Annotated in this window: 233 protein-coding genes and 6 pseudogenes (1 of these 239 only partly in view); 142 read left to right on the forward strand and 97 right to left on the reverse strand. The window is 72.2% G+C overall.

The features are described from left to right. Positions 1–90 precede the first annotated feature (90 nt). Complete coding sequence (locus tag EV186_RS31410) at positions 91–1,035, reverse strand: GlxA family transcriptional regulator (RefSeq protein ID WP_133853143.1); 945 nt, start codon at positions 1,033–1,035, stop codon at positions 91–93. A 246-nt stretch (positions 1,036–1,281) separates the two neighbouring features. Between EV186_RS31410 and EV186_RS31415 the strand changes: the two genes are divergently transcribed. From EV186_RS31415 to EV186_RS31425, 3 genes are read left to right on the forward strand one after another with little or no spacing between them, the layout of a single operon-like run. Then, positions 1,282–1,716: a hypothetical protein gene (locus EV186_RS31415; RefSeq protein ID WP_133853144.1), complete on the forward strand. Its 435-nt coding sequence runs from the start codon at positions 1,282–1,284 to the stop codon at positions 1,714–1,716. Between the two features lie 3 nt (positions 1,717–1,719). Then, positions 1,720–1,959: a DUF3817 domain-containing protein gene (locus EV186_RS31420; RefSeq protein WP_133853145.1), complete on the forward strand. Its 240-nt coding sequence runs from the start codon at positions 1,720–1,722 to the stop codon at positions 1,957–1,959. 45 nt (positions 1,960–2,004) lie between these two features. Then, positions 2,005–2,802, forward strand: a complete 798-nt coding sequence (locus EV186_RS31425) for an ABC transporter permease (protein ID WP_133853146.1) — start codon at positions 2,005–2,007, stop codon at positions 2,800–2,802. Here EV186_RS31425 and EV186_RS31430 read toward each other — a convergent pair. Then, positions 2,785–5,544, reverse strand: a complete 2,760-nt coding sequence (locus EV186_RS31430) for an ATP-binding protein (RefSeq protein ID WP_133853147.1) — start codon at positions 5,542–5,544, stop codon at positions 2,785–2,787. The two genes, EV186_RS31425 and EV186_RS31430, sit on opposite strands and share 18 nt — an antisense overlap. 124 nt (positions 5,545–5,668) lie before the next feature. On the opposite strand from EV186_RS31430, the gene EV186_RS31435 reads away from it, so the two are divergent. Together EV186_RS31435 and EV186_RS31440 are read left to right on the forward strand one after the other, a co-directional pair. Beyond that, on the forward strand, positions 5,669–5,992 hold the full coding sequence (locus tag EV186_RS31435) for a hypothetical protein (RefSeq protein ID WP_133853148.1): 324 nt from the start codon (positions 5,669–5,671) through the stop codon (positions 5,990–5,992). Beyond that, on the forward strand, positions 5,989–6,501 hold the full coding sequence (locus EV186_RS31440) for a YceI family protein (RefSeq protein ID WP_133853149.1): 513 nt from the start codon (positions 5,989–5,991) through the stop codon (positions 6,499–6,501). The genes EV186_RS31435 and EV186_RS31440 overlap by 4 nt, the downstream gene beginning before the upstream one ends. Before the next feature lie 49 nt (positions 6,502–6,550). On the opposite strand, the gene EV186_RS31445 is transcribed toward EV186_RS31440, so the two are convergent. Continuing rightward, positions 6,551–7,288: an SDR family oxidoreductase gene (locus tag EV186_RS31445; RefSeq protein ID WP_133853150.1), complete on the reverse strand. Its 738-nt coding sequence runs from the start codon at positions 7,286–7,288 to the stop codon at positions 6,551–6,553. 11 nt (positions 7,289–7,299) lie between these two features. Beyond that, positions 7,300–9,498: an NACHT domain-containing protein gene (locus EV186_RS31450; protein WP_133853151.1), complete on the reverse strand. Its 2,199-nt coding sequence runs from the start codon at positions 9,496–9,498 to the stop codon at positions 7,300–7,302. Positions 9,499–9,812: 314 nt separating this feature from the next. Here EV186_RS31450 and EV186_RS31455 point away from each other — a divergent pair, with 314 nt between their 5' ends. After that, a complete protein-coding gene (locus EV186_RS31455) occupies positions 9,813–10,670 on the forward strand; it encodes a sugar phosphate isomerase/epimerase family protein (protein ID WP_133853152.1) in 858 nt (285 codons plus the stop codon). A 31-nt stretch (positions 10,671–10,701) separates the two neighbouring features. Here the strand turns inward: EV186_RS31455 and EV186_RS31460 are convergent, their stop codons facing one another. Beyond that, complete coding sequence (locus EV186_RS31460; protein ID WP_133853153.1) at positions 10,702–11,148, reverse strand: hypothetical protein; 447 nt, start codon at positions 11,146–11,148, stop codon at positions 10,702–10,704. A gap of 134 nt (positions 11,149–11,282) precedes the next feature. Between EV186_RS31460 and EV186_RS31465 the strand changes: the two genes are divergently transcribed. After that, positions 11,283–11,861: a TetR/AcrR family transcriptional regulator gene (locus tag EV186_RS31465; RefSeq protein ID WP_133853154.1), complete on the forward strand. Its 579-nt coding sequence runs from the start codon at positions 11,283–11,285 to the stop codon at positions 11,859–11,861. Positions 11,862–11,866: 5 nt separating this feature from the next. Continuing rightward, the gene (locus EV186_RS31470) at positions 11,867–14,038 is read left to right on the forward strand and encodes an MMPL family transporter (RefSeq protein WP_133853155.1); all 2,172 of its coding nucleotides are present in this window, start codon (positions 11,867–11,869) and stop codon (positions 14,036–14,038) included. Positions 14,039–14,069: 31 nt separating this feature from the next. Here the strand turns inward: EV186_RS31470 and EV186_RS31475 are convergent, their stop codons facing one another. From EV186_RS31475 to EV186_RS31500, 7 genes are all read right to left on the reverse strand, one after another. Beyond that, complete coding sequence (locus EV186_RS31475) at positions 14,070–14,345, reverse strand: DUF6295 family protein (RefSeq protein ID WP_133853156.1); 276 nt, start codon at positions 14,343–14,345, stop codon at positions 14,070–14,072. 10 nt (positions 14,346–14,355) lie between these two features. Then, the gene (locus tag EV186_RS31480; protein ID WP_133853157.1) at positions 14,356–15,096 is read right to left on the reverse strand and encodes a dienelactone hydrolase family protein; all 741 of its coding nucleotides are present in this window, start codon (positions 15,094–15,096) and stop codon (positions 14,356–14,358) included. 67 nt (positions 15,097–15,163) lie between these two features. Beyond that, entirely contained in the window at positions 15,164–15,313 is a 150-nt protein-coding gene (locus EV186_RS39155; protein ID WP_166659414.1) for a hypothetical protein, read from the reverse strand. A 64-nt stretch (positions 15,314–15,377) separates the two neighbouring features. Further along, entirely contained in the window at positions 15,378–16,946 is a 1,569-nt protein-coding gene (locus EV186_RS31485; protein ID WP_133853158.1) for a Na+/H+ antiporter, read from the reverse strand. 18 nt (positions 16,947–16,964) lie between these two features. Next, complete coding sequence (locus EV186_RS31490; protein ID WP_133853159.1) at positions 16,965–17,771, reverse strand: MBL fold metallo-hydrolase; 807 nt, start codon at positions 17,769–17,771, stop codon at positions 16,965–16,967. A 90-nt stretch (positions 17,772–17,861) separates the two neighbouring features. Next, positions 17,862–18,668, reverse strand: a complete 807-nt coding sequence (locus EV186_RS31495; protein ID WP_133853160.1) for a GAF and ANTAR domain-containing protein — start codon at positions 18,666–18,668, stop codon at positions 17,862–17,864. A 77-nt stretch (positions 18,669–18,745) separates the two neighbouring features. Beyond that, complete coding sequence (locus EV186_RS31500) at positions 18,746–19,330, reverse strand: ankyrin repeat domain-containing protein (RefSeq protein ID WP_133853161.1); 585 nt, start codon at positions 19,328–19,330, stop codon at positions 18,746–18,748. Between the two features lie 80 nt (positions 19,331–19,410). Here EV186_RS31500 and EV186_RS31505 point away from each other — a divergent pair, with 80 nt between their 5' ends. The 3 genes from EV186_RS31505 to katG are packed head-to-tail and all read left to right on the forward strand — an operon-like array spanning position 19,411 to position 22,369. Next, positions 19,411–19,620: a hypothetical protein gene (locus EV186_RS31505; protein WP_133853162.1), complete on the forward strand. Its 210-nt coding sequence runs from the start codon at positions 19,411–19,413 to the stop codon at positions 19,618–19,620. A 52-nt stretch (positions 19,621–19,672) separates the two neighbouring features. After that, a complete protein-coding gene (locus tag EV186_RS31510) occupies positions 19,673–20,125 on the forward strand; it encodes a Fur family transcriptional regulator (RefSeq protein WP_166659415.1) in 453 nt (150 codons plus the stop codon). After that, a complete protein-coding gene (gene katG, locus EV186_RS31515; RefSeq protein ID WP_133853164.1) occupies positions 20,126–22,369 on the forward strand; it encodes a catalase/peroxidase HPI in 2,244 nt (747 codons plus the stop codon). A 57-nt stretch (positions 22,370–22,426) separates the two neighbouring features. Here katG and EV186_RS31520 read toward each other — a convergent pair whose 3' ends face one another. From EV186_RS31520 to EV186_RS31545, 6 genes are read right to left on the reverse strand one after another with little or no spacing between them, the layout of a single operon-like run. Next, positions 22,427–23,218: an SDR family NAD(P)-dependent oxidoreductase gene (locus EV186_RS31520; protein WP_133853165.1), complete on the reverse strand. Its 792-nt coding sequence runs from the start codon at positions 23,216–23,218 to the stop codon at positions 22,427–22,429. Positions 23,219–23,236: 18 nt separating this feature from the next. Next, positions 23,237–23,923 (reverse strand): FadR/GntR family transcriptional regulator, encoded by a 687-nt coding sequence (locus EV186_RS31525; protein ID WP_133853166.1) that lies wholly within the window; start codon positions 23,921–23,923, stop codon positions 23,237–23,239. After that, positions 23,924–24,688: a 3-oxoacyl-ACP reductase gene (locus tag EV186_RS31530; protein WP_133853167.1), complete on the reverse strand. Its 765-nt coding sequence runs from the start codon at positions 24,686–24,688 to the stop codon at positions 23,924–23,926. Positions 24,689–24,691: 3 nt separating this feature from the next. Continuing rightward, on the reverse strand, positions 24,692–26,047 hold the full coding sequence (locus EV186_RS31535) for an aldehyde dehydrogenase family protein (protein ID WP_133853168.1): 1,356 nt from the start codon (positions 26,045–26,047) through the stop codon (positions 24,692–24,694). Then, entirely contained in the window at positions 26,044–26,742 is a 699-nt protein-coding gene (locus tag EV186_RS31540; protein WP_133853169.1) for a gamma-glutamyl-gamma-aminobutyrate hydrolase family protein, read from the reverse strand. Before EV186_RS31540 ends, EV186_RS31535 begins: the two co-directional genes overlap by 4 nt. Further along, positions 26,723–28,087 (reverse strand): glutamine synthetase family protein, encoded by a 1,365-nt coding sequence (locus EV186_RS31545; RefSeq protein WP_424983764.1) that lies wholly within the window; start codon positions 28,085–28,087, stop codon positions 26,723–26,725. The genes EV186_RS31540 and EV186_RS31545 overlap by 20 nt, the downstream gene beginning before the upstream one ends. Before the next feature lie 113 nt (positions 28,088–28,200). On the opposite strand from EV186_RS31545, the gene EV186_RS31550 reads away from it, so the two are divergent. Next, on the forward strand, positions 28,201–29,550 hold the full coding sequence (locus EV186_RS31550) for an MFS transporter (RefSeq protein ID WP_133853170.1): 1,350 nt from the start codon (positions 28,201–28,203) through the stop codon (positions 29,548–29,550). Here the strand turns inward: EV186_RS31550 and EV186_RS31555 are convergent. Beyond that, a complete protein-coding gene (locus tag EV186_RS31555) occupies positions 29,536–30,483 on the reverse strand; it encodes an ATP-grasp domain-containing protein (RefSeq protein WP_133853171.1) in 948 nt (315 codons plus the stop codon). The two genes, EV186_RS31550 and EV186_RS31555, sit on opposite strands and share 15 nt — an antisense overlap. Before the next feature lie 203 nt (positions 30,484–30,686). On the opposite strand from EV186_RS31555, the gene EV186_RS31560 reads away from it, so the two are divergent. From EV186_RS31560 to EV186_RS31570, 3 genes are all read left to right on the forward strand, one after another. Continuing rightward, on the forward strand, positions 30,687–31,382 hold the full coding sequence (locus EV186_RS31560; protein WP_133853172.1) for an HNH endonuclease family protein: 696 nt from the start codon (positions 30,687–30,689) through the stop codon (positions 31,380–31,382). 1 nt (position 31,383) lies between these two features. Beyond that, entirely contained in the window at positions 31,384–31,971 is a 588-nt protein-coding gene (locus EV186_RS31565) for a hypothetical protein (protein ID WP_133853173.1), read from the forward strand. Positions 31,972–32,052: 81 nt separating this feature from the next. Next, on the forward strand, positions 32,053–34,320 hold the full coding sequence (locus EV186_RS31570; protein WP_133853174.1) for a hypothetical protein: 2,268 nt from the start codon (positions 32,053–32,055) through the stop codon (positions 34,318–34,320). Here EV186_RS31570 and EV186_RS31575 read toward each other — a convergent pair. From EV186_RS31575 to EV186_RS31610, 8 genes are all read right to left on the reverse strand, one after another. Further along, positions 34,317–35,261, reverse strand: a complete 945-nt coding sequence (locus tag EV186_RS31575; protein ID WP_133853175.1) for an RNA polymerase subunit sigma-70 — start codon at positions 35,259–35,261, stop codon at positions 34,317–34,319. The genes EV186_RS31570 and EV186_RS31575 overlap by 4 nt on opposite strands. Positions 35,262–35,284: 23 nt before the next feature. Continuing rightward, positions 35,285–36,238, reverse strand: coding sequence for an alcohol dehydrogenase catalytic domain-containing protein (locus EV186_RS31580; protein WP_133853176.1), 954 nt, complete (start codon positions 36,236–36,238; stop codon positions 35,285–35,287). Positions 36,239–36,325: 87 nt separating this feature from the next. Beyond that, entirely contained in the window at positions 36,326–36,772 is a 447-nt protein-coding gene (locus EV186_RS31585; protein ID WP_208115881.1) for a hypothetical protein, read from the reverse strand. A gap of 67 nt (positions 36,773–36,839) precedes the next feature. Further along, positions 36,840–38,783: an arabinofuranosyltransferase gene (locus tag EV186_RS31590; protein ID WP_133853177.1), complete on the reverse strand. Its 1,944-nt coding sequence runs from the start codon at positions 38,781–38,783 to the stop codon at positions 36,840–36,842. Positions 38,784–38,900: 117 nt separating this feature from the next. Continuing rightward, positions 38,901–40,439, reverse strand: coding sequence for a glucoamylase family protein (locus EV186_RS31595; RefSeq protein ID WP_133853178.1), 1,539 nt, complete (start codon positions 40,437–40,439; stop codon positions 38,901–38,903). A 213-nt stretch (positions 40,440–40,652) separates the two neighbouring features. Next, a complete protein-coding gene (locus tag EV186_RS31600; RefSeq protein WP_133853179.1) occupies positions 40,653–41,705 on the reverse strand; it encodes a hypothetical protein in 1,053 nt (350 codons plus the stop codon). Further along, positions 41,705–42,205, reverse strand: a complete 501-nt coding sequence (locus EV186_RS31605; protein ID WP_166659417.1) for a SigE family RNA polymerase sigma factor — start codon at positions 42,203–42,205, stop codon at positions 41,705–41,707. The genes EV186_RS31600 and EV186_RS31605 overlap by 1 nt, the downstream gene beginning before the upstream one ends. Before the next feature lie 67 nt (positions 42,206–42,272). Next, a complete protein-coding gene (locus EV186_RS31610) occupies positions 42,273–43,631 on the reverse strand; it encodes a TrpB-like pyridoxal phosphate-dependent enzyme (RefSeq protein WP_133853181.1) in 1,359 nt (452 codons plus the stop codon). A 186-nt stretch (positions 43,632–43,817) separates the two neighbouring features. Between EV186_RS31610 and EV186_RS31615 the strand changes: the two genes are divergently transcribed. Then, a complete protein-coding gene (locus EV186_RS31615) occupies positions 43,818–46,061 on the forward strand; it encodes a discoidin domain-containing protein (protein WP_424983769.1) in 2,244 nt (747 codons plus the stop codon). An 81-nt stretch (positions 46,062–46,142) separates the two neighbouring features. Here the strand turns inward: EV186_RS31615 and EV186_RS31620 are convergent, their stop codons facing one another. After that, positions 46,143–48,809: a lectin gene (locus EV186_RS31620; RefSeq protein WP_133853182.1), complete on the reverse strand. Its 2,667-nt coding sequence runs from the start codon at positions 48,807–48,809 to the stop codon at positions 46,143–46,145. A 287-nt stretch (positions 48,810–49,096) separates the two neighbouring features. Here EV186_RS31620 and EV186_RS31625 point away from each other — a divergent pair, with 287 nt between their 5' ends. After that, positions 49,097–49,912 (forward strand): isocitrate lyase/PEP mutase family protein, encoded by an 816-nt coding sequence (locus EV186_RS31625; RefSeq protein ID WP_133853183.1) that lies wholly within the window; start codon positions 49,097–49,099, stop codon positions 49,910–49,912. Here the strand turns inward: EV186_RS31625 and EV186_RS31630 are convergent, their stop codons facing one another. Beyond that, complete coding sequence (locus EV186_RS31630; RefSeq protein WP_133853184.1) at positions 49,913–50,302, reverse strand: VOC family protein; 390 nt, start codon at positions 50,300–50,302, stop codon at positions 49,913–49,915. It lies immediately after the preceding gene. Between the two features lie 36 nt (positions 50,303–50,338). Here EV186_RS31630 and EV186_RS31635 point away from each other — a divergent pair, with 36 nt between their 5' ends. After that, positions 50,339–50,845, forward strand: a complete 507-nt coding sequence (locus EV186_RS31635; RefSeq protein WP_133853185.1) for a GNAT family N-acetyltransferase — start codon at positions 50,339–50,341, stop codon at positions 50,843–50,845. On the opposite strand, the gene EV186_RS31640 is transcribed toward EV186_RS31635, so the two are convergent. From EV186_RS31640 to EV186_RS31650, 3 genes are all read right to left on the reverse strand, one after another. Continuing rightward, the gene (locus EV186_RS31640; RefSeq protein WP_133853186.1) at positions 50,822–51,355 is read right to left on the reverse strand and encodes a DinB family protein; all 534 of its coding nucleotides are present in this window, start codon (positions 51,353–51,355) and stop codon (positions 50,822–50,824) included. The two genes, EV186_RS31635 and EV186_RS31640, sit on opposite strands and share 24 nt — an antisense overlap. Before the next feature lie 62 nt (positions 51,356–51,417). Next, entirely contained in the window at positions 51,418–53,631 is a 2,214-nt protein-coding gene (helR, locus tag EV186_RS31645; RefSeq protein ID WP_208115882.1) for an RNA polymerase recycling motor ATPase HelR, read from the reverse strand. 107 nt (positions 53,632–53,738) lie between these two features. Next, the gene (locus EV186_RS31650; RefSeq protein ID WP_133853188.1) at positions 53,739–54,752 is read right to left on the reverse strand and encodes an aldo/keto reductase; all 1,014 of its coding nucleotides are present in this window, start codon (positions 54,750–54,752) and stop codon (positions 53,739–53,741) included. Between the two features lie 125 nt (positions 54,753–54,877). Here EV186_RS31650 and EV186_RS31655 point away from each other — a divergent pair, with 125 nt between their 5' ends. The 3 genes from EV186_RS31655 (at position 54,878) to EV186_RS31665 (ending at position 56,982) form a co-directional block, all read left to right on the forward strand. After that, on the forward strand, positions 54,878–55,732 hold the full coding sequence (locus tag EV186_RS31655; protein WP_133853189.1) for a helix-turn-helix domain-containing protein: 855 nt from the start codon (positions 54,878–54,880) through the stop codon (positions 55,730–55,732). Positions 55,733–55,825: 93 nt separating this feature from the next. Beyond that, the gene (locus tag EV186_RS31660) at positions 55,826–56,080 is read left to right on the forward strand and encodes a hypothetical protein (RefSeq protein ID WP_133853190.1); all 255 of its coding nucleotides are present in this window, start codon (positions 55,826–55,828) and stop codon (positions 56,078–56,080) included. Positions 56,081–56,145: 65 nt separating this feature from the next. Continuing rightward, the gene (locus tag EV186_RS31665; protein WP_133853191.1) at positions 56,146–56,982 is read left to right on the forward strand and encodes an Fpg/Nei family DNA glycosylase; all 837 of its coding nucleotides are present in this window, start codon (positions 56,146–56,148) and stop codon (positions 56,980–56,982) included. A gap of 12 nt (positions 56,983–56,994) precedes the next feature. Here EV186_RS31665 and EV186_RS31670 read toward each other — a convergent pair whose 3' ends face one another. After that, entirely contained in the window at positions 56,995–58,005 is a 1,011-nt protein-coding gene (locus EV186_RS31670; RefSeq protein WP_166659418.1) for a helix-turn-helix domain-containing protein, read from the reverse strand. Positions 58,006–58,087: 82 nt separating this feature from the next. Between EV186_RS31670 and EV186_RS31675 the strand changes: the two genes are divergently transcribed. Continuing rightward, positions 58,088–62,218, forward strand: a complete 4,131-nt coding sequence (locus EV186_RS31675) for a S8 family serine peptidase (RefSeq protein WP_166659419.1) — start codon at positions 58,088–58,090, stop codon at positions 62,216–62,218. Positions 62,219–62,356: 138 nt separating this feature from the next. Then, the gene (locus tag EV186_RS31680; protein ID WP_243754395.1) at positions 62,357–63,871 is read left to right on the forward strand and encodes a serine/threonine-protein kinase; all 1,515 of its coding nucleotides are present in this window, start codon (positions 62,357–62,359) and stop codon (positions 63,869–63,871) included. Positions 63,872–63,886: 15 nt separating this feature from the next. On the opposite strand, the gene EV186_RS31685 is transcribed toward EV186_RS31680, so the two are convergent. Further along, a complete protein-coding gene (locus tag EV186_RS31685; RefSeq protein WP_133853194.1) occupies positions 63,887–65,314 on the reverse strand; it encodes a hypothetical protein in 1,428 nt (475 codons plus the stop codon). Positions 65,315–65,498: 184 nt separating this feature from the next. Between EV186_RS31685 and EV186_RS31690 the strand changes: the two genes are divergently transcribed. The 5 genes from EV186_RS31690 to EV186_RS31710 all read left to right on the forward strand — a co-directional run bounded on the left by EV186_RS31690 (position 65,499) and on the right by EV186_RS31710 (position 70,945). After that, positions 65,499–66,488, forward strand: a complete 990-nt coding sequence (locus EV186_RS31690; RefSeq protein ID WP_133853195.1) for an Acg family FMN-binding oxidoreductase — start codon at positions 65,499–65,501, stop codon at positions 66,486–66,488. Between the two features lie 120 nt (positions 66,489–66,608). Next, entirely contained in the window at positions 66,609–67,187 is a 579-nt protein-coding gene (locus tag EV186_RS31695; RefSeq protein WP_133853196.1) for an Rv1733c family protein, read from the forward strand. Between the two features lie 31 nt (positions 67,188–67,218). Further along, positions 67,219–67,830, forward strand: coding sequence for a CBS domain-containing protein (locus EV186_RS31700; RefSeq protein ID WP_133853197.1), 612 nt, complete (start codon positions 67,219–67,221; stop codon positions 67,828–67,830). Positions 67,831–68,111: 281 nt separating this feature from the next. Beyond that, positions 68,112–69,395, forward strand: coding sequence for an MFS transporter (locus EV186_RS31705; protein WP_243754396.1), 1,284 nt, complete (start codon positions 68,112–68,114; stop codon positions 69,393–69,395). Next, positions 69,392–70,945 carry an amino acid adenylation domain-containing protein gene (locus EV186_RS31710; RefSeq protein WP_133853198.1) on the forward strand — a complete coding sequence of 518 codons (1,554 nt, stop codon included), beginning with the start codon at positions 69,392–69,394 and terminating at the stop codon, positions 70,943–70,945. Before EV186_RS31705 ends, EV186_RS31710 begins: the two co-directional genes overlap by 4 nt. A gap of 162 nt (positions 70,946–71,107) precedes the next feature. On the opposite strand, the gene EV186_RS31715 is transcribed toward EV186_RS31710, so the two are convergent. The 7 genes from EV186_RS31715 to EV186_RS31745 are packed head-to-tail and all read right to left on the reverse strand — an operon-like array spanning position 71,108 to position 81,061. Then, a complete protein-coding gene (locus EV186_RS31715; protein WP_133853199.1) occupies positions 71,108–73,552 on the reverse strand; it encodes a condensation domain-containing protein in 2,445 nt (814 codons plus the stop codon). Further along, positions 73,549–75,132, reverse strand: coding sequence for an AMP-binding protein (locus tag EV186_RS31720; protein ID WP_133853200.1), 1,584 nt, complete (start codon positions 75,130–75,132; stop codon positions 73,549–73,551). The genes EV186_RS31715 and EV186_RS31720 overlap by 4 nt, the downstream gene beginning before the upstream one ends. After that, entirely contained in the window at positions 75,129–75,695 is a 567-nt protein-coding gene (locus EV186_RS31725; protein WP_133853201.1) for a 4'-phosphopantetheinyl transferase family protein, read from the reverse strand. Before EV186_RS31725 ends, EV186_RS31720 begins: the two co-directional genes overlap by 4 nt. Continuing rightward, on the reverse strand, positions 75,692–76,864 hold the full coding sequence (locus EV186_RS31730; protein WP_133853202.1) for an acyl carrier protein: 1,173 nt from the start codon (positions 76,862–76,864) through the stop codon (positions 75,692–75,694). Before EV186_RS31730 ends, EV186_RS31725 begins: the two co-directional genes overlap by 4 nt. Then, the gene (locus EV186_RS31735; RefSeq protein WP_133853203.1) at positions 76,858–77,631 is read right to left on the reverse strand and encodes an alpha/beta fold hydrolase; all 774 of its coding nucleotides are present in this window, start codon (positions 77,629–77,631) and stop codon (positions 76,858–76,860) included. Before EV186_RS31735 ends, EV186_RS31730 begins: the two co-directional genes overlap by 7 nt. Continuing rightward, positions 77,628–80,822 (reverse strand): non-ribosomal peptide synthetase, encoded by a 3,195-nt coding sequence (locus EV186_RS31740; protein WP_208115883.1) that lies wholly within the window; start codon positions 80,820–80,822, stop codon positions 77,628–77,630. The genes EV186_RS31735 and EV186_RS31740 overlap by 4 nt, the downstream gene beginning before the upstream one ends. Next, the gene (locus tag EV186_RS31745) at positions 80,819–81,061 is read right to left on the reverse strand and encodes a phosphopantetheine-binding protein (RefSeq protein WP_133853204.1); all 243 of its coding nucleotides are present in this window, start codon (positions 81,059–81,061) and stop codon (positions 80,819–80,821) included. Before EV186_RS31745 ends, EV186_RS31740 begins: the two co-directional genes overlap by 4 nt. Positions 81,062–81,301: 240 nt before the next feature. Here EV186_RS31745 and proB point away from each other — a divergent pair, with 240 nt between their 5' ends. From proB to EV186_RS31765, 4 genes are all read left to right on the forward strand, one after another. After that, positions 81,302–82,426 carry a glutamate 5-kinase gene (gene proB / locus EV186_RS31750; protein ID WP_133853205.1) on the forward strand — a complete coding sequence of 375 codons (1,125 nt, stop codon included), beginning with the start codon at positions 81,302–81,304 and terminating at the stop codon, positions 82,424–82,426. Next, positions 82,423–83,688, forward strand: a complete 1,266-nt coding sequence (locus EV186_RS31755) for a glutamate-5-semialdehyde dehydrogenase (protein ID WP_133853206.1) — start codon at positions 82,423–82,425, stop codon at positions 83,686–83,688. The genes proB and EV186_RS31755 overlap by 4 nt, the downstream gene beginning before the upstream one ends. Positions 83,689–83,716: 28 nt before the next feature. Next, on the forward strand, positions 83,717–84,931 hold the full coding sequence (locus EV186_RS31760; protein ID WP_133853207.1) for a pyridoxal phosphate-dependent aminotransferase: 1,215 nt from the start codon (positions 83,717–83,719) through the stop codon (positions 84,929–84,931). 74 nt (positions 84,932–85,005) lie between these two features. Beyond that, positions 85,006–86,307 carry an APC family permease gene (locus EV186_RS31765; protein ID WP_133853208.1) on the forward strand — a complete coding sequence of 434 codons (1,302 nt, stop codon included), beginning with the start codon at positions 85,006–85,008 and terminating at the stop codon, positions 86,305–86,307. Here the strand turns inward: EV186_RS31765 and EV186_RS31770 are convergent. The 4 genes from EV186_RS31770 to EV186_RS31785 all read right to left on the reverse strand — a co-directional run bounded on the left by EV186_RS31770 (position 86,267) and on the right by EV186_RS31785 (position 91,266). Continuing rightward, entirely contained in the window at positions 86,267–88,417 is a 2,151-nt protein-coding gene (locus EV186_RS31770; protein WP_166659420.1) for an AfsR/SARP family transcriptional regulator, read from the reverse strand. The genes EV186_RS31765 and EV186_RS31770 overlap by 41 nt on opposite strands. Further along, on the reverse strand, positions 88,414–89,517 hold the full coding sequence (locus EV186_RS31775; protein ID WP_166659421.1) for a class I SAM-dependent methyltransferase: 1,104 nt from the start codon (positions 89,515–89,517) through the stop codon (positions 88,414–88,416). The genes EV186_RS31770 and EV186_RS31775 overlap by 4 nt, the downstream gene beginning before the upstream one ends. 61 nt (positions 89,518–89,578) lie before the next feature. Continuing rightward, positions 89,579–89,911, reverse strand: coding sequence for a Rieske 2Fe-2S domain-containing protein (locus tag EV186_RS31780; RefSeq protein WP_133853211.1), 333 nt, complete (start codon positions 89,909–89,911; stop codon positions 89,579–89,581). Beyond that, positions 89,908–91,266 carry an iron-containing redox enzyme family protein gene (locus tag EV186_RS31785; RefSeq protein ID WP_133853212.1) on the reverse strand — a complete coding sequence of 453 codons (1,359 nt, stop codon included), beginning with the start codon at positions 91,264–91,266 and terminating at the stop codon, positions 89,908–89,910. The genes EV186_RS31780 and EV186_RS31785 overlap by 4 nt, the downstream gene beginning before the upstream one ends. A gap of 191 nt (positions 91,267–91,457) precedes the next feature. On the opposite strand from EV186_RS31785, the gene EV186_RS31790 reads away from it, so the two are divergent. After that, a complete protein-coding gene (locus EV186_RS31790) occupies positions 91,458–91,811 on the forward strand; it encodes a hypothetical protein (RefSeq protein ID WP_133853213.1) in 354 nt (117 codons plus the stop codon). Positions 91,812–92,749: 938 nt separating this feature from the next. Beyond that, entirely contained in the window at positions 92,750–95,860 is a 3,111-nt protein-coding gene (locus EV186_RS31795) for an AfsR/SARP family transcriptional regulator (RefSeq protein WP_133853214.1), read from the forward strand. A 40-nt stretch (positions 95,861–95,900) separates the two neighbouring features. Here the strand turns inward: EV186_RS31795 and EV186_RS31800 are convergent, their stop codons facing one another. After that, positions 95,901–96,122, reverse strand: coding sequence for a hypothetical protein (locus EV186_RS31800; protein ID WP_133853215.1), 222 nt, complete (start codon positions 96,120–96,122; stop codon positions 95,901–95,903). A 129-nt stretch (positions 96,123–96,251) separates the two neighbouring features. Between EV186_RS31800 and EV186_RS31805 the strand changes: the two genes are divergently transcribed. Continuing rightward, positions 96,252–99,074, forward strand: a complete 2,823-nt coding sequence (locus tag EV186_RS31805) for a helix-turn-helix transcriptional regulator (RefSeq protein WP_133853216.1) — start codon at positions 96,252–96,254, stop codon at positions 99,072–99,074. 21 nt (positions 99,075–99,095) lie between these two features. On the opposite strand, the gene EV186_RS31810 is transcribed toward EV186_RS31805, so the two are convergent. Next, the gene (locus EV186_RS31810) at positions 99,096–100,319 is read right to left on the reverse strand and encodes a nucleotide disphospho-sugar-binding domain-containing protein (protein ID WP_133853217.1); all 1,224 of its coding nucleotides are present in this window, start codon (positions 100,317–100,319) and stop codon (positions 99,096–99,098) included. A 6-nt stretch (positions 100,320–100,325) separates the two neighbouring features. Continuing rightward, positions 100,326–101,075 carry a thioesterase II family protein gene (locus tag EV186_RS31815; protein WP_208115884.1) on the reverse strand — a complete coding sequence of 250 codons (750 nt, stop codon included), beginning with the start codon at positions 101,073–101,075 and terminating at the stop codon, positions 100,326–100,328. Positions 101,076–101,281: 206 nt separating this feature from the next. Here EV186_RS31815 and EV186_RS31820 point away from each other — a divergent pair, with 206 nt between their 5' ends. The 24 genes and pseudogenes from EV186_RS31820 to EV186_RS31985 all read left to right on the forward strand — a co-directional run bounded on the left by EV186_RS31820 (position 101,282) and on the right by EV186_RS31985 (position 271,569). Continuing rightward, positions 101,282–102,532, forward strand: coding sequence for a cytochrome P450 (locus EV186_RS31820; RefSeq protein WP_133853218.1), 1,251 nt, complete (start codon positions 101,282–101,284; stop codon positions 102,530–102,532). A gap of 8 nt (positions 102,533–102,540) precedes the next feature. Continuing rightward, positions 102,541–116,808, forward strand: a complete 14,268-nt coding sequence (locus tag EV186_RS31825) for a type I polyketide synthase (RefSeq protein ID WP_166659422.1) — start codon at positions 102,541–102,543, stop codon at positions 116,806–116,808. Between the two features lie 33 nt (positions 116,809–116,841). After that, positions 116,842–121,236, forward strand: a pseudogene (locus tag EV186_RS31830) (type I polyketide synthase); the annotation flags it as partial. A 29-nt stretch (positions 121,237–121,265) separates the two neighbouring features. Next, a complete protein-coding gene (locus tag EV186_RS31835) occupies positions 121,266–131,201 on the forward strand; it encodes a type I polyketide synthase (RefSeq protein ID WP_481808314.1) in 9,936 nt (3,311 codons plus the stop codon). A gap of 42 nt (positions 131,202–131,243) precedes the next feature. Continuing rightward, complete coding sequence (locus EV186_RS31840) at positions 131,244–132,017, forward strand: ABC transporter ATP-binding protein (protein ID WP_133853222.1); 774 nt, start codon at positions 131,244–131,246, stop codon at positions 132,015–132,017. Continuing rightward, positions 132,002–133,900 (forward strand): hypothetical protein, encoded by a 1,899-nt coding sequence (locus EV186_RS31845; RefSeq protein WP_133853223.1) that lies wholly within the window; start codon positions 132,002–132,004, stop codon positions 133,898–133,900. The genes EV186_RS31840 and EV186_RS31845 overlap by 16 nt, the downstream gene beginning before the upstream one ends. A 205-nt stretch (positions 133,901–134,105) precedes the next feature. Further along, positions 134,106–139,040: pseudogene (locus EV186_RS40605) on the forward strand (beta-ketoacyl synthase N-terminal-like domain-containing protein); the annotation flags it as partial. Positions 139,041–139,347: 307 nt separating this feature from the next. Next, positions 139,348–140,415, forward strand: a pseudogene (locus EV186_RS40915) (polyketide synthase dehydratase domain-containing protein); the annotation flags it as partial. A gap of 183 nt (positions 140,416–140,598) precedes the next feature. After that, positions 140,599–146,058 (forward strand): annotated as a pseudogene (locus EV186_RS40920) (type I polyketide synthase); the annotation flags it as partial. Positions 146,059–146,139: 81 nt separating this feature from the next. Further along, positions 146,140–165,435 (forward strand): type I polyketide synthase, encoded by a 19,296-nt coding sequence (locus EV186_RS40260; protein WP_481808315.1) that lies wholly within the window; start codon positions 146,140–146,142, stop codon positions 165,433–165,435. A 13-nt stretch (positions 165,436–165,448) separates the two neighbouring features. Beyond that, positions 165,449–189,970 (forward strand): type I polyketide synthase, encoded by a 24,522-nt coding sequence (locus EV186_RS39610; protein ID WP_208115885.1) that lies wholly within the window; start codon positions 165,449–165,451, stop codon positions 189,968–189,970. 13 nt (positions 189,971–189,983) lie between these two features. After that, positions 189,984–212,474, forward strand: a complete 22,491-nt coding sequence (locus tag EV186_RS40265; RefSeq protein ID WP_133853367.1) for a type I polyketide synthase — start codon at positions 189,984–189,986, stop codon at positions 212,472–212,474. Between the two features lie 131 nt (positions 212,475–212,605). Then, positions 212,606–227,656, forward strand: coding sequence for a type I polyketide synthase (locus EV186_RS40270; protein ID WP_481808313.1), 15,051 nt, complete (start codon positions 212,606–212,608; stop codon positions 227,654–227,656). 35 nt (positions 227,657–227,691) lie between these two features. Then, positions 227,692–236,934, forward strand: a pseudogene (locus EV186_RS31935) (type I polyketide synthase); the annotation flags it as partial. Positions 236,935–236,962: 28 nt separating this feature from the next. Next, positions 236,963–247,366: a type I polyketide synthase gene (locus tag EV186_RS31940; RefSeq protein ID WP_133853227.1), complete on the forward strand. Its 10,404-nt coding sequence runs from the start codon at positions 236,963–236,965 to the stop codon at positions 247,364–247,366. Beyond that, positions 247,356–247,751, forward strand: a complete 396-nt coding sequence (locus EV186_RS31945) for a hypothetical protein (RefSeq protein WP_133853228.1) — start codon at positions 247,356–247,358, stop codon at positions 247,749–247,751. Before EV186_RS31940 ends, EV186_RS31945 begins: the two co-directional genes overlap by 11 nt. Continuing rightward, positions 247,744–261,435, forward strand: coding sequence for a type I polyketide synthase (locus EV186_RS31950; protein WP_133853229.1), 13,692 nt, complete (start codon positions 247,744–247,746; stop codon positions 261,433–261,435). Before EV186_RS31945 ends, EV186_RS31950 begins: the two co-directional genes overlap by 8 nt. Then, complete coding sequence (locus tag EV186_RS31955; RefSeq protein WP_133853230.1) at positions 261,435–265,154, forward strand: type I polyketide synthase; 3,720 nt, start codon at positions 261,435–261,437, stop codon at positions 265,152–265,154. Before EV186_RS31950 ends, EV186_RS31955 begins: the two co-directional genes overlap by 1 nt. A gap of 40 nt (positions 265,155–265,194) precedes the next feature. Then, complete coding sequence (locus tag EV186_RS31960; protein ID WP_133853231.1) at positions 265,195–266,103, forward strand: ABC transporter ATP-binding protein; 909 nt, start codon at positions 265,195–265,197, stop codon at positions 266,101–266,103. A gap of 3 nt (positions 266,104–266,106) precedes the next feature. Further along, the gene (locus EV186_RS31965) at positions 266,107–266,844 is read left to right on the forward strand and encodes an ABC transporter permease (protein ID WP_133853232.1); all 738 of its coding nucleotides are present in this window, start codon (positions 266,107–266,109) and stop codon (positions 266,842–266,844) included. 76 nt (positions 266,845–266,920) lie between these two features. Continuing rightward, complete coding sequence (locus tag EV186_RS31970; RefSeq protein ID WP_133853233.1) at positions 266,921–268,168, forward strand: macrolide family glycosyltransferase; 1,248 nt, start codon at positions 266,921–266,923, stop codon at positions 268,166–268,168. Continuing rightward, entirely contained in the window at positions 268,165–269,388 is a 1,224-nt protein-coding gene (locus EV186_RS31975) for a macrolide family glycosyltransferase (RefSeq protein WP_133853234.1), read from the forward strand. Before EV186_RS31970 ends, EV186_RS31975 begins: the two co-directional genes overlap by 4 nt. A gap of 1 nt (position 269,389) precedes the next feature. After that, positions 269,390–270,352 carry an NAD-dependent epimerase/dehydratase family protein gene (locus EV186_RS31980; RefSeq protein ID WP_133853235.1) on the forward strand — a complete coding sequence of 321 codons (963 nt, stop codon included), beginning with the start codon at positions 269,390–269,392 and terminating at the stop codon, positions 270,350–270,352. After that, a complete protein-coding gene (locus EV186_RS31985; protein ID WP_133853236.1) occupies positions 270,349–271,569 on the forward strand; it encodes a macrolide family glycosyltransferase in 1,221 nt (406 codons plus the stop codon). Before EV186_RS31980 ends, EV186_RS31985 begins: the two co-directional genes overlap by 4 nt. Before the next feature lies 1 nt (position 271,570). On the opposite strand, the gene EV186_RS31990 is transcribed toward EV186_RS31985, so the two are convergent. Beyond that, on the reverse strand, positions 271,571–272,764 hold the full coding sequence (locus EV186_RS31990; RefSeq protein ID WP_166659423.1) for a cytochrome P450: 1,194 nt from the start codon (positions 272,762–272,764) through the stop codon (positions 271,571–271,573). A 239-nt stretch (positions 272,765–273,003) separates the two neighbouring features. Between EV186_RS31990 and EV186_RS31995 the strand changes: the two genes are divergently transcribed. Beyond that, entirely contained in the window at positions 273,004–273,399 is a 396-nt protein-coding gene (locus EV186_RS31995) for a hypothetical protein (RefSeq protein WP_133853238.1), read from the forward strand. Between the two features lie 186 nt (positions 273,400–273,585). On the opposite strand, the gene EV186_RS40285 is transcribed toward EV186_RS31995, so the two are convergent. Beyond that, positions 273,586–274,767, reverse strand: a complete 1,182-nt coding sequence (locus EV186_RS40285; RefSeq protein ID WP_243754412.1) for a 3-hydroxyacyl-CoA dehydrogenase family protein — start codon at positions 274,765–274,767, stop codon at positions 273,586–273,588. A gap of 24 nt (positions 274,768–274,791) precedes the next feature. Then, positions 274,792–276,120 (reverse strand): annotated as a pseudogene (gene ccrA / locus EV186_RS40290) (crotonyl-CoA carboxylase/reductase); the annotation flags it as partial. 247 nt (positions 276,121–276,367) lie between these two features. On the opposite strand from ccrA, the gene EV186_RS32005 reads away from it, so the two are divergent. Then, the gene (locus EV186_RS32005) at positions 276,368–277,321 is read left to right on the forward strand and encodes an NAD-dependent epimerase/dehydratase family protein (RefSeq protein WP_243754399.1); all 954 of its coding nucleotides are present in this window, start codon (positions 276,368–276,370) and stop codon (positions 277,319–277,321) included. Positions 277,322–277,386: 65 nt separating this feature from the next. On the opposite strand, the gene EV186_RS32010 is transcribed toward EV186_RS32005, so the two are convergent. From EV186_RS32010 to EV186_RS32020, 3 genes are read right to left on the reverse strand one after another with little or no spacing between them, the layout of a single operon-like run. Continuing rightward, a complete protein-coding gene (locus EV186_RS32010) occupies positions 277,387–278,949 on the reverse strand; it encodes a PH domain-containing protein (RefSeq protein WP_243754400.1) in 1,563 nt (520 codons plus the stop codon). Next, entirely contained in the window at positions 278,946–279,437 is a 492-nt protein-coding gene (locus EV186_RS32015; protein ID WP_133853240.1) for a PH domain-containing protein, read from the reverse strand. The genes EV186_RS32010 and EV186_RS32015 overlap by 4 nt, the downstream gene beginning before the upstream one ends. 37 nt (positions 279,438–279,474) lie before the next feature. Next, entirely contained in the window at positions 279,475–281,595 is a 2,121-nt protein-coding gene (locus EV186_RS32020) for a glycoside hydrolase family 15 protein (RefSeq protein ID WP_133853241.1), read from the reverse strand. A gap of 253 nt (positions 281,596–281,848) precedes the next feature. Here EV186_RS32020 and EV186_RS32025 point away from each other — a divergent pair, with 253 nt between their 5' ends. Further along, positions 281,849–282,823, forward strand: coding sequence for an aldo/keto reductase (locus EV186_RS32025; protein ID WP_208115886.1), 975 nt, complete (start codon positions 281,849–281,851; stop codon positions 282,821–282,823). 6 nt (positions 282,824–282,829) lie between these two features. On the opposite strand, the gene EV186_RS32030 is transcribed toward EV186_RS32025, so the two are convergent. Beyond that, a complete protein-coding gene (locus tag EV186_RS32030; RefSeq protein ID WP_133853242.1) occupies positions 282,830–283,711 on the reverse strand; it encodes a TauD/TfdA family dioxygenase in 882 nt (293 codons plus the stop codon). A gap of 118 nt (positions 283,712–283,829) precedes the next feature. Between EV186_RS32030 and EV186_RS32035 the strand changes: the two genes are divergently transcribed. Continuing rightward, positions 283,830–284,204 (forward strand): FKBP-type peptidyl-prolyl cis-trans isomerase, encoded by a 375-nt coding sequence (locus tag EV186_RS32035; RefSeq protein WP_133853243.1) that lies wholly within the window; start codon positions 283,830–283,832, stop codon positions 284,202–284,204. A gap of 36 nt (positions 284,205–284,240) precedes the next feature. Here the strand turns inward: EV186_RS32035 and EV186_RS32040 are convergent, their stop codons facing one another. Beyond that, positions 284,241–285,629: a serine hydrolase domain-containing protein gene (locus EV186_RS32040; protein ID WP_166659424.1), complete on the reverse strand. Its 1,389-nt coding sequence runs from the start codon at positions 285,627–285,629 to the stop codon at positions 284,241–284,243. Between the two features lie 113 nt (positions 285,630–285,742). Between EV186_RS32040 and EV186_RS32045 the strand changes: the two genes are divergently transcribed. The 12 genes from EV186_RS32045 to EV186_RS32100 all read left to right on the forward strand — a co-directional run bounded on the left by EV186_RS32045 (position 285,743) and on the right by EV186_RS32100 (position 298,664). After that, complete coding sequence (locus tag EV186_RS32045) at positions 285,743–286,894, forward strand: glycosyltransferase family 4 protein (RefSeq protein WP_133853245.1); 1,152 nt, start codon at positions 285,743–285,745, stop codon at positions 286,892–286,894. Positions 286,895–286,900: 6 nt separating this feature from the next. After that, a complete protein-coding gene (locus EV186_RS32050; RefSeq protein WP_133853246.1) occupies positions 286,901–287,998 on the forward strand; it encodes a serine hydrolase domain-containing protein in 1,098 nt (365 codons plus the stop codon). 55 nt (positions 287,999–288,053) lie between these two features. Next, complete coding sequence (locus tag EV186_RS32055; RefSeq protein ID WP_133853247.1) at positions 288,054–288,245, forward strand: hypothetical protein; 192 nt, start codon at positions 288,054–288,056, stop codon at positions 288,243–288,245. Between the two features lie 87 nt (positions 288,246–288,332). Next, positions 288,333–289,673, forward strand: coding sequence for a YcaO-like family protein (locus EV186_RS32060; RefSeq protein WP_133853248.1), 1,341 nt, complete (start codon positions 288,333–288,335; stop codon positions 289,671–289,673). Between the two features lie 16 nt (positions 289,674–289,689). After that, the gene (locus EV186_RS32065; RefSeq protein WP_133853249.1) at positions 289,690–290,307 is read left to right on the forward strand and encodes a TOMM precursor leader peptide-binding protein; all 618 of its coding nucleotides are present in this window, start codon (positions 289,690–289,692) and stop codon (positions 290,305–290,307) included. Then, positions 290,304–292,256, forward strand: a complete 1,953-nt coding sequence (locus EV186_RS32070; protein WP_133853250.1) for a hypothetical protein — start codon at positions 290,304–290,306, stop codon at positions 292,254–292,256. Before EV186_RS32065 ends, EV186_RS32070 begins: the two co-directional genes overlap by 4 nt. Beyond that, on the forward strand, positions 292,253–293,701 hold the full coding sequence (locus tag EV186_RS32075; protein ID WP_133853251.1) for a SagB family peptide dehydrogenase: 1,449 nt from the start codon (positions 292,253–292,255) through the stop codon (positions 293,699–293,701). Before EV186_RS32070 ends, EV186_RS32075 begins: the two co-directional genes overlap by 4 nt. After that, positions 293,698–295,173, forward strand: coding sequence for an AMP-binding protein (locus tag EV186_RS32080; protein WP_133853252.1), 1,476 nt, complete (start codon positions 293,698–293,700; stop codon positions 295,171–295,173). Before EV186_RS32075 ends, EV186_RS32080 begins: the two co-directional genes overlap by 4 nt. Further along, the gene (locus EV186_RS32085) at positions 295,158–295,709 is read left to right on the forward strand and encodes a phosphopantetheine-binding protein (protein ID WP_133853253.1); all 552 of its coding nucleotides are present in this window, start codon (positions 295,158–295,160) and stop codon (positions 295,707–295,709) included. Before EV186_RS32080 ends, EV186_RS32085 begins: the two co-directional genes overlap by 16 nt. Then, positions 295,706–297,229, forward strand: coding sequence for a methyltransferase (locus tag EV186_RS39185; protein WP_166659425.1), 1,524 nt, complete (start codon positions 295,706–295,708; stop codon positions 297,227–297,229). The genes EV186_RS32085 and EV186_RS39185 overlap by 4 nt, the downstream gene beginning before the upstream one ends. A 28-nt stretch (positions 297,230–297,257) precedes the next feature. Beyond that, positions 297,258–298,121 carry a phosphatase PAP2 family protein gene (locus tag EV186_RS32095; RefSeq protein WP_243754402.1) on the forward strand — a complete coding sequence of 288 codons (864 nt, stop codon included), beginning with the start codon at positions 297,258–297,260 and terminating at the stop codon, positions 298,119–298,121. Between the two features lie 78 nt (positions 298,122–298,199). Beyond that, a complete protein-coding gene (locus EV186_RS32100; protein WP_133853254.1) occupies positions 298,200–298,664 on the forward strand; it encodes a hypothetical protein in 465 nt (154 codons plus the stop codon). 135 nt (positions 298,665–298,799) lie between these two features. Here EV186_RS32100 and EV186_RS32105 read toward each other — a convergent pair whose 3' ends face one another. From EV186_RS32105 to EV186_RS32115, 3 genes are all read right to left on the reverse strand, one after another. Next, on the reverse strand, positions 298,800–301,568 hold the full coding sequence (locus EV186_RS32105) for a hypothetical protein (RefSeq protein WP_133853255.1): 2,769 nt from the start codon (positions 301,566–301,568) through the stop codon (positions 298,800–298,802). Between the two features lie 148 nt (positions 301,569–301,716). After that, positions 301,717–303,246, reverse strand: coding sequence for a class I adenylate-forming enzyme family protein (locus EV186_RS32110; protein ID WP_133853256.1), 1,530 nt, complete (start codon positions 303,244–303,246; stop codon positions 301,717–301,719). 137 nt (positions 303,247–303,383) lie between these two features. Next, a complete protein-coding gene (locus EV186_RS32115) occupies positions 303,384–304,301 on the reverse strand; it encodes an alcohol dehydrogenase catalytic domain-containing protein (RefSeq protein WP_133853257.1) in 918 nt (305 codons plus the stop codon). A 479-nt stretch (positions 304,302–304,780) separates the two neighbouring features. Here EV186_RS32115 and EV186_RS39665 point away from each other — a divergent pair, with 479 nt between their 5' ends. Continuing rightward, a complete protein-coding gene (locus EV186_RS39665; RefSeq protein WP_424983830.1) occupies positions 304,781–305,083 on the forward strand; it encodes a TetR family transcriptional regulator C-terminal domain-containing protein in 303 nt (100 codons plus the stop codon). 213 nt (positions 305,084–305,296) lie between these two features. On the opposite strand, the gene EV186_RS32125 is transcribed toward EV186_RS39665, so the two are convergent. The 7 genes from EV186_RS32125 to EV186_RS32155 all read right to left on the reverse strand — a co-directional run bounded on the left by EV186_RS32125 (position 305,297) and on the right by EV186_RS32155 (position 313,898). Then, positions 305,297–307,210: a 5'-methylthioadenosine/S-adenosylhomocysteine nucleosidase family protein gene (locus tag EV186_RS32125; protein ID WP_133853258.1), complete on the reverse strand. Its 1,914-nt coding sequence runs from the start codon at positions 307,208–307,210 to the stop codon at positions 305,297–305,299. 45 nt (positions 307,211–307,255) lie between these two features. Then, a complete protein-coding gene (locus EV186_RS32130) occupies positions 307,256–308,422 on the reverse strand; it encodes an OmpA family protein (RefSeq protein WP_341815854.1) in 1,167 nt (388 codons plus the stop codon). 11 nt (positions 308,423–308,433) lie between these two features. Then, positions 308,434–309,249, reverse strand: coding sequence for a hypothetical protein (locus tag EV186_RS40730; RefSeq protein ID WP_133853260.1), 816 nt, complete (start codon positions 309,247–309,249; stop codon positions 308,434–308,436). 93 nt (positions 309,250–309,342) lie between these two features. After that, positions 309,343–309,888, reverse strand: coding sequence for a hypothetical protein (locus EV186_RS32140; protein WP_133853261.1), 546 nt, complete (start codon positions 309,886–309,888; stop codon positions 309,343–309,345). Continuing rightward, complete coding sequence (locus tag EV186_RS32145; protein ID WP_133853262.1) at positions 309,885–310,691, reverse strand: hypothetical protein; 807 nt, start codon at positions 310,689–310,691, stop codon at positions 309,885–309,887. Before EV186_RS32145 ends, EV186_RS32140 begins: the two co-directional genes overlap by 4 nt. Positions 310,692–310,704: 13 nt before the next feature. Continuing rightward, on the reverse strand, positions 310,705–311,544 hold the full coding sequence (locus EV186_RS32150) for a vWA domain-containing protein (protein ID WP_133853263.1): 840 nt from the start codon (positions 311,542–311,544) through the stop codon (positions 310,705–310,707). Between the two features lie 1,220 nt (positions 311,545–312,764). Next, positions 312,765–313,898, reverse strand: coding sequence for a TIR domain-containing protein (locus EV186_RS32155; RefSeq protein ID WP_133853264.1), 1,134 nt, complete (start codon positions 313,896–313,898; stop codon positions 312,765–312,767). Positions 313,899–313,927: 29 nt separating this feature from the next. On the opposite strand from EV186_RS32155, the gene EV186_RS32160 reads away from it, so the two are divergent. The 6 genes from EV186_RS32160 to EV186_RS32185 all read left to right on the forward strand — a co-directional run bounded on the left by EV186_RS32160 (position 313,928) and on the right by EV186_RS32185 (position 333,116). Further along, positions 313,928–314,164 (forward strand): hypothetical protein, encoded by a 237-nt coding sequence (locus tag EV186_RS32160; RefSeq protein ID WP_133853265.1) that lies wholly within the window; start codon positions 313,928–313,930, stop codon positions 314,162–314,164. A 677-nt stretch (positions 314,165–314,841) separates the two neighbouring features. After that, complete coding sequence (locus EV186_RS32165; RefSeq protein WP_424983801.1) at positions 314,842–315,444, forward strand: HNH endonuclease family protein; 603 nt, start codon at positions 314,842–314,844, stop codon at positions 315,442–315,444. A 55-nt stretch (positions 315,445–315,499) separates the two neighbouring features. After that, on the forward strand, positions 315,500–315,754 hold the full coding sequence (locus EV186_RS32170) for a hypothetical protein (protein ID WP_133853267.1): 255 nt from the start codon (positions 315,500–315,502) through the stop codon (positions 315,752–315,754). Between the two features lie 98 nt (positions 315,755–315,852). Then, complete coding sequence (locus EV186_RS32175; protein ID WP_133853268.1) at positions 315,853–316,227, forward strand: PH domain-containing protein; 375 nt, start codon at positions 315,853–315,855, stop codon at positions 316,225–316,227. Between the two features lie 110 nt (positions 316,228–316,337). Next, a complete protein-coding gene (locus tag EV186_RS32180; RefSeq protein ID WP_133853269.1) occupies positions 316,338–323,855 on the forward strand; it encodes a SpvB/TcaC N-terminal domain-containing protein in 7,518 nt (2,505 codons plus the stop codon). 33 nt (positions 323,856–323,888) lie between these two features. Beyond that, positions 323,889–333,116, forward strand: a complete 9,228-nt coding sequence (locus EV186_RS32185; RefSeq protein WP_133853270.1) for a Tc toxin subunit A-related protein — start codon at positions 323,889–323,891, stop codon at positions 333,114–333,116. A gap of 19 nt (positions 333,117–333,135) precedes the next feature. On the opposite strand, the gene EV186_RS32190 is transcribed toward EV186_RS32185, so the two are convergent. After that, positions 333,136–334,248, reverse strand: coding sequence for a 5-methyltetrahydropteroyltriglutamate--homocysteine S-methyltransferase (locus tag EV186_RS32190; protein ID WP_133853271.1), 1,113 nt, complete (start codon positions 334,246–334,248; stop codon positions 333,136–333,138). A gap of 141 nt (positions 334,249–334,389) precedes the next feature. Here EV186_RS32190 and EV186_RS32195 point away from each other — a divergent pair, with 141 nt between their 5' ends. Both EV186_RS32195 and EV186_RS32200 read left to right on the forward strand, forming a co-directional pair. Continuing rightward, complete coding sequence (locus tag EV186_RS32195) at positions 334,390–335,067, forward strand: response regulator transcription factor (protein WP_133853372.1); 678 nt, start codon at positions 334,390–334,392, stop codon at positions 335,065–335,067. Continuing rightward, positions 335,064–336,419, forward strand: coding sequence for a HAMP domain-containing sensor histidine kinase (locus EV186_RS32200; RefSeq protein ID WP_133853272.1), 1,356 nt, complete (start codon positions 335,064–335,066; stop codon positions 336,417–336,419). The genes EV186_RS32195 and EV186_RS32200 overlap by 4 nt, the downstream gene beginning before the upstream one ends. A gap of 211 nt (positions 336,420–336,630) precedes the next feature. On the opposite strand, the gene EV186_RS32205 is transcribed toward EV186_RS32200, so the two are convergent. From EV186_RS32205 to EV186_RS32215, 3 genes are all read right to left on the reverse strand, one after another. Next, entirely contained in the window at positions 336,631–337,044 is a 414-nt protein-coding gene (locus EV186_RS32205) for a DoxX family protein (RefSeq protein ID WP_133853273.1), read from the reverse strand. 501 nt (positions 337,045–337,545) lie between these two features. Next, on the reverse strand, positions 337,546–339,273 hold the full coding sequence (locus EV186_RS32210) for a bifunctional lysylphosphatidylglycerol flippase/synthetase MprF (RefSeq protein ID WP_166659427.1): 1,728 nt from the start codon (positions 339,271–339,273) through the stop codon (positions 337,546–337,548). A 59-nt stretch (positions 339,274–339,332) separates the two neighbouring features. Further along, positions 339,333–339,722 carry a pyridoxamine 5'-phosphate oxidase family protein gene (locus EV186_RS32215; RefSeq protein WP_133853275.1) on the reverse strand — a complete coding sequence of 130 codons (390 nt, stop codon included), beginning with the start codon at positions 339,720–339,722 and terminating at the stop codon, positions 339,333–339,335. 152 nt (positions 339,723–339,874) lie between these two features. On the opposite strand from EV186_RS32215, the gene EV186_RS32220 reads away from it, so the two are divergent. From EV186_RS32220 to EV186_RS32245, 6 genes are all read left to right on the forward strand, one after another. After that, positions 339,875–340,741, forward strand: coding sequence for a class II glutamine amidotransferase (locus tag EV186_RS32220; protein ID WP_133853276.1), 867 nt, complete (start codon positions 339,875–339,877; stop codon positions 340,739–340,741). Positions 340,742–340,912: 171 nt separating this feature from the next. After that, positions 340,913–342,118, forward strand: coding sequence for a hypothetical protein (locus EV186_RS32225; RefSeq protein WP_133853277.1), 1,206 nt, complete (start codon positions 340,913–340,915; stop codon positions 342,116–342,118). Continuing rightward, positions 342,115–344,601, forward strand: a complete 2,487-nt coding sequence (locus EV186_RS32230) for a serine/threonine-protein kinase (protein ID WP_133853278.1) — start codon at positions 342,115–342,117, stop codon at positions 344,599–344,601. Before EV186_RS32225 ends, EV186_RS32230 begins: the two co-directional genes overlap by 4 nt. Beyond that, positions 344,601–345,572, forward strand: a complete 972-nt coding sequence (locus EV186_RS32235) for a PP2C family protein-serine/threonine phosphatase (protein ID WP_166659428.1) — start codon at positions 344,601–344,603, stop codon at positions 345,570–345,572. The genes EV186_RS32230 and EV186_RS32235 overlap by 1 nt, the downstream gene beginning before the upstream one ends. Continuing rightward, positions 345,569–346,846, forward strand: a complete 1,278-nt coding sequence (locus EV186_RS32240; protein ID WP_133853280.1) for a VWA domain-containing protein — start codon at positions 345,569–345,571, stop codon at positions 346,844–346,846. Before EV186_RS32235 ends, EV186_RS32240 begins: the two co-directional genes overlap by 4 nt. Positions 346,847–346,849: 3 nt before the next feature. Continuing rightward, a complete protein-coding gene (locus EV186_RS32245) occupies positions 346,850–347,536 on the forward strand; it encodes an FHA domain-containing protein (protein WP_133853281.1) in 687 nt (228 codons plus the stop codon). Here the strand turns inward: EV186_RS32245 and EV186_RS32250 are convergent. Continuing rightward, positions 347,533–348,516, reverse strand: coding sequence for a glutamate ABC transporter substrate-binding protein (locus EV186_RS32250; protein ID WP_133853282.1), 984 nt, complete (start codon positions 348,514–348,516; stop codon positions 347,533–347,535). The two genes, EV186_RS32245 and EV186_RS32250, sit on opposite strands and share 4 nt — an antisense overlap. Then, positions 348,513–349,796, reverse strand: a complete 1,284-nt coding sequence (locus tag EV186_RS32255; RefSeq protein ID WP_133853283.1) for a hypothetical protein — start codon at positions 349,794–349,796, stop codon at positions 348,513–348,515. Before EV186_RS32255 ends, EV186_RS32250 begins: the two co-directional genes overlap by 4 nt. A 203-nt stretch (positions 349,797–349,999) precedes the next feature. Between EV186_RS32255 and EV186_RS32260 the strand changes: the two genes are divergently transcribed. Continuing rightward, entirely contained in the window at positions 350,000–353,179 is a 3,180-nt protein-coding gene (locus tag EV186_RS32260) for a TIM-barrel domain-containing protein (RefSeq protein ID WP_133853284.1), read from the forward strand. A gap of 29 nt (positions 353,180–353,208) precedes the next feature. On the opposite strand, the gene EV186_RS32265 is transcribed toward EV186_RS32260, so the two are convergent. Both EV186_RS32265 and EV186_RS32270 read right to left on the reverse strand, forming a co-directional pair. After that, on the reverse strand, positions 353,209–355,959 hold the full coding sequence (locus EV186_RS32265; RefSeq protein ID WP_133853285.1) for an AfsR/SARP family transcriptional regulator: 2,751 nt from the start codon (positions 355,957–355,959) through the stop codon (positions 353,209–353,211). 44 nt (positions 355,960–356,003) lie between these two features. Next, positions 356,004–357,803: an AfsR/SARP family transcriptional regulator gene (locus EV186_RS32270; protein ID WP_133853286.1), complete on the reverse strand. Its 1,800-nt coding sequence runs from the start codon at positions 357,801–357,803 to the stop codon at positions 356,004–356,006. Positions 357,804–358,164: 361 nt separating this feature from the next. On the opposite strand from EV186_RS32270, the gene EV186_RS32275 reads away from it, so the two are divergent. After that, complete coding sequence (locus EV186_RS32275) at positions 358,165–359,391, forward strand: MFS transporter (RefSeq protein ID WP_208115902.1); 1,227 nt, start codon at positions 358,165–358,167, stop codon at positions 359,389–359,391. Positions 359,392–359,588: 197 nt separating this feature from the next. Here the strand turns inward: EV186_RS32275 and EV186_RS32280 are convergent, their stop codons facing one another. Together EV186_RS32280 and EV186_RS32285 are read right to left on the reverse strand one after the other, a co-directional pair. Beyond that, a complete protein-coding gene (locus EV186_RS32280) occupies positions 359,589–360,614 on the reverse strand; it encodes an exonuclease/endonuclease/phosphatase family protein (RefSeq protein ID WP_133853287.1) in 1,026 nt (341 codons plus the stop codon). Positions 360,615–360,664: 50 nt separating this feature from the next. Continuing rightward, on the reverse strand, positions 360,665–361,816 hold the full coding sequence (locus tag EV186_RS32285; protein ID WP_133853288.1) for a hypothetical protein: 1,152 nt from the start codon (positions 361,814–361,816) through the stop codon (positions 360,665–360,667). Between the two features lie 17 nt (positions 361,817–361,833). Between EV186_RS32285 and EV186_RS32290 the strand changes: the two genes are divergently transcribed. Continuing rightward, positions 361,834–362,748 carry an SDR family NAD(P)-dependent oxidoreductase gene (locus tag EV186_RS32290; RefSeq protein WP_133853289.1) on the forward strand — a complete coding sequence of 305 codons (915 nt, stop codon included), beginning with the start codon at positions 361,834–361,836 and terminating at the stop codon, positions 362,746–362,748. A gap of 215 nt (positions 362,749–362,963) precedes the next feature. Further along, a complete protein-coding gene (locus tag EV186_RS32295; protein ID WP_166659429.1) occupies positions 362,964–364,862 on the forward strand; it encodes an AfsR/SARP family transcriptional regulator in 1,899 nt (632 codons plus the stop codon). A 7-nt stretch (positions 364,863–364,869) separates the two neighbouring features. Here EV186_RS32295 and panD read toward each other — a convergent pair whose 3' ends face one another. The 3 genes from panD to EV186_RS32310 are packed head-to-tail and all read right to left on the reverse strand — an operon-like array spanning position 364,870 to position 368,392. After that, positions 364,870–365,283: an aspartate 1-decarboxylase gene (gene panD, locus EV186_RS32300; protein ID WP_133853291.1), complete on the reverse strand. Its 414-nt coding sequence runs from the start codon at positions 365,281–365,283 to the stop codon at positions 364,870–364,872. Beyond that, the gene (locus tag EV186_RS32305) at positions 365,268–366,917 is read right to left on the reverse strand and encodes a condensation domain-containing protein (RefSeq protein WP_133853292.1); all 1,650 of its coding nucleotides are present in this window, start codon (positions 366,915–366,917) and stop codon (positions 365,268–365,270) included. The genes panD and EV186_RS32305 overlap by 16 nt, the downstream gene beginning before the upstream one ends. After that, on the reverse strand, positions 366,914–368,392 hold the full coding sequence (locus EV186_RS32310; RefSeq protein ID WP_133853293.1) for an amino acid adenylation domain-containing protein: 1,479 nt from the start codon (positions 368,390–368,392) through the stop codon (positions 366,914–366,916). Before EV186_RS32310 ends, EV186_RS32305 begins: the two co-directional genes overlap by 4 nt. A gap of 282 nt (positions 368,393–368,674) precedes the next feature. On the opposite strand from EV186_RS32310, the gene EV186_RS32315 reads away from it, so the two are divergent. From EV186_RS32315 to EV186_RS32390, 16 genes are all read left to right on the forward strand, one after another. Further along, positions 368,675–369,940, forward strand: coding sequence for an MFS transporter (locus tag EV186_RS32315; protein WP_133853294.1), 1,266 nt, complete (start codon positions 368,675–368,677; stop codon positions 369,938–369,940). Continuing rightward, positions 369,937–370,854, forward strand: a complete 918-nt coding sequence (locus EV186_RS32320) for a GHMP family kinase ATP-binding protein (RefSeq protein ID WP_133853295.1) — start codon at positions 369,937–369,939, stop codon at positions 370,852–370,854. Before EV186_RS32315 ends, EV186_RS32320 begins: the two co-directional genes overlap by 4 nt. 97 nt (positions 370,855–370,951) lie before the next feature. After that, entirely contained in the window at positions 370,952–372,811 is a 1,860-nt protein-coding gene (locus EV186_RS32325) for an amino acid adenylation domain-containing protein (protein WP_133853296.1), read from the forward strand. After that, entirely contained in the window at positions 372,808–377,553 is a 4,746-nt protein-coding gene (locus EV186_RS32330) for a non-ribosomal peptide synthetase (protein WP_133853297.1), read from the forward strand. The genes EV186_RS32325 and EV186_RS32330 overlap by 4 nt, the downstream gene beginning before the upstream one ends. Positions 377,554–377,564: 11 nt before the next feature. Further along, positions 377,565–377,762, forward strand: coding sequence for an MbtH family protein (locus EV186_RS32335; RefSeq protein WP_133853298.1), 198 nt, complete (start codon positions 377,565–377,567; stop codon positions 377,760–377,762). A 58-nt stretch (positions 377,763–377,820) separates the two neighbouring features. After that, positions 377,821–387,342, forward strand: coding sequence for a non-ribosomal peptide synthetase (locus tag EV186_RS32340; RefSeq protein ID WP_133853299.1), 9,522 nt, complete (start codon positions 377,821–377,823; stop codon positions 387,340–387,342). A gap of 11 nt (positions 387,343–387,353) precedes the next feature. Next, entirely contained in the window at positions 387,354–388,421 is a 1,068-nt protein-coding gene (locus tag EV186_RS32345; RefSeq protein WP_133853300.1) for an acyltransferase domain-containing protein, read from the forward strand. Continuing rightward, positions 388,418–389,575, forward strand: a complete 1,158-nt coding sequence (locus EV186_RS32350) for an acyl-CoA dehydrogenase family protein (protein ID WP_243754404.1) — start codon at positions 388,418–388,420, stop codon at positions 389,573–389,575. Before EV186_RS32345 ends, EV186_RS32350 begins: the two co-directional genes overlap by 4 nt. Beyond that, positions 389,572–390,780 (forward strand): class-II aminoacyl-tRNA synthetase family protein, encoded by a 1,209-nt coding sequence (locus tag EV186_RS32355; protein WP_133853301.1) that lies wholly within the window; start codon positions 389,572–389,574, stop codon positions 390,778–390,780. The genes EV186_RS32350 and EV186_RS32355 overlap by 4 nt, the downstream gene beginning before the upstream one ends. Continuing rightward, the gene (locus EV186_RS32360) at positions 390,777–391,631 is read left to right on the forward strand and encodes a 3-hydroxyacyl-CoA dehydrogenase family protein (RefSeq protein WP_133853302.1); all 855 of its coding nucleotides are present in this window, start codon (positions 390,777–390,779) and stop codon (positions 391,629–391,631) included. The genes EV186_RS32355 and EV186_RS32360 overlap by 4 nt, the downstream gene beginning before the upstream one ends. A gap of 26 nt (positions 391,632–391,657) precedes the next feature. Further along, positions 391,658–391,918: an acyl carrier protein gene (locus EV186_RS32365; protein WP_133853303.1), complete on the forward strand. Its 261-nt coding sequence runs from the start codon at positions 391,658–391,660 to the stop codon at positions 391,916–391,918. Positions 391,919–391,930: 12 nt separating this feature from the next. Further along, the gene (locus EV186_RS32370) at positions 391,931–392,707 is read left to right on the forward strand and encodes a thioesterase II family protein (protein ID WP_133853304.1); all 777 of its coding nucleotides are present in this window, start codon (positions 391,931–391,933) and stop codon (positions 392,705–392,707) included. Then, complete coding sequence (locus EV186_RS32375; protein WP_133853305.1) at positions 392,704–394,821, forward strand: non-ribosomal peptide synthetase; 2,118 nt, start codon at positions 392,704–392,706, stop codon at positions 394,819–394,821. Before EV186_RS32370 ends, EV186_RS32375 begins: the two co-directional genes overlap by 4 nt. Before the next feature lie 41 nt (positions 394,822–394,862). Beyond that, complete coding sequence (locus EV186_RS32380) at positions 394,863–395,735, forward strand: methyltransferase (protein ID WP_133853306.1); 873 nt, start codon at positions 394,863–394,865, stop codon at positions 395,733–395,735. A 34-nt stretch (positions 395,736–395,769) separates the two neighbouring features. Further along, on the forward strand, positions 395,770–396,198 hold the full coding sequence (rplK, locus tag EV186_RS32385) for a 50S ribosomal protein L11 (RefSeq protein ID WP_133853307.1): 429 nt from the start codon (positions 395,770–395,772) through the stop codon (positions 396,196–396,198). 1 nt (position 396,199) lies between these two features. After that, complete coding sequence (locus EV186_RS32390) at positions 396,200–396,601, forward strand: hypothetical protein (RefSeq protein WP_133853308.1); 402 nt, start codon at positions 396,200–396,202, stop codon at positions 396,599–396,601. A gap of 57 nt (positions 396,602–396,658) precedes the next feature. On the opposite strand, the gene EV186_RS32395 is transcribed toward EV186_RS32390, so the two are convergent. Further along, a complete protein-coding gene (locus tag EV186_RS32395) occupies positions 396,659–397,324 on the reverse strand; it encodes a response regulator (protein WP_133853309.1) in 666 nt (221 codons plus the stop codon). Beyond that, a complete protein-coding gene (locus EV186_RS32400) occupies positions 397,321–398,544 on the reverse strand; it encodes a sensor histidine kinase (RefSeq protein ID WP_208115889.1) in 1,224 nt (407 codons plus the stop codon). The genes EV186_RS32395 and EV186_RS32400 overlap by 4 nt, the downstream gene beginning before the upstream one ends. Positions 398,545–398,708: 164 nt before the next feature. On the opposite strand from EV186_RS32400, the gene EV186_RS32405 reads away from it, so the two are divergent. Continuing rightward, positions 398,709–399,134: a DUF6220 domain-containing protein gene (locus EV186_RS32405; protein WP_133853310.1), complete on the forward strand. Its 426-nt coding sequence runs from the start codon at positions 398,709–398,711 to the stop codon at positions 399,132–399,134. Next, positions 399,131–401,062 (forward strand): multicopper oxidase family protein, encoded by a 1,932-nt coding sequence (locus tag EV186_RS32410; RefSeq protein ID WP_133853311.1) that lies wholly within the window; start codon positions 399,131–399,133, stop codon positions 401,060–401,062. The genes EV186_RS32405 and EV186_RS32410 overlap by 4 nt, the downstream gene beginning before the upstream one ends. A 139-nt stretch (positions 401,063–401,201) precedes the next feature. Here the strand turns inward: EV186_RS32410 and EV186_RS32415 are convergent, their stop codons facing one another. From EV186_RS32415 to EV186_RS32440, 6 genes are read right to left on the reverse strand one after another with little or no spacing between them, the layout of a single operon-like run. Next, positions 401,202–403,016, reverse strand: coding sequence for a condensation domain-containing protein (locus EV186_RS32415; RefSeq protein WP_133853312.1), 1,815 nt, complete (start codon positions 403,014–403,016; stop codon positions 401,202–401,204). After that, complete coding sequence (locus EV186_RS32420) at positions 403,013–403,933, reverse strand: phosphopantetheine-binding protein (RefSeq protein ID WP_133853313.1); 921 nt, start codon at positions 403,931–403,933, stop codon at positions 403,013–403,015. The genes EV186_RS32415 and EV186_RS32420 overlap by 4 nt, the downstream gene beginning before the upstream one ends. Continuing rightward, positions 403,930–405,495, reverse strand: coding sequence for an AMP-binding protein (locus tag EV186_RS32425; RefSeq protein ID WP_133853314.1), 1,566 nt, complete (start codon positions 405,493–405,495; stop codon positions 403,930–403,932). Before EV186_RS32425 ends, EV186_RS32420 begins: the two co-directional genes overlap by 4 nt. Before the next feature lie 2 nt (positions 405,496–405,497). Continuing rightward, positions 405,498–406,007, reverse strand: a complete 510-nt coding sequence (locus EV186_RS32430) for a phosphopantetheine-binding protein (protein ID WP_133853315.1) — start codon at positions 406,005–406,007, stop codon at positions 405,498–405,500. Further along, positions 406,001–406,780, reverse strand: coding sequence for a hypothetical protein (locus EV186_RS32435; RefSeq protein WP_133853316.1), 780 nt, complete (start codon positions 406,778–406,780; stop codon positions 406,001–406,003). The genes EV186_RS32430 and EV186_RS32435 overlap by 7 nt, the downstream gene beginning before the upstream one ends. Beyond that, on the reverse strand, positions 406,737–408,251 hold the full coding sequence (locus EV186_RS32440; RefSeq protein WP_166659430.1) for an AMP-binding protein: 1,515 nt from the start codon (positions 408,249–408,251) through the stop codon (positions 406,737–406,739). Before EV186_RS32440 ends, EV186_RS32435 begins: the two co-directional genes overlap by 44 nt. 123 nt (positions 408,252–408,374) lie before the next feature. Between EV186_RS32440 and EV186_RS32445 the strand changes: the two genes are divergently transcribed. The 3 genes from EV186_RS32445 to EV186_RS32455 are packed head-to-tail and all read left to right on the forward strand — an operon-like array spanning position 408,375 to position 411,266. Then, positions 408,375–408,635 (forward strand): acyl carrier protein, encoded by a 261-nt coding sequence (locus EV186_RS32445; RefSeq protein ID WP_133853318.1) that lies wholly within the window; start codon positions 408,375–408,377, stop codon positions 408,633–408,635. Continuing rightward, a complete protein-coding gene (locus EV186_RS32450; protein ID WP_133853319.1) occupies positions 408,632–409,867 on the forward strand; it encodes a beta-ketoacyl-[acyl-carrier-protein] synthase family protein in 1,236 nt (411 codons plus the stop codon). Before EV186_RS32445 ends, EV186_RS32450 begins: the two co-directional genes overlap by 4 nt. Next, the gene (locus tag EV186_RS32455) at positions 409,860–411,266 is read left to right on the forward strand and encodes a condensation domain-containing protein (RefSeq protein WP_133853320.1); all 1,407 of its coding nucleotides are present in this window, start codon (positions 409,860–409,862) and stop codon (positions 411,264–411,266) included. The genes EV186_RS32450 and EV186_RS32455 overlap by 8 nt, the downstream gene beginning before the upstream one ends. Here the strand turns inward: EV186_RS32455 and EV186_RS32460 are convergent. Both EV186_RS32460 and EV186_RS32465 read right to left on the reverse strand, forming a co-directional pair. Then, positions 411,250–412,443, reverse strand: coding sequence for a cytochrome P450 (locus EV186_RS32460; protein ID WP_133853321.1), 1,194 nt, complete (start codon positions 412,441–412,443; stop codon positions 411,250–411,252). The two genes, EV186_RS32455 and EV186_RS32460, sit on opposite strands and share 17 nt — an antisense overlap. Next, on the reverse strand, positions 412,440–413,615 hold the full coding sequence (locus EV186_RS32465) for a nucleotide disphospho-sugar-binding domain-containing protein (protein ID WP_166659431.1): 1,176 nt from the start codon (positions 413,613–413,615) through the stop codon (positions 412,440–412,442). The genes EV186_RS32460 and EV186_RS32465 overlap by 4 nt, the downstream gene beginning before the upstream one ends. A gap of 77 nt (positions 413,616–413,692) precedes the next feature. On the opposite strand from EV186_RS32465, the gene EV186_RS32470 reads away from it, so the two are divergent. Further along, positions 413,693–414,856 carry a cytochrome P450 gene (locus EV186_RS32470; protein WP_208115890.1) on the forward strand — a complete coding sequence of 388 codons (1,164 nt, stop codon included), beginning with the start codon at positions 413,693–413,695 and terminating at the stop codon, positions 414,854–414,856. Here the strand turns inward: EV186_RS32470 and EV186_RS32475 are convergent. Continuing rightward, on the reverse strand, positions 414,850–415,713 hold the full coding sequence (locus tag EV186_RS32475; RefSeq protein WP_133853323.1) for a TauD/TfdA dioxygenase family protein: 864 nt from the start codon (positions 415,711–415,713) through the stop codon (positions 414,850–414,852). The genes EV186_RS32470 and EV186_RS32475 overlap by 7 nt on opposite strands. Positions 415,714–415,787: 74 nt before the next feature. Here EV186_RS32475 and EV186_RS32480 point away from each other — a divergent pair, with 74 nt between their 5' ends. From EV186_RS32480 to EV186_RS32505, 6 genes are all read left to right on the forward strand, one after another. Next, a complete protein-coding gene (locus EV186_RS32480; RefSeq protein ID WP_133853324.1) occupies positions 415,788–416,798 on the forward strand; it encodes a methyltransferase in 1,011 nt (336 codons plus the stop codon). Between the two features lie 97 nt (positions 416,799–416,895). Further along, the gene (locus EV186_RS32485) at positions 416,896–417,915 is read left to right on the forward strand and encodes a polyprenyl synthetase family protein (protein ID WP_133853325.1); all 1,020 of its coding nucleotides are present in this window, start codon (positions 416,896–416,898) and stop codon (positions 417,913–417,915) included. Next, entirely contained in the window at positions 417,912–418,949 is a 1,038-nt protein-coding gene (locus EV186_RS32490) for a UbiA family prenyltransferase (protein WP_208115891.1), read from the forward strand. The genes EV186_RS32485 and EV186_RS32490 overlap by 4 nt, the downstream gene beginning before the upstream one ends. Further along, a complete protein-coding gene (locus EV186_RS32495) occupies positions 418,946–420,649 on the forward strand; it encodes a prenyltransferase/squalene oxidase repeat-containing protein (protein WP_133853327.1) in 1,704 nt (567 codons plus the stop codon). The genes EV186_RS32490 and EV186_RS32495 overlap by 4 nt, the downstream gene beginning before the upstream one ends. Beyond that, positions 420,646–421,932, forward strand: coding sequence for an FAD-dependent oxidoreductase (locus EV186_RS32500; RefSeq protein WP_133853328.1), 1,287 nt, complete (start codon positions 420,646–420,648; stop codon positions 421,930–421,932). The genes EV186_RS32495 and EV186_RS32500 overlap by 4 nt, the downstream gene beginning before the upstream one ends. Next, on the forward strand, positions 421,929–422,930 hold the full coding sequence (locus tag EV186_RS32505) for a histidinol-phosphate transaminase (RefSeq protein WP_208115892.1): 1,002 nt from the start codon (positions 421,929–421,931) through the stop codon (positions 422,928–422,930). The genes EV186_RS32500 and EV186_RS32505 overlap by 4 nt, the downstream gene beginning before the upstream one ends. Before the next feature lie 4 nt (positions 422,931–422,934). Here EV186_RS32505 and EV186_RS32510 read toward each other — a convergent pair whose 3' ends face one another. The 5 genes from EV186_RS32510 to EV186_RS32530 are packed head-to-tail and all read right to left on the reverse strand — an operon-like array spanning position 422,935 to position 427,299. After that, positions 422,935–424,065: a glycosyltransferase gene (locus tag EV186_RS32510; protein WP_133853329.1), complete on the reverse strand. Its 1,131-nt coding sequence runs from the start codon at positions 424,063–424,065 to the stop codon at positions 422,935–422,937. Between the two features lie 33 nt (positions 424,066–424,098). Beyond that, positions 424,099–425,217, reverse strand: coding sequence for a DegT/DnrJ/EryC1/StrS family aminotransferase (locus EV186_RS32515; RefSeq protein ID WP_133853330.1), 1,119 nt, complete (start codon positions 425,215–425,217; stop codon positions 424,099–424,101). Positions 425,218–425,249: 32 nt separating this feature from the next. Beyond that, positions 425,250–426,041, reverse strand: a complete 792-nt coding sequence (locus tag EV186_RS32520) for a 2-hydroxy-acid oxidase (protein WP_133853331.1) — start codon at positions 426,039–426,041, stop codon at positions 425,250–425,252. A 5-nt stretch (positions 426,042–426,046) separates the two neighbouring features. Then, positions 426,047–426,328 carry a phosphopantetheine-binding protein gene (locus EV186_RS32525; RefSeq protein ID WP_133853332.1) on the reverse strand — a complete coding sequence of 94 codons (282 nt, stop codon included), beginning with the start codon at positions 426,326–426,328 and terminating at the stop codon, positions 426,047–426,049. 26 nt (positions 426,329–426,354) lie between these two features. Beyond that, entirely contained in the window at positions 426,355–427,299 is a 945-nt protein-coding gene (locus EV186_RS32530) for a 3-oxoacyl-[acyl-carrier-protein] synthase III C-terminal domain-containing protein (protein ID WP_243754405.1), read from the reverse strand. Between the two features lie 94 nt (positions 427,300–427,393). On the opposite strand from EV186_RS32530, the gene EV186_RS32535 reads away from it, so the two are divergent. The 15 genes from EV186_RS32535 to EV186_RS32605 all read left to right on the forward strand — a co-directional run bounded on the left by EV186_RS32535 (position 427,394) and on the right by EV186_RS32605 (position 445,134). Continuing rightward, a complete protein-coding gene (locus EV186_RS32535) occupies positions 427,394–428,509 on the forward strand; it encodes a glycosyltransferase (RefSeq protein WP_208115893.1) in 1,116 nt (371 codons plus the stop codon). Continuing rightward, positions 428,506–429,417 (forward strand): thioesterase domain-containing protein, encoded by a 912-nt coding sequence (locus tag EV186_RS32540; RefSeq protein WP_133853334.1) that lies wholly within the window; start codon positions 428,506–428,508, stop codon positions 429,415–429,417. Before EV186_RS32535 ends, EV186_RS32540 begins: the two co-directional genes overlap by 4 nt. Positions 429,418–429,520: 103 nt before the next feature. Then, positions 429,521–430,576 (forward strand): ATP-binding cassette domain-containing protein, encoded by a 1,056-nt coding sequence (locus EV186_RS32545; RefSeq protein WP_243754406.1) that lies wholly within the window; start codon positions 429,521–429,523, stop codon positions 430,574–430,576. A gap of 12 nt (positions 430,577–430,588) precedes the next feature. After that, positions 430,589–431,353, forward strand: coding sequence for an ABC transporter permease (locus EV186_RS32550; protein ID WP_133853335.1), 765 nt, complete (start codon positions 430,589–430,591; stop codon positions 431,351–431,353). After that, positions 431,350–433,008, forward strand: a complete 1,659-nt coding sequence (locus tag EV186_RS32555; RefSeq protein ID WP_133853336.1) for a class I adenylate-forming enzyme family protein — start codon at positions 431,350–431,352, stop codon at positions 433,006–433,008. The genes EV186_RS32550 and EV186_RS32555 overlap by 4 nt, the downstream gene beginning before the upstream one ends. Before the next feature lie 3 nt (positions 433,009–433,011). Next, positions 433,012–435,972 (forward strand): condensation domain-containing protein, encoded by a 2,961-nt coding sequence (locus tag EV186_RS32560; RefSeq protein WP_133853337.1) that lies wholly within the window; start codon positions 433,012–433,014, stop codon positions 435,970–435,972. Then, positions 435,969–437,219, forward strand: a complete 1,251-nt coding sequence (locus EV186_RS32565) for a cytochrome P450 (protein WP_133853338.1) — start codon at positions 435,969–435,971, stop codon at positions 437,217–437,219. Before EV186_RS32560 ends, EV186_RS32565 begins: the two co-directional genes overlap by 4 nt. After that, on the forward strand, positions 437,216–438,550 hold the full coding sequence (locus EV186_RS32570; protein WP_243754407.1) for an aminotransferase-like domain-containing protein: 1,335 nt from the start codon (positions 437,216–437,218) through the stop codon (positions 438,548–438,550). Before EV186_RS32565 ends, EV186_RS32570 begins: the two co-directional genes overlap by 4 nt. Next, the gene (locus EV186_RS32575; protein WP_208115894.1) at positions 438,547–439,956 is read left to right on the forward strand and encodes a class I adenylate-forming enzyme family protein; all 1,410 of its coding nucleotides are present in this window, start codon (positions 438,547–438,549) and stop codon (positions 439,954–439,956) included. The genes EV186_RS32570 and EV186_RS32575 overlap by 4 nt, the downstream gene beginning before the upstream one ends. Before the next feature lie 42 nt (positions 439,957–439,998). Further along, positions 439,999–440,238 (forward strand): hypothetical protein, encoded by a 240-nt coding sequence (locus EV186_RS32580; RefSeq protein ID WP_208115895.1) that lies wholly within the window; start codon positions 439,999–440,001, stop codon positions 440,236–440,238. Then, the gene (gene hppD / locus EV186_RS32585; protein WP_133853339.1) at positions 440,235–441,320 is read left to right on the forward strand and encodes a 4-hydroxyphenylpyruvate dioxygenase; all 1,086 of its coding nucleotides are present in this window, start codon (positions 440,235–440,237) and stop codon (positions 441,318–441,320) included. Before EV186_RS32580 ends, hppD begins: the two co-directional genes overlap by 4 nt. Further along, the gene (locus EV186_RS32590; protein WP_133853340.1) at positions 441,317–442,225 is read left to right on the forward strand and encodes a phytanoyl-CoA dioxygenase family protein; all 909 of its coding nucleotides are present in this window, start codon (positions 441,317–441,319) and stop codon (positions 442,223–442,225) included. The genes hppD and EV186_RS32590 overlap by 4 nt, the downstream gene beginning before the upstream one ends. Positions 442,226–442,235: 10 nt before the next feature. Beyond that, positions 442,236–443,216 carry a thiamine pyrophosphate-dependent dehydrogenase E1 component subunit alpha gene (locus tag EV186_RS32595; protein ID WP_133853341.1) on the forward strand — a complete coding sequence of 327 codons (981 nt, stop codon included), beginning with the start codon at positions 442,236–442,238 and terminating at the stop codon, positions 443,214–443,216. Further along, positions 443,216–444,196, forward strand: a complete 981-nt coding sequence (locus EV186_RS32600) for an alpha-ketoacid dehydrogenase subunit beta (RefSeq protein WP_133853342.1) — start codon at positions 443,216–443,218, stop codon at positions 444,194–444,196. The genes EV186_RS32595 and EV186_RS32600 overlap by 1 nt, the downstream gene beginning before the upstream one ends. After that, the gene (locus EV186_RS32605) at positions 444,196–445,134 is read left to right on the forward strand and encodes an alpha/beta hydrolase (RefSeq protein WP_133853343.1); all 939 of its coding nucleotides are present in this window, start codon (positions 444,196–444,198) and stop codon (positions 445,132–445,134) included. The genes EV186_RS32600 and EV186_RS32605 overlap by 1 nt, the downstream gene beginning before the upstream one ends. A gap of 41 nt (positions 445,135–445,175) precedes the next feature. On the opposite strand, the gene EV186_RS32610 is transcribed toward EV186_RS32605, so the two are convergent. Continuing rightward, positions 445,176–446,249: an alpha-hydroxy acid oxidase gene (locus tag EV186_RS32610; RefSeq protein ID WP_133853344.1), complete on the reverse strand. Its 1,074-nt coding sequence runs from the start codon at positions 446,247–446,249 to the stop codon at positions 445,176–445,178. 569 nt (positions 446,250–446,818) lie between these two features. On the opposite strand from EV186_RS32610, the gene EV186_RS32620 reads away from it, so the two are divergent. Together EV186_RS32620 and EV186_RS32625 are read left to right on the forward strand one after the other, a co-directional pair. Further along, complete coding sequence (locus EV186_RS32620; RefSeq protein WP_166659432.1) at positions 446,819–447,961, forward strand: globin domain-containing protein; 1,143 nt, start codon at positions 446,819–446,821, stop codon at positions 447,959–447,961. 93 nt (positions 447,962–448,054) lie between these two features. Then, a complete protein-coding gene (locus EV186_RS32625) occupies positions 448,055–448,423 on the forward strand; it encodes a group I truncated hemoglobin (RefSeq protein WP_133853347.1) in 369 nt (122 codons plus the stop codon). Between the two features lie 91 nt (positions 448,424–448,514). On the opposite strand, the gene EV186_RS39190 is transcribed toward EV186_RS32625, so the two are convergent. After that, entirely contained in the window at positions 448,515–448,667 is a 153-nt protein-coding gene (locus EV186_RS39190; protein ID WP_166659433.1) for a hypothetical protein, read from the reverse strand. Positions 448,668–448,907: 240 nt separating this feature from the next. Between EV186_RS39190 and EV186_RS32630 the strand changes: the two genes are divergently transcribed. The 3 genes in view from EV186_RS32630 to EV186_RS32640 are tightly spaced (each overlapping or abutting the next) and all read left to right on the forward strand, a layout consistent with a single transcriptional unit that may run on beyond the window. Then, on the forward strand, positions 448,908–449,981 hold the full coding sequence (locus EV186_RS32630; protein WP_133853348.1) for an LLM class flavin-dependent oxidoreductase: 1,074 nt from the start codon (positions 448,908–448,910) through the stop codon (positions 449,979–449,981). Continuing rightward, positions 449,981–454,432, forward strand: coding sequence for a beta-ketoacyl synthase N-terminal-like domain-containing protein (locus EV186_RS32635; RefSeq protein WP_133853349.1), 4,452 nt, complete (start codon positions 449,981–449,983; stop codon positions 454,430–454,432). The genes EV186_RS32630 and EV186_RS32635 overlap by 1 nt, the downstream gene beginning before the upstream one ends. Then, positions 454,429–461,373 carry the 5' portion of a non-ribosomal peptide synthetase/type I polyketide synthase gene (locus EV186_RS32640; protein ID WP_133853350.1) on the forward strand. It continues 606 nt past the right edge of the window, so only the first 6,945 of its 7,551 coding nucleotides appear in the window; its start codon is at positions 454,429–454,431; the stop codon falls past the right edge of the window. Before EV186_RS32635 ends, EV186_RS32640 begins: the two co-directional genes overlap by 4 nt.

Genomic DNA, 461,373 nt, shown 5'->3' on the forward strand with positions numbered 1-461,373 from the left:
CGAGTCCGCAGCGAGAAAGGCATCCGCTGGGGCGGGCAACACCTCACCCCAGCCGCCTAACCAACCCGGCGAACCTATCTGGACAGAGCACTAGCCCTTGTGGAAGGCGGCGCGGTAGGCGTTCGGGTTGGTGCCGACGATGCGCTTGAAGCGCTCGCGGAAGGCCGTGGGTGAGCCGAAGCCGACGCGAGCGGCGATGCGGTCGACCGGGTGGTCGGTGGCCTCGAGCAGGTACTGGGCCTCGCGCACACGGCTGCGGTGCAGCCATTGCAGCGGCGTGGTGCCGGTCTGCTCGCGGAAGCGGCGGTTGAGGGTGCGGGTGCTCATGCCGGCGCGTGCGGCGATGTCCTCCAATGTCAGGTCTTTCGCCGCGTTGTCCGCCATCCAGCGCAGCACGGGCTCCAAAGTGGACCCACGCGGTGCGGGCGGCTGGTCGTGGACGATGAACTGCGCTTGCCCGCCTTCGCGTTCCAGGGGCATGACCGAGAGCCGGGCGGCGTCGGCGGCCACGGCGGATCCGTGGTCGCGGCGGATGAGGTGCAGGCACAGGTCGAGCCCGGCCGCCGCGCCGGCCGAGGTGAGGAACTGGCCGTTGTCCACGTAGAGCACGCCGGGGTCGACGTCGATCGCCGGATGGCGCTCGGCGAGCAGGTCCGCGGCGAGCCAGTGGGTGGTGGCGCGCAGGCCGTCGAGCAGGCCGGTGGCGGCGAGGGTGAACGCGCCGGTGCAGATCGACGCGATGCGGGTTCCGTTGGCGGCGGCCAGCTTCAGGGCGTGGACGACGTCGTGCGGGATCGGGGCGGTCGGGTCGGCGCAGCCGGGCAGGATGATCGTGTCCGCGTCGGCGAGGGTGTCGAGACCCCAGGGCGCTTGCAGGGTGAAGGCACCGGCGTCGACGGTCGGCGTGGTGGCGCAGACCCGGACCCGGTAGGCGGGCCGGTTGCCGGGCAGCCGGGTGCGGGTGAACACCTCGATCGGCGTCGACAGGTCGAACGGGATGACCTTGTCGAGCGCGACCACGGCGATGGTGTGCATGGCCTCAACCTAGGTGCCTGCGTGATTGCTGCCAAGGCGCTGACCAGCTTCTTCAACGGAATGTGCTGATCAGCGAGTTGGCGAGAATCCGGTGGAGTGTGGCAATCCAGCCGGTTCCGATGATCTCTTCGCGTCGCTAGCGTCGGCGGCACCGCCAACCGAGGAGGACTGATCCGCTTGCTCGCGCAGGTCGTGTTGTTCGATGCCCCACCGCCTCCGGGCCTGACCTGCCGTGCGGCCTGACCGATGACGAAGTTCTTGCTCGCCGTCCACGTGCTCGCCGCCATCGTCGCGATCGGTCCGGTGACCGTCGCCGCCAGCATGTTCCCCGCCACTGCCCGGCGTGCGGCCGGGAACGACCGGGACGCGGCGGTTCTGGCTTCACTGCACCGGATCTGCCGGGTCTACGCCGTGGTCGCCGTTGTGGTTCCGGTTTTCGGCCTGGCCACGGCGAACAGCCTCGGCGTGCTGGGCGACGCGTGGCTGATCGTCTCGATCGTGCTGACCGCGACGGCCGCGGGAGTGCTCGGGCTGCTGATCCTCCCGCGCCAGCGGCAGGTCCTCGCCTCGATCACCGCCGGGGCCGCCGGACTGGCCATGTACACGGGCGTGTTCAACATCCTCTGGGCCACGGTCACCGTCCTGATGATCGTCCGCCCCGGCTCCACGACGGGCGCGTGAGCCGTGCGTATCGCCGCGGGAGTGGAACTGGTGTCGTTGGTCGTGCTGCTGGCCAACCTGGCGACGGTGCACTGGCCGGCCGTGGCGGCCGCGGTCGGCCCGACGCACGGATGCGCCTACTTGCTCGTCGTCATCCTGACCTTCGCCCGGACTCGGGACGTCCGCACGCGGGCGATGTCCGTGGTGCCGGGTGTCGGCGGCCTGCTCGCGTTGCGGCAGCTGGCCACCGCCGAACCGGGCTGACGTTCGGCGCCACCTCGGCGAGGTGCGACAGGCTACCGTTGCGGGATGGGTTCAACGGTCCACGTGGGACTGGGTTTGGCCGTTGCGCTGCTGCTCCTGGTGATCGTCGCGGCGGGGGTGGCCTGGGTCGCCTCGATCGCCACGGGACGGGCGACGGTCACGGCGGCGGTGCGGGCCGCGATCCAGCTTGCCGCCGTGAGCGCGATCATCGGCTCGGTGGTCAAGTGGCTGTGGGCCGCGGCCTTGTTCGGCCTCGTCATGTTGGTGGTGGCCGCGGTGACGGCGGGCAAGCGGGTCACGGGTGGCCGCCACGGCACCCGCCCGGCCGCGGTGGCGCTCGTCGCCGGGGTGGTGCCCGTCGTGGCGATCGTGCTGGCGACCGGCACCGTGCCGCTGACCGGGATCGCGGTGATCCCGGTCGTGGGCATCGTCATCGGCGGTGCGATGACGGCGACGTCGTTGTGCGGGCGTCGGGCGCTAGACGAGCTCAAGACCCGCCACGGTGAGTACGAGGCCGCCTTGGCGCTGGGCTTCCCGCCACGGGACGCGGCCATGGAGATCGCGCGCCCCGCCGCCGGCCAGGCGCTCGTGCCCGCCCTCGACCAGACCCGGACGGTCGGTCTCGTGACGTTGCCGGGCGCGTTCGTCGGCGTGCTGATCGGCAGCGGCAACCCGGTGCAGGCGGGCGCGGCGCAGCTGCTGGTGCTCATCGGGTTGCTGGCCGCCGAGACCATCGCGGTGGTGGTCACCATGGAGCTGGTGGCCAGGGGAGTGGTCGACGACCCGAGTCGCATGTGGACGGTAGCGCCACGTCGCTCGGCTCGCTCAAGGCGTGCGCGATGACCACGCCGCGATCTCGGTGCGGCTGGCACACCCGAGCTTGGCGAGGATGTTGCGGACGTGCGTCTCGACCGTGCGCTCGGACAACACGAGCTCTTGGGCGATCTCGCGGTTGGACTTGGCCTGCACGATGCGGGCAACGACCTCCAATTCCCTGGGGGACAACGGATTCGACGCTCGGGCGGCAGCGTCGACGGCGGCCAGCGTCGCGTCGGCCGACGCCAGCGGGCCGGGCAGGTCGAGGCGGCGGAACTCCGCGGCGGCCGCGGTCACCAGCTCGCGTGCGGTGCTCAACTCGCTGCGTTCTCCCTTGGCCAGCAACGCTTTAGCGAGGCCCAGCCGGCTCAGCGCGGTGAACGGGCGGGCCCCGATGCGGGCATTCATCTCGACGGCGTCGGTGTAGCGCTCGATCGCCTCGTCGACCCGGCCGGTCACCAGCGCCAGGTCCGCGGTGATCCGCTGCAGCGAGCCGCCGGAGAACGCGGCACCGGAGCCGTCGCACATGTACGTCGGTTCCAGCCCGGCGAGCTCGTGGTGGACGCGCTCGGCCGTCTCGACGTCGTCGAGCATGCAGGCGACGATCCCGATGTGCACGAGCAGCACGGACCAACGCGGTCCCGGTTGCAGCCTGGCCGGCATGTGCCGGAACTCGGCGAACGTGGCGCGGGCCAGGTCGGTCTCGCCGAGCAGGGCGTGGGTCAGCGGGATGAAGATCCGCACCAGCGCCACGTGGGGCACGGCCTGCAAGGCGGCCATGATCGTCTCGCCGAGGTCGCGGTCGATCGTCCCGCGCAGCAAGGCCAGCTGTTCGAGGAACGACGAGGACATGCCGATCGTGCTGATCGCGCCGATCCGCTCGGCGACCGCACGAGCGGCCTCGTTGTACTCCACGGCCTTGTCCAGCTTGCCGATCAGCGCGGCCCGGGTGGCCCGCAGCCGGTGCAGGTGCCACCAGGCGATGGCGTGCTCGCCCTTGGCCGCCACCTGCTCGATGCGGCCCAGCTCCTGGTCGACCGCGGCCAGGTCACCGGCCTGGAACGCGGCGTCGACCAGCCACACGTGCCCCCACAGCTCGGCCATCGGCTGCTGGGCCCGGTGGGCGAGCGCGCACGCGCGGGCCGCCACCGCGCGCCGCTCGGCGAGGAACTGCGGCGCGCACAACGACAGGTGGCGGGCGTGCAGGCAGTCCAGCAAGGCGTCGGGGTCGCCGTCGCGTTCGGCCAGCGCGAGGGCCTCAGCGGACAGCTCGCGGGCCCGGACCGGCTCGTCGACCTCGGACGCGGCCATGGCCTGGCGAGCGCGCAAGCGGGCGTGCAAGGTCGCGTCGTCGGCCGGCACCGCCCGGATGGCGTTGGCGCACAACTGGTCCACGGCCTGCGTCAGCTCCGGGTCGCCCATGCCGGTGATCACCAGGGCGGCCGCGGCGATGAGGTCCGGGCGCCCGGCCTCCTGGGCGAGCCGGGCCGCGGCCTGGCAGCTCACCAGGCTCGCGTCGACGCGGCCCGCGACGAACTCGGCCGCGGCCACCTCGACGGTGAGCTCGGCCCGCACCCCGGCGTCGCGGCCGTCCGCCTCGGCCGCGTGCCGGGCCAGCGCGGCGAACCGGGCCGCCTCGTCGTAGGCCAGCAAGGCCGTCGCCGACCGGGATGCCAGCCGCGCCCACCGCAGGCAGTGCGCGGCCCAGCCGGGCGCGCCGGAGCGCCGCCAATGGTTCGCGACGAGCGCGGCCGGCGGACGCGGTGACCGTTCCAGGGCGATCGCCGCCTGTTCATGCACGGCCGTGCGCCGCGAGGGCGCCAGTTGCTCGTACACGGCGTCGCGCACCAGCGCATGCGCGAACGACAGGCCCGCGGTGTCCGGTGTGGACACCAGCACGCCGTGCGCGACGGCCTGGTCGAGCCGGGCGTCGACCTGGGCCGCGGGTTGCCCGGTGACCTCGGCCAGCAGCGACGGCTCGATCCGCTCGCCGAGCACGCTGGCCGCGTCGAGCAGGTCGCGCACCTCGGTATCGAGCCCGGTGAGCTGGGCGAGCACGAGCTGGTGCAGCTCGGCGGAACCGGCGTCGGTGCCGCGGTCCAGCAGCAGCCGCACGAACAACGGGTTCCCAGCGGTTCGCGCCCACACCCGGTCCGCCTGCGCGTCGGGGTCGTCATGGCTCAGCAGTCGCAACCAGTGCGCGAGATCCGTCGGTGTCAACCCGGTCAGCCCGGTCGAACGGGTCTCCTCGGCACGCAGCAGATCCGGCAGCAGCTCGCTCAGCTCGGCGCTGCCGGTGTCGCGGTAGGTCGCGACGACCAGGATCCGGGTCCGGGCGAGCTCGCCGGCCAGGTGGCGCAGCAACAGCAGCGAACTGCGATCGGCCCACTGCAGGTCTTCCAGGACGACCAGCAGGCCGCGGTCGGCCGCGGCGTCGGCCAGCACCTGGCAGGCGTCGGCGAACATGGTGAATCGGGCGACGGCGGAATCCGTCGAGGTACCGGCGTTGGGCGACAGGACCGGCACGAGCCCGGGCACGTCACGGGCGATCCGGCGCCACGGCCACAACGGCGGCATGCCGGCGTCGTCGATCGCGTACCCGGCCGCGACCGGGACGGCGTACTCGCCGGCCATCGCCGTGACGGCGGAGACGAGGGTCGACTTGCCGATCCCGGCGGCTCCACTGACCAGCACCAGGCGTCCGGTGCGCGCGCACGCGCCGACCAGCGCGGCCCGCACCTGCGCCAGCTCCTCCGCCCGCCCGACCATCGGCACACCTGGTCTATCGGCCAGTGGCGCGGTTACGTGTCCGGATCAGTGCCGGCACGGATTCCGCAAGGCCGCCGGAGCGCGAGATTGGTCCTGTCAGTTCGTCCAGACAGGAGAGACCACAATGCACGCTCAAATCACCTATTTCCGCGGGCCGCGCAGCCCGCAGCAAGTTGCCGCAGCCGAGTTCGCCGGCCACGAGCGCGTGCTCCCCGCCGTCCAGGCGCTGGGCCGGCGGTTCCGCGGCTACCGGCTGCTGGGCGCGGACGGCACGGAGATCGTCATCTCCCTCGCCGACCGCGAGGAGGACCTGCTCGACATGCAGAAGGCCATCTTCGCCACGACCCTGCTGCCCGGTGAGGACCCGGCGTTGCTGACCGGGCCCGACAGCGTCGAGCTGTTCCCGGTCGTCGAGGTCTTCGACGTCGAAGGTGGGCAGAGCTCATGACCAGCACCGCGCCCGCCGTCCTGGCCGAAGGCCGATGGACGGCCGACCTCGCCCGCAGCACCGCGACCTTCACCGTGGGCAACCTGGGCAAGACCGTGACCGGGACCGTGCCGGTCCTCGACGGCACCGTCGACGTCGACGCGCAAGGCCTGCCGTGTGCCGTGCGCGGCACCCTCGACCTCGGTGCTGTCGACACCGGCAACCGGCGCCGGGACAAGGATCTGCGCAAGCCCAAGCTGCTGGACCTCGACCAGCACCCGGTCATGACCTTCGTCGCCGACGAGGTCATCACGGGCGCGGATGGCTGGTCGGTGACCGGCAAGCTCACCGCGCGGGGCACGACGATCGGGCTCACCGGTCACGTCACGTCGTCCACTGTGGACGGTGCGGTGACCCTCACCGCGCGCACCAGCCTGGACCGCCGCGCCCTGGGCGTGCGCGCCCCGCGGTTCATGATCGGCCACACCGTCGACATCACGGTCGTCGCGACGATCCAGCTCGGTGCGTGACGCCGCGGCCGGACCTCGTCGACCCGGCGCTGAGCCAAGGCTGAGGACGTCAACCCCGCCCGATGAACGGCATCGCCGTGGCGGCGATGGTCAGGAACTGGGTGTTCGCGCCCAGCGGCAGGTCGGCCATGAACCGGATGGCGTCGGCGACGTGGCGGGCGTCGAAGGTCGGCTCCGGTCGCACGGACCCGTCGGCCTGCCGCACGCCGGTGGCGATCCCGCTCGTCATGTCCGTGGCGGCGTTGCCGATGTCGATCTGCCCGCACGCGATGTCGAAGCGCCTGCCGTCCAACGACAACGAGCGGGTCAGGCCCGTGATCGCGTGCTTGGTGGCCGTGTAGGCGATGCTGCCGGGCCGCGGCACGTGGGCGGAGATCGACCCGTTGTTGATGATCCGGCCACCTCGCGGGTCCTCCGCCCGCATCAACGCGAACGCCGCCCGCGCGCAGAGGAACGACCCGGTGAGGTTCACCTCGACGGTGGCACGCCACTGCTGGACGTCGATCTTGTCCGGTGTGCCGGCCGGCCCGAACCCACCGGCGTTGTTGAACAACAGGTCCAGCCGTCCGAACTCGCCGCGCACCGCGTCGAACAAGGCGTCGACCTGATCGGCATCGGTCACGTCGGTGGGCACCACCAACGCCCGTTCGAAGCCGGACGCCGTCTCCGCCAGGGCATCCCGGCGGCGCCCGGCGAGGGCGACCGACCAGCCGTCCACGAGCAACGCCCGGGTCACGACCCGCCCGATACCCGAACCGGCACCGGTGACCACAGCACTGCGCGTCATCGCGTCTCCTCTCACCGCCGGGTGCGGTAGACCTGCGTCAGGTGGTCCTGCAGCCGAGCATGCCGGAACTGGTAGACCGCGCCCGACCGGCGCAACACCCCGCGCTGGTACGCGTCCTCCAGGAACTCGGGCACCGACCACGGCAACCGGCCGTTGGCCGGGAGCCACACCCGCGCGAACACCATCCAGGCGCCCCACGCGGTCAGGCTGGCGGCGCCGAGGCTGATCGCGAGCCCGAGCAGCAGCCCGTAGGACAGGCCGTACACGAGCCCCAGCCGCGGGCCGTGCAGCACGGTGGCCATCACGGTGTAGCCGAGGAACGTGACCACGCCGAACATCAGCGACTGGACCGCCACCGTGCGCCGGTTGGTGTTGAGCAGGTCCATCGGGCTCGCGGCCGAGCTGATGTCCACCGGCGCCTCGAACATGGCCATCACACCCCAGACCCCACCCCACACCAGGCCCAGCGCCAACCCGAACAGCACCGTGGTCACCAGCGAGTCGGCGAGCCGCCCGACGATCCAGAACGTCGCGCCGAGCTCGCGTGCGACGCCGAGCCCCGCGCCGAGGCCGGCCCCGACGGCGAGCCCGACCGCGAACCGGCGCAGGACCGTCGAGCGCCGTCTTCGGGCCGCACGCAGGCGAACCCGCACCCTCGACGGCTCGAACACGGTGCCGCGGAACCCGAGCGACGCGCCATGCGCCAGCCCGACGGTCAGCGACATGGCCAGCCACTCCATCGGGCCGGCGGACAGCACCGCCGAGAAGCCGTCGGACAGCCCGGAGCCGGACGTGCCCACGCCGGCCGTGTAGATCAGCCCGATGACCAGGGCCGCCGGCACACCCATGGCGATGCCGAGCACGAGCCCGCTGACGAACATTCGCAGCAGGGTGGGCATCCGGTTGCCGAGCTGCCACCACGCGAGGTTGCGGGTGCCGAGCTTGTCCAGGTGGTGGGCCAGGAACCCGAGCCAGTGCTCGGCGCGGTCGGCGTCGTGCGGGTCGCGACGCGGCCGGTGCCGGTAGACGGTGGGCACGAAGCTGCCGAGCAGGTGCCGCTCGATCGCGGCGGCGCTGTCGAAGCGAGCGGGGTCGAGCAGGTCGGCCGGGTCGTGGTCGGGGGTGTCGCTGTAGATCGTCCGCGCGAGGCCCACCATCAGCGGCGTGGTGAGCACGGCCGCGAGGTCGCCGTGCGGGTGCGCGCGAACGTCGTCAAGCACCGGTTCCCACACGCCGCGGCGGCCGGTCGTGCGGGGCAGGTAGTCGGCGAGGTCGGTCGGGGTCAGGTCGTCGAGCACGACCGCGGCGGCCGAGGTCAGCACGTCGGTCGACTCGACGGCCGCGCGGTACTCGTCCACCCGGCTGGTCATGAGCAACGGCAACGTCGTGGCGTTCAACGCGATCAGTGCCGCCTTGTGCAACCCGCCCGCGATCTCGTCGAACCCGTCCAGCACCGGCAGGATCCGCCCGTCCTCGACCAGCGCGGCGGCCAGCGTCGTCCCGCCGGGGCCGGGCGCGGCGAGCCCGGGGTGATCACGCAGCAGTTGCTCGGTCAGCCAGTCCCGCAACGGCGTGGTGCGCGGGTCCCAGGACCCGGCGCTGAAGATCACCGGCACGGGATCGCCGGAGCGGTTGACGCCGAGCAGCCCCAGCACGAACCGCATCGTCAGGATCGTCTTGCCGGACCCGGCCCGGCCGAGCACCACCAGCCGGCCGGACGGGATCCGTTGGTAGACCTCGACGATCTGGTCCAGTGTGCCGTCCAGGTGCAGTGGGCGCACCGTCTCGCCGGGCTTGGCCCGGCCGATGTTCACCCAGGCGTCGACCAACTCCGTCGGCCCGTCGTGCCAGCGCATCGGTAGCGGCACGGGATCGTGGATCTGGCGCTGCTCCTCCTCGCGGCGAAGGCGCGTGCGCAGCTCGTGGGCGAGCAGCCCGGCGGCCTCGGCCAGCCGGTCGTCGCCTTCCGGGGCTTGCCGTGGCGGCTCCTGGTTGCCCGCCGCGGCAAGGAGTTCGAGCCGCTCGCCTGGGTCGAGGCCGAGCGCGGCCGCCAGCGCGTCCACCGTGTTGAGCCGCGGGTCCGCGCCCGCCGCGGTCTCCAGCCGGCGGATCGTCCGCTCGCTCACCCCGGAGCGGTCCGCGAGCGCGCCCTGGGTGAGCCCGGCCCGCAGCCGAAACCGCCGCAACAGCGGACCGAACTGGCTCGCCACGTCTAGTGCCCCGTCACCTTCCGCTGTCTGCTGGAGCTCCAACCTTAGGGGCCGGGCTTCGTGGGCTCCGCGCCGCAGTTCGCCCCTGATGCGTTCGGCACCGGGATGACGACGGCCTCGAAGGACGGTGCGGTCGCCGCCCACTCCGTCGGGGCTTCCAGCTGGTTCAACCGTTGGCTGAATTTCGCCGGTCCTGCGGCTCATGGGCAGGTCAGGGGTCGGGTAGGGGTGGTCGGCACCTGCTCCGACGCCCCACGCTGGTGCTCACGCGAGGTACACGAACCATCACTCATCCGACATGGGGGACGACTGACATGAGCTTGTTGCGACCACGCGAACTGACCATCGGCTACCTGCAGTTGACCGGCGCGGCGTGGGACCAGCCGCCCCGCCACCCGCTCGGCGAGCGGCTCGCCGCGCTCGCCGCGGCCGGGTTCAGCGGCACCGGCATGGACACCGAGGACCTGGAACGCATCCAGACCACGCACGGCGCGGACTGGGTGCGTGGCCAGTTCGCCGAGCACGGGCTGCGCCTGGTCGAGCTGGAGATGGTGACCGGGTGGGAGACCGCCGACGACCACACGGGTCCGTTGCGTGCCCGTGAGGACCGCGCGTTCGAGCTGGCCGAGGCGTACGGCGTGCGGAAGGTGAAGGCGTTCGCGCTCGCCGTACCGGGCGTCCGGCTGGCGCCGGTGGAGGTGCTGGCCAAGCGGTTCGGCGCGCTGTGCGACCGGGCCGCGGGCCACGGCGTGGACATCGCGTTGGAGTGCCTGTCGTTCATGCCGGGCTTCAACCATGCCGGGGTGGTCGAGGTGTTGCGGCTGGCCGACCGTCCGAACGCGACGGTCCAAGTGGACATGTGGCACGTCTTCCGCGACCCGACGGCGCTTCCCGCGCTCGACCAGCTGAGCGGTGCGCAGATCGGCGGCGTCGAACTGTGCGACGGTCCGCTCGCCCCACCACCGGACCTGCTCGCCGAGGCCGTCGACGGCCGGCTCCTGCCCGGCCACGGCGAGTGGGACGTCCTGGGCCTGCTGCGCCGGCTCGACGCGAAGGGCGTCGACGTGCCGCTGTCGACTGAGGTGCTGTCGACGTCCATGCGTGCCTTGCCACCCGCAGAGAACGCCGCACGCACGATGGCCGCCCTCCGCGAGTTCCTCGCCGCCGGTTAGCCCCAGGTCGGTGGTTAGCCCAGGTCGCCGGTTAGCTCCGGGTCGCCGCGGCCAGGCGTTCCCGGAACCACGGCGGCATGTGGGCCTCGGCGCGTGGGAAGCGTTCCTGCTCGATGGCGAAGTGCGACAGGTCCGGGTACGGCTGGAAGTCCGGTTCGTTGCGCCAGTTGTACTGGATGGTGAAGCGGCTCGGCGCCTGCAGCGTGTAGCGCGCGGAGAACCACGTGCCCTCGTCCTGGCGGTACATGCCGCCACGCAGCCGCTGGAACATCCGCCACACCTCGGTCGGCGGGTCCCACACCCGGTCGCGGCCGTCGGGGCCGCGGACCCCGACGGCGACGTCGGGGTTTCGGCCGAGGTGCCGGTAGTCGATCACCACCTCGGCCCAGCCGGGCGGCAGCGCACCGATCAGCTCGGTGGTCATGGCGGTGAGCAGGTCGTTCTGCTGGACCGGGTCCAGCGACGGCCACACAGGCATGTCTCGAAATCCCCCAGTGGTTGGTCGTTCGACGGCGAGCCTAACGGGTAGCTCGCGGGCCGAGAGGAAGGTCACAGACCGATATGGTCGCTTTGCCGACCGAATCGGTCGGTCAGACGCGTACGGTCGAGTGCATGGCCAGTACGTTCCGGCAGCACGCCGACGAGGACATCGTCGACCGCGCCGCGGAGTTGTTCGCACAGCACGGGTTCGCGCACACCTCGCTGCAGTCGCTGGCCGAGGCGGTCGGGCTGTCCAAGGCCGGGCTGCTGCACCACTTCCCGAGCAAGGACGCCCTGTACGAGGCGGCTCAGCAGTCGTGCCGCGAACAGGTCTCCCGAGTCCGGACCCGCGTGGCGGACCTGCCGCTCGGACCCGAGCGCGACCGGCTCGCGCTGGAGTTGCTGCTCGACGTCGCGCTGGATCGCCCGGGGCTGGTCGCGCTCGCGTTCAGCGCCGTCACCGCGAAGGACGCCCGTGCCGCGTCGCTGGAGGATGACGACCTGCAGGTCTTCGAGACCTTCGGCGTCGACCCGGCCGACATGCGGGCCGAGCGGCTGATCCGCGTGATCGGTGCGCTCAGCGCGCTGGCCGTGCTCAGCCTCGCCGCGCACCACCTCGGTGAAAAGGCCGTGTGGCGCAGGCAGATCCTCGCCACCTGCGTCGACGCGCTGGGCCACCGCGCGTCCACCCCCGACCGGATGGAGCTCTGATCCCGTTGGCCCGCTTGCTTTCCCGTCTCGGCTTCGGCGCGCACCGCCACCGCGGTGCCGTCCTCCTGCTCTGGCTCGTCGTGCTGGCCGGTACCGGCATCGGCGCGGTGACGCTGTCGGGGCAGACCTCCGACAGCTTCTCGATCCCCGGCCAGGAGTCCACGACCGCGCTCCAGCAGATCAAGAAGGACTTCGGGGCTGGCGGCGGCGCCAGCGCGCAGGTCGTCGTCCAGGCACCACCGGGGTCGAACCTGCCCAAGAACGCCGGCGCGGTCAACGCATTGGTCGAGGAACTGTCGTCCGTGCCGGGCGTGGTGGGCGCGAAGAACCCGCTCGACCCGAAGACGCCGGGCGCGCTCAACCCGCAGAAGACCACCGGCTACAGCACGGTGAGCTTCACCGTGCCCACCGGCGGGGTCACCGACGACCAGCGCGCCGCGATCATGACCGCGCTCGACCACGCGCGGGCCGCGGGCCTGACCGCCGAGGTGACCGGCGACGCGATCCAGGCGCCACCGGCGGTCGGCGGCGTGACCGAGGGGATCGGCGTGGTGGTCGCCCTGCTGATCCTCGCGCTGACCTACGGCTCGCTGGTGATGGCCGGGATGAACCTGCTGAGCGCGGCCGTCGGCGTCGGCATCGGCGCGCTCGGCGTGACGATCGCGACCGGCTTCCTCGACCTGCAGTCCACCACCCCGATCCTGGCCACGATGCTCGGCCTCGCGGTCGGCATCGACTACGCGTTGTTCATCATCAACCGCTACCGCCACGAGTTGCGCCAGGGCGCGGACGTCGGCACCGCGATCGCGACCGCCGTGGGCACCGCCGGGTCGGCCGTGCTGACCGCGGGCGTGACGGTGTTCATCGCGCTGATGGGCCTGGTCGTGGTCGGCATCCCGTTCCTGACCCAGATGGGCGTCGCGGCCGCGGCCACCATCCTGGTCGCGGTGCTCGTCGCGCTCACCCTCGTGCCGGCCGTGTTGAGCTTCCTCGGCCGTCGCGTGCTGCCGCGCAAGCAGCGCGCGACCGAAGGGCCGGTGGCCGTGCGCGACCGCGGGTTTCACCGCGGCTGGGCGACGGCGGTGACCAAGCGGCGTGGGTTCGCCCTGCTCCTGGCCGTGGTCGCGCTCGGCGTGCTCGCCATCCCGGTGACCTCGATGCAGACCACGCTCGTGCAGACCCCGGCCGCGGACACCACGCAGGCCAAGGCGAAGCACCTGCTCCAGACGTCGTTCGGCCCGGGCTTCACCGGCCCGTTGATCGTCTTGTTCGAGGGTGACACGGCCGTGCCCATCGCGAACCAGGTGATGGGTGCGCTCTACGGGACCGGTGCGGTCGCCGACATCGCGGCGGTCGCCCCGCCGTCACGCAACCACGACGCGACCGCGGCGACGCTGACCGTGATCCCCAAGTCCGGTCCGGACACCGCCGCCACCGAACAGCTCGTCACCGACTTGCGGTCCTATTTGGACACCCACGCGACCGGCGTCACCACCTACGTCACCGGGGCGACGGCGGTCAGCGTCGACGTGGCCACCTCGCTGGACGAGGCGTTGCCCCTCTACCTGGTGCTCGTGGTCGGGCTCGCGCTCGTGTTGCTGGTGCTGGTGTTCCGCTCGCTGCTCGTCCCGCTGGTCGGGGTGCTCGGCTTCCTGCTGACGATCGGCGCCGCGCTCGGCGTGACCGTCGCGGTCTTCCAGTGGGGCTGGCTCGCGGACGCGGTCAACCTCGACACCACCGGCCCGTTGCTCAGCCTGACCCCGATCCTGATGATCGGCATCCTGTTCGGCCTGGCCATGGACTACCAGATCTTCCTGGTCTCGCGCATGCACGAGGCGCACCACCGCGGCGCCGAACCGCAGACCGCGATCACGACCGGCTTCCGCCAGGCGGCACCGGTGGTCGTGGCGGCCGCACTGATCATGTTCTCGGTGTTCGCGGGCTTCGTGCCGACAGGGGAGGGCCCGATCAAGTCGATCGCGTTCGCCCTGGCCATCGGCATCCTGTTCGACGCGTTCGTGGTGCGCATGGTGCTGGTCCCGGCCGCGCTCGCGTTGCTGGGCGAGCGCGCGTGGTGGCTGCCGAAGTGGCTGCGCTGGCTGCCCGCCCTCGACGTCGAAGGCACCGCGGTCGACCGCCCCGGCACACGCGAACCGGTCGACGCTCAGGTCAGGTAGCTGGTGGCGATCGTCGTCGGCGCGGTGAGCGCTACGGCTGGTTGACCGACGCCAAACCCGCCGGCGCGGAAGCGATCGCAGCCGTGATGGCCTCGGCCAGCGCGCGGGCGGCCTCCTCGGTGAGCTCGACCGCGACGCGTGCGGCCGGGCCCGCGGCGGGGTTGGTGAAGTCGATGTTGACGGTGTGCGTGTACGGCGCGTGCACCGCGTGGTCGACGTACACCTGAGCGTTGGTCAGCGAGAACCAGCCGGTCGGGCCCTTGCCGCTGCCGTCGATGGCGATCTTCTCGGTCAGGTACGTGCACATGGTGATCGCCTCAGTTCAGGGTGCGGCCGAAGAAGTCGAAGATCTTCTGCCAGCCGTCGACGGCGGCGGCCGGGCGGTACGCGGGCCGGTCCACGGAGAAGAACGCGTGACCCGCGCCTTCGTAGGAGTGGAACTCGTGCGCCTTGCCCAGCCGGGTCAGTTCCTCGTCGAGGATCTTGACCTGGGCCGGGCTGGGGTACTGGTCGTCGGCGCCGAACAGGCCGAGTAGCGGGCAGGACAGCTGCGGGGCCAGGTGCAGGATCGCCCGCATCGCCTTCGGCATGCCCTCCGGGGCGTCGTCGACGACGAAGGCGCCGTAGCAGTCGACGGCGGCGTCGAGTGGCAGCGAGCAGGCGGCGAGGAACGCGTGCCGGCCACCGGAGCAGTGCCCGATCACGCCGATCTTGCCGTTGGCGCCGTCCAACCCGTTGAGGTACGCGGCGGCACCCTCGACGTCGCCGACCAGCCGCTCGTCGGGGACCCCGCCCTGCGAGCGCACGAACGCCGACGCGTCGTCCGGGCTCGCGCCCGGGGCCTCGCGGGCGTACAGGTTCGGGCAGAGCGCGGCGTAGCCGTTGACCGCGAAGGTGCGGACCATCTCCTTGGTCGCGGCGTCGTAGCCGGGCATGTGGTGGATCATCACCACGCCACCACGTGGGGTGTCCGCCAGCGGCCGGGCCAGGTAGGCCTCGATCTCGTCCCCGCCGTGTCCGGTCATCGTGACGGTCTCGGCCCTGATCGCGTCGTTCACGCGGCTCCGCCTCTCACTCTGGGGTCACCCCACCTTATGAGCTCCCCTTAACGGCGGCGCCGGCGGATCACGCCTGCGTGCTGGACTCCTCCCCGGGCACCCCGACGTCGAACGTCGGCGCGGGCATGGTCGACCAGTTCTCCTCCGACAGGATGTCCGGGTGGTCCCGGAGCAGCGCTTCGAACACTGGTTCCTTGGTGATGCTGTCCTCTGGCAACGGCCTACCCTCCTGCACCCGCGATGGATCGGGGCAGGGTTCCCCGCGTCGGCGGCCGCCAAACTCAATCGCGGTCGAGCATCGAATCCTCGTGATCGAGTTCGCGTTGCTCCTTGGTGAAGACCTCGTCGTCCAGCTCGCCGTCGTCGCGCATCCGGACCAGGTGCTCGAGTTCGGCACGCAGCACGTCGCGGCGCAGCCGCCGGTACACCTCGGCGTCGGCTTCCCCGTCGGCACCGGAGGCCCGCGAGGCGAGCATGCGGCGCCGATCCGCGCGCTCGCGCAGCCGGTCGACCACGGCCTCGGGCGGGTGCTGCTCGGCGACGAGTTCGTCCAACCGGGCCAGGCCCGCGTCGGCCGAGGCGTTGTGGGCGGCGACTTCCTGGTCGGCGTGCTCGGCGGCGCGGTCATCGGGGTGGATGCTGTGCGGACCCCACCGCCGCACCACCGCGGGCAGCGTGAGGCCCTGCAGGAGCAGCGTCGACACGATCACGACGGCGGTGACGAACAGGATCAGGTCCCGGTGCGGGAACTCGCCGCCGCCCGCGCCGCGCGGGATCGCGAACGCCGCGCCGACCGAGACGACGCCGCGCAGGCCCGCCCAGCCGACGATCGCGACCTCCTGCCACGGCACCGGCTGCTGCCTGCCCCGGTTCAACCACCGCGGGACGTAGATGTCCGGGAACACCCAGAGCAGCCGCGTGGCGATCACCACGGCCACGACCACGGCACACGCGATCGCGACCAGGCCGGGTGATTCGCCGCGCAGCCCGGTGATCAGGTCGGACGCCTGGAGTCCGATGAGGACGAACACCGCACCGGCCAGCAGGTACTCGATCACCTCCCACGTGGCCTGGGCCACGAGCCGGGACCGCGCGCTCATCACCGACGGCTGGCGGTGCCCGAGGTACAGGCCGGTGACCACCACGGACACGATGCCCGACCCGTGGACCGCTTCGGCGGGGAGGTAGGCGAGGAAGGGCGCGAGCAGCGACAGGGCCGCGTCCGCCACCGGGTGGTCGACCCGGCGCCGGATCCACGCGAGGACGAAGGCCACGACGGCGCCGACGACCAAGCCGCCCGCGGTCGCGAGCAGGAACCGCCCGCTCGCGTACCAGGGGCTCACCGAACCGCCGACCACGGCGGCGATCGCGATCTGAAACGCGGTCAGCGCGGCCGCGTCGTTGAACAGGCTTTCGCCCTCCAGCATCGTGATCGCCCGCCGGGGCATCCCGGCCTGCCGTCCGATCGCGACGGCGGCGACGGCGTCCTGCGGCGCGACCACCGCGCCCAGGACCATGCCGGCGGCCAGTGACAGGTCCGGGATCACGGCGTGCGCGGCGAAGCCGACCGCCGCGGTGGTGAACAGCGTCAGCCCGATCGACAGCGTGCCGATCGAGCGCAGGTTCTCCCGGAACGAGGGCACCGACGTGGTGAACGCCGCCCCGTAGAGCAGGACGGGGAGCACCACCATCAACACGAGGTCCGGCTCGACGGCGAACGAGGGGATGCCGGGCACGAAGGAGAAGCCCACGCCGACCATCAGCAAGGCGATCGGTTCCTGGAAACCGATGCGCCTCGACACCTCGCGCACGAGGACGACGACCGCGAAAAGTCCGACTACCGCAAGCACTGTGCGCCTCCGCCCTGGTCACTCGAGCGCGACGGTCTCACCTCGTTGCAGCACCCGCAGGGTGGTCGGCAGGCCACGCGCGCGGAATTCGGCGAGGAAGTTCGACAGCGGGGACGTGAAGAGCCCGTAGTCGTCGTAGTGGACCGGCAGGACCGTGCGCGGCTCGAGCAGTTCGACCAGGTCGGTGCCCTGCTTGTGATCCATGGTGACCAGCGCGCCGAGCACCCTGGTGCCGCCCAGGTGGACCACAGCGTGGTCGAGCGACGGGAACCGCTCGTGGATGGCGGCCAGGCCGGGGAACAGGACCGTGTCCCCGCTGAGGTAGATGCGCAGCACGCCCGTCTGCCCGGCCGCCTGGTATTCCAGGACCGATCCCATGACCGGCGGCAGGATCGCGCGCAGCGGGCCGCGGGCGTGGCGGGCGGGCACGGCGATGACGCCCAGCCGGGCGCCGTTCTCGACGAAGTTCTGCCTCGACCACACCGGAAGCGGTTGGGGCGCTTGGAACCCACGCTTGCGCAGCCGTTTCGCCGCGTGGCCGGTGGTGATGATCGGGACGTCCTTGGGCAGCTCACGGCTCGCGATGCGGTCGAAGTGGTCGCCGTGCAGGTGCGAGAGCACCACCGCGGTCAACGGCGGCAGCTCGGCCGGCTGGATCGCCGGTTCGGTGCGCCGCTTGCTGATCAACCCCTGGCCGAGGTACGACCACTGGCCCAGGTGCAGGAAGTTGGGGTCGGTGAGCAGGGTGAAGGGGCCGAGCTTGATCAGCGTGGTGGCCGTCCCGATGAACGACAGCGAGTTCCCGGCGACGGTGTCGAGTGCCATGCCCGGCCGTGTACCCGCCGCGCCACGGCGACATGCACGTCGGCTCCCGTCGCGCTCCTCGCCCTGCTCTCCTTGATTTCCGGCGTGTGCTCAGCCGCTGGGCCGGTCCAGTTCGGCGTGGCGGGTGGCCACCGTGTGGGCGAGGGTCGCGAGCTTCACGTTGAGCTCCTGCGAGGTCCGGCGCAGCAGGTCGAAGGCCTGGTCGGCGGTGATGCCGCGCCGGTTCATCAGGACGCCCTTGGCCTGTCCGATCACGTCACGGCTTTCCAGTGCGCGGGTGAGGTGGGCGGCCCGCAGGTCGGCCAGGCGCACCGCCTCCGTGTGCGCCACGGCGAGCGACGCGTGGGTCGCCAGCAGCAGCGCGCGGTCCACGGCGACCTCGTCGCCCAGCTCGCCCGGCGCCTTCGAGTAGATGTTGAGCGCGCCGGACAGGCGGGTGCGGTGGGGCAGCAGCGCCGTGGACAGCACCGACCGGAAGCCGTGCCGGGCGGCCGCCGGGCCGAACCGCGGCCACGGATCGTCCGCGGTGAGGTCGGCGCTGTGGGTGTAGGCGGCGCCAGGGATCCGGGCCGCGTCGAGGCACGGACCCTCGTCGAACCGCTGCTGCAGGTCGTCCAGCTCGGTGGCGACCGGGTCGGTCTCCACCGGGGTGTGCAGCTGCCCGTCGGGGGAGCGCAGGGTGAGGCTGACCAGATCGGCGTCCGGCACCAACGCGAGCGTTGCGCTGACCACCCGGGTCAGCACGTCCGCGACGGAGTCCGCGGCGAGCAGCACCTCGGCCAACCGGGCGAACTGCCGCGCGAGCGGGCTCGGCTGGGCGTGGTCCGCGGGGTGTGGCGCCTCCGACGCCTCCGCGACGAACTCCGCCTTGTCGCGGATCCAGTCTTCTTCACGCATGGAGTCACCCGGTGGCCGTCGGTAGGAGCGTCTTGCCCCGCACGTGTACCCAGCGCACCTGGCGGCGACTCATGTGCTCACCGCGTGGTCGAGGCCAGCAGGTCGATGATCACCAGTTGCTCGGTCTTCGCGGCCTGCCCGCCCACGCCGCCGCGACCGGTGGTCCAGTGGGCGAGGTCAGCGGGCCGGGAGCCGTTGTCGTTGGTCAGGCTGGGATCCGCGCCCGCGCGCAGCAGCGCGTCGACCGCCGCCGAGCACCGGTTCCGCACGGCGCGGTGGAGCGCGGTGACCCCGCCCAGCGCGGTGGCGTCCGGGTCGGCGCCCGCCTCGACGAGGTACTCGATGACGGCGCGCTGGCGCCGCGGGTTCCAGCGGGCCGAACCGGGGTCGCCGGCCGCCGCCGCGTGCAGGGGTTCGCCGCCGCGGCGGTTGCGGGCCCGGACATCGGCGCCGTTCGCGAGCAGCACCCGCGCGCTCTCGACGTCGTAGGCGAACGCGGCGGCGTGCAATGCGGTGTCGCCTTCGTAGACCTGGGCGCGCAAGGCATCGAGGAAGAACTCGTCTTCCCGTGCCAGCCGCGCGGTCGCCAAGGACGGCGCGGCGGACCGAACGAGCGAGTGGTCGCCCGCCGCGATGGCGGTCATCAAACCGACGAGGTCCATGGGGCACGTTACCTCCGTCGAGCGTGCGGGTACCCGCGACTACCTGCCGATTTCCGGCAGCGTGGGCCGAGGAGAACCACATGTCCAGGGACGAGATCGACGATCTGGACCCGGAGCAGTCGCCCGGCGTGGGCACCGACGGGAGCCTGACCAGTCACCACCAGCACCGCGACACCGAGGAGCACGTCGGCGTCGGCACCGATGGCAGCCTGCACAGCCGCCACGGGCACCACGACAACGATGAGGAGCCCGAGGGGACCGAAGGCAGCCTGCGCGACCCGGACGAGTGACCGTCCGAGTCTAAATTTGATCGGATCCAATTTAGCGTCTAGGGTTCGGGGCGTGACGTCCGACTTCGAGGCGCAGCTTCGAGCGGTCTCGTTGCGCGTGACCCAGCCACGGTTGGCCGTGCTCGCCGCGTTGCACGAGAACCCGCACATCGACACCAACGCGGTGATCGAGCTGGTCCGGGACGCCCACCCAGGCGTCTCGCACCAGGCGATCTACGACGTGCTCGGAGCGCTCACCGACGCCGGTCTGGTGCGGCGCATCCAGCCCGCCGGCGCCACCGCGCGCTACGAGTCCCGGGTCGGGGACAACCACCACCACGTCGTGTGCCGCTCGTGCGGCGCGATCGCGGACGTCGACTGCGTCGTCGGAGACGCGCCCTGTCTCACCGCCTCGGACGCCCACGGTTACGTGGTCGAGGAAGCGGAGGTCGTCTTTTGGGGCACTTGCCCCGACTGCGCGGCCAAGAGCAAAGCCCCAGTGTTCCGCCAGCTCGGAAGGAAGTAGATGAGCACCCAGGACGAGAAGGCGACGGCCGGCTGCCCGGTCGCGCACGACTCCGTGACCTCGCACGGCAGCGAGAGCGAGAACCCGGCGATCGATGCGCCGACCTCGAAGACGGGAGGTCGTCCGCGCACCAACAAGGACTGGTGGCCCAACCAGCTCGACCTGTCGGTGCTGCACACGCACTCGTCGAAGGGCAACCCGCTCGGCCCGGACTTCAACTACGCCAAGGAGTTCGCGAAGCTGGACGTCGAGGCCCTCAAGCAGGACATCGTCGAGGTCCTCACCACCTCGCAGGACTGGTGGCCCGCCGACTTCGGCCACTACGGCGGCCTGATGATCCGGATGAGCTGGCACGCGGCGGGCACGTACCGCATCCACGACGGCCGCGGCGGCGCGGGCGACGGCGGGCAGCGCTTCGCCCCGCTGAACAGCTGGCCGGACAACGCGAACCTGGACAAGGCGCGGCGGCTGCTGTGGCCGGTCAAGCAGAAGTACGGCCAGAAGATCTCGTGGGCCGACCTGCTCGTGCTCGCGGGCAACGTGGCCATGGAGTCGATGGGCTTCAAGACCTTCGGCTTCGGCTTCGGCCGCGAGGACGTCTGGGAGCCCGAGGAGGTCTTCTGGGGCGACGAGCAGGACTGGCTGGGCGAGGCCCGCTACGCCAACGAGAAGGAAATGGTGCCCGACCTCGGCGCGACCGAGATGGGCCTGATCTACGTCAACCCCGAGGGTCCCAAGGGCAGCGCCGACTACATGGCCGCGGCGCACTTCATCCGGGAGACCTTCGCCCGGATGGCGATGAACGACGAGGAGACCGTCGCGCTGATCGCCGGTGGTCACACGTTCGGCAAGACCCACGGTGCCGCTGTGGCCGACGACCACGTCGGCCCGGAGCCCGAGGGTGCCCCGATCGAAGCGCAGGGCCTCGGCTGGCTGTCCACGCACGGCAGCGGCAAGGGCGCCGACTCGATCACCAGCGGCCTCGAGGTCACGTGGACCGACAAGCCGACCGAGTGGAGCAACCGCTTCTTCGAGATCCTCTTCGAGTACGAGTGGGAGCTCACCACCAGCCCCGGTGGTGGCAAGCAGTACGTCGCCAAGGACGCGCCGGAGATCATCCCGGATCCGTTCGACCCCACCAAGAAGCACAAGCCGACCATGCTCACCACGGACTTGGCGCTGCGCTTCGACCCGACGTACGGCGAGATCTCCCGTCGTTTCCTGGAGAACCCGGACGAGTTCGCGCTGGCCTACGCCAAGGCCTGGTACAAGCTGCTGCACCGTGACATGGGTCCGGTCAGCCGCTACCTGGGTCCGTGGGTCGCCGAGCCGCAGCTGTGGCAGGACCCGGTGCCCGCCGTCGACCACGAGCTCGTGGGCGACAGCGACATCGCTTCCTTGAAGGCCAAGGTCCTGGACTCCGGCCTTTCGACCGCCGAGCTGATCTCCACGGCGTGGGCGTCGGCCGCGACCTTCCGCCACACCGACAAGCGCGGTGGCGCCAACGGTGCGCGGATCCGGCTGGAGCCGCAGCGCAACTGGGAGGTCAACCAGCCCGAGCAGCTGGCCGCGGTGCTGTCCAAGCTCGAGGCCATCCAGCAGGAGTTCAACGGCGCGGGCGGGGCGAAGATCTCGCTGGCCGACCTGATCGTCCTCGCCGGTTCGGCCGCGGTCGAGAAGGCCGCTTCGGACGCGGGCGTCACGGTTTCGGTGCCGTTCCACCCGGGTCGCACCGACGCCACCCAGGACCAGACCGACGTCGACTCGTTCGCCGTGCTCGAGCCGCGGGCCGACGGGTTCCGCAACTACCTGCGGTCCGGCGAGAAGGCCCAGCCGGAGGCGCTGCTGGTCGACCGCGCCTACATGCTGAACCTGACCGCGCCCGAGATGACGGTGCTCGTGGGTGGTCTGCGTGCCCTCGGCACGAACTTCGGCGCCACCAAGCACGGCGTGCTCACCGATCAGCCGGGCGCGCTCACCAACGACTTCTTCGTCAACTTGCTGTCCCCGGGCACCAAGTGGAAGGCGTCGGAGGCCGAGGAGAACGTCTACGAGATCCGCGACGCGTCCACCGACGAGCTGAAGTGGACCGCCACCGCGGTCGACCTGATCTTCGGCTCGAACTCGCAGCTGCGCGCGCTGTCCGAGGTCTACGCCAGCGACGACGCCCGCGAGAAGTTCGTGGCGGACTTCGTTTCGGCGTGGACGAAGGTCATGGAACTCGACCGGTTCGACCTCGCCTGATCCGCTCCACCCGACGAGCCCGGCCGGTCCTCTGTGGACCGGCCGGGCTCGCTGGCGTCAGGGGATGATGGAATCCACGTAGCCGCCGTCCACGCGGACCGCGGCGCCCGTCGTCGCTGAAGCCAGGGGAGAAGCCAGGTACGCCACCATGTTGGCGATCTCGTCCGGCTCGATCAGGCGTTGCAGCAACGACTGCGGCCGGTGCACGCGCATGAACTCGCGCTGGGCCTCGTCCCAGGGCAGCGACTTGTCCACCAACTGGTACACGAAGTCCTCCACGCCACCGGTGTGGGTGGGGCCCGCGATCACCGAGTTGACGGTGACGCCGGTGCCCGCGGCCTGCTTGGCGAAGCCCCGGCTGACGGCCAGCAGCGCGGTCTTCGTCATGCCGTAGTGGATCATCTCCGCGGGGATGACGATGGCGGAGTCGCTCGCGATGTTCTGCACCCGGCCCCAGCCGCGCTCCATCATGCCGGGCAGGTAGGCGCGGATCAGCCGCACAGCGGCCAGCACATTGGTGTCGAAGTACCGCCGCCACTCGTCGTCGGTGATCTCCAGGGCCGGCTGCGGGCCGAAGATGCCGAGGTTGTTCACCAGCACGTCGAGTTCCGGCACGGCGGCCAGCAACGTCTCGTTGCCCTCGTCGGTGGTGATGTCCGCGGCGACGGCGAGCACCTGGGCCCCGGTCTCGGCCCGCACCTCGTCCGCGGCCGCTTCCGTCCGGTCGCGCTTGCGTCCATTCACGACGACTTGCGCGCCGGCTCGCCCGAGCTGAGTGGCGATGGCCAGGCCGATGCCTTGCGTGGACCCGGTGACCAGCGCGGTCCGGCCGCTCAAGTCGATGTGCATGTCCGCAGTCAACCAGACTCAGCTGAGGAAGGCGCGCAGCAGCGACGCGGTCCCGTCGAGGTGTTCGGCCATGGTGGTGCGGGCCGCGACCGGGTCTGCGCTCAGGATCGCCTCGACCACCTCCTCGTGCTTGGCGTTGGAGTGCTCGAGGTTTGGCTCCAGCAAAGGGATCTGGTCGAGGAAGTGGTTGATGCGGGTGCGCGCGTCGGCCACGGCGGCGGTCAGCGAGGCCGAGTCCGTCACCTCGGCGATGGCCAGGTGCAGGCGCGAATCCCGTCTGCGGTAGTCGGCGAGGTCCGCCGCCGATGCCCGCCCGAGGGTGTCGGTCAGGTGCTCGCGTGCGGCCTGGGGCAGGTCGCGGGTGGCAGCGAGCTCGGCGGCACCGGTTTCCAAGGCGTGGCGCAGGTTCAGCGCGTCCTGCAGTTCGGCGCCGTCGAACGCGACCGTGGTCGAGGCCGAGGGCAGGGTCGAGTTGACGAACGTCCCGCCGTACCGGCCCCGGCGCGACTCCACGTACCCGGCGTCGGCCAGCGCCTGGATCGCCGAGCGCAGGGTGGCGCGGCTGATCCCGAGTTGTTCCGCCAGTTCACGTTCGGGCGGCAGCCGGTCGCCCGCGCCGACGATGCCCAGCCGGATCGGCTGCAGCAGGCGCTCGACGGTCTCCTCGAACGCATTGCCCGCGCGCACGGGACGGAACGAGAACATCTACAGCGGCGTGACGTAGGCGCCCGAGATGCCACCGTCCACAAGGAACTGTGACGCCGTGATGAAGGACGCGTCATCGCTGGCCAGGAAGGCGACCGCCGCGGCGATCTCCGACGGCTCGGCGAAGCGGCCCAGCGGGACGTGGACCAGCCGGCGGGCGGCCCGCTCCGGGTCCTTGGCGAACAACTCCTGCAGCAACGGCGTGTTGACCGGCCCGGGGCACAACGCGTTGACGCGGATGCCCTCGCGCGCGAACTGCACGCCGAGCTCACGCGTCATCGCCAGCACGCCGCCCTTCGAGGCCGTGTACGAGATCTGCGAGGTCGCCGCGCCCATGACCGCCACGAACGATGCCGTGTTGACGATGGAACCCTTGCCCTGGCGCTGCATGTGCGGGATCGCGTACTTGCAGCACAAGTACACCGAGGTCAGGTTGATCTCCTGCACCCGGCGCCACGCGTCGATGCCGGTGGTGAGGATCGAGTCGTCCTCCGGTGGGGAGATGCCCGCGTTGTTGAACGCCACGTCGAGCGTGCCGAACTTGTCCACAGTGGTCTGGAAGAGGGCCTCGACCTGAGCCTCGTCCGAGACGTCCGCCGCGATGAACTCGCCGCCGACCTCGTCCGCGGCGGCCTTGCCGGCGACAGCGTCGACGTCGCCGATCACCACCTTGGCACCCTCGCTCGCGAGCCGCCGGGCGGTGGCGAGCCCGATCCCGCTCGCACCGCCGGTGATCACGGCGACCCGGCCGTCGAAGCGCTGCATCCCTCACACCTCCGTGCTGATGAAGACGTTCTTGACCTCGGTGAAGGCCGCGACCGCGTCGGGACCCAGCTCGCGGCCCAGCCCCGACTGCTTGAACCCGCCGAACGGTGTCCAGTACCGCACCGAGGAGTGCGAGTTGACTGACAGGTTGCCCGCCTCGACCGCCCGTGCGACCCGCAGCGCGCGGCCGACGTCCGAGGTCCAGATCGAGCCGGACAGGCCGTATTCGGTGTCGTTGGCCAGCCGGATCGCGTCGGCCTCGTCGTCGAACGGGACCACCGCGACGACCGGGCCGAAGATCTCGTCGGTCACCAGGGGATCGGTCATCGACCGGGGCGTGACCACGGTCGGCGGGAACCAGAAGCCCGGTCCGTCGGGCGCGCTGCCCTGGAACGCGATCGGGGCGTCGACCACATAGGACGACACCTTGTCCTTGTGCTGGGCGGAGATCAGCGGCCCCATCTCGGTGCCGTCCGCGCCCGGGTCGCCGACGACCACGCCCTTGACCGCGGGTTCGAGCAGCTCCATGAACCTGTCGTACACCTTGCGTTGCACCAGGATCCGCGACCGCGCACAGCAGTCCTGGCCCGCGTTGTCGAACACGCCGTAGGGCGCGGTCGCGGCGGCCCGCGGCAGGTCCGCGTCGGCGAAGACGATGTTCGCGCTCTTGCCGCCGAGCTCCAGGGTCACCCGCTTCACCTGGTCGGCGCAGCCGGCCATGATCTGCTTCCCGACCGTCGTCGAGCCGGTGAAGACGACCTTGCGCACCGCGGGGTGGGTGACGAACCGGTGGCCCACAACGGCTCCCTCGCCGGGCACGACCTGGAACACGTCCTCGGGCAGGCCCGCCTCGCGGGCCAGCACGGCCAGCCGCAGCGCGGTCAACGGCGTCAGCTCGGCCGGTTTGAGCACGACGGTGTTGCCCGCGGCGAGCGCGGGCGCGAACCCCCAGCCGGCGATCGGCATCGGGAAGTTCCACGGGACGATCACGCCGACCACGCCGAGCGGCTCGTGGAAGGTCACGTCCAGCCCGCCGGCCACCGGGATCTGCCTGCCGCTCAGGCGTTCCGGCGCCGCGGCGTAGTAGTGCAGGACGTCGCGGACGTTGCCCGCCTCCCAGCGGGCGTTGCCGATGGTGTGCCCGGAGTTGGCCACTTCGAGCCGGGCGAGGTGTTCGAGATCGGCGTCGACCGCGTCGGCGAAGCGGCGCAGCAGCCGCGCGCGATCGCCGGGGGCGACGTCCCGCCAGGTCCGGAACGCCGCCTGCGCCCGCGCGATCGCCGCGTCGGCCTCGTCGAGCGAGGCGAGCGGGACCTCGTCGATGGTCTCCTCGGTCGCCGGGTTCACCAGGACGGTCATCTGCGCGCCTCCTCGACCAGCGCCGCGAACAGGCGCACGTCGTCGCTGTCCTGTTCCGGGTGCCATTGCACGCCCAGCACGAACGTGCCCGGCAGTTCGACTGCCTCGACGGTCCCGTCCGGCGCCCAGCCCACGGCCGCCAATCCGGTGCCCAGGCGGTCCACGGCTTGGTGGTGGTAGCACTGGGCTTTCGTTGCCCGGCCGAGGATCCGCGCGGCACGGCTGCCTTCTGCCAAGGTGACGTCGGTGGCGCCGTAGACCGCCGGCGCGGGTTGGTGACCAGTGCCGACCCGCTCGGGCAGGTGCTGGACGAGGGTGCCGCCGAGTTCGACGTTGAGCACCTGCATGCCGCGGCACACCGCGAGCACCGGCGTTCCGGCCAGCAACGCGGCACGCAGCAGGGCGAACTCGAAGCCGTCGCGTTCCGGCCTGGTCACGGTGCGGTCGTGGGGTTGCTCGCCATAGCGGGACGGGTCGACGTCGGCGCCGCCGGCCAGCACCAGGCCGTCCACCGCGGCCAGGGCCGACGTGTCCTCGCCCACCGAAGGCAACAGGACCGGGATCCCGCCGCCCGCCACCACACAGTCCACATAGGTCCGTGGGACGAGCACGGCCGGGGTGTCCCAGACACCCCACCGCGCGCTCTCGACGTAGGTGGAGATGCCGATGACGGGCCTAGAGGCGTTCGAAGCCACGCACGCGCTCCCAGTCGGTGACGGCGGCATCGAAGGCGGCGACCTCGATGCGGGCCGCGTTGAGGTAGTGCCGGATCACGTCCTCGCCGAAGGCCGCGCGGGCGACCTTGCTGTCGGCCAAGAGGTCCGCGGCCTCGCGCAGGGTCGCCGGCACGGTCGGCTTGGCCGAGCCGTAGGCGTTGCCGACGAACTCGGCCTCCAGCGGCAGTTCGTTCTCGATGCCGTGCAGCCCGGCGGCCACCAGCGCGGCGACGGCCAGGTACGGGTTGACGTCACCGCCCGGCACGCGGTTCTCCACGCGCAGCGAGTCGCCGTGCCCGACGACCCGCAACGCGCAGGTCCGGTTGTCGGTGCCCCAGGCGACGGCCGTCGGGGCGAAGCTGCCCTTGGCGAACCGCTTGTAGGAGTTGATGTTCGGCGCGAAGAAGTAGGTCAGCTCGCGCAGGCAGGCCAGCTGCCCGGCCAGGAAGTGCTCCATCAGGGTCGAGAACCCGCCGGGCCCGTCGCCGGCGAGGACCGGTTCGCCGCCGGTCGAGCGCAGGCTGATGTGGATGTGGCAGGAGTTGCCTTCGCGCTCGTTGTACTTCGCCATGAAGGTCAGGCTCTTGCCCGCCTGCGCGGCGATTTCCTTGGCGCCGGTCTTGTAGATGCTGTGATTGTCGCAAGTGGACAGTGCGTCGGTGTAGCGGAAGGCGATCTCGTGCTGGCCCGGGTTGCACTCGCCCTTGGCCGACTCGACGTACATACCCGCGCCGGTCATGTCGTTGCGGATGCGGCGCAGCAACGGCTCCAGCCGCGCGGTGCCCAGCATCGAGTAGTCCACGTTGTACTGGTTGGCGGGGGTGAGCCCGCGGTAGCCGGCCTGCCACGCCTGCTCGTAGGTGTCGTTGAAGACGATGAACTCCAACTCGGTGCCCACGTACGCGGCCAGTCCGCGATCGGCGAGCCGGTCCAGCTGGCGCTTGAGGACCTGGCGCGGCGAGGGGGGAACCACCCCGCCCTGCACCCACTCGAGGTCGGCGAGCACGAGCACCGTGCCCTCGTGCCAGGGCAGGTGGCGCAGCGTGGCGAGGTCGGGCCGGAGCACGAAGTCGCCGTAACCGCGGTCCCACGAGGACATCTCGTAGCCGTCGACGGTGTTCATCTCGACGTCGACGGCGAGCAGGTAGTTGCACGCCTCGGTCGCGTGCGGCACGACCTCGTTGAGGAAGTACCGCGCCGCGCACCGCTTGCCCTGCAAGCGGCCTTGCATGTCGGTCATCGCCACCAGGACGGTGTCGACGGCGCCGGTGTCGACCAGCTCGCGCAGCGCGTCGAGGGTCAGCATGCCTGGGGCAGTGGTCATCCGGACACCCTTCCGCGCCATCGGCCGCCGTTCAAAGGTCTACTATTGGACCATTGGGCGAGGGTGTCAAGCCGGTCGGTGGATGCGGTCCGTGAACCGGCCGTAGACTCTGCGTGGCCGTGCGAAGCCTGTCCGGCGGGAGCGCTTCCGGCCACTTCCTGGTGGACGGCTGGAGGGGGCGGGCGCTCGTGACCGTGGTCGACACCCGGGCAGAGGTGTCGAGGTTCCTCGGCGTGTGGCTGCCGACCTTCTTGACCTCGACCTCCCTGACCCTGGCCACGTTCGGGCTCAACTGGTGGATCGCGGGCACCCCGAACGGTCGTGCCAACCTCGGCGTCGTGGTCGGGGTGGCCAACATCGTCGCCGTGGTCGTGGTGGCGTTGCTGTCGGGCGTCCTTGATCGCAAGCACCGGGCGCGTTCGACGATCGCGATCCTGTTGTGCGCCATCGTTGTGGTGGCCACCGCCGACGTGGTGTTCCTGGCCTCCGCGAGCTTCGCGGTGCTGGCGTTCGCGACCGTCTGCTACATCGCGATCGAGGTGCTGCGCTCGAACTACCTGGCGGTCATGGAGACCACCAACGCCGACCTCGCGCCCCGGCACTGGTCCGCCGAACGCGTGGCCACCCTGATCCAGAGCCAGCCGCAGGTCGAACGCATCGCCGTACCGGCCGTCGGCGGGGCGTTGATCGCCGCCGGTGCGCTCTACCTGCTGCCGATCCTGGGCGCCGTGCTGCTCTGCGTCGTGCTGGCGACGCTCTTCTTCACCTTCCGTCACTTCGCCTCGGTCAGCCGGGACGAGGACGCGGCGCCACCGGGCGGCTGGCTGCGCACCGTGCGCAGCGACGTCCGGGCGTCGGTCGCGTTCATCCGCCGCGACCCGGACCTGATCTTCATGCTGGTGATCGGCGTCCTGATCAACGTCGTCTCCTACCCGTTCTACAGCCTGCTGCCCGCCTACATCTCCCGCTACCACCTGGCCGCGCCGGACCAGGCGACGCTCTACGGCCGGGCCGGCATCGCCTACGGGATCGGGTTGCTGGTCGGCACGCTGGTCATGATCCGGGTCGGGCGGCACGCCACGAAGCCGCGGATCGGCCGGGCCGCGCTCGCGCTCGCCATCGACTGCGTGGTGCTGCTCGTGACCAACTCCTTCGACAGCCCGGTCGTGTTGATCGTGAACATGACCTTGGTCGGCGGGTTGCTGGTGGTCTGCTCGACGACGACGGGCGCGATCTGGCTGCACCGCGTGCCCGCGGACGTGCGGGTGCGCGTGTTCAGCGTGCGCCGCCTGGCCATCTTCTCCAGCATTCCCTTGGGCACCAGCCTCATGGGCTTCGGCGGCACCGCTCTGGGCTATCCGCAGTACCTGCGCATCCACCTGTGCGTCGTGCTCGTGGTGCTGGCGATCGCGTGGGTGCTGCGCGTGCGCCGAGGACGGCGTGCGGAGTTAGCTCAGGAATAACCGGTCGTGGTGTCGCGCGTAGGCGGTGAACCGGGCCTCGGCCACGCCGGTGTCCTCGCCTGCGGCGTTGGGGCCGTAGCTGCCGTCAAGCTCCACTTCGGACAGATGGAAGTCGGTGCCGTCGAAGAGGAAATCGGCGCAGAAGTACGGGATCGGGAACTTCTCGGCGAGGTAGCCGACCACCTTCTCCAGTTCCGGTGGCAGCTCGACGAATTCGGCCGTGCCGCCGCGCCCGATGTTGGCCGCGACCTCACCGGGGGCCGGTGAACGGCGCATCGTGGTGTGGACCCGGCCGTCGACGAAGTACAACCGGTAGTCCACGGTCCCCGCGCCCAGGAACGGCTGGCAGACCAGATCGCAGTCCGCGGCCGCGGCCAGCGACGCGACCTCGCGGACCTGGCGCTCGTCCTCGGCCTTGAACACGCCCATGCCACCGAGCCACCCGGACGGCTTGACGATGACCGGGTACGGGAGCTCGGCCAGCGACGCCGCGCCGACGACCGACTCGTGCCGGCCGGTGCCGAAGCGGAACGTCGGGATCGGCGGGATGGGGCAGTCGGCCAGGTACAACGCAGTGGTCAGCTTGTCGGTCGCGATCCACGACAGCTCGGGCGGCGTCGGCAGGTAGAACCCCAAGTGCCGCAACAACGTGAAGGCGGACATCGTCCGGAACGCGTCGCCGAGCTGGTGGGGGAGCGTGTACAGCGCCGTGACGAAGATCGTGTCGGCCGGGGTCACCGCTTGCCCGTCGACGAACACCTGTGGCGTCGGCCCGCCGATCGCGTCGACGACGATCGAGCCGGGATCCTCCAGTTCGAAGGACAACCCGCACCGCGCGGCCGCGGCCCGGTAGTGACCCCAGAGCTTCTTCTCCGAGGCCGCCCGGCGTTGCGCCGTCCCGCGGTCCGGGATGATCCACCAGAGATTGCGCACCCTTGAAACCCCCACTCGGAAAACGCCGATCACTTCGCGCCACCGGATGGTAGCGGTGCGCACCGACACCACCACGCAGCGATTGCGGCGCAGCTCGAAGAGGGCCCGATCGGACGGCGGTTGTTTCCCGACGGCACCCAGTGCCCAGCGGTCCCGCGCGCTCCGAGATGATCACGCGCAGCCAGCCGACCCCAGGAGTGATCATGTCCGGAGCCAGTGGTTTAGCCCGTTTCTGCCTGGCCGCGCTGGCGGCCTGCGCTCTCGCCACGGTGTCGGCCGGGTGCGACCCGGTCGACGTGGGACCGGCGCAGGGGGACGGGTCGGTGAGCGCCGGCAGCAGCGACCTGCCCGCGCCCCGGTCGGACGAGGCAGCGCAGTTGCTGGCCGGGCTGACGGTCCGCGTCGCCGACACCGGCGCCCACTACAAGCGTGCGGACTGGGGCGACTGGGAATACGACCCCGGCACCAAGTGCAACACCCGTGAGCAGGTCCTGCGCCGCGACGGCCACGGCATCAAGACCGACAGCCAGTGCCGCTCGACCTGCCCCGAGGGCGCGCAGGCGTGCTGGACGTCGCTCTACGACGGCGTGGCGGTGACGTCGGCGAGCAAGCTGCAGATCGACCACGTGGTCCCGGTCTCCGAGGCGGCGCACTCCGGCGCCCGGCCGTGGTCCAAGGCCCAGCGCGAGGCGTTCTACAACGACACGGACAACCTCGTGGCGGTTTCGGTGCACAGCAACGAATCCAAGGGCGACCGCGACCCGGCCGTGTGGCGCCCGCCTGCCCACGACGCCTGGTGCCTGTATGCCCGCGCGTACATTCACGTCAAGGCCAAGTACAAGCTCACCATCGACCAAGCCGAACACGACGCGTTGGTCTCGATGCTGCACACCTGCTGACATGGGGGTGGACGTCTTCGCGCTGGTCACCGCGTGGGAGCCGGCGGTCGCCGCGTACCGCGCCGCGGATGGGCTGGACTTCTACTGGGACGCCAACGTGGCGCGCAACCAACGGTTCCTCGCGGGCGACGAGAGCGACGACCTGCCGGAACTGCCGTTCCTGACGGAGGTCGAGCTGCCGGGCGGGCGCAGCTCCTACCTCTGCGCGGGGGAGTACTACGACTTCCTCCGCCCGCACCTGCCCACGCCGATGCGCGCCGCGGCCGATGCCACCTTCGGACTGTTGCTGCCGCATCTCGGCCCGGAGTGGGCGCCCCCGCGCCACGATGACCTGGCGGCCGATGCCGGGATCGAGCCCAGTGCCAACGTCCTCTACGCACTGCGCCCGGAGTCGGTCCGCGACGTGCTCGCCGGGCAACCGCCGTGGGAAGAGGTGCTGGCCATTGCCGAGCGGTACCCCGTGCGGCCGGAACCGGAGCCCAACTACGCCAACGAGGACACGTTCCAGCTCACGGCCTGGCAGCACCTCGCCACCCTGGCGAGCGCGTCAGCGGACGGCCGGGGCGTCGTCACCGTGATCTCCTACTGAGCGACCTCCGAAGCCAGTGCGGAGCCTTGTGAGCCAGCACGAGACGATGTCAGGCGTAGTCCCCGAGATTCGGTGGTGGTGATGAGCAAGCGGCTCGTGCTGCAGGCTGCCCGGCACGGCGAGTGGGCGGAGCTTGCCGGTCGCCGGATATCGGCGGAAGCCGTGCGCCTGGTCTGCCTGGACGAATCGCACCTGGACCCTCGGGGCGTGCGGATCCGCGGTGCCGAGGTGACCGGAATGCTCGATCTCAGTGGTGTGTCGATGGCTGTGCCACTGCGTTTCGACGGCTGCACGTTCACGGACGAGCTCCGCGTCGAAGGGGCGAGCCTGCACGAACTCGCCCTCACGGACTGCCGGCTGAGTGGGGGAGTGCGGGCCAACGGTGTGCACGTCGCGCACGACCTGGATCTTTCCGGCTCGCACGTGAGCGGCGCGATAGCGACGGCCGTGAGTGCCAACCGGGCCGCGATCTGGTTGTGCGAAGCGGAAATCGGCGGGCGGCTGTTGTGCCACGGCACCCGCGTGGACGGCGACGCCGACCGCTCCTTGTTTGCCGACCTGCTGCTGGTGCGCGGGTCGATCCAACTGCTGGACTTCGTCGCGCGAGCCGAGGTTCGGCTGTACAACGCGAAGATCCACGGGTCGATCGATTGCACCGGCGCGCGTGTGTCCCCGGGCCAGCTGGCCATCAACCTCGCCAACGCGGCAGTCGGCGGCAGCGTCGTGCTCGCCGAGATGCACGTCAACGGCTGGATCGCGATGAGCTCGGTGCGGATCGGCGCGCATTTCGTGGTGCGGGACACGGAGTTGCACGACGACGGCAGTGGTGTCGTTCGCCGGACGGACAAATACGCGACCGGTCGGACGCCGGACACGGTGCTCTGGGCGCAACGCCTGTCGGTCAACGGGACGGTGAGCTTCGAGAGCGCCTGCCGGACCCGCGGTCGGCTGGACTTCTCCCTCGGGGATTTCGGTGGCGTGCGGTTCGACTCGGGCTGCGTGCTCGAAGCCCCGGACGACGTTGCCCTCGACCTGACCAACGCGGAACTCCGGTCTGGCCTGATCATGCACAAGGGCGTGGACGTCGCGGGCACCGTGCGGATCGAGGGCGCAGCGATCAACGGAAATCTGACGCTGCAACGAATCTCGATGCGAAGGCCGGCCGGCCTGGCGCTGCTCGCCGCCAGTTCGGTCCGGGTGGCGGGCGACGTCGAGCTCGAAGGGATTCACACCGACGGCGGCACGCTCAACTTCCGCGCCGCCGACCTGGGCAACAACCTGGACGCCAGCGGCGCGGTGCTGCGCAACCAGGAAGGGCTCACCCTGCGGCTGCTCGGCACCCGGGTCCGCGGCTCGGTGCGGCTCACGTCCGGGTTCAGCTCGGCGGGTGGGGTCGAACTGCGCAGGTCGGTCATCGAGGGCCGGCTCGACCTGCGCGGCGGTGAGTTCGTCCGCGTGGTGCCGGGCGGGCCGCAACGCCTGGCCATCGACGCCGAGTGGGCCAACGTGCAGGGCGGGATGTACCTCGGCTGGCGGCGCGTGACGTCCAGCGTCAGCTTCCAGGCCAGCCGGACCACCGTGCTGGCCGACGACCCGGACCGCTGGCCGGAGCGGTTCGTGATCAGCGGGATGACCTACGAGCGGTTCGGTTCGCTCGGCCCCGATCACGACCACGTGTGGGACGGTCGGGCACGGGCGCGCTGGCTGGCCCGGCAGGCGTCGTTCGATTCGGGCGCCTACGAGCAGGCTGCCACGGTGTTCCGCCAGCACGGCCGCCGCGCCGACGCCGAGCACCTGCTGATCATGCAGCGCAAGCATGCGCTGCGCGAGCAGAACTCGCTGGGGCGCCCGCTCGGGCGCTGGCTGCGGGTCGCGGTCAATCGGCTGTACGGCATGTTCGGGTTCGGCTACCGCCCCGGCCGCGCGGGCTGGCCGCTGGTGCTCTTGCTCGCTCTGGTTTTCCTGATCGCCCTGCTTCCCTTCGGCGCCAACACGATGCGCACCACCGACGACCGCGGCAACGTCTACGCCCCCACCGGCCGCGTCGTCACCATCGACCCGGCCGACAAGGCGGCGGACCTCGGTCCTGACTACGTCGTGCCGGCGGCGACGCCGGCTCGGCCCGATGCCTGTGGCGACGGGCAGGTCCGGTGCTACAACCCGTTCTTCTACGCGGTCGACACGGTCGTGCCGCTTATCTCGCTGAACCAGCGCTCGACGTGGTACCCGGACTCGCACGCGGCCGGTGGCTGGCTCATCGAGTTGACTCTCGACCTCGCCACGCTGCTCGGCTGGGGCCTGTCGTCGATCCTGGTGCTGTCCGCCGCACAGCTGGCCCGCAACGTCTAACGTGCCTCGGCGACCTCCGGGAAGCCGAACAACGCGACCAGCGCCGGGTCGTGGAACTCGGTCACGCGGGCGATTCCGGCGGCGGTCGCGGTCAGCACGACGATCCCGTGAGCCCGCAGCTCACCGTCCGCGTCCCGGTGGTACACCGCTGCGGCGGGTTGGCCGTTGGCCGTCGTCGGGAGCAGGCGCCAGTCGCCCGCAGCGCCCAGCACGTATGTCGCGAGCAGCCGGATGCAGTTGACCCGCCCGGCCTGCCAGTCGCGGAAGGGCGTCGCCTCGAGCGTCGCGTCCGTGCGCAACACCTGTTCCAGCAGGCTCGCGTCCGCCCGCTCGAAGGCCGCGATGTAGCCCTCGAGCAGGGCACGCGCTCGCTGATCGGTGGGTTCGAGCAGCTCGGCGGGCTCGACTGAACCGAGACGGGCACGGGCGCGCTGCAGCCCGCTCTTGACCGCCGCCGTCGTCGTGCCGAGGATGTCCGCGGTCTCGGCGGCCGAGAACGCCAGCACCTCACGCAGGATGAGGATCGCGCGTTGCCGTGCCGGCAGGTGCTGCAGGCTCGCGATGAGGGCGAGCCGCACCGACTCGCGGGCGACCACCGTCTCGGCCGAGTCCGGCAGCGGCTCCAGCCACAAGACCTCGCCAGGCCGGACCTGACGAGGCGGCCCGGGTTCGTCCTGGGGACCGGCCAGGCCCGAGGGCAGCAACCGGATCCGGCGCGGCGCCAACGCGGTCAGGCAGACGTTGGTGGCGATCTTGTAGAGCCACGACCGGACCGAGGCGCGCCCCTCGAAGCCATCGAAGGCACGCCACGCCCGAAGGTACGTCTCCTGCACCAGGTCCTCGGCGTCCTGGGCCGAGCCGACCAGGCGGTAGCAGTGCGCCAGCAACTCCCGCCGGAACCGCGAGGTCTCGGCGGCGAAACGCGCCTGGTCCGCCGTCATGCGCGCGAGCGTAAGCGGTGGCATCAGGGCCGCAACGCCAGCTTGCCGACCGTCGCCCGTGCCTCCAGCTCGGCCAGCGCCTTGGCGCCGTGGGCCAGGTCGTAGACGGTGGGGTTCGCGGGCACCACAACTCCCGCACCGATGAGCGCGAACAGCTCGCCCATCACCTCGCCGAAGAGCTGCGGCGCGGACTGGATCAGCACGCCGAGGTTGAGACCGATGAGCTGGACCTGGTGTTGGTAGACCAGCTCCCAGTTGGTGACCGCGGCCTCGCCGCCGGCCAAGCCGTAGACGACGACCCGGCCGGTGACCCGCTTGGCGGCGGCCAAGCCGGCCGCGAAGGTGGCGCCACCTGCCGACTCCAACACCACGTCGACCTCGCCGGCGAGGTGGTCGAGGGAGTCGAGCACCTCGTCGGCCCCCAACGCCCGCACCGTGTCGTGCTTGGCGGGCGAGGCGACGGCGATCACGGTCGCGCCGTGGTGCTTGGCCAGCCGCACCGCGGCCTGCCCGGTCGCGCCCGCCGCCGCCTGGACCAGCACGGTCTCGCCGGCGGCGACGCGGCCCAGCTTGAGTGCGGCGAGGGCGGTGGGCCAGTTGACGGCCAGGCCCAGCGCCTGCTCGGCGCTCCAGCCCGGCGGCACCGGCGTCGCCGTGGGCAGAACCACGTACTCGGCGAACGCCCCGTCGCCGACACCGAACACGAGGGTGCCGGGCTGGGGCCCGGTCGCCCCTTCTCCTAGCGCCACGACCTCGCCGACCGCCTCGAACCCCGCGAGGTAAGGCGGCTGCGGGCCGTGGAAGAACGTGCCGTGGGCCTTGGAGAGGTCGGCGAAGTTGACCCCGGCGGCGGTGACCCGGATCAGCACCTCACCCCGGCGCGGGCTCGGCACCGGCGCGTCGGTGATCAAGGACAGGTCCTGCGGCCCGTTCAGCGAACTCTGGCGCAGGGCACGCATGGTGGCGGGAAGGCTCAAGGCAGTCGGCTCTCTGGTCGCGGCCTGCCTCGGCACGGCAGGCTCTCGACCAGGTAGACCTCGGCCACCGCCGAAAGGAATCGAGGGTCAGGCGTGTGCGCTGCGCTGCGCCCGGAGGGCCACGACCGTGGTCACCGCGAGCACCACGACACCGATCGACTCCTCGACGAGCGTGGTCGGCACCAGCGTGAAGCTGAGCGTCTCGGTGATCCCGAACAGCCCGACGGTCAGGGCCAGGATCAAGGCCAGCAACGTGCCCGCCATGAACAACAACCCGAGCACGCTGGCCGCGAGCAGCAGCCGCCGCGGCGCGGCGACCATCGCGATCGCCAGCACCACCCCGCCGATCGCGTTGAGGACGAAGAGGACGCCCAGCACCCCGCCCACGCCGTCGAAGACGAGGTAGAGGTGGATCGCCGCCATCAGGAGCAGGGCCAGCGCGCTGAGCCCGCGCCAGATGACCGGTGACAGCACTCCGCTCGGCCCCGTGTGCAGGTATCCGGAGTTCCCTCCGCTTGCGTCGATGGTTCCCATCGGGACTCCTCGGTGTCGTGTTCCCCTTCCTCTAGTACGTCCGATCGGGCGAACAGGTTCAACCGGTTCAACGGCGGACGATGACCGTGAACGGGCCGACCTCGCGGCTGACGAACTGCGGTGACGCGAACAGCTCGGCCGGGAACGTGAGCCGCCGGCCGGTGTTCTCGTAGGGGAAGTTCGTCCAGTTGATGTCGAACACGTAGTCGCCGGCCGCGTCGCGGGTGAACACGAAGACGTTCGGCAGGGTGAATTCGCTCGCGGACAGCTTCGACAAGAATTCGGACGGTGAGCTCGACCGGGCCCAGCGCACCAGCTCCTCGTTGCGTTCGGGATAGCGCGCGAGCGGGTTCGCGTACTGCTCCTTGTTCGTCTGGAAGCTGTGGTAGGGCTGGAAATCCAGCAGCTGGAAGTCGTTGGTGAGCAGCACGTTGTCCTGCGCGGGTCGGCCGGAGAGCTGGGCGATGACGTCGATCAGCTGCTTGTTGTACGGGCCCCACTGGTCGGTCGCCTTCGCGGCGTCCACGACGTGACCGTCCGCGTCGTAGGAGGTGTAGGCGCCGCCGAGCAGGGCCTTGATGCTGTCGGGTCGGAACTGGGTCAGCTGGACCGCGACCAGCACGGCGAGCACGCTCGCGAGCACCCGCGTGCACTGTGGGCTGCTGATGTGGAGGCGGCGGGGGAGCGATTCGACCAGATCGAACACCGCGAACGCGCAAGCGCACCACAGAACGATCTCGCCGACCTGGGCGATGTGCGACGAGAGGAGCGTGGTGTTGTCGGCGAGCGCGAGCGTCGACGACAACTGCCAGACGACGCAGGCCGCGGCGGTGATGCCGAACGCCTGCGCGACGGGGTTGCGCCGCCACGCGACAACGATCCACACCAGCCCGATCATGCAGATCACCCCGGTGACCGTCGGTTGCAGCATGGGGGTGCCGAGGGTGGCCATGCCGATCGGGAAGAACTGCGGGGCGGCGTTTCGTCCGGTGGGCATGCGCATCGCCGAGTAGAGATAAGGCGCCCACACCAGCAACGTGATCGGGAGCGCGGCGAGGCCGATCAGGCCGAGCCGGACCACCACCGTCGACCACCTCGCCTTGCTCCGCACGGTGGCCACCGCAGCGGCCACCACAGCGGCGGCGACGACGAGCAGGACCGCGAACCCGAACAGCAGCGTGTAGGTGGCGGCGCACACGCTGATCCCGAGCCCGATCAGCCCGAGCAGCACGGTCGCCGGGCCCGGTCCGGCCGCACCGCGCCGCTCGGCGATGGTCCGGAACAACCGCCAGGCCAGCACCGCCAGCGGCGGGATCACCACGGTGGCGACCCACGAATACGGCTCGTAGGCACCGAGGATCGTCCCGGTGAGCGCGAAGACCATCGCGATCCCGAGCGCTTTCTTGCGCGAGACGAGCAGACTCCACAACACGAAGGCCAGCGCGGCCACCACGGCGATGGTCAGGATCGCGAACGGTTTGTATGCGGCCCACGCCGGCCGGCCGATGAGGCTGGCGAACCGGCCGCCGAGCCAGAACCACCCCGCCGGGTAATACGGCGGGATGCCGAGGTAATTGTCGTCCGCCAGGGACGCGGACACGGTGAGCCGCTGCAAGTACTGGATGCGGAAGAACTGGTCGCCATTCGTGCCGAACAAGTAGAAAGGCGTTCCGGCCAGCGTCAGCGCCTGCACGGTCGAGGTGAAGGCCGCGGGCAGCAACCACGCCAGCACCGTGCTCGACCGCGACCACCGTCGCCACAACAGCACCACCACGACACAGCTCAGCACGAAGACAACGGACCACGTCAGCGCTATCGGAACGTTCGACTTGTACCGGATCGGCAGCGCGTCGACCGCCCACTGCACGAGCCCACTGACCAGCGCGGCCGCCGCCACCGCGGCGACCACTTCGATCCCGAGCAAGACGACCCGACGCCGATTCGGAAGCGGATCCATGTCGGGCGTTTCGACCACCACGGCGACCGGCTTGGCGCAGGTGTCGGTCACCATTCGACCAGTCCCCGCGTACCGGCGACGCGGCCCCCCTTGAAACTCCCCATACCCTTTGAATGACCGCGGCGGCCGATCTGTTGCGTTCGGCTGACTCGAATTTCGCTCGAGTGGGGGTCAGCGGAAGGACATCGTCTCCATGGCGAGGTAGGTGTGCGCGGCCCAGGAGAGACGGTCTTGGGCGAAGTACCGTTGCAGCGCGTTGCCGTTGAGCGCGTTGTCCAGCGCCGCCATGATCATCGACTGGTCGAGCACCAGCCGGCGGTGGCCGACCGCGCCGGTCGTCGGGTTCACCGCGTCGTAGAAGCCGCCGTTGGTGTCGTACACGTCGGGGTAGAGCGTGCGCAGCCGCTGGATGTTCGCGTAGGCCTCGTGCGGGAGGACGCCCAGAGCGAGGAACGACGCGTGTGGGGTCACCGTGGTCTCGGTCGCGCAGGTGGTGCACTGCGCGAGGCCTTGGCCGGTCGGCAAGGCCTGACCCTCGACGCCGAACCCGCCGTAGCCGCCGGTGTCGTCGGCCGTGCTGGACGGGGACAGGCCCCAGACCGGGTAGTGCAGCGTGTCGGTGGCGTACTTGATCTGGACCTGAGCGGTGCGCAGGTTGGCCAGGCCGAGGCCGCGGGGACCCCAGGTGGTCTCCGGCACGACCTCGCCTGCCATCAGCGCTTCGAACATGCCACCGGCGAAGGTCGGCAGGAAGGTCAAGGAGGTGCCGGGGTAGGTGTAGTGGCCTTCCCAGACCCGGAAGTGCTTGCCGGACTGGGGATCCCGGTAGGTCTGCCAGTAGCCGGGCACCGGCCACTGGCCCTGCCAGGAGAAGTCCGGGTCGGTCGCGCACTGCTGGGGCGGCAGCGTTCGCCAGGTGCGCCACCACACGTCGCCGGGCATCTGGTGCATGCCCATGCCGATGTACATCGAGATGCGGGGATCGCTGTAGAGCGCACCGTTGTGGTAGCCGGCGGGGCCTTGGTCGACGTAGTAGCCGCCGTACTGCTGCCCGGTGGGCTGGTTGCCTTCGATGTCCGGGTTGGTGTTGCACGCGGTCTGCGCGCGATCGTCGTAGTAGATGGAGAAGTCCATCGGCGTGAGCAGCTTGTCCACCAGGCCGGTGAGCTCGGGCAGGGCTTGGCGGGTGGCGATCAGCCCGGAGGCGTACCAGCCATTGTCCACAGCGGACAGGAAGAAGCAGTTGTCCTGCGTCGGCGTGGTCTCGGTCGTGCAGTCGATGTCACCGGGATTGCGGATCACGTGGCCGGTTGTGGTGTCGTACCACTGGTAGAGCATCCCGTGCGAGCGCTTGAGCTTGGCGACAGCGTTCAGCGTGTCGGCGATCAGCGAATCCGCCCGCCCGCGACTGATCAATCGCAGATCCTTGGCGGCGATCACCGCCCAGAGGTAGACACCGATGTTGGCGGCCGAGGTGTAGGTGCCCCGGGTGCTGCCCGGGCCGAGGTTGTCCAGCGGCAGGTGCGTGGTCGGATCGACGTCGTCGGCGTAGAACGCCCACGTGTCCTTGGCGATGGAGTAGAGGTCCGCACGCTGCTGCGCGGTGAGGGTCGAGTCGGCTGGCTCCGCACCGGCGGGTTGGCCCACCACCAAAGCGGCGGCCGCGAGGATCGCAACGGGGAGGGTCCGGCGTAACCGACGGATTCGCATGATCGACGTCCTTCACGGTGAGTCGACAGCAGCCCCCTCGACTCTGTACCCGTCGGACGGGCGGTGCAACACGCCATCCGGTGGCACCGCCTTCGGCGAAAGGCTTCTGAGCCGTTCGGCGCGTAGCAGCTCCCTTGCACCCGGGGACAAGGCGGCCACTCCGCCGGTGGCGGTGGGTCCTCCGCGGTGAAGTCGCGGAGGACCCACGGCACGTCACCGGGGGAGGACCAGGTGGTCGGCGATCTTGTACAGGTCGGCCTGCGGGAGGTGGCCGGCGACGGTGATCGCCGCGTGGTCGACGGCGTCCAAGATGGACAGTGAGGCGTAGCCCGACTCCACGTTGTAGCGGGTCTGGTGGCCCTGGACCTGGCGGCCCGGCTTGCCTTGCACCCGGCCCGGTTCGCTGGTGTAGACCTGGACCGTGTCCATGGTGTCGCAGGTGCCGATCGAGTAGTGCGTGCTGGTCGCGGTCCCCAGTTCCGGGCCACCACGGCCGATCTCGAAGGTGCACATCCGCATCCCGCCCGGCAATGCACCCAGGCCGAACACCGGCGTGACGGTCGTGGTGCCCGGGAACTCGATGTGCTCGGCGACCCGGTGGCCGATGTCGATCAGCTGCGTGGCCGGCGTGGTGCTGCCGGGTTCGTTGCCGATGTTCACGTACACCGAACCGCCGCGCGGGTTGGTCAGGTACAGCTCGTAGCCGCCCGGACCGCCCGAGTTCGCGCTCTCCACACCGGCTCGGCCACCGATGGTGACGTGCTTGCCGGGACCGGACTTGAACATGGCCTCGTCCGGCGACATCATCCGCATCTCCTGGACGTCCACGAGCAGGACCTGGTGGCCGACCGTCACATTGAGGAGGTACTCGCCGTCGTACACCGGCTTGGTGGAGCCGGCCGCCGCGCCGGTGTTGATGCGGCGCGCGAGGGTGTCGACCTTGCCCTGGGGAAGCCAGCCGAGGGAGAACGGCATGGCCAGCGGCTCGATGGCCGGCTTGGCCGGTGCCTTGGCCACGGCGGGGTGGTTCGACCGGGCCGGTCCGGCCGCCGCGACCTGGTCGCCGGGCGTCGGCCGGTTCAGCGCCACCACCGTGACCGCGGCCAGAGCCAGCAGGACCACGCCCGCGGCCACCGCGAGCGGCCGGTTCAGCCGGGCGCGCTTGCGGTCGATGCGCTCGCGCGTGGCCGCGAGCACCTGGTCGCCGTCGGGGGCGTCGTGCTCGTGTGCGGTGAAGGTGTCCTTGATCAGGTTCTCGATGTCCATCAGGTCTCCTTGGCCTGGGCCACCCGCTCGATGGTCAGGCCGTGTCTCAGGGTCGTCAGGGCTTTGTGGGCATGGGCGCGCACGGTCGCCTGCGCGCAGCCGAGCACGTCGGCGATGTCGGCGTCGGAGAGTTGCTCGTAGTACCGGAGCACCACGACCGCGCGCTGGCGCTTGGGCAGCCGCGCCAGCCTGCGCCACATGTCGTCGCGGGCCGCGTGCTCCGACGCGAAGTCGTCCGGACCGGCCTCGTCCGGCGGGTCGCCCACGGCGATCAGGCGCGCCGACCCGCTGCGCCGCCAGGACAGGTAGCCGTTGGTCACCATCCGCAGCACGTAGCGGTCCGGGTGGTCGGCATCGCTGATGCGCGACCACCGGCGGTAAGCCTTGACCAGCACGTCCTGCACCAGGTCGGCGGCCTGCTCCCGCTCCCCGGTCAGCATCGTCGCGCAGCGCAGCAACCGCGGCAGGTGGGCCCGGACGAAGTCCTCGTAGTCAGCCATCACTACGGAAGACTGCTGCGGCACGCGTTCTGTTTACCCGCGTTCGGAAATCTTTTGCGAACAAGGCCTACGCGGGTACTTCCGGCAACCGGGCCAGCGCGGCGTCCATGTCGGCCTCGGAGAACTCCGGATCCGCCAGCTCGCCGTCCAGGTAGGCGTCGTAGGCGGCCAGGTCGAAGTGACCGTGCCCGGACAACCCGAAGAGGATCACCGGTCGCTCGCCGGTCTGCTTGGCCCGCTCGGCCTCCTGCACCACCGCGCGGATCGCGTGCGCGGGTTCGGGGCCCGGGAGGATCCCCTCGGCCCGGGCGAACTGGACCGCGGCTGCGAAGGTCTCGTTCTGCCGGTACGCGCGCGGCTCGACCACGCCCGCCTTGACCAGGGCGCACACCATGGGTGCGTCGCCGTGGTAGCGCAGGCCACCGGCGTGCATCGGCGGCGGGACGAAGTCGTGGCCCAGCGTGTGCATCGGCAGCAGCGGGGTCAGACCGGCGGTGTCGCCGAAGTCGTAGCGGAAGGCGCCGCGGGTCAGCGTCGGGCAGGCGGCCGGCTCGGCCGCGATGAACCTGGTGCGCGCCTCGCCGCGCAGGACCCGCCGCAGGAACGGGAAGGTCAGCCCGGCGAAGTTCGACCCGCCACCCACGCAACCGATCACGATGTCGGGTTCGTCCCCGGCCAGCTCCAGCTGGGCGATCGACTCGATGCCGATCACGGTCTGGTGCAGCATCACGTGGTTGAGCACCGAGCCGAGCGAGTAGTTGGTGTCCGCGTTGTTCGCGGCGACCTCGACCGCCTCGGAGATGGCGATGCCGAGCGACCCGGTCGGGTGGGTGGCCTGACCCCTGCCCGCCTCGGTGCGGTCGCTGGGGGAGCGGTGCACGGTGGCGCCCCACGTCCGCATGATCGAGCGGCGGTAGGGCTTCTGGTCGTAGCTCGACCCGACCATGAACACCTCGCACTCCAACCCGAACAGCGAGCACGCGAACGCGAGCGCCGAGCCCCACTGCCCGGCGCCGGTCTCGGTGCTGAGCTTGCGGATGCCGGCCTCGGCGTTCTCGTACGCCTGCGCGACCGCGGTGTTCGGCTTGTGCGAGCCGGCCGGTGAGGTGCCCTCGTACTTGTAGTAGATGCGCGCCGGCGTGCCGAGCGCGTGTTCGAACCGGTGCGCCCGGTACAGCGGCGTGGGCCGCCACAGCTTGTACGCCTCGCGCACCGGCCCGGGGATCTCCACCTCCGGATCGGTCGTGACCTCCTGCTCGATCAACCGCGCCGGGAACAGCGGCGCCAGGTCGTCGGGCCCGAGCGGCTGCAGGGTGCCGGGGTGCAGCGGCGGCATCGGGTCGCCGGGCAGGTCGGGCAGCAGGTTGACCCAGTGCGTCGGGATGTCGCGCTCGGACAGGAGGAACTTCGTCTGGTCGTTCGCCATCGCCGCCTCCAGGGGTGCGCCTGATCCTCCGTCGCGGGCCGCACCGCTGGCAAGGGCAAACAAGGGCAACCGAATCAGGCAGAACGCGGGTGGGCAAGGGCAGCCGTGCGCCGCCGCTCTTCCCCCGGTGCCACGCGCCGGTTTACCCCTTGGAGTGCCATCCCCCTGCCTGGAGGTGTCACTCCCGTGAGCCCACACCCACAAAGACCACGACGTCCACGCGCGGGCCTCGCCGCGGTGGCCGCCGTCGCTGCGGCTGCCGCCGCCACCTTGGTCGCCACCGGCGGTGCCGCCGCCGCGGTCGACCAACCGCCGGCCCAGAACAGCGCCCGGCCGGCAGTGCTTGCCTGCGGCACGACCAACCTCGCCCTCGGCCACAGCGCCACCGCCTCCTCGACCGAGTCCGCGGCGTTCCCGGCATCGGCGGCCGTCGACGGCAACGGCGGCACCCGGTGGTCGAGCGCGTTCAGCGACCCGCAGTGGCTGCAGGTCGACCTCGGCTCGGCGCAGGCGCTGTGCGACGTGACGTTGACCTGGGAGGCCGCGTACGCCACGGCGTTCGAGGTCCAGGTCTCCACGGATGCGACCAGCTGGACCCCCGCCTTCTCCACCACCGCCGGTACCGGTGGCACGCAGACGGTCTCCGTGTCCGGCACCGCGCGCTACGTGCGGATCTACGGCACCCACCGGGCCACGCCCTACGGCTACTCGCTGTTCGAGGTCGCGGTGCACGGCACTGGCGGCACGCAGGCGAACTGCGTCCAGTCCGACACCCCGAACTTCGGTCCGAATGTCCGGATCTTCGACCCGGGCATGTCGGCTGCGACCATCCAGGCGCAGCTCGACACCGACTTCAACAACCAGAAGGACACCCAGACCGCGCAGTTCGCCGAGCGGCGGGTGGCGCAGCTGTTCAAGCCGGGCACCTACAACGTCAACGACAACGTCGGCTTCTACACGTCGGTCGCGGGCCTCGGCCAGAACCCCGACGACGTGACCATCAACGGCCACATCACCGTGGACGCGTTCAACGCCTCCGACGCGGGCAACGCCACCCAGAACTTCTGGCGCTCGGCGGAGAACATGGCCGTCAACGCCTCCGGCGGCGACCGGTGGGCGGTGGCGCAGGCCGCGCCGTTCCGCCGGATGGACATCCGCGGCGACCTGCAGCTGTACCCGGCGAGCTACGGCTGGGCCAGTGGCGGGTACGTCGCCGACACGAAGGTCTCCGGGCAGACCGCGTCGATCTCGCAGCAGCAGTGGTACACCCGCGACTCGGCCTACGGCAGCTGGTCCGGTGGCGTGTGGAACATGGTGTTCTCCGGGACGTCCGGTGCGCCGGCCACCACGTTCCCCAACCCGCCGGAGACGACGCTGGCCACCACGCCCGTCTCGCGCGACGTGCCGTACCTGTACTTCGATGGCAGCAAGTACCGGGTGTTCCTGCCTTCCTTGCGCACCAACGCTTCGGGGCCGAGCTGGGCCGGTGGCAGCACGCCGGGCAGCTCGCTGCCGATGAGCCAGTTCTACGTGGTGAAGTCGGGCGACACGGCGTCGACCATCAACGCCGCGCTGGCCTCGGGCTGCAACCTGTTCTTCACCCCCGGCGTCTACCACCTCAACCAGACGCTGAACGTCACCAAGGCCGGCACGGTGATCCTGGGCATCGGCTACCCGACGCTGGTGCCGGACAACGGCGTCAACGCCATGCAGGTCGCCGACGTCGACGGGGTGCGGCTCAAGGGCCTGCTCTTCGACGCGGGCACCACGAACTCGAACGCGTTGCTCACCGTGGGCCCGTCCGGGTCGTCCGCCTCGCACTCGGGCAACCCGATCTCCGTGCAGGACGTGTTCTTCCGCATCGGCGGCGAGAACCCGGGCAAGGCGACGAACAGCCTGGTGGTCAACAGCAGCAACACGATCATCGACCACATCTGGGCGTGGCGGGCCGATCACGGCAACGCCGGCAGCGTCGGCTGGGGCACGAACACCGCCGACACGGGGCTGGTGGTCAACGGCAACAACGTGATCGCGACCGGCCTGTTCGTGGAGCACTACCAGAAATTCGAGGTGATCTGGAACGGTCAGGGCGGCAAGACCATCTTCTTCCAGAACGAGATGCCCTACGACGTGCCGAACCAGGCCTCCTGGAACAGCGCGTCGGGCGTCAACGGTTATGCCGCGTACAAGGTGGGTCCGGGCGTCACCAGCCACGAGGCGTGGGGTCTGGGCAGCTACTGCTTCTTCAACACCAACCCGTCGGTGAACAGCTACCACGCGTTCGAGGTGCCGAACAACGCGAACGTGCGGTTCCACAGTCTGCTGACGGTGTCGTTGAACTACCAAGGCACGATCACCCACGTCATCAACGACACGGGTGCGGTCACGCCATCGGGCACGACCCCGAGCAACGTGGTCAGCTACCCCTGAGGCAATAGCCCTGAATGGCCCATTCAGGACGGTCACCGTCCCGAATGGGCCATTCAGGGTTCAGGGCTCAGTGTTCAGGGCTCAGCCGGACAGCGACCACTTCTGGGCGGCCGTGCCGTTGCAGGTCCAGATCTGCAACTGCGTGCCGTTCGTGGTGGTGCTGTTCGGGTCGTCGAGGCACTTGCCCGACTGCGGGTTCACCAGCGCGCCGTTGGACACCGCCCACTTCTGGGCGTCCGAGTTGTTGCACTCCCAGTACTGCACCTTGGTGCCGTCGGTGGTGCCGCTGTTGCTGACGTCCAAGCAGCCGCCGAGGGACTGGATGGTGTCGTCGCCACCGTGGTACCAGCGCTGGGCGTTGTTGGTGCGGCAGTCCATCAACTGCACCTTCGTGCCGTCGCCGGTGCCGTAGCCGGTGACGTCCGCGCACTTGCCCGCGATGCCGGAGGTCAAGTGCGTGGTCGGCAGCCCGACCGCGGTGCCCGGGTACGACGGCGGCGCGGCGGAACTCCCGCTGGCCCATGCGGTGTTCGCCGTCGTGCCCAGCGTGAAGTTCAGAGTGCCACCGGCGGTGATCGCGCTCGTCGGCACGTAGGCGTTGTTCCACGCCGCGCCGTTCCAGGTGGCGCTCTGCACGTACGGGGCGTTGTCGGCCGCCGCGGGTGCGTCGATGGTGAAGGTGTTGCCGCTGGGCAGCTTGAGCACGGCCTGGGTGAACAGCGGGCTGCCGAGCGCGAGGTCCGCGGTACCGGGCGTCTCCGGATACATGCCGAGCGCCGAGAACACGTACCAGGCGCTCATCTCGCCGAGGTCGTCGTTGCCGGCGAGGCCGTTCGGCTTGTCGGTCCAGATCTGGTCCTGCGCGCGACGGACGGCGGCCTGCGCCTTGTACGGCTTGCCGATGTAGTCGTACTCCCACGGCAGGTACAGGCTCGGCTCGTTGCCGAGGTCGGCGTGCGTGCCGTTCTCACCGTGCAGCTGGCTCAGCACACTGTCCAGGTAGGACTCCATCTTGGCGTTGCCGCCCATGGCATCGGCCAGGCCGCGCACGTTGAACGGCACCATGCCGGTGTACTGCCACGACGTGCCCTCGACGAAGTTGCTGCCGCTGGCCGGGTTGAAGCCGCCCTGCCACGAACCGTCGGCCAGCCTGGGCTGCATGAAGCCGCTGGCCGGGTTGAACGTGTTGCGCCAGTCCTGCGCGCGGTTGGCGAAGAGGTTCTTGTTGTTCGTGTCACCGAGCGCGCCCGCGAACGCTGAGATGGCGAAGTCGGCTGTGTCGTACTCGAGCTGGGTGGACACCGGGCCGTAGAAGTTGCAGCAGTGGTAGGTGGTCTCGGGCGGCAGGTAGCCGGGGGAGTTGAGGTAGTTCAAGCCCGGGCGCATGTTGTTGGCCGCGCTCGCCTGCTTGAGCATGTCCGCGAGCGCCGTGGCCGTGTCGAAGTTTCGAGCACCGAAGGCGTAGTAGCTCGCGAGGATCGGGTCGGCCGGGTCGCCGACCATCACGTAGGTCTCGCCGTTGTTCTGCGACCACTTCGGCAGGCCGCCACCCTGGGTGTAGTCGGTGAGCATCGACTGCGCGATGTCACTGGTCTGCTGCGGCGCCACCAGGGCGGACAACTGGGCCTGCGTGCGGTAGATGTCCCAGCCGGAGAAGTTGGCGTACTGCGCGGAATGTCCACTCGCGACGGTGTGCACCTGGTTGTCGAAGCCGGTGTACTGACCGTTGCTGTCGGAGAAGACGTTGGGGTGCAACAGGACGTGGTAGAGCGCGGTGTAGAACACCCGCTGCTGCGCGGAAGTCCCGCCGCTGATCTGCACCCGGCCGAGCAGCGTGTTCCACGCGTTGTGTGCGGCCGTGTGGACGGCGTTGAAGTCCCAGCCCGCGTTCTCCGCGGTCCGGTTCGCGACGGCGTTGGCCACGGACACGTACGACAGGCCGACCTTGGCCTGCACCACTTGTGAGCCGGTTGTGTTGAACGTGACGTAGCCGCTGTTCGGCCCGCTGAGCTTCGGCGTGGGCGAGGCTTTGGGCTGCACGCCATGCAACTTCGTGGACGGCTTGGCCTTGGCGGCGGTGGCGAGCGCCGTGCCGCTGGTGGTGAACGGGTGGTCGAAGACGATGTCGAAGTACGCGGTGTAGGTGAACCCGGCGCCGCAGAAGTGCCCGGACTTGACGGACCCGGAGATCTCGGAGTTGTTGACGACCGTCCACGTGGTGGCCTCGTCGCCGTTCTGGCTGCCGTTCAGCTTGAAGATCAGGTTGGCCTGCGTGGTCGACGGGAAGGTGAAGCGGGCCATGCCGGAGCGGGTGGTCGCGGTCAGCTCGGTCCGGACACCGTTGTTGAGCCCGACGGTGTAGTAGCCGGCGTCGGCATCTTCGTTGGCGTGGGAGAAGGCGTCCGTCGCGCCGGTGTTGATCCCGCCGACGGTGGGCAGGATCGGCACGTCGCCGTCGGCGCCGCAGCCGGGGCCCGCGAGGTGGGTCAGGCTGAACCCGGTGATGCTGGTGTCGTTGTACTCGTAGCCGCCGCCGTCGGGCCGGCTCGGCGTGTCGGGGCTCCACTGCACCATGCCGAACGGCACGTCCGCGCCGGGGAAGTCGTCGGCGGCGTTGGAGGTGCCGATGAACGGGTCGACCACGGAAGCCGGGTCGCTCACCGGCGCGGCGACTGCTTGGGCGGTGGGAAGGGCGACGGCCACGGCAACGCCGGTCGCGGCGGCGACGAGCAGGGATAATCTTCGCATGTCGGATCGTCCTCGGTCGCAGGGTTTCGGGCAGGACTGATCGGAGGGCGCTGCCATCGCCCTCGCACATACCGAACATGGTTGATCACGTTCAGTTGTGACTGATGGTGTGTTTGGCCTGGACCACTGTCAAGGCGCCCCTTGGGTTCTGTCCCGTTGTCATGCCCGCGGCTCGAACACACGGCGCTTCGCCCGGTTTCGTGGCCCGTCAACGGCATCGCGCTGACACGAACCCGGCGCGGACACCGATCTAGCAGCAAGGACCGATCCCGCTGTGAGGAGTCGAGATGCCTGGATCCGATCGGTACGAGCACTTCCTCGCCCTGCACACCCGGGACGAGGGGCTCGTCATGCCGAACGCGTGGGACGGCGTGTCGGCGCTCCTGCTCGCCGACGCGGGGTTCGAGGCGCTCGGCACGTCCTCGGCCGCGTTGGCGGCGACGCTCGGCCGGGTCGACGGGCGGCACGCGATCAGCCGAGAAGAGCACCTCGACAACGCACGGCTGATCGCGCGGTTGAGCGGACTGCCGGTCAACGGCGACTTCGAGGACGGCTACGGCGAAACCCTCGACGAGGTGGCGGTCACGGTCGAGGCCGCCGTCGAGGCCGGGCTCGCGGGGATCGGCATCGAGGACTCCACCGGCGACCCGGACGACCCGATCCGGCCATTCGACGACGCCGTGGACCGGGTCCGGAGCGCCGTCGCGGCGGCGAACGGCCGCATTGTCGTGACCGGCCGGACCGACAACTTCTACCAGGGCCGCGACGACCTGGACGACACGATCCGGCGGCTGACCGCGTTCGCCGAAGTCGGTGCGGACGTGCTGTACGCGCCGTTCCCGCCCGACCTCGCCACGGTGGTGGCGATCGTGAAAGCGGTGGCGCCCAAGCCGGTCAACGTCGTCGTGTCGCCTGTGGACAAGGTCCTGACGGTCGGCGAACTGCGGCAGGCGGGTGTCAAGCGGATCAGCCTCGGCAAAGCGCTGTACACCCAAGCGATGTCGGCGTTGGGCGAGGCCGCCGCCGCGCTCGCGCGGGGCGACATGGCCGCGGCGACCGCAGGCGGACGGCGGTTCCCGCTCGACCGACTGCTGCAGCGGTGATCACCCGAGCAGGTCCCAGCGATTTCCCGCTATGTCACGGAAGACGACGACCCGGCCGTAGGGCTCGGTCCGGGGCTCGGTGACGAACTCGACCCCGGCCGCCCGCATCTGTTGGTAGCTGGCGTCGAAGTCGTCGACGCGCAGGAAGAAGCCGACCCGACCGGCGTGCTGGTTGCCGATCGCGGCGCGCTGGTCGTCGCCGTCGGCCTGGGCGAGGAGGATGCCGGTCTGCGCTCCCGGCGGACGGACGACCACCCAGCGCTTGGGGCGGCCGTCATTGGTCAGCGAAGGGGAGTCCTCGGCCAGCTCGAATCCCAGCACGCCGGTGAAGAAGGCGATCGCCTCGTCGTAGTCCTCGACGATGATCGCGGTGAGCTGCAGGTAAACCATGCCGCAACGATTCCACCTCCTGGATAGGGTCGCGCAATGCCCTCGCTGCAGCTGCTGGACGCCGCGCACGCGCCCGCGATCCTGGCGTTCGAACGGGCGAACCGCGCCTACTTCGCCCGCTTCATCACCGATCGCGGTGACGACTACTTCGAGCGGTTCGCCGACCGGTTCGACGCCCTGCTGGCCGAGCAGGAAGCCGGGATCTGCGCCTTCCACGTGCTCGTCGCCGAGGACGGCTCGGTCCTCGGCCGGTTCAACATCGTCGACATGGAAGACCACGAAGCCGAACTCGGCTACCGGGTCGCGGAGCACGTGGCCGGTCGCGGCGTGGCGACCGCGACGGTCAAGCAGCTGTGCGGGCTGGCGGCCGATCGGCTCGGCCTGCATGTGTTGCGGGCGGCCACCTCGAGCCGCAACGCCGCGTCCGCGCGGGTGCTGATCAAGGCCGGGTTCGTGCCCGTCGGCCCGGCCGACCCGGCGCACGTCGGCGGCGAGCCGGGCACCTGGTACCAGCGCGACCTACTGGATGAGCCCCAGCACTAGGTAACCGTCCACACGCGACACCTGAGCGGTGTCCGGGTCGGGCGGGAGCGGGTGCCCGAGCGCGTCGGCGCGGACCTCGCCGATCCACTGGTCGTGCTGGTACTCGTGGTTGACCAGGGCGGTCAGCAGATGGGTGGCGACGATCGCCAGTTGGGCCGGTGCCGCGACCCGGCCGCCCGCGATGTCGGTCATGCGGGCGTGCACGCGTTCGGCCACCTTGGTGCGGAACGCGGTGAGCCGTTCGACGGTGGGCAACGCCCCGCGGAAGCGTTCCGGCCGCGCGGAGTCCATCAGGGAATCCAGCTCGGGATCGGGGCTGGGCTCGGCCGCGGTGAGGTTGCGGACCATGAAATGCGCGACGTGCGCCTGGTGGCCCAGGTGCCAGCCGATCGCGCTGGAGTCCTCGTGCGGCCGCCAGACCAGCTCGTCCGGGCTCAGGTCCTGCCACAGCTGGTCGGTGTAGGACCGGGCGCGGTCGTACTCGCGCAGCAGTGCTTGTACCTCGTGCATGGTGATCCCTTCGGGTCGTCGGTGTGGCCGGCCCGCGTGCGGTGGGCCGGCCACACCTCGCGTCAGGTCCCAGCCTGCACCGGCGTGCCGGTGTCCGTGAGCCCGTTCAGCGCGCGCGGCAACGGGTCCAGGTGCAGGACGCCGAGGCGCTGGGTGGCACGGGTGAGCGCGACGTAGAGCTCGGCCGCGCCCCGCGGGCCGTCGGCGAGGATCTGCTCCGGCTCGACGACCAGCACGGCGTCGAACTCCAGGCCCTTGGTCTCCGAGGCGGGCACCGCGCCCGGCACCGTGTCGCCGATCCCGGGCGGTCCGATCACCACACTGGTGCCCTCGCGGCCTTCCTCCTCCCGTCGGAACTCTTCGACCGCCGCGGGCAGTTCGTCCGCGCTGACCTGCCGGGACCACGGCCGCACCCCGCACGCGCGGACCGAGTCCGGCGGCTGCACCTCGGGCGCGAACTCGGCCAGCAGCGCGGCCGCGACGGTCATGATCTCCGCCGGGGTGCGGTAGTTGACCGTCAGTGACCGGTAGGCCCAGCGGCCGGGGACGTACCGGTCGAGCATCGCCGCCCACGAGGTGGCCCCGGCCGCCGACCGGCGCTGGGCGAGGTCGCCCACCACGGTGAACGAGCGGGCGGGGCACCGGCGCATGAGCACCCGCCAGTCCATTTCGGACAGTTCCTGGGCCTCGTCGACCACGACGTGGCGGTAGGTCCAGTCCCGGTCCGCGCTGGCCCGCTCGACCAGGTCGCGGGTGTCCTGCACGCCGAACCGGTCGGCCAGGTCCTCGGCGTAGAGCAGGTTCTCCGCGGTCAGGCCGATGTCCTCGTCCAGCTCCTCGCGGTCCAGCCGGAGCTGGTCGATCACGTGCGCGGCGTACTCCGCCTCGGCCTTCTGCTCGCGCTGGACGGCCCGCTCGGCCGCCTTGTCGGCGGCCTTGTCCCGGCCCAGCAGGTCGACCAGCTCGTCGAGCAGCGGCACGTCCGACACCGTCCACGCGGCGCCGTCGGCGCGCAGCAGCGCCTCGTCGGCACCGGCCGCGCGCAGCCGCTCGGGGGAGCTGTAGAGCGGGGCCAGCAGCGCCTCGGGGGTCAGGATCGGCCAGAGCTCGTCCAGTGCGGCCGTGAAGTCCTCGTCCGTGGCGAGCTCCTTGAGCAGCTCGCCACGCATCTCCTCCCAGCCTTCGCGGTCGGCCCGGGTCAGCCAGCCGCGGCCGATCCGGGCGATCGCCCGTTCGGTCAGCACGTAGGTGATGATCTCCGTGAACACCGAGCGGGCCTCGTTGTGCGGCAACCCACTCGCCCGCGCCTCCTCACGCGCCCATTGCGCGGTCTCGGCGTCGATGCGCACCGTCGCGGTGCCCAGGGTGATCGGCAACGGCTGCGCGGGCAGCCGCTGGCGGTCGGCGATCGCCGCGGTGAGGACATCCACCATCTTCAGCGAACCCTTGAGCCGCGCCACATCCGGCTCGTCCTCGGCGGTGACGTGCAGACCCGGCACCAGGTCGCCGGTGGTCATGAAGACCACATCGGACTCACCCAGCGAGGGCAGCACCCGCCCGATGTGGTTCAGGAACGCCGGGTTGGGGCCGACCACGAGCACGCCGTGGCGTTCCATCCGCTCGCGCTGCGTGTACATCAGGTACGCGACGCGGTGCAGCGCCACCACGGTCTTGCCGGTGCCCGGGCCGCCCTCGATCACCAGCACGCCGGGGTGGTCGAGGCGGATGATCTCGTCCTGCTCGGACTGGATCGTGGCAACGATGTCGCGCATGCCCTCGCCGCGCGGCGCGTTGACCGCCGCGAGCAGGGCCGCGTCCCCCTGCACCTCGCCGGTCGGGCGGCCCAGCACCTCGTCGGTGAAGTCGAGGACCTGGCGGCCGCGGGTGTGGAACTGGCGGCGCCTGCGCACGTTCTCGGGGTGCGCGCCGGTCGCGACGTAGAACGCGCGCGACGCCGGCGCCCGCCAGTCGAGCAGCACCGGTTCGTAGTCGTGCTCCTCGTCGAAAATGCCGATCCGCCCGATGTAGGAATGGTCCCCGGAAATGCTGTCCAACCGGCCGAAACACAAGCCGTTGTCGGCCACGTCCAGCCGCTTGACCTCACGGGCGAGGGCACGCACCTCGAAGTCGCGTTCCATGGGCGTGCCGCCGGTGCCACCCAGCGCCGCGGTGAACTTGGCCTTCACCCGCGCGCGCTCCGCGTCGAGGCGTGCGTAGAGCCCGGCCACGTAGGCGCGCTCGGACCGCAATTCGTCTTCGTACCCCAGAGTTGACACATGCCCCTCACAGCGGTTAATCTGATGTTAGAAGCGGCGGGTGCTCCATTGGCTATGGAGGGCACGCCGACTTTTTATTGTCTCCTTCCTGTCAAGCCCCGTGGATTTCAGCTCGCCCGGCGCCGGAGTTTCTTGTCCTGGATCGCCGGGGTCGGGTCGATGTAGAAGTCGCCCGCGTGCACGTCGATGCCCGGCGGCACGATCTCGTCGATGCGGTCCAGGATGTCGTCGGTGAGCCGCACGTCGGCCCCGGCCAGCAGGTCCGCCAGCTGTTCCGGCCGCCGCGGCCCGATCAGCACCGAGGTGACCGCCGGGTGGGCCTGGACGAACGCGATCGCCAGGTGCGCCAGCGGCAGCCCGGCCTCCTGGGCGAGCCGGCGCAACTGCTCCACCGCCTCGGCTTTCGCCCGCACCCCCGGCTGCTCGAGGTCGAACATCTTCGCCCCGAGCCCGGCGTTGCGGTGCCCTGCGGTCGGGTCGGCCCGGCCGGACAACCAGCCGGAGTTCAGCGGTCCGAATGTGAGCACCCCCATGCCGTAGCGCTGGGCCGTGGGCAGCACCCGGGCCTCGATGCCGCGGGTGAGGATCGAGTAGGGCGGCTGCTCGGTGCGGAAGCGGTGGTGCCCGCGGCGCTCGGCGGTCCACTGGGCCTCCACGATCTCCTCCGGGGCGAAGAACGAGCCGCCGATCGCGCGCACCTTCCCGGCCCGGACGAGATCGGACAGCGCGCCCAGCGTCTCGTCGATGTCGGTCGCCGGGTCCGGCCGGTGCAGTTGGTACAAATCGAGGTAGTCGGTGCCCAGCCGCCTGAGGCTGTCCTCCACCGCCCGCCGGATCCAGCGCGGCGAAGCGCCGCGGCCCTTGTCCATCGGCAAGCCGAACTTGGTGGCCAGCACCACGTCGTCGCGCCGCCCGCGCAGGGCCTTGCCGACGATGACCTCGGACTCGCCGCCCGAGTAGACGTCGGCCGTGTCGACGAAGTCGATGCCCGCGTCGAGCGCCGCGTGGATCATGCGCACGGACTCGTCGTGGTCGGTGTTGCCCATCGCGCCGAACATCATCGTGCCGAGGGCGTATTCGCTGACCGAGATGCCGGTGCCGCCGAGAACCCTGTGTTCCATTTCGCTGTTCCCTTCTGTCGTCCCTGCCCAGACGACCAGGTCCGGCGCTCTCGTGGCAGTCATCGCTCGACCGGGGGTCTGGCAGTACCCCTCACGTGCGCTTCGGCGGCTTTACGCTGGTAGCCGTGACAGGGCCGCCGAACAACGACCTCCGGGACTTCCTGCGCTCTCGCCGCGCCATGCTCAGCCCCGCCGAGGCGGGGCTCCCCGAGTACGGCGGCGCCCGCCGGGTTCCGGGCCTGCGCCGCGAGGAGGTGGCGCTGCTGGCGGGCGTGAGCGTGGACTACTACGTCCGGCTGGAACGCGGCCGCACGGCGAACGTCTCCGAGTCGGTGCTGGACGCCGTAGCGCGGGCCTTGCGCCTGAACGACCTGGAACGCGCGCACCTGTTCACCCTCGCGAAACCCAGCCGGTCGCGCCCGCGGTCGGTGCCGCCCCAGGTCGTCCGCCCCGGCCTGCGGCTGCTGATCGAGAGCATCACCGAGGTCCCGGTCCTGGTCCTGGGCCGGCGTCTGGACGTCCTGGCCGCGAACTCCCTGGCCAAGGCCTTGTACGTCGACTTCGACGCCCTGCCACCGCGCTTCCGCAACATGGCACGGCTGGTCTTCCTGGACGACGGCTTCCGCACCCTGTACAAGGACTGGCCCGGCGCGGCCCGCGGCATCGTGGCAACGCTGCGCTTGTACGCCGGTCGCCACCCCCACGACGCGGCGTTGGCGGAACTGGTCGGCGACCTGTCGGTGCACGACCCGGACTTCCGCCGCTGGTGGGCCGACCACGATGTGTACGAACGCACCCACGGCGTGAAGCACTACCAGCACCCGCTGGTGGGCGAGCTGGTGCTGGGTTACGAAGCGTTCACGCCTTTGGACGATCCGGAGCAGCGGCTGGGTCTGTCCACGGTGGAGCCGGGCTCGGTGTCGGAGGAACGGTTGCGGCTGCTGGCCAGCTGGACGTCCCAGGCCGCGGTGGACCGGTAGGGCCCAGCAAATGAGCGCCACCAGCGAGACCAAGTGACCGAACCCACCACTGAGATCCCCGGACCACCCGGAACTCTCGCGAGGAGGAACCCGATGCGTCATCGCGCGTACGTGGCCCAGGTCGGTGCGGAGAACGCGGAACTGCTCGCCAAGCGGAGCAGAACCGCTTGGCTCGCCTCGGAATACCGGCCGATGGACCTGGGCGACGGCCGCATCTCGCTGAGCGAAGAGGCCCTGGGCGCCGCACGCGAACTGGGCGAGGAAGAAGACGGCGCGATCACCGAGGACGCCGAGGGCCTGCGCATCTGGGTGGGCGACGACGCGTTCGAACTGATCCCGGAACTCTGACGACGGCTGCCCGCCGTGCTCCACCATGATGGCACCAGTGGTCAGTCGACGATGGGGAGCGCGCCGTGCCTGAACTGCCCGAAGTCGAGTCGGCCCGCGCCGTGATCGAGCGGGCGGGGTTGGACCGGCGGATCGTCGACGTGGACGACTCCGACAGCTGGGTGTGCCGTCCGCACAGTCCGGGGGAGATCCGGTCGGCCCTGCTCGGGCGAGCGCTGGTGGCCGCGCACCGGCGTGGCAAGTCGATGTGGTGTGACACGTCGGCGGATGCCGGTGGCACGGACGGCTCGCCCGTGCTGGGTGTGCACCTGGGCATGTCCGGGAAGATCGTGGTGGCCGACGCCGACGGCGGCGAGGTCGACGGCGGTGACTACTGGGAGGGCCGGCGCCTGGCGGGGGACTACCGGTGGTCGCGGTTCTCCCTCACCTTCGCCGACGGCGGGCGGCTGATGCTGGTGGACCCGCGGCGCCTGGGCCGGATCGTGCTCGACCCGGACGTCGACCGGCTCGGACCGGACGCGGCGACGATCTCACCCGCTCGGTTCCACGCGGCCCTGTCGTCCGGGACGGCGCCGGTCAAGGCTCGGTTGCTCGACCAGCACGCCGTGGCCGGCATCGGCAACCTGCTGGCCGACGAGATCCTCTGGCGGGCCCGGATCAACCCGGCGCGGCCCGTGGACGAGCTGACCCGGCCGGAACGCACGAGGATCCTGCGCGCGCTGCGCAAGTCGGTCGGGGACGCCCTCGCCGACGGTGGCGTGCACACGCTGTCCGTCATCCCGTTCCGGCACGCCGGTGCCCGGTGCCCGCGCGACGGCGCACCGATGGCCCGCAGCACGGTCGGCGGCCGCACCAGCTGGTGGTGCACCGTCGAACAGCCACTCCCGGCGGGCAAACGATGACCTTGCGAGGACTCAGAGCCACCCCCGGGCTTTGGCGTTCATCCCGGCCTGGAAGCGGGTCGTGGCGTTGAGCTCGGTCATCAGGCGCTGGACGCGGCGCTGGGTCGTGCGGGGGCTCCAGCCCAGGGCGCGGCCGATGCCGGCGTCGGTCTGACCGGCGGCGAGCAGGGTGAGCAGCGTGGTCGTCTCCGGGTCGACGTCCGGGGCCGGCTCGGTCAGCGCCTCGGAGATGGGAACCGCGCGGTCCCACTCCGCTTCGAAGAGCGTCACGAGGGCGTCCAGCAGCGCCGACGCGTGGATGATGTAGGCCGCGTCGATGACGTGCGGCGAGGTGCTGATGGGGATCACCGCCACGGCTTCGTCGGCCATCACCATCTTGATCGGCAGACGCGGGCGCACCCGGGAGCGTTCGCCGTGCTGGCCGCTGACCAGGATGTCGTTGGTCAGCCGGCCGGGGACGGCGATCGCCTGGCGGTCGTAGATCACGCGGTAGGCGATGCCGGCCTTGAGGCGCTGCCGTTCGGACTCGAGGTTCTCGCCGGGCACGCTGACGTAGGGCGGCCGGTCGAAGCCGCGGATCTGGGTGCGTGCCTCGTCCTGCAGCCGCCGCACGCGCACGCCGATGTTCTCCGCCCCGGTGACGACCTCGACCAGTTCGGCCGGGTGGGTGAACCGGCTGGCTTCCCGGTGCACGGTCATCAGATCTTCGATCACCGCGCGGGCGCGGCGCAGCTCAGCCGAGCGCTCGGCGGCGACCGCGCCGAGGGCGATGTCGGGTGCCGCCGCGAGGTAGCGAGCGGGCTGGCCCGGCACCCGGCTGGCCATGCCGCTCGCGGTGAGCCGCGCGAGTGCGCGCGTCACCTGCTGGGCGGAAAGTCCGCATTGCTCGGCCAAGTCCGCGCTGCGGGTGCGTGGGTGGGCGAGCAACGCCGTGTACACCGTCGCGTCGACGGAGGGGATTCCCAGAACGTCGAGGTCCCGCAATTGCTGGCGTGAACCCGCCACCTGGCGACTATTGGTCATGGTGGCTATCTTGCGCCAGGCCGAGGGCTCCTGCGAAATTGATCCGACGACTTCCCCGTCCCCCGATCCGAAAGGGAGCCTGGTGCCCCGAGCCACGACGCTCCGCCGCGCGCTGGTCGCAGTCGCGGCCGCGACCACCCTCTCCGGCCTCGCCGTTCCCCCGGCCACCGCGGCCCCGCCGGACGAGCAAGCGCCACCCGCCAGACATGTCGCGATGCCCGACGGCGGCAGCATCACCGTCGGCCCCGACGGCACCGCGACCCGCATCGACGCCCACGGCAAGACCCTTGCGAAGACCGTGCTCGCGCTTCCCCAAGGCAGCTCCGGGCTCGGCAGCCTCGCGCCTGCCGACGACAGCGTCCGCGCCGCGTTCGCCCGCGCCACCACGCCCGCGCAACCCGCCGACGTCCTCGTCCAGCTCGCCGGCTCGACCACGGTCACCGGTGCCCCGCTCGGGGCCGGCCGCCGTGCGGCCAAGACGTCGGACACCGGCGTCAACGCGGCGTTCGGCAAGGTCGGCGCCACGTCGGTCGAACCGGTTTTCCCCGGCGTCACCGACGTTCCCGCGCTCGCGAAGACCGTGCTCGTGCACCTGTCGGGCCACGACCCCGACACCGCCGCGAAGACGCTCGCCGCGACGCCCGGCGTGGTGAGCGCGCAGCCGAACCGCCGCGCCGCCACGATGTCGATCGGTGCCGTGCCGGTACCGCAGCCCGCCGTCAAGTCGGCGAAACTGCCGCAGGCGCACAAGAACCCGCCCGCCGGGCTGCCCGCGAACTACGGGGTGACGTCGTCCGCCCAGAGCTACCTCAACGCCGGCGGCACCAACGCGCTCGGCGCGTACGCGTTGCTGGGCAAGTACGGCCAGCTGCCCGGCACCGGCGAGATCATCACCAACGTCTCCCTCGGCGACCTCACCGACCAGGGCATGGCCGACGCCGGTGACGCCTACGTCCAGTCCAACGGCCCGACCACAGTCGTCCGCGACGGCCAGCGCTACCTCGACATCCCGTCGATGCCGCTGATCCCGACCTACACCGCGGACGCCGCCGGCCACCTCGACCCGGTCGGTTCGGTCGAGAACCAGGACGCCGCGCTCGGCGAGGTCCTGCTGGACTTCGGCGTGATGGCGCCGCTGCCGCACGAGCGCCAGCGCGCGGACGCCCAGGGCGCCGGCTTCACCGACCTGCTCGGCATCGCGCCGGGCGCGCAGTACCGGCTGGTCGTGCCGAAGGAGCCGACGATCGACCAGATCTCGGTGGCGCTGCTCGCGGCCGCGCGCCAGACGCCGCGCCCGGACGTGATCACCGCGAGCCTCGGCATGGGCACCGACAGCGTCGGCTTCCCCGGCCGCTACCTCGAGGACGACCCGGTGGCGCAGGCGGTGATCACGACGATCGTGCGGCAGTACCACATCGTCGTCACCATCTCGTCCAACGACGGCACGCGGCTGTACACCCCGGCCGCCGTCGGCCCGGACGGCGGCAGCACACCGACCGACGTGACCGAGGACGTCCACGCGACCACGGACATCGGCGACGACCAGTTCTCCACCGCGCCCACCAAGGTGCTCGACTCCGGCGCGATCGCGGTCGGCGGCACCACGCTGGACGACACGCTCGCCGTGTCCCAGCAGGCCGGCGGTGCCGCCGCGCACAACCCCACGTTCGCGACCACCCGCACCGACGGCGGCGGGGGCTTCTCCTCGGGCTTCGGCACGCGTGTCGACGTGTCGGCGCCCAGCGACGGGATCCTCGTCGTCGAGCACAGCCAGCACGGGGGAGCGCAGGACGTCACGCCGGTGCTCAACGGCGGCACGTCGGCGTCGGCGCCGATGACCGCGGCCGCCGCGGCGGTGGTGCTGCAGTCGGCGAAGCTCACCGGCCGCTCGCTGAGCCCGGCTGAGGTCCGGTCGTTGCTGCAGCGCACCGCGCGCCCGGTGGCATCGCCGCCGCAGATGGACCGGCCGGTCACGGTCGGCCCGCAGCTCGACGTGACCGCGGCCGTCCAGTCCGTGCTCGGCGGGCACGCCGCCCCGGCGATCGCCCGGCTTTCGGTGGCCCACCGCGTGACCATCGGCGGCCTCGGCGGCTCCTACCTGGAGAACGCCGATGGCGGCCGGATCGACCTCGACACGGACGGCACGGGGCAGGGCCTCGCCGGCCCGGTCACCGTCGGCGCCGACGTGGTCGGCGCGCCCGCCAAGGCGTCGTACGCGCTGCAGGTCAACGGCCACGAGTTCACCTCGACCGTCCCGGCGGTGCGGCTGACCCCAAGGGAAATCCTCGCCGCGGCCGGGCTTCCGATCGTGTCCACAGAGGACCGCTCGGTGCCGGTCACGTTCGAGGTGCGCTCCGGTCCCCGGGTGGTGGCTTCTGCTTCGCAGACGCTGACGTTCGGGCCCAGCGACGGCACGTATGCCGAAGGGCTCGCCCCGGTCGCGCCGGCGTCCGTGCCGGCCGGGCAGGCGGTGACGGTGCACTACGACCTGACCGGCGTGCGGGACCTGTCGAACCCGCAGGTGGTCGTGTCGACCCTCGGGCACTGGAACCCCGCCAGCGCACCGATTTTCGGCACCGGGTTCGTGGCACCGTTGTCCGCCACGTCGGGTGACGTCGTCGTGCCGGCGTCCGCGTTCGCGGGCGGCGCGGGGATCTACGGGATCGGGATCGTCCAGCGGTCGGTCACCGGCAACGCCGGCAACCCCACGTACGGCGAGTTCACCGCGATCCGCGTCGGCGGTCCTGCCCAGCGGCCGGAGGCGCCGATCCTCACGGCGGGTGGCGCGTCCGGCCACTTCGCCGAGATCACCCGTGCGGCACCGGGCTTCTCGCTCGGCTACGACGTGCGTGGCGTGCCGGGGGCGACCGGTGCGGCGGTGGAGTTCTCGGCGCCCGCGCCGACGCTGTACAACGCGCTCAACACCGTCACCAACGCCAACGGTGATCGTCGCGACCAAGGTGGACCGAGCGCGGGATCCGTTGCCTACCAGCAGCTTCCGGCTCGCAGTGGCACCGCGCGGCTCGACGCGGTGCAGCTCGGCCTCGGCGGTTCGCTCGACTACAACGTGCGGGTGTTCGCGACCGACCGGAACGGGAAGGTGGTGGGCCAGGCGTCGCCGACGTCGTTGCTCGTGCTCGACGACGGGTACGCGCCGGGCGACACTGTGGTGACGAGCTTCGCCGCCCAGTCGGCGGGCACGTCGTACGTCGCGTTGCGGGAGCCGGGCGGCGGTGAATCGGTGCGCGAGTACGACGCCGCGCACGGGACCTACGGTGCGGTGCTGGCCAGCGACGGCTCGAACAGCGACGCGTACCAGGTGCTCGGCGCGGGCGCCGACCGGCTGGTGCTGCTGCACGTGACGCCCGCGGGGTGGACCGTCGAGACGTACGACACCGGGTCTCGGCAGCGCATTGCCGCCGTGACGGCCGAGGGCTACTCGGTGTCGGGCGGCCGCGTCGACCCGGCCCGGCACCGCGCGGCGCTGCTGGCCAAGCGGACGTCGGACAACACCGACTTCGTGCTTCCGGTGGCGTTGGCCGACGGCGCGCTCGGCACGCCGCTGCTCGCGGATCCGCCGGGTGCGGTCGTGGGCGGGTTCAAGATGATCACGCTGGACCCGGCCACCGGGCTGGTCTACCTCGCGCGCGCAGGCAGCGGCCTGATCTGCTTCGGCGCGGGCGCGGCGTCCGTGGTGGCGGTGGACCTCGACGCGAGCACGACACGGCTGTCCGACGGCGGCAGCGTGTGCGCCAACGGGCTGGCGTTCGACGACGGCGCGAACAAGCTGTACGAGACCGTCTACCGGTCGGTGAGCCTCAACATCGTGGGCACCACCTCGCTCGGTTCGGTCGACGGCGGCACGCTGGCGTCGGGCGGTTCGGTGACCGTGCGCCAGCAGCAGTCGGCGTTCCTGGCCGTCGACGGGGTGCACCACCTGGCGCTGGTCGCCTTCCGCACGCCGCCGGTGATCTCGCAGTTCGGCAAGGTGGGCGGGCTGATCACCGACAACAACGCCACCAGCCAGTTCGCGGTGATCGACCTGGCGACCGGCAAGCAGGTGTCGGTGGTGTCCGGCCTGAACTTCGTGTCGAGCCCCTTCGGCGGCGAGGTCAGCTCCCAGACCGAACGTTCGGCCCAGCTCGACCCGGCCACCCGCACCGGCTGGGTGCCCTCCGCCGATGGGAGGCAGCTGCAGCAGTTCCGGTACTGACCCACGCGCACCCGGCGGCGCTCATCGAGCGTCGCCGGGTGCGTGCGCAAGCCGGTCCAGCTGATCGAACCCTGATCACGGCGTGCGAAGTGTCCCCTGATTGGGTACCTCCTGAAGGACACCCAGAAGGAGGACGCTGTGGCAGCCGCAGGCGATCTGGTCGCGGAGCGCTATCGCCTGCTCGACCGCATCGGCGGTGGCGCCATGAGCGAGGTCTGGCGCGGTCACGACGAAGTGCTGAACCGGGACGTCGCCGTGAAGGAACTGCTGGTGCACGGCGGCATGACCGAGGCGCAGACGCAGGAGGCCCACGACCGGGCCCTGCGCGAGGCGCGCATCGCCGCCCGGCTGCACCACCCGCACGCCGTGGGCGTCTTCGACGTGGTCGAGCACGCAGGCCGGCCGTGCCTGATCATGGAGTTCCTGTCGGCGCGGACCCTGGCCGACCTGATCGCCGAACACGGCACGCTCCCCGCCGACCAGGTCCGGCGGATCGGCGCCCAGATCGCCGGCGCCCTCGCCGCGGCGCACGCCGCCGGGATCGTGCACCGCGACGTGAAACCCGGCAACGTGCTGATCACCGAGGACGGCACCGCGAAGTTGACCGACTTCGGCATCTCCCGTGCCGTCGGCGACGTCACCCTGACCGCGACCGGCGTGCTCGCCGGCACCCCGGCCTACCTGGCCCCCGAGGTGGCCAAGGGGTCCGAGGCGACCCAGTCCAGCGACGTGTTCTCCCTGGGCGCGACGCTGTACTGCGCGATCGAGGGCGCGCCGCCGTTCGGGCTCGACGCCAACCCGATCGCCCTGCTGTACCGCATCGCGACCAGCCCGGTGCCCACGCCGAGCCAGGCCGACGGCCTGGGCGACGCCGTGGCCACGCTGTTGCGCACCGATCCCGACCAGCGCCCCACCGCCCGCGAAGCCGAACGCACCCTGGCCGACGCCGAACCACACCCGCCGGCCGCCGCCGCCACGGCCGTCACGGCTACCGCTGCCGCCACGCCGACCAGCGCCGGCCCGGCTGCCACTGCTGGCGCGGCTGCCCCGGCTACTGCCGTGACCCGGTCGTCGGCCCCGCGCCGTCGCCGCGCCGTCCTGGCCGCCCTGGCCGTGGCCGTGCTGCTCATCGCCGGTGTGCTCGTCGCCGTGCTGACCAACGACAACGGCCCGGATCGCGCCGCCCCGCCCGGCACGAAACCCGCCCCGACGACCACCACCGCGCCACGGTCGACCACGGCCGGCAGCACGACGTCGAAGGCGGGCACGAGCACCACGAGCGCCCCGTCGAGCGCACCCGCGAAGCCCCCGACGCCGCAGGACGTACCCGCCCAGCTCACCGCGGCGATCGTCGACTACTACCAGCTCGTGCCGGGCAACCTGGACGTCGCGTGGAACCACATGACGGCCGACTACCAGCAGAACCACGCCGGCGGGAGGAGCGGGTACCAGCGCTTCTGGCAGGCGATCGCGCGCGTCACCGTGACCGACGTGACACCGTCCCCGCCCCACACCGTCACCGCGACCGTGAACTACTACTACCGCTCCGGGAACGTCGCGGTGGAAAGCACCCGCTTCGGTCTGGTTCAGGAGAACGGCATGTGGAAGATCGCCAGCTCCACGGTCCTCAGCCACCGCGGCGCCTCGTCGTGACGGCTTAGGAACGACTCAGGAGTCGGCGCCGGGGCGGTCGTCGAACAAGGCGACCCAGCGGCCGTCGAATCCGCCGGCTTCCGGTGCCGCCCAGCCCGCGGGCAGCCACCGGCCCGACTCGACGTGTTCGCTGCCGATCAGTCCGCCGTCGTGGACGAAGAAGTCGTGCTGGCGCCAGTAGGCGCCCAGCGACGCGGTGTCGCCACTGGCCGTGGCCCGGTTGCTGCCGTCGGGTGCACGCCCGGCGCCGCCGTAGCCGTCGAAGTCGTCCGAATCCGACGGGGTGTCCTCGTCGCCTTCGGCGGAGTAGTCGCCGAAGAGCCAGCCCTTGCTGGGGATGCCGGAGCGGCCGTCGGTGCCGGTGCCGTCCTTGGACGCGGTGTAGAAGCGCTGCCGCCCGACCGGCACCAGGGCGGCGCCGGACTCGTCGGTGATCGGGCTCTCCAGCCAGATGTCCGCGCTGTCGTCGGCTCGCCAGTTGCGGCTCCAGTCCCCGCCGGCCCAGTGCGTGGGGATGATGTCGGCGAGGTCCTGCAACTCGTAGGCGATCCGCTTGGTCTGACCCCAGTTCACCGTCGTGCCGTTGTCCACGCCGCTGGCCAGCGTGCCCGCCGAGTCGTGGGTGAGCACCGTGGCGCCCATCGCCGCGACGGCGTCCGCCGGGGCGAAGACGTAGTGCACCCGGTAGCTCTCGTTCGCGCCGGAGATGTGCACCCGCGCCGGGGCGTCCGCGGCGCCCGGCACCCCGGCCGGGTCGTCGGTCACGTAGCGCAGCTCGTGGCCGTGCGGGCCGAAGGAGGGGAAGTCCACGTCGCTCTCGTCGGCCTGCCAGAGCAGCAGGTGGTTGCCCCCGCCGGTGGACCGGAACCGGACCTGACCGGAGGCGAGGTCGGCCGCCGAACGCAGGATGTGTTCCTTGTGGTGGGTGATCACCGACGTGGCGTAGGCCTCGCCCGCGCCGCCCGGGGTGCCGGTGACGCCGCGGATGGTGATCTCGACCCGTTCCCAGTCGTGGATCTGGTCGCCGTCTTTGTCCGCCGCGTTGTACACGTGGTACAGCAGCGTGACCGCGGTCGATCCGTCGATGTCGCGGTATTGCAGCAAGGCGGTGTACAGCGTCGGCCGGATCTTCCACGTCGCGTACGGGCTGGCCGGGTCGCCCGCCGAGGCCGCGTAGTCGTCGACGTGCAACCAGTTGGTGCGGTTGGTGGAGAAGTCGCCGTCCCGGTCGAAGTCGAAGTTGGTCAGCCAGTCGCGCCCGGCCTTGCCGTTGTTCTCGTCGCCCTGCTTGAGCAACAGCGGGGCGTAGTACTCGAGGTAGGCACGGCGTTGGTCGGCGCTGAGGGTCACGCCGTCCGCCTGCGCGGGCAGGGCGGGAGCCACCACGCCGGCCAGCGCCAGCAGCACGGCGGGCAGGAGGAGATTCACCCGGTATCGACGCATCCGGAAAGTCCAGCACACCACCCAGAGGGACGAAACGTCCAAACGGCCGTCAACCGGGAAGGGCGGTTGGGGTAGGGGTCTGCGTGTGCCCATCGGGCACCGGGAGCAGCAACAGCCCGAGGTCCCGCCCGGTGGTGTCCTTGGGCAGTTCCTGAAGGGGGTGCGCCGGGCGCAGGCTGCTGGTGTGAGGGAAAACCGGGCGTTCGACCAGCAAGATGTCGCGACCATAGCGACGGCGGTGGGCAGGGCGCCGTCGGTGCACAACACGCAACCCTGGCACGTCGAGTTCGCCGGGCCGGTGGTCACCATCCTGGAACGCACCGATATCGGGCTGCGCAGGCACGATCCGGTCGGCCGGGACCGGCTGATCTCCTGCGGGTCGGCCCTGACCAATGCCCGGCTCGCGGTGCGCAGGCTCGGTCGCGCCGCCGACACCCAGGCTTTTCCCGACCACGACCGCCGGGACGCCGTCGGCCGGGTCCGCGCCGGCGACGATGTCCCACCGACTCCCGCGGAACTCGCCCGGTTCCGGGCGATCGCCTTGCGGCACAGCCATCGGCGGCGGTTCGGCCCGCAGCGGCCTGATCCCGCGCTCGTGCGTGAACTGCTGGAGGTCCCCGTCGCGGACGGCGTGGGCCTGCTCCACCTGTCCGGTCCCGCGATGCTCGACCCTTTGGCGGCGCTGCTGTCGGTGGCCGGCCAGGTCATGCGCGGCGACATCGCCTACCAGCAGGAGCTGGACGTCTGGCGGGACTCCACGACCAGCGGTAGCCGTGAGGGCTACCTGCCCGCGCCCCGCTCGGAACGAGCCCTGCCCTGGGCCGGGCTCGTCGATCGCGACACCGCGATACCACCGAAGTCGGTGCTGCGCGAGCGGTTGGCGGCGGAAACCCTCGTCCTGGTCACGACGGTGGGCGATGGCCGCAGTGACCACGTCGCCGCGGGCGTGACGCTGCAGGAGGTGTGGCTGGAGTGCGTGGCCCGTGGTCTGGCCGCGTCCGTGCTCACGCAGCCGCTGCACGTGGTGGACGTGCGGGCCGGGCTGATCGAGCAGCTGGAGTTGACCGGCTACCCGCAGGTCCTGATGCGACTGGGCCACCCGCGGTCGGTCGCGCGCAGCAGCGCTCGCAAGGTGCTGACCGACATCGTTCGCTCGCCTCGCACCCACGGGTGACCGCGGGTGCTTTGGTCCCGGGACCAAAGGTGCTGCGACGTGCACCAAAGACCCTTCGGCGACACCCGTGACAGCGGCGATCGTGGGTGGCACAGCGAACACACGCCCGAGGAGCAGGCCATGGGGACGATGTCACGGGTAGCGAGGAGCGCGTCGCTGCTGTTCTCGCGCAACCCGTTGACCCGTCCCGGGGATCGGGTGCTGAGCGCCGTCACCTGGCTGACGGTGGTGATCGCGATCGTGGTGGTGCCGGTCGCCGCGGCGGTGGGCAGCCTGGTGCACGCCCAGCGGGTCGAGTCCGCGCTGGTCGAACAGCGGACCCGCCTCCAGGTCCCGGCCACCCTGAGCGAGGACGCGCCCGCGACCGACGACCACAGCGGTGCGTGGTGGCTAGCTCCGGACGGGCGACCGCACACCGGCACCATCGAGGTCCCGGCCGGCTTGCACGCCGGTGACACCAAGCAGATCTGGATCGACCGGTCCGGCGCGGCGGTCGGCCCGCCACGAACGCTGACCTCGGCCGTGGGTGACGCCGTCGCGGTCGTCATGGCGATCCTGACCGGTGTCGTCCTGGTGCTCGCCAGCCTGCGCTGGGTGGTGCGCACGGCCGTGACCAGACACGCCCGCCGTTGCTGGGAACGGCAGTGGCTCGAGTTCGAACCCCGCTGGACCGGCCGCAAGGGCTGCGAACCGGCCTGACTGACCCACCGCGAAACCAAGGAGACGAACCATGCGAGCACGCGACGTGATGACCCGCGACGTGGTCAGTGTGCATCCGGCGACCACCGTGAAGCAGGCAGCAAAACTGTTGGCGGACAACGGGTTCACCGCGCTGCCGGTGGTCGAGGGCGACCAGCTGGTCGGGATCGTGAGCGAGGCCGACCTCGTGCGCGACCGGTTCCCGGTCGACCCGCGCTACCGCTACGAAACGGTGGATGCGCCGAACCTGCCGGTGCCGCAGCTGGTGCGGGAGGTCATGAGCGCGCCCGCGACCGACATGGGGCCGGGCACCGACGTGACGGTGCTCGCTCGCGCGATGCTCGACGACAAGCACCGCTTCATGCCCATTGTGGACGGTGGGGCGCTGGTCGGCGTCGTCACGCGACGCGACCTGATCAAGGTGCTCGCCCGTCCCGACGAGGAGATCGCGCGGGAGGTCACCAGCAAGCTCGAGAGCTACGGCGGGCCGAGCCGCTGGACGGTGGCGGTGCACGACGGCGAGGCCGTCGTGCACGACGAGTTCGACGACGCCACCGACCGGCACATCGCGCTGGTGCTGGCCGAAGCCGTTCCGGGCGTCGTGCGGGCGACCGTGCACAGTGCGCCCGTCGGGCCCGCGTGATGACCGCCCACAGGGCCGGCGCGGTCGTCCTGCTCACCACCTGATCGGCGGGTCCTTGGTCCCGTCCATGGGGGACCGCGGGATCTCCCTGCGCCACTGAAGAGCCCGACACGTGGGCCGCGTACTGTTCGGCGGTCAGGCTCCCGCCGCGCGGATGGACGCTCGATGTTCCCTGCCCCGTCGAGGATGTTGGCCCGTTGTAAGCCTTCTTGACAGCCGGTGCGCCGCTGCGACGATGAGGCCGCGCCAGTTGGCCGCGATCGGCGCGTCGAGGAGGTTGCGTGTCCGCGAACCCGTCCACCGTGCCCCGCTCGGCCGGTGCCGCCGAACCGCTCCCGCCGCGTCGCAACGAGTGGTTGCTGGTCGCGTTCACCGGCACCACGAACACCGCCGACGCGGTCATGCGGGTGGCGTTGCCCCTGCTCGTCACCCGGTTCACGACCTCGCCCGCGCTCGTCGCCGCCGTGTCGATCATGCTCAGCCTGCCGTGGCTGGTCACCGCGCTGCACATCGGCGTGCTGGTGGACCGGCGCAACCGCCGCTCGCTGATGGCCGGCGCCGAGTTCGCCCGGATGGTCGCGATCGGCGCCCTCGCCCTCGCCGTGGTGTTCGACATCGGCGGGCTGCCGGTCATCTACGCCGTGGCCCTCGTGCTCGGCGTCGCGGAGGTGGTCGCACAGCTCAGCGCCGCCTCGATCATCCCGGCCGCCGTGCCGCGCTCGCGCTGGCAGACCGTCAACGCCCGGCTCACCGGCACCGAGTACGTGAGCTTCAGCTTCGTCGGCGCGCCGATCGGTGGGTTCCTCGTCGCCGCCGGGTTCGCCGTCGCGCTCGGGGCGACCGGGGCCGCGTACCTGATCGGCGCGTTGCTGTTGACCATGCTGGTCGGCAACTTCACGCCGGCACCGGCCAAGGAACGCCGCCCGGCGCGGGCCGAGATCAAGGAGGGCCTGAGTTTCCTGCTCGGGCACCCACTGCTGCGCTCGATGGCGTTGCTGATCACCGTGATGGCCGGCTGCTGGGCGGCCTGGTACGCCCTGATCCCCGTCTACGCCATCGGGCCGCTGCACCTCACCGCCCAGCAGTACGGCTTCCTGCTGACCTGCCTCGGCGCCGGTGGCGTGCTCGGCACCGTCCTGGTCGGCCCGGTGAACCGGCTGATCGGCCGCCGCTGGGCGATGTTCGTCGACATCATCGGCACCGCGTTGATGGTCGGCATCCCCGCCGTGCTGCCGTCGACGCCGGGCAGCGCGTGGGTGATCGGCGCCGCCGCGTTCGCCGCGGGCATCGGCGGGACGATGTGGACGGTGAACTCGCGCGTCATCACGCAGTCCTTGGTGCCCAACGAGATGCTGGGCCGGTTCAACGCCGCGAGCAGGTTGATCTCGTGGGGGATGCTGCCGGTCGCGGCGGCCGTCGCGGGCGGGCTGGCGCAGCTGTTCGGCTACCGGATCGCGTTCGGGCTGTTCGCGGTGCTGTGCCTGCTGCTGGTCTACCTGTTCCTCCGGGTGATCACCCCGGGCATGCTGGACGAGGTGGACGCACCCGCCGAGGAGCCGGCATGAGCGGCATGTACGCCACCTTCGCCGCGACCGCCGACACGGTGCCGGACGCGGTCGCGCTCGAGGTCGCCGAGGACGTGCTGACCTACGCCGAACTGGCGGCGCTGGTGGACCGGCTGGCCGCGCGGCTCGTGTCGTCATGCGGTGCGGTGCCCGCGGCGGTCGGCCTGCTGGCTTCGCGCAGCCTCGCCGCGTACGCGGGTTACCTGGCGGCGTTGCGGCTCGGTGCGGTCGTCGTGCCGCTGAACCCGTCGTTCCCGCCCGCGCGCAACCAGGCCATGTGCGTCGCGGCGGGGGTCGACGTGGTCGTGGTCGACGCCGCCGGTGCGCCGCAGGCCGGCGAGCTGACCGGGGCGGCGCAGCTGCGGCTGACCGCGCCGGACTGGGCCGCCGGACTGCCCGACGCCTGGACGCGGCCGTGTCCGTCCACTTCGGACGACGTGGCGTACGTGCTGTTCACCTCCGGGTCCACCGGGACGCCGAAGGGCGTGCCGATCCGGCACCGCAACCTGCCTGGGTTCCTGGCCCACTGCCGCCGCCAGTACGGCGTCGAGGTGGGCAGCAGGCTTTCCCAGACCTACGACCTGACCTTCGACCCGTCGGTCGGCGACATGTTCACGGCGTGGAGCGCGGGCGCGACCCTGGTGGTGCCGCAGACGGCCGAGATCCTGACCCCGGCCCGGTTCGTCGCGGCGCGCGCCATCACGCACTGGTCGTCGGTGCCGTCGGTGATCTCGCTGGCCCGGCGGTTGCGCGGGCTGCGGCCCGGCAGCATGCCGACGTTGCGCAGCAGTGTGTTCGCCGGCGAGCAGCTGACCGTCGAGCAGGCGCGGGCGTGGGCGGCGGCGGCGCCGGACAGCGTCGTCGACAACGCCTACGGTCCGACCGAGCTGACCATCACGTGCCTCGGTCACCGGCTGGCCGCGTCGCCGCGGGAGTGGCTCGACACGGCCAACGGCACGGTGCCCATCGGCCGGCCGAACGCCGGCCTGGAGGCGGTGGCCGTGGCGGAGGATGGCACGGTGCGCACCGCCGACACGCCCGACGCGGACGGCGAGCTGTGCGTGCGCGGGCACCAGCGCTTCGACGGCTACCTCGACCCGGCGCACGACGCCGGCCGGTTCCTGCGCTCGGCCCCGGAAGGCACGATGACGCCCGTCGAGGGTCGTCCGGGACCGGACGACTGGTACCGCACCGGCGACCGGGTTCGCGCGGTGGCCGGTCAGTTCGTCCACATGGGACGGTTGGACGACCAGGTCAAGATCCGCGGTTACCGCATCGAGCTGGGCGAGATCGAGGCGGTCCTGCGGGCGCAGCCCGGCATCGCGGACGCCGTCGTGCTCGCGCTGCCCGCCGAGGGCGGGGATGTCGCGCTGCACGCGCTGTACACCGGCGCCGAGACCGAGTCCGGGCAGCTGAGCGCGGCGGTGGCCGCCCGCCTGCCGGAGTACATGGTGCCGGCCCGGTTCCACCACGTGGACGGGTTCCCGGTGAACAACAACGGCAAGGTGGATCGCCGGGCCCTGGCCACGAGCCTCGAATCCCGCAGCTGAGCGGAACCACGGAATGGGTCGCGATGCAGACGCGCGCATAACCCCCCAACGCCCTGAATGGCCCATTCAAGACACCCAGCGCCTCGAATGGGCCATTCAGGGCCTTTCACGACAGGAAACGGGCCGCGCGTCTCGAGGTGGGACGCGCGGCCGGTTGACCGGTCAGTGGTGGGGAAGCAGGTTGGTCAGGGCGCCGGCCAGCGTGGCGGCCACGTCCTCGGTGAGCACGCCGTGGTGGCCGGTGCCCAGGCGCAACCGGGCCGGCGGTGACTTGAACAACGTCGCCCACTGGTCCAGTTGCACGTCCAGCAGGTCAGCTCCGACAACCAACCCGGCGCCCGGCACCTGGTCCGTGCCGACGAACGCCGCGACCGCCTCGGTGTGGCGCAGGTGCACCCGCCACCGGTCCAGCAGGGTGGCGGTCGGCACCGTCTCGCCGGTGGGGCTCGCGGCGGCCAGGTGTGCGGCCAGCGCGCGAATCGCCAGCTCCCCGTCGTCGCCGTGCACGACCGGCAGGGCGGTACCCGGTGGTATGCCCAGCGCCGCCGCGATGCCTGCGGCGAAGGTCTCGAAGCACTCGCGTTCGCGGTCGGCGTCCATCGGGTAGCCGACCGGCGGCGCCGCGTCCAGCACCGCGAGTGCCGGTGCCGCACCGGATTCCGCCAGGGCGGCGGCCATCCGGTAGCACACCTGCCCGCCCATCGACCATCCACAAAGGATGTCCGGCGCGTCGCCCTCGGCCAGCAGATCGGCCAGGTAGCGCCGCGCCATCGACAGCACGTCGGGCAGCGGCGTGCGCTCCTGCGACGCGGTCACCCGCCACCCGTCGGGCAGCGCGGCCGCCAGGTGCCGGTAGTCCTGCGCGGACCCGCTCGCCCCGTGCACCAGGTGCAGGTGCGGCCCACCCGCCCCTTCGCGCAGGGGCACCACCGTGCTCATCGCGTCGGCGGGCTCCGCCTCGGCCTCCAGCTGCTGCACCAGCGTGCGCGGGGTCGGCCGGGCCAGCCAGGCGACCACGTCCAGGCGCTGCCCGGTCGCCGCCTCGACGGCGACCGCCAGCTGGATCACCTTGAGCGAGCGCCCGCCCGCGGCGAAGAAGTCCTCGTCCGGGCCACCGGCCTGGTGTCCCAGGACTTCCTGCCAGAGCCGCCCCGCGAGCTCCCACGTCGCCGAGGCCGGCAGCGCCCGCACCGGGGCCGCGGCCGCCGCGGGCCGGTGGTGGTCCAGGTGCCCGGCCGACGCGCGGGTGCGGACGGAAAGGTCGGCGACCCGTGTCGTGGCGTCCGCGCCGCCCGCCGCGAGCACCGCGTCCAGGTCGTGCAGCAGGCGCATGACCGTGGGCCGCTCGTAGCGCCCGGTGTTGTACTCGATCTCCGTCCAGTAGGCCCCTTCGACCTCCCAGAAGGCGATCGAGATGTCCGCGCGCGCCGCCCGGTTGGGGGTGCGGTGCAGCACCAGCGGCACGTCGCCGAGGGCGAGACCGGCGGCGATCGGGCCGAGGTAGTTCAGCAGCAGCGGCGCGTAGTCCGACAGCATCGACTGCGTGGACTCGGTGAGCGCGCCGAACACTGTCGCGTAGGGCACGTGCTGGTGGGCGAGCATGGTCCACACGGCGTCCCGGCCGCGGCCGACCACGTCGCCGATGGTGTCGTCGGCGCGTACGGTGGCCCGCGCGATGCACAGGTTCGCCAGGTAGCCGACCAGCGCCTGGTCGCGTGGGGTCATCCGGTTGGCGAGTACCGCGCCGATCGCGACGTCTTCGCCCGCACCGCCGCGGGCGAGCACGATCTGCAACGCCGCAAGGAGCACCGCGAACGGGGTGGCGTAGTGGGAGGTGCCCAGCGCGCCCACCGCGGCGGCCGCCTCCTGGCTGAACCGGTAGCGCAACGTCACGCCGGGCGCGCCGGTGCCCGCGAAGCGGTCGTGGTCGGCGCACACGGTCGTGGACACCGCGCCGTCCAGTGCCGAGCGCCAGTGCTCGAGGCTCGCCGCCCAGTCACCGGCCGCACGCGCGGCCGCCTGCTCGGCGGCGTAGGCGGTGAACGGTTCGGCGTCGCCCTCGAATTTCGGCTCGGCTCCGGTCAGCGCGGCCGCGTAGGCCACCGACAGGTCCTGCATGATCAGCTGGATGCCCCACCCGTCGACCGCGACGTGGTGCACGGTGAGCAACAGCTCCTGGGTGCCGGCGACCTCGATCGAAGCCAGCCGGGCCAACGGTGCCGTGTCCAGCGCGAAGCTCTGCTCGCTGAGCTCTTCGCACACCAGCCGCAGCAGCTCGTCGGTGGGCGTGCCGCCGGGGTCGGCGATCTGGATCCGCTGCACGCGCACGGGCAGCGTCGGCGTGACCACCAGCCGCAGCTCACCGTCCACCCGGTACACCGCCGTGCGCAGGGCTTCGTGCCGGTCGACCACCGCCTGCCACGCGACGCCCAGTGCAGTGACGTCCACTGTGGACCCACAGCCGAGCCGCCAGGTCAGGTTGTAGACGGACTGGTTGCGGGCGCGCTGGTGCACCCACCAGAGCGACTCCTGCATCGCCGTCACGGGGACCCCGGCGGCGGGGGACACCGAGGGCACGGCGACGGGGGAGTCCTGCTGGAGCGTCATCGCGCTGACCCGACGGGCGACGCCGTGAACTCGTCGGTGAGTCGCCTGCGGTCGATCTTGCCGACCGGGGTCAGCGGGATCTCGGCGCGGTGGTGGTAGCCGCGCGGGCGCATGTACCGCGGCAGCTCCTCGACCAGGCCGGCGAAGGACTCGCCGCTGACCTCCTCGCCGGTGTAGAGCGCCTGCAGGTCGATCTCGCCGTCCTCGGCGGGCACGGTGATCACCACGACCTCGGCGATCGACGGGTGCCTGCGCAGCGCCGACTCGATCTCGGCGAGCTCCACCCGGTTGCCGCGGATCTTGATCTGCTCGTCGATGCGGCCGCGGTGCACCAGCAGGCCGTGCTCGCGGCGCACCCGGTCGCCGGTGCGGTACCAGTGCTCCTCGGTGAGCGGGCCGGCGGTGTAGAGCGTGGCGCGCTCGTCGGTCATCGGGTCGTAGCTGAAGAACCGGCCCGGGTTCTCGGCGGGATCGAGGTAGCCGGGGAAGCGCTGCGGCCCCCGGATGACCAGCTCGCCCTCGTCGGCGGGCGTCCCGTCCTCGCCGAGCAGCAGGTACTCCATGTGCGGGTACAGCTCGCCGATCGGCATGGAGCGGTTGGACGTCTCGGGCAGGTCCTGGCGCAGCGGGATCTCGTGCCCGGTGACGGTCACGGTGGTCTCGGTCGGCCCGTAGCAGTTGAAGATCCGGGTCTGGCCGGCCGCGGCCGACCACGCCTGCACCTGTTCCAGCGTCAGGGTTTCGCCGCCGAAGAAGCTGCCGCGCAGGTTCGGCATGCTGTTGGGCGCGAGCGCGCGCAGCCGCTTGGCGAAGGAGATCAGCGACGGCACCGACATCCAGTGCGTCAGCCGCTTGGCGTTGACGAACTTGACGGGGGTGAACACGTCGGAGTGCTGCGCCACGCACAACGTCGCGCCCGATCCCCAGCTGCCGAAGATCTCCACGATCGACCCGTCGAAGGCCATCTCGAAGGTCTGCGAGACGCGGGCGCCCGGCTCGAGGAAGTAGCGGGAGATGACGTCGGTGAGGAACGCCGACACGTTGGCGTGCGTGGTCGGCACGCCCTTCGGCTTCCCCGTCGTGCCACTGGTGTAGATGATGTAGGCGATGTCGTCGGGCCCGCGCTCGACCACGGCGGGCAGCTCGGCCGGCGGTGCGGTCTCGGCGAGCAGGTCGGCCATCCGGGTCCCCGACATGTCCAGCAGCGCGATCCCGGCGCCCCGCCGGTAGTCCTCGGCGTCGTCGCCGGAGGTGTCGTCGACCACGGTGAGGTCGATGCCGGCGTCCGCGGTGATGACCAGGTTGCGCGGGGCGGTGGCCGCGGGGTTGAGCGGCACGCACGCGGCGCCGAGGCGTTGCGCGGCAAGGTAGGCCACGTACCCGGCGAGACTGCGCGAGGTCAGCAGGGCGACGCGCTCGGGCGCCCGGCCGAGCTCGCGGTGCATCAGCGCGGACATCCGGTCCACGGCCGCGCTCAGCTCGGCGTAGGTCAGCGTGGTGGCCAGCACCTCCAGCGCCGGCCGCTGCGGGTTGGCCTCGGCGGAGTCGAGGAACCAGTGGTACATGGTCTTGGTGGTCATCGCGGGTCCCTTTCGCGGTGCGTGCCGTGGGCGATGCTGACCGGCGCGCCCACGCCGGCGTCGATGCTGTGCCAGTGGTGCTCGTGCCACCGGCCGTCGTGTTGTCCGATGTGGACGGGGATGCGCCACGGCCGGCCCGCGAGGCCGGTGCCCTGGGCCTTGACGCAGGCCTCCTGCACGGCCCAGATCCGGGCCAGCTCGTGGTCGCGATGCTCGTCGTCGAGGGCGGCCAGCGCGACCCGGGTGGCCGGCGGGCAGCAGCGGCGCAGCATCCCGGCGCCTGCCCGGGTGGGCACCTGGACGTCGATGCCGACGCGGACGCCCACCCCGACGGCGGCGGCCACCAGGTCGCCGTCGTGGGCGATGCTCACGCCGAGGTCGGGTCGGTCCGGCAGGTAGGGGCGTCCTTCGGGGGTGCTGGCGACGGTGGACGCCGAGCCGGTGATCGCCACCTGCAGGTCGTGCAGGGCGGCCCGGGCGGTCGCGCGCAGGTCCACTGTGGACCGGCGAACGACCGCGGTGATCGGCGCGCACGTCAAGGTGATCGGTTCGCCGGGGGTCATCGCGGCCGCCTGCGCGCGAACGCGGCGCACAGGGCGCCGGTCCGGGTGAGGGTGTCCGGCGTGAGGTCCTCGTCGGTCAGTTCGACGCCCAGCGCGCCCTCGGCGCGTTCGATGATCTCCACGAGGCGAAACGAGTTGAAGCCCGCCAGTTCGCGCAGCGAGCCGGCCGCGCGCACCTCGGCCTCGTCGACGCCCAGAACCGTCGCGATGGCGGCCACCACCACGGCGGTCACCGCGTCGTCGTCCACACTGGACTCGCCGGTGGCTTCGGCGGCGGCGGTTCCGGCCGCGACGGCGATCACCAGTTCGGCGTCGGCCCGCAGCAGCGCGCGCAACGCGTCGAGGAGCTCGTCGGACGGCCCGCCACCGCGCCGGCCGGCCAGGAACAGCCGGCCGCCCAGGGCGGTCACCGCCTCGGCGTGTGCCTGCGCCGCGGCAAGCACGGCGGCCGGCGTGTCCGGCAGCGAGGCCAGCCAGGTCGCGTACAGCGAGCGGGACCGGCCGAGCAGCCACACGTCCTGCACGAGGGTGTCCGGTGCGGCCCCGCCGCGGTCGACGAACTCGTCGGCCGACGATCGTGCCGCGGCCGCGTTGTCCCGGTGGCGCACCGGAACCGGTGCGGTGTCGTCGATCGCGAGCACCAGGGCGGTGCCTCGCGGTAGAGCGTCCACATCGGACGGATCCAGCCGCCAGGTGCCCGGCCGAGCCGGACCCCACGGCGTCTCGTCGTGGTAGGCGTCCACGACGCAGGTTCCGGCACCGTCGGTGCACAGCAGGAAGCTGTGCTCCTCATGCCTGCGCCCGGCGTAGGGCGTCCACGGGAGGTCGTGCACGTCCGCGACCACGTACAGGGTGCCGTGCTCGGCGGCCAGCTCGGCCAGCCGTGGCCCGGCCACGTCGTCGAACCGCCGCGCCACCCGCAGCCCGGCCAGGTCGTGCGCCTGCGCCAGCCGGTCGGCCAACCCGGCGGCCAGCCTGGGCACCCCGCGCTGGTCGGTCGTGGTGTCGAACCGCGGCGCCGACCCGAGCACGACGTGCGCGCCCGGCCCACGGTGGTGGTCGAGCAGGACCGCGAGGTTCGACTGCAGGCAGTCGAGTTGCTCGGCGGCCAGCTCGTCCAGCAGCGGCGACCAGTCGCGGTGGTAGGTCTCGGCCGGCGCGGTCAGCACGGCTGCTCCTGGGGTTCTTGAAACTGGGCGATCCGGTCGATCAGCTCGCCAAGGTGAGCCGGGTCGAACACGGCGAAGTGCTCGGCGCTGAGCCACTCGACCCGCAGGTCGGGTGCCAGCTCACGCCAGCGGCGCACCGCCTGCTCCCGCTCGGTGAACCCCTCGTTGGCGCCGGGGGAGTCCGCGCACATCAGCAGCAGCACCCGGCCCGGGTACGTGCGTTCGATGCGGTAGTCGACCAGCGCCCGCAGCTGCGCGCCGACGGTGGTCAGCACCCGCTCGACGGTCTGCGGCTCCGGGCGCGGACCGAGCCCGGCGAGGATCACCGACCGCACGTGCTCGTCGCCCGCCGCGGTGGCGGGTCGCGGCAGCGGTGACGCGTCGACCACCACCAGGTCCGGGGTGATGCCGCGATCGGCGAGGCGCACCGCGAGCTCCCAGCCGACGGTCCCGCCCAGCGACCAGCCGAAGATCGTCGACGGGATCAGGTCGCCCACCGCCGCCAGCGCGGCGTCCGCCATCTCCGCTACGGACGTCTCGGGCCGCTCACCGGGCAGCAGGCCCGCGGCCCGCACCGCGTACACGCTGTGCGTGGTGCCCAGGGACGACGCCAGCTGCAGGTACGGGCCGAGGCCGCCGCCCGCGCCGGGCAGCATCACGCAGACCGGCCGGTCGCGGCGCCGGACCAGCGTGATGAGCCGGCCCGGCAGGGTCACCTCGGACGTCGGCTGCGTCGTCGACGGGGCCGTCGTCGGCTGGGTCGTCATCGGGTGGCCTCCCGGATCAGCGCGGCGAGCGTGGCCACGGTCGGGGCCCGCAGGAAGTCGATGACCTGGACGGTCACCTGGTAGCGCTGCTGGACCTCGCCCAGCACCTGCACGATCACCAACGAGTGCCCGCCGTACTGCATGACGGGTGTGTCCGGGTCGACCACCGGCACCGACAGCACCTTCGCCCACAGGGCGCACAGCTCGGCGGTGAGGTCGTCGGCCGGTGCGGCGGCCGCGGGTGCGGGTGCGGTGAGCTGCTCGGCGACCAGCTGGTCGGCCAGCGCCGTCAACGCCTTGCGATCGGTCTTGCCGGTGGCGGACAACGGCACGGCGTCGAGATCGAAGATCCGGGCGGGCAGCATGTGCGGCGGCAGCCGCCGCGCGCACACCGCCCGCAGCCCGTCGGTGTCGAGCTCCGCGTCCGGCTCGGCGACCACGAACAGGACCAGCTCGCGAGTCTGCGCGTCACCGCGGACGACGGCCACCGACGCCCGGACTCCGGGTACGGCGTTGGCCACCGCTTCCAATTCGCCGAGTTCCACCCGGTGCCCGCGGATCTTCACCTGGGTGTCGCCGCGGCCGAGGTAGGTCAGCACGTCGTGCTCGTCGCGCACGACCTGGTCCCCGGTGCGGTACATGACGCCGTTGCCGCCGAAGTGGTCCGGCAGGAACGCCGCGGCCGTGCGCTCCGGGTCGTTGATGTAGCCCTCGGCGGGCGCGATCCCGCCGATGAACAGGTCACCGGCCACCCCGTACGGCGCGAGGTGCCCCGTCTGGTCCACCACGTAGGTCGCGACCCCGGGCATGGCGGTGCCGATCGGCACATGGGTGGGCCAGACCGGGTCGTCGCCGTGCAGGCGGTGCGTCGTCACCGCCTGCGCTTCGGTGGGGCCGTACAAGTTCACCAGCTCGCACTGCGGGTGCTCGACGAAGAACGCCCGGATCTCGTCGTCGGTCAGCAGCTGCTCGCCGGACACGCAGAGGTAGCGCAACGCGGGCAGGTGCACCCGTTGCCGGGCCGCGCACTGGACGAACGACCGCAGCGCGGCGGCGGGCAGGAACACGTGGGTGACCGCCGTGTCGGCGACCCGGCGCAGCACCGCGGGCATGTCCCGGCGGTCCGCGGGCCGCCGCGAGACGACCGTCCCGCCGCCGAGCAGCACCGGGACGATCTCCTGGAACGACACGTCGAACCCGGCCGGCGCGAACTGCAGGAACCTGGTGTCGGTGCTCATGTCCAGCGCGCCCTGCTGCCACGCGGCCAGGTTGAGCAGCGACCGCTGGCCCATCAGCACGCCCTTGGGCCTGCCGGTCGAGCCGGAGGTGAACAGCACGTACACGCCCGCGTCCGGTCGCGCCTGCGACGGGGCGATCCGCGCGTCGCCGCTCAGGTCGGCCAATGGCACGGCGGGCACGGGCACGCCTTCGATCGGCTCGCCGACCGCGAGCCGGCAGCCGGCCCGCGCCACCATCCCGGCCAGTCGCTCGACGGGCAGCCCGGTCTCCAGCGGCAGGTAGGCGGCGCCGCGGCGCAGGACGGCGAGGATCGTGGGGACCACGTCGTGCAGCCCGTCCAGCCGCATCCCGACCACGTCGCCGGGGCCGATGCCACGCTCGGCGAGGCCGGTGGCCAGCCGCCCGGCCTGCTCGGCCAGCTCCCGGTAGGTCAGTTCGCCGTCCGGGTCCGACACCGCGATCCGGTCCGGGTGCCGCTCGGCGGTCTGCTCGAACCACTCGGTGATGGTGGGGGCGGCGGGCGTGGCGGGCCGGCCGTCGTGGCGCAGGCTCGGCGCGGCCGAGGCGTGGTCGAACAGGTCGGCCAGGCGCAGGTCGCCGTCAGTGATCGCCCGGCGCAGGGCCGTGCGCAGCGACACCAGCAGGTCGTGGGCCACCCGGGCCGGGATCAGCGCGCGGTCGTACTCCAGTTCCAGCAGCCAGCCGTGGCGGGTCGGTGTCGCGCCGAGCCACAGGTCGAACTTCGCGGTGCCGTTGGCGGGCTCGTGCACCTCGGCGACCGGGCCGCCGTCGGCGTTGTCCGCGGTGTTCTGCATGGCCAGCATGGCGGAGAAGAGCGGGTTGCGGTCGTTGGTGCGCTCCGGCTGGACCCGCGACACGAGCTGGGTGAACGGCACGTCCACCGACGCGCGGCAGAAGTCGATCTCGCCGCGCACCGCGGCGAGGTGCTCGTCGACCGTGCGCGCCCAGTCCACCTCGGCCGTGATCGGCAGCGTGTTGACGAAGAACCCGCACAAGTCGAACGACGCGATGGTGCGGCGGGCGGCAAACGGGCTGCCGATCAGGACCTTGTCCACCCCGCCGTGGCGGGCCAGCACCGCCGAGTACACGCCGGTGAGCAACACGAACGGGCTGACGCCGGCCCGCTTGCACGCCGCGGTGAACCGCTCGGCGAGCGCACCGTCCACGGTGAACGAGACGCGGTCGCCGCGGAAATCCGTCTGTTGTGGACGGTTCGGCCGTGGGTAGAGCACCAGCGGGGGCACCATGCGCAGCCGTTCGGCCCACGCGTCGGCCTTCTGGGCGGTCGCCTCGGCGCCCGCGGCGCGGTGCTGCGCGGCCAGCTCCTTGACCAGCCCCTTGGTCCGGGACGCGTCGAGCGCCAGCAGGGCGTCGGTGTCGGCCGGGTCGAGCGTGCCGTCGAGCAACGTCGCGAGGTCCCGCATGATCGGCACCATGGACAGCCCGTCACCGACGATGTGGTGCGCGCACAACAGGATCGACGCGGCCCGGCCATCCTCGGCGAGCACCGCGGCGCACCGGAACACCGGGCCTGTCGCGAGGTCGAACGGGGCGCGGCCGATCTCGGCGCCGACCTGCGCGAGCACGCCGTCGTAGTCCGCACCGGGCACCGTGTGCACCCGCAGTGGGAGCTCGGCGGCCCCGGGCACCGGCAGCAGCCGCGCGCTCACCTGCGGGCGCAGGGTGAACACCTGGCGCAGCGCCGGCTGCACGGCGACGAGCGCGGTCAGCACCCGGGTCACGCACGCGGCGTCGAGCGGGACCGCGCAGCGCGCCGGGTCCAGGTCGAAGCGCATCGTCTGGTTGTAGATCTGGCGGGCCGAGACCATCGAGTCCACCACGAGCAGGCCGCGCTGCGACTCGGTGATCGCGAGCACCGTCTCCGGCTCGCCGTCGCGCAGGTCGGCGGCCGGGATGTCGACCGCGGTCACGCGGCGTCCCCACCGGCGTGGACCGCAAGGTCCCCGAGCCACTGCTTCAGCTCGCCGATGGTGCGCACACCGGCCATCCGGGTCGCGTCGATCTCGGCGTCGTCGTCGGCGGCGACCTCGACGGCCAGCCGCAGCAGCGACAGCGATTCCAGGCCCGCGTCCATCACCGAGGTGTCGTCGTCGAACGCGGCGGTCGCGTAGCGAGCGATCCTCGAATCGAGGTCCAGCTGAGCGGTCATGGGGGGATTCACCTCGTCGTTACCGAACCGGTGCGCCGCGACCGCGGCGTCTGCCGTCGAGAATCCACAGCCGCGATGTTGCGCCGATGTTGCCGTGATGCACCGGCGATGTCCGCGGCCCGCGCCAGGCCGGGCGGCGCGGCCGGTGGCGACAGGTTCCGCAGAGCGCGACCACATCGCGGCTACATCGGCGGCGGCCAGCATTCCTCGTGTTGACAGCCGAACGGAGAGGGCGACGCGATGACGACCAGCACACCGGCCGCCCAGCACACGGTGGTGGACCCCGCGCCGAGGCCGGTCGGCGGCCGGGTGGTGCTCAAGATCGGGACCACCTCGCTGGTCACCGACGGCGAACTGGACCCGGTGAAGCTGCGGCGGGTGTGCGAGGCCGTGCGGGCCGCGATCGCCGAGGGGCTCGCGCCGGTGCTGGTGACCTCCGGCGCGATCGCCATCGGGCGCACCACCCACCCGGGCCTGGCCGCGCACCGTCCACACGAGACGGACTTGCCGGACCTGGTGCGCCAGCAGGTCGCCGCCGCGATGGGGCAGTCGCTGCTGTACCGGGCGATCGAGCACGAGCTGGGCCGCCACGGCCTGCGCACCGCGCAGCTGTTGCTGACCCCGCCGGACCTGATCGAGCCCGCCGGTACGGATCTCGCCCGCACGGTGGACGCGATGCTCGACCTCGGCGTGGTGCCGGTGGCCAACGAGAACGACGCGCTCGGCGTGCGCAACAACGACGTGCTGGCCGCGCTGCTCGCCGGGTTCATCGGGGCCGAGCTGTTGTTGTTACTCACCAACGTGCCCGGCCTCTACGACGGCGACCCCGCGGGCGGCGACGCGGCCTTGATCACCGACGTGCCCTTGCTCAACGCCGAGGTCGAGGCGCTCGCCGGCGACTCGTCCGGGGCGGGCACCGGCGGCATGCGGATCAAGCTGGCCGCCTGCTGGATCGCCACGTTCCGGGGCGTGCGCGTGGTCATCGCCGACACCACCGATCCCGCCGTCGTGCTGGACGCCTGGCGCGGTGCGCCGGTGGGCACGGCGTTCCGGCCGCGGCGGCCGGGTCGCACGCCGTCGATCGGCGCGCTGTGGCGGGCGTTCCGCACACCCCCGGCCGCTGTGCTCGCGTGCACCCACGAGGGCGTCGCCGCGCTGCTGAGCGGTGCGCCGGTGCTGGCCCGCCACCTCGTCGATCCCGCGACCGCCGCCGGCGTGCTCGCCGGGCAGGTGCTCGAACTGACCGATCCCGCGGGGCGTGGCCTCGCCCGCGGCGCGGCCGCTGCCGACGGCACGCGGCTGAGGACCGACCCGACGGTGGTCGCGGTGCGCGACCACGTCCTGATCACGGAGGAACCGCGATGACCGCAACGATCCAGAGCGTGTCCGAGGTGTGCCGCGCGGCGGCCGAAGCGGCCGCCGAGGTCGCGGTGCTGCCCACCCAGACCAAGAACCGCGTGCTGCTGGCGATGGCCGACGCCGTCGAGCGGCACGCCGAGCCGATCATGAAGGCCAACGCCGACGACGTCGCCGCGGCTCGGGCGGCCGGCGTGTCCAGCACCCTGTGCGACCGGCTGACCCTCAACGAGCGGCGGATGGCCGGGCTGTCCTCGGCGATCCGCACGATCGCCGGTCTCCCGGACCCCGTCGGCGCGATCGTGACGGGCTGGACCCGGCCCAACGGCATCCTCATCCAGCAGGTCCGGGAACCGCTCGGCGTGGTGGCGGTGATCTACGAGGCACGGCCGAACGTGACCGGCGAGGTGGCCGCCCTGTGCGTCAAGACCGGTAACTGCGCGGTGCTGCGCGGCTCGTCCATGGCGATGGCCACCAACCGGGCGGTGATGGCCGCGCTGCAGGAGGGCATCGCCGAGGTCGACGAGATGCCGGCCGCCGCGGTGCAGCTGGTCGACGACCCCTCGCGCGACGCCGCGCTGGAACTCATGCGCGCCAAGGGGTACATCGACCTGCTCGTGCCGCGCGGCGGCCCGGAGCTGATCGCCTCGGTCGAGGCCAACGCCACCGTGCCGACCGTCATCGACGGCGCGGGCAACTGCCACGTGTACATCGACACCGCGGCCGACCGCCGGATCGCCACCGACGTCGCCATCAACGCCAAGACGTCGCGGCCCAGCGTGTGCAACGCGATGGAGACCCTGCTGGTGCACCGCGACCTCGCGCACGACTGGCTGCCCGGGGTGCTGGACGAGCTGGCCGCGCTCGGCGTGCGGATCAAGGGCGACGAGACGGTGCGCAGGCACTGGCCGCGTGCCGAGGAAGCCACCGAGACCGACTGGGAGACCGAGTACCTCGACCTCGTCCTCGCGGTGCGGGTGGTCGACGACGCCGAGGCCGCGATCCGGCACATCCGCCGCTACGGCAGTGCGAACGCCGAGGCGATCGTCACCGCCGACATCCAGACCGCGCGCCGGTTCACGCAACTGGTGGACGCGGGCAGCGTGTTCGTCAACACCTCGACTCGCTACTCCGACGGCGGCGAGTTCGGCTACGGCGTCGAGATCGGCGTGTCCACCCAGAAGCTGCACGCCCGGGGCCCGATGGGCCTAGCCGCGCTCACCACCGTGAAGAACGTGGTGTGGGGCAGCGGCCAGATCCGCATCGTCTGACCACCCGCGAACGAGGGAGAGCCCCCGGATGACCACCTACCTGGAGCCGCGGACCGGCCGATCGCCGATGCACGGGTCGACGCTGATGGACCGGGTCGGGCAGGCACTGTCCATCAAGCACAACAACCTGGTCTACGAGATGCGGGCGGCCGGCCGCGACGTGATCACGCTGTCGCTGGGGGAGGCGTTCTTCGACCTGAAGGTGCCGACCTTCGGCGACCTCGAGGGCGCCGGGGCCGACGGCGGGGGCGGCACCGGCCTGCACCACTACTCGCACTCGCGCGGCCTGCCGGAGCTGCGGGCGAAGCTCGCGGGCTACTACCAGGACAAGTTCCAGGTGCCGGTCGACCCGGACCGGGAGATCATCGTCACCGCAGGTTCCAAGGTGGCCATCTACATGGTGTTGCTGGCCACCCTGGAGCCGGGCGACGAGGTGATCATCCCGGAGCCGTTCTGGCTCAGCTACCCCGAACAGGTGCGGTTGTGCCGTGGCGTGCCGGTGATGGTGCCCCAGGACGTGAGCATCTACGACCTGCACCGCTATGTGACACCCCGGACCCGGGCGCTGATCATCAACAACCCCAACAACCCGTCCGGGCGGGTCTACAGCGAGGCGGAACTCGCCGCGCTGCACGACCTGGTGCACGACAACGGCATGCTGCTGATCGCCGACGAGGCGTACAACGAGTTCGTGCCGCCGGGGCAGCCGTTCCGCTCGTGCGGGGCGTTCGACCCGGACAAGGAGCACACCGTCACGGTGAACTCGATGTCGAAGAACTACGGCATCTCCGGGTGGCGGATCGGGTACGTGCTCTCGCACCCGAGGCTGATGGACGCCGTGCTGAAGATCAACCAGCACCTGATCACGTGCGCGCCCACCATCCTGTGCCGGTACGTGGCCGAGCACTTCGACGACATCCTCGAGCACACCCGCCCGCAGATCCAGCGGGTGGTGGCGTTGCGCAACGAGGTCGCCGGGCAGCTGGACGCGCTCGGCGTGCGGACCCTGCCGGGGTCGGCGTCGTTCTACCTGTTCGCCTCGCTCGGCACGTCGATGCTCGACTCGACGGCGTTCGCCGACCGGTTGCTCCGCGACAGCGGGGTCAGCGTGGTCGCCGGGCTGGCCTACGGCGAGTCGTGCGACCGGTACGTCCGGATTTCAGTGGGTACGGAGTCGCCCGAGCGGGTGGCGCGGGGCATCGCGGCGGTCCGCGACCTGATCGACGCCACCTCACCCCGCTGACCGCCGCGCCGCCCGCCGGATCGACCGGGGACCGGTCGACCCGGCCCGTCCTCCCGCACCCCGAGCCGGGCGCGATGCACGAGCTGGCCCGCACGCTGACCGTGTCCCGGGGAGTCGGGGTCGGCGTCACCACCGTGGTCGGCAGCGGGCTGCTTGTGTTGCCCGGACTGGCCTACGGGCTGCTCGGGCCGGCCGCGATCTTCGCGTGGCTGGGCGCCGCCGTCGTCGTCGCGCCGCTGCTGGTGATCTTCGCGCGACTCGGTGGCCGGCACCCGAACGCCGGCGGGGTGGTGGGCTTCGCCGCGGCGGCCTTCGGTCCGGCCGGGGTGGCGCCGACGGTGTTCCTGCTGCTCGGCGCGTGTGCCTTCGGCGGCGCCGCGATCGCGGTGACGGCCGGGCGCTACTTCGCCGCGCTGCCCGGCGCCGGGGCGCTGGCGTTGCCCGCGGCGGCCTGCTGCGTCGTCGTGGTCGCCCTGCTCAACGTGCTCGGCTCGCGCACGCTCGCCCGTGTGCAGTCGGCGCTCACCGGTGTGTTGCTCGTCCTGGTGAGCGCGGTCGTGGTGGCCGCGGTGCTCGCGCCGAACTGGACGCCGGCCGGGCGGGTCGGCGTCCCGGCGCACTGGACCGACGTGCTGCCCGCGGTCGGCCTGGTGTTCTTCGCCTTCACCGGCTGGGAGTTGCTCGCGGCCACGACGGAGGAGTACCGCAACCCGCACCGCGACGTCCCGCGTGCGCTCGCGATCACGTACATGGTGGTCGTGGCGCTCTACGCTGCGGTGGCCCTCGCCGTGCAGACGTCGCTGCCCGCAGGCGATCCACGGCTGCGCGGTGCGCCGCTCGCTGCGGTGCTCGCGCGGGTGTTCGGTGGCGGGCTCGGAGACGCTGTGGGCGTCGTGATGTCCGTGGTCGGTGGCGTCGTCGTGCTGGCCACGCTGGTCAGCGGCACCTGGGCCGCGTCCCGGATCGGCTTCGACGCGGCGCGCCACGGCCTGCTGCCCGCGCGGCTGCGCGTGCTGCACCCGCGCACCCGCACGCCGGTGGCCGCGGTCCTGCTGCTGTGCGGCACGTTCGGGATCGCGCTGGTCGCCCACGCGGCGGGCCTGGTGTCGCTCGAGACGATGTTCCGGTTGTCGGCGGTCAACTTCGTCAGCGGTTACGCGGTCTCCGTGCTCGCGCACGCGCGGCTCTTCCCTGGCCGAGGGGCGCGTGTGCTCTCTGTGGCGGCGCTGGTCCCCGTGGCCGTGGTGCTTGCGGGTTTCGGCTGGTTGCTGCTGTATCCGGCGGCCTTGCTGGTCGCCGGGACGGTCGTGCACCGGGTCCGGTGCCGCCGTGAGCTCAGCCGAGGCGGTCCGTCGAGAGCCGGCCGCCGTGGATGAACCAGCGCAGCTGATCGACGGCCTTGTGCAGCGTGTCGGTCCGGTCCTGGATGGCCAGCGACCGCAGCGAGGAGATCTCCTTGCGGTACCAGGAGGTTCCCTCGGCCACCGCCGCGGCTCGCGCGCCGTTGCGGCTGGAGTCCATCGTGGACAGGCGGCTGCGGATCGCGCCGAGGTAGTACTCCACGACGCTGCCGATCGCGCCGGGGATGTCCACGTCGACGTCCCGCTGCTCCCGGGCGAAGAGCCGGACGAGGTCCGGCACCCGGTAGCTGTCCACCCCCGGCGTCTCCAGCAGGCCCGCGTCGACGAGCCGTTCGGCGATGCCCCGTGCGGTGTTCGGGTCGCGGCGCAGCAACGCGGCCAGCACGTCGAGGCCCAGCAGCGGCATGTCCAGTGCGCCGAGGAGCCGCAGGGCCGCCAACGCGTCGGTGTCGTCCTGGTGGCCGAGCAGCCGCAGCCCGCCGCGCAGGCTCGCCCGCACGCTCAGCTCGCTGCTGGCCAGCAGGTCGAGCCGGCAGCGCGGGTCGGCGAGGCGGTCGGCGAAGTCGCGCAAGGACCACGACGGCCGCGCGGCCAGCCGGGTCGCCGCGATCCGCAGCGCCAGCGGCAGGTACTCGCAGCGCCGGGCCAGCTCGCCCGCGGCGCCGGATTCCGCGTCGACGCGGTGTGCGCCAAGGGAATCACGCAGCAGGCGGATCGAGGCCGCGGCCGACAACCGTCCAACGTGGACGTACGAGCGGGCCCCCGTCACCTCGAGCGGCGCACGGGACACGACCAGCAGCGCACAGCCCGGTGGTGGCGACATCAGCGGCCGGGCCTGATCGGCGCGGTGCACGTCGTCGAGCACGACGAGCAGCCGCAACCCGGCGGCCGCGGTCGGCCAGCCGTCGGCGCCGTCCTGGGGCCGCGGTGCGGTGCTGGTGGCCTGGGCGAGCGAGCCGATCACCTCCACCGGCCGCAAGGGTGTGACGTCGGTGGACGAGCGCATGTCCAGGTGGACCTGACCGTCCGGGAACCGGTCGGCCAGCCGGCGCGCGGCGAGCGCGGCGAGCGCGGACTTGCCCGCCCCCGCGAAGCCGTGCACGACGCAGACCCGGTCCTCGACCAGCCGCGTGGTCACCGCCGCCAGCTCCTCCTCGCGGCCGAACACCTCCTCGTCGCGCTCGTTCGTGACGACGGGGCCGCGGTGCAGCCGTGGTCCTGACGCGCTGGGTGCTGGCCGCTGCTCGGTGTTGCCGAGCAGCGCCGGATCGCCTTGCAGGATGCGTTGCTGCAGGTCGCGCAGCGGCTTGGTGGGTTCGATGCCCAGTTCGCTGACCAGCAGCCGGCGCAGGTCGCGGTAGGCGCCGAGGGCGTCGGCCTGATCACCGCACCGGTACAGGGCACGCATCAGGTGCGCGTGCAGGCGCTCGCGCAGCGGGAACTGGGCGACCAGCAGCTTGAGCTCGGGCAACAGCGACTCGTGGTGGCCGAGTTCGATGCCCACGCCGAGCCTGCCCTCGGCGACCGACAGCTGCGCTTCCTCCAGCCGCGCCCGCTCGGCCAGCACGGCCGGGGTCATCGCGACATCGGCCAGCGGGGTGCCCCGCCACAGCGCCATCGCGGCGGCGAACGACTCGGCCGCCCCCGCCAGGTCACCCGCGGCCTGGCGCGAGCGCGCGGTGACCGCGAACGCCTCGAACTCGTGCACGTCCAGCGACATCGACGGGACCACAAGCCGGTACCCGGGCGACTGGGTGACCAGCACCGTGCCCGCCTGGTCGCCGAGCGCGGTGCGCAGCCGCCACACGTAACCGGCGAGCAGGCCGCTCGCGGTGGCGGCGGGCCCGTCCGGCCACAGCTCGGCGATCAGCCGGTCGACGCCGACCACCTGGTTGGCGTTGAGCAGCAGCACGGCGAGCAGGGAACGCTGCTTGGCCGAGCCGATCAGCCGCCACGTCGTGCCGTCGTGGTACTCCAGCGAACCGAGGATGCGGAAGCGCACCGGGCCCGGCCGCTCCACCGGTGTGTCCGAAGTGGAGCGTTGGCGACCGCCGGTCCGCACCCGGGCGCCCGGTTCGGCGTCGGCGCGGCGGTGGACCGGCTCGGCGACGCGGGTGCCGCTCACCAGTCGGCCGTGGGGGAGCAGGGGCGGACGTGGACGCGTTCCTGGTCGTGCGAGACGTTCAGGGCCACGGGCAACCCCGCCTCGCAGCGCAGCCGCGTGTCGAAGGTCTGCACGGCCTGGCGCCAATGGGTGTAGCGGTGGTGCGGGCCGTTGGACAGCGAGACCCCCGGCGCGAGGTCCAGCTCGAACCACATCGCCACCGCGTCGCACATCCCGTCGGACACCGGCAGCGCGCTCACCTCGCTCGTACCCGCGGGCAGGTCGGTGCCGAAGTCGACCTTCAGCAGCTCGAACGGCGCGGTCAGCATCCGGTGGTCGTGGCTGTGCAGGTAGGTCGAGAAGTACTCGGTCGAGCGGAACTGGTTGAACGTGCTGACGTCGAAGCCGCACGCGACGCTCACGTTGTTGTGCGAGCGCAGCCGGTCGCTCTCCACCAGCTGGCCGAGCAGCCGGGCGTGCCGGGGCACCAGCCGGGCGTCAGGGGTGAGCAGCTCGCGGCGCGCGTGCTCCAGCGCGGGCAGGGCGTGCTCGCCGAGCAGCGCGCAGTCGAAGATCTCGGTGACCAGCACGTCGGCCCGCGTGGGCAGGTCGACCCCGACGCGCAACGCGGTCGACCGGGCGTTGATCACCGTGATGGTGTCGGCGTAGCCGTTGGCCAGCACGATCTGCTGTGCGGCGGCCGCGATCACCGGCTCGGCCTCGCAGGTGATCACCATGCTCGCGCCCGCCTTGGCGGCCAGCAACGCGAGCAGTCCCGACCCGGTCCCGATGTCCAGCACCACGTCACCCGGCCGGACGGTGGCGATGATCGCCTCCTCGTAGGCGGCGTTGCGCTCGTGGTCGTTCATCATCGCGAAGTGCCAGCGCGGCACAACCTGGCGGATGGCCCGGTTCAGCAGCCGGGCCGGGCGCTCGTCACCGGGACCGGCCAGCATCCTGGCGATGCGCAGGCACTCCACCGCCTCGCCCGCCGCGGAGCCGTGCAGCAGGGCTTCACCCCTGGCCGTCAACGACCTGACCAGCTCCGCGGTGTCGGGGCCCGGACCGGCGGGTGCGAGTCTGCCCGGATCGGACATGGAGAGTTCGGCTTGCTGGGTCACGGACGACCTCACTCGGCTCATCACAGCCTGGGCTGTGCGGAAAGATGGGACTGGGCCGGGATCACTCGGCCAGAACGATGGAGTGGACGACGGCGGGGGACTCGTCGGCGTCCGGGTCGGTGACGGGCAGGTAGGCGATCACCTTGCTGCCGCGCTGCACGACCGCGACCCCGCGCGCGCAGAGCCGGTCGACCCGGAAGGTGTTGCCGTGCCACGGGCAGCGCAGCTTGCCGTCCTCGATCCGGCCGAGGTGCAGTGGCCCGCCGCGGTGGGCGCACCGGGAGGCGATCACGTGCACGGCGCCGGACCGGTCGTAGGCGAAGAAGTGCCGGTCGCCGACGATGACCGTGTTCTCCTGCGGCCAGTTCAGCTCGACGCGGATGCTGCGGCTCATCGGGTGCTGACCACGACGACGGCGTCCGCGTCGGCGGCGAGCCCGTACAACCTGCCCTTGGGCACGGTGACCCCGCTGCCCGCGGCCACCGTCAGCGGGTCGCCGGTGCCGCTGAAGTGCAGCTGCACGCTGCCGCTGCTCACGTCCACCGACGTGTCGGCGTCGGCCACCCGCGTCTCGAACGCCGTGGCCGGCCCGAGGTCGCGGATCTCCGGCGCACCGGGTGCCTGCTCGAGGTCCGCGGCGGAGCGGGCAGGTCGCGTGGTCGGGGTCCACGCCAGCTGGGCCAGCAGGTCCGCGTCGGCCAGCGAGCTGAGCAGCCGGATCTCCTCGACGCCGCGGATCAGCCCGCGCGTGGCCACCGGGCCGTGCTTGCGGGCCAGCGGCATCAGCAACTCGTGCACCGCCATCCGGCCGTGGTGCTGGTCGATGTGGGCGTGCTCGTCGCAGTAGCGGGTGTCCACCGCGTCACCGAACACCCCGCGCAGCGCCGTGGTCAGCCGGGCGAACCACGGCGCGAAGGTGGCCTCCAGCAACGCCATCGCGCCGATGTAGCGGAAGAACCCGGTGCGGTCGTGGGTGACCCGGTAGAAGTAGTTGTTCACCGCGATCGACGACGGCAGGTAGAAGAACCAGTAGTGGTGCGGGGTCGTCCGCATGCCGACGCTGCGGCACAGGTCGGTGAACAGGCTGCTGTGCTTGGCGTCGAACACGCCGTAGCCGAACTCGTCGATGAAGATCTTGAACAGTTCGCTCTGCTCGGGGCCGAAGGCGCCACCGAGGTTCTGCGACATGGCGGTCGCCTCGGTGAGGCCGTCGAGGGCCATCTGGACCATCAGCATCTCCGCGGCCCGGCGCGGGTCGGCGGCCTGCTCGATGGCGGTCTGCACCGGGAAGTCGGCGGTGGTGGCCTCGTGGATCGTGGCCTCGAGGTGGCTGAGCGTGCCAGCTTCGTCCCAGTGGCCGTTGACCTGCACGGACTCCTCGAGGAAGCCCAGGGCGAACCGCTCGGCGGTGGGCCGGATCCGGTCGGCGAGCACGCGGCTGCCGGGGTCGTAGAAGGCCGCGAAGTCGCGTTCCTTGCCCCGCAGGCCGTCGATCGGCAGGAACATCGAGTCGCTCTCGTAGATGTTCATGAGCAGCCGGTTGGCCAGCAGGCTGTCGTCGGAGGTGAACCGGTCCTCGGTCAGCGGTCGCTGCCAGTCGATCCCGGCAAGCCGTGCGCGGTCGAGCGGGCGCCGGTACGGGTTGTCCACCACGTACGGGGCCGGTTGCGGTCGGTAGACGTCATTGTCGGCGTAGCTGGTGATCTGCTGGCTAACGGACTCGTCATGATTCAAGCCCAACGCAGTCATCGACGTCCTCCAGCAGTCAAGAGCGGTTCACCAATACCCCAAGAGATCCGCAACGGATTGGTGATGCACTATTCCCGGTAGGTGCGTCACGTGTCCAGACCGGTTTTGAAGTGCTTCCATTCAGGTGACCATAAATGGCTCAACCAGTTGCGCCGAACGGTGTAGCAGGACGCGGTGTGGATCATTTACCGGTGAGTGCATACATCGAAAAAACATTGATGCACAGGCCGGTGCAGCCGGCGTATATGTCCCTGGTCAGCGGTGTGGTGGCAGCGGCGTTCGGCGGCGAAGCCGCTGGTGAGATCAATCCGGACTGGACTCCACCGCGGCCCGCCGCCGCCGGACGGACGAGTCGACCGGCCCCCGAGACCCTTTCCGTTGCGCCTTGGTCGCACAATCGTGAGGCGAATGCAATAGGCAAAGATATTTGTAGTCGAACCGTCGCAACGGGCTTATTTTCGCCTCTTTATCATCGCGACCGGGTGTGTGACAAGGCAGCTCATCCTTATGGATCTATTATGATGTATCCCGGCGTGTCGGTGTAACGCCGAAACGGCAAGCCATTGGCCGGCGGCGACAGTGCGTATTGTGCTCGGTTAACCACGGTCCGTGCATCGCGGCGCCTGCTCGAGTGGCAGCGGCCGGGGGCTACCCCTTCCCTGTCGAGTCTTGTTGATCACCGCCCGACGGCTTCGCGCTTCGCCCATCGCGCGGACCGCTCCACCGCGTCGTCGCCCGACGCCGACCTGGCACAGCGGTCACCGACTCGGGAGGTCGCCGACCGCCCGGGACCGCCACAGCCGTGGCGCCGGCCATGCCGGCACGGCCCACGTCATCTCTTCGCTACGCATCGGCACCCCCTGGGTTCGCGGCGGCGGCGAGCCAAGCAGCCGGAGCAGGTGCGCGGACGGCGGTCTGGACAAGGCTGGACAAGCCTGGATGACCGGCGGGCCTGCTCGTGCCGGCGAGGTCGGCGTCCCCGCGCGATGGTCGGATCCGAGCACGTCGCGCGCCTCTGACCTCGGGTTTCCCCGGGATTTCGCCAATTCGGATTCGCCGACAATTGCGCGAAGGTCTCGGCCGAAAGGGCCTCGTCGAGTACCCGCCAACGGTGCCGCTGATCGATTCTCTTGATCGCGTGGCCCGGCGTTGGGAGAACCCGATCGCTTCAGCGGGCGAAGAATTCCGGGCGGCGGAAGGCTTCGGGCCGGTCGATGCCCGTGCCTGCAGGTAGAGGGCTCACGAGCGTCCTGACCTGTGCTTCAGATACCGAACATCGTATGTTGACAAGACCGGCGCGGGCAGATAACAGCGGCGGAATACGTTCGTACTCCGAATGGTGTCTTGGTAGCCATCGGTGAAGTGTTATTACCCCCTGTGGTCGAAAGATTTACATGCGTGAATCACCGGTCATAGCAACGGCGGTTTCTTTCCACTAGGGTCGGCAATGCGTTGATCGGGGTCGGCGGTGCCGGGAGCATGGATGAAACTGCGGTTACTCGGCCCGCTGGAGCTTGCCACTGGACGAAGTCTGGTCAGCATCGGCGGGCCACGGCAGCGAGTCGTGCTGTCCGTGCTCGCCATGAACGCCAACCGCGTCACGCCGATCGACCTGCTGATCCAGGCCCTGTGGGGCGAGGCCCCGCCGGAGACCGCCCGCGCGCAGATTCAAACGAGCATCTCCAGCCTGCGCAAGCTCTTCGGTGGCAAGGACGGCCGTCCCGACGCCATCCAGACCCGCCCGCCCGGCTACCTGCTGGAGGTCGCGCCCACCGACCTGGACAGCCAGCGGTTCACCGACCTGGTCGCCGAGGCCCGCGGGGAAGCCGACCGGGGCCGGCTCGCGGACGCGGCGGCCACCCTGCGCACGGCCCTCGCGTTGTGGCGCGGCCCGATGCTGGCCGACATCGACAGCGACCTCGTGCAACGCGAAGCCGCGTCCTTCGCGGCCCGGAAGATCACCGCGATCGAGAAGCGGATCCGGATCGACCTCGCGCTCGGCTGGCACGAGGCCATCTGCGGTGAGCTGGCCGCCCTGGTCGAGGAGTACCCGCTCAACGAGCGGCTCTCGGAGTTCTGGATGCTCGCCCTCTACCGGTGCGGCCGCCAGGCCGACGCGCTCGAGGCGGCCCGGCGGACCCGGGCCACCCTCGTCGCCGAGCTGGGCATCGAGCCGGGGCACGACCTGCAGCGGCTGGAGACGGCGATCCTCAACCGCGATCCGTCGCTGGACCTGCGCCCGACGGGCGCCGTGGTGGTGCCGAGCCAGCCCGCTCGCCCGGCCGGCCCGCGCACCACGCGCCACCCGGTGCCGGGGGCGGTGCCACGCCAGCTGCCCCCCAGCGTCGCCGACTTCACCGGTCGCGAGGCCCACATCGCCGCCATCAAGCAACTCCTGGCCGAGGAGGACCTCGACGAGTACGCCATGCGGATCGTGGCGATCTCCGGCAAGGGCGGTGTCGGCAAGTCCAGCCTCGCCGTGCGGGTGGCGCACGAGCTCGGCGAGCTGTTCCCGGACGGCCAGCTCTACGGCGACCTCGCGAGCCCGGCGGGCGAGGACTCCACGACGACGTTGCTGGCCCGGTTCCTGCGCGCGCTCGGCGTCGAGGGCGCGGCGGTCCCGGACGACCCGCAAGAGCGGGCCGAGTTGTACCGCAGCACGCTGGCGGGCAAGCGCGTGCTCGTCGTGCTCGACGACGTGACCAGCGAGCAGCAGGTGCTCCCGCTGCTGCCCGGCAGCGGGACCTGCGCGGTGATCACGACCAGCCGGATGCGGTTGTCCGGGTTGTTCGGCGCGCACTGGCTGGACATCGACGTGCTCGACGCCGAGACCTCCCTGGGCCTGCTGGCCAAGATCATCGGCCCGGCGCGGGTGCGTGCCGAGCAGGACGTGGCCCGGGAGCTGGTCCGGATCTGCGGCGGGCTGCCGCTCGCGCTGCGGATCGCGGGCGCGCGCCTGGCCTCACGCCCGCACTGGCGGATCGCGGCGCTCGTGGCCCGGTTGCAGGACGAGGCCGGCCGGCTCGACGAGCTGACCTACCGCGGGCTCGGCCTGCGCTTCAACATCGACCTGACCTACCGGAGCCTGGCGCCGCAGGCGAAGCGGCTGTTCCGCTTGTTCGTCCTGCTGCGCACCCCGGACCTGCCGGCGTGGACCGCGGCCGCGTTGCTCGACACCGAGCTGGCCGTCGCCGAGGAGGTCCTGGAGCAGTTGGTCGACGCCCAGCTGCTGGACGCGGTCGAATACCCCGGTGAGCGGCTGCGCTACCGCTTCCACAGCCTGATCCGCATCTACGCGATGGAGCGGCTGCTCGAGGCCGAGCCCGTGGCCGAACGCGACCAGGCGCTGCACCGCGTGCTCGCCGCGTGGCTCGCGTTCACCGAGCGCGCGCACCGCGAGGAGTACGGCGGTGACTACACGGTCCTGCACGGCACCGCGCCGCGCTGGTATCCACCGGACGGCGCGCGGCTCGTCGCCGCGGACAACCTGATGGACTGGTGGGACGCCGAGCGGGCCGCGCTGGTGGCCGCGGTGCGGCACGCGGCGGCCGAGGGACTCGACGAGCTGTGCTGGGACCTCGCGCTCACCTCGACCACCTTGTTCGAAGTCAAGGGTTACTACGACGACTGGCGGGAAACCGCGATGCTCGGCCTCCAGGTCACCGAGCGGGCAGGCAACCGCCGTGGTCACGCCGCGATGCTGTACTCGCTGGGCACGCTGGACCTCGCCCAGAAGCGGTTGCCGGACGCGGAGAAGCGCTTCGCCGAGGCGCTGGGCATGTTCACGGCGGATGGCGACGAGCACGGCCGGGCGTTGGTGCTGCGCAATTCCGCGCTCGTGGACGGGATGCACGGCGACTCGGTCGCGATGCTGGCCAAGTACCAGGAGTCGCTGGCCCTGATGCGAGTGGTCGGGGACCGGATGGGCGAAGCCCAGGTGCTGCGCAGCATCGCCGCGTTCCGGATCGACGAAGGCGACACGGACCGGGCGTGCGAGCTGCTCGACGAGTCGCTGGCGATCTGCCGCGAGGTCGGTTGCCTGCGCGGCGAGGCGCAGGTGCGCTACCGGTACGCCTCGCTGCGGATGGAGACCGGCGACTTCGAGTCCGCTCGCCGGGAACTGGCCCGGGTGCGCCAACTGGTTAACCAGATCGGCGACCGGATCGGCGAAACCTATGCGCTGTACGGGCTCGGCGTCGCACTGCACCGCGAAGGCAGCCTCGACGACGCGGAGGCCACGGCGCAGCAGGCGCTCGCGCTCGCGCGGATGATCGGCGAGCGGCTCGTCGAGGGGCAGGTGCTGTACCTGCTCGGCGAGATCGGGCTCGCGCGTGCGGACGTGGTGGTGGGAGCGGGGTACCTGACCGAGGCGGAGACCCTGTTCGAGGAGCTGGGTTCCGCGTTGTGGCTGGCGAAGACCTTGATCCTGCAGTCCGTCCCGAACGCCGCCCCGGGGTGTGGCGGGGTCGCGGTGCAACGGGCGGAGCGGGCGCGGGACCTGTTGCGCGGCCTTCAGTCCAAAGAGGCGGCCCGCTTGCTCGCCGAGTTCGAGGACGCGGGCACGCTCGCCGAGAGCGGGGCCGGCGGCCCCTGATCGCGGGCGCCGGGCCGGCGGCCCGGCGCGTGCCCGGACGTCACCAGTGCATGTCGCACGGGTTCACGTCAGGCGGCAGCGGCAGCGGCGGGATGACGACGCACAGTGCGTCCGGGTAGGGGGCGGCGCTCGCCGTCGCCTCGAGGTTCGTCGCCGTTACGACTCCCGCGCCGGTCACGGCGAGCAGGGCCACCCCGACCACAGTGGTCTTGACCTTCCACCGCAAGTCCCGCACGTCGTCCACCTTCTCCGGTCGCTCCATCGATGGGCTCAGTCAACCCCAGTGCTCTCCTCATCGGCTCTCGACCGTCGATAGGGGATCAGTAGAGCGCGGCGCGAGCGTGCACCCGTTGCGGCTTCGAGGACGGCTGGGGAAGACGGGAAGAAGCTCATGGTGGTCGAGAGGCGTGAGGAGCAGGGGCTGCTCCGTGCGGCGTTCGCCGACTGCGTCGCGGGCAAGGGCCGGCTGGTGCTGATCAGCGGCGGGATGGCGTGCGGCAAGACGGCCCTGTTGCACAGCTTCGGCGAGCACGCGGCCGGTCGGGGCGCGTTGTTGCTGTCGGCGAGCGGGGCTCGGGACGAGCGCGAACTGCGGATGGGCGTGATGTGGCAGCTGTTCCGCAGCGCCGCGCTGGCGCCCGAGGTGCTGCAGCGGGTGCACCGGCTCGTCGACGCGGCGCCGAGCCCGGGCGACGACCACGACGCCGAGCCGGCCCCGATGCGGCCCGTCGACGCCCGCGCCGTGCACGGGTTGTGCGCCGTGCTGCTCGACCTCGCCAAGGACCGGCCGGTAGTGCTGGCCATCGACGACCTGCAGTTCGTGGACGCCGCCACCTTGCAGGTGCTGCTGTACATGCGGCGCCGGATGCGCACCGAGCGCGTCATGCTGCTGCTCACGGAGTGGTACCGGCCGAGCATGGCCCGGCCGTTCCTGCGCGCCGAGGTGACCCGGCAGCCGGACCAGCGGATCAGCCTGGACCTGTTGTCGGAGAACGGAGTCCGCGAGCTCGCGACCGAGGGGCTCGACGCCGGCCGGGCCGCTCGCCTCGCGGCGGGGCTGCACGAGACGAGTGGTGGCAACCCGGCCCTGGCCCGCGCGCTGGTCGAGGACTGCGACCGGCTCGACCCGCAGGCGCGGCGGCCGGTGATCGGCGGCGCGTTCCGCCAGACGGTGCTGGACTGCCTGCACCGCTGGGACTCGAGCTTCCTGCGCGTGGCCGGCGGGCTCGCGGTCCTGGGCGCGCACGTCGGCACGGAGTTGCTGGCCGAGTTGCTGCGGCTGCGCCCGCAGCAGGTGAACCAGGTGCTCGACGTCCTGTCCGCGGCGGGCATCGCCGACGGGCAGCGATTACGCAACGACGAGATCGCCGCGACCGTGCTCGGCAGCCTGCCGCCCGACGAGGCCGCCGCCCTGCACGTGGGTGCCGCCGAGTTGCTCGACAAGTACGGCATCGACCCGGCGGCCGCCGCCGCGCACCTCGTCGCCGCGGACGCCGTACCCGGACCGTGGGCCGTGCGCGCCCTGCGCCACGCCGCCGCGCAGGCCGTCGCCGACGACCCCGCCTTCGCGGTGAAGTGCCTGGAGCTGGCCATCAAGACGACCGGTGACGAGGCCGACCGCGCGACGTTGCGGGCCGCGCTGGTGCGGGTGGCGTGGCGGGTGAACCCGTCCATCGCCGTCCGGCACCTGGCCCCGCTGCACGAGGCGCTGGACGCCGGTCGGCTGGGCTGGCGCGACGCCGTCGCGGTGATCCGGCATTCGTTGTGGCAGGGCGACCTCGACGCCGCGATCACCCGGCTCAGCGCGATGGCGGCCAGCGCGGGCCCGCTCGACGCTCGCACGACGGCCGAGCTGCGGCTGACCTGCGAATGGGTCTACGGCTCGCTGCGCGAGCGGCTGCCGGACGACGTGTACCCGCTGCTCACCAGCACCGACCGCGCCCCATCGGCGAACCCGTGGGTGCAGACGGCCCGGCTGAACGCGGCCTGGTCACGCGGGGCCGGCCGCGAGGTCGTCAACTGCGCCGAGCACATCCTGCAGGGCTGCGTCGGCGACGTTCCCGCCGAAGTCGGGATGACCGCCCTGCTGGCGCTCGAGCACACCGACCGGCAGGAGCGCGCCCTGTACTGGTCGGGCGCGCTGGCCGAGGAGGCCGAGGGCAGGCAGGCCACGACGTGGCAGGCGCTGCTCGGCTGCGTGTGCGCCGACCTGGCCTACCGCAGGGGCGACCTCGTCACGGCACACGCGCGGGCCACCGCGGCGCTGGCGATGCTGCCGACGCAGAGCTGGGGCGTGCTGATCGGCTACCCGCTGTCGATCCTCGTCCTGGTCGACACGGCGATGGGCAAGCTGGACGAGGCGGCGAAGCTGCTGGACCGGCCGGTGCCCGAGGCGATGTTCGACACCGCGTTCGGCCCGCGCTACCTGCACGCGCGCGGGCACCACAACCTCGCGGCGGGGCGCACCCTGGCCGCGCTGGAGGACTTCGAGCGAAGCGCCGCGTGGGCCCGCACCCACGGGCTCGACGTGCCCGCCACCGTGCCGTGGCGGGGTGACATCGCGCAGACCCTGCTGCGGCTGGGCCGGCAGAAGGAGGCCAAGGTGCTGGTGACGGCGCAGCTGGCCAAGGGCGAGGCGAGCGGTGGCCTGCGCAACCGCGGCACCGCGATGCGGGTGCTGGCCGCGTGCAGCGAGCCCAAGGAACGCGTGGGTCTGCTGCGGGACTCGGCGCACCACCTGGAACGGTGCGGTGACCGCCTGGAGCTGGCCAAGACGCTGGCCGATCTCGGCCAGGTGCACCAGGAGCTGGGGCAGCTGGCCAGTGCGCGGCTCGTCCTGCGCAAGGCCGAGCAGCTGGGCAAGGCGTGCCAAGCCGATGTCCTCGCGGTGGAGGAGATCCGGATCCCGGTCCACCGCGTCCCCCGGGAGGCCACGCCCGACGAACCGCCGTCGGGCGGTATCGCGGCGTTGTCGGAGGCGGAGCGCAAGGTCGCGGAGCTGGCGGCGTACGGCTACGCGAACCGGGAGATCGGGCGCAAGCTCTACATCACCGTCAGCACGGTCGAGCAACACCTGACCCGGGTCTACAAGAAGCTGAACGTCATGCGGCGCACGGATCTTCTGTCGGAGCTGTCCCGCTACGACGCCGTCGGCGTGGACCTCGTCCCGGACGACACGCACATGGCGGTGTCCCGTCGGAGCACGCCCGGCTGAACCCATACCGGCTGGCTGGGGTCACGCCGGCACGGCGAGCTTCTCCAGGTCGTGCACGAGGTCGGCCATCGTGGGCCGCAGCCGGATCTCGGCGGCCAGGTGACCGGCCGCGACGCGGTAGCGGGGGGAGGCCAGCAGGGCGGCGACCCCGTCGTGCACGGCCGTCGCGGTCGCTTCGTGACCCATCAGGTGCCGGCCCGCGCCCGCCGCCGCCAGCCGGGCGCCGGTCAGGGTCGTCTCGGCCAGGAACGTGATGGCGAGTTGCGGGACGCCGGCGCACAGGGCCGTCATCGCGGTCCCGCTGCCGCCGTGGTGCACCACCGCGGCACAGCTGGGCAGCAGCAGGTGCAACGGCAGCCGTTCCAGCACGCGCACGGACGACGGGACCGGACCCAGCCCGGTCAGATCGCGAGCGGTGGCCGTCACCACCACCTCACAGTCCATTTCGGACAGTACGGCGAGCAGGTGCGGGAGCAAGCCGGCCGCGGGGCCGATCATGGTGGCCAGGGCGGTGGACCACGTGAGGCACACCCGCGGTCGCCGCACGGGTTCCAGCAGCCAGTCCGGGGCAGGCGCGCACCCGTTGTACGGCACGTACCGCACCGGCAGGCGGTTCGCCTTCGTCCGCGGCGCCAACGGGGCCGGGCACGGGTCGACCACGTGCTCGATCATGGCGGTGCTGAACTCACCGAAGCCGTACCGGGGGAACGCGCCGCTGAAGTCGTTGGGCACCACCTGGTTGTGCGCGAGTTCGTCGGTGCCGACCGGACCCCACAAGCTCAGCACGGCCGGAACGCCGCAGACCTTGGCGGCCAGCAAGCCTTCCAGGCTCGTCGGATCGTGCACCACCACGTCCGGGCGCCACCGCCGGGCGAACCCGACCGCCGCGTCGCAGCCCCGGCCGGTCTCGCGCGCCAGTTCCGGTTCCACCGTGCGCCGGTAGTCCTCGACGTCGAAGTCGGCCAGGCTCGTCATCGGCTCACGCGTGACCGGGTGCAGCGGCAGCCACGGGAACGGGAAGATCCCCGTCACCGCTTCCTGGTAGTACTGCAGGCAGTTGCGGGTCACCACGTCCATGCCGGCCGGCACCGGCACCGGGATCAGCCCGGCACCGGTCAGCTGAGCGGCCTGCGACGGCGGGCAGAGCACCCGGACCTCGTGGCCCATCGCCTGCAACGCCCAGCCCATCGGGATCATCGACGCGTAGTGGGTCGGCCACGCCGAGACCGTGAACAGGACCCGCACGCCCGATCACCCCCGCACGGCGGTGGTGATCGCGTCGAGCACCGCGGGCACGTGCTGGTCCAGGTAGAAGTGACCGCCCGGGAACACGCTCAGCTCGAAGGATCCGGTGGTGTGCTCGGCCCAGCGCCGCGCCTCCTCGACCGTGGCCTTCGGATCGGCGTCGCCGACGAGCGCGTGCACGTCCGCGGCGATCTTGCGGCCCGGCACGCACTCGTAGGTCTCGACCGCCTTGTAGTCGCTGCGGATGGACGGCAACGCCATGCGCAGCAGTTCGTCGTCGTCCATCACCCGGGAATCGGTGCCCGCCAACGACTTGAGCTCGGCGATCAGCCCGTTGTCGTCGCGCAGGTGCACGCGCTCGTCGCGGTGCGTGCCGGGGGCGCGCCGGCCGGAGGCGAAGACCTTGGCGACCTCGACGCCCTCGGCTTCGAGCCGGTACGCGACCTCGAACGACAACACCGCGCCCATGCTGTGCCCGAACAACGAGAGTGGCCGGTCGGCCCAGGGCTTGATCACGGCGGCGAGCCGGTCGGCGAGCTCGGCGACGGTGGCCACGCACGGCTCGCTGCGCCGGTCCTGGCGGCCGGGGTACTGCGCGGCCAGCACGTCGATGCCCGGGGCGAGCATGCGGGAGACCTGCAGGAAGTAGCTGGCCGAGCCGCCCGCGTGCGGCAGGCAGACAAGGCGGTGCGGTGCCTGCGGCGCGGGGAAGTAGCGGCGCAACCACAGATCCGTTGACTCGGCGGTTTCCAGCATGTCCGTTCCCGTCTGTCAGTGGTGTCCCCGCCACCGTGCGGTGCCCGTGGGCGGGCGACAACCCCTAGCCCGCGCCCGTGCGGGCGCCCGCACGGGCGCTGACCACGCGATCCGTGCCGGTAGGGGTTGTTGCTAGGGGTGCGCCGGGGATTACGTGGGCCGCGGGTACCGGACTGCCTTGGCTGGACCACGTGCGGGAGCGGGAGATGGCAACGGACACGATCCAGCGGACGCAACTGCAGCTCGACGTCTGGCGCGAGTTCGTCTGGACGGCGGGCGAGCAGGGCGATCCGTATGCGTTGTTGCTGCGCGCGCCCGAAGATCCCTACCCGCTCTACGAACAGATCCGCGCGCGGGGGCCGTTGACCCGCAGCGCGCTCGGCACGTACCTGGTGGCCGATCACGGCCTGGCCGGCAAGATCCTGCGGGACCGCCGCTTCGGCGTGCGCATGGTGAACGGGGACCAGGCGCCGCAGTCCGTCGAGTTCGACAACTCGTTGCTGGGCCTGGACCCGCCCGACCACAGCAGGTTGCGCAAGCTGACGATCCACGCGGTCAACCCCGGTCAGATGGAGCCGTGGCGCGCGCGCGTCGAGCGGTTCTGCGACGAGCTGATCGACAAGGTCCTCGCCGGGCCGGTCAAGTTCAACTTCATGACGGCGTTCGCGCAGCAGCTGCCGATGTACGTCATCGGCGAGCTGATCGGCGTGCCCGACGCGCACCGGCGGACGCTGTTCGGGCTGACCCGGCGGATGATGCACCTCGTCGACGGGGAGCCGTCGGTGGAGCTGATGGCCGACGTGGCCCGCTCGACCGCCGAGATGCACGCGATGTTCGCCGACATCATCGCGCTGCGCCAGGCCGAGCGGGGCGACGACCTGATCAGCGACCTGCTGCCCGCGCTCGACGACGGCCGGCTGACCATGGCCGAGCTGATCCCGCTGTGCGCGTTCCTCACCCTCGGCGGGGTCGAGACGACGGTGAACCTGATCGCCAACGCCACACACCTGCTGCTGGCCCACCCCGAGCAGTGGGACGCCTTCCGCGACGATCCTTCCCTTGCCTCGGCGGTGATCCAGGAGACGCTGCGGTTCGAGACGCCGACCCAGCAGTACCGCCGGATCGCGCAGGAGGAGCTGGAGCTCGACGGCGTCGTGCTGCCGGTGGACAGCCAGCTGGCGATCCTCGCGGGCGCGGCCAACCGCGACCCGGTCGTCTACCCCGACCCCGGCCGGTTCGACATCACGCGCCCGCCGAGCCGGGAACTGCTGTCGTTCTCCCTGGGCATCCACTTCTGCCTCGGCGCCGCGCTGGCCCGGCTGGAGGGCGAGGTCGCCCTGGCCGCCATCGCGCGCAGGCTGCCCGACCTGCGCCGGATCGGCCCGATCCGGCGTCGCAAGTCGTTCATCATCCGCGGCATGGTGCAGTTCCCGGTCGCTCGAGCTTCGGGTGGATGAGGTCGCACATGGCTGACGAAGGCACCCTGCGGGACTACCTCAAGCTGGTCACCACGGACCTGCGCCGGACGAAGCAACGGCTGCGGGAGCTCGAGGACGGCGCGCGCGAGCCGATCGCCATCATCGGCATGGCGTGCCACTACCCGGGCGGGGTCGCCTCGCCGGAGGACCTGTGGCGGCTGGTCGCCTCCGGCACGGATGCGATCGGCCCGTTCCCGGAGGACCGCGGCTGGGACCTGAACACGCTCTTCGACGCGGACCCCGACTCCGACGGGACGAGCTACGCCCGCGAAGGCGGTTTCCTGCGTGGCGCCGCCGAGTTCGACCCGGCGTTCTTCGGCATCGCCCCGCGTGAGGCACTGGCCATGGACCCGCAGCAACGACTGCTGTTGCAGGCGTCCTGGGAGGCGTTCGAGCGGGCCGGGATCGACCCGACCTCGTTGCGGGGCCGGCCGATCGGCGTGTTCGCGGGCACCAACGACCAGGGCTACCTGGCGCTGGCCAGCACCGCGCCGCGGGAGACAGAGGGCTACCTGCTGACCGGCGGTGCGTCGGCCGTGGTGTCCGGGCGGGTGGCGTACACGTTCGGGCTGGAGGGGCCCGCGGTCACGGTGGACACGGCGTGCTCGTCGTCGCTGGTCGCCCTGCACCTGGCGTGCCAGTCGCTGCGCCAGGGCGAGGCCACGATGGCGTTGGCCGGTGGCGTCACGGTGATGGCGACGCCGGGTGTGTTCACGGAGTTCAGCAGGCAGCGCGGGCTGGCCGCCGACGGCCGGTGCAAGTCGTTCGCGGCGGCAGCCGATGGCACCGGCTGGTCCGAAGGCGTCGGCGTGCTGCTGGTGGAACGGCTCTCCGACGCGCAGCGCAACGGCCACCCGGTGCTGGCGGTGGTGCGCGGCTCCGCGGTGAACTCCGACGGCGCCTCCAACGGGCTGACCGCGCCGAACGGGCCGTCGCAGCAACGGGTGATCCTGCAGGCGTTGACCAACGCCGGACTGGCACCGTCCGATGTGGACGCCGTGGAGGCGCACGGCACCGGCACGTCGCTCGGTGACCCGATCGAGGCGCAGGCGTTGCTCGCGACCTACGGCCAGGGCCGCGAGCGGCCACTGTGGCTGGGCTCGGTGAAGTCGAACCTCGGGCACGCGCAGGCCGCCGCCGGGGTGGCGGGCGTGATCAAGACCGTGATGGCGTTGCAGCACGCGGAACTGCCGCCGACGCTGCACGTGGACGAGCCGACGCCGGCGGTGGACTGGTCTTCGGGCGCGGTGTCGTTGCTGACCGAGTCCCGGCCGTGGCCGGAAACGGGTGCGCCGCGCCGGGCAGGCGTGTCGGCGTTCGGGGTCAGCGGCACGAACGCCCACACGATCCTCGAGCAGGCACCGGACATCGAAACCGAGGCGTCGCCGGAAGTACCCGGGCCGGTGCCCCTGGTGGTCTCGGCCCGGTCGCGAACGGCGTTGCGCGAGCAGGTCGAGCGGGCCCGGACGCTGGAGCGTTCGGTGGACGTCGGGTGGTCGCTCGCGTGCACGCGGGCGGCCCTGGACCAGCGTGCGGTGCTGGTCGGCGACGAGGTGGTCGAGGGCTCGGTCACGCCGGGCAAGCTCGCGTTCCTGTTCACCGGTCAGGGTGCGCAGCGGGCCGGGATGGGCCGCGAGCTCCACGCGACGTACCCGGCGTTCGCGGCGGCGTGGGACGAGATCGCGTCCCGGCTCCCGATCCCGTGGGACGACGAGGAGTCGCTGAACCAGACCGAGGGCGCACAGGCCGCGCTGTTCGCGCTGGAGGTGTCGCTGTTCCGGCTGCTGGAGTCCTGGGGTGTCGCCCCCGGCTTCGTGCTGGGGCATTCGATCGGGCAGCTCGCGGCCGCGCACGTCGCGGGCGTGTTGTCGCTGGACGACGCGTGCCGTTTGGTCGCGGCGCGGGGCCGGTTGATGCAGGCGTTGCCGCCGGGTGGCGCGATGCTGGCGGTCGAGGGCACGGAAGCCGATGTGCCCGAGGGCATCGACATCGCGGCGGTCAACAGCCCGACGTCGCTGGTGGTGTCCGGGACGTCCGACGAGCTCGCCGCGCTCGAAGCGACCTGGCGGGCCGAAGGGCGGCGGGTCAAGCGCCTGACGGTGTCGCACGCGTTCCACTCGAAGCTCATGGAACCAATGCTCGACGAGTTCGCCGTCGTGGCGCGGTCGTTGACCTACCACGAACCGGCGATCGCGATCCCCGGCGAGGTCGCGGATCCGGCGTACTGGGTGCGGCAAGTACGGCAGACCGTCCGGTTTGCCGACGACGTGGACACGTTGCGGGACAACGGGGTCACGACCTTCGTGGAGCTGGGCCCGGACCCGGTGCTGGCGGCGCACGTGGACGGTGCCGTCGCGGTGTTGCGGCGGGGCAAGGACGAGCCGACGACCCTGCTGAGCGCCGTGGCCACGGTGTGGACGCGTGGTGGCACCGTCGACTGGGCCCGGCTGCTGCCCGGCCGGCGGGTCGACCTGCCGACCTACCCGTTCGCGGGGGATCGGTTCTGGCCCAAGGTGACCGCACGCGTGCACGACGTGTCCGGCGCCGGCCTCGGGGTGACCGACCACGCCCTGCTCGGATCCGGCGTCGGGGTCGCGGGCGGCGACGAGTACCTGTTCACGGCCCGGTTGTCCGCGACCACGCAGCCTTGGCTCGCCGATCACCCGGTGCTGCCCGCGGCGGCGTTCGTCGAGCTGGCCATCCGCGCCGGTGACCAGGTCGGCTGCGCGCGGATCGCCGAACTGAGCATCGACGTCGCGTTGCCGGTCACCGACGCCGTGCAGGTGCAGGTCCGGCTCGGCGCACCGGAGAACGGGGATCGCAGCTTCACCATCCACGCCCGCCCCGAGGACCCGCGGGTCGACCGTGGCTGGCCCGACCGTCCCTGGACCTGCCACGCGACGGGCACCTTGAGCGTTGCCGACGACGTCGAGCCGACGTGGACCGCGGCCGCCGACGACCTTGAGGTCCAGCTACCCGCGGGTGTGGACACCGACCGCTACGGCCTGCACCCGGTGCTGCTGGACAGCGTGCTCGGCGGAGCCGCCGCGGTGGCCTGGTCGGGTGTGACACTGTGGGCGTCCGGCGCCACCGCGCTGCGCGTGCGCGTGTCGCCCGACGGCGACGACGCCGTGTCGCTGCTCGCCGTGGACGAGGCAGGCCGTCCGGTGCTCTCAGCCGAGCGGGTCGAGCTGTCGGCGTGGAACCTCGACGGCACAACGCAGACCAAGGACCTCTACCGTCTCGAATGGACGGCGCGGCCGGTCCGGCGGGCCGCGGACGACGCGGTGGTGCTGAGTCCGTCGAGCGACGACGTGCGTGAAGCGACCACGCAGCTGCTCGCCGGTCTGCAACGCTGGCTCGGGAACGACGACGGGCGCCCTTTGGTCGTGCGGACCAGGGGAGCGGTCGCGGTCCGCCCCGCCGACCCGGTGCCGGACCTGGCGGGCGCCGCGTGCTGGGGTCTGGTGCGCGCGGCCCAGCTCGAACACCCCGGCCGGATCTTCCTCGTCGACGGCGACGCCTCGGTGCCGTTCGACGAACCGCAGGTCGCGATCCGCGACGGCGTCACGTTCGTCCCACGCCTCGAGCGCGTGGCGGACAACCCGGCGCCGGTCAAGCTCGACGGCACCGTGCTGGTCACCGGGGGCACCGGCATGCTCGGCCGTCTAGTGGCTCGCCACCTGGTCACGACGCACGGTGTGCGCAGGCTGGTGCTGACCAGCCGCCGCGGGCCGGCCGCCGAGGGCGCCACCGCGCTGGTCGAGGAGCTGACCGCGCTCGGTGCCGACGTCCGCGTGCACGCCTGTGACGTCGCCGATCGCGACGCCCTCGCCGCCCTGCTCGCCGAGCATCCGGTCAACGCCGTCGTGCACACCGCGGGCGTCGTCGACGACGGCCTCGTCACCACGCTGACCCCGGACGCGCTCGACACGGTGCTGCGGCCCAAGGCCGACGCCGCGCTGGCGTTGCACGAACTGCTGCCGGACGCCGACGCGTTCGTGCTGTTCTCCTCGATCGCCGGCACCGCGGGCAGCCCCGGGCAGGGCAACTACGCCGCCGCCAACGCCGTCCTCGACGCCATCGCCGAGCGGCGCCACCGCGCCGGGAAGCCGGCGTTGTCGCTCGCGTGGGGACCGTGGGACACCGAGCACGGCATGCTCGGCGCGCTCGCCGGCACCGACCGCGACCGCATCGCCCGCTCCGGCTTCCCGCCGCTGGCCCCGGACGCCGCACTTTCCTTGCTGGACACCGCATTGGGCCTCGGTGCGCCGACCGCCGTCGCCACTCGGCTCAACCCGGCCGCGTTCGCGGGCGCGCCGCCCCACCTGCTGCACGTCCTGGTGCGGCCGACCCGGCGCACCGCTGGGGGCGCCACCGCCGACACCTTCGCCGCCCGGCTGGCCACGCTGTCCACTGTGGAGCAGCAGCGCACGTTGCTGGGTCTCGTCCGCGGCCAGACCGCGGCTGTGCTGGGCTTCGCTGGGCCGGACGCGGTCGCGCCGGGCCGGGCGTTCGCGGAACTGGGCGCCGGGTCGCTGGCCGCGGTGGAACTGCGCAACCGCCTGGCCGCGGCCACCGGCGTCACGCTGCCGACCACGGTGATCTTCGACCACGCCACCCCGGAAGCCCTCGCCGGCCACCTGCTGCGCGAGCTGCTCGGCGGCGACGACCGGGAACCGACCGCGGTCACGGCCGGACCGGCGGACGAGCCGATCGCGATCATCGGGATGAGCTGCCGGTTCCCCGGCGGCGTGCACAGCCCCGAGGACCTGTGGCGGGTGGTGGCCGACGGCGTCGACGCGCTCGGCGACTTCCCGGCCGACCGCGGCTGGGACCTGGAAAGCCTTGGCGGAGCGGGGAACACCCGCATCGGCGGGTTCATGGCCGACGTGGACCGGTTCGACCCGGCGTTCTTCGCCATCAGCCCGCGCGAGGCGCTGGCCATGGACCCGCAGCAGCGGCTGTTGCTGGAGTCGAGCTGGGAGGCGTTCGAACGCGCCGGGCTCACCCCGGAGTCGGTGCGGGACAGCCGGACCGCCGTGTTCGTCGGCGCCGCGAGTTCCGCGTACGGGTTCGGCCAGTTCGACCTGCCCGAAGGCACCCGCGGGCACATGCTGACCGGCGCGTCCACCAGCGTGCTGTCCGGGCGGATCGCCTACGCGTTCGGCCTGCAGGGACAAGCGCTCACCATCGACACGGCGTGCTCGTCGTCGCTGGTCGCGCTGCACCTCGCGGTGCGTGCGCTGCGGTCGGGCGAGGCCACGATGGCGTTGGCCGGCGGCATCACGGTGATGACCAACCCCGCGATGTTCGTCGACAGCAGTGAGGCGGGCGCGCTCGCGCCGGACGGGCGGTGCAAGGCCTTCTCCGCCGACGCCAACGGCACCGGCTGGGGCGAGGGCGTCGGCATGTTGCTGGTCGAGCGGCTGTCCGACGCGCGGCGCCACGGGCACCGTGTGCTCGCCGTGGTCCGCGGCACCGCGATCAACCAGGACGGCGCGTCCAACGGGCTCACCGCACCCAGCGGTGCCGCCCAGCAACGCGTGATCCGCCAAGCGTTGGCCGACGCCCGGCTCACTCCGTCCGAAGTGGACGTCGTCGAGGCCCACGGCACCGGCACCGCGCTGGGCGACCCGATCGAGGCGACCGCCCTGCTGGCCACCTACGGCCAGGACCGCACGCGGCCGTTGTGGCTGGGTTCGGTGAAGTCCAACCTGGGGCACACGCAGGCGGCCGCCGGGGTCGCGGGCGTGATCAAGCTGGTCATGGCGCTGCGGCACGGCGTGGTGCCCCGCACCTTGCACGTGACGGAGCTGTCGCCGCACGTCGACTGGACTTCCGGTGCCGTCTCGGTGGCCACCGAACACCAGCCGTGGCCGGACACCGGCCGGACGCCGCGCGCGGCCGTGTCCTCGTTCGGCATGAGCGGCACCAACGCCCACGCGATCATCGAAGGTCTCCCGGCCGAAGAAGCGGCCGAGAGCCCAGCCGAGGACGACAAGCCTTTGCCGTGGCTGCTGTCGGCACGCAGCGCCGCCGCGTTGCGGGAGACCGCGCGGCGCCTGCGTGCGCAGGTGGCCGAGCACCGCGACGTGGACGTGGCGTACTCGCTGGCCACCACCCGGACCGCGTTCGAGCACCGCGCGGTGCTCACCGGTCCCGACCGCCTGAGCTCGCTCGACGCCATGGCGGACAACGAACTCGCTCCCGAGGTGGTGCGGGGAACCGTGCGGCCCGGGCGGGTCGCGTTCGTGTTCCCCGGGCAGGGCTCGCAGTGGGTGGGCATGGCCCGCGAACTGCTGGACACCTCGCCGGTCTTCGCCGAGCAGGCGCGGCGGTGCGCCGCGGCGATCGAGGCGCACGTCGAATGGTCGGTGCTCGACGTGCTGCGTGGTGCGCCGGATGCCGCGTCGCTGGAGCGGGTCGACGTCGTGCAGCCGGCCCTGTTCACCGTCCTGGTGTCGCTGGCCGCGGTGTGGCGGTCTCTCGGCGTCGAACCGGACGCGGTGATCGGGCACTCGCAGGGCGAGATCGCCGCCGCGCACGTCGCCGGTGGGCTGAGCCTCGAGGACGCGGCGCGGATCATCGCGTTGCGCAGCAAGGCGGGCGCGAGCCTGGTCGGCCGGGGCGGCATGGTCTCGGTGAGCACGGACGCTGCCCGCGTGCGTGGCTGGTTGCCGCGCTGGGCGGGCAAGCTGTCCGTCGCCGCCGTGAACGGACCCGGCCTGGTCGTGGTCGCCGGCGATGTCGACGCATTGGACGAGCTGGTCGAGCTATGCGCGACGGAATCGGTGCGGGCCAAGCGCGTCCCGGCCGCGTGGGCCGGGCACTCCGCGCAGGTCGACCTGATCCGCGAGCACCTGCTGTCGGTGGTCGACGGCATCACACCGACGACCGGCGCGCTGCCCATGATGTCCACAGTGGACGCCGAGTGGCGTGACATCGCCACGATGGACGCCGAGTACTGGTACCGCAACACCCGCGAGACCGTCGAGTTCGAGGCGGGCATCCGGGCGCTGGTCGAGCAGGACTACCGGTTCTTCGTGGAGATCAGCCCGCACCCGATGGTGCTGGCGCCGATCGGGGACATCAGCGAGGCCACCGGCACGGACGAGGAGGTCGTCGCGGTCGGGTCCCTGCGCCGCGAGGACGGCGGCATGGACCGGCTGCTGGGTTCGTACGCGCAGTTGTACGCCCACGGCGCGCCGATCGAGGTCGCGGCCCTCTTCGCGGGCACCGGCGCCCGGGTCGTCGACCTGCCGACGTACCCGTTCGCCCGCGACCGCTACTGGCTCGACGCCCCGAACCCCGCCCAGCTCGCGGACCCGGACGAGGCCGCGTTCTGGGACGCCGTCGAGCGCGAGGACCGGGCCGCGGTCGCCGACACGCTCGCCGCCGAACCGGCGGAGGACCTGCTACCCGCGTTGTCGTCGTGGCGCCGTCGCCGCCGTGCCAAGTCCACTGTGGATGGTTGGCGTTATCACGTCACGTGGCGGCCGGTCACGCCAACTCTTGCAGAACCGACGGGCACTTGGCTCGTCATCGGCGATCCCGATGCGGACCTGACCCGCCGCTGCGCCGCGGCCCTCGGCGACGCTCGGGTGGCCACGGAATGGACCGCGGGCGAAGGTGTCGCGGGCGTGCTCTGCCTGCTCCCGCTGGCCGGAGCCCTCGACGTGGTCAAGGCGATGATCGCGGCCGAGGCGGCCGTGCCGCTGTGGTTCGCCACCAGCGGCGCGGTGGCGACCGGTCCGGACGAGCCGCTGCGCGACCCGAAGCAGGCCCAGGTCTGGGGCTTCGGCTTGGTGACCGGCCTGGAACGCCCCGAGTTGTGGGGTGGGCTCGTCGACCTGCCCGAGGTGCTCGACGACGCGGCCGCGGACCACCTGGTTGCCGTCCTCGCGGGGATCGGCGACGAGGACCAGCTCGCGATCCGGCCGGCCGGCGTGTTCGCCCGGCGCATGGTCCGGGCGACTCCGACGCCGGCCTCTTGGCGTCCACAAGGGACAGTCCTGGTCACTGGGGGCACCGGGGCGCTGGGCGGGCACGTGGCCCGGTGGCTCGCCGCCAATGGCGCTGAGCGGCTGGTGCTCGTCAGCCGCACCGGCCCGGACGCACCGGGTGCCGCGGCCCTGACCGACCTCGGCACGCAGACCGGCGTCGACGTCGTCATAGAGGCCTGCGACCTGACCGACCGCGCCGCCGTGGCCGACCTGCTCGCGCGCCACCCGGTGGACGCTGTGGTGCACGCGGCCGGCGTCAGCCAGTTCGCCGCGCTGGCCGACACCACGGCCGCCGACCTGGCCGCGACCCTGGCCGCGAAGGTCACCGGCGCCACGATCCTCGACGAGCTGACCGACGCGCCGCTGATCCTGTTCTCGTCCGGCGCCGGGGTGTGGGGGAGCGCGGGCCAGGCCGCCTACGCCGCCGCCAACGCCCACCTCGACGCGCTCGCTCGCCACCGCAGGGATCGCGGCTTGCCCGCCACCGCCATCGCCTGGGGCGGCTGGGCCGGCGGCGGCATGGCCGACGCCGCCGCCGTCGCGCGCCTGGCCAAGCGTGGGATGCGGATGATGGCGCCGGACCTCGCGCTCGTCGCCATGGCTCAGGCCGTCGGCGCCGATGAGACGACGGTGACGGTCGCGGACCTCGACTGGGCCGGGTTCGTCCCGTCCTACACGGCCACCCGCGCCCGCCCGCTGATCGCCGAGATCCCCGAAGCACAGACCGAAGCCCGCGCCGAATCGGACGTCGAGGAGTCCGACGACGACTTCCGCCGGCGCGTGCTCGCCCTGCCCGAGGCCGACCGCGCGCCCATGCTGCTGGAGCTGGTTCGCGCCCAGGCCGCCGCGGCCCTCGGCTATCCGGACGCCGAGGCGATCGAGCCCGGCCGGGCCTTCCGCGAGCTCGGCTTCGACTCGGTCACCGCCGTCGACATGCGCAACCGGCTGCGCGCGGCGACCGGCCGCAAGCTCGCCACCACCGTGGTCTTCGACTACCCGAACGCCAAGGCGCTGGCCGGTCACCTCTTGGCCGAGCTGCTCGGCGTCCGGGAGCAGGAGGCGCCGGTGGTCGGCACGACCGCCACGCTGGACGAACCAATCGCCATCGTCGGCATGAGCTGCCGGTACCCGGGCGGCGTCGCGTCGCCCGAAGACCTGTGGCGCCTGGTGCTGGCCGGGGGCGACGCGATCGGGGAATTCCCCGACGACCGCGGATGGGACCTCGGCACGCTCTTCCACGACGACCCAGACCACCCGGGCACGTCCTACGCGCGCCACGGCGCGTTCGTGCCGGACATCGGCGAGTTCGACGCCGAGTTCTTCGGCATCAGCCCCCGCGAGGCGCTGGCCATCGACCCGCAGCAGCGGCTGCTGCTGGAATCGAGCTGGGAGGCGTTCGAACGGGCCGGGATCGATCCGGGCACCGTGCGCGGCAGCAAGGCCGGGGTGTTCGTCGGCGCGTCGTTCGTCGGCTACGGCGTCGGCGGCAAACCGGGCAGCGACGCCGAGGGCTACTTCCTGTTCGGCTCGGGCACCGCGGGCACCTCGGGCCGGGTCGCCTACACGTTCGGCCTCGAAGGCCCGGCGGTCACCGTGGACACGGCGTGCTCGTCGTCGCTGGTCGCGCTGCACCTCGCGGCGCAGTCGCTGCGCCAGGGCGAGTGCGACCTCGCGTTGGCCGGTGGTGTTGCCGTGCTCGTGTCGCCGGTGTCGTTCACGGAGTTCAGCCGGCAGCGGGGCTTGGCCGTCGACGGGCGGTGCAAGGCCTTCTCGGCGGACGCGGACGGCATCGGCTGGGGCGAAGGCGTCGGGGTGCTGCTGGTGGAACGCCTGTCGGATGCTGAACGCAACGGGCACAAGGTGCTCGCCGTGCTCCGCGGCTCGGCCACCAACCAGGACGGCGCATCCAACGGTCTGTCCGCCCCGAACGGGCTCGCGCAGCAGCGGGTGATCCGCCAGGCGCTGAGCAACGCCCGCCTCGACGCGTCCGAAGTGGACGTCGTGGAGGCGCACGGCACCGGCACCACGCTCGGCGACCCGATCGAGGCGAGCGCGATCCTCGCCACCTACGGCCAGGACCGGGACGAGCCGCTCTGGCTGGGTTCGGTCAAGTCGAACATCGGGCACACCAGCTCGGCGGCCGGCGTCGCCGGGGTGATCAAGGTGGTCATGGCGTTGCGCGACGGCACGGTGCCGCGGACGTTGCACGCCGCCGAGCCCACGCCCGAGGTCGACTGGTCGGCCGGCGCGGTGTCGCTGGCCACGGAGAACCGGCCGTGGCCGGTGACCGGCCGGCCTCGCCGCGCGGCCGTGTCGTCGTTCGGCGGCACCGGGACCAACGCGCACGCGGTGCTAGAGCAGTACGTGGCTGAACCGGTCGCGGCGACCGACGAGATCGCGGGCGCCGTGCCGTGGGTGCTGTCCGGCAAGAGCCCGCAGGCGGTGCGTGCGCAGGCCGTGAAGCTCGCCGCGCACCTCGACGCCAACCCGGACCTCCAGCCCGGCGAGGTCGCCCGGTCGCTGCTCGCCACCCGCGCGACGTTCGAGCACCGGAGCGTGCTGCTCGGCGCGGACCGGGACGACTTCCGCGCGGCGCTCGGTGCGGTGGCAAGCGGGAACCCGTGGCCCACTGTCGTCACCGGACAGGCGCAGCAGGACAAACTCATCTTCGTCTTCCCCGGCCAGGGTTCGCAGTGGGCGGGCATGGCACGCGACCTGCTCGACACGTCGCCGGTGTTCGCCGCCGAGGTGGCGGACTGCGAACGCGCGTTCGCCCCGCACGTGGACTTCTCGCTGCTCGACCTGCTGCGGGCCGGTGAACTGCCGGACCGGGTGGACGTCGTGCAGCCCGCGTTGTTCGCCGTGATGGTGGCGCTGGCCGCGGTGTGGCGCTCGCTCGGCGTCGAGCCGGACGCGGTGCTGGGCCACTCGCAGGGCGAGATCGCCGCGGCCTGCGTCGCCGGGGCGTTGTCCCTGCAGGACGCGGCCACCGTGGTCGCGTTGCGCAGCAAGGCCATCACCGCGTTGTCGGGGCTCGGTGGCATGGTGTCGATCGCCCTGCCGGTGCAGGACGTGCGGGCCCGCCTCGGCGATCGCGTGTCGGTCGCCGCGGTCAACGGTCCGTCGTCGGTGGTGGTGGCGGGCGACGCCGACGCGCTGGACGCGCTGCTCGCCGAGTGCGCGGCCGACGGGGTGCGGGCCAAGCGGATCCCGGTGGACTACGCCTCGCACACCGTCCACGTCGAACGCCTGCGCGACGAGTTGCTGAGCACGCTCGCGACGATCAAGCCGGTCAGCGCCAAGATCCCGTTCTGGTCCACAGTGGACAACTGCTGGCTCGACACCGCCGCGCTGGACGCCGAGTACTGGTACCGCAACCTACGCCAGGGGGTCGAGTTCGAGCAGGGCGTGCGGGCGCTGGCCGGGCAAGGCTTCCGGTTCTTCGCCGAGATCAGCGCCCACCCGGTGCTCACCATGGCGATCGAGGAGACGGCCGAGTCGGTCGTCGCGCTCGGCACACTGCGCCGCGACGACGGCGGTCAGGCCAGGGTGCTGCGAGCCGCCGCCGAGTTGTTCGCCCACGGTGGTCCCGTCGACCTGACGGTGTTCGCGGGCGACGGCCCGACGGTCGACCTGCCGACGTATGCCTTCCAGCGCAGTCGTTACTGGCTCGAGCCGGTGTCGCTGGACGCCCACGACCGCGGTGGACACCCGATGCTCGGCGCGGCCGTGCCGCTGGCCGACGGCGGGCTCGTGCTGACCAAGGCGCTGTCGGTGCGGACGCACCCGTGGCTCGCCGACCACGTCGTGCTGGGCACGATCCTGTTCCCGGCCACGGCTTTCGTGGAGCTGGCGCTGCACGCGGGTGACCAGGTCGGGTGCCGTGAACTCGAAGAGCTGACGTTGCGGACACCGCTCACGCTGACCGAGCGCGAGACGGTGCGGCTGCAGGTGGTCGTCGGGGCGGCGGGGGAGAACGGCCGGCGCGAGGTGAGCGTGCACGCCCGGCACGACGACTCGCTCGATCCCCAGTGGACACTGCACGCGAGCGGAACCCTCGCCGTGCTCACCGAACCGGCCGAAGCGGGTCCGGCGCTCTGGCCGCCGGCCGGTGCGCAGCCGGTGGACGTCAGCGGCTTCTACCGCGGTGCGGCCGACGCGGGCTACGGCTACGGACCGGCGTTGCGGGCCATGCACACCGTGTGGCACCACGAGGGCGAACTGTTGGCCGAGATCACGCTGCCCGACGCCCTGCGGGGTGACGTCGACGGGTACGGCCTGCACCCGGCGTTGCTCGACGCCGCCCTGCACGGCATCGGCATGGTGCGGGCGTTGCACGACGGCGGCGGCCTCGACCGGCCCGCGGAGCTGCCGTTCGCCTTCACCGGCGTCCGCCGCTACACCGAGGGCGCCACGGCGTTGCGTGTGCGGCTCGCGGTCACCGACGACGGCGGCGTCTCGGCCCGGATCACCGACGACACCGGCACTCCCGTGCTGGCCGTGCGGTCCCTGGTGTGCCGCCCGGCGGCCACCGACCTCGCGGGCGCCCGGCGCGGGGCAGGGGCGTTGTTCGGCGTGGATTGGCACCCACTGCCGGTCTCCACACCGGCGGACCTCACCGACCACCTCGTGGTCCGGTTCGAGGGGTCCGTGCACGACGCCTTGGCGCTGGTGCAGGACTCGCTCGACGGGGAACGCAAGGTCGTCGTGGTCACCCGGGGCGCGGTGGCGGCGGTGCCCGGCGACGACGTGCCCGCCCTGGACCACGCGGCGGTGTGGGGCTTGCTGCGCAGCGCGCAGTCCGAGCACCCGGGCCGGTTCCTCCTGGTGGACCTCGACGACGAGACGACCGCGCTCGAACCGGTAGTCGCCGCGGGCGAACCGCAGGTCGCGGTGCGCGCGGGGGTGGCATATGCGCCGCGGCTGGTCCGGCTGGACCCGCCAGAGCAGCAGCTCCCGGAAGTGGCCGGCACCGCGTTGATCACCGGTGCGACCGGCACGCTCGGGGCCGAACTGGCCCGCCACCTCGTGCGGGAACACGGTTACCGGCACCTCGTGCTGGTCAGCCGCAGTGGCCGGGCCGCACCCGGCGCCGACGCGTTGGCCGACGAACTGACCACCCTCGGCGCCGAGGTCACCATCGCCGCCTGCGACGTCGCCGACCGCGACGCCCTGGCCGCCGTGATCGCCGCGGTGCCCGGTGAGCTGACCGCGGTCGTGCACACGGCCGCGGTGCTCGACGACGGTGTGCTGTCCGGGCTCACGCCCGAGCGCCTCGACGCCGTGCTCGCGCCGAAGGTGCGGGGCGCGCTGAACCTGCACGAGCTGACCGAGGGCATGGACCTGCGGGTGTTCGCCTTGTTCTCCTCGGCCGCCGGGGTGCTCGGCGGTGCGGGCCAGGGCAACTACGCCGCCGCCAACTCCTTCCTCGACGCGCTCGCCCAGCACCGGGTCGCCCGCGGCCTGCCCGCCGTGTCCATGGCGTGGGGCCCGTGGGCCCAGCGCACCGGCATGACCGGCGAGCTGACCGACGTCGACGTCCGACGGCTCACCCGCTCCGGGCTCACCCCGATGACCACTGTGGACGGTCTGCGGCTGTTCGACGAGGCGCTGGCCGCGGGCCGTGCGCTCGTCGTGCCGATGGGCTTCGCCCCGGCCGCCCTGCGCGCCCGCCCAGCCGAGGTCCCGCCGCTGTTGCGGGTGCTCGTCCCGGTGAGCGCCGAGCCGGACACGGGTTCGGCGGCCGCGCTCACGAGCAGGCTCGCCGCCGCACCGGACGCCGAACGCGACCGGATCCTGCTGGAGCTGGTGCGGACCCAGGTCGCCACCGTGCTCGGCTACCAGTCGGCGGGCGCGGTCGACGCGAGCCGCGGTTTCGTCGAACTGGGGCTCGACTCGCTTACCGGGGTCGAACTGCGCAACCGGCTGGCCGGTGCGACCGGGCTGCGGCTGCCCGCGACCATGGTGTTCGACCACCCGAACCCGGCCGCGCTGGCCCGGCACCTGAGGTCCGGCCTCGAACCACGCAGGCACAGCCCGGCCGAGCTCGCCCTGGCCGACCTGGCCAAGCTCGAGCAGAGCCTCGCGGGCGTCACCAACGGCGACCGCGCCAAGGTCACCGCCCGGCTGCGCGCGTTGCTGACCACGTGGAACGCCGCCGACGCGCCCGAGGAGGTGTCGGACAGCCTCGACTCCGCCACCGCCGAGGACGTGTTCGACCTCCTGGACGAGGAGTTCTCCAAGTTCTGAACCGCCACCAAGGAGACGCGCATGGCGAACGAGGAGAAGCTCCTCGAATACCTCAAACGGGCGACGACCGAGCTCCGCGAGGCCAACCGCAAGCTGCGGGAGGCCGAGGAGGCGGCTGTGGCGCCGATCGCGATCGTCGGGATCGGCTGCCGCTACCCCGGCGGTGTTCGCACGCCCGAGGACCTGTGGCGGCTCGTCGTGTCCGAAGTGGACGCATTGGGGGACTTCCCGGCCGACCGCGGCTGGGATCTCGCCGCTCTGGCCGGTGGCCAGGCGCGCGCCGGTGGGTTCGTGCACGACGCCGGCGAGTTCGATCCGGGTTTCTTCGGCATCTCCCCGCGCGAGGCGCTCGCCATGGACCCGCAGCAGCGGTTGCTTCTGGAGATCACCTGGGAGGCGGTCGAGCGCGCCGGGCTCGACGCCCGAGCGCTGCTGGGCAGCCGGACCGGGGTGTTCGCCGGCTTCATGTACAGCGACTACGCGGCCAGTCTCGGCGCCGACCCATCGGTGTTCGAGGGATTCGTCAGCACCAGCAATGCCAGCAGCGTGCTGTCCGGCCGGATCGCCTACGTGCTCGGGCTCGAAGGGCCGGCCATCACCCTTGACACGGCGTGCTCGTCGTCGTTGGTGGCCGTACATCTGGCTGCGAAGTCGTTGCGCGACGGCGAATGCGACCTCGCGCTGGCCGGCGGCGCGACCGTGATGGCCAGCCCGCTGATGTTCTCCGGTTTCGAGTTCGACGAAGGCATGGCGCCCGACGGGCGGTGCAAGTCGTTCGCGGCCGCCGCCGACGGCACCGGCTGGGGCGAAGGTGCCGGGATCGTGGTCCTGGAGAAGCTGTCCGACGCTGTGGCCAACGGCCACCCGGTGCTCGCGGTGCTGCGTGGGTCGGCGGTCAACTCTGACGGCGCGTCCAGTGGTCTGACGGCACCGAACGGGCCGGCGCAACAACGGGTGATCGAGGCGGCGCTGGAGCGGTCCCGGCTCACGCCGGCCGACGTGGACCTCGTGGAGGCGCACGGCACCGGCACCCGGCTCGGCGACCCGATCGAGGCGCAGGCGTTGCTCGCGACCTACGGCCAGCACAGGGAACGACCGTTGTGGCTCGGCTCGATCAAATCCAACCTCGGGCACACGCAGGCCGCGGCCGGGGTCGCGGGCATCATCAAGGTCGTGCAGGCCCTGCGCCACGGCATGCTGCCGCGGACGTTGCACGTGGACGTGCCGACGCCGGTGGTGGACTGGTCGGCAGGATCGGTGTCGGTGCTGACCCAGTCCCGGCCGTGGCCGGAGACCGGCCGTCCGCGCCGGGCCGCGGTGTCGGCGTTCGGCGTGAGCGGCACCAATGCGCACGTGATCATCGAGCAGGCGCCCGCGGTCGTCGACGAGCCGGCCCCTGCGTGGTCCGGCGCGGCATCGTGGTCCGGCGTGATGCCGTGGCTGGTGTCCGGTCGCTCCGCGGCCGGGCTGCGGGGTCAGGCGCAACGGCTGGCTTCGGAGCTGCCCGACGCGTCCGATGTGGACATCGCGTATTCGCTCGCCACCACGAGGACTCCGCTCGACCACCGCGCCGTCGTCCTGGCCGCCGACCGATCGGCGGGCATGGCCGGGCTGTCCGCACTGGCCACCGGCGCCGAGGCGGGTCACGTCGTCACGGGTGTGACCGGTGGTGGCGGACTGGCGTTCTTGTTCTCCGGTCAGGGTTCGCAGCGACCGGGCATGGGCCGGGGGCTCCACGACGCGTTCCCGGTGTTCGCGCAGGCGTGGGACGAGGTCAGCGCACGGTTCGAGCCGCTGCCCTGGGACGACGTCGAGTTGCTGAACCAGACGCAGCACGCCCAGGCCGGCTTGTTCACCCTGGAGGTGGCGCTGTTCCGGCTGCTGGAGTCGTGGGGCGTCACGCCGGACTTCCTGCTGGGCCACTCGATCGGTGAGCTCGCGGCCGCCCACGTGGCGGGGGTGTTGTCGTTGGACGACGCGTGCACGCTGGTGGCGGCGCGCGGGAAGCTGATGCAGGCGTTGCCGCCCGGTGGAGCGATGCTGGCCGTCGAGGCGACCGAGGACGAGGTGCCGGCGGGGATCGACATCGCGGCGGTCAACAGCCCGACGTCGTTGGTGGTGTCCGGTACCGAGGACGAGATCGTGGCGTTGGCGGTGCGCTGGAAGGACCGGCGGCACAAGCGGTTGGCGGTCTCGCATGCATTCCACTCCCGGCTCATGGAGCCGATGCTCGGCGAGTTCGCGGCGGTGGCCCGGTCGGTGACCTACCACCGGCCGCGGCTGCCGGTCGTGGGTGCCGACGTGACCGATCCTGCGTACTGGGTGCGGCAGGTGCGCGACACCGTGCGGTTCGCCGAAGGCGTGCGGGCCCTGCGTGCGGAGAACGTGAGCACGTGCGTCGAACTGGGTCCGGACGCCGTGCTGGCCGCGTTCGCCGACGACGCCGTGCCGGTCCTGCGCGCCGGGCGCGACGAGCCCGAGTCGGCGTTGCGCGCGGTGGCGACCGTGCACGTGCGCGGCGGCGACGTGGCCTGGGACCGGGTGTTCGACGGCTGGGGCGGGCGCCGGGTGGACCTGCCCACGTACAACTTCCAGCGCAAGCGCTACTGGCCGGCCAAGGCGACCCCGGCGGCCGACGGATGGCGCTACCGCACCGAATGGCGACCGGTTCCGACGACGCCGGCCGTCCTGTCCGGAACCTGGTGGATCCTGGAACCACCGGAGCAGGCCGACCTCGCCGCCGTCTGCGCCGCCGCGATCGCCCAGCACGGCGGCACCCCCGTCCGGCTCACCGATCCGGCCGACGGCGAAGAGCGGCCGAGCGGCGTGCTGTCGTTGCTGGCATTGGACGAACGCGCCCACCCGGACCACCCGGGGCTGACCCGCGGCATCGCCGACACCCTCCGGCTGCTGTCGGTCGACGCACCGCTCTGGGTGGTCACAACCGACACCGGCAGCCGCACCGCGCACGCCGTGGGCGCGCTCGGCCGGGTCGCCGCGCTGGAGCACCCGGACCGCTGGGGCGGCGTGCTCGCCTTCGACGGCACCCCCGACCCCGCCGCCCTCGCCTCGGTGCTGGCCGGGTCCGAGGACCAGGTCGCGCTGCGCCCCGACGGGGTGTTCGCACGCAGGCTCGTCCGCGCGCCCGCGCAGCCGCGGACCGACTGGCGTCCACACGGGACAGTCCTGGTCACCGGCGGCACCGGCGCGCTCGGCGGGCACGTGGCCCGCTGGCTGGTCCGGCACGGCGCCGAGCACCTGCTGCTCACCAGCCGCCGCGGCGCCGCGGCACCGGGCGCGGCCGACCTGGTGGCCGAGCTGAACGAACTGGGCGCCAAGGCCACCGTCGCCGCCTGCGACGTCGCCGACCGGGCCGCGCTGACCGCGCTGCTCGCCGACGTCCCGGCCGAGCACCCGCTGACGGCGGTCGTGCACGCGGCCGGGATCGGCGACCTGACGGCGTTGGCCGACACCACGGTCGAACACCTGGCCGAGGTCTTCGCAGCCAAGGTGACCGGCGCGGCCAACCTCGACGCGGTGTGCGGTCCGCTGGACGCGTTCATCCTGTTCTCCTCGGCCGCGGCGACCTGGGGCGGCGCCGGTCAAGGCGCTTATGCCGCGGCGAACGCGAGCCTCGACGCTCTCGCCGTGGACCGGGCCCGCCGCGGCCTGCCCGCGACCTCGATCGCCTGGGGAGCCTGGGCGGGCGCCGGCATGGGCGACGGCGGCACCGGCGAGGCGTTGCGGCGCCACGGCGTGCTTGCCATGGCCCCCGAGGCCGCGCTGGCGGCGATGAAGCAAGCGGTCGACACGGGCGAGAGCTGTGTGACCGTGGCCGGCATCGACTGGTCGCGGTTCGCCCCCACGTTCACGCTGCACCGGCCGAGCCCGTTGCTGGCCGAAATACCCGAGGCCCGGCCGGACGAACCGGCGGCCGACGCGGTGGCCTTGGATCTCACGGCGGTGCCCGGGTACGAGCGGCTCGACCGGGTCCTCGACGTGGTCCGGTCGCAGGCCGCGATCGTGCTGGGCCACGCGGGCGCGGCCGAGGTCGAGCCCGATCGGCCGTTCCGAGACCTCGGCTTCGACTCGCTGTCGGCCATCCAGCTGCGGGACCGGCTGCGCGCGGCCACCGGCCTGCCGTTGCCCGCGACCGCCGTGTTCGACCACCCGACCCCGGCGGCTCTGGCCGAGCACGTCCTCGGCCTGCTGTGCCCGGACGAGGTGATCGTCGAGGATGCGGACGCGCACGTCCGGCGCGCGCTGGCGAGCATCCCGGTGGCGCGGCTGCGCGAGGCCGGCGTGCTGGACCTGTTGCTACGCCTGGCCAACGGGGACACGCCCGAACCGCAGGTCGACGACCTCGACGCCATGGGCGGGGAAGACCTGCTCCGGCTCGTCGCGAGCGGTGAGGGGACCCAGCCATGAACGACGAGCTGACGCGGTACGTCGAGGCGTTGCGGACCTCGCTCAAGGAGACCGAACGGCTGCGCACGCTCAACCGCGAGCTGACCGACGCGGCCGCCGAGCCGATCGCGATCATCGGCATGGCCTGCCGGCTGCCCGGCGGGGTGTCCTCGCCGGAAGAGTTCTGGGCACTGGTCGACAGCGGTACCGACGCGATCACGGCCGGGCCCGCCGACCGGGGCTGGACGCTGGATGAATCGGTCGTCGGCGGGTTCCTGCACGACGCCGGCCGGTTCGACGCCGGGTTGTTCGGGATCTCGCCGCGTGAGGCGCTGGCGATGGATCCACAGCAACGCCTGCTGCTGGAAAGCGCCTGGGAGACGGTCGAACGGGCCGGGATCGACCCGTTGTCGTTGCGTGGCAGCCGGACCGGGGTGTTCGTCGGGTCGTCCACGTCCGGCTACGGCGTCGCCACCGCGCCCACCGAGGAGATCGAGGGCTACCTCGGCATCGGTGCCGCGCCGAGCGTCCTCACCGGCCGGGTCGCCTACGCCCTGGGGCTGACCGGACCCGCGATCACGGTCGACACCGCCTGCTCGTCCGCGCTCGTCGCCCTGCACCTCGCCGTGCAGGCGTTGCGGCGCGGCGAGTGCACGATGGCGCTCACGGGTGGGGTCACGGTGATGGCGAGCCCAGGCGCCTTCGCCGAGTTCGCCCGGCAGGGCGGGCTCGCCACCGACGGTCGGTGCAAGTCCTTCGCGGCGGCCGCGGACGGGACCGGGTGGGGTGAAGGTGTCGGGCTGCTGCTGGTCGAACGCTTGGCCGACGCCCGCCGCAACGGCCATCCCGTGCTCGCCGTGGTCCGCGGTTCGGCCATCAACTCCGACGGCGCGTCCAACGGCCTGACCGCGCCCAGCGGACCGGCACAGCGCCGCGTGATCACCGACGCGCTGACCGGCGCCGGGCTCACCGCGGCCGACGTGGACGCCGTCGAGGCGCACGGCACCGGCACCACCCTCGGCGACCCGATCGAGGCCGCCGCCCTGCTCGCCACCTACGGCCAGGGGCGGGACCGGCCGCTCTGGCTGGGCTCGGTGAAGTCGAACATCGGCCACACCCAGTCCGCGGCGGGCGCGGCCGGGGTGATCAAGATGGTGCTGGCCATCCAGCACGCCCGCCTGCCGAAGACGTTGCACGTGGACGAGCCGTCCCCGCACGTGGACTGGGCCTCGGGCGCGGTGTCGCTGCTCACCGAGGCGCGGCCGTGGCCGCAGACCGGCAACCCGCGCCGCGCGGGCGTGTCGGCGTTCGGCGTGAGCGGCACCAACGCACACGTGATCGTCGAGCAGGCGCCGGCGATCGACACCCAGCACGCCGAGCCGACCGCCAGGATCCCGTGGGTGCTGTCCGGCCGGACCGAACAGGCGTTGCGGGCGCAAGCCGCCCGGTTGCATGATTTCCTCGACGGCACAACCGATCCGGCCTACTCCCTGGCGACCACTCGCGCGGCCCTCGAACACCGGGCCGTCCTCCCGGCCGGCGAGCTCGACGCGCTCGCCGCACTGGCGCGCGGGGAGCAGCACCCGGCGATCACCCGGGGCACGACAAAGCCCGGCGGGCTGGCGTTCCTGTTCACCGGCCAGGGTTCGCAACGCGCGGGCATGGGCCGGGCGCTGGCCGCGGCGTTCCCGGTGTTCGCCGCGGCGCTCGACGAGGTGTGCGCACGCCTGGGCGACATCCCGTGGGACGACCAGGAGTCGCTCAACCAGACGCAGCACGCCCAAGCGGCGCTGTTCGCGTTCGAAGTCGCGCTCTACCGGCTGCTGGAGTCGTGGGGCGTGCGGCCGCGCTACCTGCTCGGCCACTCCATCGGCGAGCTCGCCGCCGCGCACGTGGCCGGGGTGTTGTCCCTGGACGACGCGTGCACGCTGGTGTCGGCGCGGGGAAAGCTGATGCAGGCGTTGCCGTCCGGGGGCGCGATGCTCGCGGTCGAGGCGACCGAGGACGAGGTCCCCGACGGGATCGACATCGCCGCGATCAACAGCCCGACGTCGCTGGTCGTGTCCGGTACCGAGGACGAGATCGCGGCGCTGGAACAGACCTGGCAGGACCGCCGCCACAAGCGCCTCACGGTCTCGCACGCCTTCCACTCGCGGCTCATGGAACCGATGCTGGACGAGTTCGCCACCATCGCCGCATCCCTGACCTACCACCAGCCGAGCATCCGGATCGTGGGTGGTGACGTCACCGACCCGGCGTACTGGGTGCGTCAGGTCCGCGACACCGTTCGCTTCGCCGACGCCGTCGCCGCGCTGCGGGACGAGCCGGTCCGCGCGTGGGTCGAGGTGGGTCCGGACGCCGTGCTGTCCGCGTTCGTCGAGGGAGCCGTGCCCCTGCAACGCGCCGCCCGCGACGAGGTCGACGCCTGGTGGCAGGGCCTGTCGCGGCTGCACGTCGCCGGTGCCGAGATCGACTGGTCGGTCGCCGGCGGCCGCCGGATCGACCTGCCCACCTACGCGTTCCAGCGTGAGCACTACTGGCTGCTGCCCGCCGCGCCCGTGACCGGACCCGTCGAGGACTCCTGGCGGTACCATGTCGGCTGGAAACCGTTGCCCGACAACGACCCTGTCGCGTCCGGCACCTGGCTGGTGGTCAGCGACGCCGACACCGACACCGAAACCGACGCCACGCCCTACGTCGACGCGCTCACCGCCCACGGCGTGACCGTGGTGCAGTCCACTGTGGACGGCCTGCCGGATGAGCCCGTCGACGGAGTGCTCTACTTCCCGGCCCTCGACGACCAGGCCCTCGCCCGGACCGCGGCGCTCGTGCAGGCGTTGGCCGAGACCGCGGCGCCGCTGTGGGTGGTGACCCGAGGCGCGGTCGCCGTCGGCGCCGAAGCGCCCCCGAACCTGGCCGGAGCGCAGGTCTGGGCGTTCGGCCGGGTCGCCGCGCTCGAACTGCCGGAGCGGTGGGGCGGTCTGGTCGACCTGCCGGCCGACGATGCTCCCGACCAGCTCGTTCGGGTGCTCGCCGGCGCCGAGGACCAGGTCGCGATCCGGACCACCGGGACGTTCGGGCGCCGGCTGCGCCCGGCGCCGGTGCGCCGGGCCACCACCTGGCGTCCACAAGGGACGGTGCTGGTGACCGGCGGTACCGGTGCACTTGGCGGTCACGTGGCCCGCTGGCTGGCCGAACGCGGTGCACCTCGGCTGCTTCTCGTGAGCCGGCGTGGTCTCGATGCTCCCGGCGCCGCCGAGCTGACCGCGCTCGGTGCCGACGTGACGATTGCCGCGTGCGACGTCACGGACCGGGACGCCCTGGCCGCGCTCGTCGCCGAGCACGACGTGACCGCGATCGTGCACGCGGCGGGCTGGGCCGAGTTCACGTCCATTCCCGACATCACCCCTGAGCACCTCGCCGCCGTGCTCGACGCCAAGGTCACCGGCGCCGCGCACCTCGACGAGCTGCTTCCTGACGCCGAGGCCTTCGTGGTGTTCTCCTCGGTCGCCGGCGTGTGGGGCAGTGGGGGACAGGCCGCCTACGCCGCGGCCAACGCGTCGCTGGACGCCCTCGTCGAGCGGCGCCGGGCGCGTGGCGCCGCGGGCACGTCCGTGGCCTGGGGTCCGTGGGCCGGCGACGGCATGGTCGCGGCCGGGACGACCGCCGACTACCTGCGCCGGCGCGGCCTCACCGCCATGGACCCGGCCCGGGCTGTCGCCGCGCTGGCCACCGCGGTCGACGGCGGCGACGGCTGCGTCGCCGTGTCCGATGTGGACTGGGAGCGGTTCGCCGACACGTTCACGGTGTCGCGGCCCAGCCCGCTGCTGGGCGAGCTGATCCGGCGGCGTCCGGCACAAGCCGCGCATACCTCGTTCGCCGGGCAGTTGCACGGGCTCGGTGAACCCGAGCAGGAGCGGGCCGTCCTCGACCTCGTCCGGGCACGGATCGCCGCGGTGCTCGGGCATGCCGACCCTCAGGCCATCGACGTGCGGCGGCCGTTCCGCGACCTCGGCTTCGACTCGATCACCGCCGTCGAACTGCGCACGGAGCTGGCCACGGCCACCGGGCTCGCGTTGCCCGCGACACTCGCCTTCGACCACCCGACGCCGCTCGCGCTGGCCACGCACCTGCTGGCCGAACTGCTCGGCACGGACGCGGTCGAACAGCAGCACGACAGCGCTGCCTCCGACGAACCGATCGCGATCGTGGCCATGGCGTGCCGGTACCCGGGCGGCGTGTCGTCCCCGGAAGACCTGTGGCAGTTGGTGGTCGACGGCCGCGACGGGATGGGCCCGTTCCCGGCCGACCGCGGCTGGGAGGTGACCACGACCACCCGCGAAGGCGGGTTCGTGGCCGGGGCCGCCGACTTCGACGCCGGCCTGTTCGAGATTTCCCCGCGCGAGGCGGTCACGATGGACCCGCAGCAGCGGTTGCTGCTGGAGGCGTCGTGGGAGGTGTTCGAGCGCGCGGGCCTCGACCCGTTGTCGTTGCGGGGCAGCCGGACCGGCGTGTTCGCCGGGACGAGCGGGCAGGACTACGTGTCGCTGCTGCCCGAGGCGTCCGGCTACCTGGCGACCGGTGCGTCGGCGAGCGTCGTGTCCGGGCGTGTGTCGTACGTGTTCGGGCTGGAGGGGCCCGCGGTCTCGGTGGACACGGCGTGCTCGTCGTCCTTGGTCGCGCTGCACCTCGCGGCCCAGTCGCTGCGCCGCGGCGAGTGCGACCTGGCGCTGGCCGGTGGGGTCGTGGTGATGGCCACCCCGGCGGCGTTCGTGGAGTTCGGCAAGCAGAACGGGGTGGCCGCCGACGGGCGGTGCAAGTCGTTCGCCGCCGCGGCCGACGGCACCGGCTGGAGCGAAGGCGTCGGATTGCTGCTGGTGCAACGGCTCGCCGATGCCCAGCGCGACAACCGGCCGATTCTGGCCGTGGTACGCGGTTCCGCGGTCAACCAGGACGGCGCATCCAACGGCCTGACCGCACCGAACGGGCCGTCCCAGCAACGGGTCATCCGGGCCGCACTCGCCGACGCGGGCCTGCGACCGTCCGATGTGGACGTCGTGGAGGCCCACGGCACCGGCACCCGGCTCGGTGACCCCATCGAGGCGCAAGCATTGCTGGCCACGTACGGCCAGGACCGCGACGATCCGCTGTGGCTGGGCTCGATCAAGTCGAACATCGGGCACTGCCAGGCGGCGGCGGGCGTCGCGGGCGTGATCAAGATGGTGCAGGCGTTGCGGCACGGTCACTTGCCGCCCACGTTGCACGTGGATGCGCCGAGCCCCGAGGTCGACTGGACGGCGGGGGCCGTCGCGCTGCTCACCGAGGGCCGGGACTGGCCCGCGGGGGAGCGGCCGCGCCGGGCCGGGATCTCGTCGTTCGGGATGAGCGGCACCAACGCTCACACGATCATCGAGGAGCCACCGCGGGCCGAGCCGATCGCGACGCCGACCAGCGAGGGGCCGGCCACGGTTCCGTGGGTGGTGTCGTCGCGGACCGCGGCCGGGGTGCTCGAGCAGGCGGAACGGGTTCGGACCTGGGCGGGGGAGCAGCGCGCCGTCGACGTCGGGTTGTCGCTGGCCACCACCAGGGCGGCGCTGGCGCACCGGGCCGTGCTGGTGGGCGGCACGAACGTCACGGGGGCGGTCACCGGCGACCGGACCGCGTTCCTGTTCACCGGTCAGGGTTCGCAACGGGTGGGCATGGGGCGTGAGTTGCATGCCGCCTTTCCCGTTTTCGCCGCGGCATGGGACGAGATCGCTTCGCGGCTTCGGATTCCCTTGGACGACGAGACTTCGCTGAATCAGACCGAGGGTGCGCAGGCGGCGTTGTTCGCGTTGGAGGTCGCGCTGTTCCGGTTGCTGGAGTCGTGGGGTGTCAGGCCCGACTTCTTGCTCGGCCACTCGATTGGTGAGCTTGCGGCTGCGCATGTGGCCGGCGTGCTGTCGCTGGACGATGCGTGCACGTTGGTGGCTGCTCGGGGTCGGTTGATGCAGGCGTTGCCTTCTGGTGGGGCGATGCTGGCGGTGGAGGGCACGGAAGCGGATGTGCCTGCGGGCATTGACATCGCGGCGATCAACAGTTCGACGTCGTTGGTGGTGTCTGGTGCTGAGGCGGAGATCGAGGCGCTTGCGGAGACGTGGCGGGCCGAGGGTCGGCGGGTGAAGCGGTTGACGGTCTCGCACGCGTTCCACTCGAAGCTGATGGAACCGATGCTGGCCGAGTTCGCGACGGTGGCGGAGTCGTTGACCTACCACGAGCCGCGGATTCCGATGCTGGGGGCGGTGACTGATCCGGCGTACTGGGTGCGGCAGGTCCGGGAGACGGTGCGCTTCGCCGAAGGCGTCGACGCCTTGCGGGCCAAAGGGATCGGCACCTTCGTGGAGCTGGGGCCGGACCCGGTGCTCTCGGCGCACGTCGACGGCTCGGTGGCCGTGCTGCGCCGCGACCGCGACGAACTGGCGACGCTGTTCACCGCCGTGGGCACCGCGTGGACGCGTGGCACCGGCGTCGACTGGGCCGCCGTGTTCGCCATCTGGGACGCGCGCACCGTCGCCGTGCCCACTTATGCCTTCCAGCGGGAGCGCTACTGGGCGGGCGGGGCGAGGCCGTTGCTCGCCGGTGTTGTCCCGCTGGCGTCCGGCGACGGGATCGTGCTGTCCGGCCGGCTGTCCACCGCCGCTCAGCCATGGCTGGCCGAGCACCAGGTCTTCGGCGCGATCGTGTTACCGGGCACGGCGTTGCTGGACATGGCGCTGACCGCCGGCGCGCGTGCCGGCCGCCCGGCCGTCGAGGAATTGACTTTGCACGCCCCTGTGGTCCTCCCCGAGCACGGCGCCGTCCAGGTGCAGGTGATCGTGTCGGCCGACGGTGCCCTCGCGCTGTACGCGCGGCCGGACGACGACCACGCCGAGTGGACCCGCCACGCCGACGGGGCCGTCGGCGAGCAGCGGGCAGCTGAGCCGTTCGACTTGGCGACCTGGCCGCCTGCCGGCGCGCAACCGGTGACGCTGGAGGCCTTCTACGACGGCCTGGCTCAGGTCGGGCTCGGCTACGGGGAGACGTTCCAGGGCGTGCGGTCGGTGTGGCGCGACGGCGACGAGGTGGTCGCCGAGGTCGCGCTGCCGGACCCGGCGCCGGCCGGCGAGTTCGGGCTGCACCCGGCCCTGCTCGACGCCGCCCTGCACGCCATCGGCGCGGGCGAGCTGATCCAGGGCGGCACCGCCCGGCTGCCGTTCTCCTTCTCCGGTGTGTCGTTGTCCGCCACCGGCGCGTCGGCACTGCGGGTGCGGCTGACCCGCCTCGGCCCCGAGACCGTCCAGGTCCGGGCGTGGGACGCTGCGGGCGCCCCGGTCCTGACGATCGACTCCCTGACCCTGCGGGCACCGGCGGCCGCACCGGTCGACGACGCGCTCTTCACCGTCGAGTGGACGCCCATCGCCCTGCCCGGCGGCGAGTCCGAGCCGGACGTCGTCACATTGCCGGCCGGGTCGATCCGGGAAGTCACCCACCACGCCTTGGCGATCGTGCAGGACCGGCTGGCTGCCGACACGGGGACGCCGCTGGTGGTCGTGACCCGGGGCGCGGTCGCCGCCCGCCCCGGCGACCGCGTGACCGATCTCGGCGCCGCCGCCGCGTGGGGTCTGATCCGTTCCGCGCAGTCGGAACACCCGGGCCGGTTCGTCCTCCTGGACAGCGACAAAAGTGCGGTTCCCGCGGGCATTGTGGCCTCGGATGAGCCGCAGCTGGCCCTGCGCGGTGGCGACGTGTTCGTGCCCCGACTGGTGCGGGCGACCGCCGTGCCACTACCGGATAGTCCTGAATGGACACTCGACGTCCGTGACGGTGAACTGGAGCTGGTGGCCTCGACGTCGCAAGTCCTGCGCCCCAACGAGGTTCGCATCGAGGTGCGTGCCGCCGGGATCAATTTCCGTGATGTGCTGATCGCGTTGGGGACGTACCCGGATGCGGCGGCCATGGGCTCGGAGGCGGCCGGGGTCGTCGTCGAAGTCGGTGCCGACGTCACCGACCTGCGGCTCGGGGATCGGGTTTTCGGGTTGGTGTCGGGTGGGTTCGGCACGCTGGCCGTGACGGACCGGCGGCTGCTCGCGCCGATGCCCCCGGCCTGGTCGTTCGCGGACGCGGCGGCTGTGCCGATGGCGTTCCTGACCGCGTGCTACGCGTTGACCGACCTGGCCGGCGTGCGCCCGGGGGAGTCGGTGCTGGTCCACGCGGCCGCCGGTGGCGTCGGCATGGCGGCCGTGCAGGTGGCCCGGCACCTCGGGGCCGAGGTGTACGGCACCGCGAGCCCCGCCAAGTGGGCCGCCACCGGGTTGGCCGACGACCACCTGGCGTCGTCGCGGGAGCCGGATTTCGCGGCCAAGTTCGCGCCGGTGGACGTGGTGCTGAACTCGTTGACCGGCGAGTTCATCGACGCTTCCCTGGCGTTGCTCAAGCCGGGCGGCCGGTTTGTCGAAATGGGCAAAGCCGACCTGCGTGAACCGGACGGCGTGTCCTACCGGGCGTTCGACCTGAGCGAGGCCGGGCCGGATCGGTTGCAGGAGCTGCTGGTCGAGTTGCTGGAGCTGTTCGCGGCCGGTGACCTGCGGTTGCCGCCGGTGCGGGCCTGGGACATCCGGCAGGCGCAGGCCGCGTTCCGGTACGTGGGTCAGGGCAAGCACATCGGCAAGAACGTGCTCACCACGCCACGGACGCTGGACCCGGGCGGTACGGTCTTGATCACCGGGGGAACGGGGGCGCTGGGCATGCTGCTCGCTGAGCACCTCGTTGCGCGGCACGGTGTTCGGCACCTCGTGCTGGCCGGTCGCAGCGGGGGCGCGGCGCCCGCTTTGGATGCGGACGTGCGGGTGGTCGCCTGCGACGTGTCCGACCGCGACGCGCTCGCGGAGCTGGTGGCGTCCATCCCGAAGCTGACCGGGGTGGTGCACGCGGCCGGCGTGCTCGACGACGGCGTGGTCGAGACGTTGACCCCGGACCGGATCGACACCGTGCTGGGCGCCAAGGCGGACGGCGCACTGGCGTTGCACGAACTGACCGCGAAGACCGACCTCGCACTGTTCGCGCTGTACTCGTCGGCTTCGGCGGTGTTCGGCACGCCGGGGCAGGCCAACTACGCCGCCGCCAACGCGGTGCTCGACGCCCTCGCCCAGCAACGCCAAGCGGCCGGCTTGCCCGCGATCGCGCTGGCCTGGGGCATGTGGACCGACGGCATGACCAAGGCGTTGTCCGAACGCGACCGGTCGCGCGGCGGCACCGCCATCGACGCCGAGCAGGGCATGGCGATGTTCGACGCGGCCACCACGCTGCCGCACGCCGCCGTCGTTCCGGTCAACCTCGACCTTGCCGCGGTGGGTAAAGCGAACGTGCCTCCACTGCTGCGCAGCCTCGTGCGGCCACCGGTGCGCCGTCCGACTGCGGCCCAATCCGGGGCGGGGAGCCTGGCCGGGGCGGGGAGCCTGGCCGATCAGCTCGTCCGGTTGCCGGCGGTGGAACAGGTTCGGGTGCTGTCCGAACTGGTCCGGACCACCGCGGCGCTCGTGCTGGGCCACGGCGGAGTGGCCGCGATCGGCGACGAGCGCCCGTTCAAGGAGCTCGGTTTCGACTCGCTCACCGCGGTCGAGCTGCGCAACCGGCTGGCCGCCGCGACCGGGCTCCGGCTGCCGGCCACGCTCGTGTTCGACCACCCGACGCCCACCGCGCTGACCGCGTTCCTGCACGCCAAGCTGGTGCCCACCGCGCCGTCGCCGGCCGAGGCCGCGCTGACCGATCTGGACCGCGTGGAAACGGTGCTGGCCGATCTGGACGGCGCCGAGTTCGCCAAGGTGCGGGCCAAGCTGGCCGCCCTGCTGGAGAAGTGGACCGACACCGCAGCTCCGCCGGACGACCAGGACCTCGAGCACGCCACCGAGGACACGATCTTCGACCTCATCGACAGCGAGCTCACCGACGGCCTCGCGCCCTACAACTAGCCTGACCAGCTTCGCCAACGCGGTTCAACGAAGGAGTGCTCAGTGGACTCGACCGGCCAGACCCCAGCGCTGGCGATTGCCGGACTGCACAAGACGTTCGGCGATCACCTGGCGGTCAGACACGCCGAGCTCACCGTGGCCAAGGGTTCCTTCTACGGGCTGGTCGGACCGAACGGGGCGGGCAAGACCACGATGCTGTCGATGGCCGTCGGCCTGCTGCGACCCGACGAAGGTACGTCGCTGGTGTTCGGGATCGACCTGTGGCAGCGACCGGACGAGGCCAAGCAGCTGATCGGCGTGCTGCCCGACGGGCTGGCCATGCCCGAGCAGCTCACCGGCCGCGAGCTGCTCACCTACCTCGGCCGGGTGCGCGGCATGGACCACGACACCGTCACCGCGCGGGCCGAGGAACTGCTCGCGGTCATGGAGCTGGACGGCGACAGCGAGCGCACGCTGATCATCGACTACTCCACCGGCATGCGGAAGAAGATCGGCCTCGCCTGCGCGTTGTTGCACGGGCCCAAGCTGCTGGTGCTGGACGAGCCGTTCGAGGCGATCGACCCGGTGTCGGCGGCCAAGCTCAAGGTGATCCTGCGCGGGTTCGTGGCCGGCGGCGGGTCGGTGGTGCTGTCCAGCCACGTGATGGCGCTGGTGGAGCAGCTCTGCGACACGGTGGCGATCATGGGCCGGGGCACGATCCTGGCCGAGGGCCCGGTGGACGGGGTCCGGATGGGACGGACGTTGGAGGAGGCGTTCGTCGAGCTCGTGGGCGCCGAGGTGAGCGCGGCGGAGGGCTTGTCGTGGTTGGCGTCCTGATCAGGATGAAGCTCGCGGTGCTGCGCCGCGCGAGCACCGGGAGCAGAGCCAACTGGGCCGTCACCGGCCGCCTGCTCGGCGTGCTCGCCGCTCTCGGCACCTGTGGGATGGCCACCCTCCAAACCACGTCGCCGTCGACCGTGCTCGACCTGCTGGCCGTGGTACTGGCGATCTGGACCCTGGGCTGGATGGCCGGTCCGGCGTGGGTGGGCGAGCCGGTGCTGCGTGCCGAGCACTTCGCACTCGTGCCGGTGCCGCGCGGCAAGCTCGCAGCCGGGCTGCTCGGCGCCGCGTTCGTCGGCACCACCACGGCGGTGACCCTGGTGGCTTTCGCGTCGACCATCGTGTTCGCGGTGCGGCTGGGCGGCGTGCTGCCGGTCGTCGTCGCGGTGCTCACGACGCTGGTGGAGCTCACGGTCGTGGTGCTGCTGTCCCGGCTGACCGGCCGGATGTTCGGCGCGCTCTCGCGGTCGCGGGTCGGGGCCGCCACCACCGCCGTGATCACCGCGGTGATGCTGGTGGTCAGCTCGTCGGGCTGGATCGTGTTCACCGCGATCGACTCCGTGCGCAACACCGGGTTCTCGACAACATTTTCGACCGTCCTGCGGGCGCTGCCGTCGAGCTGGGGCCTGGTCGCCGTGGACGCGGCGGCCCGCCACGCCTGGGGCCTGACGGTGCTGCCGCTCGCCGGTCTCGTCGTGCTGGCGGCGGTCCTCTTCGTGGCGTGGAGCCGGGTACTCGGCCCGCCCCGGCTGGGCCGTCCCGCCGTCCTGGGCACGGCGGGTCAGCCGGCGCGCGCCGGCCGGTTCCTGGGCAGCGCCACCGGTTCGGTGTACATCAAGGAGCTGCGGACGTGGACCCGCAGCCCGCTGCGGGTGCAGAACCTCCTTGTGCCACCGGTGTTCGCGGTGCTGTCGTGCCTGGTGCCGCTGGCGTTCGGCTCGTCGGTGTTCCTGCCGTTCGCCGGCGCGCTCACCGCCCTGATGGGGGCGGCGACCAGCGCGAACCTCTACGGCCAGGACGGCACGGCGTTGTGGCTGGTGCTGCTCACCCCCGGCGCGGAGGAGAACGACGTCCGCGGCCGGCAGCTGGCCTGGATGGCGTTGTTCGGTCCGCTGTCGGTGGTCCTCGCTTTGCTGGGCACGGTCCTCAGCGGACACACCGAGCTGTGGCCGTGGGCCGCGGCCGGCACAGCTGGCGTGCTCGGTGCGGGCGCCGGGCTGGTGCCGTTGGTCGGTGTCACCCAGCTTGCCCCGGGCCCCGACCCGCACCGCAGCCGCTACTCGCCGATGGACCACGGCGATGCCACCGGCGGCGCGTTCGCCGTACTGGTCGGCGCGCTCGCGTTGACCGTGCCCGCGCTCGTGCCGGTGATCGTCGGCACCGTGCTGGACAACGCCGAGGTCAAGGCCGCGGGCGTGTTCGTCGGCGTCGTCACGGGCATGACCTACTGGTCGTTGTGTGCCCGCGCCGCCCGCCGCAGGCTCGTTGCCAAGGGGCCTGAGCTGCTGGCGCTGATGCGGGCGGGCAAGGAGTTGCCGGGACAGAGCGTCGAAGGCACCTCGGCGCTGAAGACGATGTCGAAGGGCCGGCAGCGGCTGCTGTGGTGGAGCTTCGGCATCGGCTGCATCGCGTTGTTCCCGCAGGCCCTGGTGCCGATGGCGATGAAGCTCTCCGGCCACGTTGCGAAGGTCTGGTTCCTGGCGTTGTACGTGCCCGGCCCGTGGCAGTGGCCGACGATCGCGTTCATGGTCCTGGTAGCCGCGGTGGCGTTCACGATCGCGGCGCGGACGTTCCTGGGTCAGCGTCGTCGTCTGCGCGCGCCGGCCCCACCTGTCGAGAACGGGACGGAGACCAGGGAGAGCGTGGTGCGCGCGGGGTAGGGGTCGAGCGGGCGATGGGGCTCGTAGGGGTGGGTCACCCCTGGGTGCGTGATTAGCGTCGAAGCGTCCTGGTCCGGGGCACCGGAGGCGCGAGCTTCCCACCCACGACTGAGTTCCGAGGGCGTCCATGACAGAGCTGCGCACCGGTGACGTCGAGGCTGCCGATGCCGTCGATGCTGTTGCGATCGTGGGGTTGGCCTGCCGGGTGCCGGGCGCGGCCGATCCGGGCGAGTTCTGGCGGTTGCTGCGGGCCGGGCGCGAGGCCGTCGGCGCGGTGCCCGAGGGCCGCCCGGCCGTGCCCGACGTGCTCCGGGGCGGCTTCCTCGACCAGGTCGACCGGTTCGACCCGGCGTTCTTCGGCATCGCCCCGCGCGAGGCCGCCGCCATGGACCCGCAGCAGCGGCTGGCCCTGGAACTGGCCTGGGAGGCGGTCGAGGACGCCCGCGTCCTGCCCGCGCGGCTGAGCGGCACCAGCACCGGCGTGTTCGTCGGCGCCATCTGGGACGACTACGCCGCCCTCACCCGCGACGCCGCCGACCAGCACACGTTCACCGGCCTGCACCGCAGCATCATCGCCAACCGCGTCTCCTACACCCTGGGCTTGCGCGGGCCCAGCATGACCGTCGACGCCGGGCAGTCGTCGTCGCTGGTCGCCGTGCACCTCGCCGTGGAGAGCCTGCGTCGCGGCGAGTCCACGCTTGCGCTGGCCGGTGGCGTCAACCTGAACCTGGCCGCGGCCAGCACGATCAGCGCGGCCCGGTTCGGCGGGCTGTCCCCGGACGGCCGCTGCTTCACCTTCGACGCGCGCGCCAACGGGTTCGTCCGCGGCGAGGGCGGCGTCGTGGTGGCGCTCAAGCTGCTGTCCGACGCCGTTGCCGACGGCGACCGCGTGCACGCCGTCATCCACGGCACCGCCGTGAACAACGACGGTGGCGGCGCGAGCCTGACCACACCGAGCAGGCGAGCCCAGGAAGCCGTGCTGCGCGAGGCCTATGCGCAGGCGGGCATCGACCCGGCCGCCCTCGGCTACGTCGAGTTGCACGGCACGGGCACCCGCGTCGGCGACCCGATCGAGGCCGCTGCGCTCGGCGCCGCGCTCGGCTCGCGGCGCGACGTTCCGCTGCCGGTCGGCTCGGTGAAGACCAACATCGGACACCTCGAAGGCGCGGCGGGCGCGGCCGGGCTGCTCAAGGCGGTGCTCGCCATCACCCACGGCGAGCTGCCACCGAGCCTGAACTTCGCCACACCGAACCCCGACATCGCGCTCGACGAGCTGAACCTGCGTGTCGTCCAGGAGCTGGACGAGTTCCCGGCGTGGCAGGACCGGCTGGTCGCGGGGGTCAGCTCGTTCGGCGTGGGCGGCACGAACTGCCACGTCGTGGTGTCCGGGACGCCGCATGAGGAACCGGTCGCCGAGCCCGCGACCGGGCCGGTGCCGATCGTCCTTTCCGGACGCACCGAAGCGGCGTTGCGTGCCCAGGCCGCCCGCCTGCGTGACGCCGACGTGCCGGCGCGCCTGGTCGACCTCGGCTTTTCGCTCGCCACCACAAGGACGGCGTTCGAGCACCGGGCGGGCATCGTCGCGCGCGACGACGCCGAACTGCGTGGTGCGCTCGACGCCCTGGCAGGCGGCCTGCCGTCCAAGCGGCTCAGCACCGGCAATGTCCACAGTGGACGGATCGCCTTCCTGTTCTCCGGCCAGGGCGGGCAGCGGCCTGGCATGGGCGAGCAGCTGTACCGGACGTTCCCGGTGTACGCGGCCGCAGCCGACGCGGCCCGCGCCCGCTTCGCCGGGGTGCTGCTGGACGACGAATCTGTGATGACCCGGACCGGCAGCGCGCAGTGCGCGCTGTTCGTCCTGCAGGTCGCGCTGTCGCGGCTGTTCGAGTCCTGGGGGCTCACGCCCGACTTCATCACCGGCCACTCGATCGGCGAGGTCGCCGCCGCGCACATCGCGGGCGTGCTGAGCCTGGACGACGCCTGCACCTTGGTCGCCGCCCGCGGCGGGATCATGCAGGAACTGCCCACCGGCGGGGCGATGCTGGCCGCCGAGGCGAGCGAGGACGAGGTCCCCGAGGGCATCGACATCGCGGCGATCAACAGCCCGACCGCGCTGGTGATCTCCGGTGCCGAGGACGAGGTGACCGCGCTCGCCGAGCGCTGGAAGGCCGAGGGCAAGCGGGTCAAGCTGCTGCCGATCTCGCACGCGTCGCACTCGAAGCTGATGGACCCGATGCTGGACGAGTTCGCGGCCGTCGCGCGGACGCTGACCTACCGCGAGCCGAGCACCCCGATCGTCTCCGACGACGTGCTCGACCCGATGTACTGGGTACGCCAGGTCCGGGAGACGGTCCGGTTCGCCGACCGGGTCGCCCGCCTGCGCGCCCACGACGTCGTCACGTGCGTGGAGATCGGCCCGGACGCGGTCCTGTCCGCGCACGTCGAGCACACCACCGCGGCGCTGCGCCGGGACCGCGACGAGGTCGAGACGGTCTTGTCGGCCCTGGTCGCCGCGCACGCGGCCGGCGCCGACGTGGACTGGGCGGCGGTGTTCGCCGACGCGGACCCGCGCGTGATCGACGTGCCGACCTACGCCTTCCAGCGCGAGCGGTACTGGCGCGACGCCGTGGCACGGCCGCACGTCCCCACGACACCGGCTGCGACACCGCGCACGCCGGACCCGGTGCCGCAGCAGGACCCGCTGGCGCTGGTCCGCGCGCACGTCGCCGCGGTGCTGGAATTCGCGTCCCCTGACGCCGTCGACCCCGAGCGCACCTTCAAGGAGCTCGGGTTCGACTCGATGACCGCGGTCGAACTGCGGGACAGCCTCGCCGCCGCCACCGGGGTGGCGCTGCCGACCACGCTGCTGTTCGACTACCCGACCCCGGTCGCCGTCGCCGCGCACCTGCGCGGCGTCGAGCGCGAGGAGGACGACGCGGTTCCGGCCGCCGACCCGACCGACCCCGCGGATCCTGTCGTGATCGTCGGCATGGGCTGCCGGTTCCCGGGCGGGGTGCGCTCGCCTGAGGCCTTGTGGGACCTGGTGGCCGCCGGCACTGACGCGATCGGCGACTTCCCGGCCGATCGCGGCTGGGACCTCGGCGAGCGCACTTTCCCGTCGCAGGGCGGGTTCCTGCACGACGCGGGCGAGTTCGACACCGACCTCTTCGGCATCTCGCCGCGTGAGGCGCTGGCCATGGACCCGCAGCAGCGGCTGCTGCTGGAGACGTCGTGGGACGCGCTCGAACGGGCGGGCATCGACCCGTTCTCGTTGCGGGGCAGCCGGACCGGCGTGTTCGTCGGCGCGACCGCCCAGGAGTACGGTCCTCGCCTGCACGAAGCCCAGACCGACACCGAGGGCTACCTGCTCACCGGCACCATCGCCAGCGTCGCGTCCGGCCGCATCGCCTACACCTTCGGGCTGGAGGGGCCCGCGGTCACCGTCGACACGGCGTGTTCGTCCTCGCTAGTCGCGCTCCACCTGGCGGTGCGGGCGCTGCGGTCGGGCGAGTGCTCGATGGCCTTGGCCTGCGGCGTCACCGTGATGGCGACGCCCGGCATGTTCACGGAGTTCACCCGCCAGAACGGGCTGGCCGCGGACGGCCGGTGCAAGCCGTTCTCCGCCGCGGCCGACGGCACCTCGTGGGCCGAGGGCGTCGGCGTCCTGCTGGTGGAACGGCTCTCCGACGCCCGCCGGCACGGCCACGACGTGCTCGCGGTCGTGCGGGGCAGCGCGATCAACCAGGACGGCGCGTCCAACGGGCTGACCGCGCCGAACGGGCCGTCGCAGCAGCGGGTGATCCGCCAGGCGCTGGCTGACGCGGGCCTCGCACCGTCCGATGTGGACGTCGTCGAGGCGCACGGCACCGGCACGTCCCTCGGCGACCCGATCGAGGCCAACGCCGTGCTCGCCACCTACGGCCAGGACCGTGCGCAGCCGCTGTGGCTGGGCTCGCTCAAGTCGAACATCGGGCACACGCAGGCCGCGGCCGGCATCGCGGGTGTGATCAAGATGGTCCTGGCGATGCGCCACGAGACCCTGCCGCGCACGCTGCACCTGGACGAGCCGTCACCGCACGTCGACTGGACGACGGGGGCGGTGTCGCTCCTGGCCGAGGACCAGCCGTGGGTCTCGGACCGGCCGCGCCGCGCTGCGGTGTCGTCGTTCGGGATCAGCGGCACCAACGCCCACGCGATCATCGAGGAACCCCCGGCAGCGGCCGTCGTCGAGTCTTCGGCAGCGCCGGCCGGACCGGTGCCGTTGGTGGTGTCGGCCCGATCCGAGGCCGCGCTGCGTGCGCAGGTCGAACAGGTGCGCGCGCTGGACGCGTCGGTCCACGTCGGTTTCTCGCTGGCCACGACCCGGGCCGCGCTGGAGCAGCGGGCGGTCGTCGTCGGTGACGCGGTGGTCGAGGGATCGGTCGCCGCGGGGAAACTGGCGTTCCTGTTCACCGGCCAGGGTTCGCAGCGGGTCGGCATGGGCCGGGAACTGGCCGCGACGTACCCGGTGTTCGCGTCCGCGTTGGCGGAGATCACGGCCCGGTTCGAGCGGATTCCCTTCGACGACGCGGAGTTGCTGAACCAGACCGAAGGTACGCAGGCCGCGCTGTTCGCGCTGGAGGTCGCGCTCTTCCGGCTGCTGGAGTCGTGGGGCGTCAGGCCCGACTTCCTGCTGGGCCACTCGATCGGCGAGATCTCGGCGGCCCACGTGGCCGGGGTGTTGTCGCTCGAGGACGCCTGCACGCTGGTGGCCGCACGCGGCCGGTTGATGCAGGCGCTGCCCTCCGGCGGCGCGATGCTGGCCGTCGAAGCCGCGGAAGCTGATGTGCCTGACGGCATCGACATCGCGGCGATCAACAGCCCCACCTCGCTCGTCGTGTCCGGCACCGAGGACGAGATCGCGGCGCTCGAAGCGACCTGGCGGGCGGAAGGCCGGCGGGTCAAGCGGTTGACTGTCTCCCACGCGTTCCACTCGCGGCTGATGGAACCGATGCTGGCCGAGTTCGCGGTCGTGGCGGAGTCGTTGACCTACCACGAGCCGCGGATCCCGATGCTCGGTGCCGTCACCGATCCGGCGTACTGGGTGCGGCAGGTCCGCGCCACCGTGCGCTTCGCCGACGGCGTGGACACCCTGCGCGACAACGGAGTCACGACGTTCGTGGAGCTGGGCCCGGACCCGGTGCTCTCCGCGCACGTGGACGGCTCGGTCGCGGTGCTGGCGGCGGGACCGGGACGAGCCGACGACCCTGCTGACGGCCGTGGCCACCGCGTGGACGCGCGGGGTTTCGGTCGACTGGGCCCGGCTGCTGCCCGGGAAGCGGATCGACCTGCCCACGTATCCGTTCCAGGGCAAGCGTTACTGGCTGACCACCCGGCCGAGCGCGGTCGACGGAGCCGGGCACCCGCTGCTGGGCGCGGCGGTGTCGCTGGCCTCCGGTGGCGGCGTGGTGCTCACCGGCAGGTTGTCGGTCGCGGCGCTGCCATGGCTGGCCGAGCACGTCGTGCTGGGCCGGATCTTGTTGCCGGGCACGGCCTTCGTCGAGCTGGCGGTGCGGGCGGGGGAGCAGGTGGGCTGCGGCTCGGTGGCCGAGCTGACCCTCGAAGCACCCCTCGTGCTGCCCGCACGCGGCGTGGTCCAGCTCCAGGTCAGCGTCACCGCCGACCACACCGTCGAGATCCACTCGCGCCCCGACGCCGACCACGCGCCGTGGACCCGGCACGCCGCCGGAGTCCTCGCCGTCGATGCCCCGGCCCCCGCCGCCGCGCTGCCGTGGCCTGCGAGCGGCGAGCTCGACCTGTCCGGCTGCTACGCCGAACTCGCCGAGCACGGCCTGGCGTACGGTCCCGCCTTCCAAGGTTTGCGGTCGGTCCGCCGGGCCGACGACGTCGTGTTCGCCGAGGTCGCGTTGCCCGACCCCGCGCAGGCCGGCGAGTTCGGTCTGCACCCGGCCTTGCTGGACGCCGCACTGCACGCCCTGATGGTGAGCGGCCTGGTGTCCACGGACGCCGTGCTATTGCCCTTCGCCTGGTCCGACGTGACCGTGCACGCGGTCGGCGCCGCCGTGTTGCGTGTCCAGCTCACCGCCACCGGGCTGGACACGGTGGCGGTGACGGCGTTCGACGCGGCCGGTGCGCCGGTCGTGTCCGTGGGCTCGCTGGTGTTGCGCGCGGTCTCCGACCGGCAGCTGACCAACGCCGTGGACGACGCGCTGTTCGTGGTCGACTGGACGCCGATCACCCTGCCCGCGGCGACCGATGCCCCGGATGTCGTGGTCTTGACCCCTGGTTCCGTCCACCGGGCCCTCACGCTGGTGCAGGAGCGGATCGCTGCGGACGCCCCGCCCCTGGTCGTGCTGACCCGGGGTGCGATGGCGGCAGCGCCCGGCGACACGGTCACCGACCTCGGCGCGGCCGGGGCCTGGGGCCTGGTGCGCTCTGCGCAGACCGAGCACCCCGGCCGGTTCGTCCTCGTCGACGCCGACGAGTCCGAAGTGGATGACCTGCTGCCCGGCATCGTGGCGTCCGGCGAATCGCAGGCGGCCGTGCGCGGCGGCGAGGTCCTGGTGCCGCGGCTTGCCCGGGCCACCGCCAAGCTCGCCATCCCGGACGCGCCCGCGTGGGCGTTGGACGTCCGAGGCGACACGCTCGACAGCCTGACCTTGGTCGAGACCACGTGCGAAGCGTTGCGGCCCACCGAGGTGCGCATCGACGTCCGCGCGGCGGGGATCAACTTCCGGGACGTCCTGATCGCGCTCGGCACCTACCCCGACCCCGGCGTCCGGCTGGGCACCGAGGTTTCCGGCGTCGTGGCCGAGGTCGGGTCCGCGGTGACCGACCTGGCGCCGGGGGACCGGGTGTTCGGGCTGGTGTCCGGCGGGTTCGGCCCGGTCGCGGTGACCGACCGCCGCCTGCTGGCGCCGGTCCCGGCGGGGTGGTCGTTCGCGGACGCGGCGTCGGTGCCGGTGGTGTTCCTGACGGCGTACTACGGCTTGGTCGACCTCGGTCGTCTCCAACCGGGTGAGTCCGTGTTGATCCATGCCGCTGCTGGTGGTGTGGGGATGGCGGCGGTGCAGTTGGCCCGTCATCTCGGTGCGGAGGTGTACGGGACGGCGAGCCCGGCCAAGTGGGCGGCCACCGGCCTGCCCCCGCAGCGGCTCGCGTCCTCACGGGACACGGCGTTCGCCGCCGAGTTCGAGCCGGTCGACGTGGTGCTCAACTCGCTGACGGGTGAGTTCATCGACGCGTCGCTGGGTTTGTTGAAGCCGGGTGGCCGGTTCGTCGAGATGGGCAAGGCCGACCTGCGCGAACCGGAAGGTGTTACGTACCAGGCGTTCGACCTGTTCGACGCCGGCCCGGACCGGTTGCAGGACATGTTGGTCGAGCTGCTGCGGCTGTTCGAGACCGGCGTATTGACGGTGTTGCCCGTGCGCGCCTGGGACGTGCGGGACGCGCACGCCGCCTTCCGCTACCTGGGCCAGGGCAAGCACATCGGCAAGAACGTCTTCACCATCCCGCGCGCGCTCGACCCGGACGGCACGGTCCTGATCACCGGCGGCACCGGCACCCTCGGCACCCAGCTGGCCCGCCACCTCGTCGCCCACCACGGCATCCGGCACCTGGTGCTGGTCAGCCGCAGCGGTGGCCCTGTTCCCGAGTTGGACGCTGCTCCTGAGTTGGCCGCTGACGTTCGGGTGGTCGCGTGTGACGTGTCCGACCGCGATGCGCTCGCCGACCTGCTCGCGTCCATCCCGAACCTGACCGGGGTCGTGCACGCGGCCGGTGTCGCCGACGACGGCGTGGTCGACGCGCTGACCCCCGACCGCCTCGACGCCGTGCTCGCCCCGAAGGCCGGTGGGGCCCTCGCGTTGCACGAGCTGACCGCGGCCGCCGACCTGGCGTTGTTCGCGCTGTACTCGTCGGTGGCCGCGACGTTCGGCACGGCCGGTCAGGCCAACTACGCCGCGGCCAACGCCGTGCTCGACGGGCTCGCCCAGCAGCGCCAAGCCCAGGGCCTGCCCGCCGTCTCGCTGGGCTGGGGCCTGTGGGCCGAGGCCAGCGCCATCAGCGGGAACCTCGCGGACGTCGACCGGGCCCGGCTCGAACGCACCGGTGCCGCACTGTCCACTCCGGACGGACTCGCGTTGTTCGACCGCGCCGTGGCCGGTGGCCACGCCAAGGTCGTGGCGACGCGACTCGACCTCACCGCCGCGAGCGACACGCCGTTGCTGCGCGGCTTGCTGCGCACGCCCGTCCGTCGCACGGCCACGAACACCGGCGCCCCGCTCACCGAGCGGCTGGCCGGGATGTCCGCCGCCGAACGCGAACGCACCCTCACAGCCCTCGTGCAGACCGAGGTCGCCGCGGTGCTCGGGCACAGCGGCGACCTCGAACTGCGCACGGGCCGCGCCACCCGCTCGTTCAAGGAACTGGGATTCGACTCGCTCACCGCGGTCGAGCTGCGCAACCGCCTGAACGCGGCGACCGGGCTGCGGCTGCCGCCCACCGTCATCTTCAACCACCCGACGCCGCGCGAGCTGGCCGCGCAGCTCGCCACGCAACTCGGCGGCACCGTCGAAACGACCGCCACGACCGTCATCGAGGCGCCCGCCGATGACGACCCGGTGGTGATCGTCGGGATGAGCTGCCGGTTCCCCGGCGGCGTCACCACCCCCGACGAGCTGTGGCGGCTCGTCGACGACGGCGTCGACGCCATCACCGGCCTGCCCGGCGACCGCGGCTGGTTCGTGCCCGACGCCGAGCGGCTGCGCGGCGGGTTCCTGCGCGACGCGGGTGACTTCGACGCCGAGCTGTTCGGCATCTCCCCGCGTGAGGCGCTGGCCATGGACCCGCAGCAGCGGCTGCTGCTGGAGTCGTCGTGGGAGGCGTTCGAACGCGCGGGCATCGACCCGACGTCGTTGCGGGGCAGCCGTACCGGCGTGTTCGTCGGCGCGATGTCGCAGGAGTACGGGCCGCGCATGCACGAGGCGCCCGTCGACTTCGGTGGCTACCTGCTCACCGGCAACACCGCGAGCGTGGCGTCGGGCCGCATCGCCTACACGCTGGGGCTGGAAGGTCCCGCGGTGACGATCGACACCGCGTGCTCGTCGTCGCTGGTGGCCCTGCACTTGGCGGTGCGATCGCTGCGGGCCGGCGAGTGCGCGATGGCGGTGGTCGGTGGCGTGACCGTGCTGGCCACGCCCGGTGTCTTCCTCGAGTTCGGCCTGCAGAACGGCCTGTCCGCGGACGGGCGCTGCAAGGCGTTCTCCGCGAGTGCGGACGGCACCGCGTGGTCCGAAGGCGTCGGCGTGCTCGTCGTGGAGCGGCTGTCGCAAGCCCGGCGGCAAGGCCATGAGGTGCTGGCGGTCGTGCGCGGCAGCGCGATGAACCAGGACGGCGCGTCCAACGGGCTCACCGCGCCGAACGGCCCGGCGCAGGAACGGGTGATCCGCGCGGCCCTGGCCGACGCGGGCCTTCGTCCGTCCGATGTGGACGCCGTGGAGGCGCACGGCACCGGCACCGCGCTCGGTGACCCGATCGAGGCGAACGCCCTGGTGGCGACCTACGGCCAGGGCCGGGAACGGCCGGTGTGGCTGGGGTCGCTCAAGTCGAACATCGGGCACACCCAGGCCGCGGCCGGCGTCGCCGGGGTCATCAAGGTGGTGCAGGCGCTGCGGCACGGCACGTTGCCCCGCACCCTGTACGCCGACGACCCCACCCCCGCCGTGGACTGGTCGGCTGGTGCGGTGTCGTTGCTGACCGAGGCGCAGCCGTGGCGCGCCGAGGGGCCGGGTCCACGCCGGGCCGCCGTGTCGTCGTTCGGGATCAGCGGCACCAACGCCCACGCGATCATCGAGGAACCCCCGGCGGCCGCCGTCGTCGAGGCCGCGGCGGACACCGCCGAGACGGTGCCGTTGGTCGTGTCGGCCCGTTCGCGGGCCGCTCTGCTGGCCCAGGTCGACCAGGTGCGGGCGCTTCCCGCGACTCCGGATACCGCCCATTCGCTGGTCACCACGCGCGCGACGACGCTCGACCACCGTGCGGTTCTCGTCGGCGAGACCGTGGTGGACGGTGCGGTCGCGCCCGGCAAGCTGGCGTTCTTGTTCACCGGTCAGGGTGCGCAGCGGGTCGGCATGAGCCACGAGCTGTATGCCCAGTATCCGGTGTTTGCGGCCGCGTGGGACGAGATCGCCTCGCGGCTCCGGATTCCCTTGGACGACGAGGAATCGCTGGACCAGACCGAGGGCGCGCAGGCCGCGTTGTTCGCGCTGGAAGTGTCCTTGTACCGGCTGCTGGAGTCGTGGGGCGTCACGCCGGATCACCTGCTCGGGCACTCGATCGGCGAGCTCGCCGCCGCGCACGTCGCGGGTGTGCTGTCGCTGGAGGACGCCTGCACTTTGGTGGCGGCGCGTGGCCGGTTGATGCAGGCCCTCCCGCCCGGTGGCGCGATGCTGGCCGTCGAGGCCACCGAAGCCGAGGTGCCCGAGGGCATCGACATCGCGGCGATCAACAGCCCCACCTCACTGGTGGTGTCTGGTACCGAAGCCGAGATCGCGGCGCTCGAACTGATCTGGAAGGACCGGCGGCACAAGCGGCTGACGGTCTCGCACGCGTTCCACTCCAAGCTGATGGAACCGATGCTGGCCGAGTTCGCCGTCGTGGCCGAGGCCCTGACCTACCGCGAACCCCGGATCCCGATGGCCGGTGACGTGACCGACCCGGCCTACTGGGTTCGGCAGGTGCGCAACACCGTGCGGTTCGCCGACGGCGTCGAGGCCTTGCGCGACAACGGGGTCGCCACGTTCGTCGAACTCGGTCCCGACCCGGTGCTGTCGGCCCACGTCGAGGGTTCAGTGGCGGTGCTGCGGCGCGGCCGTGGCGAACCCGAGACGCTGCTGGCCGCGCTTGGCTCGGTGTGGGCGAAGGGCATTGAGGTCGACTGGGCGAAGGTCGTCCCGCCCGGACGGCGGGTGCCGCTCCCGACGTACCCGTTCCAGCGCAGCCGGTTCTGGCCGCAGCCGCACCAGCTGGTCGGCGACCTGGGGGTCGCGGGACTGGGCCAAGCCGGGCACCCCCTGCTCGGGGCGACCGTGGCCTTGGCCGACGGCGACGGGCTCGTGTTCACCGGCCGCCTCTCGGTGGCCGCCACGCCATGGCTGGCCGACCACGTCGTGCTGGGCCGGATCTTGTTGCCGGGCACGGCGTTCGTGGAGCTGGCCCTGCGGGCAGGGGAGCAGGCCGGCTGCCCGTCGGTGGCCGAGCTGACCCTGGAGGCGCCGCTCGTCCTGCCCGAGCACGACGCCGTGGACCTGCAGGTGATCGTCGGGGGCGGCGCCGAGCGTGGGGACGGCGACCGGACGGTGTCCGTGCATTCGCGCCCGGCGGGCACCGGCACCTGGACCCGGCACGCACTTGGGCTGCTGACCACGGCCGCGGCGGAGCCGCACCCGATCACCTGGCCGGACACCGCGGCCGTGACCGGTCGATACGAGGAGCTTGCCGCGCTTGGCCTGGCCTACGGTCCGGCGTTCCAGGGCCTGCGTTCGGTGGGCCACGTCGGCGACGACGTGTACGCCGAGGTGGCGCTGCCCGAGCGGGTGGACGGGGCGGCTTTCGGCATCCACCCGGCGCTGCTCGACGCCGCGCTGCACGCCCTGCCGTCCGATTCCCTGTTGCTGCCGTTCGCCTGGTCCGACGTCACGGTGCACGCCACCGGCGCGACCGCGTTGCGCGTCCGGCTGACCACGACCGGCCCGGACACGGTGGCGCTGATCGCGGTCGACCCGACCGGTGCGCCGGTTCTGTCGGTGGGCTCGCTGGCCCTGCGGGCGATGTCCGGCGGCCAGCTGGAGCACGCCGTCGACGAAGCCTTGTTCGTCGTCGACTGGATCCCAGTGTCCACAACGGACACCGCCGAGGTGCCGCCGGTCGTGGCCCTTCCGGCCGGCCCGGTCGAGGCGCTGACCTTGCTCCAGAACACCGACTCCCCGGTTGTGCTGGTGTCGTGTGGCGCGGTGGCCACCAGCTCCGCCGAGGACATCGCCGACCCGCGTCTCGCGGGTGCCTGGGGCCTGGTCCGGTCGGCCCAGGCCGAGAACCCGGGCCGCTACGTCCTGGTCGACATCGACGACGACACCGCGCTCGACTTGTTGCCGTCGGTCCTGGCCATGGACGAGCCGCAGGTCGCCGTTCGCGACGGCGCGATCCTGGTGCCACGGCTGGTCCGCGCCACGTCCCGGCCGATGCTGACCGTGCCCGATGCCCCGAGCTGGCACCTCGAGCCCGGCGGTGACGGCGCCCTCGACAGCGTCCGCGTGGTCGAGACCGACGAGCCGCTGCCGGCCGGTCACGTGCGGATCGAGGTCCGTTCGGCCGGCATCAACTTCCGCGACGTGCTGATCGCCCTCGGCACCTACCCCAACCCGGACGTCCAGCTCGGCTCCGAAGCCGCCGGCGTGGTCACGGCCGTCGGCGACGGCGTGACCGACTTGGTGCCCGGCGACCGCGTCTTCGGTTTGGTACCCGGCAGCTTCGGCCCGGTCGCGGTCGCGGACCGGCGGATGCTGGCCCTGATCCCGGACGGCTGGTCGTTCACCGACGCGGCGTCGATGCCCGTGGTTTTCCTGACGGCCTACTACGGCTTGGTCGATCTTGGTCGCGTCCAACCTGGTGAGTCCGTGTTGATCCACGCCGCCGCTGGTGGCGTCGGCATGGCGGCGGTACAGCTGGCCCGTCACCTCGGTGCGGAGGTGTATGGGACCGCGAGCCCGGCCAAGTGGGCGGCGACCGGTCTGGCCGCCGATCACCTGGCGTCGTCGCGCGAACCGGGCTTCGCGGCACGCTTCCCCGCGGTCGACCTCGTGCTCAACTCCCTGACCGGCGAGTTCATCGACGCGTCGCTGGGCTTGTTGAAGCCGGGTGGCCGGTTCGTCGAGATGGGCAAGGCCGACCTGCGCGAACCGGAAGATGTTGCGTACCACGCGTTCGACCTGTTCGAGGCCGGACCGGACCGGGTCCAGCAGATGCTCGCCGACCTGCTGGACCTGTTCGCCGCCGGTGCGCTCACGCTGCTGCCGGTCCGGTCGTGGGACGTGCGCGACGCCCAGACCGCACTGCGTCACCTCGGGCAGGGCAAGCACATCGGCAAGAACGTCTTCACCATCCCGCGCGCACTCGACGCCGACGGCACGGTCCTGATCACCGGTGGCACCGGCACCCTGGGGCGGTTGCTGGCCCAGCACCTCGTCGCGCGGCACGGCGTGCGGCACCTCGTGCTGGCCAGCCGCAGCGGCGGCCCTGTCCCCGAGTTGGATGCGGGACCCGAGCTGGACGCCGACGTCCGGGTCGTGGCGTGTGACGTCGCCGACCGTGGCGAGCTCGCCGGGTTGCTGGCCACCATTCCCAATCTGACCGGCGTCGTGCACGCGGCCGGGGTGCTCGACGACGGCGTGCTCGACTCCCTCACCGCGGACCGGCTCGACGCGGTGTTCGCGCCGAAGGCCGAGGCCGCCCTGGCGTTGCACGAGCTGACCGACGACCTCGCCCTGTTCGTGGTGTACTCCTCCGCGGCCGCGACCCTCGGCACAGCCGGGCAGGCCAACTACGCCGCCGCCAATGCCGTGCTCGACGCCCTCGCCCAGCACCGCCGGGCCCGCGGTTTGCCCGCGGTGTCCCTCGGCTGGGGGTTGTGGGCCGAGACCAGCACCATCAGCGCCGCGCTCGGCGACGTCGACCGGGCGCGCCTGGACCGCACCGGCACCGCACTGGCCACACAGGACGGTCTGGCGTTGTTCGACCGCGCGATCGCCAGCGGGCATCCGCACCTGGTGCCGATGCGGCTCGACCTGCGCGGTCGCGACGACGTGCCGCCGATCCTGCGTTCCCTGGTCAAGTCGCCGGTCCGCCGTGCCGCTGCTGCCCGGGCCGCACTGCCGGTCACGGACGAACGCAGCCTCACCGACCTGCTGCTGACCGAGGTCGCGGCCGTGCTCGGCCACGGCTCGACGGGTGCGATCGAGCCGACGAAGGCGTTCCGGGACCTCGGGTTCGACTCGCTGACGTCGGTCGAGCTGCGCAACCGGCTCACCGCCGCCACCGGGCTGAAGCTGCCGGCCACGGTCGTGTTCGACCACCCCACCCCGGCCGCGCTCGTCGCGTTCCTGCGTGCCGAACTGGGCGGGACCGAGATCGTCCACAGTGGACCAGCTCTCATGGTCCCCATCGAGGACGACCCGGTCGTGATCATCGGCATGGGCTGCCGTTTCCCCGGTGGCGTGCGCTCGCCGGAGGACCTCTGGCAGCTGGTCGCGTCCGGCACCGACGCCATCGGCGCGTTCCCCACCGACCGCGGCTGGGACCTCGACGCGCTGTTCGACGATCCCACCCGCCCCGGCACGTCGACCGCCCACGAGGGCGGCTTCGTGCACGACGCGGGGGAGTTCGACGCCGAATTGTTCGGCATCTCGCCCCGCGAGGCGCTGGCCATGGACCCGCAACAGCGGCTGCTGCTGGAGACGACCTGGGAGACGCTGGAGCGGGCCGGTATCGACCCGCTGTCGTTGCGTGGCCGCCAGGCCGGCGTGTTCATGGGTGTGTCCAGTTCGCACTACGCCATCGGCGCGGCCCTGCCCGACGAGGTCGAAGGGCACGTCCTCACCGGCACGACCACCAGCGTCGCGTCCGGCCGGCTCGCCTACACCTTCGGGCTCGAAGGCCCGGCCATGACCGTGGACACGGCGTGCTCGTCGTCGCTGGTCGCGCTGCACTTGGCAGTGCGGGCGCTGCGGTCCGGTGAGTGCACGATGGCCCTGGCCGGAGGCGCCACCCTGATGGCGACGCCGGGCATCTTCACCGAGTTCAGCAGGCAGCGCGGCCTGGCCCCGGACGGGCGCTGCCGGTCGTTCGCGGCGGACGCCGACGGCACCGGCTGGTCCGAAGGCGTCGGCGTGCTGCTGGTGGAACGGTTGTCCGAGGCGCGCAGGCACGGCCACGACGTGCTCGCCGTCGTGCGCGGCTCCGCGATCAACTCCGACGGCGCGTCCAACGGCCTCACAGCGCCGAATGGGCCGTCGCAGCAGCGGGTCATCCGCGCGGCGCTGGCCGACGCCGGCCTCACACCGTCCGAAGTGGACGTCGTGGAGGCGCACGGCACCGCGACCCGGCTGGGTGACCCGATCGAAGCCCAGGCGGTGCTCGCGACCTACGGCCAGGACCGGGATCGCCCGTTGTGGCTGGGGTCGTTGAAGTCGAACCTCGGGCACACCCAGGCCGCGGCCGGGGTCGGTGGCGTGATCAAGATGGTCATGGCGTTGCACCACGGCGTCCTGCCGAAGACGCTGCACGTCGATGCGCCGTCTCCGCACGTGGACTGGGCGTCGGGTGCGGTGTCGCTGCTGACCGAGCAGCGGGAGTGGCGGTCGGATCGGCCGCGGCGGGCGGCCGTGTCGTCGTTCGGGATCAGCGGCACCAACGCCCACACCATCCTCGAACAGGCGCCACCCGCGCCCGTCGTCGCACCCGCGCCGGACGTGCGTGGGCCTGTGCCGTGGGTGCTGTCGGCCCGGTCGGCGGAAGCGTTGCGGGAGCAGGTATCGCAGGTCCGCGAACTGGACGCGTCCCCGCTTGACGTCGGCTTCTCGTTGGCGACGACTCGGGCCACCCTGGAGCACCGGGCCGTCGTGCTGGGCTCGAAGGTGGTCGAGGGCGTGGCCACCCCGGGCAAGCTGGCGTTCCTGTTCACCGGTCAGGGTGCGCAGCGCGTCAGCATGGGCCGGGAGTTGTACGCCCGGTACGCGGTGTTCGCGGCGGCGTGGGACGAGATCGCGTCGCGGGTGCGGATTCCTTGGGACGACGCGGAATCACTGAACCAGACCGAGGGCGCGCAGGCGGCGTTGTTCGCGCTGGAGGTCGCGCTCTTCCGGTTGCTGGAGTCCTGGGGTGTCACGCCGGATCACCTGCTGGGGCACTCGATCGGGGAGATCTCGGCAGCACATGTGGCCGGGGTGTTGTCGCTCGAGGACGCGTGCACGCTGGTGGCGGCGCGGGGCCGGTTGATGCAGGCGTTGCCGCCGGGTGGGACGATGCTGGCGGTCGAGGGCACGGAAGCGGATGTGCCCGAGGGCATTGACATCGCGGCGGTCAACAGTGCCACCTCGCTGGTCGTCTCCGGGACCGAAGCCGAGATCGCGGCGCTGGAGGAGAACTGGCGAGCGGCGGGTCGGCGGGTCAAGCCGCTGACGGTGTCGCACGCGTTCCACTCCAAGTTGATGGAACCAATGCTCGACGAGTTCGCGGTCGTGGCGGAGTCGTTGACCTACCACGAGCCGCGGATCCCGATGTTCGGCGAGGTCACCGATCCGGCGTACTGGGTGCGGCAGGTCCGGGACACCGTCCGGTTCGCCGACGGCGTCCAGCGGCTGGTCGACGACAACGTCACGACGTTCCTCGAACTCGGCCCGGACCCGGCCTTGTCGGTGCACGTGCCGAACGCCGCCGCGGTGCTGCGCCGCGACCGCGACGAGGCCGAGACGCTGCTCACCGCCGTCGCCAGTGCCTGGACGCGGGGCGCGGACGTCGACTGGGCGCGGTTGCTGCCTGGCGGGCGGCGGATCGCGCTGCCGACGTATGCGTTCCAGCGCCGGCGGTTCTGGTTGCGGCCCGAGGCTCGCGCGGCCGAGGGGGCGGACGCGGAGTTCTGGGCCGCGGTCGACGCCGAGGACACCGAAGCCCTGGGCACCGAACTGGCCGCCGTGCTGCCCGAGTTGTCGGCGTGGCGACGGGACCGGCAGGCAAAGTCCACTGTGGAGTCCTGGCGGTACCGGGTCGGCTGGACGCCCGTGCGGGACCGGTCGGCGACGCTCACCGGTTCCTGGCTCGTGGTCGGCGACGGCCCGGATGTTGTTGCCGCACTGGAAACCGCGGGCGCGGACGTCGTGCACTCCGACGGTCCGGTGCCGGGAGAGTGGGCCGGGATCATCTCCCTGCTCGACCTCGAAGGCACCACGACCCTGGTGCGGGCCGACCTCGGCGCGCGGGTCTGGGCGGTCACCCGGGGCGCGGTGTCCGTCGGCCGTGCCGACGCGTTCGTGGATCCGAAGGCCGCGCAGCTGTGGGGTTTCGGCCGGGTTGCGGCCCTGGAACTGCCGCACCGCTGGGGCGGGCTCCTCGACCTGCCCGAGCACCTGGACGACCGGGCCGGGACCCGGCTGGTATCGGCGCTGACCGGCGACGAAGACCAGGTTGCCGTCCGCGACTCCGGCGTGTACGCCCGCCGCTTGCGCCGTGCCCCGCAGCCGGCCAAGGCGCCCGAGTGGACGCCGTCCGGCGCGGTGCTGGTGACCGGCGGTACCGGCGCGCTGGGCATCGAGGTCGCGCGGTGGCTGGTCGAGCGCGGTGCCGAGAAGCTCGTGCTGCTCAGCCGTCGTGGCTCGGGCGCGACCGTGCCCGACTTCGGCGTGGACACCGTGGTGGTCGCCTGCGACGTGGCCGACCGGGACGCGCTGGCCGCGGTGCTGGCCGAGCACCCGGTCACGGCCGTGGTGCACGCCGCCGGGATCGAGAGCACGACTCCCATCGAGCAGCTGACCGCCGACGAACTCGCGGCCGTGCTGCACGGCAAGGCGATCGGCGCGGACAACCTCGACGCGCTGCTGCCCGAAGCCGAGGCGTTCATCCTGTTCTCCTCGATCGCCGGGACCTGGGGCAGCGGCGGCCAGGCGGCCTACGCCGCGGCCAACGCACACCTGGACGCCCTGGCCCAGCGCCGCCGCGCGCGCGGGCAGCACGCCACCGCCGTCGCGTGGGGCCCGTGGGCGGGCGCGGGCATGGCCGCCGCGGACGACCGGCACGACTACCTGCGCCGCCGCGGCTTGACCGCGCTGGCGCCGAACCTCGCGATCGCCGCGCTCAGCCACGCCGTGGATCACGACGAGACGTACGTGACGATCGCCGACGTCGACTGGGCCCGGTTCGTCCCCCTGTTCACCTCGGCCCGGCCCAGCCCGCTGCTCGGCGAGCTGACCGACGAGCTGACCGATGTCGGCGAACCGGCCGCGACCTCGACCGACCTCGCCCGCCGCCTCGACGCCCTTCCCGCCGCCGAACGCCGTCGCGCCCTCGGTGAGCTGGTCCGGGCCGAGGCCGCCGCCGTGCTCGGGCACACCGACAGCGCGGCCGTCGAGCGGACCCGCCCGTTCAAGGACCTCGGCTTCGACTCGCTCACCGCGGTCGAGTTGCGCAACCGGCTCACCGCGGCCACCGGCCTGGCTCTGCCGACCACGCTCGTGTTCGACCACCCGACCGCCGATGCCCTGGCCGATCACCTGGCCACGCACTTGCTCGGCGCCCCTGAGCAGGCACGGCCGACCGCACCCGCCGCGGTCGCGGACGAGCCGATCGCCATCGTGGCGATGAGCTGCCGTTATCCCGGCGGGGTGGCCTCGCCCGAGGACCTGTGGCAGCTGGTCGTGTCCGGGGTGGACGCCATGGCCGAGTTCCCCGCCGGCCGCGGCTGGGACCTCGACGGCGACTACGCCCCGGTCGGCGGTTTCCTCGACGACGCCACGACGTTCGACGCCGGCTTGTTCGGGGTGTCGCCACGGGAAGCGCTCGCCATGGACCCGCAGCAGCGCGTCGTGCTGGAGGCGTCCTGGGAGGTCGTGGAGCGCGCCGGGATCGACCCGCTGTCGTTGCGGGGCAGCAGGACCGGCGTTTTCGTCGGCGCGTCCAACTCGGAGTACGGCACCCTGCTGGCGGGCGAGGCCGAGGGCCACTACCTGACCGGGACCGCGAACAGCGTCGTCTCCGGCCGGGTCGCGTACACGTTCGGGCTCGAAGGGCCCGCGGTCACCGTGGACACGGCGTGCTCGTCGTCGCTCGTCGCGTTGCACTGGGCGGTCCAGGCCCTGCACCGCGGCGAATGCGATCTGGCATTGGCCGGTGGTGTCGCGGTTTTGGCCACGCAGTCCGGTTTCCGCGAGTTCGCTCGTCAGGGCGGGTTGGCCGCGGACGGCCGGTGCAAGCCGTTCGCGCAAGCGGCTGACGGGACCGGCTGGGCCGAGGGTGTGGGCATGCTCTTGGTGGAGCGGCTGTCGGATGCTCGGCGTAATGGTCACCGGGTGTTGGCTGTGGTGAAGGGTTCGGCGGTCAATTCCGATGGTGCGTCGAACGGCTTGACCGCGCCGAATGGCCCGTCGCAGCAGCGGGTCATCTCCGCTGCACTGGCCACCGCGGGTCTTGCACCGTCCGATGTGGACGTGGTCGAGGCCCACGGCACTGGTACCGCCCTGGGTGATCCGATCGAGGCCACGGCACTGTTGGCCACGTACGGTCAGGAGCGGGACCGTCCACTGTGGCTAGGTGCGGTCAAGTCGAACATCGGGCACGCGCAAGCCGCGTCGGGCGTGGCCGGTGTGATCAAGATGGTCATGGCCCTGCGGCACGACACCCTGCCCAAGACCCTGCACGTCGACGAGCCCAGCCGGCATGTGGACTGGGCGTCGGGTGCGGTGTCGTTGCTGACCGAGACGACGCCGTGGCCGCGGCGGGAAACCCCGCGCCGGGCCGGGATTTCGTCGTTCGGGATCAGCGGCACGAACGCCCACACCATCATCGAAGAAGCACCTTCGCTTGATCCGGCCCCGGAGCCGGCCACCGAGGTGCCGCCCACCGAGGTGCCAGTGGTGCCGTGGGTGGTCGCGGCGCACAGCCCGGCGGCGTTGCGCGGCCGGATCGACCAGCTCACCTCGTGGGAAACCGGTGCCCGCCCCGTGGACGTGGCGCTGTCGCTGGCCACCACGCGTGCCGCCTTGCCCCACCGGGCGGTGTTGTTCCCGGACGAGGTGCGCGGCGAGGTGGACGAGGGGCGCACGGCGTTCCTGTTCACCGGTCAGGGCGCGCAGCGAGCCGGGATGGGACGCGAGCTGTACGCGGCGTTCCCGGTGTTCGCCGACGCGTTCGACCTGGTCTGCGCGCACCTGGACGCCGAACTGGACGAGCCGCTGAAGTCGGTGGTGTTCGGCGACTCGCCGCTGCTGGACCAGACCCAGTACACGCAGGCGGCCCTCTTCGCGCTCGAAGTGGCCTTGTTCCGGTTGCTGGAGTCGTGGGGCGTCACGCCGGACTTCCTACTGGGCCACTCGATCGGCGAACTGGCCGCCGCGCACGTCGCGGAGGTGCTGTCCATCGAGGACGCGTGCACGCTCGTGGCCGCGCGTGGTCGCCTCATGCAGGCATTGGCGCCGGGCGGCGCGATGCTCGCGGTCGAGGCGACCGAGGACGAGGTCCCGGCGGGCATCGACATCGCGGCGATCAACGGACCGACCGCGATCGTCGTGTCCGGGGACGACGACGAGATCACCGCGCTGGAGACCACGTGGCGCGCGCAAGGCAAGCGTGTCAAGCGCCTCGTGGTGTCGCACGCGTTCCACTCGCACCGCATGGACCCGATGCTGGCCGAGTTCGGCGCCGTCGCCCGCACGCTCACCTACCGGCCGCCGCGCATCCCGATCGTGGGCGGGGACGTCACCGATCCGGCCTACTGGGTGCACCAGGTCCGCGAGACCGTCCGGTTCGCCGACGGTGTGCGCCGGTTGCGCGACGACAACGTGACGACGTTCCTGGAGCTGGGCCCCGACGCGATCCTGTCGGCCCACGTGGACACGGCCGCCCCCGTGCTCCGGCGCGGACGCGACGAGCTCGCGACCCTGTTCCGCGCGGTCGGCGGCGCCTGGGTCACGGGTACCGAGGTCGACTGGGCAGCGGTCTTCGCGACCTGGGACGCCCGGACCGTCGAGTTGCCGACGTACCCGTTCCAGCGTGAGCGGTACTGGCCGGCCACCCGTCAGCCGCTGCTCGGTGAGCCGGTCGTGCTGGCCGGTGGCGACACGCTGCTCACCGGCACGCTCAGCCTCGCCGCGCAGCCATGGCTCGCCGACCACCGCGTCGCGGGCACGGTGCTGGTGCCGGGCACGGCCTTCGTCGACCTCGCGTTGCGGGCGGGCCACCCGGGCCTCGACGAGCTGACCTTGGCCGCCCCGCTCGCGGTGACCGAGCCCGTCGCCGTCCAGTTGCGCGTGACCGCCGACCATCGCATCGAGGTCCACGCGCGCCCCGCCGGCTCCGACGCGCCGTGGACCTTGCACGCCACCGGAACGGTGTCCGACCGCGACACGATGACCGCCGACCGGCTCTCCGCCTGGCCGCCGGACGCCGAGCCGCTCGACTGCGACCGCTGCTACGCCGACCTCGCCGGCCGTGGTCTCGACTACGGCCCGGCCTTCCAAGGCCTCACCGCCGCCTGGCGCGACGGCGACACCGTGTACGCCGAGGCGTCGGTGCCCGACGCCGGCGAGTTCGGCCTGCACCCGGCGTTGCTGGACGCCGTCCTGCACGCCATCGGCCTGGTCACCGACGGCGCCCGCCTGCCGTTCGCGTGGTCCGGCGTGACGTTGCACGCCACCGGGGCCACCGCGGTGCGGGCCCGGCTCACCCGGCTCGGCCCCGACGAGTACGCGGTCCTGGTCTGTGACGGGGCCGGCCTGCCAGTCGTCGAGATCGCCTCGCTGACCCTGCGTCCGCTGCCCGACCGGCTCGACCGCCCGGACGGCGCGCTGTACACAGTGGACTGGGTCGAGGTGCCCGCCGTGGCTGCGGCCGACGACGTCACCGTGGCCGACTTCCGTGCCACCCCCACGACCGATCCTGACGGCGTTCGCGGCCGTGTTCGGGAGGCATTGGCCGCCATCCAGTCGTGGCTGGCCGAGCCGACCGGCCGGCTGGTCGTCCGTACGAGCGGCGCGGTCGCCGTCCGCCCGGACGAGGACGTGCCCGATCTCGCGGGCGCCGCCATCACCGGCCTGGTCCGCTCGGCTCGCACCGAGCACCCCGGCCGGATCACCGTGCTCGACGGCGACGGCCCGCTCCTGCTGGCCGACGACGAACCCGATCTGGCGCTGCGCGACGGCGTGCTCCGCGCGCCCCGGCTCGTCCGCACCGCGTCGACAGAATCAACCGGTTCGACCAGTTCGACGGCGAACCTCGAAGGCACCGTCCTGATCACCGGCGGCACCGGCGCGCTCGGCGCCCGGGTCGCCCGCCACCTGGCGACGCGGCCCGGCGTCCGGCGCCTCGTCCTGGTCAGCAGGCGCGGCCTCGACGCCCCCGGCGCCGCGGAGCTGGCGGCCGAACTCGACGTGCCCGAGCTCGACGTGACCGTGCTCGCCTGTGACGTCACCGACCGGGACGCGTTGACCGCTGTCGTCGACGCCATCCCGGATCTGACGGCTGTGGTCCACGCCGCCGGGGTGCTCGACGACGGGGTGCTCGAGCGCCTCACCCCGGACCGGGTCGACGCCGTGCTGCGGGCCAAGGTGGACTCCGCGCTCGCGTTGCACGAGTTGACCCGCGAGCGGCCGCTGACCGCGTTCGTGCTGTTCTCCTCGGCGTCGGCCACGTTCGGCACCGGTGGGCAGGCCGCGTACGCCGCCGCCAACGCCGTGCTCGACGGCCTCGCCGCGCACCGCCGCGCGGCCGGACTGCTCGCGACCGCGCTGGGCTGGGGCCTGTGGGCGGTCGGCATGGCCGAGAACCTGAGCGACGACGCCCGGAACCGGCTCGGCGGCGCGCTGTCGGCCGACACCGGGCTCGCCCTGCTCGACCAGGCGCTGGCCGCGGACCGGCCGCACGTACTGCCGATGCTGGCCGACCTGTCGGCGCTCACCCGGCGCGAGCCGGTGCCCGCCCTGTTGCGCGCCATGGTGCGTGGCATGGTCCGTCCGGCTCGCCGCCGCGCGGTCGCCGCGAGCGCCGAGCCGGTCCGGGACGCCAAGGCGCTCGGCGAACTGGTCCGCACCCAGGTGGCCGACGTGCTCGGGCACTCGTCGGCCGGCGCGGTCGACTCCCGCCGGTCGTTCGCCGAACTGGGCTTCGACTCGCTGCTCGCCGTGGAGCTGCGCAACCGGATCGGCGCGGCCACCGGCCTGACCCTCCCGGCCACGCTGATCTTCAGCTACCCCAACCCGGACGCCCTCGCCGAGCACCTGCTCGCCGAGCTGACGGGCAGGACCGCGCCCGCCGCGGTGGAACCCGCGCACCAGACGACGGACGGCGACCCGATCGCCATCGTGGCCATGAGCTGCCGCTACCCGGGCGGCGTGGACAGCCCGGAAGCCTTGTGGGACTTGGTGTTCGACGCACGCGAAGGCATCACCGAGTTCCCGGCCAACCGCGGCTGGGACCTCGACGGGCTCTACCACCCCGACCCCGACCACCCCGGCACCAGTTACACCCGCGAAGGCGGCTTCCTGCACGACGCGGACCGCTTCGACGCCGCGTTCTTCGGCATCTCGCCCCGTGAGGCCATCGCCATGGACCCGCAGCAGCGGCTGCTGCTGGAGCTGTCCTGGGAGGCGTTCGAGCGGGCGGGCATGGACCCGACGTCGTTGCGCGGCAGCAGGACCGGCGTGTTCGCCGGCGTCATGTACCACGACTACGCCGCCAGCATGGCTGCCGTGCCGGAGGACGCCGAGGGCTACCTGGGCACGGGCACGGCCGCGAGCGTGGTCTCCGGCCGGGTCGCCTACACCTTCGGGCTGGAGGGCCCGGCCGTCACCGTCGACACCGCCTGCTCGTCGTCGCTGGTGGCGCTGCACTGGGCGGTCCGGTCGCTGCGGTCGGGCGAGTGCGCGATGGCATTGGTCGGCGGCGTCACCGTGATGGCGCGCCCGGACACCTTCGTCGACTTCAGCAGGCAGCGTGGGATCGCGGCCGACGGTCGCAGCAAGTCCTTCGCCGCCGCGGCCGACGGGGTGGCGTGGTCCGAGGGCGCGGGCGTGCTGCTGGTCGAACGGCTCTCCGACGCCCGCCGCAACGGTCACCCCGTGCTCGCCGTCGTGCGCGGCACCGCCGTGAACTCTGACGGCGCGTCCAACGGCCTGACGGCACCGAGCGGTCCGTCGCAGGAACGCGTGATCCGGCAGGCCTTGCGCGACGCGCGCCTGGCACCGTCCGATGTGGACGTCGTCGAGGCGCACGGCACCGGCACCACGCTCGGCGACCCGATCGAGGCGCAGGCCGTGCTGGCCACCTACGGGGCCGACCGCACCGGCGAACCGCTGTGGCTGGGCTCCCTCAAGTCGAACATCGGGCACACCCAGGCGGCGGCGGGCGTCGGCGGCGTGATCAAGATGGTCATGGCCCTGCGGCACGGGCTGCTGCCGAAGACGTTGCACGTGGACGCGCCGTCGCCGCACGTCGACTGGACCGCGGGCGCGGTCGAGCTGCTGACCGAGGCGCGGCCGTGGCGAGCGGGCGAGCGGCCACGACGGGCGGGCGTGTCGTCCTTCGGGATCAGCGGCACGAACGCCCATGCCGTGCTCGAAGAAGCTTCGCCAGCCCCAGAGCCGGAACCCGCCGATGCGCCCGGCCCACTGCCATGGGTCGTCTCGGCGGGCAGCCGCACCGCGTTGGCGGCGCAGCTCGACCGGCTGGCCGAGGTGTCCGGCCATCCGCTCGACGTGGCGTTCTCGCTGGCCACCGGCCGGGCCGCGCTCGAGCACCGCGCGGTGCTGGTGGGGGAGCGCCGCGTCGAGGGTGTCGTCACGCCGGGCAAGGTCGCGTTCCTGTTCACCGGTCAGGGTTCGCAGCGGGTCGGGATGGGCCGGGAGCTGTACACGGCCTACCCGGTGTTCGCGGCCGCGTGGGATGACATCGCATCCCGGCTCCGGATTCCCTGGGACGACGAAGCTTTGCTGAACCAGACCGAAGGCGCGCAGGCTGCGTTGTTCGCGTTGGAAGTGTCGGTGTTCCGGTTGCTGGAGTCGTGGGGCATGACCCCGGACTTCCTGCTCGGGCACTCGATCGGTGAACTCGCCGCCGCGCACGTCGCGGGCGTGTTGTCCCTCGACGACGCCTGCACGTTGGTGGCGGCGCGCGGCCGGTTGATGCAGGCCCTGCCGTCCGGCGGGGCGATGCTGGCCGCCGACGCCACCGAGGCGGACGTGCCCGACGGCCTCGACATCGCCGCGATCAACAGCCCGACCTCCCTGGTGGTGTCGGGGACCGAGGACGAGCTCGCGGCGCTGGAGGCGACCTGGCGAGCCGAGGGTCGGCGGGTCAAGCAGCTGTCGGTGTCGCACGCGTTCCACTCGCGGCTGATGGAGCCGATGCTCGACGCGTTCGCGACCGTCGCCGACTCGCTGACCTACCACGAGCCGCGCATCGCGATGACCGGTGACGTCACGGATCCGGCCTACTGGGTGCGCCAGGTGCGCGCCACCGTGCGGTTCGCCGAAGGTGTCGAGTGGTTGCGCGAGCAGGACGTCAGCACCTTCGTCGAACTCGGCCCCGACGGCGCGCTGAGTGCCCACGTCGAGGACGCGATCCCGGTGCTGCGCCGCGACCGCGACGAAGCCGAGGCGCTCCTGGCCGCCGTCGGCACCGCCTGGACGCGGGGTGTTCCGGTGGACTGGCCACGGCTGCTGCCCGGCGGCCGCCGGATCGACCTGCCCACCTACGCCTTCCAGCGCGAACGGTTCTGGGTGGACGCACCCGCGCCCGCCGACACCACCGCCACCAGTGACGCCGGCTTCTGGCAGGCCATTGAGGCCGGCGACCTCACCGGCCTGGCCGACACCCTCAACCTCGACGCGGATGCCCTCACCGCGGTCGTGCCCGCGTTGTCCTCCTGGCACCGCGGCCGGCGCGAGGCGTCCACTGTGGATGGCTGGCGCTACACCGTCGCCTGGCGTCCGGTCACGCCGCCGGCCGCGAGCCTGTCCGGGACCTGGGCCGTCGCCGGTTCCGACCCCGAGGTCGCCGCGGCGTTGCGGGCCGGCGGTGCCGAGGTGGTCGAGTTCGACGGCGCCGAATTGCCCGGCAACCTCGCCGGGATCGTGTCGACGCTCGATCTCGCCGGAACCGTCGTCCTGACCCAGGCCGCGCCGGGTGTGCCGCTCTGGTGTGTCACCCGTGGTGCGGTGTCCACCGGCCGTGCGGACCCCATCACTGATCCCGAGCAGGCGATGCTGTGGGGCTTCGGCCGGGTCGCCGCGCTGGAGCACCCCGACTGGTGGGGCGGGCTGGTCGACCTCCCGACGACGCTGGACCACCGGGCCGCCGCGCGTCTCGTGGCCGTCCTGGCGGGCGCCGAGGACCAGGTCGCCGTGCGCGACACCGGGGTGTTCGCCCGGCGTCTGCGTCGCGCGCCGCACCGCACGGGTGGCACACCGTGGCGGCCGAGCGGCACGGTCCTGATCACCGGCGGCACCGGCGCACTCGGCGCCCGGGTCGCGCGCTGGGTGGCGGCCCGCGGCGCCGAACACCTCGTGCTGCTCAGCCGCCGTGGCCCGGACGCCCCCGGCGCTGCGGAGCTGGCAGTCGAACTCGGCGCCACCGTGCTCGCCTGCGACGCCGCCGACCGCGACGCCCTGGCCGAGGTCATCGACGGCATCCCGGGCCTGACCGCCGTGTTGCACGTCGCCGGCGTGCTGGACGACGGCGTGATCGGCGCGCTCACCCCGGACCGGTTCGCCACGGTGCTGCGGGCCAAGGCCACCGCGGCACGCAACCTGGACGAGCTGACCCGCGACCGCGACCTGACGGCGTTCGTGCTGTTCTCCTCGATCACCGGCACGATCGGCAACCCCGGTCAGGCCAACTACGCCGCCGCCAACGCCTACCTCGACGCCCTCGCCGAAGCACGCGCCGCCGCCGGGCTGCCCGCCACCTCGATCGCGTGGGGCCCGTGGGCCGACGCCGGCATGGCCGACGAGGTGGCCGCGCGTCGCATGCGCCGCGCCGGCATGCCACCGATGAACCCCGACCTGGCCCTCGCCGCGCTCGGCGCCGCCGTGGATCAGGGCGGTCAGGGCGAGCCGGTCGTTGCCGTCGCCGACGTCGACTGGGACCGCTTCGGCGAGGGCTTCACCGCCGCCCGGCCGAGCCCCCTGCTGGCCGAGCTGCACCAGCCGTCCACAGTGGACACCGCGCCGGTGGGCCACACCGTGGCCGAGTTGGAGGAGCTGGTGCGCGCCACCGCCGCCGCGGTGCTCGGGCACGCCTCCTCGGCCGCGGTGGATTCCGCGAAGGCGTTCCGGGACATCGGGTTCGACTCGCTCACCGCCGTGGAGTTGCGCAACCGGCTCGGTGCCGCCACCGGCCTGCGGTTGCCCGCCAGCCTGGTGTTCGACCACCCGTCACCCGCCGCCGTCGCGGCCTACCTGCAGGGCGAACTGTCCGGCACGACCACGGTCGACGACGCGCCGATCGTGACCCGCGAACCGGACGACGCCATCGCCATCGTGGCCATGAGCTGCCGGTTCCCCGGCGGAGTCCGCGGTCCCGAGGAGTTCTGGGCGCTCATCTCGGGTGGTGTGGACGCCATCGGCGACTTCCCGGCCGACCGCGGCTGGGACCTCCCGGCCGACGTGCCGTTCGCGCGGCGGGGCGGGTTCCTGGCCGGGGCGGCGGACTTCGACGCCGCGTTGTTCGGCATCTCCCCACGCGAGGCGCTGGGCATGGACCCGCAGCAACGCCTGCTGCTGCAGGTGTGCTGGGAGGCGTTCGAACGCGCCGGGATCGACCCGACCTCGGTGCGTGGCAGCCAGACCGGTGTCTTCGCGGGCACCAACGGCCAGGACTACCTCACCCTCGCCGTCCAGGCCGACGAAGCGGACGGGCACGTGGGCACCGGCAACGCCGCCGCCGTGCTCTCCGGGCGCGTCGCCTACACGTTCGGGCTGGAAGGCCCGGCGGTCACCGTCGACACGGCGTGCTCGTCGTCGCTGGTGGCCGTGCACCTGGCCGCGCAAGCGTTGCGCAGCGGCGAGTGCACGCTGGCCCTGGCCGGCGGCGCGACCGTCATGGCCACCACGAACGCGTTCGTCGAGTTCGACAAGCAGGGCGGTCTCGCCGCCGACGGCCGCTGCAAGCCGTTCTCGGCCGACGCCGACGGCACCGGCTGGGGCGAGGGCGTCGGCGTACTGCTGCTGGAACGGCTTTCCGATGCCCGGCGCAACGGCCACGAGGTCCTGGCCGTGGTCCGGGGCAGCGCGGTCAACTCCGACGGCGCGTCCAACGGGCTGACCGCGCCGAGCGGCCCGTCGCAGCAACGGGTGATCCAGCGTGCGTTGGCCGCGGCGGGGCTTCGTCCGTCCGAAGTGGACGCGGTCGAGGCGCACGGCACCGGCACCGAGCTGGGCGACCCGATCGAGGCGCAGGCGTTGCTCGCCACCTACGGCAACGACCGCACTGGTGAGCCGTTGTGGCTCGGTTCGGTGAAGTCCAACATCGGGCACACGCAGGCCGCCGCGGGGGTGGCCGGCGTGATGAAGATGGTGCTGGCCATGCGGCACGGCGTGGTGCCCGCCAGCCTGCACCTGGGCGAGCGGACCGGCCACGTCGACTGGGCCGCCGGCGCGGTCGAGCCGGTGGGGGAGAACCGGCCGTGGCCGGTCACCGGCGCGCCGCGGCGCGCGGGCGTGTCGGCGTTCGGCATCAGCGGCACCAATGCCCACGTGATCATCGAGCACACCCCTGCCGAGGCGAAGCCGCCGTCCACGTACGACGGTCTGGTGCCGTGGCCGCTGTCCGCGGCATCGGAGCAGGCGCTGCGGGCGATCGACCTCCCGGCCGACGGCTCCGCCGTGGACATCGGCTGGACGCTGGCGACTTCGCGTTCGGGCCTGCCGCACCGGGCGGTCCTGCTGGCGGGTGCCGAGATCGCGCGGGGCTCGGTCGTGCCCGGTGGGCGGACGGCGTTCCTGTTCACCGGGCAGGGCGCGCAACGAGTCGGCATGGGTGCTGCGTTGCACGCGGCGTTCCCGGTCTTCGCGGACGCCATGGACGCCGTGTGCGCCCGGATCGACACGACGCTGGACCGTCCACTCAAGACGGTGATGTTCGAGGACACCGGTCTGCTGAACCAGACGCAGTACGCACAAACCGCGCTGTTCGCGCTGGAAGTGGCCTTGTTCCGGCTGCTGGAGTCGTGGGGGATCACGCCGGACTTCCTGCTCGGTCACTCGATCGGCGAGCTGGCGGCCGCCCACGTGGCGGGTGTGCTGTCCCTCGACGACGCGTGCACCCTGGTCGCCGCGCGCGGCCGGTTGATGCAGGCGTTGCCGTCGGGCGGCGCGATGCTCGCGGTCGAGGCGACCGAGGACGAGGTGCCGGCGGGCATCGACATCGCGGCGATCAACAGCGCGACCTCGCTGGTCGTCTCCGGCACCGAGGACGAGATCGACGCGCTGGCGCGGACCTGGCCCGGACGCCGGCACAAGCGGCTGACCGTCTCGCACGCGTTCCACTCGCGGCTGATGGAGCCGATGCTCGCCGAGTTCGCCGCGGTCGCGCAGTCCCTGAGCTACGAGCGGCCCCGCATCCCGGTCGTGGGGGCCGACGTGACCGACCCGGCCCACTGGGTCCAGCAGGTTCGCGCCACCGTGCGGTTCGCCGACGGTGTGGAGCGGCTGCGCGCCGAGAACGTCGCGACCGTCCTCGAACTCGGCCCGGACGGCGTGTTGTCCGCGTTCGTCGACGGTGCCGTGCCGGCCCTGCGCGGCGATCGCGACGAGACCGAGGCGGTCCTGCGTGCGCTCGCCGAGGCCTACGTCCGTGGTGCCAAGCCGCGGTGGGCCGAGGTCTTCGCGGGCTGGGGCGCCCGGTTCACCCCGCTGCCCACCTACCCCTTCCAGGAGGAACGCTTCTGGCCCGACGTCACGACCAGCACGACCGTCCGCGACCCGGCCGAGGGCTGGCGCTACCAGGTGGGCTGGGCGCGGCTGCCCGAGCCGGAGGCGCCGGTGCTCACCGGCACCTGGCTGCTGGTCGGGCCGCCCGGGGACGTGGCCGACGCGATGACCCGAGCCGGGATCGACATCGTCACGGTCGACGGCACGGCGGACCGCGCGGTACTGGCCGAACGGTTGCAGGGCGTCACCACCGACGTCGTCGGCGTACTCGCCGTGGACCAACCGCTGGACGCGGTGCTTGCCCTCGTGCAGGCCGACCTGGGTGCGCCGCTGTGGTGTGTCACCCGGGGCGCCGTCGCCGACTGCCCGGACCCGGTGCAGGCACGGTTCTGGGGCTTCGGCCGGGTTGCCGCGCTGGAGCACCCCGACCGCTGGGGCGGCTTGGTCGATCTCCCGCCGACGCTCGACCAGCATTCGGGCGACCGGTTGGCCGCCGTGCTGGGCGGCACCGAGGACCAGGTCGCGATCCGCGCCGACGGCGTGTTCGGCCGGCGCCTGCGCAGAGCCACCACCCGAGCCACCCGGGCCACCCAAGCCGCCGCGGCCGAACCCTGGCGGCCGGAAGGCACCACGCTGATCACCGGTGGCACCGGCGCGCTCGGCCGGCACGTCGCCCGCTGGCTGGCCGAGCGGGGCGCGCCACGTCTGCTGCTCGTCTCGCGGCGCGGCCCGGATGCGCCTGGCGCCACCGAACTGGTCGCCGAACTGGCCGCAGTGGGCACCGAGGCGGAGGTCGTCGCGTGCGACGCCGCCGACCGGGACGCCTTGGCCGCGTTGCTGAGCGAGCACCCGGTGACCGCGGTCGTGCACGCGGCGGGCACCCTCGCGGACAGCACGATCGGCACGCTGACCCAGGAACAGCTCGCCGACGTCCTGCGGGCCAAGGCCGACGCGGCGGACGTCCTCGACGAGCTGCTTCCGGAGGCCGAAGCGTTCGTGCTGTTCTCCTCGTTCGCCGGGGTGCTCGGCAACCCGGGCCAGGCCAACTACGCGGCCGCCAACGCCCACCTCGACGCCTTGGCGCAGCGGCGCCGGGCCCAGGGCCGGCCTGCGACTGCGGTGGCGTTCGGACCGTGGGCCGACGGCATGACCGGCACCGGCAAGGCCGGCGTCACCCCGATGGCACCGGCCGCGGCGCTGTCCGCACTGGGCCGTGCCGTCGACGGGGGCGAGACGGTCATCGCGGTCGCCGACCTCGACTGGGCCGCGCTGGCCCCGAGCCTCACCGCCGCACGGCCGAACCCGTCGCTCGTGGAGCTCGTCGACGCCACTTCGGCCCCTGAAGTGAGCTTGCGTGATCACCTCGCCGCCGCGCCCGCCGCGGAACAGCAGCGGATCGTGCTCGACGTCGTCCGCGAGCGGTCCGCCGCTGTGCTCGGTCACCGGGCCGGCGCCGTGCTCGACGTGGACCGCCCGTTCCGCGAGCTGGGGCTGACCTCGCTCACCGCGGTCGAGTTGCGCAACGCGCTCACGGCGGCGACCGGGCTCACGCTGCCCGCGAGCCTGGTGTTCGACCACCCGACGCCCGCCGCCGTCGCGGAGCTGTTGCGCGGCGAGCTGTGCCCGTCTGACGAGGTCACGGCGATCGTCACGCTGGAGAAGTTCGAGGCGGCGCTGGCCGCGCTCACGCCCGGCTCGGCCGAGCTGGCCACGATCGCGACGCGCCTGGACCAACTCATGTCCACTGTGGACGGCAAGCGGGCCGGTGCGGCCGCTGCGGCCGACGAACTGGGCACGGCCAGCGCAGACGATCTCTTCGAGATCATCCAAAACGAGTTCGGCAAGTCCTGATGGGGAGTTCTTGATGGCCGGCAACGACGAGAAGCTGCTCGAGAACCTCCGGTGGGTGACCGGCGAGCTGCGGCAGGCCAAGGCCCGGCTGAGCGAACTGGACGAGCGGGCCGCCGAGCCGGTCGCGATCATCGGGATGAGCTGCCGGTTTCCCGGCGGGGTGAGCGATCCCGACGAGCTGTGGCGGCTGGTCGAGTCGGGGACGGACGCGGTCGGCGAGTTCCCGGCCGACCGCGGCTGGGACCTCGCCACGCTCTTCGACGACGACCCGGACAAGCCTGGTACCTCTTACGGCCGCACCGGCGGGTTCCTCGAGGGTGTCGCCGAGTTCGACGCCGAACTGTTCGGCATCTCGCCGCGTGAGGCCCTGGCCATGGACCCGCAGCAGCGGCTGTTGCTGCAGGCGAGCTGGGAGGCGCTCGAGCGCGCGGGCATCGACCCGATGTCGTTGCGGGGCAGCAGGACCGGCGTGTTCGCCGGCACCAACGGCCAGGACTACGCCCACCTGATGCTGGCCAACCCCGAGGTCTCCGACGGCTACCTCGGCACCGGCAGCGTCGCGAGCGTGCTGTCCGGCCGGATCGCCTACGCCTTCGGCTTCGAAGGCCCCACGATCACCGTCGACACGGCCTGCTCGTCCGCGCTGGTCGCGTTGCACCTGGCCGTGCAGGCGCTGCGCAAGGGCGACTGCACGCTGGCGATGGCCGGCGGTGTCACCGTGATGTCGACGCCGACGGCCTTCGTCGAGTTCAGTCGTCAGCGCGGGTTGGCCCCGGACGGGCGGTGCAAGGCGTTCGGCGCGGGCGCCGACGGCACCGGCTGGGGTGAGGGTGTCGGCGTGCTGCTGGTCGAGCGGCTGTCCGATGCCGTGCGCAACGGTCACGAGGTGCTCGCGGTCGTGCGCGGCACGGCGATCAACTCCGACGGTGCGTCCAATGGTCTGACAGCGCCGAACGGCCCGTCGCAGCAGCGGGTCATCCGCGACGCCCTTGCCGACGCGCGGCTCGCGCTGTCCGATGTGGACGCCGTGGAGGCCCACGGCACCGGCACGGCGCTCGGCGACCCGATCGAGGCCGGCGCGCTCATCGCCACCTACGGCCGCCACCACGACCCGGAACGTCCACTGTGGATCGGCTCCGTCAAGTCCAACCTCGGCCACACCCAGGCCGCCGCCGGGATCGCCGGCGTGATCAAGATGGTGCAGGCCATGCGGCACGGCGTGTTGCCGCGCACCCTGCACGCCGACGAGCCCTCGCCGCACATCGACTGGTCGGCGGGCACGGTGTCGGTGGTGACCGAGAACCGGCCGTGGCCGGTGGCCGATCGGCCGCGGCGAGCGGCGGTGTCGTCGTTCGGCGTCAGCGGCACCAACGCCCACACCATCCTCGAACAGGCACCGGCCGTCGAAGCGATCCCGGCGGAGCGGACCGCGCCGCCGGTGATGCCGCTCGTGGTCTCCGCGCGGACCGCCGACGGCCTGGAACGGCAGGTGGAGCGGCTGCACGCGTTCCTGGACGGGCAGGCACTCGTCGACGTGGCGCACTCGCTGGCCACCGGCCGGGCCGCGCTGGAGCACCGCGCGGTGCTGCTGGGCGAACACCGGGTGGATGGCGTCGCCGGCCCGGGCAAGCAGGCGTTCCTGTTCACCGGCCAAGGCGGCCAGCGGACCGGCGTGGGGCGCGAGCTGTACGCGTCGTGGCCGGTGTTCGCCGAAGCCGTGGACGCCGTCTGCGCCCACCTCGATCCCGCGCTGGACGTGCCGCTGCGCACCGTGATGTTCGAGGCGTCGGACCTGCTCGACCAGACCCGCTACACCCAGGCCGCGTTGTTCACCCTGGAAGTGGCGTTGTTCCGGTTGCTGGAGTCGTGGGGCGTGCGACCCGACCACCTCCTGGGTCACTCCATCGGCGAGGTCGCCGCCGCGCACGTCGCCGGGATCCTGTCGCTCGCGGACGCCTGCACCCTGGTCGAGGCGCGCGGGCGGTTGATGCAGGCTTTGCCGCCGGGCGGGGCGATGCTGGCCGTCGAGGCCACCGAGGCGGACATCCCCGCGGGCGTGGACATCGCCGCGATCAACGGTCCGACGTCGATCGTCGTCTCCGGTGCCGAAGCCGAGCTCGACGCGCTGGCGGCGGCGTGGCAGGCCGAGGGTCGCAAGGTCAAGCGGCTCGTCGTCTCGCACGCGTTCCACTCGCGGCTGGTGGAACCGATGCTGGCCGAGTTCGCCACCGTCGCGCAATCCCTGACCTACCGGCAGCCGACGATCCCGGTCGTGCCCGCGGCGTCCACTGTGGAGCACGAGCTCACTTCGCCCGCGTACTGGGTCGGTCAGGTGCGTGCGGCCGTGCGGTTCGCCGACGGCGTCGCGACCTTGCGGGGCGCCGGCGTCACCCGCTACCTCGAACTCGGTTCGGGCGTGCTGTCCGCGCTCGTCGAGGACGGCGTGCCGATGTTGCGCGTGGGCCGCGACGAGAACGAGACGGCGCTGCGCGCGGTCGCCACCACCTTTGTGCGGGGTGGAACCGTCGACTGGGCGGGCATGCTCGCCCCGTACGGGGGACGCCGCGTCGACCTGCCCACCTACCCGTTCGCGCGCCGGGCGTACTGGCCGGACGCCCGGATCGGTGCGAGCAACCTCGCCGCCGCTGGTCTGGGCGCGGCCGATCACCCGCTGCTCGGGGCCGCCGTGTCCCTGGCCGCGGCCGACGGCGTCCTGCTGACCGGCACGCTGTCCACGACCACCCACCCGTGGCTGGCTGAGCACCGGATCATGGGCCGCACGCTCGTACCGGGCACGGCATTCGTGGAGCTGGCGCTGCGCGCGGGCGACCAGCTCGGCTGCCGGGGGCTGGCCGAGCTGACCGTGCACACGCCCCTGGTGTTGCCCGAGCGCGGTGCTGTACAGCTGCAGGTGACGGTCGACGCGGCGCGTGCCGTGACGATCCACGCCCGGCCCGAGGATCCCACCGCCGAGTGGGTGTGCCACGCCGAAGGGCTGCTCACCGAGGACGTCCCGGCGGCGGGGTTCGACCTCGCCCAGTGGCCACCGCCCGGCGCCGAGCCGGTCGACCTGGACGGCTGCTACGACACCTCGGCCGGCGCGGGTTTCGGCTACGGGCCGGTCTTTCGCGGGCTGCGCGCGCTCTGGCGACGCGGTGATGACCTCTACGCCGAGGTCGAGTTGCCGGAGCCGGCCCGGCGCGACGCCGGACGGTTCGGCGTGCACCCCGCCTTGCTCGACGCGGCACTGCACCCGACCGGGCTCGAACCCGGCACGGCCGGGCTGCCGTTCGCCTGGACCGGGGTTTCGCTGTACGCCACGGGCGCGTCGATGCTTCGCGTGCGGCTCACGCCGACCGCATCCGGGCACGCCCTGCAGCTGGCCGACGGCACCGGTGCGGCGGTCGCCGCGGTCGACTCGCTCGTGCTGCGCCCGGTGAACGCGGCGCAACTGGACCGCGGCGGCGACGACTCGTTGTTCGCCGTCGAGTGGACGCCGGTGTCCCTTGTGGACGCCCCGGAGCTGCCGGTGCACCGGTTCGACGAACTGGCCGAGCGCGGGGAACTCGACGGTACCGACGCGGTGGTCGTCGAGTGGATCACCGAGTCCGGGCCGGTGCGGGACACCGCGCACCACGTGCTGGCGGTCGTGCAGGCGTGGCTCGCCGACGAGCGGTTCGCCGGTGCCCGGCTGGTGATCCTGTCCCGGGGCGCCGTGGCCGCCGGTCCGGGTGACGTCGTCACCGACCTGGCCGCGGCCGGCGCGTGGGGCCTGGTGCGCTCGGCCCAGTCGGAGCACCCCGGCCGGTTCGTGCTGGTCGACGTGGACGAAGAGGCGTCGCTGGGCGTGCTGGCGTCGGTGCTCGCGCTGGACGAACCGCAGGTCGCGATCCGCGGCGACGAGGTCCTGGTGCCCCGCCTGGTTCGTGCGTCGGCCGTGGGCACGCTGCCCGTGCCGGACGCGCCGCACTGGCGGCTGGACGCCGAGGGCGACGGCACGCTCGACCACCTGGCCCTGCGCGAAACGACTCCGGAACAGCTGGGAGCAGGGCAGCTCCGGGTCGCCGTGCGGGCCGCGGGTGTGAACTTCCGCGACGTGCTGATCGCGCTCGGCACGTACCCCGAGGCCGCGCTGATGGGCTCCGAGGCGGCCGGCGTGGTCCTGGAGGTCGGCGCGGACGTCACCGACCTCGCGCCGGGCGACCGGGTCTTCGGCCTGTTCGCCGGCGCGTTCGGGCCGGTCGCGGTCACCGATCGGCGGTTCGTCGCGCCGATCCCGCCCGGCTGGTCCTTTGTGGACGCCGCCGCCGTGCCGATGGTCTTCCTGACCGCGTACTACGCGCTGGTGGACCTGGCGCGGCTGAAGTCCGGCGAGACGGTGCTGATCCACGCGGCCGCCGGCGGCGTGGGCATGGCCGCCGTGCAGCTGGCCCGGCACCTCGGCGCCGACGTGCTGGCCACCGCCGGCGTCGGCAAGTGGGCCGCGGTGCGGGAGCTGGGCGTCCCGCTGGAGCGGCTGGCGTCCTCCCGCGACCTGCACTTCGCGGATCAGTTCCGCGACCACGGCGTCGACGTCGTGCTGAACTCGCTGACCGGGGAGTTCATCGACGCCTCCCTCGGGCTGCTGAACGAGGGCGGCCGCTTCATCGAGATGGGCAAGGCCGATCTCCGCGAGCCGCGGGACGTGGCTTACCGGGCGTTCGACCTCAGCGAGGCCGGTCCCGACCGCATCCAGGAGATGCTGCTGGCGGTGCTGGATCTGTTCGCGCGCGGCGTGCTGCGGCCGTTGCCGGTGCGAGCGTGGGACGTGCGCGAGGCCGTCACCGCGTTCCGGTTCCTCGGCCAGGGCAGGCACATCGGCAAGAACGTCGTCACCATCCCGCGCCGGCCCGACCCGGACGGCACGGTGCTGATCACCGGCGGTACCGGCGTGCTGGGCGGTTTGCTGGCCCGCCACCTCGTGGCCCACCACGGCATCCGGCACCTGGTCCTCGCCGGTCGCAGCGGAGGCCTGGTCCCGGAGCTGGACGCCGACATCCGGGTCGTCGGCTGCGACCTGACCGACCGGGCCGCGGTCGCCGACCTGCTGGCCTCGATCCCGAACCTGACCGGTGTCGTGCACGCGGCCGGGATCGCCGACGACGGTGTCGTCGAATCGCTGACCCCGGACCGGATCGACGCCGTGCTCGCTCCGAAGGCCGACGGCGCGCTCGTGCTGCACGAGCTGACGGCGGGCCTGGACCTCGCCTGGTTCGTGCTCTACTCCTCGGCCGCGGCCACGTTCGGCTCGCCCGGGCAAGCCAACTACGCCGCCGCCAACGCGGTCCTCGACGGGCTCGCGTCGCGGCGCCGCGCGCTCGGCCTGCCCGCCTCGTCGCTGGGCTGGGGGCTGTGGACGCAGACCAGCGCCATCAGCGCCGGCCTGAACCGGGCCGACCTCGCCCGCATCGGTGGCACGCTGTCCGCCGAGCAGGGCACCGCGTTGTTCGACGCGGCCCTGTCCACTGGGCTCGGGCACGCCGTGCCGATGCGGCTCGACCTCGCCTCCCTGCGCAACCGGACGCCGCTGCCCGCCTTGCTGCGTGGTCTCGTGCGCGCGCCGTTGCGGCGCGCGGATACCGCCACCGGCGCGACACCGCTGGCTCAGCGCCTGACCGCGCTGCCGGCGGCCGAGCGCGACCGGCTGCTCATCGGGCTGGTGTGCACGGAGGTCGCCGCCGCGCTCGGGTACTCCTCGGCCGACACGGTCGAGGCGACGAAGACGTTCAAGGATCTGGGTTTCGACTCGCTCACGTCGGTCGAGCTGCGCAACCGGATGAACGCCGCCACCGGCCTGCGGCTGCCCGCGACGCTGGTGTTCGACCACCCCTCGCCGGCCGCGCTGGCCGAGTACCTGCGCGGGGAACTGATCGGTGCCGAGACCACGGTGTCGGTGGCGTTGCCGTCGGCCGGCACCGACGACGACCTGATCGCGATCGTCGGGATGAGCTGCCGCTACCCCGGTGGGGTCGACTCCCCGGAAGACCTGTGGCGGCTGGTCGAGTCCGAAGTGGACGTCGTGGGCGAGTTCCCGGCCGACCGCGGCTGGGACCTCGGCTCGCTCTACGACCCCGATCCGGACCGGCCCGGCACCAGTTACGCCCGCGACGGCGGCTTCCTGCGCGATGCCGCCGAGTTCGACGCCGCCTTGTTCGGGATCTCGCCGCGTGAGGCGCTGGCGATGGATCCGCAGCAGCGGTTGCTGCTGGAGGCCTCGTGGGAGGTGTTCGAACGGGCGGGGATCGACCCACGGTCGGTGCGGGGCAGCCAGGCCGGGGTGTTCGTCGGCGTCGCCGCCTCCGGCTACGGGGCCGGGATCCGGTTGCCCGAAGGCGTCGAAGGGCACTTCCTCACCGGCAGTTCGACCAGCGTCGCGTCCGGCCGGATCGCCTACGCCTTCGGGCTCGAGGGTCCGGCGGTGACGGTGGACACGGCGTGTTCGTCGTCGTTGGTGGCGTTGCACTTGGCGGCGCAGGCGGTGCGATCCGGCGAGTGCTCCATGGCGTTGGCCGGTGGCGCGACGGTGATGGTCACCCCGGGGATCTTCACCGAGTTCAGCCGTCAGCGGGGGCTGGCGGCGGATGGCCGGTGCAAGTCGTTCGCGGACGCCGCGGACGGCACCGGGTGGTCCGAGGGCGTCGGGATGCTGCTGGTGGAGCGGCTGTCCGACGCGGTGCGGTCCGGTCACCGGGTGCTCGCGGTCGTGCGCGGCTCGGCGGTCAACCAGGACGGCGCCTCGAATGGCCTGACGGCGCCGAACGGCCCGTCCCAGCAGCGGGTGATCCGCCAGGCGCTCGGCTCGGCGGGTTTGCGTCCGTCCGATGTGGACGTCGTCGAGGCCCACGGCACCGGCACCACCTTGGGCGACCCGATCGAAGCGCAGGCTCTGCTCGCGACCTACGGCCAGGACCGGGACCGCCCGCTGTGGCTGGGGTCGGTGAAGTCCAACCTGGGCCACGCCCAAGCCGCGGCCGGCGTCGCCGGCGTGATCAAGATGGTCATGGCGATGCGGCACGGTGTGCTGCCCAGGACGCTGCACGTTGACGAGCCGTCGTCGCATGTGGACTGGTCGTCGGGTGCGGTGTCGCTGCTGACCGAGGCGCGACCGTGGACTTCGGACGGGCCGCGCCGGGCCGGGGTGTCGTCGTTCGGGGTCAGCGGCACCAACGTGCACCTGATCATCGAGGAGTTCCCGGCACCGTCCACTCCGGAGCCCGAGACCACGACCGGCTCGGTGCCGCTGGTGGTCTCGGCCCGGTCGGCGGCGGCCTTGCGTGCGCAGGTGGACCAGGTGCGCGAGCTGCCCGGCTCGGTGGACGTCGCGTACTCGCTCGCCACCACGCGCGCCGCGTTGGAGCACCGGGCGGTCGTGCTGGGTGCGGACCTGATCGAGGGCACTGCCGCCCCTGGGCGCCTGGCGTTCCTGTTCACCGGTCAGGGTGCACAGCGCGTCGGCATGGGCCGGGCGCTGTACGAGCGGTTCCCGGTCTACGCGTCCACAGTGGACGAGATCGCGGCGCGGTTCGACCGGATCCCGTTCGACGACGAAGAACTGCTGAACCAGACCGAGGGTGCGCAAGCAGCGATCTTCGCGCTCGAGGTGGCGTTGTTCCGGCTGCTCGAGTCCTGGGGCATCACCCCGGACTTCCTGCTCGGGCATTCGATCGGTGAGCTCGCCGCCGCGCACGTCGCGGGGGTGTTGTCGCTCGACGACGCCTGCACCCTGGTGGCGGCACGCGGCCGGTTGATGCAGGCGTTGCCGCCGGGTGGCGCGATGCTCGCCGCCGACGCGACCGAAGCGGACGTGCCCGACGGTCTGGACATCGCGGCGATCAACAGCCCTACCTCGTTGGTGGTGTCGGGTACCGAGGAGGAGATCGCTGGACTCGAAGAGCTGTGGCAGGACCGGCGGACCAAGCGGCTGACGGTCTACCGTGCGTTCCACTCGCGGTTGATGGAGCCGATGCTGGCCGAGTTCGGGGCGGTCGCGCGGTCGCTGACCTACCACCAGCCGCGGCTCACGCTCATCGCCGGCGACGTGACCGACCCGGAGTACTGGGTGCGCCAGGTCCGCGAGACGGTCCGCTTCGCCGACGGCGTCCAGCGGCTTCGCGACGAGGGCGTGACGAACTGGGTCGAGCTGGGACCGGACGCCGCGCTCAGCGCCCACGTCGAGAACGCCGCCGCCACGCTGCGCCGCGGCCGCGACGAGGTGTCGACGCTGTTCACCGCCGTCAGCGAGGTGTGGGTCCGGGGGGTCGAGGTCGACTGGGCGCGGGTCGTGCCGGGTCGGGTCGTCGACTTGCCGACGTATGCGTTCCAGCGGGAACGGTTCTGGCTGGCGCCCGCGCGTCCGGCCGCCGACGCCGACCCGGCCGAGGAAGGCTTCTGGGCCGCCGTCGAGTCCGGTGACGTCGAGTCGGTGGCGGGAACGCTGCAGGTGCCGTCCGACGGCCTGACCGGCGTCGTGCCCGCCTTGTCCGCGTGGCGCAAGCAGCGTCGTGCCAAGTCCGTTGTGGACAGCTGGCGGTACCAGGTGGCCTGGACACCCATCACCCTCGACCGGGCAACATTGTCCGGAGCCTGGCTGGTGCTGGGTGCTGGTGCCGACGTCGCGCAGGCGTTGCGGGACGCTGGGGCCGAAGTCGTCGAGTCGGATTCCGTCCTCGACGGCGACTGGGCGGGCGTCGTGTCGGCGCTCGACGTCGAGGCCTCGCTGGACGTGGTCAAGTCCGCGACGGCGCCGGTCTGGTGCGTCACGCGTGGCGCGGTCGCCATCGGCCGCTCCGACCCGGCTCCCGACCCCGATCAGGCGATGGTGTGGGGCCTCGGCCGGGTCGCCGCCCTGGAGCACCCCGAGCGGTGGGGCGGTCTGGTCGATCTGCCCGCGCGGCTCGACGACCGTGCGGCGGCACGGTTCGTCAGCGTGCTGGCCGGCGCGCACGACCAGGTCGCGGTGCGTGCCAGCGGGATCCACGAACGCAGGCTGCGCCGGGCGGCCCCCGTCGCCGGAACGCCGTGGACCACCTCGGGTGCGGTGCTGGTGACCGGTGGCACGGGGGCGCTCGGCGCCCACGTCGCTCGGTGGCTGGCGGGGCGCGGCGTGTCCCGGCTGGTGCTGGTGAGCCGGCGCGGCGTGGCCGCGCCGGAGCTGGTCGACGAGCTGGCGGGCATGGGGGCCAAGACCACGGTCGTCGCGTGTGACGTGTCAGATCGAGACGACTTGGCCGCGGTGCTGGCCGAGCACCCCGTGACCGCCGTCGTCCACGCGGCCGGGGTGGACCGGCCCGCACGCATCGCGGAGCTCGACGCGGACGGGCTCGACGAAGTGTTGCGCGCCAAGGTGCTGGGCGCGCGCCACCTGGACGAACTGCTGCCCGACGCCGAGGCGTTCGTGGTGTTCTCGTCCATCGCCGGGGTGTGGGGCAGTGCCGGGCAGGCCGCCTACGCCGCGGCCAACGCCTACCTCGACGCGCTGGTGACCCGGCGTCGGAGTGCGGGCCGGATCGGGACGGCGCTCGACTGGGGTCCGTGGGCCGAGGGCGGCATGGCCGCCGGCGAGGCCGCGGAGTACTTGCGGCGCCGGGGTTTGCGGGCGATGGCGCCGGACCTGGCGATCACCGCGCTCGCTAGCGCCCTGGAGGCCGGCGAGACCTGCGTGACCGTGGCCGACGTCGACTGGACCCGGTTCACCGACGCCTTCACCTCCGCCCGGCCCAGCGGTCTGTTCACCGACCTGATCCCGGCCCGCGTCGAGGCCGACGAGTCACCCGCGCGTACGCGCCTGGCCGCGCTGTCACCCGCCGATCGCACCCGTGAGCTCTCCGACATGGTTCGCCGCGGCGTGGCCGCCGTGCTCGGCCATGCCGACCACCAGGCCTTCGGCGCCACGACGTCGTTCGCCGACCTCGGGTTCGACTCGCTGACCGCGGTCGACCTGCGCAACCGGCTCGCCCGCGCGACCGGCCTCGACGTGGCGACGACCGCGGTGTTCGACTACCCGAACGCGGCCGCGCTCACCGAGCACCTCGCCGCCGAGCTCGTCGGCACCCTCCCGCAGGACGCCCTGGTCACGGCCCGGCACGACGACCCCATTGCAATCGTCGGGATGAGCTGCCGGCTGCCCGGTGGGGTGTCCAGCCCGGACGACTTGTGGCAGCTGGTCGTCACCGGCACGGACGCGATCGGCGCCTTCCCGGCCGACCGCGGCTGGGACACCTCCTGGATGGACGGTGCCATCGCCCGGCTCGGCGGCTTCCTCGACGACGCCACCGAGTTCGACGCCGAGCTGTTCGGCATCTCGCCGCGGGAGGCCGCCGCGATGGACCCGCAGCAGCGGCTGCTGCTGGAGTCCGGCTGGACGGCGTTCGAGCAGGCCGGGATCGACCCGCACTCCGTGCGCGGCAGCCGGACCGGGGTGTTCGTCGGGGCGTCGAACTCCGGCTACGGCAACCTGTCCCGCCCGCCCGAGGACCTGGCCGGGCACCTGCTCACCGGCAGCGCGAACAGCGTGATCTCGGGCCGGCTCGCCTACACCTTCGGGCTGGAAGGCCCGGTGCTCACGGTCGACACCGCATGCTCGTCCTCGCTGGTCGCCCTGCACCTCGCGGCCAAGTCGCTGCGCGACGGCGAATGCGACCTCGCCCTCGCGGGCGGGGTCGCGGTGCTGGCGACGCCGGTGGCGTTCGCGGAGTTCGGCCGGCAGGGCGGGCTCGCCGCCGACGGACGGTGCAAGGCGTTCGGTGCGGGCGCCGACGGCACCGGCTGGTCGGAAGGCGTCGCCGTGCTGCTCGTGGAGCGGCTGTCCGACGCCCGCCGCAACGGCCACGAGGTGCTGGCCGTGGTCCGCGGCACCGCGGTCAACGCCGACGGCGCGTCGAACGGGCTCACCGCGCCCAACGGTCCCGCGCAGCAGCGGGTGATCCGGGACGCACTGGCCGACGCTGGCCTCACACCGTCCGATGTGGACGCTGTGGAGGCGCACGGCACGGGCACCGCGCTGGGTGACCCGATCGAGGCGACGGCATTGCTGGCGACCTACGGCCAGGGCCGCGAGCGGCCGTTGTGGCTGGGTTCGGTGAAGTCCAACCTCGGGCACACCCAGGCCGCGTCCGGGCTGACCGGCGTGATCAAGATGGTGCAGGCGTTGCGGCACGGCGTGCTGCCCCGCACCCTGCACGCCGAGGAGCCGACCCCGCACGTCGACTGGTCCTCCGGTGCGGTCTCCCTGCTCACGGAAAACCAGGACTGGGGTCACGACCGGCTCCGCCGGGCGGGGGTGTCGTCGTTCGGGATCAGCGGCACGAACGCGCACGTCGTCCTCGAGGCGGCCGAGCCAGCGCCCGCACCGGCGCCGGAACCGGAACCGGAACTGCGCATCGAAGTGCCGTTGGTGTTGTCAGCCCGCTCGGCCGAAGCCCTGCGGGCGCAGGCCGACCACGTCGGCGCCGCACTGACCGGACAACGGTCGTTGGACGTGGCCTACTCGCTGATCCACGGGCGCGCGGCGCTCGAGCACCGGGCCGTGGTGTTCGACGTCGCATCGGTGGCCACGCTCGCCGGTCCGGACGTCCACCAAGGCGTCGCAGCACCGGGCCGCGTGGCGTTCCTGTTCGCCGGGCAGGGCGCCCAGCGAGCCGGGATGGGCCGCGAGTTGTACGAGACGTTCCCGGTCTTCGCCGACGCGCTCGACGCCATCTGCGCCCGCCTCGACCCCGACCTCGGCCGTCCACTGCGGACGGTGCTGTTCGCCGACGCCGGGTCGTCGGACGCCGAACTGCTGGACCGGACCGCCTACACCCAGGCAGGGTTGTTCGCCGTCGAGGTCGCGTTGTTCCGGTTGCTGGAGTCGTGGGGCGTACGGCCGGACGTCGTGCTCGGCCACTCGATCGGCGAGGTCGCCGCCGCGCACGTCGCGGGCGTGCTGAGCCTCGACGACGCGTGCACGCTGGTCTCCGCGCGGGGACGGCTGATGCAGGCGCTGCCCGCCGGCGGAGCGATGCTGGCGATCGAGATCAGCGAGCAGGAGATCGCCCAACTGCTGGCCGGGCACGAGGACGCGGTCAGCACGGCCGCGGTGAACGGGCCCAACTCGGTGGTCGTGTCCGGCGACGAGGACGTGATCGTCGAGCTGGAGATCGGCTGCCGCGAAGCCGGCCGCAAGGCCCGGCGGCTGCGGGTCTCGCACGCGTTCCACTCACCGCACATGGACGCCATGCTGGCCGAGTTCGCGGCGGTCGTGGCCGCGTTGGCGCTACGGGCGCCGACGGTGCCGCTGGTGTCCAACGTGTCCGGTGCGCTCGTCGACCAGGACGAGATCACCACCGCCGACTACTGGGTCCGCCACGTCCGGGCCGCGGTCCGGTTCGCCGACGGCGTGACCACCCTGCGCGACGCGGGCGTGACCACGATGCTCGAGTTGGGCCCGGACGGCGTGCTCACGGCCATGGCCCGGCAGAGCGCGGACATCCCGGCGATCCCGGTGCAGCGCAGCGGACGGCCCGAGGCGCGGACCCTGCTCGACGCGGTTGCCGCGGCCTACGTGCGCGGCGTCGAGGTGGACTGGGCGCCGCTGGTCGCCGGCGGTCGCCGGGTCGACCTGCCCACCTATCCGTTCCAGCGCAAGCGGTACTGGATCGAGCCCGAGCCGGCCGTGACGGCGCCCGACTCCGCCGAAGCCCGGTTCTGGTCGGCGGTGGAGGCCGGCGACGCCGACTCGCTGACCCGGCTCCTGAGGACCACCCCGGACAGCCTGGACGCCGTGCTCCCGGCCTTGGCCGCCTGGCGCCGCACCCGGCACGAGCAGTCCACTGTGGACCAGTGGCGATACCGCGTCCGGTGGCAGCCGGTGCCCACCGCACCGGCGTCGCTGTCCGGGACCTGGCTGGCGATCGGGTGCGACGAGGACGTCCGGCAGGCCCTTGGCACCCCTGTCGTGGTGGCCGAATCCGTCGACGCGATCCCGGCCGGGGACTACGCGGGCGTGCTGGCGGCGGTGCCGGCGCTCGACCTCCTGACGCTGCTGCGGGCCGACCTCGGCGCCCCGATCTGGTGCGTCACCCGGAGTGCGGTCTCCGTGGGTCGCTCGGACCCGTTGCGCGACGCCACGCAGGCTCCGGTGTGGGGCCTGGGCCGGGTCGCGGCACTCGAACACCCGGACCGGTGGGGTGGCGTGATCGACCTGCCCGCCGTGGTGGACGACCGGGCGGCCGCGCGGCTCGTCGCCGTGCTCAGCGGTGCCGACGACCAGGTGGCGGTGCGCGGTTCGGGTGTGTTCGCGCGCCGGGTGCGGCGAGCGCCGCAGTCCGACGCTGCGGTGCCCCAGTGGACGCCGTCCGGGCCGGTGCTGATCACCGGGGGCACCGGTGCGCTCGGCACGCACGTCGCGCGCTGGCTGGCCGGGCGCGGCGCCCGGAACCTGGTGCTGGCGAGCCGTCGTGGTCCGGACGCGCCGGGGGCCGCCGAACTCGTGGCCGAACTGGCGGAGCTGGGCACGGCGGCGGTCGTCGTGGCCTGTGACGTCGCCGACCGGGACGCCCTGGCCACCGTGCTGGCCGAGCACCCGGTCACCGCCGTGGTGCACACGGCCGGTCTCGACCGGCCCGCGCCCCTCGACGAGCTGACCAGCGCCGACTACACCGATGCGCTGGCGGCCAAGCTGACCGGCGCGGTCAACCTCGATGCCTTGCTGCCGGACGCCGAGGCGTTCGTGCTGTTCTCGTCGATCGCCGGGGTGTGGGGCAGTGGCGGGCAAGGCGCCTACGCCGCCGCGAACGCCGGGCTCGACGCCCTGGCCGAGGCGCGACGGGCGCGCGGGCAGGCCGCGACGTCCGTGGCCTGGGGTCCGTGGGCGGGCACCGGCATGCTCGTGGACACCGCCGGCGCCGAGGAGCACTTCCGCCGTCGCGGCCTGACCGGCATGGACCCGGCGCCGGCGATCGCGGCCCTCGGGTCCGCCGTCGACCACGACGAGACCTGTGTGGTCGTGGCCGACGTGGACTGGAGCCGGTTCGCGGCCACGTTCACCACCGGCAGGCCCAGCCCGCTGCTCACCGAACTGCTCGCGGACCTCCCCTCGGTCGCACCGGCTGGGGATGAGGTGCCACCGCTGGTCGCCCGGCTGGCCGGGCTGCCGTCGGCCGAGCAGGTGCGGGTGGTTCGGGCCGAGGTCAGGGCCGAGGCCGCGACCGTGCTCGGTCACGAGGACCCGGTGGCCGCCGACCGGCCGTTCCGCGATCTCGGGTTCGACTCGCTGACCGCGGTCGAACTGCGGGACCGCCTGGTCGCCGCGACCGGGATCGCGCTGCCCGCCGGGGTGGTCTTCGACCATCCCAACGCGACCGCGCTGGCCGACCACCTGGCCGCCCGCCTCGCCGGAACCGAGACCACCACTGAGATCGAGACGACCAATCTCGCGCTCGACGAGCCGATCGCCATCGTGGGCATGAGCTGCCGCTACCCGGGCGGGGTCACGTCGCCGGAAGCCTTGTGGGACTTGGTGTCCACGGGTGGTGACGCGATGGGTCCGTTCCCGGTCGATCGCGGCTGGGACCTCGACGGGCTGTTCGACGACGACCCGGACGCGGTCGGCACGTCCTACGCCCGCGAGGGCGGGTTCCTCGACGGCGTCGCGGAGTTCGACGCCGGGTTGTTCGGGGTCTCGCCGCGCGAGGCGGTGGCCATGGATCCGCAGCAGCGATTGCTGCTGGAGGCGTCGTGGGAGGTGTTCGAACGGGCCGGGATCGACCCGAAGTCCTTGCGGGGCAGCGACACCGGCGTGTTCGCGGGCACCAACGGGCAGGACTACGCCCGGCTGACCGTGGTCGCGTCCGACGCACGGGAAGGTCATGTCGCCACCGGTGCCGCCGCGAGCGTGCTGTCGGGCCGGGTGGCGTACGCGTTCGGGCTCGAAGGGCCCGCGATGACCGTCGACACCGCGTGCTCGTCCTCGCTCGTCGCACTGCACCTGGCCGTGCGGGCGTTGCGTTCCGGTGAGTGCTCGCTGGCGGTGGCCAGCGGGGTGACGGTGATGGCGACGCCGGGGGCGTTCGTGGAGTTCAGCCGCCAGCGCGGGCTGGCCGCGGACGGCCGGTGCAAGGCGTTCGCCGACTCCGCGGACGGCACGGCGTGGTCCGAGGGCGTCGGCGTGCTGCTGGTGGAACGGTTGTCCGACGCGGTGCGCCACGGCCGGCGCGTGCTCGCGGTCGTGCGGGGCACGGCGGTCAACCAGGACGGCGCGTCCAACGGCCTGACCGCGCCGAACGGACCGGCACAGCAACGGGTCATCCGCGCCGCCCTGACCGACGCCCGGCTCGCACCGTCCGATGTGGACGTCGTGGAGGCGCACGGCACCGGGACGACGCTGGGCGATCCGATCGAGGCCGAGGCGTTGCTGGCGACCTACGGGCAGGACCGGGACCGCCCGCTGTGGCTGGGGTCGGTCAAGTCGAACCTCGGGCACACGCAGGCGGCGGCCGGGGTCGCCGGGGTGATCAAGATGGTCATGGCGATGCGGCACGAGACGTTGCCCGCGACCCTGCACTCCGACGTGCCGTCGTCCCATGTGGACTGGGCATCCGGCGCGGTGTCGCTGCTGGCCGAGGCCCGGCCGTGGCCGTCGGCGCGACCGCGCCGCGCCGGGGTGTCGTCGTTCGGGATGAGCGGAACCAACGCGCACGCGATCCTCGAGCAGGCGCCGGCCGTGGAACCGGTGGACGTGCCGGTCGCGGACGGGACGTTCCCGCTGGTGGTGTCGGCTCAGTCGGCGACTGCGTTGTCGGCTCAGGTCGAGCGGGTCCGGTCAGTGGGCGGTCGGCCGGTGGATGTCGCGCACTCGCTCGCCACGGGCCGGGCCGCGCTGGAGCACCGCGCGGTGCTGCTGGGTGACACCAAGGTGCAGGGTTCGGTGGTCGAGGGCGGCACGGCATTCCTGTTCACCGGGCAGGGCGCGCAGCGGGCCGGCATGGGACGCGAGCTGTACGACGTCTTCCCGGTGTTCGCGGACGCCTTCGACGCCGTCTGCGCCCGGTTCGACGCCGAGCTGGCCGAACCGGTCAAGCGCGTGGTGCTCGAAGCCCCCGAGTCGCTCGGCCAGACCCCGCTTGACCAGACGCTGTACGCCCAGACCGGGTTGTTCGCCTTGGAAGTGGCGTTGTTCCGGTTGCTGGAATCGTGGGGCGTCACGCCGGATCACCTGCTGGGCCACTCGATCGGCGAGCTCGCGGCCGCCCACGTCGCGGGCGTGCTGTCGCTGGATGACGCGTGCGCGTTGGTTGCTGCTCGGGGTCGCCTGATGCAGGCGTTGCCGTCGGGTGGCGCCATGCTTGCCGTCGAGGGCACGGAAGCCGATGTGCCCGAAGGCATCGACATCGCGGCGGTCAACAGCCCGACCTCCCTCGTCGTGTCCGGGACCTCGGACGAGATCGAGGCGCTGGAGCTCGGCTGGCGTGGCGAAGGCCGCCGGGTCAAGCGGTTGGCCGTCTCGCACGCGTTCCACTCGAAGCTGATGGAACCGATGCTGGCCGAGTTCGCGACGGTCGCGCAGTCGTTGACCTACCACGAGCCGCGGATCTCGATGTTCGGTGCGGTCACGGATCCGGGCTACTGGGTGCGGCAGGTCCGGGACACGGTGCGGTTCGCCGACGGTGTCGAGCGGCTGCGTGCCTTGGGCGTCACCACGTTCCTTGAAGTGGGTCCGGACCCCGTGCTCTCGGCTCACGTCGAGGATTGCGTGCCCGCGCTGCGCGGCGGCCGCCCCGAAACCGACGCCCTGTTCACCGCCGTGGGCTCGGCGTGGGTGCGGGGCACCGGGGTCGACTGGGATGCCGTGTTCCGTCCGTGGCGGCCGCAACCGGTGGACCTGCCGACGTATGCGTTCCAGCGGGAGCGGTACTGGGCCGCCGTGCGGGAACCGCTGCTCGGCACGCCGGTGCCACTCGCCACCGGCGACGGCGTGCTGTTGACCGGGCGGCTGTCCGTGGCCACGCAACCTTGGCTCGCCGACCACGTGGTGACGGGCGCGGTCGTGCTGCCCGGCACCGCGTTCGTCGAGCTGGCCCTGCGGTCGGGCTACCCGCGGGTGACCGAGCTGACCATCGAGGCACCGCTGGTGCTGCCGGAGCGCGGCGCCGTCCAGGTCCAGGTGATCGTCTCCGGCGACCGCACCGTCGCGATCCACGCCCGGCCCGACCGCGACGACGCGCCGTGGACCCGGCACGCCACCGGCACGGTGGACGAGGCCGTGCCAGGCGAGCCGGGTGATCCGGTGTGGCCACCCGCCGGCGCGGAACCTGTTGCCGTGGACGGACTTTACGAAGGACTAGCCGAGGTCGGCCTCGACTACGGTCCGGCGTTCCGCGGTCTGCGGTCCGTGTGGCGGGCCGGTGACGAGGTGTTCGCCGAGGTCGCCGTGGCGGACCAGGCCGACGGCTTCGGGGTGCACCCGGCGCTGCTGGACGCGGCACTGCACGCCATCGCGGCGGGTGGGGTGCTCGAGGGCGGCGGCGCGCTGGTGCCGTTCGCCTGGTCGGGGGTGTCACTGCACGCGACCGGTGCCGCGTTGTTGCGGGTGCGCCTGCGCGCGATCGGCACGGATGCCGTGCAAGTGACGGCTTGGGATGCGACTGGCGCGCCTGTCCTCGCCGTCGAATCACTCGTCCTGCGACCGGTGGCCTCGGCGCTGGTTCGCCGGGTGGACGACGCCCTGTTCACCGTCGACTGGACGCCCGCCGCCCTGCCGGCCGGCAGCGGCGACCCGGCCGTGGTGCGGCTGCCGACCGGCTCCGTGCGCGAGGTCGCGCATGCCGCGTTGGCGATCGTGCAGGAGCGGTTGGCCTCCGATGACGATGCGCCGTTGGTGATCGTGTCGCGGGGTGCGGTCGTGGCCCGTCCTGGCGATGTGGTGACCGATCTTGGGGCTGCCGGGGCGTGGGGCTTGATCCGCTCGGCGCAGTCGGAGCACCCCGGCCGGTTCGTGCTGGTCGACGCGGACTCCTCCTGTGACCTGTCGGCCGTTGTGGCGCTGGGCGAACCGCAGGTGGCGGTGCGCGATGGCGAGGTCTTCGTGCCTCGCCTGGCCCGCGTCGCGTCTCTGCTGGTGCCGGACGCTCCCGAGTGGACGCTTGCCGGTTCGATGGAGAACCTGTCCTTGGTCGAGACGTCGCCGAAGTCGTTGCGGCCGAACGACGTGCGGATCGAGGTGCGGGCGGCGGGGGTCAACTTCCGGGACGTCCTGATCGCGCTGGGCACCTATCCCGAGGCCGCGTCCATGGGGTCGGAGGCGGCCGGGGTCGTGGTCGAGGTGGGCTCCGCGGTCACGGATCTCGTGCCTGGGGACCGGGTGTTCGGATTGGTGTCGGGCGGGTTCGGGTCGGTCGCGGTGACGGATCGGCGGTTGGTGGCGCCGATGCCGGCCGGCTGGTCGTTCACCGATGCGGCGTCGGTGCCCATGGTGTTCCTCACCGCCTATTACGCGTTGGTCGACCTCGCCGGGTTGCGGTCGGGCGAGTCAGTGCTCATCCATGCCGCCGCGGGTGGCGTGGGCATGGCGGCGGTTCAGGTGGCGCGGAAGCTGGGTGCCGAGGTGTACGGCACGGCGAGTCCGGCCAAGTGGACGGCGACCGGGCTGCCTGCTGAGCGGTTGTCCTCGTCCCGCGATCTGGGGTTCGCCGAGAAGTTCGGTTCGGTGGACCTGGTGTTGAACTCGTTGACCGGTGAGTTCATTGACGCGTCGCTGGGCCTGCTCAACCCGAGTGGCCGGTTCATCGAGATGGGCAAGGCCGACCTGCGCGCACCGGACGACGTGGCGTACCGGGCCTTCGACTTGAGCGAAGCGGGTCCGGACCGGGTGCAGGAGATGCTGGTCGAGTTGCTCGACTTGTTCGCAACCGACGAGCTGCACCTACTGCCGGTGCGGGCGTGGGATGTGCGGGAAGCCGAGTCTGCGTTCCGGTTCATGGGGCAGGGCAAGCACATCGGCAAGAACGTGTTCACGATCCCGCGTGCGCTGGACCGGGACGGCACGGTGTTGATCACCGGTGGCACTGGCACGTTGGGCTTGCTGCTGGCGGAGCATTTGGTTGTCCAGCATGGTGTTCGGCATTTGGTGCTGGCCAGTCGCAGCGGCGGCACCGCACCGGAGTTGGACGCTGATGTCCGGGTGGTGGCGTGTAATGTGTCCGATCGGACGGCGTTGGCTGAGTTGGTGGCGTCGATCCCGGATCTGACCGGGGTGGTGCATGCGGCTGGGGTGACCGATGACGGGATCGTCGAGTCGTTGAACCCGGACCGTGTGGACGCTGTGCTGGCCAAGGCGGATGGTGCGGTGGCTTTGCATGAGCTGACCGCGGACCTCGATCTGGCGATGTTTGCGTTGTATTCGTCGGCGTCGGCGTTGTTCGGTACGCCGGGTCAGGCGAACTATGCGGCGGCGAACGCGGTGCTCGACGGGCTGGCGCATCAGCGTCGCGCCGCCGGGCTGCCCGCTGTGGCGCTGGCGTGGGGCCTGTGGGCGCAGGCGAGCACCCTCAGCGAAGGGCTGACCGAAGCCGACAAGTCGCGGCTGGGTACCGCGCTGTCCACACAGGACGGACTGGCGTTGTTCGACCTGGCGCACCGGGCCGGGCCGGCCAATGCCGTGGCCATGCGGCTCGGCAAGCCGGCCGGTGACGTGCCGCCGTTGCTGCGGGGGCTGGTGCGCGCGCCAGTGCGCCGGGCCGCGCTGCCGGCCGGCGCGTCCTCGCTGGGCGAGCGGCTGGCCGCCGTGCCCGAGGGGGAACGCAGGCGCGTGCTGCTCGGCCTGGTGTGTGGTGAGGTCGCCGCCGTGCTCGGGCACGCGTCGGCCGACGCCGTGCCACCGGGCAAGGCGTTGAAGGAACTCGGGTTCGACTCGCTCAGCTCGGTCGAGCTGCGCAACCGGGTGGCCGCCGCGACCGGGCTGCGGCTGCCCGCGACGCTGGTGTTCGACCACCCGTCGCCGGCCGCGCTGACCGAGCACCTGCTGGCCCAGCTCGGTGGCGCAGTGGCGCGTGCGGCGGTGACGTCCGTCCGTGCCGACGGCGACGACCCGATCGTGATCGTCGGGATGAGCTGCCGTTACCCGGGCGGTGTGGCCTCGCCGGAGGACCTGTGGCGGCTGGTGGAGTCCGAAGTGGACGCCATCGGCGACTTCCCGGAAGACCGGGGCTGGGACCTCGGCGCCTTGCGGCATGACGACCCGAACCGGCCCGGCACCACGTACGCCCGCGCGGGTGGCTTCGTGCCCGGTGCCGGGGAGTTCGACGCCGAGCTGTTCGAGATCTCGCCGCGTGAGGCGCTGGCGATGGATCCGCAGCAGCGGTTGCTGCTGGAGGCGTCCTGGGAGGTGTTCGAACGGGCGGGGATCGACCCGCGGTCGGTGCGCGGCAGCCAGGCTGGGGTGTTCCTGGGCGTGGCGTCGTCCAACTACGGCATCGGGTTGCCGCCGTCCGACGCGGTCGCCGAGGTCGAGGGACACCTGCTGACCGGGAGCGCGACGAGCGTCGCATCCGGTCGGGTCGCTTACGCCTTCGGGCTCGAAGGGCCGGCAGTCACGGTGGATACGGCGTGTTCGTCGTCGTTGGTGGCGTTGCACTTGGCGGCGCAGGCGGTGCGGTCGGGTGAGTGTTCGATGGCGTTGGCCGGTGGTGCGACGGTGATGGTGACGCCGGGGATCTTCACGGAGTTCAGTCGGCAGCGGGGGCTGGCGGCGGACGGTCGGTGCAAGTCGTTCGCGGACGCCGCGGACGGTACCGGCTGGTCGGAGGGTGTCGGGGTGCTCCTGGTGGAGCGGCTGTCCGACGCCCGTCGTCTCGGTCACGAGGTGCTGGCCGTCGTGCGAGGTTCGGCGATCAACCAGGACGGTGCCTCGAATGGGCTGACGGCGCCGAATGGTCCGTCGCAGCAGCGGGTGATTCATGCCGCGTTGGCGTCGGCTGGCTTGGCTCCGTCTGATGTGGACGCGGTGGAAGCACACGGCACCGGCACCACACTGGGCGACCCGATCGAGGCGCAGGCGGTGCTGGCCACCTACGGTCAGGATCGGAACCGGCCGTTGTGGCTGGGGTCGGTGAAGTCGAACCTGGGGCATGCGCAGGCGGCGGCCGGTGTGGCCGGGGTGATCAAGATGGTCATGGCGATGCGGCATGGTGTGCTGCCGAGGACGCTGCACGTTGACGAGCCGTCGTCGCATGTGGACTGGACTTCGGGTGCGGTGTCGTTGCTGACCGAGGCACAGCCCTGGGAATCCGACGATCTCCGCCGCGCCGGGGTGTCGTCGTTCGGGATGAGCGGCACCAACGCGCACGTCATCCTCGAACAGGCACCGGCGGTCGACGAGAAGCCTGCTCCGGTGGCTGCGACCCTGCCGGTGCCGTGGGTGCTGTCGGCTCGGTCGGCCGCCGCCCTGCAGGCCCAGGCCGACCGGCTCGCCGTCACCACCGGCGACTTGGCGCTGGCGGACATCGGGCATTCGCTGGCCACCACCCGGGCCGCCCTCGGGCAGCGTGCGGTGGTCCTGGCCACGAACCGCGACGACGCCGTGCACGCCCTCGCTGACCTGTCCGCGCCGGACGTGCTGCGTGGCACGGCAAGCCCCGGTGGCCTGGCGTTCCTCTTCACCGGCCAGGGGTCGCAACGGGTCGGGATGGGCCAAGAGCTGGCGGAGCGGTACCCGGTGTTCCGGACCGCGCTGGCGGAGATCACCGCCCGGTTCGAGCGCGTTCCCTTCGACGACCAGGACTTGCTGGACCGGACCGACGGTGCGCAAGCCGCGTTGTTCGCGCTGGAAGTGGCCTTGTTCCGGCTGCTGGAGTCGTGGGGGATCACGCCGGACCACCTGCTCGGCCATTCGATCGGCGAGCTGGCCGCGGCGCACGTCGCCGGCGTGCTGTCCCTCGACGACGCGTGCACCTTGGTGGCGGCTCGCGGAAAGCTCATGCAGGCGTTGCCCTCGGGCGGTGCGATGCTCGCGGTCGAGGGCACGGAAGCCGAGGTGCCGCAAGGGATCGACATCGCGGCGATCAACAGCCCGACCTCGTTGGTGGTGTCCGGTACCGAGGAGGAGATCGCTGGGCTCGAAGAGCTGTGGAAGGACCGGCGGCACAAGCGGCTGACGGTCTCGCACGCGTTCCACTCGAAGCTGATGGAACCGATGCTGGCCGAGTTCGCGGCCGTCGCGGAGTCGGTGACCTACCACGAGCCGCGGCTGTCGATGCCCGGTGACGTCACCGATCCGGCGTACTGGGTGCGGCAGGTCTGCGACACCGTGCGGTTCGCCGACGGCGTTCAGCGACTGCGGGATGCCGGGGTCGGCACGTTCGTCGAACTCGGCCCGGACCCGGTGCTGTCCGCGCACGTCGAGGGCTCGGTGGCCGTGCTCCGGCGCGGTCGCGACGAAGCCGAGACGCTGCTGCGGGCCGTCGGCACCGCGTGGGCGCGCGGCGTCGACGTCGACTGGGCCCTGGTCGTGCCCGGACGCCGGGTCGCCTTGCCGACTTATGCGTTCCAGCGCCGCCGCTACTGGCTGGACACCGCGCCCGCGGTCACGCACGACGCGGCGGAGACCGAGTTCTGGACGGCGGTGGACAACAGCGACGTCGAGCACCTCGCCCAGACCCTGCGGCTGGACGCCGGCAACGGCCTGAGCACGGTGCTGCCCGCGTTGTCGGCCTGGCGCCGCGAGCGGCAGACCAAGTCCGTTGTGGACGGCTGGCGTTACCGGGTGACCTGGACCCCGACCGTCGTCCGTCCCGGTGTCGTGTCGGGGCGGTGGCTGGTGCTCGGCGACGGTGCGGACGTGGCGCGAGCGCTGCGAGCCGCCGGTGCCGAAGTCACCGAGGCGTTGTCGGTGGTCGAGGGCGCGTGGTCGGGGATCGTGTCGCTGCTGGACCTGGAGGCGACGCTGGATCTGCTCGAGTGCGCCACCGCTCCGGTCTGGGCCGCGACCAGGGGCGCCACGACCGATCCGGATCAGGCGGCGCTGTGGGGCTTCGGCCGGGTGGCCGCCCTGGAGCACCCGCAGCGTTGGGGTGGCCTGGTCGACCTGCCGGCCGAACTGACCGAACAAGGCGGCGAACACCTGGTCGCCGTGCTCGCCGACGGCCGCGAGGACCAGGTGGCGATCAGCGGCGAGGGCGTCCGCGCCCGCAGGCTCGTCCATGCCCCGGCGGCTGCGGCCACGACCCCGTGGACACCCTCGGGTGCGGTGCTGATCACCGGCGGCACCGGTGAGCTCGGTGGCCACGTCGCGCGGTGGCTGGCCGGGCGCGGTGCCTCGCGGCTGGTGCTGGCCAGTCGTCGTGGGGTGGCACCCGAGCTCGTGGCCGAGCTGGCCGACCTGGGCGCTCAGGCGACGGTCGTGGCGTGTGACGTGTCCGACCGGGACGCGCTCGCCGCGCTCCTGGTCGAGCACCCGGTGACCGCGGTCGTGCACGCGGCCGGGGTGGACGACGACCGCCGGATCACCGACCTGGACGCCGATAGTTTGCAGGCGGTGCTGGCGGCGAAGGTGTTGGGCGCCAAGCACTTGGACGAGCTGCTGCCCGACGCCGAGGCGTTCGTGGTGTTCTCTTCGATCGCCGGGATCTGGGGCAGCGGTGGGCAGGCGGCCTACGCGGCGGCCAACGCCGCCGTCGATGCCCTGGTGGAGCGCCGCAGGACCCGCGGGCGCACCGGCACCTCGGTGGCGTGGGGCCCGTGGGCGGGTGGTGGCATGGCGGCCGGCGACGCGGGGGAGTACCTGCGGCGCCACGGCCTGCGGGCGCTGCCGGCCGACCGTGCCATCGCGGCGCTGGCTCAGGCGGTCGACGCGCGGGAAGGCTGCGTGACGGTCGCGGACGTCGACTGGCAGCGGTTCACCGAGGTGTTCACGCTCGCCCGGCCCAGCACCCTGTTCGACGAGCTGCCCGAGGTGGAACGGCTGGCCGAGCAGCAACCGGACGGGCTGACCGAGTACGCCCGGAGCTTGGCCACCGCGACCGCCGCCGACCGCGACCGCGCCCTGGTCGACCTGGTCCGCACCCACGCGGCCGCGGCGCTCGGCCACGACGGAGCGGCTGCCGTCGCGCCGACGGGCTCGTTCAGCGAGTGCGGCTTCGACTCGCTGACCGCGGTCGACGTCCGCAACCGCCTCGCCGAGGCAACCGGGCTGCCGCTGCCCACCGCGCTCGTCTTCGACTACCCGACCCCGGTCGCGCTGGCCGGCTACCTGGGTGCGGAAATCCTGGCGGACGCCGACCTCGCCGACCTCGACGCTTCAGCCGACCCGGAAGAGGCCAGCATCCGCGCCGCGCTCAACTCGGTTCCGTTGTCCCGCTTCAAGGACGCGGGCGTGTTCGACGTGCTGCTGCGCCTGGCCGGTCTCGACGCCCCCGAGCCCGCACTCGGTGAGCCGGCACCCGCGGATCCGCTCGACGCGGACTCGATCGACCTGATGGACGTCGACGCGCTGATCCAGACCGCGATCGACACCCTCGACTCCTGACTCGGAGACCATGATGACCACCCGCGAGGAACGCGCCGTCGCGGCGCTGCGCGCGTCGCTGAAGGAGACCGAGCGGCTGCGCGAGCAGAACCGCAGGCTGCTGGCCGAGTCCCGCGAGCCGATCGCGATCGTCGGGATGAGCTGCCGGCTGCCCGGCGGTGTCGGCTCGCCCGAGGAGCTGTGGCGGCTGGTCGACACCGGCGGCGACGCGATCACCGGCTTCCCGGCCGACCGGGGCTGGGACCGCACGGCGACCGGGTTCGCCCAGGTGGGTGGGTTCGTCGACCACGCGACGGAGTTCGACGCGGGTCTCTTCGGCATCTCCCCGCGGGAGGCGCTGGCCATGGACCCGCAGCAGCGGCTGCTGCTGGAGGTCAGCTGGGAGGCGTTCGAACGGGCCGGGATCGCCCCGGACTCGGTGCGCGGCAGCCGGACCGGGGTGTTCGTCGGCGCGTCCAACTCGGGCTACGGCGCGGGTATGGAGGTACCGGACGAGGTCGCCGGGCACGCGCTGACCGGCACCGCGAACAGCGTGATCTCCGGCCGGGTGGCCTACGTGCTCGGGCTCGAGGGGCCCGCGATGACCGTGGACACGGCGTGCTCGTCATCGCTGGTCGCCCTGCACACGGCGGCGCAGGCGCTGCGGGCCGGGGAGTGCACGGCGGCGCTCGTGGCGGGCGTGACCGTCATGCCGTCCGCGGCGACGTTCGCGGAGTTCGCCCGGCAGGGCGGTCTGTCCGCCGACGGCCGCTGCAAGTCGTTCGCGGCCGCCGCCGACGGCACCGGCTGGTCCGAAGGCGTGGCGGTCCTGCTGGTGCAACGGTTGTCCGACGCGCAACGCGACGGGCGCACCGTGCTGGGGGTCGTCCGCGGCTCGGCGGTCAACGCCGATGGCGCCTCCAACGGCCTCACCGCGCCCAACGGTCCGTCCCAGCAGCGGGTCATCAAGGCGGCGCTGGCCAACGCCCGGCTCACACCGTCCGATGTGGACCTTGTCGAGGGGCACGGCACCGGCACCCGGCTCGGCGACCCGATCGAGGCGCACGCCCTGCTCACCACGTACGGCCGGGATCGCGAGCAGCCACTGTGGCTGGGCTCGCTCAAGTCGAACCTCGGCCACACCCAGGCCGCGTCCGGCCTGGCCGGCGTGATCAAGGTGGTGCAGGCGATGCGGCACGGCCGCATGCCGATGACCCTGCACGTCGACGAACCCACCCCGCACGTGCCGTGGTCGCGGGGCGCGGTGTCGTTGCTGACCGAGGCCCGCGACTGGGCCGCCGAGGACCGGCCGCGGCGCGCGGGGGTGTCGTCGTTCGGCATCAGCGGCACCAACGTGCACGTCATCGTCGAAGAAGCACCCGAGACGCCCGCGGTCACGCCGGAACCGGTCGAGCCGCCGTCACTCGTGCCGTGGGTGCTGTCCGCGCGGTCGGCCGAGGCGTTGCGGGCACAGGTCGAGGCCGTGCGCGCGCTGCCGGATTCGCCGCTGGACATCGGGTACTCCCTGGCCACGACCCGGGCGCGACTCGAACACCGCACGGTGCTGCTGGGCGACCGCGAACTGGCCAGCGGCGTGGCCGCGGACGGCCGCACGGCGTTCCTGTTCACTGGCCAGGGTTCGCAACGGATGGGTATGGGGCGCGAGTTGTACGCCGCGCACCCGGTGTTCGCGGCGGTGTGGGACGAGGTCGCGTCCCGGCTGCGGATTCCCTTGGACGACGAGGCTTCGCTGAATCAGACCGAGGGTGCGCAGGCAGCGTTGTTCGCGTTGGAAGTGTCGTTGTTCCGGTTGTTGGAGTCGTGGGGTGTCACGCCGGACTTCCTGCTCGGGCATTCGATCGGTGAGCTGGCGGCCGCACATGTGGCCGGGGTGTTGTCGTTGGACGATGCGTGCACGTTGGTGGCTGCTCGTGGTCGGTTGATGCAGGCATTGCCTTCTGGTGGGGCGATGCTGGCGGTGGAGGGCACCGAGGCCGATGTGCCTGCGGGGATCGACGTTGCCGCGATCAACAGTGCCACGTCGTTGGTGGTGTCCGGCACCGAGGCGGAGATTGAGGCACTTGCCGAGACCTGGCGGGCCGAGGGTCGGCGGGTGAAGCGGCTGACGGTGTCGCATGCGTTCCACTCGCGGTTGATGGAACCGATGCTTGACGAGTTCGCGACCGTCGCCGAGTCGTTGACCTACCACGAGCCGCGGATTCCGATGCTGGGGGCGGTGACCGATCCGGCGCACTGGGTGCGGCAGGTCCGGGACACGGTGCGGTTCGCCGACGGAGTGCGCCGGTTGCGCGACGAAGGCGTGGACACGTTCCTGGAGCTGGGGCCGGACCCCGTGCTCTCGGCGCACGTCGACGGATCGGTGGCCGTGCTGCGCCGTGGCCGCGACGAAGCCGAGACCGTGCTGGGCGCGGTCGCCGCCGCTCACGTCCGGGGTACCGCCGTGGACTGGGCCCGGCTGCTGCCCGGCGGCCGGCGGATCGAGTTGCCCACCTACCCGTTCCAGCGCACCCGCTACTGGATCGACCAGATCGCGGAACCCGTTGCCGAGCATGCCGATCCGGCCGAATCGCGGTTCTGGGCCGCGGTCGAGTCCGGTGACACCGGGACGCTCGCCGAGACGCTCGGCGCGGCACCTGCCGGGCTCGACACCGTCCTGCCCGCGTTGTCGGCGTGGCGCCGCGGCCGACGTGAGCAGTCCACTGTGGAGGGGTGGCGGTACCAGGTCCGCTGGCAGCCGGCCACCGCCCGCGCCGGCGCGCTGTCCGGCACCTGGCTCGTCGTCGGCGAGTCGGCGGAAGTCGTGCGGGCGCTGGAAACCGGTGGCGCCCAAGTCGTCCAGGCCGAACGGGCGTTGCCCGGCGACTGGGCCGGGGTGGTGTCCCTGCTGGACGTGCACCGCACGATCGAGCTGCTCAGGTCCGGCATCGGGCCCGTGTGGTGCCTGACCCGGGGTGCCGTCGCGACCGGCCGTTCGGATGTCGTCGCGGACCCGGGCCAGGCCCTGCTGTGGGGACTTGGTCGCGTCGCCGCGCTGGAGCACCCCCAGCGCTGGGGCGGCCTGGTCGACCTGCCCGCCGTGCTCGACGACCGGGCGGCGGCCCGGCTGGTCGCGGTGCTCGCCGACGGGACCGAGGACCAGGTCGCGGTGCGCGACTCCGGGGTGTTCGTGCGGCGGCTCGTCCGCGCGCCGCGCTCGACTGCGCCGGCCGGCTCGCCATGGAACACCGTGCTGATCACCGGCGGTACCGGGGCATTGGGAACGCACGTCGCGCGGTGGCTGGCCGAGCGCGGCGTTCGCCGGCTGGTGCTCACCAGCCGGCGTGGACCGGACGCGCCGGGTGCCGCCGAACTGGTGGCCGAACTGGCCGAGCTCGGCACGCAGGCCGTGGTCGTGGCGTGCGACGTCGCCGACCGGGACGCCGTCGCGGCACTGCTCGACGAACACCCCGTCACGGCCGTCGTCCACACCGCGGGCGTCGAAGGTTCCACCACGCTGGCCGAGCTGACCGGGGCGGACTGGGCGGAGGTGGTGCGCGCCAAGGTCGAGGGCGCACGCAACCTTGACGAGCTGGTCCCGGAGGCCGAGGCGTTCGTGCTGTTCTCGTCCATCGCCGGGACGTGGGGCAGCGGTGGGCAGGCCGCGTACTCGGCCGCCAACGCCTACCTCGACGCCCTCGCCAAGCAGCGCCGGGCTCGTGGCCTGGCCGCGACTTCCGTGGCGTGGGGACCCTGGGCCGGCACCGGCATGCTCGTGGACACCGCCGCGGCCGAGGACTACCTGAGCCGCCGCGGGCTCGCCGCCCTCGACCCGGCTCTCGCTCTGGCCGCGCTTGGTTCGGCCGTGGCCGCCGACGAGGCCTGTCTCACCGTCGCCGACGTCGACTGGACCCGGTTCGGGACCGCGTTCACCGCCGCCCGCCCGAGCCCGCTGCTGAGCGAGCTGCCCATCGGTGCGCCCGAGGTGGTAGCGGCCGAGGGCGTGCCGGAACTGGTCGAGCTGTGGTCGGGGCTGAACCCCGAGGAACGCCAGCGCGCGGTCACCGAGGCCGTCCGCGCCGAAACGGCCGCCGCGCTCGGGCACACCGACGCCGCGGCGGTGGATCCCACCCGGCCGTTCCGGGATCTCGGCTTCGACTCGCTGACCGCGATCGAGCTGCGCGACCGGCTCGGCCGGCTGACCGGGCTCGCACTGCCCGCGAGCCTCGTCTTCGACTACCCGACGGCCACCGCCCTGACCGGCCACCTCATCGGCCGGCTCTTCGGCGGCGCGGCCGAAGCGACGACCGGCGCCACCACGTCCCTTGTGGACGATGACCCGATCGTGATCGTCGGGATGAGCTGCCGCTACCCGGGTGGCGTGGCTTCGCCGGAAGCCTTGTGGGGCTTGGTGTCCTCCGGTGGGGACGCCATGGGCCCGTTCCCGGTCGACCGTGGCTGGGACCTCGACGCCCTGTTCGACGACGACCCTCATGCGGTCGGCACGTCCTACGCCCGAGAAGGCGGGTTCCTCGCCGGTGCCGCGGAGTTCGACGCGGGGTTGTTCGGCGTCTCGCCACGCGAGGCGGTGGCGATGGATCCGCAGCAGCGGTTGTTGCTGGAGGCGTCGTGGGAGGTGTTCGAGCGGGCCGGGATCGACCCCCGCTCGGTGCGCGGCAGTCGCATCGGCGTCTTCGCCGGCACCAACGGTCAGGACTACACGCAGTTGACCTTGCGCAACGCCGAGGCGTTGGAAGGGCACCTCGGCACGGGTGCGGCGGCGAGCGTGCTGTCGGGCCGGGTGGCGTATGCGTTCGGGCTGGAAGGTCCGGCGGTCACCGTCGACACCGCGTGCTCGTCCTCGTTGGTGGCACTGCACTTGGCGGTGCAGGCGTTGCGGGCGGGGGAGTGCACCCTGGCCCTGGCCGGTGGCGTGACGGTGATGGCGACACCGGGGGCGTTCGTGGAGTTCAGCCGGCAACGCGGCCTGGCGGTCGACGGGCGGTGCAAGGCATTTGCCGAGGCAGCCGACGGCACAGCCTGGTCCGAGGGCGTCGGGGTCGTTCTGGTCGAGCGGCTGTCGGACGCCCGCCGCAACGGCCACGAGGTGCTCGCGGTGGTGCGCGGGTCGGCGGTGAACCAGGACGGTGCGTCGAATGGGCTGACCGCGCCGAACGGCCCGTCGCAGCAACGCGTGATCCGGCAGGCGCTGGCCGCGGCCGGGCTGGCACCGTCCGATGTGGACGTCGTCGAAGCCCACGGCACCGGCACGACCTTGGGCGATCCGATCGAGGCCCAAGCCGTCCTGGCCACCTACGGGCAGGACCGGGACCGGCCGTTGTGGCTGGGTTCGGTGAAGTCGAACCTCGGGCACACGCAGGCCGCGTCCGGCCTAGCCGGCGTGATCAAGATGGTCATGGCCATGCGGCACGAGACGGTGCCCGCGACGCTGCACGTCGACGAGCCGTCGTCGCATGTGGACTGGACGGCCGGCGCGGTGGCGTTGCTGACCGAACCGCAAGCGTGGCCGTCGGACGGCACCCGCCGGGCAGGGGTGTCGTCGTTCGGGATGAGCGGCACCAACGCGCACGTGATCCTCGAACAGGCGCACGCGCTCGACCCGGTCGAAGCCGCCGCGGTGGACGGGGTGTTCCCGCTGGTGGTGTCCGCGCAGTCGGCGGCCGGGCTGGCCGATCAGGTCGAGCGGGTTCGTTCGTTCGAGGGCGGCCGGCCGGTCGACGTGGCGTTGTCGCTGGCCACCACCCGGGCCGAGTTGGAGCACCGAGCGGTCTTGCTGGGGGAGGCGACTCTCACGGGTGCGGTGACCGAAGGGCGGACGGCCTTCCTGTTCACCGGGCAGGGCGCCCAGCGCGTCGGCATGGGCCGCGAGCTGTACGAGGCGTTCCCGGTGTTCGCCGACGCGTTCGACGCCGTGTGTGCCCGCCTCGACCTCGGGCTGAAGCCTGTGGTGTTCGAGGGTGCGGCGCCGCTGGACCAGACGCTGTACGCGCAGACCGGGTTGTTCGCGCTGGAAGTGGCGTTGTTCCGGTTGCTGGAGTCGTGGGGTGTGCGGCCGAGCCACGTCCTGGGGCATTCGATCGGTGAACTCGCGGCCGCACATGTGGCCGGGGTGTTGTCCTTGGACGACGCGTGCACGTTGGTCGCGGCCCGTGGCCGCTTGATGCAGGCGTTGCCGAGCGGTGGCGCCATGCTCGCGGTCGAGGGCACGGAAGCCGACGTGCTCGCGGGTATCGACATCGCGGCGATCAACAGTCCGACTTCGCTGGTGGTGTCCGGGACGGCGGACGAGATCGCCACGGTGGAAGAGACCTGGCGTGCCGAGGGGCGCCGGGTCAAGCGGCTGACGGTCTCGCATGCGTTCCACTCGAAGCTGATGGAACCGATGCTGGCCGAGTTCGCCGCCGTGGCGGAGTCGTTGACCTACCACGAACCGCGGATCGCGATGTTCGGCGAGGTCACCGATCCGGGCTACTGGGTGCGGCAGGTCCGGGACACGGTGCGGTTCGCGGACGGCGTCGAGTGGCTGCGTGACGCCGGGGTGGACACGTTCCTCGAGCTGGGACCCGATCCGGTGTTGTCGGCCCACGTCGAGGACTCCGCCGCCGTGCTCCGGCGCGGACGCGACGAGGTCGGCACGCTGTTCACCGCCGTCGGCTCCGCGTGGGTGCGGGGCACCGGGATCGACTGGGGCGGCGTGTTCGGCACCTGGGACGCACGCGTCGTCGCCGTGCCGACGTACGCCTTCCAGCGGGAGCGGTACTGGGCGGCGGTGCAGGAGCCGCTGCTCGGCGCCGCCGTGTCGCTTGCCACCGGCGACGGGGTCGTGCTGAGCGGACGGCTGTCCCCCTCGGCCCAGCCGTGGCTGGCCGACCACCAGGTGCTCGGCGCCGTGGTCGTCCCCGGCACGGCATTGGTCGAGATGGTGCGGCATGCCGGTGCCGAGGTGGGCCGCCCGGTGATCGACGAGCTGACGCTGCAGGCGCCGCTCGTGGTGCCGGGGCGCGGCGCTGCCCAGGTCCAGGTGCTGGTCACCGACGAGCGGGTCGAAGTGCACGCCCGCACCGGCGACGGGCAGGCGTGGACCTGCCATGCCGTTGGGGTGCTGGGTGCGAACACCCGGCCGGTCGCTCGCCTCGAAGCGTGGCCACCGGCCGGTGCCGAGGTCGTTGCGCTCGACGGCGTGTACGACGGGCTGGCCGCCGCCGGGCTGGATTACGGGCCGGCGTTCCGTGGCCTGCGGTCGGTGTGGCGAGCCGGTGACGAGGTGTTCGCCGAGGTGGCGTTGCCGGATCCGGCCCAGGCCGGGGCGTTCGGCCTGCACCCGGCGCTGCTCGACGCGGCCCTGCACGCGCTCGGTGCCGCCGGGCTGATCGAGGGCGACACCGCGCGGCTGCCGTTCGCCTGGTCGGACGTCGTGCTGCACGCCGTCGGCGCGGCCGCGTTGCGGGTCCGGCTGACGCTGATCGCACCGGACACGGTCTCGTTGGAGGCATACGACGCCGCCGGAGCACCCGTGGTGTCAGTCGGGTCGTTGGCGTTGCGCGCGGTCACCGACGCACCCGCGCGGGCCGTGGACGATGCGTTGTTCGCCGTCGAGTGGACGCCGATCACCGTGCCCGACTCGGACGTCCAGCCCGACGTGGTCGTGTTGCCGACCGGCTCGGTGCGCGAGGTCGCGCATGCCGCGTTGGCGATCGTGCAGGAGCGCTTGGCCTCGGACGACGATGCGCCGTTGGTGATCGTGTCGCGCGGTGCGGTCGTGGCCCGTCCCGGCGATGTGGTGACCGATCTGGGCGCTGCGGGCGCGTGGGGGTTGGTGCGCTCGGCGCAGTCGGAGCACCCAGGCCGGTTCGTGCTCGTGGACGGCGACGAGGTGCCGGCCGGCGTCGTGGCACTGGACGAACCGCAGCTCGCGGTGCGTGATGGCGAGGTGTTCGTGCCGCGGTTGGCGCGGGCCGCGTCCCTGCTCGTGCCCGACGCTCCTGAGTGGACGCTCGAAGGGGCGATGGAAGACCTGGCTCTGGTCGAGGCGTCGTCGGAGCCGTTGCACCCCAACGAGGTGCGCGTCGAGGTGCGTGCGGCCGGCATCAACTTCCGGGACGTCCTGATCGCACTGGGCACCTATCCCGAGGCCGCGTCTATGGGGTCGGAGGCGGCTGGCGTGGTGGTCGAGGTCGGTGCCGACGTGACCGACCTGGCGCCCGGAGACCGGGTGTTCGGGCTGGTGACCGGTGGCTTCGGCACGCGGGCCGTGACGGATCGGCGGCTGCTGGCGCCGATGCCGCCCGGCTGGTCGTTCACCGACGCGGCGTCCGTGCCCATGGTGTTCCTGACTGCTTACTACGGCCTGGTCGACCTGGGCCGGCTGCAGGCCGACGAGTCGGTGCTGATCCACGCCGCCGCGGGTGGCGTGGGCATGGCCGCGTCGCAGGTGGCGCGGCACCTCGGTGCCGAGGTCTACGGCACGGCGAGCCCGGCCAAGTGGGACGCCACCGGTTTGCCCTCCGAGCGCCTGTCGTCCTCGCGGGACACGGCCTTCGCGGACAAGTTCGGCCCGGTGGACGTGGTGCTGAACTCGTTGACCGGTGAGTTCATCGACGCGTCGCTGGGTTTGCTCAACGCGGGTGGCCGGTTCATCGAGATGGGCAAGGCGGACCTGCGTTCGCCGGAAGGTGTGGACTACCAGGCGTTTGACCTGAGCGAAGCGGGTCCGGACCGCGTGCAGGAGATGCTGGTTGCCTTGCTCAATCTGTTCGCGGCCGGTGAGTTGACGCTGTTGCCGGTGCGGGCGTGGGATGTGCGGGACGCGCAGGCTGCGTTCCGGTTCATGGGGCAGGGCAAGCACATCGGCAAGAACGTGTTCACGATCCCGCGTGCGCTGGATCCCGAGGGCACGGTGCTGATCACCGGTGGCACTGGAACTTTGGGCACGCTGTTGGCAGAGCATTTGGTTGCTCAGCATGGTGTTCGGCGTCTGGTGCTGGCCAGTCGTAGTGGCGGTGCGGCCCCGGAGTTGGACGCGGACGTGCGGGTTGTGGCGTGTGACGTCTCGGACCGGGCCGCGTTGGCTGAGCTGGTGGCGTCGATCCCGGATCTGACCGGGGTGGTGCATGCGGCCGGGGTGACCGATGACGGGATCGTCGAGTCGTTGAACCCGGACCGTGTGGACGCTGTGCTGGCCAAGGCGGACGGGGCGGTGGCTTTGCACGAACTCACCGCGGATCTCGATCTGGCGATGTTCGCGTTGTATTCGTCGGCGTCGGCGTTGTTCGGCACGCCGGGTCAGGCGAACTACGCTGCGGCGAACGCGGTGCTCGACGGTCTGGTGCATCAGCGCCGCGCCGCCGGGCTGCCGGGCGTGGCGCTGGCGTGGGGGCTGTGGGAACAGTCCAGTGCCCTCAGCGGCGACCTCGGTGCGGCCGACCGAGCTCGGCTGGGTGGGTCGCTGTCCACTCGGGACGGACTGGCTCTGTTCGACCTCGCCCACCGGGGTGCCCTGGCCAACGTCGTGCCGATGCGGCTGGGCCCGCTCACCGGCGACGTCCCGCCGTTGCTGCGGGGCCTCGGGCGGGCGAAGCCGCGGCAAGCGGCCGTCGGCACGGCGGCCACCTTCGCCGATCAGCTGGCGGGCCGATCCCGTGACGACGTGCACCGGATGCTGGTCGACCTGGTGCGGGCCGAGGCCGCCGCCGTGCTCGGGCACGGAACGCCCGACGCGGTCGCGCCGGGCAAGGCGTTCAAGGAACTCGGGTTCGACTCGCTCACCTCGATCGAGCTGCGCAACCGGGTCGCGACCGCGACCGGGCTTCGGCTGCCGGCGACCCTGGTGTTCGACCACCCGACCGCCGACGCGCTGGCCGGCCGCCTGCTGACCGAGCTCGTCGGTGACCAGCCGGCCGTCGTCGAGGCCGCACGGGCGGCGACCGACGACGACCCGATCGTGATCGTCGGGATGAGCTGCCGCTACCCGGGCGGCGTCGACTCGCCCGAGGAGCTGTGGCGGCTGGTCGAGTCCGAAGTGGACGCCGTCGGCGCGTTCCCGGTCGACCGCGGCTGGGACCTCGACGGTCTCGCCGTGCGCAGCAGCACGCACGAGGGCGGCTTCGTCCACGACGCGGGCGAGTTCGACGCCGACCTGTTCGGCATCTCCCCGCGTGAAGCGCTGGCGATGGACCCGCAGCAGCGGTGGCTGCTGGAGGCGTCGTGGGAGGCGTTGGAGCGGGCCGGCATCGCGCCGATGTCGTTGCACGGCAAGCCGGTCGGCGTGTTCGTCGGCGTGGCCAACTCGCTGTACGGGCTCGGCGGCGAGCTCCCCGACGAGGTCGTCGGGCTGTCGTTGACCGGCACGTCGACGAGCGTCGCGTCCGGCCGGATCGCCTACACGTTCGGGCTCGAAGGCCCGGCGATGACCGTGGACACGGCGTGCTCGTCCTCTCTGGTGGCGTTGCACCTGGCGGCGCAGGCGGTGCGTTCGGGCGAGTGCACGATGGCGATCACCGGCGGCGCCACGGTCATGGCGTCACCGGGCATCTTCACCGAGTTCACCCGGCAGAACGGCATCGCCGCCGACGGCCGCTGCAAGTCGTTCGCCGACGCCGCCGACGGCACCGGTTGGTCCGAGGGCGTCGGCGTGTTGGTGGTGGAGCGGTTGTCGGATGCTCGTCGGCTGGGTCATGAGGCGTTGGCGGTGGTGCGGGGTTCGGCGGTGAATCAGGATGGTGCGTCGAATGGGTTGACGGCGCCGAATGGTCCTTCGCAGCAGCGGGTGATTCGTGCGGCGTTGGTGTCGGCTGGTTTGTCTGCGTCTGATGTGGACGTGGTGGAGGCGCATGGCACTGGGACGACTTTGGGTGATCCGATCGAAGCCCAAGCTGTGCTGGCTACCTACGGCCAGGATCGCGACCGGCCGTTGTGGCTGGGTTCGATCAAGTCGAACCTGGGTCACGCGCAGGCGGCAGCTGGTGTGGCCGGCGTGATCAAGATGGTGATGGCGATGCGGCATGGTGTGCTGCCGAGGACTTTGCACGTTGATGCGCCGTCGTCGCATGTGGACTGGTCGTCGGGTGCGGTGTCGTTGCTGACCGAGGCGCAGCCGTGGGCCTCGGACGGGCCGCGCCGCGCTGGGGTGTCGTCGTTCGGGGTCAGCGGCACCAACGCGCACATCATCCTGGAGGCGCCGGTCGAAGAGGTCACCGAACGTGCGGTGATCGCGCCGCCGGTGGTTCCGTGGGTGGTATCGGCGAAGTCCGAGGGCGCGCTGCGCGCCCTGCTGGATCGGCTCGCCGCCCACGACGGTGAGCCGGTGGACGTCGGCTACACCCTGGCCACTGCGCGAACGACCTTGGAGCACCGCGCGGTCGTCGTGGGCGACGCGGTCGTCACGGGTGCCGCCGGCAGTGGGCGGACAGCGTTCTTGTTCACCGGTCAGGGTTCGCAGCGCGTCGGCATGGGCCGCGAGCTGTACGCCCGGTATCCGGCGTTTGCGGCGGCGTGGGACGAGATCGCGTCCCGGCTCCGGATTCCCTTGGAGGACGCGGAATCGCTGAACCAGACCGAGGGCGCGCAGGCGGCCTTGTTTGCGCTGGAAGTGTCCTTGTTCCGGTTGCTGGAGTCGTGGGGCGTCACGCCGGATCACCTTCTGGGGCACTCGATCGGGGAGATCTCGGCCGTACATGTGGCCGGGGTGTTGTCGCTCGATGACGCGTGCACGTTGGTCGCTGCTCGGGGTCGATTGATGCAGGCTTTGCCGGCCGGTGGGGCGATGCTCGCGGTCGAGGGCACCGAAGCCGAGGTGCCGGACGGGATCGACATCGCGGCGATCAACAGTCCGACATCGTTGGTGGTGTCAGGGACCGAGGAGGAGATCGCTGGGCTCGAAGAGCTGTGGAAGGATCGGCGGACCAAGCGGCTGACGGTCTCGCACGCGTTCCACTCCAAGCTGATGGAACCGATGCTCGAGGATTTCGCGACGGTAGCGGAGTCGTTGACCTACCACGAGCCGCGGATTCCGATGTTCGGTGAGGTCACCGATCCGGCCTATTGGGTGCGGCAGGTCCGGGACACGGTGCGGTTCGCCGACGGAGTGGGCCGGTTGCGCGCCGAAGGCGTGGACACGTTCCTGGAGTTGGGACCTGACCCGGCGTTGTCCGTGCACGTCGAGGGAGCGGTGCCGCTGCTGCGGCGGGACCGCGACGAGAGCGAGACCCTGCTGACCGCTGTTGGTACCGCGTGGGTGCGCGGACGCGCGGTGGACTGGGCCGCGATGTTCTCCCCGTGGGGTGGCCGACGCGTGGCCGTGCCGACGTATGCGTTCCAGCGTCAGCGGTTCTGGTTGGAGCCGAAGGTGCCCGCGGTCGACGCGGTGGACACGGAATTCTGGGCGGCGGTCGACGCCGAGGACGCCGACGTGCTGGGCCGTGAGCTGGCGACTGTGTTGCCGGAGTTGTCAGCGTGGCGGCGGGAACGGCAGGAGAAGTCCACTCTGGACTCCTGGCGGTACACCGAGTCGTGGCAGCCCCTGCCCGCCGCCAGCGCCTCGATCGCCGGGACCTGGCTCGTGGTCGGCGGCGGCGAGGATGGCAGTGACGTCGTTGCCGCGCTGGAACACGCCGGCGCGAAAGTCCTGCGCGACCCGGCCGAGTCGGTCGAGTGGGCTGGAATCGTGTCGCTGCTGGATGTCCGCGGCACTCTTGAGCTGCTGCAAGCGGAGCTTGGCGCACCGATCTGGGCGGCAACGCGAGGTGCGGTATCCGTCGGGCGTGCGGATGCCGTGCGCGACCCAGACGCGGCGCAGGTGTGGGGCCTGGGCCGGGTCGCGGCGTTGGAGCTGCCGCACCGATGGGGCGGGCTGATCGACCTGCCCACCGAACTCGACGACCGGGCCGGCGCCCGCTTGGTGTCGGTGCTGACCGGCCGCGAAGACCAGGTCGCGATCCGGGACAGCGGGGTGTTCGCCCGCCGGCTGCGCCGCGCGTCGCTGCCGGCCGAGCTCGCCGAATGGCGGCCGTCGGGGGCGGTGCTGGTCACCGGGGGCACCGGGGCACTCGGCACGGAGGTGGCCCGCTGGCTGGTCGAGCGAGGCGCGGAGAAGCTCGTGCTCGTCAGCCGTCGTGGGGCGGACGTGCCTGAGTTCGGCGTGGCGACCGTGGTGGCGGCCTGCGATGTCACCGACCGGGACGCGCTGGCCGCGCTGCTGGCCGAACACCCGGTCACGGCCGTGGTGCACGCCGCCGGGGTCGACGGCATGACGCCGTTGACCGACCTGTCGACGACTGAATTCGACGAGATCACCCGGGCCAAGGTGCTCGGTGCCGCCAACCTCGACGCGCTGCTCCCGGACGCCGAGGCGTTCGTGTTGTTCTCCTCGATCGCAGCGACCTGGGGCAGCGGCCGACAGGCCGCCTATGCCGCGGGCAACGCCTTCCTCGACGCCCTCGCCCGGCGGCGGCACGCCGAAGGCCGCGCGGCCACCTCGATTGCTTGGGGGCCATGGGCCGGCGCGGGCATGGCCGGCGAGGCGCACGACTACCTGGCGCGCCGTGGCCTCACCGCGATGGCGCCGAAGCTCGCGATCACCGCGCTGGCCCAGGCGGTCGACCACGGCGAGACCTGCGTGACCGTGGCCGACGTCGACTGGGCCCGGTTCCTGGCCGCGTTCACCGCCGCCCGGCCGAGCCCCCTGCTCGCCGGGTTCGCGGAGGTCCCGGTCAAGGCGGCGGTGGAGGTCGAACCGGTCGAGCTGCCGGATGCCGACGCCGTGCTGGAACTGGTCCGCACCCAGGTAGCGGCCGTGCTGGGGCACGCGGACGGTGCGGCCGTCGACAGCGGCCGGGCGTTCTCCGACCTCGGCCTCGACTCACTGACCGCCGTCGAGCTGCGCGACCGCCTCGCCGCGGCCACCGGGCTCGCCCTGCCTGGCGGGCTGGCGTTCGACTACCCGTCGGCTTCGGCGTTGACCGCGCACCTGATGACCCGGCTCACCGGCACGACCGTCCAGCGCAGCACCACGGCGGTGGTCGCCGCGGACGAGCCGATCGCGATCGTGGGCATGAGCTGCCGCTATCCCGGCGGGGTGGCCTCGCCCGAGGACCTGTGGGACCTGGTGGCGTCGGGCATCGACGCGATCTCCGGATTCCCCACCGACCGCGGCTGGGACACCTCGGGCCGCGACTACGCCGCCGTCGGCGGGTTCGTGCACGACGCCACCTCCTTCGACGCCGGCCTGTTCGGTGTCTCGCCCCGCGAGGCGGTGGCGATGGACCCGCAGCAACGACTGGTGCTGGAGGCATCCTGGGAAGTCGTGGAGCGCGCGGGAATCGACCCGCTGTCGTTGCGGGGCAGCCGGACCGGCGTGTTCGTCGGCGCGTCGAACTCGTTCTACGGCACCGGCGACCTGCTGTCCGACGAACTGGCCGGCCACTTCCTGACCGGTACCGCGAACAGCGTCGTCTCCGGTCGGGTCGCCTACTCCTTCGGGCTGGAAGGCCCGGCGGTCACCGTGGACACGGCGTGCTCGTCGTCGCTGGTGGCGTTGCACTGGGCAGCGCAGGCTCTGAACCGGGGTGAGTGCGATCTCGCGTTGGCCGGTGGTGTCGCGGTGCTGACCACCCAGGCCGGGTTCGCCGAGTTCGCTCGTCAGGGCGGGTTGGCCGCGGACGGCCGGTGCAAGCCGTTCGCGCAGGCCGCCGACGGGACGGGCTGGGCCGAGGGTGTGGGGATGCTGCTGGTGGAGCGGCTGTCGGATGCTCGTCGCAATGGTCACCGGGTGTTGGCTGTGGTGAAGGGTTCGGCGGTCAATTCCGATGGTGCGTCGAACGGCTTGACCGCGCCGAATGGCCCGTCGCAGCAGCGGGTCATCTCCGCCGCGCTGGCCACGGCGGGTCTTGCACCGTCCGATGTGGACGCCGTGGAGGCCCACGGCACTGGTACCGCTCTGGGTGATCCGATCGAGGCCACTGCACTGCTGGCGACTTACGGTCAGGAGCGGGACCGTCCACTGTGGCTTGGTGCGCTCAAGTCGAACATCGGGCACACCCAGGCGGCCTCCGGGGTGGCCGGCATCATCAAGATGGTCATGGCCCTGCGGCACGACACCCTGCCGAAGACGCTGCACGTCGACGAGCCCAGCCGGCATGTGGATTGGGCGTCGGGTGCGGTGTCGTTGCTGACCGAGACGACGCCGTGGCCGCGGCGGGAAACCCCGCGCCGGGCCGGGATCTCGTCGTTCGGGATCAGCGGCACCAACACCCACACCATCATCGAAGAAGCGCCCGAAGCGGATCCAGGCGTCGAGTCGGCGCCGATGCAGGTCGTGCCCTGGGTGCTCTCGGCCCGCAGTGCCGCTGCGCTGCGCGCGCAGGCCGCCCGGCTGCGTGCGCACCCCGGCACAGCCGAGGACATCGGCTGGTCGCTCGCCACCACCAGGGCCGCGCTGGAGCACCGCGCGGTGGTGCTCGGCCGCGATCGCGACGACCTCGACCGTGGCCTGGGCACCCTCGACCTGCGCGGCACCGTGACCGACGGCAAGCTCGCGTTCCTCTTCACCGGCCAAGGCGCGCAGTGGGCGGGCATGGGACAAGCGCTGTACGCGGCCTACCCGGTGTTCGCCGACGCCATGGACGCGGTCTGCGCCCGGCTCGACCTCGACCGTCCACTGCGGACCGTGATGTTCGAGGACGGCGAACCCCTCGACCAAACCCAGTACACGCAGGCCGGGCTGTTCGCCCTTGAAGTCGCCTTGTACCGGTTGCTGGAGTCGTGGGGCCTCACACCCGACTACGTCATCGGGCACTCCATCGGCGAGCTGGCGGCGGCCCACATCGCCGGGGTCCTGTCCCTGGACGACGCCTGCACCCTGGTCGCCGCGCGAGGTGCGCTGATGCAGGCGTTGCCGGCGGGCGGGGCGATGCTGGCCATCGAGGCGACCGAGGCCGAAGTGGTGGAAACGCTGCCGGTGGGCGCCGACCTCGCCGCGGTGAACGGGCCGCGATCGGTCGTCGTGTCCGGCGACGAGGACGCCGTCGAACGGGTCGCCGCGCTCTGGGCCGGCCGCCGGACGAAGCGGCTCGTGGTGTCGCACGCGTTCCACTCGCACCGCATGGACCCGATGCTGGACGACTTCGCCGCCGTCGCACGGACGCTCACCTACCACCAGCCCAAGCTCCGCATGATCGCCGGCGACGTGACCGATCCGGCCTACTGGGTGCGGCAGGTCCGCGAGCCGGTTCGGTTCGCCGACGCCGTGCGGCAGCTCGACAACGTCACCACGGCCCTCGAACTCGGGCCCGACGCCGTGCTGTCCGCCCTCGTGGACACGGCGACGCCCACCCTGCGTCGCGGACGGGACGAACCGGAGACCGTGCTCGCCGCGGTCGGCACGGCCTGGGTGCGGGGCGCCTTCGTGGACTGGGCGAAGGTCTACGGGCACGGGCGCACGATCGACCTGCCGACGTATGCGTTCCAGCGCGAGCGCTACTGGCCGACCACCACGACCACGACAACGGACTCGATGCGCTACGCCGTCGAATGGCGGCCGGTGCCCGACACGCACGCCACCCTGACCGGCACCTGGCTCGTCGACGGGCCCGCGGACGTGCGAGACGCGCTGCGGGCCGGCGGCGCCGAAGTCGTTGCGCTGCACCTCGATGCGCTGCCCACCGACCCGGTCGCCGGAGTGGTGTCGACGGCCGGGCTCGCCGACACCGTGACCCTGGTGCAGGCGCTCGGCGCCGCCGGGATCGACGCCCCGCTCTGGTGCGTCACCCGGGGTGCCGTGGCGGTCGGGGCGACCGACGTGGCACCCGACCCGGCACAGGCCGCCGTCTGGGGACTCGGCCGCGTCGCCGCGCTGGAGCTGCCCGGCCGCTGGGGCGGCCTCGTCGACCTGCCGGCGGAGCTCGACGCGCGCTCGGCGGCCCGGCTCGTCGCGGTCGTGTCCGGGGCGCTCGCCGAGGACCAGGTGGCCGTGCGCGGTGCGGGGTTGTTCGGCCGGCGGCTGGCCCGCGCCCCACGGCGGGCGAGCGGCACACCGTGGACGCCGACCGGTCCGGTCCTCGTGACCGGCGGCACCGGGGCGCTCGGCGCCGAGGTCGCCGGCTGGCTGGCCGGGCGCGGCGTGCCGAAGCTGGTGCTGGCCAGCCGCCGGGGACCGCAAGCCCCGGGCGCCACGGAACTGGTCGCGCGGCTGGCCGAGGCGGGCACCGAGGCCGTCGTCGTCGCCTGCGACGTCGCCGACCGGGACGCGCTCGCGGCGGTGCTGGCCGAGCACCCGGTCACCGGGGTCGTGCACGCCGCCGGGGTCATCGCGGACGGCGTCCTGGAATCGCTGACCCCGCACCAGCTCGACGAGGTGATGCACGCCAAGGCGCATGCGGCGTGCATTGTGGACCAACTGACGACCGATCTGGACCTGTTCGTGGTGTTCTCCTCGCTCGCGGGCACGATCGGCAGCCCCGGTCAGGCCAACTACGCGGCCGCCAACGCCTGGCTCGACGCCTTGGTCGAGCGGCGCCGGGCCGAAGGCAAGGCCGCCACCGCGATCGCCTGGGGACCGTGGGCGAACGGCGGTATGGCCACCGACGACGTCACAGCCGAGCGGCTGCGGCGCGGCGGGATCCCGGCCATGGCGCCGGACCGCGCACTGGCCGAACTCGCCGCGGCGCTCGATGGCCAGGACAGCACGGTGCTGGTGGCCGACATCGACTGGACGCGGTTCGGCGCCGGCTTCACCGCGGCCCGCCCGAGCCCGCTGCTGGCCGACTTCGTGTCGGCGGCTCCGGCTCCGGCCACCGAAACCTGGCTGCCCGAAGGGACGCCGGCCGAGCGGACCCGGGCCATGCGCCGGCTGATCCGCACGCACGTCGCCGCGGTGCTGGGCTACAAGACCATCGAGGACGGGAAGACGTTCCGGGAGCTCGGTTTCGACTCCCTCACCGCGGTGGAGCTGCGCAACCGGCTCGGCGCGGCGACCGGGCTCACCCTGCCCGCGGGCCTGGTCTTCGACCACCCGACCCCGGACGCGCTGGGCGCGTTCCTGATCGAGAAGCTGACCGGTTCCGGCAGCGGCGCGGTGGAAGCGACAACGCAAGCGGCGCCGAGCGCCGACGAGCCGATCGCCATCGTGGCGATGAGCTGCCGGTTCCCCGGCGGGGTGGCCTCGCCGGAGGACCTGTGGGAGCTGGTGCGCTCCGGCACCGACGCCGTGTCGGCGTTCCCGGCCGACCGTGGCTGGCCGCTGGACACGTTGTTCGACGATGTCGATGGCGACCCGGACCGGCCCGGCACGAGCCACGCCCGCGAAGGCGCGTTCCTCTACGACGCCGGCGAGTTCGACGCGAAGCTGTTCGGCATCTCGCCACGCGAGGCGCTCGCCATGGACCCGCAGCAACGGTTGCTGCTGGAGGCGTCATGGGAGGCGTTCGAGCGGGCCGGGATCGACCCGCGCTCGGTGCACGGCAGCCGAACCGGCGTGTTCGCCGGCACCAACGGCCAGGACTACCCGGCGTTGCTCGGCGCGGAACCCGAGCTCGCCGGGCACATCGGCACCGGCAACGCGGCCAGCGTGCTGTCCGGGCGGGTCGCCTACACGTTCGGGCTGCACGGCCCGGCCATGACGATCGACACGGCGTGCTCGTCGTCGCTGGTCGCGCTGCACCTGGCTGTGCAGGCGCTGCGCGCGGGGGAGTGCACGCTCGCGCTGGCCGGCGGGGTCACCGTGATGGCCACGCCGGGGGCGTTCGTGGAGTTCAGCCGGCAACGCGGGCTCGCGCCCGACGGGCGGTGCAAGCCGTTCGCGGCCGCCGCCGACGGCACCGGCTGGGGTGAGGGCGTCGGCGTCCTGCTGGTGGAGAAGCTGGCCGACGCCCGCCGCAACGGCCACCCGGTGCTGGCCGTGGTGCGTGGCTCGGCGGTCAACCAGGACGGTGCGTCCAACGGGCTGACCGCACCGAACGGCCCCGCGCAGCAGCGGGTGATCCGCGACGCGCTGGCCGCCGCGCGCCTTCGTCCGTCCGATGTGGACGTCGTGGAGGCGCACGGCACCGGCACCGCGCTGGGTGACCCGATCGAGGCCGAGGCCCTCATCGCCACCTACGGCCACGACCGGGAGCGGCCCCTGTGGCTGGGTTCGGTCAAGTCCAACATCGGGCACACGCAGGCCGCGGCGGGCGTCGCCGGCGTGATCAAGATGGTCATGGCGGTGCGCCACGGCGTGCTGCCGAAGACCCTGCACGTCGACGCGCCGACCCCGCACGTGGATTGGGCTTCGGGCGCGGTCGCGCTGCTGACCGAGTCCCGGCCGTGGGAGTCCGCCGGTCCGCGCCGGGCGGCCGTGTCGTCGTTCGGGATCAGCGGCAGCAACGCCCACACGATCATCGAGCAGGCACCGGACGCACCTGCGGTCGAACCGGTGGACGCCGCGCCCGGGCTGCTGCCGTTCCTGCTGTCGGCCAACTCGGACAAGGCCTTGCGTGCCCAGGCCGCTCGGTTGCTCGACCACCAGCTCCGGCCCGCCGATCTGGCCGTGTCGCTGGCGACGAGCAGGGCCGCTCTGAACCGGCGCGCGGTCGTGCTGGCCCGTGACCCCGAGGAACTGCGGTCCGGGCTGACCACACTGGCCACCGGTGCCGCCGCACCGAACACGGTGTCCGGTAGACGAGAGCCCGGTGGGCTCGCCTTCTTGTTCACCGGTCAGGGTTCGCAGCGCGCCGGCATGGGTCGCGCGCTGTACGAGGCGTTCCCGGTCTATGCCGCCGCCGTGGACGAGATCGCATCCCGGTTGCGGATCCCGTGGGACGACGAAGAGTCGTTGAACCAGACCGAAGGTGCACAGGCCGCGATCTTCGCGCTCGAAGTGGCGTTGTTCCGGTTGCTGGAGTCGTGGGGCGTTGCGCCTGATTTCTTGCTGGGTCACTCGATCGGTGAGCTGGCCGCCGCGCACGTCGCCGGGGTGTTGTCGCTCGACGACGCCTGCGCTGTGGTTGCCGCGCGCGGGAGGTTGATGCAGGCGTTGCCGTCAGGTGGGGCGATGCTCGCGGTGGACGCGACCGAGGACGAGGTCCCCGACGGCATCGACATCGCGGCGATCAACAGTGCCCGGTCGCTCGTGGTGTCCGGCACCGAGGCGGAGATCGCGGCGGTCGAAGAGACCTGGAAGGACCGGCGGCACAAGCGGTTGACGGTCTCGCACGCGTTCCACTCCAAGCTGGTGGAGCCCATGCTGGCCGAGTTCGGGGCGGTCGCCCGATCGGTCACCTACCACCAGCCGGCGATCCCGATGCCCGGCGCCGTCACCGATCCCGAGTACTGGGTGCGGCAAGTCCGCGACACCGTTCGGTTCGCCGACGGCGTCCAGTGGCTGCGCGACGAGGGCGTGACCACGTTCCTGGAGCTGGGCCCGGACGCCGCACTGAGCGCCCACGTCGAGAACGCGGTCGCCACCCTGCGCCGCGACCGGGACGAAGTCGAGACGCTGCTGCGTGCGGTGGCCGAGCTGCACGTCGCCGGCCTGCCGGTCGACTGGCGCAGGATGGCCGAGCGCTGGGGTGGCCGAGCCGTTGCGCTACCCACGTACCCGTTCGACCGCGAGCGGTTCTGGCCGCGCGTGCCGGTGCGGAGCACCGATGACTGGCGTTACCGGATCGAGTGGAAGCCGGTGGCCGACCCGGTCGGCAGGCTCACCGGTACCTGGTTGGTCGCCGCCAACGGCGCCAACGCCGCCGAGGACATCAGCCAAGTGCTGCGGGCCTACGGCGCCGAGGTCACCACCATGGCCACCGGCACCGATCGTGCGGCGCTGGCCGAGCGGCTGACTGGATTGGACGTCGACGGTGTGGTGGCCACGCTCGCGGTGGACGAGCTGGTGACCCTGGCGCAGGCCTTGCCGGACGCCGGGATCACGGCGCCGCTGTGGGCGCTCACCCGTGGCGCTGTGAGCACCGGCCCGTCCGACGAGCTGGCCAATCCGCGTCAGGCCCAGGTCTGGGGCCTCGGCCGGGTGCTCGCCCTGGAACACCCGACGACGTGGGGTGGCCTCGTCGATCTGCCGGACCAACTGGATGACCGGGTGGGTGCCCGGCTCGCCGCGATCCTGTCCGGTGACTCCGGGGAGGACCAGGTGGCCGTGCGCTCGGCGGGGGTGTTCGTCCGCAGGCTCGGCCACGCGCCGCAGCAGCGCAAGCCGCTCGAGCCGTGGCGACCGACCGGCACCGTGCTGGTCACCGGCGGCACCGGCGCACTGGGCGCCCAAGTGGCCCGCTGGCTGGCCGAACGCGGCGCGCCGCGACTGCTGCTCACCGGTCGCACGGGCATGGCCGCGCCGGGTGCGGCGGAGCTCGTGGAGGAGCTGGCCGCGCTGGGCGCCACGGCGACCGTCGCCGCGTGTGACGTCGCCGACCGGGCCGCGCTGGAGGCGTTGCTGGCGACGGAAACGGTCACCGCCGTCGTGCACGCGGCCGGCGTCACCGGGACGGCCACCATCGCCGACACCACCGCGGCGGAGTTCGCAGACCTCCTGCGGGCCAAAGTGGACGGTGCGGCCAACCTGGACGCGCTGCTGCCGGACGTCGAGGTCTTCGTGCTGTTCTCGTCGATCGCGGCCACCTGGGGCAGTGGCGGCCAAGGCGCCTACGCCGCGGGTAACGCGTTCCTCGACGCGCTCGCCGAACACCGCCGGTCCCAGGGCCGGGCGGCGACGTCGATCGCGTGGGGGCCGTGGGCCGACACCGGCATGGCCGCCGACGCGGACGCCCGCGACTACCTGCGGCGTCGTGGGCTACAGGCGTTGCCCGGCCCGGCCGCCGTGGCCGTGCTGGCGCAGGCGGTGGACGCGGGCGAGACCTGCGTGACGGTCGCGGACGTGCGCTGGGAGCGGTTCGCCAGCGTCTTCACGCTCGCGCGGCGCAGCCCGTTGCTGGCCGACCTGCCGGAACTGCGCGCGCTCGGCGCGCAGGCCGACGAGCCGGAACCCGGCGACGGCACCCGGTTGCGCGACGAGCTGACCGGGCTGCCCGAGGCCGACCAGGAGAACGTGTTGCTGGAGCTGGTGTCCGGCGCGGTCGCCGCGGTGCTCGGACACACCAGCAGTGCTGAAGTCGAGCCGGCGCAGGCGTTCAGCGAGCTGGGCTTCGACTCGCTGACCGCCGTCGAGCTGCGCAACCGGCTGGTCGTGGGCACCGGGCTCACGTTGCCGGCGACCCTCGCCTTCGACTACCCGACCGCCCGCGACCTCGCCCGCCACCTGCGCACCGAGCTGGGCATCGGGGTCGAGGCCGGGGTGAGCGCGCTGCTCGCCGGGCTGGACGCGATGGACGAGGCGTTCCGCAAGGCGGCACCGGACGGGCTCACCCGGATGAAGGTCGCGGTCCGGCTGCGTGGCTTCCTCGACCGGTGGGCCGACGCCCGGTCCGCCGACTCGGCCGCACCCGGCGCGGGCGGTGCGGTGGACGACGAGCTGGCGTCCGCCTCCGACGACGAGATGCTCCGGATGGTGGAGGCAGAACTGGGGATCTGACCGGATCCGACCGTTAGGGGCGGCTCCTTGGGGCCGCTAGGGGTGTCACCGGGGTTCGGGGCGCTCATATCGTCACCACAACGGCCGAGAACCGAGGCGCGACCCCTCTCAGCAGCGCAAACGCGACCCCGGTGAGTGATGCGCGGACCGGGACGCCGAAGCCAACGCCTGCCGGGAGAGGTGACGCTCTAGTGGCGGACGACCAGAAGTACCTCGACTACCTCAAGCGGCTCACCGCCGATCTGCGCCAGACCCGGCGGCGCCTGTCGCTCGCGGAAGCCCGCGAGCGGGAGCCGATCGCGATCGTCGCGCTGGCCTGCCGTTACCCCGGCGGGGCGGACACGCCCGAGGAGTTGTGGCGGCTGGTCGACGAGGGCCGGGAGGGCATCGGCGACTTCCCGGCCGACCGCGGCTGGGACCTCGACCGGCTCTACCACCCGGACCCGGAGCACCCCGGCACGACGTACGTCAAGGTCGGCAACTTCGTGCGCGACGTCGCCGACTTCGACGCCGCGTTGTTCGGCATCAGCCCGCGCGAGGCGCTGACCATGGACCCCCAGCAGCGGCTGCTGCTGGAGGTGGTCTGGGAGGCCGTCGAACGCGCGGGCCTCGACCCGTTGTCGTTGCGTGGCAGCCGGACCGGCGTGTTCGTCGGCGCGGCCACCTCCGGTTACGGCCTCGGCGTGCGTGAGTTACCCGAGGGTGCGGGGCACCTGCTGACGGGCAACGCGGCGAGCGTCGTGTCCGGCCGGGTGTCCTACACCCTCGGCCTCGAAGGCCCCGCCGTCACCATCGACACCGCGTGCTCGTCGTCGCTGGTCGCCTTGCACCTGGCCGCGCAGGCGTTGCGCGCGGGGGAGTGCGACCTCGCGCTCGCAGGCGGCGTCACCGTGATGACCAACCCCGACATCTTCACCGAACTGAGCCGCCAGCGCGGTCTGGCCGCGGACGGGCGGTGCAAGGCGTTCTCCGCCGCGGCCGACGGGACCGGCTGGTCCGAGGGCGCGGGCGTGCTCGTGCTGGAGAAGCTGTCCGACGCGCAGCGCCACGGGCACCGGATCCTCGCCGTGGTCAAGGGTTCCGCGGTGAACCAGGACGGCGCGTCCAACGGCCTGTCCGCCCCGAACGGCCCGTCGCAGGAGCGGGTCATCCGCGCGGCTCTGGCCGCGGCGCGCATCTCCGCGTCCGATGTGGACGCCGTCGAGGCCCACGGCACCGGCACCACGCTCGGCGACCCGATCGAGGCGCAGGCGTTGCTGGCCACCTACGGCGCCGACCGGGCCGCGGACCAGCCGTTGTGGCTCGGCTCGGTCAAGTCGAACATCGGCCACGCCCAGGGCGCGGCCGGGGTCGCCGGAGTGATCAAGATGGTCATGGCGTTGCAGCGCGCGGTCTTGCCCGCGACGCTGCACGTCGACGAACCCAACCCGCACGTCGACTGGACGGCGGGTGCGGTCGAGTTGCTGACGCGGTCGCGGCCGTGGCCCCGCCGCGACGATCCGCGTCGCGCGGGGGTTTCGTCGTTCGGGGTCAGCGGCACCAACGCCCACGTCATCCTCGAAGAAGCACCGGCCACCGACGTGGCCGAAGCCGAGGCGTCGGAGCGCCCGGCGTTGCTGCCGTGGGTGCTCTCGGCCAAGACGGCGGCCGCGCTGACTGGGCAGGCCGGCCGGTTGCTGGACATCGTCCATGAGTCCGATGTGGACGTCAGCCACGCCCTCATCACCTCGCGGGCCGCCCTGGAGCACCGGGCCGTCGTGCTCGGCGCCGACCGCGCCGCGCTGCGCGCGGGCCTGACCGCGCTCGGCGCCGGCGAGGACGCACCTGGCGTCGTGCGCCGTACCGGGGAGCCCGGCCGCGGCGGCGTCGTGTTCGTGTTCCCCGGCCAGGGATCGCAGTGGGCAGGGATGGCCACCGGTCTGCTGGACACGGAACCGGTGTTCCGGGCCCGGCTCGACGAGTGTGCCGCCGCGTTGGCGGAGTTCGTCGACTGGTCGGTGGTGGACGTCCTGCGCGCGGCGCCGGGCGCACCCACCCTCGACCGGGTCGACGTGGTGCAGCCGGTGTCGTGGGCCGTGCACGTCGCGCTGGCCGCGTTGTGGCGCTCGGCCGGAGTCGTTCCCTCGGCCGTCCTCGGACACTCCCAGGGTGAGATCGCCGCCGCGGTCGTCGCCGGTGCGCTCAGCGTGGCCGACGGCGCCCGGGTCGTGGCCTTGCGCGCACGGGCGATCGCCGCCGAGCTGACCGGCAAGGGCGGCATGGTCTCCGTCGCCGCGAGCGCCGCGGTGACCGCCGACCTGATCGCGCCGTGGGACGGGCTCGCCATCGCCGCGACCAACGGCCCCTCCGCCACCGTGGTCTCCGGGGACGCCGCCGCGATCGAGGAGTTGCTGGCCGCGCACCCGGACCGCACCCGCCGCGTCGCCGTCGACTACGCCTCGCACTCGGCGCAGGTCGCAGCCATCGAGGCGCGCCTGCGGGCCGACCTCGACACCGTCACGCCACAACCCGCCGAAACGCCCATTTGCTCCTCGCTGACCGGCGAGCTGATCGACGCGAGCGAACTGGACGCCGCGTACTGGTACGGGAACCTGCGGGAGCCGGTGCGCTTCGAGCAGGCCACCCGCCACCTCATCGCGGCCGGGCGGTCGAACTTCGTCGAGGTCAGTGCGCACCCCGTACTCACCGTGGCGGTCCAGGAAACGTTGGAGGACACCGAAACCGCCGGTGCGGTGCTGGCCACCCTGCGGCGCGGGGAGGGCGGCCAGGAGCGCTGGCTGACCGCACTGGCCGAGGCCCACGTGCACGGTGTCGACGTCGACTGGACCGCGGTCGTGCCGCACGGGCGCCCGGTGGACCTGCCCACCTACGCCTTCGACCGCAGCCGCTACTGGCTCAGCAGCGTGCCGACAGGGCCGGTTCCACAAGCGTCCACTGTGGACAACCGGCGGTACCGGATCGCCTGGAGCCCGACGGGCTCCGGTTCGGGGCGGCTCACCGGGACCTGGCTCGTGATCTGCCCAGCGGAGCGAACCGCGCTCGTGGCCGACTGCCTGCACGCCCTGCGCAAGAGCGGCGCGGACGTGCACGACCTCGACCTGGACGACACCGACCTCGATCGTTGGACCATCGCCGAACGCCTCGACGACGCCGCGGCCTGCCACCCGGATGTGACCGGCGTGCTGTCGCTGCTGGCCCTCGACGCGCGGCCGCACCCCGACGAGCCCACGCTGTCCGTGGGGCTCGGTGGCACCGTCGCGCTGATCCAGGCGGTCAGCGACCTGACCCTGGGCGTCCCGCTCTGGTGCGCGAGCACCGGTGCCGTCGCCGCCACTAGCGGCGACGCGGTCGCCAACCCGGCGCAAGCGCAGGTCTGGGGCCTGGGCATGGTGGCCGCGCTCGAACATCCCGACCGCTGGGGCGGCCTGGTCGACCTGCCGTCCACACTGGACGATCGCACCGGCGCCCTGCTGGCCACTGCCCTGGGCAGCGGCGAGGACCAGGTCGCGGTCCGGCCGGCCGGCGTCCTCGTCCGCCGCTTGCGGCGTGCACCCGAGCGCCCCGCGGCTGCGGCGTGGACGCCGAGCGGTGCGGTGCTGGTCACTGGCGGCACCGGTGCCCTCGGTGCCGAGGTCGCGGCTTGGCTGGCGGGCCGGGGCGCCGAACGCCTGATCCTCACCAGCCGTCAAGGCCCGGCGGCGCGGGGGAGCGCCGAGCTGGTCGAGCGGCTCGCCGCGCTCGGCGCCACCGCGACGGTCGTGGCCTGCGACGTCGCCGACCGGGACGCCGTGGCCGCACTCGTCGCCGAACACCCCGTCACGGCCGTCGTGCACTGCGCGGGCACCGACCCTGCCATGCCACTCACCGACCTCGACCTCGCCGACTTCGCCGACGGCCTGCGCGCCAAGGTGCTCGGCGCGACCCACCTGCACGAGCTGGTGCCGGACGCCGAGGCGTTCGTCCTGTTCTCCTCGGTCGCCGGTACCTGGGGCAGCGGCAGCCAGGCGAGCTACTGCGCCGCCAATGCGTTCCTCGACGCCCTGGCCGCCCACCGCGCCGCCGCCGGGCAGCCCGCGACCGCGCTGGCCTGGGGTGCCTGGGACGGCGCGGGCATGGCCATCCGCGGTGGCGCGGCGGAGTCGTTGCGGCGCCGTGGTTTCACCCCAATGCCGGTCGAGTCCTGCCTGGCCGCGATGGCCACGGCGATCGACGCGGGTGAGACGGCCGTGACGATCGCGGACATCGACTGGACGACCTTCACCGAGGCGTTCACCGCGCTGCGGCCGAGCCCGCTCATCAGCGAGCTGGCCGAGGTCCGCGCGGCCGGCCCCGAGCCCGAGGACGACGGCGAGGCGGCCCGGCTGCGGGCGTTGCCTGCCGCCGAACGGGCGCGGGCGGTGCTGGAGCTGGTGCGGGTCGCGACCGCCGCCGTGCTCGGCTACGCCGGTCCCGCCGAGGTGGAGAAGAACCGGCCGTTCAAGGACCTCGGCATCGACTCGCTCACGGCCGTCGGCGTGCGCAACAAGGTCGCCGCCGCCACCGGCCTGAAGCTGCCCATCACGCTGCTCTACGACCACCCGACGCCGCTCGCCGTCAGCCGGTTCCTGCTCACCGCCCTGACCGGGGACGCCGACGAGACGACCGCCGCCACCGGCCCGGCCGTCGATCAGGACGACCCCATCGCCATCGTGGCGATGAGCTGCCGGTTCCCGGCCGGGGTGCGCAGCCCGGAAGATCTGTGGGAGCTGGTGGCCACCGGCACCGACGCCGTCTCGGGGTTCCCGACCGACCGCTGCTGGGACCTCGGTTCCGCCGGTCGCTACCAGCCCGAGGGCGGGTTCGTCCACGACGCGACCGAGTTCGACGCGGACCTCTTCGGCATCTCGCCGCGCGAGGCCGTCGCGATGGACCCGCAGCAGCGGCTGCTGCTGGAGGCCGCCTGGGAGGTGCTGGAGCGCGCCGGGATCGACCCGCATTCCTTGCGCGGCAGCGCGACCGGCGTGTTCGTCGGCGCCTCCACGTCCGGCTACGGCGTGGGCATGCGCGTGGCCGCCGGGCTCGAAGGCCACTACATCACCGGCACGTCGGCCAGCGTCATGTCCGGCCGAATCGCCTACACGTTCGGTCTCGAAGGTCCTGCGTTGACCGTCGACACCGGCTGCTCGTCGTCCCTTGTGGCCCTGCACCTCGCGGTCGCGGCGCTGCGCGGCGGCGAGTGCGACAAGGCGCTCGTCGCCGGGGTCAGCGTGCTGACCAGCCCGGACCTGTTCGCCGAGTTCAGCACCCAGAACGGGCTCGCGTCGTCGGGCCGGTGCGCCTCGTTCGCGGCCGCCGCCGACGGCACCGGCTGGGGCGAGGGCGTCGGCGCGCTGCTCGTGCAACGCCTGTCCGACGCCCAGCGCGAAGGACACGAGGTCCTGGCTGTGGTGCGCGGCTCGGCGGTCAACTCCGACGGCGCGTCCAACGGCCTGACCGCACCGAACGGCCCGTCGCAGCAGCGCGTGATCCGCGCCGCGCTCGCCGGGGCCGGCCTGGCACCGTCCGATGTGGACGCCGTCGAGGGGCACGGCACCGGCACATCGCTCGGCGACCCGATCGAGGCGCAGGCCCTGCTCGACACCTACGGCAAGGAGCGCGAACGACCGCTCTGGCTCGGGTCGATCAAATCCAACATCGGGCACACGCAGGCCGCGTCCGGCGCGGCCGGTGTGATCAAGATGGTCATGGCCATGCGGCACGGTGTCCTGCCGAAGACCCTGCACGTGGACGCGCCCACGCCGCACGTCGACTGGGCGTCCGGCGCGGTGTCGCTGCTCACCGACCCGCAGCCGTGGCCGGAGACCGGCCGCCCGCGCCGGGCCGGCGTGTCGTCGTTCGGTGTCAGCGGCACCAACGCCCACGTCGTCCTGGAAGCCCCACCGGCGGCGACCCCGGAACCCCCGGTCCAGGAGTCGCCGTCGGTGGTGGCGTGGCCGGTGTCCGCCCGGACCGCCGACGCCCTGACCGCGCAGTGCGCCGCGCTCGCGACGGTCACCGAACTGTCCCCTGTGGACGTCGCCCACACGCTCGCGGTCGGCCGTGCCGACCTCGAGCACCGCGCCGTGCTGTTCGATCCCGAGGGGCTGACCGCCGTGCGCGGCAGCGTCCGCGACGGTGGGCTGGCCTACCTGTTCACCGGCCAGGGCGCGCAGCGCGCGGGCATGGGCCGAGCCCTGGCGGCCGAGTTCCCGGTGTTCGCCGCCGCGCTCGACGACGTGTGCTCGCGCCTGGACGAGATCCCGTGGGACGACCAGGACCTGCTCGACCAGACCCAGCACGCCCAGGCGGCCCTGTTCGCCTTCGAGGTCGCGTCGTTCCGGCTGCTCGCGTCGTGGGGCCTGACACCGGACCACCTGGTCGGCCACTCCATCGGCGAGCTCGCCGCCGCACACGTGGCCGGGGTTCTGTCCCTGGACGACGCGTGCACGCTGGTGTCCGCACGCGGCAAGCTCATGCAGGCGTTGCCGCCCGGTGGCGCGATGCTCGCCGTCGAGGCCACCGCGGCCGAGGTCCCGGACGGCATCGACATCGCGGCGATCAACAGTGCGACGTCGTTGGTGGTGTCGGGCACCGAAGACGAGATCGCGGGGCTGGCGGAGCACTGGAAAGACCGCCGCCACAAGCGGTTGCGGGTTTCGCACGCGTTCCACTCGCGGCTGGTGGAGCCGATGCTCGACGAGTTCGCCGCCGTGGCGCGCACGCTCACCTACCACCCGCCGGCCATCGAGATCATCGCCGCCGGTGACGTGACCGACCCCGGCTACTGGGTGCGCCAGGTCCGCGACACCGTCCGGTTCGCCGACGCCGTGCAGCGGCTGCACAACGTGGTCACTTGCCTAGAACTGGGCCCGGACGGCGTGCTGTCCGCCCACGTCGACGGCGCTGTGCCCGTGGCCCGCCGCGAGCAGGACAAGGTCCGCACGTTCGTCACCGCCGTGGCCCGGGCGTGGGTGCGGGGCACGCACGTCGACTGGGCCGCTGTCGTGCCCGGCGGGCGCCGGGTCCCGCTGCCCACCTACGCCTTCCAGCGCAAGCGCTACTGGCTCGACACCTTCGCCCCGGACGTGCCCGCGGTCGTCGAGCCGGACGACCGCCAGCGCGAGTTCTGGGCGGCCATCGAGCGTGACGACACGACCGCGGTGGCCGGGGCACTGGGGCTGGACACCGAAGCGCTGGCCGCCGTGCTGCCGGCGCTGTCGGCCTGGCGCCGCCGCGCATCGGAACAGTCCACTATGGATTCTTGGCGCTATGAAGCCGGCTGGAGCCCGACCGCCGACCCCATCGCCGAGCTCACTGGAACGTGGCTGCTGATCACGCCTCCGTCGGGCGCGCCGGACTTAGCGCCGGTGTTGCGCGCCGCGGGCGCCACTGTGCGGGAGCTGACCGTCGACCCGGCCGAGACCGACCCCTGGCCGCTGGCCGCCGACCTCCTGGAGGTCGGCGAAGCGGCCGGTGTGCTGTCGCTCGTCGGGCTCGGCACCGACCCCCACCCCGGCTACCCGGGGATCACCACCGGCCTTGCCGCCACCGTCACGCTCGTCAAGGCGCTCGACGCCGCCAAGCTAGATACTCCACTGTGGACCGTCACCACAGGCGCGGTGTCGGTCGGCCGGCTGGACCCGGCGCCCAGCGCCGATCAGGCACAAGTTTGGGGCCTCGGCCGGGTCGTCGCGCTCGAACTGCCCCAGCGCTGGGGTGGCCTGGTCGACCTGCCCGCGACCCTCGACCGGCGCGTGGGCGAGCGGCTCGCCGCCGTGCTCGCCGACGGCACCGAGGACCAGGTCGCGGTGCGTGCGTCCGGCCTGTTCGCCCGCCGCGTCCGACACGCCCCGCCCACCCCGCTCGACTCGGTCACCTGGCGTCCACAAGGGACAGTCCTGGTCACCGGCGGCACCGGTGCGCTCGGCGCCCGGGTCGCCCGGCTGCTCGCCGAGCGCGGCGCCGAACACCTCCTGCTGGTGAGCCGGCGCGGCCCGGACGCGCCCGGCGCCGCCGAGCTGAACGAGGAATTGACCGCGCTCGGGACCCGCGTCACGGTGGTGGCCTGCGACATCACCGATCGCGACGCCGTTGCCACGCTGCTGGCCGAGCACCCCGTCACCGCGGTCGTGCACACGGCGGGCGTGGTGGAGTACCAGCCGCTGCTGGACGCGGGGCTGGCCGAGCTGACCGACGTCCTGCGGGCCAAGGTCGAGGGCGCGCGCATCCTGGACGAACTGCTGCCCGACGCCGAGGCGTTCGTGACGTTCTCCTCGGTCTCCGGCGTCTGGGGCAGCGCGGGCCAGGCCGCCTACGCCGCCGCCAACGCCCACCTCGACGCCCTGGTCGAGCACCGTCGGGCCACCGGCCGCCGCGGCACATCGCTGGCGTGGGGCCCGTGGGCCGGCTCGGGGATGCTGGTCACCGAGGACGCCGAGGAGCAACTGGCCCGCCGTGGTCTGAGCGCCATGGACCCGGAGCTCGCCATCCAGGCCTTCGCGCAGGCGCTCGACCACGACCTGGGCTGCGTGGTGGTCGCCGACGTCGACTGGGCCCGGTTCGCCCCCGCCTACACCTCGGCCCGGCCGAGCCCGCTGCTCACCGAGCTGCCCGAAGTCGTCCGCGCGCTCGCTCCGGCCGAGGCGAAGACCGACGAGGTGGGCTCCGCCGACCTGCGCCGCAAGCTCGCCGACGGCGACCCCCAAGAGGTGCTGCTGGAGATCGTCCGCACCGGCGCCGCGGCCGTGCTCGGCCACACCACCGCCGAGGCCATCGAGCCCGAGCGCGCGTTCAAGGACCTGGGGTTCGACTCGCTGACCGCGGTCGAGCTGCGCGACCGGATCACCGAGCTGACCGGGCTCAGCCTGCCGACCACGCTCGTCTTCGACTACCCGAACGCCTACGTGCTGGCCACGTACCTGGCCACCCAGCTCGGTATCGCCGACTCCACCCCGGAAGCGGAAATCGGGCTGGCGCGCCACGACGACCCGGTCGCGATCATCGGGATGAGCTGCCGCTACCCCGGCGGCGTCACCTCACCGGACGAGTTGTGGCGGCTCGTGGCGTCCGGCACCGACGGCATCGGCCCGTTCCCGGCCGACCGCGGCTGGTCGCTGGACTGGCTGCTGGCCGACGACGCGGCCGACCGTTCCGGCAGCTCGCACGCCAAGGAAGGCGGCTTCGTCGCCACGGCGGCCGAGTTCGACGCCGCCCTGTTCGGCATCTCCCCGCGCGAAGCGATCGCCATGGACCCGCAGCAGCGCCTGCTGCTGGAGGCGTCCTGGGAGGTCTTCGAAGCTGCCGGGCTCGACCCGACGTCGTTGCGCGGCAGCCGGACCGGCGTGTTCGCGGGCACCAACAGCCAGGACTACCTGGCCCTGCTGGACGGCTCGCTGGACGGCGTCGAGGGCCACGTGGCCACCGGCAGCGCCGCGAGCGTCGTGTCCGGCCGGGTGTCCTACACGTTCGGCCTGGAAGGGCCCGCGGTCACCGTCGACACCGCCTGCTCGTCGTCGCTGGTCGCGCTGCACCTGGCCGCGCAGGCGTTGCGGTCGGGCGAGTGCTCGATGGCGTTGGCCGGCGGCGTGGTCGTCATGGCCCGGCCGGGGGTGTTCACGGAGTTCAGCCGGCAGAACGGCGTCGCCGCGGACGGTCGCTGCAAGTCGTTCGCCGCGGCCGCCGACGGTGCGGGCTGGGGCGAAGGCGTCGGCGTGCTGCTGCTGGAACGCCTGTCCGACGCGCGGCGCAACGGGCATCGGGTGCTCGCGGTCGTGCGCGGCTCGGCGGTCAACCAGGACGGCGCGTCCAACGGGCTCACGGCGCCCAACGGCCCGTCGCAACAGCGGGTCATCCGCGAAGCCTTGGCCAACGCCGGTCTCGCATCGTCCGATGTGGACGTGGTCGAGGCGCACGGCACCGGTACCCGGCTCGGTGACCCGATCGAGGCGCAGGCGTTGCTGGCCACCTACGGCGCCGACCGGCCCGCGGACCAGCCGCTGTGGCTTGGCTCGATCAAGTCCAACATCGGGCACACCCAGGCCGCGGCCGGCGTCGCGGGCGTCATCAAGATGGTCGAGGCGCTGCGCCACGAGTACCTGCCGCCCACCTTGCACGTCGATGCTCCGACGCCCGAGGTGGACTGGGGTTCGGGTGCGGTCGCGCTGCTCACCGAGGGCCGGGACTGGCCGGACGCGGGTCGCCCGCGCCGGGCCGGTGTGTCGTCGTTCGGCGTGAGCGGGACCAACGTGCACGTGATCATCGAGCAGGCGCCGGAAACTGAGGCACCGCATCGCACCCCGGTCGACGGGGTGGTTCCGTGGGTCCTGTCGGCCAACTCCGAGCGCAGCCTGTCCGCCCAGCTCGACCGGATCGCGGCGGTGGACGAAGATCCGGCCGCGATGGCCTGGACGCTGGCCACCGCGCGGGCCACGCTCGACCACCGCGCGGTCGTGCTCGGTGAGGACGTCGTGCGCGGGATCGCCACGAATCCCGGCGGCGCGGTGTTCGTCTTCCCCGGTCAAGGCGCGCAGTGGGTCGGCATGGCGGCCGGCCTGCTCGACGCCGAGCCCGTGTTCCGCGACGCCATCGAGGAGTGCGAACGCGCCCTCACCCCGTACGTCGACTGGTCGCTGCTGGATGTGGTGCGCGGCAAGGAGCTCGACCGGGTCGACGTGGTCCAGCCCGCGCTCTGGGCGGTCATGGTCGGGCTGGCCCGGCTCTGGCAGTCGGCCGGTATCCGGCCGGCCGCGGTGATCGGCCACTCGCAGGGCGAGATCGCCGCCGCCGTGGTCGCCGGCGCGTTGAGCGTCGAGGACGGTGCCCGGGTCGTGGTGCTGCGGGCCCAGGCGATCGCCGAGCACCTGTCCGGCCGCGGTGGCATGGTGTCGGTCGCGCTCAGCGTCGACGACGCCACCAGCTTGATCGAACCCTGGGGTGACGTGCTCGGGGTGGCGGCCGTCAACGGTCCACTGTCGACAGTCGTCTCCGGCGACGCCGACGCACTCGACGCGCTGCTGGCCGCCGAACCGGATCGGACCCGCCGGATACCGGTGGACTACGCGTCGCACTCGGCGCACGTCGAGGCGATCCGCGACCGGCTGCTGGCCGACCTCGCCTCGATCACGCCGCGAGCCGGCGGCATCCCGTTCTACTCGTCGGTGACCGGCGGGGTGCTGGACGCCGAGGAACTCGATGCCGGCTACTGGTACGAGAACCTGCGCCGGACCGTCCGGTTCGACCAGACCGTCGACGCCGTGCGCGCGGCCGGTCGCACCACGTTCATCGAGGTGAGCCCGCACCCGGTGCTGACCATGAGCATCGACGAAGCGATGGCCGGCGACGGGATCGTGCTCGGCACGCTGCGCCGCGGCGCCGGTGACCGGGACCGCTGGCTGACCGCACTCGCCGAGGCGTGGGTGCGCGGACTGCCCGTGGACTGGCCGTCGGTGCTGCCGCCGGCCGCCGCGATTGCGTTGCCCACCTACGCCTTCGACCGCGAACGCTACTGGCCGCGCCCGAAGCGCGCCGTGGCGCTGAACAGCGTCGACCACCCGCTCGTCGACACCGTGGTGCCGGTCGCGGGCGCGGGCGTGCTGTGGTTGGGCACCCTGTCGCTGGCCACCCACCCGTGGCTCGCCGACCACACCGTCGGCGGCACGGTCGTGCTGCCCGGCACCGCGTTCGTGGACCTCGCCGTGCGTGCGGGCAACCAGGTCGGTTGCGGCCAGGTCGCCGAGCTGACCACGACGACCCCGCTCACCATTCCCGCCACGGGCGCGGTGTCCATCCAGGTTCGGGTCGATGGAGATCACGAGTTCACCGTCCACTCGCGACCGGCCGCCACGCTCGACGGCGACTGGACCCAGCACGTCACCGGCCGGTTGACCGACGAACCGGCCAACCCGGTCGCGCTCATGCCGTGGCCACCCGAGGCCGAACCGGTCGACGTGGCCGGCTGCTACGACGCGCTCGACGCCGCCGGGTACGGCTACGGCCCGACGTTCCAAGGCTTGCGAGCGGTGTGGCGCAGCGAAGGCGAGGTGTGGGCCGAGGTCGCGCTGCCGGACGACGCGCAGGCCGACGCCGCCCGGTTCGGCCTGCACCCGGCGCTGCTCGACGCGGCGTTGCACGCGGCCGGGCTCGGCGGCCTGCTCACCGGACCGGTGCTGCCCTTCTCGTGGACGGGTATCAGCCTGCACGCCGAGGGCGCCACCACCCTCCGGGCCCGGATCACCGCGCGTGCAGAGAACACCGTCGAGGTCGTCGTTGCCGACGCCTTGGGCGAGCCGGTCGCCACCATCGACTCCCTCGCGTTCCGGCCCGCGGACTCCGGCGCTCCGGTCGACGCACTGTTCCAAGTGGACTGGGCATCGCTCACCGCCGACGGCACTCCCGTGGACCGGCTCGCCGTCATCGGTGCCGACCAGGCCGGGGTCGCCGAAGAGCTCCTCACCCGCATCGGTGCGGTGGTCTGGTACCCGGACCTCGACGCACTGGCCACCGCCGTCGAGGCCGGTGTGGCCGACCCCGAAGTCGTGCTGTGGCAGAGCGAGCCGGCGTCCGCACGCGACGCCGCCGCCGAAGCGCTCGCGGTCGCCCAGGCGTGGCTGGCCGACGACCGGTTCGCCAAGGCGCGACTCGTGGTGCTGACGACCGGCGCGGTCGGCGTACACGCGGGCGAGCACGTCGGCGACCTCGGCAGTGCGGCCGTGCACGGCCTGCTGCGCAGCGCCCAGTCCGAGAACCCGGGCCGCTGCCACGTCATCGACTTCGACGGTCGCGCCGACTCGTGGGACGGCCTGCTGCGTGCGCTCGGCCTGCCGGACGAGCCGGAGCTGGCCGTGCGCGCGGGCGAGGTGTTCGCCCCACGGCTGGCCCGCGCGGTCGCGCCTGCCACCCTCCCGGAAACGCCGTGGCGCCTGGACGTCAGCGGCGGCACGACCCTGGACCACCTGGCATTGGTCGACGCCCCGAACGCCGGGCAACCGTTGGCACCACAGCAAGTTCGGGTCGGAGTAAGGGCGGCGGGCGTGAATTTCCGCGACGTCGCCATCGCGCTCGGCATGGTGCCCGACCAGTCGGGCATGGGCACCGAAGGCGCGGGCGTCGTGCTGGAGGTCGGCGCCGAGGTGAGCGACCTGCGGGTCGGCGACCGGGTGTTCGGGTTGTTCGCCGACGGCTTCGGCCCGGTCACCGTGACCGAGCGCGCGGCCCTGGCCGTGATGCGTCCCGGGTGGACGTTCGCGCAGGCGGCGTCGGTACCGACGGTGTTCCTGACCGCCTACTACGGCCTGGTGGATCTCGCGAACGTCCGGCCCGGACAGTCGGTGCTGGTGCACGCGGCGGCGGGTGGCGTCGGCATGGCCGCCGTCCAGCTGGCTCGGCACCTCGGTGCCGAGGTGTTCGCCACCGCCAGTCCCGCCAAGCACCACGTCCTGCGCGAGCTGGGGCTCGACGACGACCACCTCGCGTCGTCGCGCACCACGGAGTTCGGGCCGGCGTTCCGTGCTTTCACCGACGGCCGGGGTGTGGACGTCGTGCTCAACTCGCTCGCCGGCGAGTTCGTGGACGCCTCGCTGGAGCTGCTGGCGCCGGGCGGCCGGTTTATCGAGATGGGCAAGACGGATCTGCGCGACCGGTCCGGCGTCGAGGACGCCTACCCGGGCCTCACCTACCGCGCCTTCGACCTGGCCGAGGCCGGGCCCGAGCGGCTGACGGCGATGTTCGCGACGATCCTCGATCTGCTCGACGCGGGCGTGCTGCACGTGCTGCCGGTGACCGGCTGGGACGTCCGCGACGCGGCGGCCGCCTTCCGGCACATGGCCCAGGCTCGTCACGTCGGCAAGAACGTCCTGACGATCCCACGCCCGCTCGACCCGGACGGCACCGTGCTGATCACGGGCGGCACCGGCCTGCTCGGCAGCCTGCTCGCCCGCCATCTCGTCACCGCACACGGCGTCCGGCACCTGCTGCTCACCAGCCGCAGCGGCGCCGACGCGCCCGGTGCGGCCGAGCTGGTCGCCGAACTGGCCGAGTTGGGCGCCAGTGCCACCGTGGCGGCCTGCGATGCCGCCGACCGTGACCGTGTCGCCGCGCTGCTCGCCGGGCTCGAGCACCCGCTGACCGGCGTGATCCACGCGGCGGGCGTGCTCGACGACGGCGTGCTCCACTCGCTCACCCGGCAGCGTCTGGACACCGTGTTCCGGCCGAAGGTCGACGCCGCGACCGTGTTGCACGAGCTGACCCGCGACGCCGATCTCGCCCTGTTCGTGCTGTTCTCCTCGGCGTCGGCCACGATCGGCTCACCCGGGCAGGCCAACTACGCCGCCGCCAACGCCTACCTCGACGCGCTCGCCCAGCACCGGCGCGCCCTCGGCCTGCCCGCCGTCTCGCTCGGCTGGGGGCTGTGGGAGCAGGCCAGCGCGATGACCGGGCAGCTGTCCGAGCACGACCGGGCCCGCGCAGGTGTGTTGATCACCGCTGAGCAGGGCCTCGCGTTGTTCGACGCGGCACTGCGCCACCCGCGCGGTCACCTCGTTCCGATGCCGCTCGACCTCGCCCGGCTGCGCACCGCCGATCCGGTGCCCGCGCTGCTGAGCGACCTCGTCCGGCGACCGGTTCGGCGGGTCAGCACTGCGGCATCTCATGACGCGGCGCAGCAGGGTGAGACCTCGCTTGCCGACCGGCTCGCTCGCCTGCCCGAACCCGAGCAGCACCGCACGGTGCTCGACCGGGTCCGCGCGCACGCCGCCACCGTGCTCGGCCACCGCGGCACGGACGGCATCGGTGCCGACAAGTCGTTCAAGGAGCTGGGTTTCGACTCCCTCACGGCGGTCGAGCTGCGCAACCGGCTGGCCACCGCGACCGGCGTCCGGCTGCCCGCGACCCTCGTCTTCGACCACCCGACGCCCAACGACCTGACCGCCCGCCTGCTCGAACAGCTGCGTGGCTCCGCCGCTCCCGCGCCGGATCCACTCGACCGGCTCAGCGCCGACCTCGAGACGTTGCTGGCCGGTGGCGTCGACCGGACCGCGCTGGCCGCGCGCCTGCAGCGGTTCACCGCCCGGCTGACCGAGGCGAGTCCCGGCACGGTCGCCGTGCAGTTGGCGGACGCGTCGGCCGAGGACGTCTTCGACTACATCGACAGAGAGCTTGGTGTGTCGTGACCAACGAAGCGAAGTTGCTGCAGTACCTCAAGAAGGTCACGGCCGACCTGGCCGGGACCCGGCGGCAGCTCGACGAGGCGCGACGCCGGCTGGACGGGGGACCGGCCACCGAGCCGATCGCGATCGTGGCGATGAGCTGCCGTTACCCCGGCGGCGTGCGCACCCCGGACGAGCTGTGGCAGCTGGTGGCCGGCAGCACCGACGCGATCACGGGCCTGCCCGAGGGACGCGGCTGGGACGTCGCCTCTGGGGAGGCCATGGGTCTGCGCGGCGGGTTCGTCGCCGACGCCGACCGGTTCGACGCCGCGGTGTTCGGCATCAGCCCGCGCGAGGCGCTCACCATGGACCCGCAGCAGCGGCTGGTGCTCGAGTCGTCCTGGGCGGCCTTCGAAGGCGCTGGCCTCGACCCGTTGTCGTTGCGCGGCAGCAAGACCGGTGTGTTCCTCGGGGCAGGCAACTCGAACTACGCGGTCGACGCCGACCTGCCGGACAGCGCCGAAGGGCACCTGCTCACCGGCAGTGCGGCGAGCGTCGTCTCCGGCCGGGTCGCCTACACCTTCGGCCTCAAGGGCCCCGCGCTCACCGTCGACACGGCGTGCTCGTCCTCGCTCGTGGCGATCCACCTGGCCTGCCAGTCGTTGCGCGCGGGGGAGTGCACGATGGCGCTCGCCGGTGGCGTGTCGGTGATGGCCGGGCTCAGCCTGTTCGCCGAGTTCGGCCGGCAGGGCGGGCTCGCGGCCGACGGCCGGTGCAAGGCGTTCGCCGACGCCGCCGACGGCACCGGCTGGGGTGAGGGCGTGGGCGTCCTGCTGCTGATGCCCCTGACCGACGCCCTGCGCGACGGTCGCGAGGTGCTGGCCGTGATCCGCGGGTCGGCGGTCAACTCGGACGGCGCGTCCAACGGCCTGACCGCGCCCAACGGCCCGTCCCAGCGCGCGGTCATCGAGCAGGCCCTGATCAACGCCGGTCTCACAGCGTCCGATGTGGACGCTGTCGAGGCCCATGGCACCGGCACGAGGCTGGGCGACCCGATCGAGGCGCAGGCGTTGCTCGCCACCTACGGCCAGGACCGGGTGGGCGATCCGCTGTGGCTGGGTTCGGTGAAGTCCAACATCGGCCACACCCAGGCGGCCGCCGGGGTCGCCGGGGTGATCAAGCTCGTCCTCGCGCTGCGGCGCGGGCTGCTGCCGCCGACCCTGCACGCCGACGAGCCGTCGACGCACATCGACTGGGACTCGGGTGCGGTGCGGTTGCTGACCGAGACCCAGACCTGGCCGGACACCGGACGCCCCCGCCGGGCCGGGGTGTCGTCGTTCGGCATGAGCGGCACGAACGCCCACGCGATCATCGAGCAGGCGCCCGCGACGGCACCGGCCGAGCGCACGGCCACACAGCCGGGTGCCGTGCCGTGCCTGGTGTCCGGCCGTACCGCCGACGCGCTGCGCGCGCAAGCCGAGCGTCTGCTGTCCTACTTGGACACCCACCAGCGGGCCGAGCCACTCGACGTCGCCCGTTCGCTGGCCACGGGCCGTGCGGCGCTCGCGCACCGCGCCGCCGTGTTCGCCGGCGACCGGGCGGAGCTGCAGCGCGGCCTGCGCGAGGTCGCCGCGGGACGCGGTCAGGTGCGCGGTGTGGCCGGCGACGGGCGGCTGGCCTTCCTGTTCAGCGGTCAGGGCGCGCAGCGGGCCGGCATGGGGCGCGAGCTGGCGGCGGTGTTCCCGGTGTTCGCGGCCGCGTTCGACGAGGTGTGCGGCCGGTTCGAGGACATTCCCTGGGACGACCAGGACCGGCTGAACCAGACGCAGCACGCCCAGGCGGCGCTGTTCGCGTTCGAGGTGGCGTTGTTCCGGTTGCTCGAGGCGTGGGGCGTCACGCCCGACTACCTGGTCGGCCACTCGATCGGCGAACTGGCCGCCGCCCACGTGGCGGGGGTGTTGTCGTTGGACGACGCGTGCGCCTTGGTGGCGGCGCGTGGAAAGTTGATGCAGGCGTTGCCGTCCGGTGGAGCGATGCTGGCCGTCGAGGCGACCGAGGACGAGGTCCCGGCGGGGATCGACATCGCGGCGGTCAACAGCCCGACGTCGTTGGTGGTGTCCGGTACCGAGGCCGAGATCGCGGCGCTGGAAGAGCGGTGGCAGGACCGGCGGCACAAGCGGTTGACGGTCTCGCACGCGTTCCATTCCCGGCTCATGGAGCCGATGCTCGACGAGTTCGCCGCGGTCGCGCGCACGCTCACCTACCACCAGCCGCACATCCAGCTCGTCACGACCGGCGACGTGATCGACCCGGACCACTGGGTCCGGCAGGTCCGTGACACCGTCCGCTTCGCCGACGCCATCGCGCGGGTGCGCGCCGACGGCGGGAGCACCTTCCTCGAACTCGGTCCGGAGGGCGCGCTCTGCGCACACGTCGAGCACGCGATTCCGTTGCTGCGCCGCGACCGCGACGAGCCGCGTGCCCTCCTCGGGGGACTGGCGGCCGCGTACGTCTCCGGGGTGCGCGCCGACTGGACGGCGGTCTTCGACACCTGGGGCGGGCGGCGCGTCGAGCTGCCCACCTATCCGTTCGAGGGCGACCGCTACTGGCTCACCGGGCGCGCCGCGGGCTCGGGCGTCGGCTCAGGCGGCAGCGCCGACCCAGCCGAGAACCGGTTCTGGTCGGCGGTCGAGACGGCCGACGTCGACGCGCTTGCTGCCACCCTGGGGCTCGATGCGGGCAACGGCCTGAGCACCGTGCTGCCGGCGTTGTCGTCGTGGCGCAAGGGACGCCGGGAACTGTCCACCGTGGACTCGTGGCGGTATCGCGTGCAGTGGCAGCCGCTGGCGAGCCTGCCGGCGCCTGCGACGCTTGGCACCTGGCTGGCCGTGCTGCCTCCCGTGCTGCCCGGCGACCGGACCGATCCGGTGGTCGAAGCGCTGCGTGCCCACGGTGCGCAGGTCGTCGAGCTGCGCGTGACCGAGACCGACCGCTGGGACCTCGCGGGCACCATCCTCGACACCGTCACCGAAGCCGGTGGCGTCGACGGAGTGCTGTCGCTGCTCGGCACCCAGGACGAGCCGCACGCCGAACACGCCCCGATGCCTGTCGGCCTGGTCACGAACGTGCTCCTGCTGCAGGCCCTCGGCGACGCCCGGATCCACGCTCCACTGTGGACCTGCACTCAGGGCGCCGTCACCGCGAGCCGTGCCGACCACGCGCCGAACCCGATGCTCGCGCAACTCTGGGGCTACGGCCGGGTCGCCGCGCTGGAGTTCCCGGCGCGCTGGGGTGGCCTTGTCGACCTGCCGGAGCAATTGTCTGACGGTGCCGCCGAGGCGCTGGTCGCGGTGCTCGCCGGTGGCCACGGCGAGGACCAGGTGGCCGTGCGCGACACGGGCGTCTTCGGGCGCAGGCTCGTCCGGGCACCGCTGGCCGGCGCCGAGCCCGCCGAGCGCTGGCGACCGTCCGGCGCCGTCCTGATCACGGGTGGCACCGGCGCGCTCGGCGCCCGCGTGGCCCGCTGGCTGGCCGGGCGGGGCGCGACGGAACTGGTGATCACCAGCCGGTCCGGCCCCACCGCGACCGGGGCGGCGGAACTGGTGGCCGAACTGGCCGAGCTAGGGGTCACCGCGACGGTCGTCGCCTGCGACGTCGCCGACCGCGGAGCGCTGGCCCGCGTGCTGGGCGAGCACCCGGTGACGGCCGTGATGCACACCGCGGGCGTCGCCGAGTCCGTGCCGCTCAACGAGACCGGCATGGCCGAGTTCGCCGACGTGCTGCGGGCCAAGGTCGGTGGCGCGCTCAACCTGGACGCGCTGCTGCCCGACGTCGAGACGTTCGTGCTGTTCTCCTCCATCGGTGGCATCTGGGGCAGCGGCAACGCGGCCGCGTACGGCGCGGCCAACACCTTCCTCGACGCGCTCGCCGAGCAGCGCCGGGCCCGGGGCCGCAGCGCCACCGCCGTCGCGTGGGGGCCGTGGGCCGGAGCCGGCATGGCGGCAGGCGAGACCGCCGAGCACATCGCCAAGTGGGGCCTCGCGCCGATGCGCCCCGACCTCGGGCTCACCGCCCTCGGCCAGGCGCTGGACCGGGACGAGACGAACCTGGTCGTGTCCGTTGTGGACTGGGCCACCTTCGCGCCGATCTTCTGCACCGCGCGGCGCAGCCCGCTGATCGCGAGCCTGCCCGAGGCCGCCGCCGTGCTGGACGCGACCCAGACCGACGCCGCCCTGGGCGACGTTCGGACCCAGCTCACCGCGCGCTTGGTGGGGCTGCCCGCCGCCGACCGGGCCGACGTCCTGCTGGATGTCGTGCGCACGGAGGTCGCCGCCGTGCTCGGGCACGCCTCGGCCGACGACGTTTCCCCACAGCTGTCCTTCCAGGACCTCGGCGTCGACTCGCTCACCGCGATCGAGGTGCGCGACCGGCTCGGCGCCGCGACCGGCCTGCGGTTGCCCGCCAGCCTCGCGTTCGACTACCCGAAGCCGGTCACCCTGGCCGCGCACCTGCTCGCCGCGCTGGACCTCGACGGCGAGGCCGTGCCGGTACCGGTCGCCGACGAGGCGGACCAGGCCGGGGGCGACGAGATCGCCGTCATCGGCATGGCGTGCCGGTTCCCGGGCGGCATCGCCGACCCCGACCAGCTGTGGCGGCTGCTCGCCGACGGCGGCGAGGCGCTCGCCCCGTTCCCGGCCGACCGCGGCTGGAACCTCGAGGAGTTGTTCGGCCGCGAACGCGGTACCTCCTACGTCCGCGCGGGCGGGTTCCTGCACGACGCCGCCGAGTTCGACGCCGCGTTCTTCGGCATCAGCCCGCGCGAGGCCGTCACCATGGACCCGCAGCAACGGCTGCTGCTGGAGACGACCTGGGAGGCGTTCGAGCGCGCCGGCATCGACCCGACGTCGGTGGCCGGCAGCCGGACCGGAGTGTTCGTCGGCAGCAACGCCCAGGACTACAGCTACGTCCTGCTGTCCTCCGCCGAGGACACCGAGGGACAGCTGGTCGGCGGCACCACCGCCAGCATCGTGTCCGGCCGGCTCGCCTACACCTTCGGGCTGGAGGGGCCGACGGTCACGGTCGACACGGCGTGCTCCTCGTCCCTGGTCGCGCTGCACCTCGCCGCCCAGGCGTTGCGGGCGGGGGAGTGCACGCTCGCGCTCGCCGGCGGCGTCACCGTGATGTCGACCCCCGGCCCGTTCGTCGAGTTCAGCACGTTGTCCGGGCTCAGCGAGGACGGCCGCTGCAAGGCGTTCGCCGATGCCGCCGACGGCACCGGCTGGGGCGAGGGCGCGGGCATCCTGCTCGTGGAACGGCTGGCCGACGCCCGCCGCAACGGCCACGACGTGCTCGCCGTGCTGCGCGGTTCGGCGATCAACTCCGACGGCGCGTCCAACGGCCTGACCGCGCCGAACGGTCCGTCGCAGCAGGCCGTGATCCGCCAGGCGCTGGCCTCCGCCGGTCTTCGACCGTCCGATGTGGACGTCGTCGAGGCGCACGGCACCGGCACCACGCTGGGCGACCCCATCGAGGCGCAGGCGCTGCTCGCGACCTACGGCCAGGACCGCGACCGGCCGCTGTGGCTCGGCGCCGTCAAGTCCAACCTCGGCCACACCCAGGCCGCCGCGGGCGTCGCCGGCGTGATGAAGATGATCCTGGCCCTGCGCCACGAACTGCTGCCGAAGACCTTGCACGTGGATCGGCCCAGCACGCACGTCGACTGGACCGCGGGCGAGGTCGCCTTGCTCACCGACGCCGTGCCGTGGCGGCGGGGGAGCGAACCGCGCCGGGCGGGCGTGTCGTCGTTCGGTGCCAGCGGCACCAACGCCCACGTGATCATCGAGGAACCCGAGCCGGTCGCGTCGCCCGAGCGTTCCACTGTGGATGGACCGGTGCCGCTGGTGCTGTCGGCGCACGACGACCAAGCGCTGCGGGCGCAGGCCGCGCGGTTGCGCGCGCACCTGAGCGACGGCGCGGTGAACCCGGCCGATGCCGGGTTCTCGCTCGCGACCACCCGCGCCACGCTGGAGCGCCGTGCGGTGGTGGTCGGTGACCGGGACGAACTGCTCGACGGGCTCGCCGCCCTCGCCACCGGCAAGCCGTCCGCGGCGGTGGTGACGGGATCGGGAAGCGCTGCCAAGCCGGTGTTCGTCTTCCCCGGCCAAGGTTCGCAATGGCCCGGGATGGCGGTCGACCTGCTCGACGCGTCGCCGGTGTTCCGCTCCGAGTTCCAGGCGTGCGCGCACGCCTTGGCCCCGTACGTCGACTTCTCGCTGGTCGAGGCGCTGCGTGAGCCCGGCGAGCTGTTCGACCGCGTGGACGTGGTGCAGCCGCTGCTGTTCGCCGTGATGGTGTCGCTCGCCGCGGTGTGGCGGACCTACGGCGTCGAGCCGGCGGCTGTCGTCGGGCACAGCCAGGGTGAGCTCGCCGCCGCGGTGGTCTGCGGTGCGCTGTCGCTGGCCGACGCCGCCGCCGTGGTCGCGTTGCGCAGCCAGGCGATCGCCGAGGAACTGTCCGGCAAGGGCGGCATGGTGTCGGTGGCCCTCGCGCTGGAGCTGGTCCGCGACCGCATCGAGGACTGGGACGGCGCGCTGGACCTGGCGGCGGTGAACGGGCCCGGCTCGGTCGTCGTGTCCGGCACCCCCGAGGCGCTCGACGACCTGGTGCGCACCATGACCGCGGAAGGCGTGCGCGCCAAGCACCTCCCGGTGGACTACGCGTCGCACTCGCGCCAGGTCGAGGCGATCCACGACCGGCTGCGCCACGCGCTCGCCGCCATCACGCCCCGGCCGTCGGCGATCCCGTTCTACTCCGCCGTCACCGGTGCGCCCATGGACACCACCGGCCTGGACGCCGAGTACTGGTACACCAACCTGCGCCGCACGGTCCGCTTCGACCAGGCCACCGACGCGCTGCTGGGCCAGGGGCACCGGGTGTTCGTCGAGGTCAGCCCGCACCCGGTGCTCACCTCGGCCATCCAGGAGACCAGCGCGAGCGCCGAGGTGATCGGCACGCTGCGCCGCGACGACGCCGGTGTGCGCCGGCTGCTCACCAGCCTCGCCGAGGCGCACGTGCGCGGCCTCGCCGTGGACTGGGCGGTGGCGTTGCCCGGCGCCCGCCGGGTGGACCTGCCCACGTACGCGTTCCAGCGCAAGCGGTTCTGGCCCAAACCCTACGACCTCACCGCGCTGACCGAGCTCCTGCCGACCGCCGCGTCGGCGTCGGAGGGCCGGTTCTGGTCGGCCGTCGCGGCCGGGGACACCGAGTCGCTCGCCGACACCCTCGACGTGCCCCGCGCCGACCTCGAGCCGGTGCTGCCCGCGTTGTCGGCGTGGCGCCGGAAGGTGACCGATCGATCCACTGTGGACTCTTGGCGGTACATGGTCGGCTGGCGCGCGGTCCCCGAACCGGTCGCGCCGGTGCTGCCCGGTCGCTGGCTGCTGCTCACCCCGCCGAACTCGGCGCGGGTCGCGGAGCTGTGCGCCGACGCCATGCGCGACCGGCTCGCCACCGTCGAGACGGCCGTCGTCGAGCCCACCGCTGCGGCCGAGATCGCCGACCGTTTGCCGGGCGAGTGGACGGGCATCGTCTCGTTGCTGGCCCTGGACATCACGCCGCACCCGGAGCACGACGTGCTGCCGGTCGGCGTCACCGCGACGCTGTCGGCGCTGCACGCGGTGCTCGAAGCCGACCCGGACGCGCCGCTCTGGTGCGTCACCCAGGGCGCGGTCGGCGCGACCGACGACATGCCCGACAGTCCCGAACAGGCCCAGGTCTGGGGTTTGGGCCGGGTCGCCGCGCTGGAACACCCCCGGCACTGGGGTGGCCTCGTCGACCTGCCGCAGGAGGTGGACGAACGCGCCGCTGCCAGGTTCGCGGCCGTGCTCGCCCGCACCGACGGCGAGGACCAGCTGGCGGTGCGCCCGTCCGGGGTCTTCGCGCGCCGGCTCGTCCGCGCCACCGGCCCCGGTCCCGTGCGGGACTGGAAGCCGCGTGGCACTGCCCTGATCACCGGCGGCACCGGCGCGATCGGCGGCCACGTGGCCCGTTGGCTGGCGGGCAACGGCGCCGAGCACCTGGTCCTGGTGAGCAGGCGTGGACCGCACGCCCCCGACGCCGACGCGCTGAGCGCCGAGCTGACCGCGCTGGGCGCCAAGGTCACCATCGCCGCGTGCGACGTCGCCGACCGCGACGATGTGGTCGCGCTGCTGGCCGACCTCGCCGAGGCGGGCGTGCAGGTGAACGCCGTCCTGCACACCGCGGGCGCCAGCACGCTGGAACGCCTGGAGCACACCGTGATCGCGGACCTGGCCGACCTCGTCGCGGCCAAGATCGCCGGCGCCCGGCACCTGGACGAACTCCTCGACCCGGCCCGCCTCGACGCCGTCGTGTACTTCTCCTCCATCGCCGGGGTGTGGGGCGTCGGCCGGCACGGTGGGTACGCCGTCGGCAACGCCTACCTCGACGCCCTCGCTCAGCGGCGGCGGGCCGACGGCGTGCCCGCGCTCTCCGTGGCGTGGGGACCGTGGGACGGAGGCGGCATGGTCGCGGCCACCGAGGTCGAGCCGATGCTGCGCCGCGGCGTCCCGTTGATCAAACCCGAACCCGCCATGCTCGCCCTGCAGCAGGCCCTCGACCACGATGACGCGTTCGTCGCGGCCGCCGAGGTCGACTGGGCCCGGTTCGCGCCCGCCTTCACGGTGATGCGGCCGAGCCCGTTGCTCGCTGACCTGCCCGAGGTCGCGCGGGTGCTCGCCGCCACACCGGTCGAGGCCGAGTCGGCCGACTCCGGTGACTTCGGCGCGTCGATCGCCGGACTGTCCGATGTGGAACGCGAGCGGGCCGTGGTCGAGCTGGTGCGCACCCACGCCGCCGTGGTGCTCCGCCACGACAGCATCGCCGAAGTGCCGGTGGACAAGGCGTTCCGCGACTTCGGCTTCGACTCGCTGACCGCCGTCGAGCTGCGCAACCGGCTGGCGTCCGCGACTGGGCTGGAACTGCCGGTGACGGTGGTGTTCGACCGGCCGACGCCGGTGGCGCTGGCTCGGTACCTGCTGGTCAAGCTCGCGCCGCGGCAGGTCGAGGACGACCTGCCGGGCCTCGACGAGCTGGACCGGCTCGAAGCCGCGCTGGCCGCGCGTGCCGACGACGACATCGCCCGGGTCCGGGTGGTGCTGCGGCTGGAGTCGCTGCTGGCCAAGCAACGCAAGCCCGCCGCGGACGCCGGCTTGCTGGCGCAGCTGGGTAATGCCTCCAACGACGAGCTTTTCGACCTGGTGGACCGGGACCTCGGGGTCAAGTGACCCGGTGCGAACGAGCGAGAAGGACACGATGGCTGACGAGAAGAAACTCCGGGACTACCTCGGCCGGGTGATCGCCGAGCTGCACGAGACCCGTCAGCGCCTGCGCGCGGCGGAGTCCGGCGAAGGGGAGCCGATCGCCGTCGTCGCGATGAGCTGTCACCTGCCCGGTGGCGTGCGCAGCCCGGAAGACCTGTGGCAGTTGCTGGCCGAGGGTCGCGACGCCATCACGGCCTTCCCGGCCGACCGCGGCTGGAACGCCGAACACCTCGCCGGTCGCGCGTTCGGCGGGTTCCTGCACGACGCCGCCGAGTTCGACCCGGGTTTCTTCGAGATCAATCCGCGCGAGGCCCTGGCCATGGACCCGCAGCAGCGGCTCGCGCTCGAGGTGGCGTGGGAGGCCGTGGAACGCGCCGGGATCTCACCGCACGCCCTGCGCGGCAGCCGGACCGGCGTGTTCGTCGGCACCAACGGCCAGGGCTACGACGTCGTGATGAACGGCGGCAACGCCGGCGCGAACGGGTCCGCGGGCTATGTGATGACCGGCAGCGCCACCTCCGTGGTGTCGGGCCGGATCGCCTACACGCTGGGCCTGGAAGGTCCGGCGGTCACCGTGGACTCGGCCTGCTCGTCGTCGCTGACCGCGTTGCACCTGGCCGGGCACGCCCTGCGTAGCGGCGACTGCACGCACGCGCTCGTCGGCGGCGTCACCGTGATGGCCCACCCGACACCCTTCCACGAGTTCCACCGCCAGCGCGGGCTCGCCTCCGACGGCCGGTGCAAGGCGTTCGCCGCCTCGGCCGACGGCATGGGCATGGCCGAGGGCGCCGCCATGGTCATGGTGACCACGCTGTCCCGTGCCCTCGCCGAGGACCTGCCGGTGCTCGCCGTGGTGCGCGGGTCGGCGGTGAACCAGGACGGCGGCTCCAACGGGCTGACCGCGCCGAACGGGCCGTCCCAGGAGCGGGTGATCGCCGCGGCACTGGCCAACGCCCGGCTCGCGCCCGAGCAGGTCGACGCCATCGAGGCGCACGGCACCGGCACCACGCTCGGCGACCCGATCGAGGCGCAAGCCTTGCTGGCCGCCTACGGCACCGGCCGCGACCGTCCACTGTGGCTCGGCTCGCTCAAGTCGAACATCGGCCACACGCAGTCCGCGGCAGGGGTCGCGAGCGTGATCAAGTCGATCCTCGCGTTGCGGCACGGCACGTTGCCCAGGACGCTGCACGCCGACGAGGCGACCCCGCACGTCGACTGGTCCGCGGGCACGATGGCGTTGCTGACCGAAGCCCAGCCGTGGCCGCGTGGCGACGAACCGCGCCGGATCGGCATCTCGTCGTTCGGGATCAGCGGCACGAACGCCCACGTGATCCTCGAAGACGCCCCGGGGCGCCCGGCCGAGCCCGCTGAGTCCGACGGGCCGAGCAGCAGGCCGGTGCCGCTGCTGATCTCCGCCCGCACCACGCAGGCGTTGCCGGCGCAGGCCGATCGGCTCGCGGAAGGCTTGGCGGATCAGCGCCTGCTCGACGTCGGCTACTCGCTGGCGACCACCCGGGCCCAGTTCGAGCACCGCGCCCTGCTGATCGAGTCCGATGTGGACTCCGCACGGGCCGCGCTCACCGAACGCCGGTACCTCAGTGGTCGCGCGGAGTCCGGCCGGACGGCGTTCCTGTTCACCGGCCAGGGTTCGCAACGCGTCGGCATGGGCCGCGAGCTCTACGACACCTACCCGGTGTTCGCCGCCGCGATGGACGAGATCACCGCCCGGTTCGAACCGATCCCGTTCGACGACGAGGCGTTGCTCAACCAGACCGAAGGCGCGCAGGCCGCGTTGTTCGCCCTGGAAGTGGCTTTGTTCCGCTTGCTGGAGTCCTGGGGGATCAAGCCCGACTTCCTGCTCGGCCACTCCATCGGCGAGCTGGCCGCCGCCCACGTCGCCGGGGTGCTGTCCCTGGACGACGCGTGCACGTTGGTCGCCGCGCGCGGTCGCCTGATGCAGGCCCTGCCCGCGGGCGGGGCGATGCTCGCCGCCGAGGTCGCCGAGGACCAGGTCCCGGCGGGCATCGACATCGCCGCGATCAACAGCCCGACCTCGCTCGTGGTCTCCGGTACCGAGGACGAGCTCGACGCGCTCGCCGAGACCTGGCGCGCCGAGGGCCGCCGGGTCAAGAAACTCGTTGTGTCCCACGCCTTCCACTCACGGCTGATGGAGCCGATACTGGCGGAGTTCGCCGCGGTCGCCGAGTCGCTCACCTACCACCAGCCGAAGATCCGGATGCCCGGCGACGTCACCGACCCGGCGTACTGGGTGCGGCAGGTCCGCGACACGGTCCGGTTCGGCAACGGCGTGCAGTCGTTGCGCGACAACGGCGTCACCGCGTTCCTGGAGCTGGGCCCCGACGCCGCGCTGTCCGCGCACGTAGAGGAATCCGTGGCGGTCCTGCGCTCCGGCCGCGACGAGGTGACCGCGCTGCTGACCGCGGTCGGCACCGCGTGGGTGCGCGGGGTGGACGTCGACTGGGCGCAGGTGTTGTCCGGCGGGCGCAAGGTCCCGCTGCCCACGTATGCCTTCCAGCGTGAGCGGTTCTGGCCGGTCACCGCGCCGGCCGGCGACGTCACCGCGGCCGGGCTCGCCAGCGCGGAGCACCCACTGCTCGGCGCGGCCGTCTCGCTCGCCACCGACGACGGCGCCCTGCTCACCGGCCGCCTGTCGGTCGCCGCCCACCCGTGGCTGGCCGAGCACGTCGTCCTCGGCACGATCCTGGTTCCGGGTACGGCGTTCGTGGAGCTCGCGCTGCGGGCGGGGGAGTTCGCCGGCTGCCCGACGCTCGACGAGCTGACCTTGCAGACCCCGCTCGCGTTGCCCGCCACCGGCGGCGTCGCGGTCCAGCTCGTCGTCGGCCCGCCCGACGCCGACGGCCGCCGCCCGCTCACGATCTTCTCCCGCGCCGACGGCGACTGGGTCCGCCACGCCGAAGGCGTGTTGTCCGCCACCGAGGTCGAGGCCAGCGCGGTCGAGGCCGGCAGGCTCGCCGAGTGGCCGCCCGCCGCCGAGCCGCTGCCCGTCGACGGCTGGTACGCCGCGGCCGCCGAAGCCGGGCTCGACTACGGCCCGGCGTTCCGAGGTCTCACCGCCGCGTGGCGGGCCGGGGACACCGTCTACGCAGAGGTCGCGCTGCCGGACGCGGCGCAGAGTGGGACGGCGCAGGGTGGGACGGCGCAGGGCGAACCGTTCGGCCTGCACCCCGCCCTGCTGGATGCCGCGTTGCACGCGGCGGGTGCCGCCGGGTTGGTGACCGGCGGCGTGCGGCTGCCGTTCGCGTGGTCCGGCGTTCGCCTGCACGTCGCGGGCGCGGGGGCGCTGCGGGTCCGGCTGACCGCCACCGGTACCGACGCGCTCGCGGTGGACCTCGCCGACAGCACCGGCAGCCCGGTCGCCACGATCGATGGCCTCACGCTGCGTCCGGCCGACGCCACGCAGGCCGGTCCACACACCGCGTTGTTCACCGTGGACTGGGTGCCTGCCGCTTCGACGGCCGCGCCGGTGGACCTCGAGCGGGTCGAGATCCCCACGGCCTGCGACGACCTGGTCGAATCCACCCGGACCGCCACCTACGCCGCCCTCGCCGCCCTGCAAAGCGCGCTCGCCCACGACACGAGCCTCGCCATCGTCACCACCGGTGGCGTGGCGGCCGACGCCGTCGCGGGGCTCGTGCGCGCCGCGCAACTGGAGAACCCTGACCGGTTCGTGCTCGTCGACACCGACGGCAGCCTCGACGTCGAGGCCGCGCTCGGCCACGACGAGCCGCACCTGCGCATCCGCGCGGGCCAGGTCCTCGTGCCCCGCCTCGCGCGCGACACCGGCAGCGCCCCGAATCCCGGCGCCCTCAACCCCGACGGCACCGTGTTGATCACCGGCGGGACCGGCGCGCTCGGCACGCAGGTCGCCCGCCACCTGGTCGAGCGGCACGGCATCCGGCACCTGGTGCTGGTCAGCCGCACCGGCGGACCAGCACCCGAGCTCGACGCGGACGTGACGGTGGTGGCGGCTGACGTCACCGATCGCGCCGCCCTGGCCGAAGTGCTCGCCGCCATCCCGGCCGAGCACCCGCTGACGGGCATCGTGCACGCGGCCGGGGTCGTGGACGACGGCATCACCTCGGCGCTCACGCCGCCGCGCGTCGACACGGTGCTCGACCCGAAGGTGCGTGGCGCGGTCGCCCTGCACGAGCTGACCGCCGACGCCGATCTCGCGTTGTTCGTGCTGTTCTCCTCCGCCTCGGCCACGTTCGGCGCGGCCGGGCAGGCGAACTACGCCGCCGCCAACGGTTTCCTTGATGGACTCGCCCGCCACCGCGCCGCCCACGGCAAGCCCGCCGTGTCGATCGGCTGGGGCCTGTGGGCCGAACGGAGTGGCATCACGGGGCACCTGGACGACACCGGCCGCGCCCGCATCACCCGCGCGGGCGGCGAACTGTCCACTCAGGACGCGTTGGCGTTGCTCGACCGGGCCTGCGCCGGCGATCGGCCGCACGTGGTCGCGATGCCACTCGACCTGGACCTGCTGCAGGCCCAGCACGACCGTGACCCTGATACCCGTATCCCGGCGCTGCTGCGTGGCCTGGTCCGCCGGCGGACCCGCCGTGCCGCCACCGCTGCGGCGGCGGCGACCGGGCTGGGCGCCGAGCTGGCCGGTCTGGCCGAAGCCGAGCAGTCCCGGGTCCTGGTGGAGCTGATCCGCACCGAGGCGGCCACCGTGCTCGGGCACGCCTCGGCCGCCGTGCTCGAGGCGCAGCGCTCGTTCAAGGAACTGGGTTTCGACTCGCTCACCGCGGTCGAGCTGCGCAACCGGCTTTCGCTCGCCACCGGTCTGCGCCTGCCCGCGACCCTCGTCTTCGACTACCCGTCACCCGAGGTGCTGGCCGCCCACTTGCGCCCGCGCCTGCTCGGAATCGAGGGCCCGACGCGCGCGGCCACCACGAAGGTCGCGAGCGACGAGCCGATCGCGATCATCGGCATGAGCTGCCGCTACCCGGGCGGGGTGGACAGCCCGGACGAGTTGTGGCGCCTCGTCGCCACCGGCACCGACGCGATCTCCCCGCTGCCCACCAACCGCGGGTGGCAGCTCGACGCTCTCTACGACCCGGACCCGGACAGCTCCGGCAAGTCCTACGTGGTCGAGGGCGGGTTCGTGCACGACGCGGACACCTTCGACCCGGCCCCGTTCGGCATCAGCCCGCGCGAGGCGCTGGCCATGGATCCCCAGCAGCGGCTGATGCTGGAGGCGTCCTGGGAGGCGTTCGAACGGGCGGGCATCGACCCGACGTCCATGCGCGGCAGCCGGACCGGCGTGTTCACCGGCCTCATGTACTACGACTACGCCGCCACGATGTCCGTCCTGCCGGAAGGCGCCGAGGGCTTCATCGGCACCGGCACGTCGGGCAGCGTGCTCGCCGGCCGGGTGTCCTACACGTTCGGGCTCGAAGGGCCCGCCATGACGGTGGACACGGCGTGCTCGTCGTCGCTGGTGACGCTGCACCTGGCCGCGCAGGCGCTGCGCACCGGGGAATGCGACATGGCGCTCGCCGGCGGGGTGACGGTGCTGTCGACGCCCGCCGTGTTCGTGGAGTTCTCCCGGCAGCGCGCGCTCTCCCGCGACGGCCGGTGCAAGGCGTTCGCCGCCGCCGCGGACGGCACCGGGTGGTCCGAAGGGATCGGCATGGTCCTGGTGACCCGGCTCTCGGACGCGCAGCGCGCCGGCTACCCGATCACGGCCGTGATCCGGGGTTCGGCGGTGAACCAGGACGGCGCGTCCAACGGCCTGACCGCGCCGAACGGCCCGTCGCAGGAGCGGGTCATCCGCGCCGCCTTGACCGGCGCCGGTCTTCGACCGTCCGATGTGGACGCGGTCGAGGCTCACGGCACCGGCACCACCCTCGGTGACCCGATCGAGGCGCAGGCGTTGCTCAACACCTATGGCCAGGAACGGGCGAGCGATCCGCTGTGGCTGGGCTCGCTGAAGTCCAACATCGGGCACAGCCAGGCCGCGGCGGGCATCGGCGGCGTGATCAAGATGGTCATGGCGATGCGTCACGGCGTGCTGCCGAAGACGCTGCACATCGACGAGCCGACGCCCGAAGTGGACTGGACCGCGGGCGCGGTGTCGCTGCTGACCGAGTCGCGGCCGTGGCCCGAGACCGGGCGGCGGCGCCGGGCCGGGGTCTCGTCGTTCGGGGTGAGCGGCACGAACGCCCACGTGATCCTCGAGGAGTACCCGGCCGACGCGCCGGTCCGCGCGGCCGAGGCCGCACCGGCTCTGCTGCCCTGGGTTCTGTCGGCGCGCACCGCCGAGGCCCTGCGTGACCAGGCGACCCGTCTGGCGTCCACTGTGGACGACCGCGACCCGCGCGACGTCGCGTCGGTGCTGGTGCGCTCGCGCGCGTCGCTGGAGCACCGGGCGGTGGTGCTCGGCTCCGATCGCGCGTCCTTCGTCGGCGCTCTGCAGGACGTCGCCGGTGGACGCACCCGGCCCGGCGTGCTGACCGGCGTGGCCGGTCGTGGCGCCATCACCTTCGTCTTCCCCGGCCAGGGCTCGCAGTGGGCGGGCATGGCGGTGCGGATGCTGGAGGACGAACCGGTGTTCCGTGCCCGCGTCGAGGAGTGCGCCGAGGCACTGGCCGGGTTCGTCGACTGGTCGCTGCTCGACGTCCTGCGTGGCGTGCCGGACGCCCCGCCGCTCGAGCGCGTGGACGTCGTGCAGCCGGTGCTGTGGGCGGTGAACGTCTCGCTGGCCGCGTTGTGGCAGTCGGTGGGCGTGCGGCCCTCGGCCGTGGTGGGCCACTCGCAGGGCGAGATCGCGGCCGCGGTCGTGGCGGGCGGGTTGAGCCTGCTCGACGGCGCGCGCGTGGTCGCGTTGCGCAGCCTGCTGCTGCGCGAGTTCATGGCGGGCAAGGGCGGCATGGTGTCGTTGTCGGTCTCCGCCGAGACCGCCGAGCGGCTGATCGCGCCCTGGGACGGGGCGCTGAGCATCGCGGGCCTGTCCGGTCCGCTGTCCACGGTCGTGTCCGGTGACCTCGACGCCGTCGACGGCCTGCTCGCCGAGTGCGAGCGGCGCGGGCTGCGGGCCCGACGGGTGCCGACCGACTGCGCCGGGCACTCCCGGCAGGCCGACCAGGTCAAGGACCGGCTGCTGGCCGACCTCGCGCCGCTGAGGCCGCGCTCGGGCGCGATCCCGTTCTACTCCGCGGTGACCGGCGGGGTGCTGGACACCGAAGCCCTCGACGCCGAGTACTGGTGGCGCAACCTGCGTGAGCCGGTGCTGTTCGAGCAGGCGACCCGGAACCTGCTGGCCGACGGCCGGTCGATGTTCGTCGAGACCAGCGCGCACCCGGTGCTGACCGTGGCGATCCAGGAGACGCTGGAGGCCACCGACACCGCGGGCGCCGTGCTGGGCACGCTGCGCCGCGACGAGGGTGGCCGCGACCGCTGGCTCACCGCGCTCGCGGACGCCCACGTGCACGGCGTGCCCGTCGACTGGACCACGGTCGTGCCCGAGGGCCACCGGGTCGACCTGCCCACCTACGCCTTCCAGCGCAGCCGGTTCTGGCCGGAGCAGGTGCACGTCGCCGACGACGTCGCCGAGGTCGGCCTCGGCGCCACCGCCCACCCGCTGCTCGGTGCCGCGGTGCCGGTGGCCGGGGACGGCAGCGTGCTGCTGACCGGCAGGCTGGCCGCGGACACCCAGCCGTGGCTGGCCGAGCACGTCCTGCGCGGCACGAACCTGGTGCCCGGCACGGCGTTCGTCGAGATGGCGTTGCTCGCCGGCGCCCAGATCGGGCACACCCGGCTGGGTGAGCTGACGTTGCAGGCGCCGCTGGCCGTGCCCGAACGCGACGCCGTCGTGCTGCAGGTGATCGTGGGCGCGCCCGGCGACGCGGCCGACGAGCGGACGGTGACCGTGTTCTCCCGCCCGGAGGGCGCGGAGCCGGACGTGCCGTGGACGACGCACGCGACCGGGCACCTGCTGAGCGACCGCCGGACCGACGCCGTCGAGCTGACCCAGTGGCCGCCCGCGGGTGCCGAACCCGTTGCCATCGAACGCTTCTACGCCGGAGCGGCGGCCGCCGGCTACGTGTACGGGCCGACGTTCCAGGGGCTGCGCGCGGTCTGGCGCGGTGCCGAGGGCGTCGATGACGCCGTCTACGCCGAGATCGCCCTGCCGGAGCAGGCGCAGACCGAGGCACGCCGCTACGGCGTGCACCCCGCGTTGCTCGACGCGGCGCTGCACGCGATGGAACTGGGCGGGCTGATCGGCGGTGCGGCCGACACCATCTGGTTGCCGTTCGCCTGGCGCGGCGTCGTCGTGCACGCGATCGGCGCGAGCAGCCTGCGTGTTCGGCTGAGCAGGGCCGATGGTGCGGGTGCGGTGCGCATCGACCTCGCCGACCCGGCGGGCGCGCCGGTGCTGACCGCCGAGTCGATGGTGACCCGCGCGGTGTCGCCCGAGGACCTGCGCGTCGCGGGCCGCGGCCCGGTCGACTCGTTGTTCCGCCTCGACTGGGTGCCTGCCTCCACCCAGCAGAACCGGACACAGCAGAACGCGGTTCCCGCGTCCTGGTCGGTGATCGGCACCGACTCCGCGGGCATCGCCGAGCGCCTGGTCGGCCACGTCGGCGCGGTCGACTGGCACGGCGACCTCGACGCACTGCTCGAAGCGGTCGATGCCGGGCGCCCCGCACCGGACGTCGTCGTGTGGTCCGGGGACACCCCGGCCGGACCCGTCACCGAGGCCACCCGTGCCCTGCTCGACGACGTGCTGCTCACCGTGCAGGGCTGTCTCGACGACCCGGTGTTCGCCGACGCCACCATGGTCGTGCTCACCCACGGCGCGGTCGCCACGACGGCCACCGCGGACGTCCCGGACCTCGCCGCCGCCGCGGTGCGCGGCCTGATCCGCACCGCGCAGAGCGAGAACCCGGACCGGTTCGTGCTGGTCGACCTCGACGAGCACGACGAGTCCGTGGCGCGGCTGGCCGACGTCCTCACGCTCGACGAGCCCCAGCTGGCGGTGCGCCGGGGCACGGTCCTCGCGCCACGCCTGGCCCGCGCCGACGCGACCGGCACACCCTCCACTGTGGAGGGTCCGGTGCTGGTCACCGGCGGCACCGGCATGATCGGCGGCGTCATCGCCCGGCACCTGGCCGCCGAGCACGGCGTGCGTGAGCTGCTGCTGCTCTCGCGCAGCGGCCCCGCCGCGCCCGGGGCGGCCGAGCTGGTGGCGGACCTGGCCGAACTCGGCGCGCGCGCCGAGGTGCTCGCCTGCGACGTGGCCGACCGGGTCGAGCTGGCCGCCGCGATCGGCGATCGGGTGCTCGGCGGCGTGGTGCACGCGGCAGGCGCGCTCGACGACGGCGTGATCGGCTCGCTCGCCGCCGAGCAGTTCGACACCGTGCTGGCGCCGAAGCTTGACGCGGCCGTGCACCTGGACGAGCTGACCGAGGGCATGCCGCTCGGGTTGTTCGTGCTGTTCTCCTCGGCCGCGGCCACGATGGGCTCGGTCGGCCAGGGCAACTACGCCGCGGCCAACGCCTTCCTCGACGCGCTGGCCCAGCGCCGCCGCGCCGCCGGGCGGCCGGGCTCGTCGATCGGCTGGGGCATGTGGGCGCGCACCGGGGCGATGGGCGCGCACCTCGACGCGGCCGATCTGGCCCGGGCGACCCGGGCGGGCGCCGCACTGTCCGATGAGGACGGACGCGCGCTGTTCGACGCGGCCTTGCACGCTGGTGCCGCTCACGTCGTCGCGACCCGCCTCGACCTCGCCACGCTGCGGGCCGGCGCGGCGTCGGCGCCGGTGCCCGCGCTGCTGCGGGGCCTCGTCCGCGCCCCCGTGTGGCGCACGGCCGGCGACGGCCCGAGCAGCGGGCCGGACTTGGTCTCCCGGCTGGCCGGGTTGTCCGAACTCGAACAGCGCAGGCTGCTGCTGGACCTCGTCCGCGGGGACGCGGCCGCGGTGCTGGGGCACGCCTCGGTGGACCCGATCGACCCCGAGCGCGGGTTCATGGAGCTGGGGTTCAGCTCGCTCACCGCGATCGAGATCCGCAACCGGCTCGCCGCCGCGACCGGCATGCGGCTGCCCAGCACGCTGATCTTCGACCACCCCACGGCGGTCAAGCTGGCCGAGCACCTGCGCACCGCGCTGGCGGTCGAGGCCGTCGAGGGCCCGTCCCCGCTGATCGCCGAACTGGACCGGCTGGAGGCAGGCCTCGCGCTCACCGACGAACGGGACGAGACGCGGGCGCGGGCGCTCACCCGCCTGCACGCCCTGATCGCCCGCTATGACGTGGAATCGGTGCCGCTGGACGAGGTGACCGAGCTCGACCTGGCCACGGACGAGCAGATGTTCGCGCTCATCGACGGAGGCTCGGATGGCGAATGAGCCGCACCGGCACGTGCAGGTTGCCGTTGCCACCGACGGACCGCCGGCCACTCCGGTGGACCGGGCCGTGGTGGTGAGCCGGGCGTGGTGGCTGGAGCAGGCGTCGGCCGTCTCGCTCGCCGAGCGCGGGGCAAGCGGGGTTGCCACCCGTGCCGCCAGTGCCGGCAGGCGCACCGTGGCCGAGACCGACCAGGCCGTGCTGGCGAGCCGGCGGTGGTGGCGCGAGCAGGCGGCAGTGCCACCGGCGGCGATGGCCGGCGACGGGTGGTGGCGGCCGCAAGCGGCGGTCGCCGGATGCCTGCGTGCGCCGCTTCGATCGTCGCGGCCGACCGGCAGCGTCCAGGAGCTTGTGCTTGCCTCGATCGCCGGGGGCCTCGATGGCTGACGAAGCGCAGCTGCGCGAATACCTCAAGCGCGCCACGGCCGATCTGAGCCAGGTGCGGGCGCGGCTGCGCGCGGTCGAGGCCGCCGACCGCGAACCCATCGCCATCATCGGGATGAGCTGCCGGTACCCGGGGGGTGTGGACAGCCCAGAAGCCTTGTGGCGCCTGGTCAGCGACGGCACGGACGCAATCTCGCCGTTCCCCACCGACCGTGGCTGGGACCTGGGCTTCTTCGACGGCGCGGGCGCGAACTTCAGCCGGGAGGGCGGGTTCCTCGACGACCTCGCCGGGTTCGACCCGGCCCCGTTCGGGATCAGCCCGCGCGAGGCGCAGGCCATGGACCCGCAACAACGGCTGGTGCTGGAGGCGTCCTGGGAGGCGCTCGAACGCGCGGGCCTGGACCCGTTGTCGTTGCGCGGCAGCCGCACCGGGGTGTTCGCGGGCGCCATGTACAGCGAGTACATCGGCCGCGCGCTGGCCATCCCGGAAGGCGTCGGCCCCTACGTCGGCACCGGCAGCGCGGGCAGTGTCATCTCCGGGCGGGTGTCCTACACCCTCGGCCTGGAAGGACCAGCCCTCACCGTCGACACCGCCTGCTCGTCCTCGCTGGTCGCCCTGCACCTCGCCGGGCAGGCGCTGCGGGCGGGGGAGTGCACGCTGGCCCTGGCCGGCGGCGTCTCCGCGCTCGTCACTCCGAACACCTTCGTCGACTTCGCGGTCTCCGGCGGCCTGGCCGAGGACGGCCGGTGCAAGTCGTTCGCCGCGTCGGCCGACGGCGCGAGCTGGGCCGAGGGCGTCGGCATGCTGGTGCTCGAACGGCTCGGTGACGCCCGGCGCAACGGCCACCGGGTGCTCGCCGTCGTGCGTGGCAGCGCGGTCAACCAGGACGGCGCGTCCAGCGGCCTGACCGTGCCGAACGGCCCGTCGCAGCAACGGGTGATCCGCGCGGCCCTGCGCGCCGCCCGGCTCGCACCGTCCGATGTGGACGCCGTCGAGGCCCACGGCACGGGCACGACGCTCGGCGACCCGATCGAGGCCCAGGCGTTGCTCGCCACCTACGGCCAGGACCGGGACCGGCCCCTCTGGCTGGGTTCGGTGAAGTCCAACCTCGGTCACGCGCAGGCGGCCGCGGGCGTCGGCGGTGTCATCAAGATGGTGATGGCGCTGCGCAACGAGGCGTTGCCGAAGACGTTGCACGTCGACGAGCCCACTCCGCACGTCGACTGGACGGCCGGGGCCGTCGAGTTGCTCACGGAACACCAGTCCTGGCCGCGGACCGCGGAGCCGCGCCGGGCCGGCGTCTCGTCGTTCGGGGTCAGCGGCACCAACGCACACGCGATCATCGAGGAAGCCCCGCCGGCCCAGGACACCGAGCCGGTCGGTACCCGGCCCGCCGTCGTGCCGTGGGTGATCTCCGGCAAGACCGCCGAAGCATTGACCGCGCAGGCCGCGCGGCTGCTCGACGACCTGACGCCCGACGCCGACCCCGTCGACGTCGGGCACGCGCTCGTCGCCACGCGGGCCACCCTCGACCATCGGGCCGTCGTGCTCGGCGACGGCACCGAGGCGCTGCGGGCCGGGCTCGCCACGCTCGCGGACGACGGCGGTTCGACCGGGGTCGTGCGCCGCACCGGCGACCTCGGCCATGGCGGCGTCGTGTTCGTCTTCCCCGGTCAGGGCGCGCAATGGGCCGGTATGGCGGCCGAACTGCTGGACACCGCACCCGCGTTCCGGGCCCGCATCGAGCAGTGCGCGGCCGCCCTGGCACCGCACTGGGACCACTCGCTGCTCGACGTGCTGCGCGAGGACCCGCTGGACCGGGTCGATGTCGTGCAGCCCGCGTCGTGGGCGGTCATGGTGTCGCTCGCCGCGCTGTGGCAGACGGCGGGCGTGACGCCCGAGGCCGTCGTGGGGCACTCGCAGGGCGAGATCGCTGCCGCGGTCGTGGCCGGCGCGCTGAGCCTGGAGGACGGTGCGCGGGTCGTCGCGTTGCGCAGCAAGGTGATCGGCGAGGAGCTGTCCGGCCACGGCGGCATGGTGTCCGTGGCCGCGTCGGCGACCAAGGTCGCCGACCTGCTCACCGACGGGATCTCGATCGCGGCCGAGAACGGCCCACTGTCCACAGTAGTCTCGGGTGATCCGGTCGCGTTGACGGCATTGCTGAGCACCTGCGCCGACCGGGCCATCCGGGCCCGGCGCATCCCGGTGGACTACGCGTCGCACTCGGCGCAGGTCGAGCGCCTGCGCGAACGCCTGCAGGCCGACCTCGCGACCATCACGCCCCGGCCCGCCGACGTGCCGTTCCACTCGACCGTCACCGAGGCGCCGGCCACGCTCGACGCGGACTACTGGTTCACGAACCTGCGCCAGACCGTCCACTTCGACCGGACGATCCGGGCGCTGGTGACGGCGGGCCGCACGATCTTCCTTGAGGTCAGCCCGCACCCGGTGCTGACCGGCGCGATCACCGAGACCGTCGACGCGTGCGGGGCACGGGCCGCGGTGCTGGCCAGCCTGCGCCGCGACGAGGGCGGCCTGCGCCGCTGGCTGACCGCGCTGGCCGAGGCGCACGTGCACGGCGTCGCGGTCGACTGGACCGCGGTCGTGCCCGAGGGCCGTCCGGTCGACCTGCCGACGTACGCCTTCCAGCACAAGCGCTACTGGCTGGAGACCGCCGAGTGGACGCCCCCGCCGTCGGCGGCGGGACCCGCCCGGTTCTGGGACGCCGTGGACCGCGTCGACCTCGACACGCTCACCGGGCTGCTGGACGTCACCGGTGACACGCCGTTGCGCACCCTGCTCCCGACGTTGGCCGCCTGGCACCGCCAGGACCGCGAGCAGTCCCTTGTGGACTCCTGGCGGTACCGGGTCGCCTGGCGGCCGGTGGCGACCCGCGCGGCCCGGCTGGACGGCACGTGGCTGCTCCCGTTCGCCGAAGGCATGGCGGACAACGACCTGGTACGCGCTTGCTGGTCGGCGCTGGAATCGAGCGGCGCCACCGTGGTCCCGTTCGAGCTGACCGAGACCGACCGCGCCTCGCTCGCCGGCCGCCTCGACGGCATTGCGGTGACCGGCGTGCTCTCGCTCCTGGCCCTGAACGAGGATCCCCGTCCCGCGCACCCGAGCCTGCCCGCCGGGCTCGCCGACACGCTCACCCTGCTGCACGGGCTCAAGGATGCCGGGATCACCGCGCCGATCTGGTGCGTGACCCGAAACGCCGTGTGCACCGGCCCCTCGGACCGGCTCGACCACCCCGACCAGGCGTTGCTGTGGGGCTTCGGCCGGGTCGTCGCGCACGAGTACCCCACCTGGGGCGGCCTGATCGACCTCGACGGCACGCCGGACGCCCGGCTCGCCGCCGTGCTCACCGGTGACGAGCCCCAGGTTGCCTTGCGCGCCAACGGTGTGCTCGCAGCTCGGCTGGCCCGAGCGTCCACACAGGACGTCGAGCCGGTGCGCACTTGGCGGCCCAATGGCACCGTGCTCGTCACCGGTGGCACCGGCGGGATCGGCACGCACGTCGCGCGCTGGCTGGCCCGCGCCGGCGCCGAGCACCTGCTGCTGGTCAGCCGCCGGGGCCCGGCCGCTCCCGGCGCGCGCGAACTGGCCGCCGAGCTGACCGAGCTGGGCACCCGCGTGACCATCGCGGCCGCCGACCCGGCCGACAAGGACGTCCTGGCCGGGCTGCTGGCCGAGATCCCGGCCGAGCACCCGCTGACCGCGGTCTTCCACGCGGCCGGCGTCGTCGATTCCGGCATCGTCGACTCGCTCACCGTCGAGCGGATGGACCACGCGCTGCGGGCCAAGCGCCAGGTCGCGCTGAACCTGCACGAGCTGACCCGGGAGCTGGACCTGTCGGCGTTCGTGTTGTTCTCCTCGCTGGCCGGGGTGTTCGGCGCGGCGGGCGAGGGCAACTACGGGCCGGGCAACGCCTTCCTCGATGCGTTCGCCCAGCACCGGCGCGACCTCGGCTTGCCGGCCACGTCGATCGCCTGGGGCGCATGGGCGGGTGCGGGCATGGCCGAAGGCGCGCTGGGCGACGCCATGGGCCGCCACGGCATCCCGCGGATGGACCCCGCGCTCGGCATCGCCGGGTTGCAGCAGGTCCTCGACCACGACGACACCTCCGTCGCGGTGGCCGACCTGAACTGGGACACGTTCGCCTACTTCTTCACCGCGACCCACCACACCCACCTGCTCGACGAACTCGCCCCGAAGCCGGCCGCCGAGCAGACAGCGCAGGTGGCGGACACCGACCAGACGCCGCTCGCCGCCTCGTTGGTCCGGGCCTCGGCCGCGGACCGCAACCGCGCCCTGCTGGACCTGGTCCGCGAGCAGGTCCAGCAGGTGCTCGGCTACGAGTCGGTGGCCGAGGTCGAGCCGGGACGGGCGTTCTCGGATCTCGGGTTGTCCTCGGCGGGTTCGGTCGAGTTGCGCAACCGGCTCACGTTGCTGACCGGGCTGCGGATCCCGGCGACCGTCGTCTTCGACCACCCGACCTCCACCGCGCTCGCCCGCTTCCTGGCCACCGAACTCACCGGCGATGTCGAGGAAACCCCGGTTGTGCCCGCTGCGGCCGTGACCGACGAGCCGATCGCCATCGTGGGCATGAGCTGCCGGTTCCCCGGTGGTGTGTCGTCCCCGGACGACCTGTGGCGTCTGGTCAGCGAAGGCACCGACGCCTTGACCCCGTTCCCCGCCGACCGCGGCTGGGACCTCGACGCGCTGTACCACCCGGATCCCGACCACCCCGGCACCAGCTACGCCCGCGAAGGCGGGTTCGTGGCCGAGGCGACCGCGTTCGACCCCGGCCTGTTCGGGATCTCGCCGCGCGAAGCGCTCGCCATGGACCCCCAGCAACGCATGCTGCTCGAGGCGTCCTGGGAGGCGTTCGAACGCGCGGGCATCGACCCGTTGTCGTTGCGCGGCAGCAGGACCGGCGTCTACGCGGGCACCAGTGGGCAGGACTACCCGACCCTGCTGGCCGCGTCGCCGGAGGGCGCCGAGGGCTACCTCGCCACCGGCGGGTCGCTGTCCGTGGTGTCCGGCCGGATCGCCTACACCTTCGGGCTCGAAGGGCCCGCCGTCACCGTCGACACCGCGTGCTCGTCCTCGCTGGTGGCGTTGCACCTGGCCGCGCAGGCCCTGCGGCAGGGCGACTGCGATCTGGCACTCGCCGGTGGGGTGACGGTGCTGGCCGGCCCCGGCATCTTCGTCGAGTTCTCCCGCCAGCGCGGCATGTCCGCCGACGGCCGGTGCAAGTCGTTCGCCGCGGCCGCCGACGGCGCGGGCTGGGGCGAGGGCGTCGGCGTGCTCGTGGTCGAACGGCTCGCCGACGCCCGCCGCCACGGCCACGACGTGCTGGCCGTCGTCCGCGGTTCGTCGATCAACTCCGACGGCGCGTCCAACGGGCTCACCGCGCCGAGCGGCACCGCCCAGCAACGGGTCATCCGGCACGCGCTGGCCAACGCGGGACTCCAGGCGTCCGAAGTGGACGCTGTGGAAGCCCACGGCACCGGGACCCGGCTGGGCGACCCGATCGAGGCGACCGCCCTGCTCGCGACCTACGGCAAGGACCGCGAGCGGCCGTTGCTGCTCGGGTCGGTGAAGTCGAACATCGGCCACACCCAGGCCGCCTCCGGTGTGGCCGGGGTGATCAAGTCGGTCCTCGCGTTGCGCCACGGCACCCTGCCCAAGACCCTGCACGTCGACGCGCCGTCCCCGCACGTCGACTGGGCCGCCGGGTCGGTCGAACTGCTCACCGAGGCGCGGCCGTTCCCGGCGACAGGCCGGCCGAACCGGGTCGGCGTGTCGTCGTTCGGCGTCAGCGGCACCAACGCGCACGTCATCCTGGAACAGGTACCCGAGACCGCCACCGACGACCCGGAGCCGGTCGCCAGGCCGGTGCCGTGGGTGCTGTCCGGTGCCTCGGAGGCGGCTCTGCGCTCTCAGGCGGCGCGCCTGCGGTCCTGTGTGGACGAACGCCCGCTGGACCTCGCCTACTCGCTGGCCACCACCCGCTCCTCGCTCCCACACCGCGCCGTCGTCGTCGGCACGGACCGCGACGACCTGCTGGCCGGGCTCGACGCCGTGCTCGCGGGCCGGCCGCACCCCGCGGTGGCGACCGGCGTTGCCGGGGACGCCGACTCCGTCACCCTCGTGTTCCCCGGCCACGGCTCGCAGTGGGTCGGCATGGCGCGGGACCTGCTCGCCGAGTCGCCGGTGTTCGCCGCCCGCATGCGGGCGTGCGCCGACGCCTTGGCGCCGTTCGTGGACTGGTCGCTGCTCGACGTCCTCGACGACGCCGAAGCGCTGGACCGGATCGACGTCGTGCAGCCGGCGCTGTGGGCGGTCATGGTGTCGCTCGCGCGGACGTGGCAGTCCCTCGGCGTGCCGGTCGGCGCGGTGCTCGGTCACTCGCAGGGCGAAATCGCCGCGGCGGTCGTCGCGGGCGCGCTGTCGCTGGACGACGGTGCGCGCGTGGTTGCCCTGCGCGCCAAGGCTCTCGTCGCCCTCGCCGGCCGCGGCGGCATGGTGTCCGTGCCGTTGCCGGTGGACCAGGTGCGAGAGCGCGTGGCCGGGTCTGGGCTGTCGATCGCGGTGCTCAACGGCCCGTCGTCGGTCGTCGTCTCCGGTGACCTGGCGGCGGTGGACGAGCTCCTCGCCACGTGTGCAGCGGACGGCATCCGGGCCCGCCGGGTCGCGGCGAACTACGCCCCGCACTCGGCGCAGGTCGAAGACCTGCGTGCGCACCTGCTTGACGTGCTCGCCCCGATCACGCCCCGCGACACCGAGATTCCGCTCTACTCGTCGGTGACCGGCGAGGTGATCGACGGCACGCGGCTCGATGCCGAGCACTGGTATCGCGGCTTGCGCGAGACAGCCGAGTTCGAACGCGCCACCCGGGCCGTCCTGGCCGCGGGCACCACCGTCCTGGTCGAGTGCAGCCCGCACCCGGTGCTCACCGTCGGCCTGCAGGAGACCATCGAGGACGCGGGGGCGGCCGCCGTTGCGGTCGGCTCGTTGCGCCGCGACGAAGGTGACCTCGCCACGCTGCTCGGCGCGCTGGCCCGGGTGCACGTCGCCGGGGTGCGGCCGGACTGGACGGCCGTCTTCGCGGGCACCGGCGCTCGGCGCGTCGCGCTGCCCACCTACGCCTTCCAGCACGAACGGTTCTGGCCGAGCGCCCCGAAGCCGGTTGCGGCCGGGTCCGGGGACGAGACCGGCTTCTGGTCGGTGGTCGAAGCCGGCGAGCTGGACACCCTGGCGGCGGAGTTGGCGGTCGACCCGGCGGCGCCGCTCACCGACGTCCTGCCCGCGCTCGCCGCGTGGCGCAGGCGCAGGCACGAGGAGTCCACCGTGGACTCCTGGCGCTACCGGGCCGTGTGGCGGCCCGCAGATGGTGCCGAACCCACCAGCGACTGGGTCGTCGTCGCGCCCGCCGGGCACGCCTGGGCCACTGCCGCGTGCTCGGCCTTGGCCGCCCGATACGTCGAGTTCGACGGAAGCGGGGCCGAGCTGGCTGGAGTCACCTCCGGGTCCGTGCTCGGCTTCCTCGACCCGGACGGCACCGTCGCCCTGCTGCAGACGCTGAACCCGGACGTCCGCCTGTGGTGCGCGACCAGCGGCGCCGTCTCCACCGGCCGGTCCGACCCGCTGCGCGCTCCCGAGCAGGCCGCCCTGTGGGGCCTTGGCCGGGTCGCCGCGCTGGAGCACCCGCAGCGCTGGGGTGGCCTCGTGGACCTGCCCGAGACGCCCGACGAGCGTGCGGCCGCCCGCCTGGCCCAGGCCCTCGGCGGCTCCGAGACCGAGCTCGCGGTGCGGGCTTCCGGGGTGTTCACCCGCCGGCTGGTCCGGGCCGCTGCCAGTGCAACTGTGACCACCGAGCTCACCGGCACGGCGCTGATCACCGGTGGCACCGGCGCGCTCGGCGCCCAGGTCGCGCGGCTGCTGGCCGACCGGGGTGCCGACCGGGTCGTCCTGTTGAGCCGTCGCGGGCCGGATGCGCCCGGCGCGGCCGAACTCGTCGCCGAGCTGCCCTGCGCCGAGGCCGTCGCCTGTGACGTCACCGATCGCGACGCGCTCGCCGCCGTGATCGCCGGGATCCCGGACCTGACCGTGGTCGTGCACACGGCGTCCGTGCTGGACGACGGCGTGCTCGACGCGATGACGCCTGAGCGCATGACGACCGTGTGGCGCGTCAAGGCCGAGTCGGCGCGGACGCTGCACGAGCTGACCGCCGACCGCGACCTGACCGCGTTCGTGCTGTTCTCCTCGGCGGCCGCCACGTTCGGCAACGCCGGGCAGGCCAACTACGCCGCCGCCAACGCCTACCTCGACGCCCTGGCCGAGCACCGCGCCGGCCAGGGCCTGCCCGCCACCTCGATCGCCTGGGGCGCCTGGGCCGACGCCGGGCTGGCCGCCGACTCCGACCGCGTCGCCGGGGGCGGCATCACCCCGATGCGCCCGGCGCTCGCTCTCACGGCCCTCGACACCGCGCTGACCGGCGCGGAGCCGGTGCTGACGATCGCCGACATCGACTGGGCCCGCTTCCACCCCGGCTTCACCGCGGCCCGCCCGACCGCGCTGTTCGACGAACTCGACGAGGTCGCCCAGCTGCCGGCCCCCGCCCGCGACGCGACCACGATGCGCGACCGCTTCGCCGGGCTGACCGCCGCCGAGCGGGACCGGGCGCTGCTCGACCTGGTCCGCGACGGCGCCGCGGCCGTGCTGCGGCACGCCTCCACCGACGCCATCGAACCCGGGAAACCGTTCCAGGACTTGGGTTTCGACTCGCTCACGGCCATCGAGTTCCGCAACCTCGTCGCCGCTGCCACCGGGCTCGCGCTGCCGTCGACCCTCGTCTTCGACTACCCGAATCCGCTCGCGCTCGCGGAACACCTGGCCGTCGAACTGGGCGGCGAGGCCGCGGCCGTCCCGACGGGCACACCGGCCATGGCGGCCGAGGACGACGACCCGGTGGTCGTGGTGGGCATGGGCTGCCGGTTCCCCGGCGGCGTGCACAGCCCCGAGGACCTGTGGGAGCTGCTGCTGGCCGGCCAGGACGCGATCTCGCCGATGCCCACCGATCGAGGCTGGAACGTCGAGGCGGGCTACGACCCCGACCCGGACAAGGAAGGCGCGTTCTACGTCCGGGAGAGCGGGTTCGTGCACGACGCCGCCGAGTTCGACCCGGCGTTCTTCGGGATCTCGCCGCGCGAGGCGCTGGCCATGGACCCGCAGCAGCGGCTGCTGCTGGAGACCACGTGGGAAGCGCTGGAGCGCGCGGGGATCGACCCGCTTTCCTTGCGTGGCAGCGCGACCGGCGTGTTCGCCGGCATCAACTACCAGGACTACGGCTCGCTGTCGGGCAAGCCGGACGGCCTCGAAGGCCACCTCATGACCGGCAACGCCGGGTGCGTGCTGTCCGGCCGGATCGCCTACACCCTCGGTCTGGAGGGGCCCGCCGTCACCATCGACACCGCGTGCTCGGCGTCCCTGGTCGCCCTGCACCTGGCCGCGCAGTCGTTGCGGCAGGGGGAGAGCACGCTGGCCATCGCCGGCGGCGCGACGATCATGTGCACGCCCGGCATGCTGATCAACTTCAGCCGGCAGCGCGGGCTGGCGCTGGACAGCCGGTGCAAGGCGTTCGACGTGTCCGCCGACGGCACCGGCTGGAGCGAGGGCGCCGGGATCGTCGTGCTGGAGCGGCTGTCCGACGCTCGTCGCCACGGCCACCCGGTGCTCGCCGTGCTGCGGGGCAGCGCGGTCAACTCCGACGGCGCGTCCAACGGCCTCACCGCACCGAGCGGTCCCGCCCAGCAGCGGGTGGTCCGGGCCGCGCTCGCCGCCGCCGGCCTCGCACCGTCCGAAGTGGACGCCGTCGAGGCCCACGGCACCGGCACCGCGCTCGGTGACCCGATCGAGGCCCAGGCGCTGCTCGCCACCTACGGCCAGGACCGCGCGGAGCCGTTGCGGCTCGGGTCGTTGAAGTCGAACATCGGGCACACCCAGGCCGCGGCCGGGGTCGCGAGCGTCATCAAAACGGTGCTCGCGCTGCAGCACGGCGTGTTGCCCAAAACCCTGCACGTCGCCGAGCCGACGCCGCACGTCGACTGGTCCGCCGGGTCGGTGCGGCTGCTCACCGAGACCGAGCCGTGGCCCGCGACCACGCACCCGCGGCGCGTGGGCGTGTCGGCGTTCGGGATCAGCGGCACCAACGCCCACGCCATCTTCGAGCAGGCACCCGATCTGGCCGTCGAGCCCGTCGAAGCCGGTACCGCACGCGACACCGTGACGTGGCCGCTCGCTGGAGACACCGAAGCGGCCCTGCGGGACCAGGCCACCCGTCTGGCCGCGCACCTCGACGCCCACCCCGAGCTCTCCCCGCTGGACGTCGGCTACGCCCTGGCCACCACCAGGTCCGCGCTGCGGTGCCGGTCGGTCGCCGTCGGTGGTGACGCCGACGAACTGCGCCGCGGACTCGCCGCGATCGCGGACGGCACGGCCCCGACCGGCTTCGCCCGCCAGGACGGCGAGCTGGCCGTGCTGTTCACCGGGCAGGGTGACCAGCACATCGGCATGGGCCGCGAGCTCTACGACACCTACCCGGTGTTCGCCGACGCGTTCGACGCCGTGTGTGCCCGGGTCGACCCCGAGCTGACGGTGCCGCTGCGCGACGTGGTGTTCGGCGCTCAGGACACGGTGTCGTTGCAGGACATGACCTACGCCCAGCCCGCGCTGCTGGCCATCGAGGTGGCGCTCTACAGGCTCGTCGAAAGCCTCGGCGTGCGCCCGGACGTGCTCATCGGCCACTCGGTCGGCGAGCTGACCGCCGCGCACATCGCGGGCGTGCTGTCCCTCGACGACGCCTGCACGCTGGTGGCGGCGCGCGGCCGGCTGATGGCCGGGCTGCCCGCCGGTGGCGAGATGATCGCGGTCGAGGCGTCCGAAGAGGAGGTCGAGGCGTTCGACGGGGTGTCCGCCGCCGCGATCAACGGGCCGTCTTCGGTGGTGATGTCCGGCCGGTCCGACGCCGTCGCGGTCGCCGCCGAGTCGCTGGCCCTGCGCGGGCGCCGGGTCAAGCGGCTGCCGATCTCGCACGCGTCGCATTCCGCCGCGGTCGATCCGATGCTGCCCGAGTTCCAGGCCGTCGCCGACCGGTTGTCGTACGCGCCACCGAAGATCCCGATCCTGTCGACGGTCACGGGGGAGCGGCTCACCGGCGAGCAGGCCTGCGACCCGGCGTACTGGGTGATGAACGTCCGCAAGCCGGTGCGGTTCCACGCCGCCGTGACCACCGTCCGCGCGACCCGTTTCCTCGAGTTGGGCCCGGACGGTGCGCTCACCGCGGTGGCCCAGCGATCGGTGCCCGACAACGACGAGCTGGTGTTCGTTGCCGCGCAACGCCGCGACAAGCCGCAGGACGCGTCATTGCTGTCGGCACTGGGCGTCCTGCACGCCCACGGCGTCGGTGTCGACTGGGCCGCCCTGTTCGCGGGTACCGGAGCTCGGACCGTTCCGCTGCCCACCTATGCCTTCCAGCGCAGCCGATACTGGCTCGGTGGCAGCTCCGCGCCTGCGCGGCCCGTGAGTGCCGATCCGGTGTCGCAGGCGTTCGAGCGGCAGGACATCGAGGCGCTCGCCGGCCTGCTCGACGTGGATCGCACGCACCTCGATGCCGTCGTGCCGGCGTTGTCCGCCTGGCAGTCCCGGCAGAGCGCCGAGTCCCTTGTGGACGGCTGGCGGTACCGGGTGCGCTGGCAGGCCGGCGAAGTGCCGGCTGGGTTGTTGCGCGGCACTTGGCTCGCCGTCACCACCGGCGACGCGTGGTCTGCGGCGGCCGTCGACGGTCTCGCCGCCGACGGCGCCACATTCGTGCCGTTCCCGCTCACGGTGCACGAGGATCGCGCCTCCCTCGCGACCCGGCTGCGCGCTCTCCCGCAGCGGTTCGACGGCGTCGTGTCGCTGGTGGCGCTGGACGAGTCACCTCATCCCGCCGCACCCGCCGTGCCGGTCGGCGTGGCCGCCACCCTGGCGCTGGCCCAGGCCCTCGGCGACGCCGCGGTCGACGCTCCACTGTGGAGTATCACGCGCTGCGGCACCGCGATGGGCGCGACGGTGCGCCCGAACCAGGCGCAGGTGTGGGGGCTCGGCCGGGTCGTCGGGCTCGAGGCTCCGCACCGCTGGGGCGGCCAGCTCGATCTACCCGAGGACCTGGACACCCCAACGCTGGCCCGGGCGCGCGCCATCCTCGCGGGCGGCGCGGCCGTCGACGAGGCCTTCGCCGTGCGGCCCGCCGGCGTGTTCGTGCGCCGGATCGTCCCGGCGCCCTCCGTCTCGGCCGCGCGGTGGGAACCACGCGGCACCGTGCTGATCACCGGTGGCACCGGCGCGCTCGGCGCCCACGTCGCGCGCTACGCGGCCGGCGCCGGGGCGCAACGCCTGGTGCTGACCAGCAGGCGTGGCCCGGACGCCCCGGGCGCGGCGGCGTTGGCCGAGGAGCTGACCGCGCTCGGCGCCGCCGTGACCATCACCGCTTGCGACGGCACCGACCGGGACGGGTTGGCCGCCGTGCTCGACGCGATCGCGGCCGACGGCCCGCCGCTCACCGCGGTCTGCCACACCGCGGGCGTCGGTCAGCTGTCCTCGCTCGACGCGGTCGACCTCGCCGGCTTCGCCGCGGTTGTCGACGCCAAGGTCACCGGGGCGCGCCTGCTCGACGAGTTGCTCGGCGACACCCCGCTCGACGCGTTCGTGCTGTTCTCCTCGGTGTCCGGGGTGTGGGGGAGCCCAGGCCAGCCCGCGTACGCCGCGGCCAACGCCTGGCTCGACGCCCTCGCCGAGAACCGCGCGGCCCGCGGCCTGGTCGCGACTTCGGTGGCGTGGGGCGGCTGGCAGGGCGATGGGATGGCCGCGGACGCCGACGAGGCGTTGCGCCGTCAGGGTTTGCGGCCGATGCCGGCCGATCGCGCGGTCACCGCGCTGACCCGGGCGATCGCCCGTCGCGACGCCGCCGTCGTCGTGTCCGACATGGACTGGCCCGTGTTCGTGCCGGCCTACTCGGCCGCCCGACACCGGCCGCTGTTCGACGAACTGCCGGACATCACCCCCGAAGAACCCGCGGTCGCCGCCGACGCCGGGCTGCGTGCCCGCGTGGCCGCCGCCGCGCCCGGTGAGGTCCCGGCCATCGTGCTGGAGGCGATCCGGGCGATGGCCGCGGCCGTGCTCGGTCACCCGGACCAGAGTGCGGTCGAGGCCGATCGGGCCTTCCGGGACCTCGGGTTCGACTCGCTCACCGCCGTGGAGATGCGCAACCGCTGCCAGAAGCTGACCGGCGTGCGGCTGGCCGCGACGGTGGTGTTCGACCACCCGACCCCGGCCTCGCTGGCCGCGGAGCTGGTGCGCCTGCTCAGCGACAACGACACGGGAACCGACCCCGGAACCGACCGCGGCTCTGGCACAGACTCCGAGGACACGGTGTTCGCCGAACTGGACCGATTGGAGTCGCTGATCGGCACGGCCGACGTCCCGGGCGACCGCGACCGCATCGCCCGGCGGCTGCGGTCGCTGCTGGCCAAGGTCGGCCACCAGGCCGCGGCCACCGACCTGATCGGCCGCACGCTCGGCGACGTCACCGACACCGAGCTGTTCGACCTCGTCGACCGCGACCTCGGGGTGGTGTGATGAGCGAGGCACAGTCCACTGAGGACAAGTTGCGCGGCTACCTCAAGCGGGTCGTGGTCGAACTCGACCAGACCCGGCAACGCCTGCAGCAGGCCGAGGACCGCACGCCGGAGCCGGTCGCGATCGTCGGCATGAGCTGCCGGCTGCCCGGCGGGGTCCGCTCGCCGGAGGACCTGTGGCAGCTGGTCGTTGACGGCGGCGAGGGCCTGTCCGAGTTCCCCGCCGACCGGGGCTGGGATGTCACAGGGGCGGGGTTCCGTGCGGTCGGCGGGTTCGTCGACGACGCAGGCGAGTTCGACGCGGCCCTGTTCGGGATCTCCCCGCGCGAGGCCCTGGCCATGGACCCGCAGCAGCGGCTCCTGCTGGAGGCGAGCTGGGAAGCGCTGGAGCGCGGTGGGATCGCGCCGGACTCGCTGCGCGGCAGCCGGACCGGCGTGTTCGTCGGCGCGTCGCACTCCGGCTACGGCATCGGCGTGCCGATGCCACCGGAGTCCGCCGCACACGCCATGACCGGCTCGGCCGACGCCGTGCTGTCCGGGCGCATCGCCTACGTCTTCGGTCTGGAAGGACCGGCGGTCACCGTCGACACCGCGTGCTCGTCGTCCCTGGTCGCGTTGCACCAGGCGGTCGCGGCGCTGCGGGCCGGTGAGTGCTCGGCGGCACTGGTCGGCGGGGTGGTCGTCATGACCTCACCGGCCGCGTTCGTCGAGTTCCACCGCCAGGGCGGGCTCGCGAGCGACGGCCGGTGCAAGTCGTTCGCCGCGGCGGCCGACGGCGCGGGCTGGGGCGAGGGCGTCGTCGTGCTGCTGGTGGAGAAGCTCGGTGACGCGCGCCGGCTCGGCCACGACGTGCTCGCCGTCGTGCGTGGCTCGGCGGTCAACTCCGACGGCGCGTCCAACGGCCTGACGGCGCCGAACCGCCAGTCCCAGCAACGCGTCCTGCGCGCCGCGCTGGCCGACGCCCGGCTCGAACCGTCCGATGTGGACGTCGTTGAGGCTCACGGCACGGGCACCACGCTCGGCGACCCGATCGAAGCCCAGGCGGTGCTCGCCGCCTACGGGCAGCGGCGCGAGCGGCCGTTGTGGCTGGGCTCGATGAAGTCCAACATCGGCCACACCCAGGCGGCCTCTGGGCTCGCCGGGGTGGTCAAGGTCGTGCTCGCGTTGCGGCACGAGGAACTGCCGCGGACCCTGCACGTCGACGAGCCCACGCCGCTGGTCGACTGGACGTCCGGCGCGGTCACGCTGCTCACCGAGAACCAGCCGTGGCCCTCGGGGCAGCGGCCACGCCGGGCCGGGGTGTCGTCGTTCGGCCTCAGCGGCACCAACGCCCACGCGATCATCGAGGAAGCACCCGCCGTCGAGCACAGGCAGCCGAACGACCGGCGCACGGACGCGGTTCCGTTCGTGCTGTCCGGGCGGTCGGCCGACGCGGTGCGCGCCCAGGCCGCGCGGCTGCGGTCCTTTGTGGTCACCGGACCGGACCTGCTCGACACGGCGCACTCGCTGGCCACCACCAGGGCCACCCTGCCCCACCGGGCCGTGGTGCTCGCCGCCGACCGCGCCGCGCTGATCGCCGGGCTGACCGACCTCGTCGACAGCCCAAGGGAACCTGGCCCACGCGGCGGGCTCGCGTTCCTGTTCACCGGCCAGGGCGCCCAGCGCGCGGGCATGGGCCGCGAACTGGCCGCCGCCTTCCCGGTGTTCGCCGCCGCGTTCGACGAGATCACCGCGCTGCTCCCGTTCGACGACGCCGCACTCGAGCAGACCGGCAACGCCCAGCCCGCCCTGTTCGCCTTCGAGGTCGCGCTGTTCCGGCTGCTGGAGTCGTGGGGTGTCACGCCCGATCACCTGGTCGGCCACTCGATCGGGGAACTCGCGGCAGCGCACGTGGCGGGCGTGCTGTCCCTTGAGGACGCCTGCACGCTCGTGACCGCGCGTGGCCGGCTGATGCAGGCGCTGCCGTCGGGTGGCGCGATGCTCGCGGCCGAGGTGAGCGAGGACGAGGTTCTCGCGGGCATCGACATCGCGGCGATCAACGGCCCGACCTCGCTGGTCGTCTCCGGCGCCGGCGCCGAGATCGAGGCGCTGGAGCAGCGGTGGCGCGCGGCCGGGCACCGGGTGAAGCGGCTCACCGTCTCGCACGCCTTCCACTCCAGGCTCATGGAACCGATGCTGGCCGAATTCGCGGCCGTGGCCGAGTCGGTGACCTACCACCAACCGCACCTCCCGATGTCGGGCGATGTCACCGATCCCGGGTACTGGGTCCGCCAGGTCCGCGAGACGGTCCGGTTCGCCGAGTCCGTCGACCGGGTCCGTGCGGCCGGGGTGACGACCTTCCTCGAACTCGGCCCGGACGCCGCGCTCTCGTCCTATGTCGACGAAGCCATCCCGTTGCTGCGCCGCGGTCGTCCGGAAGCCGACGCGGTGCTCGAGGCCGTGGGCACGGCCTGGACCCGCGGTGCGCGGGTGGATTGGGCCGCGGTCTTCGCGCCCTGGGGTGGGCGCCGGATCGACCTGCCCACCTATGCGTTCCAGCGCAGCCGGTACTGGTTGTCCCACGCCCCAGCCCCTGCCCACGTCCCGGCGCCGGTCCCAGCGCCGTCGCAAGCGGTGTCCGTAGCGGCCGATGCGTTGACCCAGGTCCGGGTCAGCGCGGCCGAGGTGCTCGGCCTGCCGGACACCGACCTGGTGGAGCCGGAGTTCACCTTCCTCGAACTCGGCTTCGACTCCGTGACCGCGCTGGAACTACGAGACCGCCTGCACAAGGCAACCGGCGTCCGGTTGCCCGCCAACCTGATCTTCGAATACCCAACACCGGCCGAGCTGGCCCGGCACCTGCGGGAACCGGCGGGCGAGCCTGAGGTCGTGCTCGGCATCTCACCCGAGGACCACAACCCTGTCGGCCTGCTGAACTCGCTCTACAAGGTGGCGACCAAGAACCGCAAGGTGACCGAGTTCGTCGAGTTCCTCGGCGACGCCGCGAAGTTCCGCCCAGTGGCCCACACCCTCGACGAGGTCGGCATCCCGGCCCCGGTGACCCGGCTCGCCCGTGGGCCGGCCGAGCCAGTGCTGATCTGCTGCAGCGGCATGACCGCGATCGGCGGCCCGCACGAGTTCGCCCGGATCGCCGCCGCGCTGCGCGGGGTCCGTGAGGTCGCCGCCGTCCCGCTGCTCGGCTACGGCCGCGGCGAACTGCTCCCCGCCACGATGGACGTGGCGTTGCGCTGGCAGGCCGAGGCCGTGCTAAGGCACGCGGCCGGCCGTCCGTTCGTCCTGTTCGGACACTCGGCGGGCGGGATCGTGGCCCACGCCCTGACCCGGTTGTTGGAGGCCGAGGGCCACGGCCCGGCCGCGCTCGTGCTCGGCGACCTGTACGTGCCGGGTCGCTCGACGATGACGGACTGGGACGTGGAGTTGTCGGAAGGCGCGTTCTCCCACGAGGACGAATACGTGCCGATGGACGATCTGCGGCTCACCGCGATGGCCTGGTACGGAAGCATCTTCTTCCACTGGGAGCAGGCGCCCACCGAGGCGCCGACGCTGCTCGTGCGAGCGGGCGAACCGCTGGGCCCGGTCCGCGACGACGAGGACTGGCGCAGCGCGTGGGAGCACGCGAAAGCGGTCGTGGACGTGCCCGGCAACCACTTCTCGATGGTCCTCGACCACGCCGGGAGCACGGCGAACGCCATCAACAGCTGGATCGAGCAGGCGCTGTGACGCGCGTGCCACGAACCGACGTGAAGGGAAAAGACGCACCATGAACGACGTTCTGGCCCGTGCCACCGGGGTGACCCGCCGCTACGGCGAGGTCACCGCGGTGGACGACGTGAGCCTCGACATCCCCGCCGGCCAGGTGCTCGGCGTACTCGGCCCGAACGGCGCGGGGAAGTCGACGCTGATCAACATGTTCGTCGGCCTGCGCAGGCCGACCGAGGGCACGGTGCGGCTCTTCGGCCACGACCCCCGTGATCTCAAGGCGCGCCGGCGCATCGGGGTGACCCCGCAGGAAACCGGCCTGCCGGAAACGGTGAAGGTCGGGGAGGTCTACGACTTCGTCGCGTCGCACTTCCCGAACCCGTTGCCCAAGGCCGAGGTGCTGGCCCAGTTCTCGCTCACCGACCTGGCGCAGCGCCAGACCGGTGGCCTGTCCGGCGGGCAGATGCGCAGGCTCGCCGTGGCGCTGGCCTTCGTCGGCCGGCCCGAGCTGGTCTTCCTCGACGAGCCGACCACCGGGCTGGACGTCGAGGGCAGGCACACGCTGTGGGCCGGGATCCGCGAGTTCAACGCCGCGGGCGGCACCGTCGTGCTCACCAGCCACTACCTGGAGGAGGTCGAGCAGCTGGCCGAGCGGGTCGTCGTGATCGACCACGGCCGGATCGTCGCCGACGACAGCACCGACTCGCTGCGCCGGGTCAGCGGCCTGCACCGCGTCACCGTCACCGTGCCGGAAGTACCGCCGCTGCCGGGGATCGTCACCGTCGAGCATGTCGGCGACCGGGTCAACCTGATCACCAAGGACGCCGACCAGCTGGTGCGCGACCTGGTCGCGTCCGGGGTGGCGTTCAGCGGCCTGGAGATCCACTCCGGCTCGCTCGAGGACGCGTTCCTCGCCCTGACCGCCAAGAAGACCGAGACGGTCGACACCACAGCCGGTACGGAGCACTGAGCCATGAAGTCCATCCTGGTGTACTCGAAGTTCGAGGTCCTGCAGGCGATCCGCATCCCCATGGTGTACGTCGCGCTGCTGTTCATGCCGACCGTCGGCATGATCCTGTTCGTGGTCCCCGCGGTCGGTGACGACCCGAAGACCGCGGCGCTGGCCACGGCGTCCATGTGCTTGTTCGCGGTGCTCACCATCTGCTCGGCGCAGTACGGCATGGCCATCGCGATCGGCCGGGTGCGGCCGTGGGGCGGGTACGTCCGCACGTTGCCGGGCGGCCCGGTGCCCCGCATCGTCAGCATGCTGGTGCTCAGCGCCGTGCTGACCGTGTTCGCGTGCATCCCGCTGGTCGCGGTGGGCGCCATCGCCACCAAGGCGACCGCGACGCCCGGCGGCATGCTGCTCGGCCTGTTCGCGCTGCTGCTGGCCGTCGTCCCGTTCGGGCTGTTCATGACCGCGGTCGGCTATTCGGTGAACCCGCTGGCCATCGGGCCGATCACGAGCATCGCACCGGTCGTGCTGGCGTTCTTCGGCGGCTTCTTCACCGCGCCGAACGAGGCGACCGGGTTCATGGCGCACGTCGCCCAGTTCCTGCCCACCCGCGGTCCGGCCGAACTGGTGTGGACCGCGCTCGGCGGGTTCACCCCGAGCCCGATCTCGATGGTCATGTTCGTGGTGTGGATCGGCGTGTTCGCCTTCTGGGCCTACCGCGCCTACCGCAACGACGAGGGCAAGCGGTTCGCATGAGCGAAGCTTGCGAGCGAATCATGGATGTCATGCGCCATAGGAATCGGGCGCAGTCTCGCGTCAGCGAGGCGATCGCATGAGCCACGTCCTCGTCGTCAACAACTGCGGCTTCGGCCACGTGATGCCGACCCTCGACCTGGTCACCGAGCTGGTCCGCCGCGGTCACCGGGTCACCTACGCCAGCACCGGTGGTCCGGCCCGGCTGGTCGCGGCGACGGGCGCCACGGTGGTCGAGTTCGACTCGGCGCTGGCCGGCGTCGACCTCGCCGCGGTGGACACCGTCGACCGCTCGCACCAGCTGCTTCCCTTGCAAGTACGGGAAAGCGAGGCGATCCTGCGTGCCGTCACCGCGCACTTCGACACGAAACCAGGCGGCGCCGAGCTCCCCGACCTCCCCGACGTTGTCGCCTACGACGCCACCGTCTACCACGCGGGCCGGATCCTGGCCCGGAAGTGGGCGGTCCCCGCGGTCGCGTTGTGCGCCACGCTGTCGTCGAACGAGCACTTCTCGCTGATCGACAAGATCGTCGAGACGACGGGCCGCAAGCTCCCGCGCGCGCACCCGGCGATGACCGAGTTCGCGACGCGGCTGCTGCGGTTGCTCGCCGAACACGGGCAGAGCGACGTGTCGCTCGAGGAGTTCATCGGGCACGCCGAGGGGCTGCACCTGGAGTTCTACCCGCGCTCGTTCCAGTACGCGGGCGACACCTTCGACGACCGGCACGTGTTCGTCGGCCCGCACCTCGGCGACCCGAACGCGCCGCCGACGTGGACGCCGCCCGACGACGACAAGCCGCTGCTGGTCGTCTCGCTCGGCACGTCGGCCAACCGCCGTCCCGAGTTCTTCCGCACGTGTGCGCAGGCGCTGGCCGAGCTGCCGTGGCGGATCCTGATGACCGTCCACGAGGGAGTGTCCGACGCCGACCTCGGGCCGCTGCCGCCGAACGTCGAGGTGCACCGCTGGCTGCCGCTGCGCGAGGTGCTCGCGCACGCGGACGTCTTCGTGTGCCACGGCGGGATGGGCAGCATCATGGGCGCGCTGGCCCACGCGACCCCGGTGGTCGTCGTGCCGGACTCGCCGGAGGGCATGGTCAACGCGGCCCGGGTGACCGAGCTGGGGCTCGGCCGCGCGCTCGCCGAGCAGACGCTCACCCCGCAACGGCTGCGCGGCGCCGTGCGTGAGGTCGCGACCGACCCGCACATCCGGGACCAGGTCGAAGCGATGCGCGCGGACATCCATGACGCGGGCGGCGGCGCACGCGGCGCGGATGCCATCGAGGGCTTCCTCAAGATCAGCCACGACAGACCGGGAAGTGGCCGATGAGCCACATCGCGGTGCTGGGCAACGCCGGGCTCGGGCATGCGATCCCGGTGCTGGAGACGGTCGGTGAGTTGATCGCCCGCGGGCACCGGGTGACCTACGCGGCGGCGGGGGCCGCCGTCGCCAAGGTCGCCGAGACGGGCGCCACCGTCGTCGAGTACCCCTCGGTGCTCGCCGGCGTCGACCTCACGGTCCTGGACACCGTCGAGGAGATGGACCGGCTGATGGTGCTCGGCCTGCAGGACGACCGCTCGCTCATCGCCGAGGTGGAGGCGAAGCTCGGCGACGACCGCCCGGACCTGGTCGTCTTCGACGCGACCCGGTTCACCGTCGGTCGCATCCTCGCCAGGAAGTGGGCGGTGCCGAGCGCGGCGTTCTGCACCGTGCTGCTGTCCAACGAGCACTTCTCGTTCTACGACCGCGTGCAGCAGAAGCAGGGCGCCTTGCCCAAGCGGCGCCCGTACGTGGCGAAGGCGCTCAAGGGTCTGGTGGAGCTGCTCGCCACGCACGGGCAGAGCAACCGGACGCTCGAGGAGTTCTACCGCCCCCAGGAAGGCCTGTTCGTGGCCTTCTACGCCCGGTCGTTCCAGTACGCCGGGGACACCTTCGACGACAAGTACGTCTTCGTCGGGCCCAATCTCGCCCACGAGACCGAGCCCGGGGACTGGACCCCACCCGCGGACGGCCGTCGCGTGCTGATGATCTCCCTGGGCACCAGCGTGCACCGCAGGCCCGAGTTCTTCCGGATGTGCCTCGACGCCTTCCGCGACAGCGACTGGCACCTGGTGATCCACGCCCATGACGGCCTGGACGTCGGCGAGCTGCCCGCCAACGCCGAGGTGCACCGCTGGCTGCCGCAGCTGGCCGTCCTGGCGCACACCGACGTGCTCCTGTGCCACGGCGGGATGGGCACCCTCATGGCGGCTTTCGCCAAGGACACCCCGGTCGTCGTGGTGCCGAACTCCGCCGAGCAGATGATCAACGCGGACCGGGTGGTCGAGCTCGGTCTCGGGCGGACCTTCGGGCGCGACGAGGTCACCGCCGAGTCCTTGCGCAGCGCCGTCGAGACGGTCCACGCGGACCCGGCGACGCGTGCGCGGGTCGCCGCGATGCGCGCGGACATCCTGCGGTCGGGCGGCGGCATGTGCGCCGCGGACGCGATCGAGGCCTACCTGAAGCGGTCGGCCGACCAGCGACCAGAGGTCGCCGAGCAAGGGACCTGAGATGAGTGATGTGACTACCGGGGGCCCTAGGACCGTCGTGCTCGGCGCGTCCGGGTTCATCGGCTCCGCCGTCAGCGCGGCGCTGACCGCCCGGCCGGGCCGGCTGCGGCTCGTGGCGCGCCGGCCGAGCCCGGTGCCCGACGACGCCGTCGCGGACGTCGAGGTGCTGGCCGCCGACCTGACCGCGCCCGGCGTGCTGGCCGACGCCGTCGCCGACGCGGACGCGGTGGTGCACCTCGTCGCGCACACCGAGGGCGGGTGGCGGGTCAGCGACGGCGACACCGCCGCGGAGCGCGTGAACCTCGGCCTGATCGAGGACCTGGTGGAGGTGTGCCGGGCCCGCGACGGCTCCGTCCCGCCCGTCGTGGTGTTCGCCAGCAGCGCGCTGATCGGCGACAGCGACGACGCCGGCGGGCCGCGCACGGCCTACTGCAGGCAGAAGCTGGCCGCCGAGCGGCTGCTGGCCGGGGCCACAGGGCAAGGTGTGCTGCGCGGGGTCTCGCTGCGCCTGTCGTCGGTGTACGGCCACGGGCCGCAGGCCGCGCCGCGAGTCGTGGAAGTGATGGTGCGCAAGGCGATCGCCGGGGAACAGCTCACGATGTGGCACGACGGCACGATCCGCCGCGATCTGCTGCACGTCGACGACGCGACCACCGCGGTGCTCAGCGCCCTCGCGCACGCCGACCGGCTGGCGGGCGGCCACTGGCCGATCGGCACCGGCCGCGGCGAGCCGCTGGGCAAGGTGTTCGAGGAGATCTCCGAGATCGTCGCGGACCACACCGGTGAACCCGCGGTGTCCGTGGTGACCGTCGACCCGCCGCCGAACTCCTACGCCACCGACCTGGTCGACCTGGAGACCGACGCGTCCCGGTTCCAGGCGGTCACCGGCTGGCGGCCGCAGGTGTCGTTGCGGGCGGGCCTGCGCCGGACCGTCGAGGCCCTCGCGGGGAGCGCGAGCCGATGAGCCACGTCGCCCTGTTCAACAACTCCGGGTATGGGCACGTGATCCCGACCCTCTCGGTCGTGCACGAACTGGTTCGCCGGGGCCACCGGGTCACCTACGTGACGGGCGACAAGCAGGTCGACCGGGTGGCCGCCGCCGCTCCCGGCGCGCGCGTGCTCGGCTACGACTCACAGCTGGTGCAAGTCGACCTGTCGGAGATGGTGACCGCCGCGGCCACGTCCCGGATGCCCGGCATCTACCTGCAGGAAAGCGTCGACATCATGCGGGTGGCCGAGCCGGTGCTCGAGGCCGACCGGCCGGACCTGATCGCGTTCGACATGACCGTCTACGCCGCGGGCCGGATCCTCGCGCGCAAGTGGGACGTCCCGGCCGCGGCCTGCTACCCGGCGTTCGCCTCCAACGAGCACTTCTCGTTCCTCGACGAGATGGTGGCGCGGATGCCGGACAAGGGGAGCATCGGTCACCCGGCGCTGCGGGCGTTCTTCGCCCGGCTCACCCGGGTGCTGGCCGAACACGGGCAGGCCGACCGGAGCATCGAGCAGGTCATGGGCCAGGTCGAGGACCTGAACCTGGTCTACTACCCCAAGTCCTTCCAGCCCGCGGGGTCCACTTTCGACGATCGGTTCACGTTCATGGGGCCGTGCCTGGACTACGTGGAGCGCACCGACGAGCCGTGGACGCCGCCCGGCGACGGCAAGCCGGTGGTGTTCATCTCGCTGGGCACCAGCGTGCACCGGCAGCCGGAGTTCTTCCGGATGTGCGTCGAGACGTTCGCGGACATGCCGTGGCACACGGTGCTGGCCGTGCACACGGCGATCGACCCGGCCGAGCTGGCCCCGTTGCCGCCCAACATCGAGGCCCACCGGTGGATCCCGCACCTGGCCGTGCTGGCGCACGCCGACGTGTTCGTCTCCCACGCCGGGCTCGGCAGCGTGATGGGCGCGCTGCACAAGGGCGTTCCGCTCGTGCTCGTACCGTCCTCGCCGGAACACAAGGTGGTCGCGCAGCGGGTCGCCGAGCTGGGGCTGGGACGGGTGGTGCGCGAGCAGGTGCTCTCGCCCGCCCGGCTGCGCGCGGCCGTGGCCGAGGTCGCCGCGGACGGGTTGACCCGCAACCGGGTGCGGCGGATGCGGCAGGACATCGTGGACGCCGGGGGAGCGGCGTCGGCCGTGGACGCGATCGAGCGGCGGATCGCCGCCCGATCGCTCGTCGGTTGAGTCACCGGGTCAGGCGCAGCGGCAGCTTCGCGAGCATGTTCAGGTTGAAGTGTTCCTGGTACGGCGGGTTGTCGTCGACCAGTTCGATCTTGCGGTAGCGGTCCAGCAGCATGCGGAACAACGTCCCCGCCTCCACCATGGCGAGCATCTTGCCCATGCAGTGGTGCGGGCCCGCGCTGAACGCCAGTGACTTCACGCCGGTGCGCCCCAGGTCCAGCTGGTCCGGGTCGGGGTAGCGCTCGGGATCGCGGCCCACCGCGTCGAAGGCCACGAACACGGCCTCGCCGGCCGGGATCGTCTTCTCGCCGAGGGTCAGGTCCTCGGTGAGGATGCGACACGCGAACCGGGCCGACGGGTCGAAGCGGGACAGCTCCTCGATCGCGGTGCCCATGAGGGACGGTTCCTCGCGCAGCCGGCGCATCGCGGCCGGCTGGCGCAGCAGGGCCAGCATGCCGTTGCCGATCAGGTTGGCGGTGGTCTCGTGGCCGGCGTTGTACAGCAGGCCGACGTTCGCCGCGGTCTCGTCCTCGGTGAAGTCCTCGGCGGCGTGCGTCATCATCGAGATCATCGTCTCGACCGGCTCGGCGTGGCGCGCCTCGTTCATCCGCTCGACGATGTAGGCCCGGATCCTCGGTTCGGCCTTGTTCATCGCGATCAGCCGTTGCGGCGAAATCGTCCGGTCGATGACGTGCCCGACCGGTTCGCTCCAGGTGCGGAACACCTCCCGGTCGGCTTCGGGGATCCCGATGAGTTCGCTGACCACGGTGATGGGCACCGGGAACGCCAGCGTGCTCATCAGGTCGACCTCGCGGGAATCGTCGATGCCGCTCATCAACGTTTCCACGATGTCGGGCACGCGGGCGCGCATTTTGTCGATCATGCGTGGGGTGAACAGTTTGCCGATGACCCGGCGCAGCCTTTTGTGGGCCTCGTGGTCCTGCATCAGCATCCATTTGCCGGAAGCCTTGATGACCGGGCTGGTCGGCCCGCCCCGTGCCTTGGCCCAGTTCTCGTTGGCCGGGAAGTTGCTGGACGAGCCGGAGTGCTTCAGCAAGGTCTCGGCGTCGTCGTAGCGGAACAACATCCAGTACCCGTGGGGCGTCTTGTGCACCGGGTCCGTCTCGCGGAAGCGCCGGTAGTACTCGAACCGGTCGGCCCGCAGCTCGGGATCGTTGAAATCGAAGTACTTGGTCATGACGCCACCCATCAGGGGAGAACCGAGATACAACCAATAATCGACCGGCGGGCCGCGCCGGTCAACCGTCGAACGGTGTTAACGTGATATTTGCTCGACAATTTTTATAACCCCTATCCGAACCCCTGCCGACTATTATGAGATGAAGTTCTCAATCTCACTCTGTGTGTTACGGCACCCGTCATTTTCTGACATTCTTCGGGTGCGTCAGTACGACGAATCACAACACGGAGGAAAGTATGAAGCGAATCTCCCGTGCGGTCCTCGTCGGTGTCGGGGTCGCCGCCGCGGGTGTGTTGGCCGTCGCCGGTCCGGCGTCGGCGGCAACCGCACCGGTCACCGCCACCCAAGCGGCCGCGGACTTCTGCACCGCGAGCACGTCGGGCAGCACCGTCAACGGCAGCTGCACGCTGAGCACGCCGCTCGGCAACTTCGGCTCGACCTTCAGCGGTACCGTCCAGGCCGACGGCAACGCCTCGGGTGACATCACGCTGAACGCCGGCATCTTCGGCAACCAGCACGGCACGTGGACCGGTGGTCCGTTCCTGCCGGGGCAGACGGCCACCGTGAACTACACGGTGTCCACCCCGGTCGGTCCGGTGAGCGGTTCCTTCCAGGTGCCGATCTCCGGCTGAGCCGACGGCGAGACGTCTGCGGACAGTGCCCGGCCGCCCCTGGTGGCCGGGTACTGTGCGTACCCGCCATCGGGATCGCGCCGCCGGCGCAGGGCGTGCCCGCCATGGGGATGGCGTTGCCGGGACAGGGGAGCAGGCCCGACCGCGCGTGCGGCGGAACTCTCTTCGTCCGAAGTGGAGCATCGCTCAGCGGGGCGGGTGGAACCCGCCACCGCTCTTGCGACCGAGCCGACCGGCCGCCACCAGCTGTTCCAGCCGAGGCGCGGCAAGGAAATCCGGTTCCGGGAACGTGCGGTGCAACCGGCGCAGGATGGCCAGCGACACGTCGAGCCCGATCACGTCGAGCAGGGCGAACGGGCCGAGCGGGTAGCCGAAGCCGGCGCGCACCGCGTCGTCGAGTTCGGTCACGTCGGCGCCGTCGTCCAGCAGGGCGATGGCCCGGTTGAGGTAGGCGAACAGCAGGTAGTTGACGATGAAGCCGGTCCGGTCCGCGCACTCGATCCCGGTCTTGCCGAGCCGCCCGCACAGCTCCCGCGCGGTGGCCCGCACGTCGGCCGCGGTGGCCGGCGTGCTGCCGATCTCCACCAGCCGCATCGCCGGCGCCGGGTTGAAGAAGTGCATGCCGATGACATCGCTGGGGCGTCCGCTCGCCGCGGCCAGTTCGGTCACCGCGAGGCTCGAGGTGGCGGTGGCCAGCACCGCGCCGGGTTTGCAGATCCGGCCCAGCCGGGCGAACACGGCCCGCTTCACCGGAACGTCCTCGACCACCGCCTCGATGACGAGGTCGACCTCCCGCAGCGCGGCCCGGTCGCCGCTGGAACCCAGCAGGGCCAGCGCTTCATCCTGGTCTCGCTGGGTCAACCGTCCTCTCGCGACGCACCGGGACAGCGACTCGGCGACCCGGGCCGTCGCGGCTTGCGCGCGTCCGGCCTCGCGGCCGACGACGACCGTCGGGATGCCCGCGGTGACCATGATCTCGGCGATGCCGCACGCCATCGTCCCGGTGCCCAGCACGCCGATCCGGTCCACCGGACGCGGTGAGCCGTTCCTGTTCGCCCGTCCGGAGTCGCCGAGCCAGTTGGACAGTCCACTCTGGACGAACTCGGTCAGCAGCGCGGCCGGCCGGTAGGCGGGGTCGTTCGTTTCCGCGTGGAGCTTGGCGAGCGTGTCACGCGCGGCCGCGGGTCCGAGCTCGGCCAGCATGGCGAACGGTCCGGCGGGCAGCCCGCAGCCCAGGCGCATGGCGGTGTCGATGTCGGCGGCGCTCGCGTACCCGGCCTCCAGCAGCGACACCGCGCGGTTGAGGTAGGCGTACACCAACGCGGTCGCCGCGACGTCGGCCTTGCCACGCACGCGGATCGGCCGCACCGGTCGCGGGGCGTCCGCGGGCTTGCGGAACCGGTTGATCGCGGGCAGGTGGCGCTCGCGTAGCTCGGGGTCGGTGACGCCGAGCCCTTCCTGGTCGGCCAGGCACAGCACACCGACCTTGCCGCTGTGTGCGTTGCGGTGCACGGCACCGGCGGCGTCACCGGCACCCGCCAACGGGAACACGGCCGAGAGGGTCGGGTGGACCACGCCCTGGCTGATCAGCTTGTTGGCCGCCCAGGCCTCGCGGTAGTTGGCGAAGTGGCTGCCCACGATGCGTTTGAGGTGCATCCACAGGTAGCGGTTGTCGTACTGGTGCTGGTAGCCGGTGGTGGACGCGCAGGTGACCACGGTGCCACCGCGGCGGGCCACGTACACGCTGGCGCCGAAGGTGTCCCGGCCCGGGTGCTCGAGCACGATGTCCGGGTCGTCGCCGCCGGTCAGCTCGCGGATGTGCGCGCCGAAGCGCCGCCACTCGGACGGGTCCTGGGTCTGGTCGTCCTTCCAGAACCGGTAGCCCGCCGCGGAGCGGTCGATGACCAGTTCGGCGCCCATCGAGCGGGCGATGGCGGCCTTCTCCGGGCTGGAGACGACGCAGACCGGCCTCGCCCCGCCGTTGAGGGCGAGCTGCGTCGCATAGGACCCGACCCCGCCGCCCGCGCCCCAGATCAGCACGACGTCGCCCTGGGTCATCCGGGCGCCGTTGGGGGAGACCAGCTGGCGGTAGGCGGTGGAGTTGACCAGCCCCGAGCAGGCCGCCTCCTCCCACGTCAGGTGCGCGGGCTTGGGCATCAGCTGGTTGGCCTTGACCAGCGCCAGCTCGGCGAGCCCGCCGAAGTTCGTCTCGTAGCCCCAGATGCGCTGCCCGGGGTCGAGCATCGTGTCGTCGTGCCCCTCGGGCCCTTCCAGTTCGACGGACAGGCAGTGGGCGACGACCCGGTCGCCCGGCTGCCACCGCGTGACCCCGGGCCCGGTCCGCAGGACAACACCGGACAGATCGGACCCCAGGACGTGGTAGGGGCGGTCGTGCCGCGCGCCCGCGGCTCCGGTGCGCCCGTAGCGTTCCAGGAACGCGAACGTGGGCACGGGTTCGAAGATCGAGCTCCACACGGTGTTGTAGTTGATGGCGCTGGCCATCACCGCGACGAGCGCCTCACCGGGTTCGAGTTCAGGAGTCGGCACGTCGCGCACTTGCATGGACTTGGCCGGGTCCTTGGCCGTGGAGTCCATGCCCTCGAACATGCCGGCCTCGGCCTTGAGGACGACGCACGCACGGTAGTGGTCGGGCACCGGCAGGGCGGCGAAGTCCCGCGCGGTGGCCGAACCCGACCCGATGGCGCTGACGATCTGGTCCACCAGACACCTCCCGCCGCACGAATGGCCTCACGCGCACGCTAAGCAGGTCCGCGGACGGGCAGCACCCCTAGCGCCCCTGCCGGAAGCCCCTACCGCCCGGTGGACAGGTCTGTCCAGGTTTGTCCAGGCGGGCGGTTCGCGCCCCGGCACGGCGGTAGCTTCGGTGAAGCGCTTTGCCGGCAGAACGGGGTGCCGCGTGGTGGGTCGGGGATCGAGGTCGGCGGTGGGCCGCCGGCGCAGGGTGGTCGTGGCGGGTGGCGCCGGCTTCCTCGGTGGACACCTGTGTGCCAGGCTCCTGGCGGACGGCTACGCCGTGGTCTGCGTGGACAACTTCAGCACCGGCCGCGTGGACAACGTCGCGGAACTGGTCGACACGCCTGGGTTCGAACTGCTGGAGCACGACATCGTGGCCGGGGTTCCGGTGACCGGGTTCCTCGACGCGGTGGTGAACCTGGCGTGCCCGGCAAGTCCCCAGGACTACCTGCGGATGCCCATCGAGACCTTGCGTGCCGCGTCCGCGGGCACCCTCGCCCTGCTGGAACTGGCGAAGGCGACCGGCGCGCGGTTCGTGCAGGCGTCCACCAGCGAGGTGTACGGCGATCCGCTCGTGCACCCGCAACGGGAGGACTACTGGGGCAACGTCAACCCGATCGGGCCCCGTGCGGTGTACGACGAGGGCAAGCGGTTCGGTGAGGCGGCCTGCGCGGCGTTCCGGCGCGAACACGGCGCGGACTGCGGCATCGTGCGCATCTTCAACACCTATGGGCCGGGCATGCGCACCGACGACGGGAGGTTGATCCCGAACCTGGTCACCCAGGCGCTCGCGGGTGGCCCGCTCACCATCCACGGGACGGGGGAGCAAACCCGCTCGCTCTGCTACGTGACGGACACGGTGGACGGTCTGGTGCGCATGATCGAGGGTGACCACCCGGGGCCGGTCAACATCGGCAACGCGACCGAGCTGACCGTGCTGCAGATCGCGAGGGTGGTGCAGGACCTGATCGGCGTGCGCGCGCCGCTGGTGCGGCTGCCCGCCATGGCGGACGACCCACGCACGCGCAAGCCCGACATCCGGCTGGCCGAGCGCGTGCTCGGGTGGCGTCCCCGCACGGACCTGCGTGAGGGGCTGCGCCGCACCATCCGGCACTTCGCGGATCGGCGTGATCCGGCCGTCGCCGATCGGGGCACACGGACGCGCTGAGCTGAGTGGTCTGAGGCTGGGCGGTCCGCGGAGGCTGGGCAGTCCACTGTGGCCGGTCGGGCACCTCAGCTGGGGGTAGGCCGCGACTCCGGCGAAACCGGTTCGGCGAAGGGGCGCAGGAGCCCGGGCACCGCGTCGAGGGCCAGCGCGACGCCGTCGGCTTCGCCGATGTCCGGCACGCTGTAGGCGCCTCTGCCCGCGGCGGTGGTGGCGGTGACGGTCATCAACCCGGTGCGGCGCTGGAACCACGTCCGCCTGATCCGCCAGCCGATGATGCCGTCCCGTTGCAGCGCCACGGTTTTCGTGTCCAGCGAACCCGTGCGGCTGACGAGGTACCGCTCGGTCAGCGCGTGCCCGAGCCGCCGGTAGCGGTCCACCCCGAGCCACGCGGCCGCCGGCAACGCGACCAGCCACGCCAGCGGCAGGACGAGCGGCCAGTCCCAGGCCGCCACCGTGAGCAGCAGCGCGGCCTCGACGAGCACCGCCGCGCCGACGGCCCGCACCAGCCTGCGGGCCAGCGCCCGCCTCGGGTGCCTGGTCAGCTCCGCCGAGGTGGGTGGCTCGGGCAGGCGGAGCACCTCGGCGACCACCCGGTGCGCCTCGGCGCGTGGGGCGGGCGGGAGCAGCAGCGAACCGCCTTGTTCCTTGCCGAGCCCGGTGGTCACCGCCGACACCTTCGCGCCGTGCCCGGCACGAAGGAGCATCGGCTCGCCGACCTGCACGCCACGCAGCCGCTTCTCTTCGATGGAAACGGACCTGGTGGTCAGCAGCCCGCGGGTCACCCGCACCGTCCCGTCGGCCTGCCGGGTCAACCGGTAGCCCGCGTACTGCAGGACGTACTTCAGCAGCGAACCCAGCACCGCGAGCACCAGCACCACCGCGATGGCCACCGCGACCACGAGCACCAGGGAACTTTCCCGCGCCCAGCGCACGACTTCCTTGACCGCGGCCATCCGGCTGATGCGCACGTCGACCTCGTTCGCCGCGTTCACCAACACCCCGATCACCGCGCCGATGCTCAGCAGCCCGGACAGGCTCAGCGGCGCGAACCGCAGCCACGACCGGTGCAGCGTGGCGATCGCGGTGCTCCGCGCCTCGGCCGGCGCGGTCTCGACCGCCGCCTCGCGGTGCCCGACGCCGCGCTGCAACAGCACCACGCGCAGCCGCTCCGCTTCGGGCACGGGAACGGCGTCGAGCAGCAGCCCGTCGGCCTTGCCCTTCGCGTGCTGACCGGTGCCGATCCGGATGGCGGACAACCCGAACAACCGGTGGCCGAACTTCGCGGTCAGGTCCGCGGTGCGGATCCGATCCCGCGGCACGGCCTTGCGCTTGCGCGACAGCAGTCCACTGTGGAGCTCGACCTGGCTCTCGCTGATCCGGTACCGGGTGGTGAGCCAGCTGAACAGCCCACGCAACACGAGCAGGACGATCACCGCCAGCGACAGCAGCACCCGCCAGGCGTCGCCGGTCCCGAACACCAGCAACGCCACCAGGACCGGGACGAACCCGACGATCTCGTGCAGCGGGCGCACCACCAGCATCCGCGCGTCGAGCCGGCCCCACTCGGGTGCGGGCTCGACGTGGTCGGGGGCCTTGGGCAGCCCCGACAGGCCCGTCGGCCCGCTCACGTGGCGTCCCCGCGAGTGGCCTGCGTGGTCTCGGTGAGCTCGTCGACCAGTCGCACGGCGTCGTCGTGGTCCAGGCCCGCGATCTCCAGCGGCCCGGCCGCCGACGCGGTGGTGACGGTGACCGTGGCGAGCCCGAGCAGCTGTTGCAGCGGTCCACGGTTGGTGTCGACGGTCTGGATGCGTGACGCGGGCGCGACCCGCCACTCCTGGCTGAGCCAGCCGGTCAGCGTGTACACGGCCAGCTCGGTGAACTCCCAGGAGTGCACCCGGTAGCGCCACTGCGGCATGACGGCCACGTACAGCACCGCGAGCCCCGCGGTGATCGGCAGGGTCCAGCGCATCAAGTCCAGGTCGGCGAACAGCAGCAGCGCGACCTGGACGATGATCAACCCGGCGCACTGCAGGACAGCGCGCAGCGTCCACCACAGCAACGCCTTGCGGCTGACGCGGTGCCGCGGCGTGCGCAGCCGGAGTTCGGTGGCGGTCATCCCGCCAGTGTGCCGAAATCGGGCCGCGGGCGTTCGGTCAGTGACCGCAGACCGGGCTCGCGTACCGGCACGCGACCGGCTGCGGGGTCTCGACCGGCACCCGCTTGTCGATCGAGGCGGCCAGCCGGATGAACTGCGCGTGCGTCCAGGCCAGCGGCATGGCCGAGAACGTCGGCGTGCCCGGCTGGAACGGTCCGGTGCCCGAGGGCGGCTGGTCGTCCCACACCTGCTCGGGCAGCAGCCAGCTCGACGTGTCGCGCGAGCGGGCCATCGTGTCCAGGTAGGCACGGGCGTTCAGCCCCGCGGCCAGCCGGTACTCGCCGCGTTCGCCGGTGAGCAGGGGCCACCCGCGACCGTGCGTGATGCCGGATCCGGTGTCCGTGGGTTCCCACTGCGAGCCGTCCGCCTTCTCGCCGTAGCCGTCGAAGCTGGCCCGGTGCCAGAACGGGCCGTTCGGCGTCTCGTAGCCGAGTTGCCGGTCGACGACGTCGAGCGAGTTGACGATGCGCGGGTCGCCGGGCGCGAGCACGCCGAGGCGGACGAGTTCCAGGAAGCTCGGGTCGACGACCTTGCGCTGGTCGATCAGCGGGCCGCCGTCGGAGAGCTGGAGCTCGGTCGCGGCATCGGCGTCGCCGTCGGGCGTGATGCGCAGGAAGTACGGCTTGGCGCTGTACGGCCCAGTGGTGGTGACCGTCCACTTGCCGAGGCTGTCGCGCCAGGAGTCCGCCACCGCCAGGTACCGCCGCGCCCGGGTGTCGTCGCCGTTCTCGCGTGCGATGTCGGCGCCGGTGACCAGACCGGAGATCTCGGCGGCGATGGTCGCGGGGGAGTAGCCCGACGCGTTCTCCCACCGCTCGCCCGGGGTGCTCGGCCCGTTCGTGACCACGTAGTCCTCGGCCTTGCGCACGTGCTGCCAGTCAGAAGGACCCGTACGGCCGAGTTGCGCGGCGAGCACGGTCGGGAACGACACCTCGTCCATCTGCAGCCCGCCGAACACTGCCTCGCCGGAGAGCCGGCTGTTCTGCGGGTAGGACCCGTCCGGTCGCTGCTGCACGTCGAACAGGTAGTCCAGCGCGCGGTCGGCGGCGCCCCGGTCGCCCATCGCGAGCAGGGCGGTGGCGATCTCGTACTGGTCGCGCGACCAGACCGCGTGGTAGACCGCCAGCGACTGCAGCACGTTGGCCCAGGCCCACGGACGGCCGGGCGAGGCGACGAAGCCGCCGCGGTAGGTCTTGTCCTCGCTGCCCGCGAGCACCATCTGCGAGACGTGGTACTCCGTCGCCCACTTGCGGGCCGCGTGCGGCACCGGCGCGAGCGTCGCGAGGTACTTGTGCCACCCGGCGGCGTAGTGGGCCAGGGCCGGGGCGAAGCCGGCGTCCAGCGAGGACTTCGCCGTCGACAGCGCCTCGGTGGTGCTTGACCCGAAGCCTATGGCGAGGGTGACGTGCTGCCGCCCGGCGAGACCGGTCAGGCTCGTCCGGCCGGTCTGCACGACGTTCCCGGGCTTGTCGGCGGTGTAGGTCCAGTCCATCCGGTGGTCGGCGGCCAGATCGGTCCAGCCGTCGCTGGCGCCCTGGTAGCCGCTCGACGTCCTGGTGAACCCGCCCGAGACGAGCACCGCGTCGCTGTTCGTCCCGTCGCCCGCGACCAGGGCACCGCCCTGGGTCTTGCCGGTGTCGTCGTCGCCGGTCATCGACAGGGCGGGGTCGTGCAGGACGTACACATGGTAGGGCTGCCCGGTCAGCGAGCGGAAGTCGATGTCGACCAGTACCGTCGAGCGAGCCGGATCGGTCGTGTAGGTCTTGGTGATGACGTACTTGCCGGATTTCGCGCGGTCGGTCTGCCGGTAGGTGAGGCTGCGCGGGTCGAGCAGACGCACCTCGTGGGTGGTGTCGGTGCTCTCCCGGTCGGTGAACGTGCGCCCGTCGGTGACGACGAGCTGGGTGTCGCGGGTGCTGGGCGTGTCGATGCGCGGGTAGTAGATCTCGCTCATCTCACCGGCGTGCAGGGTGAACCAGACCTTGCTGGCCGTGCCCCTGGCCGTGCCGAAGCCGGCCTTGTCGCCGGGGACCCAGTCGCTGGCGGTACCCGGAGCACCGGGCGCCGGTCCGCTCGACGCGGCCGCCTGAGCCGGTCCGGTGGCGATTCCGAGCGACACGACCAGAGCCGCCGCCGCGCCGGCTGTGACGCTTTTGCGAAGTAATCGAGGCGTCTGCACCTAGGACCTGTACCCCGAACCTAACAAGATCACCCAAACAATTTGCGGACCGGTTCCGGTCGACGGCGTGCGAGGCGTCCAGCCTTGTCCAGAGTTGTCCAGGGTTGTCCAGTCCACGGCTCGGGACCGGGTCGGCTGGCCTTGACTGTGGGCCAAGCCGCTTTCTTCGCCGCAACCGTCGGGGGTGCAGCAAATGGCGCTGGTCCAACGCGTACTGGCAGACGGAAGACAAGTCAGTCCTTTGTGTCTTGGTGCGATGTGGCTGGGCACCAGGGTCGATGAAACGATCTCGTTCGCAATCTTGGATCGATTCACCGAAGCGGGCGGAACGCTGATCGACACCGCCGACAACTACGCCTACTGGCTGGACAACGGCGCGGGTGGCGAAAGTGAAGCGGTCGTCGGACGGTGGCTTGCCAGCCGGCGTGCACGCGACCGCGTGGTGCTGGGCACCAAGGTCGGTGCGTTGCCCGCGGCGCGGGGGAGCGGCCCCGAGGGCCTGTCCCCGCAGGTGATCCGTTCGGCACTGGAGGACAGCCTCCGCCGGCTGCGCACCGATCATGTCGACGTCTACTGGGCCCACATCGAGGACCGCGCCACACCACTCGCGGACACCGTGGGCGCGCTCGCCGACGCGGTCGACGCGGGCAAGGCCCGGATGCTCGGCGCCAGCAACCACGCCACCTGGGCCGTGGAGCGAGCACGCACCCTGGCCAGGGCCGACGGCCGCGCGGGCTACTCGAACCTGCAGTTGCGGTACTCCTACCTCCAGCCCCGCGTCCACGCCCCGCTGCCGAGGCACGGACACCTGCACGCCACGGAGGAGACGCTCGACTACGTCAGGTCCGAGCCGGACCTGACACTGTGGACGTACAACTGCTTGCTGGCCGGCGCCTACGTCCGGGCGGACAAACCGATGCAGGAGGCGTACGAGCACCCGGGCACGGCGGCGCGCCTCGCCGCGCTGCGGGAAACCGCCGACGAGCTCGGTGCGACGGTCAACCAGGTCGTGCTGGCGTGGCTGCTGCGCACGCCGAAGCTGATCCCGATCATCGGGATCAGCACCGTCGCGCAACTGGATGAACTGCTTGGCGCACATGACGTGGAGCTGACCGAGGACCACGTCAAACGGCTGGATTTCGCGGACTCGTGCGAGCCGCCCGATTGATCGGCGCTACGCCGCCCGGGCGATGCCGGAACGGTAACGGCCCAGCCGTACCACGATCGACCGGTCGTCGCCGACGATCGCCCGGCGTCCGTGCATGGCGCGGGAATTGTCGATGAGAAGCACGTCGCTGGTGCTCCACCGCACATCTTCGATGAGTTGTTCGGCACACCGCTCCACGGTGTGCACCACGTCGTCCGGAACCGGATCGCCGGTGGAAAGGGTCACACGATGAAGGTGCTTGGCGATGAACGGACCCTGCCGGTGGTAGTGGTAGAGCAGGCTGGTGGAAATGGCCGTGTCACCCCAGAACGTCTTCGTCACGAATGGCGAGCGGTACGTGCCGTCCAGGTTCCCGCGGTCGTCGAACTCGAACTCGTAGGTGGTGTCCGGGCCGAACCGGGCCATCAGTTCGGCGACCTTCGCGGGCACGGCGGCCGGGTCACGGGTGCCGAACAGGACGCTCCAGCGCTCGATCGGCAACACGAACCGCCACACCAGTTCCTCGCCGCGCAGGAACTCGCGGGTGCGCTCCGGCAGCGCGGCGAGCAAGGCGACCCCGTCGCACACCGTGGTCTGCCCGCCGCGCGACGGCGCGTGCTGGCAGAACAGCGTCACCACGTCCGGTTGCGTCGGCAGGAAGGACGACTCGCGGTGCAGCGGCATGGCGTCGCGGCCCTTGTTCACGGTCGCGACGTTGGTGCCGCTGGCGCCCACCGCGTCCCGTTCCCGGGTCGCGACCGAGTGGTACGGATCGATGTCGAAGATGCGGTCGGTGAGCTCGACGAAGCCGTCGAGAGTCCGATCGGGATCGTGAAGTACCACCACCCCATGGGTTTTGAGCGCGTCCAGGGCTGCGTCGGGATCCGATCCCGTTATCACCATCGCCATGAGCGAAATTATGCACGGTCGAGCGGGCCTGTCAATTTTCGTTGTGAGCACGGGACTTCACCGCCTGTACGGAGTGAAGTGCTTGTCGTGCAACGAATTCGTGGGACGGAGGACAGGAATGGCCTTGGCTGAACCCGTGGTGACGATCGCGTCCGGCGCTCCACCCGCCGAGCTCGTCGTCGAGGACGTCGTCGTCGGCGACGGCGACGAAGCGGCGCCCGGCAAGCAGGCGCTCGTCCACTACGTGGGGGTCGCGCACTCCACGGGGGCCACGTTCGAGTCCACTTGGGAGCGTGGCAAACCGTTGGGGTTCCCGCTGGGCGCCGGGTGGCTCATCGACGGCTGGGAGCAGGGCCTGCCGGGCATGCGGGTGGGCGGGCGACGCAAGCTGACGATCCCCCCGCACCTCGGCTACGGCGACGAGTGGGCGGGCACGGTGATCAGACCGGGCGAGACGCTGGTCTTCGTGGTCGACCTGCTGGCCGTGGGTTAGGGCACGACCTTCTGCAACGAGGCACGACGAGGGGCACTAGGAGCCGTGATGGTCACGACGGTAGGGCAAGCCGTTCACCAAGATGTGCGTCGGCCGCGGCACCGGACCGACGACGCACAGGGCCGAGCGCGTCGAGTCCGGGTCGGGCGCCCACGGAATGCGGTTGGGCGCGATCTCGCCCGGCGCGACGAAGATCCGGTCCGCGAGGTGCGTGTAGTCGATCGTGTGGACGCCGTCGGTGGCGCGCAAACCGTTAGGCAGCAAGCTGATCCGGATGGGCCGCCCAGCTGGTCGCCGATAGGTGCCCGCCACCGCGGACAGGTCCGGGCACACGGTCGATTCGCCTTCGCGCCGCCACGAGCGGGGACCGGCTCCGAGCAACGCGAGCAACCGGTCGAAGTGTTGCTGGCGGACCGGCGTGATGGCCGGGTCGTCGCCGTGGTTGTCCAGCCACGCCACGCCGACGCCGAGCCCAGGCAGGAACAGCAGCTTGACCCAGCCGCCTTCGTGGTGGCCCTCGTGCCCCACGCCGAGGTCGTCGCCGTGCCGCGGGCCGATCGCGATGGCAAGACCGAAGTCGCGCGTGATGTCCAGGCCGACGTCGACGTAGCGGGTGTGCGCTTGTGCCGCGGCCTGTTCGGTCAGCAAAGGACGATCACCGCCGCGCAGGTGCACGATCCCGAGCCGCGCGAGGTCTCCGGTCGTGCTGAAGGCGCCGGTGCTCGGCGCGGTCATCGGCCGCCCGTCGAACCTCCGGCGTACGGTCCACGCACCGGCCTTGGTCCGCACGTGCTGTTGGCTCAGTGGGTAGGACATGGCCACCAGGGGGTCCATTGTGGACCGTGTCATCCCGGCCGGTTCGAACAGGGTCTCCCGCATCGCGTCGGCGAACGGCTTTCCGGTGATCCGCTGCAGGAGGTAGCCGGCCAGCACGATGCCCGTGTCGCTGTAGCCGAAGACCTCGCCTGGTTCGCCGAACCGGGGCGCACCAAGGCAAGCGCCGAGCGCGTACTGCTCGAGCGGGTCGGCGCTGAGCACGGCCGTGGTGAACGGGACGGGTCCGCCGACCAGGCCGGACGTGTGGGTCAGCAGGTGGCGGATCGACGTCGTCTCGAATCGATCCTTGCCGGTGGCATCGGGCAGGTACGAGCTGATCGGTTCGTCGAGGTCCACCCGGTCGCGCGCCGCGAGCACGGCGAACGCGGTCCCGGTCATGACCTTCGACAGGCTGTACACCAGCCCGACCGTCCGCGGGGTCATCGGCTCGTGCGGTCGTTCGATGCTCGCGACACCGCAGGCCACCTCGGCCACGATGCCGGTCGCGTCGAACAGGCTGGCGCTGACACCGGTGACCCCGGTCGCGGCACGGAACTCTTGCAGCACCGCGGTTGCGTCGCGTGTGTCCACAGTGGGCACAGTTGGCACTGCGGTCTCCTCTCGCGTCGGGCACCGCGCCTGGGCCGGCGCTGGTGGCATCATGCCCGGTTTTCCGGGAGATCGACACAGGCAGCAGGGATCGCAGCGACCAAGGAGGACCAGTGCGAGTCTTGATGATCACGCACGCCTATCCGCCGACCTTCGGTGGCGTCGAAAGCCACGTGTGGGACATCAGCCAGGAGTTGGCCGCACGCGGAGACGACGTCCTGGTCGTGGCCGGAGGTGAGGACGCCCCGGCGCCGGGAGTCGTTCCGGTGCACCGTCATCGCGCGATTTCGGTGCAGGCGCTGCTGGCCACCCGCGCCGGGCTCGCGCCGACGGCGCCGCCCGATGCCGCCGCCGTCGCCGGCCTCACCGCCGTGCTGGCCGACGAGGTCGCACGGTTCCGGCCCGACGTCATCCACATCCACAACGCCCACCACTTCGGACCCGAACTGGCTCGGGCGTGCCTGGACGTGGCGCAGGTCCCGGTCGTGAACTCACTGCACGACCGGGTCGGTGAGCACCTCTACGCCGACGTGGTCGACTGGCCGTGGGCGCTCGTGGTGTTCATCAGCGACTACCTCCGCGAGGCGCTGCCCAGCACCCGTCCCGCGGTCACCCGACGGCTCGGGATCGACCTCGCCGACTTCGCCGTCGACGGCCCGCGCGACGAGCGGCTGACCGAGCTGACCGGACCGGTGATCTTCCACCCGGCGCGGCTGTTGCGTTGGAAGGGCGTCGAATGCGGGGTGCGTGCGTTCGGTGAGGTCCACCGCGACCTGGGTGGCTCGCTGGTGTTGTGCGCCTCGGAGAACATCGTGGACGACCCCGTGGAGGTGCGCGAGTTCCGGCGCGAGCTGGTGGAGCTGGCCGACGAACTCGGTGTCGGCCACGCCGTGCACTTCATGAGCTTCGACCGGCAGCAGATCAGTTCTGCTTACCGGGCAGCGGATTTGATCTGGTACCCCACCATCGACGAGGAGCCGCTGGGCCTGGTCCCGATCGAGGCGATGGCCTGCGGCGTGCCGCTCGTGGTGTCGCGTTCGGGCGGCATGAAGGAAACGGTGCTCGACGGCGAGACCGGCCTGGTCGTGCCCAAACAGGACCCGGGTTCGCTCGCCGCGGCGGCGCGCAAACTGCTGTCCGACACCGCGGCGCGCGAGAGCATGGTGCGCGCCGGGATCACGTGGACCGAGCAGTTCAGTCAGACGCGCTACGTGGACTGGTTGCAGGAGGCGTACCAGTCCGTGATCAACGCGTCCGGGGTGTGATCGGCCGTGCCGGACCCCGAGGAGCGGTTGCCGCGAACGGCGGCGGCCTGCCGCGAGGCGGTCGCCTCCGGTGCCGTGCTGGGCGTGTACGTGTCCGCCGGTCACCGGGACGAAATCGCGGTGAACCTCGCGGTGGGGCACGCGGCGCCCGGTGTGCCCGCCACGGTCGGGGACATCGGCGAGCTGCGGTGCGCGGTGAAACCGTTGACAACTTTGTGCATCGCCCACGCCGTGGAATCCGGACTGCTCGACCTGGACGACACGCTGAGCCGGTGGGCGCCCGCCGGCGCCGGCGGGCAGGTCCGCGCCTTGTCGTTGCGGCAGTTGCTGACCCACGCCGCCGGGCTGCCGAACTTCGTGCGCACCGACGTCTACGACGTGGGTTTCGACGAGTACGTGGCGATGATCTTCGCGGCCGACATGCGACCGCGTGCCTGGTACGGCGAGCCCATCTACAACCTCGCGCTGGGCTGGCACCTGCTGGCCTGGGTGCTGCAACAGGTGTACGGCGCACCGATCAGCAAGCTCGTCGCCGAGTTGGTGACCACGCCACTGGGCCTCGCCGGCCTCGGCCTGATCGACGAAGGACGCCTGAGCCGGCCGGTGCACCGGCGCACGCTGGACCGGGACTACCAGCCGGTGCGCGACACCGACGAAGAGACCTTCGCGACGCGGCCGAATCCGGCATACGGGGGTTTCGCGTCGACCGACGACCACCGGCGGTTGTACGCACACCTGGCCCGCGCGCTCGCCGCCGATGAGGACGCGCACCCTGTGGTCGGCTCGTCGACCCTGCGTGAGCTGGTCCGGCCGCACGGCACGCTCCGATTCCGGTCGTGCGGTCCCGCGCTGCCCTTCGGCCTCGGGTTCTTCGTCGGTGGTGCGGCGGTGGGGTTCGGCCCGGACTGGGGTGCGCGCTGCTTCGGTCACATGGGGTCGATCCGGGCGCACCACGTCACCGCCGCCCTGTGCGATCCGGCGAGCACGACCGCGGTCGCGGTGGCGCTGTCCAGCGTCGGCCCGGCCAACAACGACGTCTTCCTGCGGCTGGGGAAGACCTTGCACGCGGACCTGTTCGACCGCGACCGCGCGGTTCCCGGGTGAACCGCGCCCCGAGATGTCCTGTTCGACACGGATGCTGGAAGGAGGTGACCAAGAGATGACTCAGGCACTGCCAAGGGAAATCGTCACCGACGAGGTCGAGTTCATCCCCGCCGAGGGGATGGTCCGATTCGGTTCCGACGCTGATTTCGAGGAGGAATTCGGCGACTTCAGCGAAGAGCGGATCAAGGTGGTCGGCGGTTCGGACTGCATCGGCACGTCCGGCTTCTGCAACGACTGCACCTGCTGACCCGACGGGGTCGGCTCCGGCGGTGCGCCGGCACGAAAGTGGCGCACCGCCGGGCAGCCCCAGCCACCGCACACCTCGGGGAGTGAAATGCCTGTCACAGCGCCCCATCCGGTCTTCGACCCCACGCCGGTTCCCGCGCGCGGCGACCGGTGGGCCATCGAAGACCTGGTCGGCCCGTTCGGCGTGGTCACCGAGCCGCAGCGAGGCGACACCAGAGGCTGGCTGCCGCCGGAGGTCTCGCTCTACGTCGCCTCGAGCGGGGACGTGTCGACCGTCCGCGGCGAGGACATCCCCGGCCCGCCGGGCGTCGGCGGCGCCGGTCGCGGGGTGAACGACCCGGCGCTGGCCCGGCGGGTCGCGATCTGCGAGGCCGTGGAGCGCTACGCGATGATGCACGCGCGCCGGTTCGAACTGATCACCGCGACCGCGGCGGAGCTGGGCGCGGACGCCCTGCCGCTCGACGACGTCGCGCGCTGTTCGAGTGCGGAATTGCGCCGGTCCGGCTGCCCGCTGGTGCTGCCGGACCCGGACGCCCCGATCCGGTGGGTCGAGGGCATCGAACTGATCAGCCGCGAACCCAGGCTGGTGCCGCTGGTCATGTCGCACATGCTGCCGACGAGGACCCGGCAGGAGAACTTCTGGCTGCCCATCTCCACCGGGTGCGCCATCCACCGCACGCCGATCACCGCGTTGCTCAGCGGTCTGTACGAAACGATCGAACGTGACGCGTTGTCCGTGGCGTGGCTGCGGTCGCTCCCGCTGCCACGCATCGACCCGTCGTCGATCTCGCCAGCCACTCAGCAGCTGGTCGACTGGTACCGGGACCGGCAGATGGTGGTGCACCTGTTCGACGCGACCACCGACGTCGCGATCCCGTCCGTGTACTGCGTGATGGAGGCGCCGAACGACACCCGCGTCGCGCAGAACGTCGCCTGCGCAACGGGGTTCGACATCCCGGCCATCGCCGAGAAGGCGATCCTGGAGGCCGCGGCCGTCCGCGCCGCGCTCAAGGAGCGGCTCAACACCCCGCGCCGCTACCGCGATTTCAGCGAACCCATCGACGGTGCGGTGTACATGGGGCGTGCCTCGCGCCGCAAGGCGTTCTCGTTCCTGCTGGACGACGTCGACCGGCGCCCGGCGAGCATGCCGGCCACGCGCACGTTCGACTCCGCCGAGGCCGAACTCGCCCACGTGCTGCGGTTGCTCGGCGACAAGGGCATGGCCGTGTACGCGGTGGACATGAGCCCGCGGGAGGTCGAACAGGTCGGCTACTGCGTCGTGCGCGTGCTGGTGCCCGCCATGCAGCCGATGTCGTTGATCCCGCTCGCCCAGTACCGCGGTCACGCCCGGCTCCGGCACGAGCACCCGGCGGCCACCGGCGTGCAACGCACCCGCGAGCTCAACCCGTGGCCACAACCGATGCCGTGATGGAGGGGAACAGCAGATGACGGGAATTCTGCGCCTTGCCGGGCGAGGTGCCTTCGCCCGCGCAGTGGTCGACGACCTGCGCGCCGCCCTCGACGAGCTCGGCCGGGATCGCCTGCTCGAGGGAGCCGATCCCGAGCCGGGCGCCCGCGCCGTGCTCGTCCTCGCCGACCACGGGGATCCGTTGCTCGACGAGGTTCCCGAACGGTGGCACGCGGCGGGCAAGCCCTCCCTCGTGGTCGCCCACGTGCACCCGGATGTGCGGATCGGACCGCTGGACGTCCCCGGCACGTCGTTGTGCCGGATGTGCTTCGCCACCCGCCAGCGCCAGCACGACCTGACCCACGCCCCGCAGCCGTGCTGGCCCGGAGCCGAGCTGGCCATCGGGGTCGACGGCTTCCCGCCCTACCTGACCAGCCTGGTGGCGGGGCTGGTGGTGGACCGGCTCGCCGTGCTGGACGACCTCGACGGGACGGCCGGCGGTGAGGTCACGGTCGTCAACACCGAGAGCATGGCGTGCCGCACCCACCCGGTCGTCGCGGTCAACCGCTGTGCGCGCTGCGGCGACCAGAAGCCCGTCGGTCTCAAGACCGCGGGGCAGCCGATGTTCCCCGACCTGGCGAGGGTGCCGCGATGACCACGAGGGTGCGCACGCAGCGGTTCGTCGAAGGGTTCGGCTTCCTGCCGCACGCCGACGGGCTGGACGTCCTGGGCGGAAGGCGGACCGCCCGGCTCAAGGGCGTGCAGCGCGGTGAGCTGACTCTGCGCGTCGCCGGCCTGATCCGCTCCGGTCACGCGGTAGCGGAGATCGCGACGGTGCTGGGGGTGTCCACAGAGGACGTTGAGGCGCGGGTTGCCGCGTTGCGGCGGGTCGGTGCGGTGACCGACCTCGACGTCCCGCCCGGCCCGGCGCAGATGGTCCGGTTCTTCGAACGCACGCTCGGCGTGGACGCCGCCGCGAGCGCGGTGCTGCGGCTGGCGCAGGCGACCGTCCGGCTGGTCGGCGAGGTCGGCCTGTGCGCCGCGCTCGCGGACCAGTTCGCGCGCGCCGGAGTGCAGGTCGTGACCGACGACGCGGGACCCGAGCCGCCCACCCTGGTGATCAGCTGCGGCCGGTCCCGGCCGGAGACCGATCGACCCACCCTGTTGCTGGATCGGGACGGCGCCGAGTTTGTGGTCGGCCCGCTGTGCAACGTGCCCGGCGGCCGGTGCACGCACTGCGCACCGGTGTCGTCGGGTCCGGCCGGCGACGAGCCGCTCCTGGAACGGTTCGCGGTCGCGCAGACCGTCGCCGAGGCGGTCCGCTTCCTGGCCAGGACCGGGCACTGCCGCACGTCGACCGGTGCGCTGCGAATCGGCGAACGCGGTCGTGCCATGCGGTTCGAACCGGTAGTCCGCGACGCGACCTGCTCGCACTGCGGGCTCGGCGCTGGCCTCGGTACCGGCCTCGGTACCGGCCTGACGAGTGAGCAGGCCCGCGCGTACGAAGCCTTCCAGGGCGCGGACCTCCCGCTCAAGGGCAACTGGTCGTACCCGATCACACCGATCCACCTGCCCCGCGCGGACAGCACCGTCAAGGTGGTGCCGATGCCGCTGGACGACGCGATCCTGCGCGATCGGCCGGACCTGCAGCAGCTCCTGGCCACCGTGACGAAGGCGCTGGCCGCCAAGTCCGGTCGTGCGGCGGTGCCGTCCATCGGAGGTTGCCGGCTGCTCACGGTGTTCGTCGGCGGGATCACCGAGCACGGCCCGTTCCTGCACCTGATCGACCGGCGCAACGGCGTGCCCCGGCCACTGCCCACCACGGGTCTGACCGAGGGCTCGGTGCTCAGCGCCGACCGGCTCACTGTGATCGTCAGCGCGACGCTGAGCCGAGCGGAAAACCTGTTCGGCGCCAAGGCGAAGCTCGCCATCTACCAGGACACCGGCTTCCTGACCGGCACGCTGCGCGCCGCGCTGGCCGCCACCGGCGTGCGCGCCGAGCGCCGTCCCACGCCGGTCGCGCCACCCGGCGACCTGCGCGGGCTGCTCGGCCTCGACCCGACCCGGGACGTGCTCACCGCCGTCCTCGACGTGCACGGCACACCTGCCGCCGCGGCACCGGTCCGCCGCAGGCAGGCCGCCCAGGTGCACCGCGACGACCTCGCCGCTGTGGTGGCGGGGTGCTCGGAGGTGTTCGTCCGTAGCTACCGCGTGGCGGGGCTCGACGCGGGCCTGTACTCCGTGCGGGACAACGAGTTGCGGCCGATCCCCGCGCCGGCGGCCGAACTCGACGTCGCGCTCGCGGACCGCGGACTGGCCCCGGCCGCGCTGGTGGTCACCAGCACCGACCTCGGCGACGCACTCGTGACGCACGGGCGTTCGGGGATCGCCACGACGATCGTCGAGCACGCCGAGACCGCCGTGCGGATCCGGCGCGCCGCGGCCGACCGCGGCCTGGACGCGCTGCTGTGCGCCGACCTGCCCACCACCGCCGTCGCTCCTGACGACCGGGGCTGGCGCACCGCCCACCGCACCTTCGCCGCGGTGGCCATCGCCGCGGCCGGCGGCCTCGACGGGGCGCGGCAACCGGAGGTGCGGTGGTGAGCGACTGGCAGGAACACCTGGTCGTCCGGCGCTGCCACCCGCTGGCGGCGACCGCGAAGACCCCGGACACGCTGACGTTCGCGCTCGCCTTGTCGAGCGTCACGGTCCGCAACCTCGACCCGGGGGTGCACGCCGCGCTGCTGGCCGTGGACACCGAGTCGATCTCCCTCGCCGAGTTGACGCGCATCGCGCGCGCCGTGTGCCGGGACACCGACACGACCCGGCTCCTGCGCGAGCTCGGCCGGCTCTACGTGCGCAAGGGCCTGGCGTTCGCCGTCGAGCACGGGACCGAGACGCTGTGCACGCTGTGGTCGACGAGCTCGCTGGGCACCGCCACGCTCGACCTCGCCGAAGCCGGTCACCGCTACCGGATGTCGAGGTTCGCCGTGCTGCGCCGCGAGGACAGCGACCTGGTCGTGGACAGCCTGGCCGGCCACGCCCGGCTGTCGATCCAGCGAACGGAGCTGGCGGCGGCGCTCGCCGGATTGCACCGGCCCGCCACGGAGCCGGACCTGGCCGCCTCGCTCGCGGCGGCCCTGCCGCCAGAGGTGCTGGGGGCCTGCCTGCGGCTGATGGTGCTGGGCGGCGTCGTAGGCATCGTGGACGAGGACGGGAAGCTGCCCGAGGACCGCGATCCTGACCTCGACCTGCGCGACCCGCACGACCTGTTGCTGCACAACCGGAGCAGGATCGGCCTGACCACCGACCCGGTCGGCGGCACCTACCGCATGGCGGGCACCCGGCCACCACTGCCGGCGCTGCGCGCGGCCTGGTCGGGTGCGCGCACCGCGCTACCGCGACCGGACCTCGACGCGCTCACCCGCACCGACATGCCACTGACCGCAGTCATGGAGCGGCGCCGATCACGGCGCAGGTTCGCCCCCGTGCCGCTGAGCCTGGACGAACTCGGCGAGTTCCTCTTCCGGGTGTTCCGGGTCAAGCAGATGCTGCCCCTGGACCCCGATGAGCCGCACAGCTACGAAGGTTCGTTGCGACCGTTGCCCAGCGCCGGCGACGCCCACGACCTCGAGGTGTACGTGGTGGCGGGCCGGATCGATGGGCTGGGCCGCGGGCTGTTCCACTACGACCCGCTCGAGCACACGGTGGCGGAAGTGGCCGGACCGGGGTACCCGGTGTCGGCCCTGCTGGGTACCGCCAAGCTCAGCGCCGCCATCCCCGAGGAACCCCCGGCGTTGATCGTGCTGGCCTCCCGGTTCGGCCGGCTGGCGTGGAAGTACGAGGGACTCTCGTACGCCGCGACGTTGAAGAACGTGGGCGTGGCCTATGCGGGCATGTACCTGGCGGCGGAGGCCATGGGGCTGGCGGCGTGCGGGCTCGGCTCAGGTGATGCCGGCTCCTTCGGCGCCGCCACCGGGGTGAAGCCCTACGTCGAGTCCTCGGTCGGGGAACTGATGCTCGGGCCCGCGGCGGTGGCCGAACCATGAGCGCGTCCATCGACACCGTCCTGCGCGACCACGCCGACCGGATCGGTGACACCACGGCGATCGCGTGCTGTGGCCGCTCCGGTGTGGACGCCGTGTCGTGGTCGGAACTGGAGTCGCGCACCGGCGCCATGGCCGCCCAGCTGCATGACCGGGCGGTCGACCGGGCGCCTGCCTGCCTGGTGGTGTCGTTGCGCCGCAACGATCTCGCCGAGGTGCTGGCGCTGGTCGCCTGCCTGCGCACCGACCTTCCCACGCTGGTGCTCAGCGGCAGGCAACTCGCGCCCATGCACGAGGCACTGCTCGACCAGGTGCGGCGTACCGGCCACACGCTCGTCTCCGCGACCGAACCGGAAGGCGACGAGCGGCGGGCGGCACCGGACGGCGGCGCGACCCTGCCGCCCGGCTGCCTGCTGCTGGCTTCCGGCGGTTCCACGGGCAACCCGAAGCTGGTCGTGGACCGGGGAATCCGTGCCACGCCACGAAAACCCGCCCAGCTGCGGCCGATGCTGCACACCGGGTGGCGGGGTGGCCAGCGGCAACTCGCCGCCAGCCCGCTGTACCACGCGGCCGGGCTCACCCCGTTGGTCGAAGGGCTTGTCTGCGGCAACACAAGCTACGTCCCGCAGGTGTTCGACCCGGCGGGCCTCGGCGAGCTCGTCGACGAGCACGACTTGCACTGGCTGCAGATGACGCCGTTCCACATGGGCGCGGTGCTCGCCGGGGCGAACCCGCCGTCCCGGTGGCGGCGGGCGCCGAACCTGGTGCACATGGCCGAATACTGCCCGGCCGCGGTCAAACAGGCCTACCACGACGCCCTGGGCGCGACCAGCGTCCATGAGATGTACACCGCCAGCGAGGGCATCGGCATGACGATGGCACGGGGCGACGAGTGGGAGGCGCGGCCCGGCACGGTCGGGCGAGGCTTCCTCACCGTGGTCCGGATCGCCGACCGTGACGGGGTTCCGCTCGGTCCACAGCAGACCGGCGAGGTCTACCTGCGCAGTGCCGCACGCACCGGTGCGACCTACTTCGGCGCCACCGGGCGCCTGCGCGTCATGCCGGACGGCTTCGCGACCCTCGGCGACCTCGGCCGGCTCGACGAGGACGGCTACCTGTTCCTGCGGGCTCGGCAGGTCGAGACCATCTCCGTCGCGGGCGTCACCGTCGATCCGTCCGATGTGGAGACCGAACTGCGCGCTCACCCCTTGGTCGCCGACATCGGGGTGTGCGCGACGAGCAGCCGGGAACTGGGGGAGCGCGTGGTCGCCGTCGTGGTCCCCGCCGGTGACGTGACCGAGGCCGAACTCCGCCGCTGGGCCCGAACGCGGCTCACCGCCGCGCAGCTCCCGGCCAGGATCCTGTTCACCGACGCGTTGCCGCGGTGGGACACGGGCAAGCTCGACCGCGCGGCCCTGTTCCGCTCGGTCAACACCCCGTCGCCAGGAAAGGTGATGTCATGTGGGAGTACGTAGCTCTCGGGGACGGCGCCGACCGGATCCGCGCGCACCCGGAGATCGCCGAGTGCGCGGCCGTGCGGTCACCCGGTGATCGGCTGTACGTCCTGGTCGAGCAGCAGGGCCTGACCTACGGTGCGGTGCTGCGCGACATCGTGCTCGACGAGATCGCCGCGATCCACCCGGACATCGCGGTGGCGGTCGTACCCGCGATCCCGCTCACCGCCGCCGGCGAGGTCGACCCGGCCGCGGCGACCGCCCTCGCCGAACAGTTCGTGACGGCGGACCGATGGGTGTTCGCCCTCGAACCACCTGCCAGTGAGCAGGAGAAGGCGGTCGCCGAACTGGTGCTGGACGTGTTGAAGGTCAAGCGGATCAGCATGACCGACAGCCTGCCGTTGCTGGGCGCGGACTCCCTGGTGCTCGTCGAGCTCAGCGCCGCCATCACCGAGCAGTTCGGCGTCACCGTCAACGGCATGGACCTGTTCAACGTGGACAACATCCGGGAGCTGACCGCGCTCGTGTTCGCCGACGACGAGGACCCGCCGGTATGAGCGGTGATCGGCCGCCCCGCCTGCTCGTCGGGGCGTGCGGCTCGATCAGCGTGGTGAAGCTGCCGGCGCAGTTGACCGCCCTGCGGGCGCTCGGCGCGGACGTCAAGGTCGTCCTGACCGGCTCGGCCGCATCCTTCCTGCCGGTCGGCACCGTGCGGCGGTTCGCTGACGTGGTCACCGATGACGACCACGTGTCGCTCGCCCGCTGGGCCGACCTTTTCGTGGTGCTGCCGTGCACCGCCAACACGCTCGCGGCCATCGCCCAAGGGCTCACGCCCAATTCCGTCAGCACGATCGCCATCGCGCACCGGCGCCCGCTGCTGTTGTTCCCCGCCATGAACGCGGACATGTGGGCGGCACCCAGCGTCACGCGCAACGTCGAGACCCTGCGGGCGGACGGGCACACCGTGATCGACCCGGTGCCCGCGCCGGTGTACGAGGTCGCCAGTGGCCAGGTCGTCGACGGCATCGCGCCGCCACCTGTCGACCAGGTCGTCGCCCTGGTTCGCGATCGGTTGCGTGGCACCGACTCGGCGGCCGCCGTGGTGGCGCCACGCCTGCAGGCGCTCATCCGCGGTTACCGCGGCACCGCGGTGGTCGGTGCCGCGGTGCGGCTGGAGCTGGCCGAGCACCTCGGCGACGGCGAACTCACCGCGGCCGACCTCGCCGGCAAGCTCGGCGCCGAGCCGGAGCGGCTGCGCCCCTTGCTGAGCGCCCTCGTCCACTGTGGACTTCTGGCGGTCCGGGACGGCCGGTACCGGCTCACGGGTGACGGCCTGCTGCTGGCCACCCCGGCCGTGCGCACGGCGGCGCTGGCGGCCAACGAACTGGCCGCGCCCGCACACGCCCACCTCGCGGACGCGGTGACCGGCCCGGTGACCGCCTTCGAGCGCGCGTTCGGCACCGACGTGTTCAGCTACCTGGATGCCGACCCGGGGCTTGCCCAGGTGTACGGCGACGCGATCGCCACGCCCGGGCTCATCGAGGCGGTGGCCCGGCGGCGGGACCACGCGAACAAGCACGTCGTCGACCTCGGTGGTGGGACGGGCGCGCTGATGGCGGAGATCCTCCGGCACCACGACACCGCGCGGGGGACCGTCGTCGACCTGCCGTCGACCGTCGACCTGGCCCGGGAGCGCCTGCGGGCGTTCGGCGACCGGGTCGCCTGCGTCGCCGGGGACTTCCGTGAAGCGGTTCCCAGGGACGGCGACCTGTACCTGTTGTGCCGCGTGCTGGCCAACTGGACCGACGACGACGCGACCAGGGTTCTCGAACGCTGCCGTGCGGCGATGCCCCGGCACGCGGTGTTGTACATCGTCGAAATGGTGCGGTCCACCGACGACCACGACGTCAGCCACGCGTTCGGCGAACTGGAACTGCACGCCACCTACGGCGGCCGGTTGCGCACGGTGCCGCAGTGGAACGCACTGCTCAGCGCCGCCGGGTTCGCCGCTCCGCGAGCCGCGTCCCTTCCCGGTGGCTGGACCATCCTCCGCGTCGAGGCACCTGACCAGCAGTGAGCCGAACGCCGGCGGCTAGGGTCACCGCGTGGTTGGACCGTCGGACAGCGAAGATCGACGTCCCGGGTCGGTGGCCGCGGTCGGCGAGGAACCCACGGCGATCGGGCGAACCTGGACCGGCGTGCTGTTCCGCGGTGCGGGTGGGCGACCCGCTGTGCTGCTCGAACTGGTCCTGCTGTTGCTGTGGTTCCTGGTGTTCACGCGTCTGGACGCCGCCGCGGGCCGGGACCTCGCGGCCGCCAACGCCCATGCGCTGACCCTGCAGTCCATGGAACACGCGGTGCACCTCGACGTCGAGCGCAGCGTGAACGGTTGGCTGGCCGGGAACGCGGTCCTCGCGCAGTCGGCGGTGTACCTGTACCGGCTGTACTACGCGGTGGTCGTCGGCGTCCTGCTGTGGGTGTTGGTCCGGCACGCCGAGGTCTACCGCAAGGTCCGCCGGACGATGGTCGCGATGACGGTGCTCGTGCTGCCGGTCTACTGGGCGGTGCCGATGTCGCCGCCACGTTCGGCACTGCCGGGTGCGGTCGACATCGTTGCCAGGTACGACATCCTGGGCCAGGCCGGGCGGGACAGCTGGACGCATCCCAGCCACTACACGGCCATGCCCAGCCTGCACGTGGGCTGGTCGCTGTGGTGCGCGTACGCGGTGTGGTCCGCGCTGCGCGGCACCCGTCCACGCCTGGCGTTGTTGTCGTGGTTGTTCCCGCTGCTCATGGCGGCGGACGTGCTCGCAACGGCGAACCACTACGTCCTCGACATCGTCGGCAGCGTCGCGCTGCTGGCCGCGTCCATCGTGGCCGCGTCGCTGTGGGGCCTTGTCCGCACGCGCGGCCGACCCCGCGAGTCGGTCCACAACGGTTTCGACCGACCCACCGGCCACGGCTCGTAACGCCGGTCTCCGGTCGGGCGACCTGGTGGGTACAGCGGGCGTACGCCCGTTCGGCGGCTAGCGCATCGGCGGTCCACCATGGCGCAACCAGAGCAGCGGCCCCGGCCCGTGGTCGAGCGCCTCGAGGACGGGCAGAAGATCGGCGAGTTCGTGGGCTGGGCGATCGGCGCCGGCTCCGCGGTCGTCGGCTTCGTGCAAGCACACGGTGGACCTGGTTCGATCCTCGTGCAATTGGGCATCTTCGGCTTCGCCTGCTACATCTCGGTATTCGTCGCCGTGCCGGTCGTCCTGGGTCTGTTCGCAGCCCTGGAGAAGGTCACCGCCCGCGAGACCACGGACCTCGCCACGGCCGTGGTCCTCGGAATAGCCCTGCTGGCCGGTGGCGCCCTGATTCGCTTCGGCCTGTTCTACGACGGCATCGGCGACGACTTCGACACGATCGGCAAGGTGTTCGCGGGCCTGGTCGGCGTCGCGATCCTGATGGCACCGCTGGTCCTGCTCTGGTGGCGCAAAGGCAGCCGTCCGAAACCTGCCGGGCCCTGACGCCGCGTCAAGCCAGGCCGTACCTGATCGTCCTGTACAACCTGACAACGGCCCGCGGCAGGTGACCGTGTCGAAGTCGACTTGGGTGCCGAGGTATCTGTCGCATGTGGTTGGTAGGCGGTGCGGTACGCGCCCTCATCGGCTGGTGGCCTGTCCGTGCAGTTCTTCGATCGCCGCGCGTTGCTCGTCGCCTTCTGGTGGCAGTTGCCGCAGAGCGGCACGCAGCACCTTGGCTGCTTCCTTCTTGCGGTTCAAGCTCAGCAGCAGGCGCCCGCTCAGGGTCTGGGCGGCGACCGCTTCGCCGGTTGCGCCGATCGACCGGAACAGCGGGATGACCGGGTCCACACGAGCCAAAGCCTCGTCGACGCGTTGGTGGTCGGCCAGGATCTGGGCGCCGTCGTAGCCCAGCATGGCCCGGTGCCACGAAGTCGTGGTGTCGGCGTCGTCGAGACCGACCTTGGTGGCCGCGGCATCGAGGGCCTGGAGGGCGCGTTCGAGGTCGTTGGCGCGGTGCCAGGCCAAGGCAGCGCGGCGGCGGTTCTCGACTTCGGCCAACGGCTGCCCAGCGGCTGCGTAGGCATCGGCAGCACGGTGGAATCGTTGTGCCGCTTCGTGATGGCGGTCCTGCTGCGCGAGGACGACGGCGATGTGAGCATGCGCCTGGCCAACGCCGCCGTGGTCGGCCGTCGCCGCGCGGGACGCGGCGAGCTCCTCGAACACCACGATCGCCATGGCGAACCGGCCGAGGTCGCGGTAGGCGCTGGCGAGCAAGAACCGGGCCCGGTCGAGCGCTTCGGGGTCAATGGTCCGTTCCAGCCGCGGTGACACGTCCTCGAGCGCGTCGGCGGCGTCGTCCGGTCGTTCCAGCCGCAGGCAGGCGTCTGCGAAGTCCACGCGGGCCAAGGCGTCCCCTACCGGGTTACCGGCCGCGGCGAACTCCGCGACCGCCCAGGCGAACGCCGCGTGGCTGTCCTCCACCCGGCCCTGAGCGGCGACGACCCGACCGGCTTGGTGGTACGCCTGGGCGCGTACCTCCGGGTCATCTGACGCCTGTGCCTTGCGCAAGACCGCCGCGGCGGCGTGGAGGTCACCGGCCGCGGTGTGCAGGTGCCCGAGCAGCAACTGGGCTTGGCACTGCCCTTCCCGCGCGTCGAGCGCACCGAAGCACTCGGCGGCCCGGCGGGCGTGGTCGATGGCCTGGCGCAGGTTCTCCGGTCCGGATGCGGCGAGCGCGTCCGCCAGCCGCAGCGCCAGTTCGGCGTGCAACTCACTCGCCGGAGCCGCGCCGGCCAGTTCGGCTGCACGCTCGAGGGTCGCGATGGCCTCCGCGAACCGCCCCACCGTCCGCTGGGCGTGCGAGAGCCGGCCCAGCGCACGGGCGGCCTGCTCCGGCCCGGCGACGGCGAGCACCTGGTCGACGCGGGCGCGCAGAGTGGCCACGGCCGCCACCGCCGCGTCCGGGCTCGGTGCGGTCGTGACTTCCAGCAAGTCGATCCGGCTCAGCGCGGTCAGGCTGCGCTGCTCGTCACCCGCCTCGGCGAACAAGGCCGCGGCCCGCGTCCACTGGTCGCGCGCGGCGGCCGGGTCGTCGTCGGCGATGAGGTCTCCCCGCTCGTCGAGGCTGCGTGCCAGCAACTCCGGCGACGGGTCGGGGCACACCTCGTCGAAGCGCCGCCACGCGGCCGCGGCGACGCGGTCGTCGTGCTTGCGAGCCGCTCGCTCCGCGAGGTCGGCCAGTTCCTCCGCCGACAACGCCGGGTCGACCTGGGCCGCCGGTGGCGTGGCCCGCGTCAAGCGGGTGGTCGGCAGCAATCCCGACAACGGCAGGTGCTCGACGATCGGTTCGGCGGCGAGCACCGCGTGGACCCAATCGCTCTGCCTGCTCGTGCCGTTGCGTGCGTCGAAGCGCATCGCCAGGGCCAACGCCCGGTCCCGCAACTCCGCTTCGAGATCGGCAACGCGCGAGCCGGCGTTGCGCCGCCCACGCACCGGCAGACCGCCCTGGCCTGCCTCGGCCATCCGGCGTAGCAGGGCGGCCGCCGCGGCCGAGAACGCCATGTCCAAGCTGGGCGACGGCGGCCGGTCGAGCCGGTCGAGGTGGCGTTCCAGCAACTGCAGCCCGCGGGTGTGGTTGCCGGTGAGCGTGCAGAACCGGAGGTGCTCCGCGACGAGGGACAGGTTCGCGTGCTCCTCTCGCAGTGACAGGTATGCCCGTCGGTGCGCATCGGCCGCTTCGTCCAGTCGTCCGGTGTGCAGGTAGGCGGGCAGCAGCGCGGTGAGGAGGCGCTGTGGCTGCTCCTGGCAGTCGAGGCCGCCGGCCAGGACCGGTATCGCCATCGCGATCGCTTCTTCGTCGCGGCCGACGTCGGCGAGGTGCTCGACCCTCCCGGCGGTCTCGCACCCGAGGCAGTCGGACAGCTGATCGCGCGGCGTGGCCCACCAGAGCCGGTACTGCTCGGCGGCGGCGACCGCGTCACCGACGTGGTCGGCCACGTACCAACGGTGCTGGTGCACGGCATTCACACCGAAGCCGGCGGCCCGGTAGCGGCGCTCCATGTCGTCCAGCACGCCGTGGATGTGGTGCAGCGGCACCTCGGAGAGCCCCAGGAGAGCCATGATGATCGATTTGAAACACCAGAGAAGGCTGTTCCTGCACCCATGCTCCGACTTGGTCCGGTCGTGCGCGGCGACGCACCACCAGAACGTGGCGAACGCCTTGCTCGGTTCGTCATCCTCCAGGTACGCGGAGGTTGCCAGCATGCGTGCGTCGAGGGCCAGGTCGGTGTACCGCAGTGCGTCGGCCTCGCGGATGACCTTCTCCAGCACGGCGATCTGCGCTGGACCACGAGGCATCGAGCACGACGAGCGGAGCAGCCCCACCAGCTCGGCCACGGTGCGCGTCATCGGTTGTCCTCCACTGGCATGGTCTGCTCGAGGCAATCCGCGCAACGCAGTGCCCCAACGGTTGCGGCGGCGAGCTCGGTCGTTCCGCTCGCCGGCTGATACCTGTTGCGCTGCACGCTCTTCTCGTCGGTGCCGACGCGCCCGAGCGCTATCCGCCGGCTGTCGTCTCCGAGGGGGTTCGCGGCAAGTCGGCCTCGGCGAGGGCCTGCTGGAACAGCCGGAGCTTGTCCGGTTTCCCGCTGGGCCCGATCGGGGGTGCCGCGATCGTGGTCACCCGGCGCGGCGCGCAGGCCGGGCCGACGCGGTCGATGACCAGGGCACGCACTTCGTCCGGGTCCGGGTCGCGGCCGTCGGCGGCCACGACGAACGCGTGCACCGCCTCGCCGGTGGTCTCGTCCGGAACAGCGACCACATAGGCCTCGACGATGTCGGGGTGTTCGGCAATGGCCCGTTCGATCGGGCCGATGTAGTGCACGGCCGCGTCGACGATCACCACGTCGCGGGCGCGGCCGGTGATCCGCAGCCGGCCGTCGTCGTCGAGCCGGCCCAGGTCGCGGGTGCGGATCCAGCCGTCCACGTAGACCTCGGCGGTGAGCTCCGGGTCCGCCCAGTAGCCGCAGGACTGGTTCGGCGTGCGTACGAACAGCTCACCCTCGCCACCGTGGGGCACCAGTCCGCCGCGCGGGTCGCGGATCTCCAGCTCCACCTTGTCCGACGGGAAACCGACCGTTCCCGGCGGATCGGCGGGCGTGCCCATGGCGATCATCCCGGCCTCGGTCTGGCCGTAGCCGTGGAACACCACGGGGCCGAGCACGACCTGCGCCTCGTGGTGGCGGTCGTGCGACAGAGGCGAGCCGGACACCAGGATCGCTTGCAGCGCCGACAGATCCGACGGCCGGGTGCGCTGCTGGGTGATCATCGACGACAACCGGGGGACCGTGACCGCGGTCGCAGTGGCCCGGGAGCGGGCGAGCGCCTCGGGCAGGGTCTCCGGACCGGACGGGTCGACCAGGTCGGCGACGACCACGATCCCGCCGACCACGACGGTCATCGCGGTGTACTGGAACACGACCTGGCTGGCCAGGGTCTCGAACAGCAGGAACCGGTCCATCCGCGGCGCCAGGTCGCGGATCGCGGGCGCCCACCGGTGCGGGCTCCACGCCCACTCCGCGGTCATCGCGGTGTAGGTCTGGGCCACCGGCTTCGGGACGCCGGTGCTGCCGCTGGTGTGGATCAGGCGGGCGACGTCGTCGGGCCGGGCGGCCGGGCGCAGCGGCTCCGGTTCCGTGGCAAGCAACGCGTCCATGTCCAGGGCGCGCACGTGCCCGGCGCGGTACCCGGTGCTGTGGTCGGTGATCACCACGGCGTTGTCCAGACCTAGCAGGTACTGCACGTGCGTGTCCGGCAGCCCCGGCCGCAGCCCCATGAGCCGCGCGCCGACCGCGTACACGGCGAGGATGGTCGCGAACGCCTGGTGGTGGATGCCCAGGGCGAGCGCGACGCCGTCACCAGGCCCGATGCCCTCGGCGCGCAGCCCGGCGGCCGCGCGGGCGGTCAGGTCGAGCACCTCCCGGCCGGTGACCAGCCGATCGCCGTGTTCGAACACCGGACGGTCGGCGGCGTCGGCGAGTGCGTCGAGCACGGCCGCGGGGAAGAGGCTGGTATCACGGGCTTGCATTCACGATCCCTACGCGCAGTGGTCGCAGACCCTGGACTGGTCCGTACGTGGCCGCACCCCGCTGGGCCACGAGGGATGCTACTCATGTCGGACCGTCGGGGAAGCGCCCCATCGGAGCCGCCTCCGCCGCCGAGCTGTCAGGGACGAACGCTGATGATCGTCTTGCCCTTGCGGCGCTCGGTCGAGGTGAGGGTTGCGACGGCGTCGTCGAGGGACGCGACGGTGCCGATGTTCGTCCGGAGTCGTCCGTCGCGCACCCGTTGGACGATCTCAGTCAGTTGGGCGCGGTCAGACTCGACGACGAAGTCGACCGCCTGACCGTTGGCCGGCCGCACCTCGGGCGGCCCGACGACGGTCACCAGTGTTCCGCCGGCCCGGACCAGGGCCGCGGACCGCTTCTGGATGTCGCCGCCGATGACGTCGAAAACGAGGTCGACGCCGCCGATCTGGTCCAGCGCGTCGGTTTCGAGGTCGACGAACTCCTGCGCGCCGAAGTCGAGCGCCTTCTGGCGGTCGGCCGCGCGTCCGGTGCCGATGACGTACGCGCCGAACTCGCGGGCGAGCTGGGTGACGATCGACCCGACCGCGCCCGCCGCGCCGTGCGCGAGGACGCTCTGGCCGGCGCGCAGGCGGCCGTGCTCGAACAGTCCTTGCCAGGCGGTCAGCCCGGAGATCGGGAGGCTCGCGCCCACCGTGAAATCGACGTCGCCCGGCAGCGGCGCGAGGTTGCGTGCCTCGACGGCCGTGTATTCGGCCAGCGTGCCGTCGCGGTGCCAGTCCGTGAGGCCGAACACCCGCTGTCCCACCGACAGGCCCGTCGTGCCGTAGCCGAGGGCGGTGACCACTCCTGCCAGCTCGTGTCCGAGGATCGACGGCGTCCGGTCACGGCCGGCCCGATCGGTCCAGGTCGAAGGCCACTCCGTCTCGGTCGGGACATAGCCCGAGGCATGAACCCGCACCACGACGTCGTTGATCGCCGGCTGCGGTTCGGGCCGCTGCACCAGGGTCATCCCGGCTGTTCCCGCCGCCTCGTCGGTCACCACGATCGCCTTCACCGAGCACCTCCCGTGCTGGACCATTTCGTCCACTCTAGCGCATGCCGGGGTCCGTGGGCGTCGCAAGAACCAGGTAAGTTGTGGTTCTTGATCCGGGACCAAGTAGTCCACAGGCGGGCCGCTGGGTAGCCTGAGGTCCGTGACCGGGGCGGAGACCGTGCGGCCGGGGCGGAGGCTGACGCCGCGTGGCGCGGCCACCCGCGCACGCATCGTCTCGGCGGCCGCCGAGCTGATGTACGTCAAGGGCGTGAACGCGACCACGCTGGACGACGTCCGGGCCGCGAGCAACACCAGCAGTCCCAGCTGTACAACCACTTCCCGGACAAGGACGAACTGGTCCGGGCTGTCGTCGCGCAGCGCGCCGTCGAGGTCCTCGAACGCGAACGTGGTTACCTCCAGCGCTTGAAGTCCTTCCATGGCCTGCTCCGCTGGCGGGACGTGCTGGTGCAGCGAAACGCGTTGCGCGGCGGCGCCTACGGCTGCGCGCTCGGCTCGCTGGCCAGCGAGGTCGCGACCAGGACGACCAGGCCCGCGCCACGCTCGCGCAGTCGTTCGTGGCATGGGAAGGGCTGCTCGCCGCAGGCCTCCGGCGGATGCGGGAGAGCGGCGTGCTCAGGCCGGACGCCGACCCGGACAAGCTCGCCACGGGCTTGATGGCCGCGTTGCAAGGCGGATACCTCCTCGCCGAGACCGCACACGACGTCAAGCCCGTGGAGATCGCCCTCGACATGGCACTCGACCACGTGAAGTCATTCCTCGCGGTCGCGCCGCCGTCCGAGTGAACCTGCCGGATGGACCGACTGGTCACCATCCGAGCCTGGGGTCGGCGTCGGCTTCATAACCGCGCGCGAACCAGGCTTGGTCTCGAACCAACAGCCTGTCTCTGGGCCACCGCACGCGGCTGATTCTGTCCGCGACTTCCGTCTCTGCGCGGCTACTGAGTCAACTCGGGCCGTCATGGTTGACGGTTTGGCCCAGCGATTCCTCTGTCCCGTTCAGCCGAGGAGATCGGTAGGTTTGGTTCGCAAACCGCCCATGTCGATCATGTGGAGGACGAAGTCCGCGGCGTTGGTGGCGGCCTCCACGTGGTAGCGGTTCGTGGTTCGGTAACCCCAGTCGCTGATGGCTTTCACGACGATCCATTCCACTCCGGCCCGTCGGGCGGCAGCGTGAAATCCGGCACCTTCCATCTCGCCGCCGACGGCACGTGGGTACCGCTGGCGGAGTTCATGCACCACCGCGTTCGAATCCACCTTCGTGGTCCACGCCAGCATCTCCCCAATGTGCACCCGGGTCCGGTCCCAGTCCTGTTCAGCGGCATGACATCGGTCCAACAGGACGTGCGTCCCCTGCACGTTCTCACCTCGGTCCTCCGAGACCACGCTGCCTGCCACGTCACGGACACCGGCGAGGTTGAGGTCACGGACCCGTTGGGAGACCAGGACATCGCATAGCTTCTGTTCCTTGGGGTACAGGCCGTAGCAAATACCAGTGATGATCGCGTAGTCCGGCTTGATCTGACGGATGGCTGCGCTGGCCGTCAGCATGGCGCCGGCAGGACCGCCAACCCCTTGCTCACCTGCCTGCACCAGACTCACGCGGGCGCCGCCGATTGTGCCAAGTTCGTACACGGCGCCATGACCGGTGAAATCGCGCTGGGCACGCCGCCCGGTAATGCGCTCGGCGCCCGCCAGCACAGCGTTGCGTTCCTCGGCCTTCACGGACATGATCAGGACGCGGGGCACAGTCCGCCGCCTCTCTTGCTCCGCCCGGCGGATTGCCGTGCGGTGGTTTTTGGTCAGCGTGCGCGCCGATACAACGCCTACCAGCACCGTCACCGGCAGCAGGAAGTGAACGAGGAAACCCATGCCGGTGGATTCCACGCTGCTCGGCGCCAAGCCGGGCACATCACGCCAGAGGAACTGGTACGCGAGCCAGTGCAGGGCCCGGCCGTAGGTCAGGAGCGCGGTCGGGCAGGTGTAGTCGTGGCATGCCGACTTCTCCCAGTCCACCATCGCCAGCGGTATGAGGGCGATGAGGGCGGCCACGCTCGCTGCGAACAAGCGGAAGAACGGTATGTAGACCAAGCGGGGGCTCACGTCGTCTGTCCGAGCCTGCGGTGCCAGCATGATCAGCTCCGACCCCGGGCCGAACGGCACGTCGGCGTCGGCGCGGGACACCAGCCAGCGCAGTACCGGTTCGGTGGTCACCCCGCTGGCCAGGCACACCAGGGTGTCGTGTACCCGCACGCTTTCGGCGTGCCCGCCGATGTCACGAGCTGAATCCTGGACATCTCGTGCGATCAGCCGGTGCAGCCTGTGCAGGACATCCTCGAGCATACGGCCGGGTGTGTGCGCGTCGGCGTCGTGCAGCAGAACCAAGGACCAGTGGTGCCACACGGCCGTGCCCACTGCGGCCTCGCCCGGTGCTAGCCGGTGACGGGCCAACATCGGGTGTGCCACGCCGATGCTCAGGGCCACCGAGACGAACAACAGGGCGAGCAGGAGCACGCACACTGCGACCAGCAGTGATCCAATCGCCAGGGCAACGGCCAGCGACAACAGTTCCAGTAACGCGGGCGTCGCGGCGAACACCGCGATTCCCCAGTTGCTGTCCAGCCACCGACACACGGTGGCCGAGGCCGGCAACGGGTACCTGGTCCGCAGGCCGAGGGGCGTCTGGAGCACGGCGAACTCGTCCGGGCCGCGCCACACCAGCCGTTCCTCGCAATCGGCGATGTACAACGCCAGGGGCAGTGGCCCACGGGCATACAGGATCCGGGTCGTGTCCCGCGGGCGCAACGACTTCAGCACCGTCGCGGCTCGCGGTGACGCTCGCACCGAACGAGCCGCCGCCCGGTAGTCGGACCACGTCGCGTGCCGCAGCGGTGCCGTCTCGCGTTCGCTCATGAAGGCTCAGCTCACCAAAGTCCGCTTCCGGGCGGGCAAGCAGACTCACCCGCAACTCAATGAGACCACGACACGACGGTTGAGGACGTCCGAGTTGCCGTCCGGCGGCGCGGTGTCCGTGGGGAACGGCCCCCAGCCGCGGCCCTTCGCAATGAGCTGGGTCGCACCGGCTCCGAGTTCCACTAGCGTGGCGCGGACCTGTGCGGCACGGTCCAACGACAGCCCGTTGGGGTCGTCGGCACCGTAATGGGCGATGGACCCGGTGATGGTGCCGGTGGCGTCCGGGTTGTCCCGCAACCAGTCCGCCACTTTCGCGAGCTTGGTACGCGCCGCCGTCCGGTCGCGAAACTCCGTCTTGTCCGCCACGAACCCGACCGCACCGTCGTCCTGCAGGACTAGTTCCTTGTCACAGCCGATGACCAGGTCGTCGGGCGGCGGGATCGGGACTGGGCTGACCTCCGGCAGACCGACGTCGGCTGGAGTCGTGCTCGGCGTCGGCACTGACACCACGGCTCGCGCCCCGGCCGCCTTCACGATCAGCTGCCAGAGTTCGATCAGGTGGCCGCGCTGGCTGTCACTGAGTTGGGCCTGCGGGGCCGACGTCCAGCCGATGCCGGCCAGCACCACGGTCCGGCCGTGCAGGTCCGGCAGTTCGCCGGTCTTGACCAGAGCGGCGACCACCGACTTCGGATTGCGGTCGAGCAGATTGTTCTTGCGGAAATCCAAAGGCGCCATTGTTTGCAGCCCGGAATCGATCAACGCCACGATGCCGTTCGGGCCGGCCGAGCTCGACGCCAAGCCGAGCGCTGCGAGCGGGTTCGATTCCCTGGCGGCGGCGTGCATCCCGGTCGTCAGCACATGCACGGCGTCGACGAAGTTGGTGCGGTTGTGCGTGTTCGCCGTGTCGTTGTTGGCCGTGGGTACGTAAGTCAGGACGCAGCCGATCGTCGGCGTGCCGTCGGCCCGGATGATCGTCACACCCTTGCCGCTGGTCTTGGTGATCGCGTCGACATCCGCGTCCAGCACGGAGGGCCAGTTCGGTTTCGCGCTGTTGGAACGGTCGCCGACGGCGATGGCGAGGCCCTGCGGGGCTGGACCTGTCGGACACGGCTTCGGGTGATCGTTGCCACAGGCCGCTGTACCCAAACCGGCCGAAGCGAACAGAGCGGCCACAACCAGCGCTCGGGTGGCGCTGCGCCCCCAGTGTTTCATGGTGGTCACCTTCAAATCGTCGCAGTGGGGCTGGGGCTCTGCGGGGCAGGCGCCGCGTCCGGCCGGGTCAGTCCGTCGGTGGCCGACGGGTCCTGTAAGTGAGCCGCGATCATCAGGTTCGCCTTCTTCTTGAGCCACTGGGCAGTGGCTTTCCGGAGGTCGATCGCGGCCCGGTAGTTCACGTCCTCGCGATCCCGCTGCTCCTCATGCACCCGCAAAGTGTTGAAGGAACGCTGGTACGCCGGCTGCGAGCGGCTCAGCCTCTTGGACGCCCTGTTGTGCCCGCGCAACGCTTTGCGGTAGCGACCGCGGTACGGGTTGCGGGTGAAGTACTCGCCGAACCCGGCGACTGCACCGGAGGCGACGTACAGGACCAGGAACATGAACGCGCCGACGATCTGGGTCGACTGCTCGTCCGCCGCACCGGGGAGATAGGAATTGGCTCCTGTCGGTGCGGCGGCGGTTAGTCGCACGAGCAAGGCCAGCGCGCCGAGCGACAGCCAAGCTATCAGCAGGACCGCGATCGGTAGCCGTCCGACGTCGCCGTGGCCCGCCTTGCGGTCACGGATCATTCGGCCCGCGAAGTGCGCGAGCATGAGCGAGGCTGCGGTGAATCCGACTACGGTCAGCCAGGCCAATGTGGCGGTCAACTGCTGCATCACGATCGACACCACGTTGTAGAACATTGCCAGGTCGGCTGCGGCCACAGCTGCCAGCGCCAGCAGGTGGACCAGCTCCGCGATGGGCAGTCCAGCGAGGTCCGCGGAAACCGCGTACCCGTCGTCCGGGCGTTCACCTGGACGTTCATCCAACTTCTTGACGCTCACGATGAGCACTCCTTCATGGTGCGGCCTCGATGCTGGGACCCCGCCCTAGAAGGTTCGGCACGCACAACCGCACCAACCTTCCGCGACGAGGGATCAGGCTGCCTGTTCATCGGTGTCGGCTTCCTCTGAGTACGACGTCCCGCCCAAGGAAGAGACCGTGCCGCCGCCGTCGGTTCTGGCCGGCCACCGGGTTCGAAGGTGTTCGGTGCGTGTTCCGGTCAGCGCCTCCGCGGCGGCGTCCAAGGCTTCACGGGCGTGCAGAACCCGGGCGAGGTCCGCTTCATAACGAGGCTTTTGCCGGGCGAGGTCCTGTTCGGCCAGCCCGACCAGCACCGTGGCCACCGCCTGGCGCTCGTCGTGAATCGGCTCCAGCAGCGCGATCTCCGCAGCGAGCCAGGCATCGACCAGATCGCTCAGCACGTCGCGGGAGCCTGCGTCGAGCCCATCTGGCCGCAGTCCCTTCAGCTGTTCTTCAACATCCTCGATGCCCCGCCGCCTCGCGTCCTCCACGGAGGCGTACGGCGGCAACTGCATGATGTCCAACTCGCCGCTCGTGGCGCGGGCGTAGACATCATCAGGCTTCTTTCGCCGCTTGGGCAGCCATCCGGTGAACCGCCTACGCGATGGCACTGCGATCATGCTGCCTCCTCGTTGTTTTCGGGTTCGATGTGCACGGATTCCGGTGTGTGGCCCAACGCGTCGCGCCATGTGGTCCACGCGGGCTTGTCCTGCCACCCTGAGCGGATCAGCACGCCGAGGCGGTTGCCGTCCGGATGCTTGCGGATAAGCCTGCCCAAGTAGGACGCGACGCGACGACGGACGTACGCCTCGACGATGGCGGCCTCCGTGCGGACGACCTCGAAACGCACCTGGATCCTTTCCCGGACCAGGGCGGCCTCCTGGTCGGCCGCTACCACCGCGGCACGGGCGTTGACGACCGCGCTCTCCTTGGTACGCTGCTGTTTCACGAAGTCCTGTCTGCGCCGTGCGGTCACCACCTCGATCTTGGTTTCGCCCTCACCATTGGCTCTTTGCTGCAGTTCCTCCTCCGACGGTGCCGTCAGGTCCGCCAACTCCTTGGTCGCGGTCTCCACCCGGGTCACCGCGGAGGTGTGATCGGCGCGCACGCGTTCAAGTCGGATCCGGTCCTCGGCGACGCCCTCCTGAAAGCGCGCCCACGCCAGTTCGGCCATGCCGCGGCCCAATTGTCCCAACTGGACGGTGCGGGCGGTGGCCCACGCCAAGGCGGGCCGGCTGGGGTGCGAGGTGTCCTCAACGGTGATGAACGGGGGTTCCTGCGCGCCACCTGTCGGCACAAGCAACTCCGGCATCCCGCACTTGGCGTCCTTGCCCGCGCACCGCCAATCGCTCCAGCGGGCGAACAATCCGTACTTGATGGCTTTGACCGCTGCGGCGTCGCGTTCGATCGCCTTCTTCGGCATGTCGGTGCCCTCCTCAGTTGGTCGGGAGTTGGTCGAGGTGCTGGCCCGTCAAAGAGCCGACGATCTCGCCGAGCACGACGTCGAGTGGCTTGCCGTCGGCGAAGACGGAGGCGAGTCGAGCGCCGAGGCCGGATCCGGTGAAGTGGTACACCGACACGGAGTCGAGGGCCCCGCCGGTCAACTCACTCGGCCGGCCCCAGCCAGTCTCCGCGGGAATCACTGCGAAGATCCGGGTGTAATTCCCGGCTCGCAGCGACTTGGAGATCGCGGCTTGTTCGTCGCCCAGCAGCCCATCGGTGATCACGACCAGGGCGCGGGCGGCGCAGGTCGATGCCTTGCCGTTCCGGGTGCGTGCGGCCACCAGTTTGTCCACCGCAGGCCCGAGATTGGTTCCGTCGGGCTGGGTAATGGTGGGCATGCGGGGCGGCCTGGTAAGCGACCGCAGCGCGGTGGGCCGCAACGCCAGTTCACCGGAGCCTGCGAAGAATGCGGTGGAGAGGCGGTCCGCGTCGGTCAGCACACGGCGGGCGAAGGTGAACAGGGCCAACTCGGCCTGCTCACGCTGGTCGCGGAACTGTTCCATGGAGCCGGACACGTCGACCGCTTCTTCCAGGCAGATCGGGCCGGTGACGAGCCGTGGACCGGCCAGCGTCGAGGTGGCCAGGCTGGTGGGCTTCTCGGACTCGCGGCAGGACACGACGGCCAACAGGAGCAAGAGCAGGATGGCGAGCAACTGCAGCAGGCGCGCCAGCCAGTGCGGCATCTTCTTTGGCGGCTTGGCTGTGGGTTGCTTCTGGTGGAGCGGAATCCGTTCGACGAGTCGTTGCCCGCGGTCGGGTGTCGCCGTTGTCATGACACCTCCTTTCAGTGGGGGACAACCGCCTCGGAACTTGTCCGAGTCGCGGTCAAGGCCGAGGCGCGACCAAACGAGTGATTGTGCTCGGTGGGTGGTGAGAACAATTCGGGATTGACTACGGATCGTGGTGCGGGGACGAACATGACATCGGCACATTCGCTCGATCGGTTACCGTTGGCAGCGAGTTCTCTAGCGGTGGATGTCAGCTCGCCCGTATGAGGGGTCCAGGTGCAGGCACGATTGTCCCGCCATTGTCATGTTTCTGTCCGACGCATGCTGCGGATAGCGAGTGGACGATGTTCAACTGATGGTCCACGCCGGATGGCGGGACAGGGACAGATCGTTCCACCTAAAGGAAACGAAGGGTTTATAGTGCGAACGAGGGCGCATCGTCAGGTATCGCTGGTCCGTTGCACGCGTTACAGAGCTTACTTTCTAGGATGGTCCCTTCGCGCTTCTCGAGGTCTCCCGAGTGGCGGGGTCGCGATGGTTCGCCGCAGAAAATCGCCGGCCGCATAGGCAAGCCGTGTCCGGTGATCTCGGCCTCCGCCGCCGTGTATCGGCCCTGGTGCGGCCCGGAATTCGCGAACCTGACTTCGTGGATGCGGGCGAAACCTCGACGTCGCCGGTGACGTTGGACAGGCTGGGCGCTGCGTTGCCGACATTGGAACTGCAAGACACCAAGGTCGCTGTGCATGCCCAGGGTATTGGTGAAGGTGACGAGGTGAGCCGGGGAGCCTGGGTAGACGTTCAGACGGAACGGTTCAGGTGGCGCTCGCGCTCCGGGTATTGCCGAGATTGGTGAGCAGCAGTGCATTGCCCGCGGCATCGGCCAGAGGTAAATGCATAGGTCGGGGTCACCATCGCCTCGGTCAGCAGGACCGGATCGTCATTGGTGCGGGCGAGCGCGATCAACGCCTTGGTCAGGTTCGACGCGCTCGTGCACCACCGGGATCCGTTGCGGGCACGCTGGCGAGCACGGTCCGGACGCGGCAACCGAGCCGGTCAACGAGATGGTGTCGCCTGCGACCTTGAACTGTGCCGCGCCATCCCGGGGAGGGTCAAGTATTGTCGCTTCGTGTCCGGGGGAAACGGTCGAGGCGCGACCTCACATCAAGCAGGTCGATCACTTGGTCGATCGTCCGCAAGTCCGGTCCAACGGTCGCACGGTTTCAACACTCGGAGTTCGCCGGCGATGATCTACTCGACCGCGTCGGTCATCGTGGGCCGTCGAGGAGTGGTTCAGCGCACATCACCTGTTCGAGCGTACGACGTTCTTGGTCGGTGAAGGCCAGAAACAGGATGTCCGTGAGCTTCGTGTCGAGGTCGTGGGTCAGGAAGTCGATCACCGCGGACAGCATGGCCCGCGCCGTCGGGTCGACAGGTGCGCCGCCGACCCCCACTCCGAAGAGGGGGAACAAGATGCGGCGTGTCGTGGGATCCTCCTCGGCCAGTGATGTGGCCCGGGCCAAGACGTTGCGCACGCACCCTCCGATGTCTCGGACCTGGCCGTAGCCGTCGCCCGGTTCGCCTTGGACCGCCGCGACATGGATGAGGTGGCGGACGCCGTTGCTCATGGCCAGCGATCCAGCCGAGGTGACGACGGCGGTGCCAGGCGCGACCGGTCGCCGGGTGACTCGTGCTTCGAGTTCGTCCGCGATCAGATCCCGAACAATGCGTCCCGTCTCGTCGCGTTGCGCGCCAAGGTAACGGATAATAGCTGAAATGCTGAAGTCGGTGATCCGGGCCATCTGCATGTCGGTGTTCTCGCTGTTTACCCAGATGTCGACCGACCGGACGCGGCGGATATCGCCAGGAACGATACCAATGGTGCAGTGGTGCGCCGGAGTCGTGAGTCCGAACGATACAGGGAAATGTGATCCACTTGATGGACTTCCCGGTCGTTCCGTCAGTTCTGGCACCGTCCTGCGTAAAACCGAGGTAAGGTGTTCGAGATCGGCGTCGATGGTGTAGTGGCGAATCCGTACGTATTGGGTGCTGGTGAGGAATTGTAAAGCCTGCGGTAGCGCGGCGGTATCCGGCAACTCGGCGTCCTCGATCAGCACTGGAACGACCCTGACGTCGTTGGCCCACGCCTCGGCGATCTCCTCGTGGACCCAGTCGCGATCCGGCATCGGGCTTGTGTTCCAGCGGGATCCGATGACGGCCAGGAGAACTCGGCACCGCCGCAAGTTGTCGAAGGTCTCACGCTGGAAGTCGGCGCCGCCGTCGATCGACGAAGCGGCGAGGAACGTGGTGCCCGGTCCAAAGCGGCGGACCAATTCCCGATAGAGCAACGCTGCATAACCGGATTGGTCTCGCACTCGGTAATTGATGAACACGAAGGGCATCACAACGCTCCAAGTCTACCGTCGGCCCATTGTCGCGCGATGGTGGTGTGTCGGCGACCCGGACCAGTGGTGGCGGCTGGCTGCTGCCCCGGTCGCCGTCCGGAGAGCTCATCGTCTTCGGCGCCTTCATGGTCGCCATGATCATCTCGGTGGGCGAGCGCGGCTGGCTCCTCGCGTTGTATGCCAACGCCAGGGCGGTGCTGAGCGTGCCGATCTTTCGCCGATTACGTCCTGGCGAAGCGCTACGTCCTGTCGCGCCGCTGTGACCGCGATGTCGCTGGGCTCGTCGGCTGCGCGGTCGCCAATGTCCTTGATAACGGGGTGCCGTGGGTCGCCTACGGCCTCGCTGCCTCGCTGCGCGGGCTCCTCGCCGCATTCGTCGTCCACCAACCCGGTAATGAAGGCAGCTCCGGACGGGAGACGTGACCTTGGATCACAACTGATGCGGATCGCCATTGTCGGACTCTGAATCGTCGACGCCGGCGTGGTGTGCTTGCTCGTCGCCGGCTGTGCGGAAGTCATCCACTTCCAGTGGAGGGCGCATGCTGCGGGTACCGCCTACGTTGGGTCAACGTGCAACGCGAGGGGCCGCGGGTCAACCACGAGTTGACGTCGCCGGACCACTGAGTACGAGCCCCTCTCGCCGCCGGGCTCCGGAGTTGACGCCGCGCGGCGGCCGGGAGAGCAGTGATCCCCGAGCGTCGTTCCGCTGGCTGGCGATCAGGCGCTCACCCAGCGTGAAGAAGGCGAGTCTCCCGGACCTCGGCTCGAATCAGGCGTTTCGCGGACCTTCCCCTGGATGTCACGATTCTCGTTGAGAAGTGTCACGTCACCGCCCAACGGTGGGAACACTTCACAACCGAATCAAGGGAGGGCGCGCGTGTTATCAACCCTGCTCCGAGTACGCCCCGTTCGAACCTGGATCGTTCTTGTCGCCCTGGTCGTGGCGGTCGCCACGACGATCGTCGTGCTGGCGCCGAAGGCGTTGGCGTTCCCGCCGGACGTGCCATCCAAGTCCCAGGTGCAGTCGGAGCTCAACGCGCTGCGCGTGGCGACGGAGGGCTCGATGACCGGCTACTCGCGGGACCAGTTCCCGCACTGGCACACCGTTTCGGGCACCTGCGACACGCGGGAGATGGTGCTCAAGCGCGACGGCACCAACGTGACCGTTGGCTCGAACTGCTACCCGACGTCGGGCAGCTGGTTCAGCTACTACGACGGCGTCACCCGCACTTCGGCGTCGGAGATCAGCATCGACCACATCGTGCCGCTGGCCGAAGCGTGGCGTTCCGGCGCCAGCAGCTGGACGATCTCGCGCCGCGAGGCGTTCGCCAACGACCTCGACGGCCCGCAGCTGATCGCGGTGACCACCGAGATCAACAGCTCGAAGGGGGACCGCGACCCCTCGGCGTGGAAGCCGCCGCGCACCAGCACCTACTGTGGTTACTCGAAGTTCTGGATCCACACCAAGTACCGGTGGGGCCTGACCCTGCAGTCGGCGGAGAAGTCGGCGCTGCAGACCATGCTCAACACCTGCTCCTACTGACCCCGACCGCCCGGCGCCCGCCCGCGGCGGGCGCCGGGCCGCCAGGATGGTGCCCATGGCCGAGCTGACGTCCACCTTCACCGCGACCCCCGACGGCGTGCTGACCGCCGAGGTCGGGGTGATCACCGGTGACCTCGAACTGCGATCGGCCCGCGCCGAGGACGGCACCGTGCACCTGACGATCCGCTACCGCGGCGCCGCCGAGTGGTACCACCTGCCCGGCGACCCGTACCATCTGCACGACCCACGCGACCTGGAAACGGTGCACCAGGTGCTGGTCGCCGTGCTCAGCCGGCCATCGGCCACCTGACCGGACCGAGCTGAAGGGCCGCGTTCTCGCTGTCCGGCAATCGGGTGGTGGCGCCGCTGCGAAAAGGCGACCGTGATCGGTTCCACTAGGGTCGGCGCATGATCGATTTCGACAAGAGCACCGTGTTCCGGTTGTCCGCGTGCCCGCCGGAAACCGTGGCCGACACGGTTCGTCCGTTGCTGATCGACGGCGAGAACCTGGTGTCGGCTTACAAAGGGGCCCGCGATTTCGTCGTCTTCACGACGAAGCGGCTGATCGCGGTCAACGTCCAGGGCATGACCGGCAAGAAGAAGGATTTCACCTCGTTGCCCTACGGCAAGATCCAGGCGTTTTCGGTGGAGACCGCCGGCACGTTCGACCTGGACGCCGAACTGGAAATGTGGTTCAGCGGCCTGGGCAAGGTGCGCCTGGAGTTCAAGGGGAGCTCCGACATCAAGCAGATCGGCCAGTTGATCGCCTCCTACGTCCTGTAACTCCGGCGCATCGAGCCCGGACAGCCAAAGATCATCGCTCAAACCCGCAACGGGACATCGGCCCAAGGCGATCACCTTGACGACAGCCGGTGCTGCGGACAGGAGCGACCATGGCGTCTGGGCTGGCACCGTCGGCCGGGTCCGGGCCGGGCGCTGACGTCTTGCCCGTGCCCGTCCTGCCCAAGGGCGGCCTGGCCGTGCACGGTCTCGGCGAGCAGTTCGAGGTGCACACGCACACCGGCGGCTGCTCGCTGACGATCCCGTTCGCCGCCAGCCCGGGGCGGGGCGCCAGTTCGGTCTCCCTCGCCCTCGCGTACCAGTCCGGCGGCCACCGCTCGCTGTTCGGGTGGGGCTGGGACGTCGGCGTGCCGAGCGTGGCCCGCAGACTGACCACGCAACTGCCCACCTACACCGACGCCGACACGTTCGGGGTGTCCGGGTTCGAGGACCTGGTCCCGCTGCTGGTGCCCGGCGGCGGTGACTGGCAGCCCTACGACGAGACCGCGTCGATCGACGGGGCGCCGCACCGGGTCGAGCGGTTCCGGCCGCGAGCCGACGACACCCACACCCGCATCGAGCGGTGCACGAACACCGCCGACGGCACGGTGTTCTGGCGGACGGTCGACGCCGGGGGAGTGACCCGGGTGTTCGGCCGCTCGGCCGGCGCGCGCATCAGCGATCCCGCCGACCCGACCGGCAAGACGCGCGTCTTCCAGTGGCTGCTGGAAGAAGTGCACGACGACCTCGGCAACGTCGTCGTCTACGAGTACAAGCGCGAGGACACCGCCGGCGTCGCCGACCGGCCCGGCGAGCGGCACCGGCTGGCGCCCGGAGCGTTGCCGCAGGCCAACCGGCACCTCAAGCGGATCCGTTACGGCAACGCGGTGCCCGGCGACCCGGCCAGCACCCGGTTGTCGGTCGTGTTCGACTACGGCGAGCACGACCTCGGCGCCGACGAGGTCCGGCCCTGGCCCGCCCGCCCGGACGCCTACTCCGACTACCACGCCGGCTACGAGCTGCGCACCTATCGCCTGTGCCGCCGGCTGATGATGTTCCACGAGTTCGACGACCTCGGTCCGGGCCCGTCGCCCCGGCTGGTCCGCACGCTCGAGCTGACCCACGACACCGACCCCGCCGTCACCCTGCTGACCGCGGTGACCCATGCCGGCTACCGCTGGACCGGCGCCGCCTACGCCCGGGCCGACCTGCCGCCGCTGGAGCTGACCTACACCGGCGCGCGGCCCGCGAACGCGCTCGCCGACCTCACGATGACCGAGGTCTCGGCCGGTGCGCAGGTGCGGTTCACCGACCTCGACGGCGAAGGGCTGCCGGGCATCCTGGCCGGCACGGCGGGCGGCTGGACCTACCAGCGCCCGCTCGGCGGCGGCGCGTTCGCCCCGCCGGTCGCGGTGCGCGAGCTGCCGCCCGGCGTCCACCCCGACAGCCTGCGCGACCTCGACGGCAGCGGCCGGCTGGCCGGCGTGTCCGAGGACGGCCCCTTGGTCGGCTCCACGATCCGCCGTCCCGAGGGGACGTGGGAGCGGTGGCGGCCGTTCACCACACGCGCCGTGCAGGAGCCGGCGTCGGAGCGGATGGACCTCGACGGCACCGGGTTCGCCGACCTCGTCGCCCGGGGCCCCGACGAGCTGTGCTGGACCCCTGGCTGCGGTCGCGACGGCTTCGGCCCGCCCCGCCGGATCCCCACGGCGGGCACCGATGCGGCCGGTCCGCGCCCGCCCAGCGCGGACAGCGGGCACGCCTGGTTCACCGCGGACCTGTCCGGCGGCGGGCTCGGCGACCTGGTCCGGGTCGGCAACGGCACGGTCGACTACTGGCCGAGCCTGGGCTGGGGGCGGTTCGGTGCCCGCGTGACGATGGGGGGCAGCGAGCCATTCGACGACACCGAGCACTTCGACTCCCGCCGGGTGCGCTTCGCCGACCTCGACGGCACCGGCACCGCCGACCTGCTCTACCTCGGTGATCGCGCGATCACCAAGTACACCAACCAGTCCGGCACCAGCTGGGCCGAGCCGGAAGTGCTCGAACCGGCCCCGCCGGTCGGCGCGATGGACGAACTGCGGGTGCTCGACCTGCTCGGCGCGGGCACGCCGTGCCTGGTGTGGACCACGTCGAGCCCGTCCGGTCCGCGAGCGCGCTACCTCGACCTGGCCCCGGCGGGTCGGCCGTGGCAGCTGATCCGGTACGTCAACAACCTCGGCGGCCGAACCGACATCACCTACGGCGCCAGCGCCCAGCTCTGCCTCGCCGACCGCAAAGCGGGCACGCCCTGGCGGACCCGGCTCGCGAGCTCGACCCAGGTGGTCACCGAGCTCCGGGCCACCGATCTGGTGGCGGGCACGGAATCCGTGCGCGGCTACCGCTACCGCGACGGCTGGTTCGACCCGGTGGAGCGGGAATCGCGCGGCTTCGCCCGTGTGGTCACCCTTGACGCGGAAACCGTTGCGGCGCCGGGGAACCCGCTCGACCTGCCGCCCGTGCGCACCGTCGAGTGGTTCCACAACGGCAGCGCGGACGCCGAGCCGGGCGGTGTGTTCACCGGCGATCCGGCGGCGCTGCGGCTCGACGCGCACGACCTGGCGGACGTGACGGGCGCGACCGAGTTCCGCCAAGCGGTCCGGGCGCTCGCCGGCCAGGCCCACCGCACCGAGGTATACGCCGAGGATGGCGTGAGCGACGCGCCGATCTCGGTCACCACGAACCGCGTGCGGGTCCGGCAGCTGCAACCCGCGCACGACGGAAGGCCGGGCGTGTTCCGGGTCGAGCCGCTCGAATCCATGACCGCGCACTACGAACGCACCGCCGACGACCCGCGCGTCACCCACGAGCTGACCCTGGCCGTGGACGACCACGGCGCGCCGACCTCGACGTCGACGGTGGCCTACCCGCGCCGGGTGCCGGAGATCGACGAGCAGAACCAGGTCCTGATCGGCTGGTCGCGGACCAACCTGACCACTGTGGACGATGCGACCACGCACCGGGTCTCGGTGCCGACCGGGTCGTGGGAGTACGAGATCACCGGGCTGCCGGTGCCGGTGTCCGGGAGGTTCGCCGCCGCCGACCTGGCCACGTCGTTGCCCACGCTGCCCGAACGCGACTACGGCGAGCCGGTCACGCCCGGCACCGCGCAGCGCCGGCTGATCAGTGCCGTGCACACGGAGTTCTGGGACGACGCGCTCGCCGCGGCGCTGCCGCCGGGGCAGATCGGCGTGCGGGCGTTGCCACGCAGGCGGCTCGTGTTCGCGTTGACGCCCCAGCTCGTCGCCGACGTCTACGGCGGCGAGGTCAGCCCGGCCGTGCTGGCCGGTGAGGGCGGCTACGAGCTGGCCGGCGGCCGGTGGTGGGCCGCCGACGGCGTCCGGGTCTACGACAGCGCGCGCTGCTACCTGCCGGTGCGGCACGTGAGCCCGTTCGGCAACAACGCGACGGTCGACTACGACAGCAACTCGTTGCTGGTCACGGCCGTGCGCGCCTCGAGCGCGGCCCAGCTGTCGCTCAACACCACCCAGGTCGTCAACGACTACGTGGTGCTCGGGCCGCGGCTGCTCACCGATCCGCACGGGGTGCGGCACAGCGTGGCGTTCGACCCGCTGGGCCGGGTGGTGGCGGAGTGGTCGATCGCGCCGGACGGCAGCGGCGACACCGACGCGCTGCCCAACACCGTGCACCAGTACGGGTCCGGCTCGTGGCGGGCCGGGACCGGTCCGGCGTGGACGCAGACCGCGCGCCGGGAACGTCGTGGTGATTCCACGAGTCCGTGGCAGGCGCAACGGCTCTACATCGACGGCATGACCCGCGTCGCGATGACCAAGGTACAGGCCGAACCGGGTGAGGCGTGGACGAGCGACGGCGCCGGCGGGGCGGTGCTGGTCGACACCGGTGCGAGCCCGCGCTGGGTCGGTACCGGGCGCACGGTGTTCAACAACAAGGGATTGCCGGTCGAGCAGTACGAGCCGTACTTCGCCGCCGACAACGGGTTCGACACCGCCGACGCGCTGGTGAAGCGGGCGCTGAGCCAGACCCGGCGCTATGACCCGCTGGGCCGGGTGATCCGGATCGACCACCCGGACGGCACCTACGCCACCACGTCCATCGAGCCGTGGCGGCAGGTCGAGTCCGACCGGAACGACACCGTGCTGACCAGTGACTGGTTCGCGGTCCGCAGCGGCGGTGGCGTCACGCCCGCGCAGGCGCGCGCCGCGTCGCTGGCCGCCGCGCACGCGAGCACGCCGACCGTGTCGTTGTGCGACGCGCTCGGCCGCGTGGTCCGCACGCGAGCCGACAACGGCACCGACGGCGTCTACGAGACCCGGACGCACCTCGACCTGGCCGGCACCCCGATCGCGGTCGACGACACCCGGGGCGTGCGGGTCGGCGAGCAGCTCAACGACGCCGCCGGTCGCGTCCTGCGCACCCGCAGCGTGGACGCGGGGGAGCAGCGGGCGCTGCCCGACGCGGCCGGGCGCGAGGTGCGCCACTGGTCGGCCACCGGGCACCGGGTCACCGTCCGCTACGACCTGCTGGGCCGCCCGACCCAGGTGCTGCGCCGCGATCCGGGCGGGGCGACGGACACGCTCATCGAGTACACGGTCTACGGCGAGCAGCACCCACAGGCGGTGAGCCGCTGCCTCGTCGGGCAGGTGCACCGGCGCTACGACGAGGTCGGCCTGTCCACCGCCGAACGCTACGACCTGGTCGGCAACCTGGCCGACGGGCACCGCAGGCTGCTGCGCACACCGGGCACGGCCGACTGGGGCGCCCTGGCCGGGCAGCCGCTGGCCGCGCTCGACGGGCTCACCACCGCGGTGCTCGACGCGGAATCCTTCGGCGCCGCAACGGAGTTCGACGCGTTGCACCGCCCGGTCACCCAGACCCAGCCGGACGGCACCGTGGTCCGCTACGGCTACGGCGGCGGCGGGTTGCTCGGCTCGGTCGCGCTCCGGTTCCCCGGCGCGGCAAGCGACAAGACCGTGGTCACCACCATCGCCTACGACGCCCACCGCAGGCAAACCCTTGTCACGTACGGCAACGGCGTCACGAGCACGATGACGTTCGACCCCGCGTCGCAGCAGCTGACCGGCCTGGAGAGCAGGCACGGTGCGACCGTGCTGCAGGACCTCGCCTACACGTACGACCCGGTCGGCAACGTCGTGCAGACCGACGACGGCACCGCGCAGTCGACGTACTTCGCCGGTGCCGTGGCCGGGCCGGGCGGCCGGTTCACCTACGACCCGCTCTACCGGCTGCGCACCGCGACCGGCCGCGAGCACGCGAGCCTCGGCAGCCAGCCGGACCGGCGTGAGCCCGCCTTGCCCACGGTCCCGCACCCCAATGACGCCAACGCTGTGCGCACCTACACCGAGACCTACTCCTACGACGACGTCGGCAACATCACCGGTTTCGCGCACGCCGCCGGCCCGAACTCGTGGACACGGCACTACCAGTACGCGCCCGGCACGAACCGCCTGGCGACGCACTCGCTGCCCGGTGACGCACCCGCCGGCCCGTACAGCGCGGTGTTCGGACACGACCCTGGCGGCAACGTCGTGGCGATGCCCGGCATGACGGCCATGGTGTGGAACCACGCGGGCAAGCTGGTCAGCGCCGACCTCGGCGGCGGCGGTTCGGTGACCTTCCACCACGACGGCGGCGCGAACCGGGTCCGCAAGGTCTGGCAACGCCTCGGCGGGCTGCGCGAGGAACGCATCTACCTCGGTGACCACGAGGTCTTCCGGCGCTACCGGGCGGGCACGCTGGTCTTCGAGCGGCGCACGCTGCGCGTGGCCAACGGCGCCCGCCAGGCCGTGCTGGTCGAGACGGTCACCCTCGACGCGGACAACCCCGCGGCGAGCCACGACCCCGTGCTGCGCTACCAGCTCGGTGACAAGTCCGGCTCCAGCGCGGTCGAGTGCGACGAGTCGGGGTCGGTGCTGTCCTACGAGGAGTACCACCCGTTCGGCACCACCGCGTTGTGGCTCGCCCGCGGTGCGGCCGCCGGCAAGGAGAAGGACGAGGAGACCGGGCTCTACAGCTTCGGCGCCCGCTACTACGCCTGCTGGCTGGGCCGGTGGCTCAGCCCCGACCTGGCCGGGCTCGTCGACGGCGTGAACCGCTATGCCTACGTGCACAACAACCCGCTGTGCCACACCGACCCGTCCGGGCTGATCAGCGAACGCGACCGGCAGATGTGGTTCAGCGAGGGCAAGTGGTTCTGGGGCCAGGCAAAAGCGAACTGGGGAGACCGCTACTTCTCGCGGGATCTCAAGCGGTACTTCAAGGGTGTCACGAAGCAGTGGGGCGGCCCGAAGAAGTGGGACATCGGCCACCAGGGCACGCCGCACGCGTTGATGAAACCCGGCGCCGTGGGGCCGGTCAGCGTCGAGAACCGGGCGTGGAACCGGTTCAAGGGCGCCACGTCGGACAAGGCCGCCGTCAACAAGGCGGTCGCGGGCGGCGCGACCAAGCGGGTCAAGGGCAAGTATCCGGGACCCAGGACGCCCATTCCGCACGGCCAGCCGGCCGCGCCGACCCTGACCCCCGGGATCAGGCCGAACCTGCCGGGCAAGCACCTGCCGGAAACCCACATGCCCAAGCCCCCGCCGAACGCGCCGCGGGTGGGGGAGCAGTTGAGGTTCAACTTCGGCAAGGAACCGGCGCCGACGATCAAGCCGGCCGAGCAGCTCTCGCTGGACTTCACCAAGCCGGCCAAGCCCGCCGCGAAGCCGTCCGGGCAGCTGGAGTTCGACTTCTCGGCCAAGCCCAAGCCGGGCGGTGGCGGGCCGGCCGGCGGCACACCGGGTGGGCCGCCCCCGAAACCCGTCGAGACCAAGCCGACCGCGCCGAAGTCCGCGGGTGACCCGGTGCCACCGCCGGGTGAGGTCGCGGTGCCCAAGCCGGCCTCGGCCAAGCCCGGCGCGCTGGCCGAGGACGCGGCCGCGCTGGGCAAGGGGACCGGGGCCGCGGCCAAGGAAACCAAGGCCGTGAGCGACGTGGTGAAGGAGGCCAACACCGCGGTCGAAGTGGCCAAGGACGTCAACACCGTGGCCAAGGACGCCAACACGGTCAACGAGCTGGTGAAGGACGCCAAGACGGTCGGCACCGTCGTGAAGAACGGCACCCCGCTGGTGAAGGACGCCATCACCGTGACCAAGGAGGTCAGCACGCTGACCAAGGTGGTCAACACCGGCTCGAAGGTGGTCAAGGTGGCCGCCCCCATCGTGAAGGTGGCGGCGCCGATGGTGCGGGTGGTCGGTGAGGTGGCCAAGCCGCTGGGCGTCGGCGTGGCCCTCGTCGACCTGGGCACCGCGCACAACAACTCCGACCGCCTCGTCGCCACCGGCGACCTCGCCGCGGGCGTGGCCGTCTACTTCGGACCGGTGGGCGAGTCCTTCACGGCCGGCTACACCGTGGGCGGCCTGGTCGACAAGGGCATCGAGAAGGCGTCGAAGGCGACCCTCGGCGTGGACCTCTCACCGTCCAACGGCATCGCCAAACAGCTCGAAGCGGCCGACAAGGTGGCGTCCTACGTCATCCCGGACGACTCGAGCAAACCGGCCTACAAGAACGAGAACAAGGTCGCCTGGTTCCTGATCGACACCCTCGGCTTCTGATCACCCTGCCGCACGACCTGGAGAGAAACCGCAATGAGTGAGAACTTCCGCGCGCTGTCGGTCGGCCAGTCCGGCCCCGCGGTGCGCACGCTGCAGGCGCGGCTTCTCGACTTCGGGGCCGCGCCGACCCACGACGAGCTGGTCGCCGGGATGTTCGGGGCGAGCACCCGCTACCAGCTCATCGCCGTGCAGCAACGGTTGCAGCTCCCGGCCACCGGCGTGGCCGACCCGGACACCGTGCGGGCCCTGAACGCCGCCGAGACGACCCGGCACGGCTACGTCGTGGGCCTGGTGCTCGGCCCGCGCGAGGAGCCTGCGACCGGGGTGACGGTGCGGGCCTTCGACCGCGACATGCGCGCCGAGCAGCCCCTCGGCGAGCCCGCGGTGTCCGGTGTGGACGGTTTCTACCAGGTCACCTACACCCTGGACCAGGCCCGGGAGGCGGAGGCGGGCACCGCGGACGTGGTGGTGCGCGCCTACCAGGGCGAGATCCAGCTGACCGATCCGCCGATGGCGGAGACGGAGTTCAACGCGGGTCCGCTGGTCGCGATCACCGTGCGGCTGGCCGTGGCCGTCGCGCCGGAGGAGACCGAGTACGAGCGGATCGTGCGCGTGCTGCGGCCGCTGGTGGGCAAGGTGGCGCTGACCGACCTCGCCCAGGACGAGCGCCACCAGGACCTGACGTTCCTCAGCGGTGAGACCCGCATCGCCGCGGCCAAGATCGAGCACGTCGCCGTGGCGCACCGGCTGCTGGCGGCCACCAAGATCACCGCGCCGTTCTTCTACGCGTTGTTCGCCCTCGACACGCTCGCGTCGGCGACCCACTGGGCCAGTTTGACCCCGCGGCTACGGATCACGCTGGCCAGCGAGGTGCACCCGCTGCTGCTGGACATCGCGTTGCTGTCCGATGAGGACATCACGGCCGCCGTGCGCCGCGCGGTCGAGACGTTCCTCGTGCCGCGCGCCGTGCTGGACCAGCTGCCGGAGATCCTGGAAATGCTCGGCGCGTACCGCGCGGAGGCGCGCCGGTACGCGGCCGAGCAACGCGAACGCGTGCTCAACGACCACCTGCAGCACCTGCTGGACTCCGACCTCGTCGCCCAGGTCACGTCCATCATGGACGGTGACGCGTTCGGCGACCTGCCGGGCCTGTTCGACCGGCTCTTCGCGCTGGACCCGGTGGCGCCGCAGCAGCAGGCCGACCGGACCCGCGGCAAGCTGTCGCTGGTGGAGTTGCTCGGCAACGACGCCGGGCTGATCGAGCACGTGCGGGCCGAGCACGGCCTCGACGGCTTCGACGACGCGCACCGCCTCGCCACGATCGCGCCGGCCGACTGGGCCAAGGCCGTCCAGGAACGGGCGGACCGTCCGGTGGACGACGAAGACGCGGCCCGCCAAGGGGATCTGCTGGCCGAGCGGATGGCCAACCGCTACCCGACCACCGCGTTCGCCCACCGCCTGAGCACCGACGACGAGGCGCCGCTGCCGCACGCCGCCGCCGTCGCCGACCTGCTCGCGACCAACCCCGAGTTCGACCTCGCCACCGGTGACGTCCGGTCGTTGCTGGCCGAGCACCCCGAGTTCACCGGGTCCGGTCCCGCCGCTGCACTGCGTTCCGCGCAACGGGTGTTCCGGCTCGCGCCGAACTACGCGAAGTCCCGTGCCCTGCTGGCCGACGGCCTGCACTCGGCCGGGGCGGTGCTCGCGCGTGGCCGCGACCGGTTCGTCCGCGACGCCGTGCGCAGTGGCGCCTTCGACGCGGGCGCGGCCACGGCGGCGTTCGCCAAGGCCGCCGACGTGCACACCGCGAGCCTGGTGCTGGCCGGACAGCTGACCGGGGCCGCGTCGGCCACCATGCTGCCCGCGCTCGCGGAGGCGCCGGCCAAGCTGGAGCCGGTGGTCAAGGACTTCCCGTCGATGAAGAGCCTGTTCTCGACCATCGACCTGTGCGAGTGCTCGGACTGCCGCTCGGTGCACGGCGCGCCCGCGTACCTGGTGGACGTGCTGCAGTACCTGAGCCACCGGCTCGTCACCGACACGACGACCACCCCCGCGGTGACGGTCAAGGGCGCGCTGACCGCGTTGCTGCAGCGCCGTCCCGACCTCGCGGTGACCGATCTCAACTGCGCCAACACGAACACCGAGCTGCCCTACCTGGACGTCGTCTGCGAGTTGCTGGAGGACGCCGTCGCGCCGCACGCCGGCATCGCGTTCGCCGGTGCCGTGGCGGCGGGGCCGGTCAGCGCGTCGCTGCTGAGCACGTTGCAGGGCGCCGACCTCGCGTTCACCACCGCCGCGATCGTCTACGGCCCGGACCTCGACGGCGGCTACGTCGTGCGGGACACGGCCGCGGTCGCGGGCCTCACGCCCGACGGCGGCGGCTGGCGGATCCGCACCCTGCGCCAGACGTTCGGCACCAGCGCACAGGTCAGTGCCGCGCCCGAGTACGTCAACGACGACGCCTACGCCCGGCTGGCGTCCAGCCCCTTCTGCTTCGCGCTGCCGTTCGACCTGTCCCACCAGGAAACCCGGCGCTACTTCGCGCAGTTCGACGTGGACCGCGCCGAGCTGATGCGGTTGCTGCAGACCGGTGGCACGCCGTCGGACGCCGCCTGCGCCGCCGAGTCGCTCGGGCTCAGCGACGCACAACGGCTGGCCGTGGTCACGCCGGACGTGGCCAACCAGCCGACCATCTGGAACACCCCGGCCGCGCCCGCGGCCAGCACGTTGTCCACAGTGGCCACGTTTCTCATCCGGGCCGGCATCACCTACGCCGACCTGCTCGACCTCGTCGACCGGCCGTGGCTGGACGGCGGCCAGGACCTCTTCGTCCGGCACCTGGACTCGACCAGCGACCTCGCCCAGAAGCAGATCGTCAACCTCGACGACACCGCCCTCGACCGGTTCCACCGCTTCCTGCGCGTCCGCACGGCGACTGGGTGGCCGACGGCGACCCTGGACCGCGCCATCCGCAGCTCGGCCTGCGGCAAGGGCGTGCTCGACGACGCCTGCCTGATCGCGATCACCGCGCTGATCCGGGCCTCGCGCGCGATGGGCCTGTCGATCGACGCGACCCTGGATCTGCTGGAACCGTTGTCGCTCACCGACGGCACCTACCCGGCGACGTTCCTCGACCCGGTGCGCACCGGGTCGGTGGACAGCCGGTTCCAGCCGGCCGCCGTGCTGGCCAACGAGGCCGCCGAGACCAGCACGCCGGGCTCCGGTGGCAAGCTGTCGGCCGCGGCGGGCTACCTGGGCCTCGCGCTCGGCACCACCCCGGCCGACACCGCGACCGTGCTGGCGCTCACCGGTACCGACCCGGCGCTGACCACCGCCAGCGTCAGCCGGGCGTACGCGCTGGCCCGGCTGTGCGTGACGCTGCACCTGAGCGCCGCGGACCTCGACTCAGCCATCGCGGTCACCGGCCTCGACCCGCTCGCGTCCGCCGACGACCTGACCGCGTTCGCCACGGCCGTCACCCGCCTGCGCGCCACCCCGCTGCCGCCGGCCACCTGGCGCTACCTGCTGCGCCACGAGGCCGCCGACCTGACCACCTACGAGGTGGCCGCGGACACCGTGACGTCCTTGCTCACCACGTTGCACGACGTCTACGCCAAGGCCGCCCTCGCCGACGCCTCGCCCTACGACGCGGACGCGACCCCGGCCGAGAACACCCGCGCCGTGCGGCCGTTCCTGAACCGGCTGCCCGGCATCACGGCCGGGTCGGTGGCCACGGCGCAAACCCTGCTCGACGACGCGTGGACCGACCCGGCGGTCACCGAGGCCGCCTTCGTGGACGCGACGTTCGGGCCGTTCTTCGACACCACCGCGCTCAAGGCGGCGCTGACCGCGCGGGCCGCGGCCGTGGCGCCCAAGGACGCCGCGCAGAACGCCGTGATCGAGGCGCTGGCCACCGCGGTCAGCGACTACCTGTACCGCACCGACCGGGAGACCGCGCTCGGCACCGCCGTGGCCACCGACCTGGCCGCGGAGGCGGACGTGGTCGACGCCCTGCTGAACCACGCCCACCTCGAGGAGCCCGTCAGCGCGGGTGGTCCACTGCTGCACGACGTCCTGCTCGACGACGACACCAGCGCGGCCGCGACCGACCTGAAGGAACGGTCCATCCGGTTGCTGCACACCATCAGCCTGGCCACCGGGAAGCTGGAGCTGACCGCGACGACCATCGCCTGGCTGCTCGACAACGCGAAGGCGTTGGGCTGGCTGCGGTGGGACCACCTGCCCTACGAGGCCGGCCAGCCGGTCACGACCTATGCCGAATGGTTGCGGCTCAACGACTTCCTCGACCTGCTGGCCACCTACCCGGACACGGTGGACCCGGCCCATCCAACCGTCCCGGTGACCGCACAAGGGTTCTACGACGCCGTGCTGGCCGGCGGACCCGCGCTGGGCACGCTCGCCCTGCTCACCGGCACCGACCCGGACACGCTGACGGCGCTGGACACCCACCTCGGTTTTGCCGTGGCCGACTACACCGACCCGGCCACCGGCAACCGGCTGCTGGCCGCCGCGACGGTGTTGCGGACCTTCGGCCTCGACGTGCCCGGTGCGGTCGCCGTGACCGCCCCGGTGCTCGGCCCGGCCGAGGCCAAGCGGATGCGTGCCGCGCTCAAGACCCGCTACGCCGACACCGAGTGGCTGGGCGTGCTCAAGCAGATCCAGGACGGCCTGCGCCCGCTCAAGCGCGACGCCCTGGTCGCCTACCTGCTCGCGGTCAACCCCCACCTGGCCGGCGTGGACGACCTGTACGACTACTTCCTGATCGACGTGCAGATGTCGGCGGGCATGGCGACCTCGCGGATCGTGCAGGCGCACGCCACCGTGCAGTTGTTCGCCATGCGTTGCCTGATGGCCCTGGAACCGACGTGCGTGGCCCAGGTCGGCGTGGACGACGGCTGGGCGCAGTGGTCGTGGATGGCCAACTTCCGGGTGTGGGAGGCCAACCGCAAGATCTTCCTGTGGCCGGAGAACTGGCACGTGCCGAGCCTGCGCGACGACCGGTCGGAGCTCTTCGTCAAGCTCGACGACCAGCTCCAGCAGGACGCGCTCACCGACCTGTCGGTCGAGGACGCCACCGGCGCCTACCTCGAACGCCTCGACGACATCGCGCACCTGGACGTGATGGCCGTCTACTACGACACCGCCGCGCGGATCGAGCACGTCTTCGCCCGCACCAAGGGCGGTGCGCCGTACACGTACTTCCACCGCCAGTTCATCGCCGAGCGGGCCTGGACGCCGTGGACGACCGTGCCGCTGGACATCACCGGCGACCAGTTGCTGGCGTTCTCCCGCAACTCCCGGCTGACGCTGGCGTGGCCCGTGTTCACCTCGGAACCCGACGACAAGAAGAACCCGCCGGACACCCCGGACCCGGCCAGCCTCGGCGGCGGCAAGGCCAACGACAAGCCGGACAAGCGCTGGAAGATCCAGCTCGCGGTCAGCGAGTACGCGGGCGGGCGCTGGCGGGAGAAGCGGATCTCCCACGACGGCCTCCACACCTTGTTCGGACCGACGCAGTACGACCCGTCGCACTTCAACTTCTTCGTGTGGGCGCTCGGGGCGACCCAGGCCATCACGTGCTTCAGCCCCGGTGGCTACCTCGGCTCGTTCGCGCTGACCGGGTGCAAGGGCTACCCCGAGCCGCAGCAGGGCGGGTCGCTGGCCATGCAGCTCTACCCGCGCTTCAAGGACACCGACCTGCTGGCCGACCGGTTCACCCCGTCCTCGGGGTACGTCGGCGAAGAGCTGACGATCAAGCAACTGCCGATCACGCCGCCGCAGCCGATCTTCGGCCAGACGCCGTCGGGCCCGTTCGAGATCACCTACCCGTTCCAGCTGACGGTGATCGACTGGCTGGTCGTCGCGATCGAGCTGTGGGCCCAGGCGCACGCGACCCAGAACCTCGCCTACGGCGAGATGCGCCGCCAGCTCGCGTTGCCGCTGGGCACGCTGCTGCCGTACTTCTACGGCGACTACAACCGCGGTTACGTCCTGGTGCCGGGGTTCTACCCGGTCACCAACCGCCGGGACCACCCGAGGCCGGTCACCGAGGCCGACCTCGCCAAGTACAAGAAGACCGCCTCGGACGTGCTGCAGCTCATCGACGACGTGACCGCGCTGGTCGTCACCTACGTGGCGAAGTTCAAGGCCACGCCCGGGATGACCGCCGCCGAGCTGATCGACGAGCTGAAGAAGGACCCGGCCTACCTGGCCGTGGTCGCGCAGATCGATGCGTTCCGCGGCCTGCGCTACGGGCTGAACGTCCGCAACTTCCACCACCCGCTGGTGTGCCGGTTCCGCTCCGAGCTCAACGCCGCCGGCGTGCCCGCGATGATGCGCCGCGAGGTGCAGCTGGCCGACACCGGCTTCGACTTCGCCGCGACCTACCAGCCGCAACCGATCGTGGTGCAGCCCTACCCGCGCGAGGACGTCGACTTCGAGCTGGCCGGTGCGTACTCGTCCTACAACTGGGAGCTGTTCTTCCACCTGCCGTTCGACATCGCGACCCGGCTGGGCGAGGACCAGCAGTTCGAGAAGGCCCGCGACTGGTACCACCTGATCTTCAACCCGGTCGGCATCGGCGACCGGCCCGCGCCGCGGCGCTACTGGAACACCAAGCCGTTCTTCCAGACCACCCCCGCGGACTACCTCGAGCAGCGGATCGACACGATCATGGGCACGATCGCCGCCGACCCGGCCGGGGCCACCATCGGCGACCTCGCGTTCGAGGTGGACCAGTGGCGGCGCAACCCGTTCATGCCCGACGTGGTGGCCCGCTCGCGTCCGATCGCCTTCCAGGTCGCCACGGTGATGAACTACGTGCAGAACCTGGTGGACTGGGGCGACAGCCTGTTCCGCCAGTTCACCCGCGAGTCGGTCAACCAGGCGACCCAGCTCTACGTGCTGGCGGGCAAGCTCCTGGGCAAGCGCCCGGACATCGTGCCGCCCGCGGTGCCGGTGCCGGACATGACGTACGCGCAGCTGCGGGGTGAGCTCGACCTCTTCGGCAACGCCCTGCTGGACCTGGAGAACCTGGTCCCGGACCTGAACCTGTTGCCGCACAAGGGTGGCGAGCTCCCGCCGCCGCCCGCGACGCTGACCTCGCTGTACTTCTGCATCCCGCCGAACGAGAACCTGCTCGCGCTGTGGGACCTGGTGTCCGACCGGCTCACCAAGATCCGCAACTGCGAGAACATCGACGGCATCGCCGCGTCGCTGGCGTTGTTCTCCCCGCCGATCGACCCGGGCGCGCTGGTCCGCGCGGCCGCCGCGGGCCTGGACCTCTCCGCGTTCCTGGCCGGGCTCGGCGCGCCGCCGCCGCACTACCGGTTCGTGACGATGGCGGGCAAGGCCACCGAGCTGACCCAGCACGTGGCCGGCCTTGGCTCGGAACTGCTCGTGGCGCTGGAGAAGAAGGACGCCGAGGCGCTCGGGCGGCTGCGTGACGAGCAGGAGATCGCGGTGCTCGACTCGGTGCGCGCGGTCAAGCTCGCGACCATCGAGGAAGCGAAGGGCTCGCTGGAATCGTTGCGCAAGGGCAAGGACATCGCCCAGGAGAAGCTCGACTTCTACACCGCGCAGCCGTTCATGTCGACGTGGGAGTACACCGCGGCGGCGCTCAACGGGGCGTCCCTGCTGGGCGAGGCCGCGGTCGGCCTGGGCTACGCGTTGTCCGGTGGCCTGCGGGCGATCCCCGACTTCCTGGCCGGTGGCGCCGGGTTCGGCGGGTCCCCGACGGTCACCGTGACCACTGGTGGCGCCAGTGCCGGCAAGTCGGGGGAACTGGCCGTAGGCGCGTTGTCGTCGCTGGTCCGGGCGGCCGAGAAGGGCGCCGGGATGGCCAACACGCAGGCCACCTACCACCTGCGTGCCGACACCAACGACTTCAACGCCGAGCTGGCCCGCCGGGAGATCGCCCAGATCGACCAGCAGATCACCACGGCGCAGCTGCACCTGGACATGCTCGCCGCCGACCTGGCGACCCACGACCTGCAGCGCAAGAACGCGCAGAAGGTCGCGGACTTCATGAAGTCCAAGTACACCAACAAGGAGCTCTACACCTGGATGATCGGCCAGCTCAGGTCCGTGTACTACCAGGCGTACAAGCTGGCCTTCGACACGGCGAAGAAGGCCGAGCGCTGCTACGTCTACGAACTCGACCGCGACGACTCGTTCATCGGGTTCGGGTACTGGGACAGCATGAAGAAGGGCTTGATGACCGCGGACGCGCTGCTGCACGACATCAAGCGGATGGAAATGGGGTACCTGGACCACAACGCCCGTGAGTACGAGCTGACCAAGCACGTCTCGATGGCGCAGCTGGACCCGGGGGCGTTGCTGCAACTGAAGAACACCGGCAAGGTCACGTTCTCGGTGCCGGAGCTCGCGTTCGCGCTGGACTACCCGAACCAGTTCCACCAGCGGATCGTGTCGGCGAGCGCCACCCTGGTCTGCAACGCCGGGCCGTACACGACCGTCGGCGTCACGATGTCGTTGGTGGGCAACAAGTACCGCAAGTCGACGGCCGCGCGCACCGGCGCCGTGACCGACAAGGACAAGTACGCCGAAGACCCGGGCAACGACCCGCGGTTCGCCTACAACATCGGCAGCACGGCGTCGATCGCGACCAGCACCGCGGTATCGGATTCGGGCTTGTTCGAACTGAACTTCCACGACGAGCGCTACCTGCCGTTCGAGGGCGCGGGCGCGGTCAGCACGTGGCAGATCGAGATGTCCACGGCCTTCCCGCAGTTCGACCCGGCGACCATCTCGGACTTCGTCCTGACCCTGCGCTACCGCGCCCGCGAAGGCGGCTCGTCCTTCCGCGCGATGGTGGAGAAGGGCGTCGCGGCGGTCATCAACGAGACGGCGCTGAACGCGGGCAGGCAGGGCCTGTACCTGTCGTTCGACATGGCCGCGAGCTTCCCGGACGAGTGGTGGCAGCTCAAGCAGACCGGCTCCACGACCCTGACGATCGGCGAGCAGCACCTGCCGTACTTCGCCCGGTCGCACACCCCGGTGCTCGGCCCCGCGACGTGGGCGGCCAAGGTCGCGGGCGCCCCGCCGAACTACGTCCTCACCGTCGGCGGCACGGCGACCACGATCAACCGGGATCCGGTGATGAAGAACCTGTGCGTCGGCACAGCGGGGACGCCGGTGCTGGGGACGCCGATCACGGTGAGCGCCAACGCGGCCAAGCTGGAGGATCTGGTGGTGCTGGTGCACTACACCGTCACGTGAGCGCGGCGGACCTTTCCGCTCAGCCCCAGACTTCCGCGGCCGTCTCGACGATCAGCGCGAGCTTGGCGACCTGCTCGTCGTAGGTGAGCGCGTTGCCCTCGACCGTGGAGGAGAAGCCGCACTGCGGGGACAGGCAGAGTTGGTCGAGGGGCACGTACCGGGCGGCCTCGTCGATGCGGCGCTTGAGCGTGTCCTTGGACTCCAGCTCGCCGCGTTTGGTCGTCACCAGACCGAGCACCACGAGCTTTCCCGGCGGCACGAACCGCAGCGGTGCGAAGGTCCCGGACCGCTCGTCGTCGTATTCGAGGAAGAAGCCGTCCACCGCGAGCTCGGAGAACAGGGCCTCGGCCACGAAGTCGTAGCCACCCGACGCGGCCCACGACGAGCGGAAGTTGCCCCGGCACATGTGGGTGGTGACGCGCAGGTCGGCGGGGCGGTCGGCGATGGCCGCGTTGATCTGCTTGAGGTAACGCAGGTGCTGGTGTTCGGCGTCGTCACCGCGGGCGGTCAGTTCCGCGCGCTGGGCCGGGTCGTTGAGGTAGGCCAGGCTCGTGTCGTCCAACTGCAGGTAGCGGCACCCGAGGTCGTACACGCCGCGCACCTGGTCGGCGTACGCGGCCGAAAGGTCCGTCCAGAACTGCTCCTGCGACGGGTACACCGCCGGGTCCAGCGCGGCCGGGCCGCCGCGGTAGTGGACCATGCTGGGCGACGGGATCGTCAGCTTCGGGGTCACCGCGCCGGCGACGTCCTTCAGGAAGGCGAAGTCGTCGGCGAAGATGGTCTCCGGCAACCGAATCGGACCGTCCACGCGCAATGCCGCGGTGGTGAACTCGATCTGGCCGTCGGGGGAGGAGAACCGCACTTTGATCGGCTCGTCCGGGGCCGGCGACACGCCGCCGAGCTGGTAGATGAAGTCCATGTGCCACGACGCGCGCCGGAACTCGCCGTCGGTCGCCGACTGCAGTCCGACCGCCGCCTGCATGGCGACCACCTGTCGGATCGCGTCGTCTTCGATGGCGCGCAACTCTTGAGCCGAGATGCGGCCGTTCTTGTGGTCTTCGCGGGCCGTGTGCAGCTGGGCCGGGCGCAGCAAGCTGCCCACGTGGTCGGCGCGAAACGGTGGCAGGGCCATGGAAGAGCAAGCGTAGTCGGTGCACGGGCGTCAGGCGCGCCGAATGCACTCGGTGAACGCCGCCGGCCGGCCGGCCATTGCCCGCCGCGGTGCCGCCGCCGGGAAAGCGGGCCACGGCATCATGGTGCGGTGCCATACCGCATGCTGCTCGCTGACGACGACCGAGCGATCCGGGAGTCGTTGGTGCGCGCGCTGGAGCTCGAGGGTTACGAGGTCGTCGTGGCCGGCGATGGGGTCCACGCCCTGGCCACGGCCCGGCACGAGCGTTTCGACGTGCTCATCCTCGACGTGATGATGCCGTCGGTGGACGGGCTCGGGGTGTGCCGGGTGCTGCGGGCCGACGGCGACAGCACCCCAATCCTGATGCTCACCGCCCGGGTCGAGACCTCCGACCGGGTGGCGGGCCTCGACGCGGGCGCGGACGACTACCTGCCGAAGCCGTTCGAACTCGACGAGCTGCTCGCCCGGTTGCGGGCCCTGCTGCGCCGGGCCGCGCCGGACGCAACCGCCGGCCCGGCCCAGCGGTTGCGGCTCGATCAGCTGGTCGTCGACCCGGGCGCGCGGCGGGTGTGGTGGCGCGACATCGAGATCACCTTGTCCAAGACGGAGTTCGACCTGCTGGAACTGCTGGTCCGCAATGCGGGGATCGCGCTGGACCGGGCTACCATCTACCGGCGCATCTGGGGTTACGAGTTCGGCCCGGACTCGAAGAACCTCCCCGTCTACATCGGCTACCTGCGGCGCAAGCTCGAGGACGCCGGGGCGGCTGAGCTGATCCGCACCGTGCGCGGCGTCGGCTATTCGGTGCGTGCGCGGTGAACCTCGCGGCCCGGCTCGCGCTCGCGTTCGCCGCCGTCGCCGCGGTGGTGGCGGGGCTCGTCGGCGTCTTGAGCTACCAGACCGCCTCCGACCGGGTGCAGGACGAACTCGACCGTACGCTGCTGACCACCGCGGCGGAGGTCACCGCCGGCGCCACCGCCGTGCTCGAGCCGAACACCGCGATCGCCGGACCGGACGACGACCACGACGAGGCGCAGCCGATGGTCGCGCAGCGGATCGCCACGGACGGCAGCGTGCACCGCGTCGGTGGCCGCTCGCTCACCCTGCCGGTCGGTTCCGACGAACGCGTCCTGGCCGCACACGGCAAAACCGGTGATCACCTCTACCACGACGCCACGGTGGCGCCGGACGACTACCGCGTGATCACCGTCGCCCTGAACTCCGGACAGGGTGCGTTGCAGCTGGGTATCGACGTCGATGAGACGCGGCACGTCCTGGCGTCGCTGGCCAACCGGATCGCGATGGTCAGCGCGCTGGTGCTGGTGGGTGCCGCGGCCGCTGGGTGGTTCATCGCCCGCCGCGTCACCCGTCGGCTGGTCCGGCTGACGCGGCTCGCCGAGCAGGTCAGCTCCAGCGGACAGCTCGACGTCGGGGTGTCCGGCGGCGGCCGTGACGAGGTCGGCCGGTTGGCGGAGTCCTTCGACACCATGCTGAGCAGGCTCGCCACCGCTCGCGCGGACCAGGAACGGCTGGTGCAGGACGCCGCGCACGAGTTGCGCACGCCCTTGACCAGTCTGCGCACCAACGCCCGGGTCCTGCGCAGGTTCGGTGAACTCGACGCGACAGCGCGGGAGCGGCTGCTCGAGGACGTCGACGGCGAGACCCGTGAGCTCACCCACCTGGTGAACGAACTGGTCGAGCTGGCCACCGGTGGCTACGAGGAGGAACCGCTCGGGCCCATTGAGCTGCACGGGGTGGTGGCGCGGGCGGCCGAACGCGTGCGACGCCGGACGGGGCGGGAGATCCGCGTCGACACCGAACCGGTGCGGGTGCCCGGCCGGCACCGGTCGATCGAGCGAGCCGTGACGAACCTGCTGGAGAACGCCCTGAAGTTCGACCGCGCTGGCCCAGTGGAGCTCGTGCAACGCGGCGACCGGATCGAGGTGCGCGATCGGGGGCCGGGCATCGCGCCCGCGGATCGAGCGCACGTCTTCGACCGGTTCTACCGCGCCGACACCGCCCGCGCCCTGCCCGGATCGGGCCTGGGGCTCGCGATCGTGCGCCAGGTCGCGCAGGCCCACGGTGGCGACGTCATCGCGGCGGAGCGACCCGGAGGCGGCGCTGTGGTGGGCTTCACGGTGGCCACGGACCACGTCTCGCCGGACTCTTGACCAAACCGAGGCCATCACCCGGTGCGCACATCGTTGATCCACTGATCCGCACACCGGCGCCCGAGTGTCGGACCTGTTGTCGGTCACAGTGTCCCGCCCGTCGCTGCTGTGGGCCGTCGTCTACGCCACCGCGGCGTTCGCGCACGGACCGGGCGCCGAGGTCTGGTGGCGACTGCGCGTCCGACTACGAGATCACCGCGGTGGCGTGGGGTCAGGCCGAAGCCGCCACAGGTTCCCGCGTACGACGCGACCACAGGCCTTCGAGGGCGAGCTTCCCCGGCCCGGTGAAGGCCACCACCAGCAGTGCCCAGCAGAACAGCGCGGCGGCCTCCCCGCCGTTGCGGATCGGCCAGAGGCCGTGGGGCGCGTGCACGGTGAAGTACGCGAACGCCATGGAGCCCGAGCCCAGGATCGCGGCTGGTCTGGTCCCGACGCCGACGCACACCAGGATGCCGCACACCAGCTGGATGAGCGCGGCCCACCAGCCCGGCCATTGGCCCACCGGGGCCGGGTGTGCGCCGAAGAGGCCGAAGATGGTCTTGAAACCGTGGCAGGCGAACAAGAAGCCGATCACGATGCGGAACAGCCCGATGATGTGGTCGCGAGCTTGGTCCAAGCGGTGCATGGGCCCTCCGGGCGCCGACGGGCGGGCACGGCGAGGCGCCCGCGGGACGGGGGATGAACTCGGCGAAACAGTTCTCGCACAACGGAAAGCACAACGTGTGACGAGAAAGGCACGGCCAGTTATACCGTCGGTGTCCTCGGGTGGCACCCGCCGAACGTCGTAGTCCGGCGGATTCTCACCAACCTCTTACCTTCGGTTTCCGTCAGCCGGTGAGCGACGCGAAGAGCGTGGTGCAGCCGGGTCGTCCTCCAGGTCCGCGACGAGGAAGCACCGCGGGCCCTGCCGTGGCAGGTCCACAAAGGACTGTTGGTGATCCGTGGACCCGGTCCGGAGTGGGCGTAACCGATCACGGTGCCGCGAAGACGGTGTGGGCCGAGTTGCCGATCCTCACCACGCCGGCTGGGTCCAAACCCAGACGGGCAGCCACGACGCCGGTTCAGCCGGGTGACGCTGTAGCTCGTCGACCGCCCGCGCGCACGTGTCCTGATCGGCTTGGGATGGTCAGTCGTCGTCCTGCTGGCGGTTGCGGTCCAGCGGGAGGAACCCTTCGGCGGCGAGCGCCGCGAGGCCGACCGCGGGCAGGTCGCTGACCGTGCGGTAGACGAGCACGCGAGGCACCCACCGCGGCCGGAACTTCGAGTTGAACACGCGAAGCGTGTCCAGCTGGATGCCGAACCGCCCGTCCATGCGGTGGATCAGCCACGCCGTCACCGCCTGGGCCGGGTTGCGCTCGGCCGCCGGGTCGAGGATCGCCCGGAACGCCGCGAAGTTCAGGGACAGCTGGGAGATCCCCTCGCCGTAGGCCCACTCGAGCATGTCGACGATCATGCGTTCGCTGGCGCCGTTGGGCGCGTCCGGCAGCCTGCGCATGATGTCCACGGTCAGCGCGGTCGCGTCGCGGCACCGCAGGTACCGCTGGAACCCGACCGGCTTGCCCTCGCGGTCACGGCAGACGATCACCACGCTGTCCGGGTGATCGCCGCTGAACAGGTCGCCCAGCGCCATGGAGAACCCGAATTCCCGCTGGCCTTCGCGGGCCTGGCTCAGCACCCGCAGCAGGTCCTGCCGCAGGTCTTCGGGCACGTCGCGTTCCCGCAGGACCTCGGTCGTCAGCCCGGCGTTGCGGGACCGGCTGACGGCTTGGCGGGCGTTGCGCATCGGCCGCCCGGCGAGGGTGAACGCGGGTACGTCGATGACCGCTTCGTCGCCGATGTAGAGGGTGCGAAGGCCGAGTGCGTGGAACAGCTGCGCCCGGTCCTGGCGCGCGCCGACGATCGCGGGGCGCCAGCCGTGCCGGTCGCAGCGGTCGACGAACTCGCGTACGGCGTCGGGGAACGCGTCGACGTCGCCGACCGGGTCGCCGCTGGCGAGCCCGACGCCGCGCACGTAGCGGTAGCCCAGCACGGCGCGCAGGTCGGGGGAGAAGACCAGGTGCTTGTCCCGCCGCAGCACGAACGGGTCGAGGGTGTCGGCAGCGGCGGCGGCGACCATCCGGCGAGCCACCGCGCGGTCGTCGCCGGCCGGTCCACCGAACGCCACAGGTGCGAGCAGCGCGAGCAGGAACACGAGGAACGTCAGTGTGCCGAGCCCGGTCAGCGAGGCCGGGAACCAGTGGGCGAACGGGCCGTGCAGCGTGAGCGGGCCGGGCAGGCCGACCAGCCGGGCGCTCACCTCCGCGAACGTCGCCGCGTTGATCACCCGCAGGTGGGTGTACAAGCCGGCAAGCCCGTACACGACATCCAGGGCGAGCAGGACCGCGACCCGCGGCACCAGGTCCAGCACGCGGGCCGGTCGCAGCGGGACCACGAACAGCCGCCGCCACCGCAGCAGCAGCGCCGCGAGGACGGCGGTGACGGCCGCCGCGGGCAGGTCCAGCCCGCGCACCAGGTGCGCACCCGTGGCGATCAGCAACAAGGCGACCGTCATGTAGAGGGCCAGCCTGCGCCGTTGCGCCACCCCACGACCGACCACCACCAGGGCCGCACCGGCCAGCACCGCGGTGCCGTGCGCCACCTGGCGGCCCGTCACGGTGAAGAGCAGTTCGGCCAGGTCCAGCCCAGCGGGCCACGGCCGGCCGAGCGTCGAGACGAGGGTGAGGACCCCGGTGGCGGCCACGGCCGCGCCGAGCCACCGTGCCCGGCTGTGCGTCGTCCCGGCGGCGGCCGGCACCAGCGCACGCGGACGGGCGGCCCGCAGCTGCGCGTCCAAGTCGTCGACCCCCTGTCGCACGTGGTCCATGATCCGACCATCGTCGTACGCGGTCGAATCGGCACACGGCTCAGGTGGCGCTATGCGGCGATCTTGATGCCGAGCCCGGTGATGGTCTGGACGTCGATGCACAGCACGGTGTCCCGGCGGCCCGGCGCCCACGGCCGGGTCATCGGGGACAACAGCTCGGCGAGCCGGTCGATGTCGGTCTCGATGCGTGCCCGCCCCGTGGCGATCACGCTCCACCCCGTGTGCGTCTGCTCGTCGACCTGGTCGGCCTCGAACGCGACCACGGCGCCGTCCAATCGGGACACCCAGCGCGAGGGGCCCAGTCGCAGCACGACCTCGCCGCGCACCAGTTGGTAGTTCACCAGCCGGATCGACGGCAGGGCGTCCTCGGTGAACACCAGCCGCCCGATGCTGAGGCTGCGCAGCAGCCGGTAGCACTCGGCGGCGGGCAAGTCCGCCATTTCCGTCTTCGCCAGCACCGCCGCTGACCCCCTTCGCTATCGACCTACGCTCCCGCGACGATGGCGGACCGCGCCCGTGCCCGCCGAGAGTCCAAGGTCACCGGACGCAAGGCCCTTGGCAACGGCGAACCGGAGGCCGTGTAATGGACCGCATGTGCCGGTTGTTCGGGTTGTCGGCGGCACCGTGCCGGGTGCGGGCCACGTTCTGGCTGCTGGAAGCGCCGGACAGCCTCGCCGCGCAGAGCAGGAACGAACCCGACGGCACCGGGCTCGGCTACTTCGGCACCGACGGCACCCCGCACGTGGACAAGCAGCCGATCGCCGCGTACGCCGACCGCGACTTCGCCAGGGACGCCAAGGAGTGCGAGTCCACCACGTTCCTCGCCCACATCCGGTACGCATCGACCGGCGGGCTCGAGGCGCGCAACACCCACCCGTTCGAACAACAGGGCAGGCTCTTCGCGCACAACGGCGTGATCACCGACCTCGACCGGCTCGACGCGGAGCTGGGCGAACACCGGAAGCTGGTCACCGGCGACACCGATTCCGAGCGGTTCTTCGCCCTCATCACCAAGCGCACCGAGGCCTGCGGCGGTGACCTCGGCACCGGCATCGCCCAGGCGGCCCGATGGGTGGCGCGGGAGCTGCCCGTGTTCGCCCTCAACCTCGTGCTGATCACGCCGGACGAGCTGTGGGCGCTGCGCTACCCGGCCACCCACGACCTCTTCGTGCTCACCCGCCGCCCGGGTGGCCGGCAGGGCGACCGGCACCTGGACCACGCCAGCCGGTCGGGACGCATCCGGGCCCGTTCCGGCGAACTGGCCGACCGCGGGGCCGTGGTCGTGGCGACCGAGCGCATGGACGAGGACCCCGGCTGGGTCAACCTCGCGCCGGGCCAGCTGCTCCACGTCGATGGCAACCTCGGCGTGCACACCCGGACGGTCATCGACCACCCGCCGCGCCGCCCGCTCACCCTCGCCGACCTCGGCGAGCGTGCCGCCGCGTCCCAGCACGGCTGACCGACGGCGATCAGCGATCGCGCACGAAGATCGCGCACGAACCGAGCCAACCGGCCGGGCTTGATCGAAACGGGTCCTGACCGGGGGAAGGTCGGCTATTGTGCGCTGACGCCCGCTGTGTCGCTACCGCTGTTCGACCGGGGGAGGTGGCAGGGGAACGGGGGTGCGTCGATGGCCGCGGACAGCGATGAAGCTGCTGCGTTGACCGCCGCGCTCGACCGTCACCTGGCCGACGCCGCCGCCATGGCCAACGCCCTCGTCGAGCTCGACGGGCATCCCGGTCACCAGCTCTTCACGTCGACCTTGTCGTCCGGGGTCACCGCCGAGCGGTGGCAGGCGGCCGAAACGGTGCTCGCGGGGTTGTGGCGCGACTTCGACACCTACCGGGCGGTGCTCGCCGAGGCGGAGCAGGTCCGGACGCGCCGGTCGCGGCTGGGCGCCGACGAGGTCGCCGAGCTGCGGCGGCTGCTGGTCGCGCCGTCCGTGGAGGTTGCGCGGCGCGCCGTTCCCTTGCACGAACGCGGGTTGACCGGCGCCGCCGAAGCTGTCGAGTCGATCACCGTGGCCGCCTTGACCGCCCGGATGAACGAGGCGTACCGGGTGGTCAGCGAGCTCGCGGTGCGGTGCGACGAGCTGAGTTCGGCGGCGGTCAAGGCGTTGACGCCGTTGCTGGAGCAGGTCCGGCGGATCACCGAGGACACCCTCGAGCTCGGGATCGAACCCACTGGGGTGGGGGAGCGGGTCCGCGAGCTCGAGCACCTCGCGGGTAGCGATCCGCTCGCGCTGGCCGACCGGCCGCTCGACGACACCGTGGCCCGGCTCGGGGCCGAGTTGGCCGCCGAGCGCGAACGGGTGGACCGGATGCTTGCCCTGCGGGAGGACTGGGTCCGGGCGCGGGCCGGGCTCGCCGATTCGGTGCGGGCGGTGGCCGAACTGAGAACCGCCGCCACGCGGGACTACGCGGCGGCCGCGGAGCGCGTCGTCGCGGACTTACCGCCGTTGCCCGCCGATCGCGTGCCCGCGTTGCAGGCCGCGGTGGACCGGTTGGACGGGTTGAGCTGGGCTGCGCGCGACGCGGGAACCGCCGAGCTCAGGCGCGACATCGTCGACGCCGAAGCGGAGTTGCGGGCGGCGCGCCAACTGGCCACGGGTCTGCTCGACCGGCGCGAGGAACTGCGGGGGCGGTTCGGCGCGTACGAAGCACGGGCGGTCCGGTTGGGGCTGGCCGAGGAGCCGGCGGTGATGGCGGTCGCCGCGCGGATCAAGGCGACGTTGTGGCGGCGGCCGTCCGATCTGGCTGCTGCCACAAGGGATCTCGGGGTCTTGCGCCGGCTGCTCGCCGAGCCCGGCGCGAACAGCGGAGGGGGTTCGGCATGAGCCAAGGGGATCGCTGCACGCGGCCCGGTTGCGACGGCACGATCGACTGCGGGTACTGCGACACGTGCGGGCTGGCCGAGGTGGCGCAGGCGGCACCGGCAAGCGCGGCGCCGGCGGGCAACGCCTGCCGGCAGCCGGGCTGTGGCGGGACGGTCGATGGCGGCTACTGCGACACGTGCGGGATGGCGGCGGCGTCGCAGCCGGCCCCGGCCGCGTCGCAGTCCGCACCCGTGACCAATGCGCCGATGACCAGTGCGCCGGTGACCAGTGCGCCGGTGACCGGCGCCTGCCCGCAGCCGGGTTGCACCGGCACGATCGACGGCGGCTACTGCGACACCTGCGGCCTGGCCGCGGGCGCGCCCGCGGCCGAGCCGGTCACCACGGGGTCCGCCGTGAGCAGCCGGCTCAGCGGCCGCGCGTCGCGCCGGACCACGACCACCGCCCGGTCGACGTCACGGCGCGGGGGCGGGCTCGGCGCCGGTCTCGTCGACATCCCCGTGGTGCCGGTGGTCGACCCGGCCGCCGCCGTTCTCGACAACCCGCAGGTCGCCGAGAACAAGCGGTTCTGCCGCAAGTGCGACCAGCCCGTCGGGCGCGGCAAGGACGGCAAACCCGGGCGGTTGCACGGTTTCTGCCCGCGCGACGGCACGCCGTTCAACTTCGAGCCCTCGCTCACGAAGGGCACCCTCGTCGGCGGACAGTACCTGGTGCGCGGCTGCCTCGCGCACGGCGGCCTCGGCTGGATCTACCTGGCCACCGACCGCAACGTCAACGACCGGTGGGTGGTGCTCAAGGGCCTGCTCGACATCGACGACCCGGCCGCCCGCGCGGCCGCGGAGGCCGAGCGCCGGTTCCTCGCCGAGGTCAACCACCCGAACATCGTCATGATCCACAACTTCGTGGAGCACCCCGGCGACGACGGCAAACCCATCGGCTACATCGTGATGGAGTACGTCGGCGGCTCCTCGCTGCGCAAGCTCGTCGAGGACCGCGGCCAGGCCGTCGGGCAACGCCTCGCGCCGCTGCCGCTGCCGCAGGTCATCGCCTACGGGCTGGAGATCCTGCCCGCGCTCGGCTACCTGCACAGCCAGGGCCTGGCGTACTGCGACCTCAAGCCGGACAACGCGATCCAGTACGAGCGGCGCCTCAAGCTGATCGACATGGGCGCGGTCGTGCCGTACGAGAACTCCGGCGGCTTCGACTGGTACGGCACCCCCGGCTACCAGGCGCCGAACTTCGAGTCCGAGGGCCCGTCGCCCGCCGCCGACATCTACACGGTGGGCCGCACGCTCGCGGTGCTGGCGCTGGGCATCTCGCCGTTGCGCAGCGGAGTCCCCGTGCCGTTGCCCGACCCGTCGAACAACTCGCTGATGGCCAAGCACGAGTCGTTCTACCGGGTGCTGCTGCGGGCGACCGACCCGGATTCGTTGCGGCGCTTCGCATCCGCGGAGGAGATGGCCGACCAGCTCGGCGGGGTGCTGCGCGAGGTGCTCGCCGTGGAGAACGGCAAGCCGTACCCCGGACTGTCCACTTTGTTCGGTCCGCCGCGTTCGGTGTTCGGCATCGGCCTGCTGGGAGAGCCCGCCGCCCCCGGCCGCCCCCACCCGAGAGCGGTCGCCCACGCGTTGCCGGTTCCGTTGGTGGACACGACGGACTCGGCGGCCGGCCTGCTCGCGACGGTGTCCTCGGCGGGGCCCGAGGAGATCCTGCGGCTGGCGCGCGACGCCACCACGCCGAGCACCGAACTCCGGTTCCGCGCCGTCCGCGCGTACCTGGAACTCGGGGACGTGGCGGCGGCCCAGGAAGCGCTGCAGCGGTTGCGGACCGACCTGCCCGGGGACTGGCGCACCGACTGGTTCGCCGGCGTCGCGGCGTTGGTGGCCGGTGACCCATCGGCCGCCGCGGCCGCGTTCGACGTCGTGCTGGCGACCCTGCCCGGTGAGTCCGCGCCGAAGCTGGCGCTGGCCGCCGCCGCCGAGTGCGCGGCCGACGATGCCGTGGCCGGCCGCTACTACCTGCAGGTCAACCGTCCGAACCCGGACATCGCCGATGCGGCGTTCGGCCGGGCGCGGGTGGCGTTGCGGGCCGGGCGGCCCGCCGAGGCGCTGACCGCGCTGGACACCGTGGCACCGACGTCGAGCCAGTACGTGACCGCGCAGACCGTGGCCGTGCGGATCATGATCGGCAGCGGCGGTCTCGACGAGGGCCGGCTGCGTGCGGCCGCCGACCGGGTCGAGCGGCTGAGCCTGGACAAGGCCACCGCGCACGAGGTGCGCGCTTCGGTGTTCAGTGCCGCGTTGCCGCTGGTCGTCAGCAGCGCGGGCGGGCGGCCGCCGTTGCTCGGCTGTACGTGGTCGCAGCGCAGCGTGCGCGCGGCACTGGAGTCGGAGTTGCGCTCGGGCGCCCGTCTTGCCCCCGACGAGGCCACCCGGGTCGAGCTGATCGACCGGGCCAACGCGGTGCGGCCGGTGTCATGGGTGTGATGGTGGAAACGAACCGCTGCCCCGCCTGTGCCGAACCGGTCGACCCGGGCGACCGGTTCTGTGAGGCGTGCGGCGATCCGTTGCTGCGCCAGGGCAGCACGACCGCCGCGACGACATCATTGCCCGGTCCGCGCCGCTGCCTCGCCTGTGGCGCGGTGAGTCCACATGCGACGGAGTACTGCGACGAGTGCGGGTTGCGCCTGCCCACGGCCGCGGACCGGACGACGGTCGACCTCGACGTGCTGGCCGGGGTGAGCGACCGCGGCCTCGTGCACCACCGCAACGAGGACGCGATCGCGCTCGGCCGCCTGCTGGACGGCACCACCGCCGCGGTGGTGTGCGACGGCGTGTCCACCACGAAGAACCCCGAACGCGCGGCGCAGGCTGCGTCGGAGGCGGCGCTCGCGGTGCTGCTCGGCACGGACGCACCGGCCGAACCCGCCGACCGGATCCGTGCCGCCGTTGCGGCGGCGGCCGACGCCGTGCGCGCACTGAACACAGTGGACAGGTCGCCGGACGGTGCGTCCTGCACGCTCGTGGCCACCTACGTCGTGGGTGGGCTGGTGACCATCGGCTGGGTCGGCGACACCCGGGCCTACTGGCTCGACGGCACGGGCAGCCGCCTGCTCACCCGGGACCACTCGTGGGCCGCCGAGGTGATCGCCGAAGGCGTCATGGACGAGGCCGCCGCGTTCGCCGACCGCCGCGCGCACACCATCACGCGGTGGCTCGGCCCCGACATGCGGCCGGAACCGGACGTCATGACCCTGCAGCCGGACGGTGCGGGCACCTTGGTGCTGTGCTCGGACGGGCTGTGGAACGAGGTGCCCGACGCGGCCCGGCTCGCGGGGCACGCCGTGGGGGACACACCGCTGGCCATCGCCGAGCGGCTCACCGAGGTCGCGCTGGCGGCCGGCGGCCGGGACAACATCAGCGTCGTCGTCATCCCGTTGGAGGGGGCACAGGAATGAGTGCAGGACCAGAGTTCACCGTCGCCGTCGACCAGAACGCCTACCTGTCGGAAGGCGCGAACCGGGTCGACGCGGTCGTCACGGTGACCGCGACCGGCGACGCCGCCCCGGCGCCCACGACCGAGGCGCTGGAGATGCTGATCATCGACTGCTCCGGGTCGATGCAGGGCGACCGGATCGTCGCGGCGCGCGCGGCTACCGCGGCCGCGATCGGGCAACTGCGCGACGGCGCGCTGTTCGCCGTGATCGCCGGTGCGACCAGCGCGATGCAGGTCTACCCGAAGCGGGGCGCGGCCCGGGCCGACGAAGGCACCCGCCAGGAGGCTCTGCAGGCGGTCAAGCGGCTGAGTGCCAACGGTGGCACCAGGTTCGCGAACTGGCTGGAGCTGGCGCGCCGGATCGCCGAGCAGCACCCGGGGGCGATCCGGCACGCGTTGATGCTCACCGACGGCCAGAACGGCGACCAGCCAGGCGAGCTGGAGAAGACCCTCGCGGCCTGCACGGGCGTGTTCACCTGCGACTGCCGTGGCGTCGGCACCGACTGGACGGTCGCCGAGGTGCGCAAGGTCGCCTCCGCTCTGCTCGGCACCGTCGACATCGTGGCCAGGCCCGAGAACCTGGCCGCCGACTTCCACGCGATCATGAACTCCGCCATGGGCAAGCGGGTCGCCGACGTGTCGCTGCGGCTGTGGAGCCCGAAGGGCGCGCAGGTCAAGTTCGTCAAGCAGGTCGCGCCCGAGGTCGAGGACCTGACCGGCAAGCGGGTGCAGACCGGTCCGCTGCACGGCGACTACCCACTCGGCGCGTGGGGTGCGGAGAGCCGCGAGTACCACGTGTGCGTCGAGGTGCCCACCCAGGCGATCGGCGCGGAGATGCTCGCCGGGCGGGCCATGGTGGTGCGCGGCGGGTCCGACGAAACCCTTGCCCAGGGCCTGATCCGGGCGATCTGGACCGCCGACGACGCGCTGTCGGCCAAGGTGAGCAAGAAGGTCGCGCACTACACCGGGCAGACCGAGTACGCGGACGCCGTCGAGGAGGGCCTCGCCGCGCGCCGGGACGGGGACACGGCCCGGGCGACCGCGCGGCTCGGCCGGGCGGTCGAGCTGGCCGCGGCCGCGGGCGACAAGGACAAGATGGAGATGCTGGAGAAGGTGGTCGAGGTCGAGGACGCCGCGACCGGGACCGTGCGGTTGCGGTCCCAGGTGTCCGACGAGGCCGAGAAGGAGCTGGACATCCGGTCGAGGCGGACCAGCCGGGTCCGCGGCGAGGGCTGAGCCGTGCCGGTCTGCCCGTCCGGTCACGACTCCACGGCCACCGACTACTGCGACGTCTGCGGTCTGGTGCTCGGCGCGCCCGCGCCCGTACCGGTGTCGTCTCCGGTGTCGTCTCCGGGGTCAGCGCCGGTGTCGTCCTCCGCCGCGGCTGCGGTCGCGGCTCCGGTCGAGGGGATGACCTGCCGTAGCTGCGGTGAGCCTCGCGAAGGCCGGTTCTGCGAGGAGTGCGGGTTCGACAACGACCTGCCCTCGCCCCCGGCGGCACCCGAAGCCCCGGCGCGGCAAGCGCTGTGGACGGCCGTGGTCCGAGCCGATCGCGCGTGGTTCGACGAGGTCCGCCGCCGCGAGGGGTCGGAAGCCGCGGACATGGAGTTCCCGCGCTACTGCCCGGAACGCCGGTTCGAGCTCGACCGCGAGCAGGTCGCCATCGGCAGGCGCAGCCGCTCGCGCGGCACCAACCCGGAGATCGACCTCGGCAGTCCGCCGTTGGACCCGGGTGTGTCCGCGCAGCACGCGGTTCTGGTCGCCCGGCCGGACGGCGGCTGGGACGTCGTGGACCTCGGCTCGACCAACGGCACCTCCGTCGGCGAGACGACCGAGGTGATCGAGCCGAACACCCCGGTCGCCGTCGCGGCCGGGGTGCCGATCCGCCTCGGTGCATGGACCGTGATCACGCTGGAGTCGAGCTAGTCGCGGTACTTCGCGGGTGGGACCGCGGGCACGGGGTGCAGCTGCTCGCCCAGCCACTTGTGGGCGCTGGCGGCGAGGCTGCCGTCGGCGCGGCCGCGTTCCAGCAGCCCGTTGACGAACCGCACCAGGTCCACGTGCTTCGGGCTCATCCCGATGGCGTACCGGGTCTCGGCGAGCGCGCGGCCGACGACCTTGGTCTGCGGGTCCTGGGCGGCCATTCCGGCGAGGATCGCGTCGTCGCTGGAGACCGCGGCGACCTTGCCCTGCTGCAACGCCACCACGCAGTCGGGGATGCCGGGCAGCGTCACCACCTGCAGGTGCAGCGGCAGGCGACGCAGGACCGCCTCGTTCGTGGCGCCGATGGACGTGCACACCCTCTGCCCCGCGAGCTGTTCGACCTCGTTGACACCGGAGGCCGCCGGCACGAGCAGCCGCTGGTGCACTGTGGTGTACGGGGTGGAGAACTCCACGGACTTCTGCCGGAGGCAGGTCACGGTGAAGCTGTTCACCACGATGTCGACCTGGCCCTGCTCGATCAGCGACACCCGGTCGGCGATGTCGCGCACCACGAACTGGACCCGGTTCGGGTCACCGAAGATCGCCGCGGCGATCATGTGCACCAGGTCGATGTCCGAGCCCTCGAGCTGGCCGGTCTGCGGGTTGCGGTACCCCAGCAGGTACTTGCCCTGGTCGACGCCCGCGATCAGGCGGCCGCGGGCCTTGATCCTCGCCATCGTCGACCCGGACGGCAGCGCCTGCGGCGACGGCAGCGGACCGACGGGGCGCAGGCTTTCCCGGACGGTCCCGCAGTCGGGCTTGCTCGGCGGGCGCGGTTTCGTCGCCGCCTGCTCGCCGGACGCGGCCGCGGAACCGTTGCCGTGCAACGAAGGCAGGACGAAGCCACCCAGCGACAGGATCGCTGCGACGGCCAGGAAGACCAGTGGTCGCTTGACGTCGACCACGGGACCGGGACTTGTCATCGGTACTCCTCCACCCGGCGGGCGACGCCGATCGCGAAGCCGGCCGCGGCCAGCGCGAACAGCACGGTGGGGCCGAACGCGAGCAGCGTCGTCGCGCCGCTCGCGTCGTCCGTGGCGGCGGCGAGCCGGGCCCGTGCGGTGCCGCCCGCGTCGCTGACCGCCTTGTCCAGCGCGGTGAACGCGGCTCCCGAGCTGCCTTTGCCGGTACCGACGGCGGCCTGGACGGCATCGGCGTAGCGGCCCGCGTCGTCGGCCGTCCGCAGGTTCTTGTGCGCGGCCGTCCACGCCCGGGCCGCCGTCCGGATCGTGCTGACGTCGACGCCGTTGGCCGCGGCCTTGGCCAGTGGCCCGTCGTCGGCCCGCAACCGGTCGAGCTGGTCGGTGAACCCCTGGTCGGACGCGCTGCCACCGCTGCGCGCGACCAGCACGAGGTTCTCGTTGCTGCGGGCCTGCAACACGAACGTGCGGGCCTCGTCCAGCGCGGTCGCGGCGTCGCTGGCCTTGTTGGCCTCGGCCAGTGCGCTGTCGGTGGACGCCGTGGCCACCACCCACCACAGCAACCCGGCGACGACCGCGACGCACGCGGCGACGACACCGAGGTTCAGCCTGCGGCGGGTCCGGCGGAACTCCTTGCGGGAGAAGTCGAGCGCGGCGATGAGCAGCGCCAGCCCGAACAGCACCACCGCGACCGGCAGCGCACTGGCCTGCCGGTAGTCGGCGTTCAGTTCGGTCACCTCCGCGCGCCGCAACTCCTCGGCCGCGGGCAGCAGCTGGGTGCGCATCTGGGTGGAGGCCTGCGCGAGGTAGGACTGGCCGAGCGGCAGGCCCTGCCGGTTGTAGGTGCGCGCGGTCTCGATCAGCCCGGCGTAGGCCGGCAACCCGGTGATCATGGTGTCCAGCGGCTTGGCGGCCGGGTCGTCCGGGCCGACCTGCCGGGACGCCTGCGCGAGGCGCTGACCGGCGCGGGTGACGTCGGCGTCGTAACGCGTGCGGACCGCGGCGGGCTCCTGGCCGGCCGAGACGTAACCGCTGGTGGCCATCGCGTCGGCATCGGCCAGCGCCTGGTAGACCTCGCCCGCGACCTGGGTCAGCGACGTGTCCCGGTTGCCCACGTCGGTCACCGCGCTGGTGCGCGTGGTGCCACCGACCAGGCTCAGCACGGCCGTGACCAAGCTCGCGAGCGTCAGCACGACACCGATGCGGCGTAATCGCGCGGGCGTGCGCGGACCGGTCCACTGCGCCGCGCGCGAGCGTCGCAGCACCGGGCTTTGCGTCGTCATGGATCCCCCCTCGCCAAGCGGCTGATCTTAACCAGCCCGAGCCCGACTCCATGCCGTTTTCGCCAGGTCCGGTGCGACCTCCCAGGCTGTCCGGTTGTCAACGGCCGACGATCTGTACAGCGTTGGGCCGGCGTTGTAGAACTGGATCGAACAAGTAGCACCGTCACCTCCCTGCTCGAACCCCTGCCGTGTGAGGAGTGACCATGCGCCGTCGACGCATGCCCAGGGTTGCCGCATTGGCCTCGATCCTGCTGGTGGTGGCGACCGCCGTGCAGCAACCGGCCGCGGCCGCCCCGCACAAAGCCGGAGTCCACGACGTCATATCCGGCAACGCGCGGTTCGAGGTGCTGTCGCCGACGTTGATCCGCACCGAGTACGCGGGGGACGCGCAGTTCGTCGACGCGGCCACGTTCAACGCCATCGGCCGGGACGGCTTTCCCGGCACGCAGTTCACCACCAGCACGGTCGACGGCTGGCTGACCATCACCACCGCCGCGCTGACCTTGCGCTACCGGGTCGGCTCCGGCGCGTTCGGCCCGGACAACCTGCAGATGCGGCTCAAAGCCGGCGGGCAGGACGTCACCGCCCGGCCGTGGACCGCGCCGCCGTCCTGCGCCGTCGGCGCGCTCTGCGAGGCGGAGAACCTGACGCTCGACGGTGTCGCGGTGGCCGACGACCACACCGGCTACACCGGCACCGGCTTCGCGGCCGGTTTCCAGAACAGCGGCAACTCCCTGTCCTTCCGGGTGATCGTGCCCACCGACGGTACCTACCAACTGGCTGCCCGCTACGCCAACGCCACCGGCGGCGACGGGCAGTACACCACCCGCACGCTGACCGCGTCGGTGGACGGTGTCTCGCGCACGCTCACCATGCCGACGACGGCCGACTGGAACACCTGGTCGCTGGCGAACACCACGTTCACCCTGGCCGCGGGCACGCACACCGTGACCATCGACCGTGGTGCCAACGACTCCGGAAACGTCAACCTCGACAGCCTCGCCGTGGTCGCACCGGGCGCGGGCTACCCGGCCCCGCCACCGCCGGCCGTGACGAACTGCCCGTTCGGCGGCGTCTGCGAGGCCGAAGCGGGGGCGCTGGGTGGTCCCGCCACCCTGGCCACCGACCACAACGGTTACTCGGGCGCGGGTTTCGTCGCCGGCCTGGACACCGGCGCCAGCGTCAAGCTCCACGTCACGGATGTGCCGAGCGCGGGCGCCTATGCCCTGCAATTGCGCTACGCCAACGCGCAGCCGGCGCCGCGCCCGGTCTCGGTGCAGGTCGGTTCCTCGGCGGCAACGTCTGTTTCGCTGCCGACGACGAGCACCTGGGACACGTGGCGCACCGTCGCCGTGCCGGTCACCCTCGCCGCCGGGGCGAACGACGTGACGATCGGCTGCCCGGATGCCAGCAGTTGCCGGCTGAACCTCGACACGGTGGCGGTGGTGCCCGCAGGCTCGCCGCTGCTCGCGCCGCACGCCCCGCTCGGCGGTTACCGGCGCGGCCTGGACGGCGTGAACGGCTTCCCGAACACCACCCCGGGCCTGCTCTACCAGGACGGCTGGAGCCTGCTCGACGACACCACCTCGGCGACCTTCGACAACGCCACCAAGTCCGTGCACCCGCGCCCGGACCACCACGGCCAGTCCTATCAGGACGGTTACTTCTTCGGCTACGGGCACGACTACCAGCGCGCGCTGTCCGACCTGGCGACCTTGACCGGACCGTCGAAGCTGTTGCCGCGCTGGGCCTACGGCGTCTGGTACTCCGAGTACTACGACCGGACCGCCGCCGACTACGAGGACACCATCCTGCCCAGGTTCCGCGCCGACGGCGTGCCGCTGGACGTGCTCGTCACCGACACCGACTTCAAATCACCCAGCACCTGGGACGGCTGGGAGATCGATGCCACGAAGTTCCCGGACCCCAAGGCTTTCTTCGACTGGGCCGCCGCGCAAGGCTTGCACAACACCCTGAACATCCACCCGAGCATCGTGGCGTCCGACCCGCAGTACGCGCAGGCGCAAGCGACCGCCAAGGGCGGCCTCACCAAGTCGGGCGACAACTACGTGTTCGACTGGGGCAACCCCGACCAGCTCAAGGCGTACTTCGACCTGCACCAGACGATGGAGCAGCAGGGCGCCGACTTCTGGTGGCTGGACTGGTGTTGCGACAACTCCTACTCGTCGTTGCCCGGGGTCACCCCGGATGCCTGGATCAACCAGCAGTACGCCACCGACTCGGACAAGACGGTCGGCCGCGGCTTCGCCTTCTCCAGGGCGTTCGGGTCGCTGCAGGCCGGTGGCTACAGTGGACAGACGGGCCTGGCGACCGGGCCGTGGGCCGACAAGCGCACCACGGTGCACTTCACCGGTGACACCACGTCCAACTGGAACGTCCTGCACTTCGAGGTCGGCTACACGCCGGGGGAGTCGGCGGCGACCGGGCTCTCCGCGGTCAGCCACGACATCGGCGGCTTCAACAACGACGGTACCCAGGCCACCGGCGCGGAACCGGGCAGCACCAAGGACGCCGACGACCTCTACGCCCGCTGGGTGCAGCTGGGCACGTTCCAGCCGATCGACCGGTTGCACGGCAACCACAGCGACCGGCTGCCCTGGCAGTACGGCACGGCCGCCAAGGACTCCGCGGAGAAGTTCCTCAACCTCCGGGAGAACCTGGTGCCCTACACGTACACGTTGGCACAACAGGCAAGCCGGACCGGCGTCCCGGTGGTGCGTCCGCTGTACCTGCAGTACCCGGAGGCCCAGGACGCCTACGCCGAGGCGGGCGACGAGTACCTCTACGGCCCGGACGTGCTGGTGGCACCGGTGACCACGCCGGGGAACACCGCGAGCACGTCGGTGTGGTTCCCGCCAGGCAGCAGCTGGACCGACTACTTCACCGGCAAGACCTACGTGGGCGGGACCACGCAGGACGTGACGAGCGACCTCGCCACGATGCCGGTGTTCGTGCGCTCCGGCGGCATCGTGACCACCCGCACCGGCAAGGTCGCCAACGACGTGCAGAACCCGCTGACGAAGGCCACGGTGACCGTAGCCGGTGGCGCGTCCGGAGCGACCTCGCTTTACGAGGACAACGGCACCACCACCGACGCCGGGCAGAGCACGTCGACCGCGATCCGCTACGTCGAAAGCGGTGGGCTGCACCAGGTTCAGGTCGGGCCTGCCACCGGTGGCTTCGCCGGCCAGGTCACGTCGCGGCAGTGGACGATCGCGTTCACCAACGCGTCGGCACCGCGCACCGTGACCGTCGGCGGGCAGCAGGTCAGTTCGTGGACTTGGGATGCCACCACCAGGACCGTCACGGTCACCACACCACCACAGCCGACGAACCGGGCCCTGGTCGTCGCCTATCGTTGATCGTCGGGGTCCATCGCCGCGCCGGAGCTCTAGCGGCTGGGGGCGTCGAGGTCGGCGAGCAGCTGGGCGACCTCGGACGTCCGCGGGTGGTGCAGGCGCTGAAGAGCGGCGTGCGCCTCCCGCCAGACGGCCCGCGCGGCGTCCTGGTCGCCGGTGAGCGCCCGCAGGCGACCCAGCATGATCCGGACGCTGAGCGCCGCCACGCTGTCGCGGGTGTCGCCTTCGACGGCGAACGCCTGCTCGCAGTGCTCGATCGCCTGTGCGTAGTTGCCCATGCGTTCGTGCGCCTCGGCCATGTTGGCCAGCGTCATCCGCACGAACAACGCGCCGCCCGCGCGGCGGTAGGCCTCGAGCGCCTGCTTCGAGCTGGCGAGCCCGTCGGCGTGGTAGCCGCCGCGGATCTGCGCCTCGCCGAGGTTGTGCAGGCTGTGGGCGAGCCGGATCGCGTTGCCGGAGCGCTCGGCGGCGGTGACGGCCGCCCGCAGGTGCTCCAGGGCCGCCTCGTAGCGGCCGAGCAGGGCGTGGTGGTAGCCGAGTGCGCTGAGCGTCGAGGACACCAGCCGGTCGTCGCCGAGCGTGCGTGCGTGGGCGACGGCGGCTTCCTTGTGCGGCACCGCCCGATCGTCCAAACGGGACGTGTACGCGCCGCCCAGCATCAGCTCGGCGCGGCAGAGCGAGCCCGGGTCGCCGAGCTCACGGGCGCACCGCAGCCCGATCCGGCCGGCGGTGATCCAGTCGTCGATGTGTTGGTAGGCCTCGAAAAGGTCGCGCAACGCCCAGCTCAGCCGCCACCCGGCGAGCGCGTGCCCGTCGTCGGCGCCCTGGCGCAGCAACGCGAGGATGTCGGCCCGCTGCGCGTTCCACCAGGTGACCACCTCGGCGCTGGTGGTGAACCGGACCGGTGGTGCGAGCGGCTCGCCGAGCCCGGGCACCGACGGCGGCGTGTCCGCCGGGCGGATCAGGCGGCTGGCCGCGATGGCGCTGTGCAGGTACCAGTCCAGCAGCCGCTCGACCGCGGCGGTGCGGTCGGCGGCGGTCTCCTCGGCGTGCACCAGTTCGACGGCGTACTCCCGCAAGAGGTCGTGCAAGCGGTACCGGTCGTCGTTGGCCGGCTCCAGCAGGTGCCGGTTGGCCAATTGGTCGAGGTGGCCGCGCGCGGTGCCGGGCGAGCCCAGCAGCACGCCGACGGCGCCCGCGTCGATCTCGGCGCCGGGGTGCAGGCCGAGGTGCCGGAAGGTGCGGGCCTGCGCCGCCGGTAGCGCGCGGTAGGACCACTCGAACACCGACCGCAGATCGCTCAGGCTGTCGCTCTCGTCGGCCAGGCCGTCGAGCCGCCGGGCGCGCGCACGCAGGTCGTCGGCGATCCGCCGGACGGGGGCGCTCAGGTGGCGGCCCGCTCGTTCGGCGACGATCCGCAACGCGAGCGGCAGCCGGCCGCAGAGCGCGACCAGCTCGGCCGTCGCCGACGGCTCGTGGGCCACCCGCGCCGCGCCGATCGCCTCGGCGAGCAAGGCCGTCGCGTCGGCGTCGGGCAGCTCACCGATGCCGATCCGCGTCGCACCCTCGCGCACCGCGAGGCCGGACAGGTGGTGCCTGCTGGTGACCAGTACGACGCTGTCCGACCCGGGCAGCAACGGCCGCACCGACGCGGCATCGGCCACGTTGTCGAGCAGGACCAGCACCCGCCGGCCGGCCAGCTCGCCACGCAACATCGTCGCCCGCTCGGCCACCTCGGCCGGCACCCGGTCGGCGGGCACACCGAGCGAACGCAGCATGCCGTCCAGCGCGCTCGCCGCGCTGAGCGCCGGGCCGGGGCCGTACCCGCAGAAATCGACGTAGAGCTGACCGTCGGGGAACCGGTCGCGCACCCGCCGGGCCCAGTGCACCGCGAGCGCGGTTTTGCCCGCACCGGCGATGCCGTGCAGCACGGCCACCACGACGGCGGCGACCCCGCCCGCCGGCCGCTCCAGCAACGCGTCGAGCGCGGCCAGCTCGTCGGACCGGCCGACGAAGCCGGCAACACCGGGCGGCAGCTGGTGCGCCACGACCGGGGCACGCCCGCGGATCTCCTCGTACAGGGCGCGCAGACCGGACGCCGGGTCGACGCCCAGCTCGTCGCTCAACCGGGTGGCGAGCCGCGCGTACGCGTCGAGCGCCTCGTCGCGCCGCCCGCACCGGTGCAACGCGAGCACCAGCCGCCACCACAGCGACTCGCGCAGCGGATGCCGCTCGGCGAGCCCGGCCAACCCGTCGAGCGCGCGTGCCGGTTCGCCGAGCGCGAGTTCCACGTCCACGCGCCGCTCGACCGCGGCCAGGTACTGCTCCGTCAACGCGGGCGCGTGGGCGCGCACCAGCGACGGACTCGGCACGTCCGCCAGCGGTTCGCCACGCCACAGCGCGAGCGCTTCGGCGAGGGGCGCCCGTGCGCGCGCCGGCGGCAGGTCGGCCGCCGCCCGCACGAGCCGCCCCAGTTCCAGCGCGTCGACCTGCTCGTCCCGGAGGTCGAGCACGTACCCGTCCGCCGTCGTGCGGATCGCCGCGTCACCCAGCACCCGGCGCAACCGCCGCACCATGTTGTGCACGCCCGCGCGCGCTTGCGCAGGTGGGTGATCGCCCCAGAGCCGTTCGGTCAGCACGTCGGCGGGCACCGGCCGGCCGGGTACCAGCGCGAGGCCGGCCAGCAGCACGCGAAGCCGGCCCTTGGGCACCTCGACGGGCGTCCCGTCGACCCACACCGCGAACGGCCCGAGCAGACCTATCGTCAGCCGACCGTCACCCATCACGCTCCCGTAGGTCCCCCACCGTGCACCCGGCCCGGCCCAGCCTAGAGCGAACCGGCGATGCTCTCCGCCGCGTAAGCCTTCAGCAGGTCGTGGAACCGGTACCGGTCAGGCCGCGGTTGTTCGACCAGGTGCGCGGCGACCAGCCGGTCGAGCCGGGCCGCGGTGGTGGACGGCGATCCACCGGCCAAGGTGGTGGCGGTCGGCAGGTCGAGTTCCGCCGCGGGGTGCAGGGCGAGGCGCCCGAACAACGCCGCGGTGTCCTCGTCCAACCCGCGGCAGGACCAGGACAGCAGCGCGCGCAGGTCGACGGCGGGGTCGTCCGGGTCGGCGAGCGCGTTCAGCCTGGTCCGCTCGTCCCGCAGCTCGACGGCGATGGACGCGAGCGGCGCGCGCCGCTGCCGCACCCGCTCCCCGAGCATGCGCAGCGCCAGCGGCAGCCGGCCGCACAGCTCGGCCAGTTCGGCGACGGCGTCCGGGTCGGCGTCCGCCCGCGCCGCGCCGATCGTTTCGGCCAGCAGCGCCACGGCATCCGCGTGCTCGAACGCGTCGAGCGTCACCCGGCGCGCGCCCTCTCGGGTCGCGAGCCCCCGCAGCTGGTTGCGGCTGGTCACCAGGACCACACCGGAGCCGGGCAGCAGCGGGCGCACCTGTTCGGCGTCCGACGCGTCATCGAGGACCATCAGCATCGGCCGGGGGTCGAGCAGGCTGCGCAGCACGGCGGAGCGTTGCGCCACCCCGTCCGGGATCCGTTCGGCGGGCAAGCCGAGCGCGCGCAGGAACGTCGCCAGCACACGATCGGGTGGGGTGGTTCCGGCCTGGCCACGTAGATCCGCGTACAGGTCGCCCGCGAACCGGTCGCGCACCTGGTGCGCCCAGCGGGTGGCCAGCGTGCTCTTGCCGGTGCCCGCGGCGCCGTCGATCACGACGATCAACGGCAGGGCCGGACTGGTCGCGTCCAGCAACGCGTCCAGTGCGGCCAGCTCCGGCGCCCGGCCGACGAAGACACCGGTGTCGGCCGGTAGCTGGCGCGGTGACCGGGTTTCCGGCCCCAGCGCGGTGATCGGTGCTGCGGTGTTCGGTGCGCCGAGGATCGTTTCGTGCACGTCACGGGACTCGGGCGACGGTTCGCGCCCGAGCGAGCGGCGCAGTTCTTCGCGCATCCGGGTGTAGCAGTCGAGCGCCTCGGCCGGCCGTCCGACGGCCACGAGCGCCAGCATCAGCCGGCGCCACGCCGATTCGCGCAACGGGTCCATCCCGGTCAGCCGCCGCAGTTCCGGGATCGCCGAGTCGTACCGGCGCCGGTCGAGTTCCAGCTCGGCGCGGAGTTCGATGGCGTCGTGGTAGCGCGCGGTGAGCGCGGCCCGGTACCCATCGGCCGGTGAGCCGGTGTCCAGGTCGCTCAGCGGCTCACCACGCCACAGCGCGATGGCCGCGCCCAGGGTCGCGAGAGCGTCCGCGGGTTCCTGGTCGCGGGCCAAGCGGACCAGTTGCTCGAACCGCAACGCATCGACGCGCTCCGGCGCGATGTCCAGCAGATACCCGTCGGCGCGGGTGTGGACGAGGTCGACGCCCAACACCCCGCGCAGCCGCCGCACAGTGGTGTGCACGGCGGCGCGCGGGTGCAACGGCCCGGACGACCCCCATAGCCGATCGGCGATGACGCCGATGCTGACCGCCCGGCCCGCGGACAACGCGAGGATGGCGAGCAACGCGCGCATCCGGCCGCGGGCAACGTCGACGACCCGGTTGCCGAGGCGCACCTCGAACACCCCGAGCAGGTTCACCGCCAGCGGCTCGCCCGCGCTCCTGCCGGTGGCGGGCACGAGGGGAACACGACGCATGTGCCGAAGTTAGCCGTCGGCACTGTCGGGGACCTAACTCGCACCCATCCGGTGCGTGGCTGCCTGCCGCCGGACCCGGCGGCAGGTGGGTGTTACTGGTCCCTGCTCATGGACGGGCTCCTCCCATCGTCAGGTCGGTCGGGCAGGCCTGGCTCATTCAGCAATCCCTGTTCCTCATCAGGCACCTCCCCGATACACGTGGACAGCAGCACGCTAGGCAACGCGGATGCCACCTCGCTGAGATCGCACGCGGTCGCGTGGTAGGTCGGTGACAGCCACGCCGCATAACCTGCGTCCGCCGTAGCGCCCGGTGTTTTCCGTGGCGCCGGGGTCGGACGGGCGCAAGGGGCGGCGGGGGCGGATGGCGCAGCAGGTGGCGAGGCGGACGACGTTTCGTGAGGTCCTCGCCGTGCCGGAGTTCCGGTGGATGTGGCTGGCCGAGCTGCTGTCGGTCTGCGGCGACCAGCTCGCACGCGTCGCGTTGTCGGTGCTGGTGTTCGACCGGACCGGTTCGGCGTTCCTGACCGGCCTGACCTACGCGTTGACCTACGCGCCGTCGCTGCTCGGCGGGATCCTGTTCAGCGGCCTGGCCGATCGCTTCCCGCGGCGCGCCGTCCTGGTGGGCGTGGACGTCTGGCGGGCGGCGCTGATGGCCGTCGTCGCCGTGCCCGGCGTGCCGATGTGGTCGATGGGCCTGCTGGTGGCCGGGGTGTCGATGGCCAACCCGCTGGCCAAGTCGGCCCAGCTCGCGCTGCTGCCGCAGGTGCTGCCCGACGAGGGGTTCGTCGTGGGTATGGCGCTGCGCAACGTCACGATCCAGTCGGCGCAGCTGGCCGGCTTCGCCGGTGGCGGCCTGCTCGTCGCCGCGCTCAGCCCGCGCGCCAGCCTCGCGCTCGACGCGGCCACGTTCGTGTGCTCGGCGCTGTTGCTCCGCTGTGGACTCGCCGACCGGCCGGCCGCCGGTGGGGCCGCGCAGTCGATGGGTGCGCGGCTGCGGGCGGGCGCCCGGCTCGCATTCGCCGCGGCGGCGCCGCGCACGTTGATCAGCTTCACGTGGCTCGCCGGTCTGCTGCCGGTCTACGAGGGCCTTGCCGCGCCGTACGCCGCGTCGCTGGGTGGCGGATCCACGGCGGTCGGCCTGATCCTGGCCGCCGACCCGCTCGGCAGCGTGATCGGCGCGCTGGTCTTCGCCCGCTGCGTGCCCGAACGCCACCGCGCCGGGCTGATCGGGCCGCTGACGGTGTTGTCCGCCGTGCCCCTGCTCGGTTGTCTGCTGCACCCGGGCCTGGCCGTGTCGATCGTGCTGTTCGTGGTGACCGGTGGGCTCGGCACCGCCGCGCTCATGCAGGCGACGGCGTCGTTGATGCTCGCCGCGCCCGACGAGTCGCGCGGGCAGTTGATGGGCTTGTCCAACGCCGGGCTGACCACCGTGATGGGGGTGGCGCCGTTCGCCGCGGGTGCGCTCGCGACCTGGCTCGGCGCGCCGAACACGGTTGCCGTGGTCGGCCTGGCCGGGCTGGTGCTGGCGGTCCCGCTGACGGTGGTGTGGCAGCGCGTCCGGCCGACGATGGCGGTCGTGGAGGGCTGACCGCACCCATTCTGTTCCGATCGATCGCCGCGACCGGCGAGGCGCTCGCGGCGCAGACGTCGAACGGGCGTCTGTTGCATCGCGGTGCCCGCGTTGTCCGTCGCCGAGGGTGGGTGTCCTTTTCGGACGCCGCGCGCGAGGGCGGAGTTCGGCGCGAACCCCCAGCAGCGCGAGCACCAGCGTCCGCGCGCGCCCGATCAGTAGTGCACGCGAGCCATCACGGCGCGGTGGTCGGAGTAGTCGCGGTCGGTGCGGTCCGAACCGGTGGCGGCCTGGTCCGCGGCATCGCCCTCGTCGAAGGTGATGGTGTGGAAGTGGTCGACCACGGGCAGCCCACCGGTCTTGCGCGCGAACAGGAAGTCGATGCGCCGGTCGCCCCCGATGGTCCAGTTGCCGGCGAGGCAGCTCTTGCTGCCACCGCACGCCGTGTAGGCCGCGTCGCGGTAACCGAGGCTGCCGCCCAGGTCCCCGTTGAGCAACGTGTACCAGGGCCGGAACGAGCCGCTGTCGGCGACGTCGGTGACGTTGTGGTCGCCCGCGAAGATCAGCAAGCTGCCGCCGTAGCCGTCCTCGGTCATCTCGGCGGCCACCTCGCGGGCGTTGGACTCCGAGCAGTCCACGCCACCGCCCGACGCTGCGGTCGGCCAGTGCACCGACGCCACCGTCAGGTCCTTGTTCGCGATCTTGTCGTGCAGCCTGACCTTGACCGCGACCGTGCGTGCCTGGTCGTTGTTGGCGCACGTACCGGACTCGTCGCTCTGCGCCTGCCACGTCTTCGACGCCAGGCCGAGGTCGGTGAACCGGGCCTTGCGGTAGATCACGGCATTGGTCTGGTGGTCCTTCGGCGGCCCGCACGGGCTGTTCATGGCCGCGGGCGAGGGATCGGCGATCACGCCCGCGTAGGCCTCGCCGAGGTCGTTGCTCAGCCTGCTGACGTAGGAGTTCAGCTGGGTCTGGTCGCTGATCTGCTGGACGGTGAAGATGTCCGGCTTCAACGGCGCGCGCTGGATGTAGTAGACGAGGTCCTGCCAGTCGCCCGGGCAGGCGAGGTCCACCGTCGGCAGGTTCTCCAGGTTGTTGTCGAAGACCTGCACGAAGGACGGATCGTTGTTGGCCACGGCAGCGGCGGCGACCCGAGCGGGGGACCCGTCGGCCGTGCCGGCCAGGACCGCGCCGACCGCCGTGACGGCGACGGCCACCGTGATGCCAACTTTCGCCCTCATAGCGCGCATGTTGGTAAGTAGATCACGGAACCGACCCGGCGCCAATGGTCTCAGTAGGCGACCAGTTCGCTGTCCGACTCCTGGGCTCCGCCGGCGTCTCGCGGGGTCGCGCCGCGGCGGACCTTGCCACCGAGTTCGATGGTCTGGCTGATCCAGAACACCGCGAACTCGGCGATCAGCGACGCCTCGAGCACGAGCAGCCAGTGGCCGAACCCGGCGGCCCGCAGCGCGAACAGCACGCCCGCGGTGATCAGCATGGCCGCGGCGATCGCGGTGTACCGGTTCCTGAGCAGATCGCCAATGCCGAGTTCGCCGGATTTGTGCCGCGCGAAGCCGACGGCATTCACGATGACGACCGCCAGGACGCCAGCGAAGAACAAGATGGCGGCGAACGCGTGCGCGTTCTTCATGAAGTTCTCGAAGCTGGTGAGGACGAACACGGCCAGTCCGACGAGGATGAGCGTGTTGACCGTCAGCAGCACCTTGGCGGTGCGGCTGTTGAGTTGCAGGACCTTGAGCGCCCGCACGATGACCACCGCGATCAGGCCGGCGATGAGCAACGCGAGCACGTTCTGCTTCACCGCGTCGGTCAGTTCGTCGGACGTCGGGACGTTGCTCACGGTGCAGGTGTTGTCCACGCCCGTCGGCACGAAGGCCACCATGACGGCCATGTAGCCGGCGTAGTCCAGCAGCAGGTTCTCGATTTCGGTGTTGCCCGAATAGATGATCAGGCAGGTCCCGACGGCGCAGAGGGTGCCGACGAACACGGCACGCGCCGAGGTGTAGTAATACGCGCTGAGCGAATGCTGCAGGCAGGCCGGATTGGCGGCCAGCGCCTGGATGACGACCGCGAGGAACAGCATCACGACGAGCAGGAGGATGCCCAGCCGCAGGCCGAGGTAGGTCTGCCGGATGATGGCGCCGGTGTCGGCGTTGCCCGTGGCTCCACGATCGGCCATTCGTACCTCCCACACGCGCGTCGGACGCAGAGGAAGCGACAATCCACGGAGAAGTATCCCATTGCGGCGGGCCGGTGGCGATGCACCGATCGGGGGTCGCATTCGCCGGGCCGGGGTCGTCGGCACCGTGCGGTACCGGTCAGGGAAATGGCCACGTCCGCCGTGACGGTCCACATCGGACGTCCACTCAGGCCGCCGGCGATAGCCGCGATGGCAGCGGCCTCGTCGATCAGGAGTCGCCACGGCGCTAGCATGCCGACATGGGGGCTTGGCGCGAGAGCGAGATCCACGACCAGCACGGCCGCACGGTCGTGATCACCGGCGCGAACTCGGGGCTTGGCCTGCGCGCGGCGACGGTCCTCGCGGCCAAGGGCGCCCGGGTGATCCTCGCCTGCCGGTCCCGGCAGCGCGGTGAGCGCGCCGCGGCGGCGGTCGGCGGCGAGCTCGTCCTGCTGGACCTCGCCGACCAGGACCGCGTGCGGTCGGCCGCGGCGGACATCCGGGACCGCACGGGCGACCGGGTCGACCTGCTGATCAACAACGCGGGCATCCCTGCCGGTCGGCTGCGGCGCACCGCCGCCGGACACGAATCCATCCTCGCCACCAATCACCTGGGGCACGCGGCGCTGACGTGGCTGCTGATGCCCGCGCTGCGGGCCGGCGACTCGGCTCGCGTCGTGGCCGTGTCGAGCATCGCCCACCGCGGCAAGGGTTTCGACGTCGACGACCTCGGCTTCGAGCGCCGCCGGTTCCGGATGGCGCACGCCTATGCGCAGTCCAAGCTGGCGGTGCTGATGTTCGCGCTGGAACTGCAGGAACGCCTGCGGGCCGAGGGTTCTCCCGTGCTGAGCGTGGCCGCGCACCCCGGGTTCACCGGTACGGAAATCGCCGCCGCCGGCGCCCGTAACCAAGGGCTCGGCGCCGTGGCACGACCGCTCAACGCACTGACGAAGGCGGTGTCCCAGTCGGTGCCCGAGGGCACCATCCCCGTGCTGTACGCGGCGACCGCCCCCGACGTGCTGGGCGGCGGCTACTACGGGCCGCGGAAGTTCGGCGAGTTCTTCCGGGGCGTCGGCCCGGCCCGCGTCGATCCACGGGCGCAGGACCGGACGCTGCGCACGCGACTGTGGGACCGCACCGCCGAGCTGACCGGCGTCCGCCCGGACCCCGCCTGACCCCCGCGCGGCACGCGCGACGGTGTTTGCCGGCTGAGGTGGCGTAGCAGGCTGCCCTCGGTCGTGGGGGAAACGAGTTGCCACCCAGTGATCGAATACGGCGGCGTCGATCGGTGCCGGCCGCAGAAGTAATACGCGGTGATAACGCTGTGATAGGGCCCGAGGGTCAACTGAACTCGATCGTGCCCGCAGATTGCCCGCTGGGGAGGGTGAGCGTGAAGTTCCGCATTCTCGGTCCGCTGGAGATCACCGGTCCACTCGGCCCGGTCGCCCTCCCGCCCCGCCAGCGGGTGGTGCTGGCCACGCTGTTGCTCGAGCCCAACCGCCTGGTCATGGTGGATCGCCTGGTCGAGGCGGTGTGGGACGCCGAACCGCCGTCCACCGCCCGCGATCAGATCCGCATCTGCATCAGCGCGATCCGCCGGTCGCTGGCCGCGGCGGGACTGGCCGATTCGATCGTGACCCGCTCGCCGGGCTACTCCATTCGGTGTGCCGACGACGAACTCGATCTGCTGGCATTCGACAAGTTGGTGACGGCCGGGCGAAAAATGCTGGCGCTGCGCCAGGAATCGGCGGCCGTCGATCAATTCGAGCAGGCGCTGCGATTGTGGCGCGGTGCGCCGCTGGCCGGCGCCGGCCGGGTGGTGGAGTCCGGCGCCGTCGTGCTGGCCGAACGCCGGCTGACCGTGCTGGAGGAGTGCGTCGACCTCAAGCTGCGGCTGGGCGACGAGCACGAACTGGTCGGCGAACTGGCCGAAGTGGTGGCGGCCAACCCGTTCCGGGAACGGCTGCGCGCCCAGCTCATGACCTGCCTCTACCGGACGGGGCGGCGGGTCGAGGCGCTGGACGTGTTCCGCATCGGTCGCGAGTTGTTCGTGGAGGCTCTCGGGCTCGAGCCCGGTGACGAACTGCGCGGCCTGCAACGCATGATCCTGGCCGGCACCACGGAAGCCGACGCCCGCCCGGCGCGACCCGTGGCCGCTCCGGCGGCCGTCCCGCGTTTGCTGCCGGCGCCGGCCGGCGACTTCACCGGCCGCGGCGAGCAGCTTGCCAAGGCTCGGCAACGGTTGCAGGAGAGCCCGATCGGCCAGGGCGTCCGGGTGGTCCTGCTGTCCGGCCGGGCCTGGTCGGGCAAGACCACGCTTGCCGTCCACTTGGCACACTCGATGTGCGACACGTTCACCGACGGCCAGCTGTTCGTGCCGCTGGGCGGTACGACCGGCCGGTTGATCGAGCCGGTCGACGCCCTGGACCGGTTCCTGCGCGCCATGGGCGTCGCGGCGGACGCTGTGCCCGACAGCGTGGACGAGTGCGCGGAGATGTACCGGAACCTGCTGTCCGACCGGAAGGTCCTGGTGGTCCTGGACGACGCGGCCGACGAACGGCAGGTGCGGCCGCTGCTACCCGGCAGTCCGAGTTGCGCGGTGCTGGTGACCAGCCGCGCGCCGATGACGGCGTTGCCCGGCGCGAGCCGGATCGAGGTGGGACGGCTGCCGGGCGCCGAGTCCGTCGCACTGCTGACGAAGGTCATCGGCGTGGAGCGGGTCCGGGGCCAGGCCAAGGACCTGCGCCGCCTCGCCGAGTTGTGCGGCGGCGAGCCGTTCACCCTGCGGCTGGCCGGCGCGCGGCTGGACGCCAGACCGGACTGGTCGGTCCGCACCCTGATCGAACGGCTGACCGACGAGCGCCGGCTGCCCAAGGAGCTGTCGCACGTGGCAGGCGATGCGGTCGGCGCGATTTCCCAGTCCTACGACGGCCTCGCGCCCTTCGCCCGCCGGCTGCTGCGCCGGCTGACCCTGCTGGGCTCGGTGCGGTTCTCGGGCCGGATCTGCGCACCCCTGCTGGACGCCGACGAGGTCCAGGCCGAGGACGCGTTGGACGAACTGGTCGACGCCGGCCTGCTCGACGTGGTGCGGGTGACCGGCGATCCGGCGCCGTTCCGCCTGACCGGTCTGGTCCGGGCCTTCGCCCGCAGCCGGCTGACCGTCGAGGATCGCCCGACGGAGCGGGTCGCGGCGCTGCGCCGGGTCCTGGACCACCCGCACGAGTGCTTGCCGGTCGAACGCTGGCTGCTGACGGCCAGCCTGCGCCGCACCCTCGCGCTGAGCTCGTGATCGGCCGCTACCGGTGCGCCAGGGCGCCGGAGACCAGGTCGCCCGCCGGGGCCGACGTGGGGTCGGTGCCGAGGTGGTTGATCCGGTTCGCCTCGTCCACGAAGACAACCCGCGGCTGGACCGCTTTGGCGTCCTCGTCGGCCACGTAGGCGTACGCGATGATGATCACCAGGTCGCCGGGACTGATCAGCCGGGCCGCCGCGCCGTTGATGCCGATCACCCCGCTGTCCACCGGCCCCTCGATCACGTAGGTCGACAACCGGTTGCCGTTGTTGATGTCGACGATGTCGACCTGCTCGCCGGGGAGCAGGTCGGCGGCGGCCATGAGGTCCGCGCTGACCGTGACGGAGCCGACGTAGTGCAGGTCGGCCTGGGTCACGGTGGCCCGGTGGATCTTGGATTTCATCATCGAGCGGTACATGGCGATCCTTTCTCGGTGGGGGTGAGGTGGAGCCCCACCTCGGCGACGAAGTCGGCGAGCACCGGGTGGTCGAACAACAGCCGCATCGGCAGCCGGACTTCGATCCGGCGTTGCAGGTGCGTCATCACGCGTGCGCCGGCCAGCGAGTGCCCGCCCAGCGCGAAGAAGTCGTCGCTCGGGCCGATCCCGTTCTGGCGCAACACCTTCTCCCACACCTCGGTCACCACGGCACCCAGCTCGGTGTCGAACTCGCTGGCGAACTCGCTGTCGAACTCGGCGACTGGTGCGGCCACTTCCGGCGTGCCCGGCCGGTCCTGCGCCACGACCAGTTCACCCGGCCGGACCGCGGTGAGCGGCTCGCCGGCGGCCAGCTGCGCCAGCAACGCGGCGAAGTGGCGCTGCATGACCTCGATCGTGGCGGCCGCGAGGTGTTCGGAGTTGAACTGCCAGATCGCGTGCTCGGTGTCGCCGTCCTTGCGGATGGTCAGCACCAGGTCGACCGGCACCGGCAGGCTGGCCAGGGGCAGCGGTTCGATCCGCAGCTCGCCGAGGTCCACCGGCTCCCGGGCCACGTCGGAGTACTCGATCATCACGTTCACCAGCGGCACCCGGCCGGCGTTGCGGTCGGGTGCGAGGTGCTCGACCACGCGGTCGAACGGCACCTGCTGGTTGGCGTATGCGTCCAGCACAACGCGCCGGGTGCGGTCCAGCAGTTCCGGCACGTCCGGGTCCCCGGACAGGTCGAGCCGCAGTGCCACGGTGTTGATGAAGTACCCGACCACGTCCTCGATCTCGACCTGGTCGCGGTTGGCCATCAGGCTGCCGAGCACCAGGTCGGTCATGCCGCTGTAGTGCGACAGCTGGGTGGCGAACGCGGCGGTCAGCACCATGAACAGCGACGTGTTGCGCGCCTGGCCCAGTTCGGTCAGCCGGGCCAGCACCCCGGCGTCCATCGGCTGGATCAGCCGGCCGGCCTGCCTGGTCGCCGGTCGGTGCCCGGGTAGCCGCACGAGGGGCGGCCGGTCGGCCAGCGTGTCGCGCCAGAACCCCAGCTGGCGGTCCATCTCGCCGCCGAGCAACCAGTCCCGTTGCCATTGCGCGAAGTCCGCGTACCGGATCGCCGGCTCGGGCGGGAGCTCGGTTTCGTTGCACAGGGCGGAATAGAGCGCGATGAAGTCGCGGTGCAGGACGCGCATCGACCACGCGTCGCACGTGAGGTGGTCCAGGGTGAGGACGAGGACGTGGTCGGTTTCGCCGAGGCGGAACAGGTTCGCCCGTCCGACCGGACCGTTCACCAGATCGAACTGCCGCCGAAGCTCCACATCGGACGCTTCCTTGAGGGCGGCGGCGGGATCGGGGACGCCGGTCAGATCGTCCAGGTCGACCTCCCACGGCAGGTCGTCGTGGATGACCTGCAGCAACTCGCCGTCGCTGGTGTCGAACGTGGTGCGCAGCACCTCGTGGCGTTGCGTCAACGCGATCAGCGCGCGTTCGAGCACGTCGAGGTCCAGCCGGCCGGTCAGCCGCAGGCCCAGCTGGCAGTTGTAGGTGGCCGACCCGTGTTCGAGCTGTTCGAGGAACCACATGCTCTCCTGGGCGAAGGACGCCCGGGCCGCGAACGTGCCGGTCTTCATCGCATGGTCTCCAGGCGTTGCGCCAGCGTCCTGCGGTTGAGCTTGCCCGACAGGGACAGCGGCAGGGTGGTGACCCGGACCAGCCGGGTCGGGATCATGTGCTGGGGCAGGACTTCGCGCAGCCGGGCGCGCACGGTCTCGTCGTCGGCAGCGGCGTCGTCGGGGCCGGCCGGCACGTACCCGGCCACCAGGATCGATTCGCCGGCCGAGGTCGTCTGGACCACGGTGCCGGCACTGGCGATCTCCGGCAGCCCGCGCAGCGCGGCGTCCACCTCGCCCAGTTCGATCCGGAAGCCCCGGACCTTGACCTGGTCGTCCTTGCGGCCCAGGAACCGCAGCTCTCCGTCGGTGCCCAGCACGGCGTGATCACCACTGCGGTACCAGACGTCGCCGTCGTCCAGGACCACGAACCGGTCCGCTGTCAGCTCCGGTTTGCCGAGGTAGCCCGCCGAGACACCGGCGCCCGCGATGTACACCTCGCCCTCGCGGGCCGGTCGCCGGTGCTCGTCCAGCACGCGGACTCGCAAGTGCGGCAAGGGAATGCCGATCGGGGTGCCCGGCTCGCCGCGATCGGCCACCAGGGCACGGTCAAGGTTCTTCCAGGACACGTAGACGGTGGTCTCGGTCGGGCCGTACATGTTCACCAGCTGGGCGTTGGGCGCGACGTCGAGGTCGTACCAGGTGCCGATCGCCTCCCGGCCGATCGGCTCACCGCAGAACACCACCTCACGCAGCCGCGGCATGGCCACCGGCCGCTCGGCGAGTTCGGTCACGAAGTTGGCGAAGATGGACGGCACGATCGTCGCCCGTGTGACGCCGTGGGCGGCGAACAGGTCCGCCAGCGCGTTGGCGTCGTGGGTGGCGGCCACCGGAACCACCACACAACTTCCGCCGGAAAGCAGCGGGCGCCACATCTCCCAGACGCTCAGGTCGAAGTTGGCCGAGTGGAACACGCTGGACACGTCGTCGGGCAGGCACGGCATCACCTCGGCGGCGGCGTCCAGCAGGGCGAGCAGATTGCGGTGCCGGACCACGACGCCCTTGGGGTTGCCGGTCGTGCCGGAGGTGTAGATCACGTAGGCGGTGTCGTGGGGCACGTCGTCGCGGCGGCCGTCGTGGCCGGTGGCCTCGATCCGCAGCCCGGCGGTGATCAGGTGCGACACCGTGGCGTCGGCACTGATGTAGTCCCGCCGGGTGGCCGGGTAGCTGGGGTCGATCGGGACGTATCCGCAGCCGTGCAACCAGGTGCCCAGCATCGCCGCGATCATGTGCCAGCCGCGGGGCACGGACATCCCGACGAGCGTGCCGGGCCGGATGTCCTCGGCGGCCAGCCGGTCGGCGACGTCCTGCGCGGCCGCCGCCAGGGCGGCGTAGGTGATCGTGGTGTCGCCGTCGACGACGGCGGGGCGGTCGGGCGTACGGTCGGCCCACGCCAGGAACCGGTCGGCGCACGACACGGAAACGGTGCTGGTCACTGTTCCGCCTCTCCGGATTTTCCGAGTGTGGTCGCGCTGGGCCGGCAACGGTCGGTCCGCGATGGGCCCGTGGCCGGGTTGCGTCCCGTTCCCCTTGGCCTCAGCAGGGAGCCACGCAAGCCGCGGGCACCGCAACGAGCCGAGGTCGACACGAGAGGTGTCACCACTGTTCCTCCCTGGCTATCGGTTTGTTCTGGCCGAGTGGAAACGCCACGTGTATCGAAGCCGTATCGAATTTCTTTTGCTTGACGCGCCGTTCGGGCGGTGTTCATAGTAATTGTCATGAGAGCTGCCTGGAATCTCCTCGCACGCAACCGGAACTACCGGCTTCTGGTGACCGCGCACCTGATTTCAGCGGGCGGGGACTGGATTCTCGGTGTCGGAATGACCTTCATCGTCTATCGCCTCACCGGGTCCGCGCTGGCCTCCGGGACGATGCTGTTGATGTCCTTCCTGCCGCAATTCCTGCTGGGTTCGGTGGGCGGTGTGTTCGCCGACCGGTGGGACCGGCGGCGCACGATGATCATCACCAACGCGCTGCTGGCCGCCTCCCTGTTGCCGCTGCTGCTGGTGCACGATCCGGACCAGGTCTGGCTGCTGTACGTCGCCGTGTTCGTCGAAGGCGCCATCGCGCAGTTCTTCGCGCCGGCCGAGGCCGCCATGGTCGCGACGGTCGTGCCGGAGCGGGACCTGGTCGCTGCCAACGCACTCAACGGCCAGACCCAGCAGCTCGCCCGCCTCGGCGGTGCGGGGCTGGGGGGCGCGATCGCGGCCGCGAGCGGTCTCACCGCACTGGTGCTGGTGGACGTCACGACCTACGCCCTCGCCACGGTGCTCGTCGCCATGATCACCGTCGCGAAGAAGCCGGCGCCGGCCGAGCCGGTCACCAAGGTCAGCCTGGGGTTGCGCGCCGAATGGCTGGACGGCCTGCGGCTGTGCCTGACTCGCCGGGACCTCTCGACGTTGCTGGTGTACCGGGTGTTGTCCGGGCTCGGCGAGGGGATCTTCGGCGTGCTGCTGGCGCCGCTGGTCGTCGGCGTGCTGCAGGCCAGCGGTGGCGAGTACGGCTTCGTCGTGGCGATGCAGGCGATCGGCGGCGTGGCGGGCGGGCTGGCCGTGGCCGCGCTGAGCCACCGGATCGCGCCGACGAAGCTGCTCGGCTACGGCGTGCTGGTTTTCGGCGCGCTCGATCTCGCGATCGCCGTGTACCCGCTCGCGCTACCGATGCTGTGGCCGACGTTCGTGCTGATCACCGTGGTCGGCCTGCCCGCCGCCGGCGTGGTGGCCTCCTTCAACAGCCTGCAGCAGCTCTGGACGCCCGACGAGTACCGCGGCCGGGTCTTCGGCGCGATCAGTGCGGGCTGGGCGGTGGCGGTCAGTGCCGGCACGGTGCTCGCCGGCTTCCTCGGCGACGAGGTGGGCATCATCCCCGTGCTCGCCGTCCAGGGCGTCATCCACCTCCTGCTGGCGCCGTTCGTGCTGGTCCGGTGGAGCCGCAAACCCGATGCCGTGCCGGCTGTCCTGGTCGCCGAGGGGAGCGTCGGATGAGCGTCCCGCTGACCGGCGTCGGCGTGTCGTTCGGCACGTTCGGCGAGCTGATGCAGGGCGCGTTACCCGGCAAGGACACCGATTTCCTGGTCACGCTGCCGATCGCGCGCTGGTCCACCGCGGAGATCACCCTGGTCCCTGGCGACGGGCCGCTCCGGGTCGATCCGCCGGACCGGCACAAGGCGCTGCGGCTGGCGGAACTGGTGCTCGCCCGCTTCGGCGTGCGCGGCGGCGGTCTGCTGACCGTGGCCAGCGACCTGCCGGTGGGCAAGGGGATGGCCAGTTCGTCGGCCGACCTGGTGGCCACCATGCGTGCGGTCGCCGACGCGCTGGGCACGTCGGTGTCGCCGAGGGCCACCGAGGACCTGTTGCGGCTGATCGAGCCGACCGACGGGCTGATGTACCACGACACGGTCGCCTTCTACCACCGCCGGGTGCGGCTGTGCCGGCAGCTGGGTTCGTTGCCGCCCATGACGATCGTCGGCGTCGACGAGGGCGGCCAGGTGGACACGGTCGACTTCAACGCCTTCCGCGGCGCCATCACGCCGGCCGAACGCCGGGAGTACGCCCGGCTGCTGGACCGGCTGGCGGTCGCGCTGCCCGCCGGTGATCTCGCCACGGTGGGCGCGGTCGCCACCCGCAGTGCCGTGCTGAACCAGGCACGCTGCCCGAAACCCCACCTCGACCAGGTGCTGGACGTCTGCCGCCAGGTCGGTGCGTTGGGTGTCGCCGTGGCGCACAGCGGCACGATGGCGGGCATCCTCGTCGTCAAGTCCGATCCCGACCACGCCCGCAAGGTGGCCGACGCGGTCGACGGCTGCGCGGGGCTGGGGCCGGTCTCGGTGGACGAGACCCTGGAATTCGCGCCGAAGCCGCACGAAGAAGTTCCGGCGGCACGAGTATCCGTTAAATAGCCGGTCGATACACCGCGGTCGCAGGATCGTGGTCAGTGAAAAGGTGACCCGCGGCCGAAGCGGCCGCCGCTCGCCGATTTATTCGAAAGGTCCCGCGATGAGTTCCAAATTCCCCGGAGAACCGTGGGCGTCGGTCGTCGACTTGTTCGAGGCCAGGGTGGCCGCCGCGCCCGATTCGATCGCCGTGGTGGACGCGGACGGCACCCGACTGTCCTATCAGGACGTCAATGCCGCCGCCAACCGGCTGGCTCGTCACCTCAAGGCACGCGGCGTCGGGCCGGAGGTACGAGTGGCGTTGGTGCTGCACCGGTCGGCCCGCCTCGTGGTCGCACTGCTCGCGGTGCTCAAGGCCGGTGGCACGTACGTCCCGGTCGATCCGGAGAACTCCGACCACCGCATCGGCCACGTGTTCGCGAACTCGGCACCCGTGCTGACGCTGACCACCGACGACCTGGTGCACAGGTTGCCCTCGGGCGCGGCGCACCTGCTCGTGGACGCCCCCGAGATCGCCGAGCAGCCGGCCGACGACCTGCCTTGCGAGGTCGTGGCGGACAACACGCAGTACGTCATCTACACGTCCGGCTCGACCGGCACGCCCAAGGGTGTCGCGGTCTCGCACGGCAACGTCGTCCGGCTGTTCACCGCGACCGCGGCGACGTTCGGGTTCGGCCCGGCGGACGTCTGGACCCTGTTCCACTCCTACTCGTTCGACTTCTCCGTCTGGGAGCTGTGGGGCGCGCTGCTCCACGGCGGGCGCCTGGTGATCGTGTCGAAGGAGACCGCCCGGTCGACGCCCGCGTTCCTGGACCTGCTCGCCGGTGAAGGCGTGACCGTGCTCAACCAGACACCGTCCGCCTTCGCCCAGCTGATGCACGCCGATCGGGAGCACCCGGCCCCGGGACTGGCCCTGCGGTACGTGATCCTGGGCGGTGAGGCGGTCGAGCCGGCGCTGCTGGCCGACTGGTACGGCCGCCACGCCGACGACGCGCCGGTGATCGTCAACGGTTACGGGATCACCGAGACGACGGTGTTCGCCACCTTCCGGCCGATGGACGAGCAGTTCGCGCGCGCCGGCAACGGCAGTTATATCGGCGACGCCATCGCGGATCTGCCCGTCCACCTGCTGGATGACGACCTGCAGCAGGTGGGAGTAGGCGTTCAAGGCGAGATCTTCATCGGCGGGGCCGGTGTGGCCCGGGGCTACCTCGGGCGGCCGGGGCTGACCGCCGAACGGTTCATGCCCGACCCGTTCGGTGTTCCCGGCGCCCGCCTGTACCGCAGCGGCGACCTCGCCCGGCACACCGCCGACGGCGAGCTCGAGTTCCTCGGCCGGGCCGACAGCCAGGTGAAGATCCGCGGCTTCCGCATCGAGCTGGGGGAGATCGAGGTCGTGGTGAGCGCCTGCCCGCTGGTGGGCCAGGCCGCGGTGGTCGTGCGCGAGGACAAGCCGGGGGACAAGCGGATCGTCGCCTACGTCGTGCCCAGCGGTGGCGCGGCGCAGGCCGGGCTGCCCGGTGCGGTGCAGCAGTTCGCGCTGGATCGCCTGCCGCACTACATGATCCCGTCGACGGTCGTCGTCATCGACGCGATTCCGTTGACCACCAACGGAAAGTTGGACACCGCGGCCCTGCCCGCGCCTGCCGTCGCCGCGGCGGACGCGCCGGAGACCGCGACCGAGCGCGCGGTCGCGCCGATCTGGGCCGACCTGTTGGAGCACGCGGCCGTCGGCCGCACGGATCACTACCTCGAGCTGGGCGGGCACTCGCTGACCGCGGCCCGGATCGTCGCCCGCGTCCGCGCCGACTTGCGGGTGGACGTGCAGGTCCGCGACATCTACGACAACCCGGTGCTCACGGACTTCGCCCGGCGCGTGGACCAACTGCGAGCCCAGGGCGCGCCGGCGCGGCCCGCGTTGCGCCGCATCGCCCGGACCGCATCGGTCGGTGGGCACTCATGACCGGCGCGCTGTCGCACCAGCAGGAACGACTGCACCTGGCGGAGAGCCTGAACTCAGGCACGTCCGCGAACAACCTCGGCTGCGTGCACTGGATCTCCGGTGCCCTGGACGTTCCGGCCCTCACGGCGGCGATCACGGAACTGCACCGGCGCCACGACATCCTCCGCACCCGCTACCCGTCCGCCGCCGCCCACGTGGTCGACCCGGCCGCCGAGCCGGCGTTGCCGGTCCAGGACCTCAGCGCGCTCACCGACCCGGCGGCCGAGGTGCGCCGGCTGCTGGACGCCTCCGTGGACGAACCGTTCGACCTGGCGGCCGCGGCGCCGATCCGCTGGTCGCTGTTCCTGCTCGGCCCCGATCGGTACGCCCTGACGTTGGTGGTGCACCACATCGCGTTCGACGCGTGGTCCAAACTGGTCCTCAACGACGAGCTCGCCGCGCTCTACGAAGGCCGGCCGCTCGACGCCGTGCCGGTCCAGTACGCGGACTACGCGGCGCGGCAACGAGATCGGACCGAGGCGCTCGACGACTGGGTCGCCCGGTTGGCCGGCGCGCCCGCCGCCACCCGGCTGCCGTTCGACCACCAGCCCTATGCCGGAACGGGCTTCGACGGCCGGGCCAGCGAGATCCCGATGGACGCCGACGTCGTCCGCCGCGCCGAGCTCCTCGGCCGGCAGGAGCACTGCTCGCTGTTCATGGTTCTGCTGGCCGCGTTCGCCGGCCTGTTGTCCCGCTATGACGGCCGGCGCGACCTGGTGGTGGGCGTGCCCACGGCCGGCCGGGACGAGCCGGAACTGGAGAGCCTCATCGGGTGCTTCATGGACACCGTGCCGTTCCGGCTCGGTTTTCCCGAAGCGCGCACCTTCCGGGACCTGCTGGCCGTGGTCCGCGACGTCACGCTGGACACCCACGACCTGCAGGCGGTTGCGCTGGGCCGGCTGATCGGCGCGGTCCGGCCCGAGCGCGAGGCCGGCCGGGAACCCTTGGTGCAGGTCGTTTTCCAGGTCCGGAACACGCCCTACGAGCCGTTGTGCCTTGCCGGGCTGGACATCACCGAAGAGGCACGCAACCCCACGGCGACCGGCCTCGACCTCAGCGTCAGCGTCGTCGAGGGCACCGGCACAGGTGGCACTGGCGGTCCGGTCGGCGTGTGGCAGTACAAGAGCGAGCTGTTCGAACCGGGCACGATCGAGCGCCTGCAACAGGACTTCGAGCGCATCGTCGAGAAGGCCGTCAGCGACCCGGACGCCCCGCTGGACACCTACCTCGTCCCGATCGCGGTGACCGGACCGGCCGCCGGGCAGCACGCGGTCACCGCCACCGGTGGTCCGATCGAGGACATGCTCCTGGCGATCTGGACCGAGGTCCTGGACGTCGACGACATCACCGCCGAGGACGACTTCTTCAAACTGGGCGGGCACTCGCTGACCGCGGGCCAGGTCATCGCCCGGATCGGTGAACTCACCGGCATCCCCACTCGTGGCCTCATGCGCGACGTCCTGCGCCACTCGGTCCTCGCGGACTTCGCCGCCGTGCTCACCGAACGGCTCGCCGAGCACGGCATCGAGTTCCCCGTCGGAACCCGGCGCGAAAGCCGGATCCCGCTGTTCGACCGGGACCAGCCGCTGCCGTTGTCGCCGGCCCAGAAACGGTTGTGGTTCCTCGACCAGTTCGTCACCGACAGCTCCTCCTACTTCGTGCCGGTCGTGCTGCGCCTGCAGGGCACCCTGGACGTGCCGGCGCTGCGGCGGGCGCTGGCCGGGATCGTCGAGCGGCACGAGGTGCTGCGCACCAGTGTGGTCGTGCACGACGACGAACCGGTCGGCCTGATCCAGCCGGTGAGCCGGTTCGACCTCGAGGTCGTCGACGTCGAGGGCGACCTGGCGGACGCCATCGCGGCCGAGACGTTCCGGCCGCTGGACCTGGCCGCGGGCCTGCCGATCCGCGCGACCCTGCTGCGGATCGCCGACGAGGACGCCGTGCTGTGCCTGACCGTGCACCACATGGCGTTCGACGGCGGCTCGCTCGACGTGCTGTTCGACGAGTTGGCGCAGCTCTACCGCGGCGCAACCCTGCCCGCGCTGGCGGTCCAGTACGCCGACGTCGTCGCCCACCAACTGTCCCTTCAGGACACTCCGGAATTCGCGCGGAAGCTGGACTTCTGGCGCGACGAGCTGACCGGCACGCAGGCGTTCGAGCTGGCGCCGGATCTGCCGAGGCCCGCCAAGCGGACCGGGTACGGCGTGTTGCACCCGTTCGCCGTGCCCGAGGACGTGACCCGGCGGCTGGAGGAGATCGCCGGCCGGCACGGCGTCACGCTGTTCATGACCGTGCTCGCGGCCTGGCGGACGCTGATGCACCGCTACACCGGCCAGGACGAGATCCTGCTCGGCACGCCCGCCGCCGAGCGGGACTCCACCGAGTCCGAGGCGTTGATCGGGTTCTTCATCAACATGCTGGTGCTGCGCGGCGACCTCGGCGGCGACCCGAGCTTCGGTGAACTGCTCGACCGCACCCGGGAAAACACGCTGGAGGCGTACGCGCACCAGGATGTGCCGTTCGACCGGCTGGTGGAGGAGCTGGCGCCGGACCGGGACCCGTCCAGGACCCCGTTCTTCCAGACCGTGGTCAAGGCCGGCAACGCCACGCCGCGGCTGCCGGAGTTGCCCGGCCTGGTCGTGACGCAGCTGTCCGGACCGCCGATCCCGGCCAAGTACGACCTCGAGGTCGACGTCAACCGGGTGGCCGACGGCATGGTGGGCGAGCTGACCTACGACACCGGCCTGTACCGGCCCGCCACGATCGCCCGGCTGGCCGGGCACTTCACCACCCTGCTGGCCGCGATCGCGGCCGCGCCGGACGAGCCGATCAGCCGGCTACCCCTGTCCGGCCAGGCCGAACACGAGCAGGTCCGGGCCTTGACCGCACGCCGCCCGATCGCCGTCCCCGCGCTCGCGTTGCACGAATTGTTCGAGGCGCAGGCACAGCGGACGCCGGACGCGGTGGCGGTGGTGCACGGCGCGCGCCGGATCACCTACGCCGAGTTGGACGGCTGGGCCAACGCGATCGCCACCGAGCTTCTCGAGCGTGGCGTCGGCCCGGACGTGGTGGTCGGCGTGCTGCTGGACCGTGCACCGGAGATGGTCGCGGGGCTGCTGGGCGTCCTCAAGGCGGGCGGGGCCTACCTGCCGATCGAGACCGAGAGCCCGGCCGCGCGAGTCGCCGCGGTGCTGACCGACTCGCGGGCGCCGGTCTGCCTGGTCGGCGAGCGACTCGCCGACGTCGTCGCGGCCGCGGGTTGCCGACCGTTGACCCCGCCCGCGCAGTGCACCGGCGAAGCACCGGAAGTCGTTGTACGGCCGGACAACCTGTGCGCCGTCTACTACACGTCCGGATCGACCGGCGCGCCCAAGGGCGTCGCCTGCACCCACGGCGGGTGGGTGAACCGGATGGCGTGGATGCAGCACCAGCACCCGCTGCAGGCCGGCGAGGCCGTGCTGCACAAGACAACCCTGACCTTCGACGACGCGGCGGTGGAGATCTTCTGGCCACTGGCGGTCGGCGCCACGGTCGCCCTGATCGATCCCGGTCTGCACCGCGATCCCCAGGCGATCATCGAGGCCACGATCCGCCACCGCGCCGTGCACGTCCAGTTCGTGCCGAGCATGTTGGACCTGTTCCTGGCCGGTCTGCCCGACGCGACCGGGTTCGAGTCGCTGCGCAGCGTGCTGTCCAGTGGCGAGGCGTTGCGCCCCGAACTGGTCCGCCGGTTCCGTGAGGTGTTCGGCGACCGGGTCGTGCTCGACAACACGTGGGGCGCCACCGAGGTGTCGATCGACTCCACCTGCCGGGTCTGCCGCGCCGAGGACGGTACTGGTGACGGCGGTGCCGTGTCGGTCGGCGTGCCGATCGACAACAACGAGGTCCTGGTGCTGGACGAACGCATGGCCCAGCTGCCGATCGGGGTCGCGGGCGAACTGTGCATCGCGGGCATCGGTCTCGCCCGCGGGTATCTCGGGGATCCTCGGCGCACGGCGGAAAAGTTCGTTCCGCACCCTTACCTGGCCGGCGAACGGGTCTACCGGACCGGGGACTGGGGCCGGATGGGACCGGACGGCGCGTTGACGTTCCTGACCCGCCGCGACGACCAGGTCAAGATCCGGGGCGTCCGGATCGAGCTCGGCGAGGTCGAGCACGCGTTGCGGGCCCACCCGCAGGTGAGCGCGGCCGCCGTGATCGCCTGGGAGGCCGCGCCGGGGGACAAGCGCCTGGCCGCCTACGTGGTCGCGACCTGCTCGGTGGATGAGCTGACGCGGCACGCCAAGCAGCTGCTGCCCGGGTACGCGGTGCCGGGGTCGATCGCGCTCCTGCCGGAACTTCCCGTGCACTCCAACGGAAAGCTGAACAAGCGGGCCCTGCCGGATCCGGAGCGCCGGACCGAGCCGGAGCCGGTGTCCTGCCCACCACGCACACCGACCGAAGCGGCCGTGTGCGAGATCTGGGCCGCCGTGCTCGGTCTGCCCGCGATCGGGGTGGACGAAGACTTCTTCGCGGCCGGCGGTCACTCGCTGCTGGCCACCAGGGCGATCGCCCGGCTGCGCCAGGCGTTCACCCCGACCCTGCCCCTGACCCTCATGTTCGACCACGCCACGCCGGCCGGTGCCGCCGCGGCGATCGAAGAAGTCCTGTTCGAGGAGATCGCCGGGCTGAGCGACGAACAAGCCAGCCGGCTGCTGAGCTGAAGGAGAACACCATGACCGAGAACGAGCAGCAGTACCAGGTCGTCGTCAACGACGAGGAGCAGTACTCGATCTGGCCGGCCGGCCGGGAACTCCCGCCCGGCTGGCGGGCCGACGGCGTGACCGGCGCCAAGGAGCACTGCCTCGCGCACATCGAAGAGGTGTGGACCGACATGCGGCCGCTGAGCCTGCGCCGCCAGATGGCGTCCTGACCCCGGTCCTCATCGGCCCGACCCCAGTGACATCACCCGCGACCTTCGAGGGATCTCGATGACCACGACTCCACCCGTCTCCCGCACGCTCTCACCGGCCAAGCTCGCACTGCTGCGGCAGCGGCTCACCGGGACGGGCGACCGGGCCGCGAGCGGTATCCCCGCCCGTCCGGCCGGCGAACAGGTGCCGCTACCCCCGGTGCAGCACGCGCTCTGGGTGGTCGACCAGTTCCTCGAGGACAACTCGGTCTACAGCATGCACCGCGGGCTGTGGCTGCGTGGCCCGCTCGACGTGGGCGCGTTGCGGGCCGGACTGGACGAGGTGGTGCGCCGGCACAGCGTGCTGCGCACCACCTATGCCCGCGGCGCCGAACCGGTACCCACCACCACCGAGGGGCCGGCCGCGTTCGAACTGGTCGCCGTGTCCACAACGGACGACGCGGTCGAACTGGCATGTGCGCAGTTGCGGCGACCGTTCGACCTGGCGGCAGGCCCGGTCTTTCGCAGCACGCTGTTCCGCGTCTCGGCCGACGAACACCTCCTGGTGCTCAACACCCACCACATCGCCGGCGACGGCCTGTCCTACGAGGTCCTGGGCCGGGAACTGGCCGAGCTGTACTCCGCGGCCGTCCGCGGGCGCCGGCCAACGCTGCCCGCGCTGCCCATCCAGTACGCCGACTACGCGCACTGGCAGGCCGGACGGGTGAAGGGCGAGCTGCTGGACCGGCAGCTGGACTACTGGCGCGGCGCGTTCGCGGGCGTGCGTCCGGTGCTGCAACTGCCCACCGACCGCGCCTACCCGGCGCGACCGTCCTATCAGGCCGGTCGCGTGACCAGGACGCTCAGCCCCGAGCTGACCGCCGCGGTGCGCTCGCTCGCCCGTGCGCACGGCGTCACCTTGTTCAGCACGTTGCTGTCCGCCTTCGGGGTCCTGCTGCACAAGTGCAGTGCGCAGGACAGTTTCGCCGTCGGCACGTTGACCTCGGGCCGGAACACGCCCGAGGTCGACGGGCTGATCGGCCTGTTCGCCAACACCGTGGCGATCCCGGCCGACCTGACCGGGAACCCGACGTTCACCGAGTTGCTCACCAGGACGCACCGGGCCGTGCTCGGCGCCATGGACCACCAGGACGTGTCGTTCGAGCAGATCGTCACGGCCGTGCACCCGGCCCGGGACCCGGCTCGCAACCCCTTGTTCCAGACGCTGTTCCAGCTCATCGAGACCGGCACGGACGAGTGGGACTTCGCGGGCCTGGACGTCGAGTCCGCCGATCTGCACAACGACACCGGCAAGGTGGAGCTCGCGCTGTTCGCCGCCGACCGCGGGGCGCGGATCGAGCTGGAGATCGAGTTCGCGGTCGACCTGTTCACGGCCGAGACCGGCGCGCGGTTCGCCGACCGGCTGGTCCGAACCCTCGAGGCAGTGGTGGCCGACCCGGGCGCCCGGCTGTCCACTGTGGACGTCATCTCGACCGGGGAACGCGAGTTGGTGACCACCGGCTGGAACGACACCGCCGCGCCCTTCCCGCGCGCCACCGTGCCCGAGCTGTTCGAGGCCGCGGTCCGGAAGACCCCGCAGGCGCGGGCGATCCTCGACACGGACGGCACCGGCGTGACCTACGCGCAGCTGAACGAGCGCGCGAACCGCCTGGCCCACCACCTGCGTGGGCTCGGCGTGGGCTGCGAGTCCGTGGTCGGTGTGTGCGTCGAGCACAGCGTCGACATGTTCGTCGCGCTGCTCGGGGTGCTGAAGGCCGGGGGCGCGTACGTGCCGCTCGACCCGGAGCACCCGGCCGACCGTCTCGGCTTCATCCTCTCGGACACCGGCGCGCAGGTGGTGCTCGCCCAGGACCGGGTCAGCCACGTGCTGCCCGCGTTCGACGGGCTGGTCGTGTCGCTGGACCGGGCGCCGCTCGACCAGCAGCCCGCGACCGATCCGGAGCCGGTGAGCGGTCCGGACAACCTGATCTACGTGATCTACACGTCCGGCTCGACCGGCCGGCCCAAGGGCGTGATGATCTCCCACCTCGGCCTGGTCAACTACCTGTGGTGGGCGATCGAGGGCTACGGCCTGCACAGCGGCACCTCCGGTGCGCCGATGCTGGGCTCGATCGCGTTCGACCTTTCCGTGCCGAACTTCTTCCTGCCGCTGATCGGCGGCCAGGACGTCACGCTGCTGCCCACCGACCGGACCCTGGAGGCGCTGGCCGACCTGGTTCGCCGGCCGGGTGACTTCAGCCTGCTGAAGCTGACCCCAGGCCACCTGGACGTGCTGCGCGGTGCGCTGGGTGAGCAGGCACAGGTGGAGTCCGTGCACACGTTCGTGGTCGGCGCCGACGAGGTCCGGCCGGAGACGGTGACGGCGTGGCAGAAGATCGCGCCGCACGCGACGATCATCGACGAGTACGGCCCGACCGAGACCGTCGTCGGCTGCTCGACGTACGTCATCGACGAGACGTTCGACCCGGCGGTGCCGGTGTCCATCGGGCGCCCGATCGCGAACATGACCATGTACGTCCTCGGTGACGACCTCGCCCCGGTCCCGGTCGGTGTGGTCGGCGAGTTGTGCATCGGCGGGATCGGGGTGGCCCGCGGGTACCTCAACCGCCGCGGCCTGACCGCCGAGAAGTTCGTGCCGGACCCGTTCGCCCGCGACGGCGGCGCCCGGATGTACCGGACCGGGGACCTCGCGCGGTTCCGGTCCGACGGCAACCTGGAGTTCCTCGGCCGGACCGACCACCAGGTCAAGATCCGCGGCTACCGGATCGAACTCGGCGAGATCGAGGCCCGGCTGCTGTTGCACCCGGCGGTCAGCGAGGCGGTCGTGGTCGCCCGCCAGGAACCGTCCGGACCGAAGCGCCTCGCCGGCTACGTCGTGTCCACAGTGGAGGTGCAGCCGGACGAGCTGCGGGCGTACCTGGCCAAGGCCCTGCCCGACTACATGGTGCCGTCGACCGTGACCGTGCTCCCCGAGATGCCGCTGACCGAGGCCGGCAAGGTGGACCGCAAGGCGCTGCCGGAGCCGGTGGCCGCTGTCGTGTCCTACCAGGCACCGACCACGCCGGTGCAGCACACGCTCGCCGAGATCTGGACCGGCGTGCTGGGCCGCGCGGTCGGCGTGCACGACGACTTCTTCGACCTCGGCGGCGACTCGATCCTGGCGATCCAGATCGTGGCCAAGGCTCGGCAGGCCGACCTCGCGGTGACCGTCCGGCAGGTCTTCGAGCACCGCACCGTCGCGGCGCTGGCCGACGCGGTGGCCGACGCGGTGGCCGACGCGGTGGCCGACCGCACGCGACCGGCCACGCACGCCGACCAGGACGTGGTCACCGGGGCGGTCGAGCCGACGCCGATCATGCGCTGGTTCGCCCGGCAACCGGTCAACCACGACCACTACAACCAGTCCGTCCTGCTGCGGTGCCGCCCCGGCGTGCGCCCGGAGATCCTCGACAAGGCCATGACCGCGCTGATCGCGCACCACGACGCCCTGCGACTGCGGGTGTCGGCGGGCACGGTCAGGATCGTGGCGCCGGACGGCCGTTCCGTGCTCCACACCACGCCCGACCACGACGTGCAGAGCCGGCTGTCGCTCGCCGACGGCCCGACGGTCGCGGCCGTGGTGTGGCCCGAGGACCGGCTGCAGCTGGTGGTGCACCACATCGCGGTCGACGCGGTGTCCTGGCCCATCCTGCTGGCGGACCTGGAAACGGCCTGTGCGCAGCTGGAAGCCGGGCGTCCGGTCGCCCTGCCGGCGAAGAGCACGTCGTTCCAGCACTGGGCCGAGCGCATGGCCGGGTATCCGGTCCGGACCGTGACCCCGGAGGGCGAACCGTTCCCGGTCGACCACCGCGACGGCCCGAACACCGAGGAATCGCAACGCTGCGTCGACGTCACCCTCCCGCCGGAACTGACCGACGCCCTGGTGCACCGGGTCCCGGCGGCTTACCGGACCGAGATCAACGACCTGCTGCTGACCGCGCTGGCGGTCACGATCGCGGACTGGACCGGCGGCGATTCGGCGTTCGTCGAGCTCGAGGGCCACGGCCGCGAACAGCTGTGGGACGACGTGGACGTGTCCAGGACGGTCGGCTGGTTCACGAACCTGCTGCCGATCGGTCTGCGGGTGCCCGGCCAGGAGTGGGGCGAGCGGCTCAAGTCGGTCAAGGAACAACTGCGCGCGGTGCCCGGCAACGGAATCGGCGTCGAGAGCACCCGGCCGGCCGAACTGTGCTTCAACTACCTGGGCCGGCTGGACCAGCAACGCGGCGAGCCAGGGCGCTTCACCGAGGTGCCGGACGTGCTCGGCGCTCGGCGTGACCCGCGCAGCGAACGGTCGTACCTGCTCGACATCACCGCCGGGATCGAGTCGGGCACGCTGCAGCTGAGCTGGGGGTATTCGGTCAACCGGCACGACGAGCAGACCGTCCGCCTGCTCGCCGAGAGCTACCTGGCCAACCTGACGGCGCTGATCGAGCACTGCTTGACCCACACCGGGGCCACCCCGAGCGACTTCCCGCTGGCCGGCCTGGACCAGTCCACTCTGGACGGATTGCTGTCCGGCACGGACGGCGTGGTGGCCGACGTCTACCCGTTCTCGCCGTTGCAGGCGGGCATGGTGTTCCACTCCACCTACGACCAGGACTCGCGCAACTACCTGGAACAGCTGGGCTTCGTCATCCGCGGTGACCTGGACGTGGCCGCCTTCGAGCGGGCTTGGCAGCACGTGGTGGACCGGCACGCCGTCCTGCGCAGCAGGTTCGCCTGGGCGAACCTGCCCGCCCCCATGCAGGTGGTCCTGCGTGACCAACGGGTCCGGATCGAGCAGCCGACGGGCTCGCTGGCCGACTACCTGGCCGCGGACAGCGAACGCGGCATCGACCCGGCCACGGATCCGATGCGGCTCGCCGTGCTCGCGACCGGGCCGCACGAGTGGTCGTTCGTGTGGACCTTCCACCACGTGATGCTGGACCGTTGGAGCGTCTCGGCGGTGCTGGACGAGGTCCTCGCGTGTTACGACGGCCGGACGATCGCGCACGAACCGCCCCGCTACCGCGACTACATCGCCTGGCTGGCCGCCCAGGACCGGGCCGAGGATGCCGCCTTCTGGCGCCAGGAGCTCGACGGTTTCACCGAGCCGAAGCGGCTGCCGGTGCGCACGGACCTGGACCTCACCCGGGTCCAGACCCGGCTCCCGGCCGACGTCGCCGCCCAGGTGCGCGAGCTGGCCCAGCGGGCCCGGTGCACGGTGAACACCGTCCTGCACATGGCCTGGGGGCTGCTGCTGAGCCGCTACACCGGCGCCGACGACGTCCTGTTCGGCACCACCGTGGCCGGGCGAAGTGCCGAGGTCCGCGGCATCGAGCAGATGGTCGGCCTGCTGATCAACACCATCCCGGCCCGGGTGCGGATCGACCAGGACGCCTCGGCGCTCGAACAGCTGGCGGTGCACCACGCCAAGCTGTCGGAACTGCGCGACCACGAGCACAGCGCGCTGGTGGACATCAACCGCTGCGCGCAGACCCCGGCCGGAACGCCGTTGTTCGACACACGGTTCGTCTACGAGAACTTCGGCGACGGCGAGGACAGCGCACTGGACATCGAGTCCATAGAGGACATCATCGAGCGCACGAGCTACCCCGTGGTGGTCGAGGTCCACCACGGCACCGGGATCGACGTCGCGATCAGGTCCACAGTGGACGGGGCAGCGCTGCTGGACCACTACGTGCACGTGATCACGCAGCTGGCCGCCCGTCCCGGGGACCGCCTGGGCGCGATCGAACTGCTGACCCCGGCGCAGCGGGACCGGATGCTCCGGGAGTGGAACGACACCGCCGTTCCCACCCCGGACGACACCCTCGCCGAGCTGTTCGAGGCGCAGGTCCGTACGACGCCCGACGCGATCGCGTTGGTCGACAGCGACGGGCAGAGCACCACCTACGCGGAGCTGAACGGCCGGGCGAACCGGCTGGCGCACCACCTGAGGTCGCTCGGCGTCGGGTGCGAGACCCCGGTGGGCATCGGCCTGGACCGGTCGGTCGACCTGGTGGTCGCGATCCTCGCGGTGGTCAAGGCAGGCGGCGCCTACGTGCCGCTCGACCCGGACGGGGTCGACATCCTCGTGGCAACAACGGTTCCAGCGGGCTTCCCGGGCACCGTCGTGCACCCCGGTGCCGGCAGCGACACCGAGAACCCGGCGCCGCTGGGCGGACCTGCGAGCCTGGCGTACGTCCTGGGCACTCTGCTGATCGAGCAGCGATCCGTGGTTCGGCTAGCGGATTCCAAACCGGACTCCACCCCGGGCTGCGTCCGGCTGCAGCTGGCCCCGGTGTCCGCCGACGAGTTCGCCTGGGAGCTGTGGGGCTCGCTGCTGGGTGGCGGCAAGCTGGTGCTCGGCCCGCCCGAGCTGCCGACGGCCGCGCAGCTGCGCCGGCTGATCACCGACCACGGCATCACCCAGCTCTGGCTGACCGGGTCCGTGTTCAACCGCGTCGTGGCCGAGGACCCGGCTGCCCTTTCCGGAATCGAGCGGCTGGTGATCGGGCGCGAGGCGCCGTCGGTCCGCCACGTTCGCCTGGTCCAGCGGGCGCTGCCTGGGCTGACCATCACGAACGGCTTCGGGCCGGCGCTCACCAGCCACCCCATCGCCGACCTCCCGGACGACGCCGTGACCATCCCCATCGGTCGCCCGGTCGCCAACACCGCGGCCTACGTGCTGGACGCCGACCTGCGGCCGATGCCGGTGGGTGTCGCCGGTGAGCTGTTCATCGGTGGTGCCGGCGTGGCCCGCGGCTACGCCGGCGAGCCCGGGCGGACGGCGGCGGAGTTCGTGCCCAACCCGTTCGGCGCCGGCCGGCTCTTGCGCACCGGGGAGCTGGCCCGCTGGACCGCGGCCGGACTGCTGGAACACCTCGGCCACGCCGATCGGCAGCTGACCGTCCGCGGTCAGCGGATCGCCCTGGCCGAGATCGAGGCCCGGCTGCGCCTGCACCCGCAAGTGAACGACGCCGTGGTGACCGCGCGCGACGGCATGCTCGTCGGCTACGTCGCCGGCCTCGATCTGCCCACTACCGAGGACATCCAGACCCTCCTGCCGCAGGACATGATCCCGGCGGCATGGGTGCGGCTCGACGCGTTCCCCCACACCCCGGCGGGCACGATCGACCGCGCGGCGCTGCCCGGTCCCGTCACCGACGAGACCGGGTACGCACCGCCCGCCGACGAGCTCGAGTCGGCCCTGGCCGAGCTGTGGCGCCAGGTGTTGTACGTCGACCTGGTCGGTGTGCGGGACGACTTCTTCGAACTGGGCGGCGACTCCATCCTGGCCATGCAGATCGTGGCCCGCGCCAAGCAGGCGGGTCTGGCCATCACGCTGCGGCAGGTGTTCGAGCAGCGCACCATCGCCCGGCTCGCCGCGGCGGTGCGCTCCACCACCGCCACGGCCATGCAAGCCGCCCAAGGCTTGGTGACCGGCCCGGTCGAGCTGACGCCCGTCATGCACCGGTTCACCCGCGACGACCACCCCGAGTCCGTTGTGCTTGCCTGCCCCGGCATCGCACCCGAGGTGCTCGACAAGGCCCTCACCGCGGTGGTCGAGCACCACGACGCTCTGCGGCTGCGGGTGAAGGACGGCGCGGCCTGGATCGCCCCGCCGGACGGGCAGCCGGTTCTCCAGGCGGGTGACCAGCGCGCGCTGTCCCTTGTGGACGGTCCACTGCTGCGGGCGAGCTTGGCCGAGGACCAGCTGCGGATCGAGGTCCACCGCCTGGCGGTGGACAGCGCGTCCTGGAACCTGATCCTCACCGACCTGGCCACCGCTTGCACCCAGCTCGAGGACGGCGAGCCCATCCGGCTGCCGGCCAAGACGACGTCCTACCAGCAGTGGGCACGCCGGCTGGTCGACTACGCGCGCAGCGACCGGATGCTGGAGGACTCGGCGTTCTGGCTCGCCCACCGGCCGGTTCCGCGTGCCCTCCCGCTCGACCACCCGGACGGCCGCGTCACCGAGGCCTCCCGTGCCGTCGTCGAGACCAGGCTGCCCGCGGCGCTGATCGAGGGCGAGCGGCCGGACGAGGTCCTGCTGTGGGCCGTGGCCCGGGCCGTCACGCACTGGACCGGCGACACGGACACCGTGGTGGACCTGGAAAGCCACGGTCGCGAGCCGCTGTTCGACGACGTCGATCTCAGCCGGACGGTCGGCCGGTACACCACGACCTACCCCGTCCACCTGCACGTGCCGGCCGGGAACGCCGGTCGCGCGCGGCAAGCCGTGCGCGACCAGTTGCGTGCCGTGCCGCACGGTGGCATCGGCTACGGCGTCGCGCGGTACCTGCGCCCGGACACCGCGGCGGTGCTCGCGGCCCGTCCGCCCGCGGAGATCGCTTTCACCTACGGGGAAAGCGAGCAAGGTGTCGGGGAGCACGTGCTCGCGGTGCACGCGACCGTCGTGGGTGACGAGGTCAAGCTGGAGTGGTCGTACTCGACCGAACTGCACGACCGCGCCACGATCGAGCGGCTCGCCCAGCGTTGCCTGGCTGAACTCACGGGCCTGCGCGCCGCGGCGCCGTCGCGGCGACCGACCGAGCGCGTCTTCCGCCGCGCACCGTCGCTGCTCGTGCCGATGGTCCGCCACCGCGTCCGCGGCGTGAGCGTGGCGTTGCTCGAGGACGGCGAGGTCACCGACGCCTGGGGCGAAGGCGTCACCGGCGGCCCGCGGTCGACGGAGGTCGGTCCGCACACGGTGTTCCTGAGCTGCTCGGTGAGCAAGCACGTGGCCACCCTCGGCGTGCTGCGCCTCGTCCAGGACGGCACGCTGGACCTGGACGAGGACGTGGCGCGGTACCTGCGGACCTGGGAACTGCCCGCCGGACCCGGCCGGATCACCGTGCGGCACCTGCTGAGCCACACCGCCGGTCTGGTGTCGCAGGGCTACCACGAGTGCTCCCGGGACGGGACCGTCACCACATTGGCGCCGATGCTGGCCAAGATCGGGCGCGAAGGCGCTCCCGGCGAGCACTTCGAGTACTCGGGCGTCAACTTCGCCGTCCTGCACCAGCTCGTCGAGGACACGCTCGGCCGCTCGTTCCCCGACGTGCTGCGCTCGCTCGTGCTGGAGCCGCTGAACATGCGTGACAGTGGCTACGGACCGGACTTCCTTGCCCGCCACGGGGATGTCGCCCACGGTCACCTGACCGACGGCAGTCCGGACCCGGTCGGCTTGCCGATCGTGCCGGACGTCGGGTCCAGCGGCCTGTGGAGCACCGCGGGCGACCTCGCCAAGGTGGGCCGGGAGATCTTCGCCGCCGCCACGGGCGGCCGATCGGTGTTCCTGGATCCCGGCCTGGCCAAGGAAATGATCACGCCGAAGGACGGGGACTACGCCCTGGGCACGACCACCTGCCGCAGTGGGGACGCGTTCTGGTTCGGGCACCCCGGCGACCGGTACGCCTACCAGGGCTTCACGGCCGTCGACCGGAACACCGGCGCCGGGCTGGTGATGCTGGCGAACATCGGCGGCGAGGTTCCCTTCCTCGGCAACGTGGTCGGCGAACTCGACCTCGACATCCACTACAAGATCCGTTAGGGGCCTCGGACATGAACGTCAGCAGCCACCCGGAGCAGGTCGTGTTCCTGTTCCCCGGGGTCGGCGACCACTACGCAGGCATGGGCAAGGGTCTCTACGACACCGAGCCGGTCTTCCGGTCCACTGTGGACCACTGCGCGGCCGTGCTCGAACCCGAGCTGGGCCAGGACATCCGCACCGTCCTCTACCCGGCGGGCGCCGTTTCCGCGCCGGGCAAGGGCAAGCTGGACCTCGCCGCGCTGATGCGCGGTGCCCGCGGTCAGGCGGAGATCGACCGGACGCGGATCGCGCAGCCGCTGGTGTTCACGGTGGAGTACGCGCTGGCCCAGCTGCTGATCAGCTGGGGCATCACGCCTTCGGGTATGCTGGGCTACAGCCTCGGCGAGTACGTGGCCGCCTGCCTGTCCGGGGTGTTCTCCTTGGACGACGCGCTGCGCCTGGTGGCGAGGCGGGCGGAGCTGATCGAGACCATGCCGCCCGGCGGCATGCTGGTCGTGATGCTCGGCCCGGACGAGGTCGCGGCCCGCCTCGACGACGAGCTCTCGCTCGCCGCCGTCACCAGCGAGCTGCTGAGCGTCGTCGCGGGTCCGGTGCCCGCGTTGGAACGCCTGGAAACCACCCTGACCGCGGCCGGTGTCGGCACCCTGCGCTCCAACACCCGGCAGGCGTTCCACTCCTGGATGATGGCGCCCGCCGGGGACCGGCTGGCGACGCTGCTGGGCGACTTCGAGCTCGGTGCGCCCCGGATTCCCTTCCTGTCCAACGTGACCGGCACCTGGATCACCCCGGAGCAGGCGCGTGACCCGCGGTACTGGGCCCGGCAGCTGCACCAGACCGTCCGGTGCCACGACAGCCTCGGCGAGATGTGGCGGCTGCCCGGGGCCGTCGCCCTGGAGGTGGGCGCGGGCTCCATGCTCGGCAGCCTCGCCGCCCAGCACCCGGCCCGGCCGGCGGGTGGACGACCGCCGGTCCACGCCACCATCCCGGGCGCCGGGCGCGCCGGTGAGGACGTCGCCGCCGTGCGCGCCACCGCCGAAACGCTCGGAGCCGCGCTCGCCGTCCACAGTGGAAGGGCATGACCATGGACTTCTCGTTGAGCCCTGAGCAAACCGCATTGCGGGCGAAGATCATCGCGTTCGCACGCGACCAGATCGGCGGCAAGGCCGCCGAACACGACCGGGACGAGACCTTCGACGAGGACGGCTGGCGTGCGTGCGCCGAGTTCGGCATCACCGGCTGGCCGATCCCGCAGGAGTACGGCGGCTCGGGCTTCGACCCGCTGACCACGGTGATCGCCTGCGAGGCGCTCGGCTACGGCTGCGCGGACAACGGGCTGGTCTTCGTGATCGAGAACCACCTGTGGGCCTGCGTGATCCACTTGCTGAAGCACGGTTCCGAGGAGCAGAAGGCCCGGTTCCTGCCCGGCCTGGCCGACGGCAGCCTGATCGGCGCCCACGCGCTGACCGAGCCGGAAGCCGGATCGGACGTGCTGTCCCTGCAGACCACTGCCGAGCGGCGTGGCGACAATTGGGTGATCGACGGGACCAAGTGCTATATCAGCAACGGGACCATCGCCGACCTGTACGTCGTCTTCGCCCGCACCGGTGAAGGTCAACGCGGGCTGACCGCGTTCCTCGTGCCGGCCGACACCCCGGGCCTGCGGGTGGTCCGCCAGATCAGCAAGATCAGCGTGCGCGGCACGCCGATGGGGGAGCTCCGGTTCGACGGCTGCGAAGTGCCTGCAGCCAACGTTCTCGGCAAGGAGGGCGGCGGCTACCACCTCTTCACGTCGACCATCGAGTGGGAGCGCGGCTTCATGGCCGCGACCCAGGTCGGCCGGATGCAACGGCTCCTGGAGACGTGCGTCGCCCACGTGAGCCGGCGCAAGCAGTTCGGCGCGCCGCTCGGCTCGTTCCAGGCGGTGTCGCACCGGCTGGCGGACATGCGGGTCAACCTCGAGCTGGCCCGGTTGATGCTCTACAAGATCGGCTGGCTCAAGCAGCAGGGCCGGATGGCGCTGCTGGAGTCCGCGATCGTCAAGCTGTTCACCAGCGAGAGCCTGTTGGACAGCGCCCTTGCCGCGGTGCGGGTGCACGGCGCGCGGGGCATCGTCGCCGACCTGCCGATCGAACGCGAGCTCCGGGACACCCTGGGCTGCGTGGTCTACGGCGGCACATCAGACATCCAGCGCAACGTGATCGCTGGCCTGACCGGAGTCGCAGGTGCGATATGACCGAACACACCATCACCCTGGGCGCTGAACTGCCCGAGTTCCTGGCCAAGGAGTTCGCCAAGCGCGTCTACTTCGCCGCCGAGGAGATCCGCGATTTCCGCCTGGTCGGCTCGGCCGACCGGATCGACGCGGTCGTCGTGCGCACCGACGGCGACGGCATGCCGGCCGGCCTGCCGGACAAGCTGCGGTTCCTGCTGCAGAACGACGTGCTTTCCCAGTTGGTGCGCGACCCGAAGGTGATCTGGGAGTCCGCCGCGTCGCACACCCCGTCCGGTGACACGTTCAACCGCCTGGTGGACATGGGCGTCGCGTACGAGGTGGGCGAGGGTCAGGTCGCGGTCGGCCAGCCGTTGCTGGACCTGATGGACGACCTGGACCGGGTGGTCCGGCGCATCGTCACCGACGAGTTCGCCGGTCAGGAGTTCCGGTACCCGACCCTGATCCCGATCGACGCGCTGCACCGGTGCGACTACTTCACCTCCTTCCCGCAGTACGCCATGTTCGCCACCCGGCTCAAGTCCGATGTGGACAACTACCGGGAGTTCGTCGAGCGGGCCAAGGACGTCGGCCAGGTGGGCGCGGAGATCCTGGACCGGTGCGCCGGCGTGGACTACTGCCTGCCGCCGACCATGTGCTACCACACGTTCAACCAGTTCGCCGGCCGCTCGCTGCCGCAGGACCTGGCGTGCGTCACCGCCCGGGGCAAATCGTTCCGGCACGAGGCCCGCTACCACCGCTCGCTGGCCCGGCTGTGGGACTTCACCATCCGCGAGATCGTCTTCTTCGGCACCCGCGACGAGGTGCTCTCGGCGCGCGAACGGTTCCTCGGGCGGGCGTTGCGGCTGGCCGACGAACTCGGCGTGTCCGGCCAGTGCGAGGTCGCGACCGACCCGTTCTTCTGCAACTCCGACACCAGCACGCGCACGTCGTCGCAGCGGCTGCTGGAGCTGAAGTACGAACTGCAACTGGACATCGCGCCGGAGGACCGGATCTCCGTGGCGTCGTTCAACTTCCACGAACGGTTCTTCGGTGAGTCCTTCGGCATCACGCTGCCCGACGGCGCCACGACGCCGTTCAGCGGCTGCGCCGGCTTCGGGTTGGAACGCTTCGCGTTCGCCCTGGTCTGCCAGCACGGCATCGACGTCGAGGACTGGCCCGCACAGGTCCGGGCCGCGCTCGGCCACACAACCAAGGAGAGGTCATGATCCACAACATCGGCGTGGTCGGCGCGGGCACGATGGGCATCGGCGTCAGCCACGCCTTCGCCGCGGGCGGTCGCAGCGTCACCCTGGTCGACGTCTCGGACGAGGCGCTGGACAAGGCACGCGAAGCCATCGTCCGCGACCTGCGGATGGCCGCGATGTTCCACCGCACCACCGAGGCGCCGGGCGAGGTGCTCGACCGGATCACGTTCACCACCAAGCTGGAGGGCCTGGCCGACGCCGGGTTCGTGGTGGAGAACGTCACCGAGAAGCCCGAGATCAAGCAGGAGGTCTACAAAGGACTTGACGAGATCTGCCCGGCCGACTGCGTGTTCGGCGTGAACACCTCGGCGATCCCGATCACCCGCGTCGGCGCCTGGACCGGCCGGCCCGACAAGGTCATCGGCACCCACTTCATGAACCCGGCCCAGCTCAAGCCGCTGGTCGAGGTGATCAAGGGATTCCACACCAGCGAGGAGACCGTCGCCCTGACCCAGAGCACCCTGGCCGAGATCGGCAAAGAGAGCATCGTCGTCAACGACTCGCCGGGCTTCGTGACCAACCGGGTGGCGATGCTGACCGTGAACGAGGCGGTCATGCTGCTGGAGGAAGGCGTCTCCACCGCCGCGGACATCGACCGGCTGTTCGTCACCTGCTTCGGCCACAAGATGGGCCCGCTCGCCACCGCGGACATGATCGGCCTGGACACCATCTTGTACTCGCTCGAAGTGTTGCTGGCCAACTTCAACGACCCCAAGTTCCGGCCCTCGGTGCTGCTGAAGCAGTACGTGGACGCGGGCCTGCTCGGCCGCAAGAGCGGCCGCGGCTTCTTCGACTACGCCACCACTGCCTGACCCGATCAGTCCAAAGGAGACACACCATGAGCGACCAGCTCGCCACCATCCGCGCCTTCGTCGCCAACCACGTCGGCGGCCTCGAGTTCGGCGACGACGACGACTTCTTCGAGCGCGGCTACGTCAACTCCCTGTTCGCCGTGCAGATCGTGATGTTCGTGGAGTCCACCCTCGGCGTCCCCGTGGTGGACCGCGACCTCGACATCACCAACTTCGCCACCATCAACCGCATCGACGGGTACGCCCGCCGCAAGCGCGCCGAGCTCGCGCCGGCCGTCGGCGTGTAGGGGGCGATCCACATGACCCGGTCACTGCTCCGGTCGCCGTGGTTCCCCTACCGCCAGTCCGGCTCGGCGGCCACGGTGCGACTGTTCTGCCTGCCACCGGCGGGCGGCTCGGCCTCCAGCTACCGCGCCTGGCGCTCGGGGTTCCCGTCCGACATCGAGGTGATCCCGGTGCAACTGCCCGGCCGGGAGAGCAGGCTCAGCGAGGACCCGGTGACCGTGGCCGCCGAGCTGGTCGAGCTGGTGGCCGACGTGGTCGTGGCCACCGAGGGCCCGCCGTTCGCGTTGTTCGGCCACAGCATGGGCGCCATGCTGGCCTACGAGCTGGCGGCCGAACTGACCGATCGCGGCACGCCGCCGGTGCACCTCGTCGTGTCCGGCGGGGTGCCCGCCCACCTCGACCACCTGCGGCCGGCCCCGCTCGACGTCGCCGGCATGTCCGACGCGCACCTGTGCCGGTACTTCGCCGAATACGGTGGTACCGACGAGGACATCCTTGCCGACACCGAACTGATGGCGTTGCTGTTGCCGCTGCTGCGGGCCGATCTGACGCTGTGCGAGTCGCACCGCTGGACACCGCGGGCACCCCTGGGCATGCCGATCACCGCCCTCGGTGGTGCGGCCGACCCAGGGGTGCCGGCCGAACTGCTGGCCCGGTGGTCCGAACTGACCGACGCGAGCTTCCGGATGCGGACGTTCCCCGGCGGTCACCACTACCTGTTCGACGATGTCGCCGCGGTGATCGCGGCGGTGTCGACCACGCTGCTCGACTCCGGTGGGGGTGCCCCGTGACCAGCACACACCAGTCGACCTACTGGCAGGACACGCTGGCCGGCGCGCCGATCGCGCTGGAGGTCGTGACCGACCGGCCCCGCCCGAGGACCATGACCGAGCCGCCGAGGTCGCGCCCGGTGCGGCTGCCGGACGGCATGCCGGCGGACCGGTACGCCTTCGGGCTGGCCGCGTTCCAGCTCCTGGTGTCGCGGTGGAGCGGGCAGCGCGACGTCGTGGTGATCGGCTCGGTGGACAGCGTCCGCCTGCCGCTGCGGACCCGGATCTCCAGCGTCGCCGCGTTCGGTGACCTGGTGCGCCAGGTCCGGCAGACCGTGGCCGAGGCCCACGCGCGAGCCGGCGAACTGCGCGGCATGCCGGCCCCGACGCAGCTCGGCTTCCAGCTGTCCGGCGGCCCGCCCGCCGGCGAGGACCTGACCCTGGTCCTCACGCCGGGCCGGGAACGGATCGTGTACCGCCCCGAACTGTTCGACGACGACACGATCGACGCCATGGCCGCCGCGTTCACCCGCCTGTGGGGTCAGGTCCTGGCCGAGCCCGACGCGCCGCTGTACACAGTGGACTGCCTGGCCCCCGGTCAGCGGGACGAGCTCGTCCACGCACGCAACGCCACCGCCATGGAATATCCCCATGCCGAGCAGGGGATGCACCAGCTGGTCGAAGACCGCGTGGACCGCTGCCCGGACGCCGTTGCCGCGCGGTGCGCCGACGAGTCCATGACCTACCGTGAGCTCGACGCGCGGGCGAACCGGTTGGCCCGGCACCTGATCTCGCTCGGGGTCGTGCGGGAGACGCCGGTGTGCGTGATGCTGGACCGTTCCCTGGACCTGCTCGTCGCGCTGCTCGGCGTACTGAAGGCCGGCGGTTGCTATGTCCCGCTGGACCCGTCGTACCCGGCGCAGCGGTTGTCCGCCATGGCATCGCAGACCGGTGCGCGGATCCTGCTGACCAGGTCGGACCTCGCGGGCAATGCGCCGGCGGGCGCTGGGAGCACGGTGTGCCTGGACGTCGAACGGGACGCCATCGCGGCCAGGTCCGCCGAACGCCCGGCCGTGCCGACCAGCCCCGACCAACTGGCCTACGTGATCTTCACTTCCGGCTCGACCGGACACCCCAAGGGCGTGATGGTCCCGCACCGCGGGGTGGTCCACTACCTCGCCTGGTGCGGCTGGGCATACCAGGCCGAGGAGGGCAGCGGCGCGCCGGTGCACTCGCCGCTCTCGTTCGACCTGACGGTGACCGGGTTGTTCCTGCCGCTGGTGTACGGGAAGACCGTGACCCTGGTGCCGGAGTCGGAACACCCGGTGGTCGGCTTGTCCACCAGGCTCGGGGAGGCACCGGATTTCACCTTCGTCAAGCTGACCCCGGCCCATCTCAACGCCTTGGCCCAATGTCTGCCCGACCCGTTGGACGTCTCGGCCAGGGGATCCCGGTGGCTGGTGGTGGGCGGCGAGCAGCTGACCGCCGAACACCTGGCCCTGTGGCGTGAGCACGCCCCCGAAACCATGATCGTGAACGAGTACGGCCCCACCGAGACGTCGGTCGCGTGCGTGGCGGATTGCCGCCCGGCCGGTGAGGTCACGACGTCCCCGGTGCCGGTCGGCCGTCCGTTCTGGAACACCCGGATCTACCTCGTGGACGACGAGCTGAACCTGGTGGCGCCCGGTGTGCCCGGTGAGCTGCTGATCGGTGGCGTGGGCGTCACCCGGGGCTACTGGGGCCGCCCGGCCCTCACCGCGGAGAAGTTCATCCCCAACCCGTTCGGCCCCGGAAGGCTGTACCGCACCGGCGACATCGTCCGGTACCTGCCCGACAGCCGGCTCGAGTTCGTGGCCAGGATCGACCGCCAGGTGAAGGTCCGCGGCTACCGGGTGGAACTGGGCGAGATCGAAGCCCGGCTGGCCGAGTTCCCGGGCGTGCGCCAAACCGTTGTCCTGCTGAAGAACCAGCAACTGGCCTGCTACCTGGAGTCCGACCAGAAGATCAACCGCAGGGACGTGCAGCGTTTCCTGCGTGGTCGCCTGCCGGACTACATGATCCCTGAGCGGGTCACCACCCTGGCGGAGTTCCCGCTCACCCCCAACGCGAAGATCGACCACACCAAACTGCCCTGACAGTTGTGGCGCGGGTGCCCGGGGAGGTTGATCATGTAGCGATGACCTCCTCGCCCCGACCGCCGCAGGACACTGGCCGACCGGATCCCACCGGGCTTGGTGAGGAGTCCGGGTACCTGCTGGACAACGCGCGTGCCGAGGCGGGGGAGCGGTTCGTCTGGCTGGCGGAGCTGTTCGACGGTGTGACGCGCGGGCACGTCGATCGACTGGGGGTCGGCCCCGGCTCGCGCTGCTGGGAGGTGGGCGCCGGCGGCCCGAGTGTCCCGGCGGCGCTCGCGGCCGCGGTCGGTCCGACGGGGTACGTGCTGGCCACGGACATCGACCCGTCGTGGCTGGCGGCAGGCGACGGGTACGAGGTGCGTCGGCACGATGTCGCCGCTGATCCGCCGCCGGAGCCGGGGACGTTCGATCTGGTGCACGCCCGGCTCGTGCTGGTCCACCTCCCCGATCGTGCTCGGGCGTTGGCCACGATGGTGGCGGCGCTGCGGCCGGGCGGCTGGCTGCTGGTCGAGGACGCCGATACCGCTTTGCAGCCGCTGGCGTGCCTGGACGACACCGGTCCGGCCCAGCGGCGGGCCAACCGGCTGCGCGACGCGGTCCGGGAACTGCTGACCCGCCGCGGCGCGGATCTGCGCTTCGGCCGGACGCTGCCGCGGGTGTTGCGTGCGGCGGGCTTGGTGGAGGTCGCCGCGCGGGGCTCGTTCCCGGTCGGCGGGCGGGCCTGCGACCGGCTGGAGGCAGCGACGATCCGGCACGTGCGCGGCGAGCTCCTCGGCGCCGGCCTCGCCGACGACGCCGAGATCGACGCGCACCTGGCGGCGATCGACGCGGGCGAACTCGACCTGACCCTGGCGCCGCTGATCTCGGCCTGGGGACGCCGTCCGGCCGAGCAAACGCCGGAGAATCGAGCTTGACCCTCCAGCGACTGACGACTCTAGCTTGCGGTGCATGGCTCCGAAGACGAAGAAGCTGACCCACCGGGTCACCCTGGAACTCAACGCAGGCAACGCCCCCGTTGTCGACCTCGGCAAGATGCTGGGGCAGACCGGAGTCAACCTCGTCGAGGTCAAGAAGGCCTATGACGCGGCGACGTCGGACCAGCGCGGCGATGTCGTGCCGGTCGTCGTCTCGGTGTTCGAAGACCGTTCGTTCGAGCTGCGGCTCAAGACGCCGCCGACCGCGTTCCTCATCAAGAAGGCGTTGGGCGGCAACGGATCCGCGCGGCCAGGCCACGAGGTCGCCGGGAAGATCACGAAGGTGCAACTGCGGGAGATCGCCGAGCGCAAGCTGCCCGACCTCAACACCGTGGACGTCGAGGCGGCGATGCGCACCATCGCGGGCACGGCCCGCTCGATGGGCGTCGAGGTAGTGGACTGACGTGCGCAAGTACGCGGTCGCTCCGCCGTTCCACGCCTTGGATCCCGAGCTTGGAACGGCGGAACGACTGCTGTGCACGGGAAATCCGGAACTGTGCGCGGTTGTCGCGCGGTTGCCCGACGAAGCCGCGGCCGCGCGCCGCCTCAACGCGGTGCTGGCGCAGGTGGGCGCGCGACCGCGGCTCATCGACACCGGCACCGGCTGGCGCATCGTCCTGGGGACGCCGCGCGTGGAGGTGGGCGAGCTGGCCGCGGGGGCGTCCGGGTTGGCGGAACTGGTCACCGTCGGCGGTTGGCGGCGGGTGAAACGCTGCGTGACGTGCGGCCGGCCGTTCTGCGACCGCACGTCCGGGTGCAGCCGCAAGTGGTGTGCCGAGCACCGCGTTCACCGAGCCGATCGGTGAGCCCAGCAAACGTGGGTCTCATCCGAGACAGCGCTGCCCGGCGCTCGACACGGCGGGTCAGCTCAGCCCGGTCTGGTAGGCGATCGCGACGAGCTGCGCGCGGTCACGTGCACCCAGCTTGCCCAGGATGCGGCTGACGTGGGTGCGCGCGGTCGCGGGGCTCAGGCACAGGGCCCTGCCGATCTCGTCGTTGCTCATGCCCTGCCCGACCAGTGCCAGCACTTCGCGTTCCCGGTCGGTCAGCACAGCGAGCCGGTGCTCGCCGGCCTTCGCGGTCCGGCGCTGCGCGGTGAACTGGCTGATCAACCGGCGGGTGACCCGCGGTGCCAGCAGCGCGTCGCCCGCGGCGATCACGCGGATGGCGTGCAGGAGTTCGGCAGGACCCGCGTCCTTGAGCAGGAACCCGCTCGCGCCTGCCTGCAGGGCCTCGAAGACGTTCTCGTCGGTGTCGTACGTGGTCAGGATGAGCACCTTGACCTGCTCGAGCCCGGCGGTCCCGGCGATCTGGGCGGTGGCGCGCACCCCGTCCAACTGCGGCATCCGGATGTCCATCAGCACGACATCGGGGCGGGTCGACCGGCTCAACTCGACGGCTTCCCGGCCGTTGGTGGCCTCGCCGACGACCGTGATGTCGCTTTCCAGGTCCAGCAACACCTTGAACCCGGAACGGACGAGGCGTTCGTCGTCGGCGAGGAGCACCTTGATCGGCGGCGCGGCGGTCACCGGCGCGACCCGGCCGGGGCGAGCGGCAGGCGGGCGACGACCTCGAACCCGCCGCCGGGACGGGACCGCGCGTCGAGTTCGCCGCCGAGCAGCTGGCAGCGTTCCCGCATGCCGACGATGCCGCGCCCGCCGCCACGGCGAACCGGCATGGGCGGTGGGCCCTGGCACCCCGCGTCGACCACCTCGATCCGCAGCGCGTCGGCACCGGGTTCGAGCCGCACCGTCACCTTGGTCGGGCCGACGTGGCGGATCACGTTGGTGATCGACTCCTGCACGATGCGGTAGGCCGCGCTGCCGACCGCGCTCGGCAGTTCGGTCACCGGCGCGGTCTCGTCGATGCTGAGGTCCAGCCCGGCTTCGCGGGCCTCGCCGGCGAGCTGGTGGATGTCGCCGAGACCGGGGTAGGGCTCGCGGTCGTCGCCGTCGCGCAGCACGCCGAGCACGGCGCGCATCTCGCTCAGCGCCCGCGAGCTGGTCTGCTCGATGGTGCGCAGTGCGTCGCGGGCCTGTTCCGGCCGCCGGTCCAGCACGTGCGCGGTCACCCCGGCCTGCACGTTGATGATGGCGATGGCGTGCGCGACGGTGTCGTGGACCTCGCGGGCGATGCGCAGCCGCTCGGCGTCGACCCGGGCCCGCGCCTCCTCGTCACGGGCGCGTTCGGCCAGCTCCGCCCGCACCTGCGCGTCGGCCGCTATGACCCGCCGGGACCGGACCGACTCGCCGAGCGTCGTGCTGATCACCAACGCGCCGAGCCGGAAGAACACCCAGCCGAGGGCGGCCCGCGGCTCGATGTCCGCCGAGGCGATCAGCGAGCCGATCGCGAGCACCGCGATGCCGGCCCCGGCGATCCGCAGCGAGCGGCGGCCGTCGCCGTAGGCGGTGAGCGTGTACAGCGCGACGAGCAGGCCGAGGTAGGACACCCGGTCGGGGTAGCTGAGGGTGAAGTAGACCAGGCTGCAGGCGGTCGTGATCAGGAAGACCGTGACGGGCCACCGGCGACGGACGATCACCGCGAGGCCGCTCACGGTCAGCAGGACGTAGGCGACGTGCCCGAAGTCCGAGACCGGGGTCGCGGCCGGCTCGGGGAGGGTGACGCCGAGGTCGGCGACGCTGCGCACCTGGATCGCCGTGACGAACAGTCCCAGCAGCACATCCGGCAGCCAGGCCGGCCGGCGCGAGAACCAGGCGGACAGCCGGCGTGGCATCGTCCGCGGGTCCATGCGGCGATCGTATGGCATCGGCCGGTACGGGTACTTCCGCTCGTGAGCGCGATCGGCTACGCCCCTCGACGTAGCCGGGCGGCGATTTCCGTACGCGTCGCGGCGTAGCGGGAGACGTCTCTCGCCGGACGCGGTGCGGGCGGCCCGGTGCCACGATCGGCCGCATGAAAAAGATCTTCACAGTACTGGCGTGGGTGCAGTTCCTCGCCGTGATCGTCCAGTTCTTCCTCGCCGCCACCGGCGCGGTCAAGACCTCGCCGACCGAGCAGGCCTTCAGCGCGCACCGCATGCTCGGCTACTCGATCCTGCTCGTCGCGGTCGTGGTCACGCTCGCCGGCGCGGTCGCCAAGATGCCGGGGCGGATCGTCGGCATGGCCGGCCTCGTCATCGGATTGGTGCTCGTGCAGGTGCTGATCCGTGAGGTCGCGAAGGCGATCGGCGACGACTCGACCGCCGGTGCCCTCGTCTTCGGCCTGCACGCGATCAACGGCCTGTTCCTCATGGGCCTGACCGAGCAGATCGCGCAGCGCGCGCGGAAGATCGCGTGGCCGCCGGTCGCCGAGGCCAGGCTCGGCCAGACCGCGTCGTGACGACCGTCGTCTGGATCATCGTGGACTACGCCGTCACACTGCTCGGCGCCGTCGCGTGGTTCGCCGCGGCGGTCACGATGGTGGTGCGGCGTCCCAGGATCGCGCTCGTCCTCATGGCCGTGGCGCTGCTGGTGACGGTGGCCAGGGCGGTCCCGGTGGTGGTGCTCGCCGGCCGGGGCTGGTGGTTCGTGCAGGAGAAGGTGGTGCTCGGGCTGCCGATGGCCGCGGTGGCCGCGCTGGCGGCCGCGCTCGTCGCCGGACCACGGCTGCGGGCGCCGGCCACCGGCGCCCGGTCGTGGGAAGCCACCGACACCGCGGGCGTCGTCGCGCAGTTCACCGCCGCCTACGCCGCTGTGGCCGCCTTCGTGCTCACCCTCCTCATCGGATACCCGTTGACCCTCGACACCGCGCTGATCACCGTCGCGGCGGTGGTCGCGGCCGCGCTGTTGACCACCCGGGTGCTGCCGTCCCCGAAGGTGACCGAGCCGGCCGCGACCGGGATGTCCCGGCGGGGCTTCCTCGGCGTGGCCGGTGGCGTCGTGGTGGTCGGCGCGGCGGGCACCGGCGGGGTCCTGGCGGCGACGCGGCCGGCCGCGATGACGACCGACGGCGGCGGTCCCGCCGCGATGACGGGGTCGGCCGTCGCGGTCACGGACCTGCGTGGCGCCACCACGCCGGCACCGGGTGGCGTCCGGCGTCCCTACGTGTTGACCGCGCGGAAAGCCGTGGTGCGCTTGGATTCCGGGCGGGAGTTCGACGCGTTGACCTTCGACGGCTCGGTGCCCGGCCCACCGATCACCGTGACGCAGGGGGATCTCCTCGAGGTCACGCTGATCAACCACGACATCGACGGTGGCGTGACCTTGCACTGGCACGGCTACGACGTGCGGTGCGGCGAGGACGGCGTGCCGGGTGTCACCCAGGAAGCTGTGGCGCCCGGCGGCCGGTTCGTATACCGGTTTCGCGCCGACCAGACCGGAACTTATTGGTACCACACGCATTACGAGTCGTACACGGGTGTGCAGCGAGGGCTCTACGGGCACTTCGTGGTGAAACCTCGCGAGGACATCGAGCAGGTGGATCTGACGCTGTCCGTGCACACCTTCGACGGTGTCCCCGAGATCTCAGGTGGTGCCGAACACGTGGTACCCGCGGGCGCGCCGGTACGGTTGCGGCTGCTCAACACCGACTCCGACCCGCACCGCTTCGCGTTGGTGGGCATGTCTTTCCGGGTGGTCGCCGTGGACGGCCGCGACCTCGTCCGCCCCGGCGTGATCAGCGAGAGGGGACTGCGCCTGGCCGCGGCGCGGCGTTACGACGTCGTGTTCGAGATGCCAGGCGGGCCCGTGGCCCTCGTGCTCGACGACAGCGCTGCCACGGTGTGGTTGCGGCCCAAGGCAAACGCCCATGGTGGTTCTGTGTCCACACCGGACACCGCGGGGTGGCCTGAGCTGGACCTGCTGACGTATGGCGCCCCGGCCCGTGTCGCGCTGCCCACGGACGCGGCCGATCGCCACTTCACCATGGTGCTCGACCGCGAGCTGGCAATGGTCGACGGGACGCCGATGTACGCCCACACGGTCAACGGCAAGGGGTATCCGTCGATACCTGACCAGCTCGTCACCGAAGGCGACGTCGTCCGCTTCACGCTCGTCAACCGAAGCCTCGCGAGCCACCCCTGGCACCTGCACGGCCACGCCGTGCTGGTCCTGTCGAAGAACGGGCAACGGTACTCGGGCAGCCCGGTGTGGGTCGACATCGTCGACGTCGGCCCGGGAGACGTGTGGGAGGTCGCGTTCCGCGCCTCGAACCCGGGCATCTGGATGAACCACTGCCACAACCTGCCGCACGTGATGCAAGGGATGATGTTGATGCTGCGCTACGAGGGCGTCACCAGCCCGTTCAAGGCCATGGAGATGTCGGGCTGATGCGGGCAGGAGCGGGTGGTCCAGCCGACCGCGAGGCAGAGGGTGCCGGCCCGACCTCCTGCCCGGGTGGACCTTCGGAAGCCAGGCGGGCGACCGCCTCGGCGAAGCGAACCGACCGGTCACGACCGGCGCGCCTCGATCAGCCGGGAGTGCGGCCGGTGCCGGTCGCCGTGGGTTCGGGCCAGGAGGCGAGATCGGCCGGGTCGGCCGGGGCGGTGGCGCACAGGACGTAGTGGCGTGGCGCAAGGGCCATCGGGTGTTCGGGCAGGGCCGCCATGCAGCGGGCATGGGCCTGCTCCGGGGTTCGGATGCCGTCCTTGGCCGCCACGAAGGCGACCAGCGGTCGGCCGTCCACGTCGGCGAAGACACGGGTCACGGCCGGGGCCAGCGCGTCGTCCACCAGGTCCTGCACCTTGCGCACATCCACCCAGCACGAGTCCAGGAAGATCCAGTCCGCCGACCGCACGGCCGTCTCCAGGCCGATCACCTCGCGCATCCGCTCGGGGTCGAGGTCCTCGTGCGCCGCGGCCACCACGAGCCGTTCGAACGCCAGCAGCAGCGACTCCGCCTCCTCGCGCGACACCACGCCGGTGTCCGCGCTCCACAGGTCGAGCTCCAGCCGGCCGTCGAGCCGGTTGAGCTCGAAGCGGACCGGGGCCGCATTGCGGTGCGCCGGGCGCCACCGCAACCGGGTCTCCGCGAGCGCGGCGTCGAGCTGCGCAGCGTCGAATTGCCTGGCACGCAAGGGCACCCTCGCTCCGGGGCCGGACGACTGGGTGACCAGGCTGTTGAACAACGGCTCGTACTTGAACAGCAGGCCGCGTTCGTGTGCGATGCGCTCGTCGAGCCGGGCCCGTTCCGACGCGTCGTACCGGGCGTTCCTGCTGGCTTCCAGGACCACGGTCCAGGCGCGCTTGACCAACGCGTCGAAGCTGCGCCCCGCGACCTCGACGCCCGCGATCGTGCCCTGGGCCACCGAACCGACGTAGTCGACCAGGTGGCGTTCGAAGCGGTTGCTCGACATCAGCGGGAGGATGATCTCCCGGTCGCCGGTGCGGTGCGCGAGCACCGCGCAGATCGCGCCCAGCACGATGCCCTGCCCACTGGCCCTGGTGCGCGCCGCCACCTGCGCCACGGCCAGCGCGGCGGCCCTCGACGACAGCGCCACGGCCAGCGGGTCGCCGCCGGGCGTGGTGTCCGGCATGTCGTAGAGCCGCCGCGGGATGCGCTGCGTCCAGTGCTGCAGGTAGTCCTGGGCCGCCTGCGCCCGCCGCCGTTCGGTCGGTGTCGCCTCCAGCGCGGCCTGGTCCAGCGGCTGGTGGCGGGGCCCGCCCACCTGCCGCGTGGCCGGGTCGCCGACCAGTTCGGCGAACTCACGCTTGAGCACCTCGATCGCGCCGTGGTCGACGGCCATGTGCGACAACGCGGCCGCACACGCGATGACGGGGCCGTTCTGGTCCGGCGCCACCGCCACCACGACGTGCATGGGCGTCCCGGCCGGGTCCGGGTTGGCCCGCAGCCACCGAACGAGCGCCCCGGCCACGGCTACCTGGTCGCGCGGCCCCCACCGCCCGTCGCCGAGCACGCACACGTCCAGTGGCAGCGTCCCGGACGCCGCCACGACCTGCCGTCGCTCGCCGGTGAGCCGGTAGGTCGTGCGCAGGGTCTCGTGCCGCGCGCCGAGCACGGCGATGGTCTCGGTGACGTCGCCGACCGTGGCGCCGGGCGGCACCGGGAACTCGACGCAGAGCATCGAGTAGAAGTGGTCGGGGACGTTGCCCAGCCACTGCGCGATGTTGATCTGGCCGAGGGTCAGCGGCCCCTCGGCCGCGCGCGTTCCGGTGAACGGGACGTGCGTCGTGCCGCGCGGCGTCAGCCGGACCCGCTGACGCCGGTGCCCTGGGTCGGTGTTTGTATCAGCGGCGGTGTCGGCGGAGGTGGGCACGGCGGTCATCCGATCAGCTCGCGGAGCGCGACGGCGAGCCGCTGGTCGTCCGGGGCGCACTCGTGCACGCGGACCTCGGCGGCGGGCAGGTCCACTGTGGACGGCCCGCTCGCGGTTGTGAACAGGTCCAGCACGCCCGGGTGCGGTCGCGGCGGCCAGCCACGGACCGCGTCCTCGATGCTCTGCCGCACGCGCAGCATGCGCTCCGCGGCCTCGACGGAGGTGTCCTCGGGCACCAGATCGTGTGCGCGCCAGACTGCCAGCGCCTCAACGGGATCCGACGACACCGGGCCTGGCGCCGGTTCGAGCAGGTCGTCGTCGAGCACCGCCAGCAGCCGCACCTCGTCGCCGAGCAGGACGGCCAGTTCGTGCGCGACGGCGGCCGCGGACGTGGTGGCGCCCAGCAGGTAGGGACCGGTGGCCTGCTCGGCGCGGATGGCGTCGAGGTAGGCGCGGGCCAGGTCCGCCACCGTGTCCAGCGGGCTCGTGCCAGCCCAGAAGCCCGCCGCCTGCAGGCCGTGCAACGTGTACTCGTCGCCCAGGGCCTGGGCCAGGTGGCCGTACACGCCGAGCTGCCCGTCCACCGGGTGCACGAGGAACAGCGGGGGCTTGGACCCGTCGCCGTCCTGGATGGTCAGCAGCGGGCCGGTCACTCGCGCGTTCTGCTCACGCAGCAGGGCCGCGAGGGCCGCCACGGTGGGCCGTTCGGTCATCACGTTCAGCGGGAGCTGGATCCCAAACTCCTCGAGCACGCCGTTGATCACCAACGCCGCGTCCAGGGAGTTGCCGCCCACCCCGAAGAAGTCGTCCCGGATGCCGACGCCGAAGCCGAGGACGTGCTGCCACTGCCGGGCCAGCCACAGCTCCACCGGATCGCGTGGACGCTGGTAGCCGACGTCGGTCGCTTCATCGACGATTGGGTTCATTGCCGGGTCGCACCGCCATCGTGGTCAGGGTGATCATCGGGGTGATCAGGGGTGAGCCGCCAGCGCTGGGTCTTGCCCGACGCCGTGCGCGGGATCTTGTCGACGATCGTGAACTGCTTCGGGATCTTGTAGCCCGCCAGCCGCCGGCCGCAGTGCGCGGCCAGTTCGGCACGGCGGACGGTCACGTCGGGGTGCAGCACGACCTGCGCGCCCACCACCGAGCCGAGCGTCTGGTGCGGCAGGGCCATGGCCACCGCGTCGACCACCGCCGGGTGGCTGCGCAGCGCGGCCTCGACCTCGTCCGGGTCGACCTTCTCCCCGCCCACGTTGATGATGTCGTGCTCGCGGGGTTCGAGGTACAGGTAGCCGTCGCGGTCGAGGCGGCCGCGGTCGCCGACCGTGGCGAACCCGTCCGGCGTGGTCCGGACCGCGTGCCCGGTGAGGTAGTCGGCCAGGCCGACTCGTTGGGGGGTTCGCATGAACACCGTCCCGACGGTGCCCGGCGGTACCGGCGCGCCCCGGTCGTCCAGCACGCGGACCTGGGTGAGGACGCCGCGCCCGGTCGTGCCCGGCCGGGCGAGCCACTCGTCGCCCCGCGCCAGCGTCACGCCGATGCCCTCGGTCGCGCCGTAGAGTTCGTAAACCCGTTCGGGGCCGAGGAGCTCGATCCACCCGCGTTTGGTGTCGGCGTCGCAACGGGCGGCGGTGTGCAGCACGGCCCGCAGGCTGGCGAAGTCCGCCGGGTCCGGGTCGGCGCCGCGGAGGATCTCCCGCATGTGCGCCGGGGTGAGCTGCACCCATTCCACCGCGTACCGGCGGATCAGCTCGACCGTCCACTGTGGAGAAAAGAACGGCGCGAGGACGACGGTGTTGCGGTCCAGGATCGCGTCGACGAACGCCGTGAACGGCGCCGCGTGGTACAAGGGCCCCGCGATGAGCTGCCGCTGCCCGCTGCGCCAGCCGGTCTGGCGGATCACCAGCGACGGCGTCCGCGCCGCGTCGTAGCGCAGCGGGCCGGGCCGGGCCGAGATCCGCGGCAGACCTGTGCTGGCCCCGGTGGCCAGCAGGTAGGCCACGTCGCCGCCCGGCCGGGCGGGGTGGTCCGGGTGGGCTGGGTGATCGGAATGGGGCAGCTCCACCCGGTGCGGCCGCTGCTCGTCGTCGAGCAGGTGGACCGCGCCGAACCGGCGGCCCAGCACCCGCAGCAGGGCGTCGCGTTCGGCTTGCGGGGCGCCAGGGTTCAGCGGGAACACCGCGACCTCGGCGGCCAGCGCCGCCGCGATGCCGGTCGCGGCGGCCGGCGTGTTGGCCGCGAGGACGACGACACAGGGCCGCTCGTCACCGTCGAGCGCGGTGCGCAGCGCCTGCGCGGCCGACTCGACGGCCGTGCCGAACTCCCGCCACGCCAACACGTTCTCGGCCAGGCCCTCGTCGAAACCGATGAGGGCGGGCACGCCGGGGACCTCCCGGGCGGTGTCGGCGATCCGCCTGCGCACGGTGCTGCTCGTCGCTACGGGGCTGCTCGTCCCTACGGTGCTGCTCGTCCCTACGGTGCTGCTCATCGCTACCGCAGCAACTCCGCGAGCCGCCGCACGCTGGCGGCGTTCATGAATTCGAACACGTCGATCGAGCGGTCGAACTCCGTCTCGATCGCGGCGATGATCCCCAGCGCGGACAGCGAATCCCCGCCCAGCTCGAGGAAGTCGTCGGTGACGCCGACCGCGGGCACGGCCATCTGCGCCGACCAGATCTGCGCGACCCGGCGCTCCACCTCGTCGCGCGGGTCCTCGAACAGCGTGCACCGGCCGTCGGCCACCGCCGCGGCGAGTTCGTCCACGTCCAGCGCGCCGCCGGTCGTCGGGATCGCGTCGGTGACGAGCACCCCGGCGAGACCGTTGTCCTCGCCGAGCCGCTCACGCACGTGGTTGCGCAGCACCGGACCGCTGAGGTACTCGCTCAGCTCGACGGCCGCGACCGTGACCTCCCGCCCCTCGTGCCGCACCACGGCGGCTTCGGCGCGAGTGACCCCGGGATGGGCCGACAGCACCTCGGAGATCTCGGACGGGCTCACCATGTGCGCTCTCCTGTCAGCAGGGTGGTGACGAGTTGGTGCACCGAGGCGTCGCGCAGCAGATCGGTGTGCGCCACGTCGAGCACGATGTGCTCCCCGTCGGCTTCCGGTGGTTCGTGGTCGGCCGACGACACGATCGTCGGGGTGCCGTGGCGGGTGCCGAACCGGCCCGCGCTCGCCAGGAGCAAGTAGTCCAGGTAGGTGGTGAAGCCCTTGGTGAGTTCGCGGTGGAAGAACTCGTTGAGCCCCAACCGTGTGGCGAGCGTGCCCATCAGCGCGTCGTAGTGCTTGGTCACCGCGGCGACGATGGCCGGCAGGTCGTCGGGGTAGGTCTGCGCCAGCTCGTCGGCGAGCAGCCGGGCGTCGTCGAGTTCGTCGGCGCTCAGGTGCGCGGCTGAGGCTTCCAGCGCCGCGGGCAGCTGGGCCGCGAGCGAATCCGCGGTCGTCGCCACGGCGTCGAACAACACCACTGCGGGCGCATCGTCGGCGGCGTCCGCGATGGCATCCGCCACGCAGGGAGCCAGCGCCGCACCCGCGCAGTAGCCCAGCACGGCGCGCACCGGGCGCCCGGTTGCCGTCACCTCGGCGACCCAACGGTGCACGCACTCGTCCAGGCCGCCGGCCACCGACTGTCCGATGTGGAGGAACGACGCGCCTGCGTCGACCCCGGCCGCGAGGTCGGCGAAGCCCGCGGCCGCGCGACCGCCGGGGAAGTCGAGGCACAGCACGAGATCAGGCCCTCGGCCGGACAGTTGCCGCCAGTTCGTCAGCTTCACCCTCGGGCCTCCCGCGCGTATCCGTGACCGCCGCCAACGCCTGGTAGTCGACCTTGCCGCCCGCGGTCTGCGGGAGGCGGTCGACGTGCCGGAAGACCACGTGCCTGCTCGGCACCCCCAGCGCCTCGGCGAGCCGGCGGCGCTGCTGCTCGTGCACGTCCGGATCGCCAGAGCCGACCAGGTACACCACGTCATCGGTGCCGCCGACAACGGCTGCGGGGTGATCGGGCCGCTCGACCATCCGCTCGAGGTCGTCGAGGCTCGTGCGCACGCCGAGCACCTTGACGATCCGCTTGGTGCGGCCGGTCAGGTACAGGTAACCCTCGCGCAGGTAACCCAGATCCCCGGTGTCGAGCAGGTCCACCTCGGCGCCGCGGCCGAGGTCCGCGCGCCCGCGCGCGTAGCCCAGCATGACGCCGGGACCGCGGTAGTGCACCGGGCCCTCGCCGGGCAGCGCCCGGTCGTGCGGTGCCTGCGACCCGATCGTGCCGACCGTGCCTATCGTGATCGTGCCGCCCGGCACCGCCCGGCCCACCGACCCGACCCGGTCCGGCAGCTGGTCGGGGTCCAGGCACGCGATCCGCGACGTCGCCTCGGTCTGGCCGTACATCGGCACGAACCTGCCGCCGTGCCGGCGCATCAGCTCGGCCAGCCGCAGGGTCACCTCGTCGCCGAGCCGTGCGCCCGACTGCGTCATCGTGCGGATCGCACTGCGCGCCAACAGCTTGACGTGCGACGGCCCGAATGCCGCGTAGGTCGTGGGCACCGCGGCGAACGAGGTCGCACCGGCGCGGATCAGGTGGTCCCACATCGCCAGCGACAGCGGGGAACGGTCGCTGAGCACGATGCTCGCCCCGGCCCGCAGGTGGGAGTTCAGCACCGACAGGCCGTAGGCGTGCGTGATGGGCAACGTCGTCGGGGCGCGCTCGGCCGCGGTGATGCCCAGCGCCGCGACGATGGCGTCGGAGTTGGCGGCGATCCCGGTGTAGGACAACCGCACGGCCTTGGGGCTGCCCGTACTGCCCGAGGTCGACAGCAACAGGGCCGTGCTCGGGTCGATGTCGTTGTCGAGCACGTCGAACGGCACGGTCGCACCGCGCCGCAGGATCACGGTCCCGGTGGGCGGATCGGGCACGGGGTGGTAACCCATTTCGGTCAGCTCCGCGCCGCCATCCGGACCCGGAACCACGAATTCCGGTTGGTAGGCCGCCAGAACCGCAGCGGTTGCCGGGAGGAACGCGACCGTGTGGCCCAATCGCAATGCGGCCGAATAGGCCATCAAGGTGGGCAGGTCACGATTCCCCGCGCACAGCACGAGCGCTTTGCGGTCGTGGCGCAGCACGCGCTCGACGCCGCCGACGAGCCCGGCCAATTCCCCGTAGGACAACGTGTTCCCGCCGATCAGGTGCACGGCGGGGGAGTGCGGCGCAGCGGCGTCGTGGGTCACGAGGTCCAGCCGCGCCAGCGTCATAGCGGTCATTCTGCGGGCTGACCCCGGCCGTGGTCCATAGTCCGGGCAAAAGGGCTGTGCTTGACGTCCGCGATTCCGGTGGCAAGGATTTTGCAGACGTGCCACAGGAAAGGGAGTTCCCCGATGATCGCTGAGATCCGCCTGTTCCTGCTGCGGTCATTGACCGAGATGAGGTACGACACCGACGGCATCGATGACGACACCGTGCTGGGCCCGGCGGGCGCTGACCTGGAGTCGCTGGCCCTGGCCGAACTCGCGATGCGCGTGGAGGACCAGTACGGCGTGCGGTTCCTCGACGACGAGGCCGAGCGCTTCGCCGCCATGACCGTCGGGGAGTTCTGCGCCGCGGTGGAGAACCGGGTCAAGGCCGCGTCCGCCACGTGAGCGCAACCGGTGCCGTGACGGGGATCGGGCTCGTCAGCCCGGTCGGGGTCGCGGTGGAGACCGTGTTCGACGCGGTGTGCTCCGGGCGTTCCGGTCTCACCCGCCCACCGGAGGACCACCCGTTGCACGGCGTCGTCGACGTGGCCGCGTTCGGCCCGCCCATCGCCGCGGACAGCGTGCTGGCGCCGAAGGACGCGCGGACCGTGGACCGGTCGATCGTGATGGCGTTGCGTGCCGCCGAGGACGCCTTGGCCGACGCGGGGATCGTCGTCGGTCGCGACGTCGACGAGTACCGAGTGGCGGTCGTCCTCTCCGGGGTCGGGGGCCTGGAGACCCTTGCGCAGCAGGCACTCGAGCGTTCCAGGCGAGGCCGGCTGGGGGTCAGCCCGTTCATGCTGCCGGGTGTGCTGCCCAACATGGCGGCCGCGCGGACCGCGATCAAGTTCGGCATCCGCGGCTACACGTCGTCGGTCGGCACGGCGTGCGCGGCCGGCGGTCAGTCGCTCGGCGAGGCCCTGCGGATCCTGCGTGCGGGCGAGGCGGACGTGGTGGTGTGCGGTTGCACCGAGGCGCCGCTGTTCCCGACGTTCGCCGACGCCTTCGGCAACGCGCTCGCCCTGGCCCGCGGCTGGCCCGATCCGGCCAGTGCCAGCCGCCCGTTCGACCGGCGCCGCAACGGACTCGTGCTCGGTGAGGCCGCCGGGGTCTTCGTCCTGGAACGGCCCGAGTTCGCGCGGGCGCGCGGCGCGGACGTGCGCGCCGCACTGCTCGGCTGGGGCGCGACGAGCGACGCCTATCACCCGACCACACCCCGCCCGGACGGCTCCAGTGCCGCCGAGAGCATGCGGATCGCCTTGCGGGACGCGGGTCTCGAGGCAGGCGACATCGGTTACCTCAACGCCCACGGCACGAGCACGAAAGCCGGTGACGCGGCCGAGACCAAGGCCATCCACGGCGTGTTCGGTGCGAACATGCCGCCGGTCAGCTCCACCAAGGGCGTCACCGGGCACATGCTCGGCGCGTCCGGGGTGGTCGAGGCCGCCATCAGCGTCACGGCCCTGCGCCGCGGTCTGCTCCCGCCGACCCACAACCTCGACGACCCGGACCCGGCCTGCGACCTCGCGCACATCCGCAAGGAGCCGCTGGCCGCCACCGTGGACGCGGTCATGTCCAACTCGTTCGGCTTCGGCGGCCACAACGTGAGCGTGATCTTCGGGCGTGCCGATGGCTGAGCCGAGCATCGAGCGGATCGGCGTCCCGTTCGCCGGGCCCGGCGAAGGCACCGCACCCCTGACGTGGGGCCAGAAGGCGATCATGCAGGACATGCGGGCGACCGGCTGGACGCACAACAACAGCGGCGCCCACCCGTTGCCCGAGGGGCTCACCGTCGCCGACATGGCCGAGCGGCTCAGCCGCCTGATGGGCAAGCACCCGGCGCTGCGCACGCAAGTGGGGGTGGACGCGGACGGGCGGCCCTGCCAGGTGGTGCACGGTCGCGGCGAGATCGACCTGGAGGTCGCGACCTTCCCCGACGAGGTCGACCGCGCCGAGGCGATCCACTACGGGAACCTGCTGTGGTTCGAGTGGATGCAGACGCCGCTGGAGCTCGACACCCCGTGGCTGCTGCGGATGTCGGTGATGCAGCACCGGGGTGCGGCCGTGTACCTGGTGCTGACCGTCGGCCACCTCGCCGCCGATGGCACGGGCACGCTGTTGGTCATGACCGACCTCGGCATCGGCGAGCTGGCCGAGCGCGAGGTGGACCCGGACGCGGTGTGGACGATCGACCTCGCCCGGCGTGAGCAGACCCCCGAGGTGCGCCGGGTCAGCGACCGCGCGATGCGGTACTGGGAACGGCAGTTGCGCCCGCTGCCGCCCACGACGTTCGGCGAACCGACGCACCCGCAAGGCAGGCAGGGACACCGTTACTGGCACGGCCGGTTCAACTCGCAAGCGGCGTACCTCGCTGTGCTCGCCATCGCTCAGCGGACCCGTACCGACACCTCACGGGTGCTGCTCGCGGTGATCGCCATCGCGATCGGCCGGGCGACCGGGCGCAACCCGCTCACCTCGCACGTGATCGTCAGCAACCGGTTCCGCCCGGGCCTCGCCGACGTGATCGGCACGCTGAGCCAGAACTCGGTGCTGACCGTCGACCTCGACGGCACGGTGGACGACGTGATCGGGCGCGTGCGCCAGGCCGCGACGGTCGCGTGGATGCACGCGTACTACGACCCCGACCAGCTCGAGGAGCTGACCGGCCGGCTGGACGCCGAACGCGGCCACCCGGCCCGGATCACCTGCCGCATCAGCGATCGCCGGTTCAGCACCAGGCCGGCCACCGAGGCACGGGTGCGCGACGCCGTCATCACCCCGGCGGCGATCGCGGCGAAACAGCCCGAGACCTTCATCAGCTGGGATGGTCACCTGGACAACCTGCCCGAGCAGGCGTTCATCAACATCGAGGACCAGCCGGAGACCGTTCACCTGCAACTGGTCTTCGACATGGGCGTGCTCTCCACCGAGGAGGTGGAGACGATGCTGCGTGCGGTCGAGGAGGTGGCCATCGAGGCCGCGTTCGACCCGGCGGCGCCGACCCGTGTCCCGGCGGCCGCTAGGCATCCCACGTGAGCGGCAGCGCCTCCATGCTGCGCACGATCAGGCCGGGCTTGAAACGCAGTTCGGACTCCGGCACGGCAATGCGCAGCCCCGGGAGCCTGCGCAGCAGTCCGCCCAGCGCCTCCTGCAACTCCATCCGGGCCAGGGCCGCGCCGAGGCAGTGGTGCGGGCCGACGCCGTAGGCCACGTGCGGGTTGACCGCGCGGGTGAGGTCGAGCCGGTCGGGTTCGGCGAACGCCGCCGGGTCGCGGTTGGCCGACGACACGACGGGGAGCACGACCGACCCGGCGGGGATGGGCACGCCGCCGAGGTCCAGGTCGACGGTCGCGATGCGGGGGAGCAGGATCCCGTTGTCCCCCAACTGGATGTAGCGGGTGAGCTCTTCGGCGGCGCGAGCGATGGCCGCCGGGTCGTCGCCGCGCAGCGATGCGAACTGTTCGGGGTGGCGTGACAGCACGAGCAGGAAAAGGTTGATCTGGTTGGTGGTCGACTCGTGCCCGCCCGCGAGGATGCCCGCCGTGACCGACACCAGTTCGCGCTCGGACAGATCGTCGTGCTGGTCCCACGCGGCGATCAGCGCGCTCATCAGGTCGTCACCAGGGTTCTTGCGCCGCTGGGCGATCAGCTCACCGAAGGCCGCCAGCGCCGCCTTGGGCCGTTCGGGGTCGGCGGCCCAGTCGCTCACCAGCGCGTCCGACCACTCCTTGAGCCGGCCCCGATCTTCTTCGCCCACACCGAAGAGCTCGCTGATCACGAAGATCGGCAGCGGTTGCGACAGGTGCTCGACCAGATCGGCGGGCCGCCCGGCCGCCACCATGTCGTCGATCATGCCGTCGACGAGCCGGGCCACGTCGGCGCGCATCGACTCGACCCGCCGGGCGGTGAACGCGCTGGACACCACGCGGCGGACCTTCGTGTGCCGCGGTGGGTCCATGCCCAGCAACGAGTCGTCGGCCAGCGAGCCCAGCTCCCACTCCGGTCGCTCGGGTCCGCTCGCCGCGGCCCGGCTGAACCTCGGGTCGGTGAACACCTGGCGCACGTCCGCGTGCCGCGTGGCGAGGTAGGCGATCGTGCCGTCCGGCAACGCGATCCTGGGCACCGGGTCCGACGCACGCAGCCGGGCGTACTCCGGTGACGGGTGCGGCATGACCTCCGCCTGGGGCAACGGGAAGCGCAGCGGTGGTGTCATGCGGGTGCTCCTTCGCCGGCGGCGAGCCCGGCGAGCACGCCGACGACCTCGGCGGGACTGGGCATCGCGGTGATCCGGTCGCGCATCAGCAACGCGGCGTCGCGCCACGGGCCGGCGCCGATGAGCGTGGCGACGGCGTCCCGGACGCTTGCCGCATCCGGGTTCTCCAACGACATCCCGGCGCCCGCGGCGAGCAGCCGTTCGGCGTTGAAGTGCTCGTCGCCGACCTCCGGCAGGATCAGCTGCGGCACGCCGTGCGCGAGCGCGGTCAGCATCGTGCCTGCGCCGCCGTGCTGGACCAGCGCGGCACAGCTGGGGAGGACGAGGCGCAGGGCCAGCGGGCCGTCGGAGACGCGGACGTTGTCCGGTACCGGTCCGAGGGCGTCGCGCTGCGCCTTGACCACGGCGAGCACGACCTCCACGTCGAGTTCGGCGACCGCGCGCACGACGTCCGGCAGTTCGGCCCGGTCGGAAAGGCCGGGACCGGCCACCGTGCCGCCGGTGATGCACACGCGCGGGCGCCGCGGCGGCTCGTGCAGCCACGACGGGAGGACGCTGGTTCCGTTGTAGGGCACGTAACGCAGGTGCTGCACGGGTCCGGTCAGCGGCACCTGCATGGGTTCGGGCACCGGGTCGAGGGTCAGCGCACCGGTCGTGCTCACGTCGTCGGCGGTGAGCCCGAACCGGGCGGCCAGCGGGCCCAGGACGGCCTCGCGGTCCATTCGCAGCGTGCTGGTGTGATCCGGCCCCCACAACGCGAGCACGCCGGGCACCTCCAGCGCGGCCGCCGCCACCGCCGCGGCCAGGTTGAACGGTTCCCAGACAACGAGATCCGGCCGAAAGGACCGGCCGAAGGCGACCAAGTCGTCCAGCAGCGCGTCGGCCATCCGGACCACTCCGCCGTCCGGTGTGATCGCCGGCTCGAGCGCGTCGTCCCCCGCTTCGGGCCCCGCGGACTTGCCGACTTTGCCTACGTGGCCGGTGAAAACCTCCTCGAAGTCGACGTCGGCGCCGAGTGGCACGGCGGCCAGTCCGGCACCGGTGATCACGGGCGTCATCGAGGGATGGCTCGCCACCAGCACTTCGTGCCCGGCCGCCCGCAGGGCCCAGGAGAGCGGGACCAGGCAATAGAAATGCGAACGCCAGCCCCAAGTCGAGATAAGTATGCGCACCCAGCATGCTTACCCGATCCAGGCCGCGCGGGGAATCCGTTGACACGGACCGGATTCGTGGCGGAAGCTCACCGGTCATGGCTGTCGTCGGCGAACTGCGCCGCTACCCGTTCGCGCCGTTCACCGGCGACCTGCCCGGCGAACTACTCGCGATGATCGAGTCCGATCCGGTGAGCCGCGTGCTGCTGCCCGACGGCGAACCCGCTTGGCTCGTCCTGGATTACGCCAATTGCTGCACGGTGCTGGCCGACCCGAGGTTTTCCCGTCTGGGCACGGTTCCTGGCCCGGACGAGCCGCGTGACCTCAACATGGACGGCCCCGCGCACGCGGCCGTGCGGCGCGTCGGCGGCAAGGCGTTCAGCGCGCGCCGGATCGAGACCTATCGGGCGCGCGTGCAGGAGATCGCCGACGAACTGATCGACGACATGGTGGCGGGCCCGCGACCGGCCGACCTGATCAGCGGTCTGGTCGGGCCGCTGCCGGTGCGCGTGGTGTGCGAGGTGCTGGGTGTGCCCGTGCCCGACCGCGCGGAGTTCCAGGGCTGGCTCGCCGGTCTCAACTCGGTGCTCACGTACAACTCGATGGAGGCCGCACGCAAGCTGTGGGACTACCTGTCCCGGCAGGTGACGGCCAAGCACGAGGCGCCCGGTGACGACTTGCTGTCGGCGTGGCTCGCCGACCAGCCCGAGCACGGCCTGACCGACCAGGAGCTGACCGTGCTCGCGATGGGCCTGCTGCGCGGCGGCCTGGAGGTCAGCTCCACCGCCGTCGGGCTGCGGGCGTTGTTCCAGCACCCGGAGCAGTTGGCGAAGTTGTTGCGGGATCCAGACAAGGCGGCCGCGGCGGTGGACGAGATCCTCCGTTACACCGCCGTCAGCAGCATGTTCCGGGTCCAGGTGGTGCTCGAGGACCTGACGCTGGGCGGCGTGGCGTTGCGGGCGGGGGAGCGCGTGATGGCGGTCCCGTGGGTCGCCAACCGTGATCCGCGGATCTTCCCCGATCCCAACGTGTTCGACATCGACCGCAACCCGTCCGTGCCGCACCTGGCCTTCGGGTACGGGCCGCACTTCTGCCTCGGTACGGCGCTGGCCAAGCTGGAGGTCTCCCTGTCGATCATGACGCTGCTGCGCCGGTTGCCCGGCCTCGCCCCCGCCGTCCCGCTCGACGAACTGCCGTGGCGGCACGACCGGGTCAACGGGGGCATCGAGTCGTTTCCCGTGAAGTGGCAGGAAGTTCAGTAGTCCTCGACGGCGTTCACCCGATCGGGCCAGTAGCGTTCGCCGGGCACCGGGCGGTAGTGCTCCCAGCGCGGCGGGTTGCCCGTCGGGTGGTCGCCGAGCACGGTGATCCGCTGGCCCCGGCGCCGTTCCTGGTAGTCGTTGACGGCGTAGTGCTGCGTGGCCCGGTTGTCCCACATGGCCACGTCGCCCGGCTGCCAGCGGTAGCGGCAGGTGAACTGCGGGCTCTCGGAGAACCGGAAGAGGTACTCCAGCAGCGCGTCGCTTTCGTTGCGGGACAACTGCGGGATGTGCGAGGTGAAGAGCCGGTTGACGTAGAGGGAGCGCCGGCCGGTCTCGGGGTGCACGCGGACCACGGGGTGCTCGGCACGGCTGGAGAACTCGGTGCCGACCCGGATCGTGTGGATCGCGGTGAGCCCATCCAGCAAGTCGCGCAACGGGGCCGAAAGGGCCTCGTACACCAGGTGCTGGTTGCTCCACATGGTGTCGCCGCCGGCGGATGGCAATTCCACCAAATGCAGGATCGAGGCGATGGGCGGGCTTTCGTGAAAAGTCATGTCGGTGTGCCAGATGTCGACCTTCGCCCCCTCCTCGGAGTCGATGAGCACGATCTCCGGGTGGTCGGGCATCCGGGGCAGGTACGGGTGCAGTTCCACCTCACCGAACCGCCGGCCGAAGGCGATGTGGGCCTCGGGCGTGAGGTCCTGCTGGCCGGGCAGGAACACCACCTGGTGGCGCAGCAGCCGGTCGTGGATGAGGGCGAACTGCTCATCGGTCAGCGCGTTCAGGTCGATGCCGCGGATCTCCACGCCGAGGGCGCCCGACATCAGCCGGATCTCCGGCGCGGTCACACTGGTCATGCGCTCATCTTGTGCCATGACAAGGGAAACGTCCACAGGTTGACGCTGAACCGGTCGGTGGGGAAGCTGCACCGGTGGCAACTGACGACGCGGCCGAGCGCCTCGACGAGCTGACCGATCTTGTGACACCCCTGGCGATCCGCACCGCGGTGACGTTGCGGGTGCCCGACCGGATCGCGGCCGGTACCGCGAAGCTCGACGACTTGGCGGTGGCCTGCGCGGCCGACCGGGACGCGCTGGGCCGGCTGCTGCGCTACCTCGTCCACCGCGAGGTTTTCGCCGAGCCCGCACCGGACGTGTTCGCGCTGACCAAGATCGGCGAGTTGTTGTGCGACCGCGGCAGTGGCGGTTTCGGCGCCCGGCTCGACCTCGGCGGGCACGCGGCGCGGATGGACCTGGCGGTGCTCGGGTTGCCGCATTCGGTGCGCACCGGCGAGCCGGGTTACGCCCAGGTGCACGGCCGCGACCTGTGGGCCGACCTCGATGCCAACCCGGGGTTCCGCGCGGAGTTCGACGGGCTGATGGCGAGCCTGCAGGAGGCCACGGCCCACCAGGTCGCGGCGCTCTACCCGTGGCAGGACGTCCGCCGGGTCACCGACGTCGGTGGCGGTTCGGGCCGGTTGCTGGCGGAACTGCTGGCCGCGCACCCGCACCTGCACGGCGTCCTCGTCGACCGCCCCGAGCCGGTGGCGACCGCGGCGGCGCGGTTCGCCGAACGCGGCATCGCCGACCGGGCCGAGGCGGTGGCGGGCGATTTCTTCCGGCCGCTGCCTGCGGGCTCGGACGTCTACGTGGTCTCGCGCGCCCTCACCGACTGGAACGACACGGCGGCGACGGAGATCCTGCGCCGCTGCGCCGAAGCGGCCGGTCCGCGCGGGCGGGTGCTGGTCGTGGAGGTCATGCCGACCGAACCCCATGTGCCGCACCTGTCTTCGTACGACTTGCGGATGCTCGTGGACGTCGGTGGTCGCGAGCGCGACCGCGTCGCCCTCGATGCGCTGGCCGCGACCGCCGGCCTGACCCCGGCCGCGACGTATCCGGGTACGGATGGGCTGACGCTCATGGAGTTCACCGTCACGGCGTGACCGTCGTTCGGCTGATTGCCCTATTGTCAGCGAAATTCGCGCCACGTAACGTCGCTAGGGCCGCCGAATCGGTCACGTGCTTGAAAGGTGGACGCGCATGACCGTTTCCGACTCGCCGAAGTACCGGACGTTGTTGAACGAGTTGGTGCGCGGGGAGTTGGGGCGGCTGGTGCGCGAGGAATTGCTGCGCCGCTGGCCCGAGACGGCCGAGGAACTGTCCGCCAGTTCCCGCTACGCCCTTGTGCCCGCCGGGAAAATGCTCCGGCCGCTGATGGCGTTGCAGGCAGCGCAAGCCGTGGGCGGCAACCCGTCCGAGATCGTGGCGGCCGTGCTGGGCCTGGAGTACCTGCACGCCGCGACCCTCGTGCACGACGACATCATCGACGGCGACCTGACCCGCCGGGGCAGGCCGTCCGTACCCGCCGCCTACGGCATCCCGAACGCCATCGTCACCGGCGACAACCTGATCTTCAGCGCCTTCGAGTCCATTGTGGACGAACCGTGGGTGGCATCGCCCGCGCGGGTGATCGCCGCCGTCGGCGAACTCGCCGAAACGGGCCGGGACCTGTGCCGGGGCCAGGTGCTGGAATCGCAGCTGGTGGCCGATCTCGACGCGGGCGCCGAGTGGTACGCCGAGATGATCCGGTTGAAGACCGGCGCGTTGTTCCGCGCGGCCTGCTACATCGGCGCCATCCTCGGCGGCGCGGGTGCGGCCGCGGGCGCCGGGCTCGCGGCCTACGGCGAGAACGTCGGCATCGCCTTCCAGATCCGCGACGACCTGCTCGCCTATGTGGCAACGCCTGAGCAGACCGGCAAGCCGGGGACCAGCGACCTGCGCAACGGACGCCCGACGTTGCCGCTCATCGTCGCCTACCAGCGCGCCGAGGACGCCGACCGCGACGAGTTGCGGGCCGTGCTCGCCCGGCGCGCCGCACGCGAGAACGACGTCGACTGGGTGCACGGCCTCGTCCTGTCCTGCGACGCGGTCGCGGGTGCCCACGACGTCATGGCCGCGCACGTCGAGCGCGCGATCGGCGAGCTGGCGGTCCTGACGCCGTCCCCGAGCGTCGCCGTCCTCACCGACATCGCGCGCTGGACGACGAGCGAACCGCGGTGAGCGTCCGGGAAACGGTGCGGGCGCACGTCGAGACGTGGCGGCCCTACACGCTTTGGTACGTCGGGCTCGTCGGGCTGGGCGGCGCCGCCGTGGTCAGCGCGGAAGCTGGTGCGCCACCGCACCCGTGGCGGTTGGTGGCGGCGTGGGCGGCACCCACGGCGGCCTGGCTCGGCGGGCACTACCTCGGCGACTACTTCGACCGCGACCTGGACGCGGGCAGCAAGCCGCACCGGCCCATCCCGTCCGGGCGGCTGCGCCCGCGCACCGCCGTGCTGTGCGGCGGGCTCTGCGTCGCCGTGCTGATCGCGCTCGCGGTGACCGGCGGCTGGCGCACGACGCTCGCGGCGGTGCTCGGCGTGCTCGGGATCGTCGTGTACAGCCGCTGGGCCAAGGCCCGCGGCATCGCGGGCAACCTGGTGCGCGGCGCGCTCGGCGCCCTCGCGCTGCTCTACGGCGCGTGCGCGGCGGGCCAGTGGCCCGCATCGGCCACCGCCGCCGTGCTGGTGCTGGCCGCGGTCTTCTGGTTGCACGACACCACGTCCAACCTCGTCGGCACGTTGCGCGACATCGACGGCGACCGCACGGGCGGGTACTTCACCCTCGCCGCGCGGCGCGGTGCGGCGTACGTGGTGTGGACGGTGCTGGGTCTCTACGCCGCCACGATCGGCGCGGCGCTGGCGATCGTGCCGATCGGGGTGGGTGAGCACCGCGGGCCGGTGATCTACCTGATCACCCTCGCCGTCGTCGTGGCGCTGGGCGCGGTGGCGCTGGCACCGCTGGTCACCCATCGCGCCGCCATGTCGGTCGCGATCGGCTTGCGGGCCCACGAGGTGTTGGTGGTCGAACGGCTCGTGCTCGCGTCCGGGGCCGTGGGGCTCGGGCTCGGCGTCGGCTGGCAGCTGGGTCTGCTCGTCCCGCTGGCCGCACTGACCTGGCGGACCCAGCACATCATGCGGCCCAGGCACGAGCTGGGTACCGCCAGAACGGCCGCGGCGCTGGTGTCGCGGCCGGTTCCCGTGGAGGGCGAGTCATGACAACCGTGTCCGGCACCGACATCACCAGCGCCATCGAACGGGGGGCTGAGGCGTTGTTGGCGCGCCGGCGCCCGGACGGGGCGTTCGGCGATGACGCGCCCGCGTCGATCCTCGGCACCGCCGGGGCGATCGCCGCGTTGCACGCCGCCGACCCGGCAGGCAACGCCGACCTGGTCGAGGCGGGCGCCGCGTGGTTGCGGGACAAGCAGTTCCCCGACGGCGGCTGGGGCGGTGTCGTCGGCGCACCCAGCGCGATCGTGCCCACGTCCATCGCCACCGCCGCCCTGGCCATGACCACCCCCGAACGCAGTGCCGAGGCGATCGAGGCCGGGCGCGCCGCGCTCGCCGCGCTCGGCGGCGTGAACACGGTCGCCGACCGGGCCGTTTCCTTGATGTGCCGCCAGTTCCTCGCGATGGCCGGGTTCACCGAGGACGCGGGCAAGCTGCGCCGGCTGCCGCTGGAGATCGTGCTGTTCGACAAGGTGCGCCGCCGGCTGGTCTCGTTCCGCACCACACCGTTCGTCGGTCTCGCGCTCATGCAGGCCGATCTGCTGCCCGCCGGCCCGTTGCGCCGCATGACACTGCGCCGCGCCCGGCCGGCCGCGCTCGCCCTGCTGCGCTCGGTCCACGACCACGAGGGCCGAACCGGGGCGTTCAGCGAGGATCCGTGGCCCGCCGCGCTGGTGCTGCTCGGCCTGGCCCGCTCCGGCGAGGCGCCCGACGTCGCCGAGGCCATCGCCGGCTGGCTGCGCCGCGCCGTGCGGCCCGACGGCTCGTGGGACGCGGTGACCAACCTCGACCTGACCCGCTCCGGCTACGCCGCCACGGGCCTGATCGCGGCGGGGTACGCCGGCGATCCCCGGCTGCGCGCCACCAAGGAGTTCTTCCACGCCAACCAGACCACCGAGCGGTTCGCCGTGCTGGACGTGCCTGCGGGCGGGTGGAGCTTCTCCAACCGGCGCGGCTGGCCGGTCACCCTGGAGTCCGCGGAGATCCTCAGCGCGCTCGCCGGCCTGCCCGGCGCCGAGTCCGACCCGGTGCTGCGCACCGGCCTGGACTGGCTGGCCGCACGGCAGGACTCACGCGGCTCGTGGAGTCTTTGGGTGCGCGACACCAAACTCCCCATCGACGGGCCGTGCCCGGCGATCACCAGCCAGGCCATCACCGCGCTGCACGAGGCGGGCCACCCCACCGAGCACCCCGCGATCACCGCGGCCGCCGAGTGGCTGCTGACGGCCCAGAACCCCGACGGCACCTTCGACAACCTCTGGTACCGCGACCACACGACGGGCACCGCCGTCGTCGTCAGCGCGTTGTCGCTCGCGGGGCACGCCCAGCACGCGGTCGTCCGCAAGGCCGTGGCCTGGCTGCTCGACACGCAACTGCCGGACGGCTCGTGGGGACCGGGCGACGGCACGGAGGGCTCGGTGGAGGAAACCGGCTGGGTGGTCCAGGGTCTGCTCGCCGCGGGCGGCGGCGCAGATGTCGCCGAAGCGGTCGACCGGGGTGTGGCGTGGCTGGTGGCCGCCGCGCGGCCCGAGGGCGGCTGGCCGGCCACGCGGGTCTGCAACTACATCCGCCACCACGTGCTCTACCCCAACGCCGTGATCACCCAGGCGGTGGCGCTGAAGGCGCTCGGCGAGTACCGCGCCGCCACCGAGACGTCCAGCGCGGACGTGCCGGGGACGGCGACCCGATGACCGCCGCCCTTCCCGCGTCCGTGGACGTCGTCGTGTCCGGGGCGGGCGTCGGCGGTCTCGCCGCCGCGCGGGCGCTGGGCGCTTCGGGCCTGCGGGTGCTCCTCGTGGACCGCAGGCGCACCCCGGTGCCCACCGCGAAGGGCGAGATCCTGCAACCCGAGTCGTTGCGCGTGCTCGACCAGTGGGGTGTCCTCGACGCCCTGCGGGACACGGACGCGCGGCCGGTCGACCGGCTGGCCATCCGGGACCGCGCCGGGAAATCGTTGCTGCGCATCGACTACGCGGGTCTGCCCGGCCCGCACCGGCAGGTGCTGTGCGCCGAGTACCGCGACCTGTGCGCGGTGCTCGCCGACGGGATGCCGGACACCGTGCGGATCCTGCGCGGCGTCCGCGTCACCGACGTGCTGCGCGACGACAGCGGCCGGATCGCCGGCGTGCGCGCGGTCGGCGACGGCGCCGGGCCGGGCGGCACGGAGGTCCACGCCCGGCTCGTGGTCGCCGCCGACGGCATGTCCTCGCCACTGCGCAAGGCCGCCGGCATCGCCGCGGACCGCGACGAGTACCCGCACCGGCTGCTCGCCTTCGACGTGACCGACGTCGAGGTCGACGCCGAGTTGTCCGCCTACCGCACCGACCGCGGGCTGTGCCTGGTCTACCCGTTGCCCCGGCGGCGTTGCCGGGTCTACGTCCAGGTGCGGCCCGACGAGTTCCGGGCCGGTGGGACGAGCGCGCTCGACGCGTGGTGCGACACGCTGCTGGCCGACGTGCCCGCGCTCGTGCCGGTGGCCGGGCCGCTGCGGGCGAGCCTGCACCGCCGGCAGCTGTTCGCGGTGTCCCGGCTGCGCGCGCACCAGCTCGCGGCGCCGGGTCTGGCCCTGGTCGGCGAGTCCGCGCACGCCGTGCACCCGATGGCGGCCCAGGGCGTCAACAGCTCGCTCGTCGACGCCGAGGTGCTGGCCACCGCCCTGGCGGACCAGCCGAGCGAGGACGAGGCGCTCGCCGCGTACGAGGCCGCCCGCCGCCCGCGGCTGGACCACATCGCGACCGTCAGCCACAACGCCACCCGCATGATCACGGCGCTCTCCGGCGCGCCGAAGCTCCTCGGCGCGCGCATGATGCGCCGCACCGCGGCCAATCCGCGCCTGCTGCGCAAGACCGCCGGGAACCTGTCGGGGACCGACGTCCAGCCGTTGACGTTCGTCGACCGCCTGTACCAGCTGGGGCTGCTCGTCGACCGCCATGCCGATCGGGTGCCCGCGGGCGCCCAGGGGGTGAACCGATGAGCGCCGCGGACCGGGCCGACGACCTGTCGATGAACGAGACGCCCTACCCGCCGCTGCCGGTGCTGCGCGAGGTCGTGCAGGACGGTGCCGCGCTGCTCAACCGTTACCCGGACCGGCTCTCCGGCGCGCTCACCGCCGGGCTCGCGCGGCACCTGGACGTCGATCCGGGCACGATCATCGTCGGCCCCGGCTCCGCCGGGCTCCTGCAGCTCATGGTGCAGGCGTTCGGGCCGAAGCCGGAGGTCGTGCACGCCGCCCTGTCGTTCGAGGGCTATCCGCTGATCGCCCGCAACGCGGGCGCGACGAGCGTCGCGGTGCCGATGGACGGGCACCGCCACGACCTGTCCGCGATGGCGGACGCCGTGACCGACCGCACCCGGTGCGTGCTGGTCTGCAATCCCAACAACCCCACCGGTTCCGTGCTGCACCGCGACGAACTGACGGCATTCCTCGAGCGGGTCCCGGCGGACGTCCCGGTGGTCATCGACGAGGCGTACCGGCACTTCGTCACCGACCGCGGCGTCCCGGACGCCGTCGACCTGCATCGTTCGCACCCCAACGTGTGCGTGCTGCGGACGTTCTCGAAGGCTTATGGCCTTGCGGCGTTGCGCGTCGGCTACGCGGTCGTGCCGCCCGGCCTCGCGATGGCGATCCGCATGATGGGCATCGTCTTCCTCACCGGCTCGCTGGGCCAGGCGGCCGCGTTGCGTGCGCTGGAGCCGGATGTCACGGCGGAGCTGGAGCGCCGCTGCGCCGCGGTCGTCGAAGCACGTACCAAGCTCGCCGCCGACCTGCGCGGGCTCGGCATCACGGTGGCGCCCAGCGAGACGAACTTCCTGTGGCTGCCGTTGGGGGATAAGGCGGCCGGGTTTGCCGAGGCGGCCGCACGAGCGGGCATCCTGGTCGCGGCGATGCCGGACCGCGGCGTCCGCGTCACCATCGGGTCGGACGAGGCCAACGCGCGGTTCCTGGACTTCGTCCGATCCCTTGACCGGTAAGGGATCAGCGGGCCAGCTCGGGTAGCCGAGCCGCGAGGTCCGCCGGACTCGGCATGGCCGCGATTTCCGCCGCCAGGCGACCCGCGGCCGTGCGCGCGGCCTCGTCGGCGAGCAGGTCCCGGACGCGGCCGGTGATCGCGTCGCGGTCGGCGTCCGCGCCCAGCAACCGGGCGCCCGCCCCGGCCGCGTGCACCGCTTCCGCGTTGGCGAACTGATCGGAGCCTTGGGGCAGCACCAGTTGCGGCACCCCCGCGGCGAACGCGCCGAGCATGGTGCCGCTGCCGCCGTGGTGCACGACGAGGTCGACGTGGCGCCACAACCGGGCCTGCGGCAGCCACGGCGACACCCGCACCGAATCCGGCAGCGCGCCCAGTTCGGCCGGGGACACGGCGGGACCGGTCGCGACGACGACGTCCACCGCCACCGCAGCGGTCGCGAGCACGGCCGTGCGCAGCAGCTCGGCGTCGGCGTAAGCCGTGCCGAGCGTGACGTAGACCAGCGGACGCGCCCGGTCGCGCTCGCGCAGCCAGCCGGGCACCGGACCCGGCTGCGACCACGCCACCGGCCGCAACGGGATCCGCCCGTCCCGCGCAAGGAAGTCCTTGGCCTGCACCGATTCCGGGCAGACGTCCAGGAAGGGCTCACCGGTCAGCACGGTGAGGCCCGGCACCCCGAACCCGGCCGCGCACGCGGTGAACGCCGCCACCATCGCCGCGCCGATCGGGTCGGCCGACACCCGGCCGAATCCGTGGCACAGCACGGGAATCCCGGCGACCCGCCCGGCCAGCCCGGCGCCGAGCGTGCCGGCGTCGCGGACGATCAGATCCGGCCGGAACGACGCCACCAGCGGGGCGAGGTCCGTGGCCCACCGGTGCGGCAGGATCTCGCCGATCATCCGGCCGAGGACCTCATCGCGGCCCAACGACGCGCCGTCGCGGGACAGGACGACGTCGAGGGCGTCGGGCAGTTCCATCCCGGCCGGCGTGGCGTCCAGTCCGGCCGAGCGCAGCACGGGCAGGAACCGGGGCCCGGCGGCGAAGAGCACCTCGTGCCCGGCCCGCCGCGCCGCGATCGCGAGCGGGATCGATGGGTGGACGTGCCCGTGTGCGGCCAGCGCGGCGAACAGGACGCGCATGCCTGGCTCTCTTCCCGTGTGGACGTGGACCGGCTACCAGCCGCCTTTGATCGTCGCGACGATGTGCGCCCGGTCCTGCTCGGTGAGCCACCAGCCGACCGGGATCGACACCATGCGCTCGCTGACGCTGTCCAGACCCGGCAGCACGGCCGCGTACTCGCCTACGGCGGAATAGATGTCGTTGCGCTCGTGCACCTGGCTCACCATGATGCCGGCGTCGTCCATCTTGCGCATGAACGCGCTGCGGTCGTCGACCTTGATCGTGTAGATCCATGAGGACGACACCCGGTCGGGCGAGCGTTCGGTGAGCTCCAGACCGGGCACGCCGGCCAGTTCGGCGTCGTAGAACGCCGCATTCTCCCGGTGTTTGCGCAGGACCTCTTCCACGCCCTCGAGGTTGGCCATGCCGATGCTGGCGTTGATGTCGTTCATGTGGAACTTGAAACCGAACTCGGGGACGTCGTTCTTGAACAGGAACCGCTCGTTGCTGTCGCGGTCGATGCCGTACCACCGCAGCAGCCGCGCGCGCCGGTTCAGCTCCTTGGTCGGCAGGACCAGCAGACCGCCGTCGCCGCACGTGAGGTGCTTGATGGCCTGGAAGCTGAACACCGAGATGTTGCCGTGGTTGCCCAGCGGCTGCCCGTGGTAGGTCGCGCCCCAGGCGTGCGCGCAGTCCTCGATCACCATCGGCCGCACGCCGCACACCTGCTCGGCCCGGTCGAGGAGCTGGCGCAGCCGCTCCAGGTCGACCGGGTACCCCGCCCAGTGCACCACGATGATCGCGCGGGTCCGGGGAGTGATCTTGCGGGCCAGGTCGTCGAGGTCCACGTTGAGCGTCGCCGGGTCGACGTCCACCCACCGCAACCGCAGGCCGTTGGCCAGGATCGGCCAGTTGGTGGCGCTGCACGTCATCGGCGTGGTGAGGACCTCGCCCTCGGTGTCCTTCGCACCGCCGGTCACCAGGTGCAGTGCGAGGTGCAAGCCGGAGGTGGCGCTGTTGACCGTGACGACGTTCGGGTTGCCGATGCGGGCCGCGAGGGCCTGCTCGAACTGGTCCACGACCTGGCCCTGACCGATGTAGCCGCTCGTCAGGACCTTCTCGACCAGTGCGGGCGCGGTGGCCGACATCGCCACTTTGAACAACGGAATCATGGGTGCTCCTCGGTCGTGGGTCCGGTTGCCGGTCAGCGCGCCTGGATCGCGGCCAGGCAGAGGTAGCGCAGGTCGCGGTCGTAGTCGCCGATCACCACGAGGCCCGCGGATTCGGCAAGGGTGTCGGCGAGTTGCCACCACACCCCGGTCATCGGCTGACCGGCGGCGGCGCGGGTGTGCTCGGCAGCGCCTGGCCACGCGTCGGCCAGCGTCTCGCCGAGCACCAGACGCACGTCGTCGTGACCCGCGGACAGTTCGGTGAGGGCTTGAGCGGCCAGCGCGGGAACGTCCGGCGCCGCCACATCCGGGTGCTGGGCCAGGCCCGCGATCCGCGATCCGGCGCTGTCGTCGTTGCCGCACAAGAGGGCGACGCCGCGGTGTTCCTTGGGCAGCACGGCGGGCGAGTCGTAGGGCAGCATCGCTTGCTCCACGGCGAGCAGCAGCGCTCGCCGCGGCCGGTGTTCGCGGATCAGGCGCAGGGCGGTGAACGGCGCGGCGCTGCCCTGATCGCAGAGCGCGAACGACAGCGGCGTGCCGGGGCACAGGTGGCTCAGGAACGTCGCCGTGGCCCGGCCCGGCCACATGTCGTGGATCGAGAACGCCAGCACCAGCAGGTCGACCGGCTCGTCCGCGGGCACGACGGTCGCGATGAGCGCCTTGGCCATCTCGCCGTAGGACTGCCCGGACAACTCGGTGCCGGCGGCGGTGTTGTAGGGCCGGGTCAGGTCGGCGAAGTACTCGGCCACCTCGTTGCGGCGGTCGTCGTCGATGAGGAATCCCGCGGGGGCGGGGAAGTCCCGGCGCCCGGCGCGGATCAGGTTCACCGGTGTTACCAGGGCCGGCTGTGGGTGGCGATGAACGTCGCGAGCTGCCCGACGGTCCGCAACTCGTCCGGGCGCAACGCCTCGACGTCGATCTGGATGCCGGTCCGCTCCTCGACCTCCAGCAGCAGTTCCAGCCCCAGCGACGAGCTGATCCCCAGTTCGTCGGCCATGTCCATGTCCTCGGTGACCGGCTCGTCGCGCTGCACCAGCCGCTTGATGACCTCCGACATCGCCTCGACGACGCGCTGTCGCAGCGCCACGTCGACCTGCGCATCAGGTGCGGTCATGCCAGCCTCCTTGACTGATAACGGTTTCAGTGCCGGAACACCATGGCGGAGTACGTCGCGCCGGCCCCGGCGCCGACGGCCGCGACGAGGTAGTGGTCCCCTTCGCGCAGCAGGCCCTGCTCCAGGGCCGTCCGGTGGTTGGCGAACGCGTCGACGCAGAACAGGTGGCCGTTGACGGGCACGTTGGCCAGCACCACGCGGTCGACGGGGTAGTCGATCAGGTGGCACAACCGTTGCCACGTCACGATGTTCACGTTGTGCGGCAGCACCAGGGCGATGTCGTCGAACCCCAGCCTCGCCTCGGCCACGGCTCGGCGCATCACGGCGGCCAGCGAGGGGCGGTACTCGCGCTGGAACCGGTCAAAGCTCTCGCCGAACTCGGCGTCGAACCCGCCCTGCTGGTCGCAGGCGTAGGCCAGCAGACGGTCACGGGGGCCGTCCGTGCTCACCAGGCACGCCGCCGCGCCTTCGCCGAAGATCGAGGTGCCCGGCAGCAACCGGGCGTCCCGGGTGAACGCCTTCTCCCCGGTGAAGACCAGGGCGAGGGCGTCCGGGTCGCCATCGCCGTCGAGCAGCCGCCCCGCGAGGTCGACGGCCAGCAACCCGCTCGCGCAGCTTTGCTGGGTGACGGTGAACGTCAGGGCGTGCGCCAGCCCGAGTTGCCGGCAGACCTCGTGCAACGGGTTGCGCGGATAGGGGACCACGACCGGCATGGCGCGGCCGTGGATGACGTACCGGACGCGGTCTTCCTGGCCGCGCAGGCCGTCGATCCCCGCCGCGGCCGCGTGGAGCAGGTCGGCGAGCGAGCGGTCGGGATCGAACCGGATCTCGTCGAGCCCGTGGAACCGCCGGAAGAGCCGGACCTGGATGTCGGTCAGCCCGAGCGGTTCCGCGAGGTTCTCGAGGGGGACGCGAAATGCCGGTGTGTACACCGACACCGCGTCGAGGGCGGTCACATTCGCAGATCTCACCAGATGGTTTCTACGTCAGTCAACGTATGCCATCATTTTTCCGGTGTCCCGATTCCTGTTGGTTGTCCTGCCATTGCAGGGTCATCTGTTTCCCATGCTCGCCGTCGGACAGGAACTGGTCCACAGTGGACATGATGTGATCTGGTGCGGACCGGAGAAAGTGTTGCGCCCGCTGGTCGGCCCCGACGCGGTGGTGCACCCGACCGGCGTACGCGCGTACCGCCGTTACGACGAAACCGGTATGGCCGGATTGCGCGCGCTCTGGGACGGTTATCTGCTCCCGTTCACGCGTTTCACCCTTTCGGCGGTCGACGCGGCGGTCGCCGAACACCGACCGGACGTCGTGGTCACCGAGCAGTACGCGTTCGCGGGCGGCGTGGTGGCGCACCGGCGGGGCGTGCCGTGGGTGTCGTTGTGCACCGGCACGCTGGAGCTGACGCCACCGGCCGAACTGGCCGGGTTCGACGAGTTCGTGGCCGACCGGGTGGCCCAGGTGCGCGAGATGGCCGGCCTTCCCGCCGGTGCGCCCGTCGACCCGCGGTTCTCCCCGTACCTCGTCCTCGCCCTCACCAGCCCGGCGCTGCTGACCGGGGCCGACCTGCCATCGCGGTGCGTGCTCACCGGCGCGGTGCTGGGCTCGCGGCCGAACGCCCCGGACTTCCCTTGGCACGCTTGGGATTCCAGCCGCCGGCATGTCTTGGTGACGGTGGGTACCCTTGTCGGTCACATGATCGGGGACTTCTACGACCGGGCCGCCACGGTGCTCTCCGCCCTGTCCGACGACGTGCAGGCGGTGTTCGTGACCTCGGGTGTGGCCGCGGATTCCTTTCCCGCGGACGCGATCGTGGCCGAGCTGGTGCCGATGCTGGACCTGCTGCCGCGCCTGGACGCGCTGGTGTGCCACGCGGGCGGTGCGGCCACCGAGGCGCTCGCGCACGGCGTCCCGATGGTCCTCGCCCCCGTTCGGGCCGAACAAGTGGCCCTGGCCCACCAGATCGCCGCGTCGGGCGCCGGGATCGAGGTCCCGATCCTGGATGCGACGGTCGCCGAACTCGACACGGCGGTCCGCGCTGTGCTGGACGAGCCGCGGTACCGGCAGCGGGCTCGCCACATCGCGGGCGAGTTCGCCGACGCCGGGGGAGCGAGTGCGGCCGCCACGCACATCGCCGCGTTGGCGGCTGGTGCCGACCGGGTCGGGTCGAGAGGATGAGCGGGGTGGACGGGACCGCGGCCCTGAACGCCGCCAAACCGAAAGCGCTGCCGAAAGCCGCGGAGTTCGCGTGGGCACGGCAGCGGCGCGCCGATTTCCGTGCGGCCGGAGGAGTTCTCGACCTGGTGCTGCCGTTGCGCGCGGGCGGCGAGGGCCCCGCGCTGTTCTGCGCGCCGCCGCTGGTGGGGGCGAGCTGGTGCTACTTGTCGCTGCTGCCCCACATCGGGCCTGAGCACGCCGTGTACGGCCTGCAGTCGCGGGGCCTTCGCCGTCCCGAACCGCTGACGGTGGACATGGCCGAACTGGCCCGCGACTTCGCCGACCGCATCCGCGAGACCCGGCCGTGTGGCCCCTACCCGCTGTTCGGCTGGTCGGTGGGCGCGAACATGGCCCACGCCATCGCCGAAGAGCTCGAACGGCGCGGTGAGGACGTCGGCCTGCTTGTCATCGGCGACGCGACCCCGCAGCTGCCCGGGAAGATCAGCATCGCCGACGACAACGTGTGGCTGTTGTGCGACTTCGTGCTGCGCGAGTTCGGCTACCAGCCGGTGATCGAACCGGACGACCCGGATCCGGTGGGGCACATGCTGGAGCTGATCCGCGCCCGGCCGGGTGGCGGGCTGCATGAGTGGCCGGACCGGCGGGTGGTCGGCCTGCCGCGGATCATCCGCAACAACCTCGCCGTGGCGCAGCGGCACGAGCCGGGCCGGGTCCGCTGTCCCGTGCTGTTCCTGTCCGCGACCCGGACCGAGGAGACCACCGCCGAGAAGGTGGCGGCCTGGGCCGGTCACCTCGACGGGCCGGTCGACGTCGTCGAGGTCGACACCGAGCACGAGCACATGCTGCTGCCACAACCGATCGCGCGGATCGGGGCGGCGATCGCGGCGCGGCTGCGCGCGTTGGGGTGATCGGGCGCGCCGGTGGTGTCCCGTCTTGTTTTTCGCATGGTGAGCGGAAAAACGTCCGAATGCATGATTGTCATGGGGCGAATGGCCAACCTAGCCTTCGCTGGTGACTTCGCGCCCCCTGCTGCCGGTGCACGACGCCGTCGTGGCCGGTGGGGTCGTCGCTCCCGCGCGCCGGGATCTCGTGATCGAGGCCGTGGGGCTGCGCAAGACCTACCGCGGCCGCGGTAGGAAGGCCAAGCCGGTGGCGGCGGTGCGCGGGGTGGATTTCGCCGTGCGTGCCGGGGAGATCTTCGGTTTCCTCGGCCCCAACGGCGCGGGTAAGTCCACGACACTGCACATGCTCGCCACGCTGATCCGGCCCGACGGCGGCAGCGCCGTCATCGGCGGCGCCGACCTGGTGCGTTCACCCGCTCGGGTGCGTGAAGTCATTGGCTTGGTAGCGCAGCGCAGTGGCACCTACGACGACGCGACCGGGCGGCAGGAATTGGCCGTGCAGGCGCAGATGCACGGCATGGGCAAGGCGCAGGCCCGGGGCGTGGCCGACGCGACGGTGGCGTCGTTCGGTCTCGCCGAGTTCGCCGACCGCCGCATCAAGACCTACTCCGGCGGCCAGCGCCGCCGGCTCGACTTCGCCATCGGCGTCATCCACCGGCCGTCGGTGATGTTCCTCGACGAGCCGACTGCAGGTCTGGACCCGCCGAGCCGCGCGGAGATGTGGCAGGAGGTCCGGCGGCTGCGCGACAACGGCATGACGATCTTCCTGACCACGCACTACCTCGACGAAGCGGACGCCTTGTGCGACCGCATTTCCATCATCGACAAGGGTTTGATCGTCGCCGAGGGCACGCCGTCGCAGCTGAAGCGGGACATCGCCGGTGACGTGGTGACCGTCCACCTGTCCGGTCCCGGCTCGGCGGGCGGCGCGGACGAGTCCTTGCTCGCCGCCACCATCGCCGTGCTGACCGGACTGGATTTCGTGCACGGCGTGGAAGGCGTGGACACCGCGGTGCGCCTGTACGTCGACAGTGCCGCGACCGCCATCCCCCTGACCATCAGCGCGCTCGTGCGCGCCGGGATCGAGCCCGTATCGATCGAGTTCCGCCGTCCCAGTCTCGACGACGTCTTCCTGGCCAAGACCGGCCGAACCCTGCGCGACTGAGGAGCGGACGTCGTGAAACTGTTGCGCGACACCTGGCTGATCTTCCGCTACGAGGCGGTCGTGATGGCCCGCAACCCCGGTCTCATCGCGCTCACCCTCGCCCAGCCGATCACCTATCTGGTGCTTTTCGCGCCATTCCTCAAGATCGCGATGGCCGGCCGGGGCGTGGCCACCTACGGCGACGCCTACGCGATCTACGTGCCCGGCTTGTTCGTGTCGATGGGCTTGTTCGGTGGGCTCTTCGCGGGCTACGGCCTGTTGAACGCGGTGCGCCAAGGGGTCGTCGACCGCTGCCGCGTCACGCCGGTCAGCCGCACCGGGCTGTTGCTGGGCCGTGCGCTGATGCACGTGGCGCTGCTGGAGTTCCAGGCGACGATGATCACCATCGCCGCGCTGCCGTTCGGGTTGCGGGTCGGGCTCGGCGAACTGCTGGTGGCCTACGCCCTGCTGTCGTTGGTGATCCTGCTGAGCATCTCGATCTCCTACGGCATCGCCCTGGTGGTGCGCAACGAGAACAGCCTCGGCATCCTGATCAACACGGTCGGCCAGCCGGTGTCGTTGCTCGCGGGCGTGCTGATCCCGCTCAGCCTTGCGCCGCTGTGGGTGCAGAACGTGGCGCTGTGGAACCCGTTCGCGTGGGCCACCGAGGGCTTGCGCGCGCTGCTGACCGGGCACTTCGCGACCAGCGCCGTCTGGCAAGGCTGGCTGGTCATGGTCGTTGCCTGCGCGCTCGCCGTCTGGTGGTCGATCCGCCAGTTCAACCGGGAGGTCTCATGAAGCAGGGCAACCTGCGTGCCGCGCTGGCGCAGGACCCGCGGGTGGGGGCGGGCAACGTGCCGCTCATGCTCGCCGAGCACGGCGCCGACCTCGACGCGCCGCGCATGGGCTTCGACTCCGCGGTGGACGGGATCGCGGCGTACACCCTGCTGTCGTTGCGGCAGCTCACCGAGCGGGTCGCGGCGCGCGCGGAGTGGTTCGCGCGCAAGGGGATCGGCCGCCGCGACCCGGTCGCGCTGCCGGTCACGTCGGCCGCCGACGTGTTCCTCAACTTCTTCGCGTTGAACCGGCTGGGCGCGATTCCGGCGCTGATGAACGGGAACATGCCCCTGGACGTCGCCGCGGCGTACATCCGGCGGCTCGCGTGCGCCGGTGTCGTGGTCGACGCCGACCACGACGCGCTGCGCGAGCACGACCTCGGCGCGCCCGTGCTCGGCGACGCGGCCGAGACCGGCACCGGCGACCCGGATCAGGCACCGCCTCACTACCGCCACCACGGCGACGACCCGGTCGCGATCACGCATTCCTCTGGCACGACGCGCGTGCCCGCGGCGGTCGTGCACTCCCACGACAGCCTGTTCGCCGCGGTGCGCGCGGTGCGGCTCACCGAGGCCCGGCCCTACGGCAAGGTCCGGGAGCTGTCCGTGCTCCCCGCCGCGCACGCCGCCGGGATCATCGTCGTGAACCAGGCGCTGTGCAACGGCTACGAGATCCTGTGCCTGTCCGCGCAGGGCGGGCCGTTCGAGCGCAGCGGCGAGGTGATCCTCGACGCCATCGAGCGCTGGCGGCCGACCGGCGTGTTCGGTTTCGCGGTGACGTGGGCCGAACTCGCCCGCCACGACCTCACCACCCGCGATCTGAGTTCGGTGCGCAACTGGTCGAGCACCGGGGACTGCGCCCACGAGGCCCACGTGCGGCGGCTCGTCGCGGTCGGCAGCCACCTGACGTGGACCCGGGAGGGCGCGGTCGAGGTCGCCGGGTCGAAGTTCATCGACATGCTCGGCTCCACCGAGATGGGGCACAGCGCGTTCCGGATCACCCACCGGCTCGGCAGCGACCGCTACGACCGGTGCGTGGGCACGCCGTACCCGTTCGCGGAGGTGGCGCTGCTCGATCTCACGACCGGCGAAGAGGTCCCGGACGGCCAGGTCGGCCACTGCGCGCTCAAGTCGCCGACGCTCGCGCCCGGCTACTGGAACGACTCGGCCGCCACCTACCGCAGCCGGTTCAACGGCTACTACCTCACCGGCGACCTGATGTACCGGGACGCGGAGGGCTACTACTACCACGTCGACCGGGCAAGCGACGCGATCGACCTCGGCGACGGGAACTGGCTCTACACCGCGCTCTGCGAGGAACGTCTGCTCGCCCGCATCCCCGATGTCCGCGACTGCACGGTGCTGGCGACCCGGCAGGACGACGGCTCGGTCGTGACCGACGTGCTCCTGGTGCTGCGTGATGGCGCGGACACCGGTCCCGGCGCCACCACCGAGCGGGAGGCGGCCGTGCGCGCCACGCTCGGCGAGGCGGCGGCGCGGACGGTGCGGCGCATCGAGACCGTCCGCGACGACGACATGACGGTGGGCCCGACCGGGAAGGTGCGCAAGTTCGTTATGCGCCAACGGATCCTCGCGCAAGCGCAGCACGGGAGGTAGCGCGTGCGGTATCCGGTCTCGTTCGCGCAGCGGCGGTTGCTGGCGCTCGAACAGAACTCGCCCGGCGATCCGGCGGCACGCCTGCCGTACGGGGTCTGGCTGCGGGGCACGATCGACCACGACGCCCTGCAACGGGCGCTGGACGTCCTGGTCGCCCGGCACGCGGCGCTGCGGACCGTCGTCGTGTCGTCGGCCGGCGGGCCCGAGCAGGTCGTCGAGGACACCGGCAGCGTTGCGGTCGAGCGTGCTGTCCTCGCCGAGGACGACGCCCTGTCCTTCGCCCTTGACCTGGCCGCGCGCCCGTTCGACCTGGCGCGTGGTCCATTGCTGCGCGCCGCCCTGATCGAGACCGCTTCCGACCGGTCGCTGTTCGTTCTCGTGGCGCACCGGGTCGTCGCCGACGAGGCCGGCCTGGCGGTGCTGCTCGACGAACTGTCCACTGTGTACCACGATCCGGCGGTGGTGCTGCCGCGGCTCTGGATGGACTACGGCGACTACGCCGTGTGGCAGCTCGACTGGCTGCGTGGCGAGGAACTGACCCGCCAGGTGGAGCCGTGGCGGGCACAGCTGCGGAACGCACCGCGTGCGCTGGCGATGCCCACCGACCGTCCCCGGCGCACCGTCCGGTCCACCCGTGCTGCGGTGGCCACGGCGACGATCGCCCCCGACACGATGGCGGAACTCGCCGAGCTGGCAAGGGTTTCCGGCACGGACCCGGCCTCGGCGGTGCTCGCCGGGTACGCGATGGCGCTGTCGCGTTACGCACGGCAGCGCGACCTGCTGATCGGCGTGGCGGTGGACGGACGCGTCCGGCCGGAACTGGTGCCGGTCGTCGGTCCGTTCGCCGACACCGTCCCCGTCCGGGTGCGGCTCGGCGACACGACGTTCGCTGAGCTGCTCGCTCAGGTGGGAGGGGCGTCGGCACAGGTCCGCGCGAGCGCCGAGCTCCCGTACGAGTTGCTGGCGGCGGAACTCGACCTCGCTCCTCCGCCGGTCCGATTCGGTGGCCCTGGTTCAGATCCTGGGGTACTTTCCGCGCCTCGGCTGCCCGGCGTCACGGCGGAAGACCGGATCGCGTTTCCCAGGACCACCGAGTCCGATCTCAACCTGATCGCCGCCGACGACGGATCCCTGACGCTCGGGTATCGCACCGATCTGTTCCACGCGCCGTTCGCCACCCGCCTGCTGCGGTCGGTGGTCACCGTGCTGGAACACGCGGCTCGCGACCCGGAGCTCCCGATCGCGGACCTGCCCTTGCTGCCGGCGCCAGAACACCCTGCACCCGCCGTTGCGGTGCCGGACAACGGGTTCGACGTGCTGACCACGGTGTGCGAGTCGAGCGCCGCGGTCACCGATGGGGCCGGCACTGTGCTCATGCCCGTGGTGCGCGACCGCGCCGCGCGGCTCGCCCGGACGCTCATCGATCACGGCGTCGGCCCGGGCAGCAGGGTCGGCTTATGCGTCGGCCGCGGCACCGGTCTGCTGACGGCGGTGCTCGGGGTGTGGTGGGCGGGTGGTGCGGTCGTGCCGCTGGACCCGGCGCACCCGCTGCCGTGGTTGCGTGACCGGGTCCGTGACGCGGACCTGCGGCTGCTCGTGGCCGACGACGCCCACGGCACGCCGGCCCGGTCGCTGGGCGAGGTGCTCACGCTCAACGAGCTCGGTACGGCACCGGCGCCGCCCGTCGCGGTCGACCCGGATTCCCTGGCGTACAGCGTCTTCGTGTCCACGACGCGCGTCGACGTCACCCATCGCGCCGTGGCGGCCGTGCTCGGAGCGCTGCGTGGCGAGTTGGGGCTGGGCGGGGACGACCGGTTCCTCGCCGTCACGACCACCGCTGCCGACCTCGCCCTGCTGGAACTGGTGCTGCCGCTCGTGTGCGGCGCGGACCTCGTGATCGCTGCCGACGAGGCGCGCGACGGCGACCGGCTGCGTGCTCTGGTCGAGCGGAGCGCGGCGACCGCGATGCACGCGACTGCCTACACGTGGCGCCTGCTCACCGACCACGTCCCGGCCCGGTTGCGGCTGCGGCTGTGCACGGGGGAGCCGGACCGCGGCCTCGCGGAGGCGCTGACCTCGCCCGGCTCCGCGTTGTGGCACCTCTACGGCCACGCCGGGACGGCCGGGTGGGCCGCCGCGATCCGGGCCGGTGAGCGGCCGGTGCTGCTCGGCGGCCACCGGTTGGGCGTCTTGGATGAGCGGGGCACCCCCGTGCCCATCGGGGTCGTGGGGGAAGTCCACGTCGCCGGCGTGGCGACCGGCGACCTGGGCCGGTGGCGCGAAGACGGCGGCCTCGCACGGTCCGGACGCACCGATGGCCGCGTCACCGTCCGCGGCGCGCCCGTGGACCCCGGCGACGTGGCGGCGGTGCTGCGTGCCCACGACGCCGTGCGGGACGTTGTCGTGGTCGGCGTCCCGAGAGCCGGTGACACGGCCCTCGTGGCCTACGTCGCCGTGGACCCAGAAGCCGACCGGGAAGCCGATCTGCTCGCCCATGTGCGGGCAGCCGTGCCCGAGCCGATGGTCCCCGCGCTCGTCGTCGTGGTGCCTGAGCTGGACCGGGACGCGTTGCCCGAACCCGAGTGGCCCGCCGAGCCGGGCGAGGGCAAGGTGCGGCCACGCAACCCGGTCGAGGCCGACCTGGCCGGGATCTGGGCCGAACTGCTCGGCACGACCGAGCCGATCGGCGTGCACGACAACCTGTTCGGCTTCGGCGGCGGCTCGCTCGCGGCCGTGCGGTTCGCGGCCCGGATCGCCGACACCTACGGCGTGACCCTGCCCATGCACAGCATCGTGGCCACGCCGACGATCGCGCAGCTCGCCGAGATCGTCTCCGCCGCGGCGCCGGCGGCCGAGCCGGACACGGATCTGGTGGCGCTGTCCGACGACGAGCTGGACGACCTGCTGCGCGCGGTCCTCGCCGACCGCGACCGTCGCCGGGCGGTCAAGGGGGAGGGGACATGAGCGCACCGACCGCCGCGTCCGCCGTCGCCGCCTCCGCCGCCGCGCTGCTGCGCGAATTGCTGAGTGACCAAGGCAGGCGCGACCCGTACCCGGTCTACGCCCGCCTGCACGAACTGGGCACGGTCGTGCCGCTGCCCCCGGACGGCAAACACGCCGCCATCGTGCACGGCCACGACGCGGTCGGCCGGGTGCTGCGCGATCCCGGGTTCGCCGTGCTCGACGGCGACTACCTGGACCGCACCAGCACCCGGTGGCGCGAACACCTTGCCGTTCAGACGATGCAGAACTCCGTGTTCCACGCCGGCGGCGACCGGCTGGCCCGGGTCCGGCGGCTCTTCGGCCAGGTGTTCAGCGCGAGCCGCGCCGCGACGCTGGAGCCGGTGATCGAGCGCATCGCCGACCGGCTGCTCGACGAGCTGGCGGCTGCGGCGGAGCACGGTGCGGTCGACGTGATGGCGCGGTTCGCGCTGCGGTTGCCCAGCGACGTGATCGGCGAGATCCTGGGCGTCCCCGAACCTGACCGGGCCGGTTTTCCCGCCCGCGTCAAGGCTTTCGACGCGATCCTGGAACTGGGCCAGCGGTCGTTCCGGGAGCTGCGTGCCGCCGACACCGCCGCGGCGGAACTCACCGCCTACTTCGCGGCACTGGTCGCCGAGCGCCGGGTACGGCCCGCCGACGACCTCGTCTCGGCGCTCGCCGCGGACGACCGGCTGCCCGAGCCGGAGCTGCTGGCCAACCTGATCGTGGTGTTCAACGCGGGGTTCCGCACCACGGCCAACCTCATCGGCAACGGCCTGCACCTGCTGCTGCAGCACCCCGACAGCCTCGCGGCGCTGCGTGCGGACCCGGCGCTGGCGCCGTCGTGCGTCGAGGAGATCCTGCGCTTCGACCCGCCTGTCCACTTCGCGGTCCGGTTCGCCGTGCACGACACCGAGGTCGACGGCGTCCCGGTGCCGGAAGGCCGCACGGTGCTGATCCTCACCGCGGCGGCCAACCGCGACCCCGCGCGGTTCGCCGACCCCGACCAGTTCGACCCCACCCGCACCGACAACCAGCACTACGCGTTCAGTGCCGGTCCGCACTACTGCCTGGGCGCGGCCCTGGGCCGCGCGGTGGGCCGGATCGCCCTGCCACGCCTGCTGACCCGGTTCCCGCGCCTCGCCCTGGCCGCCGAACCCGCGGCACGCCACCAGTTCATGCTGCGCGGGTACGACCGGCTGGACCTGTTGTGCGGGACGGCATCGTGACCACCAACGGCCTCGACGAGGCGGTGGACCTGGCCACGAGCGCGTTGTTCGGCGGGCTCGAGGACCCGGCCGCGGAGTCCATGAACTTCCTCAACGAGGTCGCGTCGCGCCATCCGCACGCGATCGCGCTCGCGGCCGGACGGCCGACCGAGGAGTTCTTCGACCTGGCCGACGTCCACCGCTACCTGCGGTCGTTCTGCGACCACCTGGCCGGGCGGCTGGGCCAGAGCCCGGCGCAGGTGCGGCGGACCGTGCTGCAGTACGGCCGGACCAAGGGGATCATCCACGACCTGGTCGCGGAGCACCTCCGGATCGACGAGGGGATCGACGTCGACCCGGAGTCGGTGGTGGTGACCGCCGGGTGCCAGGAGGCGATGTTCCTGGTCCTGCGGGCGTTGCGTGCCGACCACCGCGACGTCCTGCTCGCCGTCACGCCGACCTACGTGGGCCTGACGGGCGCGGCACGCCTGGCGGACCTGCCGGTGCTGCCCGTGCGGACCGGCGCGGCCGGCGTCGACCTGGCCGACCTGGCTGCCGTGGCCGAACAGGCCCGCGCGGACGGCCTGCGGCCCCGCGCTTGCTATGTGATGCCGGACTTCGCCAACCCGTCGGGTCTCAGCATGGACGTCGCGACCCGCGGGCGGCTGCTGGAGGTCGCCGCCGAGCAGGAGCTGCTGCTGTTGGAGGACAACCCGTACGGGCTCTTCCACGGTGAGTCCGGCCGCCTACCCACGCTCAAGTCGCTCGACGAGCGGCGCCGCGTGGTCTACCTGGGCTCGTTCGCCAAGTCGGTGTTGCCCGGCGCGCGCGTCGGCTACGTGGTCGCCGACCAGCGGGTGGCGGGGGCGGACGGCCGGGTGGGCCTGTTCGCCGACGAGCTCTCCAAGATCAAGAGCATGGTGACGGTCAACACCTCGCCGATCGCCCAGGCCGTCGTCGGCGGCAAGCTCGTCGAACACGGCGGCAGCCTCGCCGCCGCCACCGCGCGGGAACGCCGGTGGTACGCCGGCAACTTACGGCGTGCGGTCGACGCGCTGGCCGAGCACCTGACCGACGTGCCCGGCGTGAGCTGGACCGTGCCCTCCGGCGGGTTCTTCGTCGTGGTGTCGGTGCCGTTCCCGGTCGACGACGACCTCCTCGAACGCTCCGCGCGCGACCACGGCGTGCTGTGGACGCCGATGGGCCACTTCTACGACGGCATGCCGGCCGTCCCGGCGCTGCGGCTCTCGGTCAGCAGCGTGTCCGCCGACCTGATCGACACCGGCGTGCGCCGGCTCGCGGTGTTGATCGAAGAGCAGTGCCGCCAGAGGACTGGGCAGGTGTGCCGATGACGACAGACATGACCAAGATCGAACTGGGGGCCGTGGTGGGGCCTGATTGGGTCGACGAACTCCTGCTGCGCGGACCAGACGACGACATCTGCTTGGACGTCGACGGCCCGGTGACCCGGGCGGCGCTGCGCGCGATGGTCGCGCAACGCCAGGAACGGCTCGCCGCCGCGGGCCTCGGCGCGGGCGGTTCGCTCGCCCTGCGGCTGCCGCCTTCCCTTGCCTACGTGGCGAATCTGCTCGCCGGGTGGCGCCTGGGCGCGCAGGTCGTCCTGCTCGACCACCGGCTGACCCAGTTCGAAGTGGACGCCGCGCTCGACCGGCTCGCGGTGCAGGTCGTGGTGTCGGCGGGCCGCGTGCGCAGTGGCGCGTTGCGTGCCTTCGCCGACGTGGAAGACGTGGTCACCGCGCGCGCGGGCCGCCCAGCCGCGACGCCGCACGCGGTGATCCAGCTCAGTTCCGGCTCCACCGGACCGTCCAAAGTGATCGGACGCACGGCCGCGGACCTCATCGCCGAGCTCGACCGGTACACCCGCATGGACGGCGTGCCGCTGCCCGGCGAGCGCATCATCGTGCTGGCGTCGATGGTGCACGTCCTCGGGCTCGTCGGTGCCTTGCTCTACGGCCTGCACGCGGGGGTGCGGGTCCAGCCGCCCCAACGGCTCACCGGCGACAGCGTCCTCGAGGCCGTGGCGGCCGACCCCAGCCCGGCGACGGTGCTGGGCGTGCCGTTCCACATCGGACTGCTCGCGTCCGTTGTGGACCCACCCCAGCTGCCGCAGCTCAAGCGCATGACCACCGGCGGCGAACTCCAGCCACCGGCCGTCGTGACGGCGTTCACCGAGAAGTACGGCGTGCCGCTGGGCAACATGTGGGGCATGACCGAGGTCGGGGTGATCGCCACCGACCTGTTCGGCGAGCACCGCCCGTCGCTGCGCCCGGCGTTCGGGCTCGCGGTGGTGGAACGCGGCGGCGAACTGCTGGTGAGCCGCCCCGAGTCGCCGTACGTGGGGCTCTCCGACCCGGACCGGTGGGCCGATGGCTGGCTGCACACCCGCGACGCCGGCACCGTCGACCCACACACCGGGCTGGTCACCATCAAGGGGCGGCTGGACTCCCAGATTTCCATCGGCGGCCTCAAGGTCGACCTGACCGAGGTCGAGGAGACCCTGGGCGGCCTGCCGGGCGTCGAGGCGGCCGTGGTGGTGCACGACAGCATGGTGACGGCCTACGTGCAACTCGCCGAACCCGCCACCGTGGCGCAGGTGGAAGCCGGCCTCGCCGAGCGGCTGGCCGCCTACAAGCGCCCGCGGCGGGTCCACGCGCTCGCGGCCATGCCGCGCACGACGACGGGAAAGCTGGTTCGCGACCGATCGGTACTCCGCGACGCATCACGTGAGGAAAGGTGATCCGATGAGGACAGTGCTCACCGGCCGCGGCGAGGTGACCGCGTGAACCGGGGCGAGTTACCCAGCAGGGAGGACGTCCTGAGGTTGCTCGCCGGCCTCGACGGCCGGACCCGCGACGACGTCGAGGAGCGCATCGAGTCGATGGAGCTGGCTTGGCTCGTGCACCAGGTCGAGCAGCACTACGGCGTCCGCGTGGAACTGGACGAGGAACACTTCGGCCGGATGATGACGGTCACCGGTGCCGTCGAGGTGATCCGCGAAGTGATCGGGGCCGCCAGATGAAGATCGCCGGCATCGACCACCTCGAGCTGTACGTCGGCGACGCCCGGCAGACGGCGTTCTACCTGTGCACCGCGTTCGGCTTCACCGTCTGCGGGCAGGGCGGCCCGGAGACCGGGCTGGCCGGCTGCCGGTCGCTGCTGCTGCGCCAGGGCGGCATCCAGATCGTGCTCACCACCGGGCTGGTGCCCGACCACCCGGCGACGGAGTACGTGCGCCGCCACGGCGACGGCGTGGCCGTCATCGGCATCGCGGTCGACGACGTCGCCGCCGCCCACCGCGGTCTCGTCGACCGAGGTGCCGAACCGCTGGCGCCGCCCACCGAGTACGCCGGCGGGGACGCACGGGTCGTGGTCGCCGAGGTGTCCGGCTTCTCCGACGTCACGCACCGCCTCGTCGAGCGGCACGGCCCGGCCCGGGAGTTCCTGCCCGGCGCCATCGCCTTGACCGGCCCCGACCCGCACGCCGACGGCAAGCTGCTGCGCACCATCGACCACATCGCCATCTGCGTCCCGGCGGGCGGGCTCACCCCCACGGTCGACTACTACGTGGACGTCTTCGGCTTCACGCAGGTCTTCGAGGAGTACGTCGAGGTCGGCGGCCAGGGCATGGAGTCCAAGGTCGTGCAGAGCCCGTCCCAGCAGGTCACGTTCACGCTGCTGGAGCCGGACCCGAACCGCAAACCGGGGCAGATCGACAACTTCCTGTCCTGGCACGCGGGCGCGGGCGTCCAGCACGTCGCGTTCGGCACCGACGACATCGTGAAGGCCGTGACCACGCTGGCCGAGCACGGCGTGCAGTTCCTGGGCACCCCGGCGGCCTACTACGGCAACCTCGAGGAGCGGGTCGGGCACCTCGACGCGTCGCTGGCGGACCTGCGCAGGCTCGGCATCCTGGTCGACCGCGACCACTGGGGGCAGTTGCTGCAGATCTTCACCGAATCCATGCACATCCGCCGCACGCTGTTCCTGGAGCTGATCGAACGGCGCGGCGCGCTGACCTTCGGCACCCGCAACATCAAGGCGCTGTACGAGGCGAAGCAGGGCGAGCTCGCCGGCGCGCCGAACCCGGGGGAGGGGACGTGACCGTGGTCGACGGTTTCGCGCTGACGGAGCGGGAACAGACGCTGCTGCCGACCGACGAGGACGTGCGGTTCTTCGCCGAGCACGGCTGGTACCTGTCCAAGCAGCTGCTGTCCGGCGACGAGGTCGACGAGCTGGCGGACGCGGTCGAGCGGTACTACGCGGGGGAGCGCAGCAGGCGCCTGCCGGTCCGCCCGCCGCGGCTGGCCTACTGGGAGCCGAGCGACGGCGACGTGCAGCGGCACAACGACTACGTGCACTACGAAAGCGACGCCATCGCCAAGGCGTTGCTCAAGCCGGTGATCGGTGCGGTGGCGGCGCGGCTGGCGCAGGCGTCGGAGATCCGGGTGTTCCAGTCGACGCTGATCTACAAGCCGCCGATCGCGGACGAGCCGTCCAACGTCGTGCCGTGGCACTTCGACAAGCACTACTGGTCGTCCTCGTCGTCGGAGCGGATGCTGACCGCGTTCATCCCGTTCCACGACTGCGACGAGGAACTGGGCACGATCACGATGGTCGACGGCAGCCACCGCTGGACCGAGGTCGGCGCGGACGACACCGTCGTGCGGCACTTCGCCGACCGCGACCACGGCCATCTCGAGGAACTGCTGAGCGCCAACGCCGCGCACAACGGGGCCGAGGTCACCAAGATCCCGATGATCATCCCGAAAGGACACATGAGCTTCCACCACTGCCGCACCTACCACGGCAGTGCCGGCAACCGCGGGTCCCGGCCGCGCCAGGCGGTGTCGTTGCACCTGCAGGACGGCGACAACGCCTACCGCGAGTTCCCGCTGTCCGACGGCACCCTCGCCTCCTACAACCACGACGTGCTCGTGCGCCGGACCCCGGACGGCAGGCCGGACTACGCCGATCCGGAGTTCTGCCCCACGCTGTGGCGTCGCTGACGGCCGCGCCATGGCACGAGCGACGGACACCCGCGTCGGCCTGTACCGGACGGTGCGGCTGATCCGCCGGTTCGAGCAACGGGCGGTGGACCTGGTCGATACCGGCGACATCGTCGGCGGCATCCACCCCTACACCGGGCAGGAGGCGATCGCCGCCGGGGTGTGCGCGGCGCTGCGCGACGACGACGTGATCACCAGCACCCACCGCGGGCACGGGCACGTGCTGGCCAAGGGCGCGGACCCGGCCCGGGTGCTGGCCGAGCTGGCGGGCCGGGACACCGGCCTGAACCGCGGCCGCGGCGGGTCGATGCACGCGGCCGACTTCGCCATGGGCATCCTCGGGGCGAACGCGATCGTCGGGGCCAACGCACCGATCACCGTCGGCGCGGCCTGGGCGGCGCGGCATTCGGGCAGCGACCGGGTGGCGGTCAGCTTCTTCGGCGACGGCGCGGTCAACCAGGGTGTGCTCCTGGAGTCGCTGAACCTGGCCGCGCTGTGGCGGCTGCCGGTGCTGTTCGTCTGCGAGAACAACGGGTACGCGACGACCCTGCCGGTGGGCGAGGCGGTGGCGGGCACGATCACCGGGCGCGGCGAGGCGTTCGGCATCCCATCGGTCACCGTGGACGGCGCGGACCCGGTGGCTGTGCTGACCGCGGCGCGAACGGCCGTGCGGCGCGCGCGAGCGGGCGACGGACCGTCGTTGATCGAGTGCCTGGCCTACCGGTTCGATGCGCACCACACGTGGGAACACCGGGCCCGGATGCGGTACCGCAGCGACGAGGAAGTCCACAGTGGACGCCTACGCGACCCGGTGACCATCCAGGGCGCGCGGCTGGCCGACGCCGAACGCGAACGGGTCGACGCCGAGGTGGAGTCCACTTTGGACGAAGCGGTGGCGTTCGCGCTCGCCGGCCCGCACCCCGATCCCGGCGGTGCGCTGGACCACTTGTACGCCAGTGGGTTGCGCCCGCGTCAGGGCGGTGACCACTGATGCCCCGGCTGTCCTACCTGAAGGCGCTCAACCGGGCGCTCGCCGACGAACTGGCCCGCGACCCGGCGGTGTTCGTGCTGGGCGAGGACGTGCGGGTCGGCGTGTCGTACGTGACAGCGGGGCTGGCCGGGAAGTTCGGGCCGGAGCGGGTGGTCGACGCCCCGCTGTCGGAACAGGCGTTCACCGGTTTCGCGACGGGCGCCGCGCTGTCCGGCCTGCGCCCGGTGGTCGAGTTCCAGGTGCCGTCGCTGCTGTTCCTGGTCTTCGAGCAGATCGTCAACCAGGCGCACAAGTTCTCGCTCATGACCGGCGGCCAGGCGTGCGTGCCGGTGACCTACCTGGTGACCGGGTCGGGCTCGCGGACCGGCTGGGCCGGGCAGCACTCCGACCACCCGTACAGCCTGTTCGCCCACGCCGGCGTGAAGACCGTCGTGCCCGCCACTCCCGCCGACGCCTACGGCCTGCTCGCCACCGCGATCCGCGACGACGACCCGGTCGTGGTGTTCGCCCCGGCGGGTGCCCTCGGCGTTCGCGACGACGTCGAGTACGCCGACCTCGTCGCGGTGCCGCTGGGCGTGGGCCGGGTGCACCGGCCGGGCACGCAGGTCACGGTCGTGGCGATCGGACACCTCGTGCAGGACGCGCTCGCCGTCGCCGACGAACTCGCCGCCGACGTGTCGGTCGAGGTGTTCGACCCGCGCACGGTGTACCCGTTCGACTGGGACGGGCTGGCCGCGTCGGTGGGCAAAACCGGTCGCCTGGTGGTGTTCGACGACTCCAACCGGATGTGCGGCATCGGCGCCGAGGTCCTCGCGACCGCGGCCGAACGGTTCGACCTGCACGCCCCGCCCGCGCGGGTGTGCCGTCCCGACGGCACCGTTGTGCCGTTCGCGCCGGCGCTCGACCGCGCCGTCCGGCCCGACCGTGACGGGCTGGCGACTGCGATCCTCAAGGTGCTGAACAACGGACGGAGGCCGTGATGCCGCTCGATCCCCAGGTCGTGGCGATGCGCGAGCGCGCGGTGGCAGCCGGGGCGCCGCCGCTCTACACCCTGTCGCTCGAGCAGGCCCGCGCCGCCGACCTCGCGGCGATCCGGGAGGGTGCGGGCGCGGTCCGGCCGGTGCACCAGGTCGCCGACCGGCTGATCCCCGGCGCCGACGGCGACCTGCCGATCCGGGTCTACCGCCCGAGCGCCACCACCGACGCGCTGCCCACTCTGGTCTACTTCTTCGGCGGCGGCTGGACGTTGGGCAACATCGACACCTCCGACGGGATCTGCCGCAGCCTCGCCAACGCCGTGCCCTGCCAGGTGATCACCGTCGGCTACCGCCTCGCTCCCGAGCACAAGTTCCCGGCCGCGGTGCACGACTGCCACGCGGCCGTGTGCTGGATCGCGGCCCACGCCGACGAACTCGGCGCCGACCCCGCCCGTCTCGCCGTCGGCGGTGACAGTTCGGGCGGCAACCTGGCCGCCGCGGTGACCCTGCTCGTACGCGACGGCGGGTCGCCCGCGCTGGCCGCCCAGGTCCTCGTCTACCCCAACACCGATCGCCGCGGCGACACGGAATCCATGCGCGCCAACGACGATCCGGCATTGTTCAACCGCCGGTCCGTCGCCTGGTACTGGGACCACTACCTCGCCGCCGATGCGGACGGGCTCGATCCGCTGGCCTCCCCAGCGCTGGCCGAGGATCTGACCGGCCTGCCGCCCGCCTTGGTGATCACGGCCGAGTACGACCCCCTGCGCGACGAGGGCGAGCAGTACGCCGAACGCCTGCGCGCGGCCGGCGTCGAGGTGCGCGCGACCCGTTACCCAGGCATGGTGCACGGGTTCTTCTCGATGACCGGGGTCCTCGACGCCGCGGCCCAGGCGCACGCGGAGGTCGCCGACTACCTCCGCGCACGATTCGACGCCTGACCGTTTTGTTGCGTGGCGCGCGCAGTCGCCGCGAACCGGGTTCAGCGCACCGCGAGGTCGTGCGCGGCAGCCACGTCGGGGCACCCCGCGAGTCGCAGCGCCGTGTCCAACTCGTCGCGCAGCAGGTCCAGCACCTTGGCCACGCCGCCCCGCCCGCCCGCCCCGAGGCCCCACAGCACCGGCCGGCCGAGCAGCACCGCCGTGGCCCCGAGGGCGAGCGCCCGCACCACGTCCACCCCGCTGCGCACGCCGCTGTCCACGAGCACCGGGCACCGGTTCGCCACCGCCGCCACGATGTCCGGCAGGGCCGTCACGGCGGGCACGGCGCCGTCGAGTTGCCGGCCGCCGTGGTTGGAGACCACGAGGCCGTCCACCCCTTCCTCGACGGCCCGCACGGCGTCGCGCGGGTCGAGGATTCCCTTGACCAGCAACGGCAAGGAGGTGTGCTCGCGGATCCACTCCAGGTCGCGCCAGCTCAGCGACGGGTCGAAGGCCGCCCTGGTGTGCCGCGCCAGTGCCGAGTCGCCGGGCACCCGTTCGCGGACCTCGTCGCCGAGGTTCACCGGCTGCACCGACGACGGCAGCGCGAACCCGTTGCGCAGGTCGCGCAGCCGCCGCCCCATCACCGGCACGTCGACGGTGAGCACGACCGCACGGCAGCCGGCATCCTCGGCGCGCCGCAGCAGGTTGCGCACGAGGTCGCGATCCCGCAGCCAGTAGAGCTGGAACCACGTCACCCCGCCCGCACGCGCCACCGCCTCGAGCGGTTCGGAACTGAGGGTGCTGATGGTGTACGGCACCCCGGCCGCCGCGGCGGCCTCGGCCGCGCCACGCTCACCGTCGGCGTGGATCAGCCGCTGGTAGGCCATCGGCGCCACCACCAGCGGCAGCGCCGCCCGCGCGCCGAACAGCTCGCACCCGGTGTCGCACGCCGACACGTCCACCAGCGCCCGCGGCACCACGCGCACCCGGTCGAACGCGGCCCGGTTCGCGGCCACCGTCACCTCATCACCGCTGCCGCCCGCGACGTAGTCCCACACGTCCGGCGCGAGGCACTCGGCGGCCAGCCGCTCCACGTCCGCCGTCGAACGAGCGGCATCCAGCTCGTGTTCCATGCTTTCCCGCCCACTGCTCGTTCGGCGATGTCGTGGCCTGGAGAATGATGTAGCCCCGCGTCGGGGGGCTCCGCGGGGCTACGACCGGTAGATCGTCATACGTCACCGACCGTTACAGCCGGCAGCGCACAGCTGGTAGAGGCCGAGTGCCGTGATCGGCCGACGATCCGTCTCGACCACACGTGCGGTGTTCGGTGATGTTGGCTGGCCACAACCGGTTCGGGCCCTCGGCGTTGAAAGCACGGCGCACCAGATCATCGTGCACCCGCGGTCGCGGAGCGCGGGGTGATCGCGCGACAGGCTGGGTCGAACGGTGCCTCGCGACGCGATGTTGCTCAGGGCCAACAAGAACCTGAGTCTGCGAAGCCGTGCGTTGCGCCAGGGGGCGTAGTGACGTCTGGACCGAATCGCGCAACGCCGTTGGCGAGTGCAAACGATTGGCGGTCGAACCCCTGCCTGGTTTGGATATTCACCGACGGTCCGTTTAGGTGTCCGTCGTGGCGTCAGATCGCAATGTTCAGGACGCGGCTGCCTACGACCGCTGGCTCACTTGGAAGCATGGCGCGCAAGTGCGTGAACGCGCACTGCGGTCGAAGACCGGCTTCCCGGCCGCGGCGGATCCGGCGGCGCTCAAGTGGGGCGACCAGGAGGTGCTGGAGAAGAGTCTGGCCTTGCTCGCACCGCGCGCGGAGGAGCTCGTCGCGTACTTCTACGCCGATCTCTTCCGTCGTATGCCCAGCTTGCGCAAGCTGTTCCCGGGCGACATGGCCCCGCAACGGGACCGTCTGCTCGCGGCGTTGCTTGCCCTTGTCCAAACTGGACCGGAACTGGCTCCGGTGCTCGAGCAACTGGGTCGTGACCACCGCAAGTTCGGCGTGCAGTCCGGGCAGTACACGACGGTCGGCGAATCGCTCATCGCGTCGCTGGCACACTTCGCCGGCGCCGCCTGGACACCGCAGGTGCAGCAAGCGTGGCTCGAGCGCTACCTGGCCGCCGTCGCGGTGATGAAGGCGGCCGCCGCGCAGGACGACGCGCCGCCGTTCTGGTACGCCACCGTGATCGACCACGTGATCTGCGGCCGCGACGTCGCGATCCTGCGGGTGCGCCCGCACCGCCCCTACCCGTACAAGGCGGGGCAGTACGCGACCATCGAATCGCCGCGGCTGCCCCGGGTGTGGCGGTCGTACTCGATCGCGAACGAACCGCGGCCCGCGCAGCCGCTGGAATTCCACGTCCGCGCCGTCGGCCGTCGCGGTCTGAGCGACGTGCTCCTGCAGTCCCAACCCGGCGACACCATCCGGCTGGGGCCGCCGCGCGGCCAGGTCACGCTCGACGGCACGGCGGCCGGCACGCCGAAGTTGTTCGTCGCTGGTGGTACCGGTTGGTCGACGATGAAGTCGTTGCTGCGCCAGAGCCAGCGCGAGGCAGGACCCGTGGTTCCGGCTAGGCTCCTCGTCAGCTGCCGGCCCGGCGAGCCCTATGACCCCGATTTCCACCAACTGGTCCGATCGGTGCCGAACCTGAGCACCACCTTGGTGCACAGCGCACAGGACCTGGGCGCCGAGTTGCGATCGCCGCAGGTCCACCCGACCGGCCTCGACGTCTTCCTGTCCGGGCCGGCCGAAATGCTGACCAGCGCCGTCACGCTGCTCACCAGCGCCGGGGTCCCCAGGTCGCGCATCCACCACGACAGCCTGGTGATGTCCGCCTGAGCATCGGTCTGCTGTCAAGCGGCGAACTGCCGTGCCACAGCAAGAGTTTCTGTGTTTTCGACTGCAATCCCACCCGCGAACCGGAGGACAGTTTTGTCTAGCATCTATGAGCAGATCGGTGGCGAGGAAGCCCTCGTCACCGTCGTCGACGACTTCTACGACCGGGTGCTCAACGACCCGCAGTTGTCCGCCTTCTTCAAGGGCACCAACGTGCCCCGGCTCAAGGGCATGCAGGTGGAGTTCTTCGCGGCGGCGCTCGGTGGACCGCACGAATACCAAGGCCGCTCGATGCGCGAGGTGCACCGCGGCCGCGGGATCGAACAGCACCACTTCGACCTCGTCGCCAAGCACCTGACCGAAGCCCTCACGGCGGCCGGCGTCCCGGACGACACGACGGCGACGATCATCGGTGCCGTCGCCCCGCTGGCCGACGACATCGTCACGATCCCGACCGCCGGCTGAGCCGGCGCGGTGTTCGGTCCGGGTGCGCCGGACCGAACACCGCGGATCGGGCGACGACACCGGGGCTGGTCAGGGCGTTCTGGCGAGCAGGCTAAAGGACGGCCAGGAAGTGACCTATCGGTTTACCGCCGTCTTTGAAGAGACCGGGCACCGGCTGCTCTTCGTCCAGTACATGGAGACCCTGGTCGAGCTGTTGTTTCGCTTGTTCCGGTGAGATGTCGGTGTTGCGCGCGTCGAGCAGCATGTCTTCCGCTTGACCACCGTTCTTCTCGCTGTCACGCAGGTTCCTCGGTCGCTGCCTCCGCCACAGCCGTTTCGTTGAGGTTGTCGTCGGCTGCGACGAGCACCAGTTGGCGGAGCGCGGCAGCAGGTTTCAACGCTGCGTTGAGGAAGCGGCTCAACGGATGGCTGAAGACGGGGGTCCCTGGCGCTGTTAGCGTGGCGGGTCCCGCACGCCGACCGAGGGTAGGGAGTCCGCGCGTCCATGCGGTTTTCACTCTTCTTTGAGATGCAGATCTCGGAGCCCACGCGGGCGGCGGAGCACCGGTTGTTCCGCGAGTCCGTGGCGCACGCGGTGCTCGCCGACACCCTGGGGTACCACGGGGTTTGGGCGGCCGAGCACCACGGGCTCTACGAGTACGCGCACTCCTCGGCACCGGAGATCTTCCTGGCGCACCTGTCCGGGCGGACCAAGCGGATCCGGCTGGGCCACGGCGTCACCCTCACCCCGCACCGCTACAACCACCCGATCCGGATCGCCGAGCGGATCGCGGCGCTGGACATCCTCAGCGAGGGGCGGGTCGACTGGGGCTCGGGGAAGAGCGGCAGCCGGGTGGAGCAGGACGCGTTCGGCAACGACCCGGCCGACCTGCACGACCAGTGGCTCGAAGCACTGCACATGATCCCCCGTATGTGGCAGCAGGACGTCTTCGAGTGGCACAGCGAGCGCTACGACATCCCGCCCATCCAGGTGGTGCCGAACCCCGTGCAGCAGCCCCACCCGCCGATGTTCGCCGCCTGCACCAACCCCAAGACCGCCGAGCTGGCCGGGTCGCTGGGGCTCGGTGCGCTCAACTTCGCCGCGGGGACCGACGCCGAGCTCACCGACAAGGTCCGGCGCTACCGCGAACAACACGCCACGGCCGAGCCCGACGGCTACCAGAAGACCGAGCGCTACGTCTGCACGCCCACCGCGCTGGTGCTCGACGACGACCGGCTGGCCTGCCGCCACGGTTTCCGCGGGTCGCGGTTCTTCTGGGAGGCGATGCAGCAGTACTACGCCTACAAGGACCGCCCCGTCGGGCGCCTGCCGATCGGGCGGGACGACCTCGACGACGAGGAGCTCACGACGCTCATGGGCCGTCGATCCGCGGCCGACTCCGCGCTCACCGGCGTCATCGGCGATCCCTCGGCCGCCCGCGAGACGGTGGCGCGCTTCGCCGCCGCGGGCGTCGACGAACTGGCCATGGTCATGCAGGTCGGCACGGTGCCGAGCGAGCTGGTGACGACGTCGATCCGCCTGTTCGCCGAGAAGGTCATGCCGGACTTCGCCGACTGATGACCGACCAGCGCATCACCGACCTGCTCGCGCGCGCCGCCGCCACCCACGGTGACCGGCCCGCGTTCACCTACCTCGCGTTCGACGGCGACCCGCACGCCGCCACGTACACCTGGGCCGAACTGCACGCGCACGCGGTGGGCTTCGCGCGGCTGCTCACCGAGCGCGGGCTCGCCGGTCGCCGCGCGCTGCTCGTCTACGACACGGGCGCCGACTTCGAGGTCGCGTTCCTCGGCTGCCTGCTGGCCGGGGTGACCGCCGTGCCCGCACCGCCGCCGCGCAAGCCGTACTCGCGGTCGCTGCACCGCCTCGCCGGCATCCAGCGCGACTGCGCCGCCCCGGTCGTGATCACCCGCCCGGAAACCCGTGCGGCCCTGCGTGATCAGGCCGAGCTGGCCGGAGTGGAGTGGCTGACCGTGGCCGACGCCGCGCCGTCGGGCGACGAGTCGGGGCTGCACCCGCTGGGCGTCGAAGACCTCGCGTACCTGCAGTACACCTCGGGTTCCACGGCCGACCCCAAGGGCGTGTGCGTCACCCAGGCCGACGTCCTCGCCAGCTGCGCGGCCATGCACGACGCCTGGCGCCACGACGAGGACAGCCTGCTCGTGTCGTGGCTGCCGATGTTCCACGACATGGGGCTGGTCTACTGCGGCCTGCTCCCGGTGGTGCACGCGATGCCGACCGTGCTGATGGCGCCGACGGCGTTCGCGCGCGAGCCGGTCCGCTGGCTGCGGGCCATGCACGAGTTCGGCGGCACGCACTCGATCGCCCCCAACTTCGGCTTCGACCTCTCCGCCCGGAAGATCACCCCGGCCCAGCTCGACGGGCTGGACCTGTCGCGCTGGCGCGTGGTCGTCAATGCCTCCGAGCCGATCCGGGCGGAGAGCCTTCACCGCTTCACCCAGGCCTTCGCGCCCATCGGGTTCCGCGAGCAGGCCCTGCTGCCCGCGTACGGGCTGGCCGAGGCCACGTTGATGGTGACGTCGGCACGGGCGGGGGCCGGTCCGGTGATCACGGCGTTCGACCCCGACGCGCTGGCCGTCGGCCGGGGAACGCCTGCCGACCACGGCCACGAGGTCGTCTCGTGCGGCTCGGCGCTGGCCGGGTTCGACGTCCGGGTGGTCGACCCCGACACCGCCACGACCGTCCCGGATGGACAGTCCGGTGAGGTGTGGGTGGCCGGCCCGAGCGTCACCGCGGGCTACCTGGACCACCCGGACGCGACGGCCGAGTGCTTCGGCGCGGTGCTCGAGGGGCGGCCCGGCTACCTGCGCACGGGCGACATCGGGTTCCTGCGCGACGGCGAGTTGTACGTGACCTCGCGGCGCAAGGATCTGATCATCGTCGCCGGGCGCAACCACCACCCGCACGACCTCGAGGCCACGGTGTTCCAGGCGCACCCGGCGCTGCGCCCGGGCTGCGCGGCCGCGTTCGCGGTCGACGACGGCGCCGAGGAGCACGTCGTCGTGGTGCAGGAGATCGCCCACGACACCATCACCGCGGCCGTCGCCGCCGACGCCGTCGCCGCGGTGCGCAAGGCCGTGGCGCAGGCACACGACCTGCGGGTGGACGCCGTCGTGTTGCTCCGCAAGGCCGGCCTGGCCAAGACCTCCAGCGGGAAGATCCAGCGCTCGGTGAGCAAGCAGCGCTTCCGCGACGGCCAACTGGACGCCGTCGCGTCCTGGCGGGGCACGGTGTTCGGCGGCACGGGTGAGGTGATCATGGCCGACTCGACGGCCGACTTACGGGACTGGTTGCGGCACAAGGTTTCCGAGCTCACCGGCGTGAGCGCGGCGGCGCTGTCCGACACGGAACCGCTCGCCGGGTACGGCCTCGGCTCGGCCGGTGCCGCCGAACTGGCGTCGGCGTTGACCGCGGTGACCGGGACCGCCGGAACGACGGTGCCGGAGGTGCTGCTCTACGACCACCCGACCATCGACGGCCTGCTCGACGCCCTCACCGGCAAGGGCCCGCAAACAGCTGCCCCGCCCCAGGTTCCGGTCGACGACGACATCGCGATCGTGGGCATCGGCTGCCGGGTGCCGGGCGCGGATTCGCCGGACGAGCTGTGGCAGCTCCTGCGCTCGGGCGCCGATGCCGTGCGCGAAGTCCCGGCGACCCGGTGGGCGGCGCAGGCCGAACCGGCGCTGCGCTGGGCCGGGCTGGTCGACGACCCGACCGGGCTCGACACGGGGTTCTTCGGCATCTCACCGCGCGAGGCCACGAGCATGGACCCGCAGCAACGCATGCTGCTCGCGGTCGCGTGGGAAGCGATCGAGGACGCGGGGCTGGACCCGATCGCGCTCGCGGGCACGGACACCGGGGTATTCGTCGGGGTCTGGAGTCCGGAGTTCGCGTTGCGGGCCGGGCCGGACGGGTTCGCCGAGCCGTACCTGACCACCGGCAGCGCGCACAGCATCGCCGCCAACCGGCTGTCCTACCAGCTGGACCTACACGGCCCGAGCATGGCGGTGGACACGGCGTGCTCGTCGTCGCTGGTGGCGGTGCACCTGGCGAGCCGGGCGCTGCGCGACGGCGAGTGCTCGGTGGCGCTCGCCGGTGGCGCCAACGTGGTGCTCTCCGCGGAGTTGACCAGCGCGTTCGCCCGTGCCCACCTGTTGTCGCCGACCGGGCGGTGCCGCTCGTTCGGCGCCGGTGCCGACGGGTACGTGCGCGCCGAGGGCGCCGCCGTGCTGGTGCTCAAGCGGCTGGCCGACGCGCTCGCCGCGGGCGACGACGTGTACGCGGTGGTCAAGGGCAGCGCGCTCGGCCACGACGGGCGCACCAACGGGCTGACCGCGCCGTCCGCTTCCGCGCAGCAGGCGGTGATCCGAGCCGCGCACCAGCGGGCCGGGGTGCGGGCCGGGGACATCGACTTCGTGGAGGCGCACGGTTCTGGCACGCCGGTGGGCGACCTGATCGAGGCGACCGCGCTCGGTGCGACCGTCGGCGCGGGCCGGTCCACGCCGTGCGTGATCGGGTCGGTCAAGAGCAGCGTCGGGCACCTGGAAGCGGCGGCCGGCGTGGCGGGGGTGATCAGGGCCGCCCTGGCGTTGCGCCACGGCGAACTGCCGCCGACGTTGCACGTCGAGCAGACCAACCCGCGCATCGACTTCTCCGGCTGGGGTTTGCGGGTGAACCGGGAACCGGTGCCGCTGCCGGACGACCGGCCCGCGCTCGCCGGGGTCAGCTCGTTCGGGTTCGGTGGCGCCAACGCCCATGTCGTGTTGGCCCAAGCGGTCCAGGCTCCGGCATCGACGACACCGTCGACACCGGCACCCGAGCGCGCCATGCTCTTGCCGGTCTCGGCGCGCAGCCCCAAGGCGCTCGCCGCGCTGGCCGCGCGCTACCGGGACGCGCTCGCCGATCCCGAAGTGCCGGTGGCCGCGCTCTGCCACGCCGCGGGCCGTCGCGCGCACCACGACCTGCGGGCCGCGGTCGTCGGCGCCGACCGGGCCAGCCTGCGGGCCGCGCTCGACCGCGTCGAAGCGGCGACCACGGAACCCGGTGGCGCCTTGGCCTTCAGCTTCGGCGAGGACGGGCCGGCCGGGCTGCCGTTGTTCCTGCAGGAGAGGGTGTTCCGCGCGGCGGTCGAGGCGTGTGACGACGCTTCGCCGGTCGGCTGGTCGCTGGTCGAGCTGCTGCACCCGACGGCAGGGGAGGCGCCCGTCGCGGCGGCCCGGGCCGTGCGCGTCGCCGTCCACATCGGACTGGTCGACTTGCTGCGCAGCTGGGGCGTGCGCCCGGCAGGGGCCACCGGTACCGGGATCGGCCGCGTGTCCGCCGCGTACGCCCTCGGCGCGCTCGACAAAGCCGCGGCGATGGCGGCCGCGCACACCGGCGAGCTGCCCGCCGTGGCCGCGCTCGACCCGCGGGCGACGGTGCTCGACCTGCAGGGCTGCACGGACCGCGCGGCCGTGCTCACCCTCGTCGGCCGCCTCTACGAACAAGGGCACCGGCTGGACTGGGCGGCGGTGACCGGGACGCGGCAGCGCGGGAAGGTGCCGCGCTACCCGTGGGACACCACGGACTTCCCGCTGCCGGGCACGACCGCCGCGGTGCCGGTCGACAATCCGGTCGACGAGCCGGCGCCCGAACCGGCGCCCGCGCCGGTCGAAGGCCGGGACTACCGGGAGCTGGTGCGAAAAGCGGCGGCCGACCTGCTCGGCATGCCCGTCGCGCAGGTCGACAACCAGCGGACGTTCGCCCAGCTCGGCATGGACTCGCTGACCGGCGTCGACCTGCACGAACGCCTCGAAGCCGAACTCGAGGCGGAGCTGCCGCAGACCGCTGTGCTCAACCACCCGTCGGTGGCCCGGCTCGCGGACTTCCTTGCCACGCACCTGGGCGGCGAACCCGCCCAGTCCGACGAACAGGTGGTGGACGCCCTGCTCGCCGACCTCCTGTCCGACCTGCAGAACACCGACCGCGCCGGGGGAGAACCGAAGTGACCGACCTCGCCGCACGCCTCGCGAGCCTCACCGACAGCCAGCGCAAGCTCCTCGCCGCCAAGCTCGGCCTCACCGCCGAACCGGCGCCGGCGGCCGAACCCGTTGCCGTGGTTGGCATGGGGTGCCGGTTACCCGGCGGCATCGACTCGCCGCAGAACTTCTGGGACGCCTTGTGCGCCGGGCGCGACCTGATCGGCGAGGTGCCGCCGGAGCGCTGGAGCGCCGACGAGTGGTACGACGCCGACCCGGCCGCCCCGGGCGTGGCGAACTCCCGCTGGGGCGGGTTCCTCGACGACGTCGCCGGGTTCGACCGCCGGTACTTCGGCATCCCGGCGGACGAGGCCGAGCGGATGGACCCGCAGCAACGGCTGCTGCTGGAGACGGCGTTCGCGGCGCTGGCCGACGCGGGTATCCCGGCCGCGTCGCTGGCCGGAACCGACACCGGCGTGTTCATGGCGTCGATGACCGACGACTACACCTGGCTCCAGGCCGCCGATCCCGCCGCCGTGACCGTCCACACGGGAACCGGGACGCAACGCAGCATCCTGGCCAACCGGCTGTCCTACGAGCTGGACGTGCACGGCCCGAGCGTCGCGCTGGACACGGCGTGCTCGTCGTCGCTGGTCGCGATCCACCTCGCGTGCCAGAGCATCCGCACCGGCGAGGCGGAGGTGGCGCTGGCCGGCGGGGTCAACGTGATGGCCTCGCCGGTCACCACCGTGATCTACGCGAAGCTCGGCATGCTGGCCGCCGACGGCCGGTGCAAGACGTTCGACGCGCGCGCCGACGGGTTCGTCCGCGGCGAGGGCGCGGGGGTCGTGGTGCTCAAGCGGCTTTCCGCCGCACAGCGCGACGCCGATCCGATCTGGGCCGTCATCCGCGGGAGCGCGATCGGCCAGGACGGCCGCACCAGCGGCATCACCGCGCCCAGCGGACCGGCGCAGACCGCACTGATCACCCGCGCGCTGCGCCAGGCGGGGGTCGCGCCCGAGCACGTCCGGTTGGTCGAGACGCACGGCACCGGTACCCCGCTCGGCGACCCGCTGGAACTGGAGGCTTTGGCGGCCGCGTTGACGGGCGCGGACTCGTGCCGGCTCGGCGCGGTCAAGACCAACGCGGGGCACCTCGAGGCCGCGGCCGGCGTGGTCGGGCTGATCAAGACCGCCTTGTCGCTGCACCACCGGATCGCGCCGCCCGTGCTGCACCAGCAGCGGCGCAACCCGCGGATCGCGCTCGACGTCACGCCGTTCGCCATCCCGGTCGTGCCGACGCCGTTGCCCGGCGGCGACGACTGCTTCGCGGGCGTCAGCTCGTTCGGCTTCGGCGGCGCGCTCGCGCACGCCGTGCTCGGGCCCGCTCCGGCGACTCCGGCCGTGCCGCAGGCGAGCGGGCCACAGTTGATCACGGTGAGCGGCCGGTCCGCGCAGGCGGCGAAGGACCTCGCCGCCGCGTACGCCGAGCAGCTCGACGGTGGGGACGTCGCGGTGGCTGATCTCGCCTTCACGTCGGTGCGCAGGCGTGACCACCACCCGCACCGGATCGCGGTCGTCGCCGAGACCGCGGCCGAAGCGGCCACGGCGTTGCGTGCGGCCGCACCGCGGCGGGCGGCCGAGGACCCGGCGGTGGCGTTCGTCTTCCCCGGGCAAGGCGCGGTCGAGGCCGGCACCGCCGCCGAGTTGCACCGCGAGAGCGAGGCGTTCCGCGCCGCGGTCGCCGCCTGCGACGAGCAGTTCCGGCGCCGGTCGGGGTTCTCCCCGGTGACCGCCCTGTTTGAGACGGAACAGTTCGGTGACGGCTCGTTCGACCCGGCCGACACGCGGCAGAGCCAGGCCGTCCAGTTCACCCTCCATATCGGACTCGCGGCACACTGGGCCGCGCTCGGGGTCACGCCGGCGGTGGTGTTCGGGCAGAGCCTGGGCGAGGTCGCCGCCGCGCACGTCGCCGGTGCGCTCGACCTGGCCGACGCGGTGGCGGTGGTGGTGGCGCGCAGCGAGTTGATGGCCCGGGTGCAGGGCAAGGGCGCAAGCGCGGTCGTCGAACTCGCGGAGGCGGACGTGGACCGGCTCGGGCTGGCGGTCGCCGGGGTCCTCAGCCCGACGACGACGCTCGTGGCCGGATCGGTCGACGACGTGCGGCAGGCCCTCGACCGGCTGGCCGCGGACGGCGTGTTCACCCACGAGCTGCGTGACGCGCGAATGGCCTTCCACTCACCGGAACTGGCCGCGCTCGCCCCGGAACTGGCCGCCGCCCTGCGGGACATCAGGCCCCGCCCGCCGCGGGTCCCGCTCATCTCGACGGTGACGGGCGGGCCGATCGACACCGCGGACGCCGCTTACTGGGCCCGCAACCTGGCCGAGCCGTTCCGCTTGCCGGTGGCGCTCGACGACGTCGCAGGCCGTGGCGTCGGCTGCGTGGTCGAGGTGTCGGCGCACCCGGCGTTGCGCCGGGCGATCGGCGCCGTGCTGCCGGTCACCGGGTCGCTGACGCGCGGCGAGCCCGACCGGCGGGCGGTGCTCACCAGCGCCGCAGTGCTGCTGACCCACGGCGTGGAACTGGACCTCGCCGCGCTCGCCCCGGCCGGACGCGTGGTCCGGCTGCCCGGATACCCGTGGCAGCACGAGGAAGCATGGCTGCCGCCGCGGCCGGTGCGCCGGTCCGGCACTGCCGTGGTCATCCCGCAGCCACGCGAGCGGCTCGAACCGCCACCGGAGCGGGAGCGGGAGCCGGAGCCCGAGGCGGTCGAGGACACCGACGAGTTCACCGACGACGTCGAACGACTGCTGCACCGGCTCTGGACCGACGTGCTCGTGGTGGAACCCGAACTGGTCCGGCCCGACACGAACTTCTTCGACCTGGGCGGCAACTCGCTCAAGGGGTTCTGGCTGGTGCGCCAGATCTCCGAGGCGCTCGACGTCCGCATCCCGATGGACCGGGTGGCCGACCTGCTCACCATCCGCGATCTGGCTGCGTACATCCGCGCGGCCGACCCCGAGCGGGCGCCGCAGGTCGAGCCGGGCACCGGCGACGACGGTGCGCCGGCGGCCGACGACGCCCGGCACGAGCCGTTCCCGCTGTTGCCGTTGCAACGCGCTTACTGGGTCGGGCAGAGCCTGGAACTCGGTGGTGTGGCGGCGAAGCACTACCTGGAGTACGAACTCGACGGGGTGGACCTCGACCGCCTCGAAGCCGGCTGGAACCGGTTGGTGCGCAGGCACGAGATGCTCCGCGCCGTCATCGACGCCGACGGCACCCAGCGCATCCTGGCGACCGTGCCGGACTACGAGTTCGGACGCACCGATCTGTCCACATCGGACGATGTGCAGGCGGAGCTCGAGGCGTTGCGGGCGCGGCTGACCGAGCCCGCGCGCGGGCAGGACGAGTGGCCGTTGTTCGAGATCCACGCGACCACGCTGCCCGGCGGCGCGACCCGCGTGCACCTGAGCATGGACATGATGTCGTGCGACGGCCGCAGCTTCGCGATCATCTCCGACGAGTGGCGCCGCCTGCAGGCCGACCCGGCCGCCGACCTGCCGCCGCTCACGATGTCCTTCCGCGACTTCGTGCTCCGGCACTGGGCGGACGAGGAGGGGGCGAACGAGGACGGGGCGCACGAGGACGACCGCGCCGCCGAGTACTGGCGGCCGCGGCTGGCCGAGCTGCCGCCGCCGCCCGCCTTGCCGTGGGCGGCGGACCCGGCCGAACTCGGCAAGCCGGAGTTCCGCAGGCGCAGCGCCCGCATCGGCAAGGACCGGTGGCGCGCGTTGCGCACCGCCGCGGGCAAGGCGGGCATCGGCCCGTCGGCGCTGCTGCTGGCCGCGTTCGCCGAGGTCTTGGGCACGTGGAGCGCGCAACCTCGGTTCTGCGTCAACGTCACCACCTTCACGCTGCGCACCACGCACCCGGCGGCGGCCGACGTGGTCGGCGACTTCACCTCGAACGTCCCGGTGGCGGTCGACGCGCTCGCCGCGCCGACCCTGCGTGAGCGGGCTCGCCTCGTGCAGCAACGGTTGTGGAGCGACGTCGAGCACGTCGGGCGCGGTGGCGTGGCCCTGCTCGCCGAGGCCAACGCCCTGCGTGGCGACGACGCGTTCCGCCTCGGCGTGCCGTATGTGTTCACGAGCCTGCTCGCGGGCGACGAGGACGACGACGCCCTGGTGCCCTTCGGCTGGCTCGGCCGCCGCGCGCACAGCGTCGCGCTGACCCCGCAGGTGCTGGTGGACCTGCAGGTCATGCAGGACCGCGGCGACCTCGTGCTGGACTTCGACACGGTCGATGCCATGTTCTCGCCGGGCGTCGTGGACGCCGTGTTCGACGCGCTCGTCGGGCTGGTCGGCGCTTTGGCCGACGACGCCGCGACGTGGGAGCTGGCGCCGCAGTCGCTGGTCCCGGACGCCGACCTGGAAGCCCGCGCCGCGGCCAACCGCACCGACGCGCCCGTGCCGGGCGGCGGTTTGCACGAGCCCTTTGTACGCCAGGCCCGCGAGCACCCCGAGCGGATCGCCGTCCGCTCGTCGGCGCGAACCCTGACCTACGGCGAGGTGGACGCGGCGAGCGAACACGTCGCCCAGCAGCTCACCGAGCACGGTGTCGAGCCGGGCGCGCTCGTCGCGGTCTCGATGCGCAAGGGCTGGGACCAGGTCGTGGCGGTGCTCGGCGTGCTCAAGGCCGGTGCGGCGTACGTCCCGGTGGACCCGGACCTGCCGCCCGAGCGCAGGCAGGAGTTGTTGCGCCGCACCAACGCCGCGGCCGTGCTGACCCAGCCGTTCGGCACCGTCCAAGGGATCGACGGGGTCGACGGGATCGTGGTCGACGGCACCGGCGCCGAACCGGTCGACCGGCCCCGCCCGGCGGGTGACGACCTCGCGTACGTGATCTTCACCTCCGGCTCGACCGGTGCGCCCAAGGGTGTGGCGGTCCACCACCGGGCCGCGGTGAACACGGTGCTGGACATCAACTCCCGGTTCGGAGTGCGGCCCGGTGACGCGGTGCTCGCGTTGTCGTCGCTTAGCTTCGACCTGTCCGTGTACGACGTCTTCGGCGTTCTCGCCGCTGGCGCGACGATCGTGCTGCCGGACGCCGACCGGGCCCAGGACCCGGCGCACTGGGCGGACCTGGTGACCGAGCACCGGGTGACCCTGTGGAACAGCGTGCCCGCGCTGTACGGGATGTTCGTCGATCACCTGAGCGGGCACGACGGCTCCGCGCCGGCCTTGCGGTCGGTGCTGCTGAGCGGGGACTGGATCCCGCTGACGTTGCCGGAGCGCTCGCGCGCGGTGCTGCCGGACACCGAGCTGACCAGCCTGGGTGGCGCCACGGAGGCGGCGATCTGGTCGATCCACCACCCGATCGGCGACGTCGACCCGGCCTGGCGCAGCATCCCGTACGGCACACCGCTGGCCAACCAGCGCTTCCACGTCTACAACGCGGCCGGTGCGCCCTGCCCGACGTGGGTGCCGGGGGAGCTGCGGATCGCGGGTGTCGGCGTCGCGAAGGGCTACCACGACGACCCCGAGCGCACGGCGGCCTCGTTCCCGGTGGACGAGCGCACCGGCGAACGCCACTACCGCACGGGCGACCTCGGCCGGTACCGGCCCGACGGCACGATCGAGTTCCTCGGTCGCGACGACCTGCAGGTCAAGGTGCAGGGGCACCGGATCGAGCTGGGCGAGGTCGAGGCGGCGCTGCGCACGATGCCCGGGGTCACCGACGCGGCGGTCGTGGTGCTCGGCCCGCGCGACGGCAACCGCACGCTCGCCGCCCACGCGGTCGGCGCGGGCCTGACCGCCTCGGCGGTGCGGGCGCACCTCGCGGCCCGGCTGCCCGGGTACATGGTGCCGCCGACCGTGACGTTCTGGCCGGCGTTGCCCTTGACCGGCAACGGGAAGGTCGATCGCAAGCGGCTGGCGGCCGCGGGCCACCAGTCCGTTGAGTCGACGGCGTCCGACGACTCCACTGTGGACGAATCGGGGTTCGTGGCGCCGGCGACGCCGGTGCAGCGGGCGCTGGCCGAGATCTGGGCGTCGGTGCTCGGCGTCGAGCGGATCGGCCTGCACGACCGGTTCTTCGAGTTCGGGGGCGACTCCGTGCTCGGCATCCAGGTGGTGTCCCGAGCGGCCCGCGCCGGGCTCGGCCTGCGCCCGCGCGACCTCTTCGAGCACCAGACGATTGCCGAACTGGCCCACGTCGTGCGGGTGGTCGAACAGATCGCCGGACCGGTCGAGCTGACCGGCTCGGTGCCGTTGACGCCGATCCAGCGCTGGATGCTCGGCCTCGAGCTGGCCGACCCGGCGCACTTCGGCCAGTCGCTGCTGCTCGCCCCGGCCGCGGGACCGCTGGACGGCACCCGGCTCGGGGCCGCGCTCGGCGCGGTGGCCGACCGCCACGACGTGCTACGCCTGCGCTGGCGCCGCGACGGGGAGAGCTGGACGCAGGAGTACGCCGACCGGCCCGGCGTCGCGGTCGAGCGTGTCCACCTCGACGCGGACACCCTCGATCAGATCGTCGCCGACCGCGAGGCGGCGATGGACCTGGCCGAGGGACCGGTGCTGCGCGCGGTGCTGTTCGAGACGCCCGCCGGGTGCGAGCGGCTGCTGCTCACCTGCCACCACCTGGCGGTCGACGGTGTGTCGTGGCAGGTCCTGCTCGACGACCTCGCCGCGGCCTACGACGGGCTCCCGCTCCCACCGGTCACGGCGACGTTCGGCGAGTACGCCGAGGCGCTCGCCGCGCGGGCGCCGCGACCGGGCAGCGTGCAGGCTTGGCGCGACCGCCTCGCCGTGCCCACGGTGCCGGTCGCCGAACCGGCGGGGGTCGAAGGCGAGGCCCACACGGCGACGCGCGCTTTGCAGCCGGACGAGACGACGGCGTTGCTGACCACGGCGGGCGCCGCGTACCGCACGACGATCGACGAGCTGCTGCTGACCGCGTTGGCCGCCACGCTG

Source organism: Labedaea rhizosphaerae, from assembly GCF_004362825.1.
Classification (GTDB): domain Bacteria; phylum Actinomycetota; class Actinomycetes; order Mycobacteriales; family Pseudonocardiaceae; genus Labedaea; species Labedaea rhizosphaerae.

Coding starts and splice junctions, on each gene's coding strand:
- EV186_RS31410 (WP_133853143.1), bottom strand. CDS start 1,035: ATGCACACCATCGCCGTGGTCGCGCTCGACAAGGTCATCCCGTTCGAC.
- EV186_RS31415 (WP_133853144.1), top strand. CDS start 1,282: ATGACGAAGTTCTTGCTCGCCGTCCACGTGCTCGCCGCCATCGTCGCG.
- EV186_RS31425 (WP_133853146.1), top strand. CDS start 2,005: ATGGGTTCAACGGTCCACGTGGGACTGGGTTTGGCCGTTGCGCTGCTG.
- EV186_RS31430 (WP_133853147.1), bottom strand. CDS start 5,544: ATGGTCGGGCGGGCGGAGGAGCTGGCGCAGGTGCGGGCCGCGCTGGTC.
- EV186_RS31435 (WP_133853148.1), top strand. CDS start 5,669: ATGCACGCTCAAATCACCTATTTCCGCGGGCCGCGCAGCCCGCAGCAA.
- EV186_RS31440 (WP_133853149.1), top strand. CDS start 5,989: ATGACCAGCACCGCGCCCGCCGTCCTGGCCGAAGGCCGATGGACGGCC.
- EV186_RS31445 (WP_133853150.1), bottom strand. CDS start 7,288: ATGACGCGCAGTGCTGTGGTCACCGGTGCCGGTTCGGGTATCGGGCGG.
- EV186_RS31455 (WP_133853152.1), top strand. CDS start 9,813: ATGAGCTTGTTGCGACCACGCGAACTGACCATCGGCTACCTGCAGTTG.
- EV186_RS31460 (WP_133853153.1), bottom strand. CDS start 11,148: ATGCCTGTGTGGCCGTCGCTGGACCCGGTCCAGCAGAACGACCTGCTC.
- EV186_RS31465 (WP_133853154.1), top strand. CDS start 11,283: ATGGCCAGTACGTTCCGGCAGCACGCCGACGAGGACATCGTCGACCGC.
- EV186_RS31475 (WP_133853156.1), bottom strand. CDS start 14,345: ATGTGCACGTACCTGACCGAGAAGATCGCCATCGACGGCAGCGGCAAG.
- EV186_RS31490 (WP_133853159.1), bottom strand. CDS start 17,771: ATGGCACTCGACACCGTCGCCGGGAACTCGCTGTCGTTCATCGGGACG.
- EV186_RS31495 (WP_133853160.1), bottom strand. CDS start 18,668: ATGCGTGAAGAAGACTGGATCCGCGACAAGGCGGAGTTCGTCGCGGAG.
- EV186_RS31500 (WP_133853161.1), bottom strand. CDS start 19,330: ATGGACCTCGTCGGTTTGATGACCGCCATCGCGGCGGGCGACCACTCG.
- EV186_RS31505 (WP_133853162.1), top strand. CDS start 19,411: ATGTCCAGGGACGAGATCGACGATCTGGACCCGGAGCAGTCGCCCGGC.
- katG (WP_133853164.1), top strand. CDS start 20,126: ATGAGCACCCAGGACGAGAAGGCGACGGCCGGCTGCCCGGTCGCGCAC.
- EV186_RS31520 (WP_133853165.1), bottom strand. CDS start 23,218: ATGCACATCGACTTGAGCGGCCGGACCGCGCTGGTCACCGGGTCCACG.
- EV186_RS31525 (WP_133853166.1), bottom strand. CDS start 23,923: ATGTTCTCGTTCCGTCCCGTGCGCGCGGGCAATGCGTTCGAGGAGACC.
- EV186_RS31530 (WP_133853167.1), bottom strand. CDS start 24,688: ATGCAGCGCTTCGACGGCCGGGTCGCCGTGATCACCGGCGGTGCGAGC.
- EV186_RS31535 (WP_133853168.1), bottom strand. CDS start 26,047: ATGACCGTCCTGGTGAACCCGGCGACCGAGGAGACCATCGACGAGGTC.
- EV186_RS31545 (WP_424983764.1), bottom strand. CDS start 28,087: ATGACCACTGCCCCAGGCATGCTGACCCTCGACGCGCTGCGCGAGCTG.
- EV186_RS31560 (WP_133853172.1), top strand. CDS start 30,687: ATGTCCGGAGCCAGTGGTTTAGCCCGTTTCTGCCTGGCCGCGCTGGCG.
- EV186_RS31565 (WP_133853173.1), top strand. CDS start 31,384: ATGGGGGTGGACGTCTTCGCGCTGGTCACCGCGTGGGAGCCGGCGGTC.
- EV186_RS31570 (WP_133853174.1), top strand. CDS start 32,053: ATGAGCAAGCGGCTCGTGCTGCAGGCTGCCCGGCACGGCGAGTGGGCG.
- EV186_RS31575 (WP_133853175.1), bottom strand. CDS start 35,261: ATGACGGCGGACCAGGCGCGTTTCGCCGCCGAGACCTCGCGGTTCCGG.
- EV186_RS31585 (WP_208115881.1), bottom strand. CDS start 36,772: ATGGGAACCATCGACGCAAGCGGAGGGAACTCCGGATACCTGCACACG.
- EV186_RS31590 (WP_133853177.1), bottom strand. CDS start 38,783: ATGGTGACCGACACCTGCGCCAAGCCGGTCGCCGTGGTGGTCGAAACG.
- EV186_RS31595 (WP_133853178.1), bottom strand. CDS start 40,439: ATGCGAATCCGTCGGTTACGCCGGACCCTCCCCGTTGCGATCCTCGCG.
- EV186_RS31600 (WP_133853179.1), bottom strand. CDS start 41,705: ATGGACATCGAGAACCTGATCAAGGACACCTTCACCGCACACGAGCAC.
- EV186_RS31605 (WP_166659417.1), bottom strand. CDS start 42,205: ATGGCTGACTACGAGGACTTCGTCCGGGCCCACCTGCCGCGGTTGCTG.
- EV186_RS31610 (WP_133853181.1), bottom strand. CDS start 43,631: ATGGCGAACGACCAGACGAAGTTCCTCCTGTCCGAGCGCGACATCCCG.
- EV186_RS31620 (WP_133853182.1), bottom strand. CDS start 48,809: ATGCGAAGATTATCCCTGCTCGTCGCCGCCGCGACCGGCGTTGCCGTG.
- EV186_RS31625 (WP_133853183.1), top strand. CDS start 49,097: ATGCCTGGATCCGATCGGTACGAGCACTTCCTCGCCCTGCACACCCGG.
- EV186_RS31630 (WP_133853184.1), bottom strand. CDS start 50,302: ATGGTTTACCTGCAGCTCACCGCGATCATCGTCGAGGACTACGACGAG.
- EV186_RS31635 (WP_133853185.1), top strand. CDS start 50,339: ATGCCCTCGCTGCAGCTGCTGGACGCCGCGCACGCGCCCGCGATCCTG.
- EV186_RS31640 (WP_133853186.1), bottom strand. CDS start 51,355: ATGCACGAGGTACAAGCACTGCTGCGCGAGTACGACCGCGCCCGGTCC.
- EV186_RS31650 (WP_133853188.1), bottom strand. CDS start 54,752: ATGGAACACAGGGTTCTCGGCGGCACCGGCATCTCGGTCAGCGAATAC.
- EV186_RS31660 (WP_133853190.1), top strand. CDS start 55,826: ATGCGTCATCGCGCGTACGTGGCCCAGGTCGGTGCGGAGAACGCGGAA.
- EV186_RS31670 (WP_166659418.1), bottom strand. CDS start 58,005: ATGACCAATAGTCGCCAGGTGGCGGGTTCACGCCAGCAATTGCGGGAC.
- EV186_RS31685 (WP_133853194.1), bottom strand. CDS start 65,314: ATGCGTCGATACCGGGTGAATCTCCTCCTGCCCGCCGTGCTGCTGGCG.
- EV186_RS31695 (WP_133853196.1), top strand. CDS start 66,609: ATGGGGACGATGTCACGGGTAGCGAGGAGCGCGTCGCTGCTGTTCTCG.
- EV186_RS31700 (WP_133853197.1), top strand. CDS start 67,219: ATGCGAGCACGCGACGTGATGACCCGCGACGTGGTCAGTGTGCATCCG.
- EV186_RS31710 (WP_133853198.1), top strand. CDS start 69,392: ATGAGCGGCATGTACGCCACCTTCGCCGCGACCGCCGACACGGTGCCG.
- EV186_RS31715 (WP_133853199.1), bottom strand. CDS start 73,552: ATGACGCTCCAGCAGGACTCCCCCGTCGCCGTGCCCTCGGTGTCCCCC.
- EV186_RS31720 (WP_133853200.1), bottom strand. CDS start 75,132: ATGACCACCAAGACCATGTACCACTGGTTCCTCGACTCCGCCGAGGCC.
- EV186_RS31725 (WP_133853201.1), bottom strand. CDS start 75,695: ATGACCCCCGGCGAACCGATCACCTTGACGTGCGCGCCGATCACCGCG.
- EV186_RS31735 (WP_133853203.1), bottom strand. CDS start 77,631: ATGACGACCCAGCCGACGACGGCCCCGTCGACGACGCAGCCGACGTCC.
- EV186_RS31745 (WP_133853204.1), bottom strand. CDS start 81,061: ATGACCGCTCAGCTGGACCTCGATTCGAGGATCGCTCGCTACGCGACC.
- proB (WP_133853205.1), top strand. CDS start 81,302: ATGACGACCAGCACACCGGCCGCCCAGCACACGGTGGTGGACCCCGCG.
- EV186_RS31755 (WP_133853206.1), top strand. CDS start 82,423: ATGACCGCAACGATCCAGAGCGTGTCCGAGGTGTGCCGCGCGGCGGCC.
- EV186_RS31760 (WP_133853207.1), top strand. CDS start 83,717: ATGACCACCTACCTGGAGCCGCGGACCGGCCGATCGCCGATGCACGGG.
- EV186_RS31765 (WP_133853208.1), top strand. CDS start 85,006: ATGCACGAGCTGGCCCGCACGCTGACCGTGTCCCGGGGAGTCGGGGTC.
- EV186_RS31780 (WP_133853211.1), bottom strand. CDS start 89,911: ATGAGCCGCAGCATCCGCGTCGAGCTGAACTGGCCGCAGGAGAACACG.
- EV186_RS31785 (WP_133853212.1), bottom strand. CDS start 91,266: ATGACTGCGTTGGGCTTGAATCATGACGAGTCCGTTAGCCAGCAGATC.
- EV186_RS31795 (WP_133853214.1), top strand. CDS start 92,750: ATGAAACTGCGGTTACTCGGCCCGCTGGAGCTTGCCACTGGACGAAGT.
- EV186_RS31800 (WP_133853215.1), bottom strand. CDS start 96,122: ATGGAGCGACCGGAGAAGGTGGACGACGTGCGGGACTTGCGGTGGAAG.
- EV186_RS31805 (WP_133853216.1), top strand. CDS start 96,252: ATGGTGGTCGAGAGGCGTGAGGAGCAGGGGCTGCTCCGTGCGGCGTTC.
- EV186_RS31815 (WP_208115884.1), bottom strand. CDS start 101,075: ATGCTGGAAACCGCCGAGTCAACGGATCTGTGGTTGCGCCGCTACTTC.
- EV186_RS31820 (WP_133853218.1), top strand. CDS start 101,282: ATGGCAACGGACACGATCCAGCGGACGCAACTGCAGCTCGACGTCTGG.
- EV186_RS31825 (WP_166659422.1), top strand. CDS start 102,541: ATGGCTGACGAAGGCACCCTGCGGGACTACCTCAAGCTGGTCACCACG.
- EV186_RS40260 (WP_481808315.1), top strand. CDS start 146,140: ATGCTGACCGTGCCCGATGCCCCGAGCTGGCACCTCGAGCCCGGCGGT.
- EV186_RS39610 (WP_208115885.1), top strand. CDS start 165,449: ATGGCCGGCAACGACGAGAAGCTGCTCGAGAACCTCCGGTGGGTGACC.
- EV186_RS40265 (WP_133853367.1), top strand. CDS start 189,984: ATGACCACCCGCGAGGAACGCGCCGTCGCGGCGCTGCGCGCGTCGCTG.
- EV186_RS31940 (WP_133853227.1), top strand. CDS start 236,963: ATGGCTGACGAGAAGAAACTCCGGGACTACCTCGGCCGGGTGATCGCC.
- EV186_RS31945 (WP_133853228.1), top strand. CDS start 247,356: ATGGCGAATGAGCCGCACCGGCACGTGCAGGTTGCCGTTGCCACCGAC.
- EV186_RS31950 (WP_133853229.1), top strand. CDS start 247,744: ATGGCTGACGAAGCGCAGCTGCGCGAATACCTCAAGCGCGCCACGGCC.
- EV186_RS31955 (WP_133853230.1), top strand. CDS start 261,435: ATGAGCGAGGCACAGTCCACTGAGGACAAGTTGCGCGGCTACCTCAAG.
- EV186_RS31960 (WP_133853231.1), top strand. CDS start 265,195: ATGAACGACGTTCTGGCCCGTGCCACCGGGGTGACCCGCCGCTACGGC.
- EV186_RS31965 (WP_133853232.1), top strand. CDS start 266,107: ATGAAGTCCATCCTGGTGTACTCGAAGTTCGAGGTCCTGCAGGCGATC.
- EV186_RS31970 (WP_133853233.1), top strand. CDS start 266,921: ATGAGCCACGTCCTCGTCGTCAACAACTGCGGCTTCGGCCACGTGATG.
- EV186_RS31975 (WP_133853234.1), top strand. CDS start 268,165: ATGAGCCACATCGCGGTGCTGGGCAACGCCGGGCTCGGGCATGCGATC.
- EV186_RS31980 (WP_133853235.1), top strand. CDS start 269,390: ATGAGTGATGTGACTACCGGGGGCCCTAGGACCGTCGTGCTCGGCGCG.
- EV186_RS31985 (WP_133853236.1), top strand. CDS start 270,349: ATGAGCCACGTCGCCCTGTTCAACAACTCCGGGTATGGGCACGTGATC.
- EV186_RS31990 (WP_166659423.1), bottom strand. CDS start 272,764: ATGACCAAGTACTTCGATTTCAACGATCCCGAGCTGCGGGCCGACCGG.
- EV186_RS31995 (WP_133853238.1), top strand. CDS start 273,004: ATGAAGCGAATCTCCCGTGCGGTCCTCGTCGGTGTCGGGGTCGCCGCC.
- EV186_RS32015 (WP_133853240.1), bottom strand. CDS start 279,437: ATGACCGCCACCGAACTCCGGCTGCGCACGCCGCGGCACCGCGTCAGC.
- EV186_RS32025 (WP_208115886.1), top strand. CDS start 281,849: ATGGCGCTGGTCCAACGCGTACTGGCAGACGGAAGACAAGTCAGTCCT.
- EV186_RS32030 (WP_133853242.1), bottom strand. CDS start 283,711: ATGGCGATGGTGATAACGGGATCGGATCCCGACGCAGCCCTGGACGCG.
- EV186_RS32035 (WP_133853243.1), top strand. CDS start 283,830: ATGGCCTTGGCTGAACCCGTGGTGACGATCGCGTCCGGCGCTCCACCC.
- EV186_RS32055 (WP_133853247.1), top strand. CDS start 288,054: ATGACTCAGGCACTGCCAAGGGAAATCGTCACCGACGAGGTCGAGTTC.
- EV186_RS32060 (WP_133853248.1), top strand. CDS start 288,333: ATGCCTGTCACAGCGCCCCATCCGGTCTTCGACCCCACGCCGGTTCCC.
- EV186_RS32065 (WP_133853249.1), top strand. CDS start 289,690: ATGACGGGAATTCTGCGCCTTGCCGGGCGAGGTGCCTTCGCCCGCGCA.
- EV186_RS32070 (WP_133853250.1), top strand. CDS start 290,304: ATGACCACGAGGGTGCGCACGCAGCGGTTCGTCGAAGGGTTCGGCTTC.
- EV186_RS32080 (WP_133853252.1), top strand. CDS start 293,698: ATGAGCGCGTCCATCGACACCGTCCTGCGCGACCACGCCGACCGGATC.
- EV186_RS32085 (WP_133853253.1), top strand. CDS start 295,158: ATGTGGGAGTACGTAGCTCTCGGGGACGGCGCCGACCGGATCCGCGCG.
- EV186_RS39185 (WP_166659425.1), top strand. CDS start 295,706: ATGAGCGGTGATCGGCCGCCCCGCCTGCTCGTCGGGGCGTGCGGCTCG.
- EV186_RS32100 (WP_133853254.1), top strand. CDS start 298,200: ATGGCGCAACCAGAGCAGCGGCCCCGGCCCGTGGTCGAGCGCCTCGAG.
- EV186_RS32105 (WP_133853255.1), bottom strand. CDS start 301,568: ATGACGCGCACCGTGGCCGAGCTGGTGGGGCTGCTCCGCTCGTCGTGC.
- EV186_RS32110 (WP_133853256.1), bottom strand. CDS start 303,246: ATGCAAGCCCGTGATACCAGCCTCTTCCCCGCGGCCGTGCTCGACGCA.
- EV186_RS32125 (WP_133853258.1), bottom strand. CDS start 307,210: ATGAGCGAACGCGAGACGGCACCGCTGCGGCACGCGACGTGGTCCGAC.
- EV186_RS32130 (WP_341815854.1), bottom strand. CDS start 308,422: ATGAAACACTGGGGGCGCAGCGCCACCCGAGCGCTGGTTGTGGCCGCT.
- EV186_RS32140 (WP_133853261.1), bottom strand. CDS start 309,888: ATGATCGCAGTGCCATCGCGTAGGCGGTTCACCGGATGGCTGCCCAAG.
- EV186_RS32145 (WP_133853262.1), bottom strand. CDS start 310,691: ATGCCGAAGAAGGCGATCGAACGCGACGCCGCAGCGGTCAAAGCCATC.
- EV186_RS32150 (WP_133853263.1), bottom strand. CDS start 311,544: ATGACAACGGCGACACCCGACCGCGGGCAACGACTCGTCGAACGGATT.
- EV186_RS32155 (WP_133853264.1), bottom strand. CDS start 313,898: ATGCCCTTCGTGTTCATCAATTACCGAGTGCGAGACCAATCCGGTTAT.
- EV186_RS32170 (WP_133853267.1), top strand. CDS start 315,500: ATGGCCGAGCTGACGTCCACCTTCACCGCGACCCCCGACGGCGTGCTG.
- EV186_RS32175 (WP_133853268.1), top strand. CDS start 315,853: ATGATCGATTTCGACAAGAGCACCGTGTTCCGGTTGTCCGCGTGCCCG.
- EV186_RS32180 (WP_133853269.1), top strand. CDS start 316,338: ATGGCGTCTGGGCTGGCACCGTCGGCCGGGTCCGGGCCGGGCGCTGAC.
- EV186_RS32185 (WP_133853270.1), top strand. CDS start 323,889: ATGAGTGAGAACTTCCGCGCGCTGTCGGTCGGCCAGTCCGGCCCCGCG.
- EV186_RS32190 (WP_133853271.1), bottom strand. CDS start 334,248: ATGGCCCTGCCACCGTTTCGCGCCGACCACGTGGGCAGCTTGCTGCGC.
- EV186_RS32195 (WP_133853372.1), top strand. CDS start 334,390: ATGCTGCTCGCTGACGACGACCGAGCGATCCGGGAGTCGTTGGTGCGC.
- EV186_RS32205 (WP_133853273.1), bottom strand. CDS start 337,044: ATGCACCGCTTGGACCAAGCTCGCGACCACATCATCGGGCTGTTCCGC.
- EV186_RS32215 (WP_133853275.1), bottom strand. CDS start 339,722: ATGGCGGACTTGCCCGCCGCCGAGTGCTACCGGCTGCTGCGCAGCCTC.
- EV186_RS32220 (WP_133853276.1), top strand. CDS start 339,875: ATGTGCCGGTTGTTCGGGTTGTCGGCGGCACCGTGCCGGGTGCGGGCC.
- EV186_RS32225 (WP_133853277.1), top strand. CDS start 340,913: ATGGCCGCGGACAGCGATGAAGCTGCTGCGTTGACCGCCGCGCTCGAC.
- EV186_RS32230 (WP_133853278.1), top strand. CDS start 342,115: ATGAGCCAAGGGGATCGCTGCACGCGGCCCGGTTGCGACGGCACGATC.
- EV186_RS32235 (WP_166659428.1), top strand. CDS start 344,601: ATGGTGGAAACGAACCGCTGCCCCGCCTGTGCCGAACCGGTCGACCCG.
- EV186_RS32240 (WP_133853280.1), top strand. CDS start 345,569: ATGAGTGCAGGACCAGAGTTCACCGTCGCCGTCGACCAGAACGCCTAC.
- EV186_RS32250 (WP_133853282.1), bottom strand. CDS start 348,516: ATGACAAGTCCCGGTCCCGTGGTCGACGTCAAGCGACCACTGGTCTTC.
- EV186_RS32255 (WP_133853283.1), bottom strand. CDS start 349,796: ATGACGACGCAAAGCCCGGTGCTGCGACGCTCGCGCGCGGCGCAGTGG.
- EV186_RS32260 (WP_133853284.1), top strand. CDS start 350,000: ATGCGCCGTCGACGCATGCCCAGGGTTGCCGCATTGGCCTCGATCCTG.
- EV186_RS32265 (WP_133853285.1), bottom strand. CDS start 355,959: ATGGGTGACGGTCGGCTGACGATAGGTCTGCTCGGGCCGTTCGCGGTG.
- EV186_RS32270 (WP_133853286.1), bottom strand. CDS start 357,803: ATGCGTCGTGTTCCCCTCGTGCCCGCCACCGGCAGGAGCGCGGGCGAG.
- EV186_RS32275 (WP_208115902.1), top strand. CDS start 358,165: ATGGCGCAGCAGGTGGCGAGGCGGACGACGTTTCGTGAGGTCCTCGCC.
- EV186_RS32280 (WP_133853287.1), bottom strand. CDS start 360,614: ATGAGGGCGAAAGTTGGCATCACGGTGGCCGTCGCCGTCACGGCGGTC.
- EV186_RS32290 (WP_133853289.1), top strand. CDS start 361,834: ATGGGGGCTTGGCGCGAGAGCGAGATCCACGACCAGCACGGCCGCACG.
- panD (WP_133853291.1), bottom strand. CDS start 365,283: ATGTACCGCTCGATGATGAAATCCAAGATCCACCGGGCCACCGTGACC.
- EV186_RS32305 (WP_133853292.1), bottom strand. CDS start 366,917: ATGAAGACCGGCACGTTCGCGGCCCGGGCGTCCTTCGCCCAGGAGAGC.
- EV186_RS32315 (WP_133853294.1), top strand. CDS start 368,675: ATGAGAGCTGCCTGGAATCTCCTCGCACGCAACCGGAACTACCGGCTT.
- EV186_RS32320 (WP_133853295.1), top strand. CDS start 369,937: ATGAGCGTCCCGCTGACCGGCGTCGGCGTGTCGTTCGGCACGTTCGGC.
- EV186_RS32325 (WP_133853296.1), top strand. CDS start 370,952: ATGAGTTCCAAATTCCCCGGAGAACCGTGGGCGTCGGTCGTCGACTTG.
- EV186_RS32330 (WP_133853297.1), top strand. CDS start 372,808: ATGACCGGCGCGCTGTCGCACCAGCAGGAACGACTGCACCTGGCGGAG.
- EV186_RS32335 (WP_133853298.1), top strand. CDS start 377,565: ATGACCGAGAACGAGCAGCAGTACCAGGTCGTCGTCAACGACGAGGAG.
- EV186_RS32340 (WP_133853299.1), top strand. CDS start 377,821: ATGACCACGACTCCACCCGTCTCCCGCACGCTCTCACCGGCCAAGCTC.
- EV186_RS32345 (WP_133853300.1), top strand. CDS start 387,354: ATGAACGTCAGCAGCCACCCGGAGCAGGTCGTGTTCCTGTTCCCCGGG.
- EV186_RS32350 (WP_243754404.1), top strand. CDS start 388,418: ATGACCATGGACTTCTCGTTGAGCCCTGAGCAAACCGCATTGCGGGCG.
- EV186_RS32355 (WP_133853301.1), top strand. CDS start 389,572: ATGACCGAACACACCATCACCCTGGGCGCTGAACTGCCCGAGTTCCTG.
- EV186_RS32360 (WP_133853302.1), top strand. CDS start 390,777: ATGATCCACAACATCGGCGTGGTCGGCGCGGGCACGATGGGCATCGGC.
- EV186_RS32365 (WP_133853303.1), top strand. CDS start 391,658: ATGAGCGACCAGCTCGCCACCATCCGCGCCTTCGTCGCCAACCACGTC.
- EV186_RS32370 (WP_133853304.1), top strand. CDS start 391,931: ATGACCCGGTCACTGCTCCGGTCGCCGTGGTTCCCCTACCGCCAGTCC.
- EV186_RS32380 (WP_133853306.1), top strand. CDS start 394,863: ATGACCTCCTCGCCCCGACCGCCGCAGGACACTGGCCGACCGGATCCC.
- rplK (WP_133853307.1), top strand. CDS start 395,770: ATGGCTCCGAAGACGAAGAAGCTGACCCACCGGGTCACCCTGGAACTC.
- EV186_RS32400 (WP_208115889.1), bottom strand. CDS start 398,544: ATGGACCCGCGGACGATGCCACGCCGGCTGTCCGCCTGGTTCTCGCGC.
- EV186_RS32405 (WP_133853310.1), top strand. CDS start 398,709: ATGAAAAAGATCTTCACAGTACTGGCGTGGGTGCAGTTCCTCGCCGTG.
- EV186_RS32415 (WP_133853312.1), bottom strand. CDS start 403,016: ATGACCGCCGTGCCCACCTCCGCCGACACCGCCGCTGATACAAACACC.
- EV186_RS32420 (WP_133853313.1), bottom strand. CDS start 403,933: ATGAACCCAATCGTCGATGAAGCGACCGACGTCGGCTACCAGCGTCCA.
- EV186_RS32425 (WP_133853314.1), bottom strand. CDS start 405,495: ATGAGCAGCACCGTAGGGACGAGCAGCACCGTAGGGACGAGCAGCCCC.
- EV186_RS32430 (WP_133853315.1), bottom strand. CDS start 406,007: ATGGTGAGCCCGTCCGAGATCTCCGAGGTGCTGTCGGCCCATCCCGGG.
- EV186_RS32440 (WP_166659430.1), bottom strand. CDS start 408,251: ATGACGCTGGCGCGGCTGGACCTCGTGACCCACGACGCCGCTGCGCCG.
- EV186_RS32445 (WP_133853318.1), top strand. CDS start 408,375: ATGATCGCTGAGATCCGCCTGTTCCTGCTGCGGTCATTGACCGAGATG.
- EV186_RS32455 (WP_133853320.1), top strand. CDS start 409,860: ATGGCTGAGCCGAGCATCGAGCGGATCGGCGTCCCGTTCGCCGGGCCC.
- EV186_RS32460 (WP_133853321.1), bottom strand. CDS start 412,443: ATGACACCACCGCTGCGCTTCCCGTTGCCCCAGGCGGAGGTCATGCCG.
- EV186_RS32470 (WP_208115890.1), top strand. CDS start 413,693: ATGGCTGTCGTCGGCGAACTGCGCCGCTACCCGTTCGCGCCGTTCACC.
- EV186_RS32475 (WP_133853323.1), bottom strand. CDS start 415,713: ATGACCAGTGTGACCGCGCCGGAGATCCGGCTGATGTCGGGCGCCCTC.
- EV186_RS32485 (WP_133853325.1), top strand. CDS start 416,896: ATGACCGTTTCCGACTCGCCGAAGTACCGGACGTTGTTGAACGAGTTG.
- EV186_RS32495 (WP_133853327.1), top strand. CDS start 418,946: ATGACAACCGTGTCCGGCACCGACATCACCAGCGCCATCGAACGGGGG.
- EV186_RS32500 (WP_133853328.1), top strand. CDS start 420,646: ATGACCGCCGCCCTTCCCGCGTCCGTGGACGTCGTCGTGTCCGGGGCG.
- EV186_RS32505 (WP_208115892.1), top strand. CDS start 421,929: ATGAGCGCCGCGGACCGGGCCGACGACCTGTCGATGAACGAGACGCCC.
- EV186_RS32510 (WP_133853329.1), bottom strand. CDS start 424,065: ATGCGCGTCCTGTTCGCCGCGCTGGCCGCACACGGGCACGTCCACCCA.
- EV186_RS32515 (WP_133853330.1), bottom strand. CDS start 425,217: ATGATTCCGTTGTTCAAAGTGGCGATGTCGGCCACCGCGCCCGCACTG.
- EV186_RS32525 (WP_133853332.1), bottom strand. CDS start 426,328: ATGACCGCACCTGATGCGCAGGTCGACGTGGCGCTGCGACAGCGCGTC.
- EV186_RS32535 (WP_208115893.1), top strand. CDS start 427,394: ATGCTCGCCGTCGGACAGGAACTGGTCCACAGTGGACATGATGTGATC.
- EV186_RS32540 (WP_133853334.1), top strand. CDS start 428,506: ATGAGCGGGGTGGACGGGACCGCGGCCCTGAACGCCGCCAAACCGAAA.
- EV186_RS32555 (WP_133853336.1), top strand. CDS start 431,350: ATGAAGCAGGGCAACCTGCGTGCCGCGCTGGCGCAGGACCCGCGGGTG.
- EV186_RS32565 (WP_133853338.1), top strand. CDS start 435,969: ATGAGCGCACCGACCGCCGCGTCCGCCGTCGCCGCCTCCGCCGCCGCG.
- EV186_RS32575 (WP_208115894.1), top strand. CDS start 438,547: ATGACGACAGACATGACCAAGATCGAACTGGGGGCCGTGGTGGGGCCT.
- hppD (WP_133853339.1), top strand. CDS start 440,235: ATGAAGATCGCCGGCATCGACCACCTCGAGCTGTACGTCGGCGACGCC.
- EV186_RS32595 (WP_133853341.1), top strand. CDS start 442,236: ATGGCACGAGCGACGGACACCCGCGTCGGCCTGTACCGGACGGTGCGG.
- EV186_RS32600 (WP_133853342.1), top strand. CDS start 443,216: ATGCCCCGGCTGTCCTACCTGAAGGCGCTCAACCGGGCGCTCGCCGAC.
- EV186_RS32605 (WP_133853343.1), top strand. CDS start 444,196: ATGCCGCTCGATCCCCAGGTCGTGGCGATGCGCGAGCGCGCGGTGGCA.
- EV186_RS32610 (WP_133853344.1), bottom strand. CDS start 446,249: ATGGAACACGAGCTGGATGCCGCTCGTTCGACGGCGGACGTGGAGCGG.
- EV186_RS39190 (WP_166659433.1), bottom strand. CDS start 448,667: ATGCTGCTCGACGCGCGCAACACCGACATCTCACCGGAACAAGCGAAA.
- EV186_RS32630 (WP_133853348.1), top strand. CDS start 448,908: ATGCGGTTTTCACTCTTCTTTGAGATGCAGATCTCGGAGCCCACGCGG.
- EV186_RS32635 (WP_133853349.1), top strand. CDS start 449,981: ATGACCGACCAGCGCATCACCGACCTGCTCGCGCGCGCCGCCGCCACC.